This window comes from Streptomyces sp. 1331.2 (assembly GCF_900199205.1).
Taxonomy (GTDB): Bacteria; Actinomycetota; Actinomycetes; order Streptomycetales; family Streptomycetaceae; genus Kitasatospora.
This window is the reverse complement of the sequence record NZ_OBMJ01000001.1, coordinates 5,467,194-5,915,533: the sequence shown is the minus strand read 5'-3', so window position 1 is coordinate 5,915,533 and position 448,340 is coordinate 5,467,194. Positions and strand designations below refer to the sequence as shown.

The window sequence follows — 448,340 nt, the reverse complement described above, 5'->3', positions numbered from 1 at the left end:
GCCGCGCCGCCGGACGGCCCCGATCTCGGCGACCAGCCGGCCCAGGAGCTGCGGCTCCGGCTGCGGGGCGGGGCCGGCCGGGTCCAGTCCGGCAGCCACGGCGGAGGCCGTGTACTCGGCCAACAGCGCTTCCATGAAGCCGAGTTCGGCCACCTGCTCGGCGCACTGCGGGCAGTCGGCCAGGTGCCGCTCGAAGGCGGCGCGCTCGACGGGCTCCAGCAGGTCGAGGACGTACGCGCCGACGTCGACGTGCTCCGGCCCGCCCGCTTCGGGGTCGGGCCCGCCGGGCACCGGGTCGGGACGCCTGATCACGATGTCACTCCCCGTTCCTCCAGCGCGAGCCTGAGCGAGCGCAGTGCGTAGAACACCCGCGACCGGACGGTTCCGGCCGGGATGCCGAGTTCGGCGGCCGCCTCGGCGGTCGTGCGGCCCTTCAGGTAGGTCTCGACGATGATCTCGCGGTGCGCCGGCGAGAGGTCGGCGAGCGCGTCCGCGACGGTCATCATCCGTAGGGCCCGGTCGAGTTCGTCCTCGGCGGGCAGCAGTTCCAGGGCGGCGGCGTCCACCTCGCGCGGTCTGGCCCGGGCGCTTCGGTGGCCGTCGATCACGATCCGCCGCGCGACGGTGACCAGCCAGGGCCGCAGCGAGGCCGCCTGCGGGTCGAGCCGGTGGATGTTGCGCCAGGCGCGGACCAGCGTCTCCTGGACGACGTCCTCCGCCCGCTGCCGGTCGCCGGCGACCAGGTGGAGCACGAAGCCGAAGAGCGGTCCGGCGTGCTCGTGGTAGAGGGCGCGCATCAACTCCTCGTCGGACGCCCCCGTGCCGTGGCCGGCCGTGCCGCCGACGGGGTGCTCCTCGGTCACCACTTCATCGTTGCGCACCCGGGCCTCCTGGTCGAGGGCGGTCGTCATCGCTCAGCTGCCCGGTCGGTCAGTAGCCCGGGATGCTGGGCATCGGGCTGGGGTTGGCAGGGCTCGGGGTGGCCGGGCCGGGGTTCATGGGGCTGGGGGTGGCCGGGCCGGGGGCGGAGGTGCCGGTGCCCGCCTTGCCGCCGCTCGGGGTCACCGCGAACCAGGTGCCGGCCACGCCCTGGCCCTTGGTGTCGCCGGGCTTGGCGTCCTGCGAGTAGCGGTAGACCGGCCGGCCGTTGAGGGTGATCTGCTTGGTGCCGTCGGAGCGGGTGACGGTGCCGACCAGCTTGCTGTCGATGCCCTTGACCGTCACGTCGCCGTTGGCGTGCTCGGGCGGCCAGATCGTGGCGCAGCTGCCGTTGCAGGAGGACTCCGGCGGGTTGTCCCTGTCCTGGTCGAAGCGGTAGAGCGTGAAACCGGAACTGTCGGTGACGATCGCGCCCAGCTTGGGGTCGGTGGCGGCCTGCAGGGTGGCGCCCGTCGGGGCGCCCGGGCTGCTCGACGTGCTCGGCGCGCCGGCCTTGCCGCTCCCGTACGACCCGCCCCCGGAGGACCCGCAGCCGGCGATCAGGGCGGCCACGGCGATGCCGGAGGCGGCCAGCACGGCGGCCCGCCGGGTACGGGGGTTGCTGCGCATGGGGTGCCTCCCGCGGCCGGAACGGAGTGGACACCCTTCTGTACGGGCAGTGCCGGCCGGCTGCTCAATGGCGCCGGAGGGCGTCCGGAATACGGTGCCGGGTGGCGCCGTTGTCGCGGGCACATGGCCTGTACCGCAGCATCCGGAGAGGAAGGGACCGCGAGATGAGCAGCACGGTCGAGCTGACCAAGGAGAACTTCGACGACATCGTCCCTGGCCCGGAGGGCAAGGACTTCGTCTTCATCGACTTCTGGGCCGGGTGGTGCGGGCCGTGCCGGCAGTTCGCCCCGGTGTACGAGAAGGCGGCCGAGCGCCACTCCGACCTGGTCTTCGCCAAGGTGGACACGGAGGCGCAGCAGGAGCTGGCCTCCGCGTTCGGGATCCAGTCGATCCCGACGCTGGCGATCATCCGTGAGGGCGTGCTCGTCTTCTCGCAGGCCGGTGCGCTGCCGGAGGCGGTGTTCGAGGACCTGATCGACCAGGCCCGCGGCCTGGACATGGCCGAGGTGAAGCGCAAGGTCGCCGCGGAGCAGGCGGCCGACGGCCAGGCCTGAGCCGGCGCCGCCGGGCCGGCGCGGAGCCGGGCGACGCGGCAGCAGGGCCGGCGCGGAGCCGGGCGACGCGCCGATGGCATCGAGGGGCCCGGGGACTCGTACTCCTCGGGCCGCGCCCGGAGGTGCGTCCGCTCCTAGAGTCGTCGGCGGAAGGCCCCACCGACGGAGGAGTGATCCGCCATGAGCACGTTCGTACTGGTCCCCGGGTTCTGGCTCGGCGCCTGGGCGTGGGACGAGGTGGCCGCGCCGCTGCGCGCCGCCGGGCACACCGTGCACGCCGTGACCCTGCCCGGGCTCGCGGAACGCGCGTGCGAGAGCGGCGAGTTCGGCCTGGAGGACCACATCGCCGACCTGGCCGACCTGCTGGTCCGCGAGGACCTGTGGGACGTGGTGCTGGTCGCGCACAGCGGCGCCTGCGCCCCGGCCGGCGGGATCGCGGACCGGATGCCGGAGCGGATCCGCCGGGTGGTCTACCTGGACTCCGGCCCGGTGGTCGACGGCGGTTCGCTGTACGACCTCTGGCAGCCCGACTACCGCGAGGCTGCCGACGCCTCGGTGGTCGACGGCCGCCTGCCGATGCCGCCCTGGGACTTCCTCGCCGCCCACGGCGCCAGCGTGGAGGGCCTGGACGAGGCCGCGCTGGCCCGGATCGGCGCGCGGGTCACCCCGCACCCGGCCGGGGCGTACCGGGACCGGCTGCACCTGACCGGCGCCGGGGCCGCCCTGCCGCAGGCGCTGGTGTCCTGTTCGTTCCCGCTCTCCCAGGTGCGCGCCCTGATCGCCTCCGGCCACCCGTGGTTCGCCGGGCTCGACGGGCCGAACTGGGAGCTGCGCGAACTGCCCACCGGGCACTGGCCGATGTTCTCCCGCCCGGCCGACACGGCGGCGGTGCTCGCGGAGTTCGCCGTGATCTGAACCCGCGCGTGTCCGTCCGTCGCGCGGGCGCGTCCGGCCCGGCAGGATGGGGCCCACGCCGCACCCGAACGGGCCTCGGGCCCGGGGGCGGGCAACCCGGCCGTACCGGACCGCCCGCCGCCGAACGGGGCGGGGGCGACCCATCGAGACGACGGAGGACCGTGTATGACCAGCACCGCCGAGGAATACGACGTCATCGTCCTGGGGGCCGGCCCGACCGGCGAGAACGTGGCGGACCGGACGGTCGCCGCAGGGCTGCGCACGGTGGTCGTGGAGGCCGAGCTGGTCGGCGGCGAGTGCTCGTACTGGGCCTGCATGCCGAGCAAGGCGCTGCTGCGCCCGGTGGCCGCGCTGGCCGACGCCCGGGCGGTGGCCGGCTCCCGGGAGGCGGTCGGCGACCGGCGGCTGGACGCGGCCGCGGTGCTGGCCCGGCGGGACTCCTTCACCTCGCACTGGAGCGACGACGGCCAGGTGCAGTGGCTGCGCGACACCGGCATCGACCTGGTCCGCGGCCATGGGCGGCTGGCGGGCGAGCGGACGGTGACGGTGGAGGCCGAGGACGGCAGCGAGCGGGTGCTCACCGCCCGGCACGCCGTCGTCGTCTGCACCGGCAGCCGTCCGGTGCTGCCCGGGCACGTGTCGGGGCTCGCCGACGCCCGCCCGTGGACCAACCGGGAGGCGACCGGCGCACCGGCCGTCCCCGGACGGCTGGCGGTGGTCGGCGGCGGGGTGGTCGGGGTGGAGATGGCCGCGGCCTGGCGGGCACTCGGCTCCGAGGTGGTGCTGCTGGTGCGCGGTGGGGGGCTGCTGCCCAGGATGGAGCCGTTCGCGGGCGAGCTGGTCGCCGAGGGCCTGCGGGACGCCGGGGTGGACGTCCGGTTCGGCACCGAGGTCACCGCGGTGGAGCGGGCCGACGGCTCCGGGCCGGTGACCCTGACGCTCGGGGACGGGGAGCGGTTGACCGCCGACGAGGTGCTGTACGCGACCGGCCGGGCCCCGCGCACCGCCGACATCGGGCTGGAGCAGGTCGGGCTGAAGCCGGGCGCCTGGCTGGACGTGGACGACAGCTGCACGGTGCTCGGCGTGGACGGCGGGTGGCTCTACGCCGCCGGGGACGTCAACCACCGGGCGCTGCTCACCCACCAGGGCAAGTACCAGGCCCGGATCGCGGGCGCGGCGATCGGCGCCCGCGCCCAGGGGCGCCCGCTGGACACCGCGCGCTGGGGCGCGCACGCTGCGTCTGCCGACCTGGCGGGCGCGCCGCAGGTGGTGTTCACGCAACCGGAAGTCGCCGCCGTCGGCCTGACCCTGGCCGCCGCCGAGGAGGCCGGGCTGCGGGTCACGTCCGTCGACCACGACCTCGGTGCCGTCGCCGGGGCCTCGCTGTACGGCGACGACTACCGCGGCCGGGCCCGGGTGGTCTTCGACCTGGACCGCCAGGTGCTGGTCGGCGCCTGCCTGGTCGGCCCCGGCGTGGCCGAGCTGCTGCACTCGGCGACCGTCGCGGTGGTCGGCGAGGTGCCGATCGACCGGCTCTGGCACGCGGTGCCGGCCTACCCGACGATGAGCGAGGTGTGGCTGCGGCTGCTGGAGGGCTGCCGGGGGTGACGGGCCCGGCTGCCGGATGACGGCCCCCCGACCGGCGGGATGACGCCACTCGACGGGCCGACGGCCTCCCGGGTGAGCGCACGGCCTCCCGGGTGAACGGCGCGGCCTCCCGGGTGAACGGCGCGGCGAGATGTGACCACCGGTGAACGGCGGGACACTGGCGGTCGGGGGCCGTCCCGGGGGGCCGTACTCGTGACCAGGTGGTGTGAGACATGACCGAGGTGCTGTTGGCCGTCGGAACCGAGAAGGGCCTCTTTCTCGGCCGCAGCCGCGACCGGCTGACGTGGGAGTTCAGCGGGCCGCACTTCCCGATGAACGCGATCTACTCCGTGTCCGTCGACCGCCGGGGCGGCCGCACCAGACTGCTGGTCGGCGCCGACAGCAGCCACTGGGGGCCCTCGGTCTGGCGCTCCGACGACCTCGGTGCCAGCTGGTACGAGCCGCCGCGGCCCGCCATCCGCTTCCCCGAGTCCACCGGCGCCTCGCTCACCCGGGTCTGGCAGCTGCAGCCCGCCGGAGCGGAGGCCCCCGGCGTCGTCTACGCGGGCACCGAGCCCGCCGCGCTGTTCCGCTCCACCGACGGCGGCGAGACCTTCGCCCTGGTCGAACCGCTCTGGAACCACCCCCAGCGGCCGCAGTGGGGCGCCGGCTACGGCGGCCAGGGCCTGCACACCATCCTCACCGACCCGCGCGACCCGCAGCGGCTGCTGGTCGCCGTCTCCAGCGGCGGCGTCTACCGCAGCAAGGACGGCGGCGACAGCTGGGAGCCCTCCAACACCGGTCTGCGCGCCGAGTTCTTCCCGCCGGACAGCCAGTACCCCGAGTTCGGCCAGTGCGTCCACAAGATCGCCCCGGACCCGGTCCACCCCGACCGCCTCTACCTGCAGAACCACGGCGGCGTCTACCGCAGCGACGACTGGGGCGGCAGCTGGCAGTCGATCGTCGACGGGCTGCCCGCCGAGTTCGGCTTCGCGGTCGCCGCCCACCCGCACCGGGGCGACACCGCCTACCTCTTCCCGCTCGGCGGCGCCGACGACCGCATCCCGCCCGGCCGCCGCTGCCGGGTCTTCCGCACCACCGACGGCGGCACCAGCTGGCAGCAGCTCGCCGACGGCCTGCCCGGCGAGGACCACTACGGCATCGTGCTGCGCGACGCCCTGCGCACCGACGACGCCGACCCGGCCGGGATCTACTTCGGCAACCGGACCGGCGAGGTGTACGGCAGCCACGACGAGGGCGAGAGCTGGTCGCTGCTGCTCTCCCACCTGCCGGACGTGCTCTGCGTCCGGGCGGCGACGGTGGCCTGACGGGCCGGACGGCTGCCAGCTGGAACGGACGGTGGCCTGGCCCACCGGGAGTCCGGAGGACCTCAAAACCGGTTGCCCGACGGCAGATCCTCGGTGAGCATGGGCCGCCGACGAACGACCGTACGACTCTCGTGAACAGGACGGGGTGGGCCATGGCCGAGGACTGGGTGGTCAGGCACGACGGCGAGGGCACCCCGGTGCTGCGCTACCTGCCGGGCGAGCGGGAGGGCCGGCCCTGGGCCGACCTGCTGGAGGTGCTGGACGAGGCGGTGGACGCGGCCGGGTACATCCGGGCCGAGCTGCCCGGGTGGGTCGTCTCCGGCTCCCCCGAGCTGGGGCAGCGGCTGGTGGCGGACGGCGCGACGGTGCTGCGGCACGCGCACACCTTCCGGCGGGACCTGCGCGCCGATCCCCCGCCCGCCGACTGGGCCGGGGCGCCGCTGCGCGAGGGCCTGCGGGCCGTGCCCTGCGACCGCGCCCCCGAGGACCTGTTCCCGGCCTGGCGGGCCGCCTTCGGCCCGGGGCACGTCGACCACTTCCACGCCGACGACGCCCGGGCGCTCGCGGAACGGCTCGGGCTGCTGCTCGCCGGAAAGGCCATCGGCCCCGTCCTGCCGTCCAGCGTGCTCGCCGTGGACGCCGAGGACCGCGTGCTCGGCGCGGCGATCCTGACCGACCGCAACGCGCAGCCCTGGGTCGGCGAGGTCTTCCGGCACCCCGAGCTCGGCTACCGCGGCCTCGGTGCCGACCTGCTGCGCCGGGCCGTCGCGGACGCCGCCGCGCGCGGAGTGGCCGGCCTGGGGCTGGCGGTGTCCGAGGGCAACCCGGCCCGCCACCTGTACGAGTCGCTGGGCTTCGTGCTGCAGGAGACCTCCCTGACGGTGCTCGTGCCCGACGCCGGGTGACGCCGGGTGCCACCTCCGCGCCCGCCCGGCCGCAGGACACGCCCTACGGCCGGGCGAGCTCCAGGATGGCGATCCCGCCCAGGACGGTGAACCCCGCGGTCACCCGCAGCCGGCCGAGGCGCTCGCGGAACACCACGGCGGCGATCAGCGCGGCGATCACGATGCTGGTCTCCCGCAGGGCCGCGACCGCGGCCAGGTTCCCCCGGGACTGCGCCCACACCACCAGGCCGTACGCCGTCAGCGAGAGCACCCCGCCCACGATCCCCAGTGGCACCGCCCGGCCCGCCCCGGCGAGCAGCGACCGGCCGCGCCGGACCCACACGATCAGCGCCAGCAGCGGCCCCTGGAGCAGGAACAGCCAGGCCACGTAGCCGCCGACCGTCCCGGCGTGCCGGACGCCGATGCCGTCCAGCACCGTGTAGCCGGCGATCATCACGCCCGTCCCGGCGGCGGCCCCGAGCGCGGGCAGCTGTGCCCGCCCGGGCCAGCCGCGGGCGAAGGCGAGCCCGATCAGGCCGCCGGAGATCACCACCACCCCCAGCAGCTCGCCCGTGCCCAGGTGCTGGCCGAGCAGCGCGGCCGATATCAGGGCCACCAGCAACGGCGCGGTGCCCCTGGCGATCGGGTACATCTGGCCGAAGTCGCCCAGCTGGTAGGCGCGCAGCAGCAGGAGCGTCGACGTCACCTCGACCACGACCGAGGCCAGCAGGTACGGCCAGCAGGCGGCGGCCGGCAGCGGGTTGAGCGCCACCAGGACGACGGCGCACGCGGCGTAGGTCAGGTTGATCAGCGCGAAGCCGACCAGCTTGTCCGGGATCCGGTGCGCCAGCCCGTTCCAGACGGCGTGCAGCACGGCCGACGCGAGCACGGCCACCGGCACGGCCGAGACGACTCCGGACATGGCGAGTCCGGACACGGCGACTCCGGGCATGGCGACTCCGGGCATGGCGAAGCTCCCCTCCGACGGCCCGCCGGAATTCCGACGGGCTTGGAACCGAATTCCACGCTACCCTAGACCCATGGAACGACATTCCGAATTCACGCCGCTGGAGTCCGGGCTGGCCGCGCAGATCCGCGCCCGGCTCGGCGAGCTGCGGGGCACCGAGGCGCGGGTCGCCCAGGTGGTGCTCGACCGGGGCGCCGACCTGGTGCACCTGGGCGTCAGCGATGTCGCGGCGCTGGCCGGGACGGCCCCCTCCTCGGTGGTCCGGGCCTGCCAGCGGCTCGGCTTCCGCGGCTACCAGGAGCTGAAGATCGCCGCCGCCCGGCACGCCCCCGCCGCCACGCCGGCCCCCGCGGAGGACGGCGATCCGGCCGCCCGGGCGCTCGCCGACACCCTGCGGGCCGCCCGCGAGGCCCTGGACGGGATCACCGCCACGCTCTCCGCCGAGGAGCTGCGGGCGGCCGCCGAACTGCTGGCCGACGCCGACCAGGTGGTGCTGGTCGGCTCCGGATTGTCGGGCGCAGTGGTCCTCGACCTCGCCTACCGGCTGCGCGCGCTCGGACTGCGCGTCGACGCCCCCGCCGACCCGCTCACCGCCCAGCTCGCCGCCGCCGGCCTGCCGCCCACGGGCGTCTGCTTCGCCGTCAGCCACGGCGGCGCCACCCCGCTGGTGATCGACGCCGCACGCCGGGCCCGTACGGCCGGGGCCGCCGTGATCGCGCTCACCAGCTACGCCCGCTCCCCGCTCACCGAGACGGCCACCTGCACCCTGGTCGCGGGCGGGCAGGACCTGGTGTTCGGCCTGGAGACCACGGCCAGCCGGCTGGCCCACCTGGCCGTCGTCGACGCCCTCACCCAGACCCTGCTGGTGCTGCGCGGGCGGCCCGCCGAACAGGCGCTCGGCCTCTCGGCGGACATCTGCGCGGACCACGCCTACTAGGGCCGGTCCGGAGGCCGGTGCCCGCCTTCGACCCGGGCGCCGTAGACCACGACCATGGTCAGGCTGACCGCGACCAGCAGCTCCGCCCAGAAGAACGCCGCGTAGTCCAGCAGCGAACCGATCGGCGGGCTGCCGGGCGCGGCGTTGCGCATGCCGACGAGGGCGAACAGCGTCGCCGCCATCCAGCCGAGGGCGGGCCAGATGATCCCGCGCCGCTGCCGGACGATCAGCCAGGCCGCCACCAGCGCGGACAGCGCCAGCGCCCACATCGCGGCCATCATGAACCAGGCCAGGATGAAGGTGCTGCGCGAGCGGCTGATCCGCTCGGTGACCGCGGTGGCGCCGCCCTCGCTCCCCGTGGCGCTCCGCTTGAAGACGAAGAACGGGTCGGCCTCCTCGATCGCGATCACCACCGCCGCGGGCTGCCCGCCCAGGGTGGCCTGGAAGCCGATCGGCGTGTGGTAGCGGTCGAAGGGGTAGTCCGTGACCCGCCCGTCGACCAGGTTGAACGTCACCATGCTGGAGGCGATCTGCTGCCCCGCCGGGTACCTGATCGAGGTCTGCTCCAGCGAGGTGGTCTCCAGCACGATGTCCCGGGCCGGCACCAGCGGGTCGTCGGCCTCCTGCAAGGCGCCGCCGTGCGGCAGGAGCAGGACCTTCGCGGTGAGCGTCTGCGCGGCCGCGTCCACCCGCTGGAGCACCACGTGCACCTCCAGGAAGTCCGGGCCGGGGGCGGTCCCGATGATCTGGGCGTGGCCGCGGCTGGACCGCTCGTCGACGTAGAGCAGCAGCCCGGCGACGACGAACAGCACGATCGCCGTGGCCACGGCGTACGCGCTCCAGGGCCGGACCCTCGGCCGGACGGCGCTCGCGGCCCGCGCCCGGGAGTGCAGGCGCACCCGCGGCCGGGCCTTGGGTCGCGGGGGCCGGGTGGCCCGGCGGTGCGGCGGCGTGCTCATCGACCTGCTCCCACGGTCGGCGGCGACGACGGAGGCCGCCCGTTCCGCCACCCTCCGCGCGACGCCGCCCGCCCCGCAACCGCAGACGGCCGATCGGGGCCCGCTCCGGGGTTCGCTCAGGGGCCCCGCCTCGGAGCCCGCTCCGGGGCCCGCTCCGAGGCCGGAAACTCGCCGGTCGGCGGTGTCGGAGGCGCTGTGTAGGCTCAACGGTCATGGCGAGGGTGACGAGGGACGATGTGGCGCGGGCGGCGGGGACGTCCACGGCCGTCGTGAGTTATGTGATCAACGACGGGCCGCGGCCGGTGGCGCCGGCGACCCGGGCGCGCGTGCTCGCGGCGGTCGAGGAGCTCGGCTACCGCCCCAACCGGGTCGCCCAGGCGATGGCGCGGCGGCGGACCAACCTGCTCGGGATGGTCGTGCCGGACGCCCGTCAGCCGTTCTTCGCCGGGCTCGCCCACGCCGTCGAGCAGGCCGCCGCCGAGCACGGCCGGCTGCTGCTGATCGGCAACTCCGACTACGCCGACGAGCGCGAGGCCCACTACATCCGCGCCTTCCTCGGCATGCAGGTGGACGGCCTGATCCTGGTCACCCAGGACCCGGCCACCCCCGGGCTGACCGGCTTCGACGTGGCCGACGGCACCCCCGTCGTGCTGCTGCACCACCGCGCGGAGAGCGCCACCGGCGTCTCCGTGGTGGCCGACGACGAGGGCGGCGCCCGCGCTGTCGTCCGCCATCTGCTCGACCACGGGCACCCGGAGGTGCACTGCTTCGGTGGCACCCTCGCCCTCAGCCCGCACGACCCGGTGACCGCCCGGACGGCGGGCTGGGTCGGCGCGCTGGAGGAGGCCGGGCTGCCCACCGAGGGGCGGCTCACCCCCGCGCCGTTCGACCGCGTCCGCGCGCACGCCGAGGCGCACGCCCTGCTCGCCCGGCCCGACCGGCCGTCCGCCGTGTTCTGCGCGACGGACGACCAGGCGATCGGTCTGCTGCGGGCCGCCGACGACCTGGGGATCCGGGTGCCGGAGGACCTGGCGGTGGCCGGCTTCGACGACATCGCCGAGGCGGTGATCGCCGGGCCGGCGCTGACCACCGTCACCACCGCGCAGGACGAGATGGCCCGTGCCGCGCTGGAGCTCGTCCTCGGCGGGGCCGAGCGCCGGGCCGCCGGCATCCGGACCTTCCCGGCCCGGCTGGTGGTCCGGCGCTCCTGCGGCTGCCCGGCGCCGGACGCTGCCGGGCCGGGCCGCGCCCTGGGCTGACCTCCCCCGGTTGGAGCCTGTCCGGCGCCGCCGTGGGCGTCAGCCCAGCTGGAAGGTGGCCTCGACCGGGTAGTGGTCGCTGGGCGCGTTGGTGTCGAGCTGTCCGGGCGTCCAGCCCGCCTGCGGATCGAAGTCGACCTTGACGTTCGACATCGCGGTCGGCACCGGGCGGCCCGGGGCGTTGAGGTAGCCGATGTAGTCGAGGTCGTCCCGGTAGTCCTTGGGGAAGGTCTCGACGCCCGACATGTACTGGCACCAGGCGGAGACCGAGCAGTCCATGGTGGTCAGGCTCTGGGTCGGGTCGGTGGCCGGGGTGCCGAGCACGCCGTTGACCGCGTTCTGCGCGTTGGCGTAGTCGCCGCGGGCCTGCCCGTGGACGTACTCGACGTTGAGGTCACCGCCGATCAGCACCGGGGCGCCGCTGCCGACGATGCCGTCCACCCAGGCGCGGATCTCGGCGAGCTGGCCGAGCCGGGTGGACTGGGTGGTGTCGGTGGAGACGTCCGACTCGTCGGCCTGCAGGTGGGTGCCGACCACCCAGGCGGTGCTGCCGTTCTTGGTCACCTTCACCAGCGCCGCGCCCTTGTTGGCGTGGTAGTCCCAGGTGCCGTAGGTGGAGTTGGAGAACACGTGGGCGTACTGGGCGGTGATCGGGTACTTGGAGAGGATCATCGTGCCGCCGTTGATGACGAACCATGAGTTGGAACAGTTGCCGCTGACACCCGTCCAGCCGCCGCCGGAGCAGGTGCCGCCGACCACCGGGGTGCGGTACGGGTAGAGGTCGGCGAGCTTGCTGTTGATGTCGGCGGTCGAGCTGTTGTTGAACTGCTCGTCCAGGACGACGACGTCGGCGTTGTGCTGACGGACGATCTGCTCGATCACCGGGGTGCGCCGGGCGGCCTGCTCGTTCTGGGTGCTGTCGACGACGGCGGTGCCGAGGTCGACGTTGAACGCGAAGACGGACAGCGTGGTGGGGCCCGCCGGGGTGCCGGCGGTGGCGGCCGGGGCGGTGCCGCCGAGCAGCAGTGCGGCGGCGGCCGCCGAGGTGAGGGCGGTGGCCGTGCGACGCGAGAGCATGGGCGTTCTCCTGGGGAATTCGTCTACCCTGCGGGGCCCGGCGCCGGGGTGGCCGGCGACCGGGATTGGCGGAGGAACGCTAGCTACTGCCCGGTACGGGGGGAAGAACGCCAGGAGATCAGTTCCGGCCGATCATGTGGCCGTGAGATGTCTGTACAGGTCGGGGCCAGTGGGCGACAAGATGTCTGTACACCCTTGCACCGCCCTCGGGCCGGCACGGGAGCCCGCCCGAACCGCCGTCAGCCGTCGAGCAGTTCGTCTGCGAGCAGGTCCATCAGCACGTTGTCGTGCCAGGTGCCGTCCGAACCGCGCTCGTACTGGCGCATGGTGCCGACGATCCGGAAGCCGACCTTGGTGTAGCAGCGGATGGCGGCGAGGTTGTCCGCGGCCGGGTCGATCACCAGCCGGTGGTAGTGGTGGTCGTGCACCAGGTGCCGGGCCATCGTCCGCACGGCGTCGGTGCCCAGGCCCAGGCCGTGCACCGCCGGGTCGAGGTAGAGGTCCATCCCGGCGTGCCGGTACTCGTCGTCGTTGTTGGCGTACCACTGGATGGCGCCGACCACCTGGCCGCCCACGTCGATCGCGAAGGTCTCGGTGTCGGGCGACTCCAGGTCGTTGGCGACCTCGGCGGGCAGGTCGTCGCCGCCCCGCCACCGGGCGAACACCTCGGGTGTGCCGCGGATGGCCGCCAGGGCCGGGATGTCGTCGGTGGTGGCCGGGCGGAGCGTCACCAGGGTGCCGTGCAGAATCGTCCCCATATGGGGCATGTTGGCACGGAAACCCGGCCGCGGCGAGCGTTTTTGCCGCATTGCCCGAACCCCCTCACGACCCTTCGCCACCAGGGCGGATGCTCCGTCCGGGCGACCACGGTGTCGGGTGGCCACCGTGTCGGGCAGCCACCACGGCGGGCGGCGGATGCCGGACGTCGCGCCCCTACGGGGTCTCGTCCTGGCGCAGCCGGGCGCTGACCCGGCCCAGGCCCTCGGCGAGGACGGCCAGCTGTTCGCGGGTGAGGACGTCGATCAGCAGTTCGCGCACCAGGGCGACGTGCCCGGGCGCCGCCTGGCGCAGCATCTCCCGCCCCTGGTCGGTGAGTTCGGCGATGACGCCGCGCACGTCGCTGGGACAGGAGCGACGGGCGACCAGGCCGGCCCGCTCCAGCTGGGTGACCTGGTAGGTCAGGCCGCTCTTGGAGGTGACGAGCTTGTCGGCGAGTTCGGTCATCCGCAGCGAGTCGCCGGGGGCCGCGGACAGGTGCACCAGGATCTCGTACTGCTGATGGGAGAGGCCGGAGTCCTCCTTGAGCTGGCGTTCCAGTCGGCGGTTGAGCAGGTTGCTCGCGACGACGAAGCCCCGCCAGGCGGCCATCTCGTCCGGGTCCAGCCAGCGGGGTTCGTTCAGTGAGGGCATGGTGTGCAGCCTACTCCTGTTGTTCAAATTCGAACGAAGGTGTACCGTCGACAACAGTAGACGTTCAAATTTGAACTACTATGGAAACCGGCCACGGTGAAGCCACCGTGAGCCCCCACGGTCCGGTCCCGAGGAGGACGCCATGAGCGCCGCGGCCCCCGAACGCATGCCCGCCCTGTACCTGTCGCACGGCGCCCCGCCGCTCGCCGACGACCCGGTCTGGCCGGGCCAGCTGGCCGCCTGGTCCGCCGACCTGCCCCGGCCCGCGGCCGTGCTGATGGTCTCCGCCCACTGGGAGGAGGCCCCGCTCGCCCTCGGCGCCGTCACCACCGTCCCGCTGGTCTACGACTTCTGGGGCTTCCCCGAGCACTACTACCGGGTCCGGTATGCCGCCCCCGGCGCGCCGCAGCTCGCCGAGCGCGTGCGCAAGCTGCTGCGCGCCCCCGGTACGCCCGTCCAGGACATCCCCGACCGCGGGCTCGACCACGGCGCCTACGTCCCGCTGGTGGAGATGTACCCGGAGGCCGACATCCCGGTGCTGCAGGTCTCGCTGCCCACCCTCGACCCGCAGCGGCTGCTGGAGATCGGCCGCAAGCTCGCCCCGCTGCGCGACGAGGGCGTACTGATCGTCGGCAGCGGGTTCTTCACCCACAACCTGCGGGCGCTCAGCCGCGACGGCCGGATCACCTCGGTGATGGCCGAGTTCGACGACTGGGGCCGGCGCGCCCTGGAGGCCCACGACCTGGACGCGCTGCTCGACTTCGAGCACAAGGCCCCCGCCGGGCGCCTCGCCCACCCACGCACCGAGCACTTCGCCCCGCTGTTCGTCACCCTCGGCGCCGGCGAGGCCGACCTGGACAGCCAGCGCAGTGTCATCGACGGCTTCTGGATGGGGCTGGCCAAGCGCTCCGTCCAGCTGGGCTGAACCCCGCCGGATCGTACGGACTAAAGCGAGCAGCAGGTGAAGCGCTCGCCGATGTGCTCGGGCTGCTCGATCTCGTCCACCAGGGCGACCGCGTAGTCCGGCACCGAGATCCGGCTGCGCCCCTCGTCGTCGGTGAGCAACTGCTCCAGGCCGGTGCGGTAGTGGCCGGTCCGCTCCCCCGGGCCGATCTCGGCGGCCGGGCTTAGCACCGTCCAGCGGATGTCGGAGACCGTCCGGTAGTAGTCCAGCGCCGCCCCGTGCGCGTGCATGATCTGCAGGATCGGCTCCGGCAGCCCCGGGGTGTCCCAGACCCGTACGCCCGGTGCGGTCTCCAGGCTGCCCGCCCCGCCGACCGCGATCAGCCGGGGCGCGGCGCCGAGCCTGCGCAGGCCCTCGACCAGGGAGCGGGCGGCGGGCTCGATCAACGCCAGGTGACCCGGGCCGTCACCGCCGCCGACGGCGCTCACCAGGACGTCCCGGCCGGCCGCAACCCGGGCGACGTCCGCCGGGTCCAGCACGTCCGCGCGCTCGACCAGGGCCGCTCCGCCCCGGTAGCGGCCCGGGTCGCGGACCACGGCGACCACCTCGTGCCCGCGCGCGGCCGCCTCCGCGACGACGGCGCTGCCGATGGTGCCGTTGGCGCCGATCACGGCGATGCCGACCATGGGGTACCTGCCTGATTGCTCGGGTGCGGGGATGACGTCGGACAGGGTCGATTATCGGATGGTGCTGCTGCGCGGGCCCGGGGTGTCGGCCGTTCGCATGAACCGACGCCGAACGGCCGCCCGCGCGTCCCGGGCGGACGTGCGGGCGGCCGTTCGGCGTCGGGTGTCTGCCCGGGCCGCCGGCTCAGGCGGCGCCGGTGGCAGCGCGCTCGGCCTTGCTGCGCTCGACGCAGAACTCGTTGCCCTCCGGGTCCGCCAGGGTGATCCAGCCCGTGCCGTCCGGATTGCGGTGGTCGGCCAGCACGGTGGCGCCCAGGGCGACCAGGCGGTCCGCCTCCTCGTCCCGGCTGCGGTCCTGCGGCTGGAGGTCGAGGTGGACCCGGTTCTTCGCCGACTTGCCCTCGGGCACCCGGATGAACAGCAGCGAGGCCCCGGCGGACTCCACCACGGCCTCGTCGTCACCCGGGTTGTCGTCCTCCCCCAGGGTGCCTTCCAGCGCCTGGGCCCAGAAGCCGGCGAGCGCGTGCGGGTCGGCGCAATCGATCGTCACATGTCGTACCAGAGAAGCCATGCCGCCTACTCTGACCTGGGTCGTTCGGATTCGTCCAGCCCTTTCCCGGAGTACCGAGGACCGGAGTACCGAGGACGGGAGTGCCGAGGCCTGGAGTGCCGGTGGCCGTCCAGCGGGAACTCCGGCGGCAGGGCGGTCAGCACCTCCTGGAAGGCGTAGCCGCTCTTCTCCGCGACCCGGCAGGACGCCGGGTTGTCCACCTGGTGCAGCAGGTCGATCCGGTGCAGGACGTCCTCGGCGAAGGTGGCGAAGGCCCAGGTGGTGAGGGCCTGCACCGCGCGCGGAGCCACGCCCCGGCCGCGGGCCGGGCCCGCCGTCCAGTACCCCACCTCGGCCGTCTCCCCGCCCGGGGAGCCGCCCGGGGCGCCGCGGTGGAGCACGCCGCGTTTGAGTGCGACGTTGCCGACCAGTTCGCCGGCGTCCAGGACCGCGAAGCTGTACCGGGTGCCGGCTGCCCAGCCCTCGCGCTGCAGCCCGAGCCAGCGCGCGGCCTGCTCGGCGTCCTCCACCGGGACGCGAGTGAAGCGGCGCAGCGTCTCGTCCCGGTAGATCTCGATCAGCGCCGGTGCGTCGGCCTCCTCGAAGGGGCGCAGCAGCAGGCCGCCGGCGGTCATGCGGTCGGCCATCGGCGGTGCTGCAGACAGTATTTGACGAGTCGTCACTTCAGTCCTTCCCAGCCCCAGCGCGGGGTCGGGCCGGGCTCGCCCAGGTCGGTGCCGGCCGGGGAGGCGGAGACGTCCTCGGCGATCTTCGTGCCCCAGTCGAAGTACTCCAGCACCCGGCGGCGTAGCAGTTCGTCCTCGGGCAGCTCGCGGCGGACGGCCTCGGTCATCAGCTCCATCCAGCGCAGCCGCTGCTCCTCGGTGATGTCCAGGCCCAGGTGGGCGCCGAGCAGTGCCTGGTGGCCGCCGTGTTCGTCGGTGAAGGCGGTCGGACCGCCGAAGACCTCGGCCAGCCAGACCGCGACGTGCTCGATGTGGGTGGGGGTGAAGTTCGCGAAGACGGGGGCGAGCAGCGGGTCGGCGAGGACGCCCCGGTAGAAGGTGTGGCTGAGGCGGCGCAGGGCCTCGATGCCGCCGACCGCCTCGTAGAGGGTCCCGGGCTGTTGGTCGTTCATGGACGTGCTCCCCGTGGGTGTGTGGCCGTACCTGTGTGGCCGTACGCGTCTGGCCGTACGTGTGTGGCCGTACGTGTCTGGCCGTGCGTTGCGACCTTCCTAGCAGGCGGACCGGCCGGGTGCAGGCGTATGGGTGCCAGGCGGCTCGGCGGTTCCCGCTTGACCCTGACGTCAGCGGCAGGGTCGGAGGGTGGTGCGCATGAACGAGTTCCCGAAGAACGACGAGAACGACGAGAGCGACGAGAGCGACGAGGACACGGCCAAGGACCGGGTCGTGGTGGTCACCGGGGCCGGGACGGGGATCGGGCGGGAGACCGCGCGGGCCTTCGCGGCCGAGGGAGCCCGGGTGCTGGCGGTCGGGCGGCGGCCGGAACCGCTGGCGGAGACGGCGGGCGCGTACCCGTCGCTGATCGAGCCGCTGGCCGCCGACATCACCGGCCCGGAGGCGCCGGAGGCCGTCGTCGCGGCCGCGCTGGAGCGGTTCGGGCAGCTGGACGTACTGATCAACAACGCCGGGATCGTCCGCAGCGGCCAGGGCGTCGGCGGCTACGACCGGACGGGCATCGAGGCGCTGCTGGCCACCAACCTGGTCGCCCCGGTGCTGCTGGGGCAGGCCGCGCTGCCGGCACTGGGCGACAGCCGGGGCGTGATCGTCAACGTCAGCACCGCCGTCGGGCAGCGCGGCTGGCCCTCCAACGCGGTGTACGCGGCGAGCAAGGCCGCGCTGGAGACGGTGACCCGCAGCTGGGCGGTCGAGCTGGCGCCGCGCGGGATCCGGGTGGCGGCCGTGGCGCCCGGGGCGATCGACACCCCGATCGGCGACCACTCCGGGTACGGGCCCGAGCAGCGGGCGGCCGTCCGGAAGTGGCAGATCGAGCACACCCCGCTGGGCCGGACCGGCCGCCCGGAGGAGGTGGCCTGGGCGATCACGCAACTCGCCTCCCCACGGGCCTCGTTCGTGACCGGCGTAGTGTTGTCCGTCGACGGGGGCGCGCTGGTGGGCTGACGCGCACGGGCGAGGCGGGGGCGGGGAGCGTACGGGTGCGGATCGGCGAGCTGGCGCGGGCGACGGGCGCGACCGTCCGGGCGCTGCGGCACTACGAGCAGGCCGGTCTGATCGAATCCGAGCGCGAGCCGAACGGCTACCGCGGGTACGGGGATTCGGCGGTCGTCCGGGTGCGCAACATCCGTGCACTGGTCGCCGCCGGGCTCACCCTGGCGGACCTCCGGCCGCTGCTGGGCTGCCTGGACGGGGACGTGCTGGTGCAGCCGCCGTCCGAGCGGGTGCTGCGGATCGCCCGGGACCGGCTGGCGGTGGTGGAGCGGCGGATCGCCGCCCAGACGGAGGCGCGGGACCGGCTGGTGGCGGCACTCGCAGCGGCCGGGAGTGCCGCGGAAGGGTGACACCCCCGATCGGGGGTGTGCAGGGGGCGGGTGGGGGAGGACAGTAGGCGCATGCAGATTCCACTCTCCGTGATGGACTTCCTCGACCGGGCCGAGCTGGTCTACGGCGACCGGGTCGGCATCGTCGACGAACCGGCCCAACCGGCCGAATCCTGGGGCGAGCTGAGCTACCGCCGAGTCGCCGAACTCGCCCGCGCCCAGGCGGCCGGGCTGGACCGGCTCGGCGTCGGGCCCGGCGAACGCGTCGCGATCGTCTCGCACAACTCTGCGCGGCTGCTCACCTCCTTCTACGGGGTGAGCGGGTACGGCCGGGTACTGGTGCCGGTGAACTTCCGGCTGAAGGCCGAGGAGGTGGAGTACATCGTCGAGCAGAGCGGCGCCTCCGTCCTGCTGGTCGACCCCGAACTCGCCGACGCCCTGGGCGGGGTGGTGGCCAAGCACAAGTTCGTGCTCGGCGCGGACAGCGACGCCGTGCTGTACGACTTCGACAACTCCCCACGTCGGTACGCGATCTCCGAGAACGACACCGCCACCATCAACTACACCAGCGGAACCACCGCCCGCCCCAAGGGCGTTCAGCTCACCCACCGCAACGTCTGGCTGAACGCGACGCTGATGGGCCTGCACTACGGCGCCAACGACCGGGACGTCTACCTGCACACCCTGCCGATGTTCCACGCCAACGGCTGGGGCCTGCCGTTCTCCCTCACCGGGCTCGGCGCCCGGCACATCGTGCTGCGCAAGGTGGACGGCGCGGAGATCCTGCGCCGGGTCGAACGGCACGGGGTGACCTTCCTGTCCGGCGCACCCGCCGTCGTCCAGATGGTGCTGGACGCGGCGGCCGACTGGGACGGCCCGGTGCCGGGCCGGGACCGGGTGCGGATGATCGTGGCCGGCGCGCCGCCGCCGACCTCGGTCGTGCAGCAGGTCGAGGAGCAGCTGGGCTGGGAGTTCATGCAGCTCTACGGCCTGACCGAGACCTCCCCGATCGTCACGGTCAACCGCTCGCGGGCCGAGTGGGACGCGCTGCCGGCCGCCGAACGGGCCGAGAAGCTGGTGCAGGCCGGCGCCCCCGCGCTCGGCACCCAGCTGCGGGTCGACGCCCAGGGCGAGGTGCTGGTGCGCTCCAACACCGTGCTGGACGGCTACTGGCAGCAGCCGGAGGCAACCGCCGAGGCGCTGCGGGACGAGTGGTTCCACACCGGTGACGGCGGCACCTTCGAGGACGGCCAACTCACCATCTCGGACCGGAAGAAGGACGTCATCATCAGCGGCGGGGAGAACGTCTCCTCGATCGAGGTGGAGGACTGCCTGTACAGCCACCCTGCGGTCGCCGAGGCGGCCGTGATCGGGGTGCCGCACGAGAAGTGGGGCGAGACGGTGAAGGCGCTGGTGGTGCTCCGGGAGGGCAACGGGGCCGTCACCGAGGCCGAGTTGATCGCGCACTGCAAGCAGCGGCTGGCCGGCTACAAGTCGCCCACCACGGTGGAGTTCCGGGAGGCGCTGCCGCGCACCGCCACCGGGAAGCTGCAGAAGTTCCGGTTGCGCGAGCCGTACTGGGCCGGCCGGGAGCGGCAGGTCAACTGAGGGTCAACTGGGCGCGGGGCTCAGTTGACCAAGCCTGACTCCCGTGCTGCCAGGGCGAGTTCGGTCCGGTTACGGACGCCGAGCTTGTGCATCGCGGACTTGAGGTAGCCCGTCACGGTGTTGCGGGTCAGGCCCAGTCGGGCGGCGATCTCCGGGTTGGTCCGGCCGGTCGCCGCCCAGCGCAGCACCTCGTGCTCGCGCGGGGTCAGCGGGGTCGACGGGGTCAACGGCCGTACGGCGGCCGGCGGGGCCGGCTTCGGGGCGGCCGGCGAGACGGCCGGCGGAGCCGGCTTCTCGCGGCACCAGGCGGCGGACTCCGCGAGCGCCCGGGCCGCGGCCCGGGCCAGCCGGTCGACGGCGGCGATCCGGACGTCCCCGTACGGCACGACGGCGCGTACCGAGGCGTACACCACGCCGTGCACGGTGGTGCCGTCCAGCAGGGGGACGGTGAGCATCGCGTACAGGTCCTCGGCGGCCACGGCCGCGTCGTAGTGGTGCGAAATGTCCTTCGCTGCACGGTAGTCGGGCACCCAGGTGGGCGCGCGTTCGGCGAGGGCGCGGCCGCCGAGGCCGAGCCCGGCCGGGACGGGCACGTCGTGCAGCAGGTCCGCGCGGGTGCCGGCCCAGTGCCGCAGCACCATGCCCTCGCTGCCGGCGCGGCTCCCGGGCAACGCCTCCGGCACCCCGACCAGCCCGACGTCCACGCCGCACTCGGCCACCACCCGCCGGGCGAGGTCGCCGAGCACGGCGTCCCGCACCAGCGCGGCGGCACGCGCGGCGACTTCAGCGGCTTCAGCGGCTTCGGTGGCTTCAGTGGCTTCGGTGGCCTGGGCGGCTCTGGCGGCTTCGGATTGCGCAGTTCGGGCGGTGTCCGCGCTTTTCATCGCGCGATTCTCACACGCGGCGGGGCCGGTGGCGAGAGTCCTGACGTGCGTCTTTCTGCGTCTTTCGGGGAATCGCGGGCGGGCCGGCCGGGCCCGGCATAGGGTGCGGGCCGGGATTACCGACGGGTAGTGCGGTCGGCCGAAGCAAGGCCGGGCAGCGGGCAAGCAGCGGGCAAGAGGGGAAGAGATGACCACGGAGCGGAGCACCCCGGCGGACGTCCTGGGCGGGCTGCTGGAGGACCTGCGGGCCGAGAGCGAGGTCCTGGACGGGCTGGTCGTCGGCCTGCCCGCCGAGGGCTGGTCCCGGTCGACGCCCGCCGAGGGCTGGACGATCGCCCACCAGATCACCCACCTGGCCTGGACCGACGACTGGACGGCGCTGGCCGCCCGCGACCCGGAGGGCTTCACCGCAGCGATCGGCGAGCGCTTCGGCGCGCTGCTCGCGGCCGGCGCCGACCCGGTCGAGGAGGGCGCCCGCGAGGGTGCGGCCGCCGAGCCGACGGCCCTGCTCGCCCGCTGGCGGGCCGGGCGGGAGGAGGTGCGGACGGCGCTCGCCGCCGTACCGGCCGACCTGCGGCTGCCCTGGTTCGGCCCGCCGATGAAGCCCGCCTCGATGGCCACCGCCCGGCTGATGGAGACCTGGGCGCACGGCCAGGACGTCGCGGATGCGCTCGGCGTCACCCGTGAGCCCACCGCCCGGCTGCGGCACATCGCCCACCTGGGGCAGCGCACCCTGGGCTTCGCCTTCGCCGCGCACGGCCTGCCCGCGCCGGAGCGCCCCGTCCGGCTCGAACTGACCGCCCCCGACGGCGGGCTGTGGGCCTTCGGCCCGGCCGACGCGCCGGACGTGGTGACCGGCCCGGCCCTGGACTTCTGCCTGCTGGTGACCCAACGCCGCCACCGGGACGACCTCGCCCTCACCGCCACCGGCCCCATCGCCACCGCCTGGCTCCCGGTCGCCCAGGCCTTCGCCGGGGCCCCGGGCAAGGGGCGGCAGCCCCAGGCGTAGGGGCCGTCCGGGCCGCCTGCCCGGGGCGTAGGGCGTCCGGGCCGCCTGCCCGGGGCGCAGGGGCGCCCGGGCCGCCGGGTCCTGTGTGGCACCGGCGCCCCTCACAGGCCGATCCGGAGCGGGGTGAGCCGGGTGGCGATCAGGTTGGTGGCGCCCCGGTCGCGTTCGATGTGGCCGTGGACCAGCAGCCCGGCCCGGTCCAGGGCGGTGCGGCGCTGGGACTCCCAGACCGGGCGGTTGCAGATCACGTTGATCAGGCCGGTCTCGTCCTCCAGACTGAGGAAGAGCACCCCGCCGGCCGTCGGCGGCCGCTGCCGGTGGGTGACCAGGCCGCCGACCACCACCGCCGTTCCCGGTGCCACGTCCGGGAGTTGGGCGGCCGACAGGGCGCCGCCGCGGTCCAGGTGGGGGCGCAGGTGCTGGAGCGGGTGGCTGGTGGCGGAGGTGCCGGTGGCCCAGAGGTCGGCGATGGTCTCCTCGACCGGGCTCATGCCGGGCAGGTCCGGCGCCTCGGTGCCGGGCGTGGTGCCGGGGATCAGTTCGGCCGAGATTCCGGCGAACGCCCCTGCGGCCCAAAGCGCCTGACGTCTCGTCAGCCCGAAGCAGTCGAAGGCGCCCGCGGTCGCCAGCGCCTCCAGGACGGGTGCGGGCAGCCCGGTGCGACGGGCGAAGTCCTCCAGGTCCGCGTACGGCTGACCGGCCACGATCGCCTCGGCCTGCGGGGTGCCGATGCCGCGGACGGTCTCCAGGCCGAGCCGGATCGCCGGTTGCGGACGCCCGGCGGTCAGCGGCGGTTTCGGGGTCGGCCCCCGGTACGGCTCCAGGGTGGGGCGCGCCCCGCTGGCGTTGACGTCCACCCCGCGCACCCGCACGCCGTGCCGCCGGACGTCCGCGACCAGGCTGAGCGGTGAGTAGAAGCCCATCGGCTGGTTGGCCAGCAGGGCACAGGTGAAGGCCGCCGGGAAGTGGTGCTTGAGCCAGGCGCTGGCGTACACCAGATAGGCGAAGCTGATCGCGTGGCTCTCCGGGAAGCCGTAGTTGGAGAAGGCCTCGATCTTGCCGTAGACGTCCTCGGCGATCTCGGGCGGGATGCCGCGCTCGGCCATCCCGGTCAGCAGCCGGTCGCGCAGCCGGGCGACCCGCTCGTGCGAGCGCTTGGCGCCCATCGCCTGGCGCAGCCGGTCTGCCTCGGCGGGACTGAACCCGGCGCAGTCGATGGCGAGTTGCATCATCTGCTCCTGGAACAGCGGCACCCCGAGGGTCTTGCCGAGCGCGTTCTCCATCAACGGGTGCGGGCAGTCGGCCGGTTCGGCGCCGGCCCGGCGGCGCAGGTACGGGTGGACGGAACCGCCCTGGATCGGGCCGGGGCGGATCAGTGCGACCTCGACCACCAGGTCGTAGAAGTGGTCCGGCTTGAGCCGGGGCAGGGTCGCCATCTGGGCCCGGGACTCGACCTGGAACACGCCGACGGTGTCGGCCCGGCGCAGCATCGCGTACACGCCCTTGTCGTCGTCCGGGATGGTAGCCAGGTCGTAGCGCAGGCCGTGGTGTTCGGCGACCAGGTCGCAGGCGTCGTGCAGCGCGGCGAGCATGCCGAGGCCGAGCAGGTCGATCTTCACCAGCCCCGCGCCGGCGGTGGACTCCTTGTCCCACTGCAGGACGGAGCGCCCGGGCATCCGGGCCCACTCGGTCGGGCAGATCTCGCCGATCGGCTCCTTGGTGAGCACCATGCCGCCCGAGTGGATGCCCAGGTGGCGTGGCAGGCCGTGGAGTTGGGCGGCGAGCGAGAGCACGTCGGCGGGAATGACGGCGTCCGCGCCGGGGGCGGAGCGGAAGTCGGTCTGCCGGCTGAACGCGTCCACCTGCCCCTGCGGGTAGCCGAGCACCCGGGCGGCGTCGCGGATCGCCAGCCGGGGCCGGTAGGTGATCACGTTGGCGACCTGGGCGGCGTGCTCGCGCCCGTAGCGGCGGTAGACGTACTGGATGACCTCCTCGCGGCGGCGGTTCTCGATGTCCAGGTCGATGTCGGGCGGCCCGTCCCGGGCGGTGGAGAGGAAGCGTTCGAACAGCAGCCGGTAGTGGATCGGGTCGACGGCGGTGATCCCGAGGGCGTAGCAGACCGCCGAGTTGGCGGCCGAGCCCCGGCCCTGGCACCAGATGTCCCGGCTGCGGCAGAAGTCCACGATGTCGTGCACGATCAGGAAGTAGCCGGCCAGGTCGAGGTCCTCGATGACGTCCAGTTCCCTGGCGAGCTGGCGGCGGGCGGCGGCGTTGCCGGGGCCGAAGCGGGCCGGGCCGCCGGCCGCGACCAGGGCGCGCAGGTGGCCGATCTCGCTCTCGCCCTCCGGGACGGGGAAGCCCGGCAGCTCCGGGTCCAGTCGGGCGAAGTCGAAGGCGCAGTCCCGGCCCAGCTGGGCGGTGGCCCGCTGCACGCCCGGGAAGCGGGCCAGCCGGCCGGCCATCTCGCGGCCCGAGCGCAGGTGCGCGGTGCCGGCCGCCCGGGTCCAGCCGACCGCGTCCTGCAGGGTGCGGCGCTCGTGCAGCGCGGCGAGGCTCTGCGCGAGGCGGCCCTGGGCGGGGCCGGCGTGGTGGGCGTTGGTGGAGGCGACGACGGGCAGTTCCGCCCGGGCGGCGAGGAAGGCGAGGGCGTCGTTGCGACGGTCGTCCCCGGGCAGCCACTGGTCGATCAGTTCGACGTACACGTTCTCGCGGCCGAACGCCTCGGTGAGGGTGCGCAGTCGGCGCTCCGCCTCGGCCTGATCGGGCAGCGCGGCGGGAACCCGGCCGAGGCGGCAGCCGGTGAGCACCGCCCAGTGGCCGCCGTGCGCGTCGGCCAGCGCCGCGACGTCGTACACCGGGCGGCCCTTGGCGCCGCCGGCCAGCTGGGCGGCGGCGATCGCGGCGGAGAGGCGGCGGTAGCCGGCCGGGTCGCGGGCGAGGACCAACAGGTGCTCGCCCACCCCTTCATGACTGAGCGTCAGTTCGGCGCCGAACGCGGTGGCCACGCCCGTTCCCCGCGCCGCCTCGGCGAGCCGGACGGCGCCGTACAGGCCGTCGTGGTCGGTGACCGCCAGGGTCTCCACGCCCAGCCGGGCCGCCTCGGCGACCAGGTCCTCCGGGTCGCTGGCGCCGTCCAGGAAGCTGAAGGCGGAGTGGACGTGCAGCTCGGCCCAGGGTTCGGCGGCTTCGGCCGGGGACTCGGGGGCGGCTGGTTCCGCCGGGGCGGGGCGGCGGCGCAGCGGGACGACCGTACGGTCCGGCTCCGGTGTGCCGTCCGGTGCGCCGTCCGGTGCGCCGTCCGGTGTGCTGCCCGGGAGCGTGCTGCCCGGCGTACGGTCCGGCGCCGCGCCGGTCAGTCGGCGGTGCAGCTCGCTCCAGGGGAGGGTGGGGTGGCTGGTGAAGCCCATCGGGGGTTGCCTTCGTCGTTCTCGTGCTCGTCCTGCCCCCCTTCGGCTCCGGAAGGGTCAGTCGTAGCCGGCCTCCAGGTACCAGGCACCCCCCTCCACGGTCAGCAGCAGCGCCCGGCCGCCGCCCACCACGACCTGGAACCGCGCCCGGCGGCGGGCGAGCGACTGGTCCCACCAGTACTCGACCGCCGGCCACGGCCCGGTCCAGCCGTCCACCGGTTCCTCCCGCCCCCGCACCACGACCACGGCCGGCCGGGCCGACACCCCCGCCCGGCCGTCCACCGTGACCGGCTGCCCGACCCCGTCCAGCACCCGCACCGGCGCGGGCTCCCGCAGCACCACCGCCGGCCACACCTCCGGCAGCCGCCCCGGCCAGGGCGCCTCGGCCGGCACCGCCGCCTCGTACGGCTCGCCCCACGGCACCTTGACCGCCTGCTCCCCCGGGCCGCGCCCGCCGGCCGGCTCGATCCGGCGCAGCCCGGCGTGCCCGAGCACCGCCTGCACCCGGGCGACCGCGCGCTCCACCCGGTCGTCCGCGACGGCCTGGCCCCACAGCGCCAGCTGACGGCCCTGGTCCGGGGAGAGGCCGTCGGGGGCCAGGCGCAGCAGGGTGAACCCCTCCTGCCCATCGGCGAAGGTGCCCGCGCCCTGCCAGGCCTGGAGCTGCCAGCGGACCCGCTCGGCCAGCGCCGTCGCCGACAGCCGGCCCTCGTGCCGCCACAGCCGGGAGGCCGTCCGGCCGTCCGCGCAGGCCACCTCGACGGCCACCCGGCGGCAGGTCAGCCCGGCCCCGGCCAGCCGCTGGTGCAGCGCCTCGGCCAACGTGCGGGCGACGAACACCAGCGGTTCGGCCAGCGGCTCCGGCGGATCGAAGTGCTGCTCGACGGAGAGGTCCGGCTCCTGGTCGCGCGGCACCAGCGGGCGCGGCTGCAGCCCGCGGGCCAGCCGGTGCGCGACCGTCCCGGAGGGGCCGAAGCGGTCCGCGACCGCTTCGGCCGGCAGCGCGGCGAAGGCCCCGACGGTGGGCAGGCCGAGCCGCCCGAGCAGTTCGGCCAGCGCCTCGTCGCCCAGCGTGGCCACCGGGTACGGGGCGAGGAACTCCGCCGTCCGCCCGGCCGGGACCAGCACCCCGGCGCGGGCGGCCAGCACGGCGGCGAACAGGCCGTCGGCGACGCCGACCAGGGCGTGCGGGGTGTTCGCCGCCGGTCCTGCGGCGCGGGTTTCCGCGGGGGTTTCAGGGGTTTCGGGGATTTCGGTGGGGTTGGCCGGGCTGCGGGTTTCGGCGGGGTCGGCGGGGCTGGGGGCTTCGGGGGTGACCGCGCCCGGGATCGCGTCCGGGACGGGCGGCTGCCCGAGGGCGTCCGCCACCGCCGTACGGACCTTGGCGGCCAGGGCCTCCTCGCCGCCGAAGTAGCGGCCCGGGCCCTTCACCGGGATCGCGCACAGGCCCGGGCGGATCACCTCCACCCGGGGCGTGAACGCCTCCACCGCCGCGACCACCGGTTCGAAGCGGCGGGTCTCCGCCTCCGGGTCGCGGTCGCGCAGCTCCAGCTCCGGGCAGAGCCGTTGGGCCAGCTTGAGCCGCTGCCCCTGCCGCACCCCGGCCGCCCGGGCGCCCGCCGAACAGGCGAGGATCCGCCCGCTCTCGGTCACCGCCACCGGGTCATCGCCGGTGACGGCCACCACCGGCCAGTCCGGGCACCAAACCACCAGCACCCGGGGGGTCCGCTCCTCCGCCGTCCGCTCCTCCGCCGTCCGGGACACCGTCGTCTCGGGCACCGTCGTCCTCTCGGGCACCGTCATCTCAGACCACCGCCGCGACACGTGGTTCCGCCGGCTCCGCCACCGGCTGCGGCTGCTCCCGTACCGGGCGCACCGCGCCGTGCTCGTCCGGCAGCCAGAGCCGGGCGGTCCGGCCGCGCACCGCCGCACCACGGCCCTCGGCCACCACCTCCACCTGCCGGCCGGTGAGCTGCCCGTGGCCGTCGCCCAGCCCGTACCAGCGCCCGGACCGCACCCCCAGCCGCAGCACCGCGCCCGGCCACGGCCCGGCCACCAGCAGTACGCAGCCGCTGCGCCGCAGCACCGCGGCCAGCCGGGCGGCCTGCTTCGGCGGCACCGGGCCGTCCGGGCGCAGCATGATCAGCTCGACCGCGCCGGCCAGCACCGACACCACCTCGGCCCAGTGCGGCCCGGGGTCGTCCGCGACCAGCAGTCGGCGCAGGTCCAGCCCGTACCCCTCGGCGGCGGCCAGCCCCAGGTCCGGCAGTCCGACCGCAGCCGCCCAGCCGCCCTCGGTCTCCCGCACCCCGGCGGCGAGCGCCAGCAGCAGCCCGGCGTCCCCACCCGCGACCGACACCGCGGTCCCCCGCCGCAGCCCGCCGTCCGGCAGCACCTCCCGCAGGGCGAAGGGCACCGGCAGCAGGCCCCGGGCCTCCGCCCGTCCGTCGCCCTCCCCCGATGCGCCCGGCACGCCCGGCACGCCCAGCACGCCCGGCACGCCCCCGCCCGGCTCCCCCGGTACGGCAGCCGGGAGCGCCACCGGCCGGAGCGCGGGGCGCGCGGGCTGCTCGGCGGTGGATTCGAAAACAGATTCGAAAACGGGCACGGCTCCAGGATCGAACATTCGTTCGCAAAGATTCAAGTCCGACTCAGTGGCCCCACCCGTCACTCTCCGTGCAGGTCACGGCGGGCGACCGACAAGTCTTCTTTCCTTGACAAATTTTTTTGTCGGATGGATCCTGGAGACGTGCTGGACGTCACCGTGATCGAAGAACCCGCCGCGGCCGAGGCCGCCCTGGACCCGATGCGGTCACGGATCCTCGCCGCCCTCGCCGAGCCCGGCTCGGCCGCCATGCTGGCCACCCGCCTGGGCCTGCCCCGACAGAAGGTCAACTACCACCTGAAGGAACTGGAACGGCACGGACTCGTCGAGCTCGCCGAGGAACGCCGCAAGGGCAACGTCACCGAACGGGTGTACCGCGCCACCGCGGCCTCCTACGTGATCTCCCCCAGCGTCCTGGCCGCCGTCAGCCCCGACCCCGCCCGCGCACCCGACCAGCTCTCCGCCCGCTGGCTGCTCGCCCTGGGCTCCCGGCTGGTGCAGGAGGTCGGCACCCTGCTGACCGGCGCCGCCCGGGCCCGGCGACGGGTCGCCACCTTCGGCATCGACGCGCAGGTGCGGTTCGCCTCCGCCGCCGACCGGACGGCCTTCGCCGACGAACTCGCCCAGGCCGTGGCCACCCTGGTCAGCCGCTACCACGACGAGTCCGCACCCGGGGGCCGAAGCCACCGGGTGGTCGTCGGGCTCCACCAGATCCCGGCGGCGCCGCCCGCCCAGGCGGCAGAAACCGAACCGAACCAGAAGCAGCAGGAGCAGCAGGAGCAGCAGGAGCACCAGCTGAACCAGGACGACCAGGACGACCAGGACGACCAGGAGAACCCACGATGACGCACCCGTTCGAGATCGAGCTGGAGACCTCCCTGCCCGCGAGCCCGGAACAGGTCTGGGAGGCGATCGCCACCGGGCCGGGGATCGACTCCTGGTTCATGGGCCGCAACGAGCTGGACCCGCGCGAGGGCGGCACCGCCGCCATGGAGACCGGCGGCCACCGCGAGGAGGCCGTGGTCACCGCTTACGAGCCCGGCAAGCGCCTGGCCACCCGTACGGCCACCCGCGAGGACGGCCGCTTCATGGCCTTCGAGTACCTGATCGAGGGCCGGGACGGCGCCGCCACCGTGCTCCGCGTCGTCCACAGCGGACTGCTCGGCGACGACTGGCAGGACGAGTACGACGCGCTGCGCCGCGGCTGGCCCTTCCACCTCCACACGCTCCGCGAGTACCTCGCCCACTTCCCGGGCCGCACCGCCGTCCCCGTCTTCGCCGCCGCCCCGTCCGCCGGGCGACCGGAGCCGGAGGTCCGCGCGGCCCTCGCCGGGGCCCTGTCGCTGCCGCTCCCGGTCGTCGTCGGCGCGCGGGCCCACGGCGATCCGGCCGGGCTGCCGGCGCTGGACGGCGAGGTGGTCTGGGCGGACGACGAGCGCTTCGAGCTCCGTACCGCCGACGGGCTCTACACCTTCCACCACGGCTCGGGACTGGTGCTGATGTTCCACCACCTCTTCGCCCACCCGGCACCGGACGCGGCCGAAGCCGAAGCCGCCTGGCAGCGGTGGCTGACCGGACTCCTCGCCTGAACGGGCCGCACGCCGCCCCGCACGCACCGCGCGCACCGGACACCCCGAATCACACACGCCCCGCACGCACCGGATCACGCACGCACGCACGCACACGCACGCACGACAACGCGGAATTGAGGAACCACCCATGCGCACCCTGATCAGCACCGCCTTCGTCTCGCTCGACGGCGTCGTCGACTCCCCCGGCGGCGAGCCCGGCTACCGGAACTCCGGATGGACCTTCAAGGACGTCGAGTTCCTCCCCGAGGCGTTCGAGATCAAGGGACGGGAGCAGGAGGAGGCCACCGCGATGCTGCTGGGCCGGGTCAGCTACCAGGCGTTCAGCGCGGTGTGGCCGGACATGCCGGAGTTCGCCCGCTACAAGACGCTGCCGAAGTACGTCGTCTCCACCACCCTCACCGACGCCGACCTGGTGTCGAACTGGGGCGAGACCACCATCCTGCGCTCGGTCGACGAGGTCGCCGCCCTGAAGGAGACCGAGGGCGGCCCGATCATCGTCCACGGCAGCGCCGCCCTGAACCACGCCCTCTCGGACGCCGGCCTGATCGACCGCTACCACCTGATCGTCTACCCGCTGCTGCTCGGCGCCGGCAAGCGCCTGTTCAGCACCACGGACAAGGACGCCCAGAAGCTGAAGCTGGTCGAGCACGAGGCCTACGCCAACGGCCTGCAGAAGCAGGTCTTCGACGTCGTCCGCTGACCGCCGCCCCATGTCCCCTGGCTGGTCGACGGCCGGTCAGCCAGGGAAACCGGTGGACAGGCTTCCTGTGATCACCAGACTGATCCCATGACCGTGACGGATGACAAGACCGACCTTCGGATCTACCTCCAGGACGCCCGCGACGCCCTGCTCTGGAAGCTCGACGGCCTCTCCGAGTACGACCTGCGCCGCCCCCTCACCCCGACCGGGACCAACCTGCTGGGCCTGGTCAAGCACGTCACCGGAGCCGAGGCGCTGTACCTCGGCGACACCTTCGGACGACCCTTCCCCGAGCCGACCCCGCTGTGGTTCCTCGGCCAGACCGAACCGAACGCCGACCTGTGGGCGCGGGCGGACGAGAGCACCGAGGAGATCGTCGGACGCTACCGGCGGATCTGGGCGCACGCGGACGCCACCATCGACGCGCTGCCGCTGGACGCCGTCGGCGAACTGCCCTTCGACAACCGGCCCCGGCAGACCCTGCACCGGGTCCTCGTCCACCTGATCGCCGAGACCCACCGCCACGCCGGCCACGCCGACCTGGTCCGCGAACTCATCGACGGCGTCATCGGCCAGCGCCCCGACGGCATCAACACCGCCGAGGGCGACGCGGACTGGTGGCGGACCCACCGCGACCGCGTGGAGCAGGCGGCCCGCGAGGCCGGCGGACTCGCCCCGGCGGCGGAGGCGTAGTCGCCCCGGCGACGGAGCTCTCGGAGTCGGAGGTGTAAACCCGCGGGGCGATGTCCGGCCGGACCGCTAGGGTCTGGGGGTCGGTGCCGGGGAAGGGTGGGGGACGTGGGGTGCGAGCAGGTGGCGGGTCTGCCGGATGGGGTGGGTCACGCGGGGAGCCGGGAGTTCCTGGTGCGGGAGGGGCTGCCGGCTGCGGGGGCGTTCCTGGAGTTCGGGGTGGTGCGGCCGTTCCCGGCGGACGCTGAACGGCTGTTCGTCCTCGGGGAGACGGACTACTGCACGCCCTTCGCCGCCGTCGGCAACCTGGTGCTGCTGGACGGCACGACGGGCGAGGTGTTCCTGGACAACGGCGGCCCCCGACGGGACCTGCTGGCCTCCGACCTGACCGCGCTGGCCGCTCTGGTCCGGGAGGTGGAGGCGGTGGCCGAGGCCGCGCGCCGGCCGGAGGCGCTGGACGGGCGGCGCGGGCCCGCGGTGGTGGCCGAGGTGGTGGCCGGTGCCGAACGACGGATGCGGGCCATCGATCCCGGGCTGTTCGGGGACGGCGCCAGGGCCGGCGCCACGCCGCCCGCGCACTGGGGCACCGCACTGCTGGTGCACGCCCTGGGCTGGGGCGCCCTGCCGGGCGGACCGGACGGGCCCGCGTACGAGGTCGGCCCGGAACTGGTCGCGGAACTCGCGGCGCTGACGGACGAGGACGACGGGCCCGGCCGGGTGCACCGCTTCCGGCCCGAGCACCTGCCCGCCGCCCTGGTGCACGAGCCGACCCGACGGCTGCTGACCGAGGTCGGACTGCCGCTGGGTGGGGCGATGTTCGGGGTATGCGACGAGCCGCTGGCCACCATGGGCGAGGCGTACCCGGAGTACTTCGACGGCGAGGAGGACCGCCCGTACCAGCGCGACTTCATCGCCCTCGGGGACTGGCCGACCGACCTCACGATCGCCCTGGACGGCGCCACCGGACGGCTGGAGCTGCCGGACTGGTACGACGACGGCCAGCCCGAGGCCTACCTGAACCGCGACCTGTCCGCTCTGCTCTACGCCCTCTGGACGTACGAGCGGCTGCGCGCCGAGTGGGACCGCTGGGACTACGGCCGGGGCCGGGACACCTGGGCGGTGTTCGACCCGCAGTCGCTGCTGAGCACGGTGGTGGACCGGCTGGTCGAGGCCGTCGACCCGGAGGCCTTCGCCTCGCCCGGCTGCTCCTGGCGGCTGCTCGCCGAGGACGGGCACATGGGCGGGCTGCTGGGCTGAAGCGCCCGGCTGGGTCTGCCGGGTCGGCTTGGCTCGGTCGGCCCCGCCGGTCGGCCCACCGTCGGTCAGGCGTTCCGGTGCGGGGCCGGGTAGGGGGCCGGGGCCGGGGTGGCTGTCGGGGCGCGGGTCCGGCTGACCGGGCAGCCCGCGGCGGTGCGGACCGGGGACAGGAACACCGGCAGGAAGGCCGTCGCCAGGACTGCCCCGCCCAGCCAGAGCGTCGGCCGAAGGCCGAGGGCTTCACCGAGGAGCCCGGAGAGCGCGGACCCGATCGCCAGCGCGCCGGTGAGCAGGAAGCGGAAGGTCGCGTTCATCCGGCCGAGCAGCGCGGCCGGGGTCATCCGCTGGCGCAGGCTCACCCCGAGCACGTTGTCCATACCGGTCTTGAGCGACACCACCAGCCAGCCAGCCCCCGCCACGAACAGCCAGGGCCCATCGCCGATCAGCGGCACCAGCAGCCCGGCAGGCGCCGTGCACAGGCCCGCCAGGCCGAGCGTACGGCCGTGGCCGAACCGGGCGGCGACCGGACGGGCGCAGCGCGAGCCGAGCAGGATGCCGACCCCGCCGGCCGCCCAGAACAGGCCCAACGCCCGTGCGGGCAGGTGCAGTTCACGCACGAACAGCACCGGAAGCAGGGTGTTGGCCAGCTGGGAGCCGAGGTTGTTGAGGGTGGCGGTGAGGGCGAGTGCGCGCAGTTCCGGGTTGCCCAGGACGTGCCGCACCCCCTCGGCGATCTGCGCGCGAAGGCGCGGGGCGCTTGTCAGGCGCGGGCCGGTCGACGGTTCGGTGGCTTCGGGGGCTTCGGGGGCTTCGGGGGCAGCTGTGCGGCGCAGGGCGGTCAGGCGCAGGGCGGAGCCGAGGTGGCTGAGCGCCGGGACGACGATCGCGAGCGGGGCGGTGAGGAGTTGGACCAGCACGCCGCCCGCGCCGCGTCCGGCGACGTTGCCGACTGCCATCAGGCCGACCACGGCGGCGTTCGCGTCCACCAGCTGCGCGCGACCCACCAGTCGGGGCAGCACGCTCTGCGAGCCGATGTCGAAGAAGACCGTCGCACAGCCGGTGAGCAGCGCGACCGCGCACAACTGCCAGAGCGTGAGCACGTCCAGCCACCAGGCGAGCGGGACGGAGGCGTACAGCGCGGCCTTGACCAGGTCAGCGGTGATCAGGACGCGGCGGTGCCGCATCCGGTCGACCCAGGCGCCGGCGGGCAGGCCGATGAGCAGGAAGGCGAGGGTGCCGAGGGTGGCGACCAGGCCGACCTGGCCGGGGCCCGCGTCGAGCGCCGAGACCGCGATCAGCGGGACGGTGACGTATCCGACGTTGGTGCCCAGCTGGGCGAGGGCGGTGGCGGTGAAGAGGGTGCGGAAGTCGGCGATCCGCCAGAGGGAGTCGGGGCGCGTGGTCCGGTTCAGTCGCGTGAGATGGCGGGAGTGGTGGCCGTGGCGGGGGTGGTGGCCGTGGCGGGGGCCGTGAGCTTGGCGGGGGTAGTCGACGTGGTGAGTGCGCCGGGAGCTCCGGCTGCCCTCTTCGGGTGGCGCTTCGTCAGATGGACTCCGGCGAGGACGACGACCATGCCGAGGACCGCGCGGACGGTCAGCTCCTCGCCGAGGACCAGGGCACCCAGGGCGGTGGAGACGACCGGCAGCAGGTAGCCGACGGTGGCGGCACTGGTGGGGCCCTCGGTGGCGATCAGACGGTAGTTGAGGTGGAAGGTGAGCCCGGTGCAGGCGATGCCGAGCACCGTGACGGCGACGAGGCCGAGCGGATCGGCGCCGGTGAGCGGGTTCAGTGGGCCGACCGTCGGGAGCGCGACGGTGCTCAGTCCGGCGGCGGCGGTGAGTTGGGCGGCGGAGAGGGCGAGCGGGGCGGGGTCGGTCCCGCCGCCCTCCGGGCCGCTGCGCGCGAACGCCCGGGCCATGTAGGCGAAGGCGATCGCATAACTGGCCGCTGCGCCGAGGAGGGCGAGGGCCCCGGAGGCGGCCGCCCCGCCGCTCCCCCGCCACGGGGAGAGGATCAGCAGCACCCCGGCGAAGCCCAGCAGCAGGCCTGCCCAGCGCCGCGGGCCGGGGACACGTTCGGTGCCGACGGCGAGGCCGATCAGCAGCGACCAGAGCGGGGTGGTCGCGTGCAGCACCCCGGCCAGGCCGGAGCCGACACTGCGCTCGCCGTACGCGGTGAGGAAGAACGGCAGGGCGTTGCAGAGGAAGGCGGCCACGACGAGCCGCCGCCAGACGGCGCCGCCGCGCGGGAGCCGCTGCCGGGCGGCACGGGCGAGCAGCAGCAGGACGGCGGCACCGAGGGCGGCGCGCAGCACGGTGATCTGCACCGGGGTGAGCCCGTGCTGCAGGGCCAACCTGATCCAGAGGAAGCCCGAGCCCCAGAGCAGGGCGAGGACGGCCATTTGCAGCACGGATGCGGCTCCTTGTCGGTCGGGTTCGGCCTGGTGTCGGTCAGACGATCGCCGGTCAGACGATCGCCGGTCAGACGGTCGCCGGTCAGACGGTCGCGCGACGGGATCCGGTAGCACAAGCGAAAAGTTCTTCACCACCTTTAAGCTGAGCTGCATGATCGTCTCCCTGGATGTCCGCCGGATGCAGGTCCTGCGCGCCGTGGTCGACCACGGCTCGGTGAGCGCCGCCGCCACCGCGCTCGGCTACACCCCGTCCGCCGTCAGCCAGCAGGTGGCGACGCTGGAACGGGAGACCGGGACGGCACTGCTGGAACGGATCGGCCGGGGCGTACGGCCGACCGCCGCCGGACTGCTGCTCGCCGGGCACGCCGCCGCCATCGACCGGCAGGTCGCCGAGGCCGGCGCGGCCCTCGCCGACCTGCGGGCCGGGCGCAGCGGCAGCCTGACTGTCCGCTACTTCGCCACCGCCGGCGCCGCACTGGTGGCACCGGCGGTGGCCGCGTTCCGCCGCGAACACCCGGGCGTACGGCTCGACCTCGGCACGACCGACCCCGAGGACCCGCTCACCGAGCTGCGGGACGGCCGCGCCGACCTCGCGGTGGTGGTCCGCGCCGGGGGCCGTGGCCCAGAAGGGGACCGTGGCCCAGAAGGGGGCCTGGACGAAGGTGACGACGCGGGCCGATCCGGAGCCCGCCCCGGGGGTGCGACGCGCTCGGACGGTCTGCGGCTGGTCCACCTGCGCGACGACCCGTACCGCGTCGTGCTGCCCCGGGGGCACCGACTCGCCGCCCGGCGCGTCATCGGCCTGGCCGAACTCGCGGACGTGCCCTGGGTGGGTGCCGAACCGCCCGGCCCCTGCCGGGACATCGTCCGGGCCGGCTGCGAGGCTGCCGGCTTCCGTCCGGCGATCGCGGTGGACAGCGCGGACTACACCACCGCACAGGGCTTCGTCGCGGCCGGACTGGGCGTGGCGCTGGTCCCCGAACTGGGCCTGACCCAGCGCCACCCGGGCGTCTCCGTACGGAGACTGCGCGATCCGGAACCGGTTCGCATCCTGCACGCCGCCGTGCGGGAGAGCGCCTGGGGGCAGCCGGTGCTCGGCGCGCTGGTCACGGCGCTGCGGGCGGCAGGACGAACGGCGGGCCGGACGGCGGGGCAGACGGTGGGAAGAACGGCGGGCCGGACGGTCGGGAACATCACAGAGGATCCAGCGGACGACGTATCGGGCCGCCCGTAGGCTGGGCCGATTCGATCACTCGAAAGGGAGGGCGAGAGATGTACAGCGCCACGGGGGACCTCTACCGCGCGTTCGCGGAGCGGGAGGCACGCGGCAACTCCGCGATCTACCGGGACCTGGCCGAACACGTCGCCGGGGACGACCGGTTGCTCGCCCTGCTGGACGGTCTGCCGGCCGCGAAGCGGCAGCCGAACCTGCTGTTCGGCGCCGTCCGCCACCTGGGCGGGCCGGTGACGGCGGGCTGGCCGGCCTTCCGGGACTGGGTGACGGCCCATCGGGACGAGGTGTCGGCGACCATGCTGGAGCGGCGGACGCAGACCAACGAGGCAGGTCGCTGCGCCACCCTGCTGCCGCTGCTCGCGACGCTGCCGCAGCCGCTCGCACTGATCGAGGTGGGGGCCTCGGCGGGGCTCTGCCTGTACCCGGACCGGTACCGCTACCGGTACCTCTCTGCGGACGGGGCAGCCGACGCAGCCGGGGCGGGCGGAACGGACGGGGTGGACGGGGCGGCCGGAACGGCCACCGTGGTGGCCGAGTTCGGTGCGACGGGGAGCCCGGTGACGCTGGACTGCACGGTCGACGGGCCGGTGCCGCTCACCGCCGCCCTGCGGGCGCGCCTGCCCGAGGTGGTGTGGCGGGCCGGGATCGACCTCAACCCGCTGGACGTCCGGGACGAGGAGGACATGCGCTGGCTGGAGTCGCTGGTGTGGCCGGAGCAGGCGCATCGGCTGGACCGACTGCGCGGCGCCGTCCGGGTCGCCCGGGCCGAACCGCCGCTGCTTCTGCGCGGCGATCTCAACGCGACGGTACGGGAGTTGGTGGCGCGGGTGCCGGCCGGGGCGACGCCGGTGGTGTTCCACAGCGCCGTCCTCGCGTACCTGTCGCCGGAGGCTCGGGAGGAGTTCGCGGCGACCATGCGCGAGCTGCCCGGGCACTGGATCTCCAACGAGGCGGTCTCCGTGCTGCCGGCCGTCGCCCGACGGCTCCCCCGCCCGGCCCCGGCCGGATCCGGGCTGTTCGCGCTGGCCCTGGACGAGCGGCCGGTGGCCTTCACCGGGCCGCACGGGCAGTCCCTGGACTGGTTCGACGACTTCGGCAACGCATAGGTCCTCCTATAGGTCCTCCTCCGGGACAGTCGCCCGGGACAGTCGCCCGGGACGGTCGGTGCGCGTTCGGGCTTGAAGCTGCCGCAGCGGCAGCTTCTACCGTCGTGACCAGGGCCGGAGGAACCGGCCCCGGTCACGACGAACACGGGAACTCGGACGCTCGGAAGTGAGGTGGCGGCCATGGCCTGGCCGATCGCGGAGGTCGCCCGGATGTCCGGGGTGACCGCCCGGACGCTGCGGCACTACGACGAGATCGGGCTGCTGCCTCCGGCCCGGACCGGCTCCAACGGCCACCGCTACTACGAGGAGCGGCAGTTGCTGCAGTTGCAGCAGATCCTCGTCCTGCGGGCACTGGGCGTGGGCCTGACCGAGATCGCCCGGATCCTGGGCGATCAGGTGGACGAGCTGGACGCCCTGCGGGGCCACCACCGACGGCTGCTTGCCGAGCGCGACCGGCTGGACGCCCTGGCCGGCACCGTTTCCCGCACGATCGCCGACCTGGAACGCTCCCGGAAGGAAGGCACTCCCATGACCATCAACCGCCCCGAGAACCTCTTCGAGGGCATCGAGCCCACCGACATCGACGCCGGCCTGCGCGACTTCCCCGAGCACGCCGAGGCGGCCCGGCGCGCGACCGCCGCGATGAGCCCGGCCGAGATCGAGGCCGGGCAGCGCGAGCGGACCACGCGCATGATCCGCCTGGCGGAGCTGATGGCGGCCGGCCACCCGGCCGACGCCGAGCCCGTGCAGAGCACGATCGACGAGGAGTACCGCATGCTCGGCACGATCCGGTCCGTCCCGGCGGAGGAGTACCTCGCGATGGCGCAGTCCTGCACCGAGAACGAGCAGTGGGCCGCCGTCTACGAGGCGATCGCCCCGGGCCTGGCCGCGTACCAGCGTGCCGCCATGGAGGCCTACGCGGCGACGCGGCTGGGCTGAGCCCGGCCCCGGTCGGCAGGGGGACGGCGGGGGTGACGGCGGGGGGGTGACGGCGGGGGGGTGACGGCGGGGGGGGTGACGGCGGGGGGTGGCGGTGGGGGCGCCCCCACCGCCGTCCCCTCGCCGCACCCCCGCCCGTCACTCCGTCCGCAGCGCCGTGGCCGTCCGGGTCCGGGCAGCCCAGGTGGCGGGGAGGGCTGCACCGAGCAGGGCCAGCGCCAGCCCGCCGAGTATCAGCGGCCCCACCACCGCCGGGTCGAACACGGTGAGGTCCGCCTCGGGCACACTGATCCCGGCGGCGCGGGCCATCGCGGGCATCACCCGGTGGTGCACCAGGATCCCGATCGGCACCCCGATCACCCCGGCCACCAGCCCGCTGCCGCACACCGAGGTGAGCACCATGCCGACGGTCTGCCGGGGCGACATCCCGAGTGCCTTGAGCACCCCGAGGTCGTGCACCCGTTCCCGGGTGTCCAGCAGCACCGTGTTGAGCACCCCGAGCCCGGCGACGACGGACAGCAGCAGGGTGAGCGTCCCCGCCAGGGTGTTCATCGCCAGCATCACGATGTTGATGTGCTGCTCGCCCGGCTCGGCACTCAGCCCCATCGGCCGGACCACGCCGTCGAGCGCGTCGGCGTAGGCGTTCGCGTCGGTGCCGGGAGTGAGGTCGATGTGGAAGGAGATCGCCTCGGCGGCGACGGCGCCGCCGAGCGGGGCCAGCGCGACCCGGTCCATGAACACGACGTCACCGGTGGTCAGGACCTCGCCGGTGATCTTCGCCGGGGCGGTGCGCCCGTGGTCGGTGAGGGTGACGGTGTCGCCGACCTTCGCCTGGTTGGTCCGGAGGTAGGTGGAGCCGACCACGACTTCGCCGGGGCCGTCGAACCAGCGGCCGGAGACCAGTTGGTAGCCGCCCCACGAGACGTCGCCGGTGAACGCGATCGCCTCGGAGCGTCCGGTGTTCCCGGCCAGGGTCACCGGCGCCGGGACGCTGCTGTACCAGGCTCGGGTGCCCGGACGGGCCTCGATCGCCCGGGCCACGGCCGCCTCGTCCAGCTGGTCGGCCGGCTTGCTCGGGCCCTCCATCGGCGCCTCGACCACGACCTTGCTCGTGCGTCCGGCCTCCAGACCGTCCTGGAGCAGGCCGAGTGAGAGCGTCAGGCCGACGCAGAGGGTGACCCCTGCGGTGCCGAGCACCACCGCGGCCGCCGTGGTCGCCGAGCGGCCCGGCCGGTGGAGCGGGGTCACCAGCCCGAGGCTCAGCGCACGCGGCACCGGAAGCCGGCCGATCCCGTTCTGCAGCCCCGCCAGGAGGCCGGCCAGCCCGGCTCGGCCCCGGGCGGCCGATCGCTTGGCTCCCGGCGCCGTCCGGCCGACCGCGAGCGCCTCCACCGTGCGCAGCCGCCCGGCCCGCAGCGCCGGCACCAGGGCGGTGCCGACCACCGCGGCCAGTGCCAGCGCCGGAACGGTGAGGTCCACCCAGAGCGGGATGCCGAGCAGGCCGCCGCGCAGGGCCTTCCGGGCGATGCCGAGGACAGGGACGGAGAGCAGGTTGCCGCCGAGCACGCCGAGCGCCGTGCCGATCCCGGCGGGGATCAGCGCCTGGCCGATGTAGGCGTGTGCCACCTGGGCCGGGGTGAGGCCCAGGGACTTGAGGATGCCGATCCGGCGGGTGGCCGCGGTGACGGCGCCGCTGACCACGACTCCGATGATCAGCACCGACATGGCGAGGCCGAGCAGCCCGAAGGCCGTGACGAACGGGACGAAGGTCGAGGCCGTCCGGTCGGCCTCCTGCTGGGCGGGCCGGTAGGAGGTGGCCCTGGTGAGCGCGCCGGGTGGCACCGCGGCGGCGAGCGCGGCGTGGTCCGTCTCCACCTCGGCGTCGGTGCCGGCCCGGGCGAAGCGGTAGAGGTACTGGGCGGCGGGCGTGGTGCCGGGCGCGGTGAGCCCGGCGACCTGCTCGGGGGCCACCCAGCCGTCCGCGCTCCAGGAGACGGAGTCGGCGAGGCCGACGACCTTGAGCGTCGGCTGCCCGGGCAGGCCCGGGAACCGCATGCTGTCGCCGACGGCCAGCGGGGAGTGGCCGTCCAGGAACACCACCTCGCCGGGGCCCTGGACCCAGCGGCCCATGGTGATCCGCAGCCCGTCCATCGGGCCGTCCTGCGCCCGGCCGACCAGCGTCATCGGCGGGAGCGGACTGCCGGGCGGCGGGAGCTTGGTGTCCTCGCCGGAGCGCGGCTGGACGGTGACCGCCGGGTACGGCCCGGCCGAGGCCGTCACGCCGGGCGCGTGGCCCGCCGCGGCCAGCTGGGCCGGGCTCGCCTTGGCCGGGTCGTACAGCACGTTGAGGTGCGCGCCGTGCCGGTCGGCGAAGGAGCGCTGGTACGGGCCCTGGGCGGCGACCAGCAGCCCGGCCGCGAGGATGCACGCCGTCACGGACATCATCGTGGTGAGCACCATGACCAGGGTCTGCACCCGCTTGCGGCCCACCCCGGCCCGGACCACCTTGCCGAGCGCGCTCATGCGCTCACCTCCCTTCGCTCCGCGGCGGCGTCCGCCCATCCGCGCCGTCCGCGCCTGTCCTCCGTCCGCCCGGTCACCGTCACAGCACTCCCCCGGGTGTCGGCACGGCTGCCGTGTCCCGGACCAGCCGGCCGTCGAGCAGCTCGATCGTCCGGTCCGCGCAGGCCTCGGCGAGCGCGGTGTCATGGGTGACCAGCAGGATCGTCTGGCCCTCCGCGTTGAGCCGGCGCAGCAGGTCGCGGACGTCGGCGGCGGAGGCGGTGTCCAGCGCTCCGGTGGGCTCGTCGGCCAGCAGCAGCGGCGGACGGTTCATCAGCGCCCGGGCCACCGCGACCCGTTGCCGCTCGCCGCCGGAGAGCCGGCCGGGGAAGGTCTTGGCGTGCCGGGCCACCCCCAGCTGCTCCAGCAGCTCCCCGGCCCGGGCCCTGGCCTGGTCCCGCCGCATCCCGGTCAGCTGCGCCGGGAGCAGCACGTTGTCCTCCACGTTCAGGTCGTCCAGCAGGTTGAAGAACTGGAACACCATGCCGATCCGCCGCCGCCGGTACTCGGCCAGCGCGGCCTCGCCGAGCCGGTGGACGGGCACGCCGTCCACTTCCACCGTGCCCTCGCTCGGGCGGTCCAGGCCGGCGATCAGGTTCAGCAGGGTGGACTTGCCGCTGCCCGAGCGGCCGAGCACGGCCAGCGCCTCGCCGGCCCGCACCTCCAGGTCGAGCCCGGCCAGGGCGGGGCGGGCGGCGTCGGATCTGTCGTACGTCTTGCTGACGCCGCGGATCCGGATGATCGGCGCGTTCACGGGCCCTCCACGGTTCGGGGTCCGGCACCGGGAGCAACCCGGGGCCGGCTGACGGGACATGACGCTACGAATCGCGGCGGGGGTGCGGACAGCCGTCTGGACGGCCTCTCCGAGGTGTATCCAGATACACCCCGAACTGGGTGTTCAGGCCTAGAGCGCCGACCGCCCCGGACCGGCAGACTGAGCCACCGAAAGATCGGGACCGGGGTCCGCTGGGGCTCCGGAGCCGAGGGCGACGGGGCCTCCGAGCGGGCCTCCGGGACGGAGAGGGGGCGCGTCATGACGACGGGAGTGACGGCGGGAGTGACGGCGGGAGTGCCGGCGGAGGAGCACCCGGGGCCGGTGGCCTGGGCGGCCCGGCGGGCGGTCCGGGCCTTCGTGGACGGGGTGCGCGCCTGGTACGTGGTCACGATGGCCGTGACGGGCCTGATCGCGCTGCTGGCCGGGCCGATCCTGGTGGCCGCCGCGCTGTTCGGACCGGAGGAGGCCGGACCGTTCGGGCCGGGCGGCCCGTTCTTCCTCCTGGTGCCGCTGGCCCCGGTCGCTGTCTGGGCGCTCTGCTGGGCCACCGGGGGCGGCGGCCGGGCGGTCGGGGCCGCCCTGTTCGCCCCGGGTGCGCTCGCGGTGATAGCGACGCACCTCTACGGGGGCGCGGCGCCCGGCGGCCGGTCGGTCTCGCTCTGGCTGGCCCCCTCGCTGGTGATGCTCGGGCTGTTCGGCGCGCGCTGGATCGCGACGGAGAGCCGGCGGACGGTCGGCAAGTGGAGCGGGCGGCCGGTCCCGGTGCCGTACCGCCGTGCGCCCGGCGCCGACAGCCCCTGGCAGCGGCTACGGGCCGGCGGCTGGCTGGCCGACCCGGCGACCTGGCGGGACTTCGCCTGGGCACTGCTCACCGGCTTCGCGGTGCTGTTCACCGCCGCGATCGTCCTGCTGACCCCGATCGTCCTGGAGATCTTCGGCCGGAACGGGCCCTTCTTCCCGCTGGGTCTGGTCTACGGGATGGGCCTGTGCGCCGCCCCGGCGGCCGCACTGTGGGCCGCCCCGCCGGTCCTGCGGATCCACGAGCGGGCCGCCCGGGCCCTGCTCGGGCCCTCCCGGCGGGCCGAGCTCGCCCACCAGGTCAGCCACCTGGCCCGGACCAGGGCGGACACCATCGACGCGGGGGCCGCCGAGCTGCGCCGGATCGAGCGGGACCTGCACGACGGGGCGCAGGCCCGGCTGGTGGCGCTGGGCATGCTACTGACCGTGGCCGAACAGCTGAAGGACGACCCGGACGCCCTGGGCCCGTTGCTGGCCGAGGCCAGGGAGTCCTCCGTGAAGGCGCTGAGCGAGCTGCGGGACCTGGTCCGCGGCATCCACCCCCCGGTGCTCGCCGACCGCGGACTGGCCGACGCAGTGCAGGCCACGGCACTGGACATGCCGCTGCCGGTCACCTTCAGCGGCGAGCTGCCCGGCCGGGCGCCCGCCCCGGTGGAGTCATCCGCCTACTTCGCGGTCACCGAGCTGCTGGCCAACGTGGTCAAGCACGCGGGCGCCTCGCACGTGTGGATCGAGATAGGGCACAGTGACGGGCTGTTGCGGATATCGGTCACCGACGACGGGCGCGGCGGCGCCGACCCGTCCCTGGGCACCGGCCTCAGCGGAACCGAACGCCGACTGGCCGCCTTCGACGGGGTGCTCGCGATCAGCAGCCCGCCCGACGGTCCGACCATCGTGAACCTGGAGATCCCGTGCGCGTTGTCATCGCCGAAGACCTCTTCCTCCTCCGGGACGGCCTGACCCGGCTGCTGGAGGCCAACGGCATGAAGGTCACCGCGGCGGTCGAGAACGGTGACCAGTTGCTCACCGCGGTGGCCGCCGACCGGCCCGACATCGCCGTGGTCGACGTCCGGCTGCCACCGGGCTTCACCGACGAGGGGCTGCGGGCCGCGCTGGCCGCGCGCCGGGCGCACCCGGGCCTGCCCGTCCTGGTGCTGTCGCAGTTCGTGGAGCAGCTGTACGCCCGCGAGCTGCTCGCCGGCAGCAGCACCGGCGGGATCGGCTACCTGCTCAAGGACCGGGTGATGGACGGCACCCAGTTCATCGACGCCGTCCGGCGGGTCGCCCAGGGCGGTACCGCGATGGACCCGGAGGTGATCACCCGGCTGCTCACCCACAACTCCTCCGCGGGGCCGGTCTCCACCCTCTCCCCGCGCGAGCGGCAGGTGCTGGCGCTGATGGCGGAGGGCCGCTCCAACGCCGCCATCGCCCAGCAGTTGGTGATCACCGAGCGGGCCGTCGCCAAGCACACCGCGTCGATCTTCGTCCGGCTCGATCTCCAGCCCTCCGACGACGACAACCGCCGCGTCCTGGCCGTCCTGGCGTACCTCAACAACACCTGAGGCGGCACAGAGACGACACACAGACGGCACAGAGACGGCACAGCAGCGACCCTTGCGGCAGCTGTGAGAGACCCGCGGCAAACACACTTTGAACGACCACCGACAAGTGATGGGCGGCCCTCCGCCGCAGGGGGCTCGCCCGCCGCCGAACGGGTCATCTAGGCTGGTGACGTGCTCATCCTTGTTCGCCGCCGTCACGTGGACCTGCTCCGCGTGACCAGCATGTCCTGTCGACGCTCCGGCTGAACCTCGCGCCACCCACCCTCAACGGCGGTCCCCACCCGGCCGCCACCCACCTCCCGGCCCCCCGGAGCACCAGCCGCACCAGGCGGTCGCTCCGGCCACCCCTCGGTCGACCACCGGGGCCGGTCGGGACGAGACCCAGCGGATGTCACACATGACGCAGCAGTACACGCCCATATCCGAAGCCGCCTCCGGCTCCGCCCCGGCGGACTCCCTCCCGGTGATCGACCTCTCGCTCGCCGACGGCAGCCCGGACGACCGCCGCCGCCTGCACGACGAGCTCCGCACCGCGGCCACCGGTGTCGGCTTCTTCCAGCTCGTCGGCCACGGCGTCACCCGGGAGGAGACCGCCGCCCTCACCGCGGCCATGCGCGCCTTCTTCTCGCTCCCCGAAGCCGACCGGCTCGCCGTGAGCAACCTCAACTCCCCCCACTACCGCGGCTACACCCGCACCGGCGACGAGCGCACCGGCGGAAGCCAGGACTGGCGCGACCAGCTGGACATCGGCGCCGAGCTGCCGCCGCACGTCCCCGGCGCCGGCGAGCCCCCGTACTGGTGGCTGGAGGGCCCCAACCAGTGGCCCGCGGCGCTCCCCGAGCTGCGCACCGCCGCGCTCGGCTGGATCGACCGCCTCGGCGCGGTCGCCCGGCGACTGCTGCACGAACTGCTCACCGCGATCGGCGCCCGCCCCGACTTCTACGACGACGCCTTCGCGGGCCACCCCCACCTGCGGCTCAAGCTGGTCCGCTACCCCGGCACCGCCCCGGACGGCGCCGGCCAGGGCGTCGGCGCCCACAAGGACTACGGCTTCATCACCCTGCTGCTCCAGGACACCGTGGGCGGCCTCCAGGTCGAACGCCCGGACGGCACCTTCCTGGACGTCCCGCCGCTCGACGGCGCCTTCGTCGTCAACCTCGGCGAACTGCTGGAGGTGGCCACCGACGGCTACCTCAAGGCCACCAGCCACCGCGTGGTCAGCCCGCCCGGCGCCCGCGAGCGCTTCTCCGTCCCGTTCTTCTTCAACCCGCGCCTCGACGCCCACATCGCGCCGCTGGACTTCCCCCTCGCCCACCACGCCCCCGGCGCCACCGAAGACCCGGACAACCCCCTCTTCGCCGACTTCGGCCTCAACGAGTGGAAGGGCTACACCCGAGCCCACCCCGAAGTCACCCGCCGCCACCACCCCGCCCTCGCCTGACCGGGCCCCGCCCGACGGCCCTGCCTGACGAAACCGGCGAGCCCCCGCACGAAGCCCCTGCCCTGCGCCCGAACCCCGGCGCAGGCGGGGGCTTCGCCGTGCAGAGCGCCGTCGGCAGCATCGCCGTGCCGGTCCGCCGGTGGACCGCCGGTGGACCGGCACGGGCCTCACTGTCACACTGCTGCTGTCACAGCAGGAGTGTGCCAGTGCGGGAGGCAGCGGATGGGGGAGCGCGGCGCCGGGGTGGGCGAGGTGCGGCTGACGGTGGACGAGTTGGCGGCGCGGGCCGGGGTGACGGTGCGGACGGTGCGGTTCTACGGGACGAAGGGGCTGTTGCCGCCGCCGGAGCTGGGGCCCCGGCGGGTGGGGTTGTACGGGGCGGCGCACCTGGACCGGCTGGGGCTGATCGAGGAGTTGCAGCGGCAGGGCCTGACGCTGGCGGCGATCGAGCGGTACCTGGCGCAGCTGCCGGAGGACAGCAGCCCGCTGGACCTGGCGATCCACCGGGCGCTGGTGGCGTCCTGGACGCCCGAGGCGGCCGAGGAGCTGGGGCGGGCGCAGCTGGAGCGGCGGGCCGGGCGGGGGCTGTCGGAGGAGCACGTCGAGCGGCTGGCCGCGATGGGGGCGCTGGAGCGGACCGGCGATCCGGAGGTGTTCCGGGTCGATCCGGGCCTGCTGCCGCTGGGGGTGCGGATCCTGGACGTGCCGATCCCCCTGGAGACGCTGCTGGCCGCCCGGGCGGTGGTGCTGGAGCACAGCCGGGCCACGGCACAGGAGTTGCAGCGGCTGTTCCGGGAGACGGTGTGGAAGCCGTACCGGGAGAGCGAGCCCGCGCCGGCGGAGCTGGCCCGGATGAAGGAGCTGACGGACCACATCCAGCCGATGGTGGCGCAGGCGCTGGTCACGGCGTTCCAGCGCTCGCTCCGGGAGGAGTTGGGTGAGGCCGTCCTGAGCACGGCCCCACCCGAGCACGGCGAGTCGAACGGGTAAAGCGAGTCGCGCGAGTCGAGCAGGTCTGGCGAGTCGCGCGAGTCTGGCGACTCCGGCGGGTAGGAGCCCGCGCCGGGCCCGTCAGTCGCCGAACGTCCGCCCCTCCGCCGCGATCCGCTCCAGCAGCGCCGGCGGCGCGAACCGCTCGCCGTACGCGGCGGCGAGTTCGCGGGCGCGGGCCGCGAAACCGGCCGGGCCGCCCTCGTACCCGTTGATGTACTGGAACACGCCGCCGGTCCACGCCGGGAAGCCGATGCCGAGGATGGAGCCGACATTGGCGTCGGCGACCGAGGTCAGCACGCCCTCCTCCAGGCAGCGCACCGAGTCCAGGGCCTCGCTGAACAGCATCCGCTCCTTGAGGTCCTCGAAGGGGACCTCGGCGAAAGCATCGGCCGAAGCACCCGCGAAGTGCTCCTGCAGCCCCGGCCAGAGCCGCCCGCGCCTGCCGTCCTCGCCGTACTCGTAGAAGCCCGCGCCGCCGCTGCGCCCCGGGCGGCCGAACTCGTCGACCATCCGGTCGACGACCGCGTCCGCCGGGTGCGGCGTCCAGGTGCCGCCGACGGCCTCCACCGAGCGCCGGTACTCGTCGCGGATCTTGCGCGGCAGGGTGAGGGTGAGCTCGTCCACCAGGGAGAGCACCTTGGCGGGGTAGCCGGCCTGTCCGGCGGCCTGCTCGATGGTGGCGGGGTGGATGCCCTCGCCGACCATGGCGACGCCCTCGTTGAGGAACTGGCCGATCACCCGCGAGGTGAAGAAGCCGCGCGAGTCGTTGACCACGATCGGGGTCCGGTCGATCTGCCGGACCAGGTCGAAGGCGCGGGCCAGGGCCTCGTCGCCGGTCTGCGGGCCGCGGATGATCTCCACCAGCCGCATCTTGTCGACCGGCGAGAAGAAGTGCAGGCCGATGAAGTCGCCGGTCCGCCGAACGCCTTCGGCGAGTAGCCCGATCGGCAGGGTGGAGGTGTTGGAGCAGAGCAGCGCGTCGGGGGCGACGACGCCCTCGATCTCCTGGAACACCTTGTGCTTGAGTTCGGTGTTCTCGAAGACCGCCTCGATCACCGCGTCGCAGTCGGCCAGGTCGGCGGCGTCGGCGGTGGGGGTGATCCGGGCGAGCAGTTCGTCGCGCTTGGCCTCGGTGGAGCGCCCGCGCGCCACGGCCTTGGCCAACAGCCCTTCGGAGTACGCTTTTCCGCGCCGGGCGGCCTCGATGCTCACGTCCTTGAGCATGACCTCGATGCCGGCCTTGGCGCAGGCGTAGGCGATGCCGGCGCCCATCATGCCGGCGCCGAGCACGGCGACCTTGCGGACCGTCCGCTTCTCGACGTCCTTGGGGCGCCCGGCACCGGAGTTGACCGCCTGCATGTCGAAGAACAGTGCCTGGATCATGTTCTTGCTGGTCTGGCCGCAGGCGAGTTCGGTGAAGTAGCGGGCCTCGATGACCATCGCGGTGTCGACGTCGACCTGGGCGCTCTCCACCGCGGCGGCCAGGACGTTGCGCGGGGCCGGGTAGGGCGCACCGTTCAGCTGCTTGCGCAGGTTGGCCGGGAAGGCGGGCAGGTTGGCGGCGAAGGCCGGGGTCGCGGGGGTGCCGCCGGGGATCTTGTAGCCCTTGACGTCCCAGGGCTGGACGGCGGTCGGGTTGGCCTCGATCCAGGCCTTCGCCCGGGCGGTCAACTCCTCGGGGGTGTCGACCAGTTCGTGCACCAGTCCGTGCTCCAGTGCCTGCCCGGGGCGGTACTGGCGGCCCTGCAGCAGGAACTTCAGCAGGGCGTCGGTGATGCCGAACAGCCGCACCGTGCGGACCACCCCGCCGCCGCCCGGCAGCAGGCCGAGGGTGACCTCGGGCAGGCCGATCCGGCCGGCCGGGGTGTTCAGCGCGATCCGGTGGTGGCAGGCGAGCGCGATCTCCAGGCCGCCGCCGAGCGCGCTGCCGTTGACGGCGGCGACGACCGGCTTGCCCAGGGTCTCCAGCGTGCGCAGCGAGCGCTTGATCCGCATCGACTTCTCGAAGACGGCCTCGGCGTCCTCGGGGCGGGCGGCGGAGAGCATCCGCAGGTCTCCCCCGGCGAAGAAGGTCTTCTTGCCGGAGGTGATGACGACGCCGCGCAGCTCGTTCGCGGCGGCGAGGCCGGCCAGGCGTCCGACGACGGCCTCGAAGTCGGCGGTGAAGGCCTCGTTCATGGTGTTGACGGACTGGGTGGGGTCGTCGAGGACGAGGGTGACCACGCCGTCCTGGTCCTGCTCCCAGCGGATGGTGGTGGTGGTGTCGCTCATGGGTTCACGGTCTCCGTAATCTGCGGGGAGGGGATCAGACGCGCTCGACGATGGTGGCGATGCCCATGCCGCCGCCCACGCAGAGGGTGATCAGGCCGTAGCGCAGGTCGCGCCGCTCCAGCTCGTCGATCACGGTGCCGAGCAGCATCGCGCCGGTGGCGCCGAGCGGGTGGCCGAGCGCGATCGCGCCGCCGTTGACGTTCACCTGGTCGGCGCGGAAACCGAGTTCGCGGATGAAGCGGAGGGCGACGGCCGCGAAGGCCTCGTTGATCTCGACCAGGTCGATGTCGGCTGCGGTGAGCCCGGCCTTGGCGAGCGCCTTGCGGGTGGCCGGGGCGGGGCCGGTGAGCATGATGGTCGGCTCGGAGCCGGAGACGGCGGCGGAGACGATCCGGGCGCGCGGGCGCAGCCCGTACCGCTCGCCGACCTCGCGGTTGCCGATGGCGACCAGCGCGGCGCCGTCCACGATGCCGGAGGAGTTGCCCGCGTGGTGGACGTGGTCGATGGCCTCCACCCAGTGGTACTTCTGCAGGGCGACGGCGTCGAAGCCGCCGGCCTCGCCGATCGCGGCGAACGAGGGCTTGAGGCCGGCCAGGGTCTCGACGGTGGTGCCGGGGCGGATGAACTCGTCGCGCTCCAGCACGACCAGGCCGTTGCGGTCGCGCACCGGGACCACCGAGCGGTCGAACAGGCCGTCCGCCTGGGCCTTGGCGGCGCGGGCCTGGGACTCGGCGGCGAAGGCGTCCACGTCGGTGCGGGAGAAGCCCTCGATGGTGGCGATCAGGTCGGCGCCGATGCCCTGCGGGGCGAAATTGGTCTCGTACGCGGTCATCGGGTCGGCGAACCAGGCGCCGCCGTCGGAGGCCATCTTGACCCGGGACATCGACTCCACGCCGCCGGCCAGGACCAGGTCCTCCCAGCCCGAACGGACCTTGGCGGCAGCCAGGTTGACGGCCTCCAGGCCGGAGGCGCAGAAGCGGTTCTCCTGGACGCCGGCCACGGTGTCCGGCAGGCCGGCCGCGATGGCGGCGATCCGGGCGATGTCGGAGCCCTGGTCGCCGATCGGGCTGACCACCCCGAGCACGATGTCGTCGATCGCAGCCGGGTCCAACTCGGGGAAGCGGCGGCGGATTTCGTGGATCAGGCCGACGACCAGGTCGATCGGCTTGGTGCCGTACAGCGAGCCGGTGGCCTTGCCCCGGCCGCGCGGGGTGCGGATCGCGTCGTAGACGTACGCTTCGGTGGTCACGATGGGACTGCCTTTCGGGGCGGGGGGATGGCGTCGGGCTCGGCGGAGGAGGCGGACCTCGCGAACGGGGTCGGTGGTCAGCGGTCAGCCGAGGATGGAGCGGCCCACGATCTCCTTCATGATCTCGGTGGTGCCGCCGTAGATGGTCTGGATGCGACCGTCGGTGAACGCCCTGGCGACCGGGAACTCGCTCATGTACCCGTAGCCGCCGTGCAGTTGGAGACAGCGGTCGGCGGTGCGCTTCTGCAGTTCGGTGGCCCACCACTTGGCCATCGAGGCGTCGGCCGGGGTCAGCGCGTAGCGGTTGTGCTCGGTGATGCAGCGATCCACGAAGGTCCGGGTGACGGCGCACTCGGTGGCCAGTTCGGCGATCTCGAAGCGGACGTGCTGCAGCTTGGCGAGCGGGCGGCCGAAGGCCTCGCGCTGCTTGACGTAGTCGGTGGTGATCTCGACCAGGTACTCGGCGCCGGCGATCGCCGCGGCCGCGATGGTCAGCCGCTCCTGCGCGAGGTTCTGCATCAGGTGGACGAAGCCGCCGTGGAGCTCGCCGAGCAGGTTCTCCTTCGGGACGCGGACGTCCTCGAAGAACAACTCGGCGGTGTCCTGGGCCTTCTGGCCGATCTTGTCGAGGTTGCGGCCGCGCTCGAAGCCGGGCGTGCCGCGCTCGACGGCCAGCAGGCTCAGCCCGTGCGCGCCGCCCTCCGGGGTGGTGCGGGCGACCACGATCACCAGGTCGGCGAGGATGCCGTTGGAGATGAAGGTCTTGGCGCCGTTGAGCAGGAAGTGGTCGCCGCGGTCGACCGCCTGGGTGCGGATGCCCTGGAGGTCGGAGCCGGTGCCCGGCTCGGTCATCGCGATCGCGGTGATCAGCTCGCCGGAGCAGAAGCCGGGCAGCCAGCGGCGCTTCTGCTCCTCGGTGCCGAGCGAGGTGAGGTAGGGGCCGATGATGTCGTTGTGCAGGCCGATCGCCAGACCGGAGGCGCCAGCCCGGGCGAACTCCTCGGCCAGCACGGCGGCGTAGCGGAAGTCCGGGGCGCCGCCACCGCCGTACTCCTCCGGGACGGCGATGCCGAGCAGGCCCTGGCGGCCGGCCGCGAGCCAGACGGAGCGGTCGACGATGCCTGCCTTCTCCCAGCGGTCGTAGTGCGGCAGCACCTCCTTGGCGAGGAAGGCCCGTACGGTGGCCCGGAAGTCGTCGTGCTGCTCGGTGAAGATCTCGCGCTGCAACGCTACTCTCCTTGTTCTGCTGGGGAGTCGGGCCCGGCGGAGCCGGGGGCGGAGGGGCCGAGGGAGGGCACGCCCCAGTCCCGGGCCACCTCAGCGGTGTCGGCGCCCGGTTGGGCGGGCGGGCGGCGCAGTGCGCCGGGGGTGGCGGAGAAGCGGGGGGCAGGGGCGGGCTGGGTGACGCCGTCCGCCTCGACATAGGTGCCGCGCGCCGACAGGTGCCCGTCCACGGCAGCCTGACGCATCGTCAGGACCGGTTCCACGCAGGCGTCGGAGCCGGCGAAGACGGCCTCCCACTCGGCCCTGGTCCGGGTGGCGAAGCGGGCGGCGATCAGGGTGCGCAGTTCGGGCCAGCGGGCGAGGTCGTACTGACCGGGCGCGTCCGGGCCCAGTTCCAGCAGGCGGGCGAACTCGGCGTAGAAGCGCGGCTCCAGCGCGCCGACGGCCAGGTGCCCGCCGTCGGCTGCGCGGTAGACGGCGTAGAACGGCGCGCCGCCGTCGAGCAGGTTGACGCCCCGGTGGTCCTGCCAGTGGCCGGCGGCGAGCAGCCCCCAGAGCATGCTGCCGAGGTGCGCGGCGCCGTCCACGATCGCCGCGTCCACCACCTGGCCCGCGCCGGTGGCCCGGGCGTGGTGCAGCCCGGCGAGCAGGCCGACGACCAGGTAGAGCGAGCCGCCCGCGTAGTCCCCCAGCAGGTTGGCCGGGATCCCGGGCGGCTCGTCGGCGCCGCCCGACGCCGCCACCATCCCGAGCACTCCGGCGACCGCCGCGTACCCGAGGTCGTGCCCGGCGGTCGTGGCCCGCGGGCCCTGCTGCCCCCAGCCGGTCATCCGGCCGTAGACCAGCGCCGGGTTGCGTGCCAGGCAGGCCTGCGGGCCGACGCCGAGGCGCTCCGCGACGCCGGGCCGGTAGCCCTCGATCAGCAGGTCGGCCCGCTCGACCAGGTCGAGCACCCGCCCGGGCCCCTCGGGCGACTTCAGGTCGATCAGCACCGAGCGCTTGTTGCGGTTGGTGAGGTCGTGGGCCGGGTCCGTGCCGAGCGGTGACGGCTCCGGCCGGTCCACCCGCACCACGTCCGCCCCGAGGTCCCCCAGCAGCATCGCGGCGAACGGCCCCGGACCGATCCCGGCCAGTTCCACCACCCGCACACCCGCCAACGGGCCGCCGGCTCCCGGTAGGCCCGGTCCGCCCGGCACGTCCGGCACATCCCGCACGTCCGGTACACCTGTCGCGTCACGCACTGGCCGCAGAACCCTTTCGGGGTTTGACAGTAAAGCTGTAACACTCGGGATGATAGAGAAGCGACCCATCGGTAACAAGACCTCCGGGCCTGCCCCTCCCCCGCTGGACCCGCGGGCGGGAAAATCACCGGACACCTGTCTGTGTAACGGTCTAAGGTGCGAATCAGCCATTACGAAGCCATGGCCGACGACAGCAACCGCCACGAGCGACAACCGGGGAAGCACACCATGACCACCGCCCAGCACCACACCACCCGCACGGTCGTCACCACCTCCGAGCGGCTGGTGCTCACCCTGCCCCAACAGGGCGACGCCGAGGCGCTGTTCGCCGTCCACGGGGATCCGGAGACCAACCGGTACAACCCGCACGGGCCGCAGCGGGACCTCGCCCAGGCACAGGAGATGCTGGACGGGTTCGTGGCCGACTGGCCGCGCGACGGGGTGGGCTACTGCGCCGTGTCGACGCGGGAGGAGCCGGAGACGATCATCGGGTACGCCGGGCTCTACCTGCACACGCTCGACGGGGAGCGGGTGTTCAACCTCTACTACCGGTTCCGGCCGTCCGCCTGGGGCCGGGGGTACGCGGCGGAGGCGGCCCGGGCGGCGATGGCGGAGGCCCTGCCCCGCTTCCCCGGGATCCCGGTGATCGCCCTGATCCGGGCGGACAACCTGCCCTCCCGCCGGCTCGCCGAACGGCTCGGGCTGGTGGCGGACCCGGACGGGCGGGTCGACGAGGAGGACCGGCTGATCCACCGCATGGCTGAGCCGAAGGCCTGAGCCGCAAGCCCGAGCCGCAAGCCCGAGCGGCAGGCCCGAACCGAGGGCCCGAACCGCAGGCCCGAACCGGCGCTTCCTCGCTCCCCCCGGCGAGGATCCCCCGCCGGGGGGAGCGGGATCCCGCTCCGGGCGGAGGACCGGGACCGGAGCGCGGAGCGACCGTGGGGGCATGAGAATCAACGAAGGCGCCGTACGGTCCGGGGCAGCGTGGACGGCGGTGGCCGCGACCGGGCCGTACCTGACGCTCAAACTGCTGTGGCTGACCGGACACCCGGTGGGGTCGGACGATCCCGGCGAGATGGACAAGCTCTGGCTGCTGAACCTGCTCACCTTCGGCATGGACGCGATCGCCGTCGCCCTGGCGCTGGCCTTCGTCCGGCCGTGGGGGCGGCGGGCGCCGGCCGGGCTGGTGGCGTTCCCGATGTGGGTGGCGACCGGGCTGCTCGGCACCATCCTGGTGGCGCTGCCGCTGTTCCTGCTGAGCGTCCTCGTCCTGGGCCCGGAGCACCGCACCGACCCGGACGACAAGGGCCTCGGCGGCTGGGTCTTCCTGGTCGTGTACGGCGGATTCACGGTGCAGGGCCTCGCGCTGCTCACCGCCTTCGCGCTCTACGCCCGGCAGCGCTGGGCCGGGCTGCTGACGGACCGGATCGGCGACCTGCCGCGCTCCGCCACGCTGACCGTGCAGCGCACCCTCGCCTGCGTCGCCGCCCTGCTCGCCGTCGGCGTGGCGGCGGCCCGGCTGTACTGGGCGGCGGGCGGCACCGCCGGGCTGCCGGTCGACATGGCGGAGACGCGCAGCCGGGGCGTGGCGGTGATGGACGGCGTCACCGCGGCGATGGCGGTGGCCGCGGCGGCGGCACTGCTGGTCCTGGTCTTCCGGATCGAGCCGCGGCGGCGGCTGCTCGGGCCGCTGCTGGTGGCCTGGACGGCGGCCGGCTCGCTGTTCGGCTGGGGCAGCTGGCAGTTGGTGGCCTTCGGGACGACGACGACCCGGGTGACCGACCTGCGGAAGGCGGTGCCCGGGCTGCTGCCCCTGGTGCAGACCGCCCAGGTGGTGACCGGGGTGCTGATCCTGGCCGTCGGCGCGATCGCGCTCACCGAGCGGGCGGCCCGGGAGCGGGCAGGCCGGGAACGGGCAGGCCAAGCACGGGCAGGCCGGGCACAGGCAGCCCAAACACGGGAAGCCCGGCAGAGCGCCGCTGACGTAGAGTCACCCAGGTGATCACGGGGGCGGGCACGCGACTGCGGCGTGCGGCAGGGGCGATGGTCGGACGGCAGGCCAGGTTGCGCTGGGTGCACCTGGTGCTGGGCGGCGCGCTGCTGATGCCGTACTGGCTGCTGTCGGTGGTGATGCTCGGGGCGCTCAACCCGGCACAGGGACCCGCTCGTCAGACCCTGCTGCAGTTCCTGTCGCTGTTCACCTCCCTGCCGATGGCCGCCGTCACCGCGCTGCTGCCGACCGTCCGCGGTCTGGAGGGCGCGGCCGCCCGGGCCCTCTGCTCGACCGCGCGGCCGGAGGAACTGGCCACCGGACCCGCCCGGTCGTGGCCCGCTCGGTGGCGCACCTCGCTCTGGTTCGTCCTGCACCTCTTCTCCGGCGGGGTCGTCGCCGGGATGACGCTGGCCGGGACGCCGTTCGCGATCGTGCTGATCCTCAACATCGGCGGCGCCCGCGACCTGGCACGCTTCTGGGAGGACCGTTTCCCCGGCTGGATGCTCACCGGCCCCGCCCTGGGCCTCGCCGTCCTGCTGCTGATCCTCCTCGCCAACGCCGGCTTCGGCGCACTGCTCGCCCGCTGGGCGTCCGCCCTGCTCGGCCCGACCCCGGAGGAACGATTGGCCACCGCCGAACGCCGGGCCACGGTGCTCGCCCAGCGCAACCGGCTGGCCCGCGAACTGCACGACTCCGTCGGACACGCGCTCAGCGCGGTCGGCATCCAGGCCTCGGCGGCCGCCCGGGTGCTGCGCAGCAACCCCGACTTCGCCGCCGAGGCACTGCAGGCGATCGAGGAGACCGCGCGGGCGGCCGTCGCCGAACTGGACACCGTACTCGGCCTGTTGCGCGAGGAGGACCCGGAAGCCAACGGGGCGGCAGGACCGGCCGGGCCCACCCTCGCCGGGCTGGACGACCTGCTGCGCCAACTCGCCCGCACCGGGGTCACGGTGGACGCCGAACTGGCCCCCGGCCTGGCCGCTCTGCCCGAAGCCGTCTCCCGCGAGGCGTACCGGATCGTGCAGGAAGGCCTGACCAACGTCCTGCGGCACGCCGGAGGCGTCGCGGCCGGACTGCGGGTCGGGCTGGCCGGCGGCCGGCTGGAGATCGAACTGACCAACCCGATGGGCCCCGGCCGCCCGAGCCGCCCCGGCGGCGGACGCGGACTGCGCGGGATCGGGGAACGCGCTGCCGCCCTGCACGGCGGCAGCACGGCGGGACCGGACGAGGACGGGACGACGTGGCGGCTCGCCGTCTGGCTGCCGGTGGCAGGATCCGCATGACGCACGAGGGGGACACGGTGAACGACAGGGACGCAGCGGACGCAGTGAACGGCGGGGCCACAGTGAACGGCGGGGACGGGGACGGCGACGCAGTGAGCGACGGGCGAACGGGCACCGGCGGGAACGGCCCGGGCCGGGCCGCGCCCGCCATCCGCGTGGTGATCGCGGACGACGAGCGGCTGGTCCGGATGGGCCTGCGGGTGGTCATCGACGCCGAACCGGACCTCACCGTGGTCGGCGAGGCCGCCGACGGGGCCGAGGTCGTCCCGCTGGTGCGGGAACTGCTGCCGGACGTGGTGCTGATGGACGTCCGCATGCCCGGCATCAACGGCATCCGCGCGACCGAGCAGCTGGTCGGCGGGATGGCCGAGCCGCCGCGGATCCTGGTGGTCACCACCTTCGAGCACGACGACCACGTGTACGACGCGCTGCGCGCGGGCGCGGCCGGCTTCCTGCTGAAGCGGGCCCGGGCCGAGGAGATGGTGCAGGCGGTGCGACTGGTCGCGCGCGGGGACTCGCTGCTCTTCCCGGCGGCCGTCCGCGAACTCGCGCTGCGCCACGGCGCGGACCGCCGCCGGGAGGCCGAGGCCGACCAGGGGCCGATCGGACGGCTGACCGAGCGGGAGGGGCAGGTGCTGCGGCTGATGGCCACCGGGCTCAACAACGGCGAGATCGCCCGGCAGCTGGTGGTGAGCCAGGAGACGGTGAAGACGCACGTCGGCAGCGTGCTCGCCAAGCTGGGCGCGCGGGACCGCACCCAGGCGGTCATCGCGGCGTACGAGTCGGGGTTCGTCCTGCCCCGCTGACTGCCCGGCTGACTGCCCGGCTGAACACTGCGGAGGGGCGCGCGCCGGTCCGGGCACCGAGGAATCGCACACGGGTTCCACCGCGCCGGTACTAGCGAGTAGAGTTCGATTTTCCCCTTTGCCGTCCGATACCTCCCGTATCGCCTGGAACGAACTGGTGGCCGCATGACAGTCCGGACCCGCCCCGCGCTGTGGTGGCGCATGGGAATCGTGCTCTCGGCGGGCCTCGGCCTGTCCCTCGGGACCGCACCGCTCGTGTACTTCACGGTGCAGAGCAACGTCATCGTGCTCGGCTACTTCATCGGCGCGGTGTACTGGATGACCAAGCGCGGCACCGTGGACGCGCCCGCGCCCCGGCTGCGCGGCGCCGCCACGCTGTACATCCTGATCACCGGGCTGGTCTCGCACATCCTGCTGCAGCACGGCGCCAACCCGCTGCCCGGACTGGTCAGCGGGCCGGACCGGCTCGCGCACTGGTCGTCGTTCTTCCTGCACTACGTGACGCCGGTGATGGTGATCATCGACTGGCTGGTGCTCAAGCCCCGCAACGCGGCGGCCTGGAAGGACATCCCGCTCTGGCTGGCCTTCCCGCTGGGCTACGCGGCGATCGTGCTCACCCGCAACGCGCTGTTCGACGACTACCCGACGCCCTACCCCTACTTCTTCTTCGACCCGACCACCAAGGGCTACGGCTACGTCTGGGGCCAGATCGCCCAGCTGACCGTCGAGTTCGTGGTGCTCGCCGCGCTCGTCGTCGGCCTGGACCGGCTCGGCACGCTGGTCGCCGGCAAGCTGCGGCCCGCACCGCAGGCGTAGCCACGGCGAGTTGCCGACCTCCTGTCGACCTCGACGTTCACCCGCCCCGAGCCGATCACCGTACGGCCCGCGGCGGGCGCGCACATCATCGGGCCGGCGGCGGTGCTCAGGGGCCCGCCCTGAGCCCCGCCCGCCGGGAGCTCACCGAGGACGCCCGGAGCCGACGATCCCGGTAGCCCGCCGCCACCGGCCGGCTGGCACGACGCCGGGGCGGCCATATCGGGCAGCTGCCTCGGGTCCGCTACATCGGGTCCACCCCCCGCAGTTCGCCGTCCAGCTCCAGCCACCTGGTCAGGCCCAGGCCGCGCAGGAACGGCAGGTCGTGGCTGACCACGATCAGCGCGCCCTGGTAGGCGGCCAGCGCCTGGGTGAGCTGGCGGACGCTCGCGAGGTCCAGGTTGTTGGTCGGCTCGTCCAGCAGCAGCAGCTGCGGCGGTGGGTCGGCCAGCAGCAGGGCGGCCAGCGTCGCCCGGAACCGCTCGCCGCCGGACAGCGTGCCGGCCGGCTGCTCGGCCCGGGTGCCGCGGAACAGGAAGCGGGCGAGGCGGGCGCGGATCGCGTTGTCCCCGGCGGCGGGCGCGAACAGCTTGACGTTCTCCACCACGCTGCGCTCGTCGTCCAGCAGGTCGAGCCGCTGCGGGAGGTACCGCAACGGCACCGGAGTGGTGATCTCCCCTTCCAGTGGGGCGAGTTCGCCTGCGATGGTGCGCAGCAGGGTGGACTTGCCGGAGCCGTTGCGGCCGACCAGGGCGATCCGCTCGGCACCGCGCAGGTCGAGGTCGGCGGTGGTGCCGTAGGGCAGCCGGACCTTCTGCAGGGTGAGCACGGTGCGCCCGGCCGGGACCGCGGTGCGCGGCAGGTCGATCCGGATCTCGGCGTCGTCCCGCACGGCCTCCTCGGCCGCGCCGAGCCGCGCCTTGGCCTCCTCCAGCCGCTCGGCGTGCATGCCCTGGAGCCGGCCCGCGGTCTCCTGACCCTTGCGCTTGAGCATCCCGGCGAAGATGTACGGGTCGTTTCGGGTGACCGACCGCTTCTTCCCGTACGCGGCGCTGCGGTCCAGCCGGATCCGGGCGTCGGCCAGGTCCCGTTTCTGGCGCTGGACGTCGGCCTCGGCGTTGCGCAGCAGCCGCTCGGCCGTCTCCTGCTGGGCGGCGAGGGTGCGTTCGTACTCCTCGAAGTTGCCGCCGTACCAGGTGACGTCGCCGTCCCGCAGGTCGGCGATCTGGTCGACGTGGCTGAGCAGCTCGCGGTCGTGGCTGACGATCAGCATCACGCCGTTCCAGCCGGCCACCGTCTCGTAGAGCCGCTCGCGGGCGGCCCGGTCGAGGTTGTTGGTGGGCTCGTCGAGCAGCAGGACGTCGGGGCGGGCGATCAGCAGGGCGGCCAGCCGCAGCAACACAGCCTCGCCGCCGGAGAGTTCGCCGGTGGTGCGGTCGAGGCCGAGGCCGCGCAGACCGAGCCGGTCGAGCGTGGCGCGGGCGCGCTCCTCGACGTCCCAGTCGTCGCCGACGGCGTCGAAGTGGCGCTGGTCGGTGTCTCCGGACTCGATCGCGTGCAGCGCCTCGCGGGTGGCGCGGATGCCCAGTGCCTCGTCCACCCGGAGGGTGGTGTCGAGCGTCAGGCCCTGTGGCAGGTAGCCGAGTTCGCCGTCCACCCGGACGGTGCCGCCGGTGGGGGTGAGGTCGCCGGCGATCAGCCGCAGCAGGGTGGACTTGCCCGCGCCGTTGAGCCCGATCAGGCCGGTGCGGCCGGGGCCGACGGCGAGGTGGAAGCCGTCCAGGACGGGTTTGCCGTCGGGCCACTCGAACGCGAGGTCGGTGCAGAGGACGGCGGTGGTGGGTTGTGCCATGTAGGGACTCCCGGGGTGGTTGCCGAAGGGGTGATGAGCAACACGGGGAGACACCGCGGGTGTGGAACCGGTACGGCCGGAGGACAGGAGGGCGGAAGGAAGCGCCGGGGGGCCGTGACTGAGGTCGCACACACGCGCACCACGCGGCAACAGGGCCTGCGCGGCGGGGCGGTGTCCCGGGACCTCAGTAGAGCAACGGCCTTCTCCTTGTCTGGCTGATGACCCGGACCACGCTAGGACCGTCGGCGGACGTGTGCAACCGATTTATCGGACGCCGCGGCTCGGGCGGCACGCACCGGACGGCCACGCACCGGGCGGCGGCCGCGCACCAAGTGGCGCCCGGCGGAGGCCTGGTGCCGATCCGGTGCCGATCCGGTGACAGCCCCGTCCCAGCCCGGGCCGGATGTAAGGAGATTCTTATCCGCATGGCAGACTCCTCACCTGCCATACCTACGGCCCGCGGGCCGTACCCGCGGAACGGGCCGTATGGCAGTAGTCAACAGGGGGATTTGAACTCATGTCACCGATATCCCGGCCGAGCCGTGCCGTCCTGGGCGCATCCGTCGCCGCGCTGACCATGGTGGTCGCCACCGCCTGCGGCCCGGACAACAGCGACCCGGTCGGAGCCGAGACCGGCGCTCCCACCGTCGCGGCCAGCGCCTCCGGCAAGCCGGGCGCGGCCCCGATCAAGCTGCCCACCATCGAAGAGCTGAAGGCCTGGAAGCTCGACGACTGGGACAAGTGGGCGCAGGCGAACGTCATCACCCCGGCGGTCAAGGGCTACTGGACCCTGCAGAAGCTGCTGAACGCCAAGCCGAAGCCGCTGCCCCAGGCCCCGGCCCAGGACCCGACGCAGGCGCCCGCCCAGCCCACGGCGCAGCCGACCGCCCAGCCGACCGGTGCGGCCCCGGCCCAGCCCACCGCGGCCCAGCCGCCGGCCGGCCCGGACCAGCTGCCCGCCATGGTCCCGGCCAAGCCCGTGGCGCACCCGTTCCCGAAGAACACGCACGTCAACGGCAAGATCTTCTTCAAGGACGGCAACGAGGACTACGTGTGCTCCGGCACCGTCATCTCGGACCCGGAGCACCCGGGCAAAAGCAACCTGGTGTGGACCGCGAGCCACTGCCTGCACGGCGGCAAGGGCAACAAGTACTACACCGACATCACCTTCGCCCCGGCCTTCAACAGCAACGGCGTGCTGAGCGGCGCCGGCAAGCAGCAGGCCAAGGTGGAGGACGCCGAGCCGTACGGCGAGTGGGGCGCGACCGCCGGCATGGTCTCCCCGCAGTGGACCGCCGAGGCCGACCCGGAGAAGGGCGGCCCCTGGAGCCAGTACGACTTCGGGATCATCAAGGTGGCCAACCCCGACGGCAGCGCCAAGTCGCTGGAGGAGACCGTCGGCGGCTCCGTCCCGCTCTGGTTCAACGCCCCGCGTGACCAGCTCGCCTCGGTCAGCAACTACGGCTTCCCGGAGGGCAAGCCCTTCGACGGCGTCGAGCTGGAGCACTGCGACGGCGGCAAGCCGTCCAAGAAGACCGGCGACCCGAGCCGCCCGGCGATGCTGCTGATCGGCTGCAACATGACCGGCGGCAGCAGCGGCGGCGGCTGGTACGCCACCAAGGACGGCAAGCCGGCCCTGGTCAGCGACACCTCCATCGGCAACGGCGCGAACACCTACGAGGCCGGTCCGTACCTGGAGGACGTGGCCCAGCACATGTTCGAGTACTTCTCGAAGAAGGCCAAGTGATCACCGAGAGGTGATCCGCCGGGGTTGCACGCACTGACCCGGGGGCCGCGGCTGCCACAGCCGCGGCCCCCGGGCTTTTTTCGGCATGGGGCCCGCTCCTCCTACAATCGGCCTCATCATGAGCGCCACACTCGTAGTCAAGGACCTCAGCGCCGGCCACGGCGAACGCACCCTCTTCTCCGGCCTGGACCTGGTGGTCGCCCCCGGCGACGTGATCGGCCTGGTCGGCGTGAACGGCGCCGGCAAGTCGACCCTGCTGCGGCTGCTGGCCGGCCTCGACACCCCCGAGGGCGGCTCGCTGCGGCTGAGCCCGGCCGGCGCCAACGCCGGCCACCTGCCGCAGGAGCCGGAGCGGCGCGAGGGCGAGACGGTGCGCGACTTCCTGGCCCGGCGCACCGGCGTGGCGGCCGCGCAGGCCGCCCTGGACGAGGCCACCGAGGGCCTGGTCGAGGGCCGGGCCGGCGCCGACGACGCGTACGCGGCCGGCCTGGACCGCTGGCTCGACCTCGGCGGTGCCGACCTGGAGGAGCGCGCCGAGGAGGTCGCCGACTCGCTCGGGCTGAAGGTCTCGCTCGACCTGCCGATGACCGCGCTCTCCGGCGGCCAGGCCGCCCGGGCCGGCCTCGCCTCGCTGCTGCTCTCCCGCTACGACGTCTTCCTGCTCGACGAGCCCACCAACGACCTCGACCTGGACGGCCTGGAACGGCTGGAGGCCTTCGTCAAGGGCCTGCGTGCGGGCACCGTGCTGATCAGCCACGACCGCGAGTTCCTGGCCCGCACGGTGACCAAGGTGCTGGAGCTGGACCTGCACCAGCAGCAGGTCCACCTGTACGGCGGCGGCTACGAGGCGTACCTGGAGGAGCGGGCGGTGGCCCGCCGGCACGCCCGCGAGGAGTACGAGGAGTACGCCGACACCAAGGCCTCGCTGGAGGCCCGGGCGCAGATGCAGCGCAACTGGATGGAGCACGGCGTCCGCAACGCCCGCCGCAAGGGCAGCGACAACGACAAGAAGGCCCGCGCCACCCGCGCCGAGTCCACCGAGAAGCAGGCCTCCAAGGCCCGCCAGACCCAGCGGATGATCGAGCGGCTGGACGTGGTCGAGGAGCCGCGCAAGGAGTGGGAGCTGCGGATGGAGATCGCCACCGCGCCGCGCTCCGGCTCGGTGGTCGCCACCCTGAACGGGGCCGTCGCCCGTCGCGGCGACTTCGCCTTCGGCCCGGTGGACCTGCAGATCGACTGGGCCGACCGGGTCGCCATCACCGGCGCCAACGGCGCGGGCAAGTCCACGCTGCTGGCCGCACTGCTCGGCCGGCTCGAACTCGACGGCGGCAGCGCCTCGTTGGGCTCCGGCGTGGTGGTCGGCGAGGTCGACCAGGCGCGCGGGTCGTTCCTCGGCGGGGAACCTCTCTCGGAGGCCTTCGCCGCCGCCGTACCGGAGTTGTCGCCGGAGGACGTGCGCACCCTGCTGGCCAAGTTCGGCCTCAAGGCGGTGCACGTGCTGCGCCCGGCCGGCACCCTCTCCCCCGGCGAGCGCACCCGGGCCGCGCTGGCGCTGCTGCAGGCCCGCGGGGTCAACCTGCTGGTGCTGGACGAGCCCACCAACCACCTGGACCTGCCCGCGATCGAGCAGTTGGAGGCCGCGCTCGGCTCGTACACCGGCACGCTGCTGCTGGTCACCCACGACCGGCGGATGCTGGACACCGTCGCGGTGAACCGGCGGATCGAGGTCCGGGACGGGCGGGTGCACGAGCTGTAGGCCCGGTCCCGCACCTCGGCGGCGGTACGGCGGCACGGCGGCATCGCGGCACGGCGGCACGGCGGCATCGCGGAACGGCAGCACGGCGGCCCTGCGGGAATTGGTCTCGACCTCTTCCCGGAAGGGCCGTCATGTGCTGTGCTGTCCGCCATGGTTGACAGCACAGACGGCGCCGCGGCCGGGGCGACTCACCCGACGTCCCACCCGACGGTTGCGCTCACCCCCATGACGGTGCCCGCCCACGAGGCCGAGGCCCGCAGCAGGTCCTTCCACGACGTGATGGCCCGGCGCCGCACCGTCCGCGACTACTCCACCCGCCCGATCCCGGACGGGGTGGTCGAATGGGCGGTCCGGACCGCGGGCACCGCGCCCAGCGGCGCCCACGTCCAGCCCTGGCGGTTCGTGGTGATCACCGACCCGGAGCGCAAGCGGCGGCTGCGCGAGGCGGCGGAGGCCGAGGAGCGCGAGTTCTACGGCCACCGGGCGTCGGAGGAGTGGCTGGCCGCGCTCGCGCCGATCGGCACCGACTGGCGCAAGCCGTTCCTGGAGGACGCGCCGGCCGTGATCGTGGTCTTCGAGGTGCACAAGGGGCCCGACTCGCCGCGCCCGTACTACACCAAGGAGTCGGTGGGGATCGCGGTCGGACTGCTGCTGGCCTCGCTGCACCAGGCCGGGCTGGCCACGCTGACCCACACGCCGAGCCCGATGAGGTTCCTCAACGAGGTGTGCGACCGACCGGCGGAGGAGCGCGCGGCGTACGTGATCCCGGTCGGCTACCCGGCCGAGGGGGCGCGCGTGCCGGATCTGCGGCGCAAGGAGCTCGACGAGGTGCTGGTCCGGCTCTGACGCGCCGGTCCGCGAGCGGGAGCGCCGGTCCGCGAGCCGGCGCGCCGGGCCCGGGCCGGGCGCGCCGGGTGGCGAGACGGTGCGCCCGTCCACCGACCCGCGCGCCCGCCGTCCGGGGATCCCTCCGGAGTCCGGATGGTGACAGGTCCGGGCCAAGGACATAATCGCCGTCATGAGCCAAGCACAGTCACGGTCCTGTGGCCCGGCCCGGGCCGGAGGGGTCCGGACGGCGGCGGAGCCGACCGCGGCGCCCACGGCAGCGGAACCCGCGGTGGAGGTGACCACCGGGCGGCCACCCGAACTGCTGCGGCTGCCCGGCGGCCTCTGGCTGCGCCGGCGCCGCAGCACCCACGCGGTGGCCCTGAACCGGGCCGTCCGCGCCAACCTGGACCACCTGCGGCCCTGGCTGGAGTGGGCGGCCGAGGCCCCCACCCGCGCACGGACCGCAGAACTGACCCGGGCCGGCTCCGCCGCCTGGGAGGCCGGCACCGACTTCATGTACGTGGCCGGTCTGGACACCGACCCCGGCGGCGTGATCGGCGCCCTCGGCCTGCACGGACGTCTCGGCCCGGGCGCGCTGGAGATCGGCTACTGGGTCGCCGCCGGGCACGTCGGCCGCGGCATCGCCACCGCCGCGGCCGGGGCGCTGACCGAGGCCGCGCTGGCCCTGCCCGGGATCAGCCGGGTGGAGATCCGCTGCGACCGGGCGAACACCGCCAGCGCGGCCGTCCCGCGCAAGCTCGGCTACCGGCTGGACCGGATCGCCGAAGCCGCCGTCCGGGCCCCGGGCGAGACCGGACGGCAGCTGGTGTGGGTCAGGGAACGCCGCCCGCACCCCGGGGAACCGGCGATCGGTGGCAGGCGGCCGTAGTACCGCCCGCTCGCACGCTTGGTACCGACCACCCGCCTAGTACCGACCACCCGTCGGTGCCGGCAGCGCGTCCAGCTCGGCGAGATCGGCCGCCGAGAGCACGACCCCGGCCGCGCCCACGTTGTCCTCCAGGTAGCGCGGCGTCCTGGTGCCCGGAATCGGGAAGACGTACCGGCCCTGCGCCAGCACCCAGGCCAGCGCCACCTGCGCGGGCGTGGCGCCGATCCGCTCGGCGACCTCCCGGACCTTCCCGACCAGCGCCAGGTTCGCCTTGAGCGCGTCCTGCTGGAAGCGCGGCAGCCGGCGGCGGAAGTCGTCGGCGGGCAGCTCGTCGAAGGAGGAGATGCTGCCGGTCAGGAAGCCCCGGCCGAGCGGCGAGAACGGCAGCAGCGCGATGCCCTGCTCCTCGGTGTACGGCAGGACCTCGTCCAGCGCGTCCCGGGTCCACAGCGACAGCTCGTTCTGCACGGAGGCCACCGGGTGCACCGACTGCGCCCGCTTGATCTCCTCGACGGTCACCTCGGAGAGGCCGATGTTGCGGACCTTGCCCGCCGCGACGAGTTCGGCGAACGCGCCCCAGGTCTCCTCGATCGGCACCTCCGGGTCGACCCGGTGCAGCTGGTAGAGGTCGACGTGGTCGGTGCCCAGGCGGCGCAGGCTCTCGTCGATCGAGCGGCGCACGTGCTCGGGGCGGCCGTTGCGCTCCTGCTGGCCCTGGCCGCCCGGGACGATGCCCACCTTGGTGGCCAGGAAGGCGCGCTCCCGGTACGGGCCGGCCAGGGCGGCGCCGACCACCTCCTCGTTGGTGTACGGGCCGTACATGTCGGCGGTGTCGATCAGGGAGACGCCGAGGTCCAGCGCCTGCCGGATCACCCGGACGGAGTTCTCGTCGTCCCGGTTCTGCACGTCGTAGGCCCAGGTCATGCCCATGCAGCCGAGGCCGAGGACGCCGATCTCCGGACCGTTGGTACCGAACGTGGCCTTGCGCATGACGGTGCTCCCATCGTGGTTTCCGAGGTTCTTACGGTGCTGCATGCGGTGTTGCGTGCGATTCTGCGTGCGGTGTTGCGTGCGGTGCGGTCCGCGGTGCTGTGTGCGGCGCCGCGTGATCAACGCCTTCAGCTTTCACCTTGGAGTGTGCTCTAGGTCAAGTCCGTTCGGATCCACGCCCGGAAGCCGCCGTCCAGGACCAGCTGCGCCAGCCGTCCGTACCCGCCGGCGCCCGGGTGCGCGCCGTCGCCCGCCCCGGCCTCCGCCACCCAGGCCGGGTCAGCCGCCAGCGCCTCGGTGACGTCGACGAACGGGACCTCGAACTCGGCGCAGACCCGGGCCAGTTCGGGGGTGAGGCGGCGCAGCCGTGCCAGGTGCGCCGCTCCCCCGGCGAGCACCGGCGGCGGGCCGACCACCAGCACCCCGAGGCCGCGCCGGCGGGCGCCGTCGAGCAGGGCGGCGAGGTTGGCCACGGTCTCGCGGTGCGCGACGCGCGGCGAACCGGCCTCCTCCACCGCGTCGTTGGCGCCGAATGAGACCACCAGCCGGTTGTCCGCGCCGGGCGCCGTCCGCGCCTCGACCTCGGGCCAGCAGCGGTGCAGCACCTGCGTCGAGGTGTTGCGCCGGACGCCGAGGTTGAAGGCGGTGGCGTCGGGCACGGCGGCCTGCAGCACCCGGCCGACCCAGCCGCGGAACTCCGGGTCGCCGAGGCCCTGGATGAAGGAGTCCCCGAGGAAGCAGATCCGGGGACCATCGAAGCTGACTTGTACGGTCATCGGCCCACCGTATGGGCGCATTCGGGGCGCGCGCTTCCGATTTCACCACCGGGGCCGATGATGCGGCCGTCGACCCTTCGACGTTCGTTCGCGGACCTTTCACCGGGTCATCACAGGTTGCCCTCCGTCAAACCGGCGCGAGAGAGCCCGCTTGCGAGCCTTTCGCACCACCGGGCGCCGCCCGCCCGGTCTTGGCAGGGGCCGCCGGGACGATCGACGCTCTGTGCACGGCCGATCAACGACTGCTCGGCGACTGCTCGACGACCGCTCGACGGTCGCTCATCGACCGGTCACCACGCAGTCCGCACGGCCCTCGTGCACATTCCCTCGGAGAGGAACCCACCCATGCAGCTCTCGCGCACCCGCGTCGCCGTCGTCGCCCTGATCGCGGCCGCCACCACCGCGCTCGCCGTCCCGGCCCAGGCCGCCGGCGGTCACCGTGCGCTCAGCCGCTTCGACGACGGCAGCTTCGAGACGCCCAAGGCCCCGGCGAACGCTTTCACCGAGTTCAACGCCGGTCAGGTGATCGGCCCGTGGAAGGTCGTCAGCGGCAGCGTCGACCTGATCGGCGCGGGCTTCTGGCAGGCCGCCGAGGGCGACCAGTCGCTCGACCTGAACGGCGGCAACAGCGGCACCGTCAGCCAGGCCTTCACCACCGTGCCCGGCACCACCTACTCGGTGACGTACGCGCTGGCCGGCAACCCCGGGGGCGGGCCCGCCCTGCGGACCGGCCGGGTGACGATCGACGGCCAGTCCTTCCAGGACTTCACCTTCGACGTCACCGGCAAGACCATGGCCGCGATGGGCTACGTGGGACGGCAGTTCACCTTCGTCGCACAGAACTCCTCCACCACGCTGGGCTTCGTCAGCACCGTGGCGGGGGCGTACGGGCCGGTGATCGACAACGTGCAGGTCACGGCCTGCAAGCCGTGCTGCGGCTGACCGGCTCCACGGGGCGTCCCGACCCCGGGACCCGGAGCCTTAACCCTTCCTAAAACCTGCCTCCGGTGCGGTGCCCGGTGCCGGGAAGTGCTTGACGTGCACAGCTGGTCTAGTCCAGTTTGATGCTCAGCAAACGCGCTCCCCGCACCGGACCACCCCCACGCTGCCGCCCGCCCCGCGTCTCCCCCCTCGCGGCGCGGGCGGCCACCACGTCCCGAGAGGCACCCCCATGCCCAGCGCGTACCAGCCTGCCCCCACACACCGCTGCCCCACCGGCCGCCCCGCCGCCCGCCCCTCCGGCCGGACCACCCTGCTGAGCCTCGCCGCCGCCACCGCACTGGCTGCCGGCGGCCTGGCCGCCCTCGCCGGGAACGCCGGTGCCGCCGACGGCAACCTGCTCGCCAACGGCGGCCTGGAGAGCGGTGCAGTCAGCCCCTGGAGCTGTTCCGCCGGCACCGGCAGCGTCGTCAACTCCGGTGCGCACAGCGGGACGTACGCGCTGAAGGGGGCAGTGAGCACGAGCGACACCGCGCAGTGCGGCCAGAGCGTCGCCGTCCAGCCCAACACCACGTACAGCCTCAGCGCCTGGGTGCAGGGCCAGTACGTCTACCTCGGCGCCACCGGTAGCGGCGTCACCGACCCGGCCACCTGGACGCCCGGCGGCGCCAACTGGCAGCAGCTGTCCACCAGTTTCACCACCGGCCCGGCCACCACGAGCGTCACCGTGTACGTGCACGGCTGGTACGGGCAGGGCGGCTACCTCGCCGACGACATCACCCTGACCGGCCCCGGCGGCGGCAACCCGACCACCACACCGCCGACTTCGGGCACGCCCAGCGGCACCCCGACCGGAACCCCCACCGGTACGCCCACGAGCACGCCCACCGGCGGGCCGAGCACCCCGCCGCCCGGTGTCGCGCTCCCGGTCGCCCCGTACATCGACATGGGCGCCTGGCCCACCCCGTCCATGCCCGACATGGCCAGGGCCGGCAACCTCAAGGGCTACACCATGGGCTTCGTCACCGGCGTCGGCTGCAAGGCCAGCTGGTTCAACGCCTATGATCCGCGCACCGGTTGGGCCAGGGACCAGGTCGACGCGCTGCGCGCGGCCGGCGGCGACGTCAAGGTCTCCTTCGGCGGCGCCAGCGGCACCGAACTCGCCGCCGCCTGCACCTCGGTGGACTCGCTGTTCGCCGAGTACGACGCCGTGGTGAAGGCCTACAACCTGCGCTACGTCGACTTCGACATCGAGGGCGCGGCCATCGCCGACACCGCCGCCAACGACCGCCGCTCCGCCGCGCTCGCCAAGCTGCAGCAGGCCCACCCCGGCCTCAAGGTCTCCTTCACCCTGCCCGTGCTGCCCGAGGGCCTGACCGCCGAGGGCGTGGCCATCGTCAAGTCCGCCCGCGATGCCGGGGTCACCACCGACGTGGTCAACGTCATGGCGATGGACTACTACCGCAGCGGGACCGACTACGGCAACGCCGCCGTCCAGGCGGCCCAGTCGCTGTTCGGCCAGCTCAAGGCGCTCTACCCGGCGAAGACCGACGCCCAGTTGTGGGCCATGGTCGGCGTCACCCCGATGATCGGCGAGAACGACGACCACCAGATCTACAACCAGGCCGCGGCCCAGCAGTTGGTGACCTTCGCCCGGCAGAACCACCTCGGCCTGCTCGCCTTCTGGGACGCCACCCGCGACGCCAACGCCTGCACCGGCGGCTCGCTCTCCAAGTGCACCAACATCCCGCAGCAGCCCTACGAGTTCGCGAAGCTCTTCGCCCAGTACGCGGGCTGAGCCGTACGCAGGCGGCCTGGGCCGCCGTACCGGTGCAGGTCATACCCGGAGAAATTGGCATAACATCATCCCGGGCCGTCGGCTACTGTCCGTCCCATCTGTACAGCACGAAGGGGCGGACATGACGGTCCGGGACGACCACAACCAGCTCAGCACGAGCCTTCCGACCGGAGACGCCGCCGGCGCGGCCGGTGTCACCCCCGAGGAACTCGCCGCGTTCAGCCGTACCCTCGGCCGGCTGCGGGCGCTCCCCGCGGACGACCGCACCCGGCAGCACGCCGAGCGGCAGCTCAGCTCCTTCGTGATGGAGAGCCGCAAACGCCGCCGCAAGGAGGCCCGGCAGGCCCTGCGGGACGCCGACGCCGAACTGCTCGCCACGACGGCGACCGGCAGCCGACAGCGCCGCGAGGACGCCCCGCTGACCCCGTCCCCGGCCTCGGCCCCAGCCCCGGCCTCGGCGCCGACCGGCGGGCCCGTCGGCGAGCTCGCGATACCGCGCAAGTGCTACGTCTGCAAGCAGTCCTACCGCCAGGTCGACGGCTTCTACCACCTGCTCTGCCCGGACTGCGCCGCCGACAACAGCGCCCGCCGGGCCCTCACCACCGACCTGCGCGGGCGCCGCGCGCTGCTCACCGGCGGACGGGTCAAGATCGGCTTCCAACTGGCCCTGATGATGCTGCGCGACGGCGCCGAGCTGATCGTCACCAGCCGCTTCCCGCAGGACACCGTGCGCCGCTTCCGCGCCGCCGAGGGCAGCGAGCACTGGTGGGACCGGCTCACCGTCGTCGCCATCGACCTCCGCGACCCGCGCCAAGTCATCGACCTCACCGACCAGTTGCGCGCCGAAGGGCGTCCGCTCGACATCCTCGTCAACAACGCGGCCCAGACGCTGCGCCGCCCGCCCGAGTCGTACGCCCTGCTGGCCGCCGGCGAGTCCACCGCCCTGCCCGCGGCCGACCGGCGGGCCATCACCCACGCTCCCGGCTTCCGGCCGCTCGGCGCGAGCGGCCAACTGACCGCCGTGGCAGCCTCGTTGCTCGGGACCGGAACACCGCCCGCGGTCGGGTCGCTGCTCGACCTGACGGACGAGGCCGGACTGCTGCCCGACCTCGCACCCGCCAACTCCTGGTCCGCCACGCTCGGTTCACTCGATCCGGCGGAGCTCCTGGAGACCCAGCTGGTCAACGCCCTGGCCCCGGCACTGCTCTGCGACCGGCTGCTGCCCCTGCTGCTGGCCTCCCCGCACCCGGCGCGCTACATCGTCAACGTCACCGCCGTGGAAGGCCGGTTCGCCGTCCGCAACAAGACCGCCCGGCACCCGCACACCAACATGGCCAAGGCCGCGCTCAACATGCTCACCCGCACCAGCGCCGCCGAACTCGCCACCCGCGGCGTGCACATGTGCGCCGTCGACACCGGCTGGATCACCGACGAGAACCCGGCACCCCAGAAGGCCCGGATCGCCGCCCGCGGCTTCCGCACCCCGCTGGACATCGTGGACGGCGCCGCCCGGGTGTACGACCCGATCGTCCGGGGTGAGGCGGGGCACCCGATGGCGGGGGTGCTCTTCAAGGACTACCGGCTGGCGGAGTGGTGACCGGCCGGTCGAACCGCAGGCACGGCAACGGCAGGTGACGACGGCCCGGCCCGGAGGCGATCCCGGGCCGGGCCGTACGGCGTGCTCAGCGGCCGGTGGGCAGGTTGGCCCCGCCCGTGCAGTCGAGCACCACGCCGGTGACGAAGGTGTTCGCCGCGAGCATGTGGATCGCCCGGGCGACGTCCTCGGCACGGCCGACCCGGCCCACCGGGGTGGTCGCGGCAAGGCCCTCGAAGAGCGCGCTGCGCTGCTCGGCCGGAACGCGGTCCCACCACGGGGTGTCGATGACGCCGGGCGAGACGGCGTTGACCCGCAGCGGGGCGAGCTCGACGGCCAACGGCGGGACCATCGCCTCCAGCGCACCGTTGATGGCGGCCAGCCCGGCGGTGCCGGGGATGGCGGCGCGGGCGGAGGCGGCGGTGATCAGCGTGACCGAACCGTCCGCGCGCAGGTGCGGCAGGGCCGCCTTCAGGACCCGGACCTGCGGCCAGAACTTGGCGTCGAAGCCGGTGGCGAGCTCGGCCAGGTCGAGCTGCGCGAACGGGCCGCTGCCGGCCGCCCCGCTGACCGCGACGACCAGGTGGTCGACGGTTCCCTCCCCGGCGAAGAAGGCGGCGAGCGCGGCGGGGTCGGCCGCGTCCAGCTGCCGGCCGGTGGCCCTGCCGCCGATCCGGGCGACGGCGGCGTCCAGCCGCTCGCGGTCACGGCCGGTGACCACGACCTCGGCGCCGTCCCCGGCGAAGGCGGACGCGGCGGCCTCGCCGATGCCCGAGCTGCCGCCCATCACGACGACGCGCTGTCCGGCGAAGAGGTTTGACGCAGTGCTCATGGTGGTGGGGCCTTTCGACTTGTCGAGACCGCTGGTTCCGTCAATGATGCTTGTCGAGACTGCTAGTCTTGTCAAGCGGAGGCATGAGGAGAGGAAGCGCGATCACGATGAAGGAGACCACCCGACCGGAGGCGCCAGAGGCCCCGGAGGCGCCAGAGGCGTCAGAGGCGTCGACCGAACAGACTCCGCCCGCACGCCCGCACACCGGCCGCCGCCGCAACGAGGCCGCCCACCGCGCGATCCTCGACGCCGCCCTGCAGCTGCTCGCCCACTCCGACGGCACCCCCGTCACCATCGACGCCATCGCCCGGGCCGCCGGGGTCGGCAAGCAGACCGTCTACCGGTGGTGGCCCTCCAAGGGCGCCGTCCTGCTCGACGCCCTCACCGCCCGCGCCGACCAGGACGTCCCCGGCCCCGACACCGGCACCCTCCGCACCGACCTGCGCGCCTTCGTCGCCACCACCTTCGATGCCGCCCAACGCAGCACCACCGCCTCCGCGCTGCGCACCCTCGCCCGCGAAGCCGCCCGCGACCCCCACCTCGCCGACCTCATGCGGACCTTCACCGCCACCCGCCGCACCGCCCTGCACGACCTGCTCTCCCGCGGCCGCGAACGCGGCGAACTGCCCGACGACGCCGACCTCGACCTCATCGTCGACCAGGTCTACGGAGTGTTCTGGTACCGCTTCCTCCTCGGACACGGCCCCCTGGACACCACCACGGCAGAACGGCTCGCCGACTCACTGCTCACAGGGCACGCAGCCGACTAGACAGCCGGCGCCATCAACCGCCGCCCCGCCTCTCGCCGCACGCCGTCAACTCTCGGACGCCGCCGGGCGCGTCCGCGCTGCCCGAGCAGCTCGGCGATCACGCTCACCATCCCTCGGATGCCGGGATCTCGAACGATCAGCCCGTCCGAGCACCAGAAGCAGGGCCGTCCCATCCGGCCTCGGAACGAAGTTCCGTGCTCATGCTGGTCACTTGGGGAGGATCCCAGCCCGCGACGCAGGGGACAACCGGCTTACGGGCAGCTGATCACACTGGTGACACCCCGGCCAGTGAGCAGGTAGTTTGCGGGACGACAGAGAGAAGAGTTCGCATGGACTCCCGGATCATCCGCATCCGACGCAAACTGGCCAAGGTGCCCTACGCCGCGCTGCGAAGCCACTCCTTCGGTGAAGAGAAGCACCGGTTCCGCCTCGGACCCCCGCTGCCGGACACGAAGGTCGCCGCGTTCGAGGCCGACCACCACATCGAACTGCCCGCTCCCTTCCGCAGCTTCCTGACCACACTGGGCGGGGGCGGAGCATCGCCTTTCTACGGCCTGCTGCCGTTGCAGTCATGCCGACCGTTCACGATGGACCCCCAAGGCGAGCCCAGCCGCCCTCGGGGGTTCAGGTTCGCCGGCTGCCCGCCTCACCGAGGTGACCTGTTCCTGCACGTCATCGAGGCAGGGTGCACCGACCTGGTGCTTCTCGGTATCACCGGTCCCCTGACGGGCCGCATCGTCACCGGAAACGCTGACGGCTTCCGGGGCCCCAACGTCTCGTCGGCCACTGACTTCCTGGCCTGGTACGAACGCTGGCTCGACCACATGCTCGCTGGGCGCGACAACCGTGACCTGGAACTGACCTCACCAGCCCTGCGAGCGCCGGTCGACCGCATCCTGAGGCAGCACCGGAACTGCACCCGAAGGGTCCATGCCGCGTAGAACGCCGGCATCACTTCGGTCGCGCCAACGATCACGGAGTAGCCCATGGGTGCGCTACCGCGATGTCCCGCGCGTGTCAGGACCCACAAACGCAGCCATCCGTTGCCTGGAGCGCGATCGACTGATACCCGGGATCGTCACCACGGCCGTGAGCGTGTGGTCCGCCCGAGTCCACGGAACCCAGCGACGTTGGAAGCCGTGGGAGGCCGAATTCACCTGCGCCTGCTGCGGCGAAGGCTGGGCCCGCGACAAGCTCGAAGAGACGATCTTCCTGCTTCCGCCCCGAGCCTCAGGCGAACTACGAGCACGGGTCGATGGTCTGGACTCGGTGTTGCTGCGGCGGACCCATCACGAACCACAGACAGCTTCCGAACTGGCCTGGTGGCACCGCAGGTTCTGATCAGGTCCTGCTCGCTGGCTACGGCTGACTCGAAGGCAACGGGCGGAAAGTGCGATTCCCGTCTCGTGTCCGCATCGGCTTCGATAGCGCTGGTCGGCGAGGTGGGCGTGCCGGTGATCGCGGCCGCGAAGGCGCTTCCGGCGGGCTGAGGCGGCCGATCGGCGGCTGAGCAAGTTGCAAGCAATGGGCGTGTCTCGGGTGTTGCCCGGGACACGCCTTGGCCGTGCTTGGGCAGGCACAGGCGTGATGGGCGAGGTGACCGGGTGAGCACTTCACATGCGTTGGAGCATGACACCGCCGGATTTCACCAAGTCGACCACACCACCTCGCGCAGGAAGTCGACCCCGCCGACTTCCTGCGCAGCCCGCGCGGCGCATCAGCGGGGGGAAACTATGCAGACCGGTCTACATATTTGTGTGTGTGCGCAGGAAGTCGACGGGATCGACTTTTCGTGCGCGCTGAGCGCGGGTTCTGCAGGTGCGAGAGGAGTATGACGGTCGGTCTACATATTTTGCCCGTGCCGGCTGTTACGCGGCGGCGGTACGGCACCGGCGGTGCGGCGACGGCGGCGGTAGTAGGAGTAGGTGAGGGCCAGGGTGATCGGGCCCCAGAGCATGGCGGTTGAGGTGCAGACGCGGGCGAGGGCCTGCCACCAGCCGTTGGCGTACGGGGCCTCCGCGAAGCCGAGGAGGTCGAACCAGGCCAGCGGCATGGGGTCGAAGAGGGCGACGAGGGTCAGCCCGCCCAGGGTGGCCGGGATGACGGCGGCGAGCGGGGGAACCCGTCGGCCGCGGAGGACGGGTACCCAGGAGGGGAAGACCTCGCCCCAGCCGCTGACCAGTCCCAGGGTGAGCAGCGCCAGTGCCTCGGTGACCACGCTCAGCCCGGTCACGTACAGGGGCGCCCACCAGGTGAGGCCCGGGGCGTCCGGGTCGAGTAGTCCCATCCTGAAGTCCACTGCGAACGGCAGCCGCCACAGGCAGTGCGGCAGCAGGACGAGCGGAAGGGCCTTGGCGAGGCGCAGGGCCCAAGGGGGGACCGGGCGTTCGGTGTCGCCCACCGGAATGTTCTTCAGCATGCGTCCACCGTCGCCCGGACCGCAGCGCACTGGCGTCAGTCGCTCGGCGGAACCCGCTCCCCCGCCGGAGTGGGTTGCGTGTGCGCCAGGAGGAGCTGGCCGGCGGGCACCACCGCTTCTACTCCGCTCACGGCGCGGCTTCCAGGCGTCGGCAGCGGCATGAGGTGTCGCAACCGTCCACCGTGCCGCGCCACTTCAGCCGGTCGGCGGCCGCCGTCCGCTGCGCGAAGACCTTCTCGCGCCGGTCGGCCGTCTGCCGCAGCACGTCCTTGCGGTCGCGCCGGGAGAGCCGGTCCACGTAGAGCTGCCCGTCGAGGTGGTCGGTCTCGTGCTGCAGGCAGCGGGCGAAGTAGCCGGTGGCCTCGATGGTGCGCGGGGTGCCGTGCCGGTCGAAGCCGCGTACGACCGCGCGGGCCGGGCGGGCGAGCGCGGAGGTGCTCGCACCCGGGACGGAGAGGCAGCCTTCGGTGTCCTCGATCAGCGGGCGCCCGGTGGTCTGCGCTTCGACGACCGGGTTGAGCAGGTGGCCGGTGTGCCGGACGCCGTCGTCGTCGGTGCAGTCGTAGACGAAGAGGCGCAGGTCCACGTCCACCTGGTTGGCGGCGAGCCCGCAGCCGTCGGCGACGTACATGCTCGCGAACATGGAGTCGATCAGTTGCGCCAACTCCGGGCTGCCGAAGTCCTGTTCGCTGGCGGGGCGGCAGGGGCCGTGCAGGATCGGCTCACCAATCTCGGTGATCCGCAGGACAGGAGGGACGGGAGGGACGGACGGGACGGGCGGGCGTTCGCGGCGATCGGGCACGGGTGGCACTCCACGGTTCGGGGGTTCGGGACATGACGGATGACGGCCTGTCACTTGTCAGCGACTTTGCAAAGTAGCAGACTTTGCAAAGTGACAGAAGAAGATCTCGCCACCACCACCGGCGCCCTCCCCGAACACGCCGTGCGCACCGCCCTGCTGGAACTCCTCGCCGAGCACGGCACCCTCACCTCCACCGCGGCCGCCGCCCGGCTCGGCCTCAGCTCCGGCCTGTGCTCGTTCCACCTGCGGCAGCTCGGCCGGCACGGCCTGATCGAGGAGGCCCCGCCCGTCGACGGGCGCGCCCGCCCCTGGCGCCTGCCGCAGCCCAAGTCCCAGCCCCACCCGCAGCAGCCGTCGAGCACCCAGGGGCTGCAGGACCCGCACACCCCCGACGAGTTCGGCACACTGGCCCGCGGCCTGGAGGACGAGAGCTACCAGCGCTGGCTCGCCCGCCGCGCCGAGGCCCCGGCCGACTGGCAGCAGGACGAGGCCTTCAGCGCCGTCGTCTACCTGACCCCCGCCGAGCTGACGGCCGTCGGCGAGGCCGTCCGCCAGGTCCTCGCCCGCTACCGGGGCCGCGAGGCCGACCCGGCCACCCGCCCCGCCGACGCCCGCCCGGTCGCCGCCGTCACCCGCCTCTTCCCCCTCCTCGACGAAGGCTGACCGACCGGTTGCGGGGACCGCTCGGACCGGCGACCGCTCAAGCCCGCCGCCAGGACTGCCGCGCCATCGCCCGTACCACCGGCCCGACCAGCAGCCCCACCACCGCGCCCAGGACGACCCCCTGCACCCCGTCCCAGACGTCCTGCACGTCGCAGCTGCGACCGATCGCCGGAAGCGCGTAGTGCACCGCCGACACCGCGAACGGCAGCACCGCCGCCCCGAGCAGCGCCACCGCCGCCCGCCGTCTGGTCCCGGCCAGCGCGGCCGCGAAGCCCACCGGGGCGTAGGTCGCCAGCTTGAGCTCGATGTGCCGCACGTGCAGCAGCTCGTACGGCGAGCGCGGCCGTCCGCCTGCGACGGTGCAGTGCCGCACGGCGTCCTCCGAGAGCCGGAACGCCTCCGGCAGCAGAGTGGCCACCACCACCCCGCCGAGCCCGAGCAGCAGGAGGAAGCCCACCGCCCAATGGGCCCGCAGCAACCGCCCCACCGGCCGGTTCAGCAGAGCCGCAGGCACCAGCGAGAGCAGCAGCCCGGGCCAGAACATCGGCATCCCGCCGAGCACCGCACTGATCACGCCTCAACGGACGCCGCGGACCCCCGCCCGGTTCTCGCCGGCAGGCGGAGAATGGACGGGCGGAGAAACGGGCGGACAAACGGCCGGAGAAAACGGGCGGAGAGAAAAGGCTTTGCCCCGACCCGGCGCCCCGCGCTAGCGTCGCGGCACTCTGACGATCACGCTCCCCGGAACGAAGCAGCCGCAGTACGGGAGCACGGCCCGCAGCGCAGAGCGCGGCACGGGCCCATGGAGGGGCGGCACCGGTATCCGGCATGCCCGCGGACGCGGCCTGCCCCTCCCCGAAGGACGGCCCCATGAACACGGCCCCCACCGACGCGACCCCCACCGACACCGGCACCCCCGCCGACATCGGCAAGATCGGCCTCGGCCTCCCCGTCGACGACCCCGCCCTGCTCCTCACCTGGGCCCGGCGCGCTGACGCCGCCCCGTTCAGCACCCTCGGCCTGCTCGACCGGCTGGTGTTCGACAGCCCCGAGCCCCTGGTCACACTGGCCGCCCTGGCCGGCGCGACCTCCCGGATCCGCCTGCAGACCGAAGTGCTCATCGCACCGCACCACAACACCGCGCTGCTCGCGAAGCAGACCGCCACGCTGGACCGGCTCTCCGGCGGCCGGTTCACGCTCGGCATCGGCATCGGTGGTCGCGCGGACGACTGCCGTGCGGCCGGCATCGACCTGCGGCGCCGCGGCCGCCGCCTGGACGAGCAACTGCCCGCCCTGCGCCGGCTCTGGGCGGGCGAGCCGTACGACGGCGAGGTCGGGCCGATCGGTCCCGCGCCCGTGACGCCCGGCGGCCCGGAGGTGCTGTTCGGCGGTTTCGCTCCGGCGGCGCTGGAGCGGGTCGCCCGTTTCCGGGACGGTTTCCTCGGCGCGGCGCTGCCGCCCGAGGCGATGGCGGGGCTGTTCCGGGACGTCGAGGCGGCCTGGCAGCGGCACGGACGGTCGGGGCGGCCCCGGCTGGTCGCCCAGGCGAACGTGGCGGTCGGTCCGGAGTCCACCGTCGAGCAGGCCCGACACAACATCCGCTCGTACTACGAGTTCACCGGCCGCGCCGCCCACGTGGCGGACCGCCTGCTCACCACCCCGCAGGCGATCCGGGCCGCCGTGGACGGCTTCACGGCCGCCGGCGCGGACGAGGTGGTGCTGTACTGCTGGTCCTCGGACCCGGACCAGGTGGACCGTCTCGCCGACACCCTGTTCTGACCACACCGGAAGGCACCGACCTGGGGCAGGACCGCACCCGGCACCGCACCCGCGGCCGGCCGCGCCCCCAACCGCCTCAGTGCGGGATCGAGGCGATCAGCTCCTGCGCCCCCTGCCGCTTGAGCGCCAGCGCCACCGACGTCCCCAGGTCCTCCGGGCTGAGCGCGCCCGCCCACTCGTGGGCGTCCAGCACCCGCTTGCCGTCCGGGGTGAAGACCCGGCCGCGCAGGGCGAGGCGGCCGTCCGCTTCGGCCCTGGCGTAGCCGGCGATCGGGCTGTTGCAGTGCCCCTGCAGGACGTGCAGGAACATCCGCTCGGCCGCCGCCTCGCGCCAGGTGTCGTGGTGGCCGAGCCCGGTGACGGCGTCGATGGTCGCGGTGTCGTCCTCGCGGCACTGGAGGACGAGGATCCCGGCACCGATCGGCGGGCACATCGCCTCGGTGTCGAGGATCTCGGTGATCCGGTCGGGCCGGCCGATCCGCTCCAGGCCGGAGACGGCGAGCAGCAGCGCGTCCACGGTCCCGGCTTCCAGTTTGGCGAGCCGGCTGTTGGCGTTGCCGCGGATCGGCACGCATTCCAGGTGCGGGTGGGAGGAGGCGAGTTGGGCGATGCGGCGGACGGAGGAGGTGCCGATCCGGGTGCCGGGCGGGAGTTCGGCGAGGGTCAGGCCGTCGGGGTGGACGAGGGCGTCGCGGATGTCGTCGCGGCGCAGGTAGGCGGCGAAGACGGTGCCGGCGGGCAGTGGGCGGTCGGCGGGCACGTCCTTGAGGCAGTGCACGGCGACGTCGGCCTCCCCGGCGAGCAGCGCGGCGTCGACCTCCTTGGTGAACGCGCCCTTGCCACCGAGGTGGGCGAGGTCGCCGGTCCAGCGGTCGCCGGAGGTGGTGACCGGCACCACTTCGGTGCGCAAGTCCGGGTGCAGCAGGGCGAGTTCGGCGCGGACCCGGTCGACCTGGGCGAGTGCCATGGGCGAGGATCGGGAGACGATGCGGATCAGCTCAGCGGTGGCCATGGCGCGATGATAGGGCGTCGGACCACTGCGACTGATGTTCTGTCATGCGGACCGCGCCGCGTAGTAGTGCATCACCCGCCTCCGCTGCACCTCCTGCATCACCGACCCCACCGCGTCGATCGCCGCTCCGGCCACCAGCAGCACGCTCGCACCCCCGAAGGCGTACCCGCCGAAGCCGTACCCGTCGGAGTCGGCCCCGCCCGCCGCGGCCAGCGCGAGCGCCGGCAGGACGGCGACCAGCCCGGTGCCGAGCGCCTCGGCGACGGCGAGCCGGCGACGCAGCGCGGCGAGGTACTCGACGGTCGCCACGCCGGGTTCGACGCCGGGGAGGTAGACGTGGGTGCGCAGTTTGGCCTCGGGGTCGGTCAGTACGGACCGGCCGACCCACACTGCCAGGCAGGCCCCGGCCGCGGCGAGCAGGAACAGCAGGGCGAGGTACGGGAGTCGGGGCAGCCGCAGCGGGGCGAACAGCAGGACGGCGACCACGGCCGGGACGAAGCCCCGGTGGCTGAGCACCAGCGGCACGTAGCGGAGTTCGGCGCCCGGGCGGCGCCCGCCGAGCGGCGAGTACCGGACCTCGACCCGCCGCTCGCCCTTGCGGCCGGCGATCACCAGGGCGATCGTCACGGCCAGGCTCACCAGGACGGCCGCCGCCACCGCCAGGCAGCCGCCGGACCCGGACCGCTCCCGGACGGCCCACAGCTGACCGGGCAGCACGGCGAGCACCTGGACGAACAGCAGCACCGCGACCGCGTCGCCGAGGCCGTTCCGGTCCATCCAGCGGGTGAGCGGCAGCAGCACCGCCGTGCCCGCCGCGGCGCCCGCCGCCAGGACGACGACGGCGAGCGGCCCGCGCAGGTGCAGCACCTCCTCCGCGGCCGCGCCGGGGAGCAGGTGCCCGGCAGCGGCGACCAGCGCGAGGACGAGGCCGCCGAGCAGGCCGAGCGCGAGGGCCGTCCGGCGCTCCAGCAGGAACCGCCCGGCCCGTACGGCGCGCAGCGCGGCGAGCCGGGGGTGCAGCCGGGCGAGGGCGGGCACGAGCACCCGGGCGAACAGGAACGGCAGCACACCGAAGGGGAGCAGCGCGAGCCGGTACATCCCGCCGCCGGTGGCCAGGTCGGCCAGGCCGCGCAGCCCGTCGCCCGGCAGCACCCCGTCCGCGACCGGCCCGAGCGCCGCCGGGTCGACGCCGGGCAGCGGCAGGCTCTGCCCGAGCCGGAACAGCACGATCCCGCCGAGCGTGACCGCCACCCGGCGGCCCAGGCCTGGCGTCCTGAGCAGTGGCACGACGTTCTCCCCCGATCATCCGAGCCCACCGATCACCGTGGCTCCGGCGGAAGTTGGGACGCGCCGGGACGGCCGCACGGTTCCCCGCCCACGCGCCGGCCCGGCCGCCCGCCGGCCCGACCGCCCCCAGCCCCCACCACCTACCCCCGCTCACTCGTTGTGCAACACCTCCGCGATCGGCAGCCGGGCCGCCGACCGCGCCGGGACCAGCGCGCCGAGGACGGCGATGGCGACGCCCGCGAGCCCGAGCCCGGCGAGCAGAGGTACGCCCCAGACGTCGATCTGCGGCTCCGTGAACTCGATGGTCCGCACGTTCTCGACGATCAGCCGGTGCACCGCCACCCCCACCGGGATGCCGACGACGCCGATGACCACGCCCTGCCAGGCCACCGAGGTGAGCGTCATCGCGACGACGGACCCGTCGCTTCCCCCGGTGGCCACCGAGGTGGACAGACTCGGGTCGGCGTCCGTGACGGCCTTCCGGTAGGCCTCGACGTCGGTGCCGTCGGCGAGCCGCACGTCGTACTCGACCACGTGCGGGTCGGGGGTGAGCCGGGCCCGGGTGGCGTCGTTGGAGGTGATCGCATTGGGGTTGCCCTGGGCCTCCTTGCCAACCAGGGTGACGGTGGTCTGCCGGTCGTCCAGGACCAGGGTGATCCGGTCGCCGAGCTTGAGCCCGTGCTGGTCGAGGAAGCCCGGCCCGGCCTCGGCCTCGTTCAGGCCGGTCGCCTGGCGGCCCTCGACCACGTCGAGCCGCGCGTGGTCGACCATGTCGTCGCCGCCGTAGAAGTTGGCGAAGACCAGCTGGGGCTGGCCCAGGATGCCGACCCGGACCAGGCCGCGGACGGAGACCCGTTCGGCACCGGGGGTGGCGTGCAGCATCGCCTCGGTCTGCGCCGGGGTCAGCCTGGGCACGATCCTGTTGTCCGAGAAGGCGCTGGTCTTCACGTCGATGTGGGTTCGGTGATCGGTTGCGGCCATGGACCTGGCCAGGGTGCTGCTGACCCCGGTGGTCACGGTCACGGTGACCGCGCCGAGTGCGATCGCCGCCATGGTCAGGGCCGTACGGGCCGGGCGGGCGAAGGGCTGGCCGAGGCCGAGGCTGACGGCGCGTGGCAGTCGGGTGCCGCTCAGCCGGCGCTGGACCGTGAGCCCGCGTCCGGTGCGCGGCGCGCTGCCGGCCGAGATGGCCTGGGCGGCGGAGAGCCGGTGGGCGCGCGAGGCGGGGACGAGCGCGGCGAGGGCGACCAGCAGCGGGACGCCGATCAGGGTGGCGGCGGGTAGCCAGCCGGCCGGCTCGATCACGGCGGTGCCGGTCGCGATCCCGCTGAAGGCGCTCCGCAGGATCGGGTAGGAGGCCGCCCAGCCGGCCGCCGTCCCGAGGGCGGTGCCGACGACGGCGGGCACCGAGACCATGGTCAGGTAGACGGTGACCACCTGGCGCGGGGTGAATCCGATCGACTTCAGCACGCCGATGTGACGGTAGCCGGAGACCACCGCGCCGCTCACCACGTTGCCGACGATCAGTGCGGCGACGACCAGGCCGGTGGCCCGGATCTTCGCGAAGCTGGACCTGCGCGACCGGGCGCAGGCCGTGGTACTCGCCTACGAGACCGGACTGGTGGCACCGGGCGGCACCGTCTGACCGTCAACTGCCGCACAGCGAACGATAATTAGCACGACAATCATCCATCTCACTCATTAGAGCTAACTCCCCGTCGAATCCGCCTTTTTGCCATCCCATGGGGCAACATCTGCATGTCCGCGCCCAGGCGGAAGCACCACCTCGGCCCCACCGCGGCACCGCCTCGGGCGGCATCACCCGACATGACAAAAGACAATTGGACAGGCCCGTGACCACCACCGCCGCCCCCGTGTGGGACTGCCCCTTCCACCACACCGACGGTCTGGAGTTCGACCCACTCCTCAAGCGGCTGCTCACCGAGGCCCCGATCGCCAGGATCCGACTGCCGCACGGCGAGGGCGAGGCCTGGCTGGCAACGCGCTACGAGGACGTCAAGGTGGTCACCACCGACCGCCGGTTCAGCCGCGCCGCCGGCATCGGCCGCGACCTGCCGCGGATGACGCCCGCCCCGATCGCCCAGGCCGAGGCGATCAACCTAATGGACCCGCCCGCCCACAACCGGCTGCGCCGCCTGGTCGCCCAGGGCTTCACCAACCGCCAGGTCGAGCGGATGCGCCCGGCCACCCAGCGCACCGTCGACGGCTACTTCGACGAGATGGAGGAGCACGGCGCCCCCGCCGACCTGATGCACTTCCTGTCCGCCCGGCTCCCGCTCACCACCATCTGCGAGCTGCTGGACATCCCCGAGGCCGACCGCGCCGAACTGCGCGGCCACGCCGTCGCGATGATGCGGATGGGCCCGGGCAGCCGGGAGGGCCAGGAGGAGGCCAAGGCCGCCCTGCGCGCGTACTTCACCGAGCTGACCGCCGCCCGCCGGGCCGCCCCCGGCGAGGACCTGATCAGTGCCCTCGCCACCGCCCGCGACGGCGACGAGCTGCTGGCCCCGGACGAGTTGACGGTCATGGCGATGGTCCTGCTGGTCACCGGGCACGACACCAGCACCTACCAGCTCGGCAACATCACCCACACCCTGCTCACCCACCCCGAGCAGCTCGCCGAACTGCGCGCCCGGCCCGAGATGCTGCCGCGCGCCCTGGAGGAGCTGCTGCGCTTCATCCCGTTCCGCCAGGGCGTCGGCATCGCCCGGGTCGCCACCGAGGACGTGGAGCTGGGCGGCGTGCTGATCCGGGCCGGCGAGGCCGTGCACGTCTCCTACCTGACCGCCAACCGCGACCCAGCCGTCTACGAGCGCCCCGACGAGCTGGACCTCGACCGCGGAGCCCCCACCCACATGGCCTTCGGGTACGGCCAGCACCACTGCCTGGGCTCGCACCTGGCCCGGATGGAGCTGCAGGTCGCCATCGGCACCCTGCTGCGGCGCTTCCCCGGGCTGCGGCTCGCCGTCGACCCGTCCGGGCTCGACTGGGACTCGGGCTCGATCTGGCGCTTCCCGCGCACCCTGCCGGTCGCCTGGTGACACCTCCCCTTCGACACACCGTTCCTGACCGGGGAGACCCACACCCAATGGCCACACTCTGCCGCCCCGCCATCGCCGTGCCCGAGCACGTCATCACCCTCGACGAGACGCTCGACCTGGCCCGCACCCTGCACGCCGGCCACCCCCAACTCGGCCTGGCCCTGCGACTGATCGAGAACACCGGGGTGCGCACGCGGCACCTCGTCCAGCCGATCGAGCGGACCCTCACCCACCCGGGCTTCACCCTCCGCAACGAGGTGTACGAGCGCGAGGCCAAGCTCCGCGTCCCCGAGGTGGTCGAACGTGCCCTCGCCCACGCCGAGTTGACCGCCCGGGACATCGACCTGATGGTCTACGTGTCCTGCACCGGCTTCATGATGCCCTCGATGACCGCCTGGCTGATCAACACCATGGGCTTCCGCTCCGACACCCGCCAGGTGCCGATCGCCCAGCTCGGCTGCGCGGCCGGCGGCGCCGCCGTCAACCGCGCGCACGACTTCTGCCGCGCCTACCCGGGCGCCAACGTGCTGATCGTGGCCTGCGAGTTCTGCTCGCTCTGCTACCAGCCCACCGACCTCTCCGTCGGCTCCCTGCTCTCCAACGGCCTGTTCGGGGACGCGGTGGCGGCCGTGGTGATGCGCGGCCACGGCGGGCACGGCGTGCAGATCGAGCGCAACGGCTCGCACCTCGTCCCGGGCACCGAGAACTGGATCTCCTACGGGGTGAAGGACACCGGCTTCCACTTCCAGCTGGACAAACGGGTGCCCGGCACGATGGAGCTGCTCGCGCCCGCGCTGCGCGGCCTGGCCGGCGAGCACGGCTGGGACGTCTCCGGGCTCGGCTTCTACATCGTGCACGCCGGCGGCCCGCGCATCCTGGACGACCTGTGCCGCTTCCTCAACCTGGAGCCGGCCGCCTTCCGCCACAGCCGCGCGACGCTCACCGAGCGCGGCAACATCGCCAGCGCCGTCGTCTTCGACGCCCTCGCCCGGCAGTTCGCCGACGGCGGCGTGCCGGAGGGCACCCCGGGGCTGATCGCCGGCTTCGGACCGGGCATCACCGCCGAGATCTCGCTGGGCAGTTGGGTCGGCGCGCCGACCGAGCCGCTGCGCCCGCGCCGCCCGCGCGCCATCTCCACCTCCGACATTGCCCTCGTCCATCCGACGGCTCCCCGCCGTTTCCCGGCCGGCACTACGATCACCGAATGACCGATACCACGGACCGCACCGACACCTCCGCCAGAGCCGCCGAACTCGCCGCCCTGTTCCCGGCGTTGCACGCGCCGCAGTACTGGACCTGGGGACGGTACGACGCGCAGTTCTCCACCGAGCTGCCGCCGGACGACCTGGTCACCAACATCCACCTGGTCGGCTTCGCCGACGGCGAGGTGGTGCTCTGCCGGGACGACCGGGACCACTGGTTCCTGCCCGGCGGCACCCGGGAGCGGGGCGAGGACATCGCCTCCTGCCTGGAGCGCGAGCTGCGGGAGGAGGCGGGCGCCCGGCTGCTCGGCGAGCCGGGCTGGCTCGGCGCGCACCGCTGCCGCACCGACGACGCGCTGCCGTACCGGCCGTGGCAGCCGCACCCGGAGAAGGCCTGGCTGTGGGGCTGGGGCGAGGTGGTGCTGGACTCCACGCCGACCAACCCGGCGGACGGCGAGCAGGTGGTCGAGGTCCGCGCGGTGCCGGCCACCGAGGCGCAGCGGCTGCTGCTGACCGGGCACGACGCCTGGTGGGGCGAGCTGGTCGGGCTGGCGGTGGAGCTGCGGCGGAGGGCCCTTCTCGGCTGAAACATTCCGAGTCGGACCGGAGATCACTGGGACGGCTGAACAGCAGGGCGCAATGTCCGTTTTGTGATGATATGACTCGGCCATGGACACCTCTCTCCTGGCCGACACCGACTACCCGCTGCTCAACATCTTCTGGACGATGTTGGAGCTGTTCCTCTGGGTGCTCTGGTTCTTCCTGCTGTTCAAGATCATCACGGACATCTTCCGCAGCCACGACCTCAGTGGCTGGGGCAAGGCCGGCTGGCTGGTCCTGGTGATCCTCCTGCCCCTGATCGGCGTCCTCGTCTACCTGATCGCCCGGGGGGAGTCGATGACCAAGCGCGACATCGAACAGGCCCAGGAGACCCAGGCCGCGTTCAAGGCCTACGTCCGGGACGCGGCCGCAAGCGCCCCGGACACCGGTGGCGGCGGCCGCAGCCACGTCGACGACCTGGCGAAACTGGCGGCCCTGAAGGACAAGGGCGCCATCACCGAGGAGGAGTACCAACAGGCCAAGGCCAAGATCCTGGCCTGACCGCCCGAAGGGGGCGACACAGCCCGGGGCCGGTGGACGCGTCGCGCGTCCACCGGCCCCGGGCGTGGTCCCGTCCCTCCGGGCTCAGCGCCGCCCGGAGCGCCGGTCGCCCGAGCCGCCGTTGCCGGCGTTGCCGCCACCGGCCAGGCCGGCCCGGCGCAGCGCGTCCGCCATGGCGCTGTTCGCCGGCACGCCCCCACCGGAGCCGCCCCGGTCACGCTGGCCGCCCTGGCCGCCCTGGCCGCCCCGGTCCTGACCGCCCCGGTCACGCCGGTCCTGGCCGCCGCGCCGCTCCTGGCGCGGCGGACGGGCCTGTCGCTCCCCGCGCTCGCCGCCCCGCTCCCCGCGCTCGCCACCCCGCTCCCCGCGGTCGCCACCCCGGTCGGCGCGCCCGCCGCCGACCTCGTCGTCCAGCCGCAGGGTGAGCCCGATCCGCTTGCGCGGCACGTCCACCGTGAGCACCCGGACCTTGACGATGTCCCCGGGCTTGACCACCTCGCGCGGATCCTTGACGAAGGTCCTCGACAGCGCCGAGACGTGCACCAGCCCGTCCTGGTGGACGCCCACGTCCACGAACGCGCCGAAGGCCGCGACATTGGTGACCACGCCCTCCAGCACCATGCCGACCTCCAGGTCGCCGATCTTGTCGACGCCCTCCTTGAAGACCGCGGTGCGGAAGGCCGGGCGCGGGTCGCGGCCGGGCTTGTCCAGCTCGCCGAGGATGTCGGTGACGGTCGGCACGCCGAAGGTCTCGTCGGCGAAGTCGCCCGGCTTCAGCGCCCGCAGCGCGGCGCCGTTGCCGATCAGCTCGCGCAGCTCGCCGCCGGTCGCGGCGAGGATCCGGCGGACCACCGGGTAGGCCTCGGGGTGCACGCTGGAGGCGTCCAGCGGATCGTCGCCGCCGGGGATGCGCAGGAAGCCCGCGCACTGCTCGAAGGCCTTGGGGCCGAGCCGGGAGACGTCCTTGAGCTGCCGGCGGGTACGGAACGGGCCGTTGGCGTCGCGGTGGGCCACGATGTTGTCGGCGAGCGTGCCGGTGATCCCGGAGACCCGGGTGAGCAGCGGCGCCGAGGCGGTGTTGACGTCCACGCCGACGGCGTTGACGCAGTCCTCGACCACCGCGTCCAGCGAGCGGGAGAGCTTCACCTCGCTGAGGTCGTGCTGGTACTGGCCGACGCCGATCGACTTGGGGTCGATCTTGACCAGCTCGGCCAGCGGGTCCTGCAGGCGGCGGGCGATCGACACCGCGCCGCGGATCGACACGTCCAGCTCGGGCAGTTCCTGCGAGGCGAAGGCGGAGGCCGAGTAGACCGAGGCGCCGGCCTCGCTGACCATCGCCTTGGTGAGCTTCAGCTCGGGGTGGCGCTTGATCAGGTCCTCGGCGAGCTTGTCGGTCTCCCGGGAGGCGGTGCCGTTGCCGATCGCGACCAGGTCGACGCCGTGCTTCTTCGCCAGTTCGGCCAGGGTGTGCAGGGCCGCGTCCCACTTGTTGGCGGGCTGGTGCGGGTAGATCGTGTCGTACGCGACGACCTTGCCGGTGGCGTCCACCACGGCGACCTTCACGCCGGTGCGGAAGCCCGGGTCCAGGCCCATGGTGGCGCGGGTACCGGCCGGGGCGGCGAGCAGCAGGTCGCGCAGGTTGGCGGCGAAGACGCGCACCGCCTCGTCCTCGGCCTCGGCGCGCAGCCGGGCACGCAGGTCGATGCCCAGGCGCACCAGGATGCGGGTGCGCCAGGCCCAGCGGACGGTGTCGCCGAGCCACTTGTCGGCCGGGCGGCCGCGGTCGGCGATGCCGAAGCGGGCGGCGATCCGCTGCTCGTAGTCGTTGTCGCCGGGCAGGTCGCCCTCGGACTCGCCTTCGTAGGGCGAGAGTTCGAGGCTGAGCACCTCCTCCTTCTCGCCGCGCAGCATCGCCAGGATGCGGTGCGAGGGGAGCTTGGTGTACGGCTCGGCGAAGTCGAAGTAGTCGGCGAACTTGGCGCCGTCCTGCTCCTTGCCCTCGCGGACGGTGGCGACCAGGCGGCCGCGGGTCCACATCCGCTCGCGCAGCGAGCCGACCAGGTCGGCGTCCTCGCCGAAGCGCTCGACCAGGATCGCCCGGGCGCCCTCCAGGGCGGCGGCGGCGTCCGCCACGGACTCGTTCAGGCTGCCGTTCTCGATGAGGGCGGCGGCGAGGGCGGCCGGGTCCTGCGTCGGGTCGGCGAGCAGGGTGTCGGCGAGCGGCTCCAGCCCGGCCTCGCGGGCGATCTGCGCCTTGGTGCGCCGCTTCGGTTTGAACGGCAGGTAGATGTCCTCCAGGCGGGCCTTGGAGTCGGCCGCCAGCACCTGGGCGCGCAGCGCGTCGTCCAGCTTGCCCTGGGCCTCGATCGACTCCAGGACGGCCGTCCGGCGCTCCTCCAGTTCGCGCAGGTAGCGCAGCCGCTCCTCCAGGGTGCGCAGCTGGGCGTCGTCCAGCGAGCCCGTGACCTCCTTGCGGTAGCGGGCCACGAACGGCACGGTCGCGCCGCCGTCGAGCAGGTCGACGGCCGCCTTCACCTGCCCCTCGCGGACGCCCAGTTCCTCGGCGATCCTGCGCTCGATCGCCTGCTGGGCCTGCCGGGCCACCTGTTCGACTGGCGTGGTCACGAAGCCGGTCACCTTCTCCTTCAGAGCGTTCGCCGTACGCCCTGCATTCTGGCAGGTGCCGACGACGACACCCGGCCGCACCCGGGGCGGCCGGGCGTGGCGCGCCCGGGCCGGCCGCCGGCCGGGCGCCAACCGCGCCCGGGCGGTGCGGAGTTGCCGCCTCCCCGGCCGGCGGGTACGGCCGCTCCGGTCGTACTGGGGTGCCGATCCGCCCAGTTGGGGAATACGCCTGAACGAAAACGATCGACGCTGTACGCTGCCGGGCATGTGCGCTGCCGCCCGGATGCACCCCGACGAGCCGGTGGTCGACGCGGCCCTGGTACGGCGGTTGATCTCCGCCCAGTTCCCGCAGTGGGAGCGCCTTCCGATCACGCCGCTCGCCTCCGCCGGGGCGGACAACGCGATGTTCCGCCTCGGGCCCGAACTCGCCGTCCGGCTGCCCCGGGTGGCGTGGGCGGCCGGGGGCGTCCGGCGGGAGCAGCAGTGGCTGCCCGCGCTGGCGGCGCGGTTGCCGCTGCCGATCCCCGCCCCGCTCGCGGTCGGGCGGCCCGCCGCGGGCTACCCGTGGGAGTGGTCGGTGCTGCGCTGGATCGACGGCGTCAACCCGGCGGTCGGCGCCCTCGCCGCGCCCGCGGCCCTGGCCCGCGACCTGGCCGGCTTCGTCACCGCGCTGCGCGCCGTCGACCCGACGAACGCCCCGGCCGGGCACCGCAGCGTCCCGCTCGCCTCCCGGGACGGCGCGACCCGGGCGGCCATCGCCCAGCTCGCCGGCTCGGTCGACTCGGCGGCCGCGACCGCGCTCTGGGACAGGGCGGTCCGGCTGCCCGAGTACGCCGGCCCGCCGGTCTGGATGCACGGCGACCTCACCCCCGGCAACCTCCTGCTCTCCCGCACGGGCCGGCTCGCCGCCGTCATCGACTTCGCCCTGATGGGCGTCGGCGACCCGACGGCCGACCTGATCGCCGCCTGGAACCTGCTGCCGGCCTCCGCCCGCCCCGCCTTCCGCGCCGCGTTGCACGCCGATGACGCCACCTGGGCGCGCGGCCGTGCCTGGGCGTTCTCGATCGCCCTGGTGACGATCCCCTACTACCGCCACACCGACCCGGCCCTGACCGCCAACGCCCGCCACGTCGTCCGCGAGGTCCTGGCCGACCGCAGCGTCTAGCACACCTCCGGCTGCGCTTCGCCGACGACGCCGACGGCCGCGAGCAGGTGGCGCACCAGGGGGTTGGGGTCGTTGCCGCGCCAGGCCACGGCGACTTCGGTGCGGGCGGTGCCGGGGTCGATCCGTCGGTAGGCCACGCCGCGCAGGCGCAGCTGCCGGATGCCCGCCGGGGCCAGCGAGACGCCCAGGCCGGCGCCGACCAGCGCGCACACCGTCTGCCATTCCACCGCGTGCTGCACGATCCGCGGGGTGAAGCCCGCGTCGGTGCACAGGCCGGTGATCCGGTCGTACAGCTGCGGCCCCTCTTCCCGGGGCAGCAGGACGAACGGCTCGTCCGCCAACTGCGCGAGCCGGACGGTGCGCCGGCCGGCCAGGGGGTGGCCCGCCGGGAGCACGGCGACGAACGGTTCGCGCAGGACGGTGCGGAAGCGCAGTTCCGGCTCGTCCGCGGGAGCTTCGCGCAGCAGGCCGACGTCGATGGTCCGCTCGTGCAGGGCGGTGATCTGCGGTGCGCTGGTCAACTCCCGGACGTCCAGCCGCACGGCGGGGTGGCGCTGCCGGAAGGTGTCGAGCAGGCCGGGCAGGACGGTGAGGGCGAGGGAGGCGGAGAAGCCGATCCGCAGCCGGCCGGCCTCGCCGCTGCCGACGGCGCGGGCGGCGGCCAGCGCGTCCGCGAGGTCGGTGAGCGCCCGGCGGGCTGCGGGCAGGAGTTCGCGGCCGGCCGGGGTGAGGGTGACGCCGCCGGGGTCGCGGCGGAACAGCGGGTAGCCGACCTTCTCCTCCAGCCGCCGGATCTGCTGGCTGAGTGGTGGTTGGGCGATGCCGAGGCGGGCGGCGGCGTGGCCGAAGTGCAGTTCCTCGGCGAGCACGACGAAGGCGTGCAGCTGCGGCAGGGGGAGTTCGGGGCGCTCCATACCTCCAGGGATATCAGATCATGCGCTGTGCAGTGTTGGACGTATCCCCGCAGGCCACCTAGCCTTCCCGGCATGACGCACCCGACAGCCCCCACGGCGCGACGCGCGATCCTGAGCGGTTCGACCTTCGAGGAGCAGATCGGGTACGCCCGCGCCGTGGTGGACGGCGACTGGATCCACGTGTCGGGGACGACCGGGTTCGACTACACCGCCATGACCATCTCCGACGACGTGGTGGAGCAGGCCGAGCAGTGCCTGCGCAACATCGGGGCGGCGCTGGCCGAGGCGGGCAGCGGTTTCGCCGACGTGGTGCGGGTGCGCTACCTGCTGCCCGAGCGCGAGGACTTCGAGCCCTGCTGGCCGGTGCTGAGCCGCTGCTTCCGCGAGGTCCGGCCGGCCGCCACCATGCAGGTGTGCGGTCTCGCCGATCCCCGGATGCGGATCGAGATCGAGGTCACCGCCCGCCGCTCCGCTTCCTGATCGGCCCTGCTGAACCGCCGTCACCACCGGTGCCTGCTGTTGCTATGGTTCTCCCCGCCACTACGGGCGGGGGGAGCGGAATTGGCACGGAACGTGATCGACGTCAGTGTGAGCCGTCGGGTGCTGTGGGTCGGTGGGGACGCGTACCCGCTGCAGCACATCGCCCGGGCACGGCAGTTGGTCTGGTGGCCGCCCAAGCGCTCGCGGACGATCATCCGGTTCGTCCGGCAGGTGTTCGGGCTGCTCTGCCTGACCACCTTCCTCGGCGCGCTGCTGAAGAACTCGGCCGACAAGACGCAGGCGGGGGCCGTGCCCGGGGTGCTGCTGCTGGCGGGCTTCGCCTTCTGCCTCTACCGGCTGGTCACCAAGCTGCGGCAGCGCGCGCTGTACAAGCTGGTCATCGAGACCTCCAACTCAGCGACCACTGCCGTGGTGAGCCACGATCCCCGGCAGATCGGCAGCCTGATCCAGATGATCATGGATGCGATCGACAACCCCCAGGCCGAGTTCGCCCTCCAGGTGGAGAACGTGCACATCGGCGACCGGATCAACCAGTACGGCGACCACAACATCGGGAAGCAGGTGGGCCGGTGAGCGGCAACATCCACTTCGGTGACTCCGTCACCCAGCACGGCGACCACAACATCGGCATCATCAAGCATCAGGGCCCGGCCGACCCCCAGGCCGCGCTCCGCGAACTCGTGGGCGCGGTGCAGGCGTTGCGCGGTCAGGTGCCGGCCGAGGACCGCGAGGTGCTGGACGAGTCGCTGGAGGCCATCGGGGGCGGCACCGACACCCCGCCGCCCGTCCTGCGGCGGGCGCTGCGGAACATCTCCGGCGTCGCCTCGCTGGTCACGGCGGGTGCCCCGGTGGTGGAGTCGGTCCGCCGGATCCTGGACTCGATCAACTCCTGACGCCCGGGTCCGCGGCGGCCGGCCGTTCCTGACGCCCGGGCCGGCTGCCGGGCTGCGACACGCCGCAGGGATGACCGGGTAAGAAACCTTCCCCGGTCAAGCCCTGCTGCTAACCTGACCCCATGAGCGGACTGCGCGAACGCAAGAAGGAACTGACCCGACAGGCCATCTCCGAAGCGGCCATCACGCTCTTCCTGGAGCACGGCTTCGACCGGGTGTCGGTGGCGGACGTCGCGGCCGCCGCCGACGTCTCCAAACCCACCCTGTTCTCCTACTTCGCCACCAAGGAGGACCTGGTCGTCCACCGCTTCGCCGACCACCAGGACCAGGCCGCACAGGTCGTCCGCGACCGGCTCCCCGGCGAACCGGTGCTCGACGCACTGCTGCGCGACTTCCTGACCGGCCTCACCCGCCGCGACCCGGTCACCGGCCTCAACGACCACCCGGCGGTACTCGCCTTCACCGCCCTGGTCTACGGCACCCCCAGCCTGGCCGCCCGGGTCGGCGAGTACGTGGCCCGCGCCGAACGCTCCCTGGCCGACGCCCTGCGCGAGGCCCCCGACCTGCCGCAGCCGCGCGAACTCACCGCGGCCCTGCTCGCCGCCCAGGTCACCGCCACCCAGCGCGTCCTCGCCCTGCACAACTGGCGCCGCATCCAGGACGACGGCCGCACCGCCGACGACCTGCACGCCGAGGCCGCCGACGACGCCACCCGCGCCTTCGGCCTCCTCGCCCACGGCTACGCCACCGGCACCGCCGGGAGCAGTGCCGGGAGCGCCACCGCCGCTGGCTAGGCTGACGCGCATGACGACGCGTCACCACGACTTCCAGGCCCTGCACAACTTCCGCGACCTGGGCGGCTACCCGGCCGCCGACGGACGGTCCGTACGGTGGGGCCTGCTCTACCGCTCCGACTCCCTCGGCAAGCTCACCTCGGACGCCGACCTCGACAAACTCCGGGCCCTCGGCATACGGACCGTGATCGACCTGCGCTACCCCTGGGAGATCGCCGCCAAGGGCCGGGTGCCCGAGCTCGACGGGCTGGAGTACCACAACCTCTCGATCGAGCACCGCCCGTACGACCAGGCCGAGATCGACCCCGGACTCGACCCCTGGCGCTACCTCGCCGACCGCTTCGCCGAGGTCGCCGAGGACGGGGTGAAGGAGATCCGCCAGGTCCTGGACGTGATCACCGCCGCCGAGGCCCCGGTAGTCTTCCACTGCGCCTCCGGCAAGGACCGCACCGGCCTCATCGCCGCCCTGCTGCTCACCCTGCTCGGCGTCGCCGAGGACGACATTGCCGCCGACTTCGCCCTCACCGAACTCGCCACCGCACAGCTCGTCGCCGACTGGCACGCCGCCCACCCCGGCCGCACCCTGCGCTGGCCCGGCTTCGGCCGCGCCCCGGAGACCGTCATCCGCCTCACCCTCGCCGACCTCGCCGCCCGCCACGGCTCCGTCGAGGCCTACCTCACCGGCACCCTCGGCATCGACCGCGAGCAGATCACCGCCCTGCACACCCGCCTGCTCACCGCCTGAGCCCTCAGCCGCACGGCCCGTACGACCCGCACCGCGACGACTCGGGGCGATAACTCGGTGGCGGGAAGAGACGGTTGCGAACGAGCATGTCGGTATGACCGAGCAACCTGTGCGATGGACCGAGGCGACCGTCTACCCCGACATGTGGGCCGACCCGGACGACGACCCCCGCAACAGCGACGGACCGAGCCCGGACGGCGAACCCGGCGCGATCCACGACTGTCTGACGAACTACCGGCTGACCCTGCGGATGAAGTGCCAGGGCCTGGACGCCGAACAGCTCGCACGGCGCTCGGTGCCGCCGTCGACGATGTCGCTGCTCGGGCTGGTCCGGCACCTCGCCGAGGTGGAGCGGGACTGGCGCAACTGGCTCACCGAGGACGAGCGGCTGCCGAAGCTGTACGGCGCGCGGGACGCGGACTTCGACGGGGCCGTCGCCGACCCGGCCGTGGTGGAGGCCGCGTTCCGCGACCTGGACCGCGAACAGGCGGCGACCGACGCCGCGTTGGCCGGCTACCCGGACCTGGGCGAGCGGGTCGGGCGGGGCCGGGTCGCGATCCGGGAGCTGCTGATGCACCGGATCGACGAGTACGCCCGCCACTGCGGGCACGCCGACCTGCTGCGCGAGTGCATCGACGGCCGGGTGGGCCAGTAACGGCCTCAGCGTCGGCGCGATCGGCCCGGTCGGCCTGGTCCGCCCGGGCGGCCGGCGCCGCCCGTGCCCGAGCGGGGCTTCGCCGTCGGCGCCGCCGCCACCGGGGAGGCCGTGGCGGGCCAGTGGGCCGGGCGCTTGAGGCCGTCCGGCAGGCGGGTGGCGGCGTCGCCGCGGGCGGCGTCGAGCTGGGCCTGGGTGAGGAAGAGCGCGGTGCTGAGGTCGGCGCCGGCCAGGTTGGTGTCACGCAGGTCGGCGCCGATGAGGTCGGCCAGCCGCAGGTCCGCCCCGGAGAGGTCGGCGGCGACGAGCAGGGCACCGCGCAGGTTGGCGCCCTGCAGGTCGGCACCGCGCAGGCGGGCGCCGAAGAGGTCGCCGCCGCGGTGCTCGCGCCGGCGCGGGACGGACGCCCGGACCAGCTCGCTCGCCCGCAGCAGCAGCTCGCTGACCCGCTGCCGGTGAGCCGGGACGTCGACGGCGAGGATCTGCTCGGGGGTGCCGCCGGCCAGCCGGTCGGTCTCCTCCAGGGCCTGCCGCAGCTCGGCGTGGACGGCCCGGGCCGGGGCGAAGGCCAGCGCCTCGGTGAGGTAGCGGAGCAGTTCGTGCAGCTGCCGCACGATCGGGAAGACCTCGAACATCTGCCCGGCGCTGTCCGGTTCCTCGCGCCAGCTGCGGCCGCCGAAGGTCACCTGGGAGACCCGCTGCCCGGCGCCGAAGCAGTCGTAGACGGTGCAGCCCTGGAAGCCGCTGTCCCGCAGCCGCACGTGGATGCCGCAGCTGAAGTCGGCCTGCAGGTTGCGGCAGGGGGTGCCGGCCGCCTTGTTCACGGCGAAGTCGGTGCCCGCGGCGAACGGCAGGGCGACGCAGCAGAGCCCGAAGCAACTGCCGCAGTCGGCGTGGAGCGGGGTCGGCGCGGCCGCCGTGGGGTCCTGCGGCGACTCGGTCTCGCGCACGTTCCGGGGTCCTTCCACCAGCTGGGCGCCGGGGCGACGCCGTGAACCCGGAAATTCTACTGGGCTGGGCAGGCCGCCCCCGCATCGGTAAGATGCACAAGGCATCAGGGACTATTACACGTAGCGCACGGAACACGGGGTGGACAGCCATGACGGAACCGGACATCAGAGAGCTGGTCCGGATGTGGGTCTCGGGCTGGACCGTCTCGCGCGGCGCCGCCGAGCCGGTGGACCAGCCGTGGGGCTGGACCATCGACGTCGGCGCACCCGACCGCGAGGTGGGCCGGCACGTGCTGCCCGAGCCGACCGAGGCCGAGGTCCGCAAGATCGCCGAGGCCACCACCGCGCCGACCACCTGGCTGAAGCTGTTCGCCGAGGACGCCATGGTGCGCCCCTGGCTCGGCCCGCGGTGGCGGCTGGACGGCCCGGCCTTCCTGATGACCGTCCCGCTCGCCCCCGAACGGCCCGCGGTCCCGGCCGGCCACACCGTGACCACCTGGGAGCGGGGCGGCGTCCTGCGGGTGCTGGTGCGCACCGAGGCCGGGCACCTGGCCGCCCGCGGCCAGGCGGGCCTGGCCGGCCCGGTGGCCGTGCCGGACCAGATCACCACCGCACCCGAGTTCCGCCGCCGGGGCCTGGGCGCCGTGGTGATGCGGACGCTGCAGTCCGCCGCGTACGAGGCGGGCGCCCGCACCGGCGTGCTGGTCGGCACCCCGGAGGGCCGGGCGCTCTACACCGCGCTCGGCTGGACCACCCACTCCCCGATGGCGAGCCTGGTCCTGGAGCCGGAGTCCGGAGTGTCCTAGCAGTTCAGCCGTACGGCAGCAGCTCAGCCCGCTTCGGCGGGCGGCCGTCGCCGGAGGAGCGGCCGGTGAGCCGGCGGCCGATCCACGGACCGAGGTGACTGCGCAGCCAGCGGGCGTCGTCCCGCAGCCGCTCGGTGCGGCCGGGCGGGGCGGCGGCGGGCAGCGGGGCACGCCAGTCGAAGGTGGCGGGGCGGCCGAGTGCTTCCAGTACGCCTTCGGCGACCCGCCGGTGGCCCTCGGGGGACAGGTGCAGGCGGTCCTCGGCCCAGAGCCGCCGGTCGTCGAAGCAGGGCGCGGAGAAGAGGTCGACGACGACGATGCCGTCCTGTCGGCCGAGCTCCTGCACGAAGCCCTTCATCCGCAGGATGGTGGGCAGCAGCCGGGCGCTGCCGGCCATCCGCCGGGTGGGGTCGGTGCTGGTGAACAGGACGACGGTGGAACCGGCGGCGCGCAGTTCGCGCACGCAGTCGCCGAGCAGCCGCTCGACCCGGTCGATGTCGCAGCCGGGGCGCAGCACGTCGTTGAGGCCGCCGGCCAGGGTGACGAGTTCGGCGCCCATGGCGGCGGCGGGGGCCAGCTGCTCGGCGTGGATCTGGCCGATGAGCTTGCCGCGGACGGCGAGGTTGGCGTACCGGAAGCCGCCGTCCGCCGGCCCGGACTGCCCCGCCTGCCCCGACTGCCCTGCCGGTTCCGCCCGCTCCGCCCGCTCCGCGTGCTCCGCGTGTTCCGCCGCCAGGGCCCGGGCGACCCGGTCGGCCCAGCCCTGGTAGTGGCCGTCGGGCAGCAGGTCGTCGCACATGCCCTCGGTGAAGGAGTCACCGACGGCGACGTAACTGGCGTAACTGCGGATGGTGGTGGGCACGGACTGGTCTCCGCTCTCCTGGGTTGGCTTCGCGGTCCGACGATCGTACGACCGCGCTCGCAGCACCCGGCAGCGAGGGCCCGCGAGAACCGACGCGAGGCCCTGACCACGGCGCTCATCGCGCGCCGACCGTTCGCTTACCGGCCCGCGCCATGCTCGTGCCCACGGGGCGGCGGCCGGCGACGGGGGCCTTGCCGCCGCCCCACCCCTGCTCCCACCCCCGCCCGGCTCGGCCCCCGCTCAGCCGTCACCCCGCGACGGCCGCTGCCTCGCCCTCCGCCTTCCGGGGCGTGAACCAGTGCGCGCGCACCGCGTCGGTGGGCCGCTGCTCGCCGAGGGCGGACAGGCCCCACTCCCCCAGTGCCGCTATGACCGGCCGCAGTTCGCGTCCGCGTCCGGTCAGCTCGTAGACCGTCGCGTTGGCGGGCCGTTCCAGTCGGCGCCGCTCGACCAGGCCCTCGCCCTCCAGCTGCTTGAGCCGGGCGGCCAGGATGTCGGTGGAGACGCCGGGCAGGTCGGCGTGCAGGTCGGTGTAGCGGCGCGGGCCGCCGAGGAGTTCACGGACGATCAGGAGGCTCCAGCGTTCCCCCACCGCGTCCAGGGCGCGGGCGACGGCGCAGTACTGGTCGTAGCTTCGGCGTGACATGTGGATCAGCATAGCCAAGAGGTTGGACTTTCCAAGTGCCAACTTGGTAGAACAAAGCAGAAGCAGCGGAGCGGTGGTGACGGTCGGGAGGCCGCAGATGGAGTTTCGGCAGTCCAGCAAGCTGAATGACGTGTGCTACGAGATCCGCGGCCCGGTGGTCGACCAGGCCAACGCGCTGGAGGAGGCCGGGCACAGCGTGCTGCGGCTGAACACCGGCAACCCGGCGCCGTTCGGCTTCGAGGCGCCCGAGGAGATCCTCCAGGACATCATCCGCAACCTGCCCAAGGCGCACGGCTACAGCGACTCGCGCGGCATCCTGCCGGCCCGCCGCGCGGTGGTGCAGTACTACCAGCAGCGCGGGGTCCAGGGCGTCACCGTCAACGACGTCTACCTCGGCAACGGCGTCTCCGAGCTGATCCAGATGGCCGTCACCGCGCTGGTGGACGACGGCGACGAGGTGCTCGTGCCGATGCCCGACTACCCGCTCTGGACGGCCGTGGTGCGGCTGGCCGGTGGCAAGGCCGTGCACTACCTGTGCGACGAAGAGGCCGAGTGGTACCCGGACCTGGACGACATCGCCGCCAAGATCACCGCCCGCACCAAGGCGATCGTCGTCATCAACCCCAACAACCCCACCGGCGCCGTCTACCCGAAGGAACTGCTGGAGGGCATCCTCGACCTCGCCCGCCGCCACCAGCTGATGGTCCTGGCCGACGAGATCTACGACAAGATCCTCTACGACGACACCGAGCACCACTGCCTGGCCGCCCTCGCCGACGACGTGCTCACCCTCACCTTCAACGGGCTCTCCAAGGCCTACCGGGTGGCCGGCTTCCGCAGCGGCTGGCTGGTCGTCTCCGGGCCCAAGCAGCACGCCACCGACTACCTGGAGGGCCTGACCATGCTCTCCGGCATGCGGCTGTGCCCCAACGTGCCCGCCCAGTACGCCGTCCAGGCCGCGCTCGGCGGCCACCAGTCCATCAACGACCTGGTGCTGCCCGGCGGCCGGCTGACCGAGCAGCGCGACATCGCGGTCAAGGCGCTCAACGAGATCCCCGGCGTCAGCTGCGTCAAGCCCAAGGGCGCGCTGTACGCCTTCGCCAGGCTCGACCCGGCCGTCCACCGGATCGTCGACGACGAGCGGTTCGTGCTGGACCTGCTGCTGCGCGAGAAGATCCACGTCGTCCAGGGCACCGGCTTCAACTGGCCGCGCCCGGACCACTTCCGCTTCGTCACCCTGCCCCGCGCCGACGACCTGGAGACGGCCATCAACCGGATCGGTCGCTTCCTGGCGACGTACCGCCAGGTCTGATCCGTAGGCTCGGCCCATGACCGTCCTGCGTTCCGTCGCCCTGTTCCTGCTCGCCGCGCTCGCCGAGATCGGCGGCTGCTGGCTGGTCTGGCAGAGCGTGCGCGAGCAACGGCCGTGGTGGCTGGCCGGGGTGGGGGTGGTGGCGCTCGGGGCGTACGGCTTCGTCGCGGCCCTGCAGCCGGACAGCCACTTCGGCCGGGTGCTGGCCGCGTACGGCGGGGTGTTCGTGGCCGGCTCGCTGCTGTGGGGCGTGCTGGTGGACGGCTTCCGGCCGACCCGCTACGACGTGCTGGGCGCGCTGGTCTGCCTGGCCGGGGTCGCCGTGATCATGTACGGGCCGCGCCGCTGAAGCAGCGGGCCCCGGCGCCGAGGTCTCCTCGACGCCGGGGCCCGGTACGGGCGTTCGGGGACTACCAGCCCCAGCCGCCGCCCTCGCCGTCGTCGTCGCGGCCCGAGTCCCAGCCCTCGCCGACCTTGCGCAGGATCGAGTAGTTGTCGATCTGCGTGCCGTCCTCGGCCAGCGCGGTGACCTTCATGACCGACTTCTGGCCCAGGCGCGCCGGGGTGACGTCGACCTTGATGAAGGAGTAGCCGGTGTAGCGCACCCGCGACCACTGGATGGTCTCGGGGACCTTCACCCGGCCCTTGCCCCAGTAGTAGGTCTTGACCTCGTCCTGGTGGTTCTCGTGCCCCTCGTAGGTGTCCGGCACGTCGAACTTGTACAGGCTGCGGCCGGCCGCACCCGCGGTCACGTAGACCACGCCGTCCTTCTCGGGCTCGATGGTGGCGCCGCTCGGCACCTGCTTCGAGACCTTGTTGCCCAGGATGGCGTCGGTGCGCTCGTAGATGTGGTTGTGGCCGTTGATGACCAGGTCCACCCGGTACTTCTCGAACAGCGGCACCCAGGCCTCGCGGACACCGCCCTCGGAGGCGTGCGCGACGGTGGTGGAGAAGGCGCAGTGGTGGAAGAAGACCACGACGAAGTCGACGGTCTCGTCGCTGCGCAGGTCCTTGAGGGTGCGCTCCAGCCACGCGGTCTGCTTGTTCGCCGAGACGCCCAGGTTGGCCGGGATCTCGTAGGAGACGTCGTTGGCGTCCAGGGAGATGACGCCGACGTTCTTGTAGCGGAAGGTGTAGACGCCGGGGACGGCGCGCGGGTCCGGCCCGTTGTTCGGCAGGAAGAAGCGGGCGTTCTCGCCGCCGTAGCCGTTGGGCGAGTACCAGGCCTCGACGTCGTGGTTGCCGTAGGCGACCATCCACGGGATCTCGGCGGCGACCGTCTCGGTCTGCACCAGGAAGTCGTCCCAGGTCTTCGCGTTGAAGACGGACTTGTCCGGGTCGGTGCCGGAACCGGCCGGGTCGGCGTAGCAGATGTCGCCGGCGTGCAGGTGGAAGGCCGGCTTCTGAGCCTTGATGATGTGGTCGTTGCCCGCCGCGTGCGAGCTGACGCCCTGGTCGCCGAAGGCGGTGAAGGTGAACGGCTCGTACACCTTGCCCCAGCGGTGGTCGCGGGAGGGCGCGGTGCGGAAGGTGTGCAGGGTGGAGATCTGCTGCTGCGAGGCCGGGTCGAAGCCGTCGTGGCCGACACCGTAGTAGTAGGTGGTGTCGGGGTGCAGGTCCTCCAGCGCCACGTGCAGGTAGTACTGGTCCACCGGCTGGCCGGTCGGGGTCAGCGCGGGGGTGTGCAGGGCGCGGACCTCGGCCTGGACCTTGTGGCTCAGCTCCCACGGGTGCTTGCCGAAGCGCAGGAAGGGCTTCTTGACCGGCGCCGGGACCTGCCAGGAGACGCGGAACTGGGTGTCCGGCTCGGGGCCGAACTGGAGGTGACGGCCGATCGGCGCGACCAGCGCGCCGTCGATGCCGTCCGTCGTGCCGCCCGTCAGCAGCTGCGGACCGGCGGGAGCGGCGAAGGCGGTACCGCTGCCCAGGGCACCGCCGACGGCGACGGCGCCGACGGTCACGGCCCCGGCGCGCAGCATCCGGCGGCGGGAGAAACGGGCCCGCAGGTACTCGTGCTGCTCGGCCATGCTCATGCGGTCGGCGAGCTTGGCCGGCACGCCCATGTTGGGGATATCCATGCGCGGGACTCTGTCAGCGGTGCGTGGATCGAACACGACCGCGGGATGAACGGGCCGCAGCGCATCCCCCATTCGAACACCAATGTTCGACCATGGTTCGGTAAAGGACGTGTCCACGTCGACCCGACACCGGATCATGGCCCCGGCCGGACCAGCTCGCTGAGGGTGCTTCGGGTCCGGCCCTCCGGAGGAGGAACGTGCCGCAGGGTCAGGACGGTTCGTCCCACTGCGTGGCGGTGCGGTTCCCGGTGCCGTCGCAGGTGCGGCAGATCTCGTCCCGGTAGGCGTGCTTGGCGCCGGTCGCATCCACCCGGTAGCGCACGTACACGCCGGTGCCGTCGCACAGGAAGCAGTTGCCGCCCCCGCCGCCCACCTCGGTGGTGCCGGTGCCCTGGCAGGTGCGGCAGCTGAGGCCGGCGGTCCGGCCGGTGCCCGCGCAGATGCGGCAGACCGTCGTCATCGTCTTCCTCCCTCGCGCGGAACCTGCTCGACGCCACCGGTCATGGTAGTGGTGCGGGTGGCGGAGCGGTCCTCGGGTGACGATCGGACGGCCCGACGATCAGACGGATCAGACGACCCGACAGCCCGACGGTCAGTCGGGCAGCGCCTCGCGGACCCGGCGGGAGACCGAGATCAGCTGGAGGTCGAGCAGACCGGGCGGGTCGGCGAGGCCCGGGCCGCCCGCCTGCACCCAGGCGGCTATGTCGTCGATCATCTCGTCCATCAGCACGAAGCCGAGCCAGACCGGCCGGCCGCCCGCCGCCCGGCCCTCGCTGGAGGGGCCGACCACCACCACGTTCGACTGGGTGCACACGTCCAGGCACTTGACGGCCCGGACCCGGCCCGCCGAGCCCACCGCCGTCCGCAGCCGCTCGTACTGCCCCGCGTGGTCGACGCCGGGGTGCTTCGCCTCGGTGCCGCAGCAGCATCCGCGGCAGACGGTGACGGTCACCGGGGAGGCGGCGCCCCGCTTCCGGCCACCGGCCCGTTCGCTGCTCCGTTCACTGCCCCGGGCGGCACCGTCGCGGTCGCGGTCTCGGCGGCTCATCGGTTCCTGGTACCCCTCGTGGTCGGCGGCGCGCTCTGCACCCGCACTGTACCCGCCGGCCGGGGGCCGCCCGACCGGCCGGTGACAAGCGAGTGCACGAATTCCGCTCCACCGCGTTTCGGAAATACCTCCGATACGCGGTGGAGCGGAATTCGAAATGTCGGCGACTCTCATCTGACGGAATTTCGGCAATTTCTGCGCAAAGCATGGACGGGCGCGAAACCTGGCAGTAACTTACCTGCGAGTAGCTGTGGCCCGGCTCGGCACGACCCCCACCCGTCGTTTCTCTCCCCCAGGAGGAACCGTGCTCCGCCCTGCCCGGAAATCCCGGCACCTCCGGAATTCCACCGCCCTCGCCGCGGTCGCCCTCGGTGCCGCACTGGCACTCACCTCGACCAGCGCCCAGGCCGCCACCCCCGCCCCGAAGCACTACGTGGCGCTCGGCGACTCCTACGCCGCCGGCGCCGGCGTGCCCGGCCAGTCGGCCGGCCTCTGCCTGCGCTCCGACCACAACTACGGCCACCTGGTCGCCGCGGCCCTCGACGCCGGCGCGTACACCGACGTCACCTGCGCCGCCGCCAAGGTCAAGGCGATGACGCAGCCCCAGTACGACGCCTTCATCAGGGTCAACGACCCCCAGCTGGACGCGCTGACCCCCGACACCGACCTGGTCAGCCTCGGGATCGGCGGCAACGACCTCGCGGCCAGCGACCTCGGCCTCGGCGAACTGGTCGCCACCTGCATCGCCGGAGCGGTCGTCAACCCGCTCGGCACGCCCTGCAAGGACGTCTACCACCACGGCTACTGGGACTGGCGCACCTGGTCCTGGCAGTACGGCAACGACGACCTCGCCGAGCGGATCACCGACACCATCGCCCCGCAGATCGCCACCACCCTCCGGCAGATCCACGCCAAGGCGCCCAGGGCCAAGGTGCTGCTGGTCGGCTACCCCTCCGTGCTGCCCGCCGACGGCTCCACCTGCATCCTGCGCCAGCCGGTCACCCCGGGCGACGTCGAGTACATGCACGGCGTCCTCGACAAGCTGAACGCCGCGCTCAAGGCCACCGCGGCGGCCGGCGGCGCGACCTACGTCGACACGGCGACGCCGACCCGCGGGCACGACGTCTGCTCGGACGACCGCTGGATCGAGGGCGCACTGCCCGGCTCGCCCGCCGTGCCGTTCCACCCGAACGCGACCGGCGAGAAGGTGATGGCCGACGCGGTGCTCGCCGCGCTGCGCTGATCCCGGGTACCCCGAGGGGCGGCGACCAGACCCCGGTCACCGCCCCTCGGTCCCGCCTGACCGTGCGTCGCTACTCGGACTCGGCCGCGGCGCCGGCCGCCAGCCCGGCCGACCACTTCTCCTCGACGTTGCCGAACTTCCAGTAGGCGATCGCCGCGGCCCAGGTGAGCACGAACAGTCCGACGATGGCGTAGCCGACGAAGTTGAGGTCCAGCGCGCCGATCCAGGCGACCGGCCCGCTGGTGATGTCCAGCTTCTCGCCGAGCAGGCCGATCAGCTCGATCGAGCCGATGACCAGCGCCACCAGCACCGAGAGCCCGGTGACGGTCAGGTTGTAGTAGATCTTGCGGACGGGCTTGGAGAAGGCCCACTCGTACGCGAAGTTCATGAACGAGCCGTCGATGGTGTCCAGCAGGCTCATCCCGGCCGCGAACAGGATCGGCAGCGTGAGCAGCGCGTACCAGGGCAGCGAGAAGGCCGCCGCGCCGCCCGCCAGCACCAGCAGGGACACCTCGGTGGCGGTGTCGAAGCCCAGGCCGAACAGCAGGCCCACCGGGTACATGTGCCACGGCTTGGTGACGGCCCGGGTGACCCGGCCGAGGATGCGGTTCATCAGCCCGCGCCGCTCCAGCTGGCGCTCCAGCTCGGCCTCGTCGTACTCGCCCTCGCGCATCTTGCGGAAGACCTTGAGGATGCCGTTGAAGGCACCCAGGTTGATCAGGCCGAGGAGCAGCAGGAAGGTGCCGGAGACGGTGACGCCGATCAGGCCGGTCATCTCGTGCAGCGTCGAGTCGTCGGCCTCGACCTGGTCGGCCAGCGAGCGGATGCCGAAGGCCAGCAGCGCGCAGAGGCCGAAGACGATCGAGGAGTGCCCGAGCGAGAACCAGAAGCCGACCGACAGCGGCCGCTTGCCCTGGCCCATCAGCTTGCGGGTGGTGTTGTCGATCGCGGCGATGTGGTCGGCGTCGAAGGCGTGCCGCATGCCGAGGGTGTAGGCGGTCAGGCCCATGCCCGCACCGAACACCTGGCCGCCGACGTCGTAGCGCTCGGGCGCGACCAGCGCGAGCAGGGTGAACCAGCCGATGACGTGCAGCGCGAGGATGAACCCGCCCATTCCGGCCAGGCGCATCCACTCCTCACGGGTGAGCCGGTCGCGCCAGCGGGGGGCGGTCATCTTGGTGTCCTTTCGGCGGAGCAGGCGGAGCCGGGCCATCTTTCCGTCTGGACGCACGCAGTTGCAAGTCATGCGCAATTACGGTTCGGTTTCCGCCCGCCGCGAGATCGTCACAACCCGTACAGTGCTTCGTCACCTCCCAGGGCTGTCACCGGTCGCTCTACGCGCGGATACTCACGTTCTACGCGCGAAAACTCGGGCGCCGACAACCTCAACTCCCCACGGAGGAACGGCACATGACGATCCGTATTCGAACCGTCGCGGCTCTCTCCGGCGCGGCGCTGCTCGCCGCCGGCCTCACCACCCTCGCCCCGGCCGCCACCGCCGCCACCGCCGCGACCGCCGCCCCGGCCTCCGCCACCGCCGTGCACACCCTGAGCACCACGCCCCACCGGGTGCTGTTCGACAACAGCAAGGCCGAGACCGCCGGCAACGCCGACTGGATCATCAGCACCAGCCAGCCCGACCCGCTCGCCCAGAACCCCAGCCCCACCACCGAGAAGAGCTGGACCGGCGCGCTCTCCGCCTGGGGCGTCGCCCTGCAGAAGACCGGCCAGTACAGCCTCAAGACCCTCCCGTCCGGCTCCACCATCACCTACGGCACCGGCGGCGCGCTCGACCTCGCCAACTTCGACACCTTCGTGATCCCGGAACCGAACATCCGGCTGAGCGCGGCCGAGAAGACCGCGGTCATGACCTTCGTCCGGAACGGCGGCGGGCTCTTCCTGATCTCCGACCACACCGGCAGCGACCGCAACAACGACGGCTGGGACTCGCCGAAGATCATCAACGACCTGCTGACCAGCAACGGCGTCAACAACAACGACCCGTTCGGCTTCTCGGTCGACCTGCTCAACATCACCACCGACAACCCGCGCGCCATCAACGACGCCACCGACCCCGTCCTGAACGGCTCCTTCGGCACCGTCACCGGCTCGATCCTGCGCAACGGCACCACCTTCACCCTCAAGCCCGCCGACAACCCCTCGGTCAAGGGCCTGGTCTACCGGACCGGCTACAGCGGCAACACCGGCGCCTTCTTCGTCACCAGCACCTTCGGCTCCGGCCGGGTCGCCGTCTGGGGCGACAGCTCCCCGATCGACGACGGCACCGGCCAGTCCGGCAACACCCTCTACAACGGCTGGGACGACCCGGCCGGCACCGACGCCGCCCTCGCCCTCAACGCCACCGCCTGGCTGAGCAAGGCCTGACCGCCGCGGGGCCCTCGCCGGGAAAGCCGCGGGGCCCTCGCGCGCGGCCCTCGCCAGGAAAACGGCCGGTTCCTCCCCTAGGGTCGGAATGCCGACGCCCGCGGCGGGTACGGGTGCCCCGTCCCCGCCGCGGGCCCGCCGGCGCCCACCCGGCCCGGGACCCGATGGGAGCGGCCATGCCGTCGTACCCCTTCCACACCACCCGCGAGGACGTCCGCATCCCGCTGCCCGACGGCACCCGGCTGGCCGCCCGGCTGTGGCGGCCGGTCGGCGACGAACCCGTCCCCGCCCTGCTGGAGTACTCCGCCGGCCGCCTCACCGACCGCACCGCCGCCGAGGACGCCCGCCGCCACCCCTGGTACGCCGGCCACGGCTACGCCGCCCTGCGGGTCGACACCCGCGGACACGGCAACTCCGACGGCACCCCCGGCGAGCCCGGCGGCGAGCAGGAGCTGGCCGACGGCGCCGCCGTCGTCGACTGGCTCGCCCGCCGCCCCTGGTCCACCGGCCGGGTCGGCCTGCTCGGCACCGGTGCCGCCGGCACCACCGCACTGCGGCTGGCCGCCCGGGCCCCGGACACCGTCGGCGCCGTGGTCACCGCCTGCCCCGAAGGCGGCCACCGGCTCGGCGGCGCCGTACTCGCCGCCGACCTGCACACCCGGCTCACCGCCCTCGTGGCCGACGCCGCCCTGCCCCCGGACCCGCGCCACGTCGGCGACGCCTGGCGCAGCCGCTGGCTGGCCCGCATGGAGGCCCTGGAGCCGCCCGTCGACGCCTGGCTCGCCGCCGGCGACAGCACCGTGCCGGTCTCCGCGCCGGTGCTCGCGATCTCCGCCTGGGACGACCCGTCCTGCTCCTTCGTCCTGCGCCTGCTCGCCGAATCCCCCACCGCACGCGCCGTGATCGGCCCCTGGCCGCACGGTCTGCCCGAGGACGTCCTGCCCGAGACCCTGCGCTGGTGGGACCACTGGCTGCGCGGCATCGACACCGGCGCCGCCAAGGAGCCCGCCCTGCGCAGCCGGATCGGCACCCGCTGGACCGGCGACGACACCTGGCCCTCCCCCGACGTCCGGCCGATCCACTACGGCCTGGACGGGCCGCTGCGCACCGCCGGCACCGCCGCCGACGACCGCTACGTCCACGTCCGCTCCCCGCAGCACACCGGCCTCAACGCGGGCGCGTACGTCCCGCGCGGGCGCCCCGCCGACCAGCCGCCCGACCAGCGCGAGGAGGACGGCCGCTCGGTCTGCTTCGACTCCCAGCCGCTGCCCGAGCCGGTCGAACTGCTCGGCGCCCCGACCGTCCGGCTGCGCCTGCGGGAGGGCGGGCCCGCCCCGCTGGTCGTCGTCCGACTCTGCGCGGTCGGCCCGGACGGCACCTCGGAGCTGGTCACCCGGGGCGTCCTGGTCGCCGACGGCCCGGACGCCGAGGTCGAACTGGCGGCCTGCGCCCGGACGATCCCGGCCGGGCACCGGCTGCGGCTCGCCTTCTCCTCCGTCTACTGGCCGTGGGTGTGGCCCCCGGCCCGGACCACCGGGTACGCCCTCGACCCGTCCCGCTCCACCCTGAGCCTGCCCGTCCGCCACCTGGCCGCCGACGTCGGCGCCGCCCCCGTCACCTTCGAGACGCCCACCCTGCCCGAGCCGCTCGACATCCACCTCACCGAGCCGCTCACCGCCCGGCCCGAACGCCTCACCGTCCACGACATCGGCCGTCACGAGTGGCGCACCGAACTCTCCCCCGCCACCGACGGCACCCGCACCCACCCCGACGGCCTGGTCCGCGACGAACACACCGTCACCGCCTACCGCATCCTCACCGACACCCCGCTCAGCGCCCAGGCCCGCACCGACCACACCGTACGGCTGGAGCGGCCCGACATCGGCTGGGACGTCACCGTCCAGACCCGCACCCAACTGCGCTGCGACGCCGGGCACTTCCTCAGCATCGTGCAACTGCGGGCGCTGGAGGCCGGGTCGGTGGTGTTCACCCGGGAGTGGCAGCACCGGGTCGCCCGCGAAGGATCCTGACCGATCCCCACCGAGGGCCGGAACGCGGGCCCGGCCGCGGGCCGATCGCGAAAAAGGCTTGCGCAGCGGGCCGTTCAGGCGGAAAGATCATCCCCGACCGAGACACCGCCCGAGGAGGTGAGACCCATGACCGCTGGACCCACGTGGGTGCTCCCCCTTTCCGTCACGGTCGGCGACTGACGTAGCCGTCGCCGGGAGCGCCGCATCATCACAGGCACTTCCGAAAGGCGACCCGCCATGTCCTCTTCTTCTTCCTTCCGCTTCACCTCCGAGTCGTCCTCGAACGGCATCGTCGAACGCGAGTTCACCGTGGGCGACGTCCCCGGAGTCCTCTGGTCGCCCGCCTCCGGCGCCGACCGCGCGCCCCTGGTCCTGATGGCCCACGGCGGCGGCAACCACAAGAAGCACCCCGCGATGTCCGGCCGCGCCCGGCTGCTGGTCGCCGGCAGCGGCTACCACGTCGCCGTCCTGGACGCCCCCGGCCACGGCGACCGGCCCCGCACGGCCCACGACGAGGCGGAGATCGCCGAGCTGTTCCGGGCCAGGGCCGCCGGCGAGCCGGAGGGCCCGATCGTCGTCCGCTACAACGACCACCTGGCGGAGCTCGCCGTCCCCGAGTACCGGGCCGCCCTGGACGCCCTCCAGGAGCTGCCCGAGATCGGCGCCGACGGACGGGTCGGCTTCTGGGGCCTCAACATGGGCACCGCGATCGGACTGCCCTTCGTGGCGGACGAACCCCGCATCACCGCCGCGGTCTTCGGCCAGCACTGGCCCGACACCCTGGCCGAGAAGGCGAAGCGGATCACCATCCCGATCGAGTACGACATGCAGTGGGACGACGAGCACATCTCCCGTGAGGACGGCCTCGCCCTGTTCGACGCCTTCGCCTCGACGGAGAAGTCCCTGCACGTGAACTCGGGCCGGCACAAGGAACTGCCCCGCTTCGAGGCCGACAGCGGCGCCCGCTTCCTGGCCCGCCACCTCGGCGCTGCCTGACCCCCTGTGGCGCCCGCCGGCGCCCGCCGGCGCCCGGCCTTCGCGGCCGGGTGCCGGCGGGCGGGCGCCGCGGGAACCCGGACGGCGGAAATTATGGACCGTCAGGTCAAGAACCTGCTACCGTCCTGACATGGCCCGACCCCGCACCTTCGAGACCGACGCCGTGGTGGAACGCGCGATGCAGGCGTTCTGGACGCTCGGGTACGCCAACACCTCGCCGGCGGCGCTGGCCGAGGCGACCGGCGTGGCGAAGGGGAGCCTGTACAACGCCTTCGGGAGCAAGCGTGAACTGTTCGTGCTCGCACTCGAACGGTACGACCGGCTCGGTGCGGAGTTCGCCGCGGAGCTCCTGGCGCGGCCCGGAACCACCCGGGAATGCCTCCGGGCGTTCCTGCATGACAGCGTTCAGTCCGACCTGACCCACCCCGTCCGCCGCGGCTGCCTGGCCGTCAACACGGCGGTCGAACTGTCCGGCCACGACCCGGAGATCGCCCGCGCGGTGCGCCGCGCCGTGGAACGGACGATGGCCGCGCTGGAGTCCCGGATCACCCAGGGCATCCGGGACGGCGACGTACCCCTCGACCTCGACCCGCGTGCCACCGCCGAGTACCTGATGAACACGATCGCCGGGCTGCGGGTGATGGCCCGCTCCTACGACGCGGCGACCCTGCTCCGCATCGCCGACACCGCACTGACGGTGCTCGGCCCGGCCTGACCCCGCCCTTCCCGCCGCCCGAGGCACGCCCGGACGGGCCCCAAGCGGGCCCCGAGCGGGCCCCGAGGGCGGCCGCACCATGCCCCAGTTCTGGACCTACAGTTCAAGAAAGAAGCGCCCCATGGACCTCCAGCTCACCGGCAAGACCGCAGTCGTCACCGGCGCCAGCCGCGGCATCGGCCTGGCCGTCGCCGAAGCCCTCGCCGCCGAGGGGGTGCGCGTGCTCGGCGCGGCCCGCACCGTGACACCGGAGCTCGACAAGGTCGCGGCGGCGACCGTGTCCGCGGACCTGTCCACCCCCGAGGGCGTCGAGGCCGTCGTCGCGGCGGCACTGTCGGAACTGGGCGGCATCGACATCCTGGTGAACAACGTCGGCGCCGGCGACGCCCAGCACCTCAGCCTCGGCGGCTTCCTCGACGCCGACGACGACCAGTGGCGCCGGATGCTGGACCTCAACCTCTTCAGCACGATCCGCACCACCCGCGCCGCACTGCCGAGCCTGATCGAGCGCCGCGGCGCGATCGTCAACATCTCCTCGATCAACGCCCGCGTCCCCGCGAGCGGCCCGGTCGGCTACAGCGAGGCCAAGGCGGCTCTGAACACCCTGACCAAGCGGCTCAGCGAGGAGTTCGGCCCCCGGGGCGTGCGCGTCAACACCGTCTCCCCCGGAGTGACCGGCAGCCCCCTGTGGCGCGGCCCGGACAGCTTCGGCGCCAAGGTCGCCGCCGCCAACGGCGTCGGACTCGACGACCTGCTGTCGACCCTGCCCCAGCAGTTCCAGATGGCCTCGCCCCGCATCACCGAACCCGAGGAGGTCGCCGCCCTGGTCACCTTCCTGGTCTCCGGCGCCGCGGCCAACATCATCGGCGCCGACCTGGTGATCGACGGCGGCACCATCAAGACCGCCTGACCGGACGGCGACGGCTCCGCCCGGCCGTGCGCCCCACGGGAGGCGGCGGCCGGGCGGGGACGCGGGCCGTCCGGTCAGGCGTGGTGGTCCGGACGAGGCATGGTCGGCCGGATCAGGCGTGGCCGGCCGGATCAGGCGTGGCCGGCCAGGACCTCGCCGATCACGTGCCGGGCGATGCCCGCCATCCGGGGGTTGCTCCCGCGGTAGTAGTCCAGCTCCAGCAGGGCGACGGACAGCGCCCAGCCCCGCCCGCGGGCCCAGGCCGCGTCGTCGGCGCCCACCGACGCCCGGAAGGCGCCGCGGGCCGAGGCCGGGAGCATGTACCAGGCGGTGATCAGGTCCACCGCCGGGTCACCGAGGCCCGCACAGCCGAAGTCGATCACGGCGCTCAACCGCCCACCTCCGTCCACCAGCAGGTTGCCCGGCTGCAGGTCGGCGTGGATCCAGACCGGCGGGCCGGAGTGCGGCGGGGCACCGAGCGCGGCCTCCCAGACGGCGGTCACCGCCCGGGCGTCGACGGTGCCGGCCAGCGCCGCGATCGCACGCCGGACGACGCCGTCCCGGTCGGGCAGCGACTCGCTCCGGTAGGAGGCCGGGCCGCCGGCCGGGTCCAGCCGGCGCATGGCGGTCACGAAGGACGCCAAGTCCGCTGCCAGCGCTGCCGGTTCGTCCACCTGACCGGCCACCGGGTTCACGCCGTCGAGCCAGCGGAGCACCGACCAGGGCCACGGGCAGCCGTCCACCGGCCCGCCCAGGGCCAGCGGCACGGGCACCGCGACCGGCAGCCCGGGGGCGAGGCGCCGCAGCCAGAGGTACTCCTTCCGCACGTCCTCGACCGCCCCCGGGATCCGCGGGATCCGCACCACCAGCTCCGCACCCAGCCGGTACATCGCGTTGCTGGTCCCGACGGTGGCCACCGGCTCGACCGGCAGGCCGGCCCAGTGCGGGAACTGCCCGGCGACCATCCGGCGCACCAGCGCCGCGTCGAGGTCGAGTTCGTTCGCGTGCATCCGGCGGCGAGCGGGGGAGTCCGACATGACGCCCGACCCTGCCACCGACGACCGCCCCCGGCAAGCGCTTTACGCGCTCAGCGCGTTCCCGACACGCCCTACACGGCGCCCGCGGCGATGAGGGCGGGCAGCTCGCGCATGTCCGTGAAGACCACGGTGCCCGGCCCCTCCAGCCACTCCGCCGGGGTGATGCCGCCCGCGTAGCCGAGCGCGCGCATTCCGGCGGCTCGGGCGGCCTGGACGCCGGGCCGGCTGTCCTCGACCACGACGCAGGCGGCCGGGTCGACGCCCATCGAGCGGGCGGCGTGCAGGAACAGGTCGGGGGCGGGCTTGCCCCGGCCGACCTCGGTGGCGCTGAAGATCCGCCCGGCGAAACGGTCGTGGAGCCCGGTCCGGCCGAGGGTGTGCCGCATCTTCTCGTGCGTGCCGCTGGAGGCCACACAGGTCGGCAGGTCGATCGCAGCCAGTGCCTCCGGCAGGCCGTCCACCGGGGTCAGCCCGGCGTCCACGGCCTCGGCGTGCAGCTCGCGGAAGCGCTTGTCCCAGACCGTCGCCGTCTCCTCCCCCAGCCGCTCGGCCACCATCGCGTGGTTGGCCGCCTCCGACCGCCCGACGAACCGCTCGACGGCCTCCGCCTCGCGCAGCGGCCAGCCCAGCTCCTCCCCCAACCGCACCAGCACCCGTACGGCGATCACCTCGCTGTCCACCAGGACGCCGTCGCAGTCGAATATCACGAGCTCTATCGGCTTGATCATCGAGCCAGCATACGGCGGCCGGGCAGCCCGCCCCGAAGGGTGCCGGGGGCGGGCTGCACGGGCGGACCGGACGTGCGGGGGGCCGGGGTCAGCCGGTCTGGACGGAGGTGTCGTCGATCACGAAGCTCGTCTGCAGCGAGGAGTCCTCGGTGCCGTTGAACTTCACGGTGACCGTCTGGCCCGCGTAGGCCGACAGGTCGAAGGTGCGCTGCTGGTAGCCGGCCGCGGCGTCCACGTTGGAGTAGGTCTTCAGCGTGGTGCCGTTCACCGACACGGTCAGCTTGTCGTACGCGGTGGTGCCGGTCTCCGCGGTGTCGATGTGCAGCCAGAAGCTCAGCGTGGCCTTGCAGCCCGCCGGGATGGTGACCGTCTGCGACAGCGAGTCGGTGTGGGTGGAGCCGTAGCCGTTCAGCCACGCCTTCCACGAACCGCCGTGCGCGGCCTGGCTGGAGCTGTTGTCGACCACACCGGAGCTCGCCGTCCACGGCGCCGCCGTGCCGGTCTCGAAGCCCGCGTTGCCCAGCAGCTGCGCCGGGGTGCAGCTGCCGCCGCCACCGGTGCTGACCGCCCAACCGAAGCTGGTGGTACCGGACTTGCCGGCGGCGTCCTTGACCGTGACGGTCACCGTGGCGCTTCCCGCGGTGGTCGGCATGCCGGTGATCAGGCCGGTCGAGGAGTTGATGGACAGGCCGGCGGGCAGGCCGGTGGCCGAGTACGACAGCGGGGCGGTGCCGCCCGAGGCGTTGATCTGCACGCTGACCGCGGTGCCGACGACGGTGGACTGGTCACCGGGGCTGGTCACCGAGACGGCGCCGCTGCCGGCCGGCTTGGTGAGCAGGCAGCCGGCCACGTTGAGGTCGATGGTCCGGCTGGAGTTCAGGCAGGTGGTGAACCAGTAGGTCTCCTCGCCGTAGCTCTGGCCCTTGTAGGCCTTGGTGGTGCCGTCGGCGGCCACCTCGCACGGGTTGTTGAGGGTGCACATGGCGCCGTCGTCGTTGCCGGTGTTGTTGATGCCGATGATCCGCCCGCTGGCGGAGTCGACGATCGGCGAACCGGAGGTGCCGTGCGTGGTGTTGCAGCCGGAGCTGTAGCGCAGCGAGTCGTGCCAGGTCCACTCGTCCTCGCGCAGGGTGGACACGAAGCCGTTCACGGAGCAGTTCCAGACCTGCTTCCAGTACGACGAGGGTATGTACATCGCGGCGCCGTCGGCCGGGTGCGAGTCGTTGACGGTCAGCGCGGTGATGCCGTACTTGGAGCTGATCGACCCGTAGGTGTCGGTGAGTTGGTAGAGCGCGACGTCGGTGCCGGTCATCGTCGCGTAGAGCACCTTGTCGGCCTGGACGGTGCCGAGGCCGTTGCCGGCGCCGTCCAGCAGGGTGCCGCTGCGGCTGGCACTGACGTTCTGGATGACCTGGCCGGCCGAGGGCATGGTCGGCAGGCAGTGCCCGTTGGTGAGCATCAGCGCCCGGTCGCCGGCCACCGAGGTGGGGTAACGGACCAGCGAGGCCGAGCAGTTGCTCAGGGCGATGGTGGCCGTCAGATCGGCCGCCTGGACGGCGTGCGCGGGGGCGGCGGCGAAGGCCAACCCGCCCGCGACGACGGCGCCGGTGCCGACCATCGCGACAAGTCTCTTGAACATGGCTCTCCTTGTGGGGGATCGCGGGGTACACGACTGGTCGCCGACGCCCGCGCCGCACGAAAGTGCCATGGCCACTTCAAGGGGGTCAACCGTTATGGACGAACTCGCCACCGGAGACGCGGCGTTGTGACCGATACCGGCAACCTCCCGCCCCGATATGCCCGTTACGGGCGGGCACGGTGGCACCCGAGGACCCCCACCGTGCCCGCCTGACCGGCACACCCCCGTGCGCCGGCGAGCGACCACACTGCCGGGTACGAACCACACCCGTCGGCAGGGACCGAATGATCATCCGACGGGCCCGGGCCGGGCCGCCAGGTGGGGTCAACTACGATCGGGCACGTGCTCAGCCTCACCGGACTCCCCCTCCAGATCATCGCCTCGGTCGTCGCGATCGTGGTCTTCGTCGCCACCATGTGGCTCTGGCCGCGGTTCGGCGGGAAGGGCTGGAAGTCGTGGCTGGGCCGGATCGGCGCCTTCCTGGCCGCCCAGCTGTCGGTGCTGGTCGCGATGGGTCTGATCGCCAACAGCTACTTCGGCTTCTACAGCTCCTGGACCGACCTGCTCGGCACCAGCGGCGGGCTCGGCACGGTGGTCGACCACACCCCGAACGCCTCCGGCGTGGCCGTCACCGGGGAGCAGAAGTTCTACTCCACCCAGGGCTCGGACCCGGAACGCTCCGGGCTGATCCAGAAGGTCGACGTCAAAGGAGCCGGCACCGGCCTGAGCACCGAGGCGTACGTCTACCTGCCGCCGCAGTACTTCCAGCCGGACTACACCAAGCAGCGCTTCCCGATGGCCCTCGTGCTCACCGGCTACCCGGGCACCCCGGAGAAGCTGATCTCGCTGATGCAGTACCCGGCCTCCACCCTGGCGGCGATCGAGCAGAAGAAGCTGCCGCCGACCGTGCTGGTGATGGCCCGCCCCACGCTCGTCGGCAACCGGGACACCGAGTGCGTCGACGTGCCGAACGGCCCGCAGGTGGAGACCTTCTTCACCAGCGACCTGCCGAAGGCCCTCGCCACCACCTACCGGATCGGCACCGACCCGGCCAACCGGGCCGTGATCGGCAACTCCACCGGCGGCTACTGCGCGCTCAAGTTCGCGCTGCGCAAGCCCGACTCCTACCCGGCGGCGGTCGCCCTCTCCGGCTACTACAGCGCGGCCCACGACGAGACCACCGGGGACCTGTTCGGCGGCAGCGACAAGCTCAAGCAGGAGAACGACCTGCTGTGGCGGCTGAAGAACCAGCCGGCCGCCCCGGTCTCGCTGCTGCTGACCACCGCCAACGACGAGAACAACTTCGACGAGACCAAGGCCATGGTCGCGGCCTTCAGGGCCCCCACCAAGATGTCCACGATCACCCTGGACACCGCCGGCCACAACTTCCACACCTGGACCCGGGAGATCCCGCCGGCCCTGGAGTGGCTGGGCAAGCACATCACCATGCCGGCTGCGGCCTGACCGGGTCGCCCGACACAGCCGGACGACCCGGTTCCCTGACCTGGTTACCCGACCCGGTTACCCGACCCGGTTTCCCGAGCTGGTCACCTGACCCGGTCGCCCGACCGAGCCGCCGCCCGGGCGACACCCGCAGATCACACGCGCCTCACAGCCCCGTCTCACGGTTCTCTCAGCCTCGCCACGCACCGTATGGCGCATGACCACGAGCAGCTACTCCCCTCCGGCCGGCGAACCGTGGCCGGAGGCCGCGAACTACCCGCCGCCGGAGGTGCCGCAGCCGGACCCCGCCCGGCCGGATCCGGCGCCGCTCTTCCCCGAGCAGCCGCTGCCGCCCGTCGGGTCGGCGCCGGGTCCCGGGGGCCCCGCCTCCTGGTCCGGCCGGCTGCGCACCCTTCCGGCCCGGGCCTGGCGCGGCCGGGAGGACGACCCGCGCTGGGTGCGCCCGGCCCTGCTGGCGCTGCTGGCCGCGACCGCCGTCCTCTACCTGTGGGGCCTGAGCGCCTCGGGCTGGGCGAACTCCTTCTACTCGGCCGCCGTCCAGGCCGGCACCCAGAGCTGGAAGGCCTTCTTCTTCGGCTCCTCCGACGCCGGGAACTTCATCACCGTCGACAAGCCCCCGGCCTCGCTGTGGCCGATGGCGCTCTCGGCGCGGATCTTCGGCCTCTCCTCCTGGTCGGTCCTGGCGCCGCAGGCGCTGATGGGCGCGGCGACCGTCGGCGTGCTGTACGCGACGCTGCGCCGCCGCTTCTCCCCGCTGGGCGGCCTGCTGGCGGGCGCGGCGCTGGCGCTCACCCCGGTGGCGGCGCTGATGTTCCGCTTCAACAACCCGGACGCCCTGCTGGTGCTGTTGCTGACGCTGTCCGCGTACGGGTTGGTGCGGGCGATCGAGGCGGCGAGCACCCGCTGGCTGCTGTTCACCGGGGTGATGTTCGGCTTCGCCTTCCTGACCAAGACGCTGGCGGCCTTCCTGATCCTGCCCGCCTTCGCGGTGATCTACCTGGTCGTGGCGCCCACCGGCTTCTGGCGGCGGGTGCGGCAGCTGCTGCTCGCGGGGGTGGCGCTGGCGCTCTCGGGCGGCTGGTGGGTGGCGATCGTCGAGCTGATGCCCGCCTCGGCCCGCCCGTACATCGGCGGCTCGCAGGACAACAGCTTCCTGTCGCTCACCTTCGGCTACAACGGCCTCGGCCGGGTGGACGGCAACGAGCGCGGCAGCGTGGGCGGCGGGGGGCGGCTCCCGGCGGGGATGGACCTGCCGGGTGGTGCGGCGCCGGGCGGCGGCCGCGGCTGGGGACAGACCGGCCTGACCCGGATGTTCGGCACCGACATCGGCGGGCAGATCGCCTGGCTGCTGCCGGCCGCACTGATCCTGCTGGTGGTCGGCCTCTGGGCGACCCGCCGCTACGCCCGTACCGACACCGCCCGGGCGGCGTTCCTGGTCTGGGGTGGCTGGCTGCTCTCCACCGCGCTGATCTTCAGCTTCATGTCCGGGATCTTCCACCAGTACTACACGGTGGCGCTGGCCCCGGCCGTCGCGGCTCTGGTCGGCATGGGCGTGGACGGCCTGTGGCGGGCACGGCACCGGCTGGCTTGGGCGCTGGTACTGGCCGGAACGCTCGCGGTGACGGCGGCCTGGGCGTTCGTGCTGCTCGGCCGCAGCTCGGACTTCCTGCCCTGGCTGCGCTGGGCGGTGCTGGTCGGCGGGCTGGCCGCGGCTGCGGCGCTGGTCGGCGGACAGGTCGCCGGACGGTCCTCGGGCCGCACCGGTGCGCGGATCGCCTCGGTGGCGGGCCTGGTGGGTCTGGCGGCGGCGTTGGGCGGTCCGGCGGCGTACGCGGTGGACACCGTCAACACGGCGCACACCGGCTCGATCGTGACCGCGGGGCCTGGCGTGCAGGGCGCGTTCGGGCCGGGCGGCATGGGGCGCAAGGGCGGCAAGGGCTTCCCTGGCGGCGGCGCCGGCAACGGCCGCTGGTTCGGCCAAGGACAGCAGGGCCGGCCCGGCGGCCAGGGCACTCAGGGCTTCCCCGGCGGCCAGGGCGCTCAGGGCTTCCCCGGCGGCCGCCACGAGCGCGGCACCGGCACCGGCACCGGCACCGGCACCAACGGCACGGTCGGCGGCCCGCCCCCCGGCGGCATGGGCGGCCTGCTCGACGGCCCCAAGGTGACCGACGAGGTCGCCGCCATGCTCAAGGAGAACGCCGACCGCTACACCTGGGCGGCCGCCACGATCGGTTCGCAGACCGCGGCCGGCTACCAACTCGCCACCGGAAAGCCGGTGATGGCCCTCGGCGGCTTCAACGGCACCGACCCCTCGCTGACCCTGGCCGGCTTCCAGCAGTACGTCCAGGAGGGCAAGGTCCACTGGTTCATCGGCGCCGGCGGCTCCCGCCGCGGCTTCGGCGGCGGCGCGGGCGGCGACGAGGGCGGGAAGCAGAGCGAGTCCGCCCGGATCGAGGCCTGGGTGACCGCCCACTTCACCGCGAGGACCATCGGCTCGACCACCTTCTACGACCTGACGGCCCCGACCTCCTGATCCCGGCCACCTGACCCCGAGCCCGACCCCGAAGGGGGCGAGCCGCGCAACCGCGGCCCGCCCCCTTCTCCCGTACCCGGGCGCGCTCGTACTCGGTCGGTCGTACGACTCAGTCGGACGCGCAGTGCGTTCCCGCCGCCGGCATCCGCCCGTCCACCAGGAAGTCGGTGACGGCCGCCCGGACGCAGTCGCTCTTGTCGTAGGCGGTGTGCCCGTCGCCATCCCGGGTGAGCAGCACGCCGTGCTCCAGCCCGCCGGCCAGCCGCTGCGCCCACGGGTACGGGGTGACCGGGTCGCCGGTGGAGCCGACCACCAGGATCGGGGCGCTGCCGGGTGCCCGTACCGGGTGCGGCACCTCGGGCGAGCGGTACGGCCAGGTGCGGCAGTCCGGGTCGAGCAGGGTGGCCACGGGGGCGTGCCGGCTGGTCAGCGGGGCCCGGGTGGCGAGGTCGGCGAGGGCCGCGCGCTGTTCGGCCTCGGTGGGCGCCTGCGGGAGGTCGGCGCAGGAGATGGCGGCGTAGGCGTCGGCCGGGGTGTCGTACCGGCCGCCCTCCGTACGGCCGTTGACGCTGTCGGCGAGTTCGAGCAGGTCCCGGGCGTCGCCCCGGGTGACGGCGGGTTCGAGGACGTCGCGCACGTGGGGCCAGGAGCGGTGGCCGTCGGCGAGGGCGTCGAGGACGGCGGTCCAGGCGAGGGCGGCGGTGAGGGTGCGGCCGTCGGCGGTGTGCAGGGGGTGGTCGCGCAGGCCGTCGAGGAAGTCGGCGAGGCTGCGCGGGGCGGCGGCCGGGTCGGTGCCGAACGGGCAGCCGTCGCCCTGGTCGGTGGCGCAGTCGGCGGCGAAGGCCCGGAATCCGGCTTCGGCGGCGGCGGCCTGTTCGATGCCGAGCCGCAGCGGGTCGACGCTGTGCTCGACGGCGCCGTCGAGGACGAGCCGGCCGGTGCGGTCGGGGAACTCCTCGGCGTAGAGCGCGCCGAGGTGGGTGCCGTAGGAGAAGCCGAGGAAGTCGAGGCGGCGCTCGCCGAGGGCGCTGCGCAGCACGTCGAGGTCGCGGGCGGTGTCGCGGGTGCCGAGGTGCGGGAGCAGGTCGGCGTGCTGTGCGCGGCAGGCGTCGGCGAGGATCCGGCCGTGGTCGTAGGCCCGGTCGTCGGTGCTGTTCCATTCGTCGCGGGTCCGGTCGTCCAGGCAGTGGACGGGGGTGGTGTCCCCGGCGCCGCGCGGGTCGAAGCCGACCAGGTCGTAGCGGTCGTGCAGCGGCCCCTGGTAGCTCTGCCAGCCCCAACGGACCATGCGGGCACCGGAGTTGCCGGGGCCGCCGGGGTTGAGCAGGAGGCTGCCGAGCCGCCGGTCCGGGTCGGCGGCGGGCACCCGGGCGAGGGCGACGCCGACGGAGCGGCCGCCGGGGTCGGCGTAGTCGAGCGGGACGTCGAGGACGGCGCACTGGACGGTGGTGGCGTCCGGGTCGTCGGCGGCCTGGTCGGGGCAGGGCTGCCAGTCGATCCGCTGGTCGTAGAACGCGCGCAGGGCGGGGTCGGCGGTGGCGGCGACCCGTTCGTCCAGCGGGGGCGGCGGGGTGGCTGTTGCGCCCTTGCCGCCCGCGCCGGTACAGCCGCTCAGCAGGGCGAGGGCGGCGGCGAGGGCGGGCAGGGTGCGCTGGGAGAACCGGGAGATCAACGGGGCCACCGCCCACGAATACCACCCGTCCGGTGCCCGGGTCACATCGCGCCCACCCGCGCACCGCCAGGCCGGAACGTTTCCTCAGCCGCCGATGGCCGACATCGGACGCTCGGGCCGGACGAACTCCGCGCTGCCGATGGCGTGTCCTGGCCCCTTGCCCGCCACCGACACCCGCCAGGCCGCCTCGATCGCCGCATCGTCCGCGCCGCCGCGCAGCAGCGCCCGCAGATCCGACTCCTCGGTGGCGAACAGGCAGTTGCGCAGCTGCCCGTCCGCCGTCAGCCGCACCCGGTCGCAGCCCCCGCAGAACGGCCGGGTCACCGAGGCGATCACCCCGATCACCGCCTCCGTCCCCGCGATCCGCCACTCCTCCGCCGGAGCGCTCGGTGCACTGCCGTCCCGCCCGATCGGCACCAGCTCGAAGCGCTCGCCCAAGGCGGCCAGGATCTCCTGCGCCGTGACCATCGCCGTCCGGTCCCACGCCCCCTGCGCGTCCAGCGGCATGGACTCGATGAACCGCATCCGGTACCCGTGCCCCACCGCGAACTCGGCCAGCGCGACGATCTCGTCCTCGTTCACCCCCCGCACCGGCACCGCGTTCACCTTCACCGGCCCCAGCCCGGCCGACTGCGCCGCCGCCAGCCCCGCCAGCACGTCGGCCAGCCGGTCCCGCCGGGTGATCGCCGCGAAGCGCTCCGGCCGCAGGGTGTCGAGGCTGACGTTCACCCGCCCCAGCCCGGCCTCCCGCAGGGCGACCGCCGTACGCGCCAGGCCGATCCCGTTGGTCGTCAGCGACACCTCGACGCCCAGGGCCGCGATGCGCCCGACCAGCCCCACCAGGCCCCGCCGCAGCAACGGCTCCCCGCCGGTCAGCCGTACCGAGGCGATGCCGAGCCGTTCGACGGCGATCCGCACCAACCGCACCACCTCGTCGTCGCCCAGCACCTCGGTCCGGGCCAGCCAGTCCAGGCCCTCCGCCGGCATGCAGTACGTGCAGCGCAGGTTGCAGCGGTCGGTCAGGGAGACCCGCAGATCGGTGTGGACCCGGCCGAAGCGGTCCACCAGCGGGTGCGGTGCGGTGTTCATCGCCCCAGTACAGGCGGCCGCCGCCCACAGGACCAGCGGCCGAACCGCCGGGGAGCGGCCGCCACCTGCGGCTTCCCCTTGTGGATTCACACAATGCGCGACCCCCTGCGGTACCGGCAGGCTGGGCCCATGCAGAACACTCAGGCCGTCGCCGCCCTGGTGCTCGCCGCCGGGGGCGGGCGCCGCCTCGGCGGGCGGCCCAAGGCGCTGATCCGGTACGGGGGCCGGCCGCTGGTGGAGCACGCGGTGGCGGTGGTCCGGGCCGGCGGCTGCCCGGACGTCACGGTGGTGCTGGGCGCGGAGGGCGAGCGGGTACGGGCCACCGCGCACCTGCCGGGCTGCCGCCTGGTGACCAACCCGGACTGGGCGGGCGGCATGGGCTCCTCGCTGCGGGCCGGCCTGGCCGCTGTGGCACCGAACGCCCCGGCGGTGCTGGTGATGCTGGTGGACACCCCGGGGGTCACCCCGGCCGCGGTGGCCCGGCTGCTGGCCGCGCACCGGGCGGGCGCCGAGCTGGCCGCGGCGGCCTACCACGGGCGGCGCGGCCACCCGGTGCTGATCGGTGCCCGCCACCTCGCCGAGGCGGCCGCGGGCGCCTCCGGCGACGCCGGCGCCCGCGCCCTGCTGACGGCGCACGCGGCGGAGGTGGTCCTGGTCGAGTGCGCCGACGTCGCCGTCCCGGACGATCTCGACACCCCCGCCGACCTGGCCCGCTGGTCCGCCGGCTGACCCTCCCCCGTGCGGGGGAGGCGGCCCCGCCCTCGAAGGACGGCCGTCCCTGATCCATCCCTGAGGATTGCCCCATTCCGCGCCCCCCGCCCGACATTTCGGGGAGCATGGGAATCGTCCCAGCCACCGACACCGACGGACGGAGCCCGCGATGGCCGCACTGCCCGATGACTTCACCGGACACGACCCCACGCGGCCGGGGGCGGGCGGTGGCGCCCGGGCGATCCGCTGCCCCGCCTGCCGCCGCGAGCACCTGTACGAACCGCCCTCGCTGCCCTGCCCCTGTGGCGCCTCGCTGAAGGTGCCGCTGCTGCGCGGCGGGGTGCCGGTGCAGGTGCGCTTCCGCTCCTGGGAGGACTCCTGGCTGAACATGCGCTGCCCGCACTGCGGCCGCTCCGACCAGTGGCCGCAGCCCGAGTTCACCTGCAACTGCGGCGCCACCGTCCGGCTGCCGGTGGACCGCGCCACCCGGCTGGGCAGCGGTACGGCCGCGCCGATCGCCGCCCCCGGCCCGCACTCCGCCCGCCCCCAGCCGGCCCACCCGATGGGCGCGCCGGTGCCCGCCCCGCCCGTACCGCCCGGCGCCACCGGCGGCCGCTCCCGCCCGTTCCGCCACCGCTCGCCGTTCCGCCCGCACCCGGTGCGCACCTCGCAGGACGCGGTGTTCACCGCCGCCCGCTACCTGGAGTGGCTGGGCTTCGACGACCTGGAGCTGACCGAGGCCCAGGAACGCGACGGCGTGACCCTGTTGGGCAGCCGGATGGTCGCCCAGGTGGACACCTGGACCGAGCCGGCCGACGTGAAGTCGGTCGAGTGCCTGTGGCTGCAGACCCTGCACGCCGAGGAGATGGCCGCCGCGATGTTCACTCTCGCGGGCTATTCGCACCAGGCCACCGTGCGCGGTGAGCAGCTGCTGGTCGCCCTGTTCAGCCTGGACCTGGCCGGCGTGCCGCAGCCCGCGAACGGCGCAGCCGAGGCCCTGATGGAGACCGGCTGGACGTCCTGACCGCCGGGACGCACCTCTAGATCATTTCCTCCACAAAAGCAACAACCTCCGCTCGTGATCTGGTGCACAAGCTCACCCCCGTGTTGAATTGCCGCCACAGCGCGGGCCTTTCGCCCTGCCGTTGCCATGCGCACGGTCGTGGCGGCAGGGCCCCAGGGGCAGGTCCGTGCCCTGCCGGATGGCGCACACAAGGAGGTGGCGTTGTCGGAGCACGGATGGGGCCCGAGCGGCCCGAACGGCCCGGACGGGCAGGGGCGGGCGGCAGCGGAGGAGCCGGGCGACACCGTGTGGCGGCTGAGGTCCCGGGGGTGCTGGCAGGAGGCCGCCGAACTGCTGCGCCCGGCCGCCGAACAGGAGCCGGCCGCAGCCCTCGGGCGGGCCGAACTCCTCATCGAGCAGTGCCTGTTCACCGCCGCGCACTGGACCCAGGCGGAGCAGGCGCTGCGCCTGGCGGAGGCGCAGGCGGCCGGCACCGAGCAGCGTGCGGCCGCCGCCTGCGCCCGCGGCTTCCTCGCCTACGTGGCCAGCGTGCTCGGCCCGCGGGACCGGCTGGACGAGGCTCAGGCCGCGCTCGGGCGCACCTCGGCCCTGCTGCCACCGGACGCGCCGGGCCGCCCGCTGCTGGACTTCCGGCGCGGGCTGGTCGCCGAGAACCTTCTACGCGATCGCAGCGCCGCCTGGATCGCCTACCGGCGGGCGCACGACGGCGCCGGCGAGCGCGGCGACGAGCTGCTGCGCTCGTACACCTGGCGCCACCTGGCGGCGCTGGCGCTCTCCCGGGGGGACCGCGGGCACGCCCGGGAGGGCTTCGACGCCTCGCTGCGGCTGCGCGAGCAACTCGGCTTCACGGTGGGGGTGGCGCCGGCGCTCGCGGCGCTCGCGGAGGTGTCCGAGCCGGCCGAGGCCGCGCGGTTGCGCGCCGAGGCGGCCCGGCTGGTGCACGCGCTGGGCGGGGTGCCGGTCTGGCTGGCGCGGCAATTGGCCTCCGCCCGTGCGCCGGTGGCTCCCCCGGACGGGCGCATCACCACCGAGACCGGGGGAACAATCAGCTAAGGTGAGCCTAACCTGGCCGGGGCGAGCAGTGCCCCGGCCGGGTCGCCTTGCCGTTCCCCGGGCACCGCCATGCCCCGGTCCGGTCGGGCCCGGCGCCACCACCCCCGCCGGGACCGACCGGGCGGTCATGGGCGGCCCCGGTCGACCCGATGGGGCCGTCCATGACCGCGAGCAGCACCAGGCCCGGCCCCACGCCGTGCGCCCCCCGCAGCACGGGGGCGCACGCCCCCGCCCCCGCACCGGCCGCCTCCACCCCGGGCGCCCCCTCGTACCACCGGCTGACCAGGCTCTCCCCCGTCCTCGGCGTGCGCTGCGCCCCGCCCCGACGCGGCGGCGGCTGGCTGCCCGCGGCCGACCTCACCGCCCGCCCCGAGGCGGTGTGCGAACTGATCGCCCACGACGCCCGCCAGGGCCTGGCCCGCTACGGCCGGCCGCTGCGCCCGGACGTCGCGGCCGGCTTCGGGCTGCACCGCTTCGTCTGGCCGGTCTCCCTGCTGTTCACCCTGCCGTGGTTCCTGGAGCGGCGCGTCCCGCTGCTCGCCCTCGGGGACGTCTCGCTGCGCCGGCGCACCGACACGGTCGAACTGACGGTCCGTCCGACCGGGTTCGCCTGCCTTCCGGGCGACCCGGCGGCCGGCTCGCCACAGGCCCGTACGGCGGCGGACGAGCAGGCGCTGGCCGCCGAACTGCGGTGCGCGCTGGGCGGGTTCCTGGCGCCGGTGCTGTCCGCCTTCGGTCCGCAGGTGCGGCGCGGGCCCCGGGTGCTGTGGGCGATGGCCACGGACGCCGTGGTGGAGGGCCTCTGGTACGCGGGCGGGCTGCTCGGGGAGCGGGACCGGGCGCGCGCCGAGCTGTCCGCGCTGCTGGCGCCCGGCGAGCCCGCGCACGCGCCGGGTCGGCCCGGCGCGTGCGGGGACCCCGCTCCCGCCCCAGCCCCCTTCGCCCCGGGCGCCGGCTTCGCACCCCCGGCGCCCGGCCGCGGCGGTGCTTCGACCGCCGGGGGAGCCGGTGAGGACGCTTCGGGCACGGACCGGGCCCGGGCCAGTTGCTGCCTCGTGTACACCGTGGAGCCGCGGGACATGTGCGGCGGCTGCCCGCGCGTCATGCGACGTTGACGAATGGCCGTGCGATTCCAGATCCGGAAAGCCCGGAATTTCAGGAACAATCCGCATTGAATCGATAAGAAAATAGGATTGTTGCTGGGTCAGAAATCCCTCTCCCCAGCGCATTGACGGTGAATCGGCCATTCGCCCGCCGAGCATCCGCCATGATGGTCCCCGCCGTCACGGCGCAGGAACTCGACGCAGGAAAGCGAGGCTGGTTCCGGCGATGAAATTGTCCGACATACCGCTCGGGTGGGCCGTCACCGTGGTCGCGGGGCTGCTGGTCAGCGCGCTCCTGGTGGCCCTGCTCCGCAGCCGGGGATCCACCTCCGCCGGTGGCACGGATTCCTGGGAGCGCTCCGAGGAACGGCGCCACCGCAAGGAATCCCTGTACGGCGCCGCCTCGTACACGCTGCTGTTCTGCTGTGCCGGTGTCGCCGCCGCGCTCTCCTTCCACGGACTGGTCGGCTTCGGCGTCCAGAACCTGGGCCTGTCCGGCGGCTGGGAGTACCTCGTCCCGTTCGGCCTGGACGGCGCCGCGATGTTCTGCTCGGTCCTCGCCGTGCGCGAGGCCAGCCACGGTGACGCGGCGCTCGGTTCCCGGCTGCTGGTCTGGCTCTTCGCCGGCGCCTCGGCCTGGTTCAACTGGGTGCACGCCCCGCGCGGCTTCGGCCACGCCGGCGCCCCCCAGTTCTTCTCCGGGATGTCCCTCTCGGCGGCGATCCTGTTCGACCGGGCGCTCAAGCAGACCCGCCGGGCCGCGCTGCGCGAGCAGGGCCTGGTGCCCCGCCCGCTGCCGCAGATCCGCATCGTCCGCTGGCTGCGCGCCCCCCGCGAGACCTACGCGGCCTGGTCGCTGATGCTGCTGGAGAACGTCCGCAGCCTGGACGAGGCGGTGGACGAGGTCCGCGAGGAGAAGCGGGAGCGCGCCCTGGAGAAGGAGCGCCGCAAGCTGGCCGGGCGCCGCGAGCGGGCCGAGATCCGGGCGATCAACCGCTCCACCGGCGGCTGGCGGCGCAGCGGCGTCGCCCGGCAGCTGGAGTCCGGCTCGGAGTCCGCCATAGCCGGCGGCCCCGGGGCCGAACGGCCCGCCGCGGCCGAACTGCCCGGGGCGGAGCGGCCGGCCGTGGAGCGGCCCGGGGCGGAGCGCCCCGGGTTGGAACGGCCGCAGGCCGAACGGCCCGGCGCCGAGCGGGCGTCCGCGCCGCGCGAGGTCGAGGCCGCCGAGGGCAAGGTCGTCCAGCCCGGCCTGCCGGCCCGTCCGGAGCGTCGCACCATCGACCTCACGGTGGAGGAGGACACCGTCACGCTGCCCCGGCTCGACTCCCTGGAGCGCAAGCTGAAGGACCTGGAGCAGCAGTTCGGCTGACGCCGCGTGCTGGCCGGCGTCGGCAGGTCAGCCGGCACAGGCGTACCGACCGGCACAGGTGCACCGACCGGCGCAGTCGGGCCGACCGGCCAGGCCCCCGGCCTTCCGGGGGCCGGTCTCCCGCGGTCACTCCCAGACCGCGGGCCGGAGGACGAGCGCCGCGTCGGCCCCGAGGAGCCGGCCCGCACTCGGCGGCAGGGGCACCGTCACCGCGTCCTGCTCCGGGTCGAGCGGGCTGGTGCCCACGGGGTCGCGGTCGGCGATCGCGGTCGGCAGCTGGGAGTTCCAGACGGCCCAGAGCCGCAGCTCGCCCTTGGGGTCGTCGCTCTCGTGCCCCACGTCGACGATCAACGTGTCGTCCCAGTCCGCGGTCTGGGCGAGGTGGTCGCGCCAGAACAGCAGCCCGTGCTCCTCGGTCAGCCGGGAGACCTTGAGGTGCAGCGCGTAGCGGGACGGCGGCGAGACCGGCCCGTTGCCGCCGTCGGCGGGCGACAACAGCGGATCGAGGAGGAAGACGGTGGTCAGCGGGACGGCGGCGCCCTCGGGCCCTGACTGCAGCAGGACGGGGCAGTAGTGCGCCGCCAGCTGCTGGTGCAGCACCACGGGCAGCCCGCGGACCGACAGCTGCAGCTCGCCCTGCCAGAAGGAGCGCCGGCCGTCGACCTCGGACGGGTCGGGGTCCAGGCCCGCCAGCTCGATCGCCACCCGCTTGCGGCCGAACAGGAAGCGGCGCAGATTCTGGTACCCCTCCTCGGAGTTGACCAGACCGTAGCGACCGGAATGCGAGCGGTGAACGTACGCCCGGTGCGCGCCCTCCACCCAGGCGTTGCGGATCGCCACCAGGCCGTCACTCTGCGGGCCGACGACCTTCCGGGAGGGGCCGTAGTCGCCGGGGTCGGTGCCGACGACGCAGAAGACGCGGTCGACGTCGAAGACCTCGGGCGGGATCCGGTTCGCCTGCCAGCCCTCCGGGGCCTCGGTGCCGTACTCGACGCCCGGCACCAGGTAGCCGTACATCATCTCGGGCGAGAAGATGTCGGATCCGACCGGGCCGAGGTCCTCCATGAACTCGTCGAGCAGGCCGCCGCCGACGGCGAAGGTGATCCCGCCGTGCGGCGTGCCGTAGGTGAACAGCCGGTCGACCAGGTCCTTTCCGGGGACGGTGGGCCGGAAGTCGCCGAAGCTGTCGTAGGACCACTTCTGCAGCATGCTGCGGCAGACCAGGCCGCCCATCGAGTGGGCGATCAGGTCGACCTTCTCCGCGCCCGTCTTCTCCCGGACCAGCCGGACGAGTTCGTACAGGTCCCTGGCCGCCGCCTCGATGTCGAAGTCGACGGCCCGGCTGCCGAAGGTGTCCGCGGAGGCGTCGTAGAAGCGGTGGATCCAGACGGTCGCCGGGTCCACCGACCCGGCCGCGCAGGAGCGCAGGTACGACTTGGGGTCACCGGCCACCAGCGGGTGGTAACCGTCCTCGGCGAACAGCCGCAGCAGCGGGCTCTCGAACTGGTAGTACTGGGCGGTGCCGTCGCCGCCGACCCGGATGTGGGTCGAGCCGTCGTTGAAGCCGTAGAACGGGTCGTCGACCTGCTTGTCGATGCCGCTGGTGCCGCCGGCGAAGCCGCGGACGTAGATCAGCGGGAGGCGGGCGACGTCCTCGGGGGCGTAGCGGGGCTCGACCGGCTGCCGTTGCGGGGGCGGCAGCGGGATCGTGGGGGACGCGACGGCCTCGCCGTCGGTGTGGTGATGGAAGATCGACACCATGGCGTGATCCTCGTCGGCAGTGGTCGTGGCTGCCCGCCTCGGGTCGGCGAGCCCGAGCCCGAGCCACACACCCTCGTCGGCTGCCGGGACGCGCCGGGGCGCGTGACCTGTCTTCAGGTTCGCACCCGCGACCGCGTTTCGTCCAGGGCCGCACCTTCTGCCCGGGCGCTGCCCGGGGACCGTCTAAGCTGCCGCCCCGCTGAGCTCGAACCACATCCGCTTGCCGGATCCGCGCGGCTCCACGCCCCAGGCGTCCGCCAGTGCCTCAACCAGCATCAAGCCGCGCCCGGAGGAGGCCTGTTCGCCCGGCGTCCGGCGGGTCGGCCACAGGTCCGACTCGTCCTCCACCTCGACCCGCAGCCGGGCCCGCCCGCCGTCGGCCTCCGGCTCCCGGTAGAGGCGCGCAGTGAACATGGCGTCACGGTCCGTGTGCCGGATGGCGTTGGTGACCAGCTCGGACGAGAGCAGTTCGGCCGTGTCGATGAACTCGGCGACGCCCCAGCGGCGCAGCGCGTCGCGCAGCTCGGCCCGCACCTCGGCGACCCGGGCCAGGTCGGCCTGGCCGATCCGGCGGCGCAGCTGCTGCGCGGCGAGGCCGCCCGCCGGGCCGTCCCAGCGCAGGAGCAGCAGCGCTATGTCGTCCTCGCGCTCGCTGGAGTCGGCGGCCTGGGAGGCGATCCGGTCGGCCAGCTCCTCCAGCGGGTCGCGGGGCGCCTGCGCGGCGGACGGCAGCGGACGTGCCAGCGCCCGGGTCAGCCGGGCCACGCCCTCGTCCAGGTCCATGCCGCGCGCCTCGACCAGGCCGTCGGTGCAGAGCAGCACGGTCTCGCCCGGGTCCAGGCTGAACCGGGTGACCCGGTACTCCTGGTCCGGGTCGATGCCCAGCGGCAGCCCGCCCGCGACCGGCACCACGGCGGCGGTGCCGTCGGCGCGGCGCACCACCGGGTCGAGGTGGCCGGCCCGTACGGCGTACACCACGCCGTAGTCGACGTTGACCTCGGCGTAGGTGCAGGTCGCGAAGTGGTCGGTGTCCAGGTCGGCGAGGAAGCGGGAGGCGCGGGCCATCACGGCGGCGGGCGGGTGGCCCTCGGCCGCGTAGGCGCGCAGCGCGATCCGCAGCTGGCCCATGATCCCGGCGGCGTGCACGTCGTGGCCCTGGACGTCGCCGATCACCAGGCCGACGTGCCCGCCGGGCAGCGGCACCACGTCGTACCAGTCGCCGCCGATCTGCAGGCCGGAGCCGGCCGCGAGGTAGCGCACGGCGGTGGTCACGCCCGGCACGGACGGGACGGTGCGCGGCAGCATCACCCGCTGCAGGCCGGCCGCCAGCTCGTGCTCGGCGTCGTGCAGCCGGGCCCGGGCCAGCGACTGGGCGACCAGCCCGCCCAGGGTGGTCAGCAGGGTGCGCTCGTCCGCGTCCAGCTCGCGCTCGTCGTCGAAGCTGACCACGCAGACGCCGATCGCCCGGCCGCTGGCCACCAGCGGCAGGTACGCCCAGGAGCCGCGGCCGGTGCGGTCGGCCTGCTTCCAGACCTCGGGGTAGCGGCCGCGGAAGTCCTCGCGGGTGGAGACGAACACCGGGGTGCGGTGGCGCAGCGCTTCGGCGGCCGGGTGGCCGCTCGGCAGCACGGTGCGGTCCCAGACCGCGAGCGCCTCGGCGTGGTAGCCGGAGGCGCCGAGGATCTGCGCCCGGCCGGCCTCGAAGGAGGCCAGCACCAGGCCGTCCGGCGGCAGCCCGGGCAGCGGCAGTTCGGTGAAGACCCGTGCCACGTCACGGACGGTGACGGCTTCGGAGAGGGCGCGCGCCGCCTCCTTGATGAACCGGGAGCGCTCCTCGCGCAGCAGGGCCATCCGGTCGGCGTGGTCGCGCTTGTGCAGTTCGACGGTGGCGTCCCAGACGAAGCCCACCATCCGGGAGGCGCGGCCGAAGGCGTCGGCGAGCACCCGGCCGCGGAAGCGCACCGCGCGCATGGTGCCGTTCGGCCCGATGGTGCGGTAGTAGGCGCCGCACTGGCCCAGCTCGGCCACCGCGCGCTCGACCCGGCGACGCACCACCGGCGCGTCCTCGGGGTGCAGCAGGGCCAGGAAGGAGGCGGCGGTGCGGTCGAAGCGGCCCAGCGCCGAGCCTTCCAGTCCGATGATCGTGCAGGCGCGCTGGTCGCCCTCCAGGACGTCGCGGCGGATGTCCCAGTCGAAGGAGCCGATGCCGTTGGCGGCCATCGCCGGCTCCAGCCAGTCCGGCATGGTGTCGGCGGAGGCGGGCGGCAGTCCGCCGGACAGCACGGGCGCCAGGCGGGCGGCGGCGAGGCTGGGGGACGGGCGCATCGCGGAGGTCCGCCGGGTCGGCTGGGCGGGCGGCCGGGGCTCTACGGTCCTGGGTTCCACGGCGCGCGGCTCTCCGGTCCTGGGTTCTGCGGTCCTGGGCTCTGCGGTCCTGGGCTCTGGGGTGCGCGGCTCGGCGACTCGCGGCTCGGCGACTCGCGGCTCGGCGGCGGACGTGCCGGAAGGGAGCGCCGGCCCCGGCGACTCGGGCTCAGTGGGCATGCTGCTCCTGCCGCTGCCGTGGCGGACCGCGCCGACCGTCCGGCCGGGCCGCGTGGCGATGTGATGGGTCGTGCTGGATGGGACGGTGCCGGCGGACGGTGGTCAGTCGAGGTTCGGTCTCCCCGCTGCTTCCCGCACGTGGACACACAGTCCCACCATCCTGGCCAATGTTCCGTCGAGCGGCAATGCCGACGGGCCGGAAATCTTCCGCTCCGCCTTCTGTTCAGGGCTTCCTTCGACAGCGAATCAATCGGTTGCGAACAATCGTACGACCGCGGGAACCGGACCCGAAGCGGCCGGAGTCGGCCCGGGTCGGACGGGGTCTGCCGGACTCAGGGCAGGGTGAGTTCGAACCAGGTGACCTTGCCGTCGCCTCTCAGCTGCACCCCCCAGGCGTCGGCGAGCGCCTCCACCAGCAGCAACCCGCGCCCCGAGGTCGCGTACTCGGCCTCCGGATCACGCCGACGGCCGGGCAGCCGGCTCGTCCCGTCGTGCACCTCGATCCGCAGCCGGTGGTCCGAGCCGAGCACCGCGTCGAAGACCGCGCCCTTGCCGGTGTGCACCAGAGCGTTGGTGACCAGCTCGGAGGAGAGCAGCTCGGCGGTGTCGGACAGCTCCGGCACCCCCCAGTGACTCAGCGCCGAACGCAGCCGCCGCCGGACGGCACCCACCGCGACCAGGTCGGCCGGGTCGAGCGCGAGGTGCAGCCGCCGGTGCAGCGCACAGCCGGGGGCCGGCGCGCCCGGCAGGGCCGTGTCGGTCGCTCCGGCCGTCCCGCTCGTGCCGCCCGTACCGGCCGGGCTGCTCGGACCGGCCGTGGCGCTCGTGCCGGCCGTACCCGCCGGGCCGGTCGTGCCGGCGGCGCCGACCGGGCCCTGGGCCGGCCCGGACCGGTAGGCGTCGCCCGAACTCGTCCGCTGCCGCGGGAATCGCGACTGACCGTCCATCACCACATTCCCCCGCCCTGGAATCCGGGCCCCCGCCTCCGGATCCCCCACCGGCCGGGTGGCCCCCTCGATCTGACCACCAATCCTCATGCCCAGTTGACGGCGTTTGCAACAGTGTGCGTCCGATCACGTGGGGTGAAAGGGGCACGGGGAGGTTCGCGTGATCCAACTGCCCGCGCCGGACAGGTTTGCGAAGCGCAGCGGCCGTTTTCGAAGCCACCGCCCCTCGGTTCCGCGCACACCCGGCGCCCGTACGAGCCGTGCGCCCGGCTGCGCGCCCCCGCCGCACGCCGGGGCCCTCACCCCCCTCCCCCGCCCAGGGAGCCGAACCCGCGCGGACCGGCAAGGCTGGACAGGGCGGCCCGGTCCGGGTTCAATGACCCCAGATGTTTGAACGGCGTTCTAACATCATCCGGAAGGCTTCGAGTACCCGAGCCGCCCCTCCCCCGGCAACCGCGAGCGAGGAACCGTGCGACTGACCCCCACCGAGCGGGACCGGCTGCTGATCTTCACAGCAGCCGAACTGGCCCGCGCCCGCCGAGCCCGGGGCGTACGCCTCAACATCCCCGAGGCCACCGCCCTGATCGCGGACACCGTCTGCGAGGCCGCCCGCGACGGCCGGCGCCTGGCCGAGGCCATCGAGGCCGGCCGCTCCGTGCTGACCGCCGACGACGTCCTGCCCGGCGTGCCGGACGTGGTCACCGTCGTCCAGGTCGAGGCCGTCTTCGAGGACGGCACCCGCCTCGCCGTCGTCAACGATCCCTTCAAGGGCGCCGGCTCACTCGGCGACGAGGCCCCCGGCGGCGCGCTGATCGGCGACGGCGCCGGCTACGATCCGGTCGAGGAGACCCTGCTGCTCCCCGTCCACAACACCTCCGGGGTGCCGATCTCGGTCACCTCGCACTTCCACTTCTTCGAGGCCAACCCGCGCCTCGCCTTCGACCGCGCCGCCGCCTACGGCACCCACCTCGCCGTCCCGGCCGGCTCCTCGGTGCGCTTCGACCCGGGCGCCACCGTCGAGGTCGGCCTGGTGCCGATCGGCGGCGAACGGGTCGCGATCGGCTTCGCCGGGCTCGTGGACGGCCCCCTGGACGCGCCCGGCGCGAAAGAGTCCGCCCTCGCGAAGGCCCGCGCGACCGGCTACCTGACCAGCTTCGACGACTCGGAGGTGCCCTCGTGAGTGCGATCACCCCGCACGACTACATCTCCGTCCACGGCCCGCGCGCCGGGGACCGGATCCGGCTCGGCGACAGCGGCCTGATCGTCCGGGTCGAGTCCGACTCCCAGGCGCCCGGCGACGAGTTCCTGGCCGGCTTCGGCAAGACCGCCCGCGACGGCCTGCACCTCAAGCCCGCCGCCGTCCGCGACACCTGCGACGTCGTGATCAGCAACGTCCTGGTCATCGACGCGATCCAGGGCATCCGCAAGACGTCCATCGGTCTGATCGGCGGCCGGATCGCCTCGATCGGCCGGGCCGGCAACCCGGACACCCTCGACGGCGTGGACGTGGTCGTCGGCACCGGCACCACGATCGTCTCCGGCGAGGGCATGATCGCCACCGCCGGCGCCATCGACACCCACGTCCACCTGCTCTCGCCGCGGATCATGGAGGCCTCGCTGGCCTCCGGCGTCACCACCATCATCGGCCAGGAGTTCGGCCCGGTCTGGGGCGTCGGCGTCAACTCCCCGTGGGCGCTGCGCCACGCCTTCAACGCCTTCGACGCCTGGCCGGTCAACATCGGCTTCCTGGGCCGCGGTTCGTCCTCCGACGCGGCCCCGCTGGTCGAGGCCCTGGCCGAGGGCGGCGCGTCCGGCTTCAAGGTGCACGAGGACATGGGCGCGCACACCCGCGCGCTGGACACCGCACTGCGGGTCGCCGAGGAGTACGACGTCCAAGTCGCCCTGCACACCGACGGGTTGAACGAGTGCCTGTCGGTCGAGGACACCCTGAAGGTGCTGGAGGGCCGGACCATCCACGCCTTCCACATCGAGGGCTGCGGCGGCGGCCACGTCCCCAACGTGCTGAAGATGGCGGGCGTGCCGAACGTCATCGGCTCCTCCACCAACCCCACCCTGCCGTTCGGCCGGGACGCGCTCGGCGAGCACTTCGGCATGATCGTCTCCGCGCACGACCTCAAGGTCGACCTGCCCGGCGACGCCGCGATGGCCCGCGACCGCATCCGGGCCGGCACCATGGGCGCCGAGGACGTGCTGCACGACCTCGGGGTCATCGGCATCACCTCCTCCGACGCCCAGGGCATGGGCCGGGCCGGCGAGACGGTGCGCCGCACCTTCGCCATGGCCGGCAAGATGAAGGCCGAACTCGGCCCGCTCGACGGCGCCGGCTCGTACGGGACGACGGAGAACGGCGACGACAACGAGCGGGTGCTGCGCTACATCGCCAAGCTCACCATCAACCCCGCCATCGCCCACGGCCTTTCGCACGAGGTCGGCTCGATCGAGATCGGCAAGCTCGCCGACATCGTGCTCTGGCGCCCGGACCACTTCGGCGCCAAGCCGCAGCTCGTCCTCAAGGCCGGTTTCCCCGCGTACGGCGTGGTCGGCGACCCCAACGCCTCCACCGACCGTTGCGAACCCCTCGTCCTGGGGCCGCAGTTCGGTGCCCACGGCGCGACCGCCGCCGACATCTCGGTGGCCTTCGTCGCCCAGGCCGCCGCCGACGGCGCCTACCTCGACCGCCCCGCCGACGGGCTGCCCACCCGCCGCCGCCGCGTCGGCGTCCGGGGCACCCGCGGCATCGGGCCGCGCGACATGGTGCGCAACGCCCGCGTCGGCCACGTCGAGGTCACCGAGACCGGGCTGGTCTCCCTGGACGGCTCGCCGCTGCGCTCCGAACCGGCCGACAGCGTCTCGCTCAGCCGCCTCTACTTCCTCTGATCCTCCCTCGTCTTCCGCGCCCTCCCGCGTTCTCCCCCATAGGACTTGATGATGACCACCCCCACGCCCGCCTCCCTCGGCTACCGGATGCCCGCCGAGTGGCACCCGCACGACCGCACCTGGATGGCCTTCCCGACCGCCAACCCCACCTTCGAGACCCCCGAGCAGCTGCACGCGGGCCGCGAGGCCTGGGCCGCCGTCGCCAACACCATCGTCCGGTACGAGCCGGTGACGCTGATCGTCAACACCGGTGAGACGGCCGAGGCGCGCAAGTACGTCTCCGAGCAGGTCGAGATCGTCGAGCGGCCGCTGGACGACGCCTGGATGCGCGACATCGGCCCGTCCTTCCTGATCGACGGCAAGGGCTCGCTGGCCGCCGCCGACTGGATCTTCAACGGCTGGGGCGCGCAGTCCTGGGCCCGCTGGGACAAGGACCAGCACATCGCCGAGCACATCAGCGAACTGACGGAGGTCCAGCGCTTCGCCTCCCGGCTGATCAACGAGGGCGGCGGCATCCACGTCGACGGCGAGGGCACGGTGCTCGTCACCGAGACCGTCCAGCTCGGCGAGGGACGCAACGCCGACTGGACCAAGGAGGAGGTCGAGGCCGAGCTGCACGCCTTCCTCGGCACCACCAAGGCGATCTGGCTGCCGCGCGGACTCACCCGCGACTACGACGAGTTCGGCACCCGCGGGCACATCGACATCGTCGCCTCCTTCGTCCGCCCGGGCGTCGTGGTCGCCCACGTCCAGCCCGACCCGTCCCACCCGGACCACGAGGTCTGCCAGGAGCTCGTCGCCATCCTGCGCGCCTCCACGGACGCCCAGGGCCGCCGGCTGGAGGTCATCGAACTGCCCGCCCCCACCGTCCTCCTGGACGAGGACGGCGAGCCGGTCGACTACTCCTACATCAACCACTACGTGGCCAACGGCGCCGTCATCCTGTGCGCCTTCGCCGACCCGCGCGACCAGGAGGCCGCCGCCATCCTCGGCCGCGCCTACCCGGGCCGCACCGTCGAACTCGTCGACGCCCGCGAGATCTTCGCCAACGGCGGCGGCATCCACTGCATCACCCAGCAGCAGCCGAAGGCACTCTGACGCCCGTCGCTGCCGGAGCGGGGGCCCGTCCCCCGCTCCGGTAGTCTTCGAACCTCCGTTCCACCGAGGGAGAGCACGCACATGGCGGACCCCCGCCCGCGCCGGCCGGCACGCCCCCGCGAGGAGGTCTTCGCCACCGCCCGGGCCGCGATCGCCGAACACGGGCTCGCCAAACTCACCATGGCCGGGCTCGGCAAGCAGCTCCAGATGAGCGCCGGACACCTGCTCTACTACTTCGGCAGCAAGGACCAGCTGCTGCTGGAAACCCTCCGCTGGAGCGAGGACCAGCTCGGCGCCCGCCGCCGCGACGCCCTCGCCGACCACACCCTCGACCCCTGGCAGCGCCTCGACGCCTACCTGCGCCTCTACCTGCCGGAGGGCGCGGGCGACCCGCGGTGGATCCTCTGGGTCGAGGTGTGGGGCCGCTCCCCGACGAGCGCCGAGATCCGCCAGGGGCAGCAGGAGATCGAGGCGCCGTGGCAGGCCGACCTGGTCGCCCTCATCGAGCAGGGCACCGCCACCGGCCACTTCACCCCGGGCCCGGCCGCCGACCGCGCCTTCCAGATCCGCGCCCTCCTCGACGGCCTCGCCGTCCCCATCGCCATCGGCCTCCCCGACACCCACCCCCCACCGCCCTCACCCAAGCCACCGCCGTCACCACCATCCTCCTGCGCGCCTGACCCCACCCCGATGGCCCCCCGAGTGCCCACCCCCTCGGGAAAATATGCAGACCGGTCTACTGATTCCCCCCGCAGCCGCCGCCCACCGGCACCGGCACCGGCACGGGCACGGGCACCAGAAGTCGGCCCGGCCGACTTCCTGCGCAGCCGTCCGCCGGAGGGCAGGAATATGCAGACCGGTCTACATATTTCCTCGCGACCGCAACTCTGCTCGCGCACCAGAAGTCGGCCCGGCCGACTTCCTGTGTGACCAGCCGGCTCGGCAGAAAGAAATATGCAGACCGGTCTACTGATTACACGGGCTGGACGGCGAGCCCGCACCAGAAGTCGGGCGGGCCGACTTCCTGCGCGGGGCGGGCGGCCACCATCCCGGGAAAAATATGCAGACCGGTCTACAGATTTTTACCTTGGGGCCGGCCGGACACCGGAAGGGGCGCGTCCGCCGCAGGGTGAGGTCCGTGCGTGAGAAGTCGGGTGGGCCGACTTCTCGTGCGCGCGGGCGGTGTAGGGCGGTGTGGGGCTTCGGTCATTCGGTCCAGATGGCGGCGGCGGTGCGGTCGTCGGCGTAGCCCTTGGCGCGGACCTGGACCTGGCGCAGGAAGTCGATGGTGCCCGGGGGGTGGGGGTGGGTCCAGTGGGTGGAGAGGAAGTGGGCGACGGCGGGCTCGTCGGCGATCGGGGCGGCCAGGCCAGGGGTGCAGAGGAGCAGGATGTCGCCCGGGGTCGCGGGGACCAGCCGGAAGCGGAACGGACGCGGGTCCGGGACCGGCGCCTCGGCGACCGGCGGCTGCCCGTCCGGGTGGTACAGCAGGCGGGCGGCGTACGCGTCGATCCAGTGCCCCGCGCGCAGCAGGTACAGCCCGCCCGGGCCGACGCCGAACGCCGCACGGTAGCCCGCCGCCGGGTCCAGCGACACCATCAGGCAGTGCAGCGCGGCCGGGGACTGCGGGTCGCCCCCTTCCTCCCGGGGCGCCAGCGCCCGCAGCGGGGCGGCGGCGCTGGTCGCCAGCCGCTGGAGGCCGTACCGGAGCCGGTCCCGGGCGCCATCGCGCAGGTCGGCGGCCAGTCCGGCCCGGCTTCGCCCGATCGCGGCGGCGAGTTGGCGGCAGGCTTCGTCGGCGGCGGCGGCGACGGCCTCCGCGGTGACCGCGTCCTCCGCCGCTCCGCCCGTACGGTCGAAGCCGCCGAGGACGGCGAGCAGCAGTCCGTCGGGGCCGTCGCCGAACCGGGTGACGAGCAGGGAGTCCCGCCGCGGCTCGCCCCGGTAGCGCGCGGAGTCGCCGCGGACGGAGACGGCGCGCAGCACGGACGGACCGTACTGCGCCCCCTCCAGCACGGTGTCCGGTACGAGGCCGCGCAGCGAGCCCGGGTCCGCCTCCGGGACGGCCGTCGGCTCGGGACCGTACGTCGGGGGTCGCTCGCCGACGTGCGGCACGGGGGCGCCGCCGTCGGCGAGCGGGGCACGGATGGCCAACCGGGGGTCGGGAATGGTGGCGGGGGCGGGGGCCGGGGCGGTGGGCTGCACCGGTTCCGGGTCGGGCTCCGGCACCGGCGCGTGGTCGGAGTCGGGTTCCGGGGCCAGGTCGGGGGCGGGGACGGGTGCCTCAAGGGCCTCGGGCGCTTCGGGCGCTTCAGGCACGTCGGGCGCTTCAGGCACGTCGGGTGCTTCGGGCACCTGAGGCGGTTCGGGCTTCTGCAGGGAGATCGGCTCCGGCTCCGGCGCCGCCACGGGCTCGGGCGCGTCGTCCGCGAAGGAGGGTGCGCGGAACTGGTGGGTCTCCGTGGACGTCCGCTGGCGTCCGATGCCCTCCGCCCCGCCGATCACTCCGACCGCGGTGTCGAACCAGTCGTCGATGCTGTCCCGGCCGTCCGGCTCCGGCTCCGGCACCACCACCTCGGGCACCGCCACCGGCTCAGGCCCAGGCCCCGGCTCCGGCTCAGCCGCCGGCTCCTCCCCCGACCGCTGCTGCCCGATGAGCCCGGCTGCCGTGTCGAACCAGTCGTCCACGCTGCCGTCCCCCGGGTCGGCGTCCGGTGTGTCGGGGAGGGTGCCCGCCGGGCCGTCGTAGACGGTGTCCCACCAGCCGTCCTCGGGCCGGGGCGGCTGTGCGGGTGCACCCTGCTTGCTCATCTGGCGGCTCCTGGTGGGTCCGGTGGTCGCGCCGCCCCCGGCGGGCCGGGCTCGACGTCATTGTTCTCCACGTGCAACGACCCTGTCCGGGTTTCGGCGACAACCGGTCACCCTTGGGAACATCCCGGCCACCCCGCCGACCTGCCGGTTCGTCGTCCGCGCCGCGGGGGCGTCACCGCATCGTTCGTTTCCGTTCCGTCCGTGCTTGCCGGATGTGCCCGGAGCAAGGTGTTTCCTGGTCATCCGGGCGTACGGGCCCCTGAAAATGAGGGCCGATGGGGGGCATCGCTTCACTCGTTCGGCTGATTAAATGTCCGCATGACCGCGTCGGCCCCCAGCTTGCCCCGACCGGGGAGGGCCGCACCGGCGGGCCGCCCGGTGGGTGCGCTGTTGGTCCTGCTGCTCGGCGCGCTGCTGGCGGTGCTGCCCTGCGCCGGTCAGGCGAAGGCGGTGGACGGGTCCGCCCGTCCGGTGCCGGCCGCGGCCCCGGCCAGTGCCGTGACCGTCGTCAGTGTGGTCAGTGTGCAGGTCGCCACCGGACAGGCGCCCCACGCCGACCCCGCCGCGCCGGCCACCAGGCCCGCCAAGGCCGCGAAGCTCGCGGAGGACCAGGGCCAGGGCCACTGGATCCTCTGCACCGCCGACGGCCAGCCCCCGCGCAACAACGGCTGCTCCAGTCACCCGTACTGCTCGCAGGACGCCCAGCTGCCGAACCCGCCGCCGCAGCCGCAGCCCGCCGTGTCACCCCGCACCCCGGCCGCGCCCGAGGCGCTGCCCCGGGTGGTGCCCGCCGGTCTGCTGGACGGTTCGCACCCGGCACCCGATCTGCACGAGCTCCAGGTCCACCGGTCCTGAGCGGAACCCACCGCCGGCCCCGCCGCCGACGGATCCGCCCCTCCCCTCCTTCCAGCTGACCGCCGCCACCGACCGGTGCGCGGCGGAGACAAGGACACCACCATGGGTTCCGCCTCCAAGCAGTCCAACAAGTCCGGCGGCAAGCAGGCCGGCCTCGACCGTCGCGCTCGGATCGCCGAGCTGCGCGCCGCAGAGCAGCGCCGCGACCGCCGCAACAAGGTCGTCGCCTCGGTGGCGGCCGGCGTGCTGGTGATCGCCGCGATCGCCACCGGCACCTGGGTCGTCATGGACCAGAACCAGAAGAAGAAGGACAAGGAAGCCGCCGCCAACGCGGACATCCCGGGCGTGAAGACCTTCGGCGACCTGGGCCGCACCCACGTCAAGGAGAAGGTCAACTACCCGATGACCCCGCCGGTCGGCGGCGACCACAACGCGGTCTGGCTGGACTGCATGGGCCACGTCTACGACCAGCCGGTCGAGAACGAGCGCGCCGTCCACTCGCTGGAGCACGGCGCGGTCTGGGTGACGTACAACGGCAAGGCCACGCCGGAGGACATCAAGACCCTGTCCGACAAGGTCAAGACCACCCCGTACTCGCTGATGAGCCCGTACCCGGACGAGCAGGGCACCATCACCCTGAACGCCTGGAGCACCCAGCTGGTCGTGGACAGCGCCAGCGACCCCCGGGTGAACCAGTTCTTCACCAAGTACGTCCAGGGCAAGCAGACCCAGGAGCCGGGCGCCTCCTGCACCATGGGGCAGATGTGACCGCCGACGCGGGCCGCCCGGGCGAATCCGGTACCTCCGGGTCCGCCGGGTCCGCCGGGTCCGCTGCCGAGGACGCCGTCGCGACCGCTGCGGCGGCCGTCACCGAGGCCGCCACCGCCGAGGGCCCGGCCAGGTCCGCGCGCCGCCGCCTGTGGTGGCCGGCCGCGCTGGCCGCCGCCGTGGCGCTGGCGCTCGGGGTGCCGGCCCTGGTGGCGAGCGGGACCTCGGCCTCCGGCTCCTCCTCGCTGTCCGTTCCGGCGGACGACTCGCCCGAGGCCGGTTTCGCCCGCGACATGGCGACCCACCACCAGCAGGCGGTGGACCTGTCGTTCGCCGTCCGGGACCGCACCTCCGACGAGCCGACCCGCACCCTGGCCTTCGACATCATCAACACCCAGGCCAACCAGCGCGGCATGATGATGGGCTGGCTGGACCAGTGGGGGCTGCCGCAGCACTCGGTCGCCAAGCCGATGGCCTGGATGCAGATGGGCCACGACTACCAGGCGCACGACGGTTCGCTGATGCCCGGCATGGCCACCAACGCCCAGATCGCGAAGCTGCGTTCGCTCAGCGGGCGGGACGCCGAGGTGTACTACCTGCAGCTGATGATCGAGCACCACAAGGGCGGCGTCGAGATGGCCCAGGGCTACGTGGACCTGGCCAGGAACGACGCCGAGAAGCGGCTCGCCCAGTCGATGGTGGTCGCCCAGACCTCGGAGCTGGAGCTGATGACCGACATGCTCAAGGAGCGCGGCGCCGCCCCCGGCGTGCCCGCGTCCTGAGCCGGCGCAGCCCGTACCGGCGCAGCCCGTACCGGCTCACCGCCTGCTGCCGGCTCAGCCCGCTCCGGCGCACCCTTTCGCGTTCCCCGGACGGCCGGGGCGCGGCCGACGGTCCCGTACCGTCCGCGCCGTGCCCCGGCCGTCCGCCGTTCCCGCCCCCTTACGGAGTCCCGCGCATGACCCCTGACGTCCCCTGGCTGATCGCCGGACTGGGCAACCCCGGCCCGTGGTTCCGGCTGACCCGGCACAACGCGGGCTTCCTCGCCGCGGACCGGCTGGCCGAGCGGCACGGCGTCCGCTTCCGGCGCAGCGGAATCGCCACCCGGCTCGCGGAGTTCGAGGTCGACGGCCACCGGGTGCTGCTGGCGAAGCCGCTGTGGTTCATCAACCTGTCCGGCCGCCCGGTGGCCGCGCTGCTGCGCCGCCACGGCGTGCCGGTCGAGCGGCTGGTGGTCGTGCAGGACGACCTGGACTTCGCGTTCGGCTCCGCCCGGCTCAAGCGCGGCGGCGGCCCCGGCGGCCACAACGGCGTGCGCTCGGTCGGCGAGGTGCTCGGCACCCGCGACTTCATCCGGCTGCGCTTCGGCATCGGACGCCCGCCCAAGGGGCAGAGCATCGGCGACTTCGTGCTGAAGAAGTTCTCGGACGACGAACTCGCCGCACTGCCGGGTGAGTTGGACCGCTGCGCGGATGCCCTGGAGACCCTGGTCCGGCTCGGCCTGAACCGGGCCCAGGACACCCTCAACGCGCCGACCGCGCCGACCGCGCCGACCGCGCCGACCGCCTAACGACGAGCCGTACGGACCGTACGGACCGTACGAACGGCGCGGGCCGGCCGGGTGAGGAGGGCGGCTGCCGCCGCGACCACGGCGAGGACGAACAGCACCGTCCGTCCACCGGACGCCGCGCCCGCCAGGTGGACACCGAGGACGGACAGCGCCATCCCGAGGGCCGTACCGAGGCTGCGCGCCATGTTCACCATGCCGCCGCCGACCGCCGAGCACTCCGCCGGTATCGCCCGCATCACCAGCGCGTTGTTGGCAGGCAGCAGCAGGCCCAGCCCGTAGCCGGCGACCAGCAGCGGGCCCGCGGCCACCGCCGAGGCCGGCAGCAGCGCGAACAGCAGCAGGCCGGCGGCCGCGACGGCCGCGCCGAGGCGGCACCGGGTGACGTCCGACCAGCCGCGGGGCAGCAGCCCGCCGCCGACCGTCGCGGCGAGGGCGAAGGCGGCGGGCAGCAGGGTGACCACCAGGCCGGCGCGGGCCGTCGACACCCCTGCGTCGGCGAGCAGTACGGGGCCCAGCACGAGCGGGCAGAACAGGAGCAGGTAGCCGATCAGCGCCACCACCAGGCCGGACCGCACTCCCGGGGTGTTGACCAGTCCCGGCGCCAGGATCGGCCGGGCGGCCCGCCGTTCCTGGTGCACCAGTGCGGCGGTGAGCACGGCGGCGACGATCAGCAGGGCGGCGACCGCCCAGCCTGGCAGGGGCAGGCCGGAGGCGGTGGACAGGGCGAGCAGGAGTGCCGTGGTCGCGCCGGTGAGCAGCAGCATGCCGGGTAGGTCGAAGCGGGCGTCGCCCCGTCTGCGCCGCGCCGCACCGCCCGTCCGGGGCCCGGGTACGGGGGCCGGACCGTCGGTCCGGGTGCGGGGCAGCAGGTACCAGCCGGCCAGGATGCCGAGCACGGCGATCGGCACGTTCACCCAGAACACCCACTGCCACGAGGCGCGTTCGACCAGCAGTCCGCCGAGGCTCGGCCCGAGCGCCAGTCCGAGGCCCTGCGCGGAGGCCTGGATGCCGAGCGCACGCCGCATCGCGTGCCCGGGGACGCCGCGGGCGACCAGGGCGACGCTGTTGGCCTGCATCATCGCGGCGCCGACGGCCTGGACGGCGCGGCAGCCGACCAGGATCCAGAGGCTGCCCGCGAATCCCGCGCCGAGCGAGGAGAGGCCGAAGACGGCGAAGCCGCCGATGTACATCGTCTTGCGGCCGACCAGGTCGGACAGCCAGCCGATCGGGGCGAGCAGGGCGACCAGGACGAGCAGGTAGGCGAGGGCGACCCACTCGACGGCGGCGAAGCCCACGTCGAAGTGGCGGCCGATGGCGGGGAAGACCAGGGCGATGACGCTGGCGTCGAGCTGGCCGAGGAAGGCACCGAGACACACCGTGCCGACGGCCAGCCAGTGGGCGTGTCGCCAGCCGGCGATGCCACGCGGCCGGGGCCGCTCGGTGAGCAGCCGTACGGCAAGGGCGGTGGCGTTCATGGGACAAATATATCGGATGCAGATATGTTCTTTCTACGAGTTGATCGTTCTGCGATACGTAGCGTCTCGCAGGGCGTCCGCACCCCGCCCGGGGGGCGGACCGCGCCCCCGGAACGGCCCGTACCAGGCGATACGCTGTCCGCCATGCCGTCGTCACCACACGTTCCCGACTCCGCCACCGAAAGCCCCGATCCGGCGGTCGAGCACGCCCGGCGGCTGACCGACACCGTCACCCGGCTGCGCCGCGCACTGCGCAGCAGCATCCGTACCGACTACCCGTGGGAGTCCCTGCCGATGGCGCAGGTCGAACTCCTCCAGACCCTCGCCGCCGCCCCGCTGCGCGTCGGCGAGCTCGCCGCCCGGCAGCGGCTCGCCCCCAACACCGTCAGCGGGCTGGTCGGCAAGCTGCTCGACGCCGGCTTCGTGGACCGCCAGGCCGACCCCGGCGACCGCCGCACCGCCCGGATCGCCCTCACCCCGGCCGGTCGGCGCCAGCTGGACGACTGGCAGCGCGCCCACGAACGCCGCATCGCCACTGCCTTCGACACCCTCGACCCCGCCGACCGCGAGGCCGTCGTCCAGGCACTGCCCGCGCTCGACCGGCTCGCCCGCGCCCTCGCCCCGCCGGGAGCCGGCGCCGACCAGGGCTGAAAACCGCTGGTCAACGGCACCGGCCCAGCACTACCGTCCCCGCTGTGACCACACTACGGGCGGGCCTCTCGGCACAGGTACGGATCGAACCCTGGACGGACGGCGACCTCGCGCTGCTGCGCCGGGTCAACACTTCGGAGATGAAGAAGCACGTCGGCGGGCCGGAAACCGAGGAGCAGCTGCTCGTCCGGCACCGGCGCTACCTGGACTTCGTCCCGTCCGGGCTCGGCTGCATGTACCGGATCGTGCTGCTGCCGGAGGGCGGTCCTGCTTCCGGCGGGACGGCTACGGGCAGGGCGGCTACGGGCGGGACGGCTACGGGCGAGCCGGTCGGGGGCGAGCCGGTCGGGGGCGAGGCGGTCGGGACGGTCGGCTACGGCACCCGGACCTGGGAGGGCGAGAGCGTCCACGAGATGGGGTGGAACGTGCTTCCCGGTTTCCAGGGCCGGGGCATCGCCGTCGCCGCCACCCGCGCCGCGGTCGCGGCCGCCCGCCGCGAGGCCGCGCACCGGTACCTGCACGCCTTCCCCTCGGTGGACAACCCCGCCTCCAACGCGGTCTGCGCGAAGGCCGGGTTCACCCTGCTCGGCGAGACGGACTTCGAGTTCCCGCCCGGGCGGTTCATGCGCAGCCACAACTGGCGGGTGGACCTGCACGGTTCGGAATGACCCCGGGGAACCCCCGGCGGGAGCCGGAGAGCAGGCGGATCAGAACAGGGTCGTCCGGTTCTCCAGCTCCAGCAGCCAGCGCTTGCGGTCCACGCCCGCCGCGAAGCCGGTGAGCGAACCGTTGGCGCCGAGCACCCGGTGACAGGGGCGCACGATCAGCAGCGGGTTGGCGCCCACCGCGCCGCCGACCGCCCGGACCATGCGCGGCTCCTGCCCGGCCAGCTCGGCGAGTTCGCTGTAGGTGACGGTCGTGCCGTACGGGATCTCGTCCAGTGCGGCCCAGATCCGACGGCGGAACTCGGTGCCCACCGGCGCCAGCGGAAGGTCGAACTCGGTGCGCTCACCGGCGAAGTAGGCGGTCAGCTGGGCGACCGGCTCGGCGAGCGACTCCGGGTCGAGGACCCAGTCGTCGGCGGGCTCGGCCAGCGCGTACTTCTGGCCGGGCGCGGTGACGGTGGCCAGCGCGGCCGGCCCGCCGCCCTCCGGCAGGACGCCGCTGAGCAGCAGCCAGCCGAAGGGGCTCTCCATGGTCGTGTAGACGGTGGTGGTGTCGGCGGCCGTGGCGTCGGCCGTCGTGGCGCTGACGGTCTCGGTGTTGGCGGTGGTGCTCATGCTCGTGCGTTCTCCGTTCCGGTACTGATGATCACGGGCCCGGCCCACAGCCGGTGGACGGCGTAGGAGCGCCACGGCGCCCAGGCCTCGGCCGCGCGGGCGGCGGACTTCGGGTCGCCGGGGGCGCCGAGCCGGACCAGGCCGTGCTTGACGCCGACGTCGCTCGGCAGGAAGACGTCCGGGTCGGCGAGGGCCCGCATCCGCAGGTAGCCGACCGTCCAGGGGCCGATGCCGGGCAGTTCCAGCAGCCGGGCCGCGGCCTCCTCCCGGTCGGCCCCGCTGTCGAGGCGGACCGTGCCCTCCGCCAGCGCCGCGCACAGGCCGGTGAGCGCCCGGCGGCGGGCGGCGGGCATCGCGAAGTCCTCCGGGTCGGCGGTGACGAGCGCCGCCGCGGTCGGGAAGAGCAGCCGCAGGCCGCCGCTGGGCTCGGGCAGCGCGGCGCCGTACTTCTCGGCCAGCCGACCCGCCAGGGTACGGGCGGCCCCGACGGTGACCTGCTGGCCGAGGACGGCGCGGACCGCGAGTTCGTGCGGGTCCACGTGGCCGGGCGAGCGCAGGCCCGGGCGCTCACGGACCAGCGGGCCGAGCACCGGGTCGGCGCCGAGCTGTTCGTCGACGGCGAGCGGGTCGGCGTCCAGGTCGAAGAGGATGCGCAGGCGCTGGACGGCGGTCGGCAGGTCGCGCAGGTCGGCGAGGAAGAGGCGGCAGTCCAGCCAGCCGCGGGTGCGCGGCTCGGCCGGCGCCAGGCCGTCGACCTCGGCGATGCCGTGGCCGTACGGGAGCGCGAGGGTGCGCCGGTAGGTGCGGACGCCCGGGCGGGCGCCGGGAACGACCTCCTCCACACCGGGGACGGCACGCAGTGCGAGGAAGTCGATCAGGTGGTCGCTGTCCAGCGGGCCGCGGTAGGCGAGGCGCAGGGTGAGGCCGCCGGCCGGGGTCGCGGTGCGTCGGCCGGCGGCCACCTCGGCCCGCAGGCCGCTCGGCGTGCGGTCGTACACCTCGCGCACGGTGTCGTTGAACTGGCGGACCGAGGCGAAGCCGGCCGCGAACGCGACGTCGGTGACGGACAGCTCGGTGGTCTGCAGGAGCAGCCGGGCGGTCTGGGCGCGGCGGGCGCGGGCCAGCGCGATCGGGCCGGCGCCGAGCTCGGCGGTGAGCTGGCGCTGCAGCTGGCGGGCGCTGTAGCCGAGGCGGCCGGCCAGGCCCGCGACGCCCTCCCGGTCCACCACGCCGTCGCCGATCAGGCGCATCGCGCGGCCGACCAGGTCGGCGCGGTGGTTCCACTCGGGCGAGCCCGGCACGGAGTCGGGGCGGCAGCGGCGGCAGGCGCGGAAGCCCGCGCCCTGGGCGGCCGCAGCGCTCGGGTAGAAGACGCAGTTGACGCGCTTGGGGGTTACGGCCGGGCAGCTCGGCCGGCAGTAGATGCCGGTGGAGGTGACGGCCGTGAAGAAGACGCCGTCGAAGCGGGCGTCGCGGCTGTCCACGGCTCGGTACCGGATGTCGTCGTCGATCACGCTGTCCAGTCTGCGGGATCGGGTGCGGGGGGACTGGCGGGAATCGGACATCGCCGTTGTACCGGCACCGGCACCCGCCGCCCGGCGGGAAATTCCCCGGCCGACCGACCTGCCCGCGGCTACGCTCGCCCCATGACCGAGCAACCCGGCGAGCGGCCCGCCGACCACTCCTACACCGGCCCGGACGACCCGCAGGTCGTCGCCCTGCCCCCGGCGGAGTTCGCCTTCCCCGGTCCGCTGCGCGATCAGCTGGTCGCGGCCATCCTCAGCGGGGCCAAGACCAGCACCACCGGACTGGTCGCCGACTACGAGCACGAGGGCGAGCCCCTGCCCCGGGCCGGCGAGCGGGCCGCCGTCCTCGACTCGGACGGCCGCCGGGTCGCGGTGATCGAGACCACGGACGTCCGGGTGGTCCCGCTCGCCGAGGTCGACCTGCAGCACGCCCTGGACGAGGGCGAGGGGGACGACAGCGTGGCCGAGTGGCGTGCGACGCACGAACGGTTCTGGCGCAGCCCGGAGTTGCTCGCCGCCCTCGATGATCCGGATTTCACCGTGGACGACTCCACTCCGCTGGTCCTGCAGCGCTTCCGTCTGGTGGCCGACCTCCGCTGAGCCCCGCGTACCCCGTGTGCCCCGCGTACCCCGTGTGCCCGGTGTACCCGGCGGGGGCCGGCCGGCGGCCGCTCGGTGGCGGCCGGCCCCCGCCGATGGGGTGGTCAGCGCTTCACCGGACCTCCCGCGGCACGCATCGACTTGGTGATCGCCTTCCACTTCTGCAGCCGGGCCTTGGCCACCCGGGCGTCCGTGCGCGAGGCGATCCAGTCGTTCTCGCGCTGGAGCTTGAGGTAGCTGTCCATGCGCCGCTGCGGCAGGGTGCCGTCGGCCAGCGCCGCCTGCACCGCGCAGCCGGGCTCGGTGTGGTGGCCGCAGTCGTGGAAGCGGCACTCCTCGGCCAGCTCGGCTATGTCGGCGAAGGCGAGGTCCACCCCCTCGCCACCGTAGAGGCCGACCTCACGCAGACCGGGGGTGTCGATCAGCACGCCCCCGCCGGGCAGCGGGATCAGCTCGCGGGTGGTCGTGGTGTGGCGGCCCTTCTGGTCGACCGCACGGGCCTCCTGGACGGTCATCACCTCGGCGCCGGCCAGCGCGTTGGTGAGCGTGGACTTGCCGACGCCGGACTGGCCGATCACCGCGGTGGTGCCGGGGGTGCAGGCGCGCAGTACGTCGATGCCCTCACCGGTCTCGGCGCTCACGGTGAGCACCGTGACGCCGGGGGCGACGGCCTCGACGTCGGCCCGGATGAAGTCGGCGTCGTCCACCAGGTCGGCCTTGGTGAGGACGACCAGGGGCTCGGCGCCGGACTCCCAGGCCAGGGCGAGGAAGCGCTCGATCCGACCGAGGTCGGGGTCGGCCGCCAGGGAGGCGGCGATCAGCACGGTGTCGACGTTGGCGGCCAACACCTGGCCGTCGGAGCGCTTGCCGGCCACCTTGCGGATGATCGCGGTGGAGCGCGGCAGCAACGCGGTGACGGCGGCCATCGGCTGGGCGTGGAGGTCCACGGCCGCCCAGTCGCCCGTGCACGGGCAGTTGATCATGTCGGCGTCGCCCACCGGCCGGGTGTCGAACCGCACGGTGCGCGGCTCGCCCGTCTCCGGGTCGGCGATCACGGCGTCGCACTGGCCGCGGTCGACCCGGACGATCCGGGCCGGGAGCAGCCCGGCCTCGCCGTACGGGGCGAACAGCTCCGCGAGCTCGGCCGTCCAGCCGTACCCGGCCAGCGTGGAGCCGGCAGCGGAGTCATCAGAAGAAAGGGAAGAGGAGAAGAACGGAACGGAGGCAGCGTTGGACAACGCAGTGGCCCTTCGGGAGGAGTGCGTCCCGGCGGGCTACGGCTGGCGCGAAGGGCTCAGCCGGCGGCCGGGAAAAGGAGGTGAACGCGAGTGCTGCCCTGGGCAGCTATCGGGGCGACAACGACCACGGGGTTCACCTCCTGCTCTCTACTCCTCGGGCGGCCCAATGGCCCCCGAACCGGACGTGTCACACGCTAGCGGAGCAACTCGGCGCCGCCAACCCATTTTTGACCTGCGGAAACCCACCCCACAGCCGGTCCACGGCCGTCCTGCGGCCCGCCTACCCCCCGTAGCGGTGCTTGAGGTTCGGGTCGTCCAGCCACCACGGCCGCATCCCCGTCTCCTCCTCCTCGGCACGCCCCTCGGCCCGCGCCTCCGCGGCCGCCGCCTCGAAGCGGGCGTCCAGCTCGGCGTCCACGGCCTTGGTCTCCTCCCGCCCCTGCACCACCATCCGCCGCACCAGCGCGGCCAGGAACGGCAGTCCGACCAGGTCCCCCAGCACCCAGAAGGCGTTGCCGCCCCAGGTCTGGTCCTGCGCCGGGCTCGGGCCCCACGGCCGTCCGAGCGCCACGTAGTAGTGCTCGGCGACCAGGTGACCACCGTAGATCAGCACGATCCCGAGCCCCGCGTCGAAGATCACTTCGGCGAAGGTGATGAAAAGCCCGACGAGGTGCGGGTACTCGTGCCCGACCGGGTCGAGCTGCAGCCGCGGCCAGAAGTAGGCGAGGCCGAGCAGCACCAGCACCAGGTGCAGCAGCACGTTCCCGAACGCGCTGGACACCGACTCCTCGTACCAGGGCGTGAAGTAGAGCAGCCACGGCGGCGCCATCAGCAGCGCGGTCGAGACGGCCGGGAACATCAGCACCTTGGACGGGCGGCTGCGCAGCGCCCGCAGGATCCGCTCCCGCCGGGCGGGCGGCGCGGCGGCGGCCAGCAGCGAGACGGGCGCGCCGAGCGCGAGCAGCAGCGGGACGACCATGAGCAGCAGCACGACCTGTACGGCGCGGTCGGTGAAGAGGATCCGCTCGTACACGCCGAGGCCGGAGCAGGTGCACCAGATCCACAGCAGCAGCCCGCCGAGGAAGGCGGTGGTGCGGGTGGGCTGCCACCGTTCGCCGCCGCAGCGGTGGACGGTGCGCACCGAGGTGAGGTACCAGGCGGCGAGCAGGACGGAGAGGGTGAGCACCAGCGGTTCGGCCGTCCAGGAGGTGGCCAGGTCGGACCAGCGCCACGGCGGCGGCCCGCTGTACGCGAGCGCGGAGACCGCGCCGTCCACCGCGCCGTTCATCCGTCCGCTCACCTCGCCCGCACCTCGCTCGTCCTCGCCGACTCCCGCCGACTTCCGCCGTCCGTCGCCGGCCGTCGCCCGGCTCTCTCGCCGAGCCATGATGTCGCCGCGTCGCCGGCCCGCCGCAGCCGGGGCCCGCCTCTATACCCGGACCTGAACAAAGCTTTACCCAGCCCCAACAAAGCTTTGCCCAGGCAAAGTTCCGGTCTCGGAGCCCCCGCGTTCGCAACCGCGGTGAGGCCACGAACGTCTGGCAGGATGCCCGACGGCGATACCCGCCACGTGGGTGACAAGGGGACGACAAGAGGTGCGAAGCACTGCACGCGGCGAGGGCCGCCGGCTGGCCACGCGCCACCGCAACATCGAGCTGGGCCTGCTGGCGCTCGCGGTGGCCGTCTGTCTGGCCGGACACATCGACGCCGACCTGGCGCTGACCGGCAAGATGCCGCCCGGGCTGCTGGTGCACGGCCTGGCCCTGGGCGCCCTGGCCGGGGCCGCGCACCTGGCGGTGCGCCGGTTCGCGCCGTACGCGGACCCGCTGATCCTGCCGCTGGGCGTGTTCCTGACCGGCTTCGGACTGATGCTGCTGGACCGGCTGGACATCAGCTACAAGGCCGCGCACGCCGCCAAGGGCGACTACCAGAAGCTCCCGGCCGCGCCCTCCCAGCTGATGTGGGTGTTCATCTCGGTGACGGCGGCGATCGCGCTGATCGTCTTCGTCAAGCACCACCGCTTCTTCCAGCGCTACGTCTACCTGCTGATGGCGGGCGCGCTGATCCTGCTGGCCGCGCCGGTGGCCTCCCCGGGCGACAGCTTCGGCGCCAAGCGCTGGATCAAGCTGGGCGGGCTCTCCTTCGAGCCGGACGAGTTCGTGAAGGTCGCGATCACGATCTTCTTCGCGGGCTACCTGATGGCCTCCCGGGACGCGCTCGCGCTGGCCGGCCGGAAGGTCTGGGGGATGACCCTGCCGCGCGGCCGGCACGCCGGGCCGGTCCTGGCGATCTGGGTGGTCAGCCTGCTGGTGCTGATCTTCGAGCGCGACCTGGGCACCTCGCTGATCTTCTTCGGCGTCTTCATCGTGATGCTGTACGTGGCGACCGAGCGCACCAGCTGGGTGGTGCTCGGCCTGCTGATGGCGGTCGGCGGCGCGGCCGTGGTCGGCACCGTGGAGCCGCACGTGCACGGGCGCGTCGAGGCCTGGCTGCACCCGCTCGACTACTACAAGCCGGTGCACGACAAGGCGATCTCCGAGCAGCCCGCCGAGGCGCTGTTCAGCCTCGGCACCGGGGGCATGACCGGGACCGGCCTGGGCTCGGGCCGGCCCTGGCTGATCGGCTTCGCCGGGCGCAGCGACTTCATCTTCACCACGATCGGCGAGGAGCTGGGCCTGGCCGGAGTGACGGCCGTACTGCTGGTCTACGTGCTGCTGATCCAGCGCGGCCTGCGCACCGCGATCGGCCTGACCGACCCGTTCGGCAAGCTGCTCGCCACCGGGCTGGCATCGGCCCTGGCGCTGCAGGTCTTCGTGGTCGTGGGCGGGGTGAGCGGGCTGGTCCCGCTGACCGGCAAGGCGCTGCCGTTCCTGGCGGCCGGCGGTTCGTCGCTGCTGGCGAACTGGCTGATGGTCGCGCTGCTGATCAAGCTGAGCGACTCCTCCGGGCGCACTGCCCTGGAGCCGGCCCTACCCTCCCCCGAGCCGCTTCCGGCCCGGGCCCGCCCCTCGGCGACGGCAGCGACGACGAGCGCGACGGCCGACCCGACGCCCGCGAGCCCGACCCCCGCGAGCCCGACGGCCCCCACGGCCCCGGCCCCCGCCGGCGCACAGCCCCTCCACGAGCAGCCCGCCGACGAGCAGCCCGCCGCTCCGTCGGCAGCGGACCCGTCGGCCCCCACCGAGCTGCGCCCCTCATACGGCCGCACCCCCGCCGCGCCGCAGTACGGCTACCCGTCGGCTCCCCCGAACCCCTCGGCCACCTGATCACCCGACCACCGGACAGGGCCTCTCCCGCGCCCGCGGAAGAGGCCCTGTCCGGTGTCGTCCCGCCCGTCCCCGCCGCTCGCCCTACCGCTGCCTACCGCTGCTCCCACGGCGGCCGGGGCGGCCGCGGCGGGTATCCCGGCGCCTCCTGCCCGGGAGGCCCGGAGAGCCCCGGCGGCACGGGCGACGGCCCCGACGGCCCTGAGGGCCCCGACGGCGGCCCGCCCGCGGGCCCCGACGGCGGCCCGCCCGGCGGCCCCGGCGGCGGCCCGGTCGGCCGGTCGCTGTCCGGCGGCGGCGGAGTGGGCCGGTGGTGCGGCCCGCCCCGCGCGGTGAGACGGCCGCGCACGTTCTCGGCGGCCAGCACGTCGGCCCAGCGCTCCGGATACTCGGAGGGCACGTCGACGTCCTCGCCCTCCTCCTCGCCCCACTCCTCCTCGACGCCCTCGGCGAGCCCGAGTGCACGGGCACGCCGGGCCCGCTCGATGGCCCGCCGCGCGGCGACCTCGCGGACCACGGCGGCGGCCGCCTCCTCGTGCGCCCGCTCGTTCTCGGCGCGGGCGTCGGCGGTCTCCAGGGTGGGCCAGCGGCGGTCTATCGCGGCGTTCATGGCGGCGCCGATGAGCACCGCGAGCGCCACCACGAAGATCCACAGCAGGACGGCCACCGGCGCCGCCAGCGAGCCGTACACCGAGGGGCCCTCGACCGAGCTGACCAGGTAGACCCGCAGGCCGACGCTGCAGAAGACCAGCACCACCAGGGCGACCAGGGCGCCGGGGATGTCCTCGCGCCACGGGGTCGAGACCGGGACGGCCAGGTGGTAGAGGGTGGTCAGCGAGACGGTCAGCAGCACGATCGCGACCGGCCAGTAGAGGGCGCCGACCAGCCCGGACACCCCCGGCACCGCGTTCTCCAGCAGCCCCGGTCCGAGCATCAGCAGCGGCAGCACCAGCGAGCCGATCACCAGGGCGCCGAAGTAGAGGCCGAGCGACATCAGCCGGGTCTTGACGATGCCCCGCTTGCCGTCGAGCCCGTACATGACGGTGATGGTGTCGATGAAGATGTAGAGGGCCCTGGAGCCGGACCACAGGGACAGCAGGAAGCCGATCGAGACGAGGTCGGGCCGGGTGCGGTCGAACACCCCGTCCAGCAGCGGGACCACGACCTCCTTGACGGAGGAGTCCGACAGCACCGTCCCGGAGGCCGAGAGGATGCTCTTCTTGAGCCCGGCGATGGTGCCCTGGCCGACGAACTCGTCCAGGTAGCCGAGGGTGCCGGCCAGCCCGAGCAGCAGCGGCGGGATCGACAGCAGGGTGAAGAAGGCCGCCTCGGCGGCGAGCCCGGTGACCCGGTACTCGACGCAGGTGTTGGTGGTGTCCTTGATCAGCTCCCACGCCGTGCGGGTCCAGGTGGCCCGTTTGGCCGCGCGCCGGGAGCCCTTGCCCCGGCGCCGGGAGGGCCGCTCGGGGGTCGGTCTGCTCGTATCGCCTGCTGCTTGCACAGGGCTAACGGTATCGGGCCGGGGCCCGCCGGTTGATCTCCCCCGGGCACGGGCGCTCGCTCTCCCCCGGACGCGGCCGGTCGGCCTCCCCCGCACCCGCCGGCCGATCCCCCGGGTGTGTGCAACTGATCTCCGCGGGCGCCGACGCGTGACCGGACACCCCGTCGGCGAGCGGCGGGAACCTCCGGCCGTCCCACATGACGAAACTTCAGCGTCCAGCATTCGGACGTTAGTGGACCGCGAGTCCCGCCCCGTGCGAATCTCTTGCCATGCCTAGCGCCGGAACCACCCTGGTAGGTCGACTCCACGTCGATCTCCTTCGCGTGTCCAGCGCCATCTGTCCGGTGACCTGAGCCCCACCCCGCCGCACCACCGCACCCGGCGCCCTCCCTTCCCGCCATCCCGGTCGAAGCGGATGCGCAGGCGCCCGCCCGGCCTCGGTCACTGCCCTCCCGGTCCTGAGAAAACCCGCAGGTCAGAGCAGCACCGCACGGCTGAGCACGCACCGCGACCCACCCGGCACCAGCGCCACCTGCCCCGAAGGACTTCACCATGGCCACCTCCCCCGAGACCGCCGAACCCACGGCCGACCGCGCCGCCGCGAGCCGCCCCGCCGCGGCCCGCAAGGTGACCCGTCACCGCGGCGAGGGCCAGTGGGGCATGGGCCACTTCACGCCTCTGAACGCCAACGAGCAGTTCAAGAAGGACGACGACGGTCTCAATGTGCGGACACGTATTGAGACGATCTATGCGCACCGCGGCTTCGACTCGATCGACCCCGCCGACCTGCGCGGCCGGATGCGCTGGTGGGGCCTCTACACCCAGCGCAAGGAGGGCATCGACGGCGGCAAGACCGCGATCCTGGAGCCGCACGAGCTGGACGCCGAGTACTTCATGCTCCGGGTCCGCATCGACGGCGGCCGACTGACCATCGCCCAGCTGCGGGCGATCGCCGAGGTCTCCGAGCAGTACGCGCGCGGCACCGCCGACCTGACCGACCGGCAGAACATCCAGTACCACTGGATCCGGATCGAGGACGTCCCCGCGATCTGGCAGAAGCTGGAGGCCGTCGGCCTGTCCACCACCGAGGCCTGCGGCGACACCCCCCGCGTCATCCTCGGCTCCCCGGTGGCCGGCATCGCCGAGGACGAGATCATCGACGGCACCCCCGCCATCGAGGAGATCCAGCGCCGCTTCATCGGCAACAAGGACTTCTCCAACCTGCCGCGCAAGTTCAAGTCCGCGGTCTCCGGCTCCCCGCAGCTGGACGTCGCGCACGAGATCAACGACATCGCCTTCGTCGGCGTGGTCCACCCCGAGCACGGGCCCGGCTTCGACCTGTGGGTCGGCGGCGGCTTGTCCACCAACCCCAAGCTGGGCGTGCGGCTGGGCGCCTGGGTGCCGCTGGAGGAGGTCGCCGACGTCTACGGCGGCGTCATCGGCATCTTCCGCGACTACGGCTACCGCCGCCTGCGCAACCGCGCCCGACTGAAGTTCCTGGTCGCCGACTGGGGCGTGGAGAAGTTCCGTCAGGTCCTGCAGGACGAGTACCTCAAGTACGAGCTGATCGACGGTCCCGCCCCCGCCGAGCCCACCGCCCGCTGGCGCGACCACGTCGGCGTCCACAAGCAGAAGGACGGCCGGTTCTACATCGGCTTCGCCCCGCGCGTCGGCCGGGTCGACGGCAAGCTGCTCGGCCGCATCGCCGACCTCGCCGCCGCCCACGGCAGCGACCGGGTGCGCACCACCGCCGAGCAGAAGATGCTGATCCTCGACATCGCCGAGGAGCACGTCGACTCGGTGGTGGCCGGCCTGGAGGAGCTGGACCTGCGGGTCACCCCGTCGCCGTTCCGTCGCGGCACCATGGCCTGCACCGGCATCGAGTACTGCAAGCTCGCCATCGTCGAGACCAAGGAGCGCGGCCGCACGCTCATCGACGAACTGGAGCAGCGCCTGCCGGAGTTCGCCGAGCCGCTGACCATCAACATCAACGGCTGCCCGAACGCGTGCGCCCGCATCCAGGTCGCCGACATCGGCCTCAAGGGCCAGCTGGTCACCGACGAGAACGGCGAGCAGGTCGAGGGCTACCAGGTGCACCTCGGCGGCGCGCTCGGCCTGGAGGCCGGGTTCGGCCGCAAGGTCCGCGGCCTCAAGGTCACCAGCGCCGGCCTGCCCGACTACGTGGAGCGCCTGCTGACCCGCTACCAGGCCGACCGCACCGAGGGCGAGCGCTTCGCCCAGTGGACGGCCCGGGCGACCGAGGAGCAGCTGTCGTGAGCGAGCGCGCTGCCCCGTTCTTCTGCCCGTACTGCGGGGACGAGGACCTGCGCCCCTCCGAGGCCGGACACGGCGCCTGGGAGTGCCACGGGTGCCGCCGCGCCTTCCAGCTGAAGTTCCTCGGCCTGCTGTCACCGACCAACCACGGGGGTACGAGCCTTGAGCAGCACCGCGACTGACCATGAGGCGGCCGCCGTCCGGGCCGGCCGCGAGCTGGAGGAGGCGACCGCGCAGGAGATCCTGGCCTGGGCGGCCGAGACCTTCGGCAAGCGGTTCTGCGTCACCTCCTCGATGGAGGACGCGGTGGTCGCCCACCTCGCCTCCTCGGTGTTCCCCGGCGTGGACGTGGTGTTCCTGGACACCGGCTACCACTTCCCGGAGACCATCGGCACCCGCGACGCGGTGGCCGCGACCATGCCGGTCAACGTCATCACGCTCACCCCGCTGAAGACCGTCGCCGAGCAGGACGCCGAGTACGGGCCGCAGCTGCACGACCGCGACCCGGACCTGTGCTGCTCGCTGCGCAAGGTCGAGCCGCTGAACCGCGGCCTCGGCGGCTACGACGCCTGGGCCACCGGGCTGCGCCGCGACGAGTCGCCGACCCGGGCGAACACCCCGGTGGTGTCCTGGGACCCGAAGCGCCGCAAGGTCAAGATCGCCCCGATCGCCCGGTGGACGCAGGAGGACGTGGACGCCTACGTCGCCGCCAACGGCGTGCTGCTCAACCCGCTGCTGTGGGAGGGCTACACCTCGATCGGCTGCTCGCCGCTGTCCTGCACCCGCAAGCCCGCCGAGGGCGAGGACGCGCGGGCCGGACGCTGGTCCGGCTCCGGCAAGACCGAGTGCGGCATCCACCTCTGACGCACCGTCAACAACCGCCAAGCGTAAGGAAGAACACCGTGACAGCTCACACCCTGGTCGCCGACGGAGCCGCAGAGGCGGCCCCCGCGGCCGCCCCCTGCGAGCGCGGCGCCACCGTGTGGCTGACCGGGCTGCCGAGCGCGGGCAAGACCACGCTGGCCTTCGCGCTGGCCGAGCGGCTGCGCGCCGAGGGCCACCGGGTCGAGGTCCTGGACGGCGACGAGATCCGCGAGTTCCTCTCCAAGGGCCTCGGCTTCTCCCGCGAGGACCGGCACACCAACGTCACCCGGATCGGGTTCGTCGCCGAGAAGCTCGCCGCCAACGGCGTCAAGGTGCTCGCCCCGGTGATCGCCCCGTTCGCCGACTCCCGCACCGCCGTGCGCGAGCGGCACGCCGCGGCCGGCACCGAGTTCCTGGAGATCCACGTCGCGACCCCGGTCGAGCTGTGCGCCGAACGCGACGTCAAGGGCCTGTACGCCAAGCAGGCCGCCGGCGAGATCTCCGGCCTGACCGGCGTGGACGACCCGTACGAGGCGCCGGAGAACCCGGAGCTGCGGGTCCAGACGCAGGGCCGCGAGGTGGCCGACTCCGCCGCCGAGCTGCACGCCTTCCTGACCGAGAGGGGCCTCGCGTGACGACCGCGACCCAGAGCCTGCTGCAGGCCGACGACAACCCCTTCGCGCTGTCCCACCTGGACGCGCTGGAGGCCGAGTCGGTGCACATCTTCCGCGAGGTCGCGGGGGAGTTCGAGCGTCCGGTGATCCTCTTCTCCGGCGGCAAGGACTCCATCGTCATGCTGCACCTGGCGCTCAAGGCCTTCGCGCCCGCCGCCATCCCCTTCTCCCTCCTGCACGTCGACACCGGGCACAACTTCCCCGAGGTCATCGCCTACCGCGACCGCGTCGCCGCCGAGCACAACCTGCGCCTGCACGTCGCCCACGTCCAGGACTTCATCGACGACGGCCGGCTGCGCGAGCGCCCGGACGGCACCCGCAACCCGCTGCAGACCGTGCCGCTGCTGGACGCCATCGAGAAGGGCCGCTTCGACGCCGTGTTCGGCGGCGGCCGCCGCGACGAGGAGAAGGCCCGCGCCAAGGAGCGCGTCTTCTCGCTGCGCGACGAGTTCGGCGCCTGGGACCCGCGCCGCCAGCGCCCCGAGCTGTGGTCGCTCTACAACGGCCGGCACGCGGTCGGCGAGCACGTGCGCGTCTTCCCGCTGTCCAACTGGACCGAGCTGGACGTCTGGCAGTACATCGAGCGCGAGGGCATCGAACTCCCGGAGATCTACTACGCCCACGAGCGCGAGGTCTTCTCCCGCAGCGGCATGTGGCTGACCGCCGGCGAGTGGGGCGGCCCCAAGGACACCGAGCCCGTCGAGCGGCGCCTCATCCGCTACCGCACCGTCGGCGACATGTCCTGCACCGGCGCCGTCGACTCCGACGCCACCACCATCCAGGCCGTGATCGCCGAGATCGCCGCCAGCCGCCTCACCGAGCGCGGCGCCACCCGTGCCGACGACAAGCTGTCCGAGGCCGCGATGGAAGACCGCAAGCGCGAGGGGTACTTCTAATGAGCACGACCATCGAGACCACCGCCACCTCCCTGCTGCGCTTCGCCACCGCCGGCTCCGTGGACGACGGCAAGTCCACCCTGGTCGGCCGGCTGCTGCACGACTCCAAGTCGGTGCTCGCCGACCAGTTGGAGGCCGTCGAGCACGCCTCCCGCAAGCGCGGCCAGGAGGCGCCCGACCTCGCGCTGCTCACCGACGGCCTGCGCGCCGAGCGCGAGCAGGGCATCACCATCGACGTCGCCTACCGCTACTTCGCCACCCCCCGGCGGCGGTTCATCCTCGCCGACACCCCCGGGCACGTGCAGTACACCCGCAACATGGTGACCGGCGCCTCCACCGCCGAGCTGGCCGTCGTGCTGGTCGACGCCCGCAACGGCGTGGTCGAGCAGACCCGCCGGCACGCCGCCGTCGCCGCGCTGCTGCGGGTGCCGCACGTGGTGCTGGCCGTCAACAAGATGGACCTGGTCGGCTACGCGGAGCCCGTCTTCGCCGCCATCGCCGCCGAGTTCACCGCCTACGCCGCCTCGCTCGGCGTCAAGGACGTCCTCGCCGTGCCGATCTCGGCGCTCGCCGGGGACAACGTGGTCGAGCCCTCCGCGCACATGGACTGGTACGGCGGCCCGACCCTGCTGGAGCACCTGGAGACGGTGCCGGTCGGCAGTGACCCGAGCGCCGAGCCGGCCCGCTTCCCGGTCCAGTACGTGATCCGCCCGCAGACCGAGGAGCACCCCGACTACCGCGGCTACGCGGGCCAGTTGGCCTCCGGCGTGCTGCGTGTCGGCGACCCGGTCACCGTCCTGCCCTCCGGGCTCACCAGCACCGTCGCCGGCATCGACGCGCTCGGCCGGGAGACCGACCTCGCCTGGGCGCCGCAGTCGGTCACCGTCCGGCTCGCCGACGACCTCGACATCTCCCGCGGCGACCTGCTCGCCGCGGGCGCAACTCCCGCGCCCACCAAGGACATCGAGGCCACCGTCAGCCACCTCAACGAGCGGCCGCTGCGCGCCGGGGACAAGGTGCTGCTCAAGCACACCACCCGTACGGTGCGCGCCCTCGTCAAGGAGATCTCCTACCGGATCGACATCGACACGCTGGAACGGCGCCCCGCCCCCGAGGGGTTGAACGTCAACGACATCGGCCACGTGAAGCTGCGCACCGCCGAGCCGCTGGCCCTCGACGGCTACTCCGCCAACCGCCGCACCGGTTCGTTCCTGCTGATCGACCCGGCCGACGGCACCACCCTCACCGCCGGCATGGCGGGCGAGGCCTTCGAGACCGTACGCACCACCGATGCACCCGACGCATCCGAAGAGGAGGACTGGGTCTGATGCCCAGCGAGGCGTTCTCGGGCATGGACAAGGAAGGCGGCCGCATCGGCAGCGGCGTCCTCGGCAGCGGCCAGGGCGGCCTGACCCGATGTGCGGGCCGACAGGGCTGAGAACGCCCTGTCACCGGGCTGTCTTCCCCCACAGCCGCCCGGCTTGCCCCGGCACTCCGCTGCCGCGCGCACCACTTCCAGAACCGTCCACCCGAGACCGCTTCCTGACGGTCCGTCCGCGAACAGGATTCCCACCATGGCACCGAACCCGGCTCCCTCGCATACCCGTGTCCGCCCCAACGCCGGCCGGATCAGACGCACCGCTGCGGTGGCCGCCGCCGGCCTGACCGCCGTCGCCCTGCTGTCGGCCTGCAGCTACGGCTCCAAGGCGGACAAGTCCTCCGACACCAAGGCCAACGCCTCGGCCGGCGCGGCCGATTCCGGTGCGAAGCTGTCCGCGGACACCGTGAAGGTCGGCTACTTCGCCAACCTGACCCACGGCACCCCGCTGGTCGGCCTCCAGGAGGGCATCTTCCAGAAGGAGTTGGGCGCCACCCAGGTCAAGACCCAGGTCTTCAACGCGGGCCCGGCGGAGATCGAGGCGCTCAACGCCGGCTCGATCGACATCGGCTGGATCGGCCCCTCCCCGGCGATCAACGGCTTCACCAAGTCCGAGGGCCAGTCACTGAAGATCATCGGCGGTTCGGCCTCCGGCGGCGTCAAGCTGGTCGTCAACCCGGACAAGATCTCCTCCCTGGACGACCTCAAGGGCAAGAAGATCGCCACCCCGCAGCTGGGCAACACCCAGGACGTGGCGCTGCTCAACTACCTCGCGGGCAAGGGCTTCAAGGTCGACGCGGCCTCCGGCGCGGGCGACGTCTCGGTGGTGCGCACCGACAACAAGGTCACCCCCGACGCCTACAAGTCCGGCTCCATCGACGGCGCCTGGGTGCCCGAGCCCACCGCCTCCAAGCTGGTCACGCTCGGCGCGAAGGTCCTGCTCAACGAGAAGGACGTCTGGCCGGACAAGAAGTTCGTCATCACCAACATCATCGTCTCGCAGAAGTTCCTCAAGGAGCACCCGGACGTGGTGGAGGCCGTGCTGCGCGGCTCGGTGAAGACCAACGCCTTCATCAAGGCCAACTCCGACAAGGCCAAGGCCGACGCCAACGAGGCGATCAAGAAGGAGGCCGGCAACGCGCTGGAGCCGGCCGTCCTCGACCCGGCCTGGGCCGACATCGAGTTCCTGGACGACCCGCTGGCGAACACCCTGCAGGCCGAGGCCGACCACGCCGTCACCGCCGGGCTCCTCAAGAAGCCCAACCTGAACGGCATCTACGACCTCACCCTGCTGAACAAGGTCCTCGCCGCCCAGGGCCAGGCCGCCGTGCCGGACGCCGGGCTCGGCGCCAAGTAGCGCCCCCGGACGGGTCGTTCGTCCCTGACTCCGCGGTCCGGCCCCCGCCCTCCCGGTCGATCCCCGATCGATGCCCACCGGGACGGGTGGGGGCCGGGCCCCGGCTCCGCTTCGCAGCCCTCGCCAGTCTTGCCAGACCACTCACGCAGGAGGTGCCCGGATGTCCTCGGCACTGACCACCTCGGCGCACGCCACCGGCGTCGACGCCCACGACGGTGCCCCCGCCGTCCGGATCTCGCACGTGCACAAGTCCTTCGGCCGCCCCGGCGCCCGGACCCACGTCCTGGACGACATCACCCTCGACGTCGCGCCCGGCGAGTTCGTCACCCTGCTCGGCGCCTCGGGCTGCGGCAAGTCCACCCTGCTCAACCTGGTCGCCGGCCTCGACAAGCCCACCGCCGGCAGCATCGAGGTCCCCGGCGGCCGCCCCGCGCTGATGTTCCAGGACCACGCGCTCTTCCCCTGGCTCACCGCCGGCAAGAACATCGAACTCGCCCTCAAGCTGGCCGGTCTGCCCCGCCCGCAGCGCCGCGCCGAAGCCGAACGGCTGCTCGAACTCGTCCGGCTGGACGGCGCGTACGGCAAGCGGGTGCACGAGCTGTCCGGCGGCATGCGCCAGCGCGTCGCGACGGCCCGCGCCCTCGCCCAGGGCAGCAAGGTGCTGCTGATGGACGAGCCGTTCGCCGCGCTCGACGCCATCACCCGGGACGTCCTGCACGACGAGATCACCCGGATCTGGGCCGAACGGCAGCTGTCCGTCCTGTTCGTCACCCACAACGTGCGCGAGGCGGTGCGCCTGGCCCAGCGCGTCGTCCTGCTCTCCTCCCGCCCCGGCCGGGTCGCCCGCGAGTGGCGGATCGACCTGCCGCAGCCGCGCCGCATCGAGTCCGCGGGCGTGGCGGACCTGTCCATCGAGATCACCGAAGAACTGCGTGGGGAGATCCGTCGCCATGTCCAGCACTGACACCACGCTGACCAGCACCGGCACCGGCAGCACGCTGACCAAGCCCGCCGGCGACACCGCCGCCCGCGACACCGCCGACGTCGGCGCCGGCCTGGACGCCCTCGACGCCGTCACCGCCCAGCGCGGCAGCCTCGGCGAGGCGCTGCGGAAGAAGGCGCTGCCGCCGCTGCTCGGCGTGCTCGTGGTGCTCGCGCTCTGGCAGGGCGCCTACAGCCTGCACCTCACCTCCTCGTACAAGCTGCCCAGCCCCGCGGACGTCTGGCACTCCGCCCAGGACCTCTGGTACCAGGGCACGCTGTTCTCGATCATCTGGACCAGCGTCTGGCGCGGCCTGTCCGGCTTCCTGCTCGCCGTCGTGATCGGCACCCCCGTCGGCCTGGTCGTCGCCCGGATCAAGCCGGTGCGCGCAGCGATCGGGCCGGTCCTGCAGGGCCTGCAGTCGCTGCCCTCGGTCGCCTGGGTGCCGGCCGCGGTGATCTGGCTCGGCATCAACGACTCGATGATGTACGCGGTGATCCTGCTCGGCGCCGTCCCGTCGATCGCCAACGGCCTGGTGGCCGGCATCGACCAGGTGCCGCCGCTGTTCCTGCGCGCCGGCCGCACGATCGGCGCCACCGGCCTGAACGGCGCCCGGCACGTCCTGATCCCGGCCGCCCTGCCCGGCTACCTCGCCGGCCTCAAGCAGGGCTGGGCGTTCTCCTGGCGCTCGCTGATGGCCGCCGAACTGGTCGCCTCCTCCCCCGACCTCGGCCGGGGCCTGGGCCGCTTCCTGGAGGACCAGCGCGAGTTCTCCGACATGTCCGGGGTCCTGCTCGGCATCATCCTGATCCTGTTCGTCGGCATCGCCATCGAGCTGCTGGTGTTCACCCCGGTCGAGCGCCGGGTGCTGCGCAACCGCGGCCTGCTGGCCACCGGCAAGTGAGGCGCCGCTGATGCCCGCCCTCCTCCTCATCGCCCACGGCAGCCGCGACCCGCGCCACGCCGCGACCGTGGCCGCCCTCGTCGAGGAGGTGCGGGCCCAGCGGCCCGGCACCGAGGTCGCCACCGCCTACCTGGACCACTGCGCCCCGCGGATCCCGCAGGTGGCGGGACGGCTGGCGGACGCCGGGGACGCGGTGGCCGTACCGCTGCTGCTCAACCGGGCGTTCCACGCCAAGCACGACATCCCCGCCGCCCTGCGCGCCGCCGGCTCCCGACTGCCGGTGGCGGAGGTGCTGGGGCCGTCCCCGCTGCTGCTCGCCGCCCTGGACCGCCGGCTCGCCGAGGCCGGCCTGGACGTCACCTCGCCCGCCGTCCGCGCCCGTACGGGTGTCGTGCTCGCCGCCGCCGGTTCCTCCGACCCGGCCGCCGACGCCGCGACCCGCGCGGTGGCCGCCGAGTGGCGCCGCACCCGCGGCTGGGCCGCCGTCGAGGTCGCCTACGCCTCCGCCACCGGCCCCCGCGTCCCCGACGCCCTCGCGGCCCTGCGCACCGCGGGAGCCGAGCGCACCGCCGTCTCCCCCTACCTGCTCGCCCCGGGCCTCCTGCCGGACCGCATCACGGCCGCCGCAGCCGGGGCGGACGTCCTGGCCGACACGCTCGGCCCCGCCCCCGAGCTGGCCACCCTCCTGCTGGAGCGCTACGACGAGGCCCGCCAGGCGGTGCAGACCGTCCCGGCCCTGACTGCCTGAACTCTCCAGAAGCAAACCGGACCAGCAGTCACGGAGCCTCCTTCCCCGCCCGGTGGGCGCGCTCGGCGTCTTCGACGGCTGGCCAGTGCCGCGCCCGCTCGACGTGCAAGTCGACCCGGACTGCACGCTCCTCCTTCCGGTGCTGCTGGTACCGCGCAGCCGCTGCGGCGATCAGCGAGTGACGGCGCGCGGCAGCGCCGGCGGCGCGCGCGGCCGGGACCGTGCGCGCCGTCGAAGCGAGGCGGCCGCTCAGATCCGACGCAGGGTGAAGGTGTCCGTCGGGTGGCCCGAGGCGGCACCGGCGAGGCCGCCGGAGAGCTGGTAGAGGCTGCCGCCCGGGCCGGCGACGGGGGCGGTGGGGGTGGCGTCGGCGGAGGGGTGGACGGCGGCGATGCGGGCGGTGCGCCAGTGGTCGTCGGAGCGCAGTTCGACCGCGGCGTCGCGGCCGGCCCCGAAGAGGGCGTTGGTGATGCCCGCGATGGACCCGTCCGGGCGGCCGAGCAGGCCGTCCAGGTGCAGCAGGGAGGCGCCGCCGGCCACCTCGACGCGCCGCACGGCGGCCGGGTTGCGGAGCGGCACCTGCCACAGCGTGCCGTCGTCCCACTTGCCGATGACCAGCCGGCCGTCCCGGTGGACGATCCCGTTGAGGCCGTACGAGCCGGAGTCGGCGGCCAGGCGCTGGTCGCGCAGCAGGACGGAGCCGGTGCCGTCGGGGGCGACCCGGTAGACGACCGGGGCGAAGGAGTCGGTGACGTACGCGGTGCCGTCGGGGCCGAGCGCGATGTCGTTGGCGAGGTGGTTCCCGCCGTCGGCGGCGACGGCGGCGAGGTCGGTGTAGAAGAGGCGGCGGCCGGTGTCCAGGTCGTAGGCGCCGATCCCGGCGAGCCTGCCCTGGGTGGCCGCGCTGCTGCGCTCGCCGATGCCGTTGTCGAGGTTGGTGACCAGGACCCGGTGGCGCAGCGGGTCGATCCGCAGGCCGGCGATCTCGGTCAGCGTGCCGGGATCGTCCACCAGGGTGCGGACGTTGCCGTCGGTGCCGACGGCGGAGACGGTGCCGTGCCGCAGCGAGCCGAGCAGGAAGCGGTGGCGGGTGGCGTCCCAGACGCCCGACTCGGGCACCAGGGTGGGCGCTTGGCCGGTGATGACGGCCGGGGCAGGCCGGTCGGCAGGGGCGGCCGCGGCGGGCAGGGTCGCGGCCGTGCCGAGCAGGGCGGTGAATGCGGCCGCGACCAGGGTGCGGCGGAGAGTACGGTGCTGACGGTTGCTCATCGGAAATTCCTCTGCACGTGCGGTCCGTTGACGTGGTCAAGCCTCGCCCGGCCGGGCCGGCCGCGGCAGTGCGTGGGAATACTGGTAGTTCGACTACCAGGGAGGACGGGGGAGATGGTCGAGCTTGAGGACGCCCAGGAGCGCCGGACGGCGCTGTCGAGTTTCCTGCGCAGCCGCCGGGCGCGGCTGACGCCGCAGGACGTGGGGCTGGCCCCGGGGGTGCGGCGGCGTACACCGGGGCTGCGGCGGGAGGAGCTGGCGCTGCTCGCCGGGGTGGGGGTGACCTGGTACACGTGGCTGGAGCAGGGGCGGGACATCCACCCGTCCCCGGAGGTGCTGGCGAGCCTGGCCCGGACGCTGCGGCTGGACCGCGCGGAGACGGCGTACCTGTTCCGGCTGGCGGGCAGCCACCCGCAGGACGGCGAGGTGGCCGCGCCGGGGGACGTCCCGCCGCCGCTGCTGCGGCTGATGCACGCGCAGTGGCCGGCGCCGTCGTTCGTGATGGACGCCAACTGGGACATCCGCGCCTGGAATCCGGGCGCGGACGCGCTGTTCGGCCTGACCGGCCGGCCGCCGCAGGAGTGCAACCTGGCGTGGGTGGTGTTCGGCAACCCGGTGCACCGGGCCCGGGTCGAGCACTGGGAGGAGCACGCCCGCCGCTTCCTGGCGCAGTTGCGCTCGGCCTACGCGGAGCGCGGCGGGGAGGCGACGGCGGTGGGGCGCCGGCTGGCCCGGATGATCCGGCAGGTGCGCGGCGAGTACCCGGAGGCGGACCGCTGGCTGGACGAGCACCAGGTGGCGGAGCGTTCGGGGGCGGAGAAGCTGATCCGCCACGAGGTGGTGGGGGTGCTGCGGATCGACCAGCACGTGCTGCTGGCCGCCGAGGGGCTTCAGCTGATCGTGATGTCGCCGCGCGACGCGGAGACGGAGGACCGGCTGCGCCGCCTGGCCCCGGCCCCGGCTGCTGCCGCTGCTACGGCAGCCGTGGTCTGAGACGGCAGGCGCCCCGGGCCCCTCTCGGTGAGGGGGCCCGGGGCGCCTGCCCGCAGGTACGGATCCGTCAGTCGAAGGAGCGGCGCTGGCGGCCGGTCCCGTAGTTGCCGCCGGACTTGGAGCCGCTGCCGGGCTTGGCGCGGCCGGAGGAACGGCCGATGAAGCCGGCCGCCTGCGGGCGCTCGCCCTGGGCGGCACCGCCCATCCGCTGCTTGGGGCGGGGGCGGCGCGGGTTGCCGTTCATGTCGACGTCGGTGGGCAGCCCGGAGCGCTTGCCGGAGCGGCGGCGCGGGCCGCCGGCCTTGGCGCCCCCGCGCCCGCCCTGCTTGTCCTCCGCCGAACCGCCCGAGCCGGCCGAAGCGCCCGTACCCGCCGCGGCGGCCGTCTGGGCCACCGGTACGGCCAGGGTGACCGGGACGCCGCTCGGCGTGCGGGCGCCGGTGATCCGGGCCAGGTCGGCGTCGCCGGGGCGGATCTTGGTGGTGGTCGGGCGGATGCCGGCCACCGTCATCAGCCGGCTGACCTCGCGGCGCTGCTCGGGCAGCACGAGGGTGACGACCGTGCCGGACTCGCCGGCCCGGGCGGTGCGCCCGCCGCGGTGCAGGTAGTCCTTGTGGTCGACGGGCGGGTCGACGTTGACGACGAGGTCCAGGCCGTCGATGTGGATGCCGCGCGCGGCGACGTTGGTGGCGATCAGCGCGCTGACGTGGCCCTCGCGGAACTGGTCGAGGACCCGGTTGCGCTGCGGCTGGGACTTGCCGCCGTGCAGGGCGGCGGCCTTCACGCCGTTGGCGAGCAGCTGCTTGGCGAGCCGGTCGGCGCCGTGCTTGGTGTGCACGAACATGATCACGCGGCCGTCGCGGGAGGCGATGTGCGCGGTGGCGGAGGCCTTGTCGGCCGGTTCGAGCTGGAGGACGTGGTGGTCCATGGTGGTGACCGCGCCGGCCGACGGGTCGACCGAGTGAATCACCGGGTCGTTCAGGAAGCGCTTGACCAGCCGGTCGACGTTGCGGTCCAGGGTGGCGGAGAACAGCATCCGCTGCCCGCCCTCGGCGACCTGCTCCAGCAGCTTGGTGACCTGCGGCAGGAAGCCCATGTCGGCCATCTGGTCGGCCTCGTCCAGGACGGTGATCGCCACATCGGAGAGGTTGACGTCGCCGCGCCCGATCAGGTCGTCCAGCCGGCCCGGGGTGGCGACCAGGACCTCGGTGCCGCGGCGGACGGCGTTGGCCTGCTTGTTGATCGACATGCCGCCGACGACGGTGGTGATCCGCAGGTTGACGGCGGTGGCGTACGGGGTCAGCGCCTCGGTGACCTGCTGGGCCAGCTCGCGGGTGGGCACCAGGACGAGCGCCAGGGGGTACCGGGCCACGGCGCGCTGTCCGGCGGTGCGGGCGAGCAGCGGCAGGCCGAAGGCCAGGGTCTTGCCCGAGCCGGTACGGCCGCGGCCGAGCACGTCGCGCCCGGCGATCGAGTCGGGCAGCGTGGCGCCCTGGATCGGGAACGGCTCGGTGACGCCCTGGCGGCCGAGCGCGGAGAGGATCCCCTTGGGGAGATCCAGCTCGGCGAAGGTGGCCGCCGGGGGCCGCGAGGGGCTGGCCTGGACGACGGTGAAGTCGGCGGCCTCGGGCACGGTGGTGCGGGCCTGCTTGGGGGTGCCGGCGCGGTTGCGCGGCTTGCGCGGGCCGCCGCCGCCCGCGGCGCGGCGGGTCTGGTCGGTGCTGCGGGGGCCGCGGTCGCGCGGCGTACGGGCAGGGGTGGTCACGGGATCTCCATGCGTCGGTCGGCAGCCCGCGTCGCGGACTGGTCGGCCGTCGGAAGGAAGTTCGCCGCCCCGGCCGTACGGCGGCATGAGCGGGGGCCCGCACCGTGCGGTGCGGGCCCCCGCCTCGCGATGATCGCGAGTCAGCGTGGAGGCTGACGTCAGCCGATGATCTGGATGTTCTCGGCCTGCGGGCCCTTCTGGCCCTGGGTGACGTCGAACTCGACCTTCTGACCCTCGAACAGCTCACGGAAGCCCTGAGCCTGGATGTTCGAGTAGTGGGCGAACACGTCGGCGCCGCCACCATCCTGCTCGATGAAGCCGAAGCCCTTTTCGCTGTTGAACCACTTCACGGTGCCGGTAGCCATAACCGTCTCCTCTAAAACTGGGGCATCAGGGATCCACACCTCGTGAATCCCCAAGTAGCCGCGATCCCCATCCGGAGACTGAAACACCGGACAAAACAAATGCGCCTGTTGGTTGGAACCAGCAGGCGCACATACACGTTCATGGGAACCAAAACTGCAACTGAGTCGACTGTAGCACGCCGACACCCCGGGCGACCGGGGTTTTTACGCTGAACAGATCACGTTTGGCGCCCCTGGGAAAGGGGCAGGCGGCGGCCCGCCGAAGCGGGACGCCGCCTGCCCTGGGGAGCGGTCCGTCAGCGTCGGCCGGCCGGCTCCGGCACCCCGTGCGCGTCCGCCAGCGGCGCCGGGCCCGCGCCGTGGCCGGGGGCGTCGGCGTGGCCGGGCCACCAGGCGCGGTGGCCGAGCAGCGCGGTCAGGGCCGGGGTGAAGAACATCGCCATCACGAAGGCCGCCAGCACGATGCCGAAGGCCAGCGAGAAGCCGAGCTCCATGAAGAGCACGTTGCCCGCGAGCATGAAGGTCGCGAACGACGCCGCCAGGATGAAGCCGGCCGCGGCGACGGTCGGGCCGCCGTGCTTGATGGCCTCGCTGGCCGCCTCGCGCGGGTTGCGGCCCTCGCGGGCCTCCTCGCGGAGGCGGGCGATGATCAGGATGTTGTAGTCCGTGCCGATCGCCACCACGAAGAGGTAGATGAAGATCGGCAGCATGAACATCAGGCCCTGCTCGCCCTTGATGTTCTGGAACAGCAGGGTGGTGGCACCGAGGGTGCCGCCGAAGCCGAGGCCGACCGAGGCCATCAGGTACCACGGGGCGACGACGCTGCGCAGCTGCAGGCCCAGGATGAGCATGATGATCACGGCCGCGATCGGGAAGACCAGCGTGTAGTCGTGCACCATCGCGGTGTTGATGTCCTTGTACACCGAGGTGATGCCGCCGACCAGGGCCTTGCTGTCGGCCGGGGCCGAGGCGTGGGCGGTGTCGCGGACCTTCTCGATGGTGTCGATGGCCTTGTTGGAGGCCGGCGCGTCGTTGAGCATCACGGTGAAGTCACCGGTGGTGCCGTCGGCGTTGACCGTCTTCCGCTCGGCGCTCGGCGCGACCACGCTGGCCACCCCTGGGACGCCCTGGAGCTTGTCGGCGAACTCCTTGATCGCGGAGTCGCTGAGCTTGGCGCCGTTGGTGCTGGTCAGGTAGACGTGGCTCGGGTCGGTGGCACCGGCCGAGAACGCGGTCATCAGCTTGTCCTGGACGACCATCGACTCCTTGGTCTTGGGCATCGAGCTGCCCGCCAGGTCGTAGGTGCCGTTGTAGTTGATGCCGGCCAGGGCCAGCACCACCAGGATGCCGCCGGAGACCAGGGCGACCAGGCCGGGCTTCTTGCCGGTCATCCGGCCGAACGCGGCGAAGCGGGCGTTCTTCGGCTCCTCCATCCACTTCTTGCCGGGCCAGAACACGCCCTTGGACGGGATGACGGCGAGCACGGCCGGAGCCAGGGTCAGCGAGACCAGCGCGGTCGCGATGACGGCGATGGCCAGCGCCGGGCCCAGCGCGGTGAACATGCCCAGGCTGGAGAGGATCAGCACGGCGAAGGCGACGGCGACGGCACCGGCGGCGGAGGCGATCGCCTCGCCGACCCGGCCGACGGCGTTCGCCACGGCCGTCTTGCGGTCCTCGCCCAGGCGCAGCCGCTCGCGGTAGCGGAAGGCGAGGAAGAGGAAGTAGTCCGTGCCGACGCCGAGGACCACGATGATCAGGATCGCGGAGGTCATCGGGGAGGACTTCAGGTTGAAGATGTCGATCGCGTCGGCGATCAGGCCGTTGGCCACCGGCATCGCGATGACCAGCGAGAGCAGGACGGGCAGTAGGCCGGCCAGGATGCTGCGGAAGATGATGCCGACGATCAGGATGACGAGCAGCAGGCTGCCGAGCATCACGATCATGTCGGTGGCACCGGAGGAGTCCTTCTGGTCCAGGCTGCTGGCGGCCTGGCCGCCGACCTGGAACTTCACCCCCGAGCCGTCGGCGAGCTTGGCGCCCTCACTGCGCAGCTTCTTGGCCGCGTCGGTGAACTCCTCGCTCTGCATCTTGGTCTTGTCGATGGCGACCATGGACAGCGCGTACTTGCCGTCCTTGGACTTCGAGGCCTTGGGGTCGACCGGCAGGATCTTCTCGACGGCGGGGATGTTCGCGTCGGTGAGGCCCTTGACGACCTTGTCCATCGTGGCCTGGTCGGCGTCGTTCAGCGCCTGGCCGTCGTTGCGCTCGAAGAGCAGCAGCGCGGACGGGGTGAAGCTCGACGGGAAGGCCTGCTCCTGGAGCTGCGCCGCCTGGATCGATTCGTAGTGCTTGGGCAGGAATGCGGACTCGTCCGTCTGCGAGGTGACCTTCGAGGCCGACCCGACGATGGCGATCATCGCGACCACCCACGCGATGATCACCCACCACGCGCGACGAACGACGAAGTGTCCTAGTCGGTGGAACATGCTCGATGCCTCCTGGGCATGGTTCACCGCAGCCCTTGGGGGACGGGACGCTGGGCGACGGCAGGACCGGCCGGGAGTGCCTGGAGGCACACCCTTGCCGGTCGGCAGGTAAGTAGGTTTGGGCATCATCCTACGAGTACTTGCTTGCCGCCCGGCAAGGAGCCCCCGTAATCCAACCCCCGTACGAGGCCGCCCCCGAACGGCCCCGACCCAGTTTCTCCCGAGCGCGCACCCGTTGACCTCGTGCTCCGGGTGGAGTCATCTCCCCCTCAGGGTGGAGGTTCGTCCCCTACCCCTGAGGAGGAGTTCTCGGGGTCGGGCGCCCGGGAAAACCCCACCCCGCCCCCGAGACGGGGCCCGGGGCGGCCTGCCCGCACGATCCGGCGCCCGTGCGTCATGATGATCACCGTCCGGGGACCCCCGGCCGAACCACGGCGGAACGGAGCCCCGTCATGATCCCCTTCGACGAGGGCCGCGCCCGGCTGCTGCTGGCCCGCGCCTGCGAGTCCGCCGGGCTGCCCGGCCCCGGCGACGCCCGGCTGCTCGCGCTCGGCGAGAACGCCGTCTTCGACCTCGGCGACCCGGCCGTGGTCGCCAAGGTCGGCCGCGGCCCCGAACTGCACGACCGGGCCCACCGCGAACTGACCGTCGCCCACTGGCTGGCCGGGCAGGGCGTCCCGGTGGTGCGCCCGTACGACGCGGTCGCGCCCGAGCCGCAGCTCGCCGACGGGCACCCCGTCACCTTCTGGCACCGGCTCGCCCCCGCCGTCCGCCCGGCCCGCCCGGTCGACCTCGCCCCGCTGCTGCACGCCCTGCACCGGCTGCCGGTGCCGCCCGTCCCGCTCGGCCGGCGCGACCTGCTGGCCCCGGTCGAACGCTGGCTGGCCTCCGCCGAGGGCCACGTCGACCCCGAGGACGTCGCTTTCTTGCGCCACCGCCGCGCCGCCTTCGAGGCCGCCCTGCCCGACCTCGTCCCCCGGCTGCACCCCGGCGTGATCCACGGCGATGCGCTGCCGCGCAACGTCCACGTCGGACCGGACGGACCGGTCCTGCTCGACCTCGAATTCGTCGCCGACGACCTGCGCGAACACGACCTGGTGGTCCTCGCCCTCGCCCACGACCGCTACGGGGTGCCCGCCGAGGAGTACGACGCCTTCACCGCGGCGTACGGCTGGGACGTGCGCGAGTGGCCCGGCTTCGCGGTGCTGCGCGGGGCCCGGGAGACCGCCAGCGCCTCCTGGGTCGCCCAGCAGGCGGCGAGCAACCCGGCCGCCCTGGCCGAGTTCCGGCGCCGGGTCGACTCGCTGCGGGACGGGGCCACCGGGGTGCGCTGGTACCCGTTCTGAGGCCGGGCCGCCGCCTCGGTGGCGGTCCGGTACCGCGAGCGGCGGGCGGACGCCAGCCGGGGCGGGTGTGAGAAGACTCCCGGCGCAGGCCGGTCCGGCGCGCAACCGGGACACGTACGCTCGGCGTCCTATCGGACAGTCATCCTGACCCGAGGGATCGGCACCGTACTCGTACCTCAGGAGCCGCCGCCATGCACCGGACCGCCCGCCGCCCCTGCGCCCCGAACCGCCCGTCCCGCTCCCGGCGTCGGCTGATCGCGGGCTGCGCCGCCGTGGCCGCCGTCCTGGGACTGGCCGCCTGCGGGACCGCCAGCGGGGCCCTGCAGTCGCCGGCGCCGAGCACCACCGCGCAGCCGCCGGTCGCCGGGCAGCCGGACGGGACGGCCGCGAGCACCATCGCGCCGACACCCGGCTCCGACGGTCTGCCCCCGGTCTCCTCGTCCGGATCCTCCGGCTCGCCCGGCTCCTCCGCTCCGAGCGTCCCCGCCGCGCCCGCGACGCCGCGTACGCCCGCGGGCCCGACGCCGTCCTCCTCCGCGGCGCCGTCCTCCCCCGCCGTGCCGACCACCACTCCCGTCCCGGGCTCCCCCGCCGCGGCTTCCTCGCCCGCGGCGCCGCCCCCGCACCCCGGGGCGGGCACCGTGATCGGCTCCACCGCCTCCGGTGGCCGGACCGTCGCGCTCACCTTCGACGACGGCCCCGGCCCCGCGACCGGCCAGATCCTCGACCTGCTCGCCCAGTACCACGCCAAGGCCACCTTCTGCGAGATCGGCCAGAACGCCGCCGCCAACCCGGCCGCGGTCAAGCGCGTCCTGGCCGCCGGGCACCGGCTCTGCGACCACAGCGTCCACCACCCGCAGCCGTTCGCGAAGCTCCCGCACGACAAGGCGGTGTACGAGATCACCGCCGCCCGGGACATGATCGTCCAGGCCGGCGGCCCCGGCACCCGGGTCGACTGGTTCCGGGCTCCCGGCGGCGGCTTCAACGCCGACAACGAGCAGGTCACCGCGAGCCTCGGCATGGGCTCGCTCGGCTGGTCCGTCGACCCGCGCGACTGGTCCCGCCCCGGCGTGCCGGCCATCGTCTCCACCGTGCAGAAGCAGCTCAAGCCCGGCGGGGTGATCCTCATGCACGACGGCGGCGGCGACCGCAGCCAGACCGTGGCCGCACTCAAGCAGCTGCTGCCCTGGCTGGTCGCCCAGGGGTACACCTTCGACTTCCCTGCACAGTAGGGCAGTTGACGGGCAGCCCTGAGGCCGGCTGCGGGACCGACCGCGGGCCCAGCCCCGCCGAACTCGACGCCGCCGTCGCCTGACCTGCGGTGACACCGCCGCCCGCCGGGCCAGGTCAGATCAGGTCAGGTCAGGTCAGGTCAGGTCGAGCCGGTAGACCTGCCGGGAGCCGCCCTCCGGGCCCGGGTCGGCGGCCTCGGCCGGGGTGAAGCCCAGCCGCTCGTAGAACACCCGGGCGCCGCTCGTCACCGCGCCGGGGTGGTCGAGCCCGAAGGTCACCACCTCGACGGTGGCCGGGGCCCGGACACCGTGGCGGCGCAGCGCGTCCGCGACCAGCGCCCGGCCGACGCCGGCTCCCCGGGCGCGCCCGGTGACGACGAGCCAGTGCAGGTGGTGCCGCGGCGGCTGCCCCTCCCCCGGGGCCCGGCCGAACAGCAGGCCGCCGAGCAGCCCGCGCCCCTCCCCGTCCTCGGCCACGGTGGCCCGGCCCCGCTCGATGCTCCTGAGCACCGCACGGTGGAAGCCCGGCTCGGCGACCATCGGGCCGAACCAGTGCTCGACCTCGGCGGCGAGGGCGAGGAAGCCGGGCAGGTCTGCGGGGCGGGCGAGGCGTACGGTCATCCGGGCAGTGTGTCAGCGACCGGCTACCGGGCGGGCCAGCGCGGGTCGACCACTGCCTGCGGGTCCTTGTCGCGGCGCAGCCAGGCCTGCAGGCTCTCCGCCCAGTCCCGGTACCAGCCGATCTGCCGCCGGTGCAGTTCGGCCGGTGCCACCGCGCCCACCTCGGCCGGGTAGCGCCCGGCCAGGGCGACGGCGACCCGGACGGCGGCCAGCGCGTCGCTGCCGGCCTCGTGCGCGTCCGTCAGCTCCACCCCGTACACCTCGCAGACCCGCTGCAGGGTGCGCGAGCCCTTGCGGTACTTGTCCACGGCCCGGTCGATCACCAGTGCGTCCAGCACCGGCCCGACCGGCCCGCCCAGGCGCTCCGCGAGCGTGGCCAGCCCGTGCCGGCTCAGCTCGGCGTCGAGCAGCGACAGGTCGAACGGCGCGTTGAACGCCACCACCGGCCGGCCGTCGGCTATCCGCCCGCACAGCGCGGCGGCTATCTCCTCCACCGCCTCCTTCGCCGGCCGCCCCTTGCTCCGCGCCACCGCGTCCCCGATCCCGTGGATCGCCTCCGCCTCGGCGGGTATCGGCACCCCGGGATCGAGCAGCCAGTGCGCGGCGCCCACCCGGGCGGCCCCGACGGTGTCCACGAGCGCGGCCGTGACGATGCGGTCCACGGCCGGGTCGGTGCCCGTGGTCTCCAGGTCGAAGCCGACCAGTGGCTGCTGCCACCAGCTCATCAGGTGTGTCCTTCCGTCCTGCCTCTCGAAACAGCCCCTATCATCACCCGCCCCACCGACAATCCGACCCACGGGCCCGGCCCCGCCCCCACCTGCCGGGCCGGAATCAGGGAGTTCCCCAGGGTTCCCCGGGCGGACGGGCATAGGGCCCGCCGGTCCGCGGGCCGGCGCGAAGTCAGGTGGTCCGCAAGCCGCTTGAGCTCTCGACGACGGGCCCGGGAACCTGTCGTGACCGGGACGGAGGCGGGGCGGAATCGTTACCGCACCAGGCGGCGGTCCTCGGTGTGGACGTCGACGTCGAGCCCCGCGCGGGTTCGGGCCGGCTCCGGGGTGGCGGCGAAGGCGGGCTCGGGTGCCGGGCGGTGCATGTGGACGTCGACGGGGTCCTCGTGGACGACGGTGAAGCCGTGCCGCTCGTAGAGGTGCTGGGCGGCGCTGCCGCGCAGGACGACGAGGCGCACCGCTTCTCCGGCGGCGTCGGCCTCGGCGAGGAGGCGGCGCAGGACGGCGGTGCCGAGGCCGCGGCCCTGGAGGTGCGGGGCCAGGTAGAACAGCTCCAGGTGGCGTCCGCCCCGCTCGTCGGGGCGGACGGTGACGGAACCGGCGAAGACGCCCTCGACCAGCAGCACGGACGTCCACCGGGTGGAGAAGGAGTCGCGGACGCGGCGGCGGGAGCGGTCCGGGTCCCAGCGGCCGAGGCGTTCCAGGTCGGCGCGCATGACCTGTTCCTTGAGGTCGGTGACGAGGTCGAGGTCGGCGGACGCGGCGGGTACCAGGGTCCAGGCGGGGAGGCTGTTCACGGCCCGCAGTCTGGCAGTCCGGTCATCCCGCGACCACGGACTTTCTCGGCATGCGGGCGTCAGGAGACGGACCGGGAGTCCCCCCAGAGCCCTTCGAACTCCTCGCGGTAGACCTCCAGCAGCCCGGGCTCGGTGCCGCCGGGCTGCTGGCCGGCGCCGCCGCGCAGCACCAGTGCCGGGGACTCCATGCCGCGGGCGCGGCGCAGGTAGGGCTGGATGACGCCGAGGTCGCGGCTCTGCCGGCGCCCGCCGGCCTGGCCGGTGGTGCGGGGGCCTTCGACCAGGTAGGCGGTGAAGCGCGGGGTCTCGTCGAAGACCCGGATCTCGAAGCCGCCCTGGTCCCGCAGCCGGGCCCTGACCCGGCGCACGTGCATGATGTTCATCTCGATGGAGCGGGACAACTCGCCTCTTCCGAGGCCCAGTTCGCGTTCGCGTCGGCGCACCGCGCTGCTCGCCGGGTTGAGGAAGAGCAGCCGTACCCGGCAGCCTTCGCCGGCCAGGCGCACCAGGCGCTTGCCGGTGTAGTTCTGGCAGAGCATGCCGAGGCCGATGCCGAGCGCGTCGAGCCGCCGGGCGCCGTCCAGCAGGTCCTCGACGGGCAGGTCGCGCTGGAGCCGGACGCGGTCGGCGTGCACCGCGACGACGTCCGCGTACCGGCCGGCGACCAGGGACTCCACCACGTCGGCGGGCACGCCGCCCGCGCCGCCGTCCAGGACGGCGAGCAGCCGGGCGGCGGCCCGTTCGGTCTGGGCGAGGACGGTCTGGGTGAGCACCCGGTTGCGGGAGACCACGTGCCGGGCGACCTCCAGTTCGTCCAGGGCGAGTTCGATCTCGCGCCGGTCGGCCAGGTACGGCTCGAAGCAGGGCCAGTGCTGGACCATCAGCTCGCGCAGCTGGGGCAGGGTGAGGAAGACCAGCGGGTCGTCGTCGGCCGGGTCGAGCAGGTAGCCCTTGCGGCGGCTGACCTCGCGGACGGCCCCGGCGCGGTGGGCCCATTCCTCGCCGGCCGGTCCGGCGGCGGCGGTGACCCAGTCCTCACCGTGGGCGGGGGCGTAGATGGGGTGCAGCACCTCGTCCACCAGGGAGCGCAGCCGCTGTTCGACCAGGTTGAGCCAGACGTAGGCGCGTCCGGAGATCCGTACCCGCTGGTAGGACTCCTCCCATTCGCCGGCGGACCAGGCCAGTGCGGGTATCTCCACCGGCCCGCTCTGGGCGGGGACCAGGGTGCGGCCGGTCAGGGTGGGGCGCATGACGACCGTGGGCGCCTCGCTGCGGGTCGCGCCCCGGTGGGGGCCGTCGGGCCCGGAACCAAGGCCGCCAGCAGGGAACACCATGCGCCACCTCATCTGCGGCTGACCCCCGCGGGCGCGGGGACCGTTGACGGGCCGTTGACAAGCACCGGTCGGCCGGGGCGGCCGGACGATCAAGGGTACTGCCCGCCGAGAGCGGCCCGCAGCCGGATGGTCGACGGCTCCGGCGGGCCCGCCGGTCGACTCCCGCCCGAGCCCGTGCCCGCACCCGCCCGCACCCCGCCCGCACCCTCGCCTGCGCCAGGGGCAGTACCCGCCCGCACCAGGGGCCCCGATCTTCACAGGAATACCCGTCGGCCACTCGTTCGGACCAACCCGGGCCGGTTCTCCCGGCCGCCGGGGGAGGGCTCGGGAAGTATGCGCTGTGCCGTGCGTCACGGCGCGCGAGCGCGGCACCTGCCCGGCCGCGCCGGACTTATCGTCGGACCACACGTCAGTTTCGGTTTGCAGCAAGGAAGTTGAGGAGCCATGCAGGTCTGGCCCGGTACGCCCTACCCGCTCGGCGCCACCTACGACGGGGCCGGCACCAACTTCGCGGTGTTCTCCGAGAGCGCCGACCGCATCGAGCTGTGCCTGCTCGGCGAGGACGGCTCCGAGACCGCCGTCGAACTGCGCGAGACGGACGCCTTCGTCCGGCACGCCTACCTCCCGGGCGTCCAGCCCGGCCAGCGGTACGGCTTCCGCGTGCACGGCCCGTACAACCCGGGCCTGGGCCAGCGGCACAACAGCGCCAAGCTGCTCCTGGACCCGTACGCCAAGGCGATGAGCGGGCACATCGACTGGGACGAGTCGGTCTACGGCTACCACTTCGGCGCCCCCGAGCGCCGCAACGACCTCGACTCCGCCCCGCACACCATGCACTCGGTGGTGATCAACCCGTACTTCGACTGGGGCACCGACCGCCCGCCGCGCACCGACTACCACCGCACCGTCATCTACGAGGCCCACGTCAAGGGCCTCACCCGGCTGCACCCGGGCATCCCCGAGGAGATCCGCGGCACCTACGCGGGCCTGGCCCACCCGGCGGTGATCGAGCACCTGGCCAAGCTCGGCGTCACCGCCATCGAGCTGATGCCGGTGCACCAGTTCGTCCGCGACCACCGGCTGCGCGACCTCGGCCTGGCCAACTACTGGGGCTACAACACGATCGGCTTCTTTGCCCCGCACTCCTCCTACTCCTCCACCGGCGACCGCGGCCAGCAGGTGCAGGAGTTCAAGTCGATGGTCAAGGCCCTGCACGCGGCCGGCATCGAGGTGATCCTGGACGTCGTCTACAACCACACCGCCGAGGGCAACCACCTCGGCCCGACGCTCTCGCTGCGCGGCCTGGACAACGTCTCCTACTACCGCCTCGCCCAGGACCAGCGCTTCTACGAGGACACCACCGGCACCGGCAACAGCCTGCTGATGCGCAGCCCGCACGTGCTCCAGCTGATCATGGACTCGCTGCGCTACTGGGTCACCGAGATGCACGTGGACGGCTTCAGATTCGACCTAGCCGCCACCCTCGCCCGGCAGTTCCACGAGGTGGACCGGCTCTCCTCCTTCTTCGACCTGGTCCAGCAGGACCCGGTGGTCTCCCAGGCCAAGCTGATCGCCGAGCCCTGGGACCTCGGCGAGGGCGGCTACCAGGTCGGCAACTTCCCGCCACTGTGGACGGAGTGGAACGGCATGTACCGGGACACCGTGCGCGACCTGTGGCGCGGCGAGAACGCCACCCTCGCCGAGTTCGGCTCCCGGCTCACCGGCTCCTCGGACCTCTACCAGGACGACGGCCGTCGCCCGATCGCCTCCATCAACTTCGTGACCTGCCACGACGGTTTCACCCTGCGCGACCTGGTCTCCTACAACGACAAGCACAACCAGGCCAACGGCGAGGACAACCGCGACGGCGAGTCCTTCAACCGCTCCTGGAACTGCGGCGTCGAGGGCCCCGTCCCCGACCCGGCGGACGAGCCGGCCGTCGAGGAGCTGCGGGCACGTCAGCAGCGCAACTTCATCGCCACCCTGATGCTCTCCCAGGGCGTGCCGATGCTCTCGCACGGCGACGAACTCGGCCGCACCCAGCTGGGCAACAACAACGCCTACTGCCAGGACAACGAGCTCACCTGGGTGCACTGGCCCGAGGGCGACGGCCCGCAGGCGCGGCTGCTGGAGTTCACCCAGGGGATGATCTGGCTGCGTCGCGACCACCCGGTGTTCCGGCGCCGGCGGTTCTTCCACGGCCGGCCGGTGTCCGCCTCCGGCGGGTCCGACGACCTCACCGACATCGCCTGGTTCACCCCGACGGGGGAGGAGATGACCAAGCGCAACTGGGGCGCCAGCTACGCCAAGTCGCTGACCGTCTTCCTCAACGGCTACGCCATCTCCGAACCGGACCGGCGCGGCGGGCGGATCGTCGACGACTCCTTCCTGCTGATGTTCAACGCGCACTTCGAGCCGTTGGAGTTCACCGTGCCCGCCGGCCACGGGCAGGAGTGGCGGGTCGTGGTGGACACCGCCCAGCCCCGGCTGCCGGCCCCGGGCACGGGGGCGCGGGTCAAGGCGGGCGACACGCTGTGGCTCATCGACCGCTCGCTGATGGTGCTGCAACGGCCGGCGTAGTGGGCTCACGGCATCCGTGATCGGTCACCCGTTCGAATCAGGTCACCTGTTCGGGTCAGCAGCGGGTCTTGGCGGCGGGCTCCCCGGGTACCTATGGAGCTATGACCTCCGCCGCCGAGCCCGCGCAGCCCCGCCCGGCCGCCCCCGTCCCCTCCGGCATGCCCAGCGCCGCGCCCACCGCCGTGCCCAACGTGCCCACCGCCAGCTACCGCCTCCAGCTCCAGCCCGGCTTCACCCTGCGCGACGCCACCGCCGCCGTCCCCTACCTGGCCGCCCTCGGCGTCTCCCACCTGCACCTCTCCCCGCTACTGGAGGCCGTCCCCGGCTCCACCCACGGCTACGACACCGTCGACCACACCCGGATCAGCGAGCAGCTCGGCGGCGAGGACGCCCTGCGGGCCCTCGCCGCCGAAGCCCACCGCCACCGGCTGGGGCTGATCGCCGACGTGGTGCCCAACCACATGGCCGTGCCCGCCCCCGAACGGCTCAACCGGCCGCTGTGGCAGGTGCTGCGCGACGGACCGGACTCCCCGTACGCGCGCTGGTTCGACATCGACTGGGACGCCCAGCCCGGCCCCGCCGACGCCCCGGACCGCGGCCGGGTGCTGCTGCCGCTGCTCGGCGACCGGCTCGGCGCCGTCCTGGACCAGCTGACCGTGGACGACGGGGTGCTGCGCTACCACCGGCACGAACTGCCGCTGCGCCCCGGCACCGAGGACCTGCCGCTGCCCGACCTGCTCGCCCGCCAGTGGTACCGGCTCTCCTGGTGGCGGCTGGCCCGCACCGAGCTCAACTACCGGCGCTTCTTCACCGTCAACGAGCTGATCGCGCTGCGGGTCGAGGACCCGGAGGTCTTCGCCGCCACCCACGCCGTCCTGCTGCGGCTGCACGCCGACGGCGTCCTGGACGGCTTCCGGATCGACCACCCGGACGGGCTCGCCGACCCCCGCGGCTACCTGCGCCGCCTCGCGGACGCCACCGGCGGCGCCTACACCGTGGTGGAGAAGATCCTCGCCGGCGAGGAGCGGCTGCCCGAGGACTGGCCGGTCGCCGGCACCACCGGCTACGACGCGCTGCGCCGCATCGACGGCGTGCTCACCGACCACGCGGGCGCCTGCCGGCTGGCCGGGGCGTACGAGTCCTTCCTGCACGGCGGCCCGGTCCACGACCCGTGCGAGGACCCGCACCCCGCGATCGCCGCCGCCCGGCGCGGGCGGGCCGAGATGACCGGACCGGACGGCGAACTGGCCGCCGAGGTCGAGCGGCTGGTCCGCATCGCGCTGCGGATCGGCGCCGCCGAGCCCGCGCACGCCGACCACGCGCCCGGACAGCTGCACGCGGCGATCGGGCGGCTGCTCACCGGCTACCCGGCCTACCGGCCGTACGCCCGGCCCGGCGAGCCGGTGCCCGCGGCCTCGGAGCAGCAGATGCACGCCGCCCTGGACGGCTCCGCCGACCCGACCGACCGGCTGGTGGCCGCGCTGGCGCTCGGCCGGCTGGGGCGCGGCCCGGACCACGACGAGTTCTGCGTGCGCTTCGCCCAGACCGCGGCCGCGGTGGCCGCCAAGGGCGTCGAGGACACCGCCTTCTACCGCTGGAACGCCCTGCCCGGGCTCAACGAGGTCGGCGGCGAGCCCGCCCGGCCGGGGCTGCACCCGGCCGAGTTCCACGACTGGTGCCGCCGGCAGGAGCGCGACCGGCCGCACTCCATGACCGTGCTCTCCACCCACGACACCAAGCGCAGCGCCGACGCCCGCGCCCGGCTCGCCGTCCTCGCCGAGCAGCCCGCGGCCTGGGCCGCCGAGGCCGCCGCCTGGTCCACCGCGGCCGGCCCGGCCCATCCCGCCCTCGACCGGGACGCCGACTGGCTGCTCTGGCACACCCTGGTCGCCGCCTGGCCGATCACCCCGGACCGACTGGTCGCCGCCCTGCTCAAGGCCGTCCGCGAGGCCAAGCTGCACACCTCCTGGACCGCCCCCGACCCCCGCTACGAGCAGGCCCTGGAGGAGCGGGCCCGCGCCGTGTACGGCAACCCCGGGCTGCTCCCCCGGATCGAGGGCCGGGTGCACGCCCTCGCCCCGTACGCCCGCTCCAACACCCTCGCGGCCGCCCTGCTGCACCTCACCGTGCCGGGCGTGCCGGACCTCTACCAGGGCAGCGAGGAGCCGCTGTACACCCTGGTCGACCCGGACAACCGGGCTCCGGTGGACCTCGGCGCGCTCGCCGTGCGGCTCACCGACTCGGCCACCGCGCGCCCCGGTGACCTCGCCCGCGAGAAGCTGCACCTGACCGCCACCGCGCTGCACCTGCGCCGCTCCCGCCCGCTCGGCCCGTACCGGCCGCTGCCCGTCGTCGACGTCTCCAGCGACCACCTGCTGGCCTTCGCCCGGGGCGACGACGTGGTCACCGCCGTCACCCGGCTGCCGTACGGGCTGGAACGGGCGGGCGGCTGGCGGGACACCGTGCTGGAGCTGCCGGCCGGCGGGGCATGGACGGACGAACTGACCCTGCGCAGCTTCCCGGCCGGGGCCGTACCGGTGGCCGAGCTGCTGGCGGTCCACCCGGTGGCGCTGCTGACGAGGAGGGGCTGATGCCGGCCTACCAGGTGTGGGCGCCCAACGCCATGACCGGCGTGTCCGTCGAAGTCGACGGCTCCGCCCACGAGTTGACGCGCTGCGCCGACCGCCACGGCTGGTGGTCCGGCGAGGCGCCGGACGGTGACTACGCCTTCCGGCTCGACGGCGGCCCGCCGCTGCCCGACCCGCGCTCGGCCTGGCAGCCGCACGGCCCGGACGGCCCCAGCCGCCGGGTGGACCACGCCGGCTTCCACTGGTCGCACACCGGCTGGCGCGGCCGCGCCCTGCCCGGAGCGGTGCTCTACGAGCTGCACATCGGCACCTTCACCCCGCGCGGTACCTTCGAGGCGGCCGCCGAACACCTCGACCACCTGGTCGAGTTGGGCGTCGACTTCGTCGAGCTGATGCCGGTCTGCCCGTTCCCCGGCAAGCACGGCTGGGGCTACGACGGGGTCTCGCTCTGGGCCGTCCACGAGCCCTACGGCGGGCCCGAGGGGCTGAAACGCTTCGTGGACGCGGCACACCGCAAGGGCCTCGGCGTGGTGCTGGACGTCGTGCACAACCACCTCGGCCCGTCCGGCAACCACCTTCCCGCGTACGGCCCGTACTTCACCGACCGGCACCACACCCCGTGGGGCTCCGCGGTCAACCTGGACGCGCCCGGCTCGGACGAGGTGCGCGCCTACCTCATCGGCAGCGCACTGGCCTGGCTGCGCGACTACCGGATCGACGGGCTGCGACTGGACGCCGTGCACGCCCTCGCGGACGACCGGGCGGTCCACTTCCTCGAAGAACTCTCCGACGAGGTCGGGAAGTTGGCGGTCGCGACGAACCGGCCGCTGTTCCTGGTCGCCGAGTCCGACCTCAACTCCCCCCGCACCACCGCCCCGCGCGAGGCCGGCGGCCAGGGCCTCACCGCCCAGTGGAACGACGACTTCCACCACGCCCTGCACTGCGCGCTCACCGGCGAATCCCAGGGCTACTACGCCGACTTCGCCCGCGAACCGCTCGCCGCCGTCGCCAGGACGCTCACCCGCGGGTACTTCCACGACGGCACCTGGTCCTCCTTCCGCGGCCGCAGCCACGGGCGCCCGTTCCCCACCGGCGAAGGCCACCGCCTCCTCGGCTACCTGCAGACCCACGACCAGGTCGGCAACCGGGCGCTCGGCGACCGCATCTCCACCACGCTCCCGGCCGGCCGGCTCGCCTGCGGCGCCGCGCTCGTCCTCACCTCGCCGTTCACCCCGATGCTGTTCATGGGCGAGGAATGGGGCGCCGCCACCCCCTGGCAGTACTTCACCGACCACACCGACCCGGACCTCGCCGAAGCCGTCCGCCGGGGCCGGCGACGGGAGTTCGCCGAACACGGCTGGGCCGCCGAGGCCGTCCCCGACCCGCAGGAGCCCGCCACCGTCCTGCGCTCCGTCCTCGACTGGACCGAGCCCCGGCGCTCCCCGCACACCGAACTGCTCGACTGGTACCGGACGTTGATCCGGCTGCGGCGCGAACGGCCGGAACTCGCCGACCCGGACCTCGGCGCGGTGCGGACGTCGTACGACGAGGCGGCGGGCTGGATCGTCGTGCACCGCGGGCCGTACCGGGTCGCGGTCAACCTCGGGCCGGCCGAGGCCGTGCTGCCGCTGGGGGCCGCCGGGCGGGAGGTGGTCGCGGCCTTCGGGCCGGCGGCGCTGGACGGCGCGACGGTGCGGCTGGGTGCGGACGCGGTGGCCGTGGTCGCGGTGGCCGCCGTGGTCGCCGGGTAGCTCGGGCGGGTGGGGGGCTCGGGCGGCTCGGGCGGCTCGGGCGGCTCGGGCGGCGCTCACCAGAGGAAGGTGCCGATCCGCTCGCGCAGCGCGGGCGCGTCCAGGCCGTACGCGGCCAGGTGCTCCGCGATCGAGCCGTAGTGCCGGTGCTCCTCGCGCGGCACGCCCAGGCCCAGCACCCGGTGCGGGCGGTCGACCAGCGCCGCGTGCGCCTCGCTCGCCGAGGTGCCCGCCAGGTACGGCTCGACCAGCACCACGTCCGCCCGGTCGCCGACCGCCGCGCGCAGCCCGGCGGCGTCGAAGGGGCGCACCGTCGCCGCGTACAGCACCGTGACGTCCAGGCCCTCGGTCGCGGCGAGCACCGCGTCCAGCATCGGCCCGACGGCCAGCACCACACCGCGCGAGCCCTGGCGGACCGTGGTGAAGCGGCCCGGCTCCACGGCCACGGCGGCGTCGTTCTGGTGCGCCGACAGCCGGACGTACACGTTGCGGTCGCCGTCGGCGTAGGCGTGGCGCAGCAGTTGCTCGGCCTCGTCCGGGTGGCCGGGGACGTGGACGGTCCAGTCCGGCAGGGTGTCCAGCAGCGCGACGTCGCCCGGGGACATGTGGGTGCGGCCGCCGGCCGGCCAGTCGTACGAGCCGGCCGCGCTGACCAGGACGGCGCCGACGCCCTGGTGGACCAGGTCCAACTTGACCTGCTCGAAGGGCCGTTCGATCAGGAAGCTGGCGAAGGTGTGGGCGATCGGGCGCATCCCGGTGAGCGCCAGGCCGCCGGCCGCGCCGATCAGCAGCTGTTCGCGGATGCCGACGTTGACCACCCGGTCGGGATGGCGTTCCTGGGCGGGGGCGAAGGCGGCTGCGGTGATGTCGGCCAGCACCACGGCCAGGCGGGGGTCCTCGTCCAGCAGGCGGGTGGTGACGTCGACGAAGCGGTCGCGCATGGTGTCCATCGGTGGGGGTCCTCTCGGGGTGTGCGTCGTGTGGTGTCGTGGCTCGGTGCGTACGGGACGTGCTCAGGAATCCTCGGGCTCAGGAGTCCTTGCGCTCAGGAGTCCTGGCGCTCAGGCGTTCTGGCGCTCAGGAGTCCTTGCGCTCAGAGTCCTTGGGCTCAGGAGTCCTTGGGCTCGACCCGGGCGACCACCACGTGCGGGCGGCCCGGGTGCTCGGCGGTGAAGGCGCGGTGCAGCGCCTCGTGATCGCGCCCGTCGACCGTCGCGGCCGACCAGCCCTCGGCCTCGAACCTGGCCGCGATCCCGCCCCGCCAGCCGTGCGTGGCCGAGGAGTTGTCGATCACCACCACGTGCAGCCGGTCCAGTCCGTACGCCCCGGCGAAGGCCACCGCCTCGCCGTTGGAGCCCTCGTCGAACTCGGCGTCGCCGACCAGCACCCACACCGCCGGGTCGGTCAGGCCCTGCGCCCGCAGCCCGAGCGCCGTGCCGACGGCCAGCGGCAGGCCGTGGCCGAGCGAGCCGGAGGCGATCTCCACGCCCGGGATCAGCGTGCGGTCCGGGTGGTGGCCGAGCGGCGAGTCGTAGCCGCCGAAGCTCGGCAGCACCGCGGGGTCGATGAAGCCCTTGGCCGCGAGCACGGCGTAGTAGGCCATCGGGCCGTGGCCCTTGGAGAGCAGGAAGCGGTCACGGTCCTGGGCCCCGGCGCCGGCCGGGCTGACCCGCAACACCCGGTCGTACAGCACCCAGAGGGCGTCCAGGGTGGAGGTGGCGGCGGGGCCGTGCTTCTCGTCGCCGGTCATCAGGCCCATCAGGGCCGGCAGGTCCTCGAAGCGGCTCTCGGTGGGGGTTTCGGCGGTTGCGTTCGTCGTCATGACCACGATGGTGCAACTTAAAGCCAGCTTGAGGTCAAGCGGTTACAGTGGGTTCCCATGACCGCCCATCCCGACGGCCGCCGCACCACCGGCCCGCACCACGCCGACCTGCTCACCATCGGCCAACTCGCCGACCGCAGCGGCCTCGCCGCGTCCGCCTTGCGCTACTACGAGAGCCTCGGCCTGATCCACGCCACCCGCACCTCCGGCGGCCAACGCCGCTACACCCGCGGCACCCTGCGCCGGATCGCCTTCATCCGCGCCGCCCAGCGGGTCGGCCTCTCCCTGGACGAGGCGAAGGTCGCCCTCGACCGCCTCCCCGAGCGCCCCGCCCCCAGCGGCACCGAGTGGGACCGGGTCGCCGAGTCCTGGCAGAGCCGGATCGACGAGCAGATCGCCGAGCTCGAACTGCTGAAGCTCAAGCTGTCCGGCTGCATCGGCTGCGGCTGCCTCTCGCTGTCCCGTTGCGCCCTCTACAACGCCGGCGACCGCGCCGGCGAGGCCGGCCCCGGCGCCCGCTACCTGCTCACCCGCGACCCGGCCGACGGGCCCGAACCGGTCTCCCCGGCCGCCGACGCCTGCGGCAGCCGCCTGCCGGGGCGGTGAAAGCCCCTCCGCCGCCGTCGCGTCGGGCGGTGAAAACCCTTTGCCGCCGCCGGTCCGGGCTGCCTACCGTGCGCCCATGCTGCCTGTGGTGGAGACGGACGAGCAGTGGGACGCGGTCGTCCCCGACGAGTCGGTGATGCGCCCCGGCGCCGAGGCCCTGTGCGCCCGGCTCGGCGTCGGCGGCCTGCCGCTGGAACGCTTCGCGGAGGGCTCCGTCCCGGTCTACGCGGTGGGCGACGAGCACGTCCTCAAGCTGTTCCCGGCTGCCAGCGCCCGGGACGGCCTCACCGAACAGCGCGTCCTCGACCGGCTGTACGGCGCGCTGCCCGTCCCCACCCCGGCGCTCCGCGACGCCGGGGAGTACGTCAACGGCTGGCGCTACATCCTGATGTCCCGGCTGCCCGGCGAAGGCCTCGCCCCCGCCTGGCCGCGCCTCCCGCAGCCCGACCGGGTACGCATCGCCCACGACTGCGGCGAGGCGCTGGCCGCCCTGCACGCCCTCGACCCCGAACCGCTCGCCGACGCCCTCGGCCCCGGCGACTGGCCGGCCTTCCTGGCCCGCCAGCGGGCCGGCGCCGTCGCCCGGCAGCGCGAACGCGGCCTGCCCGAGGCCTGGGCCGAGCAGATCCCCGACTTCCTCGCCGCCGCCCCGCCGCCGACCGCCACTCCCCGACGGGCCCTGCTGCACACCGAGTTCATGCGCGAGCACCTGCTCACCGACCCGGCCACCGGCTGGCGCCTCACCGGCCTGATCGACTTCGAGCCCGCGATGATCGGCGACCCGGCCTACGACCTCGTCGCGGTCGGCCTCTTCACCACCCGCGGCGACCGGCAGCTGCTCGGCCGGCTCCTGGCCGCGTACGGCCACCCCTTCGACCCCCGCCTGCTGATGGCGTACACGCTGCTGCACGTGTACAGCAATCTGCCTTGGTACCTCAGGGAGTTGAGACCGTCCGCCCGCACGCTGGACGCCCTCGCCGAGGAGTGGTTCGGCGTCGCCTGACAGTCGGCTTCGCAACTCCGCCGCCTGAGCGGAATGCGGGATCAGCGGTACGCGGCGAGGAAGACCCGGACGCCGGCAACGGCGTAGTGATCGAGTTCGGCCTCGTTGTGCTGCGGGCTGCCGTGGAACATGGCCTTGTTCACCGGGATCCACAGCAGCAGGCCGGAGAAGTGGTTGGCGGCCAGGAGCGGGTCCTCGATCCGCAGCAGACCCCGGTCGGCCAGGCGTCCGAAGGTGTCGGCCAGGGTGGCCAGTACCCGCTCGAAGCCCTGCTGGTACCAGGCGGCGCCCAGGTCGGGGAAGGTGTCGGCATTGGCGATGATGAGGCGCCGCAACTGGAGCACCTGGGGCTGGGTGAGGGTGGTCAGGAACTGGCGGGCCAGCCGGAGCAGGTTCTCCTCCAGTGAGTCCGCGTCGCCGGGGATGTCGGCCACCAGGTCGATCATGGCCTCGATCCGGTCGGTGGTGGCCAGGACGATCTCGGCGAACAGCTTCTCCTTGTCGGCGAAGTGCTTGTACACCGTCTGCTTGGACACGGCGGCCAGCTTGGCGATGTCGTCCATGCTCGTGCCGGCGTAACCCTTCGCCATGAACACCGCCGTCGCGGCCGCCATGATCGCCTGGTGCTTGCGGGCCGAGCGGCCACCGGATTCCGGTGCTTCCATGCCTCCTCCTTCTGGCTCTTCTGGCTCTTCCGGCTCAGAGTACTGGACAGTCCAGTTCTTCGTTGGGTACCGTACCGTCCAGTTCCGCAGGTACTGTACCGTCCAGTTCCGAGCTTGATCTCGGCCCAGGGGGATTTCATGACGCAGGCGATCCGCGCACCGTTCACCAGCCGCGCTGCCTCGACCACGCTCGCCACCCGCACGCTGCTCGCTTGCGGCGCGGCGGCAGGCCCGCTGTTCCTGGGGGTGGGGGTGATCGAGGGCCTTACCCGCACCGGCTTCGACTTCACCCGAAACGCCATCAGCCAGCTCAGCCTCGGCTCGCCGGGCTGGATCCAGGTCGCCAGCTTCCTGGTCACCGGCACGCTGGTCACCGCCGGCGCGGTGGGCCTGCGGCGGGTGATCGGCCGTACCGCCGGCGGCACCTGGGCGCCGCGCCTGGTCGGCCTGTTCGGCGCGTCCTTCCTGCTCGCCGGGGTGTTCACGGCGGACCCCGGCGCGGGCTTCCCGGCCGGTACCGCGGACGGTCTGGCCGTACTGAGTGGGCACGGAACGGTCCACATGCTCAGCGGCACCGTGGGCTACCTCGCGCTGTGCGCCGCGTTCTTCGCGCTGGCGCGGCACTTCGCCACGCGGGGACGGAGTGGCTGGGCCCTGGCCTACCGCGTCCTGCCGCTGGTGGTCATCGCCGGGTTCGCCGGCTCCGCCACCACGGTCGCGGCCTTCACCGTCGCCGCCGGCCTCGGCCTGCTCGCCCTCACGGCAGCGCTCGCCCAGCTGGCCGGCCTCGCCCCGACCTCACGGCGATAGCGGCTCCCGCTCCCGCACACACAGCCGCAACTCGAAACCACCGCACTCAGACAGACAGGACACCGCATCATGACCGCACCGGTGAAAGGCCCCGCCAGCTACTTCCCGTCGATCGAGAAGAAGTACGGCCGCCCGATCGAGCAGTGGAAGGAGTTGATCCGCACCTCTCCCCTGACCAAGCACATGGAACTCGTCGCGTGGCTCAAGTCCGAACACGGCCTCGGTCACGGGCACGCCAACGCCCTTGTCGCCCACACCCTCGCCGAACGCGGCAGCGACTGACCCGGGTCAGGCGTGAGCTCCGTGGCTCACACCCGACCCCGGCGGGCTGCCCGTGCTTGCGGACCGCTGGGGGTCCTCCGCCGCACGGGCAGCACGACCACACCCCGCAGGACTCCGGAAAACCCGACCGCTCAGGGACGCGGGTCCGTCCGCAGCAGGCCGTAGACGACGCCGTCGCACCACTCTCCGCCCCGGAAGGTGATGCTGCGCCGTATCCCCTCGCGACGGAAGCCGGCCTTCTCCAGGGCGCGCTGCTCGGCGTGGTTGGCGGGGTCGGTGTCCGCCTCCAGCCGCATCACCGGCGAATGCGCGAACAGGTAGTCCACCAGCAGGCGTTGGGCCTCGCTGCCGATGCCACGGCCGCGCATCTCGGCGCGGAGCTGGATGCCGATGTTCCAGTACCAGGAGTTGTTTGCGACGTTCACCCGGCGCCACATGACGAAGCCCGCGAACTCGCCCCCGGCCCGCACCGCGAGCAACGACCACTCGTCGGAGAGCAGGCCGTTCTCGGCCCAGGTGCGGCGGAACCGGCCGGGGTCACGCCAGCCGTACCACTGGAACGGGCCCAGCTGTTCGGGGTCGCCGAGCAGCGCCTCCAACTGCGGGAGGTCGGTCTCGGTGATCGGGCTGAGGGCGATCGGTTCGTCAGTCACACCAGCACCAACGGCCACGCGACGCACAGCAGTTCCTCGGACCGTCAAACCGGGCCGGTGACGATCCGACGGTCCTACGGCGTACCTCCGCGCAGCAGGTCGATCGCTCCGCGCTCGGCCAGCTCCTCCGCGTGCGCGGGCAGCGGGGTGCCCGCGCGCAGGTGGCGCCGGACGACGGCGAGCGGGAGGCCGACCACGGCGAGGTTGACCCGGTCGAGGTCCAGCGGTGTCGCGGCGCCGAGCCGCTCGGCGAGCCCGGCCAGCGCCTCCCGCACCTGCTCCGCGGCCTGCCGTTCGCGCTGCTGCTGCTCCGGCGGCCACTCGGCCCGGCCGAAGGCCTCCGCGCCGTGCAGCAGGACGACGGCCAGGTCGCGGTGGGCCCGGCTCCAGGCGACGACCTGACGGGCCGCCGCCCCGGCGGCCCGGTGCGGTTCGGCGTGCTCCGCGAAGACCGGCAGGTAGGCGGCGTGGAAGTCGCCCAGCGAACGCAGCCACAACTCGGCCAGAAGCGCGGCGCGTTGGGGGAAGCGGTGGTAGACGGAGCCGTTCGGCGCGCCGCTCTCGCGGGCCACGGCGGACATCGTGACGGCGGCCGGTCCACCGGCGGCGGCGAGGCGGACGGCGGCGTCGAGAAGGGAGGCTTCGTCGTGGCGGGGTGGTCTGGGCATGTAGTGGAGAGTACTCTCCACATCAATTGGAGAGAATCATCCAAAACCAGCGGGAGGCCACGGCATGGCCGTGCTCAACATCCACGAACGCAGCATCCCGGCCCCGGCGGAGGCCGTCGGCGAGCTCATCGACGGCCTGGCCGGCGCAGACGACCGGCTCTGGCCCGCGCCCGACTGGCCCCGGATGCGCTTCGACGGCCCGCTCGCGGTCGGCGCCTCCGGCGGACACGGGCCGGTCCGCTACCAGGTCGTCCAGTACCTGCCGGGCAGGTGGGTGCGGTTCCGGTTCAGCGCGCCGCGCGGGTTCCACGGGTTCCACGAGTTCACCGTCGACCCCGCGGACGGCGGTTCACGGCTGCGCCACACCATCGCCATGCGGCTGCGCGGCCCGGCACGGCTCACCTGGCCCCTCGCCTTCCGCCGGCTGCACGACGCTCTGCTCGAAGAAGCCCTCGACCGGGCCGTACGGGCGTGCGGGGGCGCGGTCGCCACCCCCGCCCGGCGAAGCCCCTACGTCCGTCTTCTGCGCCTACTGGTCCACCGCTGACCGGAAGCACATCGGAAGCCGGACCGGAAGTTGCCTGGAGGAGGTGGAGATTGTCCGTGGGAACAGTAGGAACAGTGGGACGTGGGAGCACGGTCCAGGAGGCCGGCACCCGGCCGGAGGATCGCTTCGAGCAGTGGCGGGAGGCGATCAGGCGGACGCGGGAATGCGAGGCGACCAGCGCCCGTGCGGAGTTCCTGTTCGGCCTGGACCGGCGGGCCGCCGACCTCCAGCCGGCCGAGGCGTCCCGCCTCGGAGCGGTGCTGGTCGACCTGGTGGCCGCCCGGCTCGCCCGGGAGCTCGACGCCGGGTCCGCGCCGGCGCGGGACGTCCGGCAGCGGACCGTGGTCGAGGACGTACGGGCGTTCATCCGGCAAAACCCCGGAGAGGGGGGACCGTGATCGGCCGCTCGGCCCCGGCCGGCGACACCGGCTGGTCCTGAGAGCAGTACGGGCGTCCGCCCCAACGGTTCGCCGCCGTCAGGACCCGAGAAGCACAGCAGCGAAGTACCCGCGGCCTGTGCGGATTACCGCCTCGGCCGCCCGCGAAGCGCCCTGACCTCTACGGGCGCGCGGCCCCGATGCGGATCGACCCTCTTCATCCGCGCGGCCGCCACAGCAATCCACTCGCTCCGACTCGGAGGAAACCCATCCATGTCCCGTACGTAACGACTCGCCATACGCTCCGTGGCCGCGCCCGCCGCCCTCGGCATCGGCGCCACCGGACTCGGCGCGGCGAGCACCAACACCGCAGCCAACGTCGACCACACCATCAAGTTCGGCAACCCCGGCGACCAGCCCATCACCGGCACCTGGGGCTGACACCAGCCCGACCCGGATGTCCCCGATCACGACCGCACGCCGTCTGGCGCCCGGCCCGATCCGGACCGGAGGATGGTTCCGTCTTGACGGACCACCAGGAAGGACGGAAGGAACCATGGCGGAAACGAAGGTCAGCACGGTGGTGGAGGCCCCGGCCGATCAGGTGTGGGAGCTGATCGGGGACTTCCACCGGCTCGGCCACTGGCACCCGCACCTGCCCGAGAGCACGCCCGGCAACGACCTGCCGGGCAACGCGATCGGCTCGGTGCGGGTGTTCGACCTCGACGGCACGGTGCTGTACGAGACCCTGCTCGCCTACGACGAGGAGGCCCGCAGCCACACCTACAGCTTCCCCGACGGGACGTTCCACTTCGACAACTACCGGGCCACCCTCAGGGTCACCCCGATCACCGAGCTGAACGCCAGCTTCGTGGAGTGGAACGCGAGTTACGACGTCGCGGCCGAGCACCACAAGGAGTCCACCGAGCAGGTTCACGGCGTCTTCACCTCCGGCTTGGCGGCGCTCCGGGAGCACTTCGCCGGCTGACGTGTCAGGCCGGCAGGTGCCAGGCCGCCACGAAGGAGACGGTCAGCACCCAGCCGGCCACCGACGCCACTGCGGCGAACCAGCCGAACGCGGCCGCCACGAGCCCGAACTGGCGGCCGCGTGCCCGCTGGAAGGCGGCGATCAGGGCGGGGATGGCGGCCGTCGGGAAGAGGAAGACCAGGAACACGGACCAGCCGCCGAGGCCGACCGCGGCGAGGCTGCCCACGAACAGCAGCGGGAGCGAGGCGACCGCGACCACGGCGCCGGCCGCGGCACAGGCGATCCGGAACGGGCCCTGCTCGCGGTAGAACACCGGCACGGCGCAGGCGGCGGCACTGACTGCCGCGATCACGTGCAGGATCGATCCGCCGACCCCGAACGTCATCGTCACGGTGACCAGCGGCCACAGGCAGACCGCGGTTGCCAGCGCGGCCAGCACACGTGCGCTCGTCGGCACGACAGTCATGGATCCCCCCTGCGTTCAGTTATTTGAACGTGTTCAAACCTAGCACGCAGGGGGAAGGCCGCCGTCGCGCTCGACGGTCATCGTCGATCGCGGCGAGGACGCGCCGCCGGACGGTTGCCGACGCCTCCGGAAGCCACCCCGCCAACTCGGCGTCCAGGCGCCGACGTTCGGCGCGCAACAGGCGGGCGAGGCGGGTGCGGGAGCAGTGCAGGAACCACCAGTCCCGGAGGCGGTCGGTCATGCGGGCTCCCCGGAGGGGTTCGCCCAGCTGATGCGGAGTTCGCGGTCTCCGACGGCGAGCGCGAGGACGGGTTCGGCGGCGAGGTCGCGGATGACGTTGCGCTTGGCGCAGGATCCGGTGAGCCGGTACTCCAGGACGTAGTGCTGGGAGCGGGACATCGGCAGGTGGCAGATCGACGCCCAGATCCGGTCGAGCGTGTCGGCGTTGAGCGTGCGGACCGCCGGCGGCTTGAGGCCAGGGAGCTCGATGAGGATGTCGTGATCGGCCCTCACTCGGCCACCTCACACCAGACGATCTTGCCGCGCGGCTCCCGCGGGCAGCAACCCCACTTGTGCGACAGGGACTTGACCAGCTGGAGCCCGCGCCCGGCCTCGACGGTGACGCCGGGCGCGACGAGCACGGGCCTGCGGTTCCGCCGGACGTCGTGCACCTCGACACGCAGGCGGGTGGAGTCGACGTCGAGCGCCAGGTAGACGAGATAGCCGGGCGGCGTCCCGTGGAGGACGGCGTTGGTGACCAACTCCGAGACGACCAGCGCCCCGGAGTCCCAGTACCGCTCCCCGTCCGGGACGGAGGCAAGGAGGGCGGAGAGGCGGCGCCGGGCCTCGACGGGAGCGCGACGGCTGCGCGGCAGCCAGATCGTGGAGGAGGTGGAGGAAGACATGGCGAATTCACCTTCCAAGGTGCGGGGTTGAAGCCATGCAGGGGCCGGGCGAAGGCACGAGAATGCCCGGCCGCAGATCCGATCTTGATCACTCAGGCGATCCGCCGGACTACTCCCTGTAGCATGCACCCGCGAAGCAATTGCATGCAACTGCTTCCGTCGAGCAATTGCATGATCTAGCGCGAGGATTCGGCCCTCGAAGGGGTGGCAGACTATGCAAGGAAGCGAACAGCCAGGGAGTGTGACGCGTGGGCAGTCCGATCGTGCTGCGGCGTAGGCTCGGCGGCGAGCTTGGCAAGTTGCGTGCATCGCGCGAGCTGAACGCCAAGGACGTAGCCGCCGCGCTGGGTTGGTCCGCCTCGAAGCTGAGTCGCATCGAGAGCGGCTTGGTACCACTACAAGAGCGCGACGCCGCAAGACTGCTCGCTCACTACGGCGTCACTTCACCCGATGAGGTGAAGCACTTCCTCAGCCTGACCCGCCAGAGCCGCCAACAGGGTTGGTGGCACGCCTATGGCGAGGCGGTCCCGGAACGATTCCGGGCGTACGTGGGGTTCGAGTCTGACGCCACGAAGATTCTCACGTTTCAGTGTGAACTCCTTCCAGGACTATTGCAGACTGAGGCGTATGCGCGGAATGTGATGCGATCGATGCAGCCCACGGAGTCAGCCGGCGAGATCGAACGCAGACTTGCTCTACGGATGGAGCGACAGCGAATCCTCGATCGCCAAGACCCGCCTCAGATTTGGGCGATCATCGGCGAAGCCGCCATCCGACGCCCGGTCGGCGGCAACGCCGTCATGGCCGAGCAGCTACGACACATCGCCGACCTGGCCGAAGAACGCCCGAACATCACCGTGCAAGTGCTCCCTTTCTCGGCTGGTGCACACGCCTCCATGGGTGCATCGTTCTCGATCCTCTTCTTCAGCGACATCCCGGGCAGCATCGTCTACTCCGAGACCATCACCAGCAAGACGTACGTCGAGGACCAGGCCGAGATCGCTCGCCACGAAGACGTATTTCACCGACTCATGGCCTCATCAGTACAGCCCGAGAAGGCCATCACCCGGCTGAGAAACGTCGCAGAGGAGTACGGCATATGAGAGATCAATCCCACGAAACCATCTGGCGCAAGAGCACCTACAGCAACGGCGACGGCGACTGCGTCGAGGTCGCCGACGGCATCACCGGCATCGTCCCGGTCCGCGACAGCAAGGACCCGTCCGGCCCTGCCCTCGGCTTCACCCCCGAGGCCTGGCAGTCCTTCATCGCCGGCATCCGAGCAGACGAGTTCCCGACCACCAACTGACCCAGTACCGTGGGCTGCCCCGCCCCGCGCGGGGCAGCCCACCACCAACTGGTCGCCTCAGGAGGTAGTCCACGTGTCAGCTGACCTGACATCGCGCAGAAGCAGCCACAGCGGCGGCGAAGGCGGAAACTGCATCGAGGTCGCCTCGGAACTTCCCATCACCTGGCGCAAGTCGAGCCACAGCAACCCCTCCGGCGGCGACTGCATCGAGATTGCCGACGGCATCAGCGGCATCGTCCCGGTCCGCGACAGCAAGGACCCGTCCGGCCCCGCCCTCGCCTTCACCCCCGAGGCCTGGAAGTCCTTCATCGCCGCCATCCGCTGCGACGGCTTTCCCACCGCCCTCTGACGCAGCTCCCCCGGGCGGCCCCGCGCACCACGCGGGGCCGCCCGTCTGCCGAGCGCCGGCGCCACGACGACACACCAGAGCGCCCAGCGGACCAGTAGTGCCTTGTCAGGTCGGGGCTGTTCGCAGCGGAGTGAACACCTCCGCCACGACCGCCGCCAACTCATCACGTGTCAGCGCCAGTTCGTCCGGAATCACGCCGACAGCGAACCGCCGAGCCGCCAGCCTGCCCAGACCCGGCGCTCCACGTAACAACGCACTACCAGGCGTGCGCCGTGGCCCGGCGTGGGAGCTCCCGGCCGGGTGCGGGCGGCAGCCCGATCCGAGCCAGGTCGGTGCGTTCGGCGTTGGGCACATCGAGGGACTTCGCGCGCTTGGCCGCATCGACGGAACCGGGTCCGTGGATGGTGAGTTCGAAGTCCTGGTGCGCCTTGACGTCCGGAGCGAACGGCAGGCGGATCCGGCCGTCCGCGACCAGACGGCGCACCTCGGCCCGGCTCACGCCGAGACCGAGCTGGAGCAGCCGCTCCACCCGGACCGGCGCGGGCAGCTCGAAGCGCACCTGCACCGAGAGCGGGTTCGGGTCGTCGAGCGCGTACAGCGGCATCCGGGCCTCCAGCTCCCACGTCCCGGTCCAGTCGAGCCGGTACCGGTTCTTCGCCGCGAGCGACGTGCTCGTCACCAACTCCCTTACCGCTGCCGGGCCGTTGGTCTCGTACGCCACCAGTCGGGCCGGCTCCAGCGTCGAGACGTGGACGCGTTCGTGGACGGGCACCTTTGAGGTCCGGTTGCACGTCGCACAGCTCAGCAGCAGCCAGACGTCGAGCAGCTTGCCGCTCGCGTTGACGCGGATCTTCCCCGAGGCGCGGTGCCGCATGCCGGGACAGTCCGGGCAGGACCGGATGACGGCGGGCAGGGCGGACTGACGCACGGCCCACAGGGCCTTGCGGTCGGTATTCATGTGTGTTGGGTGCTTTCAGGACTCAGCAGGAGGGCATGCCGAACTCACTCGGCGGCTCCCGCTCTCTGACGGATGCTCACGAGGGGCGCGACCCAACGCCCCGGGGCCGAGTCGTCAGGCTCCGAGGTCGATCGCGCGACAGGTACGTACTACGTGGCAGTCATCAAAAGTCCATGCGGGCGATCATCATCGAGACGGCGGCCCACGGCAACCGAATTTCCCCGTGGCTCTCGGCCGGCGGTCGCGCGCGCTCATCTCGGGCCTGCTGTGAGGCCTGTGTGGCCGGCGACAAGGCGATCTGGTGGCCGCCCACCGGCAGGCCGAGGACATGTCCATCGAGTGGAAGCGCTTCGCGGACTCGGATGGCTCTTGGTCCGACATATCGTCAGGGCTTGTAACTATCGTTGGGGACGCCGAGCGACCATGCCCGCTCGAACGCGTCATTGCAGAACCCGACCACGTCCGGGTCGGTCGAGAGCTGGATCTCGGTCTGCTGGTTGTCTCCCCCGACGAGGTTGAAGATCACCAGGTCATCCCGGATCAGACAGTCGTTCCCCGGCAACGGCACCGCCGACACGAGAGAGCGGGGAAGCCAGCGGAGAAGTTCCTCGGGGTCGGCCAACTCGATCGCCATCCGCTGGTACTCCGAGAGCGGTTCGGAGACGACACGCACGCGCCGGTAGGGGAAGCCGGGGGCGGCCTTCCCGGCCATGAACCCACGATGCCCGCCCATCGTCTCCTCGACCGTCTCACGGTCGCCTGCGCGCCACGCCTCGAACAGCGGGCGATCTACCTCGTAGAAGTCCCGCAGCTCAAGCTTCCGGACCTCCTGAGCGGGCTCGCCGAACAGCAGCTCAAGTCGGCGTGATGCCGAGATCAATTCCACAGCGCTCCCTGACGTACTTCCGTACGAACACATCCATGGTCCGCCCGGACATCTCCCCGAACGTCTCGTCGTCGGCCAGTGCGATGAGCTGATCCCGAACCCTCGGTCCGCGCTTCTTGAGCTGCACGATCCAAGAGTCACGGTCAGTCTCGTGGAACGTCTCACACTCGACGCCGCCCTGGGAGTTCGGGTCTGTGCAGAAGAACCCCACCTGGGTCACTCAGCTCGACCACGGCACGACCACCCCGCCGAACGGAGGCCCCTCCACCGGCACGCCGACCAGCTCCTCCACCCTCCCTGGTGTCGTCGCCGGATGCTCGAAGACCTCGACGTCCCCGACGGCGCGAACGTGCTGGAAGTCGGCACCGGCACCGGCTACTCCACCGCCCTGCTCTGCGCGGAAGCGGCAAACACCTGACAACTTGGTTCCGAGCCACCACGATTGGCATCACCAAGGCACGCATCGCCGCGCACGCATCGTGACAGGAGGGGTGGTCATGGCAGTACGGTTCGTGGGAATCGACCCCGAAACGGGCAAGGACCAGAGTCCCACCGTATGGGTGGACGATGAGCAGGGCGACCTGATCGTGCAGAGCTACACGGCCGACCAGGGCTTGATCACTGCTGTCCTGAAGGCCGGGCACGGACCCGACCACGACAACGTGATCCCCGCTCACGAGACGGTCATTCGAATCCCGGCACGGCTTGTGCCGCTCCTGAGGAAGGCTTGCGATGTCGCAGAGGGTTCCGAGCTTCTTTGAGCTGCTGAACGCCGCCGATCACTCGGCAGTCCACCTGGAGATGCGAGACCAATACGGGGTCTCGGAGGAATCCGACGAGTTCACCAGGTGGCATCGCGGTGAACCTGTCGACACTGACCCCGACTCGGAGTACTGGCGGGATTGGACCGAAGCCATCCGCAACTCGGTCGCGCGCGGAGTCGTTGTCCGGCGAGCCCGGATCGTTTCGGAGCCGGTGAGCGACTACATCCGCTACGAACACCACATCACCAGCGTGAACCTGGCCGCCGGCGAGCTGGTCCGCTGGCTCCCTCGAAGCCAGGCATCGGACATCGCACTCCCCGGTAACGACTTCTGGCTGTTCGACCGGAAGCTCGCCCGGTTCAACCTGTTCGACGGCTTCGGGGGAGGCCTCGGACCTCAGCACACGGAAGCCTCCGCCGTGGTGCAGCTGTGCGCCTCCGCCTTCGAATCCGTCTGGGCACGGGGCATCGACCACGAGAAGTACAGCGTCTGAGCGTGATCGACGGACCACCAGGCCATGCCCCTCTCTCCCTCGTCCAGCGCCCAGAGCGCCCGCGAAGCCCTCGCAACCCGGTTGAGAGAACTCCGGGCGGACGCGGGACTCACTGGGCATGGCCTGGCCCTCGTCCTGGGCTGGAGCGAATCGAAGGTCTCTCGGATCGCCAACGCCAAGACACCACCTTCAGACGCGGACATCCGGGCGTGGTGTGAGGCCTGTGGTGCGGGCGACAAGGCCGCCGATCTGGTAGCCGCCAACCGGCAGGCCGACGAGATGTACATCGAGTGGAAGCGCCTGCACCGAACCGGCATGAAGCATGCCCAGGAGACGGTTCTGCCGTTGGTCGAGCGAAGTCGGCAGATCCGTGTCTACTGTTCGAACGTCGTCCCAGGGATGTTGCAGCGCCGTGAGTACGCGCGCGCCCTCATGACCACCATCACCGAGTTCCAGCAGACGCCTGATGATGTCGATGCCGCCGTGGAGAGCCGCCTCCAGCGCAGCCGCTACCTGCACGAAGGCTCCCGGACCTTCGCCCTGGTGGTAGAGGAGACCGTCCTGCGCTATCCGATTGGCGACAAGGTCGCCATGGAGGATCAACTGCGGTACCTGCTGGAGATCATGGGTGCGGCCCGGGTCAGCCTCGGGGTCATCCCGTTCGGCGCGCCACGCCTCATGTGGCCACTCGAAGCGTTCTCCGTCTTCGACGACCGACAGGTGAATGCTGAACTGCTCTCCGCCGCCGTCACCATCACCACCCCTGGGGAGATCGCGGTCTACATGCGGGCGTTCAGAATCCTTGCCTCGATGGCTGTTTACGGACGGGCGGCGAAATCCTGCATCGAGGATGCTCTCACTGCCCTCGGGTGAATCCATGCAAGACGGTGCAAGGTAGTGGCACCGTACGTAACCGTATCCCTACCGTCTCCTCATGTCGCTCTCCCCCTTACGGCGCGGAGCGACACCCTCGGAATCGAGCACGAGAGGAATCTCAATGATCGTGTCAATCCGTCTGCGTGACCGGCGGGGCGGAGGTGAACAGCCTCTTGTCACGCAGCATCGCCCACAGCACGTCGACCCGTCGGCGAGCGAGCGCGAGCAGGGCCTGGGTGTGCAACAGCCCCTCCCCGCGCTTCTTGAGGTAGTAGTCCCGGGATGGCCCGGGCCGCATCATCGCGGACTGCGCGGACATGTAGAACAGCCAGCGCAGCCGCCGGTTGTAGCGCTTGGGCCGGTGGTAGTTGCCGGTGCGGCGGCCGGAGTCCCGGGCGACCGGGGCCAGGCCGGCGTGGGATGCCAGGCGGCCGGCGTCCAGGTAGCCGGACAGATCGCCGACGATGGCGACGAACTCGGCGCCCAGGATGGGGCCCATGCCGGGCATGGACTCGATGATCTCGGCACGCTCGTCGGCGCGGAAGGTCTCACGGATCTCGCGGTCGTTGTCCTTGATCCGCTCATCCAGGGCCAGGAGCTGGTGGGCCAGGTCGCAGACCAGCTTCGCGGCCCGCTTCTCACCGGGCAGTTCGGCCGTCTGCGACTGCGCGGCGTCCACCGCCTTCTCAGCGACGGCGTCGGCGCCGCGGACATTGCGGCGCCCCAGCCAGGTGGTCAGCCGCTTGACGCCGATCCGGCGCAGGGCAGCTGGCGTCTGGTACTCGGTCAGCATGACGACCGGACCCTTGGCCGCGGAGTAGTCGAAGGCCCGCTCCAGGGCCGGGCAGATGCCCACCAGCAGGTCACGCAGCCGGTTGATCAGCCTCACCCGGTCGGCGATCAGGTCGGCCCGGTAGTTGGTCAGCACCTGGAGTGTGGTGACGAGCTCGGGAGGCGTGCTCAGCTGGGCGAAGCCCTTCGGGCGCATGCGGGCCTGGTCGGCGATGACGCGCGCGTCCCTGGCGTCGGTCTTGCTTTCGCCCCGGTAGGCGCCGGACATTCGGTTGACGGTGCGGCCGGGCACGTAGACGACGTGCTGGCCGTGGGCGATCAGCAGGGCCAGCAGCAGCGTCGAGGCGCGGCCGGAGATGTCGACCGCCCACCGCACCTCGCCGGCCTTCTCCCGGGCCGTCTCGATCAGCTGGAGGATCTGCGACTCGTCGTTGATCACCTTCGTCGAGAACACGCTCTCGCCGTCGGCATCGACCGCCACCGCCCAGTGATGCCCCTTGCCGGCGTCGATGCCGACCCATATCCGCTCGTGAGACGTGCTCAAGCCCGTCGCTCCGTTCCACCGTGACCAGCACTTCCGTGGCCCGAAGAACACTCCGCCGACAGGTCCCTAACCAGCGATGACCGCAGTTCTCAATCAGCGGCCGGAGCGTCCCGGAGGACCGGGCGGCCATTCCTCTCGAGCCACAGACGGCAGACCACCATCAGCCACACCCGGTCCTCCCGGACCGCCTCACATTCTTAGGGAGACCACCATGACCACCGCCTCCATGGCGCAGCAGCCGTTCGCCATGCGCTTCGCCGCTCGCCAGACCAGCGAGCCGGCCGACGCCACTGGCGTCACGTACGACCACACGCTGCAGATCGCCGTCACCTCCGACGGCAACCCGTGGGCGCACACCGCGCACGGCGAGACCAGCAGCAACACCAACTCCGACAGCAAGAACGACGAAGGCACCGACTTCTACTAGGAGAACCGAGGTGACGGAATCCGACGGCGAGGCGGTGCTGGTTCTCACGAACCGCCTCGACTCCACTGCGGATCTGGTGGTCGAGCACCTGAACGACCGGGGCGTCCCGGTGTTCCGCTGCGACACCGCCGAGTTCCCGACCGAACTCACCCTGGCGGCGACCCTGGAGGACCAGTGGGCTGGAGTGCTCGACAACGGGTACCGCACGCTCGACCTGTCCCGGGTCCGTTCGGTCTACTTCCGCAGGCCCGAGGAGTTCCGGCTTCCTGACGGCATGTCCGAGGCTGGACGGCGGTTCGCCGCCGCCCAGTCCCGGGCGGGGTTCGTCGGTGTCGCCGTTGCTCTTCCCTGCCTGTGGATCAACCACCCTGCGCGGGACCTGGATGCCAACCACAAACCGTGGCAACTCGCCGCTGCCCGGCGCCTGGGACTGAATCCGCCGCGCAGCATCATCACCAACGACCCTGCAGCGGGCCGGAATTTCGCCGCCGCCCTCGGCGGCGCCCCGGTCATCACCAAGAGCCTCGGCGCGCCTGTGGACACCGTGGTCATCGACCCCGCCGATCTGGACGACTCGGTGCGGCTGTGCGCCCACCTCTTCCAGGAGTGGATCGACAAGGCGCACGAGGTCCGGCTGACCGTGGTCGGCGACCGCTTCTTCCCCGTCGAGATCCACGCCGGGTCGGAGGCCGCCCGCATCGACTGGCGCACCGACTACAGGAGCCTCACCTACCGGCCGACGGCCGTCCCCGACCAGGTGCGCGAGCGCGTGTCTGCGTTCATGCGCGAGTTCGGACTCGTCTTCGGGGCCTTCGACTTCATCGTGACCCCGACCGGGGAATGGCGGTTCCTCGAAGTGAACCCCAACGGCCAGTGGTCGTGGATCGAGCACAGGACCGGCGTGCCCATCGCGCGCGCCATCGCGGATCTTCTGGAGAAGGGCCACACACATGCCTGACCCCCTGAGCGGGACCGACGAAACGGCGCACGGCCTGCGCGTCCGTCTCGCCGAGGAGCTGACGCGCGACGGCTCGCTGCGCAGCCCGCAGTGGCGGGAGGCGGTCCTTGCGGTGCCCCGCCACGTCTTCCTACCGGCGTTCTTCACCGCCGAGGACGGCCCGGACGGCATCACCCGCTACACCGTCGTCCACCGCGACACCGACGCCTCGCGGTGGCTACAACTGGCCTACGAGAACACCACCTGGGTCACCCAGCTCGACCACGGCGCCACCCCGCCGAACGGGAACCCCTCCACCGGTACTCCCACCAGCTCCTCCACCCTCCCCGGCGTCGTCGTCCGGATGCTCGAAGACCTCGACGTCCCCGACAGCGCGAACGTGCTCGAAGTCGGCACCGGCACCGGCTACTCCACCGCCCTGCTCTGCGCCCGGCTCGGCGACCGGTACGTGACCAGCGTCGAACACGATGCCGCCCTGTCCGCCGCAGACGGCGAACGGCTCGCTTCCCTCGGCCACCACCCCCGCCTGATCGTCGGCGACGGCGCCAAGGGCAGCCCGGAGAACGGGCCGTACGACCGGATCATCGCGACGTACTCGCCTGACCACGTCCCGGCCCCGTGGCTGGCCCAGGCACGCCCCGGCGCGATCATCCTGGCGTCGCTGGTCGGCAGCCTGGACGCGTACGGCTACCTGAAACTGCGCGTCGGCGAAGGCGGCGACGGCGGCGTGGCACAGGGCCGCTTCATCGACTCCGAGGTCTCGTTCATGCTCTCCCGCGAGACCCGCCGGCCCCCGATCGGCCCTCTCATGCGTGCTGCCGTCCGAGCCCGCACCGACGCCCCCGGCCTCGACACGACCGTCCATCCCGACACCCTCGCCGACCCGTCGTTCCTGTGGAGCGCCCAGATCGCCCTCCCCGGCACGACCCGCCTGCGCCTGACGGCCGACGACGTCACCGGCCAGTGGTTCCTCCACCCCGACGGCTCCTGGGCGGTACTGGAGAGCCGGCCCGACGGCACCAGGCGCGCATTCCAGGGCGGCCCGCGCGCCCTCTGGTCCGAGCTGGAGGCGGCAGCCACGGCGTGGGTCTCCAACGGCCGTCCGGGACTGGAGCGTTACGGCCTCACGGTGACCCCGGAGACGAACACGGTCTGGCTGGACACCCCCGACAACCCCATCGGCATTCTCGGGCCGTGACCACCCATCGGACACGAAGTCACCACTGACCCCGGGACCGTAAGGCTCTGCGGCTCGGCGTTCGAGGCCGTCTGGGAGCGCGCCGTGCCGCACGACCGGTACAACGTCTGACCCCGCCGGGCTCCTTGGTCGAAACGTTATGTCGCAACCCCCTCCCGGCCATCCCCTCGCCGTGCAGGAACGGCCCTTCCCGGCCCGTGAGAGGGGCGGGGTCGCTCACCACCCCGGACCCGAATGACCCGTGCCCGCCACCGCGCTCGGGGGCTCAACAGCCCACCCTGCAGCGGGTTTTCGAGCCATCGCACTCGCCCCCCAAGCCCGCCTACGCTCGGTCCCATGAACCGCACCATCCGCACCACCGAGGACGTCCTCGTCCTGCTCGACGGCCTCTTCCCTCCCCCCGCACCCTTCTGGGACCGCTTCTACGCGGACCGCTCCGCCGACCGCCCCTTCTTCGCGCCGAAGCCGGACGAGAACCTGGTCTCCTACCTCGACCGCGATCTGCTTCGGCCGGGCCGCGCCCTCGACCTCGGCTGCGGCCCCGGCCGGAACGCGATCCACCTGGCGGCCGCCGGCTTCGAGGTCGACGCCGTCGACCTCTCCTCCACCGCCGTCGCCTGGGCCGAGGAGCGCGCCCGTGAGGCCGGCGCGAGCGCCAACCTGCGCTTCCACCGGGCGAGCATCTTCGACGCCGAACTCCCCCACCCCCAATACGACTTGGTCTACGACTCCGGCTGCCTGCATCACCTCCCGCCGCACCGCCGGGTCAGCTACCTCGCCCTCCTCGACCGCCTCCTCGCACCGAACGGCCACTTCGCCGTCACCGCCTTCGCCGCCGGGGCGATGGGCTCCGAGCGGCCGGACGAGGAGCTGTACCGACTCGGCGCACTGGAAGGCGGGCTCGCCTACAGCCCGGACGAACTCCGGTCTATTTTCCGTGACTTCATGCCGCTGGAGATCCGCCCGATGGTCGCCCACAGCCCGAGCTCGGCCCGCTTCGGCGTCCCCTTCCTGCTCACAGCGCTCTTCCAGCGTCCTCCCAGCCTCTAATCGCCCTCTCATCTCCCGCGCCTAGCCTCCGGCCGTATGAACGTCTCCCTGCTCGACGGCTGGTTCCCCTGGACGGTCCAGGCCGCGGCCTTCGCGCTGCTCCTGGGCACGGTGATCCGGCGGGACCGGGCCTGGCAACGCAAGTGGGGCCCGATCGCGCTGGGGACGGCGCTGGCGGTCACGGTCGTCGTGGCAGTGGCCGTGGTGGCGCTGAGCGGGATCACCGATCCGATCCCGTTCGGGGTGTGGCTGTGGGGCGGGGTGGCGGTCGCGGCGTTGTGCGTGCTGGGGTTCGGCTGGCGGGGCGCGCGGTGGTGGCGGCGGGTGCTGGTGGCGCCGACCGTGCTGCTGGCGCTGTTCGCCGCCGCGAACAGCGTGAACATCGCCACCGGCTACTACCCGACCCTGGGCGACGCGGTCGGCGAGCTCAGCGGGGAGCCGCTGCCGGAGCAGGTCACCCTCGCCGAGCTCGCCTCGATCCACGGCAAGACCAGGACCGGCCGCAACGTGCAGGTCGACATACCGGACACCGCCAGCGGCTTCGCCCACCGCCAGGAGCTGGTCTACCTGCCGCCCGCGTGGTTCCGCAGCCAGAGCCGACCCAAGCTGCCGGTGCTGGAGATGATCGGCGGCGAGTTCGCGGCACCGGACAACTGGATCCGGTCCGGCAATGCGGTGCGGACGGCCGACGAGTTCGCCGCCAAGCACAACGGCTTCGCCCCGATCCTGGTCTTCGCGGACGCCACCGGCGGCTTCCGGGTGGACACCGAGTGCGTGGACGGCCCGCACGGCAACTCCGAGGCCCACCTGGTCAAGGACATCCCGCCGTTCGTCCAGAAGACCTTCAACGCCGCCACCGACCCGCACAAATGGGGTGTGGCCGGCTGGTCGATGGGCGGCACCTGCGCCTTCGACCTCACCGTCGAACACCCGGGCGTCTTCACCCACTTCGGGGACTTCTCCGGCGACAAGGGCCCGTACATCGGTGACAAGGAGCACACCGTCCAGGAGCTGTACGGCGGCGACGCAGCGGCCTGGGCGGCCCACGACCCGCTGACCGTACTCGCCCACCACCCCCGGTACCAGGGCGTCTCCGGGTACTTCGGCCAGGGCGACGAGGAGCACGGCCAGATCGAGTCCGCCAAGGCCCTGGACGCGGCCGCCCGCAAGGACGGCATCCGTACGGTCACCGCCGTCGGCTCCGGCAAGCACACCTGGCAGACCGGCGCCGAGACCTTCGCCCAGGCCCTGCCCTGGCTGGCCCAGCAACTCGGCGTCCCGGGGACGCACGCATAACGCCCCGCCGTCCGCAACCCGCATCCCGCAGTCCGCAACCCGCAACTCCGCCCCGCCAGTTAGCATGTCCACGCCGTGTCTACGCCGTGTCCACGCCGAGGTACCGCCACCCCGCCCGCCCGGGGGAAAGCCTTGGTGTCGGCAACCACCCGCACCCCGCCCGCCCGCACCGCCGGGAGCACCGTACGGACCCGTAGCAGGCGCCCCAGCCAAGCGAATTGACCCCTCCGGACGGCGCGCAGGCGCGGTCGCACGCCGCCGGAACCCCCGCACGCCGCCCATAGCTCCCGACGTGCCCGCACACATGTTCCCCACCAGCCCCCTGCAACCCGCCCCGCCGCGCGAGCATCCGCCGGAATCCCGCTTTGCTCCCGACCGTCCGGTGGCATAAGTTTCGACCGCCGTCGACGCAGCACCGGCTCTGACCACCCCTCATATCCGAGGAGGGCGGCGCAGCCAGGAGCCGGACGGCCGCACGACAACGGGGGAGGAACAGCCATGCCGAGTGCCCGCGACCACGCGGTGACCGGGCGGCGAGGACGGACGGACGGTACCGCGCACCCGCGGCCCGCGCCCGGAGCGCGACCGACCCCCGCCCACGCCACCGGACACCTGAGGAATCGTCAGTTGCGCAGCACCCGAATGGTCACCGCCGCCGCAGCCCTCGTCTGCCTGGGCGCGCTGAGCGCCTGCGGACCGGACAATGACGGGGGCCAGGACGCCGGCAAGACCGCCGCGCCCGCCCCCTCCGCCACCGCCGCCCCGGCCGGCAGCCCTGGCGGCACCGCCACCGGCGCACCCGCCACGGGCGGCACCGGCGGGGCTGCCAAGGCCATCCCGGCCAAGGCCTGGATGGACACCAAGAGCATCCCGATGGACGAGGCCTACCACTACGCTCCGCTGGCGGCCAACGCCAAGCCGGGCACCGGCCCGATCCAGTTCAAGGGCATGGAGCTGTGTCACGCGGCCGTCGCCAAGGACGACGAGTGGATGTTCGCCGGCACCGCGTCCGCCAAGGCCTCGGTCGGCTTCGGCGGCGACCGCTGGACGGCCCAGCAGGCCCTGCTGTTCGAGGGTGACCCGACCCACAGCAGCGGCACCAAGCAGACCACCAACCTGACGTACGGCCGCCTGACGGACGCCCTCAAGGGCTGCGCCAAGACCGCGCCCGGCGCGACCGTCAAGGTCAACAGCGCCGAGGACGCGCCGTACTTCGCCGCCGTCCTGACCGTCCCGCAGGCCGACGGAACCACCGTCACCCTGCACGAGTACGCGGTCACCGACGGCGGCACGGTCAGCGAGCTGTCCGTCTGGGCCACCACCAAGGCCGGCGCCCAGCCCAAGGACGCCTGGAAGGCCCCGAGGACAAGTACGTCGGCACCGGCATGACGGCGCCGATGTGCGAGGCCCTGCCGGGCTGCGACGGGCACTGACCCTACGGCGGGCGCTGGCCCACAGCGGGCACTGACCCACAGCGGGCACCGTACGTACGGGCGCCCGCACCACCCCACAGACGGCCGTCCGGCCCGTCCGGCACAGGGGACCGGACGGGCCGGACGGCTCATTCACGCCCGCTCTCGGAGCGCCTGCCTCACAGCCCCGGGAGCGTCACAGCCCCAGCACGCTGAGCGCCGTGGTCCAGTCGCTCGCGATGGCGCTGCGGGCGTCGTCCAGGCTCACCCGGCCGCCGCACACCGCGTTCTTGAGCTTGGTCTCGACGGAGTCCTTGCTCTGCGCCGGCTGGTTGCCGTAGCGCGGCTCGGGCCACAGGTTGGCCGGGTCGCGCGGGGCGCCGCCGAGCTCCAGCGGGACGAGGTGGTCCTCCTCGTAGTCGGCGGTGCTGGTGTCCGCGTAGCCGTACTGCGCGATCTGCTGCACCTTCAGCTTGTTGGTGTAGCTGGTCGACGGGCGGACGGTGGCGGTCCAGCCGGAGACGCAGATGGTCTGCCCGATGGTGTCCTGGGTGACGTCCGGGTTGTACGCACCGGGGGTGCAGTCCGGGTCGGGCAGCGGCAGGTACGCCTGCGAACAACTCGCCGTGAGCGTACGGGAGTTCGCGGTCGTGGCAGAGGTTCTGGCGGCCGCGTGCGCGGTGCCGGCGGCGAGCCCGGCGGCGGCGAGGGCGGCCGCCGTGGCGACGACGGTCAGACGGTGACGGAGCATCATGGGGAAGTCTCCTGGGCCGGCCCGGCCTCTCGCCGGGCGACTGTGCTCATGACAGCACCGTGCGCGCGACGACCGTCAGACCCAGGACGTGAACGCCTGGTGATCCCCGTCTTCACAACCGCCGCCCAGGGGCCCGCCTCTGGCCCCCGGGACCCCTGCGCGGTCAGTCCCGCCACACCGCCAGCTCGACCTCCCGGCCCGTCCCGGCGCCCGGCACGGCCAGCACCACACCGGAGTGCTCGAAGCCGGCCTTGACGTACAGCGCCTCGGCCCGGACGTTGTCCTCGTGGACGAACAGCCGCACCCGCCGGATCCGGGGTTCGGTGAGCGACCACGACCACTCCCGGGCGGCCCGGAGCAGGTCCTGCGCCAGCCCGGTGCCCCGCGCCTCGGGCCGGACGTAGACCGCGATGACGTGCGTCTGCTCGACCTCGACGACGTCACCCTCCAGGGCCCCCGGCCCGCCGGGGTGCTCGACCCGCGCGTTGACCGTGCCGAGCCAGCGCCCGTCCGCGTCCTCGCCGACGAACTGCGCCATGGCGGAGCCCGCCGCGGCCGTCGCGGTGCGGTCCTGCCAGAACTCGTCGGGCCTGGCGGCCGCCTGCTCGTGCGTCTCCAGGAAGGCGATCGCCGCGACCGGGTCCAGCAGGGCGTCCAGCCGGATCTCCTTGGCTCGACGCCACTCCTCGGCCCGTACCCGTCTGATGGTGATGTCGCTGCTGCTCATGGCGTGATCGTTTCATCGCTCCCGGCGGCCCCCGCAACCGAATTTCCCATCGCCGAGCCGCCGAGCTCGGCCCAGCACCCCGAGCACCGCCGAACAGCCCCGAGCACCGCCGAGCAGCGCCCTGCACCGCCGAGCACCCCCACCGATCAGGCCGGAAGCGCCCGAGCCCCCTCCAGCAGCCGCGCCAGCAGCGCCGCCGGCCCCTCCGGCAGGCTCCCGTGGACGAGCTCGGTGCGGTGCACCAGCCGGGGCGCGGCGATCGGCGCGCACGCGACGCCGGGCACGGCGGAGAGCACCGGTTCGGGAAGCAGCGTGAGCCCGTGCCCGGCGGCGACCAGGGCGAGCAGCCCGTACAGGTCGGTGCCCTGGTAGCGGGTCGCGGGCCGGAAGCCGTCGACGCCCGCGGCCGCGCGCAGCCGGGCGACCGGCGGGGCCAGGTCGGGGGCGTCCAGCCAGCGGGCGGCGGAGAGGTCGGCCAGCGCGAGGCCGGCGCGGCCGGCCAGCGGGTGGCCGACGGGCAGGGCGACGGCGATCGGCCGCTCGTCCACCGCGACGGTGCGCAGCGGGCCGACCTCGGGCAGCGGCAGCGGGTCGCTGGGCGCGGCGAGGCCGTCGACCAGGGCGAGGTCGACCTCGCCGGTGGCGACCTGCGCGGGGAGCACGTCCTGGGCGAGCACCCGGACCACCGGTTGCGTCCTCGGGTACGCCCGGCGCACTTCGCCGAGTACGCGCCCCAGGGTCGCCCCGACCGCCAGCGGGGTGGCGCCGAGCACCAGCCGGGCACTCGGTGCACCGGCCAGGCGCGCGACGTCGGCGCGCGCCGCCTCCAGTCGGACCAGCAGCGGCGCGGCGTGCTCCAGCAGCCGCCGCCCGGCCTCGGTCGGGCCGACCGGGCGGCGCACCAGCAGGGCGGTGCCGAGGTCGGCCTCCAGCGCGGCGATCTGCTGCGAGACGGCGGACTGGGTGTAGCCGAGGTCCCGCGCCGCGTCCGAGAAGGAGGCGAGGCGGGCGACGGTGACGAAGGTGCGCAGCTGCTGCGGATCCACGGCGGTCATCAACCGATCTGATCGAGGCTTAAGAAATCATCGTTGGCGCTGATCTCGGGTGCGGGGTCAGGATAGCCGCATGACCTACCTGACCCCGCGGATCGCCCTGGTCGGCGACCGCTCCCCGGCCGTCCGCTCGCACGCCCGCATCCCCGGGCTGCTCGACGCCCTCGCCGAGCACGACCGGCTCGTCCTGGACGCCTACTGGATCCCGACCGGGGACGCCGGGGCACCGGGCGCCCTGGACGGCTTCGACGCGGTCTGGCTGCTCCCCGGCAGCCCGTACCGCAGCGAGGCGGGCGCCCTCGCCGCCGTCCGGACCGCCCGCGAGGGCCGCATCCCCTTCCTCGGCACCTGCGCCGGGTTCCAGCACGCGGTGCTGGAGTACGCCCACAACGTCTGCGGGCTGGCCGACGCCGTCCACGGCGAGGAGCACCCCGACCGGGAGCACCAGGTGATCGCCCCGCTGAGCTGCTCGCTGGTCGGCCACGAGGGCGCCGTCACGGTCACCCCGGGCACCCTTGCCGAGCGCGTCCTCGGCACCACCCACACCCTGGAGCGCTACCACTGCGCGTACGGCCTGAACACCGCCTACCTGGACCGGCTGCGCGCGCACGGCCTGCGGTTCAGCGGCGCGGACGGCTCGGGCGACGTACGGATCCTGGAGCTGTCCGAGCAGGACCACCCCTTCTTCCTCGCCTCGCTGTTCCAGCCCGAGCTCTCCGGCGACGGCACCCGGGCGCACGCCATGATCCGCGCCTTCGCCACCGCCGCCACGGCCCACGCGGACGCGAACGGACCGACCGTCAACCCCACCTCGTACGGACCGGCCTCGTACGGACCCACCGACACCGGCACCGACACCGGCACCGGCGCCGCCACCGACCCGGACGCCTACGCGCCGATCGCCTGACCTGGGGCGGGCCCCGCCCTCACATCGGCAGCGACCGCAGCCGCACCGGCCCCTCCGGCCACCCGGCTCCCGCCGCCAGCGCCGTCCACATGGTGCGCAGCGGCATCACCGCCAGCCGGCCCTGCGGCTGCTCCACCGTCACCTCCTCCGCCACCTCCCGGAAGCCGAGCCCCCGGTAGAACGCGGCCAGCGGCGGACGGCAGAACAGCAGCGCGTGCCGGTGGCCGAGCGCACGGGCGTGGTCGAGAGCGGCCCCGACCACGGCCTGCGCGAGGCCGCCGCCGCGCCGGTCGGGGGCGACGCAGACTCCGCCGACGCCCATCACCGTCAGGTCGGTGCCGCCCGCGGTGAGCGGCAGCGGCAGCAGCCCGGTGTGGGCGACGAGCCGGCCGCCGGCGGCCCGGATGCCGAAGTGGATCTCCTTGGGCAGGAAGGTCAGCCCGGTGTACGCGACCCCGTACGGGTCGTCCCCGGGGCCCAGGACCTCCTCCTGCTCGGCGCGGGTGTACTGCGCCAGCCGCTCAACGGCCGGCCGCCCGGCCAGGTACGGCGGCTCGGCCAGGTGCGGCGGCGCGGGCAGCTGCGGCGGCTCGGCCTGGTGCGGCGGCGCGGGCGAGAAACGATCATCCATCCCGCCATGCTCCCCCGCACCCCAGGCCTCCCGACAGCCCCTTCCCGGCCACTCGGTCCGAAGGTCATCCCGGCCACACCCCGGTGCGGAACCATGCCTCTCCTGCGGCACCCTGTACGCCGGACCGACCCCCGAGGGCGGCTTCGCCGTCCACGCCCGCCTACCGCTGGGCGGCGCCGCGTAGGACCGGCCCCAGGTCCGGTCAGGCCCGAGCCCGCGTCAGGCCAAGCCCCCCGTCAGACCCAAGTCCCCCTCAGGCCGAGGCCCGCGCCGCCCGCGCCGCCAGCTCCGCCCAGACCTCGTCCACCCGGGCCGACAGCTCGGCCAACTCCCCGCCGTTGTCGATCACCAGGTCGGCGATCGCCAGCCGGTCCGCCCGCGAGGCCTGCGCGGCCATCCGGGCCCGGGCCTCCTCCTCGGCCATCCCGCGCAGCCGTACCAGCCGGTCGACCCGCACCTCGTCGGCCGCGTCGACCACCACGATCAGGTCGAACAGCGGCGCCAGCCCGTTCTCGGCCAGCAGCGGCACGTCGTGCACCACGACCGCGTCCGGCGCGGCGGCCGCCTCCAGTTCGGCGGAACGGTCCCGCACCAGCGGGTGGACGATGGCGTTCAGCGCCTTCAGCCGCTCCGGGTCGGCGAACACGATCGCCCCGAGGGCGGGCCGGTCCAGCGTGCCGTCCTCCCGCAGCACCTGCGGGCCGAACTCGGCGACGACGGCGGCCAGACCGGCCGTGCCGGGGGCGACCACCTCGCGGGCGATCACGTCGGAGTCCACGATCACCGCGCCGTGCGCGGCGAACAGCCGGGACACCTCGCTCTTGCCCGCGCCGATGCCACCCGTCAGTCCGATCTTCAGCATGGCGTCAGGCTACCGGCGCGGCCCCGCGGGCGTCAGCCCCGGCCCCGCCCCCGCCGCCCCGCCCCGCCCCCGGCACCCGGGCCCCGACACCCGGGCCCCGTCAGCCCACCTCCAGGCTCTCGCCCTCCCCCAGCACGGTCAGCCCTGCGCCGGTGCCCGGCCCGTCCGGCCCGAGCAGCCGGGTGGCCACCATGTGCCCGATCGGGCTGAGCGTCGCCTCGTGGACCGGCACCGCCACTCGCGGGCCCGCCTCCCGGACGTAGTCGACCACCTCGCCGGCCTTGCTCCACGGCGCCGCGAGCGGCAGCAGCAGGGTGTCGACGGCGTGCGGCGGCACGGTGAACGCGTCGCCGGGGTGGAAGAGGCGGCCGTCGAAGAGGAAGCCGATGTTCTTGACGAGCGGGATGTCCGCGTGGATCTCCGCGTGCCACTCGCCGTGCACCGACACCGCCAGCCCGCCGGGCCCGCCGAGCTCGAAGGCGTCGCCCTCGCCGACCGCCGAGACCCGCTGCGCCACGCCGTCCAGCTGGGCGGCGACGGCGCTGTTGGTCCACACCCGCAGCGCCGGGTCGGCCTCCAGCGCGGCGCGCAGCCGGGACTCCTCGAAGTGGTCCATGTGCTCGTGGGTGATCAGGACGGCGTCCGCCCCGGTCAGAGCGGCGGGGTCGGTGAAGGCCCCGGGGTCGACGACGACGGTGGTGTCGCCGTGCTCGATGCGTACGCAGGCGTGTCCGAACTTGGTGATTCGCATGCCGGAAACTCTACAGCATTGCTGTACAGCAATGCTGTAGATATTCCGGATAGACTGCTCCCATGCCCAGCGAAGCCCCGCACCCGGACACCCTGGAACTCGCCGCCGACCTGCGCGCCGCCCTCGGCAGCCTGGTCCGCGCCCTGCGCGACAGCGACGACCTGCCGCCGAACCAGGCCGCCGTGCTCGGCCTGCTGGTCCGCGACGAGCGCTCCTACACCGTCGCCGAACTCGCCGACCTCCGGCGCGTCCGCCACCAGTCGATGGCCCGCACCGTCGCCCTGATGACCGAGGCCGGCCTGGTCGCCCAACAGCCCCACCCCACCGACGGCCGCAAGCAGCTCATCGCCGTCACCGAGGCCGGCCACACCGCCCTGCTCGACCAGCGCGCCCGCCGCGAACACCACATCGCCACCGCCATCGAGGCCCGCCTGTCCACCGAGGAGCGGCAGCAGCTGCGCACCGTCGTCGGCCTCCTCGACCGCCTGCGCTGACCTGCAGCCTGCGAACTCCCTGCACGCCTGCGCTGACCTGCGAACTCCCCACCCGGGGCACGCCCCTGACCTCCTGCTAGGGTCCGACGACGTGACGGACAGGGCGGAGCAGCAGGACCGGGCCATGCGCGGGCACTTCCACCACGCCGCCCAGCAGCGCGGGTTCACCCTCAGCCAGGCCCAGCACGCGGCGGTCGACCGGCTCGGCCGGCTCGCGGGCGAACTGGCCCGCTCCGCCTGGCGGTTGCGCCGCCCGCCGCGCCACCTCTACCTCTGGGGCCCGGTCGGCCGCGGCAAGAGCTGGCTGGTCGACACCTTCCTCGACGGCCTGGCCACCCCGCACAAGCGCCGCCTGCACTTCCACGACTTCTTCCGCCGGCTGCACGAATCCGTCGCCCAGCCCTCCGCTGCCCAGCAGGACACCGGCGACAAGCACCAGGGCGCAGCCGTCGACCGCGCCGTGGACGAGCTGCTCGACGGCTGCCGGATCCTGGTCTTCGACGAGTTCCACGCCCACGACGCCGGCGACGCGATGCTCGTCGCCCGCCTCTTCCGCACCCTGCTGGAACGCCGGATCACCCTGGTCACCACGTCCAACTACCCGCCCACCGGCCTGATGCCCGACCCGCTGTACCACCACCTCTTCGAGCCGACGATCGCGCTCATCGAGGAACGGATGGACGTCCTCGACGTCTCCGGCCCGGTCGACTTCCGCCGCGAGCCCCGCCGCCAGGAGGTGTCCCAGCGCTTCGCCACCGGCGCCCTGCTGCGCCCCGGCCAGGAGGCGGCGGCCGGTCTGACCCCGCCCGGCCCCGGGGAGGCCGCCCCAGTGGCCGTCCACCACCGCGACCTGCCCGCCCGCGCCGTCCGCGACGACCTGGTCTGGTTCGGCTTCGAGGAGCTGTGCGAGGGCCGCACCGCCGTCCCCGACTACCTCGCGCTCGCCGAGCGCTTCCCCACCCTCGTCCTGGCCGACGTCCCCGCGCTGGTCGCCGCCACCAGGGACGCCCGCCAGCGCTTCGCCAACCTGGTGGACGTCTGCTGCGACCGTGACGTCCGCCTGGTCCTGATCGGCACCGACCCGATGACCGGCCTGGCCCCCGGCTCCCCGATCCAGCGCGACCTGGACCGCACCGCCAGCCGCCTCGCCCTGCTCCGCCACCCCGCGGCGGCGAGCGCCGCGGCGGAGAGCGCCGCGGCAACCGGCTAGGTCTCCGACCCGACCAGGTCCTTCACCGCCGGCCGCTGCGCCGGGATCGCCGCCGAGGAGGGTAGCGACGCCGCCGCCTGCCCGATCTCCGGCAGCTCGACGTGCTCGCTCAGCCCGAAGCGCCGGTGCAGCCGCTTGAGCGGCGCGGGCGCCCACCAGTTGAACTCGCCGAACAGGCTCATCGCCGCCGGCACCAGCAGGCACCGCACCAGGGTGGCGTCCACCGCGACGGCGACGGCCAGGGCGATGCCCATCTGCTTGACCATGAGCATGTCCCCGAGCGCGAACCCGGCGAAGACGATCACCATCAGCAGCGCCGCCGAGGTGATGATCCGACCGCTGCGCTGGACGCCCAGCTCCACCGCCCTGGTACAGCTGTACCCACGCGAGTGCAGCTCCTTGATCCGGGCGAGCAGGAACACCTCGTAGTCCATCGACAGCCCGAAGGCGAAGGCGAAGACCAGCACCGGGATGAAGGTCTCCAGCCCGCCGGTCGGGCTGAAGCCGAGCAGCCCGCTGAACCACCCGTCCTGGAACACCAGGGTCAGCGCGCCGAGCGAGGCGCCCAGCGAGAGCAGGTTCATCAGCAGCGCCTTGACCGGCATCACCACCGAGCCGGTCATCAGGAACAGCAGCACCAGCGTCCCGGCCGCGACCAGGCCCAGCGCCCACGGCCCGCGCGACAGCAGCTCCTGCCGGAAGTCCACCACCGAGGCCGCGCCACCGGTGACGTAGGTCTTCAGCCCGCCGCGGTCGGCCCGCAGCTCCTCGACCACGTGCTTGGCCTGCCCGCCCTGCGGGTCCCCGTGCACCAGGACGTCGATCGTCGAGACGCCGGCGCTCACCGGGCTCACCGCCCGCACCCCGCTCACTCCGGGCAGCTTGGCGACCACGTCGTCCGCGTACGCCTGCGCCACCGAGGCACCGCCCTCGACCACCACCGTGATCGGCGCGGCCGCGACGTCCGGGAAGCGCTGGTCGATGGTGTCGGCGACCTGCCGCCCGGCCGAGGAGGTGGGCAGCACGGCGGCGCCGGAGTTGCGCATGTCGGCGTGCAGGAAGGGTGCCCCGGCCGCCATCAGCACGGCGACGCAGGCGAGCGCGACGAGCACCGCCCGCTTGCGGACCCGGCGGACGGTGCGGCTGAAGAAGCCCTCGTCGGGTACCGGCGCGGTGGGCGCCTTGATCCGCGAGCCGGCGAAGCCGAGCAGCGCGGGGATCAGGGTCAGCGCGGCGGCGACGGCGATCACCACCACGCTCACCCCGGCGGCTGCGACCGCTCCCAGTACCGGGCTGGTGAAGACGAACAGGCCGGACAGGGCGACGGCGACGGTCAGTCCGGAGAAGGCCACGGTGCGCCCGGCGGTCGCGGCGGTCCGTTCGACGGCGGCGGCGATGTCCGCGCCGTGGCCGCGCTCCTCGCGGAAACGGTTCACCATGAGCAGCGCGTAGTCGATCGAGAGTCCGAGCCCCAGGACGGTGGCGATCGGCAGCACGCTGGTGTCGATGTCCATGATCCGGCTGAATCCGAACATGGCCAGCAGTGCCCCGCCCACCGAGGCGACGGCGCCGATCACCGGCAGCGAGGCCGCCGCGAGCCCGCCGAACACCAGCACCATGACGACCAGGGTGAGCGGCAGCGTCACCATCTCGCCGAAGCGGGTGTCCTGCTCGGTCTGCTTCTTGACCTCCTGCTGCAGCACCAGGTCACCGCCGACGGTGACGTGGGCGCCGCCCGCTCCGTTCAGCGCGGCCAGCCGCTGGGTGACGGCGTCGGTCTGGCCGGAGGTGGCGGTGTCGGCCATCCGTACGGTGACCAGGCTCGCCGTCCCGTCGGCGGAGCGCAGCGCGGCCGAGGCCGGGCCGGAGCCGTACCCGTCGAGGGCGGAGGAGACCCCGGGCAGGCCCGCGATCTCCGCGGTGGCCTTCTGGACGGCGGCCCTGACGGCCGGGTCGTCCACCGGCTTCCCGTCGCCCGGCTTCCCGGCCGCCGGCTTTCCGTCGCCCGGCTTCCCGCCCACCGGCTTTCCGTCCGCCGGCTTTCCGTCCGCCTGCTGTCCGTCCACCGCCTTCTCGTCCACCACCGCGGTGACGGTGCCCGCCGACGGGTCGGCCGCGGCGACCACCGCGCTGCCCCGGTCGGCCTCGGCGCTGGCGGAGGAGGCCCCGGCCACCGAGCCCGCGAAGACCCGGCCGCCGATCAGGACGCCGACGACCAGGACGGCGGCCCAGAAGCCGAGCACCCAGCGGCGGTGCCGGAAGCAGAACCGGCCGAGGGCCGCGAGCCGGCCGCCGACCACGGCGGCGGGAACGGCGGAGGAGGGTTTGCGCATGAAGGAGCCTTTCGGGCAGCTCCACTCAATGTAGGTGCAACCCGAACTCCGGCCTATAGAAGGACAATGAGCCTCATCTCACACTTTCCTTCACATAAACCACACATAAGTCAAAGCGGAAAACGAAATGGGCCCCACCCGGAAATTCCGGGTGGGGCCCACCGTCTAGCTATCGGCTAGCGGGAAGCGAGAGCCTCAGCTCTGGCCGCCGGCCAGCTTCTCGCGCAGGGCGGCCAGGGCCTCGTCGGAGGCCAGGGCGCCCGAGCCCTCGTCGCTGCTGGACGAGTAGGAACCACCGGCGGCAGCGGCGACGGCGTCGCCACCCTCCTCGGCGGCCTGGGCGTCGGCCTCGCGGCTCTTGATGACCTGGGCCTGGTGCTGCTCGAAGCGGGCCTGCGCCTCGGCGTACTGGCGCTCCCACTCCTCGCGCTGCTTCTCGAAGCCGGGCAGCCAGTCGTTCGCCTCGGGGTCGAAGCCCTCCGGGTAGATGTAGTTGCCCTGGTCGTCGTACGAGGCGGCCATGCCGTACAGGGTCGGGTCGAACTCGACCTCGGCCGGGTTGGCACCCAGGGCCTCGTTGGCCTGCTTCAGCGACAGGCTGATGCGGCGACGCTCCAGGTCGATGTCGATGACCTTGACGAAGATCTCGTCGCCGACCTGGACGACCTGCTCCGGGATCTCGACGTGGCGCTCGGCCAGCTCGGAGATGTGGACCAGACCCTCGATGCCCTCGTCCACGCGGACGAACGCACCGAACGGAACCAGCTTGGTGACCTTACCCGGAACGACCTGGCCGATCTGGTGGGTACGGGCGAACTGCTGCCACGGGTCCTCCTGGGTCGCCTTCAGCGACAGGGAGACGCGCTCGCGGTCCATGTCCACGTCGAGAACCTCGACGGTGACCTCCTGGCCGACCTCGACGACCTCGGACGGGTGGTCGATGTGCTTCCAGGACAGCTCGGAGACGTGCACCAGGCCGTCGACGCCACCCAGGTCCACGAAGGCACCGAAGTTGACGATCGAGGAGACGACGCCGGAGCGCACCTGGCCCTTCTGGAGGGTGGTGAGGAAGGTCTGGCGGACCTCGCTCTGGGTCTGCTCCAGCCAGGCACGGCGGGACAGGACCACGTTGTTGCGGTTCTTGTCCAGCTCGATGATCTTGGCTTCGAGCTCCTTGCCCACGTAGGGCTGGAGGTCGCGGACGCGGCGCATCTCGACGAGCGAGGCCGGGAGGAAGCCACGGAGGCCGATGTCGAGGATGAGACCACCCTTGACGACCTCGATGACGGTACCGGTGACGATGCCGTCCTCTTCCTTGATCTTCTCGATCGTGCCCCAGGCACGCTCGTACTGAGCGCGCTTCTTGGACAGGATGAGACGACCCTCCTTGTCCTCCTTCTGGAGAACCAGGGCCTCGATGTTGTCACCGACGGCGACGACCTCGTGCGGGTCAACGTCGTGCTTGATCGAGAGCTCGCGGGACGGGATGACGCCCTCGGTCTTGTAACCGATGTCGAGGAGGACCTCGTCACGGTCGACCTTCACGATGACGCCCTCGACGATGTCGCCATCGTTGAAGTACTTGATGGTCTCGTCGATGGCGGCGAGGAAGGCCTCCGCGTCGCCGATGTCGTTGACCGCGACCTGCGGGGTGGTGCTGAGGGAGGAGTCGGTGGGGCTCGTCATTAGGAAAAGGGCTCCGGTACGGACATGAAAGTCGTAGGTAATGCCACGCGGAGGGCCCGTATCGCTCCCACCGAAAGCCGGACAGCCAAGAACACGGCACACCGACGGTTCCCGCACAGCGAGAAAATCGGCGTCCGTCTTGCGACCGTGGGGTCTTCGACAGATGCGAGCGCGACCTGCTCCGTCCGAGGCGCGCAGGCCCGCAGCGCAACTTGTAGCATACGGGGACGGCCAGGCACGGTCAACGCCAGAAGAGGCAAGACGGTGGAGCCCGGTACGGATCAGGCCATATCCTCCGATTGCGCACCTCGCGGTGGCGCCCGAAGGGGCCCTTCCCCGGATGCCACCGCCAGGATCCGGACCCTTCGACGGGCCGGTTCGCGGCAGCGGCGCTTCCGCACCCACACCCTACGCGATGGGCATTATCACCGTGGCCACCACCCCCCAGTCCGACGTGCACGATCTTGACCCCGACGGCCGTGATCTTGTAGAAGCCGGTGACGACGGCGACGGCGACGACGCGGTACGACGCGACGCCGGCACCGGGGAGAGCAGCCGCGCCAGCCGGCACTGGTGGGACCGCAACGCCGACGAATACCAGGACGAGCACGGCGAGTTCCTCGGCGACGACCGCTTCACCTGGTGCCCCGAGGGCCTGGACGAGGCCGACGCCCGACTGCTCGGCGAGGTCGCCGGCAAGGACGTCCTGGAGATCGGCGCCGGCGCCGCCCAGTGCTCGCGCTGGCTGGCCGGCCGCGGCGCCCGCCCCGTCGCCCTGGACATCTCCTTCCGCCAGCTCCAGCACTCCCGCCGGATCGACCTCGGCCGCGGCACCACCCCCGTCCCGGTCGTCCAGGCCGACGCCGCGGTGCTGCCCTTCGCCGACGCCTCCTTCGACCTCGCCTGCTCCGCCTACGGCGCCGTCCCGTTCAGCGCCGACACCGTCGCCCTGATGCGCGAGGTGCACCGGGTGCTGCGCCCCGGCGGGCGCTGGGTGTTCTCGGTGACCCACCCGATCCGCTGGGCCTTCCCCGACGAGCCCGGCGTCGAGGGCCTGACCGCGATGTCCTCCTACTTCGACCGCACCCCGTACGTCGAGCAGGACGAACAGGGCAACGCCACCTACGTCGAGCACCACCGCACCCTCGGCGACCGGGTCCGCGAACTCGTCGCCGCCGGCTTCCGGCTGCTCGACCTGGTCGAACCCGAATGGCCGGCCGGCCTGGAGCAGGAGTGGGGCGGCTGGTCCCCGCTGCGCGGACGGCTGATCCCCGGCACCGCGATCTTCGTCGCGGAGCGTTCGTGAACCCTGCGTGGCGCGAGCTGCCCGTCCGCACCGCCCTGCCCGCCCTGCACGAAGCGCTGGCCGGGCACGGCACCGCCGTCCTCGCCGCGCCGCCCGGCACCGGAAAGACGACGCTGGTGCCGCTCGCCCTGGCCGGGCTGCTCACCGCCGAGGGGCCGGTCCGCCGGGTGCTGGTCGCCGAACCGCGCCGGCTCGCCGTCCGGGCCGCCGCCCGGCGGATGGCCTGGCTGCTCGGCTCCGCCGTGGGCCGCGAGGTCGGGTACACCGTGCGCGGGGACCGGCGCGTCGGGCCGGAGACCGTGGTCGAGGTGGTCACCACCGGCGTGCTGCTGCAACGCCTCCAGCGCGACCAGGAACTGCCGGGCGTGGACGTGGTCGTCCTGGACGAGTGCCACGAACGGCACCTGGACGCCGACACCGCGCTCGCCTTCCTCCTCGACGTCCGGTCGACGCTGCGGCCCGAACTGCGGCTGGTCTGCGCCTCGGCCACCTCCGACACCGAAGCCTGGGCCGAACTCCTCGGCGGCGCACCGGTGGTGGAGGCGCACGGGGTCTCCCACCCGGTGGACGTGGTCTGGGCGCCACCGCCCCGCGCCGTCCGGCCCGCGCACGGCACCCGGGTCGACCCGGCGCTGCTCGACCACGTCGCCGCCGTCGTACGGCGGGCGCTGGGCGAGCGGGAGGGGGACGTGCTCTGCTTCCTGCCGGGCGTCGGCGAAATCGCGCGCGTGGCAGGGCAGTTGAGCGGCGCTCCGGCCGACGTCCTGCAACTCCACGGCCGCGCCCCGCAGCCCGTCCAGGACGCCGCCCTCACACCTGCTGAGGGCCGCCGCGTCGTCCTCGCCACCGCCGTCGCCGAGTCCTCGCTCACCGTTCCGGGCGTACGCATCGTGGTCGACGCCGGCCTCGCCCGCGAACCCCGCACCGACCACGCCCGGGGCCTCGCCGCCCTGGTCACCGTCCGCGCCTCCCTCGCCGCCGCCCGCCAGCGCGCAGGGCGTGCAGGGCGCGAGGCACCCGGCACCGTCTACCGCTGCTGGCACGAAGCCGAGGACGCCCGCGCCGCGCGCTTCCCGACGCCCGAGATCGCCCTCGCCGACCTCACGTCGTTCGCCCTCCAGGCTTCCTGCTGGGGCGACCCGGACGCCACCGGCCTCGCCCTGCCCGACGCCCCGCCCTCCGGGGCGATGGCCGCCGCCCGGCAGACCCTGCAGGCCCTCGGCGCCGTCGACCCCGACGGCCGCGCCACGCCGCGCGGCATCCGCCTCGCCCGTACGGGGCTGCACCCGCGCCTCGCCCGCGCCCTCGTCGACGGCGCCCCCGCCGTCGGCGCCCGCAGAGCCGCCGAACTAGTCGCCCTACTCTCCGAGGAACCGCCGCGGGCGCTGGGCGACGACCTCGGCGCGGTCTGGCGTACGGTCCGCTCCTCCAGCGACCCGTACGCGTCGCGCTGGCGCGAGGAAGTCCGCCGCCTGCTCCGCGCCACCTCCGACGAACCCGCCACCGACCTCCCCGATAGGGCCGCCGCCGGCCTCGTCGTCGCCCTCGCCTTCCCCGAACGCATCGCCCGCGCCCGGGTGGAGAAGCCCGCCCCTGGCGAGCGCAGCCCGTACCTGATGGCCTCGGGGACCGCTGCCGAACTTGCCCCCGGCACCCGGCTCGGCGCACTGCCCTGGCTCGCCGTAGCCGTCGCCGACCGCCCGGCAGGCTCCCACTCCGCCCGCATCCTGCACGCCGCGGCGCTGGACGAGCCCACCGCCCTGCTCGCCGGTGCCTCGCTGCTCACCGCCCGCGAGGAGGTCCACTGGGACACCCGCCGCGGCGAGGTCGTCTCCCGTCAGGTGGAGTCCCTGGGCGCCATCGAGCTGTCCTCATCCCCGTTGGACCGCCCCGACCGGCCCCTCGTCCGAGCCGCCCTCCTGGACGGCCTCACCCGCGAGGGCATCAGCACCCTGCTCACGTTCCCGTCCAACCTGCGTGAACGCCTCGCCTTCCTCCACACCGCCATCGGCGCCCCGTGGCCCGACGTCTCGGACGAGGCGCTGCTCGCCCACGCCGACGAATGGCTGGAACCCGAACTCTCCCGCGCCCGCCGCCGCACCGACCTCGCGAGGATCGACACCACATCGGCCCTCCAGCGTCTCCTCCCCTGGGCGAGCGGCGAGGCAGGCCGCCTGGACGAGTTGGCCCCCGAACGCATCACGGTGCCGTCCGGCTCCAAGATCCGCATCGACTACACCACCGAACGCCCAGTCCTGGCCGTCAAGTTGCAAGAACTCTTCGGCTGGACCAGCACCCCAACCCTCGCCGGAGGCCGCATCCCGCTGACCATCCACCTGCTCTCCCCCGCCGGCCGCCCCGCCGCCGTCACCGGTGATCTGGAGAGCTTCTGGCGCGACGGCTACCGAGCCGTCCGAGCGGATCTCAGGGGCCGCTACCCCCGCCACCCCTGGCCCGAAGACCCGACCACCGCCGAGCCCACCCGCCGCACCAACACCCGGAAATAGGTCAGTCGCGTCGATCCGGCCGGATCGCGGAGAAGAGGACGAGTGCCAAGATCATGGTGGTGAAGATGATCAGGAACTCGCGGAACCCCTCGGAGCTGGTAGGCAGCCACCCCTGCACCAGCCCGACCAGCAGCACGATGTCGAGCACCACCGCTATTGCGTACCCCGGCCGCTTCATCATCGCCTCCCCTGGCGGTTCCCATTCGAACCGTACTCCACCCAGGGCGAACTCCGGGAGTCCCAGCCGTATTTGACGACACGTGGAGCTGCCTAGCGGACCACGGGGATCGCCCCGGAGCGCCAGTCCGCCAGCCGCCTGCGGATACTCGGCAGCATCGGCAGCCCGTCCGTTTCGGCCGGGGTGAACCAGGCCACCTCGTGGGACTCGTCGGACACCCGCAGTTCCCCGCCGAGCGGGCGCCCGAGGAGGCAGATGGAGAACTCCTGGCGGACCTCACCGTCGTCGTACGCGAAGACGTGGCGGGGATCGGTGTAGGTGCCGACGATCCCGGTGATCTCGACATCGATGCCGGTCTCCTCGCGCGTCTCGCGGATGCCGCAACCGGCGAGCGCTTCACCGATGTCCATCTTGCCGCCGGGCAGGGCCCACATCCCGTTGTCGGTGCGGCGCTGGAGGAGCACACGGCCCGCCTCGTCGACCACGACCACGGACGCGGCCGGGACCAGCGAGTTCGCCTCGGGGGCGTTGGGGTCATCCTCGCAGTCGCGCCTGGGCATGATCCACCACCTCCGCTGCCGGGGTCGCCAGACATTCCTACGGGCGACCGTCATGAGCCCGGACACTCCCCCGCCGGCCGCCCCGCCGCCATCACCGGCGATCTGGAAGGCTTCTGGCAGAACGGCTACCACGCCGTCCGCGCAGACCTGAGGGGCCGCTACCCTCCACCCCTGGCCCGAAGACCCGACCACGGCCGAGCCCACGAAGCGCACCGACGACCGGAAGCAGCAAGAGAAGACCCCGCTACCCGTCTGTGGGTCGTGGGGTCTCGGGCTGCTCACTTATCGGAGATCTCGGACCATGCACCGGTACACCGGGGCACCGTCCCAGGACGGCGTCATGTCGCCCACGTTCCGGTAGCCCAAGGCCTCGTACAGCTTCACAGCTGCCTCGGCCTCCGGTCGAACCGCCAGGGTGATCCGATCAGCCTCGATGTCTTCGAGCACGGCCGCATGCAGGTCTCGTCCGAGCCCACGACGGCGATACCCGGGGGCGACCGCGATCTCCCGAATCACGAACGTACGACGCCCGTCCTCCCGCACGAATTCGGAATCCAAGCCGAGACTGTCCCACCAACGGCTGTCCGACTGGAGGAGCACCCCGAACGCGAATCCCACCAGGCCGCCGGATCGCGCGAGAACCAGCCGGAAGCCAGGCACCGTCCGGAACCTGTCGTAGCCCTCCAGGAAGTCGGCCAGGTCGCGCGGGCCCTCGAAGTAGGGCGGCTCCGCAAACACCTGCTCGTAGAGCGGGGCAATCTCGTCCAGCAACCGGGCAGCGCTCTCGGCGTCAGTCACAGTCTCGAAGACGGGCTTCTCCACGGTGCTCCTTCTACGCAATCAAGTGGGCAGTGCTGGCGGCGGCGAGAGCGGGGTTCAGGGCCTGAAGATGGGAGTGCGCCTCCTGCATCGATGTCCGCGCCCGGCCCGACGAGACCTCGGTCAGCAGCACGGCCCCCGACGCGATTTCATGAGCGGCTTCCTCCGCCTCCCCCGCCTGTGCGAGAGCCCCGGCCAGGTTGAAGCGCACAAGCGCCTCATTCCGCGCGTAGCTGGACTCCTGACTCCCGAGCGATCGCCTCAGCCATTCAACAGCTGCTTTGTGATGCCCGGCTTCGGTGAACAAGGACGCCTGTGCAAGCGCGAGTTCCGCAGGCCCATGGAAGACGGCCCAGTCGGGTACCGGCCGCGCTCCCCGCTCCTGCTCGTAGCTACGAGTAGCCCGCGCGAGGGTCGAGCGCGCGTTGACGTGGTCACCGAGCATCGCCAGCGCTCGCGCCTCCCTCGTCATCAGGATCGAGACCAGCGAGGGGGGAGCCCACGCCTGGGCTCTATCCTGAGCACGACGAGTGAGTTCAAGGGCTTGCGCCGGCTCACGTTCGCGAAGGTTCATCAGTGCCATTGAGGCCAGCACAACCACGGCGAGCGAGTCATCCTGCAACTCTTCCGCACGCACCAGGGCATGATGCCAGTACGTCCGGGCGCGGTCGTTGTCACCGGCATCAAAGGCCAGCCACGCAACGTGCTCCGCTGTCTCCCCGGCAATCAACCGAAGCTGCCTGCCGATCGTGCTGGGGTAGCTGCTCGTGGCGATAAGCCGCTCGGCACGGGCCAGATGGGCCTGTGCCAGCGGACCGACAGTGGCACCGCCGAACCGATCGTCCAGGCCGTAGAGGGAAGCGAGACCGGCTCTCAGATCCATGACCGTCTCGGTGCCGATTCGAGGTGTGGGGACGGCAGCGGAAACAGCAGCACCACCGGCCAAAGCGAGGAACGATCGGCGGTTCACGTCTTCCAACTCCGCTCGTGGTGTCGGTGGGATTCCTGATCTGCGGTGGTCTGGGACGGTGAAGCCAGCCTGCTCCAGCGGGATGCCTAGCATGCCTTCGAGAACGCGCTGGCGTCCCGGCTGCGGGCACGGCGGCAAAGGCTGCCGCCAGCGGTGGAACTGGCGATCACTCACCTCCTCGTTCTCGCCCAGCTTGCGTGCAGTTGCCGCGTACACCTGCCTGAATCGCGCAGGGCCACTCCAGCCGAACTCAGCGCACAGGCGCGTGAATTGTGTCTCCACATTGCAGACGGTAACTCGCCGACCGCTACCCGCGCAGACCTCGCTTCACAAAAAAGTCCGTCGAAAAGTCCGCCCCTCACCCGCCATCGATCTTGCGGCAGCGGTCAACTGGTGATCGGCCATCCGGCGTGACGATCGAACTACCATCCGTCACATTGTGCTGTGTGGCACTCATTGGGCTATGCCGCCGGCCGTTCCTGCGGCCAGCTCACGAGCTCGCCAGTTACCTCCGCATCCGCCGAGGCGAACCGAAAGGAGTGCATGACATGGACGAGAAGAACGGCACCAACAGCGGGTCCGGTGACCACAACGGCGACAAGCCGAAGTCCGAGTAACTCACACCGCTGACAGCCACCCGCGTTCCGCCAGGCCAAAGACCGGGTGGCCCTTGTGGCAGCCCACGCCGCGTCCCCAGTCGGCGAGGGCTGCCACCTCAACCCCTGACGTACCGCGCAGGCCAGTCGCGGCATTCCGACCATCCCTTTCCGCCCCTGAGGAAATTCGCCATGCTCAAAGTCTGTTGCCGCCCCCGTACGTTCGCCGCGCGGCTCGACTCCTGCATCGAATCCACGCCCGTCGCGCGGCACTTGCTCCGGGCGTACCTCTCGGCGCTCCCCGCCGGCGACCGCTACGCCGACACCGCCGAACTGCTCCTCGGCGAGCTGTTCGCCAACGCCGTCCAGTACTGCGACGCGCCCGACGACCGCCACATCGAGATCCGCTTCGCCGTCACCAACGGGCTTCTGCGCCTCGAAGTCCACGACGCGGGCAGCGGCCGCCCGTCCCTGCGCACCGTCACCCCCGACGACGAGCACGGACGCGGGCTCTTCCTCGTCAACGAGCTCTCCGCGCACTGGGGTTGCTGCCCCCGCGCGGGCGGCATCGGCAAGTACGTCTGGGCCCTCATCGCGCCCACCCCCACCATCGCCGCCGCCTGAACAGGACCCGCACCCATGCGACTCGCCCTCACCGCCCGGCACCTGTTCGACACCGGCGCCACCCCCGCCCAGGCCTACGCCACCCTCGCCCGCCGCACCCACGCACCCCTGCGCTCCGCCCGCGCCGTCTGCACCGCCCTCGGCATCCCCGCCACCGAAACCACCCGCCGCCTGAACGACTGCCACGACGCCCTGCTCGCCAACCCCCGCCCGAACTCCGAAGCCGACACCGGCGAACTCCTCGAAGCCCTCGGCGTCTTCGACATCCCCAAACCCCTCACCCCCACCGAACTCGCCGTCATCGACCTCTTCCTCACCGCCGTCGACGCCATGGGCGGCATCCGCCCCGGCCACCAGCACGGCCTCCACCGCTGGTTCACCACCGGCAACCTCACCACCGCCTACCTCTCCCTCACCGCCGCCCACCCCATCCCCCGCACCGGCAACCCCACCCTCTACTGGACCACCCTCATCCAGGCCGGCGAACTCCTCACCACCACCCCAACCCCGACACCCGCCTCAAACACGCCCTCCACCGCTGCCGCACCCACGCCACCCAAACGGCCAGCCCGTAAGCGCAGGAAGTCGACCCCGCCGACTTCCTGCGCACCACCCAAGCTCCCGTCCCAGCTGGAACGGGTTGTCGAAGTGATCCGAACCATCGACCCAAGGAGGATGCATGACGCAGACGCCCGCGCCGTGGGGCACCAGCAGGATGGGGCCCTACACGGCCACCGCCACGCTCCCGGCGTTCACGCCGATCATCGACCCCGAGACGCAGATCGCCGTCATCGTGGACGAGAACGGCCGAACGGTCGAGCTGGGCAGCCACGGCACCAGCACCAGCGGTGTCACCCCCACCCAGACGACCCCCGGTGACGGGGCCGCGCCGGGCGGTGCCACCGACAGCGACGTCACCGAGTCCTATGACCAGGACCAGAGCTCGGGCTGATGGACGGCCGAAGCAGGTCGGTGCTGGTACTGACCAATCCCTCTGACGTGACAGCGGATGCGGTCCTGCGGGTGCTCGCCGAGCGCCGGGTTCCGGTGGTCCGTCTCGATCCCGGCACCGACCTGCACACGGGTGCCTCGCTGACCGCCGCGTACCGCACGGGCAGCCAGCGGGGCACCCTCCGCACGTCGAGCCGCGAACTGGACCTTTCGGCTGTTCGATCCGTCTGGGTCCGCAGGCCCTCGTCCTACGAGGGGCCGCCTGACCTTGACGGCCAGGACCGCCGATTCGCCGCCTCGCAGGAATTCTGGGGCGCGGGCGGCATCCTGGCCTCACTTCCTGGGGCGCGCTACGTGAACCACCCCTGGCACAACCGGGCGGCGGAGTACAAGCCGGCCCAGCTCGCCGCCGCACAACGCTGCGGATTCCACGTGCCCCACACCCTGATCACCAACGAGGCGCGGGAAGCATGGGAGTTCGCCGACCAGCAAGCCGGTGGAACTGTCTACAAGCCCGTGTGGAACACTCCATACTCGGTCGACGGGCGGGCTCAAGCCGTCTGGGTCCGCGCAGTCCGCAGCGGCGAGATCACCGAGGCCGTAGCGGCATGTCCGCACATGTTCCAGGCCAAGGTCCCCAAGGTGTTCGACGCCCGGCTGACCGCAGTCGGGGACCGACTGTTCGGCACCCGCATCGACAGCCCCGATCTCGACTGGCGACACCGGCAGGACCTGATGCACGTTCAGCCGATCGAAGTGCCCACGTCGGTCGCCGACGCCGCCACCCGCTATCTCGCTACCTTTCAACTGACCTTCGGCGCATTCGACTTCGCCGTGACCACAGATGGCACGTGGCACTTCCTGGAGTGCAACCCGAACGGGCAGTGGGCATGGCAGCCGGCCGAGATCACGAACGGCATCGCACACGCGATTGCCGACCAACTGGAAAGGGGCCACCCCGAGTGACCACCTCCGACATCCTCCGAGCCGCGCTGGTCGACCAGCTCACCGGCAACGGCACGCTCACCGAACCCGCGTGGGCCGAGGCCGCCACCACCGTGCCGCGCGAAGTGTTCGTCGGCAGCTACTTCGTTCCGATCGAGGGCAGCAACCCGACCAGCTACCGGGCCGTGCGCCACGGTGACCCCGGGTGGCTGGAGGGGATCTACGCCGACCAGACCCTCATCACCCAACTCGACGGCCGCGCAAGGCCGGAGGACGCCGGAGAGCACCCGGTCACCGGGGCGCCCTCCTCGTCCTCCACGCTGCCCTCGCTCGTGCTGCGCATGTGGCAGCAGCTCGGCGCCGATCCCGGTCACCAGGTCCTCGAAGTCGGCACCGGAACCGGCTACTCGACCGCCCTCGGCGCGCACCGCCTCGGCGACGCGAACCTCACCAGCATCGAGTACGACCCCCAGGTCGCCGAACGCGCCGCCGCTGCACTCCGGGCCGTCGGCTACGCCCCGCGCCTGCTCACCGGCGACGGCCTCGGCGGAGACCCGGACGGCGGTACCTTCGACCGGCTGATCGCGACCTGCTCGGTCCGGTACCTTCCGATGGCCTGGCTCCGCCAGGTGAAGCCCGGCGGCCGGATCCTGGTCACCTTGTCCGGGTGGGGCTACGCCAACGCCCTCGCCCTGCTCGACGTGACCGGCCCCGGCGAGGCCACGGGCCGGTTCCTGCCCGGCTACACCAGCTTCATGATCGCCCGGCCCCACGACCGCCCGCCCCGCCCGACGCTGGCCCTGCTGCCCGGAGCGGAACGCCCGAGCCGGATCGACCCCGCGAAGCTCGACACGTGGACCGGAAGCTGGATCGCCCAGCTCGCGTCGCCCTCCGCCGAGCGCATGGGCGCCGGCGGGCAGCAGATCCTCTCCGACGTGGCCACCGGCTCCCAGGCCCGCACCACGCCTCGCCCCGAAGGCGGTTGGACCGTCGTCCAGCGCGGCCCGCTCCGCCTGTGGGACCAGGTGGAGGCCGCCGTCGAGACGTGGCAGGGCGCGGGCGAGCCGCACCAGGATGCCTTCGGCATCACGGTCTCGACGGCGGCGCAGCGGGTCTGGCTCGGCAGCGAGGACGGCCCGGGCTGGGACCTGCCGGTCTGACCCGCCCGCGGGCCCGACGGTGGAGCGGGCCGGCCGGTTCCGGCGTGGCGCCGTCGTTCAGGAGGAGGCCCACCAGGTCGAGGGGGAGGCAACCGTGTACCCCAGCGACTCGTAGAGCGGCCTGCCGAGCTTCGAGGCGGTGAGGGTGGCCGGCAGGTCCGCCAGGTGGGCGAGGGAGCCGAGCATGACGGCCCGGCCCACGCCGCGCGAGCGGAACGCCGAGGAGGTGCCGATCCAGTAGTGGCTGCCGACGCCGTCGGCCAGGACGCTGACGCCGGCGCCTGCGGTCATGCCGTCGATCGAGGCGATGAAGACGTCCACGCCCGGCTGTTCGATCAGCGCGGGAGGGAAGAGCTCGCCGGGGCGGTGGGGCTGGAAGCCGTCCAGGTCGAAGCCTTCGATCACGACCTGCTCGGCCGCCTGGAGGTCCTCGGGCCGCTGCACCCGGATCACGTCCAGGGCCGGTTCCGCGACGGGGCCGGGCAGGCGCAGCATGATCGGCATCTGCCAGTTGCGCAGGCCCAGGTGGCTCAGGTCGGTCGAGCTGAACGGGTCCTCGACGTAGGCCGTGCCCGTGGCGGCGCGGACCAGTTCGTTCACCTCGGCCAGTTCGCCGGGGTCGAGGTCGGGCTCCTGGATCAGGACCCGCAGGCCCGCGCGTTCGTCGCCGTCGACCGCGAGGAATCCGCGGCGCCGGATCACCTCGTGGCCCCGGCTGCGGCCGGTCGCGGTCCAGAAGGCGGCGGAGTTGCGGGCCTGGCAGGTCGGCGCCTCGGCGAGGGAGATGGACTGGTCGGTCGAAGGGGATCCCGTTGTCATTGGGCCTACGGTAGTACGAAATTGACCCATCGGAGGGTCCAATTCCGCATCAGCCGACCGGGCCTTCGTCTGCCGAAGCGGCCACGGAGGACGGCCGCGGACGACGGCGGGCCCGCACGCGCAACGCGTCCGGGCCCGCCGAGGACAGCACGCCGCCGTCAGTGCGCGGCGGCCTCCCAGTCGGCGCCGACGCCGACCGAGACGTCCAGCGGGGCGCGCAGCGGGTAGGCGCCCGCCATCTGCTCGCGGACGATCGCCTCGACCTGCTCGCGCTCGCCCGGGACCAGCTCCAGGACGATTTCGTCGTGCACCTGGAGCAGCATCCGGGAGGTGAGGCCGGCCGCGCGCAGCGCCTCGTCCACCCGGAGCATGGCGATCTTGACGATGTCGGCGGCCGAGCCCTGGATCGGGGCGTTGAGGGCCATCCGCTCGGCCATCTCACGGCGCTGGCGGTTGTCGCTGTTGAGGTCGGGCAGGTAGCGGCGGCGGCCGAGCAGCGTCTCGGTGTAGCCCGTCGCCCGGGCCTCGTCGACGACCCGGCGCAGGTAGTCCCGCACGCCGCCGAAGCGCTCGAAGTAGGTGTCCATCAGGCCCTGCGCCTCGGCCGGCTTGATGCCGAGCTGCTGGGAGAGCCCGTACGCGGAGAGCCCGTACGCCAGGCCGTAGGACATCGCCTTGATCTTGCGCCGCATCTCGGCGTCCACCGCGGTGCCGGGGACCTCGAAGACCTGGGAGGCGACGGTGGTGTGCAGGTCCTCGCCGGTGGCGAAGGCCTCGATCAGCGCCTCGTCCTCGGACAGGTGCGCCATGATCCGCAGTTCGATCTGCGAGTAGTCGGCGGTGAGCAGCGTCTCGTAGCCCTCGCCGACGACGAAGGCGCGGCGGATGGCGCGGCCCTCCTCGGTGCGGACCGGGATGTTCTGCAGGTTCGGGTCCTGCGAGGAGAGCCGGCCGGTGGCGGCGACCATCTGGTTGAAGGTGGTGTGGATCCGGCCCTTGGGCGAGACGGTCTTGAGCAGGCCCTCGACGGTGGTGCGCAGCTTGGCCTGGTCGCGGTGGCGCAGCAGGATGACCGGCAGTTCGTTGTCGGTCTGGGTGGCGAGCCAGGTGAGGGCGTCGGCGTCCGTCGTGTAGCCGGTCTTGATCTTCTTGGTCTTGGGCAGCGCGAGCTCGCCGAAGAGGATCTCCTGGAGCTGCTTGGGCGAGCCGAGGTTGAACTCGTGCCCGGCGGCGGCGTGCGCCTCCTCGACGCAGCGCTGGATCTCGGCGGCGAACTGCGCCTCCAGCCTGGTGAGCCAGTCGCGGTCGGCGGCGATGCCGTGGCGTTCCATCCGGGCGAGCAGGGCGGCGATGGGCAGTTCCATGTCGCGCAGCAGCTCGGTGGCGCCGACCTCGGCGAGCCGGGTGTCGAAGTGCGCGGCGAGGTCGAGGACGGCGCGGGCCTGCAGCATCAGCGCCTGCGCGTGCGCCGTCGGGTCCTCCTCCGGTGCGTCGAAGGCGAGTTGGCCGCTCTCGGCGGCGGGGGCTGGGGCGAGCGAGCGGGCCAGGTACTCCTCGGCGAGCACCTCCAGGGTGAAGGTGCGGCGGCCGGGCTTCTCCAGGTAGGCGGCGAGCGCGGTGTCGGCGACGACGCCCTCGATGGTCCAGCCGCGCTCGGCGAAGGCGCGCATGACCTGCTTGGCGATGTGCAGGGCCTTGGGGGCGGCCGGGTCGGCGAGCCAGCCGGCGAAGGCCCGCTCGTCCTCCTCGGTGAGCAGCGCCGGGTCGAACCAGGCGGCGGACTCGCCTGCGGCCAGGGCCACTTCGGTGACCTCGCCGCTGCCGAGTGCCCACTGGTAGACGGCGGCGAGGGCGACCGTGGTCTTGCCGTCGGAGGCGTGCTCGCGCAGCCAGGCGGCCAACGTGCCCGGGTCGGTGAGCAGTTCGCCGTCGACCTCGACGCCGGGGGCGAGTTCGGCTTCGGCGGCGGCCTCGCCGGCGGCCGGGTCGATGCCGAAGACGCGGTCGCGGAAGTTGGCGTTGCGGAACTCCAGCGACTCCATGAGGGTGCCGACGGCGGCCGTGTCGAAGGGCGTGCGGGCCAGGTCGGCGACGCCGAGCGGGAGTTCGACGTCGCGGACCAGCTCGGTGAGCACCCGGTTGCGCTTGACCGAGTCGAGGTTGTCGCGCAGCTTCTCGCCGATCTTGCCCTTCACCTCGTCGGCGCGGGTGACGAGTTCCTCGAAGGAGCCGAACTGGTTGACCCACTTGGCGGCGGTCTTCTCGCCGACGCCGGGGATGCCGGGCAGGTTGTCGGACGGGTCGCCGCGCAGCGCGGCGAGGTCCGGGTACTGGCGCGGGGTGACGCCGTACTTCTCGGTGACCTTCTCCGGGGTGAAGCGGGTGAGTTCGGAGACGCCCTTGGTCGGGTAGAGGACGGTGACGTGGTCGGTGACGAGCTGGAGCGAGTCGCGGTCGCCGGTGACGATGTCGACGTCGTAGCCGGCCGCCTCGGCGGCGGTGGCCAGGGTGGCGATGATGTCGTCGGCCTCGAAGCCCTCGACGGTCAGCCGCGGGATGTTCATGGCGTCGAGCAGTTCGCCGATCAGGCCGACCTGGCTCTTGAACTCGTCCGGCGTCTTGGCGCGGTTGGCCTTGTAGTCGGGGAACTCGGCGGAGCGGAAGGTCTGCCGGGAGAGGTCGAAGGCGACGGCGAGGTGGGTGGGCTGCTCGTCACGGACGGTGTTGGCGAGCATCGACGCGAAGCCGTAGACCGCGTTGGTGGGCTGGCCGGTGGAGGTGTTGAAGTTCTCCACGGGCAGGGCGTAGAAGGCCCGGTAGGCCATCGAGTGCCCGTCGAGCAGCATCAGCCGGGGCCGCGGGCCGGCCCCGCCGCCACCCGTCGCGCCCTTGTCCGTACTCTGCGTAGCCACGTCAACGTCCGTTCCTGCCGATTCCACTACCGGCCACCGATCCTATGGCCCGGCACCGACAAAAGGGGCGCGGTGCCGGTGAGCACGGTGCCGGTGCCCGCGGGGGCCGTGCCCGCAGGGGCCGTGCCCGCAGGGGTGGGGACCCCAGGGGTGGGGACCGTACCGAGTAGGACGGTCGTACGATCACAGGCAGCAGGACCAGTGACCCCCCTGAGCGGCAGGAGTTCCCCCATGGCCGATGCGGCCCCCGGCACCGCCCCCGTCCTGAACGTCCCGCAGGACGTGCTGGACCACTTCGCCAAGCTCGGCGTCACCGCGGAGACCTTCTCCGGCGGTGACCTCGGCGAGAAGCTCGGCATCCGGATCGTCGAGGCCTCCGCCGACCGCGTCGTCGGCACCATGCCGGTGGAGGGCAACCAGCAGCCGTACGGGCTGCTGCACGGCGGTGCGTCGGCGGCGCTGGCCGAGACGCTGGGCTCGATCGGCGCGATGCTGCACGCGGGCCCCGGCCGGTACGCGGTCGGCGTGGACCTCAACGCCACCCACCACCGCTCGGCGACGTCGGGGCTGGTCACCGGGGTGGCGACGGCCGTGTTCAAGGGCCGCACCGCCGCCACCTACGAGATCGCGATCACCGACGACACCGGCAAGCGGATCACCAGCTGCCGGCTGACCTGCATGCTGCGCGACCTCTGACGGCCGCCCGGGCAGCACGGCTCCACCGGCAGCGCGTTCGGGGGCAGCACAGCGCAGCGCCTCGCCCGTAACGTCCGCACCACCGCGCCTAGTTCAGTCAAGACGAGATCAAGTCCCTTGTCCGCCCCCCTGTTTGACCACCTGCCACGCTGGGCAGGCGTTGGTCAGGACAGGGGGGCGCTCGCATGTCCGCGCACGGTCGGCACGGTCGACACGGTCAGCGCGCATCTCAAACCTGTAACGCTGCGTAACAAGTAGGAAATCCGACCAGATTCCGATTCCGGGCCTCTCCCCAGCACCGGATCCCCTGCGCCGCGCCCTCCAGGTCCGAAATCCGGACACTCACGAACGAAACCTGAGCATCGGACACCCCTGTCCGATTATCGACGCTGCCAGCTGCAACCTGCATTTCTGGCCCTTACATCCCCCTACCAGGCAGTAAACGCCCGGCATCGGAGGATCGATCGAGCCGAAACGACCACATGCTGAGACAACTGCTCCGTGTGCTCATAACAAGAGAATCACAGCATGCCCGCAGCACTGCCCGAGCCGCCCATCGACATCTAGAGTCACGGCCAGTCACCGCGCTATCCGATTGGGCCCGGCCCTCGCGCACTCCGGCTCCCGCCATTCCCGCGCGGGCGCTTCCTGAACCGAAGGGGACCCTCGTGCGTCATCGTTCTGCAATTGTCGTGAGCATTGCCGTGATCGGCGCCCTCAGCCTCAGCGCCTGTGGCTCCCGCGGGGAGAAGAAGAGCGGCGACGGCTCCGCCAACGCCGGCTCCGGCACCACCGTCGTCATCGGCGTCGACGCCCCCCTCACCGGCGACCTCTCCGCCCTCGGCCTCGGCATCCGCAACTCCGTCGACCTCGCGATCAAGAAGGCCAACGAGACCAACGAGGTCCCCGGCGTCAAGTTCGAGATCAAGGCCCTCGACGACACCGCCAAGCCCGCCCCCGGTCAGCAGAACGCCACCCAGCTGGTCGGCGACTCCAAGGTGCTCGGCGTCGTCGGCCCCCTCAACTCCAGCGTCGCGCAGTCGATGCAGCAGATCTTCGACGACGCCAACCTGGTCGAGGTCTCCCCCGCCAACACCGGCGTCGCCCTCAGCCAGGGCGAGAAGTGGGCCAGCGGCGAGAAGAAGCGCCCCTTCAAGTCCTACTTCCGCACCGCCACCACCGACGCCGTCCAGGGCCCCTTCGCCGCCCAGTTCCTCTACAACGACGCCAAGAAGACCAAGGTCTTCCTCATCGACGACCAGAAGACCTACGGCGCCGGCCTCGCCGGCACCTTCAAGGGCGAGTTCACCAAGCTCGGCGGCTCCCTCGTCGGCGAGGAGCACGTCAACCCCGACGACCGCGACTTCTCCGCCATCGTCACCAAGGTCAAGACCTCCGGAGCCGAAGCCGTCTACTACGGCGGCGAGTACCCCGCCGCCGGCCCGCTCTCCCTCCAGCTCAAGGACGCCGGCGTCAACATCCCGCTGATGGGCGGCGACGGCATCCAGAGCGGCGACTTCATCAAGCTCAACCCCAAGAGCCAGGGCGACTACGCCACCGCCGTCGGCCTGCCCGTCGAAACCCTCGACACCGCCAAGAAGTTCATCGCCGACTACAAGACCGCCGGCTACAAGGACGCCTACGAGACCTACGGCGGCTACTCCTACGACAGCGCCTGGGCCATCATCCAGGGCGTCAAGCAGGCCGTGAAGGACAACAACGGCAAGGTCCCGGACCGCAAGGCCGTCCGCGACGCCGTCCAGAAGGTCGCCTTCGACGGCGTGACCGGCAAGGTCTCCTTCGACGAGTTCGGTGACACCACCAACAAGCAGCTCACCGTCTACGCCGTCAAGGACGGCAAGTGGGCCGTGGAGAAGTCCGGCACCTTCAACGGCTGAGCCACGTCGAGGGCCGAGCCGCTTCACCAGCTGAACGGCTCCAACGGCTCCAAGGGCTCCAACGGCTTCGACGGCTTCAGCAGCTGAACGGCTCCAACCGCTTCGACGACTGAGCCGCTCCACCAGCCGAGCACCACCCACCGAACCACCACAGCGCGCGGGGGCGCCACGAGTGCCCCCGCGCGCCCCCACATCCACCACCCACGCGGACACCCCCGAACGCACTACGGAGGCCCAGCGGTGCACGACCTACCGCAGCAGCTGGCCAACGGCCTGATCCTCGGCGCCCTCTACGGACTCGTCGCGATCGGCTACACGATGGTCTACGGCATCGTCCAGCTCATCAACTTCGCCCACGGCGAGATCGTCATGGTCGGCGGCTTCGGCGCCCTGACCGCCTACCTCGCCCTCCCCGGCGGCACCACCCTCTGGCTCGCCCTACCGCTGATGCTCATCGCCGGCATCCTGGTCTCCACCCTCACCGCCGTCGCCGCCGAGCGGTTCGCCTACCGCCCCCTGCGCAACGCCCCCCGGCTCGCCCCACTCATCACCGCGATCGGGCTGTCCATCTTCCTCCAGCAACTCGTCTTCTCCTTCTACCCCGACGCCAAGAAGGCCCGCGTCTTCCCCAAGCTCCCCGGCGACCCCTTCAGCCTCGGCTCCGTCACCATCCAGCGCAGCGACCTCTTCCTGATCATCGCCGCCCCGCTGTGCATGCTCGCCCTCGGCTGGTTCGTCACCCGCACCCGCTCCGGCCGCGCCATGCAGGCCACCAGCCAGGACCCCGACACCGCCAAGCTCATGGGCATCGACACCGACCGCATCATCGTCATGGCCTTCGCCATCGGCGCCGCGTTCGCCGCCGTCGCCGCCGTCGCCTACGGCCTGCGCAGCGGCCAGATCGACTTCCGGATGGGCTTCATCCTCGGCCTCAAGGCCTTCACCGCCGCCGTCCTCGGCGGCATCGGCAACATCTACGGCGCCATGCTCGGCGGCCTCGCCCTCGGCCTCGCCGAAGCCCTCGCCACCGGCTACATCCAGCACCTGCCCGGCATGCACCTCTTCGGAGGCGGCGCCTGGAAGGACGTCTGGGCCTTCGTACTCCTCATCCTCGTGCTCCTCGTCCGGCCCCAAGGCCTGCTCGGCGAGCGCGTCGCGGACAGGGCGTGACCACCATGACCACCACCAGCACCGAAACCACCCCGGTCATCCCCCTGCCGGCCCGAGCCGCCGCCGCCCTCACCGGCCTCGGCGCCCTCGCCACCACCGCCTCCGCCGCCATGTCCTGGACCTGGACCTCCGACTTCCCCGGCGACCTCACCTACTACGGCTCCCCCGCCGGCCTCCAATGGCTCGCCCTCACCGCCGGCCTCCTCACCCTCCTCCTGCTGCTCGCCACCCAAGGCGTCCCCGGCCTGCGCTGGGCCGCCCCCACCCGCAGCAACAACGCCGTCCTGTACGCAGCCACCGGCGCCCTCGCCCTCGCCGCCTACTCGGTCGCCACCATCTCCGTCGAACTCGGCGGCCTCGCCAACCTCGAACCCGGCGGCTGGGTCCTCGCCGCCGGCGGCCTGCTCGCCGTCCTCGGCGCCCTCGGCCTCCCCCTCGACCGCCGCACCAGCGTCCCGCTGCGGACCGTCGACAAGCGCCTCCTCCTGCTCGTCCCGGCCGCCCCCCTCGTCTGGCTCGGCACCCACGCCATCCCCGACGACCAGCCCGTCGCCCCCGTCCTGACCGCCCTCGCCGGCGGCATCGCCATCGCCACCGGCGCCGTCCTGCTGCTCCAACTCGGCCACCTCGCCAACACCTGGCTGCGCCTCGGCAAGATCGACCGCCCGCTCGCCGCCCCGCGCGAACTCCCGTCCTGGGCCGAGGTCCTGATCATCGTCGTCGCCTTCGGCCTCGGCCTGTTCGCGATCACCTTCGGCATCGACACCGAGTACGGCGAACTCTTCACCGGCTGCCTGCTGTTCACCGGCCTCGCCGTCGCCGCCCTCACCAGGTCCGGCCTGATCACCCGGCTGCGCGCACTGACCGTCAAGCACCGCCCGGTCACCACCGGCGCCGCCTTCGCCGCCGCCGCCAGCTTCCCGTTCACCCAGAGCAGCGACCAGTACACCTCCGTCGCCACCAACATCCTGATCTTCGCCACCGTCGCCCTCGGCCTCAACATCGTCGTCGGCCTGGCCGGGCTGCTCGACCTCGGGTACGTCGCCTTCCTCGGCGTCGGCGCCTACGCCGCCGCCCTGGTCTCCGGGTCCCCCGCCTCCCCCATCCACGTCCAGTTCCCCTTCTGGGCCGCGATGCTCACCGGCGCCGCCGTCTCCATGGTCTTCGGCGTCCTGATCGGCGCCCCCACCCTGCGGCTGCGCGGCGACTACCTCGCCATCGTCACCCTCGGCTTCGGCGAGATCTTCCGCATCACCATGCTCAACCTCAACGGCACCACCGGCCCGAAGATCACCAACGGCTCCAACGGCATCCCGCGGATCCCCGACCTGCAGATCCTCGGCTTCGACCTCGGCAAACCGCACACCGTCGCCGGCATCGAACTCGGCCGCTTCTCCAACTACTACCTGCTGATGCTCCTGGTCACCGCCCTCGTCGTGCTGGTCTTCGCCCGCGTCGGCAACTCCCGCATCGGCCGCGCCTGGGTCGCCATCCGCGAGGACGAGACCGCCGCCGAAGCCATGGGCATCAACGGCTTCCGCCTGAAGCTCCTCGCCTTCGCTCTCGGCGCCTGCCTCGCCGGCCTCGCCGGCACCGTCCAGGCCCACGTCAGCTACACCGTCACCCCCGACCAGTACACCTTCGCCGAAGCCCTCCCGCCCAACTCCGCCTTCCTGCTCGCCGCCGTCATCCTCGGCGGCATGGGCACCATCAGCGGCCCCCTCGCCGGCGCCACCCTCCTCTTCCTCATCCCGAAGAAGCTCGAATTCCTCGCCGACTACCAGCTCCTCGCCTTCGGCGCCGCCCTGATCGTCCTGATGCGCGTGCGCCCCGAAGGCCTCATCCCCAACCGGCGCCGGCAGCTGGAGTTCCACGAGGCCGCCATCCCGGCCCAGCCCACCGGCGAGCCGACCGCACTCACCAAGGCAGGGGCGTGACCGACCCGATGACCACCACCGCCGCACCCCTGCTCGAAGTCACCGGCGTCACCATGCGCTTCGGCGGCCTCACCGCCGTCAACGACGTCTCCCTCACCGTCGGCGAGGGCGAGATCATCGGCCTCATCGGCCCCAACGGCGCCGGCAAGACCACCTTCTTCAACTGCCTCACCGGCCTGTACGTCCCCACCGAGGGCTCCGTCCGCTACCGCGACGTCGTCCTCCCGCCCAAGCCCCACCTCGTCACCCAGGCCGGCATCGCCCGCACCTTCCAGAACATCCGGCTCTTCGCCAACATGACCGTCCTGGAGAACGTCCTCGTCGGCCGGCACACCCGCACCAAGGAAGGCATCTTCTCCGCCATCCTCCGCGGCCCCGCCTACCACCGCGCCGAAGCCGAGAGCCGCGAGAAGGCCATGGAACTCCTGGAGTTCACCGGCCTCGCCGACAAGGCCGACCACCTCGCCCGCAACCTCCCCTACGGCGAACAGCGCAAGCTGGAGATCGCCCGCGCCCTCGCCTCCGAACCCGGCCTCCTCCTGCTCGACGAACCCACCGCCGGCATGAACCCCCAGGAGACCCGCGCCGCCGAGGAACTCGTCTTCGCCATCCGCGACAAGGGCATCTCCATCCTCGTCATCGAGCACGACATGCGCTTCATCTTCAACCTCTGCGACCGCACCGCCGTACTCGTCCAGGGCCAGAAGATCGTCGAAGGCGACCGCGAGACCGTCCAGAACGACGAACGCGTCATCACCGCCTACCTCGGCGCCCCGCTCGAAGGCACCACCCCCGCCGTTACGGAGACCGACCAGTGACCGCACTCCTTGAGGTCGAGGACCTCCGCGTCGCCTACGGCAAGATCGAAGCCGTCAAGGGCATCAGCTTCACCGTCAACCAGGGCGAGGTCACCACCCTCATCGGCACCAACGGCGCCGGCAAGACCACCACCCTGCGCACCCTGTCCGGCCTCCTCAAGCCCACCGCCGGACGCATCACCTTCGACGGCCAGGACCTGTCCACCGTCCCCGCCCACAAGATCGTCGCCCTCGGCCTCGCCCACTCCCCCGAAGGCCGGCACATCTTCCCCCGCATGACCATCGAGGAGAACCTCCTCCTCGGCGCCTTCCTGCGCACCGACGCCGCCGGCATCACCGCCGACGTCGAGCGGGCGTACTCGCTGTTCCCCATCCTCGGCGAACGCCGCAAGCAGGCCGCGGGCACGCTGTCCGGCGGCGAACAGCAGATGCTCGCCATGGGCCGGGCCCTGATGTCCCAGCCCAAACTGCTCATGCTCGACGAGCCCTCCATGGGCCTCTCGCCGCTCATGATGCAGAAGATCATGGCGACCATCATCGAACTCAAGGCCTCCGGTACGACCATCCTCCTGGTCGAGCAGAACGCCCAGGCCGCGCTCTCGCTCTCCGACCAGGGCTACGTCATGGAGACCGGCCGCATCGTCCTCTCCGGGACGGGCGCCGACCTCCTCCACGACGAGTCCGTCCGCAAGGCCTACCTCGGCGAGGACTGAGCCGCCACACGCACGAAGGGCCCGGCAGATCCCCTCTGCCGGGCCCTTCCTCATGTCCGTCCTACTCGGGCGTGCCCTCTTCCGCCTTCTTGCGGTCCTGGGCCTCGCCCTCCTCGATGACCGCCTCGGCCACCGCCGCCATCGTCATCCGCCGGTCCATCGAGGTCTTCTGGATCCACCGGAACGCGGCCGGCTCGTTCAGCCCGAACTTCGTCTGCAGCACGCCCTTCGCCCGGTCCACCAGCTTCCGGGTCTCCAGCCGCTGGGAGAGATCCCCGATCTCCTTCTCCAGCGCCCGCATCTCGGTGTACCGCGACACCGCCATCTCGATCGCCGGCACCAGGTCCGCCTTCGAGAACGGCTTGACGATGTACGCCATCGCGCCCGCGTCCCGCGCCCGGTCCACGAGCTCACGCTGCGAGAACGCGGTGAGCATCAGCACGGGGGCCAGGTGCTTCTCGTGGATCTGCTCGGCGGCCGACAGCCCGTCCAGCACCGGCATCTTCACGTCGAAGATCGCCAGATCCGGCTTCAGCTCCTCCACGAGCTTCACCGCCGTCTCCCCGTCCCCGGCCTCACCGACGACGGTGTACCCCTCCTCCTCCAGCATCTCCTTCAGGTCGAGACGGATCAACGCCTCATCCTCGGCGATCACGATCCGGGTGATCTGGGGCGAATCGGTCTCAAGCGGCTGTGCCTGCTCGTCGGCGGTGCTCACGGGGCTCCTCGTTCCGGCGGGGTACTGCATGCACGAGGGTACCTAGCTGCGCTGAACGGCGCGCACAGGGTATCCTTCACGGGCGCGAACTTGCCGGGTTGGTGGAAGGGCAGACACGATCGCCTCAAAAGCGATTGCCTGAAAGGGCGTGTGGGTTCGAATCCCACACTCGGCACCAGAATCTTCCTTATATTCCCAGGTTGCAGGAAATTCACCTCATCTAGTGGATGGCATCCAAATCATCCACCACTCGGCCTGACGCAGCCCAATCTGACGCACATGACCAGTGTCTCCGTGCGCGAACAAGCCGTCCACCTCCTTCGTCGAGGTATCAGCAATGCCGAGGTGGCCCGCCGCCTCGGGGTCCCGAAAGGCACGGTCTCATGGTGGAAGCACCGGGACCTCGCCAAGCGCAACAAGCTCCCCGGCCGCAAGCGCTCCACCTGCCCGCACTGCTACGGCAGCCAGTTGAACCGCCCCGCGTACGCATACCTCCTGGGACTCTATCTGGGCGACGGCCACATCCTGCTGCCCAATGAGTACCGCAGGACCCAAAGCCTCCAGATCACGTGCGACGACAAGTGGCCTGGCGTCATGGAATCCGTCGAACAGGCCATGCGGCAGGTCCTCCCCAACAACACGCCATGCCAGGTCCGACGCACCGGGTGCCATGACGTCAAGATCTACTCGAACCACCTGACCTGCCACTTCCCCCAGCACGGCCCGGGCAAGAAGCACGAGCGCACCATAGCCCTGGAGCCCTGGCAGCAGGAGATCGTGGACGCCCATCCCTGGGAGTTCCTGCGCGGCCTGATCCACTCCGACGGCTGCCGCATCACCAACTGGGCGACCCGCACCGTCGGTGGCGTCACGAAGCGCTACGAGTACCCGCGTTACTTTTTCACCAACACCTCGACCGACATCATCGGCCTCTTCACCGCCACCCTCGACGCCGTCGGTGTCCGGTGGAAGGCTTCGATCCCGCGCCCTACCGGTCAGGTCAACATCTCCGTCGCCCGTAAGGACTCCGTCGCCCTCATGGACGCCCACATCGGCCCGAAGTACTGACCGCGGCGCGACCCCGCCGGGGTCGCGCCGCCGATGGGACCTCAGACGTCCAGCGTCCCCACGTGGTGGACGCGGACGAGGTTGGTGGAGCCGGCGAGGCCGGGCGGGGATCCGGCCGTGATGATGACGATGTCGCCCTTCTGGCAGCGGCCCAGGGAGAGCAGCGCAGCGTCGACCTGTTCGACCATCTGGTCCGTCGTGGAGGCGAAGGGGCCGAGGAAGGTCTCCACGCCCCAGGTGAGGGCGAGTTGGCTGCGCACGGCGGGCTCGTAGGTGAAGGCGAGCACCGGGATGGGTGAGCGGTAGCGGGTCAACCGGCGGGCGGTGTCGCCGGATTGGGTGAAGGCGATGAGGTACTTGGCGTGCAGGAAGTCGCCGATCTCGGCGGCCGCGCGGGCGACGGCGCCGCCCTGGGTGCGCGGCTTGCTGCCGGTAGTCAGCGGGGGCAGCCCCGCAGCCAGGATGTCGTTCTCGGCGGCTTCGATGATCCGGCCCATGGTCTTGACCGTCTCGACGGGGTACTTGCCGACGGAGGTCTCCCCGGAGAGCATCACCGCGTCCGTGCCGTCCAGCACCGCGTTGGCGACGTCGGAGGCCTCGGCCCGCGTCGGCCGGGAGGCGTTGATCATCGAGTCGAGCATCTGGGTGGCGACGATGACCGGCTTGGCGTTGCGCCGGGCGAGCTTGATGGCGCGCTTCTGGACGAGCGGGACCTGTTCGAGGGGCATCTCCACGCCCAGGTCGCCGCGGGCCACCATGATGCCGTCGAAGGCGTCGACGACGGATTCGAGGTTCTCCACCGCCTGCGGCTTCTCGATCTTGGCGATGACGGGGACGTACCGCCCTTCCTCCGCCATGATCCGGTGGACGTCCTCGATGTCGCGCCCGCTGCGGACGAAGGAGAGCGCGATGAGGTCGGCGCCGGTGCGCAGCGCCCACCGCAGGTCGGCGACGTCCTTGTCGCTGAGTGCGGGGACGGAGACGGCGACGCCGGGGAGGTTGAGGCCCTTGTGGTCGGAGACCAGGCCGCCTTCGATGACGAGGCACCGTACGCGTGGTCCGTCGACGGAGAGGACTTCGAGGGTGACGCGGCCGTCGTCGACGAGGATGCGTTCGCCGCGGCTGACGTCGCCGGCGAGTCCGGTGTAGGTGGTTCCGCAGGTGTCCTTGTCCCCCACGACGCCGTTGTCGGTGGAGATGGTGAACTCGTCGCCGCGTTCGAGAAGTACGGGCCCGTGGGCGAAGGTGTCGAGGCGGATCTTCGGGCCTTGAAGGTCGGCGAGGACGCCGACGCTGCGGCCGGTCTCGTCGGAGGCTTTGCGGACGCGGCGGTAGCGTTCTTCGTGTTCGGCGTGGGTGCCGTGGCTGAGGTTGAATCGGGCGATGTCCATCCCGGCGTCGACCAGGGATTTGATCTGGTCGTACGAGTCGGTGGCGGGCCCGAGGGTACAGACGATTTTTGCTCGGCGCATACTGCTGAGGGTAGGCATTACCGGCGCGTAACCTCGACGCGGGTCCGGACTGCGGGATGACCTTTGCCGTAAGGGTAGTTGAACAATCTGACACATCCTCGGACCGGTGTGCGAGCGCCGCCCGGAGTCCGGCGTCCGGCATCCCTCCGATGCGATTCCGTGAAGGGGTGTTCACCCCTGGTTCACCGTCAATTCCGTTGCCGCTCCCCGCCCGGCGGGACGCTCGTCACCCCCGGGTAACCACCCGGACGAAGGAGCGGTCGAGGGGGAGGCGTTCGGCGTGAAACGGGTGCTGGGGGTGGTGGCGGCCTTGGCCCTGCTGGGCTGGGTGGCGTACGCGCTGATCCCCGAGGACAGGGGGGCCGGTGTGGTCACGGTCTCCGGCCTGATCGGTTCGGAGAAGCGCGACTTCTTCGACAATCCGGACGTGAAGGCGGAGTTGAGGAAGCGGGGCCTGGAGGTCAGGGCGGACTCGACCGGTTCCTGGACGATGAGCGAGCAGGCGAAGAACACCAAGGGGCTGGATTTCGCGTTCCCGGCGAGTGCGGCGCCGGCTCGGGACATCCAGCGCAACTGGGAGTTGAAGGATTCGCCGCTGGTGCCGTTCTACTCGCCGCTGGTGATCGTGACGCACGAGCCGGCGGCCCAGGTCCTGCGGCAGAACCAGCTGGCGGACGTGGACGAGAAGAGCGGCGTCTGGACGTTCCGGATGGACAGGTACGTGGAGGCGCTGCGGGGCGGCCGGAAGTGGAAGGACCTGAAGGGCGCCGCGGAGTACCCGGAGCTGGCCGGGATGCTGTACGTGTCGACGACGGATCCGGACAGTTCGTCCTCGGGTGCGATGTACCTGGCGCTGCTGGCGTACGTGGCGAACGGCAACCAGGTGGTGTCGGACGACGCCGGGGTGAACGCCGTCCGGGACGTCCTGGCCACGGCGAACAGGCTGCAGGGCATGCAGAAGATCAGCAGTGACGAGCCGTTCCGGGACTTCTTCGCGGGGGTGGGCACGCTGGTCCTGGCGTACGAGTCGCAGGCTGCGGCGCTGCCGCTGCAGGGGAAGTCCACCGGGGACATGGTGGTGATGTACCCGGACACCACGGTGCAGTCGGACCACACCCTGGTGGCCCGGACGGACGGCGGCCGCAAGTTGGCCGACGTGCTGGAGAACGACGGGGTGCTGCGCGGTCTGGAGGCCCGGTTCGGGCTGCGCCCGCAGGAGGACCAGGAGGCGTTCTGGAGTCTGGTGAAGGGCTTCAAGAAGCCGTCCTTCGCGCACGACCTGCGCAGCTCCGGGTACAAGCAGGCCACGCTGCCGTCGCTGGACAACCTGCAGAAGCTGACCAACGCGGCGAAGGGGAACGGGTAGTGGACGTCCGTACGAAGAGCCGGGGTGGGCTGACCGCCGCCCTGGCGGCCGTGCTGGTGGCGGTGACGGCCTGCACCTCCTCGGGCGGCACGGCCGGCCCGAAGCCCTCCGACCCGCCCGCCGAGACGGCCCGCCCGGGGGTGCTGCGGGTCCTGGCCGGCAGCGAACTGCAGGACCTGGCACCGGTCCTGGACGAGGCCCGGAAGGCCACCGGGGTGACGGTGCAGTTCTCCTGGACGGGCACGCTGGACGGCGCGGACGCGGTGTCCTCGGGCCGGGCGGACGGGAAGTACGACGCGGTGTGGTTCCCGTCGAACCAGTACCTGCGGCTGGATCCGGCCGGCAAGTCCAAGGTGCTGTCGGAGACCCCGGTGATGGTCTCGCCGGTGGCGATCGGGGTGCGGTCCTCGGTGCTCGGCGAGCTGGGCTGGGGCGACGGTTCGAAGGTCACCTGGGCGCAGGTGGGCGACGCGGCCGCGGCGGGCAAGCTGACGTACGGGATGGCGGATCCCTCGCGCTCCAACTCTGGCTTCTCCACGCTGGTGGCGGTGGCGTCGGCGTTCTCCAAGGCGGACGCGGCGCTGTCGGAGGCGGACGTGCAGACGGCGACGCCGCAGTTGAAGCAGTTCTTCACCGGCCAGAAGCTGACCTCCGGTTCCTCGGGGTGGCTGGCGCAGGCGTACACCCGGGCCGAGTCGGGTGTGGTGGGTGCGCTGGTGAACTACGAGTCGGTGCTGTTGTCGCTGAACCGGACGCTGCCGGCGCAGCAGCAGTTGACGGTGGTGCGCCCGCTGGACGGCGTGGTGTCGGCGGACTATCCGCTGTCGCTGCTCGCCTCCGCAGGGCCGGACCAGCGGGACGCCTTCCAGCGGCTGACCTCGTACCTGCGCCAGGACGGGGTGCAGAAGCGCATCTCGGAGGTGACGCTGCGCCGTCCGGCGGCCGCGGGTGTGGCGCCGGCCGCCGGGTTGCCGACGGACCGCCGCCCGGAGCTGCCGTTCCCGGCAACGCGGGCGGTCGCGGACGGTCTGCTGGCCTCGTACCAGAACGACCTGCGCCGGCCGTCGCGGACGGTGTACGTGCTGGACACCTCGGGCTCGATGGAGGGTCCGCGGATCTCGGCGCTGAAGACGGCGCTGGGCCGGCTGACGGGGGCGGACGACACCCGCGGGGTGCGGCGGTTCCGCAACCGCGAGGAGGTCACCCTGCTGTCGTTCGCGTCCTCGGTGAAGTGGACGAGGACGCACCTGGTGCCGCCCACGGGCAGCCAGCCGGGGCCGCAGGCGGAGCTGGCGGCGATCAACGCCGACGTGCAGTCGCTGTCGGCGACGGGCGGTACGGCGCTGTACGACTCGTTGGAGGAGGCGTACCGGGTGATTGGGCGCCAGCAGGCGGCGGCGAACGACGACCGGTTCACCTCGATCGTGCTGATGACGGACGGGGAGAGCAACTCCGGGGCGACGGACGCCGACTTCAAGCGCTTCCACGACGGGCTGCCGGCCTGGCAGAAGTCGATCCCGGTGTTCCCGATCAAGTTCGGCGAGGCGGCGGTGGGCCAGTTGCAGGGGGTGGCGGACCTCAGCGGCGGCAAGCTGTTCGACGGTTCGGGGTCGCTGGACGGGGCGTTCGAGGAGATCCGTGGCTACCAGTGACGGGCCGCTCCGGCGGGCGCTGCGGTACCTGGAGTCGGCCAAGAACCTGGTCGGCTGTGCGGGCGGCGCGGTCGGGGTGGGGCTGCACTACGCGGGGCTCGGCGGGAACCTGTGGCCGGGGGTGGTGGTGGGCCTGTACGCGGTGGGCGCGCTGCTCGCCCCCGGCCGCAGGCCGGACCCCTCCCGGGGGCCGACGGCGCGCCCCGACCCGGGCCCGGTTGCTCAACCGACGCCGGGGGCGCTGCCGGTACCGGTACCGGCAGCGCCCCCGGCGCCCGAGCCCGAGCCTGACCCCGAGCCCGCCCCCGCCCCCGCCCCCGCCCCCGAGCCCGAACCCGACCCCGAGCTGGAGGCCCTGGCCGCCTACCTGGGCACCGTCCCGCTGCCGCCCGGCACCGGCGTGGACGACCTGCTGACGGCGCTGCGCGAGGCCGGCCCCGGCCCGGTGGCGCAGCGGATCGTCCGGGAGCGGTTGCCGGTGGCGGTGGCCGGCTACCTGCGGGCGCGGACCTGGCAGCCGTGGGCGGGCCCGGACGCGGCGGACCCGGCGGCCGAGCTGGGCCGTGAGGTGGGCCGGCTCGCCGCCGAGCTGGCCTGACCTCGGGGAACGCGCCTCCCGACGTCCGGCCACTCCCGACGCTCCTACCACCGCCGTCCCTGCCCGGGCTCGTCACGAACGAGTCGCCAAGATCTCACCTCTTGGACAGGTCCGGGGGCTATTCAGCGGCCCTGCCTGCACGGCAGACTTCTACGCGCGTCCTTCTACGCGCGTCAATGCGCGACAGGCCCAGAAGCGCGCACCCGTCATCACCGAACACCAGTTGACGGCCCATCTGCCGTCGTTCCCACCCGGGAGAGTCGTCCATGCCCCTGAACCGCCGTGACTTCGTCACCCGGTCCGCCGCCACCGCCGCCGGCGCCGCCCTGGTCAGCGGTGCCGCCGTCGCCGCCGCCCCCTCCGCCGCGGCCGCCGAGCCGGACACGGCGGCCGCCAAGGGCCCGCAGCGCAAGCCGCGCAAGCAGGCCTTCACCGTCATGGGCACCACCGACCTGCACGGCCGGGTGCTCAACTGGGACTACTTCACCGACGCCGAGTACGTCGACAAGGCCCACAACGCGGTCGGCCTGGCGAAGATCTCCACCCTGGCCAACCAGGTGCGCGAGGAGAAGGGCTGGGACCGCTGCCTGCTGATCGACTCCGGTGACATCATCCAGGGCACCCAGCTGACGTACTACTACGCCCGGATCGAGCCGATCGCCACCGACGGCGACACCGTGCCGGACCACCCGATGGCCGTCGCCATGAACCTCATGCAGTACGACGCGGCCGCGCTCGGCAACCACGAGTTCAACTACGGCATCCCGACCGTCAAGGCCTTCGAGGACCAGCTGGAGTTCCCGCTGCTGGGCGCGAACGCCCTGCACGCGAAGAACGAGAAGCCGGCCTTCCCGCCGTACGTGATCAAGGAGCTGCACCTCGGCGAGGGCAAGTCGCTGAAGGTCGGCATCCTCGGCCTGACCAACCCGGGCATCGCGATCTGGGACAAGGCCAACGTCAGCGGCAAGATGGTCTTCCCGGGCATCGTGGAGACCGCCGCCAAGTACGTGCCGCGGATGAAGGCGGCCGGCGCGGACGTCATCGTGGTCTCGGCGCACTCGGGCATCGACGAGCCGACCACCTACGGCGACCAGCTGCCCTGGCCCGAGGACGCCTCGGGCGAGATGGCGGCGACCGTCCCGGACATCGACGCGGTGCTGGTGGGCCACACCCACAAGGAGGTCCCGCAGCGCCTGATCGTCAACAAGAAGACCGGCAAGACGGTCGTGCTCTCCGAGCCGCTGTGCTGGGGCCAGCGCCTGAGCTGCTTCGACTTCGAGGTCGAGTTCGCGGACGGCGCCTGGAAGGTCACCTCGGTCTCCTCGCGGGTGCTGAACTCCAACACCGTGCCGGAGAACCCGGAGATCACCGACGCGATCACCGAGCAGCACAAGAAGGTCGTCGCGTACGTCAACCAGAACATCGGCACCAGCAAGATCGAGCTGTCGATCGCCGAGTCCCGCTTCAAGGCCACCCCGATCATCGACCTGATCGGCAGGGTCCAGGCCGACGCCGTCAAGGCGGCGCTGGCGGGCGGCCAGTACGCCAACCTGCCGGTGCTGGCCCAGGCCGCGCCGTTCAACCGCACCGCGCTGATCCCGGCCGGCCAGGTCAAGCTGCGCGACGCCGCGGGCCTGTACATCTACGAGAACACCCTGGAGGCCCGCATCCTGACGGGCGCCCAGCTCAAGGACTACCTGGAGTTCTCGGCGAAGTACTACAACCAGCTCGCCCCCGGCGCCCCGGTCGACAAGGACGCCCTGACCGGCGCCGAGACCACCCCGGACTACAACTACGACTCGGTCTACGGCCTGAGCTACGACATCGACATCGCCCAGCCGAAGGGCCAGCGGATCGTCAACCTGTCCTTCCAGGGCAAGCCGATCGACCCGGCCGCCCAGTTCGTCCTGGCCGTCAACAACTACCGCGCCAACGGCGGCGGCAACTTCCCGCACGTCGCCAACGCCAAGCTGGTCTGGTCGAACTCCGACGAGATCCGCAACACCATGATCACCTGGGTGAAGGCCAAGGGCGTCATCGACCCCGCCGACTTCTTCACCAACTCCTGGCGCCTCGTCCGCGCCGGCCAGCCGGTCTTCTGACCAGCGCCCCTCCCCCGAGGCGCCGCCGGGCCCGTCCGCCCGGCGGCGCCTCGCCACATCCGGCGCGGTGCCATCATGCCCTCATGGTCGAGCCGGACAGTCGAGTCCTCGCGTACGCACGCACCCTGACCCCGCCACCGGGCTGGAAGGTCGAGGTCTCCGGCGGCACGGTGGAGCGGAAACTTCGGCGACCGTCCCGATTCCCGCCCCCTTCGACTCCGAACCCGCCACCGACACCCTGCTCCACTACCCGGCCTGACCAACTCGGCCCCCGGGCGAGACGATCGGACATCTGGCAGAGACTGGAGGATATTCATCGGCTCGCCCGCCGTCCCTATCGTTGATCGCAGAGCGAACGGCCCCACCGGGGGCCGGGGTTGAGCGAGCTGACAGGGAGTGAGTGCGATGCGTGCGGTGGTGCAGCGGGAGGTCGGCGGGCCCGAGGTGCTGGAGGTCGCCGAGGTGGCGCGCCCCGAGCTGCTGAGCGGCGAGGTGCTGGTGCGGGTGAAGGCCGCTGGGGTGAACCCGGTGGACGTGGCGGTGCGGGCGGGCTGGTTCCCGCTGCTGGGCGAGCCGCCGTTCACGCTCGGCTGGGACGTCTCCGGGGTGGTCGAGGAGGCCGCGCCCGGGGCGCGGTACCGGGTGGGCGAGGAGGTGTACGGGATGCCGTTCTTCCCGCGCGCCGCGAACGCCTACGCCGAGTACGTGGCGGCGCCCTCGCGCCAGCTGGCCCGCAAGCCCGCCTCGATCGACCACGCGGCGGCCGCCGCCCTGCCGCTGGCCGCGCTGACCGCCTGGCAGGGCCTGGTGGACGCGGCGCGGATCGGCGAGGGACAGCGGGTGCTGGTGCACCGCGCGGCGGGCGGCGTCGGCCACTTCGCCGTGCAGATCGCCAAGGCCCGCGGCGCGTACGTGATCGCGCTGGCGAGCGAGCCCAAGCACGCCTTCCTGAAGGAGCTCGGCGCGGACGAGGTCATCGACTACCGCACCACCGACTACACCCGGGCCGTCCGGGACGTCGACGTCGTCTTCGACTCCTCCTCCGAGAACACCCGCGCCCTGGAGGTGCTGAAGCCCGGCGGCGTGCTGGTGAGCGTCATGGAGCACCACGACCGGGAGCTGGCCGCCGCGATCGAGGCCGCGGGCCGCCGCTTCGCGGGCATCTCCGTCGAGCCCGACTACGCCTCGCTGGAGGCGATCGCCGCGCTGGTGGACGAGGGCCGGATCCGCCCGCACGTCGCGCAGGCCTTCCCGCTGGCCGAGGCCGGCCGGGCGCACGAACTGGTGGCCTCCGGTACGGTCCAGGGCAAGGTCGTGCTCACCGTCGACTGAACCGGTCGAATGAACCCGGTCGAATGAGCAACGGCGTGCAAGACACCGAAGGGGGACGGGCGTTGGACATCCTGACCGAGGCACTGGGCTCGATGCGGACGGCGTACCCGTCCTCCGTCCGCACCGAGGGCCGAGCACCCTGGGCCCTGCGCCTTCCCCCGGTGCTCGGCGCCGGCTTCCACGTGGTGCTGTACGGCACCTGCTGGCTGCTCCCCCTCGGCGGCAGGGACGGCGCGCAGTCGCACGAGCCGGTGGCGCTCAGTCCGGGCGACGTCGTCTTCCTGCGGGACGGCGGCGGTCACGTCCTGGCCGACCATCCGGACACCCCGCCGGTGGACTCGCACGCCTGCCGGGTGCACGACGGCTCGCCGATCGGCACCCTCTCACTGGGCGGCGAGGGCGCCCGCACCAGTCTGCTGTGCGGCAACTACCACCTGGACCAGGGCCGCCCGCACCCGATGGTGCGCCAGCTGCCGGCCCTGATCCATCTGCCGACCCGGCACGGCCGCCACCCCGAACTGGCGGCGGCCGTCCAGCTGTTGGGCACCGAGCTGGAGAATCCGCGGATCGGCTCGGCCGGGATCGTGCCGGCCCTGATCGACTCGCTGCTGCTGTACATCCTGCGGGCCTGGTTCGAGGACCAGCCCGCCGCGACGGCCGCCGGCTGGGCGGCGGCGCTGCGGGACGCCGCCGTGGCCCCGGCCCTGGCGGCGATCCACGAGGCGCCGTCCACGCCGTGGACGGTGGAGGCGCTGGCGGACCGGGCGGGGCTGTCCCGGGCCGCGTTCGCCCGCCGGTTCACCTCGATGGTGGGCGAGCCGCCGATGGCGTACCTGACCCGTTGGCGGATGACCACGGCGGCCCGGCTGCTGCGCGAGTCGGAGGCGCCGTTGACCTCGGTGGCGGCGCAGACCGGCTACGGCTCGGAGTACGCCTTCGCGAAGGCGTTCAAGCGGGAGTTCGGCCAGGCCCCCGGCGGCTACCGCCGGGAGGCCCGCGCCGCGTGAGCGCCCCGCGCCGCCTAGGCACCCGGGATCAGAACGGGAACACCGCCCGCCCGTGCTGCACCGAGATCCACTTCAGCGTGGTGAAGGCGTCCACCGTGGCTTCCCCGCCCAGCCGCCCGACGCCGGAGTTCCTCTCCCCGCCGAACGGCACGGCGGGCTCGTCCGCGATGGTCCCGCCGTTGACGTGGATCATGCCGGTCTCGATCCGCTGCGCGAACCGCACGCCGCGCTCGATGTCGGCGGTGTGGACCGCGCCGCTGAGCCCGAACGGCGTGTCGTTGGCGATCCGTACGGCCTCCTCCTCGCCGTCGAAGGGCACCAGCAGCACGACCGGGCCGAACAGTTCGCGCTGCAGGATCGGCGCGTCCTCGGCGAGGCCGGTCAGGATGGTCGGCGCCATCAGGCTCCCCGTGGTGGCGCCGCGCAGCAGGGCGGTGGCGCCGGCGGCGACCGCCTGGTCGATCTGGGTGGAGAGGGCGTCGGCCTGGACGGAGTTGATCAGCGGGCCGATGTGGGTGGCCGGGTCCTTCGGGTCGCCGACGGTGAGCGAGGCGACCTTGGCGACGAACTTCTCGGTGAACTCGGCTTCGACGCTGCGATCGACCAGGACGCGGTTGGCGGACATGCAGACCTGGCCCTGGTGGACGAAGCGGCTGAACACGGCCGCGTCCACGGCGTAGTCGAGGTCGGCGTCGTCGAGCACGATCAGGGCGCTGTTGCCGCCGAGTTCGAGGACGGACCGCTTGAAGTGCGCGGCGGCGACGGTGCCGACGTGCCGGCCGACCTTGTCGGAGCCGGTGAAGGAGATCACCTTGGGCACCGGGTGCTCGATGAAGCTGTCGCCGATCTCGGCGATGTCGGTGATCACGACGTTGAGCAGGCCGGGCGGCAGGCCCGCGTCCTCGAAGATCTTGGCGATCAGTCCGCCGCCGACGACCGGGGTCTCCTGGTGGGGCTTGAGGACGACGCCGTTGCCGAGGGCGAGAGCCGGGGCGACGGCCTTGAGCGCGAGGAACAGCGGGAAGTTGAACGGGCTGATCACGCCGACGACACCGACCGGCAGCCGGTAGAGCCGGTTCTCCTTGCCGGGCGCGGTGGAGGGCAGCAGCCGGCCCTCGGCGGCCACGGACAGGTGCAGGCACTCCCGCAGCATGTCCTTGACCAGTGAGAGTTCGAAGCCCGCCTTGAGGGCGGTACCGCCGAGTTCGGCCATGATCGCGGCGACGATCTCCGGCTCACGCTCCTCGAACAGGCGCAGTGCGCGCTCGAAGACCAGTCGCCGCTGGTAGGGGTTGGTGGCGGCCCAGGCCTTCTGGGCGTGTTCGGCGGCGCGGTAGGCGCGGTCGACCTCGGCGACGGTGGCGACGGTGATCGTGGCGAGCTTCTCGCCGGTGTAGGGGTCGACGTCGACGATGTCCCAGGAGCCGGTGCCGCTGCACCATTCGCCGTCGATGTACTGCAGCGCCAACTCGGAGAAGTACGACATCTGTTCCCTCTCATGCACCGACACGTGTGCGCCGACCTGATGGGGGATCATCGTACTGATGAATCAGAGCTCCTGGCGCACCGCTTGCAGCAACTCCCGCGTGTTCTGCGGGTCGAGGCTGTCGGCGAGCAGGTCGTCCATGGCGTGCCGGTACTCGGCGACCTCGGCGGGTTTGTCGAGGTAGAGCGCGGTGGTGAACTGTTCCAGGTAGACGACGTCGGACAGTTCGGGCTCGGCGAAGCCCAGGACGGTGAACGCGCCGCTCTCGGCGCTGAGTCCGGCGTTGCCGAGCGGCAGCACCTGGAGCCGGACGTTGGGCAGTTCGCCGAGTTCGAGCAGCCGGTCCAGCTGGCCGCGCATCAGCTCGGGTCCGCCCCAGGGGCGGCGCAGCGCGGCCTCGTCCAGGACGGCGACGAGCTGTGGTGCCTGGTCGCCGGTGAGCACGCTCTGGCGCTTGAGCCGGACGTCGACCCGGCGTTCGATCTCCTCGGCGCCGTGGTCGTGGCAGCCGGCGGTGACGACGGCGCGGGCGTAGTCGGCGGTCTGCAGCAGGCCGTGAACGAACTGGACCTCGTAGCTGTGGATCTCGGTGGCGGCTTCTTCGAGGCCGAGGTAGTTCTGGAACCAGCCGGGCAGGACGTCGCCGTACTCGTGCCACCAGGAGCTGGCGTTGGCTTCGCGGACGAGTCCGAGGACGGTGGCGCGTTCCGGTTCGGCTTCGACGCCGTAGAGGGTGAGCAGGTCGGCGACGTCGCGTTCCTTGAAGCCGACCCGGCCGAGTTCCATCCGGCTGATCTTGGATTCGGAGGCGCGGATCGAGTATCCGGCTTCTTCCCGGCTGACGCCTCGGGCCTCGCGGAGTTTGCGCAGCTGGCTGCCGAGCAGCAGGCGCCGTATCGTGGCGCCTCCGCCTGCCTGAGTCGTGCCCATCGAAGTCAACCTCCGCACTAGCGCAGCCCCCCGGCCGTCGGCGGCAGTCTGCCACCTGGCACCGACGAACAACAGCCCGTTCCGGGTGGCATTCCGGCCGCTGTGAGAAGCCTGGGCGTCCGCTGTGAGCCATCGCTCGGCATGCGAACGGCGATTCCGGGGCCGCACGCCCGGAGAACCCGGAGCGCACGCCCGGAGAACCCGGAGCCGTCCGCGTCCCGGAAAGCGCTCCTGCCCCGGGGAACGCGACGGCGCCCGCCCTCCAACTGGTCGGGGAAGAGGGCAGGCGCCAGGAGACCGCGTTGGCCCGGCGACGCTGGCGGGGGCAGCGGGTTGAGCTCCCGGCGATGCGGCGCCGGGGGTTCGGGGGCCGGTCGGACCGTCAGACCACCAGGGGGCGGTCCGTGGGTCGGATCGGGGCGGGAAGCGGGGTCTTGCCGCCCAGGTACTTGTCCACCGCGGCGGCGGCCGAGCGGCCTTCCGCGATGGCCCAGACGATCAGCGACTGGCCTCGGCCGGCGTCTCCGCAGACGTACACGCCATCGACATTGGTGGCGAACCGGCCGTCCCGGGCAATGTTACCCCGCGCGTCGAGGTCGGCTCCCAGCTGCTCGACCAGCCCGTTCTTCACGTCCGTGCCGGTGAAGCCCATGGCGAGGGTGACGAGCTGGGCGGGGATGGCCCGTTCGGTGCCGGGGACGGGCTCGAAGCGGCCGTCCTTGAATTCCACCTCGACGAGGTGCAGTTCCCGGACGTTGCCGTCCTCGTCGCCGGTGAAGTGGGTGGTGTTGACGGAGTAGATCCGCTCGCCGCCCTCCTCGTGGGCGGAGGTGACCTTGTACGTCATCGGCATGGTCGGCCACGGCTGGTGACCGGGCCGCTCGTCGCCGGGCCGGGGCATGATCTCCAGCTGGGTGACGGAGGCCGCGCCCTGGCGGTGGGCGGTGCCGACGCAGTCGGCGCCGGTGTCGCCGCCGCCGATGACCACGACGTGCTTGCCCCTGGCGCTGATCGGGGACTCGACGAAGTCGCCCTCCTGCACCTTGTTGGCCAGCGGCAGGTACTCCATGGCCTGGTGGATGCCCTTGAGCTCGCGCCCGGGCACCGGCAGGTCGCGGGCGGTGGTGGCGCCGGCGGCGACGACGACGGCGTCGAAGCGCTCGCGCAGCTGCTGGCCGGTGATGTCCTCGCCGACGTGGACGCCGGTGCGGAAGCGGGTGCCCTCCGCGCGCATCTGCTCGATGCGGCGGTTGATGTGGCGCTTCTCCATCTTGAACTCGGGGATGCCGTAGCGCAGCAGTCCGCCGATGCGGTCGGCCCGCTCGTACACCACGACGGTGTGTCCGGCGCGGGTGAGCTGCTGGGCGGCGGCGAGGCCGGCCGGGCCGGAGCCGACGACGGCGACGGTCTTGCCGGACAGCCGCTCCGGGATCTGCGGGGTGACGCCGCCGCGGTCCCAGGCCTTGTCGATGATGGTGACCTCGACGTTCTTGATGGTCACCGCGTCCTGGTTGATGCCGAGGACGCAGGCGGACTCGCACGGCGCCGGGCACAGCCGCCCGGTGAACTCCGGGAAGTTGTTGGTGGCGTGCAGGCGCTCGATGGCGCCGACGAAGTCGTCCCGGTAGGCGAGGTCGTTCCACTCGGGGATGAGGTTACCGAGCGGGCAGCCGTTGTGGCAGAACGGGATGCCGCAGTCCATGCAGCGGCCGGCCTGCTTGGTGATGATCGGCAGGAGGCTGCGTTCGACGTAGACCTCGTTCCAGTCCCGCAGACGGACATCGACGGGCCGGCGCTCGGCCAGCTGCTTGCCGGTGGTCAGGAAGCCCTTGGGGTCAGCCATGTGCCGCCTCCATCATCTTGCGAGTGGTCTCGGCCTCGGAGAGGCCATCGCGCTCAGCGGCGTCCTTGGCGGCGAGCACTGCCTTGTAGTCGGTCGGCATGATCTTGGAGAAGCGGGAGACTCCGCTGCCCCAGTCGGCCAGGAGTTCGGCGGCGACGGTGGAGCCGGTCTCCTCGTAGTGCTGCTGCACGGTCTCGCGCAGCCAGTCGCGGTCGGCGGCGGTGGGGGCCTCGATGCCCACCAGGCCGTCGTTGACGTTGGCGGGGCGCAGGTCCAGGACGTACGCGATGCCGCCGGACATGCCGGCCGCGAGGTTGCGTCCGGTCTCGCCGAGGATGACGACCCGGCCGCCGGTCATGTACTCCAGGCCGTGGTCGCCGACGCCTTCGACGACCAGGGTGGCGCCGGAGTTGCGGACGGCGAAGCGCTCGCCGGCCTTGCCGCGCAGGTGGATCCGGCCGGAGGTGGCGCCGTAGCCGATGGTGTTGCCGGCGATGACGTGGTGCTGTGCGCCGTTGCCGATGGCCGCGGCCTCGCGGGCCGGGCGGACGACGACGACTCCGCCGGAGAGGCCCTTGCCGACGTAGTCGTTGGCGTCGCCCTCCAGGCGCAGGGTCACGCCGCGGGGCAGGAAGGCGCCGAAGGACTGGCCGGCGGAGCCGGTGAAGGTGACGTCGATGGTCCCTTCCGGCAGGCCTTCGCCGCGGTACCGCTTGGTCACCTGGTGGCCGAGCATGGTGCCGACGGTGCGGTTGACGTTGCGGATCGGCAGCTGGATCCGCACGGTCTCGCCGCGCTCCAGGGCGTCCTCGGCGAGTTCGATCAGCTGGTTGTCCAGGGCCTTGTCGAGCGCGTGGTCCTGGGTGGTGGTGCAGTGCCGGGCGGCGCCCTCCGGCAGCGCGGGCACGTGGAAGAGTGGGGCGAGGTCGAGCCCGGCGGCCTTCCAGTGGTCGATCGCGGCCTGGGCGTTGATGTGCTCGGCGTGGCCGACGGCCTCCTCGATCGAGCGGAAGCCCAGCGAGGCCAGGATCTCCCGGACCTCCTCGGCGATGAACTCGAAGAAGTTGACGACGAATTCGGGCTTGCCGGAGAACCGCTCGCGCAGCACCGGGTTCTGGGTGGCGACGCCGACCGGGCAGGTGTCCAGGTGGCAGACGCGCATCATGATGCAGCCGGAGACGACCAGCGGGGCGGTGGCGAAGCCGAACTCCTCGGCGCCGAGCAGGGCGGCGATGACGACGTCGCGGCCGGTCTTGAGCTGGCCGTCGGTCTGGACGACGATGCGGTCGCGCAGCCCGTTGAGCAGCAGGGTCTGCTGGGTCTCGGCGAGGCCGAGCTCCCAGGGGCCGCCGGCGTGCTTCAGCGAGGTGAGCGGGGAGGCGCCGGTGCCGCCGTCGTGTCCGGAGACCAGCACCACGTCGGCGTGCGCCTTGGAGACGCCTGCCGCGACCGTGCCGACGCCGACCTCGGAGACCAGCTTCACGTGGATGCGGGCCGCCGGGTTGGCGTTCTTGAGGTCGTGGATCAGCTGGGCCAGGTCCTCGATGGAGTAGATGTCGTGGTGCGGCGGCGGCGAGATCAGGCCGACGCCCGGGGTGGAGTGCCGGGTCTTGGCGACCCACGGGTAGACCTTGTGGCCGGGCAGCTGGCCGCCCTCGCCGGGCTTGGCGCCCTGGGCCATCTTGATCTGGATGTCGTCGGCGTTGACCAGGTACTCGGAGGTGACGCCGAAGCGGCCGGAGGCGACCTGCTTGATCGCCGAGCGGCGCTCCGGGTCGTACAGGCGGTCCGGGTCCTCGCCGCCCTCGCCGGTGTTGGACTTGCCGCCGAGGCGGTTCATCGCGATGGCCAGGGTCTCGTGCGCCTCGCGGGAGATGGAGCCGTAGGACATGGCGCCGGTGGAGAAGCGCTTGACGATCTCGGAGACCGGCTCGACCTCCTCGACCGGGATCGGCGCGCGGTCGAGGCCGTCGAGCCGGAAGAGGCCGCGCAACGTCATCAGGCGCTCGGACTGCTCGTTCACCCGGTCCGTGTACTGCTTGAAGATGTCGTAACGGCGGTTGCGGGTGGAGTGCTGCAGCCGGAAGACGGTGTCCGGGTCGAACAGGTGCGGCTCGCCCTCGCGGCGCCACTGGTACTCGCCGCCGATCTCCAGCGCGCGGTGCGCGGCGGGGATGCCGGAGGCCGGGTACGCCTTGGCGTGCCGGGCGGCGGTCTCCTTGGCGATCTCCTCCAGGCCGATGCCGCCGAGCTTGGTGGTGGTGCCGGCGAAGTAGCCGTCGACGAGGTCCTGCGAGAGGCCGATGGCCTCGAAGACCTGGGCGCCGCGGTAGGAGGCGACGGTGGAGATGCCCATCTTGGACATGACCTTGAGCACGCCCTTGCCGAGCGCCTTGATCAGGTTCTTGATGGCCTTCTCGGGCTCGACGCCCTCGATGAAGACTCCCTGGGCGACCAGGTCCTCGACCGACTCCATGGCCAGGTACGGGTTGACCGCGCCGGCGCCGTAGCCGATCAGCAGCGCGACGTGGTGCACCTCGCGGACGTCGCCCGCCTCGACCAGCAGCGACACCTGGGTGCGCTGCTTGGTGCGGATGAGGTGGTGGTGGATCGCGGAGGTGAGCAGCAGCGAGGGGATCGGGGCGTGCTCGGCGTCGGAGTGCCGGTCGGAGAGCACGATGATCCGGGCGCCGTCGGCGATCGCGGCGTCGGCCTCGGCGGCGATCTCGGCCAGCCGGGAGGCCAGGCCCGCGCCGCCGGTGGCGACCTTGTAGAGGCCGGAGAGCGTGACGGCCTTGAGGCCGGGCTGGTCGCCGTCGGCGTTGATGTGGACGAGCTTGGCCAGCTCGTCGTTGTCGATCACCGGGAAGGTGATGCCGACGGTGCGGCAGGCGGAGGCCTCGGCGGCCAGCAGGTTGCCCTCGGGGCCGAGGTTGGAGAGCAGCGAGGTGACGAGCTCCTCGCGGATGGCGTCCAGCGGCGGGTTGGTGACCTGCGCGAAGAGCTGCACGAAGTAGTCGAACAGCAGGCGCGGCTTCTCGCTGAGCGCGGCGATCGGCGAGTCGGTGCCCATCGAGCCGAGCGCTTCGCCGCCGGTGCGGGCCATCGGCGCGAGGATGACGCGCAGTTCCTCCTCGGTGTAGCCGAAGGTCTGCTGGCGGCGGGTGACGGAGGCGTGGGTGTGCCAGATGTGCTCGCGCTCGGGCAGCTTGGCGAGCTGGATCTGGCCGGCGGCGACCCACTCCGCGTAGGGGTGCTCGGCGGCGAGGGCGGACTTGATCTCCTCGTCCTCGACGATGCGGCCCTCGGCGGTGTCGATCAGGAACATCCGGCCGGGCTGCAGGCGGCCCTTCTTGGTGACCTTCTCCTGGTCGATGTCGAGCACGCCGACCTCGGAGGAGAGGACGACCAGGCCGTCCTCGGTGATCCAGTAGCGGGCGGGGCGCAGGCCGTTGCGGTCGAGCACGGCGCCGATCTGGGTGCCGTCGGTGAAGGTGACGCAGGCCGGGCCGTCCCAGGGCTCCATCAGGTTGGAGTGGTACTGGTAGAAGGCGCGGCGGGCCGGGTCCATGGTGGCGTGGTTCTCCCAGGCCTCCGGGATCATCATCAGCACCGAGTGCGGGAGCGAGCGGCCGCCGAGGTGGAGCAGTTCCAGGACCTCGTCGAAGGACGCCGAGTCGGAGTGGTCCGGGGTGCACACCGGGAAGATCCGGCTCAGGCCCTGCCCGTTCCTGCTGGCCGGAATGAGGTCCGTGGCGAGCTGCGACTCGCGGGCCCGCATCCAGTTGCGGTTGCCCTTGACGGTGTTGATCTCGCCGTTGTGCGCGACGAAGCGGTACGGGTGGGCGAGCGGCCAGCTTGGGAAGGTGTTGGTGGAGAACCGGGAGTGCACCAGGCCGATCGCGGAGGCGTAGCTGCGGTCCGACAGGTCGGGGAAGAAGGGCTCCAGCTGGCCGGTGGTCAGCATGCCCTTGTAGACGATGGTGCGCGCGGACAGCGACGGGAAGTAGACCCCGGCCTCGCGCTCGGCCCGCTTGCGGACCACGAAGGCGGTGCGGTCCAGCTCGATGCCGGCCTTGCCGCCGCCGGCGAGGAAGAGCTGGCGGAAGCGCGGCATCACCGAGCGGGCGGTGGCGCCGAGCAGGTCGGGGGTGACGGGGACGTCGCGCCAGCCGAGGACGGTCAGGTCCTCCTCGGCCGCGATGGCCTCGATCTGCGCGACGGCGGCCGCGTCGGCCTCGTCCGCGTCCGGCAGGAAGGCGATGCCGACGGCGTAGGAGCCCGCGGCCGGGAGTTCGAAGTCGACCTTCCCGCGCAGGAAGGCGTCCGGGATCTGGGTGAGGATGCCGGCGCCGTCGCCGGAGTCGGGTTCGGCGCCGGTGGCGCCGCGGTGCTCCAGGTTGCGCAGGACGGTCAGCGCCTGCTCGACGATGGTGTGGTCGGCGATGCCGGTCAGCGTGGCGACGAAACCGACGCCACAGGCGTCGTGCTCGTTTCGCGGGTCGTACAGGCCCTGAGCAGCAGGTCGCGCATCCGGCACGAGCGCGTAGGGCGGGCGGGGGGCGCCGGCCTGGGGCTCGTTGGCGGAGTGCATGGATGCAGACAGCATCGGCTCTCCCGTCGTCGTCTTTCGGCAAGTTGGTGCAAGTAGGGACGACGTTGGCCCTGATGCGATGGTGCGGTGTCGTGCAAGTTACATGATGCCCAGGATCCCGAGAAGCGGAATATCCCGTCCACATGGCGGGACGAGTCGCAGGTCAGGGGGTGTGGGGGGAGGGACGTGCCACAGTGCACGTCCTGACGATTGTGCCCAACGGTCCGCGGCCCGAAACAGGGGCGAAACCGGGCCGCCACACAAGCCGATCATGGCCGCCTGCGATTCCATTCCGGGAGCCCGTCCGCGGATGCGAAACCGCGGCGCCGGGGCCCGGATGATGAGACTAGGCCAGGCGATACGCGACGCCCATGTGTGAAACGTCACGCATTGCCCAGCATAATCATGCAGACTTCTGGGTCATCCCACATGCCCGCCGATGAGGCTGCCGAGCAGGTACGTCACCCCCGCCGCCGCCCCGCCGAGCACCAGCTGCCGCAGTCCGCTGAACCACCAGCTGCGCGCCGTCACCCGGGCCACCACCGCACCGCACAGGAACAGCCCGGCCGCCGACAGCACCAGCGCGGGCAGCAGCGTGGTCGCGCCCAGCAGGTACGGCAGCAGCGGCAGCAGCGCGCCCAGCGCGAAGCACAGGAACGAGGAGACGGCCGCCACCAGCGGCGAGGGCAGGTCGGTGGGGTCGACGCCCAGCTCCTCGCGGGCGTGCACCTCCAGGGCCAGCTCCGGGTCGGCGGACAGCTGCCGGGCCACCTCGTGCGCGAGCTCCGGGTCCACCCCGCGCGAGACGTACAGCTGGGCCAGCTCGGCCAGCTCGCCGTGCGGGTTGCGGCTCAGCTCCAGCCGCTCGACCTCGATCTCGGCCTGCACCAGCTCCCGCTGCGAGGCCACCGAGGTGTACTCCCCCGCTGCCATCGAGCAGGCGCCGGCCGCCAGGCCCGCCAGCCCGGTCAGGATCACCGTGCCGTTGGACACCGCGCCGCCGACCACACCGGTCATCAGCGCGAAGTTGGACACCAGGCCGTCCACCGCGCCGAAGACGGCCGGGCGCAGCCAGCCGCCGTTGACGTCCCGGTGGTGGTCGGCCGCGGGTATCCGCGGGTGGTGTCCGGCCTCGTGTTCCAGGGTGGTCGCAGTCATCGTCTCTTCCCCTCCGTCGTCGTTCGTCCGCCCTGAACGTAGCCCCCTTGACCTGGGCATTTCCAGCAAAGTAAGGCTGTCCGAACACCACTGAGGCCACCCTTCGCAAGCGCTGCGAAGGGTGGCCTCAGCCGGGGGAAGTCCCAGGTCAGATCGGGTTCTTGGCGTCCTCGCCGGCCTTCTCGCCGGCCTTCCGGGCGAGCGCGCCGGCGTCCACGGACCGAGACGGCTTCCCGTCCTGCAGCCCGGCGGCCTTCTCCTCGCCGCCGTCCAGCTCGCCGCCGTCCTCCTCGGCGTGCGCGGCCGGGTCGATGCTCGCCGGGTCCTCCCGGCCGGGCCGCTTCTTCCCGACGATCACCAGGTACGCCACGGCGCCCAGGAACACCACGATCGACGTCCAGTCGTTCAGCCGCAGGCCGAAGTAGACGTGCGCCTCGTCGATCCGCAGCCACTCGGTCCAGAACCGGCCCACCGTGTACGCGGCCACGTACAGCGCGAAGGCCCGGCCGTGGCCCAGCTTGAACCGGCGGTCCGCCCAGATCACCAGCAGGGCGACGAGCACGCACCAGATCGACTCGTACAGGAAGGTCGGGTGGTAGACGCCCTTCACGACCTCGCCGTTGGGCAGCGTCTTGTCGATCTCCAGGCCCCACGGCAGGGTGGTCGCCCGGCCGTAGAGCTCCTGGTTGAAGTAGTTGCCCCAGCGGCCCAGCGCCTGCGCGAGCGCGATGCCCGGCGCGATGGCGTCGGCGTACGCGGGCAGCGGCACGCCCCGGCGGCGGGCGCCGATCCAGGCGCCGACCGCGCCCAGCGCGATCGCGCCCCAGATGCCGAGGCCGCCCTCCCAGATCTTGAAGGCGTTCCAGGGGTTCTTCCCCTCGCCGAAGTACAGCTGGTGGTCGGTGATCACGTGGTACAGCCGGCCACCGAGCAGGCCGAACGGCACGGCCCACACGGCGATGTCGCCGACCGTGTGCTTGGCACCGCCCCGGGCGACCCAGCGCTTGCTGCCGAGCCAGACGGCGACGACGACACCGAGGATGATGCAGAAGGCGTAGGCGCGCAGCGGGACGGGTCCGAGGTACAGGACGCCCCGCGACGGGCTGGGAATGTAGGCGATATCCATGGCAGTTCCGACGCTACAGGGTCCGCGGGCCCGGTCGGGCACCCCCGGGGTCACAGAAACCGAACAACGGCGGCCGCCGCCCCCTCCGGACGGGAAGGGCGCGGCGGCCGGGTCGGGGGCTCAGCCGGCGGTCGGCGAGGGGTTGTTGGCCTCCGAGGCGGCGCTGGTCGGCGCCGGGGTCTGCCCGTGCGAGCCCGCCGTGCCCAGCTGCTTGCCCTGGTTCGCGGCGTCCACCCACTTCGCCAGGTTCGCCGGGGTGATCTCCTCGTTGCCGTTCTTCGGGTAGATCGGCTGGCCGTTGAGCAGCACGGTCGGGGTCGACTTGTAGCTGGACTTGTCGAAGTCCTGCTGCACCGAGGAGACCCACCCGCCGAACTTGTTGTCGTTGACGCAGGCCTGGAACTCGGGCGTGTCCAGGCCCTCGACCTGCTTCGACAGGTTGAGCAGCACGGCCTTGTTGCCGAAGGCGTCGTTGGTCTCCTCCGGCTGGTTGCGGTAGAGCACGTCGTGGAAGTCCCGGAAGTGCCCGGCGTCCTGGGCGCAGGCCAGCGCGTTGGCGCCGGTCTTGGAGCCCTTGCCGCCCACGGCCCGGTCGATGAACGACACGATGTGGTAGTTGGTGTAGATCTTGCCGGCGTCCTCCAGCTGGTCGACGGTCGCCGAGAACTCCCGCTCGAAGGCGCCGCAGGCCGGGCAGCGCGGGTCCTCGTAGACCGTCAGGACGGAGGGCGCGTTGCCGGCGCCGACCGGGATGACCAGGTTCTTGTCCCCGATGGTCCCGGCCGGGGCCGCGGTCGGGGTCTCCGGCTTGGAGCGCTGGTTCTGCACCACGACGCCGGCGATGACGGCGGCGGCGATCACCGCGAGCACGGCGCCGCCCACGATCAGCTTCTTCTTCTTCCGCGAGGAGGCCTCCTCGGCGGCCCGCTGCTCCAGCATCCGCTCGCGGGCGGTGCGCTTGCCTTCTCGGTTCTTCTCGCTCATTGCCTTGACATCCACGGTCGGGGGCCTTCGTCGGGTGCGGGGGACGGGGATACGGCGGAGGGGACGGACGTGCGGCGGAGGGGACGGCGGTGCGGTGGAGGGGGTCAGTTCGCCAGCCAGCCGTCCATCGAGAGCCGGGTGCGCGGCCGCCACAGCAGCCACCCGGCCAGCAACAGGAACCCGGTGTCGCGCAGGATCTCCTGCAGGTACTTCGTCTGGGACTCGTCGACGTGCCCGCCGCCGCCGAAGCAGCCGCAGTCGATCGAGATGCCGCGGGCCCAGGCCGAGGCGATCCCCGCGATGAAGACGAGCAGCAGCAGGGCCGAGACCCCGGCGACCAGCCGGACCCCGAGCCCGAGCACCAGCAGCAGTGCGAGCGCCAGCTCCAGGAAGGGCAGGCCGTAGCCGATCGGCTTGACCAGGCCCTCGGGCAGGATCTCGTAGGCGCGGACGGCCTGGGCGGCCTCCGCCGGGTCGGAGATCTTCGCCAGCCCGGCCCAGCCCCACACCACCGCGAGGCTGAGCCGAACGGCCGTGCCGACCCACTCGCTCCAGGGCTGCACTGCCGGCCCGGCCATCAGGGAACCCCCCTCGGGAAACGCGTTCACGTCCTGATGAACCGTAAGGGATGAAGGGTGGTTCCTCCGTATTCAGGAATTAAGCCGGAAGAGTGACGCTACCTGACCTTCTGTCCGAATCCGTCGAACGCCAGGACCTGTCGGACAGGCCCTAGCGGCACCCGAACTGCCGCCCCAGCTCGAAGAAGTCCTCCCGCCCGCCCCCGGCCCGCTCGGCGGCATCCCAACGAGCCGCCTCCGCACAGGCCACCGCCTCCCGCTCGGCCCGCTCCGCGGCCCGCTTGGCCAGCGCCTGCCCCACCTGCGCGTGCGCCCCGACCGCGGCCCCGAGAGCGAGCGCAGCAGCCGCCGCCCGCAGCAGAACGGCCCGCTGGAAACCCCTCACCGGCTCACCCCTTCGCTCGCTCGGCGACCCCTGTACACGTCGTTCGTGCACTCGTCCCTCCACTCAACGCCGGTCAACCCCGGCTGATGCGTGTCCCCGCAACTGTTCACCCGTTCGGGGCCCCGCCCCCGGAACGCCGACGGCCCGCCACTCCCGCAGGAGTGACGGGCCGTCGCCCGGTCGAGCCGCTTCAGCGCCTGCGCACGCCCTGCGCCAGCTCCCCGGCCAGGGCCCGCACGGCGTCCAGCGCCGCCGCCTCGTCCTCACCCGCGTCCAGGATCCGCTTCACGAACGCCGAGCCCACGATCACCCCGTCCGCGAACCGGGCGACCTCGGCCGCCTGCTCCGCGTTCGAGACCCCGAGCCCGACACAGACCGGCAGGTCCGTGGTGGCCCGGGTGCGGGCGACCAGGTCCTCGGCGAGCGAGCCGACCGCCGACCGGGTGCCGGTCACGCCCATCACCGCGGCCGCGTACACGAATCCGCTGCCCGCCGCCGTGACCTCGGCCAGCCGCGCGTCCTTGCTGCTGGGGGCGACCACGAACACGGTGTCCAGCCCATGCTCGTCCGCCGCCTTGCGCCACTCTTCGGACTCCTCCACCGGTAGGTCGGGCAGGATGCAGCCGGCCCCGCCCGCGGCCGCCAGGTCGGCGGCGAAGCGCGCCACGCCGTAGCGGTCGACCGGGTTCCAGTAGGTCATCACGAGCACCGCCGCCCCGGGGTGCGCCGAGGCGACCTCCTGGACGGTGCGCAGCACGTCCTTGATCCGCACGCCGCCGCGCAGCGCGATGTCGTCGGCGGTCTGGATGACGGCGCCGTCGAGGACCGGGTCGGAGTGCGGCAGGCCGACCTCGACCACGTCGCAGCCGCCCTCGATGAGCGCGTCGACCGCCCGGATGCCGCCCTCGACGGTCGGGAACCCGGCCGGCAGGTAGCCGATCAGCGCGGCACGGTCCTCCGCCTTGGCGGCGGCCAGGACACTACTCAGCTTCGACGCCATGATCACTTGCCCCCCTGCTCGGAACCGGCCGAACCGGCACCGGCGGAACCGGAACCGCCGGCGGAACCCGCCCCCGGCTCGTCGTACAACCCGAAGTACTCGGCCGCGGTGTGCATGTCCTTGTCCCCGCGCCCCGACAGGGACACCAGGATGGTCGCCTCCGGCCCGAGCTCGCGCCCCAGCTCCAGGGCGCCGGCGAGCGCGTGGGCGCTCTCGATGGCCGGGATGATGCCCTCGGTGCGGGAGAGCAGCCGCAGCGCCTGCATCGCGGCGTCGTCCGTCACCGGCCGGTACTCGGCCCGCCCGGTGTCCTTCAGCCAGGCGTGCTCCGGGCCGACGCCCGGGTAGTCGAGCCCGGCCGAGATCGAGTGCGACTCGATGGTCTGCCCGTCCTCGTCCTGCAGGACGTACGTCCGGGAGCCGTGCAGCACCCCCGGGTCGCCCTTGGTCAGCGTCGCCGCGTGCTTGGGCGTCTCGGCGCCCTCGCCGGCCGCCTCGCAGCCGATCAGCCGCACCCCGGCGTCCGGGATGAACTCGTGGAAGATGCCCATCGCGTTGGAGCCGCCGCCCACGCAGGCCACGACCGCGTCGGGCAGCCGCCCGGTCCGGTCGAGCACCTGCTGCCGCGCCTCGACGCCGATGACCCGGTGGAAGTCGCGGACCATCATCGGGAACGGGTGCGGCCCGGCGACGGTGCCGAACAGGTAGTGGGTGGAGTCGACGTTGGCGACCCAGTCCCGGAACGCCTCGTTGATGGCGTCCTTCAGCGTCCGGCTGCCGGACTTGACGGCGATCACCTCGGCGCCGAGCATCCGCATCCGGGCGACGTTCAGCGCCTGGCGCTGGGTGTCGACCTCGCCCATGTAGATGGTGCAGTCGAAGCCGAACAGCGCGCACGCGGTCGCGGTGGCGACCCCGTGCTGCCCGGCGCCGGTCTCGGCGATGATCCGGGTCTTGCCCATCCGCTTGGTGAGCAGCGCCTGGCCCAGCACGTTGTTGATCTTGTGCGAGCCGGTGTGGTTGAGGTCCTCGCGCTTGAGCAGGATGCGCGCACCGCCCGCCTCGGCGGAGAAGCGGTGCACGTCGGTCAGCGGGCTGGGGCGCCCGGTGTAGTCCTTGAGCAGCGCGTCGAGCTCGGCGACGAAGGCCGGGTCGGTCTTGGCCTTCTCGTACTCCTCGGCGACCTGCTCGACCGCGGCGACCAGCGCCTCGGGGATGAAGCGGCCGCCGTACGCGCCGAAGTATCCGCGCGCGTCCGGCACCTGGGCGCCGGGCAGGTAGTCCTTCTCGGACATGTGGTTTTCCTTGGGGAGTCGGACGACGATGACGTCTGATCGGCCGGGCCCCGAAAGGGCCTCAGCCGCGCGTCACGCGCCATCGCCGTCCCGGCACCTGCCCGGGCTCACAGCCGATCACGTACCGCACCCGCCGCCCCAGCACCCGGCGTGCGGGCGCGCGGCAGCCGCGCGGGCGGCAACCGGGGGCGAGTCGGGTGGCGATCTTCATCGGGTGGTGTCAGTCCTTGTGCCGGACGGCGGGGTGGGTCCCGGCGGCGACCAGGTCGGCGACCGCGGCGCGCGGGTCCTTGCCGGTCACCAGGGACTCGCCGACCAGCACCGCGTCGGCGCCCAGGTTGGCGTAGTTGATGACGTCCAGCGGGCCGCGCACCCCGGACTCGGCGATCTTGACGATGCCGTCCGGAATGGCGTGGGCCACGTTCTCGAAGGTGTTGCGATCCACTTCGAGGGTCTTCAGGTTGCGGGCGTTGACGCCGATGATCCGCGCCCCGGCGTCCACCGCGCGCTTGATCTCATCCTCGTCGTGCACCTCGACCAGCGGGGTGAGGCCGATCGACTCGGCGCGCTCGATCAGCGACACCAGGGCCGGCTGGTCGAGGGCCGCGACGATCAGCAGCGCGAGGTCCGCGCCGTGGGCGCGCGCCTCCCACAGCTGGTAGGCGGTGACGATGAAGTCCTTGCGCAGCAGCGGGGTGTCCACCGCGGCGCGCACGGCGTCCAGGTCGGCCAGCGACCCGCCGAAGCGGCGCTGCTCCGTCAGCACGCTGATCGCGGCGGCACCGCCGGCCGCGTAGTCGCGCGCCAGGGAGGCCGGGTCGGCGATCGCGGCCAGGGCGCCCTTGGACGGGCTGGAGCGCTTCACCTCGCAGATCACCCGGACCCCGTCGCCCTTGAGGGCGGCGACGCCGTCCTTGGCCTCCGGAGCCTTCGCGGCGAGCTCCTTCAGCTCGTCCAGGGAGACCCGGGCCTGCCGCTCGGCGAGGTCCTCGCGGACCCCTTCGATGATCGAGTCGAGCACACTCACTCAGGAGCCCCCATCTTTCCTGCCAGTTGCCAGTTGGCCAGCGAGAGCCGGGCGGGCAGGAGCCCGCCGGCTCTTCGATGGTATCGGCACCCGGGGGTACGGGGCTCATCGGCCCGGCGGGCGTCTCGCGGAGCGGACGCCCGCTCCGGCCGCCCCCAGCTGCGGTTTCACCGCTTCTCCACCCGTCGCCGGGCGGAAGGCCGCTCAGAGCGCCGACGGCGCCAGACCCGCTCCGACCGGCGAATTTCGCACCACGGTGAACACCAGCACCAGCAGCGCGATCAGCACCCAGCGCCGGCCCCCGACGGTGGTCCCGGGTGGCGGCCCGCAGGTCAGCGCGGCCCAGGCCCAGCGCAGCCAGAGCACCGCCAGCACGCCGAACAGCAGGACGGCGACGGCGTTGTCGTGCAGGGCGCCCGAGAGGTCCCCGTGGGCCAGCGCGTGCACGCAGCGCAGCCCCCCGCAGCCGGGGCACCACCAGCCGGTGGCGGTCAGGAAGGGGCAGTCCGGGTAGTGCCCGGGGGCGTTCGGGTCCACCACGGCGACGTACGCGGCGGGGACGGCCGCCGCCGCCAGCGCGGCCAGCGGCGGGCCCAGCCGGCGCAGCACGGGCGGCGGGGCGGAGGCGGTGGGGGCGGCGTTCACGCCCCGAATTCTGCCCGCGCCGGGGGCCGGGAACGACGAAACGGCGGGCGCGGCGCGCCCGCCGTTCGGTTGTGCGAAAGGCGTCTGTGCGAAAGGCGTCAGGCGGCGACGGCGGCGCGGGCCTCGCGGGCCGCGACCTGCTCGTCGGCCGACTTGTAGACGTTGCTGCTCGGCTGCTTGCCCATGCCGGCCATCGACATGGCCTTGCCGACGACGCCGCCGAGCACCACGACCGCCAGGCCGGCCCAGACCAGCAGCACCGACGGCAGGATCATCGCGACACCGGCGATGCCGAAACCGACGAAGGAGATGACGACGCCGGTCCAGGCGGCGGGGGTGTGGCCGTGTGCTGCTGCTGCCATCTGAGTGGTGCTCCTTGGCTCTCGGGGCCCGGCCGGGCCTGCGGGGCCGCCGGCGGGTTGACGGATCCCATTGTGCCGGGCCACACACCCGCGCCCCAAAGCGGGTGGCGGGTCTATCGCGTCACACCTGCCGCCGGGGCCTTCCGGAGTTCTCCGCAGCCAGGCCGCTAGGCCGTCGGGTCCTCGCCGCGGTCCAGGGCCTTCCAGAGGTCGCCCGGCGTCTCGGTCCTCGCCGGGGTCTTGCGGGTCGGCGCCTCGTAGCGGCTGCCCATGGCCGGCCAGCCGCGGCCGTAGCGCAGGGTGAGCAGTCCGGCGAGGGCCAGCAGCAGGCCGCCGACCAGGGCGACCCAGGGCCAGCCGGTGTGCGAGACCTCGGTGGCCGCCGAACCGCTCAGGGCGAGCTTGCGGGCGGCCTCGGCGTCCAGGGCCGCGGTGTCGCCCGCGCCGGCGGCCGAGGCGGCGGCCGCGCCGAGCCCGGCCAGCAGGGTCAGCGCGCCGACCCCCAGCCGGCCGGCGCCGCGCACCGCGAACACCGCCACGGCCGCGGCGAGGCCCACCAGCGCCAGCCCGCCCGGCAGTTCGGAGATCTTGCCGCCGCTGACGGAGACATCCAGGGTGCCCGCCCGGCCCTCGGCCCAGGTCCGCCCGGCCGCGGTCAGCACCAGCAGGGCGCTCAGCACGGTCAGCAGCAGCATCACGCCGAGGGTGCGACGGCTGGGGGCGGCGGGGGCGGGGGTCTGGTCAGCGCTCACCGGTCCACTATCCCCCGCCCGACACCTCAGTCCGTACCCGGGGTGGGGAACGGCCCGGGAAAGGGATCCGTCCGCAGCACCACCGTCCGCCCGCCCAGCGGCAGGAACAGGTCGTTGCCGAACGGCACCCGCTCGGCCTCCCGGTACACCCCCTCGGGGGCCGGCGCGGTGTGCACGGTGCAGACCGCTGCCACCGGGTCGACCACCACGTACAGCGGCACACCGCCCTGCGCGTACGCCCGCCCGGCCTCCGCCAGCCCCGGGCGGGCCACCTCCAGCACCGCCTCGACCGCGTCCGCCCCGAACCGGCCCCGCTCGCCCCGAACCGCGTCCGGGGCGAGCACCGCCAGGTCCGGGGCGAGGCCGCCGGGCGCCGTCGGGAACTCGACCGCCACCCCGGACAGCACCCGCCCGTGGCCGGCCGGCTGCTCGGCCAGCTGCCCGGCGACGCTCAGCACGGTCTCCCAGCGCAGTTCGTCGTACGGCACCTCGGGCATCCGGCCGCCTCCCTCAGGACAGCTACCTCAGGACAGTTCCGGCCTCCGCAGCGTATTGGCCGTGGCAACGGCCCGCAGCACGGCGGCCGCCTTGTTGCGGCACTCGGTGTCCTCGCCGTGCGGGTCCGAGTCGGCGACCACGCCCGCGCCGGCCTGCACGTACGCCGTACCGTCGCGCAGCACCGCGGTACGGATCGCGATCGCGGTGTCGGAGTCCCCGGCGAAGTCCAGGTAGCCGACGCAGCCGCCGTACAGGCCGCGGCGGGTGGGCTCCAGCTCCTCGATGATCCGCATCGCCCGCGGCTTGGGCGCACCCGAGAGGGTGCCGGCCGGGAAGCAGGCGGTCAGCACGTCGTAGGCGGTCCGCCCGGGCGCGACCTTGCCGGTGACGGTGGAGACGATGTGCATCACGTGGCTGTAGCGCTCGATCTGCATGAAGTCGACCACCTCGACGCTGCCCGGCTCGCAGACCCGGCCCAGGTCGTTGCGGCCGAGGTCCACCAGCATCAGGTGCTCGGCCCGCTCCTTGGGGTCGGCCAGCAGTTCGGCGGCCAGCGCCGCGTCCTCGTGCGGGGTGGCGCCGCGGTGCCGGGTGCCGGCGATCGGGTGCAGCATCGCCTCGCCGTCGGTGACCTTGACCAGCGCCTCCGGGCTGGAGCCGACCACGTCGAAGCCGCCCTCGGCGGTGCCGTCCGGCCCGGGGAAGCGGAACAGGTACATGTACGGGCTGGGGTTGGTGGTGCGCAGAACGCGGTAGACGTCGAGCGCGGAGGCCGGGCAGGGCGCCTCGAAGCGCTGCGAGGGCACCACCTGGAAGGCCTCGCCGGCCCGGATCCGCTCCTTGATCTCCTCCACCGCGGCCCGGTAGGGCGCCCCGCCGAAGGGCGAGTGCACCTCGCCGGTGCCGGCCGGGGTGAAGGTGGCCAGGCCCGGGTCGACCGGCTTGACCAGGTCGGCCTCCATCGCGTCCAGGCGGCCCATCGCGTCCGCGTAGGCCTCGTCCACGCCGGTGTCCAGGTCGTTGTGGTTGACGGCGTTGGCGATCAGCAGCACCGTGCCGTCGGCGTGGTCGAGGACCGCGAGGTCGGTGGCCAGCAGCATGGTCAGCTCGGGGAGCTTGAGGTCGTCCGGGTTGAGGTCGGGCAGCTTCTCCAGCCGGCGGACGATGTCGTAGCCGAGGTAGCCGACCAGGCCGCCGGTCAGCGGGGGCAGACCGTCGTCCTGGTGGCGCGGGGTGTGCAGCGCCTCCAGGGCGGCGCGCAGCACCTGCAGCGGGTCGCCGGTGGTGGGGATGCCGACCGGCGGGGTGCCCAGCCAGCGGGCGTCGCCGTCCTCGCCGACGGTGAGCGTGGCGGCGCTGCGCACCCCGACGAAGGAGTAGCGCGACCAGCTGCGGCCCTGCTCGGCGGATTCCAGCAGGAAGGTGCCGGGCCGCTCCTCGGCGAGGCTGCGGTAGAGGCCGATCGGGGTGAGGCCGTCCGCGAGGAGCCTGCGGGTGACCGGGATGACCCGGGTGTCGACGGCGAGCTTGCGGAAGGCTTCGAGGTCCATGCGGGGCGGCACCTTCTTGAGTTCTCGGGTTCTCGGGTTCTCGGACTGTTGGGCTGTTGGGCTGTTGCGCTATTGGGCGGGCTGGGCTCAGGAGAGCGGGAGCACGTCGGCGTCGAAGCAGGTGCGGTCGCCGGTGTGGCAGGCCGCGCCGGTCTGGTCGACCTTCACCAGCAGGGTGTCTCCGTCGCAGTCCAGTGCCACCGACTTGACCGCCTGGACGTGGCCCGAGGTGTCGCCCTTCACCCAGTACTCGCTGCGGCTGCGGCTCCAGTAGGTGCAGCGGCCGGTGGTGAGCGTGCGGTGCAGCGCCTCGTCGTCCATCCAGCCGAGCATCAGCACCTCGCCCGTGTCGTACTGCTGCGCGATGGCCGGCAGCAGGCCGTCCTCGGTGCGCTTGAGCCGGGCGGCGATCTCGGGGGCGAGGGCGGTCGTGCCGGGAGTGGCGGGTGTGGTGGACATGGGGCCATTGTGTCAGCCCGACCGGCCGCCCCGGCGGGGTCCTCCGATCTCCGGTGCCGACGGGCCGGCCGTACGGGGCGAGTTCGGCCAACCGCCTGCCGGGCGGGCCCTCCGTGGGCCATCCTCATGGCCATGACCTCCGAGCAGCCGCCCGCAGCCGCGGCCCGCCCGTCCCGCGGCCTGGTCCTCACGGTCGCCGCCGTGCTGGTCGTCCTCCTCGCGGTGGTGGCCACCGCGGTCCTCTGGCCGGACGACGAGGAGCCCGCCGCCGCGCCGCCGCCCCCGCCCAGCCCCACGGCCACCCCGACGCCGACCCCCACCCCCACACCGACCCCGACCAGGCCGCAGCCGCCGTACGCCTTCTTCCCGGTCGGCGCCTGCTTCGACCACCCCCAGCTCAGCCCGGTGATCACCAGGGCCGAGGAACGCCCCTGCACCGGCGACCACGACGGCGAGGTCATCGCCGACCTGAAACTCCCCGACAACCTGGCCGGCGAACTCCCCATCGCCCTCGCCATGCACGACGGCTGCAAGGAGGCCGAAGCCGCCGCCAGGGCCAGGCAGACCGACGGCCGGACCTACTACGGCCGCCAGTTCGGCCCCGCCCTCGTCAACTACCAGCAGGGCTGGCGCGACTACACCTGCACCCTCACGGCGAGCAACAAACAGGGCGGCCCCAAACTCAGCGGCCAGCTCCGGCCCTAGGCTCCGGCCCAAGGCTCTGGCCCTAGGCTTGCCACCATGTCGAACCACGCGCTCGCCGAACGCCACCGCCTCGCCGAACTCCTCACCGCCGCAGGGCCGGACGCCCCCACCCTGTGCGCCGGGTGGACCACCCGGGACCTCGCCGCGCACCTGGTGATCCGCGAGCGCCGCCCCGACGCGGCGGCCGGCATCCGGATCAGCGCCCTGGCCGGCCGGACGCAGCGCGTGCAGGACGAGTACGCCGCCCGGCCGTACGAGGACCTGGTCCGGCTCTTCCGGGCCGGCCCGCCCGTCTACTCCCTGTTCGCCCTCCCCGGCGCCGACGAGGCCGCGAACACCGTCGAGTACTTCGTCCACGCCGAGGACGTCCTGCGCGCGGCCGACGACTGGACCCCGCAGCCCGTCCCGCCCGGCCGCGCCGAAGCCCTCTGGCGCCGCCTCCCGATGATCGCCCGCCTCGAAGCGGGCCGCCGCTCCCCCGTCCGCCTCACCCTCACCCACCCCGACGGCCGCTCCCTCACCGTCGGCCCGGCCGGCGCCCCCACCGTCCACCTCACCGGCGACCCCGCCGAACTCGTCCTCTTCACCTACGGCCGCGGCGCCCGGACCACCCTCACCGTCGACGGCGCCCCCGACGCCGTCGAGGCCCTGCGCCACGTCCTCCCGCTGCCCTGACCCCCGGACACAGGAAGTCGGCCAGGACGACTTCCTGTGCGGCCGACTTCCTGTGCCCAGGCGGCGACCGGCCCGCCCATGACACCCGGAGGACCACCCGCGTGACCGTCGAGCTCCGCCACCACACCACCCTGACGCCCGAGGCCCGGCAGGACCTGCTGGACGTGTACACCGACGTACGGGCCCCGCTGCTGCACCTGCCGAACTACGGCGTCGCGGCGTTCCTCGAACGCCTCGACCGGCACGCCGCCGAGCCGGGCTTCGAACTCGTCCTCGGCCACGACGGCCGGACCGCGGTCGGATACGCCTACGGCAACACCGTCGACGCCGACGACCCGTACTGGAAGCGCATGGCCGAGCCGCTGCCCGAGGGCTTCACCGGCACCCCGGTGGTGGCCCTCAAGGAGATCGGCGTCCGCGCGCCCTGGCGCGGCACCGGCACCGCCCGCCGGATCCACGACTCCCTGCTGGCGGCCCGTACCGAGACCCGGGTCACCCTGATGGTCAACCCGCTCGCCGGCGACGGCAAGGTCCGGCGGCTCTACGAGTCCTGGGGCTACCGGCCGTTCAACGTCCAGCGGCCGACGCCGGATTCGCCGCGATTGAGCGTGATGATCCGCCCGAGCCACTGAATCCCGTGCAGCGGGCCCGCCGGTCGGGGAGTTCCCTGACCGACGGGCCCGCCGTACTGAGCCCCGCTACCGGGTCGACGCCGTCCGACCCCCGTTTACCAGCCGCCGGTGCCGATCTCGGTGCGGGAGCTCAGGCCCTTGCCGGTGCCCTTGTAGAGGTAGAGCTTTCCGGTCTCCCCCGGGGCGGACTCCACGGCCGCCAGGTCACCGATGCCGTCACCGGTGAAGTCCGCACCCGCGTAGTCGGAGATCCCGTTCCAACCGCCGTTGCCGATCTCCACCCGGTCCCCCAGACCGTGGCCCGTGCCCGGGTACAGCCACAGCTTCCCGGTGGACGTCTCGGTCGCGACCAGGTCGTCCTTGCCGTCCTTGTTCATGTCACCGGGGCTGACGATCTTGTTCATCCCGTTCCAGCCACCGGAACCGATCTCCACCCGCTTGCCCAGCGCCCCGCCGAGGCCCGGGTAGAGGAAGAGCTTCCCGGTGGAGTTCTCGCTCGCCACGACGTCGGCCACACCGTCGCCGTTGAAGTCGCCCACCGCGGTGTTGTTCATGCCGTTCCAGCCACCGCTGCCGAGCTCGATCCGGCCCTCGACGCCGTGGCCGTTGCCGGGGTAGAGCCACAGCTTGCCGGTCGACTTCTCGGTCGCCACGATGTCGTCCCCGCCGTCACCGTTCAGGTCGCCCACGGCCAGGTTGCTCATCCCGTTCCAGCCGCCGCTGCCGATCTCCACCCGGCTCTTCAGCGTCCCGGTCCCCGTGCCCGGGTACAGCCACAGCTTGCCGGTCGACACCTCCACCGCCACCAGGTCCTTCTTGCCGTCGCCGTTGAAGTCACCCGCCGTCAGGTTGGTCATCCCGGGGTCGGCCGGCCCGGCCGGGTACGGGTCGGCGTGGTCGGTCGAGAGCCCGGTGCCGGGGCTGCACGTCCAGGCGCCGGCGCCCTGGTCGGCGAGGATCTTCTCGGCGATCAGGATCTGTTCCTTCTTGGTCGCCTGGTGCGGGTAGGCCGCGTACTGGGTGCCGCCGTAGTGCTGCCAGTTGTACTCGGATATCTGCAGGCCGCCGTAGTAGCCGTTCCCGGTGTTGATGGACCAGTTGCCGCTGCTCTCGCAGGCGGCCACCTTGTCCCAGGTGCTGACGGACGCGGCGCCGGCCGTGCCGGCGAGGCCGAGAGGTGCGAGGCTCAGCGCGAAGACGGCAAGGCTCTTGCGCATACGGGTCTGTGCGGACATGGGTGTTCTCCCCCTGAAGTCGGTGCGGACGTACGTGGATTCGGGACTGCGCCGGTGCGCTTCGCGGCCTACCAGCCGCCGGATCCGATCTCGGTGCGGGAGCTCAGGCCGTTGCCGGTGCCCTTGTAGAGGTAGAGCTTCCCGGTCTCGCCCGGGTCGGAGTCCACGGCCGCCAGGTCGCCGATGCCGTCACCGGTGAAGTCCGCGCCCGCGTAGTCGGAGATCCCGTTCCAGCCACCGCTGCCGATCTCCACCCGGTCACCCAGGCCGTGGCCCGTGCCCGGGTACAGCCACAGCTTCCCGGTGGACGTCTCGGTCGCGACCAGGTCGTCCTTGCCGTCCTTGTTCATGTCACCGGGGCTGACGATCTTGTTCATCCCGTTCCAGCCACCGGAACCGATCTCCACCCGGTCCCCCAGACCACGGCCGTTGCCCGGGTAGAGGAAGAGCTTCCCGGTCGAGTTCTCACTCGCCACGACATCGTCCTTGCCGTCACCGTTGAAGTCGCCCACCGCGGTGTTGTTCATCCCGTTCCAGCCGCCGGAACCGATCTCCACCCGGTCACCCAGACCGTTGCCCGTCCCCGGGTACAGCCACAGCTTCCCCGTCGACTTCTCCGTCGCCACCACATCGTCCTTGCCATCACCGTTCAGGTCACCGACGGCCAGGTTGCTCATCCCGTTCCAGCCGCCGGTACCGATCAGCACCCGGCTCCCCAACGTGCCCGTCCCGGTGCCGGGGTACGACCACAGCTTCCCGGTCGACACCTCCACCGCCACCAGGTCCTTCTTGCCGTTCCCGTTGAAGTCACCGGCCGTCAGGTTGGTCATCCCGGGGTCGTTCACCGGCGCCTTGGCGGCGACGTCGACGTAGTTCCGGTCGATGTTGATGGTGGTCCCGCCGTGCGACTCCGTGACGTCGCCGGCGTACTGGTGGACGCGCTGGTGGTTGGACCAGTACCCCGCCGGGATGTAGCTGTCGTTGGTGTCCGCGGCGTTGTTCCAGTTCGCGGACCAGGCCACGTCGGGGCGGTCGAAGCTCGACGAGTTGTACGCGGCGGCCATGTCCTTGATCCCGCTGGAGGAGGAACTGTAGACACCGGAACGGAAGTTGAGCTCGTGCAGTCGGCCCGTCCAGCCCGACAGGTAGTTCAGCACGTTGGTGCGGTAGCCGGGCGCGTAGTCCTCCATGTCGGTGTAGAGCACCGTGCCGGTGGTGAAGCCCAGCCCCTTGGCCAGCTTGACGGCGGCCTCCGCCGCGGCTCGGCCCTGGCCCTCGGCGTCCGAGGAGGAGATCCCGGCGGCCTGGGTGCCCGCGTAGATGGGCAGCAGGTGCCAGCCGGCGCTGCTCTGCTGCGCCACCCACGACGCGGTGAGGTTGTTCTGCGCGCAGACCCGGGTCGGACCGCCGATGTAGATGCCCACGCCCCGGTAGGGCGAGGAGGCCCAGTCCGCCATCGCGCCGGAGGAGGGGGCGGCACAGGCGTCGAACGCCTTGCCGGTGTAGCCGGTGCTCGGCGTCGCCGACTCGGCCGCCGAGGTCGCACCGGGCGCGGCGAGGGCGCCGGGCACGGCCTTCGGGGGCTGCGGCACCGGGGCCGCGGTGGCGCCGGTGCCGATCGAGGCGGAGGCGAGGACGCTCTGCACCACAGTGGCGGACGCCCCGGCGTGACTGGCCGTCACGTAGACGCCGGCGCCCTCGAAGGCCACCCGCGCCTCCTGGCCGGCACTGTCCGGCAGGGTCGGGACGCCGCGCCCGGCGGGCACCGCGACGGTGGTGAGGTCGGCCCGCTCGGCAGCGCCGGCGAAGGTCTCGACGACCAGCGCGTCCGCCTTCTCCCCGATCAGGTGGGTCGGGCAGTTCTGGTCCGCGCCGGGGTGGCCGAGGTAGACGGTGTTCCGGTCGAGCCGGACGCAGGTGTCGGGCGCCTGGGCCAGGTCGACCACCGACCAGCTCGACGGCACCTGGAGCGAAAGACCTTGGTAGGTCACGGTCTTGACGCTCTGACCCGCTGCTGCAGGCTCGGCCGCCTGGGCGACCGGGGCCAGCGGCAGGACGGCGGTGAGGGCGCCGGCCGCCACGGCGAGCGAGGCGACACCCCTCAGACGGTGGTGGTTCACGGATCTCTCCAAGGAGACGGGCAGGGCGGAGCCGCCCGGGGACGGACCCGGGCAGGGCTGCACGCAGCGGGGCGGGGAAGGGTGAGCGGCGGGTGGGGGGTGGGCAGGGGTGGGCAGGGGTGGGCGGGGGCGGGCCCGCGCGGTGGTCGCGGACCCACTCCGGTTTCAGCGCCCGGCCGGGAGCGGCCGGTTGAGCCCGTAGGCGGTTACCAGCCGCCGTTGCCGATCTCGGTGCGGGAGCTCAGGCCGTTGCCGGTGCCCTTGTAGAGGTAGAGCTTTCCGGTCTCGCCCGGGTCGGAGTCCACGGCCGCCAGGTCACCGATGCCGTCACCGGTGAAGTCCGCACCCGCGTAGTCGGAGATCCCGTTCCAGCCACCGGAGCCGATCTCCACCCGGTCCCCCAGGCCGTGGCCCGTGCCCGGGTACAGCCACAGCTTCCCGGTGGACGTCTCGGTCGCGACCAGGTCGTCCTTGCCGTCCTTGTTCATGTCACCGGGGCTGACGATCTTGTTCATCCCGTTCCAGCCACCGGAACCGATCTCCACCCGGTCCCCCAGACCACGGCCGTTGCCCGGGTAGAGGAAGAGCTTCCCGGTCGAGTTCTCACTCGCCACGACATCGTCCTTGCCGTCACCGTTGAAGTCGCCGACCGCGGTGTTGTTCATCCCGTTCCAGCCGCCGGAACCGATCTCCACCCGGTCACCCAGACCGTTGCCCGTCCCCGGGTACAGCCACAGCTTCCCCGTCGACTTCTCCGTCGCCACGACGTCGTCCTTGCCGTCACCGTTCAGGTCACCGACGGCCAGGTTGCTCATCCCGTTCCAGCCGCCGGTACCGATCAGCACCCGGCTCCCCAACGTGCCCGTCCCGGTGCCGGGGTACGACCACAGCTTCCCGGTCGACACCTCCACCGCCACCAGGTCCTTCTTGTGGTCACCGTTGAAGTCACCGGCGGTCAGGTTGGTCATCCCGGGGTCGGACGGGCCGTCCTCGCGGATGGACTTGTTGCGCACCGGCACGAAGGTGCCGTAGCCGGGGTAGTACGGGTAGGGGATCTCGCGGTAGTGGACGCCGCTGCCGGTGAACTCGTAGCCCATGTAGTGGCTGGAGTCGGTCCACTTCTCGAACAGCACCACGTGGCCGCTGGCCCCGCTGTTGTCGTTGAGCAGCGCGTCGCCGGGCTTGAGGTCGCCCTTGCCGATGTTCTCGATGACGCCCCGCGGGCCGAAGGTGTCGGTGGTCAGCGAGTCGTCGAGCTTCCAGGCCATCGAGACGTAGCCCGAGCAGTCGGTGCGGTACCCGTTGTGCGAGCCGGTCCAGCTGTAGTCGAGGCCGATGCCGACCCAGGTCTTGGCGCGCTGGATCGCCTCGTGCCGGGTGACCGCGGGGGCCAGGACGGAGGCGACGGCCGACGATCCGTCAGCGGCGGGCGCCTGGGCGACCCCGACCGGCTGGCCGGCGCCGCCGTACTCGCCGCCCGCGACCGAGGCGACGGCGGCGGGGGCGGCGGCGGGGGCCGGGTCGGCGGCGAACGCGGTGCCGCCCTGGACGAGCAGGCCGAGCGACAGCGAGCCGGCCAGGCCGACGGCGACGGCGGACGTACGGAGATAGGCCTTGCGGGACATGAATACTCCTGAAAAGGGCGTTCTGAGGACCGGTGCGGCGCAGCGGCGCCCGGATCACCGGAAGAGGGAGCGCCGGAGGAAACTCCGGCAGGAGGTGTGGACGGCCGTCAGCCGGCGAGCGAAAGGCGCCAGGACCGGAAGGCCGGAGACCGCGAGAGGGCGGTGGAACAGATGGCCAGCGAATGGGCGGGGGCGTTGTCGCCGCTTCCGCCGCTGGTGAAGAGGACGAGGTCGATGGAGTCCTGACGGGCTCTCGACTGGACGTGCTCCAGGCCGCCGAAGGGATCGGCGTGGGCCCAGAGCACGTCCTTCAGGACATGGGCGTCGGCCGCGGTGGGCGGGCGCCGGTCGGGGCTCGTCAGGATGAGTCTGACAATGTGCATCGGGCTCGGTTCACGCGCCCGGCGCAGACGGCGGCGGTCACTTCTTGTTGTCCCAGCTGATGCTGCCCGGGTCGCCCAGGCCGGGCTTGCCGGTCCCGCCGTGCGCGTCGTCGCCCGTGCCGGGGTTGCCGGTGCCGGGGGTGCTGGTGCCGGGGTTGCTCGCCGCGGACACGCCCGCCGCGGTGACCGGCGTGGCGGCGGAGGCGGTGACGGCCGGAAGGGCGAGCGTGGCCAGTACTGCCGTAGCCGCGAGGACACCGGAGACGCGAGCGGTGATCCGCATGGAGAACAACCCCCTGGTTGATGGTCGGTCGGTTCGTCGGACGGACGGCGGCTGCTTCCCGCCGTCCCGCCGGCCCGGGGCTCGGGGCTCCTGCGGCTCGGTGATCCCTATCCTGCAAGCCCCGACCGGTGCTCCGGAAGGCTTGCCCTGCGGCAGCATCAGGTCTGGCAGCATGGCGCCACCCCAGCCGACCCACCTGCCCCACCCGCCTCACCGACGGACCGTCAACTCTCCTTGCACACACATGTGCGAACTGTGAGAATCACGCAGACGGCCTTGACACCAGCTGGCCGCCTGCATCGCCGCGACCGGGGGGAATCGTGCTCGAAGTCCTGGGACTGGACCCGACGGCGGAAGCCGTCTACGCAGCCTTGCTGGTCGACCCCGGGTGCGGCGTCGCCGACCTGTGCCGCCGGTTCGGCCTTTCCGAGTCCGCCGTCCGGGACGCCCTCGACCAGCTCGCGGACCTGACGCTGCTGCGCCCCTCCCAGGAGGTCTCCGGCGCGCTGCGCCCGGTCAGCCCGGCGGTCGGCCTGGAGGCCGTCATCCGCCGCCAGGAGGACGACCTCGCCCGCCGCCAGCAGGAGCTGGCCGCCAGCAAGGCCGCCGTGGCCCAGGCCGTCGCCGCCTACGCGGACCTGGTGCCCAACACCACCTCGGACGCCACCGAGCGCCTGGTCGGGATGGACGCCATCCAGGCCAAGCTCGAAATGCTGGCGCGCGGCCTCCGGGAGGAGTTCCTCGCCGCGATCTCGGGCGGGGCGCAGTCCCAGGCCAGCATGGACGCCGCCCGCCCGCTCGACCGGGACGCGCTGGAGCGCGGCGTCACCATGCGGACGCTGTACCAGGACAGCGTCCGCAACGACCAGGCCACCCACGCGTACGCCCAGTGGCTCACCGAGCTCGGCGGCCAGGTGCGGACGGCGCCCCTCCTGCCGCCGCGGCTGCTGGTCTTCGACCGGCACACCGCCGTCGTCCCGATCGACCCGGCGCGGACCCGGCTCGGGGCGCTCTGCACCAGCGAGCCCGGGCTGGTCGCCTCCCTCGTCGCCCTGTTCGAACAGGCCTGGTCCACCGCCGTACCGCTCGGCGCCGACCAGCCCACCCACCAGGACACCGGCCTCACTCCGGCCGAACGCGACCTGCTCCGGCTGCTCGGTACGGGCCTGACCGACGAGGCCGCCGGCAAGCGGCTCGGTATCTCGGTGCGCACCGTACGGCGCCAGATGTCCGCCCTCATGGAACGGCTCGACGCCGCCAGCCGCTTCGAGGCCGGCCTCAAGGCGGCGCAGCGCGGCTGGCTGTAGGGCCCGTCCTCGAACCCGCCGGTCAGGCGCTTCCCGGCTGCGGATGTCAGTGCCCGGGTGCAGACTCGCAGGTGGTCGGGAAGGGGCGTGCGCGCGTCCGACGGAACCGTTCCGGCCGCGACCGTTCCGGCCATGCCCGGTCACTCTGCGTCGAAGGGGTACCACTCCATGCTCACCACCGACTTCCCCACCGGCTCGCCCTGCTGGATCGACCTGGGCAGCCCGAACATCCCCGCCACTGCCGAGTTCTACGGCAAGGTCTTCGGCTGGACCTTCCAGGAGGTTCCCGGGACGGACGGCTACGGCTTCCTCCAGCTGGACGGCAAGACCGTCGGCGCGCTCGGCAACCTGGACGCGGGCGCGCGCTCGGCCTGGACGACGTACTTCCGCACCGAGGACGCGGACGCCACCGTGAAGGCCGTCGAGCAGGCCGGCGGCTCGGTCCGCGTCCCGCCGATGGACGTCATGGAGGAGGGCCGGTTCGCCCAGCTGACCGACCCGCAGGGCGCCGAGTTCGCGATCTGGCAGGCGGGCAACACCAAGGGCCTGGACGTGGTCTCGGAGGACGGCGCGCTGGTCTGGTCCGAGCTGCACACCTCCGGCCCGGAGGTGGCCTTCGCCTACTACGAGAAGCTGTTCGGCTGGCGGATGGAGAACTTCGAGCCGTCCCCGGGCATGACCTACCGGGTGATCTCCACCGCCGAGGGGGACCTGCGGGCCGCCAGCTTCGGCGGCATCGCCCCGACGATGTCCCCGGAGCAGCCCTCCGCCTGGACGCCGTACTTCTCGGCCGCCGACGTGGACGCGGTGGTCGCCAGGGCGACGGCGGCCGGCGGTACGGTGCTGATGCCCGCCGCGGACGTGGAGAACGTCGGCCGGATCGCCTGGCTGGCGGACCCGAACGGCGCCCCGTTCGCCCTGATCCACGGCGAGCCGCAGGAATCCTGAGCGCGCGCTGAGCACACGCCGAGGGCCCGCGGTTCGCAGAACCGCGGGCCCTCGGCACAACCCTGCACAGCTCACCGCACCGGGTGCCCGGCCTCCCGCAGCGCGTCCTTGACCTCGCCGATCCGAAGGTCGCCGAAGTGGAAGACGCTGGCGGCCAGCACCGCGTCCGCGCCCGCCTCGACGGCCGGGGCGAAGTCGGCGAGCTTGCCGGCCCCGCCGGAGGCGATGACCGGCACCGAGACGGCCTTGCGCACGGCCCGGATCATCTCCAGGTCGTAGCCGTCCTTGGTGCCGTCCGCGTCCATCGAGTTGAGCAGGATCTCGCCGGCGCCCAACTCGGCTGCGCGGCCCGCCCATTCGACGGCGTCGAGGCCGGTGCCCTGGCGGCCGCCGTGCGTGGTGACCTCGTACCCCGAGGGGGTCTCCACCCCGGCGGGGCAGCGCCGGGCGTCGACCGAGAGCACCAGCACCTGCCGCCCGAACCGCTGGGCGATCTCGCGGACCAGCTCCGGGCGGGCGATGGCGGCGGTGTTGACGCCGACCTTGTCGGCGCCGGCCCGCAGCAGCTTGTCCACGTCCTCGACGGCGCGGATGCCGCCGCCGACGGTGAGCGGGATGAAGACTTGTTCGGCGGTGCGGCGCACCACGTCGTAGGTGGTCTCGCGGTCGCCGGAGGAGGCGGTGATGTCGAGGAAGGTGAGCTCGTCGGCGCCTTCGGCGTCGTAGAGCTTGGCCATCTCGACCGGGTCGCCGGCGTCGCGCAGGTTCTGGAAGTTGACGCCCTTGACCACCCGCCCGGCGTCGACGTCCAGGCAGGGGATGACACGTACTGCGAGGGTCACGGCTGTTCGCCTTCCAAGACTTCCAGGGTCTTTGCCAGCCCGGATCGGTAGGCGTCGAGCTCGATCTCGACCATCATCCGGGAGTCGATCAGTCCCTCGACCACCACCATGGTGGCCACCGGGCGTGCGGCGTCGAAGAGCTCGCGGTGGGCGCGGCCCACTTCCTCGGCGTCGCGGACGTGGGTGATGTACATCCGGGTGCGGACCACGTCGTCCGCGGTCAGACCGTACGCGGCCAGGGCCTTGAGGCCGACGCCGAACGCGGCGAGGGTCTGCCGGTACGGGTCGCCCTCGTGCTCGATGTGGCCGTCCACCCAGGCGGTGGAGCCGGCCACGTGCACGTGGTCACCGGCGGCGACGGCCCGGGAGTAGCCGAACTCCTCCTCCCAGGGGGAGAAGCCACCCACCCGACCCGCCACGACCTGCCCGCGCACGATCCGACCTTCGGTCATCCGGAAACCGCCTCCAGGGCCTCTTCGAGGGTGAACTTCTGCTCGTAGAGTGCCTTGCCCACGATGGCGCCCTCGACACCCACCTCGACCAGACCCGCGATGGCCCGCAGGTCGTCCAGCGAGGAGACGCCGCCGGAGGCGACCACCGGGCGGTCGGTGGCGGCGCAGACGTCGCGCAGCAGCTGCAGGTTGGGGCCGGTCAGGGTGCCGTCGCGGTTGACGTCGGTGACGACGTAGCGGGCGCAGCCCTCCGCGTTCAGCCGGTCCAGCACCTCGAAGAGCTGGCCGCCGTCGCGGGTCCAGCCGCGGCCGCGCAGGGTGGTGCCGACGACGTCGAGGCCGACGGCGATCTTGTCGCCGTGCTCGGCGATGGCCTTGGCGACCCACTCGGGGGCCTCCAGGGCGGCGGTGCCCAGGTTGACGCGGGTGCAGCCGGTGGCGAGCGCGCGGGCGAGCGACTCGTCGTCGCGGATGCCGCCGGACAGCTCGACCTTGATGTCCAGCTGGCCGGTGACCTCGCGCAGCAGCTCGTAGTTCGAGCCGGTGCCGAAGGCGGCGTCGAGGTCGACCAGGTGCAGCCACTCGGCGCCCGCGTTCTGCCAGGCGAGGGCGGCGGCCAGCGGCTCGCCGAAGGAGGTCTCGGTGCCGGAGGCGCCCTTGACCAGGCGGACGGCCTGGCCGTCGCGGACGTCGACGGCGGGCAGCAGCTCAAGGCTCATCAGTAACAACTCTCAGACGCTCAGAGGGTGTTGACCCAGTTGGTCAGCAGGGCGGCGCCGGCGTCGCCGGACTTCTCGGGGTGGAACTGGGTGGCCCACAGCGGGCCGTTCTCGACGGCGGCGACGAACGGCTGCCCGTGCGTGGCCCAGGTGACCAGCGGCGGGTTGATCCGCGCGCTGTGGGTCTCCAGCTCCCAGTGCCGCACGCCGTAGGAGTGCACGAAGTAGAAGCGGGTGTCCGGGTCGAGGCCGGCGAACATCCGGCTGCCCTCGGGGACGTCCACGGTGTTCCAGCCCATGTGCGGGACGACCGGGGCCTCCAGCGGCTCGACGGTGCCAGGCCACTCGTCACAGCCGGGCGTCTCCACGCCGTGCTCGACGCCCTTCTCGAAGAGGATCTGCATGCCGACGCAGATGCCCATGACCGGGCGGCCCCCGGCGAGGCGGCGGCCGACGATCCAGTCCCCGCGGACGGACTTCAGCCCGCGCATGCACGCCTCGAAGGCGCCCACGCCGGGGACGAGCAGGCCGTCCGCGGCCATCGCGGTGTCGTAGTCGGAGCTGACCGTGACGTTCGCCCCGGTCCGCTCCAGGGCGCGCTGCGCCGAGCGGAGGTTGCCGGAGCCGTAGTCGAGGACGACGACGTTCTTGCCCATGTTCAGGTGTCCAGTCTCTCTACTACGGGCTTCACAGGCGCATGAGGCCCGAGGCCAGGCACATCACGGAGCCGAAGGCCAGCACCAGGATGACGCTCTTCGAGTGCTTCTGCTTCCAGAAGGAGATCACCCCGCCGGCCAGGAAGAGGCCGACGAAGATGAGGATCATCGCGGTGTTGTTCACAGCGCACCCTTGGTCGAGGGGAGGATGCCGGCCGCGCGCGGGTCGCGCTCGGAGGCGTAGCGCAGCGCCCGGGCGAGCGCCTTGAACTGGCACTCCACGATGTGGTGGGCGTTGCGCCCGTACGGCACGTGGACGTGCAGGGCGATCTGCGCCTGGGCCACGAAGGACTCCAGGATGTGCCGGGTCATCGTGGTGTCGTAGCTGCCGATCATCGGCGCCATGTTCTCGGGCTCGGTGTGCACCAGGTAGGGCCGGCCGGAGAGGTCCACGGTGACCTGGGCGAGCGACTCGTCCAGCGGCACCGTGCAGTTGCCGAAGCGGAAGATGCCGACCTTGTCGCCGAGGGCCTGCTTGAAGGCGGCGCCGAGCGCGAGGGCGGTGTCCTCGATGGTGTGGTGGGTGTCGATGTGCAGGTCGCCGTCGGTCTTGACGGTGAGGTCGAACAGACCGTGCCGGCCGAGCTGGTCGAGCATGTGGTCGTAGAATCCGACGCCCGTGGAGATGTCGGTCTTGCCGGTGCCGTCGAGGTCTATCTCGACCAGGACGGAGGTCTCCTTGGTGGTGCGCTCGACGCGTCCGATGCGGGACATGGGGGGTTAGAGCTCCTTGATCACTGTACGGACGGCGTCCAGGAAGGCGTCGTTCTCGGCGGGGGTGCCGGCGGTGACGCGCAGCCACCCGGGCACGCCGTTGTCCCGGACCAGGACGCCCTGGTCGAGGATGGCCTGCCAGACGGCGTGGGTGTCGGCGAAGCGGCCGAACTGGACGAAGTTGGCGTCCGAGTCGGTGACCTCCAGGCCGAGTCCGCGCAGCGCCTCGACCAGCCGGTCGCGCTCCTCCTTGAGCCGGCCGACGTACCCGAGGAGGGTGTCGGTGTGCTCCAGGCAGGCCAGCGCGGTGGCCTGGGTGACGGCGGACAGGTGGTACGGCAGGCGCACCAGCTGGACGGCGTCCACCACGGCCCGGTCGGCGGCCAGGTAGCCCAGGCGCAGCCCGGCGGCGCCGAAGGCCTTGGACATGGTGCGGCTGACCACCAGGTTGGGGCGGCCCTCGATCAGCGGCAGCAGCGAGGCGCGGTGCGAGAACTCGACGTACGCCTCGTCCACCACGACCAGGCTGGGCCGGGCGGCCTGGGCGGCCTCGTACAGCCGCAGCACGGTGTCGGCCGCGACCGCCGTCCCGGTCGGGTTGTTCGGCGAGCAGATGAACACCACGTTGGGCTTGTGCTCGGCGATGGCGGCGAGCGCGGCGTCGACGTCGATGGTGAAGTCGTCGTTGCGCGGGCCGGAGATCCAGGCGGTGCCGGTGCCGCGGGAGATCAGCGCGTGCATCGAGTACGAGGGCTCGAAGCCGAGCGCGCTGCGGCCGGGGCCGCCGAAGGTCTGGAGGAGCTGCTGGAGCACCTCGTTGGAGCCGTTGGCGGCCCACACCTGCTCGCGGACGACCGGGAAGCCGGTGGTGCGGGTGAGGTACGCCGCGAGCCCGGTGCGCAGCTCGACCGCGTCCCGGTCGGGGTAGCGGTTGAGGTTCCGGGCGGCCTCGGCGACGCGCTCGGCGATCCGGGCCACCAGCTCCTCGGGCAGCGGGTACGGGTTCTCGTTGGTGTTCAGCTGGACGGGGACGTCCAACTGCGGCGCGCCGTACGGGGACTGGCCGCGCAGCTCGTCCCGGATCGGAAGGTCGTCGATACGGGTCGTACGAGTCGGCTGAGTCACGATCCCGGCACCGTCCAGTCGAAGCGGGCCTTGATGGCGTCCCCGTGGCCGGGCAGGTCCTCCGCGTCGGCCAGGTTGACGACGTGCGCGGCGACGTCCGCCAGCGCGTCCCGGTCGTACTCGACCACCTGGACGCCGCGCAGGAAGGTCTGCACCGACAGTCCGGAGGAGTGGCAGGCGCAGCCGCCGGTGGGCAGCACGTGGTTGGAGCCGGCCGCGTAGTCGCCCAGCGAGACCGGGGTCCAGCGGCCGATGAAGATCGCGCCCGCGTTGACGACCCGGGCGGCGACCGCGTGCGGGTCGCGGGTCTGGATCTCCAGGTGCTCGGCCGCGTAGGCGTTGACCACGGCGAGGCCCTGGGTCAGGTCGTCGACCAGGATGATGCCGGACTGCTTGCCGCCCAGCGCCTCGGCGACCCGCTCGCTGTGCTTGGTCCTGGCGACCTGCACGGCCAGCTCGGCCTCGACGGCGTCGGCCAGCGCCGGGGAGTCGGTGACCAGCACCGAGCCGGAGGTCGGGCCGTGCTCGGCCTGGCTGATCAGGTCGGCGGCGACGTCACTCGGCAGCGCGCTGTCGTCGGCGAGGACGGCGATCTCGGTCGGGCCGGCCTCGGAGTCGATGCCGATCCGCCCGGCGAAGTAGCGCTTGGCGGCGGCCACGTAGATGTTGCCCGGGCCGGTGACCATGGTGACCGGCGCGCACTCCTCGGTGCCGAGGGCGAACATGGCGACCGCCTGGGCGCCGCCGACGGAGTAGACCTCGTCCACGCCGAGCAGCGCGCAGGCCGCCAGGATCGTCGGGTGCACCCGGCCGCCGAACTCCTTCTGCGGCGGCGAGGTGACCGCGATGCCGCGCACGCCCGCCTCCTGGGCCGGCACCACGTTCATCACGACGGAGGACGGGTAGACGGCCAGCCCGCCCGGCACGTACAGGCCGACCCGCTCGACCGGCACCCAGCGCTGGGTGACCGTGCCGCCCGGCACCACCTGGGTGGTGTGCCCGGTGCGGCGCTGGTCCGCGTGCACGGCGCGGGCCCGGCGGATCGACTCCTCCAGTGCGGCGCGCACCTTCGGGTCCAGCGTCTCCAGGGCCTCGGTCAGCTGCTCGGCCGGGACGCGGGTGGACTCCAGGCGGACGCCGTCGAAGCGCTCGGTGATCTCGATCAGCGCCTCGACGCCGCGATGGCGTACGTCCTCCGCGATCGGCCGCACCTTCTCCAGGGCGGCCGCCACGTCGAACTCGGCACGGGGCAGCAGGTCACGCGGGTCGTCCAGCGAGCCGCGGAGGTCGATTCGAGAGATCACGCCACCCAGTGTAAGGAGTGGCCGGAATCGCTGGTCCCGCATTTCAGTCCGTGATACGAAAGGCGAGACGACCGGGGGACGGGGGAAACCATGGCGGAGCGTGCTCCGGAGGGCTGGACGGATACCGAGCGTGAGCTCTGGGAGGCCTACCGCCAGGGGGAGATCCTGGACCGCCGCAGCGGCGAGCAGGACACCGACGACGCCTTCGGCAGCGCCGTCTGGGGCCCCGACCGCACCGTCCGCGCCGAGGTGCTGGCCCAGCTGCTGCTGGCCGGCCCCCGGCCCGCCCCCGGGCGGGTCGCCTCGCTGCGGATGAGCGGGGTGCTGGTCACCGGCGCGCTCAACCTGGCCGGCGGCGCCATCGGCGACTACGTCGAACTCCACGACTGCCGCTTCGAGCACAAGATCCTGATCTCCGAGGCGGCGGCCTCCACGCTGCGCTTCGTGAACTGCCTGATCCCCCGCCTGGAGGCCTCCCGGCTCACCACCACCGGCGACCTCCACCTGGCCCGCTGCCGCGTCCCGGACGGCATGCGGCTCACCGACGCCCGGATCGGCACCGACCTGCTGCTCAACCAGACCGCCGTCGGCGGCGACCGCCACGGCCGCGCCGTCTCCGCCGACGGGATCACCGTCAACCAGGACTTCGAGGCCGAACGCCTGGAGACCCGGGGCGAGTTGAGCATACGCACCGCCCGGATAGGCGGCCGGCTCTCGCTGCGCGGCGCCCAGCTGCACGCCGACCGGGCGCACAACCGCACCTGCCTCAACGCCGTCCGGGTCACCGTCGGCCACACCCTCTACCTGACCGGCTCCGCCGACCAGGGCTGGGCCGGCTCCCGCGGCTACTACGGCTCCGGCTACGGCGAGTACGCCGCGCCGGACGGCCCCGTCACCCCCTTCCGGGCCTTCGGCCGGGTGCGGCTGTCCGACAGCCGCTTCGACGGCGCCTGCCTGATCTCCGGCGAGTTCCACCTGGAGGATGACGACGAGGTCTCGCTGCGCCGCATCCACACCCCCGAACTGCGCTTCACCTGCAAGTACCGCCCCACCGGCACCGTCGCGCTGACCCGCGCCCGGGTCGGCAACCTGGTCGACACCCCGGACGCCTGGCCGCAGGGCAAGCACCTGGGCCTCACCGGCTTCGTGTACGAGAACCTGCGCCCCGTCGAGGCCTTCGGCGTCCGGGAGCGGATCGCCTGGCTGGAGGGCTCCTCGGTCGACTTCCAGCCCGAGTCCTACGAGCAGCTGGCCGCCGCCCTGCGCCGCGACGGCGCCGACGACGACGCCCGCGAGGTGCTGTACGCCAAGCAGCGCCGGCGCCGCCGGACCCTGCCGCTGCCCGCCCGGATCTGGGGCGCCGTCCAGGACGCCAGCGTCGGCTACGGCTACCGCCCGGGCCGGGCAGGCCTGTGGCTGCTGCTCGCCTGGATGCTCGGCAGCCTCTGGTTCGCCACCCACCCGCTGGACCCGCTCAAGGCCGACGAGCGCCCGCACTGGAGCCCGGTGCTGTACACCCTCAACCAGCTGCTGCCGATCGTGGACCTCAACCAGGGCGGCTGGAACCCGGGCGGCCTCTCCCAGTGGATCTCCGCCTCCCTGGTGGTCATCGGCTGGCTGCTCGCCTCCACCGTCGTCGCCGGCGCCACCCGCATGCTCCAGCGCGGGTGAGCCGGTCGGGATCCGGGTCGTGACCGTTCGGCCCGTTATCCGCGCGACAAGGCCCCCGTCCGGGGAACTACGCTGTCCGCCGTGACAGAACGGCTGCCGCTCTTCCCGCTGAACACCGTGCTCTACCCGGGCCTGGTGATGCCCCTGAACGTCTTCGAGGAGCGCTACCGCCGTCTCGTCGCCGATCTGCTCGAACAGTCCGAGGACGCCCCGCGGCGCTTCGGCGTGCTCGCGATCAAGGACGGCCGCGAGGTCGCCCCGGTCCGGCCCGAGGAGGGCCCGGCCGGGCCGCTGGACGGCCTCGGCACCGCCACCGGCGACCCACTCGAAGCGCTCTTCCCCATCGGCTGCATCGCCGACGTCGCGTCGGTCCAGCACCAGCCGGACGGCCGCTACGAGCTCCTGGTCACCGGCACCACCCGGTTCCGGCTCCGCTCGGTGGACACCTCCGGCCCGTACCTGACCGGCGAGATCGAGCCGATCGAGGAGCAGCCCGGCGAGGGCTCCGGCGCCCTGGCCGCCGAGGTCGAGCGGGCGTTCCGGGTCTACCAGAAGCGCCTCGCCGGCGCCCGCGAGGCGAGCACGGTCGGCCGCCAGGAGCTGCCCGACGACCCGCAGGTGCTCTCCTACCTGGTCGCCGCCGCTTCGGTGTTCGAGACCCCGCTCAAGCAGCAGTTGCTCGCCGCCCCGGACACCGCCCAGCGCCTGCGCACCGAACTCGACCTGCTGCGCCGCGAGACCGCCGTGCTCACCTGGCTCCCCTCGCTGCCGGCCGTCGACCTCACCCGCCAGTCCTTCAGCCCCAACTGAACAGCCCCGACCGAACAGCCCCGATCGAACAGCCCCGGCACAGCCCCGAAACAGCCCGGACCGCCCCAGGAGCCCGAGGACCCCCGCATGGCCAAGAAGACCAAGAAGGGCGGCCAGGGCACGCCCGCCACCGTCGCCCTGGAGACCGCCGCCGTCGCCTTCACCGTGCACGCCTACGACCACGACCCGGCGGCCGCCTCCTACGGCGGCGAGGCGGCCGAGGCCCTGGGCGTGGCCGCGGAGCGGGTCTTCAAGACCCTGGTCGCCGACGTGGACGGCACCCTCACCGTCGGCGTCGTCCCGGTCGCCGGACAGCTCGACCTCAAGGCCCTGGCAGCCGCCGTCGGCGGCAAGCGCGCCACCATGGCCGACCCGGCCGCCGCCGAACGCAGCAGCGGCTACGTCCGCGGCGGCATCTCGCCCCTGGGCCAGCGCCGCCCCCTGCGTACCGTCATCGATGCGAGCGCCCTGACCCACCCCACCGTCTACGTCTCGGCCGGCCGCCGCGGCCTGGAGGTCGAACTCTCCCCCACCGACCTCATCACCCTCACCCGGGGCCACACCGCCCCCATCGCCCGCTGACCCCACGTTCCTCGGGTCAGCGGAGTCCCCGGGGTCAGCGGAGTCCCCCCGGGGTCAGCGGAGTCCTCAGGCGCGCGCGGAACTGCGCGAAGCCGAAGGCCCCCGCCCGCCCCCGCCCCTGCTCAGTGCCCGCTACCGCCTTCCGGCCCCGGCCCCGGCTCGACCTGCGGCCCCACCGGAGCCTGCCCCGCCGGCACGCCCCAGTACGGCGGCGGGTCCTCCTCCCGCTTCCCGAACGCCGCCGACACGGCCAGCAGCACCACCATCGCCGCCATCGGCCACACCAGCAGCGCGCCCAGCGCCCCCAGGTCGATGCTCGCGTCGAAGTGCCCGCCGTTGCCGACCCGCCGGGCCTCGCCGATCAGGTCGTTGCTCGGCCCGAGCCAGCGCCCGATCCGCCAGGCGCCCATCGACCCGAGCAGCCCGCCGACGGCCAGCCCCAGGGCGACGGCGATCCCGCCGCCGCGGCGCCGGGTCACCAGGAAGGCGCCGAGCGCGGTCAGGATCCCGGCGCCCAGGCCGATGAGCACGAACACCGCGTCGGCCCCGGCCCGCTGCTCGCCCTCGGGGTCGACGTAGAGGATCCGGTCCCCGTCCACCACCAGCGGCACCTTCGGCGCCAGCCAGGCCCACAGCCCGGCCATCACCAGTCCGACCAGCAGGCAGGCGAGGACCACGCCCGCCCCGAGCCGTACCTCCGGCAGCAGTCGCTGCGCCAGTGAGGTCCCCTGCCCCTCCGACCCGTCCGACGCGACGGGCGCGACGGGTGCGTCGGGCCCCAGCCCCTGCGGAGCCGCATACGGGTCGGACACGGGCGTGGCGTCCGGTCCCGCCTGCACATCGGTGTGGGCGGGATCCGGAGGTGTGTTCGGTACGGTCACAGGCCCCATCGTTTCACGACCGCCCTCGGAACGACCCCACCACCCGGACAGCCCCCACCACCCGGACGGCCCCCGCCGCTCACCGGGCCTCATCGCCCACCGGGCCCCTACCGCGCGACCGCCCGCCGGTACGCCCAGGTGGCCACCGTCAGCGAGACCACGCCCACTCCTGCGCAGACCCCCAGGTCGGCGAACACCATCGCCCAGTCCGGGTCCGGCGCGAAGGTCCGCGCGAAGGCCTCCACCCCGTACGTGGAGGGCAGCAGGTCCCGCAGCCACTGCACCGGCTGCGGCAGGTGGTCCACCGGCAGCACGCCGAGCAGCAGCGCGGCCGACATCCCGAGCTGCCCGAGCATCGTGGCGATCTCCTGCCGCGGCGCCAACAGCCCGCAGGCCGCCCCCAGCCCCGACAGCGCGGCCCCGGCCAGCGGCACGACCGCCAGCAGCACCCACAGCTGCCCGAGCGGCAGCCCGAACATCACCGCCCCGAGAGCAGCCGTGAGGACGGTCCCGGGCAGGGTGAAGGAGGCGTACGCGGCGGCCGCGCCCAGCACCACCGAGGCGGGCGGCACGGGCAGCGTGGCGTAGTGGTCGAGGCCGCCGGTGGCCCGCAGCTTCCCGAAGTACTGGGCGAGCAGGTTCAGCGCGACGAACGCGACCACCAGCACGCTCGACCCGGCGACCACCGACCGCGCCGCCGTGGACTGCCCGGCGTCCACGACGCCCCGCATCATCACCAGGATGCCGACGGACTGGAAGGTGGCGACGAACAGCAACGGGATCCGCGCGACCCGCGCCCGGGCGAGCTGCGCCCGGTACACGGCGGCGAGGGCCGGCAGCAGCCGGGCCGCGGGGGCGAGCGGGGCGGGCCCGGCCGTGGTCGGTTCGGTCCGGGGCGGCGCCGAGAGCAGGGTCACTTGGCGAGTCCTCCGTGGCGGCCGCCCAGCTTGAGGTAGACGTCCTCAAGGCTCGGGGTGGCGAGGGTGAAGTCGTCGAGCGCGGCGAAGGCCGGGCCGGTGGTGACGGCGGCGACGAGTTCGCGGGCCTGCTCGGGGGTGGTGCGGACGGTCCAGCGGCGCCCGGTGCACTCGGCCCGGTCGCGCAGGGCTGCGACGGCGGGCACGCCGACCGGCGCCTCGTCCCGCCAGACCAGGTCGAGCCGGACGTCCCCGTCCACCAGGGCCTTGAGCCCGCCGGGCGTGTCGCAGGCGATCACCCGGCCCTCGTCGATCACGGCGACCCGGTCGAGCACCGTCTCCGCCTCGATCACGTTGTGGGTGACCAGCAGCACGGTCGTCCCGCGCTCGGTGCGCCGCCGGTCGACGGCGCACCACACCGCCCGCCGGGCGACGGGGTCCATGCCGGTGGTCGGCTCGTCCAGGACGAGCAGCTGACGATCCCCGACCAGGGTGGCCGCGAAGCAAGCGAGCCGTCGCTGCCCGCCGGACAGCTTGGCGAGCGGCCGCTGTGCGATCGCGGTCAGCCCGAGTTCGTCCAGGACGTCGGCGGCCGCGCTGCGGGCCTGTGCCCGGCCGAGGCCGCGCAGCCGCCCGGTGGTCTCGGCGGCCAGCGCCACGGTGAGCTCGTCGAGGGCGGTGGACTCCTGCCCGAGGTAGCCGAGCAGTCGGGCGGCCCGGTCGGGGTGGCGCACGATGTCGTGGCCGAGCAGTTCGACGGAGCCCGCGTCGGGGCGCAGCAGTCCGGTGATCTGGCGGACCAGGGTCGACTTCCCGGCGCCGTTGGGCCCGAGCAGCCCGAAGATCTCGCCCTGTCGGACGGTGAGGCTGATCCCGTCGTTGGCCCGGATCTCGGTGGCGGCGGCGCCGCGCCCGCTGCGGTAGGTCCGGACGAGGTCGCGCACGGCGACGCACGGCGGGGTTTCCTCGGGTGCTGGCCCGGCCGTCTCACTCACGACCGAAGACTCTACGCGCTCATACGGGCGAACCGGACAAGGGGGCCTGACCAGCGGGAGCGGCGGCCGGCCGCACCCCACGTCCGGACGCGGCGCGGTCGTCGCCTCAGTCGTCCACGACCATCGATCCGCCCGGCACCTGCGCCGCCAGCTCCTTCCAGAACCCGGCCCGGATGGCGTAGCGGTCGTGCTCGTCGATCTGGTCGTCCTTGTGCGCGAGCAGCCCGAAGCGGGCGGCGTAGCGCAGCAGCTCGCCGTCGACGCGGTGCGGGATGCGCGGGTAGTCGGGCCACAGGACGGTGAGGCGTTCGGGATCGCCGATCCGCTCGCTCCAGCGGCGGGCGAAGACCTGCCCGACCTCGTGGGCGTCGCCGCCGATGGAGGTGATGTCCTCCTCACGGTCGGCCCAGCGCTGTTCGGCGGTGGTGAGCTGGGCGAGCGTGGGCAGGTTGTCGCCGGCGGTGACGGCGGGTTCGGGGGCGGGCCGGTCGACCCAGCCGCGGTCGGAGGACCAGCGCAGCACCGGCCCGGCCTGGGCGACGGCGCCGTTGGCGGCGTGGCCGTTGACGCCGCTTCCGTTGACGGCGTGCCCGTTGAGGCCGCTTCCGCTGGCGGCGTGCCCGTTGAGGCCGTGCCCGGTGGCCACCGGGGTGATCGGGGTGACCGAGGAGGGCCGCTCGGCCAGGTCCTTCGGCGTGGGGACGACCTTGAGCGCGGCCGCGGGCTGCGGCCGTCCGTCGGCGGGGGCGGTGTCGGCCGGGGCGGCGGCCGCCGGGCGGACGGTGGGCGGCACCCCGGCGGGCACCCCGTTCGGCACCCCGTTCGGGAGCGCCGCCGGCACCACGCTCGGCGCGGCCGGCGGGGCGGCGAGGATCTTGGCGATCTCCTGCCGGGCCCCGGCCCCGGGGGCGGGGAAGAGGTTGGCGGTGTCCCGCAGCGAGAAGGACCCCTCGATCCACTCGCGGTCCAGGACCCGCCGTTCGTCGGCCTCGCCGACCAGGTCCTCGGACTGGTTGAAGTCGCCGTCGGCGGCCTGCAGCGCCCACAGGTGGACGGCGACGCCGTGTTCCTTGGCGGTCATCATGCCGGGCAGCAGGTCGCCGTCCCCGGTGATCAGTACGACGTCGGCGCAGGCGCGGTTGCGGGCGAGTTCGGAGAGTTCGGCGTGCATCGCGGCGTCGACGCCCTTCTGCACCCAGCGCCCCTCGGCCCGGGTGAGCGCGCCGAGCCGTACGGTGACGCGGGGCAGGACGCGCAGCCGTCGGTGCTCGGGCATCGGGCGCCGGTCGGGCGCGGCGTCGAACCAGTAGATGCGCAGCAGTGGCAGCCCGGTCTCGGCCTCGGCGCGTTCGCGCAGCGCGGCGATCAGGGCCGTGTGGTCGACCGTGACCTTGGAGCGGGACGGGTCTCCGGCGAGCAGGCTGGCGGCGGCGCCCAGCAGGTATCCGGCGTCCACCAGGACGACACATCGGTCCATCGCGCACCTCTTCTCGCTTGCCCTCGGGATCAGTGGGTGGATCGATTCGGGGAGGGCGACACGCCCGCCGTCCGGGCGTGCCGAGGTGAGGGGCCCCCGTCGTCGCCCGATCGTTGGGTCACCTTTTACCCGGGGTTCGCCTGCCGAACCTTGCCGGATGTCCCGGTACCGCAACAGCCGCCCCAACGAACCGCAAAGGAACGCGAAGGCGGGCCCCGTTCAACGACGGAGCCCGCCCCTGGTCACGCAGCGGTACGACGGCCCTCGGGCCCTCGGACCGGGGCTCGGGTGCCTCAGCCCTTGAGCTCGGCGGCCACCAGCTCGGCCAGCTGGACGGCGTTGAGCGCGGCGCCCTTGCGCAGGTTGTCGTTCGAGACGAACAGCGACAGGCCGTTCTCCACGGTCTCGTCCACCCGGATGCGCCCGACGTAGCTCGGGTCCTGGCCGGCGGCCTGCAGCGGGGTGGGGATGTCGGACAGCTCGACGCCGGGGGCGCCGGACAGCAGCTCGACGGCACGCTCCGGGCTGATCGGGCGCTCGAAGCGGGCGTTGATCTGCAGCGAGTGGCCGGAGAAGACCGGGACACGCACGCAGGTGCCGGCGACCTTCAGGGCGGGAATGCCGAGGATCTTGCGGCTCTCGTGGCGGAGCTTCTGCTCCTCGTCGGTCTCGTTGGAGCCGTCCTCCACGATGGAGCCGGCCAGCGGCACCACGTTGAAGGCGATCGGGCGCTTGTACACCTTGGGCTCGGGGAACTCGACCGCGGAGCCGTCGTGGGCGAGGCCGGCGGCGCCGTCGATGACCTTGGCGGCCTGGTCCTGCAGCTCGGCGACGCCGGCGACGCCGCTGCCGGAGACGGCCTGGTAGGTGGAGACGACCAGCGCGGCCAGGCCGGCCTCCTCGTGCAGCGGGCGCAGCACGGGCATGGCGGCCATGGTGGTGCAGTTCGGGTTGGCGATGATGCCCTTGGGGCGGTCCGCGATGGCCTCCGGGTTGACCTCGGAGACGACCAGCGGGACCTCGGGGTCGCGGCGCCAGGCGGAGGAGTTGTCGATGACGACGGCACCGGCGGCGGCGACCTTGGGGGCCAGGGCCTTGGAGGTGGAGCCGCCGGCCGAGAAGATCACGATGTCCAGGCCGGTGTAGTCGGCCGTGGCCGCGTCCTCGACGGTGATCTCGGTGCCCTGCCAGGGCAGGGTGCGCCCGGCCGAACGTGCCGAGGCGAACAGTCGCAGCTGCTCCACCGGGCCGAGTCCACCAGGAAGTCCCGCGCGCTCCGCCAGGATCTCGCGAACCACGGCGCCGACCTGGCCAGTGGCACCGACAATGCCGATCTTCATTTCCGACTACTCCTCTGAATGGTCCTGTCTACAGCCGCACTCCGCCCATCATGCCTTGTCACGCGGGTGGTGCGACCTGGTATTCCACGGTGTGAGAGCGACGACGGACGAACCTAGTGGTCCAGACCATTCACCAGCGCCAGCGCAGCCCCCACCTCCGCCTCCCCCGCCGGCAGCAACGGCAACCGCACATCCGGCGTCGGAATCCGCCCCTGGGCGTGCAGCACGCCCTTGGTCACCGCCGGGTTCGGCGCCGTGAACGCCGCCAGCGCCAGCCGGGTCAGCCGGTGCCCGAGCGCCCGCGCCCGGTCCGCGTCCCCGGCCTGCCAGGCCTGCGCCAGCTCCACGAACCAGGCGGTGGCCAGCTGGGCGGAGGCGAGGATGCCCCCGGCCGCACCGAGCGCCAGCGCCGACGACAGGTAGGCGTCCTCGCCGGTGAGGAAGGCGAAGCCCTCGGGGGCGTCGGCCAGCAGTTCCACGCCCGCCTGGTCCAGCCCGCCGGTCGCGTACTTGACGCCCACCACCCCGTCGATCGCGGCGAGTTCGCGCAGCGCCGCGGCGGAGAGCTCCTGCCCGGTGCGGTACGGGATGTGGTAGACGAGCAGCGGCAGCGGGCTGCTCGCGGCCAGCGCCCGGAAGTGCGCGACCGTCCCCGCCTCGCCGGGCCGTACGAACGACGGGACGGTGACCAGCGCGGCCGCCGTGCTCGGCACCCGGGCGGCGAGCACGTCCAGCGCCTCGGCGGTCGCCCGGGTGTCGCCGCCGAAGGCGCCGACGATCAGCTGCGCCCCCCGCCCGGCGCAGGCGGCCGCCGCGACCTCCACCACCGCGTCCCGCTCCTCGGCCGTCAGCGCGGCCGGCTCCCCGGTGGTGCCGAGCGCGACCAGCCCGGCCGCACCGGCGTCCAGCGCCTCGTGCGCGATCTTCTCCAGCGCGTCCAGCGCGACCGTGCCGTCGGCGGCGAAGGGAGTGACCAGGGGGACGTAGATGCCCTTGAGTTCCGTGCGTTCCATGCCCACGATCCTGCGGTCGGCGGACCGGCCGGGTCCAGTTCACATTTCCGACGCTTCTCGTAAGCTGAGCCGATGCTCGACGTCCGACGCCTGCGCCTGCTGCGCGAACTCGCTCACCTCGGCACCATCGCGGCCGTCGCCGAGGCGCTGTCCTTCAGCCCTTCGGCGGTGTCCCAGCAGCTGTCCGTCCTGGAGAAGGAAGCCGGCGTCCCCCTGCTGGAACGCACAGGCCGGCGGGTCGCCCTCACCCCGGCCGGGCGCGGCCTGGTCCGGCACGCCGAGTCGGTGCTCGCCCTGCTGGAGCAGGCCGACGCCGAACTCGCCCACGCCAAACAGGGGTTGGCCGGCCCGCTGCGGATCGGCACCTACCCCTCGGCGGCCCGCGCGATCATCCCCGCCCTGCTCGCCGAACTGGCCGGCTGGCACCCGGGGCTGGAGCCGATGGTCACCGAGGTCGACCCGGCCGCCGTCGGCGCGGCGCTGCGCGCGGGCGAGCTGGACGTGGCCCTGGTGCACGAGTACGACCTCGTCCCGGCCGAGCCGGAGCCCGGCCTCGCGGTGACCCGCCCGGTCTTCACCGAGCCCATGTACCTGGCCGCCCGCGCACCGGGCACGATCGCGGAGCAGCGCGGCGAACCGTGGATCATGTCCCCGCCCGGCACGCTCTGCCACAGCATGACCGTCCGCGCCTGCGAGGCGGCGGGCTTCGCCCCCCGGATCCGGCACCAGATCGACGACTTCACCACCGTCCTGGCCCTGGTCGCCGCCGGGCAGGGCGTCGCCCTGATCCCCCACCTCGGCGCCACCCAGCCCCCGCCCGGCGTCGTCCTCACCCGCCTCCCCGTCTACCGCCGCACCCACGCCGCCTTCCGCGCGGGTGCCGGCTCCCACCCCGCCATCTCCGCCTTCGTCTCCGCCCTCCACACCGCCGTCCCCCGGCCCTCATCAACGGCATCCCCTGACCCCGCGCCCTCCTCCCCTCCCTCCCTCCCTCCGCGCCCGTTCTCCCTCCCCCGAACGAAAGTTCCCCGCGCCCTCCCCCTCCCCTCCCCTCCCTCCCCCCTCCCCTCCCCTCCCTCCGCGCCCGTTCTCCCCCTCCCAAACGAAAGTTCCCCGCGCCCGAAAGGGGCGCGGGGAACTGCGCGAAGCGGAAGGCCACTACCCGCACTCAGGCGTCAACAGCCCTCTCACACCACGAATCACACCGCCAGGCAGCTGGGCCCGAGCAACTGCTTCAGATCCCCGAACAGCGCCGGATCCGACTTCACCCGGTGCCGGTCCAACCGCAGCACCGTCGTCTTGTCGCGGCCCTCCAGCCGCACCCGCACCTCGGTCGTCCCCCGGTGGCTCCCCAGCACCTCGCCGAGCCGGGCGACCAGCGGCGGGGTGATCTTCCCGCTCGGGATGTTGATGGTGATCGGCGCTTCGGCGTGCGCGTTGGACAGGTCGGGAACGGACAGCTCCATCCCCATCAGCCGCGGCACGTCCTCCCGCTTGTCGAGCTTGCCCCGCACGAACACCACCGCGTCCTCGACCAGTTGCGAGGACACCAGCTGGTAGCTCGCCGGGAAGAACATGCAGTCGATCGAGCCGGCCAGGTCCTCCACGGTGGCGATGGCCCAGGCGTTGCCCTGCTTGGTCATCTTCCGCTGCAGGCCCGAGATGATGCCGCCGATGGTGACGATCGACCCGTCGGGCCGTTCCGCGAGGTCGGCGACCGCGCAGTCCGCCTTGTCGGCGAGCACGTGCTCGATGCCGTGCAGCGGGTGCGAGGAGACGTACAGGCCGAGCATCTCCCGTTCCTGGGTGAGCAGGAAGGACTTCTCCCACTCCTCCTCGGAGAAGACGACGTCGAGCCCGAAGCTGGGTTCGTCGGCTTCGGCGTCGCCGCCGAACAGGTCGAACTGCCCCTCGGCCTCCTTCCGCTTCACCCCCACCACGTTGTCGATCATCGGCTCGAACTGCGCGCTGAGTCCCTTGCGGGTGTGCCCGAGCGAGTCGAAGGCGCCGGCCTTGATCAGCGATTCGACGGTCCGCTTGTTGCAGACCACCGATTCGACCTTGTCGAGGAAGTCGGGGAAGGAGGAGAACTTCCCCTTGGTCTTCCGCGTCCGGATCATCGACTCGACGACCGGCCCGCCGACGTTGCGGATGGCGGTGAGCCCGAAGCGGACGGTGTCGTCACCGTGCGGGGTGAAGTCCGAGTCCGACTCGTTGACGTCCGGCGGCAGCACCTGGATGCCCATCTTGCGGCACTCGTTGAGGTAGACCGCGGACTTGTCCTTGTCGTCCTTGACGGAGGTGAGCAGGCCGGACATGTACTCGGCCGGGTAGTTGGCCTTGAGGTAGGCCGTCCAGTACGAGACCAGCCCGTACCCGGCGGTGTGGGCTTTGTTGAACGCGTAGCCGGAGAAGGGGACCAGGACGTCCCACACGGCCTGGATCGCCGCGTCGGAGTAGCCGCGCTCGCGGCAGCCCTTCTGGAAGGGGACGAACTCCGCTTCCAGGATCTCCTTCTTCTTCTTGCCCATCGCGCGGCGCAGCAGGTCTGCCTGGCCGAGCGAGTAGCCGGCGAGGATCTGGGCGGCCTTCTGCACCTGCTCCTGGTAGACGATCAGGCCGTAGGTGGGCCGCAGCACCTCCTCCAGGGGCTTCTCCAGCTCCGGGTGGATCGGGGTGATCTCCTGCTGGCCGTTCTTGCGGAGGGCGTAGTTCGTGTGGGAGTTGACGCCCATCGGGCCCGGCCGGTAGAGGGCGAGGACGGCCGAGATGTCTTCGAAGTTGTCGGGCTTCATCAGCCGCAGCAGCGAGCGCATGGGGCCGCCGTCGAGCTGGAAGACGCCGAGCGTGTCACCGCGCGCCAGCAGCTCGTAGGTCGGCTTGTCGTCCAGGGGCAGATCAAGCAGGTTGATCTTGATGCCCTTGTTCTTCTCGATCGCCTTGACGGCGTCGTCCATGATCGTCAGGTTGCGCAGGCCGAGGAAGTCCATCTTGAGGAGGCCGAGGCCTTCACAAGTCGGGTAGTCGAACTGCGTGATGGTGACGCCGTCGGTGTGCCGGGTCCAGACCGGGATGTGGTCGGTCAGCGGCTCGGCGGACATGATGACGCCGGCGGCGTGCACGCCGGGCTGGCGGATCAGGCCCTCGATGCCGCGCGCGGTGTCGATGACCTTCCGGACGTCCGGGTCGTTCTCGTACAGGCTGCGGATCTCGCCGGCCTCGCTGTAGCGCGGGTGGCTCGGATCCGTGATTCCGGAGAGCGGGATGCCCTTGCCCATGACGTCCGGCGGCATCGCCTTGGTGATCCGGTCGCCCATCGCGTAGGGGTAGCCGAGGACGCGCGAGGAGTCCTTGATGGCGGCCTTCGCCTTGATGGTGCCGTACGTGACGATCATGGCGACCTTGTCGGAGCCCCACTTCTCCGTCACGTAGCGGATCACGTCACCGCGCCGGCGCTCGTCGAAGTCGATGTCGACATCGGGCATGGAGATGCGCTCGGGGTTGAGGAAGCGCTCGAAGATCAGGCCGTGCGGGATCGGGTCGAGGTCGGTGATGCCCATCGCGTACGCGACCAGCGAGCCGGCCGCCGAACCACGGCCGGGGCCCACCGCGATGCCCTGGCTCTTGGCCCACATGATGAAGTCGGCGACCACGAGGAAGTACGCCGGGAACCCCATCTGGATGATGGTGTCCATCTCGTACTCGGCGAGCTTCTTGTGCTCCTCGTCGTACCCGTTCGGGAAGCGCCAGTCCATGCCCTCCCAGACCTTGGACTTGAAGAAGTCCGCCTCGGACTCGAAGCCCTCCGGGATGGGGAAGCGGGGCATGAGGTTCTTGAACTTGAACATGCCCTCGGTGTCGACGCGGGAGGCGACGAGGAGTTGGCTGTTGCGGCAGCCCTCCTGCCAGGCGTCCGAGGAGTCCAGCGCGTACATCTCGGCGGCGGACTTGATGTAGTAGCCGGTGCCGTCGAAGCGGAAGCGGTCCGGGTCGGAGAGGTTCTTGCCGGTCTGGACGCAGAGCAGCAGGTCGTGCGCGCCGGCGTCGGCCTCGGTGGTGTAGTGCGAGTCGTTGGTGACGACGGGGGGGATGTTCAGCTTCTTGCTGATCTCCAGCAGCCCGTCACGGACCCGCTTCTCGATGTCGAGGCCGTGGTCCATCAGCTCCAGGAAGTAGTTCTCCTTGCCGAAGATGTCCTGGTAGTCGGCGGCGGACTTCAGCGCCTCGTCGAACTGGCCGAGCCGCAGGCGGGTCTGCACCTCGCCGGAGGGGCAGCCGGTGGTGGCCATCAGGCCGCCGGACAGCTCGGAGATCAGCTCCTTGTCCATCCGGGGCCACTTCACCAGCCAGCCCTCGGCGTAGGAGCGCGAGGTCAGCTTGAAGAGGTTGTGCAGGCCCTCCTTGTTGCGGGCCCAGATGGTCTTGTGGGTGTACGCGCCGGACGCGGAGACGTCGTCCTTCTTCTGGTGCGGCTGGCCCCACAGGATGCGCTTCGTGTTGGAGCGGGACTCCGGGGCGACGTACGCCTCGATGCCGATGACGGGCGTGATGCCGGCGTCGGTGGCCTGCCGGTGGAACTCGGCGGCGCCGTACATGTTGCCGTGGTCGGTCATCGCCACATGGGTCTGGCCCAGGCGCTCGACCTCCTTGAACATCTGCTTCAGCCGGGCGGCACCGTCCAGCATCGAGTACTCGGTGTGGACGTGCAGATGCGCGAACGGCTGGTCGCTCAAGGCGGGGCCTCCGGGGGATCTGGTGCTGGTCTGGTGGGCCGGCGAACGTGCAGGTCACAGGGCGGAAAGGCCTGGAAATGGATGTGGCCCGGAACACCTCACGGGGTCCGGACCATCACTCACACGTTCACGCGTCTACCTTAGCCCCCTCGAACTGGTTTCCCCTCGGCGGGAGAGGTCGCCGAGCTCAGCCCGGCGAGTCGCGCGGCGGCGGCTTCCCTGACCTCTGGCGCCTCCAGCGGATCGTCCCGGAGGTACGCCAGGCGGTCCCGTACATGAGGGCGGTCGGGGGCGTATTCGGCCCCCAGCAGACGGGCTTGCGCCTCGCAGTCCCACAGTGACTCGGTGTACACCTCGGCCAGCCCGACGGGGTTGATCGCCGCCAGCGCTTCCAGATACGCGGGCCGCTCGTGAGAGTGCGGCGTGTAGAGCCAGAAGCGGCGCAGCAGCGAGGCGGCACCGGCGGCCTCGCTCCCGTACCGGGCCAGACCGCGAGCCAGCGCGGCCGGGCCGGACCAGGCCTGGTCCACCCAGTGCTGCTCCAGGGCGTCCAGCAGCTCGGGCAGCGGCCGGGGGTCGACGATCGGCTCCGGCGCGGTCTGGACCTCCGGGATCACCGCGCCGCCGGGCAGCGCTAGGTGTTCTGACCCGTGAGGTTGGGGATGCGGCTGGCGGGTGGCTTGCCTGCGAGTGCGGTGTGTCCGCGGTGGTGATTGTAGGTGTGGAGCCAGGCGGGGTAGGCATCGCGGCGTTCTTGCTCGGTTTGGTAGGGCCGTGCGTAGGCCCATTCGTCGAGCAGGGTGCGGTTGAAGCGTTCGACCTTGCCGTTGGTCTGCGGCCGGTAGGGCCGTGTGCGTTTGTGTGCGATGCCCTCGGCGGCGAGGGCATCGCACCAGGCGTGTGACTTGTAGCAGGCGCCGTTGTCGGTCATCACCCGCTGGACGGTGATCCCGGCCCGGGCGAAGAAGGCGTTCGCCCGGGCCCAGAATGCGGCGGCGGTCTCCTTGCGTTCGTCGGGCAGGATCTCGCTGTAGGCCAGGCGGGAGTGGTCGTCGACGGCGTTGTGGAGGTAGCTGTATCCGGTCCCGGAGCGGGTCCTGCGGCCGGCCTGGCGGCTGAGCACCCTGTGGCCGCCGCCGTGGGGAATGTTGCCGAGCTTCTTGATGTCGACGTGCACCAGCTCGCCGGGCGCGGAGTGCTCGTAGCGTCGGATGACGCGGCCGGTGGCGCGGTCGAGGTGGGTCAGGCGGGCGAGGCGGTAGCGGGTCAGGACCCGGTGCACGGTGGCCGGGTTGAGTCGCAGCAGGTAGGCGATGCGTGCCGGGCCCCAGCGTCGCAGGACGCGGACCTTGATGATCCGACGCTCGGTGCGGGTCGGGGTCCGGCGGGGGCTGTGGTGAGGGCGGCTGGAGCGGTCGCTCATGCCCGCCTCGCCGTGGGCGCGGTAGCGGTCGGCCCAGCGCTTGGCCGTGGTCGGTGAGACTTGGAAGCGTTCGGCGGCCCGCCGCAGCGGCCAGCCGTCCTCGACGACGCAGCGGGCCAGGCGCAGGCGTCCGGTCTCGGTCAACGGTGCATTAGAGTGCGGCATGAGGGCCTTTCTGGGAGCCGGTGCAGATGTCGCAATCCACACCGAGCCAGAAGGCCCTCACTCATTTCAAGATCACCTGACCGTGAGCCCCGTCACCAACCTCCGTGGTCAATACAGCTAGGTCCCGGACGAGCCGTGCGAGGTAGATCGACCGCTGGTCGAGCTGGGAATCCCACCGCCAGTCCCAGCGGAGGCACCCGTGGACAAGATCGGCGGCCGCAGCCGGATCCTCCGCAGCCATCTGGGCACCCAGGCCCCGGCCACGCTGAAGGAGCCCGGGGAGCGTCCCCGCCGGCGCGTACTCGTATCTCCGCTGTGCCATGACCCCCATCGTGCCCGCAGCCCCCGACGCACGTGCGGCGGGGGCTGGCGGGGGTCACGCGTCCTCGTCCTGCGGCGGCGGAGTCGCGCGGAGGGCGGTGACGACGCCCAGGGCGACGGTGGCGAACGCGAGGGCGAGGAGGACGGCGAAGGCGGCGGCGATCAGAAACCGCACGGGTCGTCGTTCCGGTCGGCGTCGAGGAGGAGGGTGAGGAGGTTCAGGAGGGTCGAGACCGGCGCCGTGTTGAACCGGACGAGGACGCGGCCGTCCAGGGTCTTGTCCGTGGTGGCGGAGGGCCAGAGCAGCCCGAACTTCTGCCCCCGCTCGTGGAGTTCGGCGAGCAAGGCGCGGACGTGGGCGTCGGAGAAGGACTGGACGCGCGGGTCGGTCGGCTTCATCGGGTAGCGGCGCTTCATCAGGCGGCGTCCTTCTGCAGCTCGAACCACACGGACTTGCCGCGCTCCTGGGCGTCGACACCCCACCGGTGCGTGAGCCCGGAGACAAGCTGGAGCCCCCGCCCCGCCTCCGCGAAGAGATCCGGCGTCCCGGGCGAGGGCGGGATCGGGCTCTCGTCCGCCACGGACACACGGAGGGTGTGGTCGATCGAGATGATCTGGATGATCGGCGCGGGCGTCCCCCCGTGCCGCCAGGCGTTCACGAGGAGTTCGACCAGCGCGAGCTGCGCGTCGAAGATCGTGGAGGGCTCCCACCCGACACGGGTCATGGTGTCGCGGAGGGACTGACGGGCGATGGCGAGCGAGGGCGTGTTGAGGTGACGCATGGGACTTCTCCCGAGGCGTGAGTGAGGGAAGAACCGGCGGAACACATGTCGCCGTGAGCCAGGCCAGGCAAAGGGCATGGCTGCTCTGCGGTGCTTGCTAGCAGGCGTTACTGACGATCCGTCGGATCGAGGTAACACTGACGATAGCCCATCGACGTCACATGTGATTCCAAGTTCAGATAACTTCACCCTCAAGTGGACCCCGCGCCAAGGAGCGCGGCAGACTTGGGCCACCTCGCCAAGGAAGGGACCAATGCCGCCACGACTCAGCCCGACGCTCCGTCAACGCCGTATCGGGACCGAGCTTCGGAAGATGCGCGAGGCCGCAGGGCTATCGACCGCCACCCTCAGCAGAGACCTCGGCATCGACAGGACTCAGGTCAGCCAAATAGAGGCGGCCAGGGTCGGCGTGAGCCCGGAACGACTCCGGTCCTTCGCTGCTGCCTGCAAGTGCATGAACGAGCCCCTGATCGACGCCCTGGAGTCCATGGTCCAGGACCGCTCCAAGGGCTGGTGGGAGCAGTACCGCGGCACCGTCCCGGAGGGCTTTATCGAAAACGCGGAGTTGGAGAAGACCTCCCGCGAGCTCATGCTCTGGGTCCTCACCCACATGCCTGGCCCGTGCCAGACGCTCAACTACGCTTCGGCGGTGTTCGGGCGGGTCTTCCCTCCACTTCCTCGGCACGAGCTGGAGGCACGCACCGCGTTCAGAATGCAGCGCAAGGCCGACCTGCGCCGCAATCCGAAGCCAGTGACGGCCTATATCTACGAATCGGCGCTATGGACTCGATTCGGCGGACCCCAGATCCTCAAGGAACAACTCGGTTCTCTACTGGAAGACTCCGAGCTGCCCTGGATGACCATCCGAGTCGTTCCATTCGACATCGAGACCTTCCCTGGCGCTGTCGAAAACCTCACCTACGCGTTCGGCGCCATCCCGGAACTTGATACCGTCGAGCAGGAGTCCTCCCGAGACTCCGTGCACCTCGATGCGATCAGCGAGCTGACCAGCTATCGATCCATCTTCGAGCGGACTGAATCGCTCGCGTTGAGTGAGAACGATTCCCGCGACTTCATCCGCAAGATCGCACGAGAGCTGTGAAAGGCCCACTGTGACCTACACCAACTGGCAGAAATCCACCTTCAGTGGGTCGACCGAGAACTGTGTGGAGGTCCGGACCATCAACGGCACGGTCGAACTCCGCGAATCCGACCAAGCCCACACCATCCTCCAGACCACCCCTGCCACCTTCGCCGCCCTCCTCCACGCCACCAAAGCGGGCGAATTCGACCACCACGCCTGACACTCCACGCCCCCTCGCTCCCACCGAGCGAGGGGGCACAACCACACCACACAACCGTGGAGCCCAAGATGTCCGACTCAAGGTGGCAGAAGTCCGGCTACAGCGGCGCGACCAACGAGTGTGTTGAGGTCCGGACCGTCAACGGCGCGGTCGAACTCCGCGAATCCGACCAAGGCGAAACCATCCTCCACACCACCCCTGCCACCTTCGCCGCCCTCCTCCACGCCACCAAAGCCGGCGAATTCGACCACCACGCCTAACACTTCGCCCCCTCGCCCTCACCAAGCGAGGGGGCGTACCATCGGCCCCAACCCAGGAGGTCAGCATGACTTACACCAAGTGGCAAAAGTCATCCTTCAGCAGCTCCGGAGAGATGTGCGTGGAGATCCGCACGGTCGACGAGGCAGTCGAACTCCGCGAATCCGACGAAGCCCACACCATCCTCCGCACCACCCCCGCCACCTTCGCCGCCCTCCTCCACGCCACCAAAGCCGGCGAATTCGACCACCACGCCTGACACTTCACGCCCCCTCGCTTCCACCGCGAGAGGGGGCCAAGGGTTGTCCCGTAACTAATCCTTGGCAGCGGGATCAGGGCCTCTGTTACTGTGCGCCGATGTCAACGATCAAGCAGTTCCAGGTGACCTTCGACTGCGCGGAGCCTGCCCGCCTCGCCGCCTTCTGGTGCGAGGTGCTGGGGTACGTCGTACCTCCGGTCCCGGAGGGCTTTGCCACGTGGGAGGAGTATCACCGCTCGCTGCCGCCCGAGGACGAGATCTACTTCGCGTGCACCGATCCCTCGGGTGTGGCCCCGCGCCTGCTCTTCCAGCGCGTTCCCGAGGGCAAGGTCGTCAAGAACCGGGTGCATCTCGATGTGCGGGCCGGCGCCGGGCTCGTGGGTGACGAGCGCCTGGCCACGCTCGAAGCCGAATGCGCGCGGCTGATGGCGCTCGGCGCGAAGCACGTGCTGACGCAGCGCGCCGATGGCGTCAACGAGTCGTGCATCACGATGCAGGACATCGAGGGCAACGAGTTCTGCCTCGACTGATTCTCCTCCGGGACTGCGGGGCTAAGACCCTGTGGACACCCCGTGAGCGGAATCGTGGTTCTCTCTTCTGGCGGATGTGATGCGTGCTCATCACCGGTGCACCAGACTCCCCCCTCGGTGCCCCCGGGCTCTCGGGGGCGGACGGGAGAACCATGCGATTGACCAAGCGCCTGGCCACGACCGGCGCGGCCGTGAGTCTGGCCGCCGCCGGCCTGGTCGGTCTGACCGCCACTGCGGCTCACGCCGACGGCTGTACCAACCTCAGCACTCGCTACCAGGCGGTGATCCACGTCTGCGCTCACCAGGACGGCTACCCGGGCTGGGTGGGCATGAGCTACAGCGTGCTGACGCCTGGCAGCACCGATGAGCGCGTCTGGTTCAAGGTCGAGTCGAGCTCCGGCGAGAAGTACTTCTCCGGCAACGATGTGCAGGAGCCCAACTGGAGCCTGGGCTACACCAGCGGCAGCCTCACCGGAGGCTACATCCGCTCCGTCGAGGTGTACACCACGGAGTCCGGCGTGCAGGACAGCAACAGCTACTTCCCGGTCTACCACTGAGCGCTGAGCGAGGAGAGAGAGACGATGAAGAGCATGATCAAGCGACTCGCCGGCACGGGCGCGGCGCTCGGCCTGGCCGCGGCCGGTGTCGTGGGACTCGGTGCGGGTGCGGCGCACGCGGACGGGCAGCGCTGCGCGGAGCTGGACACCAAGTACGGTGCGCGGATCTCGATGTGCGCCTACGTGGTCAACGCGAACTACCTGAAGATGAGCTACAACGTGCTCCAGCGCGGCAGGACGGACGAGCGCGCGTGGTTCCAGGTCACCTCGCAGTGCGGGCAGTACCCGGGTGCTGAGGGGTCGTCGTACGACTGGTTCTCCGACAACGACTACAACACCACCTACGACACCTTCGAGAAGTGGTGCGACGTGCCGAACGGCGGCTTCAACGTCGCGGTCAAGGTCACCGAGTCGGGGAACGTCTCGGATTATCAGGGCGTCGTCTACCTGTACTGATCCGAGACCCGAGCGGAGTGGGCCCGGCGCCCCTCACGTGACCGCTGTGGCCCCGCCGTCCCGGATGCCGGGGCGGCGGGGCCGGGGCACGACGCCCCCCGTACGTCGCTTAGATGTTGGGGAAGACCGGGCGGTCACTGTCGGAGTGCTGCCAGCCCCATTGCTGGGTGATGCCCGCGCCCGCGTTGCGGCCCAGGGTCCACAGGGCGTAGGAGGAGCGCGGGCCGGGGGTGCCGACGTAGGTCAGGCAGGCGCCGGCGGCGTTGCACACGCTGCCGTCGGTGTCGAACGTCCAGCGCTGGTTCGCGTCGTTCGCGTTGCAGCCCCTCGCCTGGGCGCCCGGGCTGTCGGACGGGCTGTCCGGGAAGTGTCCCCACAGGCACCGGCCGTCGTTGGTGCTGTGGATCAGGCCGTCCGGGGCGACGAACCAGAACTGGTTCCAGGAACCGTCGCACGGGCGCAGCAGGACCGGGCGGCCGTCACCGTTGATCTGCCGGTACTCGTCCGCGCAGTAGTAGGTGCCGTTGGGGCCGCCGCTGGCCGGGCGGGCGAGCGCCACGAGGACGCCGTACGCGTAGGGCTGCGGGTTGATCGGGTCGGCCTGTGCGCTGGCCGGCAGGGCGAGGGCCCCGGCCAGGGCGAGCAGGGCGGTGGACAGGGCGGTGAGTATTCGTCGCATCGACGTGTTCCTTGACCTTCCGGTGGGTGATGGCCGCAGCGGACGGACGGCCCGGCTGCGGCGCCACCCACAGTGGAGGACTTCTTCGCCGCTGGTCAGCACAGGTCGGGCCCGGACAATCAATCCCGGAGAACGCCACCGCGGCAGGTACCCGGTGCGTCGGAGTGCGGACAAACAATCTTGTGGCTCTGACCAGGGCGAGAAACGGAAGTGGGCTGCGAACAACGCGCGTTGGACCCGCCCGCCGGACCGGTGGCCGGGTTCGCCGCCCAGGTGCGCGAGTGACGACGGTCGGCCGGGAACCCCACTTTCGCCCCCACGAGCCGACGGGTTCATCGTTCTGTGTCAGTGCTCTCGCCTCCCGCGCAGGAAGTCGGCCCGCCCGACTTCCTGCGCGGGAGTGGCCCACCCATCGCGTCGCGTACGATCCCCTGAAGATCGTTTACGGGGACACGAAAGGTAAGACGCACGTGCGCAAGTGGGGGATTCCGGCGGCAGCCCTGGTTCTGGGTGTGCTCGTCGCAGGGTGCGGGTCGAGCCAGGGGGACGGCGGCAAGCCGGCCGCCGCGCCGACGTCGGAGAAGCTGGGGCCGGACACCGGGGTGCGGTACACGGAGGCCACCGTCCCCCGACTCGACGGACTGACCTGCACCGAGGGCAACGGCGGCTTCAAGTACGGCGACGACCTGGACATGATCGTCGCCGGGGTCGACGACCTCCCCGCCCTCAAGGAGGACAAGCGCGACGTCGAGGGAACCGCGTCGTGCTTCGGGAACCCCCGGATCACGATCAGCAAGGGGAGGCACAGCGCGACGGTCCCTCACCTCACCGGCAAGACCAGCCTGTTCACCGCAGTCGCCGACCCTCAGAGCGCGCTCGACAAGTCCTTCGAGCGCAGCATGAAGCTCAGCAAGGACTACGGCCGTTCACTCGTCGGCGAGCCGAAGACGTACTCCACCAAGGCGCTGGTGATGAAGTGCCAGCAGAACGTCACCGACGGCTTCCCGATGACGACGTGCTTCTGGGCGAACTACAGCGCGGTCGGCGAGGTCGACTTCTACCCGCCGAACAACCAGCACGTCCCCCTGGACCAGGCCGCGGAGCGCACCCGCGCCTTCGCCTCCGGCGCCCTCTCCACCGAATCCGACACCGCCACCCCGTGACACCTGTGCCCCCTCGCCCCGACACCGGGGCGAGGGGGCACCTACGCCCGGGTCCGCCGTCGGACCAGCTCCTTGATCTCCTCCGGCAGTGCGTCCGCCGCGAGCAGGCTCGGCAGCAGCTTCGGTTCGGTCGTCACCGCGCGGAACGAACCGGCCACCGTGACGTCGTGGTCCGGGCGGTGCACCACGTCCACCGGATCCCCCGCCCGCAGCTCGCCCGGCACGATCACCCGCAGGTAGGCGCCGGGCAGGGCGGCTTCGGTGAAGCGCCGGATCCAGCCGTCCCGCTCCAGCCAGCCCTGGAAGGTCCCGCAGGGGATCCGCGCGCAGGAGACCTCCAGGACCACCTCCGACCCGACCCGCCAGCGTTCGCCGATCAGCGCGCCGTTCACGTCCAGACCCACCGTGGTCAGGTTCTCCCCGAAGGAGCCGTTGCCCAGCTCCCACCCCAGCTCGACCTCCCAGCCGTCCAGGTCCTCCCGGGCGTAGGCGTACACCGCCTGGTGGTCGCCACCGTGGTTCTTCACGTCGTACACCCGGTCGCCCGCCAGGCCGACCGCGCCCGTGCCCCGGGGTCCGGGCGCGGACACCACGACCGGGCCGTCCACCGGGCGCTTGTCGATGCCGGTCTGCCGGAGGCCCTTCCACGGGTTCGGACGGGGCCTGCCGACGTTGACCGAGAGCAGTCGCGCACGTGTGTCCATGCTTCCGACCGTACGGCGGCCACGCGGCCCGGTCGAACGGATTTGGCGGAGCAGCCCTCCGCCGCTCACCTCCCCCCGCCGGGGCCCGTACCGCACTGCACAGGAAGTCGGCCCGTCCGACTCCCTGTGCTGCACCAACAGCTCCGAACACCCCGCCGCACACGGGAATTCGCCCCGCCCCCCACTCACCGCCCCGCCACCCCCGACGGCGTGTCGAGTGGCGATTCCGCTGCCACGACGAAATCGTGACCGGCAGCAAACCCCACCAGAGAGGGTCAAAATGCCTGAAGTCACCACACCGTACGCCACCGGCACCCCGTGTTGGGTCGACCTGATGGCGAAGGACCAGCAGGCGGCGCTCGACTTCTACCGCGACCTGTTCGGCTGGCAGGGCCAGCCCGGCCCGGCCGAGTTCGGCGGGTACGCGGTCTGCGAGCTGGACGGCAAGGCCGCAGCCGGCATCGGCCCGGCGGCGGCGCCCGAGGGCATGCCGGAGCCGCCGACCGTCTGGACGAGCTACCTGGCCACCACCGACGCCCAGGCCACCCAGGACGACATCGTCAGCGCCGGCGGCACCCTGATCGTCCCGACCATGGACGTCGGCAACCTGGGCCGGATGCTGATCGCCGCCGACCCGCAGGGCGCGGTGTTCGGCGTCTGGCAGCCCGGCGAGTTCTCCGGCGCGCGGGTGGTCAACGAGGCCGGCGCGCTGACCTGGAACGAGCTGCACACCAGCGACATCTCGGCCGCGACCGCCTTCTACGGCGCGGCGTTCGGCATCGAGATCGAGCCGATGGAGGGCGCGGACTCCTACTGGGCCCTGCAGGTCGGCGGGCGCCCGGTCGGCGGCGCCACCCTCCTGGCCAACGACCCGCCCGGCACCCCGGCCCACTGGCTGACCTACTTCGCGGTCGACGACGTCGACTCCACCGTGGACGCCCTGATCAAGCGCAACGGTACGGTCCTCGCCCCGCCCTTCGACATGACGGCCGGCCGCATGACGGTCGTCGCCGACCCGCAGGGCGCCCCCTTCGCCATGATCAAGCCGACCCCCATGTAGCCCCCGCCCCCCGATGCACGCCCGCCGCCCCCTCGCGCCCACCGGCCCGAGGGGGCGCACCACGTGGTCCGCCCGCCCCCGTCCACGCTCCGACTACGCTCCCCCCGTGCAGACACCTTGGACGTCCACCGTGACGGCAGCGCTCCCCGCCCACCTCGCGGACGACGCACGAACCGTCGCCGGCGCGATGCCGGGGCCCCGCTGCACCCCCGGGGCCCCGTTCGCCGTCGACGTCCTCGGCGAGACCGTCGCGATCCCCCACCGGATCCACACCTCCGAACCACCGGCCGTCGTCCTGCCACAACTCACCGCGACCCAGCGGACGATCCTCCACTGCCTGTACTCCCGCCACTCCGACGGGCTGGTCCGCCAGCGCCACCTGGAGGAAGTCGTGGCCTCCACCGAGCCGTGGGTCGTCCCCTTCGTCCTGCGGCTGGCCGGCGAGTACGTCCTGGAGATCGTGTCGGCGATCCGCACCGGGCTCCCCGACCTGGCCGCCGCGGGCTCCACCCACCACGACCTCTACGGCGAGTTCATCGCCCGCAATCCCGGCTTCTTCGCCACGACCGAGCGCCGCGTGGTGAGCTACTGGGCGTGCTACCACCGTTGGCGCTACCCGGAGTTCGCGGCCTACCCCGGCGCCCTCCTGCTGGAAGCCCTGCGCCGGACCGCCCTCAGCCGACAGCCCCGCCCCGCCGTGTGACCGCCTGCTCGTCGGCGCCAACCGAAATCCCGTTGCCCCGCGACCCCGTACGGCCGGACACTCGCCCCATGCTCGGATTCGCACGGACCGACAACGAAGCCCTCGTCTCGTGCCTGGGCGACCCACAGCGCACCGTGGCCGCCTACCACGAACTGCTCCGCCGCCACGCGGACGCTCTCGACGCCATCCGCACCGGACTGTCCCACGCCGACCCGGCCGTACGGGAGGGCTGTTGCCGCCTCCTCGACCACCTGGTCGACACCGACTCGATGGACCTGCTCATCGCCATGGCCGACGATCCCGACGCCCGCGTCCGGATCGCCGCCTTCCACGCCCTCGCCTGCGACCGCTGCAAGGGCGACACCTGCGCCCCGGGCGCGGACCGGGTCCTCGGCCCCGGCCTGCGGCACCTGGCCGACGACCCCGACCCGCAGGTCCGCACCCGGGCCGTCGAACTCGTCGGCAAGTTCGTCCACACCGATGCCCGCGCCCTCGACGCCCTGCAGGCCTCCCACGCCCAGGACTCGAGCCCGGCCGTCCGCAAGAAGGCCGGCTGGTACACCCCGGGAGGCCCGATCCACAGGCGCACCGCCCCGCGCGCGCTCAGCTGAAACCGCGCCCACGCCGAACGCGCAGGAAGTCGGCCCGCCCGACTTCCTGCGCGCAACCGCGACTACCGCCGAGCCACCCGCAGCCACCCGGCGAGCCCGAGGCAGAGCAGGCACGCCCCGGCCAGCACCAGCGGGATCACCACCGCCCCGCCCGATCCCCCGAGCGCCCCCACCACCGCCGGCACCACGGCATTGCCGAGCATGCAGCAGAGCGTCAGCACGGAGGTCGCCTGCTGCGGCACCTCCGCCACGCCGGAGACCCAGGCGATCAGCGTCGGCAGCACCGGCGCCATCGCCAGCCCGGCCAGCGGGTAGGCCACCACCGCGAGATGCGGTACGGCGGCCAGCAGCAGCGCCGCGAGGGCCGCCGCCAGGTACCCGGGCAGGGTGGTACGGCCCGGCAGCCGCCTGGTCAGCTGCGGGACGACCAGGCGCCCGATGGCCATCCCGGCCCAGAACCCGGAGGCCGCGGTGGTCGCCGCCTGGGTGGTCCAGCCGTCGCGCACCAGCTGGGTCGACTGCCAGGTGCCAATGCTGGTCTCCATGCCCGCGTACACCAGGCCCACCAGCAGGAACGGCAGCAACTCCAGCCCGACCCGCACGCGTTGACCACCCTGACCCGCGTCTAATGGGCTCGGCTCGGCCTCGGGCACAGCGAGCACCGCCCCCGCCCGTCCGACCAGGAAGCACGGCAGCGCGCACACCGCCGCCGCCAGCGCGAGCAGCCGGATGTCCGTGTGGCCGACGGCCCCGGCGGCCAGCGGGCCCAGCATCGCGCCGATCCCGAAGACGGCGTTCAACCGGTTGACCATCACCACGCTGTTGCCGGCGAACCCGCGCGCGAACGCCGTGTTGAGGGTGAGCGCCAGCCCGCCGTACCCGATGCCGGTCACGGCCGCGCAGCCGAGGTAGCCGGTCCAGCCGGGGCTGACCGCCATCCCGGCCGCACCCACCGCGAAGACGCCGAGCAGGACGGGCGGCGCCGCCCGGACGTTCAGCCGCCGCCCGAGCAGCCCGATGCCGACGGTGGCCGCGAGCGCGCCGAGGTTGTACGCGGAGACGACCCGCCCGACCTCGTGCGCGGCGCCGAACCGTTCCCGCAGGAAGGGCAGCGAGGCGCCGAGCGAGGCGGTGAGCACGCCCAGGACGAGGAACACCCCGAATGCCGAGACCGCCGCCGACCTCGCCATCACCGGCGCACCCGACTCCGCCCCAGCCGCCCCAGCCGCCCCAGCCGTCCCGACCGCCCCCTCCGACTCCGACTCCGCCCCCACCGCGACCGGTACCGCCTCAGGCACCGTCGGGACCGACCGTGAGCGCGACGACCACCAGCCCGTCCGGGTCGGCCAATGTGATCGTCCCACCGGAGCGGTCCACCGCCAGCGCCGTGAAGTCCGCCACCGCCACCACCGCACCGGCCTCCACCAGAGCCCGCCCCGCGCCGGTCCCGCCGATCCCGACGCACACCGCGCCGGCCGCGACCGCCGAGCGGACCCCGCTGACGGAGTCCTCGAAGACCAGCGTGCGCTGCGGCCGGACCCCGAGCCCGCGGCAGGCGGACAGGTACGGGTCGGGGTGCGGCTTGCCCCGCTCGACGTCGTCCCGGGTGACCCGCACCCGGAAGACGTCGAGCAGGCCCAGTCCGCCGAGCGCGTTGTCGATCTTCCGGGTCCAGCTGCTGGTGGCCAGCCCGACGGGCACGCCGGCCTGCCGGAGCCGGGTGGCGAGCCCGTCGGCGCCGGGGACGGCCCGGTACGGAGCCTCCTCCTCGACGGTGTCCACCTCGGCCCAGATCGCCTTCCGGTCGGCGTCCGAGTGGTGCGGGAAGATCAGCCGCACCGTCTCGTCGCCGGTCCGCCCGTGGACGTACTCCTCGATCTCCGGGTCGGCCAGCACCCGGCTGTGGCGCCGAGCCACCGACCGCCACGCCTCCTCGATCACGGGCCGCGAGTCGATCAGGACCCCGTCCATGTCGAAGACGACGGCCTCGACCTCGTACCGCGTTCCGGCTGCCTGCGGCTGCATCGGTCTCCTCACTCGGCGCTCACGCCATACGGTCTGACGATAGTTCAACTCTCACCGGCCGGAACGGTCAACTGGACTAGACCTCACAACCCAGTCCATCCGACCCGACCAAGCCGCCGGACAGGCCCTGAGCGACCTGCCCTGAGCGACCTGCCCTAAGCGACCTGCCCCGCCATGAACGCGTTCGCCGACTCCTTCCAGACCAGGTACACGTCGTCGACCAGCAGCAGGTCGACCACCTCGTCCATCAGCGGGTCGAGCGCATCGCGGTGCGACCCCACGATCGGCTCCTCGTGCTTGTTGAACGAGGTGTTCACCAGCGCCGCCTGCCCGCTGCGGTCGTACCAGGCCATCAGCAGCCCGTGCAGGAACGGGTCGTCCTGGGCCCGGACGATCTGCGGACGGGCGGTGTTGTCGACGTGCACCACGGCCGGGCAGGCCTTGGCGAAGGTCTCGTGGCAGTCGTACGTGATCGTCATGAACAGCGCCGACGGCTGGTCCGGCTCCCACCCCACGTAGCAGTCGGCCGCCAGGTCCTCGGCGGTGATCGGCGCGAAGGGCATGAACTCGGTACGGTTCAGGCGCTTGTTGAGCCAGTCGTTCATGGTCACGTCGGCGGTGCCGTAGATGACGCTGCGCCGGCCGAGGGCGCGCGGGCCGAATTCCATCCGGCCCCGGTAGGTGCCGATGACCTGGTCCGCGCCGAGCGCGGCGAGCAGGGTCTCCTGCATGCCCTCGCCGATCCGGCGGTAGCGCAGCCCGGGGTAGTCGTGCAGGATCTCCTCCAGCCGGCCCTCGGAGATGGCCGCGTCCGGCCCGAGCGCCATCGACGGCACCCGCGGGCGCTCGCCGGTCTCCCGGTGGGCCACGATCACGGCCGCCTGCAGCGGCAGCCCGCCGTCGCCCATCGGCGGCAGCACGTAGACGTTCCGCACACCCTCGGTGTCGAAGATCCGCTGGTTGAGCTTGACGTTGGCGAACACCCCGCCGGACAGGCAAACGTTGCCGCCGGGCACCTTGCCGATGTGCCGGGCCACCACGGCGGTCAGCAGGTTCTCCACGTGCCGCTGGGCCGCCGCCGCGACGTCGGCCGGGTCGTGCGTGGCGATCTCGCGCAGCAGTTCCTCGGAGTAGCCCTCGTAGGACGGCTGGTACCAGTCGCCGCAGCGGGCGCGGATCGCGCCGTTCTCCTCGACGTCGATCATCCGGCGCATCAGCGGAAGGAGCTTCTCCGGATCGCCGTTGGCGGCCAGACCGGTGATCTTGCCCTCGTGCCGGTTGGGGCGGAAGCCGAGCAGCTTGGTGATCCGGCCGTAGAAGTAACCGAGGCTGTCGATCGAGGTCTCGCGCTGCAGCACCTCCTCGCCGCCGGGGAAGTAGTGCGTGACGGTGAGGGACTGGAAGTCCCCGCGGCCGTCGCAGGTCACCACCAGGGCCTGATCGAACGGGGAGCAGAGGAAGGCGCCCAGGCCGTGCGACTCGTGGTGGTCGACGTGAACCACCTTGCCGCGCAGTCCGTTCTCCTCGATGAAGGCGTCGAACTCGCCGCGCTTCTCGCGGTCGTTCACGATTTCGTCGGATATCCGCTTGCGCAGGTGCGGAAGCGCCTCCGGGCGCAGTCGGGCCTCCTCCGAAATTCGGTCCACGTAGAGCAGCAGGTGCTTTTCCGCGCTGAATCCCGCCTGCCACCCGTAGGCCACCCGGTCGACCTCGGAAAGGGTGACCCCGGCCTCCTTCAGGACGTAGTCGATCGACTGCTGCGGCCAGGTCTTGTGGTCCTTGATCCGGGTGAACCGCTCCTCGCTGACGGCCGCGACGACGGTTCCGTCCTGGACCAGGCAGGCGCCGGCCAGGTCGTTGTTGGTGATTCCGAGAACAAGCATGCGTGCCGCTCCAATGCTTATGTCACACGGGAAATGACTCGACGGCATTTCCACGGATTCGCGAATCCGTGGATCCGGGGAGCCGGGGAAGGCCGGAGTGCACCGCGATGCTATGGAGATATTTCCCGGGAGATCAACGACGCCGTGGTCATTCCGGTCAACCTGATCCGCCGCCGGGCGGTGACGGACGGACGGCCGCCGGGTTAACAACAGTTCGTGGTTCGATCATCTGTGCTGGCCGCACGGGACGAGCCCGAGAAGAGGTCTGGACCACCCGGATCCTGATCACCGAGCGTAGCTGTCCGGAAACAGCCCTTCCGGCACGCGACCGGCACTTCCACCGCCTCCCGAGCGTCCCCCTGACGCTTCGCCACAGCAGTTCACAGCCGTACCACAGACCCCACCAACCCCCGGTGACCAGCTGGAACACCACACGGGAACACCACCCCGGAAACGCCGGAGGCCGGACCGAAGCATCCGCTTCGGCCCGGCCTCCGCCGGCCCCGCCCGTACGACCCGTCCCTCAGTCCTCCAACTCCCCCAGGAAGTCCAGCGCCGCCGCCCAGGCCCGCTCCGCCGCCTCCGCGTCGTAGTCCGGGAGTTCCGGGTCGGTGAACAGGTGTCCGGCGCCCCGGTACCGGTGCACCTCCACCTCCGCGCCGGCCCGCCGCATCCGCAGGTACCAGGCGTTCAGCCAGTCCTCCGGCTCGAACGGGTCCGGCTCCGCGATGTGCAGCTGCACCGGGATCTCGGTGGCCGCGTCCTCGCGCAGGTCCGAGGTGCCGTGCAGGAGCAGCAGCGCGCGGGCCTTGTCGTCGGCCAGGGCCAGGTTCTGCGCGACGGCGCCGCCGAGCGAGAAGCCCGCGTACACCAGCCCGCCCTCGGAGAGCGGGGCCGAGGCGGTCACGGCCCGCCGCAGCAGCTCGTCGCGGCCGCCGATCTCCTCCTGGAACTCCTGCGCCTCCTCCACGGAGTCGAAGGTCCGCCCGTCGAAGAGGTCCGGGGTGTGCACGGTGTGCCCGGCGGCGCGCAGCCGGTCTGCGGCGGCCTGCACGGCGGGGCGCAGCCCGTAGGCGGAGTGGAAGAGGACGATCTGGGCCACGGTTCGGGTCCTTCACCAGGGGAGTCAGCTACCCACCCATGATCCCCCATGCCGTACCCGCCCCCACGACCCGACCGCGCCCGACCACAGCACGCCCCGGCCCACCGTCACTCCCCGGCCCACGGCCACGACCATGCCCGCCTACGACACCACGTCCTTGCGCGCGAACCCCCGGAACGCCAGCGCCAGCAGCACCACCGCGTACGAGAGTGACAGCGAGACGCCCTGCACCATGCCGCCCCATTCCAGCTGCGGCTGCAGGGCGTCCGCCCACGCGTACTGCCAGTGCGCGGGCAGCCACTCCCGCAGGTCGCCCAGCGCCGTGACGGCGTCCAGCACCCCGGTGATGATCGACGCGAACACCGCCCCGCCCACCGCGCCGAGCGGTGCGTCGGTCGCCGTGGACAGCCAGAAGGCCAGCGCCGCGATGACGATCTCGCTCAGGAAGACGAAGGCGACCGCGATCGCGATCCGGGGCAGCGCGTCCCCGGCCGGCAGGCTGACCCCGGCGGGCAGCTTGAGGTCGCCCCAGCCGTACGCCGCCGTCCCCACGGCCAGCCCGATCGCGGGCAGCATCACCACGGCGACCGCCGAGAACGCCAGGCCGACCGCGAACTTGCGCACCAGCAGCCGGGCCCGCGGCACCGGCGCGGCCAGCAGGTACCGCAGCGAGGACCAGCTGGCCTCGGAGGCCACCGTGTCGCCGCAGAACAGCGCGACCGGGATCACCAGCATGAAGCCGGTGCCCACGAACAGCATGGTGACCGCGAAGTTGGCGCCCGAGGCGGTGGCCAGGTCGATGAAGGTGGTCCGGTCCGGACGGCCGGGGGTGCCGCCGATCTGGAACGCGGCCAGGATGACGAACGGCATGGCGGCCAGCACCCCGCCGATCACCAGGGTGCGGCGCCGGCGCAGCTGCCGCATCGCCTCCACCCGCAGCGGCAGCGTCCGGCTCGCCCGGTAGCCCTCCGCGTGGTCCGTCGCCTGGTCGTCCGTGCGGGGGTCCTTCGCGCAGGCGTCCTTCGCGCGCGGGTCCTTCCCGTGGTCCTCCGACACCACGGTGCTCATTGCCCACCACCTCCGATCAACGACAGGAACGCGTCCTCCAACCGCCGCTGCGGCCCGGCGCTCTCCACCGGCACCCCCAGCCGCACCAGCTCCGCCAGCAGCTCGCTCGCCGCGAGCCCGTCCAGCCGTACCAGCAGCCCGTCCTCGACGGCCTCCGCCGAGCCGACCCCGGCCATCGCACCGACCTTCTCCACCACCGACTCCGGATCGCACGAGCCCGCGACACCGATCATCAGCAGCTCCGACGACCCGACGATCTCACCGACCGCCCCCGCCGTCACCAGCTGCCCACGGTCCATCACGACCAGGTCCGTACAGCTCTGCTCGACCTCGGACAGCAGGTGACTCGAAACGATCACCGTCCGCCCGCCGGCCGCGTACCGGATCATCACCTCGCGCATCTCACGGATCTGCGGCGGGTCGAGCCCGTTGGTCGGCTCGTCCAGGATCAGCAGGTCCGGCATCCCGAGCATCGCCTGCGCGATTGCCAGCCGCTGCCGCATGCCCTGCGAGTACGTGCGCACCGCCCGGTCCAGCGCCTCGCCGAGCCCGGCGATGGCCAGCGCCTCGTCGAAGCACGCGTCGGCCTCCGGCCGCCCGGTCGCCTGCCAGTACAGCCGCAGGTTGGCCCGCCCGGTCAGGTGCGGCAGGAAGCCCGCACCCTCCACGAACGCCCCGACCCGCGACAGCACCGGCGCACCGGGCCGCACCAGGTGCCCGAAGACCCGGATCTCCCCGGCGTCCGGTCGGATCAGCCCCATCAGCATCCGCAGCGTGGTGGTCTTGCCCGCGCCGTTCGGCCCGAGCAGTCCCAGCACCTGCCCCCGTTCCACCCGGAAGCCCAACTCCCGTACGGCGTAGCGGTCCTGGGCACCCTTGTAGCGCTTGCTCAACCCGCTGATCAGCAGCGGCACACCCGCCAGCGCCGGATCGAACTCCGGCCCGGAAGGCCCGCCGGCCACCCGCCCACGCCACGACCCGCCCCGCAACCCGCCCCGCAGTCCGCCCCGCAGCCTCGGCGCCAGCACCAGCCCCGCCGCCACCACCACGGCGACCACCGGCAGCAGCCAGGTCCGCGAGGGCAGCGGCGCCGCCTCGGTGGCCAGCTCCTCGACGGTCGGCACGGTGACCGCCCCGGCCGGAGCGACCTGGTAGACGGCCGGCTCGACGGGCGAGGCGTACGCGAGATCGGTGCTCGCCAGCACCAGCCGCAGCCGGTGCCCGGCCGGGAAGGTGTGGTCGACCGTCGGCAGCGCCACCGTGACCGTCCGCCCCGCGTCCGCGCCGGTCACCCGCAGCGGGGCGGCCAGCTGCTGCGGCAGCACCGCCTTGCCGTCCGGCCCGACGTCGTACAGCTTCGCGAACAGCACCGCGTCCGCCCGGTCCGCCTTCACCCGCACCGGCACGGTCGGCTGTCCGGTCAGGTGCAGCGGCGAGTCCAGCGGCGCCGAGTCGAACGCGGCGTTCTGCCCGGGGAAGTCCAGCGACAGCCCGGCGCCCAGCGAGGACGCCTGGCTGAGCGCGCCGATGCCCGGCAGCGTCGAGATCCCCGGCGGCGCCCCGCCGGGCGGATTGGTGATCGTCTTCTCCCCGCCCGCCAGCTCGACGGACCGCGAGCCCGTCCCGCCCAGCCCGGGATAGCGGCCGGCGGTGGCCCCGCGCAGGACGGCCTGGAAGCCGGTCGAGTCCACCCCGCCGGTCCGGGTCACCCGGAACGCCGGTCCGGTGTCGTTCCCCCGGCCCTTCACGTAGTGGTCGAACCAGGCGGTCACCCGGTCGTCCACCCGGGCGCTGGTGTCCGTCCCGCCGTCGTGCCCGCCCGCGAACCAGTCCACCGCCACCGGCGCGCCGTTGGCGGCGACCGCCTGCGCGATCCGGTCGCCCTGGTCGAGCGGGAACAGCGAGTCCTGCTGCCCCTGCACCACCAGCGTGGGCGCCTTGAGCAGCGCCGCCACCGAGGACGGGCTGGCGGCGTCCAGCATCGCGACGGCCTCCGGATCGGCGTGCCCCGCGGTGGCGACCCGGTCGTACATCTGACACAGCGACTCCAGGAACCGCCCGCACCCGGCCTGCCCGTCCTCCACCGGCTTCGCGTCACCGCCCGCCCGCGGCGCACCGCCGGACGGCCCGAGACCGCCCGCCGGACCGGGGGCCACCGAGCCCGTGGTGAAGAAGATCCCGGCCCACAGCTTCTTGAACACGCCGTCCGCCGCGCCCGAGCCCTGCACGCCCTGCGGGAACAGCGCGTCGGCCAGGTTCCACCAGGTGATCTGGGTGGCCACCGCGTCGATCCGGCGGTCGGCCGCGGAAGCCAGCAGCGAGACCGCCCCGCCGTACGAGGCGCCGGTGATGCCGACCTTCGGGTCGCCGGGCCCGTCCAGCTGCACCTCGGGCCGCTGGGCCAGCCAGTCCACCAGGTGCCGGACGTCCTGGACCTCGCGGTCGGGCGCGTTGAGGCCGATCTTGCCGCCCGAACGCCCGAACCCGCGCGCCGACCAGGTCAGCACCGCGTACCCCTGCCGGGCGAGCTGCTCGGCCCGCTCGCGCTCGCCCTCCTTGGAGCCGCCGAAGCCGTGCGCGAGCAGCACCGCCGGTCGGGGGCTGCTGCCGGTGGTGAAGAACGAGGTGTCCAGCTGGATCTGCTCAGCGCTGCCGGGCGTCTCCGGCATGCTGAGGAAACGGTCCTCCTCACGGACCGTCTGCTCACCGCCGGACGCCACCGCCGCCGTACCGACCCCGGCCACCGCCACCAGGGCCACCGCACCCGCCAGCAGCCTGCGCCCGACCGTCGTACCCCGGCCGCGCCACCGACGCCATGCCCCACCGAACTCCATGGCCGCTGATCGTATCCGCCGTCCGGGTAGGCACCCGATAAAGCCACCCCGAAGCCACCACGAACGCGGTCGCACCCTTTTGCCCGTTTCACTCCACTCTGCCCGCGTATCGTACGGCCCATGCTCCGGCCGCTGATCACGCTGCTCGCCACCGTCGCCGCCACCCTGGCGATCGGCTGGATCGTCGACCAGTCCCTCCAACGCGCCGCCGCCCGCCACCCCGACGCCCCGCTCTGGCCACTGCTCCGGCGCTGCCGGATCCCGCTCCAACTCGCCGTCGTCGCTGCCCTGCTGCTCGCCACCCGCCCGCTCCAGCGGATCTTCCACCTGCGCCGGGACGAGGGCGCGCACCACCTGCTCCTGCTCCTCCTGCTCGCCTCGCTCGGCTGGCTCACCGTCCGCGTGGTCGCCGCCGTCCTGGAGGCCCTGCTCAGCCGCTACGAGACCCGGATCGACGACCCGGCCCGGCGCCAGCGGGTCCACACCCAGATCAGCATGCTGCGCCGGGTGGCCAGCGCGGTCATCGTCGTGGTCACCGTCGCCGTGATGCTGTTGACCTTCTCCGCGATGCGCTCCGTCGGCGCCGGCCTGCTCGCCTCCGCCGGCATCATCGGCATCGTGGCCGGCATCGCCGCCCAGAGCACCCTCGGCAACTTCTTCGCCGGCCTGCAGATCGCCTTCGGCGACACCGTCCGGATCGGCGACACCGTGGTGGTGGACGGCCAGCAGGGCACCGTCGAGGAGATCACCCTCTCCTACCTGGTGGTCCGGCTCTGGGACCACCGCCGACTGATCGTCCCGGTCTCCTACTTCGTCAACAAGCCCTTCGAGAACTGGACCCGCCGCGACCCGGGCCTGCTCGCCGCCGTCCTGCTCCACCTCGACCACACCACCCGGGTCGACGAGCTGCGCGCCACCCTGCGCGCCCACCTCGACCGGCACCCGCTCTGGGACGGCGCCGAATGGGCCCTCCAGGTCACCGACACCACCCCCAGCACCATCGTCGTCCGCGCCACCATGACCGCCCGCACCCCCGACGACGCCGCCCGACTCCGCTTCGACATCCGCGAACAGCTCATCGCCCACCTACGCGACGAACACCCCCACGCCCTCCCCCGCCTCCGCACCACCGACCCCTGACCCCGCGCCCCCTCCCCCCGAAACACGAGTTCCCCGCGCCCCATCAGGGGCGCGGGGAACTGCGCGAAGCGGAAGGCGACCACCGGAACCCGACCCCGAAGGTCAGCCCCACGGCCCCCTGACGCTCACAGCTTCCGCGTCATCGTCCGATGCGGTATCCCCGCATCCTCGTACACCGGCCCCTCCGCCACGTACCCCAGCCGCTCGTAGAACCCGAGCGCCTGCACCTGCGCGTGCAACTCCATCTCCGAGCCCCCGCGCTCGACCCCCGCGGCCTCGATCGCCCGCACGAGCTCCGCACCCAGCCCGGTCCCGCGGGCCGCCGGCAGCACCGCGAGCCGCCCGAGCAGAACCCGCCCGTCGACACCCCCGGTCAGCTCCCGCGCCTGCTCGCCGAAGATCAACCGCCCGGTGCCCAGGCCGCCGCCGTCGGCCCCCACCGCCAGCAGGTGCACCGAGGTCCGGTCGTACTCGTCGTACTCCAGCTCCTCCGGCACGTTCTGCTCGACGACGAACACCTCACGCCGAACGGCCCGCACCAGCGCCAGGTCCGCCTCCCCCTCGGCGACCCGAAGAGTGACGCCCACCCCGGCACCCACCCCGCCGCTCACCGTCAGCTCTCCGCCGCGATCACGTCCAGCGCCTTCTGCAGGTCCGCCGGGTACTCGCTGGAGAACTCGACCCACTGCCCGTCCGCCGGGTGCTCGAAGCCGAGCGACACCGCGTGCAGCCACTGCCGGGTCAGCCCGAGCCGCTTGGCCAGCGTCGGGTCGGCGCCGTACGTCAGGTCCCCCACGCAGGGGTGCCGCAGCGCGGACATGTGGACGCGGATCTGGTGGGTGCGCCCGGTCTCCAGCTTGATCGCCAGCAGCGACGCGGCCCGGTACGCCTCGATCAGGTCGTAGTGGGTGACGGACGGCTTGCCCTCCTGGGTCACCGCCCACTTCCAGTCCGAGCTGGGGTGGCGCCCGATCGGCGCGTCCACGGTGCCGCTCATCGGGTCCGGGTGGCCCTGCACCAGCGTGTGGTAGCGCTTGTCGGTCACCCGGTCGTGGAACTGCCGCTTGAGGTCGGTGTACGCGCGCTCGGACTTGGCGACGACCATCAGCCCCGAGGTGCCGACGTCCAGCCGGTGCACGATGCCCTGCCGCTCGGCCGCGCCCGAGGTGGAGATCCGGTAGCCGGCCGCGGCGAGCCCGCCGATCACGGTGGGGCCGGTCCAGCCGGGGCTGGGGTGCGCGGCGACGCCGACCGGCTTGTCGATCAGCACGATGTCCTCGTCGTCGTGGACGATCCGCATGCCCTCGACCGGCTCGGCGACGATCCGCACCGGGGCGGCGGGGGCGGGGATCTCGACCTCCAGCCAGGAGCCGGCGGTCACCCGGTCCGACTTGCCGGCCACGGCGCCGTCGAGCGTCACCTTGCCGTCGGCGGCCAGCTCGGCGGCCTTGGTCCGGGAGAAGCCGAACATCCGGGCCAGGGCGGCGTCGAGGCGCTCGCCCTCCAGGCCGTCGGGAACGGGGAGGCTGCGGATCTGCGCTGCGGTACTCACCCGTACGAGTATGCCGGACACCCGGGCCTCCCCCGCGCGCCGCACTCCCCGGCCCGCCCCGCCGAACCGCACCGAACCGCGCCGCACTCCCCGACGCGCCCCCGCAGGACGGTGCTACTCCGCCTTGCCGTCCTGCTGGTGCACGGTCCCGTCCGGGTTGCTGCCCCGGAAGGAGAGCAGCACGACCAGGATCCCGCCGCAGACGATCGCCGAGTCGGCGAGGTTGAAGACGGCGAAGTGCTGGACGGAGATGAAGTCCACCACGTGCCCGCGGAAGACCCCGGGCCAGCGGAAGAGCCGGTCGGTGAGGTTGCCGAGCGCCCCGCCGAGCAGCAGGCCGAGCGCGATCGCCCACGGCAGGCTGTACAGCCGGCGGGCGATCCGCCAGATCACCACGATGACGGCCGAGGCGATCATCGTGAAGACGACGGTCAGCGCCTGCCCCATTCCGAAGGCCGCGCCGGAGTTGCGGATCACCTGGAAGGTGACGACGTCCCCGATGACCTTGATCGCCGAGTGGTTCTCCAGCCGGGCGACGACCAGCAGCTTGCTGCCCAGGTCGATCAGGAAGGCCAGCACCGCGACCACCAGCAGCACCCCGACCCGCCGCGGGCCCTTGGGCTTCTGCGCGGCCGTCGGTTCGTCCACGGGCGCCGCCTCGGTCGGCTCGGCCACAAGCACCTCCACGGCATCGGCGGTGGACGGGACGGCGTCGTCCCGGGTCTGGGGGGAACCTTGCGTACTGATGATCCGCTCCGCTGCCGATGGAGCTCCCCCGGCCGTAGGAGGGGGAGGGTGGTGGGCCGGTGACGCCCTGGACGCGTCCACGAGCGTTGTGGACGGGTCAGGCGACGTTACGGGGTCGAGCGTACGGCAAGCCCGACCCCCCGCGTCGCTCCGGTCGCCCGGTTCAGCGGCGTTCCTGCTTGGCCTTGCACTGGACGCAGAGCGTCGCCCGGGGGAACGCCTGCATCCGGGCCTTGCCGATGGCCTGCCCGCAGGACTCGCAGGTCCCGAAGCCGACGCCCTCCAGCCGGGCCAGGGCCCGCTCGGTCTGGGCGAGGCTGTCCCGGGCGTTGTTGGCGAGCGCCAGCTCGCTCTCCCGCGAGATGTTCTTCGTACCGGCGTCGACCTGGTCGTCACCGGCTCCGTCGTTGGAGTCGCGCATCAGGCCCGAGATGGCCGCCTCGGCGGCGTCGATCTCGTTCTGCAGCCGGTCCAGCTCGCTGATCAGCTCGTTGTGCAGCTCGTGGACCTCCTCGGTGGTCCACGGGTCCTCGCCCGGCCGGACCGGCAGCGTGGCCGGGTCCACGGACTCGGCCCCTCGCGGCACGGTGACGGTGTCGGTGCTGGTCTTCGGTGCGGTAGTGGTCACGGTCCCCTCCCCTGGATCGACCGCCACGGCCTTGCGTGCCCGCTTGGTGGCGGTACCCGCGCCGGTTCCCTTCTCAGCCATGGCTTCGACCCCATCTACGAACGAATCGAGCCGCCGGTTCCCGGCGGCTTCCAGTGCCGGAACGATAATCCCGATCAAAACCGGTCACAACATGACATACCGACGCCTCACAGTGATCCCACCCAGGCAGCCGCCCCAACCACCACGCCCCGCACGCTGAGAGGGTTGTGCCCAGATCGCCCCCGCCTAACCACCGCCTGACCAGCCCCGCCGCACCCCCGGGCGCCCGCCCGCCCGAAACGGTTTGGACAAACCGACTCGCCCGGCCGATACACTGGCCCTGCAAGGCGCAGATGGGACGAGTACCGACGTACGCAGCCACCAGCGACCCGGGGACGGTGCGAGCCCGGGGGTGTGCACGGCGGGAAGATCACCCCGGAGCCGCCGGAAGAACGGCCGCCGCGAAGCCCGCAGCGGCCCACTAGACCCGGCAGCAAGCCCAAACAAGAGGGCCGCGAACGCAGCACCGCGGCCAAGGAGGGTGGTACCGCGGGGCGGCCCGGCCGTCTCGTCCCTCCGGAGGATCCAGTCCCAGCATCCGCCGGAGGTAGACGCCCGCGATGACCACCTATAACTCCGTCCCCGCACAGGTGGACCTCCCCGCCCTCGAACACCAGATCCTCTCCTTCTGGCAGGACAACAAGATCTTCCAGCGCAGCCTGGAGCAGTCCGAGGGCCGCCCCGAGTGGGTGTTCTACGAGGGCCCGCCGACCGCCAACGGCATGCCGGGCGCCCACCACATCGAGGCCCGCGTCTTCAAGGACGTCTTCCCCCGCTTCCGGACCATGAAGGGCTACCACGTCGCCCGCAAGGCCGGCTGGGACTGCCACGGCCTCCCGGTGGAGCTCGCCGTCGAGAAGGAGCTGGGCTTCTCCGGCAAGCAGGACATCGAGGCGTACGGCATCGCCGAGTTCAACGCCAAGTGCCGTGACTCGGTGACCCGCCACACCGACGCCTTCGCCGAGCTGACCACCCGCATGGGGTACTGGGTCGACCTGGACGAGGCCTACCGGACGATGGACCCGTCCTACGTCCAGTCCGTCTGGTGGTCGCTCAAGCAGATCTTCGACAAGGGCCTGCTGGTCCAGGACCACCGGGTCGCCCCCTGGTGCCCGCGCTGCGGCACCGGCCTGTCCGACCACGAGCTGGCCCAGGGCTACGAGACCGTCGTCGACCCCTCGGTCTTCGTCCGCTTCCCGCTGACCAGCGGCCCGCTGGCCGGCCAGGCCGCCCTGCTGGTCTGGACCACCACCCCGTGGACCCTGGTCTCCAACACCGCCGCCGCCGTCCACCCCGAGGTCACCTACGTGGTGGCCACCGACGGCACCGAGAAGCTGGTCGTCGCCGAGCCGCTGGTCGCCAAGGCCCTCGGCGAGGGCTGGGAGACCACCGGCGAGTCCTTCACCGGCGCCGAGATGGAGCGCTGGGCCTACCAGCGCCCGTTCGACCTGGTCGAGATCGAGAACGCGCACTACGTCCTCAACGCCGACTACGTCACCACCGAGGACGGCACCGGCATCGTCCACCAGTCCCCCGCCTTCGGCGCGGACGACCTCGCGACCTGCCGCAAGTACGGCCTGCCGGTGGTCAACCCGGTGCTCGCCGACGGCACCTTCGCCCCCGAAGTCCCCCTGGTCGGCGGCCAGTTCTTCAAGAAGGCCGACGAGGCCCTGGTCGCGGACCTCAAGGAGCGCGGCCTGCTCTTCCGCCACCTGCCGTACGAGCACAGCTACCCGCACTGCTGGCGCTGCCACACCGCGCTGCTCTACTACGCGCAGCCGTCCTGGTACATCCGGACCACCGCCGTCAAGGACGCGCTGATCCGCGAGAACGAGGCCACCAACTGGTTCCCGGAGACGGTCAAGCACGGCCGCTTCGGCGACTGGCTGAACAACAACATCGACTGGGCGCTCAGCCGCAACCGCTACTGGGGCACCCCGCTGCCGATCTGGCGCTGCGAGGAGGGCCACCTCACCTGCGTCGGCTCGCTGGCCGAGCTGTCCGAGCTCACCGGTACCGACCAGAGCGGCCTCGACCCGCACCGCCCGTACATCGACGAGGTGACCTTCGCCTGCCGCGACTGCGGCGGCACCGCCACCCGCGTGCCCGAGGTGATCGACGCCTGGTACGACTCGGGCTCGATGCCCTTCGCCCAGTACGGCTACCCGTACCAGAACAAGGAGCTGTTCGAGAAGCGCTACCCGGCGCAGTTCATCTCCGAGGCGATCGACCAGACCCGCGGCTGGTTCTACACGCTGATGGCGGTCGGCACCCTCGTCTTCGACAAGAACAGCTACGAGAACGTCGTCTGCCTGGGCCACATCCTGGCCGAGGACGGCCGCAAGATGTCCAAGCACCTGGGCAACATCCTGCAGCCGATCCCGCTGATGGACCAGCACGGCGCCGACGCCGTCCGCTGGTTCATGGCGGCCGGCGGCTCGCCCTGGTCGGCCCGCCGGGTCGGACACGGCACCATCCAGGAGGTGGTCCGCAAGACCCTCCTCACCTACTGGAACACCGTCGCCTTCCAGGCCCTGTACGCCCGCACCTCGAACTGGGCGCCCTCCGCGAGCGACCCGGCCCCGGCCGACCGCCCGCAGCTGGACCGCTGGGTGCTCTCCGAGCTGAACACCCTGGTCCGCGAGGTCGACGCCGCCTTCGAGGCGTACGACACCCAGCGCGCCGGCAAGCTGCTCTCCGGCTTCGTCGACGACCTGTCCAACTGGTACGTCCGCCGCGGCCGCCGCCGCTTCTGGCAGGGCGACGCCGCCGCGCTCGCCACCCTGCACGAGGCTCTGGAGACGGTCACCCGCCTGATGGCCCCGATGACCCCGTTCATCACCGAGCGGGTCTGGCAGGACCTGGTCGTCCCGGTCGTCCCGGACGCCCCGGCCTCGGTCCACCTGGCCGCCTGGCCGGAGGCCGACGAGGCCCTGATCGACACCGAGCTCTCCAAGCACATGGCGCTGGTCCGCCGCCTGGTCGAGCTGGGCCGGGCCACCCGCGCCGAGTCCGGTGTGAAGACCCGCCAGCCGCTCTCCCGCGCGCTGGTCGCCGCCCAGGGCTGGGAGGAGCTGCCCGCCGACCTGCGCGCGCAGATCGCCGAGGAGCTCAACGTGGCCGCCCTCGAATCCCTGGCCGAGGTCGGCGGATCGCTGGTCGACACCACCGCCAAGGCCAACTTCCGTGCGCTGGGCAAGCGCTTCGGCAAGGGCGTCCAGGACGTCGCCAAGGTGGTCGCCGCCGCGGACGCCGCCCGGCTCGCCGCCGACCTGCGCGCCACCGGTGAGACCAGCGTCGACCTCGACGGCGAGACGATCACCCTCTCTCCCGACGAGGTGATCATCACCGAGACCCCGCGCGAGGGCTGGGCCGTCGCCAACGAGTCCGGCGCCACCGTCGCCCTCGACCTGGCCATCACCCCGGAGCTCAAGCGCCTCGGCGTCGCCCGCGACGCCATCCGCCAGATCCAGGAGGCCCGCAAGAACTCCGGCCTGGACGTCGCCGACCGCATCGTCCTCCGCTGGCGCGCCACCTCGGAGGAGACCGCCGAGGCCATCGCCGAACACGGCCCCCTCGTCGCCGAGGAGGTCCTCGCCACCGACTTCGCCGCCGGCGCAGCCGACTGGACCTCCGAAGCCTTCACCGACGACTCCCTCGGCCTCACCTTCCAACTCCGCAAGGCCTGACCAGTACCCCGCGAACCGCCGCCCAGCTCCCCAGCCGGGCGGCGGTTCCGCATTTCCCCGTCCTCTTCCCCTCCCGCCCCCCACCCCCATCCGGCCCCACCTCCGAGCACACCAAAAAGGCGTCCCCTCCCCAACCCGAAGGTCAGAGAGGGGACGCCCTCAAAAGGCCGTACTACAACCTCAGTTGTCGCCGTCCTCGTCGATCAGGAAGCCCCGCATCGGCGCCGGAGCCTGCTGCATCGGCTGCGGCGGCTGCGGACGGACCGCCGCCATCGGCTGGGTCATCCCGGCCGGCTGCATCTGCGGAGCCCCGCTGTTGCCGCCGTTCTGCTGCCCGCCGAAGCTCGGCGCCGGCGAGTTCCCGCCGAAGGAGCTCTGCCCACCGAACGACGGCGAGCTGCCCCCGAACGACGGCTGGTTCCCACCGAAGGACGGTGCACCGGAGGTCATCGCCCCGGCACCGGCCGGCGCCATCGACGAGGCCGCCGGCGGCAGCGACGCGGTGGCGGGGATCCGCGGCGGCGCGAGCGAGTCGTCGGCCTGCGACTCCAGCTGACGCAGCTGGGTCTCCAGGTACGACTTCAGACGCGTGCGGTACTCACGCTCGAACGCCCGCAGGTCCTCGACCTTGCGCTCCAGCGTGGCCCGCGCGGACTCCAGCGACCCCATCGCGACGCGGTGCTTCTCCTGCGCGTCCCGCTCCAGGGCGTCGGCCTTGGCACGGGCGTCGCGCTCCAGGCCCTCGGCCCGGCTGCGCGCCTCGCCGACGATCTTGTTGGCCTCGGAACGGGCCTCGGAGATCGCCTGGTCGGCGGTCTGCTGGGCGAGCGCGAGCACGCGGGCGGCGCTGTCGCCACCGGGGCCCTGCTGCTGCATCGGGCCGCCCATGGGGCCGCCCATCTGCTGCGGGCCGCCCATCGGGCCACCCATCTGCTGCATCTGCTGCTGGCCCATGCCCTGGCCCATCGGGTTGCCCATCGGCTGCGGGCCACCGGGGCCGCCCATGGGCTGCAGCATCTGACCGCCCATCGGCTGGACCAGCTGCTGCTGCCCGCCCATGGTCTGGTTCATCTGCTGCTGCGGGCCGCCGGCCGGGAGCTGCGGCGCGGAGCCGGCGGGCAGGCCGAGGGGCTGGTTGCCCATCTGCTGCTGCGGGCCGCCGGGGCCCATCTGCTGCGGACCACCCGGACCCATCTGCTGCGGACCACCGTGGCCCATCTGCTGCGGGCCGCCCGGGCCCTGCTGGCCGGGGACCGGCGGGCCGGATATGGCGGCCGGAACCGGGGCGCCGCCCTGACGGGGGGCGTCCTGCTGCGGTTCCTTGCGCAGGTTGGCCTGGTTCTGCGCGGCGGCACGAGTCGCGGCGGCCAGCTTGGCGCGCAGGTCCTCGTTCTCCCGTAGGAGGCGGGTCAGCTCCGCCTCGACCTCGTCGAGGAAGGCATCGACCTCGTCCTCGTCATAGCCTTCACGCAGGCGGACGGTCGTGAACTGCTTGTTCCGAACGTCCTCGGGGGTCAATGGCATCTCTTCACCTCAACGTGATCGTCGGCACACCGGCATCCTGTCGCATCGCTCACCTACGACTAGGGGTGCACAAGCGAGATCAGGACATACACAATGATCATCAGTACGAAGAAGGACAGGTCGAGCGCCACGCCCCCGAAACGCAACGGCGGAATGAGCCGCCGAAGAAGCTTGAGCGGCGGATCCGTGACAGTGTACGTGGCCTCCAGGACCAGGACCATGGCCTTGCCGGGCCGCCACGAACGCGCGAACTGGAAGACCCAGTCCATGACCAGCCGTACGAGCAGGAACACCAGGAAGACGGTCAGGGCGTAGTAGAGCACCGCCCACACGATGTCCATCGCGTTTCCCTCTCCCCGGTCCCGGGCCCTGGGGCCCACCGCTCGTCACCTGTCGCCAACCACTGTTGATCAGATCCACACGTAAAGTCGTGGCCGGGTCAGCTCTGGTTGAAGAACCCACCCTCGGCGATCCGAGCCTTGTCCTCCGCCGTGACATCGACGTTAGCAGGCGACAGCAGGAACACCTTCTGTGTCACGCGCTCGATACTGCCGTGCAGACCGAAGACGAGTCCAGCGGCGAAGTCTACGAGCCGCTTCGCGTCGGTGTCGTCCATCTCGGTCAGATTCATGATCACGGGGGTACCGCCACGGAACTGTTCCCCGATGGTACGGGCCTCGTTGTAGGTCCGGGGGTGCAGCGTGGTGATGCGGTAGGGCTCTCGTTCGTTCACTACCTTGGGCATGATCACCGGGGCGCTCTTCTCCAGGTTGTGGCGGCGTTCGGGTGTGATGGACGACACGGGGGCCATCCTCGGGGTCTCCTGCCGGATCGGCACCGCCGCCGGCACCGGCTGCGGAGTGATCGAGGAGACCGGGGCGGGCGCGGCGGCGGCCGGGGCGGCCGGCCGGGGAATGTCCTCGGTCCGCTGGCCGGTCCGGATCGGCTCGGGGTCCGCGTCGTAGTCGTCGTCGGGGTCGTACCCCTGGCCGTCGTACGTCTCGTCCTCCACGAGGCCGAGGTAGACCGCCATCTTGCGCATTGCGCCGGCCATGCTCCTGTCTCCTCCGCTCATGGCCACCTCGCTGACGCTCGGTGGCTGCCTCGCGGAGCGCGCACCTTCCGATGGTCGCTCGCTCCGCTCGCTCCGTGCAGACCGTCCCGGCGGTCAGGCCGTACGGCCCTGCCTGCGGATTCCGCGGTCCCCCCACGACGGCGCGTCAGGCCGACGGCCTGTCAGGGTTCATGGAGTGGGGGCCGCGGAGCTGCGATCCACGGTTCGCTAGCGCTCCTGGGAGCTGCTAGATTCTGTCCTATTTTGTCCTGCAGTCTGATCTACTTACCCGGTGACGTTACCTGAGGGGTGACCTCACTCCGAGTACCGCCGTTCCGACGCGCACATGTGTCGCCCCGGCGGCAATCGCCTGCTCAAGGTCGCCGCTCATCCCTGCGGAGACCATGGTGGCAGCAGGATGGGCCGCCCGTACGGCGCTTGCGATTTCCGCCAGCCGATCGAAGGCCCGGGCCGGGTCGCCGGCCAGCGGACCGGCGAGCGGAGCGACGGTCATCACACCGTCGAGTCGCAGCCCGGGCGTGTCGGCGATCGCGTCGGCCATGCGCTCGACGTCCTCCGGCGCGACCCCGGCGCGGTGCTCGCCCTCGCCGTGCTCCTTGTCCAGCGCCACCTGCACCAGGCAACCCAGTTCCGGGCGCTCCGACTTGAGCACCGCCGCGGAGAGCGACTCGACCAGCCGCAGCCGGTCCACCGAGTGCACGTGGTTCGCGTACCGGACGACCGAGCGGACCTTGTTGGTCTGCAGCTGTCCGACGAAGTGCCAGTCAAGAGGAAGGTTTCTGCACTGCTCCGCCTTGGGCGCGGCGTCCTGGTCGCGGTTCTCCGCGACGTCCGTCACCCCCAGCCCGGCCAGCAGCGCGCTGTCCTCGGCGGGGTAGGTCTTGGTGACGACGATCAGGGTGACCTCGTCCCGCGCGCGCCCGGCGGCCGCACAGGCGTCCGCGATCCGGCGCTCGACCACGTCGAGGTTGGTCCCGAGCTCCTCGTACCTGGCCCGCTGGCCCTCGGTCAGCGCGTCCAGCCAACTCCGGTCGGGAACGCCGGCGGTCCGGCCGGGGAACGTTCCGAAGATGTCGTTCGTCATCAGTGATCAGAGCCCAACCAGACGTAGCTCGCGAGCCGGCCGGTGCGCTGCTCGCGGCGATAGGAGTAGTGATCGGCGGATTCGAGGGTGCAGACCGGTGATCTCATCGGTTCGCTGACCCCCGCCGCGGCCAGCTGGGCCGCGACTCCCTCCGGCACGTCCAGGGCCGGCGTCCCCCAGGAGGTCTCGGCGAACGCCGCCGGCACCACGGCGGCCACCTCGGCGCGCAGTTCGGCGGGCACCTCGTAGCAGCTGCCGCAGACGGCGGGCCCGACGGCGGCGACGATCCGTCCGGGCTCGGCGCCCAGGTCGACCATCGCCCGGACGACCGCGGGCACCACCCCGGCCGCCAGCCCGGGCCGGCCCGCGTGGGCCGCGCCCACCACGCCCGCCACCGGGTCGGCCAGCAGTACCGGCGTGCAGTCGGCGGTCAGCACCGCCAGCGCGAGCGGTCGGTCGGTGACCACTGCGTCCACCGTCGGGGCCTGCCCCAGCGGCTGGCGCTCCGTCACCACGGCGACCTCGGCGCCGTGCACCTGGTTCATCCACACCACGTCGGCCGGTTCGAGTCCCAGCTCCCGGGCGGCGAGCGCCCGGTTCTCCCGGACGGCCTCCGGGTCGTCCCCCACCGCACCGCCGAGGTTGAGCTCCCCGTACGGCGAAGTGCTCACCCCGCCCCACCGGTCGGTGAAGGCGAAGTGAGCACCCGCATGTACTGCGTGATCGATCACTTAAGGAAGTCCGGGACGTCGAGCTCCTCCGCCGGGCTCTCCACGAAGGGCTGGCGGGCCGGCTGCACCTGCGGCGGCACCGGGGCGGCGGCGGTCGTGGTGGCCGAGCTCTCGGTCGACCGGCTCGGCGCGGCGGCCGGGGTCTCCGTCTCCGAACGGGAGGTCACCGAGCCGATGCTCCCGTACGAGGGCCGGCCGGCCGGGCGGTCCGGGGAGGCCGGCGGGGTGGCCGGGCGCTCCGGGGCGGTCGACTTGACCACCGGGTCGCGGACGATCGCCGGCGGCTGCCCGCCGTCGAAGCCGGCCGCGATGACGGTGACCCGGACCTCGTCGCCGAGCGCGTCGTCGATGACCGCACCGAAGATGATGTTGGCCTCGGGGTGGGCGGCCTCGCTGACCAGCTGGGCCGACTCGTTGATCTCGAACAGACCGAGGTCGGAGCCGCCCGAAATCGAGAGCAGCACGCCGCGGGCGCCGTCGATCGAGGCTTCCAGCAGCGGCGAGGAGATCGCCATCACGGCGGCGGCCTTGGCGCGGTCCTCGCCGCGGGCCGAGCCGATGCCCATGAGCGCCGAGCCGGCGTCCGACATGACGGACTTGACGTCGGCGAAGTCGAGGTTGATCAGGCCCGGGGTGGTGATCAGGTCGGTGATGCCCTGGACACCGGAGAGCAGGACCTGGTCGGCCGAGCGGAACGCGTCGAGCACGCTGACCTGGCGGTCCGAGATGGACAGCAGCCGGTCGTTGGGGATCACGATGAGGGTGTCGACCTCTTCGCGCAGGCTCGCGATGCCGTCCTCGGCCTGGTTGGCCCGGCGCCGGCCCTCGAAGGTGAAGGGGCGGGTGACCACGCCGATGGTCAGGGCGCCCAGCGAGCGCGCGATGTTGGCGACGACGGGCGCGCCGCCCGTGCCCGTGCCACCGCCTTCACCGGCGGTCACGAAGACCATGTCGGCCCCCTTGAGGACCTCCTCGATCTCCTCGCGGTGGTCCTCGGCGGCCTTGCGGCCCACCTCGGGGTTGGCGCCGGCGCCGAGGCCCCGGGTGAGTTCACGGCCCACATCGAGCTTGACGTCGGCGTCGCTCATGAGGAGGGCCTGCGCATCGGTGTTGATCGCGATGAACTCGACGCCCTTGAGACCGACCTCGATCATCCGGTTGATGGCGTTGACACCACCGCCGCCGATTCCGACGACCTTGATGACTGCGAGGTAGTTCTGCGGTGCTGCCACGTCGAAGGCCTCTCGCCTCGAATTTCCGGGTCGGCCCGGCCCGGCGAGGGTCCGTTCCGACGGATGTCGATGGGTAGGGAGCCTGGTTTCTGACTGAATGTCCGAAATGCCGACCGCCGACCCCAACCCTAAACTTGACCTTTAGGGTTAGTCCTGTGCCTCCGTCACATCACCAAAGGGCACAGTCTGGTGACACAGGACACTAGGTCGCCCCGGGCACGCGTTTCAACGAACACGCCGAGCTTCCCTTTTTCTTTTGAGCCTATGTGATCATCGGCCGGCATATGAAACCGGGGTGACCACCAAGGGTCGGGCCGACACTTCGAGGCGTCAACCCCTCCCTCAGGCACAGAACCTACCGGATCATCCCGACACCGCCGGCGCCTCCGGTGCGGTCACATCGAAGTTCGTACCCTTCTGATTCATCAGCGCCACCAGCACCCGGGCCTTGCGGTCGTTCTGCTCCGGACTCCCCCAGCGCACCGTCGCACCCCCGCTGAGCTGCAGCTCGATGTCGTCGTACGAATGCACAAGCACCGCTCCGGCCCGCTTGGCGACCTCCGGCGGGAGCCCGGCGGCCACCGCCACCGCGCCCTGCACCAACTGCGGACGGGAAATCACGCCGTCCACGTCATTCGCCTGCTGACTGAGCCGCAGTTCCACCACCGGCACGCCCTCCGGCGGAGCCGCCTCGGTGGTGAAGCTCACGCCCGCGGCATCCACCTGGGTGAACTGGCCGTCATCCCCCTTGACGGCGGCCACCGCCTTGCGCTCGACGACCTTCACCTGCAGGGTGTGCGGCCAGCCGCGCCACACCTCGGCCTTCGCCACCCGGGGGATCGCCTCCACCCGGCGCCGGACGTCGTCCAGGTCCACCCGGGCCAGCGGGCCGTGCCCGAGCCCGCCGATCACGTCGCGGACCTGCGGGCCCGTCAGTTTGTCGTCGCTCGTGCCCTGGACGGCGACGCTGCGCACGTCCAGGACCGACGAGAGGAACACCAGCCAGGCCAGCCCGCCCAGCACCGCGGCGCCGAACACGCTCAGCACCACGATGCCCCGCCGGGAGAGCCGGAGGCGGGGAGCGGACTCCTCGCCCTCCAGCTCCTCCTCCAGAGGGTCGGCGAGCCGGCCGTCAGCCACGGCGGCGACCGCCGCGGTGAGCCTGGATGGCCTCGTAGACCATGCCGACCAGCAGGTCGTCGGCGTCCCGGCGGCCGAACTCGGCGGCCGCCCGGCTCATGTCCCACAGCCGCTGCGGGTCGGTGAGCACCGGCAGCACGTTCTGCAGCACCCAGTCCGGGGTCAGCTCGGCGTCGTCCACCAGCAGGCCGCCGCCGGCCTTGACCATCGGCTGGGCGTTCAGCCGCTGCTCGCCGTTGCCGATCGGCAGCGGCACGAAGGCGGCGGGCAGGCCGACGGCCGCCAGCTCGGCCACCGTCATGGCGCCGGCCCGGCAGAGCATCATGTCGGCCGCCGCGTACGCGAGGTCCATCCGGTCCAGGTACGGCACCGGGCGGTACGGCGGCATCCCGGGGACGTCCGCGACCTGCGGCAGCTCGTTCTTCGGGCCGACCGCGTGCAGGATCTGCACGCCGTACTGCTGGAGCCGCGGAGCGATCGCGGTGACCACCTCGTTGAGCCGGCGCGCGCCCTGGGAGCCGCCGGAGACCAGCAGGGTCGGCAGCCGCTGGTCGAGGCCGAAGTACTGCCGGGCCTCCGGGCGGGCCGCGTTGCGGTCCAGGGTGGCGATGGTCCGGCGCAGCGGGATGCCGATGTAGCGGGAGTCGCGCAGCTTGCTGTCGGGCGTGGAGACGGCCACGAAGTCGCTGTAGCGGGCGCCGATCTTGTTCGCCAGCCCGGGGCGGGCGTTCGCCTCGTGCACCACGATCGGCACGCCGGCCCGCTTGGCGGCCAGGTAGGCGGGCATCGCGACGTAGCCGCCGAAGCCGACCACGGCGTCCGCGTTGACCCGCTCGATGATCTCCTGAGCGGCCCGGACGGTGCCGCGCAGCCGGCCGGGGACGGTGATCAGCTCCGGGGTGGGCTTGCGGGGCAGCGGAACGGCCGGGATGAGCTCCAGCTGGTAGCCGCGCTCGGGTACCAGTCGGGTCTCCAGACCGCGCTCGGTGCCCAGGGCGGTGATCCCGATGGACGGGTCGTGCCTGCGGAGTGCGTCCGCGAGGGCCATGGCCGGCTCGATGTGACCGGCGGTCCCCCCGCCGGCGAGTACGACATGCACCGAAATTCACCGCTCCCTGCGTGCCGGCCCGGGGGCCGGGCGCGCTGTGGTTCGTCGTCGTGGCAGCACCCGGGCCAGTCGCTTCCTGATCCGGGAGTTCTTGCTCCGGGCGGCCAGGGCCGCCTTCGCGCCCGAGGTGCTGCGTGCCAGGCACAGCAGCACACCGATCGCGGACATGGCCGACAGCATGGCGGAACCGCCGTAGGAGAACAGCGGGAGCGGGACGCCCGCGATGGGCAGCAGTCCCAGCGCCGACCCCAGGTTGATCATGGCCTGCGCCATGATCCAGGTGGTGGCGGCTCCCGCGGCGTACCTGACGAAGGGATCCTTCGTGCCGATGGCCACACGGATACCCGCGTAGCCTAGTGCCGCGAAGAGACCGATCACCGACAGCGTCCCCACCAGGCCCAGTTCCTCGCCGGTCGCGGCGAAGATGAAGTCGGTGTGCGCCTCGGGCAGCTGGCCCCATTTCTCCACGCCGGCGCCCAGGCCGGTACCGAAGCCGCCGCCGTTCGCGAACGCGAAGACGCCGTGCAGGGCCTGGAAGCAGGCGCCCTCCGGGTCGAGCTTGGTGACGCCGATGCAACCGAGGCGCTCCGCCCGGTGGGGGACGGTGACGACCAGGGCGGTGCAGACCACCACCGCCACCCCGAGGGTGGCCACGAACAGCCGCAGCGGTGCGCCGACCATCCAGAGCAGCGCGAACACCATGGCCACCAGGATCATCGAGGTGCCCATGTCGCCGCCGAACATGATCAGCGCGAGCAGCAGCAGGGCGCCCGGCACCAGCGGCACCAGCAGGTGCTTCCACGAGTTCAGGGTGCCCGCCTTCTGCTTGCGGGCGAGCAGGTCGGCCCCCCAGAGCACCAGCGCGAGCTTGGCGAACTCGGAAGGCTGGAACTGGAAGAAGCCGAAATCCAGCCAGTTCTGGTTGCCGTTGATCCGCACCCCGATGCCGGGCACGGCGACCAGGGTGAGCGCGCCGATCACCCCGATCATCACCGGGTAGACGATCACCCGCAGCACCGCGACGGGCACGGAGGCGAAGCCGATCAGCAGGACGAGGCCGAGGATGGCCGCGACCAGCTGCTTGAGGAAGTAGTACTGGGCGGCGTGGTGCTGGTTCAGGGCGAGGATCTGCGAGGCCGAGAAGACCATCATCAGCCCGAGCACGACCAGCAGCAGCGTGCTGCCGACGACCAGCAGGTACGGCGTGAGCGGCCGGTCCAGCCAGTACCGCACCCGGGCCCGGAGGGCCTGGACGCGGGCCAGCGGACCGGCCGACTTGTACTTGGTCGTGGTGGCGGAGATCACTCGCCACGGCTCGGCGGCGTCCTGCTTCCCCATGCCGGAATCCGCCCTGCCCTGCCCCGCCACCGTTCTCCCCTTCGTACGGCTCGTTCGCCTCCGGGTCGCTCCGGACCCGACCCTGCGGCTCACTCGCCCCGGTGCGGCCTCTCGGCCTACTCCCCGGAGTCCGCCAGCTGCCGGACGGCCGCGGCGAACAGGTCGCCGCGCTCGCCGTAGTTGGTGAACATGTCCATCGAGGCGCAGGCCGGAGCCAGCAGCACCGTGTCACCTGATCGGGCGAGCGACGCGGCCGTGCGGACCACCTCGGTCATCGCCACCGCGCCAGTCTGGCCCGCGGCCGCCTCGATCACCGGCACATCCGGAGCGTGTCGCTCCAGCGCCTCCCGGATCAGCGCCCGGTCCTCGCCGATCAGCACGACCGCGCGCAGCCGCTCGGCCGCGCCCTGGACCAGGTCGTCGAAGGTCGCGCCCTTGGCCAGGCCCCCGGCGATCCAGACGATCGGCCGGTAGGCGGCCAGCGAGGCGGCCGCGGCGTGGGTGTTGGTGGCCTTGGAGTCGTCGATGTACGTGACCTCGCGGACCACGCCGACCTCGGCGATCCGGTGGGCGTCCGGGCGGAAGGCCCGCAGGCCCTCGCGGACGGCCTTCGGCTCGACGCCGTACGCCCGGGCCAGCGCCGCCGCGGCGAGCGCGTTGGCGATGTTGTGCGGGGCCGGCGGGTTGACGTCCTCGACGGCGCCCAGCTCGGCCGCGTTCTTGGCCCGGTCCTCGACGAAGGCCCGGTCCACCAGCAGCCCGTCCACCACGCCGAAGTTCGACGGGCTCGGCGCGCCGAGGCCGAAGCCGATCGCCCGGCAGCCCTCCTCGACGTCGGCCTCCATGACCAGCGCCTCGGTGGCCGGGTCGGCCAGGTTGTACACGCAGGCGACGACGTTGCCCTCGTAGATCCGGCCCTTGTCGGCGGCGTACGCCTCCATCGAGCCGTGCCAGTCGAGGTGGTCGGGCGCCAGGTTGAGCACCGCCGCCGAGTACGGGCGCAGCGAGGGCGCCCAGTGCAGCTGGTAGCTGGAGAGCTCGACGGCGAGGACGTCGTACGGCTCCTCGGCGAGCACCGCGTCCAGCACCGAGACCCCGACGTTGCCGACGGCGGCGGTGCGCTGGCCGGCGGCGGTGAGGATCGAGGCGAGCATCTGGACGGTGGTGGTCTTGCCGTTGGTGCCGGTGACGGCCAGCCAGGGGGCGGGCTCGCCGGTGCCCGGCAGCGGCTTGCGCAGCCGCCAGGCGAGCTCGACGTCGCCCCAGACCGGCACCCCGGCCGCCTCGGCGGCGGCGAACAGCGGGCTGTCCGGCGCCCAGCCGGGCGAGGTGACGATCAGTTCGGTGCCCTCGGGCAGGCTGGCGCCGTCGCCGAGGCGCACGGCGACGCCCTGCGCCTCCAGCTCGGCGGCCCGGGCCGCCAGGCCCGGCCCGCTGCCGCCGTCGACCACGGTGACCCGGGCGCCGAGCCCGTTCAGGACGCGCGCGGCGCTGATGCCCGAGACGCCGAGGCCGGCGACCACGACGGGCAGGTTCACAAAGTCAGGGTTCGTCATCCGGTCCGGTATCCCGCGTAGAAGAGGCCGAGGCCGACGGCCACGCACAGACCCTGGATGATCCAGAAGCGGACCACGACCAGGACCTCGCTCCAGCCCTTGAGTTCGAAGTGGTGCTGCAGTGGCGCCATCTTGAAGACGCGCTTGCCGGTCATCCGGAAGGAGCCGACCTGGATGATCACCGACAGCGTGATGATCATGAAGAGGCCGCCGAGCAGGATCAGCAGCAGCTCGGTGCGGGAGCAGATCGCCAGACCGGCCAGGGCGCCGCCGAGGGCGAGCGAGCCGGTGTCACCCATGAAGATCTTGGCGGGCGAGGTGTTCCACCACAGGAAGCCGAAGCAGGAGCCCATCAGAGCGGCGGCGACCACCGCGAGGTCCAGCGGGTCGCGGACGTCGTAGCAGGCGTTGGTGGCGGAGAGGAAGTAGGCGCAGCTCTGCCCGTACTCCCAGACGCCGATGAAGGTGTAGGCACCGAAGGCCATCACCGAGGCGCCGGTGGCGAGACCGTCCAGACCGTCCGTCAGGTTCACGCCGTTCGAGGTCGCCGCGATCATGAAGTACGCGAAGATGACGAACAGCACCGGGCCGATCGACCACTTGAAGTCGCGTACGAAGGACAGCGACTGGGAGGCCGGGCTGAGCCCGCGGTCGTCGTGGAACTGCAGCGCCAGGATGGCGAAGACGAGGCCGACGATGGACTGGCCGGCCAGCTTCGCCTTGGCCCGCAGGCCCAGCGAGCGGCGCTTGACCACCTTGATGTAGTCGTCCAGGAAACCGACCAGGCCGAGGCCCGTGGTCAGGAAGAGCACCAGCAGCCCGGAGGCGGTCGGGGGCTCGCCCGTTATCGCCTTGGTGCCGAAGTACGCGATCAGGGTCGCCAGGATGAAGGCGATGCCGCCCATGGTGGGCGTGCCCTTCTTGCTGTGGTGCGCCTTCGGCCCGTCGTCGCGGATGTACTGGCCGTAGCCCTGCCGGGCGAGCAGCTTGATCAGGGCGGGCGTGCCGACCAGCGAGAGGATCAGGCCGATCATCCCGGAGATGAGGATCTGCTTCATCATCGGGCAGCACCGTCCGCCAGGAGCGCCTCGGCCACCTTCTCCAGCCCCACCGAACGGGACGCCTTCACCAGGACCACATCCCCCGGCCGCAGCTGACTGCGCAGCAACTCGACCGCCGCGTCCGCGTCGGACACCAGCACCGACTCCTCACCCCACGAACCTTCGTTCCTCGCGCCGAGTTCCATGCAGGCCGCCTCGCGTCCGCCGACCGCCACCAGTTTGGTGACGTCCAGCCGGACGGCCAGCCGCCCGATGGCATCGTGCTCGGCCAGGCTCTCCTCGCCGAGCTCCCGCATCTCGCCGAGCACCGCCCAGGTGCGGCGGCGCTCCGGGCCGCGCCCCCCGATCGAGACCAGCGCCCGCAGCGCGGCCCGCATCGAGTCGGGGTTCGCGTTGTAGGCGTCGTTGACGACGGTGACACCATCGGCCCGGTCGACGACCTCCATGCGCCAGCGGGACAGCGCACCCGCCTCGCCCAGGGCTGCGGCGGTGTCGTCGACGGACATCCCGAGCTCCACCGCCACCGCGGCGGCGGCGAGGGCGTTCGAGACGTGGTGCTCACCGTACAGGCGCAGCTGCACGGGCGCGGAACCGGCTGGGGTGGTGAGCGTGAAGGATGGCCGTCCGGTGGCGTCCAGGCGAACGTCGGTGGCCCGGACGTGGGCGTCCGGGGACTCCCCGAACAGGACCACCTTCGCCTTGGTGCGGGAGGCCATCGCGCGCACCAGCCGGTCGTCCGCGTTGAGGATCGCGGCCCCGTCGACGGGCAGCGCCTCGACGAGTTCGCCCTTGGCCTCGGCGATCGCCTCCTTGGAGCCGAACTCGCCGACGTGGGCGGTGCCGACGTTCAGCACCACGCCGATCCGGGGCGGGGTGATCGAGGTCAGGTACTCGATGTCGCCCTTGTGCCGGGCACCCATCTCCATGACCAGGTGCCGGGTGCCGGCCTCGACCCGCAGCGCGGTCATCGGGTGGCCGATCTCGTTGTTGAGCGAGCCGGGCGGGTAGACGGTCTCGCCGTGGCGCTGCAGCAGCTGGGCGATCAGGTCCTTGGTGCTGGTCTTGCCGGCCGAGCCGGTCAGCGCGACCACGGCGGTGCTCTCGGCGCGGGCGACCACGGTACGGGCCAGCCTGCCGAGCGCCTCCACCACACTGTCGACCAGGACGGCGGGCACGCCGACCGGGCGGGAGGCCAGCACCGCGACGGCGCCGGCCTCGACCGCGGTGGCCGCGTACGCGTGGCCGTCCACGTGCTCGCCGACGAAGGCCGCGAACAGGCCGCCGGGGCTCACCTTCCGCGAGTCGACCTCGACCGGGCCGGTGACCAGGACGTCCGGGTCCGCGCCGTCCAGGGTGCCTCCGACTGCGGCGGCCACCTCGGCGAGGGTCAGTGCGATCACTGCTGCTCTACTCCTCGGTCGCCCCGCGCGGCCGTGGTCCGCGCGATGGACTCGCGCAGCACCTCCCGGTCGTCGAAGGGGCGGATCTCGTCTCGTACGTACTGGCCGAGCTCGTGGCCCTTGCCGGCCACCAGCACGGTGTCCCCGGCCTGGGCGCGGGCGACCGCGAGCAGGATCGCCTCGGCCCGGTCGGGGACGACCAGGACGTCCCCGCGCTCGGCCTCGGGCACCGCGGCGGCGCCGGTCAGCATGCTGGCGAGGATCGCCAGCGGGTCCTCGCTGCGCGGGTTGTCGCTGGTCAGCAGGGCGGTGTCGGCGAGGCGGGCGGCGATGTCGCCCATCGGGCCGCGCTTGTGCGGGTCGCGGTCGCCGCCGCAGCCGACGACGACGTGCAGCCGGCCCTTGGTGACCTCGCGCAGCGAGCCGAGGACGGCCCGCAGGGCGTCCGGCTTGTGCGCGTAGTCGACGACGGCCACGAACGGCTGTCCGGCGTCCACCCGCTCCAGCCGGCCCGGCACGCCGGGGACGGCGGCCACGCCGGCCACGGCGCGCTCCAGCGGCAGCCCGGCGGCGACCAGCGCGGTGATCGCGGCGAGCGCGTTGGCGACGTTGAAGGGGCCGGGCAGCGGCACGGCGGCGTCGGCCTCGGCGCCGTCCGGGCCGAGCACCCGGAAGGTGGAGCCGACCGGGCCGAGCTGGACGTCGACGGCCCGCCAGTCGGCCTCCGGGGCGCCGGCGGCGGAGAAGGTCGTCACCGGGATCTTGGCCTCGGCGGCGAGCCGGCGGCCGTAATCGTCGTCCAGGTTGACCACGCCGTGGCGGGACTTGCCGGGCTGGAAGAGCCGGGCCTTCGCCTGGAAGTAGTCCTCCATGTCCGGGTGGAAGTCGAGGTGCTCCGGCGTGAGGTTGTTGAACAGCGCGACGTCGTACGCGACGCCGTCGGTACGGCCGAAGACCAGCGCGTGGCTGGAGACCTCCATGGTCACCGCGTCGGCGCCGCGCTCGGCCATCACGCCGAGGATCGCGTGCAGGTCGGTGGCCTCGGGGGTGGTGCGCTCGCTCTTGATCCGCTCCTCGCCGACCCGCATCTCGACGGTGCCGATCACGCCGGGGGTGCGCCCGGCGCCGCGCAGGCCGCCCTCGACCAGGTACGAGGTGGTGGTCTTGCCGTTGGTGCCGGTCAGCCCGATCATCAGCAGCCGCTCCGAGGGGCGGCCGTAGACGATGGCGGCGAGCTCGCCCATGACGGCCCGCGGCCGGTCCACGACCAGCAGCGGCAGGCCGGTGCCGGCCGCCAGCTCGGCGCCGGCCGGGTCGGTGAGCACGGCCACCGCGCCGGCCTCCGCGGCCTTGGCCGAGAAGGCCGCGCCGTGGTGGTTGGCGCCCGGGAAGGCCACGTACACGTCGCCCGGGCGGACCGCCCGGGAGTCGTGGGTGACGCCGCGCACGGCACCGCCCTCGACGGGCGCCAGGCCCAGCCGGCGGGCCAGCTCGGCGAGCGGCAGAGCGGCGCTCCCGGTCGGGCGGGGCGGACTCACGGTGGTTTGATCGGGTTTCGGCACGGCGGGAAGGCTATCCGTCGAAGGGCGTCCAGGGCCAAACCGGCCCCTCGCCGCGCCGTCGTCCGGCCCGCCCCGCTCGTCGCTCATCCTCGCTCACGGCTTCCACTCGACGGGCAGGTTGGGCGCCTGGCTGCCACTCGGCGGGACCTGCAGGGTCTTCAGGGTGAACTCCATCACCTGCTTGAACACCGGCCCGCACAGCTGGCCGCCGAAGTGGCCGTTGACCGGCCCCTGGAGGGTGCAGGAGACGGTCACCCGGGGGGCGTCGGCGGGGGCGAAGCCGATGAAGGAGGCGGTGTAGCCGTCGTAGCCCTTGCCGTCGGCGGCCCCCCGGTTGGCGGTGCCGGTCTTCCCGGCGACCCGGTAGCCGGGGATGGCGGCCTTGCCGCCGGTGCCCTGCTCGTCGTCGACGACCGACTCCAGCATCGACGTGAGGGTCTTGGCGGTCTCCGGGCTGACCACCCGGGTCTGCTCGCCCGCCGCCGTCGGGCTGTACTTGCCGTCCGGGCCGGTGACGCCCTGGACGATGCTCGGCGCCACCCGCACCCCGCCGTTGGCGATGGTGGAGTAGACCGAGGTGGCCTGGAGGGCGTTCATCTGCAGCGGGCCCTGGCCGAAGGAGATGTTGTACTTCTCCGAGGCGACCAGGTCCTCCGGCTTCTTGAGCATCCCCGCGGTCTCCCCGGGGAAGTTCAGGCCGGTCGGCTGGGCGACGCCGAACTTGCGCATGTAGCCGTCCAGCACCTTGTTCGCCTGCAGCTGGTTGCCGTCGCCGAGGGTCTCGACCGCCTCGATGGTGCCGATGTTGGAGGACTTGGCCAGCACCCCGGCCAGGGTCAGGTACCAGTCGCCGTGCTCGACGTCGTCCTTGAACTGCTGCCCGGCGCGCACCAGCCGGTTCGGCACGGTGACCTTGGTGTCCCAGTTGGCCTTGCCGGAGTCCAGCACGGCGGCCAGGCTCATCAGCTTGGCGGTGCTGCCCGGTTCGTACGCGTCGACCAGGGCCGGGTTGCCCAGCTGGGCCTGCTTGGACAGGCTCAGGTCGTTCGGGTTGAAGCCGGGCGCGGTGGCCATCGCGAGGACCTGGCCGGTCTTCACGTCCTGGACCACGACGTAGCCCTTCTCCGCGCCGGAGTTGGCCACCTGGTCGGTGATCGCCCGCTGGGCGGCCCACTGGATGTCCCGGTTGATGGTCAGCTTGACGTCGCTGCCGGGCACGGCCGGGTCCATCGAGCCGCCGGCGGTGGGCACCAGCCGCCCGCCCGCCTGGGCGTAGCTGCTGTGCCCGTCCTTGCCGGCCAGCTGCTGCTGGTACTGCAGTTCGAGCCCGCCGGCGCCCGCGCCCTCGCCGTTGACGAAGCCGACCAGGTTGGCGGCCAGCCCGTCGGCGGGGTAGACGCGCTTCTGGGTCTCCCGGTTGAACACCCCGGCCAGCGGGTTGGCGCACTCGTTGTCCACCCGGGTGCGCCCGCCCTGGTCGGCGGGCTTGCCCAGCAGCTTCTTCTGCAGCTGGCAGGCCCGCGAGCCGGCCTGCTTCTCCAGGCTCGACTTGAGGTCGCTGATCTGGTTCTTGGCGGCCGGGGTCTGCTGGGCGGCGAGCCGCTTGTAGCGGGTCTTGGGGGTGTGCAGGTCGGCGGCGATCTTCTCCTTGGACAGCCCGAGGATCGGCGACAGCAGCGCGGCCGCCTGCTCCGGCGCGTCCGGGATGCCGGTCGCCTCCGGGGTGAACATCGCCGGGTCGGCCGTGATGTCGTACGCGTCGACGGTGGCGGCCAGCGCCACGCCGTCCGCGGACGTTATCGAGCCGCGCTCGGCGGTGATCGGGATGTTCAGGTAGCGGTTGGTGTTGGCGTCGGCGGCCAGCGCATCGGAGTCCACCAGCTGGAGCTGGACCAGGCGGCCCGCGAAGACCGAGAACACCAGCGACATCGCCACGGTGATCACCCGCAGGCGGCGCTTGGGCTCGGCCAGCTTGAGCGCCTTGGGGCGCAGCGCCGGCCGGGTCCTCGGGAGCGGCCGCACCGCCGCCTGGCTGCGGGCCGCCGGACGCTCCTCGGAGCGGCGCGGCTGCGGCGCCCGCGGGGTACGGGCGGCGGCGGTCCTGGCGGGCTGCGCCTTGGCCGACTGGCTGCGGGCGGGCTGTCCCTTCACGGGCTGTCCCTTGCCGGACTGGGCGCGCGGCGCGGCGCCCCGGGGTGCCGGTCGGCGGCCGCTGCCCGAGCCCGAACCGGAGCCCCCGGCGGGCTGACGAGGCGTGCCCTTTCGCTCGTTCCACTCGCTCACCGACCCGCACCCCCATTCGACTGGGCCGGCGAGGCCGGGTTGAGCTGGATCACCGAGTCGCCGGCCGAGGCCGCCGCCGTCGGCGTGGTCTGCGGAGCGGCCGGCGGGGCCGGTGCCGGCGGTGCGCCCTGCGGAGCCGGCGACTGCCCGGCGCCCGGCTGAGGAGCGCCGGGAACGGTCTTCGTCGGCCAGGGCTCGGCCGTCGAACGCTTGACGGGCGGGCTGTCCTGCGCCGGCCCCGGGGTGCCGATCACCTTGCCGCCGTTCGGCACGTCCAGGAAGGCCATCCCGCCGGCCGGGACCATGCCCAGCTCGGCGGCGCGCTTGGCCAGCGCGTCCGGCGCCGAGCTCTGGTCGATCTCGTGCTGGAGGCTCTGCTGCTCGTCGGTCGCCTTGGTGGTCTGCTTCTGCAGCCGGGACAGTTCGAAGGAGCCCTCGTTGAGCGCCGTGTTCAGTGCCAGCAGCCCGAACAGCCCCGCCGCGAGCAGCGCCACGATGAGCACCGCGAACGGCGTGCGCCCCCGGACCGGGCGCTTCCCCGGCCGGACCGTGATGCGTGCCCTGCCCTGTCCGGGGAGTCCTCCCCGCCCCGCCCGGACCTCACCGGCCACCGGCCCCACCGCTTTCCTCCGCCCTTCGGACCCCGCCGGGCCGGTTCGTCAGCCCCGCTTGCTTCGGTCCCTGATCCTCTCCGCCACCCGCAGCCGTACGGGCGCGGCGCGCCGGTTCTCCTCGATCTCCTCCTCGGTGGCCAGCTCGGCACCGCGGGTGATCAGTTTGAGCCAGGGCTGGTGCTCCTCCGGGATGAACGGCAGCCCCGGTGGGGCCGTGTTGGTCGCCCCGGCGGCGAAGTACTGCTTCACCAGGCGGTCCTCCAGCGACTGGTACGACATCACGACCATCCGACCGCCGATCGTGAGGACGTCCAAGGCCCCGGGGATCGCCCGGTCCAGGACCTCCAGCTCGCCGTTGACCTCGATCCGCAGCGCCTGGAACGTCCGCTTGGCCGGGTTCCCGCCGGTGCGACGGGTCGCCGCCGGAATCGCGTTGCGCACCAACTCGACCAGACGCGCGCTCGTGGTGAACGGTTCCTTCGCCCGCTCCCGCACGATCACCGAGGCGATCTTCCCGGCGAACCGCTCCTCGCCGTAGAACTTGAGGATCCGGGCGAGCTCGCCGTGGCTGTAGGTGTTCAGCACCTCGGCCGCGCTGATCCCACGGGTCTGGTCCATCCGCATGTCCAGCGGCGCGTCCTGGGCGTACGCGAAGCCGCGGTCCGCCTCGTCCAGCTGCATCGAGGAGACGCCGAGGTCGAACAGGACGCCGTCCACCCGGTCGATGCCCAGGCGCTCCAGCACCTCGGGGATCTCGTCGTACACGGCGTGCACCAGGGTGGCCCGGTCGCCGAACGGGGCCAGCCGCTCGCCGGACAGCTTCAGCGCCTGCGGGTCGCGGTCCACCGCGATCAGCCGGACCTCGGGGAACTGGGTGAGCAGCGCCTCGCTGTGCCCGCCGAGGCCGAGGGTGGCGTCCACCACCACGGCACCGGGGCGCGAGATCGCCGGGGCCAGTGCGTCCATGCACCGCTGCAGCATCACCGGGACGTGCTTGGGGCCCGGTTCGTTGGTGGTCATGCGCGGCGGCGCCCTTCCTCGGTGCGGAGCAGCCCGACGTCCGGGAGCTGCGACCATTCTCGCCCACCGCCCCCCGGCACGACGAAGCGGCCCGTGGTCCCCGCCCGCTCAAGGGGAAGATCGTGACCGCCCGGCGCCGGGGAAGGTGCGCCAGGTGGCACGGAGCGGGTGGAGGCCACGGACCGCGTCGACCGGGCCGCACCGGCCGGGAACGCCCGGTTGACGGGCTCCGGCGGGTGTGCTCCACTGCGCCGCAAACTCTATCGCGCGGGTCTCGCCAGTCAATGGTCCGCTCCGGCGCACCACCCGGGCGGCGGTACGGATCATCGCAGGTCGCGGCCGTTGGGGCGGCCCCGCGGCGGTCCGATCCGGGGGCCCACGGAGACCGCCGCGCGCCCCCCGCCCCGCGAGCGCGTACGACCCACCTCGGGAGCAGCCCGGACAAACCCTCCCGTTGTGGCTATGTGCTCGATCACAGCGGCTCGTTCTGTAGCTCTCCGCCCCACCGCGGACGCCCGAATCGCACTAACGTCGCCGCCATGACAGTGACTCCCGACCGGCCCACGCCGACCGCCGCTGCCGACTCCGCCCGCCCCACCATCATCGACCGCTTCGTCTCGGCCAACCGCGAGTACGCGGTGACCTTCCAGGACGGCGGCATGGACGCCCGTCCGGTGCAGAAGATCGCCGTGGTGGCCTGCATGGACGCCCGTCTCGACCTGTTCGCGGCGCTCGGCCTCGAACTCGGCGACGCGCACGTCATCCGCAACGCCGGCGGCGTCGTCACCGACGACACCATCCGGTCCCTGACCATCAGCCAGCGCGCCCTCGGCACCCGCTCGATCGCGCTCATCCACCACACCGGCTGCGGCCTGCTCGGGCTCACCGAGGACTTCCGCCGCGAGCTGGAGCTGGAGGTGGGCCAGCGCCCGCAGTGGGCGGTGGAGGCTTTCGTCGACCTGGACGGCGACGTCCGCCAGTCCATGCAGCGCGTCCGCACCTCCCCCTTCCTGCTGCACACCGACGACGTCCGCGGCTTCGTCTTCGACGTCCACACCGGCCTGCTGCGCGAGATCGCGTAGCCCCGGCCCTCCCCCACCATTCGGCGGCGGCCGAATGGTGACTTCCGGCCGCCGCGCGGGGGAGAATGCGCCTGCCGGTCGGACCCCGAACCACCTGGGGCGGCCGGGCCGCAGGCCGCCTCCCCCGCGCCGGATCCTCCTTCGGAACCGGCCCCGGGACGGCCGCGTCAAGCATGGGTGGGGTCCGGCCTCGGGACGGGGCGGGCACAGGGTGCCAGGGAGCGTAAACGGGTGACGAGCTACAACGATCAGGCCGGTCTCGGTGGTCCTGCGGGGGGCGAGCGGAGGACGGACGGGTACCGGCCGATCGGACTGCCCGAGCTCGCGGCGGTCGTGGAACGCGTTCGCGCCAACGTCGAGAGCGTGATCGAGGGCAAGCCGGAGGCCGTCCGGATCGCCCTGACCGTCCTGCTCGCCGAGGGCCACCTGCTGCTGGAGGACGTGCCCGGCGTCGGCAAGACCATGCTGGCCAAGGCGCTGGCCAGGTCCGTCGACTGCACCGTGCGCCGCATCCAGTTCACGCCCGACCTGCTGCCCTCGGACGTCACCGGCACCAACATCTACGACCAGCAGCGGCACGACTTCGAGTTCCGCCCGGGCGCGATCTTCGCCCAGATCGTGGTCGGCGACGAGATCAACCGCGCCTCGCCCAAGACCCAGTCCGCGCTGCTGGAGTCCATGGAGGAGCGCCAGGTCACCATCGACGGCACCAGCTACGAGCTGCCCTCGCCGTTCATGGTCGTGGCCACCCAGAACCCGGTCGAGATGGAGGGCACCTACCCCCTGCCCGAGGCCCAGCGCGACCGCTTCATGGCCCGGATCTCGATCGGCTACCCCAGCCCCGAGGCCGAGCTGGCGATGCTGGACGTGCACGCCGGCGCCAGCCCGCTGGAGGACCTGCAGCCCGTCGCGCACGCCGCCGACATCCTCAAGCTGATCGACCTGGTCCGCACCGTGCACATCGCCGACCCGGTCCGCCGCTACGCCGTCGACCTGGTCGGCGCGACCCGCACCAGCCACGAGCTGCGCCTGGGCGCCTCGCCGCGCGCCACCCTGCACCTGGTCCGGGCCGCCCGCGCCGCCGCCGCGCTGGACGGGCGCGACTACGTCACTCCGGACGACGTCCAGCGCCTCGCCGTCCCGGTCCTCGCGCACCGGCTGATGCCGACCGCCGAGACCCAGCTCAGCCGCCGCACCTCCGAGCAGATCGTGACCGACCTGGTCGCCCGGCTGCCGCTGCCGCGCCCGCAGGGCGGCCCGGCCGTCCGGAGGGTCTGAGGTGGCCCAGTCCGACTCGGCCTCGGGGCTGCGGGCCGGGTTCCGCGGCCTCACCACCCGGGGCCGTTCCTTCCTCGCCGCCGGGCTGACCGCGGTGGCCTGCGCCTACCTGCTCGGCCAGGACGCGCTGCTGCGCGTCGGCGTGCTGCTCGCCGCGCTGCCGCTGGTCGCCGTCGTGGTGGTCGCCAACACCCGCTACCGGGTGGCCAGCGGCCGCCGGCTCAGCCCGCGCCGGGCGGTCGCCGGCCAGGAGGCCCGGGTTCACCTGCGGCTCGACAACGTCTCCCGGGTGCCCACCGGGCTGCTCCTCCTGGAGGACAAGGTCCCGTACGTGCTCGGGCCGCGGCCGCGCTTCGTGCTGGACCGGGTCGAACCGCGCGGCTACCGCGAGGTGTCCTACCGGGTCCGCTCCGACCTGCGCGGCCGCTACCCGCTCGGCCCGCTGCAGCTGCGGCTGTCCGACCCGTTCGGGATGTGCGAGGTGACCCGCTCCTTCACCGCCTCCGACGTCCTCACCGTCGTCCCCCAGATCCAGGCGCTGCCGCACGTCCGGCTCAGCGGCGAGTGGCTCGGCCAGGGCGAGAACCGCAGCCGCGCCCTGGCGCTGGCCGGCGACGACGACGTGATCCTGCGCGAGTACCGGCCGGGCGACGACCTGCGCCGGGTGCACTGGCGCTCCACCGCCAAGTACGGCGAGCTGATGGTGCGCCGCGAGGAGCAGCCGCAGCGGGCCCGGGCCACCGTCCTGCTGGACACCCGGGAGATCGGCCACCGCGGCAGCGGCCCCGCCTCCTCCTTCGAGTGGGCGGTCAGCTGCACCGCCTCCGTCGCCGCGCACCTGCTGGAGCGCGGCTACCAGGTCCAGCTGCTCACCGACACCGGCCAGTCGGTGCCCGGCCCCGGCGCGGGCGGCAACAACAGCGCCGCCGACACCTCCGGGCTGATCCTGGACGCCCTCGCGGTCGCCGACCTCTCCGACGGCGGCACGCTCTCCCGCGCCGAGGAGCCGCTGCGCACCGGCGGCGAGGGCCTGCTGGTCGCCGTGCTCGGCGAGCTGGACGACACCCAGGCCGCCCGGCTGGGCCGGCTGCGCAGCCGCACCGGCGGCGCGATCGCCTTCTTGCTGGACAGCGGCACCTGGGCCGGCCTGCGGATGCTCGCCCCGGACACCGGCGGCGACGAGTTCCGGGCCCGGGTCCGGAAGCTGCGCGAGGCGGGCTGGACGGTGATCCCGGTGCGCGCCGGCGACTCCCTGCCGACCCTGTGGCGGGCCGCCGAGGGCGCCAAGACGACCGCCCCCAACCGAGAAGAGGCCGGCGCGTGACCACCCGGGCCAAACTGACCGTCTACTCGGCGCTGGCCACCGCCCTCGCCTCGCTCTGCCTGCTGCCGCTGCTGACCACCCGCAGCTGGCTGACCCACGCCGTCCTGGTGATCGCCGTGCTCGCCGCGGTCGGCGCGGGCCTGCGCCGCTCCCCGCTGTACCGCTGGACGGTGCCGGTCGGGCAGCTGCTGGTGCTGCTCCTGCTGATGCTGCTCGGCTTCGCCGGCGCCGGCGGGATCCTGCCCGGCCCGGCCACGATGCGGGTCCTGGACCAGGTCTTCGCCTCCGGCCTGGACGACATCCAGCAGTACGCGATCCCCGCGCCGCCCACCCCCGGCCTGCGGCTGATCCTGGTCTCCGCGGTCGGCCTGATCGCCGTCGCGGTGGACACCGTCGCGGTGACCTACCGCCGCGCGGCCCTGGCCGGGCTGCCGCTGCTGGCGCTCTACTCGATCGGCAACGGCCTCGCCGGGGACCACGGCAGCTGGGTCTGGTTCGCCGTCGCCGCGGCCGGCTACCTGCTGCTGCTGTTCGTCGAGGGCCAGGACCGGGTCTCCCGCTGGGGCCGGATCTTCCGCGGCGGCGCGCGCGGCATGGTGAACGCGGAGACGGTCAACCCGGGCGGCCGGCAGGTCGGCATCCTGGCCCTGGCCGTGGCGATGGTGCTTCCCGCGGTCCTGCCGCAGTGGGGCGGCGGGCTGCTGCATTCGGGCCCCGCCGGCTCGGGCGGCACCGGCGGCGGGAGCGTGGCGACCAGCCTCGACCCGCTGGTCAGCCTGGAGGCCGCGATCACCAAGCCCACCGACGCCGAGCTGCTCAGCTACACCCTGGACAGCACGCTGGCCGACCAGACCTACCTGCGGACCGGCTCGCTGGACCAGTTCGACGGCACCAACTGGAGGCTCGCCAGCACCACCGTCAACGACCTCCCGGCCACGCTGCCCCTCCCCGAGGGCCTGCACGACGCCAACGTCCCCCGGATCGAGGGCGACTTCCAGGTCAGCGACCGGCTGGAGAACAGCTGGCTGCCGATGCCCTACCCGGCGGCCTCCGTCCAGGTCCCCAACCGGGGCGACTGGCGGCTCGACCCGCTGACCCGCACCGTCCTGCCGGCCAACGACAAGGCGATCCGCGGCCTGCGCTACCACGTCAGCGCCCTGGACCTGCGGCCCACCGCCAACGAGCTGCGCCAGGCCCCCTCGGCGCCGTCGAGCATCCGGGAGCACTACACCGCCGTCCCCTCCGACCTGCCCTCGGTGGTCTCCGAGCAGGCCAGGAAGGTCACCTCCGGCGCACAGAACGACTACGACCGGGCGATGGCCCTGGTCAACTGGTTCACCGGCCCGGACTTCAAGTACGACACCAGCGTCTCGGCCGGCACCGGCAGCAACGCGATCGCGGTCTTCCTGCGCGACCGCCGCGGCTTCTGCGTGCACTTCGCCTCCACCATGGCGGCGATGGCCCGGTCGCTGAAGATCCCGGCCCGGGTCGCCGTCGGCTTCACCCCCGGCGACAACAAGGGCGGCAACGTGTACTCGGTCACCGGCCGGATGTACCACGCCTGGCCCGAGCTGTACTTCAGCGGCTACGGCTGGCTGCGCTTCGAGCCGACCCCCAGCCGCGGCACCCCGACCCGCTACACCGAGACGTCCAGCGCCCCGACCACCGCGCCGACCCAGCAGGCGACCGCCGCCCCGCAGACCGCCTCGGCCGCCCCGGCGCCGTCCGCGAGCTCGGACTGCACCGCCAAGCAGCGCCAGCTGGGCGACTGCGGCCCCAAGAGCAAGGCCGCCGCCCAGGCCGGCGAGGAGTCCTGGCTGCTCTCCGGGCAGGTGCTCGGCACCCTCGCCGCAGTGCTCGCGGTACTCGCGCTGCTGCTCCTCCCGATGCTCTGGCGCACGGCCGTACGCCGTCGCCGGCTGGGCCGGAGCGGGCGGCGCCGGCCCGGCGGGGACGGCCCGACGGAGCTGACCGACGCCCAGGTGCTGGCCGCCTGGGACGAGCTGGTCGACTCCGCCTGGGACCTCGGAATTCCCCCGGACGAGTCACGCACCCCGCGCTCGGCCGCCCGACGGATCACCGAGAAGGCGGCCCTGGACGCGGACTCGGCGGCCGCCGCCGGCCGAGTGGCGCTGGCCACCGAACGGGTGCTCTACGCCCCGCCCGGGCAGCCGACCACGGCGCTGTTGGCCGCCGACGTCCAGACCGCCCGGCGCGGCCTGCAGGCGCACGCCGGCCGGGCCGGGCGGACCAGGGCGCTGCTGCTGCCGCCGTCCTCGGCGCAGCTGTGGTGGCGGATCTCCGACGCCGTACGGACGGCCAGGACGGCCGTCGCCACCGGCGCGGGCCGGGCCGGCGAGGCGGTGTCCGCGCCGGTGCGGCGGGTCTTCACCCGGCGCCCCAAGCCGGACGCCCCGGAGTCCTGACCGGGGCCGGACGCACCGACGCCGGGGGCGGGCAGTCGATCGACTACCCGCCCCCGGCGTCCGCGTTCTGGAGTCCTGCGTTCGACGATCCGGGCCCCGGATTCCGGCTTCCGGAGCGGCCGCGGCTCAGAAGCCGCCGGTCTGCTCGTCCCGTCGGCGCTGCCAGCGCTGTTCGACCCGGTCCATCATCCCGGCCTTGCGCCGCGCGGCGGCGGTCTGGCGGGCCCCGGAGCCCTGGCCCGCGGGCCCGCGGCGCCAGCCGGTCACGGCGAACACCGCGCACCCGAGCATCACCAGGAAGCCCACGACGCTGACCCAGATCTGGTCCGGAACGACCATGCCGCCCATCAACAGGCCGATCCCCACCACGAAGCCGGCGACGGCCAGGTAGACCCGACGACGGGTGTGGGTGCGCAGCCCGGTTCCCTCAAGCGCCGACGCGAATTTGGGATCTTCGGCATACAGCGCTCGCTCCATCTGGTCGAGCAGTCGCTGCTCGTGCTCCGAGAGCGGCACGGAGTCCTCCTACTCGTCGGTCGCGGGTGCGACCGGTCCGCCCACCCCGGTCGGGGAGGCAAGTCCAATCAGCCATGGGGCACACGGTCGGACGCCTGTGCGGGGGACCCGGCCCGTGTCGTCCATATGCCCCACGCGTCCGGCTGTCATGCTTTCCGGCTTTACCCAGATCATACGGTCCGTGGGCCCGTTACGGGGTGGTCTGCGCCGCGTGGGACGGGCCACTTCCGGCGGGTACGGCCGCACCGGTGTCAACGCGCCACGCCCCGGACAAGTGCCCGATCCGATGGAATCGGTCGAGACCTGGGGACCTTCACGTCCGGTGATCGGGATCCGGCCGCGGAACCCCTCGCCCGTACGGAACGCGAACCGCCGCCGTACGGCGGGCGAGCCGTACGGCGGCGGGAGGTTTCGCGAAGGCCTCGCGAAGGTGTCCGGCAGACGGTTCAGGCCAGGGTGGCCAGGAGGTGCAGCTGGGTCGCCACGGCGTGGAAGTCGGGCTGCGCGGCGGCTGCCTCCTCCAGCTTCAGCAGCGCCTCCAGAGCGCCCGGCTCGGTGTCCACCAGGACGCCGGGGACCAGATCGGCGAAGACCCGGATGCCGTGCACCGACTCCACCCGCAGGCCCGCGGCCTCGGCCAGCCGGCCCAGCTCCTCGCCGGTGAAGCGGCGCGGCATCGGGTCCTGCTCGCCCCAGCGGCCGTCGGCGGCGGAGAGCACCGTCCGGGCCTCGTTGAAGTGGCCGGCCAGGGCGCGGGCCAGCACGGCGCCGTTGCGGTTGGCGGCCAGCAGGCTGACCAGGCCGCCCTTGCGCAGGGTGGCGGCCAGGCTGCCGAGCGACTCGGCCGGGTCGTCCACGACCTCCAGCACGCCGTGGCAGAGCACCGCGTCCACGCTGCCCGGGGCGACCAGCTCGGGCAGGGTCTGGGTGTCGCCCTGGACGGCCCGCACCAGCTCCGTCACCCCGGCCTCGGCGGCCCGGCGCTCCAGGGCGAACAGGGCGTCCGGGCTGGGGTCGACCACGGTGACGCGGTGGCCGAGCTTGGCCACCGGCACGGCGAAGTTGCCGGTGCCGCCGCCGGTGTCGACCACGTCGAGCACCGGCTGGTCCAGCTCGGCGGCCCGCTTCTCCAGGGCTGCCCGCACCACCTCCCACACCACGGCGGTACGCAGGGCGCTGCGGGGACGCGTCGGGTACAAGGTGGGGCTCCTCGGCACGTGCGGATCGATCAGGATGCCCCCACCTTAAGCCTGACGGCCCCGGGCCTTAAGCCTGACGGCCTTGAACCCGACGGCCGGCGGGCGGCACGTCGCCGTCCAACGGCAGTCGCGGGGCCGGCGGGGCCACCCGCAGGCCCAGCAGTCGCTCGACCAGGCGCAGGAACAGGGCGGAGTTGCGGATCAGGTCGTCGGCGTCGCGAGCCGAGGCAGCGCCCCTGATCCCGGCCTCGGCGGCGGCCCGGCGGCGCGCCCCGGCGCCGTAGTAGAGCGCCCACTCGGCCAGCTCCGGGGCGACCTCGGGCAGCACCTCCCAGGCGCTGCGGATGGCCTTGCGCCGGCGTGGGCTCTTCTCCGGGCGGCCGCGCGCCGCCAGGACGGCCGCCACCGTGCGCAGCGCGGCCAGGTGCGCGGTCGCGTAGCGCTCCAGCGGGTCCTCCAGGGCGCGGGCCCGGACGAGGGTGCGGTGCGCGTCGGCGAGCAGGTCGAGCGCGGCCGGCGGCGCGGCGACCCGGCGCAGCACGGGGTGGACGTCCGCTCCGGCGGGGCGGCCACCGGACGGCCCCGGGGTGTGCGGCAGGGCAGCGGAGTGGAGGCGGGCGGTGACGGGCTCAGGATGGCTGATGGTCATGGTCTCCCCCGTTCCGAGGCAGCGCGCGGACCGGGTGGTCCGTGCCCCTCCATCGTGAACGGCACCACTGACAATCGGCCGGGCCGGCCGCTCCGCCGGGCAGGGCCGCCCGGGAAAGCAAACCGGCGGCGGGCGCGGGCCCTCCCCCGGACCGCGCCGCCGCCGTGTGCCGTCGCTCCGCCGTTCCCCCCGTGGGCGGCGGTGGCGAACCTCCCCCGTGGCTGGTCTCCCCCCGGCCCGCTCCGCCGCCCCGTGTCGGCGGTGCGGGGACCGTGACCAGCCCCGTCGCGAATCCTTCACGGATCCGCCGCCCGGGTGGGCCGGCGCCCGACGCGCCGCCCTCCCGGGTGCCACTACTCTCCCGTCTCCGCAGGTCGCAGGCCATCCGCTGACGTACTCAACCGTGCACCTGAGTATCCGTACTCAGTCCCCGGGCCCGGAACCGGGACGGGTGCGCCCGACGTCCCCGGCTGCCGGTACGGTACGGCGGGGCCGGGCGGAACCGGCCCGGTTCTGCGAGGAAGGGGGAGGCCATGACGATCCTGCCGCTGATCTTCACCAGCGGACTGGCCAGCGGCATCAACGCGTACGCGGTGGTGCTGCTGCTCGGCCTGTTGGGCAGGTTCGCCGACGCGCAGTCGGTGCCGCACGCGCTGGAGCGCACGGACGTGCTGGTCGCGGCCGCCGTGCTGTTCGCGCTGGAGACGGTGGCCGACAAGATCCCGTACGTGGACAGCGTCTGGGACGTGGTGCACACCGTGATCCGGCCGATCGCCGGCGCCACCGTCGGCGTGCTGATCGCGAGCAACGACCCCGGCTCGCTCAGCGAGGTCGCGGCCGGGGCGATGGGCGGCACCACCGCGCTGGTCAGCCACCTGGTGAAGGCCTCGCTGCGGATGGCCGTCAACACCTCTCCCGAGCCCGCCAGCAACATCGTGGTCAGCATGGCGGAGGACCTCTCGGTGGCTGGCCTGGTCACCCTGGCGATCTTCCACCCCTGGCTGGCCGCCTCGATCGCCGCCGTGGTCCTGGCCGTGGGCCTGCTGCTGGTCTGGCTGGCGATCAGCAGGATCCGCGCCTTCCGCGCCCGCCGCCGCGAACGCAGGGCCGCCCGGGCTGCGGGAACGCCCTCCCTGCAGCGGTCCTAGGATCAGTGGTCATGGCACGGATCGTCATCATCGGCGCAGGAATGAGCGGGCTCGCGGCGGCCTCCCGGCTGGCGACCCTCGGCCACCGGGTGACGGTCTGCGAGGCGGGCGGCACGTACGGGGGGATGGTCGGCCGGTACGAGCGGGACGGGTTCGCCTTCGACACCGGGCCCGGGCTGCTCGCCCTCCCGGCCGTCTACCGCGACCTCGCGCTGAAGACCGGCAAGGAGCCGCTGGAACAGCTGGTCGAGCTGGCCCCGGTCGAGCCGGAGAGCCGGCACCTCTTCCCCGACGGGACGGTCGTCACCCTGCCCAACGCCTCCCGCGGTGGCGTCGGCCGGGCCCTGGACACGGCCTTCGGCGCCGGCTCCGGCGCCCGCTGGAGCGAGGTGATGAACCACGGCCGGACGGTCTGGGAGGCCACCCGCCGCCCGCTGCTGGAGGAACCGCTCCCGGCCGACCGGGCGTTCCTGGGCACCGACCCGTACCCCGTCCCTCCGCGCACCGGCCTGGCCCGGCTGCGCCGCCCCGCGCCGTGGACCCTGCGGGACGTGGCGGCGCGCCGACTGGACGGCCACCCCGGGCTGACCGCCCTGCTGTTCGAGCCCGCCGTCCGGTACGGCTTCCTGCCCGGCCGGGCCCCCGCCGGGGCCACCGTGCTGCCGTACATGGAGCAGTCCTTCGGCGTCTGGTACGTCCGGGGCGGCCTGCGCGCCCTGGCCGAGGCCGTGTACCGGCGCTGCGAGCTTCGCAAGGTCGACTTCCGCTTCGACACGCCCGTCACCCGGGTGGTCGTCGAGGACGGGTGGGCCTGCGGCGTGCAGACGGCGGACGGCCGGATCGACGCCGACCTGGTGATCTCGGCGATGGACGCCGACGCGCTGTTCCGCAGCGGGCTGGCCGAGTGGCCGGGCAGGCCGGCCGCCACGTGGCAGCCGTCCGGGGCGCCCGGCCGGTTCACCGTGCTGCTCGCCCTGCGCGGCCCCCGGCCCGAGGGCGCCGCGCACCGCACGGTGGTGCACGCGGCCGACCTCGCCGCCGAGGAGCGCGCCCTGGCCCTCGACGCCCCGCTCTGCGAGCGCCCCACCGTGCAGGTGCTGCGCCCGGACGACCCGGCGCTGCGCCCCGACGGCGCCCACGAGAGCGTGGTGCTGACCGCGACCGTGCCCGCCCAGGGCGGGGTCGACTGGACCGCGCCCGGCGTCGCCGACCGCTACGCCGACCGGCTGCTCGACCACGTCGACGCGGCCGGGCTCGGCCTGCGCGAGCGGGTGCTGTGGCGGGTCGTGCGCACCCCGGAGGACACCCGCCGGGAGACCGGCGCCCTCGGCGGCTCGGTCGCGCTGCCGGTCCTCGCCGGAGCCGACGGCGCCTGGCTGAAGACCGCCAACGAGTCGCCCGTCCCCGGCCTCTACCTCATCGGCGGCACCGCCCACCCGGGCGGCGGGCTCGCCCGGGTCGGGATGTCGGCCTGCATCGCGGCCGACCTGGTCGGCCCGGCGTAGCCCCCGCCCGGGCCGGCCTCTACCTCATCGGCGGCACCGCCCATCCGGGCGGCGGGCTCGCCCGGGTCGGGATGTCGGCCTGCATCGCGGCCGACCTGGTCGGCCCGGCGTAGCCCCCGCCCGGGCAGGGCCCTACTGCTGCCAGGTGTTCTGCTGCTGGTAGCCGTAGTTCTGGTCGTACGCCGGCTGCTGCGGGACGCCCTGGGCCTGCGGGTCGGGCTGCGGCTGCCACTGCTGGTGCTGGTGCTGGTGCTCGTGCTGCTGGGGGTTCGGATCCCAGGCCGCCTGCTGGTGCAGCTGCTCCTGCTGGTAGCCCGCGTACTGGTCCTGCTGCTGGTAGTTGCCGTACGGGTCCGGCTGCTGCGGGCTCTGCTGCTGCGGGTAGGCGCCGTAGGACTGGTCGTAGCCGTAGGCGGTCTGCTGCTGGGTCTGCCACTGCTGCTGGTCGTAGCCGCCCTGGTAGGCGCCGCCGTACGGGTCCTGGACCTGCTGCTGGTGCGGCTGCGGCTGCTCGTAGTACGAGGACGCGTAGACGCCGTCCTGGGCGAGCTCCTGCATCTCGAAGGCCGCCGTCTGCTCGACCTCCGGCAGCTCCTCGGGCTCCGACTGAGCGGCGGCCGGGGGCTCCTCGACGGCGCTGACCTCGCCGACCCGCTCCTCGGCGACCACGACGGCCGCCGCCGCGCCACCGCCGGTCAGGGCGCCGAGCAGCGGCACCTTGGCGAGCGGACCGGGCAGGCTGCCGTCGGCGTTCCGCAGGGACCAGCCGTTCCGGTAGCCGCGCTTGACCGAGAGGGTGACGAAGGTCTGCCCGACGGCGAACAGTGCCGCGCCGGCTCCGATCACCACGACCGACCCGAGGCTCATCCCGGCGGCCACGCCCAGGAAGCCCACCAGGGCCAGGACGCGCCAGTGCAGCGGCGCCCGGTTCTGCAGCAGCACCTCGGCGACCAGCCAGAGCGCCACCACCGCCAACGCGGCGTACAGCAGCAGGTATCCGATGCCCATCCGCCCGCTACCTCCAGTCGCGTGCCCGCGCGTCCGCGCCGCGCGTGTCCGGCGACTGTACCGGTTCAACGGCCGGGGTACCGCATCGCGTTCCCGCCGCGCCCGGCACCGGCCGCACACGACCGAGCCCGCCACCGACGCGACGGTGACGGGCTCGTGAACAGCGGGGTCTAGGGCCTGTCCGGCGGATCTTGTCGGATCAGCGCGCGGCGTCGGGCGCCCGTCTGGGCGTGCGCCCGAATCGCCCTCGTACTGGGTGTACTTGGACGATTCGGGCGTGCGTCCAGGCGGGATGATCCGGCGTCGTGCGCCCGGCAAGATCCGCCGGACAGGCCCTAACGCTGGTGCAGGCCCAGGTTCTGGTAGATCTCCAGCGTCGCCGTGGAGTGGTTCAGCGTGATGAAGTGCAGGCCGGGCGCGCCCTCGGCGAGGAGGCGTTCGGCCATCGCCGTGGCGTGCTCCATGCCGACGGCCCGCAGCGCCGCCGGGTCGTCGATGGCCGCCCGCAGGCGGGCCTCCAGGTCGGCGGGGAAGGGCGCGCCGCTGAGCTGCGGGAAGCGCTCCAGCTGCTTGGCGTTGGTCACCGGCATGATCTCCGGGATGATCGGCGCCTCGCAGCCGGCGGCCGTCACCCGGTCGCGCAGCCGCAGGTAGTCGTCCACCTCGAAGAACATCTGGGTGATCGCGTAGTCGGCCCCGGAGCGGATCTTCGCGACGAAGTGCCGGATGTCCTCGTCCCAGTCGGTCGACCGCGGGTGCATGTTCGGCGAGGCCGCGACGCCCACGCAGAAGTCGCCGATGCCCTTGATCAGCTCCACCAGCTCGTAGGCGTAGGTGACGCCCTCGGGGTGCGTGACCCACTCGCCCATCGGGTCACCGGGCGGGTCGCCCCGGACCGCGAGGACGTTCCGCACGCCCTGGTCGGCGTACTGGCCGATGATGTTGCGCAGCTCCGCGATCGAGTGGTCCACGGCGGTCAGGTGGGCGACCGGGGTCAGCGTGGTCTCGGTCGCGATCCGGCCGACCATGTTGACGGTGCGCTCGCGCGAGGAGCCGCCGGCGCCGTACGTCATGCAGACGAAGTTGGGGTCGAGCGGTTCGAGTCGGCGGATGGCGTCCCAGAGCTTCTGCTCGCCCACCTCGCTGCGCGGCGGCATGAACTCGAAGGAGAAGGAGCGCTTGCCGGCCGCCAGGAGGTCGCGGACCGTCAGTGCGCGATCCGTTCTCGTGGAAGCGATACCGAGTGCCATGCTGGCAGGCTATCCGGCCTGCGAGGAGGGCGGACAACCGTATTCCACGGATTGAGACAACTGGCGGACGGCATTCCGCTTCTGCCTGCGCGCCCACCGGCCACTCCCGGGGCCGCTCCCCGGGCCGCTCGCACGCCCGTTCCCAGCTGCCCCGCTAGGCTGGCTGCACCCCCAGAGAACCAGCGGAGCCCCATCGTGACCTCGTCCAGCACCCGGCCGGCCAACCCCATTGACGTGGAGGACGTCCGGACACGCGTCAACGCCGCGCTCGCCGCGTTCATGGACGGCCAGTCCGCGATGCTCGGCACGATCTCGCCCCAGCTGGTGCCGGCCTCCGACGCGCTGCGCGACTTCCTGCTGGACGGCGGCAAGCGGCTGCGCCCGGCCTTCTGCTACTGGGGCTGGCGCGGCGCCGGCGGCCCGGCCGAGGGGGCGGGCGGCGAGGGGATCGCCAACGCGGCCGCCGCCCTGGAACTGCTCCAGGCGAGTGCCCTGGTGCACGACGACCTGATGGACCGCAGCGACACCCGCCGCGGCCTGCCCTCGATCCACCGCCGCTTCGAGGCGCTGCACCGCGACAGCGGCTGGCGCGGCGACCGCGAGCAGTACGGCGCCTCGGCCGCCGTCCTGCTCGGCGACCTGCTGCTGATCTGGTGCGACGAGCTGTTCCTGCGCTCGGGCCTGGAGCCGGCCGCGGTGCTGGCCGCCAAGCCGGTGTTCGACCTGATGCGCACCGAGGTCATGCTCGGCCAGTACCTGGACGTGCTGGAGCCGGTGGCCGGCGACTCGACCGACGAGGGCGCGCTGGACCGGGCGCAGACGGTGCTGCACTACAAGTCCGCGAAGTACACGATCGAGCGGCCGCTGCAGGTCGGCGCGCTGCTGGCGGGCGCCGGGCCGGAGCTGGTCGAGGCCTTCGGGGCGTTCGGGCTCCCGCTGGGCGAGGCCTTCCAGCTGCGGGACGACCTGCTCGGCGTCTTCGGGGACCCGGCCGTCACCGGCAAGCCGGCCGGCGACGACCTGCGCGAGGGCAAGCGCACCCTGCTGGTCGCGCACGCGATGCGGGGCCTGTCGGCCGCCGACGCCCGGCACCTGGACGAGCGGCTCGGCGCGCCGGACCTGGCGGCCGAGGAGGTCGCCGGGCTGCGCGAGCTGGTCGCCCGCAGCGGTGCGCCCGAGCTGGTGGAGCACCGGATCGAGGAGCTGATGCGGCAGTCGCTGGCCGCGCTGGAGGCGGCGCCGCTGGTGGACGAGCGGGCCCGCCTGGTGCTGCTGGCGCTGGCCGAGGCCGCCACCGTCCGCAAGTACTGAAGCCTGCGGACGGCGGAGGCCCGGACACACCCGGGGGGCTCAGCTAGCGCGCACCCGCCGGGACAGCTCCGCGGCGGCCGCCCGCGGGTCCTCCGCGGCGGTGATGGCCCGGACCACGACGATCCGGCGGGCACCGGCGGCCAGCACCTCGTCCAGGTTGCCGAGGTCGATCCCGCCGATGGCGAACCACGGCCGGTCGGTGGCCTGCTTCGCCGCGTACGAGACCAGGCCGAGGCCCGGCGCCGGGCGGCCCGGCTTGGTCGGGGTCGGCCAGACCGGGCCGGTGCAGAAGTAGTCCACGCCGGGCTCGGCGACCGCCGCGTCCACCTCGGACTCGGCGTGGCAGGAGCGGCCGATCAGGACGTCCTCGCCCAGGATCGCCCGGGCGGCCGGCACCGGCAGGTCGTCCTGGCCGAGGTGCAGCACGTCCGGCCGGGCCGCGTGGGCGACGTCGGCGCGGTCGTTGACGGCCAGCAGCTTGCCGTGGCGGCGGCAGGCGTCGGCGAAGACCTCCAGGGCCTCCAGTTCCTGCTTGGCCTCCAGGCCCTTGTCGCGCAGCTGGACGATGTCCACGCCGCCCGCCAGCGCCGCGTCCAGGAACTCGGCGAGGTCGCCCTGCTCCCGGCGGGCGTCGGTGCACAGGTAGAGCCGGGCGTCGGCCAGCCGCTCGCGCCGCGGGGTCGTCACAGCGCCATCGCCTGGGCGCGGCGCTTGACCTCGGTGGCGCGGTTCTCCCACAGCGCCTGGATCGGGGTGCCGGGCAGCGACGGGTCCTCGGTGAACATCCACTCGATGATCTCGTCGTCGCGGAACCCGCTGTCGCGCAGCACGGTCAGCAGCCCGATCAGGTGCTTGACCGGGCCGTCCTCGTCGATGAACGCCGCCGGGACCTGAAGGGACTTGTTGGGACCGCGGCGGACCGCGATCAGGTCACCCTTCTTGACCATGTTGCGGACCTCGGTGACCACCACACCCCACCGCTCGGAGATGTCGGGCAGGTACAGCCACGCCGGGACCAGGGATTCAATCTTGCTTTCGATCTCGCTCACGCCACCAGACTGCCACCTCCGCAGCCCGCCGCGCACCAGGCACTACCCCGCGACGGCCGACTTCAGCGGCACCGCCGGGTCCGCCGCGCGGGCCGGGTCCAGTGCCGCCCCGCGCTCGATCAGCTTCCGCCCCTGGGTGAGGTCGCGCGGCCGGTCCACGGTCAGCAGCGCGCTCGGCACCCCGTCGCGCAGCCAGAGCACCGCCCAGGAGGCGTCCTGCGGGCTGCCGCGCCACAGCAGCTCGTCGCTCTCGGCGTGCCGGCCGGCGTACTGGACCATCCGCCCGAACTGCTCCGACCAGAAGTACGGCACCGGGTCGTACGGCGGCGCCTCCGCGCCGAGCACGGCGGCGGCCACCGCCTCGCCGGACTGCAGCGCGTGGTCCCAGTGCTGGACGGCCAGTCGGGCACCGGCCCGGGCCGAGGGGTAGCTGACGCAGTCGCCGGCCGCGAAGACGCCGGGCAGGCCGGTGCGCAGCCGCTCGTCCACCACGACGGCACCGGCCTCGTCCAGTTCGACGCCGGAGCCGGCCAGCCAGCCGGTCGCGGGCCGGGCCCCGACGCCGACCACCACCTCGTCGGCGGGCAGGTGAGAACCGTCCGCCAGCAGCACCGCGCCGGGCTCGACGGCGGCCACCCCGACCCCGCAGCGCAGGTCGACACCGGCCTCGGCGTACCAGGCGGCCATCGCCGAGCCGATGGCGGTCGGCAGCGCGCCGGGCAGCGGCGCCGGGCCCGCCTCGACCACGGTCACCGCACAGCCCGCCTGGCGGGCGGCGGTGGACACCTCGGCGCCGATCCAGCCCGCGCCGACCAGCACCAGCCGCAGGCCGGGGCGCAGCAACGCGCGCAGCGCCAGGGCGTCGTCCAGGGTGTGCAGCAGGTGCGCGCGCTCGGCGCCGGGCAGGGCGCGCGGGACGGCGCCGGTGGCGATCACCAGCGAGCCGTACGGCAGGTCGCCGCCGTCGGTGTGCAGTACGCCGGGGGTGAGGCCGGTGGCGCGGCGGCCGGTGAGCACCTCGATGCCGAGGTTCGGGTAGTCGATGTCCAGGGTGGTGCTGTCGCTCTTGCCGAGCAGCACGTCCTTGGAGAGCGGCGGCCGGTCGTACGGCGCGTGCGGCTCCTCGCCGACCAGGACGATCCGCCCCCGCCAGCCCCCCTGCCGCAGCTTCAGGACGCACTGCGCCCCGGCCAGCCCGGCCCCGACGACGACCACCTGATCCGTTCCGCTCAGCTCTGCCACGCCCGTCACTGTACCCAGCACCCCACCACCGCCCCAGGGGCCGTCCACCCCTCGTACGGGCCTTCGGCCGGGCCGGGCCCCGGCGTTATGGTGGGGACACCATCACGGGAGCCCGGCGAACCGGGCTGAGAGGCGGGCTGACACGGCCTGCGACCGTCCGAACCTGATCCGGGTCATACCGGCGAAGGGAGAAGAGCAGCCTTGACACGCTTGCCATCGGGCGCCCGCACCGATGTCCTGGTGATCGGCGGGGGCATCATCGGCCTCGCCGTCGCCTGGCGCGCCGCGCAGCGCGGGCTGCGCACCGCCGTGGTCGACCCCTCCCCCGGTCGCGGGGCCGCCGCGGTCGCGGCCGGGATGCTCGCCCCGGTCACCGAGCTCCAGTACGGCGAGGAGCCGCTGCTGCGCCTCGGCATGGCCTCGAACCAGCGGTACGCGGCCTTCGCCGCCGAGCTCTCCGGGGCGAGCGGCGGCGAGGACACCGGCTACCGCCGCTGCGGGACCATCGCCGTCGCGCTGGACTCCGACGACCGCGAGGAACTGCGCGAGCTGCACGCCTTCCACCAGCGGCTCGGCCTGGAGTCGAGTTGGCTGACCGGCCGGGAGGCCCGCAGGCTGGAGCCGATGCTCGCCCCCGGCGTCCGCGGCGGCCTGCACGTCGCCGACGACCACCAGGTGGATCCCCGGCGGCTGCTCACCGCACTGCTGCTGGCCGGTGAGCGCGCGGGCGTCGTCGGCCACCGCGCCGAGGCCGTCGAGCTGCTGGTCGAGGACGGCCGCGCGGTCGGAGCCCGGCTCGGCACCGGGGAGACGGTGACCGCCGATCAGGTCGTCCTCGCCGCGGGACCGCACAGCCACCGGCTGGCCGGCCTGCCCGAGGGCGTGCTGCCGGCGGTCCGTCCGGTGAAGGGCCAGATCCTGCGCCTGCGGATCCCCGACGCGTACCGGCCGTTCCTGAACCGCAACGTCCGCGCGGTGGTGCGCGGCCGGCACCTCTACCTGGTGCCCCGGGAGAACGGCGAGTTGGTGATCGGCGCGACCACCGAGGAGCAGGGCTACGACACCACGGTCACCGCCGGCGGGGTGTACGAACTCCTGCGCGATGCCCACGAGTTGGTCCCGGGCATCACCGAACTCCCGCTGCTGGAGACCTCGGCGGGCCTGCGCCCCGGCTCCCCCGACAACGCCCCGCTGCTCGGCCCGACCTCGCTGCCCGGCCTGGTCGCCGCCACCGGTCACTACCGCAACGGCGTGCTGCTCACCCCGGTGACCGCCGACCTGCTCTCCGAGTACCTGGCCACCGGCGAACTCCCCGAACTGGCCCAGCCGTTCACCCCCACCCGGTTCTCCCCCGACCGCTCCACCACGAAGGCCTCCGCATGACCGAGATCGCCCTGACCGTCAACGGCGTGCCCCGCCAGGTACCCGCAACGTCCACCCTCGCCGAGGTGGTGGCGACCGTCAGCGCCGCCAACACCGGCGTCGCCGCCGCGCTCAACGAGGCCGTGGTGCCCCGCAGTTCGTGGTCCGAGACGCCGCTGAACACGGGCGACCGGGTGGAGATCCTGACCGCCGTGCAGGGAGGCTGAGATGGCCGACGACCTGCTGACCATCGCCGGCACGAGCTTCTCCTCCCGGCTGATCATGGGCACCGGCGGCGCGCCGAGCCTGGAGGTCCTGGAGCGCGCCCTGCTCGCCTCCGGCACCGAGCTGACCACCGTCGCGATGCGCCGGGTCGACGCCGGCACCCAGGGCTCCGTCCTGGACGTGCTGACCCGCAACGGCATCCGCGTCCTGCCCAACACGGCGGGCTGCTTCACCGCCGGCGAGGCCGTGCTGACCGCCCGGCTGGCCCGCGAGGCGCTCGGCACCGACTGGGTGAAGCTGGAGGTGATCGCCGACGAGCGGACCCTCCTGCCGGACCCGATCGAGCTGCTGGACGCCGCCGAGACCCTGGTCGACGACGGCTTCACGGTGCTGCCGTACACCAACGACGACCCGGTGCTGGCCCGCAAGTTGGAGGACGTCGGCTGCGCCGCCATCATGCCGCTGGGCTCGCCGATCGGCTCCGGCCTCGGCATCCGCAATCCGCACAACTTCCAGCTGATCGTGGAGAGCGCGGGCGTCCCGGTGATCCTGGACGCGGGCGCCGGCACCGCCTCCGACGTCGCGCTGGCGATGGAGCTGGGCTGCGCCGCGGTGATGCTCGCCTCCGCGGTGACCAGGGCTCAGGACCCGGTGCTGATGGCCGAGGCGATGCGGCACGCCGCCGAGGCGGGCCGGCTCGCCCACCGGGCCGGCCGCATCCCGCGCCGCTTCCACGCCGAGGCCTCCTCCGCGATGGCCGGCCGGGCCGACCTGGACACCCGGGAACACCCGGCCTTCTAGGAAGAGTCCTGCGGAGCCCGGCGTGTCACAAGCCGGGCACAGCCGGGCCCGGGGCTGCGTCCCCAGGGTCCGGCCGCCCGGCCCGGCACTAGACTCCCGCGGGTGGACATGGCACTGCACGACCCCCTGATCGGCACGCTGCTCGACAACCGGTACCGGGTCGAGCAGCGCATCGCGACCGGCGGGATGTCCACCGTCTACCGGGGCACCGACACCCGCCTGGACCGGGTGGTCGCCCTCAAGGTGATGCACCCCTCGCTGGCCGGCGACGAGGGCTTCACCGCCCGCTTCATCCGCGAGGCCAAGGCGATCGCCAAGCTCACCCACCCCAACGTCGTGAACGTCTTCGACCAGGGCGCCGACGGCGGAAACGTTTTCCTCGCCATGGAGTACGTGCCCGGCCGCACCCTGCGCGACCTGCTGCGCGACCGCGGCGCGCTCTCCGTCCGGGCCGCGCTGGACGTCCTGGAGCCGGTGCTCGCCGCCCTGGGCGCCGCCCACCGGGCCGGGCTGGTCCACCGGGACGTCAAGCCGGAGAACGTGCTGATCACCGAGAGCGGCCTGGTCAAGGTCGCCGACTTCGGCCTGGTCCGGGTGCTCGGCACCGCCGACGGCGCCCCCACCTCCACCAGCACCGCCACCGGCGGCACGGTCATGGGCACCGTCTCCTACCTGGCGCCCGAGCAGATCCTCCCGGACGCCCCCACCGACCAGCGGGTCGACGTCTACGCGGCCGGCATCCTGCTGTACGAGATGCTCACCGGCCGCCGCCCGCACACCGGCGACAACCCCGTCCAGGTCATGTACAAGCACCTGCACGAGGACGTCCCCGCCCCCTCCCTGGTCGCCCCCGCCGTCGGCCCCGAGCTGGACGCGATAGTGGCCGGAGCCTGCGCCCGGACCGCCGATGCCCGCCCGTACGACGCGGTCGAGCTGTTGGCCGCCCTCCAGCGGGTCCGCCGCACGCTGAGCCCGGAGGAGCTGGACGCCGAACCGCCGGCCTCCACCCGGCCCAGCCCGCGCTACCCCACCAGCGAGCCGACCTCGGTGATCCAGCCGCTGCCGCGGCCCGCCGACGCCCCGCCGCCGGAGCGCACCAGCGTGCTGGACGTCCCGCCGGAGCTGATGGACCAGCTGCTCACCGAGCCGCGCCCGTACGACGAGCCGGCTCCGGCCCGCGAACGCCGCCCGGGCCTGCTGCGCCGCCTCCCCCGCAAGCCGCTGATCTGGGCCGTAGCACTGATCGCCCTGGTACTGGCGGTCGGCGGCGCCACCTACGGGCTCTCCGAGGGGCTGTACGGCTCGGTGCCCGGCGTGCTCGGCAAGGACCGGGCCGAGGCGCAGCGGATCCTGGACACCGAGGGCCTGCACGGCAGGTTCGTCGAGGCGTTCAGCGAGTCCGTCCCGTCCGGCCAGGTGATCTCCACCGATCCGGGGGTGGGGGCGCGGACCCGCCGGAGCGACAGCATCACTGTGACGGTGTCCAAGGGCCCCAAGCGGATCGCGGTGCCGGACCTCGCGGGGAGGAGCGCCGCCGACGCCGCCGCGGCCCTGGCCGGCGCCTCGCTGACCAAGGGCGCGGTGACCGAGACCTACAACGACGGCGTACCGGAGGGCTCGGTGATCAGCAGCTCGCCGGCGGCCGGGCAGCTGTTGCAGGAGAACACCGCGGTCTCGCTGGTGGTCAGCAAGGGCATGGTGCCGGTCCCGGACGTCTCCGGGATGACCAAGGACGAGGCGCAGAAGGCGCTGCAGGCGGCGGGCTTCACCATGCAGACCAGCGGCTGGGACGTGTTCGGCGCGGTCAAGGCCTCCGGCCAGTCCCCGGCGGCCGGCGAGCGCCGGCCGCAGCGCAGCACGGTGACGGTGAAGTTCTCACTGTTCTGACCGGCGTCTCCGACCAGCGTCAGCGCAGCGGCCCGTCGCCGGGCTTCTCCTGGTAGGAGTAGCGCTGCTCGCGCCAGGGGTCGGCGAGGTTGTGGTAGCCGCGTTCCTCCCAGAAGCCGCGCCGGTCGGCCCGCATGTACTCCACCGCGCGGACCCACTTCGGGCCCTTCCAGGCGTAGAGCTGCGGTACCACGAGCCGGACCGGGAAGCCGTGCTCGGCGGTCAGCGCCTCGCCGTTGCGGTGGGTGGCGAGCAGGGTGTGCGGGTCGGCGAAGTCGGCCAGCCGCAGGTTGGCGCTGTAGCCGTACTCGGCCCAGACCATCACGTGGGTGACACCGGGCGCCGGGGGCACCAGGTCGAGCACGGCGGCGGCCGACACGCCCGTCCACTCGTTGCCGAGGACGGAGAACTTGGTGACGCAGTGCAGGTCCGCGACGACGGTGGTGCGCGGCAGGGCGTTGAAGGCCTCGAAGTCCCAGCTGTGCTTCTCCGCCGAGGCGGTGGCGCCGAACACCTGGAGGTCCCAGGTCAGCGGCTTGAAGCGGGGCACCGGCCCGTAGTGCAGAGCGGGCCAGCCGCGCTGTGCGCGCTGGCCCGGGGGGAGGCTCGGGTCAGACGGCGGAAGCGGTTCGTTACTGGACTGACCCATGGATCCATGGTGACAGACGGCGGGCGGGCGCCGACGCGCGCCCCTTTGGAGCTGATTCACGCCCCGCCCGTACGGACCAACGGTCGATCGTCCACCATCGGAGCCCGCCCGACACTCCGCCCACAGCTCCACCCGCCGCCCCTCACACTTCCACCCAAATCGGATATTCCGACACATGTCCTAGTGAGTGTGAACTTACTGGAATTTCTTCCCGGCACGGTGCCAGGATGCGCAGCGCAGCACCCACCGCAGGACGAGCGCAGGAGGCACCGCCATGCAGGGCGATCCCGAGGTCATCGAGTTCCTCAACGAACAGCTCACCGCCGAGCTGACCGCGATCAACCAGTACTTCCTGCACGCCAAGATGCAGGAGAACTTCGGCTGGACGAAGCTCGCCAAGTACACCCGGCACGAGTCCTTCGACGAGATGAAGCACGCCGAGACGCTCACCGACCGGATCCTGTTCCTGGAGGGCCTGCCCAACTACCAGCGGCTGTTCCACGTCCGGATCGGCCAGACGGTGCAGGAGATGTTCGAGGCCGACCGCCAGGTCGAGGTCGAGGCGATCGACCGGCTCAAGCGCGGGATCGTGGTGATGCGGGCCAAGAACGACGTCACCTCGGCGAACATCTTCGAGGACATCCTGGCCGACGAGGAACACCACATCGACTACCTCGACACCCAGCTGGAACTGCTGGCCAAGCTCGGCGAGCCGCTCTACCTGGCCCAGCTCATCGAGCAGCCAGAGTCCTGAGGACTCAGGCCCCCCTAGGGCTCAGGCCACGCGCAGCGGAACCACCGGGGCCACCGGGGCCACGGGCGCGATCGGGGCCGCCCCCCGGGCCTCCGGTGCAGGGTCGGCCTGGACCTCCGGGTCCGCGAGGCCGAGCTTCGCGGCCAGCCGGGCGGTCGGGCAGGGCCGGGCGCCGTGCTCACCGAGCAGCGCCTGGATCCGGCGCACGCAGGACCCGCAGTCGGTGCCGGCCTTGCAGCCCTTCGCTATCTGGCGCGGGGTGTTGGCGCCCCCGTCGATCGCCTTCTTCACCTGGTCCTCGGTGACCGCATGGCACATGCACACGTACATCGCGGTCTCTCCCGGGGGTGAAGCGGAGTGGATCTTGACTAAGGCTTGCCTTAGTTCACTAAGCCTCACCTTACCTGGCGATCCGGGTACGAAAAAGCCCCTCCGGCCTCGGGAATCCCGAATCCGGAGGGGTCTTCGTCACAGGGACTCGCCCGCTGGGGCTCACTGCCCCCGGTACATCTCCGCCACCAGGAACGCCAGGTCCAGCGACTGGCTGCGGTTGAGCCGCGGGTCGCAGGCCGTCTCGTAGCGCTGGTGCAGGTCGTCCACCAGGACCTCGTCACCGCCGCCGACGCACTCGGTGACGTCGTCGCCGGTCAGCTCCACGTGGATGCCGCCCGGGTGGGTGCCGAGCGCGCGGTGCACCTCGAAGAAGCCCTTGACCTCGTCCAGGACGTCGTCGAAGCGGCGGGTCTTGTGCCCGCTGGAGGCCTCGAAGGTGTTGCCGTGCATCGGGTCGCAGATCCACACCGGCTTGGCGCCGGAGGCGGTGACCTTCTCCAGCAGGGTGGGCAGGTGCTCGCGGATCTTGCCCGCGCCCATCCGGGTGATGAAGGTCAGGCGGCCGGGCTCGCGCTCCGGGTCCAGCTTCTCGATCAGGGCCAGCGCCTCGTCCACCGAGGTGGTCGGGCCGAGCTTGACGCCGATCGGGTTGCGGATCTTCGAGGCGAACTCGATGTGCGCGTGGTCCAGCTGCCGGGTACGCTCGCCGATCCACACCATGTGGCCGGAAACGTCGTACAGCTCGCCGGTGCGCGAGTCCACGCGGGTCAGCGCGGTCTCGTAGTCGAGGACCAGCGCCTCGTGCGAGGAGAAGAACTCGACCGCCTTGAACTCCTCCGGCACCACGCCACAGGCGCTCATGAACGCCAGGGCGTTGTCGATCTCCCGGGCGAGCTGCTCGTAGCGCTGGCCGGCCGGCGAGTTGCGCACGAAGTCCTGGTTCCAGGCGTGCACCTGGCGCAGGTCGGCGTAACCACCGGTGGTGAAGGCGCGCACCAGGTTGAGTGTCGCGGCGGACGCGTTGTACATCCGCTTCAGGCGCTCCGGGTCCGGGATCCGGGACTCGGGGGTGAACTCGAAGCCGTTCACCGAGTCGCCGCGGTAGACCGGCAGGGTCACGCCGTCGCGGGTCTCGGTCGACTTGGAGCGCGGCTTGGAGTACTGACCGGCGATGCGGCCGACCTTCACCACGGGCACCGAGGCCGCGTACGTCAGCACGGCGGCCATCTGCAGCAGGGTCTTCAGCTTGTTGCGGATGTGCTCCGCCGAAACACCGTCGAAGGCCTCGGCACAGTCACCACCCTGGAGGAGGAACGCCTCCCCGCGGGCCACGGCTCCGAGCCGGGCACGCAGCTGGTCGCACTCACCGGCGAACACGAGCGGCGGATACGAGGCGAGCTCGGCAAGGGTCTTGCGCAGAGCCTCTTGGTCCGGCCATTCAGGCTGCTGCGCCGCGGGCAGGGACTGCCAGGAGTGGGCAGCCCTCGATGTCTCAGTCGTAGCGGTCACACGGCAAGGCTACGGGGTGACGCGAGCGAATCGTGACCATTGCCCGATGGGTGAGACGCATCTCGGACATCTGACGTGATCGGCCCCACCAGCCCCACCGGATCCGCTACTGTCGAACACATGCACGCGCACCACAACTCCTCCTGGTGGTGGGCCTCCCCCGAGGGCGGCCCACCGATCGCGCGTTCCTGAGACGACACGACGGCCGCCCCGGAGGGGCGGCCGTCGGCATCTCGGCAGACGGCCACCCTCCCGGAGCGGATCGAGCACAGCCCTGATCAGCTACTCGGAAGGAAGCCGTACCAGTGACCACGACCGCCGACCTGCTCACCCGTCTCACCTCCCCGAACGCCCCGGCATTCGCCCTGCTGCACCGCCGCACCCCGCGGCTCACGCCGGACACCGTCGAGGTGCTGCTGGGCACCGTCGACAGCTACGAACACCTCGCCGACCTCCCGGTACGCAACGGCGTCCCGGCCGGCGGCACCCCGGTGCACGACCTGCTCGCGCTGGTCCCGTACCGGCAGATCCGCGAGCGCGGTTTCCGGACACATGACGACGGCACCCCGCTGCAGGCCTTGTCAGTGGCCGAACAGCATGTCCTCCCGTTGGCCGAATTCCTCTCCGAGCTGCCGCAGTTGCCGGTCACGCTTGACGGTGGCGCGTTCGACGTGGACGACGATTCGTACGCCTCGATCGTCCGCCGGGTGATCGACGAGGAGATCGGCAACGGCGAGGGCGCCAACTTCGTGATCCGGCGCGACTTCCACGCCACGCTCGAAGACTTCTCGCCCGAGCTCGCACTGACGCTCTTCCGTCGGCTGCTGGAGCAGGAGCGCGGCGCGTACTGGACCTTCCTGGTGCACACCGGCGACCGGGTGCTGGTCGGCGCCTCCCCCGAGGTGCACGTCCGCCAGAGCGGCGGCACCGTCGTGATGAACCCGATCTCCGGCACCTACCGCTATCCGGCGGGCGGCTCCGACATCGACTCGCTGCTCGACTTCCTCCACGACCCCAAGGAGTTGGAGGAGCTCACCATGGTCGTGGACGAGGAACTCAAGATGATGTGCACGGTCGGCGACCTCGGCGGCCAGGTGCTCGGGCCCCGCCTCAAGGAGATGTCCCACCTCGCCCACACCGAGTACGAGCTGCGCGGGCGCACCTCGCTGGACGTGCGCGAGGTGCTCCGCGAGACGATGTTCGCCGCGACCGTCACCGGCAGCCCGGTCGAGAACGCCACCCGGGTCATCCAGCGCTACGAGCCGACCGGGCGCGGCTACTACTCCGGCGCGCTCGCGCTGATCGGGCGCTCCGCCAGCGGCGGGCAGCTGATGGACTCACCGATCTGCATCCGCACCGCCGACATCGACCCGGCCACCGGCCGGCTGGTCGTCCGGGTCGGCGCCACGCTGGTGCGCCACTCCGTCCCGGAGTCCGAGGTCGCCGAGACGCACGCCAAGGCCGCCGGGGTGCTCACCGCGATCGGCGCCCGGCCCGCCCCCGCCCGGCTGCCCCACCCCGCCGGCCCCCGGCTCGCCGACGACCACCGGGTCCAGGCCGCCCTCGACGCCCGCCGGGCCGGTCTCGCGCCGTTCTGGCTGCGGATGCAGACCTCGACCCGGGTCACCGAGGCCGAGCAGACGCTGGTCGTGGACGGCGAGGACACCTTCACCTCGATGCTCCGCCACCTGCTCCGCTCGCTCGGCCACCAGGTGCAGGTGGTCCGCTACGACGCCCCGGGCCTGCGCGAGCTGGTCTCGGCGCACCGCGGCCCGCTGGTGCTCGGCCCCGGCCCCGGGGACCCGGCGCTCGCCGACGACCCCAAGATGGCCGTGCTGCGGCCGATCGTCGCGGGCGCCCTGGCCGACGTCCGCTCCGGTGCCCGCACCGCGCCGCTGCTCGCGGTCTGCCTCAGCCACCAGCTGCTCTCCGCCGAGCTCGGGCTGCCGCTCGGCCGCAAGCCCGTCCCGTACCAGGGGGCGCAGGAGACCATCGACCTGTTCGGCGCCAAGCGGACGGTCGGCTTCTACAACACCTTCACCGCGCGCTGCTCCGAGGCCGACGCGGCCCGGCTCGCCGCCGAGGGCGTCGAGGTCGCCCGGGACGCGGTGACCGGTGACGTCCACGCCCTGCGCGGGGCCGGCTTCGCGGGCCTGCAGTTCCATCCCGAGTCGGTGCTCACCCGCGAGGGCGTCGACATCGTGGCGGACCTGCTGCGCGAGACCTCGACCGTCCGGAACTGAGCCGTCGACGGTGTCCCGGGCGGGGTGGCCGCCCCGCCCGGGACCCGTCAGATCTCGTCGTCCAGGCCCTGCTCGATCGCGTACCGGACCAGCTCCACCCGGTTGTGCAGCTGCAGCTTGCCCAGCGTGTTCTGCACGTGGTTCTGCACCGTGCGGTGCGACAGCACCAGCCGGTCGGCGATCTGGCGGTAGGACAGGCCCTTGGCCACCAGCCGCAGCACCTCCGTCTCCCGGGCGGTCAGCTGCGGGGCGGCCGGCGCCGAGGCGGGGGCCGGCTCGGCCGCCAGCCGGCGGAACTCGCCGAGCACCAGGCCGGCCAGGCCCGGGGTGAACACCGCGTCGCCGACGGCCGTGCGCCGCACCGCGTCCAGCAGCTCCTCCCGGCCGGCCGACTTCACCAGGTACCCGGTCGCGCCGGACTTCACCGCCTCCAGCACGTCCTGGTGCTCCCCGCTGGCCGACAGCACCAGCACCCGCACCGCCGGGTCCTGCGCGACCACCTGCCGGCACACCTCCGCGCCGGGCAGGCCGGGCAGGTTGAGGTCCAGCACGACGACCTGCGGCGAGCAGGCCCGGGCGCGGCGGACGGCCTCCTCGCCGTCACCCGCGGTGGCCACCACGTCCAGCCCGGCCTCGGCGAGGTCGCGCGAGACGGCGTCCCGCCACATCGGGTGGTCGTCCACCACCATCACCCGCACCGGCCGGCCGGTGGTCGGCTGATCGATCATCAGCTGCTGGTCGGTCATGGAGTGGCCTTCCTCGGGACGCGCAGTTCGACCTCGACGCCCTCCCCGGGCGCCGAGTACAGCTCGGCCGTACCGCCGAGGTCCAGCAGCCGACCGCGGATGGACTGGGAGACGCCCAGCCGGCCCGCCCGCTCCGCCTCACCGAGCCGGCCGGGGGCGAACCCGGGGCCGTCGTCGCGGATGCTGACCGTGACGGCCTCCGGCTCGTCCTCGACCAGGATCCAGGCCCGGGCCTGCTCACCGGCGTGCCGGCGGACGTTGTCCACGGCCGCGCCGACGGCCGCGGCGAGCTCGCCCGCGGCCGGGCCGGGCAGCAGCACCGGGGTGCCGGGGGCGGAGAGCGTGATCCGCTCGTCGCCGTACGGGCGCAGCAGCGCGGTGAGGTCGCGCGGCTCGGCGGCGTCCGGCTCCGGCAGGCGCTGGGCCGGGATCGGCCCGCCGGTCATCAGGGTCCGCAGCGCGCGCTCCTGCTCGCCGGCCAGCCGCCCCAGCTCGGCGAAGCCCGTACCGGCGCCGGCACCGGCGCCGCCCGTCCCGTCGCCCAGCTCCGCGCCGCGCCGCTGGACCAGGGCGAGCACCTGCAGCACGCCGTCGTGGATGTCCCGGGAGAGCCGCTCGCGCTCCCGGGTGGCCGCCTCGACCTGCAGCGCCCGGGTGAGCGTGGCCTCGCTGGCCCGGGCCAGCTCGATCACGTAGCCGATCGCGCACCCGGCGACCAGCAGCAGCACGATGTTGTGGAGGTTGTCGCCGGTCGGCCCGCCGTGGCAGAGGATGTTGGCGGCGCCGATCACCGAGCCCGAGGCCGCCGCCGGGCGCCAGCCGCCCTTCGCGGCGCAGCCGAGGACCGTGCCGGCGGCCCAGATGGTCGGCAGGGTGGGCGCGCCGTGGCTGATCCGGCCCGGGGCGTCGGTCAGACCGCTCATCACGATGCCGGTGACCACGAGGGTGAGGTCCACGCCCAGGACGTACCAGGTGCAGCGCTGCGGGTTGGCGAAGGCCCGGGTGGTGGCGAGGGTCCAGAGGGTGAGCGCGCCGAGGAAGATCCAGCCGGCGACGGGGTGCAGGAAGTGCAGGTACGAGTTGACGTACCGCAGCAGCGCGTAGATCAGCGCCAGCACCCGGAAGTAGGAGATGGCCTTCCAGAGCGGGAGTTCGACGGACATGCCGCCGGCTGCGACCGTACCGCCCACCGCGCCGGCTCTGCCGACGTCCGTCATCCCGCCCCTCCCCTGGGCCCGGCGGGCCGTCAGGCCGAGCCGGTCTCCTTGTCCGCTTCGGCGGTCTTCTGCGCCTCGGCGGTCTTCTCGGCCTCAGCGGCCTTCTCCGCCTCGGCCGCGGCAGCCTTCTCGGCTTCGGCGGCCTCCGCCTTCTCCGCCTTGGCCGCCGCCCGGCGCTCGGCGTCGGCCTTCTTCTTCTCGTCGGCGATCTGCCGCTTGGCGGCGGTCGCGTAGATGTCCACGTACTCCTGGCCGGAGAGCCGCATGATCTCGTACATCACCTCGTCCGTCACCGAACGGAGGATGAAGCGGTCGTTCTCCATGCCCTGGTAGCGGGAGAAGTCCAGCGGGCGGCCGATCCGGATGCCGGGGCGGATGCCGAAGTTGGGGACGACCTGGCCGGGCGGCTGCACCTTCTCGGTGTCGATCATGGCGACCGGGATCACCGGGGCGCCGGTGGCCAGCGCGACGCGGGCCAGGCCACCGACCTTGCCGCGGTACAGCTTGCCGTCGGGCGAGCGGGTGCCCTCGGGGTAGACGCCGAACAGCTCGCCCCGCTCCAGCACCGCGATGGCGCTGCGGATCGCGGCCTCGCCGGCGCCTCGCACGCCCGAGCGGTCCACCGGCAGCTGGCCGACGCCCTTGAAGAAGGCGGCGGTCAGCCGGCCCTTGAGGCCCGGGGTGTTGAAGTACTCGGCCTTCGCGATGAAGGTGACCCGGCGCTTGATCAGCGCGGGGAAGAAGAAGGAGTCCGAGAAGGACAGGTGGTTGCTCGCGATGATCGCCGCACCCTCGGTGGGGATGTTCTCCTCGCCTTCGAGCCACGGCCGGAAGAAGATCCGAAGCAGTGGCGCGACGATCATCTTCATCAGTCGGTAGAACAAGCCGGGCCTCCTGTTATGCGGACCGCTAGATCCTAATGCCCCGTGGGCGTCGGCTGCGCCCGGCCCCGCCGAAGGGGGTGTACGGCCCGGCGCGGGGCGTGGGACGATGCGGATTCCCCGCAGCTCCCCCCTCCAGCGTCCCCTCCCCCAGCGCCACCTGCCCGCGAAGGAGCCCGCCATGCCGTTGCTGCCCGGTGCCGAACCGTACCGCCACCGCGGCGGACCGGTGGGAGTACTGCTCTGTCACGGCTTCACCGGCTCGCCGCAGTCGCTGCGGCCCTGGGCCGAGGACCTGGCCGCGGCCGGGTACACGGTGTCGCTGCCGCTGCTGCCGGGGCACGGCACCCGCTGGCAGGACATGCAGCTCACCCGTTGGGAGGACTGGTACGCCGAGGTCGAGCGGGAGCTGCTGACCCTCGCCGACGAGTGCGAGCAGGTGTTCGTCTTCGCGCTGTCGATGGGCGGCGCGCTGGCGCTGCGGCTCGCCGCGCTGCACGGCCCGACGGTGTCCGGGCTGGTGCTGGTCAACCCGTCGGTGCGCGCGGACACCCCCGCGAGTGTGCTGCTTCCGGTGCTGCGCCACCTCGTCCCGAGCGTGCCCGGGATCGTGAACGACATCGCCAAGGCCGGCTCCACCGAGGTCGGTTACCACCGGACGCCGCTGCACGCCGCCTGGTCTCTGAGCCGGCTGTGGCGGGAGGTCCAGCGACGCCTGCCGGAGGTGACCCAGCCGGTGCTGCTCTTCCACAGCCCGCAGGACCACGTCGTCTCGCCGGCCAACTCGGAACTGGTGCTGGCCCGGATATCCTCGACCGACGTGACGGAGCGGCTGTGCGGGCGCAGCTTCCACGTCGCGACGCTGGACCACGACGCGGCGGAAATATTCGCGGCCGGCCGGGACTTCATCCGACGGCTGGTTCCCGCACACGCGGCGGGCGCCACCCGGGTCGAATCCGACGATCACCATGGCTGAAGGGCCGGAAGTGCACGAGAGCAGCACGGCGGGCAGCGGGGACGAAGCTCCCCGCGAGGACGGCGCGACGACGGACGGCGGGGCGACGGGCGCCGCCGCCCCGGGCGGTGCGCCGACGGACCGTACCGGCGCGGGCGGCGCCGTGACGCCCCCGCCCGCGCAGAACGCCGCCGCCACCGACGCCGCCGGCGATGCCATCGGGGACGGCACCGGCCACACCGGCGGTGCCGAGGCCCCCACCCCGCCGAAGGCCCCCGCCGAGCCCCGGCCGCGCCGCGCGCCCGAGCGCAGCCAGGCCGAACAGGACGAGATCTTCGCCGCCCTGATCGCCCAGTTCGACGACCCGGTCGACCTCAACAACCCCAACTGGCCGGAGGTCGAGAACCTCCGGGCCCAGAACGAGCTCAAGGGCGGCTACAAGGACGGCACCGGCGGCCGCGGTGACCAGGACGACCTCGCCGACCTCGCCCCGCAGCCCCGCCCCCGCTCCGGCCGGCCGGTGCTGCCGGCCGCCGAATCGGGCCCGCGCGACTTCGAGCTGGCCGAGGAGACCGACGAGGGCCACTTCGTCCCGCCGGAGCCGCCTCCGCTGCCCGAGGCCGACGTGACCGCCAAGTTCGCCTGGCTCGCCGTGCTCGGCGGCCCGGCCCTGCTGCTGATCGACGCCACGGTCTGGCGGGAGATCTCCGGCTGGCCCGCCTGGGTCGGGATCACCGCCTTCCTCGGCGGCTTCGTCACCCTGGTGGCCCGGATGCGGGACCGCGACGAGGACGAGCCGGAGGACCCAGACCACGGCGCGGTCGTCTAGCGTTCCGGCGGTTCGGGGGCTTCGCGTTCCGGCGGTTCGGGGGCTTCGCGTTCCGGCGGTTCGGGGGCTTCGCGTTCCGGCGGTTCGGGGGCTTCGCGTTCCGGCGGTTCGGGGGCTTCGCGTTCCGGCAGTTCGAGGACGGCGAGCACCGGCAGGTGGTCGGTCGCGGCCCGGAGGTCTGCTTCGGTGACCCCGGGCAGCCCGTGCGGCACCCCGCAGCCGAGGACGGTGATCCCGGGCGTGGCGAACACGGCGTCGATCCGCTGGTAGGGGCGCTCCGGTACGGAGGTGAACTCGCCGCCCCAGGGCGCGGTCGGGTACCCGTCCTGCAGCCGGGAGGCCAGCAGCTGCCAGCCCGGGCCGTCCGGGTGCTCGTTGAAGTCCCCTGCCACGATGCCGTGTTCGGCGATCGCCAGCTGCTCCGGCAGCAGTTCGAACTGCCCGTACCGCTCCTCGGGATCCAGGCTGAGGTGGCAGCTGGTGACGGTGAACGGCGCCGCGCCCGGCACCCGCAGCAGCGCGGTGGCGAAGCCCCGGGCGTGCAGGCCGCGGGTCTTGGGCAGCAGCCGGTCGTGCACCCCCAGCACCTCCACCGCGCCGGGCCGGCCGAGCAGCAGCGGACCGGCCGCGGTCCGGCCGCCGCCGGCCAGGACGGCCGTCCCGGTGCTCCGGGCCAGCCACCGGGCCTGGCCCTCGGGCCGCCAGTAGCGCGGTGACTCCTGGATGCAGACCAGGTCGGGAGCGCAGGCCCGGACCACCCGGGCCAGCGCCCGCCGGTCGTCGCGCAGCGAACGGATGTTGTAGCTGAGCAGCCGCAGCCGGCGCGGTCCGGACGGCGGCGGTTCGAGGGGCGCGGCAGTGGCGGCGGTCACGGCGGTCGCGTTCGCGGTGCTGCTGGTCGCGGCGGTCACGGGTCCGGCGGTCATGGGTCCGACCGTACGCGGCGGTCCCGGGACGTGCGACGGCGGCGGTGCGTCCGGGAGCGGTCGGGGCCCGGTCGCACCGCCGCCGGCGGGCTGGGAGGGGTCACACAGCTGGGGTGAGGGCAGGGCGGGTCAGGGCACCCGGGCCAGGTCCGCCGCACCGACGATGCCGGCGGCGGAGCCCATCGAGGCCAGGACGACCTCGGCGCGCGGGCGGTGCACACCGCCGGTCAGGTAGTGCTCGAAGGCCTTGGCGACCGGGTCGAGCAGCAGGCGGCCGGAGTCGGAGACGCCGCCTCCGAGCACGAAGACGCCCGGGTCGAACAGCGCGGCGAGGTCGGCCATGCCGCGGCCGAGCCAGTCGGCCAGCTCCGCGTAGCACTCCAGGGCCAGCGGATCGCCCTCCTCGGCGGCCTGGGTGATGTGGATGCCGCGGATGGTCTCGGCGACGCCGTCGTTGAGCTCCAGCATCCGGCGGCCGCGCACCGGGTCGGCGGCGGACTTCTCCCGGCCGTAGCGGCGCAGCGCGCGCCCGGAGCCGTACTGCTCCCAGCAGCCCTTGCCGCCGCAGCCGCAGGTCAGGCCGTCCGGGACCATGTTGAGGTGGCCGATCTCGCCAGCCACGCCGAAGCGGCCGCGGTGCAGGCGGCCGTCGAGCACGATGCCGCCGCCGATGCCGGTGCCGACGGTGATCAGCACCATGTCCTGGTGGTCGGCGGCCGCGCCGAAGCGGAACTCGGCCCAGGCGGCGCAGTTGGCGTCGTTCTCGACCACGGTGTCCAGGCCGGTGAGCTCCTCGACCCGGCCGCGCAGCGGCTCGTTCTCCCAGTCGATGTTGGGGGCGAAGATCACCGTCGAGCGGTTGCTGTCGACGAAGCCGGGTGCTCCGACGCCGACCGCGGTGACGCCGGGGTGCTGCTCCTTGAGCTCGCGCACGGCCTGCGCGATGGCGTCGACCGCCCACTGCGGGTCGGCCGGGGTGGGCACCCTGGTCCGGGCCAGGATCGCGCCCGCCTCGTCGACCACGCCTGCCGCGATCTTGGTCCCGCCGACATCGACGCCGATGGTCAGAGCCATGTGTCCCTCAGCTATTCACTCGTTCCCGCTGGACGGAACGGTACCGCCCAACCCTGCCCCCGTACACAGCCTCGCATACATTAACCGAAGACAATTCTGGGATAACCGGGCCAGGACACTTCAAAAGTCTTATCTAATCTCCTTCTTCGTGACGCACGAGAGCAACGCGGTCACGCTCCGGAAGTTACGGTTTCACTGCTTGGCGGACGGCTCGTCAGTCCCCTCAGGCCCGTCCGGCCCATCCGGCCCCTCAGGCCCGTCGAGGTCGATCTTCTCGGCGGCCGTGCCCTGCCCCGCGGTCCAGCGACTCTCGTGCCCGGCCACGGCGGCGCGGTAGGCGGCCAGCAGTTCGGCACCCGCGGCGGCGATCCCGGAGCCGGCGGCGGTGAGGTGGGTGTACACCTCCGGCTGCTGGGTGCGCAGGCGGTCGGCCAGGCCGGAGAGGGCGATCAGGGTGGTGGCGCTCGCCTCCTGGGCCTTCTCGCCGAGCGCGCCCGCGAACCGGCGCACCTCGTCCACCAGCGGACCCAGCTCCGGCCCGAACGGGTGACCGTCGACGGGCTCCGTACGGCCGTCAGTCCGATCACCGGTGCGGTCGTCGGCCCGGTCGTCGACGGGCTCGGTGCGGTCGTCGGTGCTGGTCATCGCGGGCGCCTCCTCAGCCGTGGCCGCACCCCGCGGCCCTCCGGCCCGACGCTACCCGACCGGCCGCAGCACCCGGAACGGCCGAACGGCCCGTCAGCCCTGTGGCCAGAGCGAAGGGTCGGGTGCGAACCGCACCGAGAGCACCCCGTCGAGCAGCCCCGCACCGGCGACCGTGCAGCGGCGCAGCGCGGAGGGCAGGGTGAGCACCCTGCGATGGGTGCCGAGTCCGACCACCAGGTCGTCGCCCCGGCGGACCAGGTCCAGTTCGGCCCGGTCGGCGCCGGGCAGGTCGAGGTGCCAGACCAGCAGACCCTCCTCGGCGAGCCGGTCCTCGACCGTCCACGGCGCAGGGGCCAGGCGCTCGGGCCCGGGGCCGTCCCCGTACAGGCGGTCGGCGACGGCCTCCAGGGTGGCGTCGGCCAGGCCGGTGGCCAGCACGGGGGCGTCGGTCCCGGCGGCGAGCCCGGCCAGCTCCTCCGCCCGGCGGCGGGCCAGCGCGGCCAGCCAGGGGTCGGGCGAGGAGGCGGCGGCCTCGGGCAGCACGCCGTGCACGACCACGGCGTCCGGCCGGTGCCCGTACAGCGCGAGTCCGGCCCGGATCCGGCGCAGCTCCGGGTACGGGTGGCCGTCGGCGGGGACGACCAGGCGGACGCTGGTGCCGGGGTCGGTGATCGCGGCGGCGGACTCGGCGAGCGCCGCGGCGGCCTTGGCCCGCCCCTCGTACAGCCAGTCGGCGGGCATCGGGACGCCGGCCAACCCGGCCAGCAGCGGGCGCAGCGCCCGGGCGGCCTGCCGCTGCTCGGGGACGAGGCGGTCCAGGTAGCGCGCCAGTTGCTCGGGCAGGGCGAGGGTGGCGATCAGCTCGGCGGGCGGCGGGGCGAGCACGACCAGGACGTCCTGGTCGGCGGCGGGCAGGGCGCGCAGCAGGGCGAGCCGGGCGATGCCGGGGAGGGCGGTGAGCTCCTCGGGGTCGAGCTGTTCGGCGCCGAGCAGGTCGAGGGCGGGCTTGAGCCGGCCGGTGAGCTCGCCGACGGCGTAGCGGAAGGCTGCCTGCTCGTCGATCCGGGAGACGGTCAGACCCGGGGCGTACCGGAGGGGTTCGGGCTCCAGGCGGGTGCCCAGGACGGAGTCCAGCGCGCGGTGCGGGTCGTCGGCCGCCAGCAGCCAGGTGCGGTGGCCGCGCCGGGCGGCGTGCAGGGCGGTGGCCGCGGCCACCGCGGGTGCGCCCGCGTCGCCGCTGACCAGGATGGTGCGTGTCGCCGTCATGCCGTTCGGGTCCCGTTCCGCCGCGTCAGTCCTCGACGCGCTTCTTCAGCCCGCTCAGGGCGCGGTCGATGATGACCTTCTCGGCCTTGCGCTTGATCATGCCGAGCATCGGGATCTTGACGTCCACGGCGAGCTGGTAGGTGACCTCGGTCCGGCCGCCGGACAGTGCGGTGAGGGTGTACGAGCCGTCCAGGGAGCGGAGCATCTGACTGCGGACGAGGGTCCAGCCGACCTCGCGGTCGCCGTCCCAGGTGTACGCGAGGACGTGCTCGTCGCGGATCGCGCCGGCGTCGAGCAGCAGCCGGACCTGGGTGGCGCGGCCGTCCTCGCCGGTCTCCAGGACCTCGATCTCCTTGACCTCGCCGGTCCAGGCCGGGTAGGCGGCGAAGTCGGCGATCACGGCCATGACCGTGGCCGGGGTCGCCTCGATGGTGATGCTCGACCTGGTGTGCTCCGCCATGGAATGGCCCTCCGCGTCGTCCCTCTGCCTGCCGGTCCGGCCGCCGCGCGCTCGGCCCGGTCCGCCCGGAGCAGGCTATCGCGCCCGCCCCTCCCCACCTAAGGCGCGGGCTCTCCCCACTCAGGGCGCGGGCTGCTGCCCCCGCCCCGAGCCGAAGGGGCGCGCCGGTGCCGAAAGGGAGAAGCGAGGGAGCGAAGCGAGGGAGCGCCGACCGTCGGCACCGGGTCAGAGCGCCCCGGAGGCGAGCGGGCGAGTCCCCGCCCCGAGCCGAAGGGGCGCGCCGGTGCCGAAAGGGAGAAGCGAGGGAGCGAAGCGAGGGAGCGCCGACCGTCGGCACCGGGTCAGAGCGCCCCGGAGGCGAGCGGGCGAGTCCCCGCCCCGAGCCGAAGGGGCGCGCCGGTGCCGAAAGGGAGAAGCGAGGGAGCGAAGCGAGGGAGCGCCGACCGTCGGCGCCGGGTCGGAGCGCCCCGGAGGCGAGCGGGCGAGTACCACCCACCGGGCTACCGACGGGTCACCGCGGCACTGCCGTAGGGTGCCATTCGAACGACCCGGTCACGGCCTGGTCGGACCCGGCCCGGGTGTGACACTTCGAACACCGGGGCCGACCCCCCTGGTCGAAGCCGCCTACCGGGCAGTAACGTCCTGCCGTCCCGCAGCGTCGCGAACGAGGAGCAGTCTTGCTCGACTTCAGCCTTCCGGCCCTCTACCAGGTACCGAGCGGCGGTAACCTCTCCGACCTCGTGCACCAGAACGCCGAGCGGCACCCGGACGTCGTGGTGCTCAGCCGCAAGGTGGACGGCCAGTGGCAGGAGTTGACCGCCGCCCAGTTCCTGGTCGAGGTGCGGGCCGCCGCCAAGGGCCTGGTCGCGGCCGGCATCGGCCCCGGCGACCGAGTGGGCATCATGTCCCGGACCCGCTACGAGTGGACGCTGCTGGACTTCGCGATCTGGTCGGCCGGCGCGATCACCGTGCCGGTGTACGAGACCTCCTCCCCCGAGCAGGTCGAGTGGATCCTCGGCGACTCCGGCGCGGTGGCCGTGCTCACCGAGACCGGCAGGCACGCCGAGGTGGTCGAGCAGGTCCGCGAGCGGCTGCCGGAGCTGAAGCACACCTGGCAGATCGAGGCCGGCGCCCTGGCCGCGCTGGCCGAGGCGGGGCAGCAGGTCCCCGACGCGACCGTCGACGAGCGCCGCTCGACGGCGGCGGCCGACTCGATCGCCACCATCGTCTACACCTCGGGCACCACCGGCCGCCCCAAGGGCTGCCAGCTGACCCACGGCAACTTCCTCGCCGAGCTCGGCAACGTGACGGCCCGGATGGAGTCGCTGTTCCGGACCGGCGAGGGCTCCGTCCTGCTGTTCCTCCCGCTCGCGCACGTGCTCGGCCGGATCGCCGAGATCGCCGCCGCGATCGCCCCGATCAAGCTCGGCCACGTCTCGGACGTCAAGGACGTCACGGCCGAGCTCGCCTCGTTCCGGCCGACGCTGATCCTGGGCGTGCCCAGAGTCTTCGAGAAGGTCTACAACACCGCCCGTGCCAAGGCCCAGGCCGACGGCAAGGGCAAGATCTTCGACAAGGCCGCCGAGACGGCGATCGCCTACAGCCGGGCCCTGGACGCCGGCGGCGCGGGCCTGGTCCTGCGGATCAAGCACGCGGTCTTCGACAAGCTGGTCTACAGCAAGCTGCGCGCCGCCCTCGGCGGCCGGGCCACCCACGCGATCTCCGGCGGCGCCCCGCTCGGCGAGCGCCTGGGCCACTTCTACCGGGGCATCGGCTTCACCGTCCTGGAGGGCTACGGCCTGACGGAGACCTGCGCGGCCACCGCCTTCAACCCGCACGACAAGCCGAAGATCGGCACCGTCGGCCAGCCGCTGCCCGGCTCGGCCGTGCGGATCGCCGAGGACGGCGAGGTGCTGCTGAAGGGCCCGCAGATCTTCACCGGCTACTGGAACAACCCGCAGGCCACCGCGGACGCCCTGCAGGACGGCTGGTTCGCCACCGGTGACCTCGGCTCGCTGGACTCCGAGGGCTACCTGACCATCACCGGCCGCAAGAAGGAGATCATCGTCACCGCCGGCGGCAAGAACGTCGCCCCGGCCGTGATCGAGGACCGGATCCGGGCCCACGCCCTGGTCGGCGAGGTCATGGTGGTCGGCGACCGCAAGCCCTTCGTCGCCTGCCTGATCACCATCGACCCGGACTTCTTCCCCAAGTGGAAGGAGCTCAACGGCAAGTCCGCCGACGCCACCATCGCCGACCTCGCCCAGGACCCGGAGCTGCTGGCCGCCCTGCAGTCCGCGGTGGACGACGGCAACGCGGCCGTCTCGCACGCCGAGGCGGTCAAGAAGTTCCGCCTCCTGGACGTCGAGTTCTCCGAGGACAACGGCTACCTGACGCCCTCGCTCAAGCTGAAGCGCAACGTCGTGCTGAAGGACTTCGCCGCCGACATCGAGGCGCTGTACCAGAAGTAGCGGCCCCGTACGGAAGCAACCGCAAGGGCCCCGTCTCCCGGAGGAGGCGGGGCCCGCGCGCGTCAGCCCGCCAGCAGCGAGGTCAGCCGCCCGGCCAGCAGGTCCCAGCGCCAGGAGCGCTCCACCCACCGCCGCCCGGCCTCGCCCAGGCGCCGGCGCAGCTCCTCGTCGCGCAGCAGCCGGACGATCCGCTCGGCGGCCGCCGCGGCCGAGCCGCCGGGCACCACGTACCCGGTCTCGCCCTCCAGCACCGCGTCCGGTGCGCCGCCGGAGTCGCCCGCGACCACCGGCAGGCCGGTCGCCGAGGCCTCCAGGTAGACGATGCCCAGGCCCTCGACGTCCAGCCCCCCGCGCCTGGTGCGGCAGGGCATCGCGAAGACGTCCCCGGCCCCGTAGTGGGCGGGCAGCTCCTCCCACGGCACCGAGCCGGTGAACCGCACGGAGTCCCGTACGCCCTTGGCGTCCGCCAGCTTCTCCAGGTCCGCCCGGTACGGGCCGCCGCCGACGATCAGCAGCACCGCGTCCGGCACGTCGGCGAGGATCTGCGGCATCGCCTCGATGAGGGTGTCCTGGCCCTTGCGCGGTACCAGCCGGGAGACGCAGACCACCACCGGCCGGTCCGCCAGCCCGAGCCGGCGGCGGACCTCGGCGCCCCCGGACTCCGGGTGGAAGGTCGTCTCGTCCACGCCCGGCGGCAGCTGCACCATCCGGGCCGCGGCCTGCGGCCCGACCGCGGCGGCGATCCGCGAGCGGGTGTACTCGCCCAGGTAGGTCAGCACGTCGGTGCCCGCGCCGATCCGGCGCAGCAGCTGGCGGGAGACGGGCAGCTGGGCCCAGGCGGCCTCGTGCCCGTGGGTCATGCCGAGCAGCCGCCCGGCGCCGGCCCTGCGCAGCGCGGGCGCCATCAGGCCGAGCGGGGCCGCGGCGCCGAACCAGACCGAGTCGCACTGCTCGGCGCGCAGGATCTCGGCGGCCCGCCGGGTGACCCGGGGTGTGGGAACCATCACCTTCGTCCGGTCCCGGATCACCGGGAACGGCTGCTCGGCGTCGAAGCGCCGCACCTCGCTGCCGTCCCGCCAGGTCGAGGCGTACACGACGACGCTTCCTGCGGGCTGACGGACGGCCATGTTGTGCACGAAGGCCTGGATGCCCCCCGGGCGGGGCGGGAAGTCATTGGTGACGATCAAGGTTCTGTGCATCTGGCCATGGCTCGCTCGGTCGGGGGGTGCTCGGCGCACCGCTGGGTGATCCGTACGATAGGTCAACACCATGACCCGCCGGGAACGGAACCGCGTACGGCAACCGTTTGACCGCCGGGTCAGTCCTAGTAGGTGGGTCCGGAGACCGGCCCCAGGGCCGTCGTCCGGGACGCGGCCCGGGCGTCCGTCAGTTCGACGCCTGGTGAGGACGTCCGCGACGAACGAGGGAGCGCAGTGGAATTGGCCCCGGCCACCGAGTCCGGTTCTCCGCGCGGCCGCCTCGGCCGCCCGCTCGGGGCGCTCGCCGCGCTCGGCGCGACCTGGGTGGCCACCCGGACCGTGCTGGTGCTGCTGATCACCGGCGTCCTGAAGTCGCCCGGCGGCGACGTCACGGCCGACGTGTGGATGATCTACCACGCCTGGTACGGCGTGCTGCAGACCGGTACCTTCCCGTTCGACGACGTGACCTGGCAGTACCCGCCGGGCGCCGCCCTGGTGATCCTGCTGCCGGGGCTGCTGCCCTGGTCGTACCTGGTCTCGTTCTGGGTGATCTGCGGGATCGCCGACGCCGCCGCGCTCGCGCTGCTGGTCCGCACGGGGCTGCGCCGGGGCCGGGCCCTGACCGGCGCCTGGCTGTGGGTGGTGGCCGTCCCGCTGCTCGGCCCGATGATCTACAACCGCTTCGACATCATCGTCACCGCCGTCGCCCTGGCCGGCCTGCTCGCGCTGATCCGGCGCCCGGCGGTCGGCGGGCTGCTGCTGGGTCTGGGCGGCATCGTCAAGGTCTGGCCACTGCTCGGGCTGATCGGCACCCCGTCCGGACGCCGTACCCGCCGTTCCTGGACGCTGGCGGGGGCCACCGCCGTCTCGGTCGGGTTCCTGCTCGCGGCGGGGATGAACGGCGCCTTCGACTTCCTGGCCTTCCAGAAGGACCGCGGCATCGAGGTGGAGTCGGTCGGCGCGCTGCCGCTGCACTTCGCCCGGATCGCCGGGGGCTGGGGCGGCCGGGTCACCATGAACTACGGCTCCCCCGAGATGCTCGGGCCGTGGGTCACCGTGATCAGCAAGGTGATGATGGCCGGCACCGTGCTCGGCTTCCTCTGGCTGCTGCTGTGGCGCTTCACCTCCAAGCGCCGCAACGCGGCCACCATGTACGACGCGGCGCTGTGCGCGCTGCTGATCTTCGTGGTGACCAGCCGGGTGATCAGCCCGCAGTACCTGGTCTGGCTGGTCGGCGTCGCGGCGGTCTGCCTGACCGTGCGCGGCACCAGCCAGCGGCCGGTGGCCCTGCTGATCCTGGTCGCCTGCCCGCTGACGCTGGTCGAGTTCCCGACCATGTTCACCCAGGTCCTGGCCAGCGAGCCCGGCGCGATCACCGTGCTGGCCCTGCGCAACCTGCTGCTGGTGGCCGCCACCGTGCTGTCCTGCATCCGGCTCTGGCGCTCCACCCGCGGCGAGGCGCCGCTGCCGCCGACCGTGGTGCTGGACCGCGAGCCCGCCGCGCTGCCGGCCGGCTCCGGCTACCCGGTGCGCCCGGGCATCGCGTACGAGCAGGACCTGCTGGACGGCATCGACCACCCGGGCGCCCCGGCCGAGCAGCGGCGCTGACCGGCCCTTCGACGTCTCAGGCCTTCAGCGCCGCCACCGCGTCCAGCCAGAGCCGGGTGAACTCAGCCAAACCGACGCCCAGTTCGGCGCGCAGCAGCCGGTCCGTACGGCGGTCCCGGTCCTCGCCCTGCCCGTCGCCCGCGCCGACGGCCCGGTAGAAGCCGACCAGCCGCTGCGGCCCGTAGCGGCGGGCGATCAGCTCGCAGGCCAGCCAGGACTGTTCGTAGGCCTGGGCGATGCCGGTGGCGCCGGCGGCGAAGTCCCGGTCGGCGGGCAGTTCGGTGGGCAGCCGCCCGGCGGTGACGTCCCGGGCCAGCTCGGGGGCGATCTGCCGCGGGGTGCGGCCGGAGTCCCGGTAGGCGGTCCAGTCGGCGACGCCCTCGGAGAGCCACAGCGGGGTCCAGGCCCGGGTGTCGGCCCTGGTCGCGACGTGCGTGGCCTCGTGGGTGACGACCACCTGCCGACCGAAGTCGCTGAGCCGCCCGTACGCCTCAGGGTTGACCAGCACCCGGTCCTCCGGGGTGTGCGAGGGCGCGCCGGGGGCGGCCACGGTGACCGCCGCCATGCCCGCCCAGGCCGCCGGGTCGCCCTCCAGCAGCCGGGCGAACTGCGCCTCGGTGGCGGACAGTTCGAACAGCAGTCGGCCGGGCCAGGCATCGCCCCAGACCGCGGTGACGGCGGGTACCGCGCGGTCCCCCACCGCGGCCAGCCCGGCCGGGTCGGGGCCGTCGGCCAGGCCGAGCACCAGGCAGTGCGCGCCCGGCGCCGACCGCGTGGCGCCGAGGTCCCAGAGCGCGGGCGGCCCGCCCGTGCCCTCCTCGTGCTCGACCCGCCAGCCGTCCCCGGCCCGGACCAGCTCGATCCGGCGCGGGTACACCACCGGGTGGTCGTCGTACCCGGCGATCCGCACCGCCAGGTCGGCGGCGGCGGTCAGCCGGTCCGGCGGCCCGGCCGCGGCGAGCACCAGGTTGCGGTACGAGGCCTCGGCGACCGGCAGCCCGGTCCGGGCCGGCAGCGAGCGCGCCCGCTCCGCCAGCACCGAGGCGACCGCGCCGCGCAGGTCGCCCCGCAGGCCGGCCGCCTGCCGGGCGGGCGCCGCCGCCGGAGCCGCGGGCGGCAGCGACAGCTGGAGCAGCCCGCCGGCCGCGAGCAGCAGCGCACCGCGCCGGGACAGCGCCCGGCGCGGTATGTGGGCGGGGTCGTGGCCGGCGGGGCCGGACGGCGACGCGCTCAGAGCCGGACCACCCCCGCGACCGGCATGGCGTTGACGCTCTCGTAACGGACCCTGGCGCCCGGGTAGGGGGCGTGGACGATGACACCGCCGCCGGCGTACATGCCGACGTGGTGCATGTCCCGGTAGAAGATCACCAGGTCTCCCGGTCGCGCGTCGGAGAGGTTGACCCGCTGCCCGGCGGACGCCTGGGCCTGCGAGGTCCGCGGCAGGGTCACTCCGGCCTGCCGCCAGCTGTAGTACATCAGACCGGAACAGTCGAACGCGCGGGGCCCAGTGGCCCCGTAGACGTACGGCGCACCGATCATCCGCACCGCGGCGGCCAGCGCGGCGGCCCCGCGCTCGGAGGCGGGCGGGGTGGTGCCCAGGTCCAGCCGGTCGGTGCCCCGGGTGGCGCGCTGCTCGGCGTCCCGGGCGTCCTGGGCGGTCAACCTGGCCCGCTCGACGGCGCCCAGGCCGTTGAGCAGCTTCTGCGCCGCGGCCAGCCGCTGCTGGATCTGCTGCTTGCTGTCGGCGAGCGAGCGGCGGGTCTCGTCCAGCTCGGCGAGCTTGCCGGCCGCCTCGGTGCGGCGCTGGTCGAGCCGGCGCTGGCGGGTCACCAGCTCGTGCAGGGCCTCCTGCTGCCGCTCGGCGGCCTGGCCGAGGGTACGGGCGCGGGCGAGGTAGTCCTCCGGGTCGGGCGAGAGCATCAGCTGGGCGGTCTGGTTCATCCCGCCACCGCGGTACTCGGCCCCGGCGACGGTCGCCAGGTCGCCGCGCAGCTCGTTGAGCTGGTCCTGGGCGACGGCGATCTCGCCCTGCAGGGTCGTGGTCTCGCCCTGGAGCCTGCGCTGGGCCTCCTGCGCGGCGTTGTACTTCTCCGACGCCTGCTCGGCCTCGTCGTAGAGCTGCTCCACCTGCGCCTTGACGTCCTTGCGGTCGGCCGGGTCCGGGGTGCCGGGGGCGGCCTGGGCGCTGCCGCTGGTCGCGACACCCAGCGCGGTGGTGGCGGCCGCCGTCAGCACCAGCGCACGGGCGAGCAGTTGGGAACGGCGGTGCACGGGCATGGCGGCAGCAGCTCCAATCCTGCGGTTCGGCCCCGCCGCCGCACTGCGGGCGGCCGTCGAGCGGGAGTCCGGTGGCAGACGTTAGCGAGTCCGGGCAAGCGAGTCCAAACCCCTCCCGACCCGAATATTTGACCCGTAATCGGACATCGGCCCGAACCGCGGACAAAGCCGCAGGCCCGGCCTTCCCTGACGGAAGACCGGGCCTGGCGGCGTCGGGCGGGAGTCAGACCCGCACGATGGAGGTCAGCGGCATGTTGGTGACGGCCTCGTAGCGGACGCTGGCACCCGGCTTGGGCGCGTGCAGCACCTGGCCGTTGCCCGCGTAGATGCCGACGTGGTGGGCGTCGCTGTAGAAGATCAGCAGGTCGCCGGGCTGGGCCTGGGACAGGTCGGTGCCGATCCGGGTGCCGGCGTTGGCCTGCTCCTGCGAGGTGCGCGGCAGCGAGACGCCGACCTGGTTGAACGACCAGACCATCAGACCGGAGCAGTCGAAGGAGCCCGGGCCCACGGCGCCGTAGACGTACGGGCTGCCGATCTTCGAGGCGGCGACGGACAGTGCAGCGGCACCGCGGGAGCTGCCGGGCGCGGCCGGCTTGACGACCGGCGAGGCCGGGCTCGTGGCGATGTCGCCGCGGCTGTTGTCGCGCGAGGCGCGGTCCGCGGCCTGCTGCTGGGCCTTGGCGGCGTCGGCCTGGGCCTTGGCGTCCGCGGCGGCCTTGTCCTCGGCCGCCTTCAGCGCCGCGCGCTCCTGGTCGGTGAGGGTGTTGAGCAGGGCCTGGGCGGCGTTCAGCTTCTTCTGGACCTCGTCCTTGGAGGCCTTCAGCTGCTGGGTGGTGGACTCCAGCTCGGCGAGCTTGCCCTGGGCCTCGGTGCGGTCCTGGTCCAGCTTGCGCTGCTGCTCCTGGAGCTGCTTCAGCTGATTCCTCTGGGTGTCACCGGCCTGGTTCAGCGCACCGGCCTGGTTGAGGAAGTTGTCCGGGCTGGAGGAGAACATCAGCTGGACGGTCGGGGATATGCCGCCGTTGCGGTACTGCTCCCCGGCGATCTCGGCGAGGCCGCCCTGCAGATCGGTCACCTGGGCCTGCTGGCGGGCCACCTGGTCCTGCAGACCGGAGACCTGCTTCTCCAGCGTCTGCTGCTTCTCCTGGGCGGCGTTGTACTGCTCGGTCGCCACCTCGGCCTGCTCGTTGAGCTGGTCGACCTGCTCCTTGACCTGGTCCTTGGTCGGCTGCGGGTCGGCGTGCGCGCCGGACTGCGCGGAGAGGGCGACGGCTGCGGCGGCGACACCGGTCAGGATCGAGACCCGGGCACGGCCTGCTGGCTTGGGACGACGATGGGACGCCACGAAGGCGGACTCCTTCTTCCTGCGTCCGCCTACCGGGTGAGCTGACGGGTTCGGGCCGGAAGCATGCCCTACGACGCCTCACGGCCGTTCTACCGGCCGACCTGGCGCCGATTCACCCCGGAGGAACGTGGTTCCCCGGCTCCGCTCCGCAGCGCCCCCGACCACTGGGCTCCCCTGTCGGGCAGTCGCTTCGACCTGCCCCGCTGCCTCGCGAACTCGGCGGTAACCACCGCCGCCACCCGGGCTGGGTGATCGACAGTGCGGTGGTTCGGGGCACGACCCTAGTAACTGAACCGTGATCGGTTCAAATCCTTGTCAGAAAAAAGACGGAAGATTACCCAAGTTCTCTTGTGAAAATGACCGATGGTGATCGCTGCCGTACGCAAGGCTGATCAGGTCTCACCAGTCGGTCGCAAAACGACGGAAAGCCGCGCGCCACCCCCGACCGGAGGTGGCGCGGATCACAGGGCCGAAACCCGGGCCCCTTCGGCGTGTCGGGCCGTCAGACCCGGCGGATCGTGTTGATCGGCATCGCGTCGGCCTTCATCACCTTCACCACGTCACCGGTGTGCGGCGCGTGGACCACCATGCCGTTGCCGATGTACATCCCGACGTGGTGCATGTCGCCGCCGTAGACGACCAGGTCGCCCGGCTGCGCCGCGGCCAGCCCGGGCACGGCGGTGCCGTAGTGGCCCTGCTCCTGCGAGGTGCGCGGCAGCGAGACGCCGGCCTGCCCGTACGCCCAGACCATCAGGCCCGAGCAGTCGAAGGTGGTGGACCCGGTGGCGCCCCACACGTACGCGGAGCCCTGCTTGCTCATCGCCTTGGACACCGCGACGGCCGCGTAACCGCTGGCCGGCGGCAGGCTGCTGAGGTCGACCCGGTCGCTGCCGCGCGAGGCGCGGTCGTCCTGCGCCTGCTGCGCCTTCAGCGCCGCGCGCTCGGCGGAGCTGAGCGAGTTCAGCAGGTCCTGGGCGGCCTTCAGCTTGGTGTTGACGTCCGACTTGGCCTGGTTCAGGTCCTTGGTGGTGGAGTCCAGCGAGGCCAGCACCGCGGCCGCCTCGGCCTTCTCCTGGTCCAGCCGGCGCTGCTGCTCCAACAGCCCCTTGAGCGCCTCGGCCTGGGTGGTGCTGGCCTGCTGGACGGTGGAGGCCTTCTCCAGGTAGCCGGACGGGTCGGAGGAGAGCATCAGCTGGACGGACGGGTCGATGCCGCCGGTGCGGTACTGCTCGCCCGCCACCTCGGCCAGGCCGCCCTGCAGCTGGGTCATCTGCTCCTGGCTGCGGGCCACCTGGTCCTGCAGCTGGTCGGCCTGCTTGCGCAGCTGGTCGGCCCGCTCCTTGGCGCCGTTGTACTTCTCCGCCGCCTGCTCCTGCTCCTGCTGGAGCTGGTCGATCTGCGCCTTGACGTCCGTCGTGTTCGGCTGCGGCGCGGCGTGCGCGGCCACCTGGGCGGAGAGCGCGACCGCGGTCGCAGCCGCAGCAGTGAGCACGGAGACTCGCGCGCGGCTCGGCTGCTTGGGACGGCGGTGGGAGGCCAAGGGCCCGGCTCCTTCTTCCATCGGACTCACCCGATCGGACGAGATTCCGGAAAATAGGTTTGACGCCAGACCCTAGTGAAGATCTAACCGATTTGCCACTCCCCCAAAGGCGTGAAGTCCGTTTCCCACACTGACTTCACCGGAAGCGCACACCGTCGCGAAACCCGCACCGACCAGCCGTCATGCCGCCCGACCGAGGTCAGGGCCGGGCCAGCCGGTTCAGCAGCAGCACCGAGGCCACCGGGCGCGCGCCCGCCTTCCGCACGCCCTCCGCGACCTCCCGGTCGGTGGAGACCACCACCACCGGACGGCCCTGCGGCTCGGCCCGCACCAGACGGCGGATCAGCTCGTCCGCGGTCTCCCCGGTCCGGCTGAACCGCACCCGGACCCCGCGCGGAGGCGCCATGATCACCGGAACGTCCAGGTCCTGCCCGTCGAACACACAGGTGACCTCCGCCTGCGTGCGCTGGGCCAGCATCGCCAGCCCGCCCAGCAGCCGGATCCGCTGCTGCTCCAGCGGCAGCGTCGGATAGCCGGTCTTCGTCACGTTGTAGCCGTCCACCACCAGGTGCACCTGTGGGATCGCCAGCAGCTGGTCCAGCAGCGCCGGATCGTCCTCGGCCAGCCCGCGCCGCGCCACGTCGTGCGGCGAGGCCGCACCCGGCACCACCGCCTCCACCAGGTCCGCCGGGCGGATCTGGGAGACCGGCAGCGCCAGCTCCCGCTGCAGCCCCTGGGCCGACTGCAGCACGGTGTCCAGCAGCAGCCGCAGCCGCATGTCCTCGACGCTGCGCCCCTCCCGGGCCGACCGGCGCCCCTGCTCGGCGGCGGTCTCCAGCTCGGAGACCCGGTGCCGGAGCCGCCGTGCCTCGCCCTCCGCAGCACTGCGCTCGGCCGCGCCCTGGGCCTTCGCCGCCTCCAGCTCCGCGGTCACCCGGCGCGTCTCGGCCTGCGCCCGGCGGGTGTCGCTCTCCAGCGACCGCAGCTTCTTGCGCAGCGACTCTGCCTCCCGCCGGACGCCCTCGAACTCCGCGCGCTGCCGGTCCAGGTCCGCCCGCGCCGCGGCCCGCACCTCGGCCAGCTCCGCCTGCAGCTTCTCCACCAGCCGGGTCGCCTCGGCGGCCGCGTCCTCGGCACCGGCCCGCTCGGCCTCGTCACCGGCCTCGGCGACCAGCCGGCTCCAGCCCGCCGAGCGCACCAGGTAGGCGGCAGCGGCGACGTCCATCGGATCGGCGGCGCCCGGGACGCTGCCCGACTCCAGCGCACGGACCAGATCCGGCTGCCCCAGCCGCAGCCGCTCCGCTATCCGCACCCGGAAGGCCGGCTCCGCCTCCAGCGCCGCGGCCAGCGCGGTGGCCGCGTACTTGGCCCGCCGCGCAGGGGTGAACTTCACGTACTGACGCAGGCTCTGCGGCAGCTCACCCGGCGGCAGTCCGCCCAAGGCGTCCGAGGCCAGCCCGACCACGCGCCGGCGCACCCCCTCCGGCAGCGGCCGGTCGAGCTTCTCGACCGCACGCTCCGGCCCTGGCTCCGGCCCTGGCTCCACGGAGTCGGACGGGGCAGTGCTCTGCGCCGGGCCCACCCCGGCGTCCGGCGCCTGCGCCTGCGCAGCGGGCCGAAGTCCCTGCGCTTCGCCGGGCTCCTTCGCTGCGTCCACCACGTCCTCGGCTCCGATCCTGTTGTCCGGCGGGTACGGCCGCGACCCCCCTGTCGTCACGCTCCGTGCTTCTTGTCTGTTCTGTATTGTCCCGTGCGGCGGACGGGCGCGCCGCGCACCGCCCGCCGGACCGGCGGGATCAGCCCTGCTCGGCCGGGGTCTGCGCGTCCTCGGCGCCCGGACGGGCCACCAGCTCGACCTGGTCCACGGCGTTGCACCAGCGGCAGCGCACCGACTCGACGGTCTCGCTCAGCACCTCGGTCTCCTCGACCTTGGACTCGCCGGCCAGGTCGAAGTGCAGGAACTCGGTCACCCGCGCGGTGCGGGTCACGTCGAAACGGGTGAGGTTGCCGCACAGCGTGCAGCGCCAGCGCGTCTCGGCGGTCAGGGCGGGGACGGTCATCGGGGATCCTCTCGGGTTTTCCCTGCGTGGGCCAGGCGCTCCCCCCGGAGCCCCGGCATCGGCGGCGGGAGGCGGGATTGCCCGCCCCAAGCCTATTGCCTGGGGCAACCGTCACGACCATCGGTCAGCCGAATAAGGCAGCTAGTCCACCTGCCGTAAACCGCCGTGTCACCTGCGGCGCCCGGAGGGATGCTTGGCCGCATGGCGCTCACGGCCCCCGACCACACCGCCGCACGGGGCGGCGGGCCGCAGCCCCCGGCCCCGGCGGTCACCTACGCCCTGATCGCGGTCAACACCCTGGTCTTCCTGCTCGGCCCGGCCGCCGGACTCAACCCGCTGTACGGCACCGGCCAGGCCCGGGTCTGCGCGGAGCAGCGGTACGAACAGCGCTGGGGCGCCGTCCCGGCCGAACTCCTGGCCGGACGGCCGCTGACCGCCGAACAGCTGGCCGAGGCCCCCGACCCGGTCCCCGGCTGCCGGGCCGCCCCGACCCCGGGCAAGCACCCGGCGCTGTCCGTCCTCTCCGGCCTCTTCCTGCACGCCGGCTGGCTGCACCTGCTGGGCAACCTGCTCTTCCTCTACGTCTTCGGCCCGACCGTCGAGCAGCGGCTCGGCCGGGCCCGGTACGCCCTCTTCTACCTGGCCGCCGGCAGCCTGGCCACGTACGGTTTCGCGCTCGCCGAGGCGCACTCGCCGGACTCCACCCGGGTCCTCATCGGAGCCTCCGGCGCGATCTCCGCCGTCCTCGGCGCCTACCTGCGCTTCCACCCGCGCTCCCGGGTGACCACGCTGGTCCCGCTGCTGTTCTTCCTGCCGCTGCGCTTCCCGGCCTGGCTGGTGCTCGGACTCTGGTTCGCCCTCCAGTGGTGGTCGGTGCACTCGGCGGGCCCGGGGGTGGCCTACCTGGTGCACGTGATCGGCTTCTCGGCCGGCTTCCTCTACGCCTGCACCGTGGTCCGCCACCCCTCAAGACGCCCCGGCTGACGCCCGATACGCTGGCGGCACCCCACAAAGGAGCCCGAAACAGTGATCACCGCCATCGTCCTGATCAAGACCAGTGTCGACCGCATCCCGGAGATCGCCGAGGCCATCGCCGCGATCGAGGGCGTCAGCGAGGTGTACTCGGTGACCGGCGGGTACGACCTGGTGGCGATGGTCCGGGTGCGCCGCCACGACGACCTGGCCGACGTCATCCCGGGCCGGCTCAACAAGGTCCCGGGCGTGGCCCACACCGAGACCCAGATCGCCTTCCGCACCTACTCCCAGCACGACCTGGAGGCCGCCTTCGCCCTCGGCCTGGACGAGTAGCGCCCGGTCCGAGGCTCAGGCTCTAGCGCCGGGTGTCCGCCACGCAACGCCCGCCCTCGTTGCGGTAGTTCCAGGCCGCGCCGTCCGTGACCAGCTCCCGGACGGCGGTCAGGAAGCGGTCGATGTGCTCGTCCGGGGTGCCGGCGCCGAAGCTCACCCGGATCGCGTTCAGGCTGCGCTCGCCCGGCAGCGAGGGCTCCGGCGCGCCGCACTCCGAGACCGCCACGTCCTCGTCCCCGAGCAGGGTCCGCACCAGCGGATGGGCGCAGAAGAGCCCGTCGCGCACCCCGATGCCGTACTCGGCGGACAGCGCGGCCGAGAAGTGCGAGCTGTTCCAGCCCTGCACCACGAAGGACAGCACGCCCACCCGCGGCGAATCGGTACCGAACAGGTTCAGCACCCTGACCTGCGGGATCTCCGCCAGGCCCACCGTCAGCCGGGCGACCAGCTGCCGCTCCCGGGCCTCCAGCGCGTCGAAGCCGGCCTCGCTCAGGGCCCGGCAGGCCGAGGCGATCGCGTAGGCGCCGATGACGTTCGGCGAGCCGGCCTCGTGCCGGGCCGGGCCGGTGTGCCACTGCACGGCCACCGAGCCGTCGGTCTCCCGGGCCACCGTACGGGTCGCCCCGCCGCCGGCAAGGTACGGCTCGGCCGCGTCCAGCCAGTCCGCCCGGCCGGCCAGCACCCCGGCGCCGAACGGCGCGTAGATCTTGTGGCCGGAGAAGGCGATCCAGTCGACGTCCAGGTCGCGCACCGAGACCCGGTGGTGCGGGGCCAGCTGGGCGGCGTCCAGCACCACCCGGGCGCCGTGCCGGTGCGCGGTCGCGGTCAGCTCGGCGACCGGCCACAGCTCGCCGGTCACGTTGGAGGCGCCGGTGACGCAGAGCAGCTTGGGGCCCTCGGGCGCCGCGGCCAGCGCGGTGTCCAGGGCGGCGACCGCCTCGGCCCGCGAGCGCGGCGCGCGCAGGTAGCTGACGTCCAGTCCGGCGTGCGCCCAGGGCAGCAGCGAGGCGTGGTGCTCGGTCTCGAAGGCGAACACCCGGGTGCCGGCCGGGACGGCGCCGGCCAGCAGGTTGAGCGAGTCGGTGGTGGCCCGGGTGAAGACCACCTGGTCGCCCTCGCGCAGGTCGAGGAACTCGGCGACGGTGCGGCGGCTCTGCTCGAACAGGTCGGTGGACAGCTGCGAGAGGTACCCGGCCCCGCGGTGCACGCTGCCGTAGTACGGCGCGTAGGCGGCGACGTCGTCCCAGACCCGCTGCAGCGCCGGCGAGCTCGCCGCATAGTCGAGCGCCGCGTAGCCGACCTTCTCACCGCTGACGAGCGGGACCTGGACGTCCGCACCGAGGACGGGGAGCGGGGCGCAGATTTCAGTGGAGACCGACATGAGGATGCACTCCTTCGGGGGTAAGGGACCCCCGGGAGTGCTCATCGTCGGGCGTCCGCGCTTGCCGCACGGACGGTTTGCCGTGGCGACCCGGTCCTCACCCAGGGCACCCCGCCACGGACGGAGGGTTGCCGGACAGCAAGCTGGGGCTTGACGCTGTCACTCATGACCTGCCGGAAACTCTAGGTCGCGTCCAGCGGGTGGTCAAACGGGCATCCACCATCCGGACAGCGCCTCCGGCCCGCTCGCCTCCGGTACGCCCGGGCACGCCGAGGAGCCCGCACCGGCGTACCGGTACGGGCTCCCGACTGCCGCTTCAGTTCCGGCTGGTGGCTTCCGACCAGCGCCGCAGCTGGTCCTGCGCGGCACCGGAGTCGATGGCCTCCGCGGCCCGCGCCATGCCCGCCGCGAGCTGTTGCGTCAGCGGTGCGTCGCCGAGGTCGCGCGCGACCAGGGCCGCCGCGGTGTTCAGCAGGACGGCGTCCCGCACCGGCCCGCGCTCCCCCGCCAGCAGCCGGCGCGCGACCTCGGCGTTGTACGCCGGGTCCCCGCCGCGCAGCGTCTCGATGCCGACCAGCTCGATGCCGACGTCCCGCGGGTCGAAGGTGGTCTCGGTGACCGCCCCGTCACGCACCACCCAGACCCGCGAGGTGGTGGTGATGGTCAGCTCGTCCAGCCCGTCGTCACCGCGGAACACCAGCGCCGTCGAGCCGCGTCGGGCGAGCACCCCGGCGATCAGCCCGGCCAGCCGGGTGTCGAAGCAGCCGATGGCGTGGGCGGTGACCTTGGCCGGGTTGGTGAGCGGACCGAGGATGTTGAAGGCGGTCGGCACCCCGAGGTCGCGCCGGGCGGTGGCGGCGTGCCGCATGGAGGGGTGGAACTTCGCCGCGAAGCAGAAGGTGAGCCCGACCTCCTCGGCCACCTCGGCGACCCGCCGGGCGGAGAGGTCCAGTGCCACGCCCAGCTTCTCCAGCACGTCCGAGGACCCGCTGGAGGAGGAGGCGGCCCGGTTGCCGTGCTTGACCACCTTGACGCCGGCCGCCGCCGCGACGATCGCCGACATGGTGGAGATGTTGACGGTCTTCGCCCGGTCGCCGCCGGTGCCGACGATGTCCACCGCCGGGCCGGGGATGTCCAGCGGCTCGGCGTGCTCGTACATCGCGTCCACCAGACCGGTGACCTCGTCGACCGTCTCGCCCTTGGCCCGCAGCGCGATCATGAAGCCGGCCACCTGGACGGGCGAGGCCTCGCCGCTCATGATCCGGTCCATCGCCCAGGCGGTGGAGGCGCGGTCGAGGTCCTCCCCCTTCAACAGCGCCGCCAGGAGGTCCGGCCAGGTGCGGACCACCTGCACGGGGTCGCTACCGCCGTTCGCAGGGTTCACGTTCACCATGGCTGACTCCACTGTTGTCGGTTCCCCGCTCGGCGGGGGACGTCCGTACGGATGGAGCCAGCCTATCGAGCGACCGGGAACCGCCGGGTCCCCTTCTCTAGTAGTGAAACACCACTGCTCAGCGGGCCACCGGAGCCCGCTTCGCCAGCCGTGCCCGCAGCAGGGTGGCGACCGCGTCGGCCAGCGCCACCGGCTCCACCGGGTGGGAGATCGCAGCGTCGGCCCGGCTCCAGGCGGCGAGCCAGGAGTCCTGCGGCCGGCCGATCAGCACCAGCACCGGCGGGCAGCCGTAGATCTCGTCCTTGAGCTGGCGCCCGAGCCCCAGCCCGCCGGCCGGCACCGCCTCGCCGTCCAGCACGCAGAGGTCCACGCCGCCCTTCTCCAGCGCCTTGAGCACCGCGGGGGTGGTCGCGCACTCCAGGTAGGACAGCTCCGGAAGATCCTCGGCCGGCCGGCGGCCGAGCGCCGTCAGCACCTGCTCGCGGGTGTTGCGGTCGTCGCTGTAGACGAGGACGGTGAGCGTCTCATCGGTGGTGTACGCCATGGACCCTGCTCCCTCAAGTGTGATCCGGACCACGTTCGCCTGATCCGGATGCTACTCCCGATCACCGCCCGCCGAGCCCCCCTCGGACACGTTCCTTCTCAAGCCGCCGCGCCCCGGGCTCACCCGCCTGGAGGACGGCGCGTCACCCGACCCGGCCCGGTCCACCCGTACGGCCGACGCGGCCCGCTCCCCCCTACCTCCCGCGGCTACTCCGACCGGGCAACGACGCGCCGGGCAACGGGGTCGCGAGCACTCCGAGGAACCGTCAGAAAAGGGACACGCGGCTGCTCAGCCGCCGTACGGACACCCCGCCGCCCCCCAAGCGGGCATACCGCACGCACCGGACACTCCGAGGGACACCCCCCGGCGTGAAGACGGAATAAGGGACCGACATAATGTCCGTCGTGGCGACAGCAACAGCAGTAGAAACCGGGCACGCGCACGGATCGGTCAACCGGCCGAACATGGTCAGCGTCGGAACGATCGTCTGGCTCAGTTCCGAGTTGATGTTCTTCGCGGCCCTCTTCGCGATGTACTTCACGCTCCGCTCCGTCAAGGGAGCCGAGTTCTGGACCGAGAAGGCCCACGCGCTCAACGTGCCCTTCTCCTCGGTCAACACCACGATCCTGGTGCTCTCCTCGCTGACCTGCCAGCTCGGTGTGTTCGCTGCCGAGCGCGGTGACGTGAAGAAGCTTCGGGCGTGGTTCATCCTCACGTTCGCAATGGGCGCGATCTTCATCGGCGGCCAGGTGTACGAGTACACCGCGCTGGTCAAGGAGGACGGCCTGTCGCTGTCCTCCGACCCGTACGGCACGGTGTTCTACCTCACCACCGGCTTCCACGGCCTGCACGTGACGGGTGGTCTGATCGCCTTCCTGCTGGTCCTGGGACGGACGTACGCAGCCAAGCGCTTCACGCACGAGCAGGCCACCGCCGCGATCGTCGTGTCGTACTACTGGCACTTCGTCGACGTCGTGTGGATCGGCCTGTTCGCGACCATCTACCTGATCAAGTAACCAGCTGATCAGGTCGCTGGCCACCGGCTGCGGCCCCCGCCCTCACCGGCGACGGGCCGCTTCTGCCGGTGCCGACGCTCCCACCGACCGACCGCGCGCGCAGCCCTAGACAGGCAGCCTCGTGCCGGCCAGACCGGCCGCCGGGTGCACCCACCAGTCGACCAGATCCTGACACCGGGGTTATTCCGTGAAAAAGCTCTCCGCACGACGGCGCCACCCATTGGCGGCGCTGGTCGTCCTACTTCTCGCCCTGGCGGCAACCGGGGGGCTGTACGCCGCGTTCGCGCCCGCCGACAAGGCGCAGGCCGACGTCGCCGCGCAGTCGCTCGCGATCGATGAGGGCAAGAAGCTCTTCGCCGTGGGCTGCTCCTCCTGCCACGGCCTGAACGGCCAGGGCGGCAGCGACGGTCCCAGCCTGGTCGGCGTCGGCTCCGCCTCCGTCGACTTCCAGGTCGGCACCGGCCGCATGCCGGCCCAGCAGCCCGGCGCCCAGGTGCCGCGCAAGAAGAACATCTACACGCAGGCCGAGATCGACCAGCTCGCCGCCTTCGTCGCCTCCCTCGGTCCCGGCCCGGTGACCCCGAAGGAGGAGCAGTACACCTCGACCAACCCCGACGACATCTCCAAGGGTGGCGAGCTGTTCCGCACCAACTGCGCCCAGTGCCACAACTTCGCCGGCCAGGGTGGTGCCCTGACCAAGGGCAAGTACGCCCCGTCGCTGGAGGGCGTGGACGCCAAGCACATCTACGAGGCCATGCAGACCGGCCCGCAGAACATGCCGTCGTTCCCGGACACCACCATGCCCGAGGAGCAGAAGAAGCAGATCGTGGCCTTCGTCCGCCACACCACCTCCGATGAGCCCAACCCCGGTGGTCTCACGCTCGGCAGCCTCGGTCCGGTGACCGAGGGTCTGTTCGGCTGGATCTTCGGCCTCGGCACGCTCATCGCGGTCGCGATCTGGGTCGCCGCCCACACCACCAAGGCCAAGAAGTCATGAGCCACGACATGTCAGAAGAGAAGCTCCCGGAGTCCCACGGCTCCGCCGGCGAGGTGGCCCACCACGGCGACCCGTTCGCCGACCCGGGTCTGCCGGCCCACGAGCCCCGGCGCACCGACATCGACGAGCGGGCCGCCCAGCGGGCCGAGCGCCAGGTGTCGCTGATGTTCGTGATCTCGATGCTCGCCACCATCGGCTTCATCGCCTCGTACGTGGCCATCGACCCGGACAAGATCGTCTACATCTTCCCGCTGGGCCACGTCAGCGCGCTGAACTTCGCGCTCGGCCTGACCCTGGGCGTCGCCCTCTTCATGATCGGCGCGGGCGCGGTCCACTGGGCCCGCACCCTGATGTCGGACGTCGAGCTGCCGGCCGAGCGTCACCCGATCGAGGCTGACGACGAGGTCCGCGCGGACGTCATCGAGCAGTTCAAGACCGGTGCCGCCGAGTCCGGTTTCGGCCGCCGCAAGATGATCCGCAACACGCTCATCGGCTCGATGGCGCTGGTCCCGCTCTCCGGCGTGGTCCTGCTCCGCGACCTCGGCCCGCTCCCGGAGAAGAAGCTCCAGGAGACCGGCTGGAAGGAGGCGACGGCGACCAAGCCGCTGTCCCTCATCAACATGAGCACCATGCAGCCGATGAAGCCCGAGGACATCGTCGTCGGCTCGCTGACCTTCGCCATGCCGGAGGGCCTGTCCACGCACAGCGAGGACTTCCAGCAGCGGATCGCCAAGGACGCCCTGATGCTCGTCCGCATCGCGCCCGAGGACATCAAGGACGACAAGTCCAAGGAGCTGGGCTTCGAGGGCATCCTCGCCTACTCCAAGATCTGCACCCACGTCGGCTGCCCGATCAGCCTGTACGAGCAGCAGACCCACCACGCGCTCTGCCCCTGCCACCAGTCGACCTTCGACCTGGCGGACGGCGCGCGCGTCATCTTCGGCCCGGCCGGCCACCCGCTGCCGCAGCTGAAGATCACCACTGACGAGAAGGGCAACCTGGTCGCCACCGGCGACTTCAAGGAGCCTGTCGGCCCGAGCTTCTGGGAGCGTGCTCGATGAGTAGCGCGAGCAGCACCACGACCGGTGCCGCCAAGCCCTCCAGCACGCGCGCCAAGCCCGCCAACAAGTGGGAGGCCGCGGCTGACTGGACGGACGGCCGGCTGGGGATCTACTCCCTGGCCAAGGCCAACCTGCGGAAGATCTTCCCGGACCACTGGTCCTTCATGCTGGGCGAGATCTGCCTCTACTCGTTCGTCATCATCATCCTGACCGGCGTCTACCTGACGCTGTTCTTCAAGCCCTCCATGGGCGAGGTGATCTACAACGGGTCGTACGTCCCACTCAAGGGCATCGGCATGTCCGAGGCCTACGCGTCGACGCTCGACATCAGCTTCGAGGTCCGCGGCGGCCTGCTGATCCGTCAGATCCACCACTGGGCCGCGCTGGTCTTCGTCGCCGCGATGCTCGTGCACATGATGCGCGTGTTCTTCACCGGCGCGTTCCGCAAGCCGCGCGAGATCAACTGGGTCTTCGGCTTCCTGCTGCTGGTCCTGGGCATGTTCGACGGCTTCTTCGGCTACTCGCTGCCCGACGACCTGCTCTCCGGCACCGGTATCCGCTTCATGGAAGGCGCGATCCTCGCCGTCCCGCTGATCGGCACGTACATCCAGATGTTCCTGTACGGCGGCGAGTTCCCCGGGCACGACATCATCCCGCGGTTCTTCACCATCCACGTGCTGCTGATCCCCGGCATCATGCTCGGCCTGCTGGTCGCGCACCTGATCCTGGTCTTCTACCACAAGCACACCCAGTGGGCGGGCCCGGGCAAGACCGAGAAGAACGTCGTCGGCATGCCGCTGATGCCGGTCTACATGGCCAAGGCCGGTGGCTTCTTCTTCCTGGTCTTCGGCATCATCGCCGCCATCTCGGCGATCGCCTCGATCAACCCGATCTGGGCCTACGGCCCGTACCGCCCGGACCAGGTCTCCACGGACGCCCAGCCGGACTGGTACATGGGCTTCTCCGAGGGTCTGATCCGCGTCATGCCGGGCTGGGAGATCAGCCTGTGGGGCCACACCCTGAACCTGGGTGTCTTCATCCCGCTGATGATCTTCCCGCTGGTCCTGGTCGCCATCGCGGTCTACCCGTTCATCGAGGGCTGGATCACCGGCGACAAGCGCGAGCACCACATCCTGGACCGCCCGCGCAACGCCCCGGTCCGCACCGGCCTGGGCGCCGCCTGGATCAGCCTGTACCTGGTGCTGCTGATCGGTGGTGGCAACGACCTGTTCGCCACGCACTTCCACCTGTCGCTGAACTCGATCACCTACTTCGTGCGCGTCGGCTTCTTCGTGGTGCCGGTCATCACCTTCATCGTCACCAAGCGCTGGTGCCTCGGCCTCCAGCGCCGTGACAAGGAGAAGGTGCTGCACGGCCGCGAGACGGGCGTCATCAAGCGCCTGCCGCACGGCGAGTTCATCGAGGTGCACGCCCAGCTGCCGCAGAAGGACCTGTTCAAGCTCACCGCGCACGAGCAGAACCAGCCGGTCGAGCTGCCGGCCCAGACGGACGAGAACGGCGTGGCCCGCAAGGCCGGCGTCCTCACCCGCACCCGGGCCAAGCTGTCCCGCGGCTTCTACGGCGAGGGCGGCCAGATCCCCAAGCCGACCTCCGAGGAGCACCACGAGATCACCAGCGGCCACGGCCACCACTGATCCCGTACGCACCCCGCGTCACCCCGAGGGCCGCCGACCAGAGTTCGTCTGGTCGGCGGCCCTCGGGCCTTTTCGCATCCACCGGCCCCGCAGCCGCCCATGTCCCCAGGAGCCCCCCGTGCAGCTCTCCGTCGACCCCGACTCCGCCACTCCCCCGTACGAGCAGATCCGCGCCCGGATCGCCGATCAGGCCCGCTCCGGCGAGCTGCCGGCCGGGCTGCGACTGCCGACCGTACGGGCCCTGGCCGAGGAGCTGGGGCTGGCCGCCGGGACCGTCGCCCGGGCGTACCGGGAGCTGGAGGCCGACGGGGTGGTGGAGACCCACGGCCGGCGCGGCACGCTGATCGCCGCCGCCGGGGACACCGCGCACCGGCTGGCCGCCGCGGCCGCCACCGAGTACGCCGAGCGCGCGGACCGCCTCGGGCTCTCCCACGCGGACGCCCTGGCCGCGGTGGTCACCGCCCTGCGGCTGGCCTACCCCGAGGCCTAGGACCAATGCCAGTGACTTTGGTGTCCCTGTCTCGTTGGTTGTGGTGTGGCGAGGGTGGGACAGGTCAAGTCGCCTGCGGGTGAGCGGTTGTCGGACCGGATCGCGATCGGGGTGTTGACCCGGGCGTTTCCGCCGGGTCTGGTGGATGAGGTGATCGCGGAGACCGGGCGGGGCGAGAAACGCAGCCGGTTGTTGCCGGCGCGGGTGGTCGTGTACTTCGTGCTGGCGATGTGCCTGTTCTTCGGGCAGGGCTATGAAGAGGTCGCCCGGGTGCTGGGCGAGGGGCTCGGGGACGGGCGGCGGTCGTGGCGGGTGCCCACGACCGCCGCGATCGGCCGGGCCCGTCGGCGGCTGGGTCCAGAGCCGTTGCGGTTGCTGTTCGCGCGGGTGTGTCGGCCGATGGCGGTGCCCGGGACAGCGGGGGCCTGGTACCGGCGCTGGCGCCTGGTCGCGGTGGACGGCACCACGCTGGACCTGGCGGACACCGAGGCCAACGACGCCTTCTTCGGCCGCCATGTGTCGGGACGCGGAGCGAGCGCGTTCCCGCAGGCCAGGGTGGTGGGGCTGGCCGAGTGCGGCACCCACGCGGTGTTCGCCGCCGTCACCGGTCCGCTGTCGGCGAGCGAGCAGTCCCTGTCCCGGCAGCTGTTCGACCGGCTTCGCGAGGGGATGCTGCTGCTGGCCGACCGGGGCTTCTACGGCTTCGAGCTGTGGCAGCACGCACGGGCCACCGGCGCGGACCTGCTGTGGCGCGTGCGCAAGAGCGCGAACCTGCCCGTCGTGCGCGTGCTCAGCGACGGCTCGTACCTCAGCACGGTGCACGCCGAACCGGACAGAAGGAGTCGCCGCAACCCGGTGACCGTCCGGGTCGTCGAATACACCCTCGCCTCCACCGGTGATGGCACCGTCTACCGCCTGATCACCACTCTCCTCGACCCCGAGGAGGCACCGGCCGCCGAGTTGGCCGCGCTCTACGTCCAGCGCTGGGAGATCGAGACCACCCTGGACGAGATCAAGACCCACCAGCGCGGACCCAAACTCGTCCTGCGCTCGAAGTACCCGTGGGGCGTCGAGCAGGAGGTCTACGGCCTCCTGCTCGTCCACCACGCCATCCGACAACTCATGCACCAAGCCGCCCTGCATGAGGGCGTGGACCCCGACCGCTTGTCCTTCACCCGCAGTCTGCGGGTCGTGCGCCGCCAGGTCCCCGCCCAGGCGGCGCTTTCCCCCCGGCAGACTCACCAGGGCGCTGAACCGCACCCTGGCTGAGATCACCGAACGCCTCCTACCCCCGCGCCGTCAACGGACCTGCCCCCGCGTCATCAAACGCAAGATGTCCAACTGGCCCCTCAAACGCGCCCAACAGCACGACTGGCCACCACCAACCCCCGCAACCATCACGATCACCAGAGCGGACACAACCTAAGTCACTGGCATTGGCCCTAGGACCTGTCCGGCGGGCCCCCGCAGACCCTCCCTAGACCTCAGGGCGGATCATGCCCGAGGCCGGGGCCTGGGCGGGCGGCGCGGTGGTGCTGAGGGGTTGTCCGACGGCGCTGTGCTTGACCCAGTCGGTCCAGCCGACGTTCCAGTCGCCGAAGCCGTTGCCGAACGCCTCCATCTGGGGGCCGCGGCTGTTCACCACCGTGACCAGGTCCCCCACCCGGGTGTTGTCGTAGAACCACTTGGCGTTGTCGGTGCTCATGCCGGTACAGCCGTGGCTGACGTTCTCCACGCCCTGCGAGCTGACCGACCAGGGCGCCGCGTGGACGTACTCGCCGCTCCAGGTCACCCGGGTGGCCCACTCGACGTTCAGGTCGTAGGCCTCCGAGCTGCCGGTGGCTATGCCGATCGTCTCGCCGTTCATCCGGACCGAGCGCTCCTGGCCGAGCACCACCTTGGTGCCGTTGCGGGTGTCGAAGCCCGGCTTGCCGGTGGTGACCGGGATGGTCCGCACGACCTCGCCGTCACGCTTCAGGGTGAGTTCGTGGGCGGCCGCATCGATCACCGACTCCACCCGTGCGCCGATCCGCAGCTTGAGCGCGCTGCGGTCGCCCCCGTAGAGGCCGTCCGCGATCCGGCTGCCGGTGCCGTCGAAGGACAGCGAGACGGTCGTCCCGGCCGGCCAGTAGTCCTCCGGGCGGAAGTGCAGGTTCTTGTCGTCCACCCAGTACCAGGCGCCCGTGACGGCGGGCTGGGAGCTGACGGTCAGGTCGCGCTCGACCTCCTGACGGGCCTGCGGGTCCTTCACCGCCTCGGAGAGCTGCACGGTGAGCGGCTGGCCCACCCCGTAGACGCCGCTGCCGGAGGAGTCCGGGCCGAGCTTCGCGGTGAGCAGGCGCTGGGCGGCGAGGGTGCTGAAACTCGCGGTGGTGTCGCCCCGGCCGCCCTTGCCGTCGTCGGCGGAGATCCGCACGGAGTAGGCGGTGGCGGCCTTCAGCCGGCCGGTGGTCTGCCAGCTGCGCTGGTCGTCGGCGAGCGTTCCGGCGACCACCCGGCCGTCCGGGCCGACCACGGTGACGTCGGTGAGCCGGCTGCCCGCCACCGCGGTGACGGTGACCGGCTGGGAGGGATCGACCTTGCCGTCCGCCGAGAGGTGGACCAGCGGGGCCGCATCGATCCGGTGCGGCCCGGCGGACTCGTCGTCACCGGACGAGCAGGCGGCCAGCGGGGCCAGTACTACGAGGGCCAGCGAGATGCTGCCGATGCCTGCGATTCCGCGCCTGTCGGCCATGACCGCCTCCGAGGGTTCGCACGATTGATCTGATCGTAGGAACGCCTTCTGGCGGAGCGACATCCAGGGGACGCGCCGTTCACCCGGCTGAGTGAGGCCGTCACCCAGGAGATGCACCAGGGCCGGTCCCCCCGTGCGGGAGGACCGGCCCTGGTGTCGGCGAGCGGGAACCCTACTGGTTCTGGTTCTCGCCCCGGTAGAACTCGAAGACCCATCCGAAGATGCCGATCATGATGATCGGGGCGGCCCAGAACATCAGCCACCAGCCGAAGATCACGCCCAGGAAGGCCAGCGCGCCACCGAGCGCCAGCGAGAGCGGCTGCCAGCTGTGCGGGGCGAAGAAGCCCAGCTCGCCGGCGTCGTCCGCGACCTCGGCCTCGGGGTTGTCACCCGCGCCGCTGTCCACCCGGCGGGCGGTGAAGGCGAGGTAGTACCCGATGAAGGCGCACAGCGCGAAGGCCAGGAACAGCGCGGTGGTACCGGCGGCCTCCAGGCCCGGCCCCGAGTTGTTGGTCCACAGGCCGTAGGTGATGGCCATCGCCAGCACGAAGACCGACAGGCCAAGGAAGATCTTTCCCTGTTCCTTCATCAGGCGTCGCCCTCCTTGTTGCCCTTGCCCAGCTTCGGGGCGTCGTACTTCGCCGGGGTCACGCCGGCGAGGTGCTTGGCCGGCTCACCGTGGTTCTCCAGGTAGTCCAGCGCGGCGATCTCCGGGTGGTGGAGGTCGAAGGCCGGGGATTCGGAGCGGATCCGGGGCAGGGTGAGGAAGTTGTGCCGCGGCGGCGGGCAGGAGGTCGCCCACTCCAGGGAGCGGCCGAAGCCCCACGGGTCGTCCACGGTGACCTTCTCGCCGTACTTGGCGGTCTTCCAGACGTTGTAGAGGAACGGCAGGATCGACAGGCCGAGCACGAAGGAGCCGATGGTCGAGACGGTGTTCAGGGTGGTGAAGCCGTCCGAGGCCAGGTAGTCGGCGTAGCGGCGGGGCATGCCCTCCGCGCCGAGCCAGTGCTGCACCAGGAAGGTGGTGTGGAAGCCGAAGAACAGCGTCCAGAAGGTGATCTTGCCGAGGCGCTCGTCCAGCATCTTGCCGGTCATCTTCGGCCACCAGAAGTGGAAGCCGGCGAACATCGCGAAGACGACGGTGCCGAAGACCACGTAGTGGAAGTGGGCGACGACGAAGTACGAGTCCGAGACGTGGAAGTCGATCGGCGGCGAGGCGAGCAGGACACCGGTCAGACCACCGAAGAGGAAGGTGACCAGGAAGCCGACCGTCCAGAGCATCGGGGTCTCGAAGCTCAGCGAGCCCTTCCACATGGTGCCGACCCAGTTGAAGAACTTCACACCGGTCGGGACCGCGATCAGGAAGGTCATGAACGAGAAGAACGGCAGCAGGACCTGTCCGGTGACGTACATGTGGTGCGCCCACACCGTCACGGACAGACCGGCGATCGCGATGGTGGCCGCGATCAGACCGGAGTAGCCGAACATCGGCTTGCGGCTGAAGACCGGGATGATCTCCGACACGATGCCGAAGAACGGCAGCGCGATGATGTACACCTCGGGGTGGCCGAAGAACCAGAACAGGTGCTGCCAGAGCATCGCCCCGCCGTTGGCCGGGTCGAAAACGTGGGCACCGAACTTGCGGTCGGCCTCCAGGGCGAACAGCGCGGCGGCCAGGACCGGGAAGGCCAGCAGGACCAGCACCGAGGTCAGCAGGACGTTCCAGACGAAGATCGACATCCGGAACATCGTCATGCCCGGGGCGCGCATGCAGATGATCGTGGTGATGAAGTTGACCGCACCGAGGATCGTGCCGAAGCCGGAGAAGGCCAGACCCATGATCCACATGTCGCCGCCGACGCCGGGCGAGTGCACCGCGTCCGACAGCGGGGAGTAGGCGAACCAACCGAAGTTGGCGGCGCCGTTCGGGGTCAGGAAGCCGCAGACCGCGATGGTCGAACCGAAGAGGTACAGCCAGTACGCGAACATGTTCAGACGCGGGAACGCCACGTCCGGGGCGCCGATCTGCAGCGGCATGATCCAGTTCGCGAAGCCCGCGAACAGCGGCGTCGCGAACATCAGCAGCATGATCGTGCCGTGCATCGTGAACGCCTGGTTGAACTGCTCGTTCGACAGGATCTGGGTCCCGGGACGAGCCAGCTCGGCACGCATGACCAGGGCGAGGATGCCACCGATCAGGAAGAAGGCGAACGACGTGCCCAGGTACAGGGTGCCGATCGTCTTGTGGTCAGTGGTGGTCAGCCACTTGATGATGGTCGAACCCGGCTTCCGGGTCCGCTGCGCCCCGACCGTGACGGCCTCGGCGCCCCCGCCGGCCGCGGCGGGCTCGTTGAGGATGGTCACTTCTCTTCACTTCCCATGGTGATGAGGCCGGAGGGCACCGCACCGTTCTGGCCCTTGGCGCGAAGCTCGGCCAGGTGCTTGTCGTAGTCGGCGCGATCGACGACCTTGACGTTGAACAGCATGCGCGAGTGGTCGGTGCCGCAGAGCTCGGCACACTTGCCCATGTACTCGCCCTTGACGGTCGGGGTGACCTCGAACTTGTTCACCACGCCCGGCACGACGTCCATCTTCATCATGAAGTTGACGGGCCAGAAGTCGTGGATGACGTCACGCGAGGTGAGACGGAACTGGACCGTCTCGTTGACCGGCAGCCAGAGCGTCGGAGCGTCCTTGGGAGTGCCGACCTCGTAGGCGGCGTCCTTGTTGGCCGGGTCAGGGGTCTCGGTGTTCTCGTAGTTGAACGCCCAGCTCCACTGGAAGCCGACCACGTTGACGTAGTGCTGCGGCTTCTCGGAGACGGCGGTCAGCTTGCTCTCGTCGCGGGCAACGAAGTAGAAGAGCACCGAAACGATGATGATGGGGACCGCGGTGTAGAGCGCCTCGATGGGCACGTTGTACCGGGTCTGCGGGGGGACCTCCACACCGGTGCGCTTGCGCCGGTGGAAGATCACGCTCCAGATGATCAGACCCCACATCAGTACGCCGACCACCAGCGCCGCGATCCAGGACCCCTGCCACATCTGGAGGACCATCGGCCCTTCCTTGGTGACGGGGCTCGGGAGGCCAAGCCTGGGGAGGTCGTTGGCCGAGCAGCCGGTGGCGGTCGCGATGACGAGGCCCAGTGCCAGCGCCTGAGGCAGCTTCCGCCGCATCGTGCGCCGCGGCGAGCGGTCGGAGCCGTTGGGACTCACGTAGCGCCTTCCCGAAGTCTCGCCCGCCTTCGCGTCGCCCCGGGGAGGAGTGTGAGCCTCCCCGGCGACCCGTCCACGGGCACGGTTTGAATGCTTATGCGGGCCAAACCCTACTCCAGCCTTATGCGCTCCTGACGGGCAGCCCCCGGTAACGCGCCGCCCGGTAGCCCGATCAGGGCCGGTGGGGGCTGCGCCGCAGGTCATCGTAGGCATCCGAGGTCCGTACGCCCGATCGGGGGATGACCTCGAACAACGGCCGTGACGATCCGTCGGACGCGGACGAAGCGGACATTCGGGGTGATCGACTGACGGTGGGTGAGCCGTGCGGCCGGGCCGGAACGCGCCCGGGGTGTGGCGTTAAATGTGACCGTGTACTTCGACGCGGCCTCGACGGCCCCTCTGCACCCCGTCGCGCGGCAGGCACTGACCGCCGCCCTGGACGAGGGCTGGGCCGATCCGGCCCGGCTGTACCGCTCCGGCCGGCAGGCCCGGATGCTGCTCGACGCCGCCCGGGAGACGGTCGCCGCGGTGCTCGGCGCCCGGGCCGACGAGATCGCCTTCACCGCGAGCGGGACGCAGGCCGTCCAACTCGGCCTGCTGGGCGCCCTGGCCGGGAACCGGCGGCGCGGCGGCCACCTGGTGCACTCGGCGGTGGAGCACTCCAGCGTGCTGCACGTCGCCGAGCGCCACGAGGCCGCGGGCGGGGAGGTCTCGGTGGTCCCGGTGGACCGGGGCGGCCGGGTCGACCCGGAGGCCTTCGGCGCGCTGCTGCGCCCGGACACCGCCCTGGCCGCGCTGCAGAGCGCCAACCACGAGGTGGGCACCGTCCAGCCGGTCGGCGAGGTCGCCGCGCTGTGCGCCGACGCCGGCGTCCCGCTGCTGGTCGACGCGGCGCAGAGCGCCGGGCGGGTGGACGTCCCGGCCGGCTGGTCACTGCTGACCGCGAGCGCCCACAAGTGGGGCGGCCCGCCAGGGGTCGGGGTGCTGGCGGTGCGCAAGGGCGTCCGGTACGCCTCGCCGCTGCCCGCCGACGAGCGCGAGGGCGGCCGGGTGCCCGGCTACGTCAACGTCCCGGCGATCGTGGCCGCGGCCGCCTCGCTGCGGGCCGTACGGGCCGAGGCGGAGCAGGAGAACGCCCGGCTGCACGCGCTGGTGGAGCGGATCCGGGCCCGGGTGCCGCAGCTGGTGCCCGAGGTCGAGGTGGTCGGCGACCCGGTGCGGCGGCTGCCGCACATCGTCACCTTCTCCTGCCTGTACGTGGACGGCGAGGTGCTGCTGACCGAGCTGGACCGGGCGGGCTTCGCGGTCTCCTCCGGCTCCTCCTGCACCTCCTCCACCCTGACGCCCAGCCATGTGCTGGCCGCGATGGGGGTGCTCACCGAGGGGAACGTCCGGGTCTCGCTGCCGTACGGGACGGCCGAGGCCGACGTGGAGCGCTTCCTCGCCGTGCTGCCCGACCTGGTGGCCGGGGTCCGGGCGCCGCTGGGGCTGGACCTGCCGGCGCCGAAGGCGACGGCGGAGGCCGCCACCCTCGTCATCGACGCCCTGGGCAAGCGGTGCCCGCTGCCGGTGATCGAGTTGGCGAAGCGGATCGGCGAGGTGCCGCCGGGCGGCACGGTGGTCGTGCTGGCGGACGACGAGGCGGCCCGACTGGACATCCCGGCCTGGTGCGAGATGCGCGGGCAGGAGTACGCGGGCGAGGCCCCGGCCGCCGACTACGGCGGCGACCGGGGCTCGGCCTACCTCGTCGTCCGGCGTACTACTTGACCAGGCGCGCGCGGATCTCGGCGGCCGCCTCGGCGCCGTAGGTGTCCTCGAAGCGCTTGAGGAAGGCGGCCGGGCGCAGCTCGTACTCCTGGGTGCCGACGGTCTCGATCACCAGGGTGGCGAGCATGCAGCCGAGCTGGGCGGAGCGCTCCAGGTCGAGCTCCCAGGACAGGCCGGCGAGGAAGCCGGCCCGGAAGGCGTCGCCGACGCCGGTCGGGTCGACCTTCGCGTCCTCCTTGGCGCAGCCGACCAGGATCGGGGCCTCGCCCTTGCGCTCGATCCGGACGCCCTTGCTGCCCAGGGTGGTGATCCGGGTGCCGACGCGGGTCAGCAGCTCCTCGGCGTCCCAGCCGGTCTTGGTCTCGATCAGCGCGGCCTCGTACTCGTTGGTGAAGAGGTACGCGGCGCCGTCCACGATCTCGCGGATGTCGTGGCCGTCCAGGCGGGCCAGCTGCTGGGAGGGGTCGGCGGCGAAGGCGTAGCCGCGGGTGCGGCACTCCTGGGTGTGGCGGACCATGCCCTGCGGGTCGTCGGCGCCGATCAGGACGAGGTCCAGGCCGCCGACGCGGTCGGCGATCGGCTTCAGCTCGATGCTGCGGGCCTCGGCCATGGCACCGGTGTAGAACGAGGCGATCTGGTTGTGGTCCTCGTCCGTGGTGCACATGAAGCGGGCCGTGTGCCGGGTCTCGGAGATGTGGACGGAGTCGCAGTCCACGTTGTTGCGCTCCAGCCAGCTGCGGTACTCGGCGAAGTCCGCACCGGCGGCGCCGACCAGGACCGGGCGGAGCCCGAGCACGCCCATGCCGAAGGCGATGTTCGGCGCGACCCCGCCGCGGCGGATGTCCAGGGTGTCGACCAGGAAGGACAGCGACACGGTGTGCAGCTGCTCGGCGACGAGCTGGTCGGCGAACCGGCCGGGGAACGTCATCAGGTGGTCGGTGGCGATCGAGCCGGCGACGGCGATACGCACGGAAGGTCTCCTCAGGATGGCTACTGGGCCAGCGGGCATGCAGGGGCGAACCCACTTACGGTACCCGGCCGGGCGACGCGGCCAGGCAGGAGTGGCCCAAGTTGCCGCCCGCTCGGCCATGGTGGCACCCGTTGCCGTCGAACGTGTACTACCTCCGGGTAGCACTGGTGGGCGGCCCGAACCCCGGCCTAGGGTCGGCCTCAGGAGGCCCGCCGCGCGGGTGGGCCCCGACGTCGACCGTGGCAGTGCGGCCACGGCCCTGGATCGGAGCGATGCCCGATGACGACCGACCACTCCCCTGTGCCCGGCCTGCGCGCCGAGGACGGCGAGACCCTGGACGCCCTGGTGGACTCCTCCCGACGGCTGCGCCGGTTCTGGCCCCAGCTGACGGCCGGCCCGGAGCCCACGGCCCCGGTGTCCGCCGGTTTCCGGGTCCCCTCCGGGGCTCGGCGGGTGGTCGCCGGAATGCCCGAGTACGGCCTCTGAAGCCGTACCGGATCCGCGGCGGAACCGGATCGGTCCGGAGCACGTCACATCCGCGCGGAGCGGCCGAGGAGGCGGCGCCGCTGAGCCCTCGGGAGGATGTGCAGATGGATCTGGAGACGATGCCGCGGCGCGGTCGGCGGGCCCTGGCCCTGGCGGGTCTGGCGCTGGCGACGGTGATGACGGTGGCCGGTTGCGACGGCGGCGGCAAGCCCGCCTCGGACTCGGCCGCGGCCGGTGCCTCGGCCTCGGCGAGCGCCTCCCCGCAGGCCCCGACGCCCCCCGGCAGCCCGTCCGCGACCGCCGAGCCGGGCAGCCCCTCGGGCGCCACCCAGCCGGCCACGCCGCCGACCGGCTTCGACCCCACCCCGGCTTCGCCGCCGCCCGGGAAGCCCGATCCGGCCACTCCCCCGGGCAACGGGATCGCGCCGGGCGAGCCCAACCCGAACGGTTCGACCCCGCCGACCCGCCCGCCGGTCGCCTACCGGGTGGACGGCACCACCAAGCTGACCGTGTACTTCTTCGGCGGGGTCTGCACGAAGTACGCGCTGAAGGCGGACGAGTCGCAGCCGGGCCGGGTGGACGTGACGGTCGTGCCGGGCCCGCCGGCCGTACAGCCCGGGCAGGTCTGCAACGCGCTGGCCAAGCGGCAGTCGGTCTCGGCCGACCTGCGCTCGCCGCTGGCCGGGCGGACGGTGGTGGACCGGACCAGCGGGCAGGAGCTGCCGCTGGAGGGCGACCCGCACGCCGGACCGGACCCGGTGGCCCCGGACATCGCCGGCCAGTAGCAGGCCGACCAGGAGCGGGTGGGCACACCCCCGCGCAGGCCGAAACGAAAAGGCGGCCCCGGGAGCACCCGGGGCCGCCTTTCGCAGCGGGCTTAGCTGAACGAGTCGCCGCAGGCGCAGGAGCCGGTGGCGTTCGGGTTGTCGATGGTGAAGCCCTGCTTCTCGATGGTGTCGACGAAGTCGACGGTGGCGCCGCCCAGGTACGGGGCGCTCATCCGGTCGGTGACGACCTTCACACCGTCGAAGTCCTTGATCACGTCGCCGTCGAGCGAGCGCTCGTCGAAGAACAGCTGGTAACGCAGGCCGGAGCAGCCGCCGGGCTGGACGGCGACGCGCAGCGCCAGGTCCTCGCGGCCTTCCTGCTCCAGCAGGGCCTTGACCTTGGCCGCGGCGGCATCGGTAAGGAGGATGCCACTCTCGACGGTGGTCTCGTCCTGGACGGTCATCTGCTTTCTCCCGGTCTTTGACGACGGTCTGCCGCCAGTGCCAACCACCGGTCGTCCGGATTCATTTCCGGACGGCGATGGATTTCTGCGGCCTGTTCGCGGCTGGTTACCCGCGGGACGGGTGTGCCACCCGTGGCCCCTACGCTCCCCATGCTCGCACAACCCGGCAGGGACGGTCACCGCCCCGGGTGCGGATCGGTGCGAACCGGCCCCGCGGCGGCCCGCCGGACTGCCAGGATGGTGCCCATGATCCTTCGCCCGGTCAGGGACACCGCCGCGGACGCGGAGGCCGTCCAGGAGCTGTCCGCCGCCGCGTTCACCGACCCCGCCGGTGCCGGGCCGGCGCCGCGGCCGACGCCGCTCCAGCTGGCGCGGACCAGACACCTGGCGCGCACCGACCCGGGGGGCTGCTGGCTGGCCGAGAGCGGCGGGGAGCCGGTCGGGGTGGTGCTGTCGATGCGCCGGGAGGGACTGTGGTCGCCGTCCCTGTACGCGGTGCGGCCGTCCGCGCAGGGCAAGGGCGTCGGGCGGCTGCTGCTGGACCGGGCGGCGACGCACGCCCGGGGCTGTCTGCGCGGGATGGTCTGCGCCTCGGACTCCGCGGCGGCGGCGCGCCGCTACCGGATGGCCGGGTTCACCCTGCACCCGGCGATGCGGCTGTCCGGGCGGGTCGACCGGGAGGGGCTGCTCGACCCCGGGGACATTCCGGTGCACCGCGGCAACGCCACCCACCTGCACCTGCTGGACTCGGTGGACCGCCGGCTGCGCGGCTCCGCGCACGGGCCCGACCACGAGCTGATGCTGGGCCACTTCGAGGAGCTGCTGATCGCCGACGCGCTGGCCGGCAGCGGCTACTGCTACCGGGACGGCGGCGCGGTGAAGCTGCTGGCGGCCACCAGCAAGCGGATCGCCGCCCGGCTGCTGCGCGAGGCGCTGGCCCGGGTGCCGTACGACGTCGAGGCCCGGCTCGAATTCCTCACCGCGGAGCAGGAGTGGGCGCTGGACGTCGGCCTGGAGGTCGGGCTGACACCGCGGGCCGGGGGCTTCGTCGGGGTGCGCGGGATGCGACCGCCGACGCCGTACCTGCCGAGCGGGGCGTTCCTGTAGGCCTGCGGTGCCGCAGGGTGCGGCAATGCGTACGGCCCTACCGGGAGCCGGTGGGGCCGTACGTCGGAGCCTCTGAGCCGGGAGCCTCGATCAGGCCATGGTGTCCAGGATCTCCTTGACCATCTCCATGGTCGTGCCCGGGTGCAGGAAGGCGAAGCGGGCGACCGTCTCGCCGTCCCAGCCGGTGGGGGTGACGAAGCCGATCTGGTCCGCGAGCAGCTGCTGCGACCAGCGGTAGTAGTCGTCGTTGGTCCAGCCCTTGCGCTTGAAGCAGACCGCGGAGAGCTGCGGGTCGAACAGCAGCTCCAGGTAGTCGGTCTCGCGGATCAGCTGCGCGGTGTCCCGGGCGAGCGTGAGGCCGGCCTCGATGGCGTCGGTGTAGGCCTGGACGCCGTGCACGGCCAGCGAGAACCAGAGCGGCAGGCCGCGGGCGCGCCGGGTCAGGTGGTAGGCGTAGTCGGTGGGGTTCCACTCGTCGCCCTCGGTGTGCAGGACGTCCAGGTAGGAGGCGTCCTGGGTGTGCACGGCGCGGGCGAGCTGCGGGTTCCGGTAGATCAGCGCGGCGCAGTCGAAGGGGGCGAACAGCCACTTGTGCGGGTCGACCACGAAGGAGTCGGCGTGCTCGATGCCGTTGTAGCGCTCGCGCACCGAGGGGGCGAAGAGGCCCGCGCCGCCGTAGGCGCCGTCCACGTGGAACCACAGGTCGCGCTCGCGGGCGACCTCGGCCAGGCCGGCCAGGTCGTCGACGATGCCCTCGTTGGTGGTGCCGCCGGTGCCGACGACGGCGATCACCGTCTCCGGGTTCGGGTCGGCGGCCAGCGCGGCGCGCAGCGCCTCGCCGGTGAACCGCCGGTCGACGGTCGGGACCTTGAAGGCCTCGACGCCGATGATGTTGAAGGTGTTCTTGACCGAGGAGTGGACCTGGTCGGCGACGGCTATCCGCAGTCGCGCCTCCGGGCCGACGCCGAGGCGGCGGCGGGCGGTGTCGCGGGCGACCACCAGGGCGGAGAGGTTGCCCGCCGAGCCGCCGGAGACGAAGCAGCCGCCGGCCGTCCCGGGCAGGCCCGCGCGGTCGGCGATCAGGCGCAGCACCTGGTTCTCGGCGGCGATCGCGCCGGCCGCCTCCAGCCAGGAGATGCCCTGCAGCGAGGCGCAGGAGACGACCATGTCGAACAGCAGCGCGGCCTTGGTCGGGGCGCACGGGATGAAGGACAGGTAGCGCGGGCTGTCGGCGGAGATGACGGCCCGGGACAGCTCGTGGTCGTAGAGCTTGAGGACGTCGACCGGGTTGTTGCCGTCCTGGTTCAGCAGGCCGGACAGCTGGGCGCGCAGGTGCTCGCCGTCACCGGGGTGGTCGAGCGGTACGGGGTCGTACTGCAGCCGCTCCCGCATGTAGTCGAAAACCAGGTCGACCAGTTCGTTGTCGGGCCGGTGCATGCGGTCGGGGGATGCGGACACGGCTGGTCCCTCTCGGCTGTGGGGTCGGGGTGAGGATCCGGCCCGGTCGGCGGGAGGCTTCACCGCGACGACCGGACGTGATCAGCGTAGGCAGCCGGAGTACTCCGCCGCGCGTCGGAACGCGGCTGGTCAGGCAGGTTTCGAGCGTCTTCGGACGGGTGCGCGCAGGATTCCTGCGTACGCTTTCCGGGTTCAGCCGATGAGCTGGGAGAGGACCACCGAGGAGCGGCTGCGCTGGACTCCGGGCTCGCGCCGGATGCGCTCGATGACGGCCTCCAGATGGCGCATGTCGGCGGCTCTCAGGTGGACCAGGGCGTCCGGATCGCCGGTGACCGTCCAGGCGGCGACGACCTCGGGGAACTGCCGCAGGCTGGCCAGGATCTCCTCGGGGGCGGTGCGCTCGCGGCAGTAGACCTCGACGAAGGCCTCGGTCTGCCAGCCGAGGACGGCCGGGTCGAGCACCACGGTGAAGCCCCGCACCACGCCGCGCGCCCGCAGCCGGTCGATCCGCCGGCGCACGGCGGTGGCGGAGAGGTTCACCTGCAGGCCGATCTCGGCGTACGAGGCGCGGCCGTCGCGGCCGAGGCGGGCGAGCAGCAGCCGGTCGGTCTCGTCCAGGTCGGCCCCGACCACCTCGTGCGCTCGGCTGCTGCTCATCGGTGCGGGGCTCCACGGGTCGTGCGGGGTTCGGCGGGGCGCATCCCGGTGGTGGCGACCATGGCCGACCACGGCCGACCCCTGCCGAAACGGTTCGCCACCATTCTGGCGGATGACCTGAACGAGTTCACCGCCGACGGATGACGAGTGGGCGACCGTCAGCCGTGCTCTAGGGCCTGTCCGGCGGATCTTGTCGGATCAGCGCGCGGCTCCCCCAGCCTTCGGCCGGGAGGTACCCCCACTTCGCGCCCGTCTGGGCGTGCGCCCGAATCGCCCTCGTACTGGGTGTACTCGGACGATTCGGGCGTGCGTCCAGGCGGGATGATCCGGCGTCGTGCGCCCGGCAAGATCCGCCGGACAGGCCCTAGTCCATGATCAGGACGATCTTGCCCCGGGTGCGGCCCTCCGCGCTGAGCGCCTGGGCGGAGGCGGCCTGGGCCAGCGGGAAGGTGGAGGCGACGGTGACGGTCAGCCGGCCGTCGTCGGCGAGCGCGGCGAGTTCGGCCAGGCCCTCGGCATCCGGGCGGACCCAGACGTACCGGCCGCCGAGGGCCTTGACCCCGAAATCGACGATCGAGGCGATCCGGCCGGGGTCGGCCACCAGGCCGGCCGAGACCTGCACGGCGCCGCGGCCGACCAGGTCGAGGGCCGCGTCCACCCCGTCCGGGGCCAGTGCACGGACGCGGTCGGCCAGTCCCTCGCCGTGGACGACCGGCTCGGCGCCCAGGCCGCGCAGGTAGTCGTGGTTGTGCTCGGCCGCGGTGCCGATCACCCGGGCGCCGCGGGCCCGGGCCAGCTGCACGGCCAGGTGGCCGACCCCGCCCGCCGCGGCGTGCACCAGGACGGTCTCCCCCTCGGCGAGCCGCAGCGCCTTCAGGGCCTGCAGCGCGCTGAGCCCGGCCAGCGGCAGGCCGCCCGCCTGCGCCCAGTCCAGGGCGGCCGGCTTGCGGGCGAGGGTGCGGACGGGCGCGGAGACCAGCTCGGCGTAGGTGCCGTGCTCGACGGCGTCCTTGCGGACGTAGCCGTAGACCTCGTCGCCCGGGGCGAACTCGGTGACCCCGCCGCCGACCGCACGGACCACCCCGGCCGCGTCCCAGCCCATGACCAGGGGGAAGTGGGCGTCCAGCACGCCGTCCAGGGCGCCCTCCCGGACCTTCCAGTCCACCGGGTTCACCCCGGCCGCCCGGACCTCCACCAGAACCGAGTCCGGGCCGACCTTGGGGTCGGGCAGATCGGTGTACTCGACCACTTCGGGGCCGCCGTAGCGGTTGATGACGATTGCTTTCATGGCCCAGCCATACCCGAAGGCTTCGAAATATCGATTCGGATACGCCCGGAAGCATCCGTTTCGGCGAGCGGTTCTCGTCACATCGACAGGATGGCCATCGTCACTCTGACGCTAACCGGTTATCATAGATAGCGTCAGTTAGACGAAAAGGCTTCACCGCTTGATCGGCCGCACAGAAGGGCACCCGCCCGTGACCACCACCATCACCGAGACCTACGGCGTCGACCCCACTCCGACGCCGCTCGCTCTGCTGCTGCTCGGCCGCGAGGCCGACCCGAACAGCGAGCGCGGCGTCGAGTGCCCCGGTGACCTCCCCCCGGCTTCCGACCCGAACCTCGTCGAGCGCGCCCGGGCGGCCAAGGCCGCGCTCGGCGACCGCGTTTTCATCCTCGGCCACCACTACCAGCGCGACGAGGTGATCGAGTTCGCCGACGTCACCGGCGACTCCTTCAAGCTCGCCCGCGACGCGGCCGCCCGCCCCGAGGCCGAGTACATCGTCTTCTGCGGCGTGCACTTCATGGCCGAGTCCGCGGACATCCTCACCGGTGACGCCCAGCAGGTCGTCCTGCCGGACCTCGCCGCCGGCTGCTCGATGGCCGACATGGCCACCGCCGAGCAGGTCGCCGAGTGCTGGGACGTGCTGACCGACGCCGGCATAGCCGACGTGACCGTCCCGGTCTCGTACATGAACTCCTCCGCCGACATCAAGGCCTTCACCGGCCGGCACGGCGGCACCATCTGCACCTCCTCCAACGCCAAGCGCGCGCTGGAGTGGGCGTTCGAGCAGGGCCAGAAGGTGCTGTTCCTGCCCGACCAGCACCTCGGCCGCAACACCGCGGTCCGCGACATGGGCTTCTCGCTGGACGACTGCGTGGTCTACAACCCGCACCGGCCGAACGGCGGCCTGACCGCCGAGCAGCTGCGCGACGCGAAGATGATCCTCTGGCGCGGCCACTGCTCGGTGCACGGCCGGTTCAGCCTGGACTCGGTGAACGACGTCCGCGAGCGGATCCCCGGCGTGACCGTCCTGGTGCACCCCGAGTGCAAGCACGAGGTCGTCGCGGCCGCCGACATGGTGGGCTCGACCGAGTACATCATCAAGGCGCTGGACGCCGCCGAGCCCGGCACCAAGTGGGCCATCGGCACCGAGCTGAACCTCGTCCGCCGCCTGGCCAAGGCGCACCCGGACAAGGAGATCGTCTTCCTGGACCGCGCGGTCTGCTTCTGCTCGACCATGAACCGGATCGACCTCCCGCACCTCGTCTGGGCGCTGGAGTCGCTGGTCGAGGGCCGGGTGCCGAACGTGATCACCGTCGACCCGGAGACCGAGAAGTACGCCAAGGCGGCGCTGGACCGGATGCTGGCCCTGCCGTAACCGGCCTCCTCGTAGCGCGAAAGGGCGGGCCCCCTCCGTGTGGAGGGGGCCCGCCCTTTCGTCTGGCAGCGGCCGCGGTGTTACTCCGGGAAGCCCGGGATGACGCCCTCGCCGTCGGCCATCAGCAGCTCGCGGACCTCGCCGATCGTCGCATCGGCGCTCGGCAGGATCAGCTCGGACGGCTCCAGCGAATCCAGCGGCACCGGGGTGCCGTACTGCTTCACCGCGCCCAGCAGCTTGCCGTAGGCCTGGCGGAAGAGCTCCTCGTCCCCCGAGTCCACTGCGGTGACGAGCTCGGCGTCGAGCTCGTTGAGCAGGGTCAGGTGGGCCTCGCCCACCTCGAACTGCCCTTCACCCATGACCCTCATGATCATGCCGTGCGTCTCCCTGGTTCGTGGGGTCGAGCTCAGATCACTTGTTGTAGTTGATGCGAGGGGTGTCCTGCTGCGGCTGGGCGTGCGGCTGCGGCTGGGCGTCCTGCGGCTTGCCCTGCTCGATCGCGGCCGGACCGGACGCGGGACCGCCGGACAGCTCGGCCTTCATCCGGGCCAGCTCCAGCTCGACGTCGGACCCGCCGGCGACGCGCTCCAGCTCGGCCTCGATGTCGTCCTTGCGGCCGAGACCGCTCGCGTCGTCGAGCGCGCCGGAGGCGAGCAGCTCGTCGATGGCGCCGGCCCGGGCCTGCATCTGGGCCGTCTTGTCCTCGGCCCGCTGGATGGCCAGGCCGACGTCGCCCATCTCCTCCGAGATGCCCGAGAAGGACTCGGCGATGCGGGTCTGCGCCTGGGCGGCGGTGTAGGTCGCCTTGATGGTCTCCTTCTTGGTGCGGAAGGCGTCCACCTTGGCCTGGAGCCGCTGGGAGGCGAGGGTGAGCTTCTCCTCCTCGGCCTGCAGCTGCTGGTACTGCGTCTCCAGATCGGTGATCTGGGACTGCATGTTGGCCTTGCGGGTCAGCGCCTCACGGGCGAGGTCCTCACGGCCGAGCGACAGCGCCTTGCGGCCCTGGTCCTCGTACTTGGCCGACTGCTGCTGGAGCTGGGTCAGCTGGAGTTCGAGGCGCTTGCGCGAGGTCGCGACGTCCGCGACGCCACGCCGTACCTTCTGCAGCAGTTCGAGCTGCTTCTGGTAGGAGTAGTCGAGCGTCTCACGGGGATCCTCCGCCCGATCCAAGGCCTTGTTCGCCTTGGAGCGGAAGATCAGCCCCATACGCTTCATGATTCCGTCGCTCATGGGCCTCGGGTGCCCCCTTCTCCGGCCTGCGGTCTCTATCTCGTTACCAGACACGACGAGTGTATGTGCAGCGAGCCCGTCGCCGCAGTGCACCTGCCTGCAACAAGACTGCTACAGCGACCAGTGGCGTTTCCTCATCCCCCGGGTGGATCCGCCCCTCATCCCCCCCATCGTCCATCCGATTGATCCCCTACGGGAAGTCCCCGGGAAATCCGGGCGGGAAGCGCCGGCTCGCGGTATCGATATGCGTTCGGTTCCGAGGGCACCCGTGGAAGCCGCTCCGCACCCCGTACGCTGGTGGTGTGTTCCGACGCCGTTCAGATGATGCCGCCGCCTCCGCCACCGTGCTGGAGAAGCAGGACGAGACCGCCCAGGCCCGCCACCCGGAGGCCAAGAAGGGCCGCCCCACCCCCAAGCGCAGCGAGGCCGAGGCCGGCCGGCGCACCCGGGTGACGGTGCCCAAGGACCGCAAGGAGGCCGCCCGCCAGGCCCGCGACCGGATGCGGGGCGAGCGCGAGAAGCAGCGCCAGGCACTGATGGACGGCGACGAGCGCCACCTGCCGGCCCGTGACAAGGGCCCGGTGCGCCGGTTCGCCCGCGACTACGTGGACGCCCGCTGGTCGCTCGCCGAGTTCTTCCTGCCGGCCGCCGTGGTCATCCTGGTGCTCAGCATCATCAAGGTCGCGCAGCTGCAGGTGCTCTCCACGCTGCTGTTCCTGCTGTTCTTCGTCTTCGTGATCCTGGACTTCGTCCGCCTCGGCCTCGGCCTGCGCAAGCAGCTCGCCGCGCGCTTCCCGAACGAGAACACCCGCGGCGCGATCGCGTACGGCATCATGCGCACCCTGCAGATGCGCCGGCTGCGCCTGCCCAAGCCGCAGGTGCGGCGCGGGGAGAAGCCCTGACCGCCGAACCGGTCGACTCCGGCTGGGCCCCGCCTTCCTGGGAGGGGCCCGGCCTGTACGCGCTGCCGGGGCAGGGCCACGGCGGCCACGACCGGCTGGGCCAGGAGCGGGCCGGCCAGGAGCGCCTGCTGCCCTCCCGCAGCGGGTCCTTCGCCGGCGGCACCGCCGCCTGGCTGGAGCGGCTCGGCGGACTGCGCAACTTCGTCCGCCAGGAACTCGTCACCCGCCAGCTCGCCGAACAGCTCACCGGCCGCAGCGCACAACGCGTCCTCGACATCGGCTGCGGCCAGGGCACCCAGGCGCTGCGGCTGGCCCGGGCCGGCCACTACGTCACCGGGATCGACTCGGACCCGGTCGCACTCGGCGTCGCCCAGGGGGCGCTCGGCGAGGAGCCGCCGGAGGTCCGCGGCCGGCTGCAGCTGCTCAGCGGGGACGGCCACCAGTGCGGGCGCTGGTTCGGCCCGCGCAGCTTCGACGTGGTGCTCTGCCACGGCGTCCTGATGTACCTGCCCGACCCGGATCCGATGATCGCCTCGCTGGCCCGGCTGCTGGCACCCGGCGGGCTGCTCTCGCTGCTGGTCCGCAACCGGGACGCGCTCGCGCTGCGGCCCGCCGCCGCCGGGGACTGGCGGGCCGCCCTGCACGCCTTCGAGAGCGACCGGTACTACAACCGGCTCGGACTGGCCGCCCGGGCCGACCGGCTCGCCGACCTCTCCGTCACCCTCTCCGAGGTGTCGGTGCCGATCCGGCACTGGTACGGCGTGCGCGTCTTCACCGACAACGCCCCCGACGACGCGGCCCCGCCGGTGGACGGGCGGCAGCTGGCCCAGCTGCTGGAAGCCGAGGACCGGGCCGGCCGCACCGACCCGTACCGGCAGGTCGCCGCGCTGCTGCACGTGATCGGCTCGAAGTAGCAGAAGCCGGTGCAGCAGAAGCCGGTGCAGCAGGAGCGAGCGGGAGCAGCCGGGGCTACTCCTCGTGCAGGCTCATCGCGTAGACGACCCGGTCGTCCTCCAGCAGCACCGCCGTGTCGACGCCGTCCTCCGCGAGCTGCTTCCAGGTCTCGCCGATCCAGGTCTCGGCGTCCCCCTGGCCGGCGAACTCCTCCTGGCTGCCGTCGAGCGTCACCGCGCTGCCGTCCGCCTTCTCGTACCGCCACGTCCACGCCATGCCCGGCTCCTCCCACCGACGACGCTGCCTGTGTTGCTGCGCACCTTAGCCTGCCCGGCCCGATCTTCCGTATGCCTGGTCGGGCAGGATGAGCCGCATGGCGACCCACCCCCCGCTCCCCCGCACGCTGCTGCTCGGCGGCGCCCGCTCCGGCAAGTCCACCCGCGCCGAGCAGCTGCTCGCCGACCGGCCGGACGTCCTGTACGTGGCCACCGGCGGCACCCGGGACGGCGACGCCGAGTGGGCGCAGCGGGTCGCCCTGCACCGTGAGCGCCGGCCGGCGAGCTGGCGCACCGCGGAGACCTGCGACCTGGAGGCCGTGCTGGCCGACACCGCCGACCCGGCGCCGGTGCTGGTCGACTGCCTGGCGCTCTGGCTGACCGCGGTGATGGACGAGTGCGGCGCCTGGGACGACGAGGGCTGGGCGAACGGGGCCGAGGCCGCGGTGCAGCGGCGCTGCGAGGCGCTGGCGGCGGCCTGGGCGGCCACCGGACGGACCGTCGTCGCGGTGAGCAACGAGGTCGGCATGGGGGTGGTCCCGGCCACCGCCGCCGGGCGCCGCTTCCGCGACACCCTGGGCCGGCTGAACATGGCCGTGGCGGACGCCTCGGAGCGCGTCCTGCTGGTCGTGGCAGGTCAGGTGCTGACCATCAAGCCGGACGTCAAGCCAGCCGCAGGCTGAACACCCGCGCCGTGTAGCCTTCCCGACGATGGACACGACCGTGGATCTCGATACGTTCTCCTCGCTCGTCGAGCGCCCCGACGAGAGCGCCCGGCGGGCCGCCGAGGAGCGCTGGCAGGCGGCCGGACGGCCGCCCGGCGGGCTCGGCAGGCTGGAGGAGCTGGGCAGCTGGCTGGCCTCCGTCCAGGGGCGCTCATCGGTACGGCCGATCTCCGCGCCCAAGGTGCTGCTGTTCGCCGCCGACCACGGCGTGGCGGCGCTCGGGGTCTCCCGGCTGCCCGCCGAGGGCGGCACGGCGGCCCGGGTGCGGGCCGTGCTGGACGGCACCGCTCCGGTGGCCCGGCTGGCCTCGCGCTACGGCGCCGAGGTGCGGATCGTCGACGTCGCGGTGGACACCGACCCGGCGGACTTCCCGGACGACGTGGTCGCCCACCGGATCCGGCGCGGCTCCGGGCGGATCGACACCGAGGACGCGCTCAGCCCGGAGGAGACCGTCCGGGCCTTCCGGGCCGGCATGGCCGTCGCCGACGAGGAGGCCGACGCCGGCACCGACCTGGTGCTGCTCGGCGACCTCGGGGTCGGCTCCACCACGGTGGCCGGCGTCCTGGTCGGCGCGCTGTGCGGGACGGACGCGGCGGCGGTGACCGGGCGCGGCTCGGGGATCGACGACCGGGTGTGGATGGTCAAGTGCGCCACCATCCGGGACTCGCTGCGCCGGGCCCGGCCGGTGCTCGGCGACCAGCTGGCGCTGCTCGGCGCCACCGGCGGGGCCGACTTCGCGGCGATCACCGGCTTCCTGCTGCAGGCGGCCGTGCGACGGCTGCCGGTGGTGCTGGACGGGGTGGTCTCGGCGGCCTGCGCGCTGGTCGCCCAGCGGATCGCCTTCCGGGCGCCGGAGTGGTGGCGGGCCGGGCAGTCCAGCGGCGAGCCCGCGCAGGCGAAGGCGTACGACCGGCTGACCCTGACGCCGCTGCAGGACCAGGGGATCACCCTGGGCGAGGGCGTCGGCGCCCTGCTGGCGCTGCCGCTGCTGCAGGCGGCGGGGGACGCGCTCGCCGACGAGGCGCCGAAGCCGTACGTGCCGGCCGCGCCGAAGGAGCAGCCGAAGCTGCCCTCGGCGGCGGACCTGCTCAGAAGGCTCTAGGGCGTGGACAACCGGACCCCCAGCTCCCCGTCAGGGGCACTGGGGGTCCGTTCCGTACGGGGCGGTTGAGGAGTGAGGGCGATGACGGACCTCCGGGACCGGGCCGGCTGGGGGGACGGGCTGCGGTTCGCGTTCGGAACCCTGTCGGTGCTGCGGGTGCGGGTCGAGCGGTGGGACCGGGAGGCGGGTGCACGGGCGATGGTGGCGGCCCCGCTGGTGGGGCTGGCGCTGGGAGCCCTGGCTGCCGCGGCGGGGGCGCTGGTGGCCTGGCGGGCGGGCGGGCCGCTCGGCGCGGTGGCGGCGGTCGGGGTGCTCGCCGGGCTGACCCGCGGGCTGCACCTGGACGGCCTGGCGGACGTCGCGGACGGGCTGGGCAGCGGGAAGCCGGCCGAGGACGCGCTGCGCATCATGAAGCAGTCCGACATCGGCCCGTTCGGCGTGCTCACCCTGGTCCTCGTCCTGCTGGCCCAGGTCGCGGCGCTGGCCGGGCAGTTCGGGCAGTCGCCGCTGCGCGGCGCGCTCGCGGTGCTGGCCTCGGCGACGGCCGCCCGGTGCGCGCTCGCCTGGGGCTGCCTGCGGTCGGTGCCGGCCGCGCGGCCGGGCGGGCTGGGCGCGATGGTGGCGAGCACGGTGTCGCCCGCCGGCGCGGTCGCCGCAACGGCCGGCGCGGCACTGGCCCTGGCCGCACTCGGACTGTTCGACGGATGGTCAGCCCTGCGCCTCCCGGCGGCCCTTGTGCTCGGGGCGGGCTGCGCCCGACTGCTGCTCGGACGGTGCGTACGGCGGCTCGGCGGGATCACCGGGGACGTGCTCGGGGCGGTGGCGGAGACCGCTGCGACCGGCACCTTGTTCGCCCTGGCGTTGCTCGGCTGACACCGGGCGGCGCGTGATCCCACCATGCGGACTACCATGCGTGAAGCACCGCAGCCCTGCACCGTGGCAGGTCCTGCCCGCCCGGCGCGTACCGAGGAGCCGGGACCTCTGGTGTGCGTGCCCGTCCGGCGGGTTCGCGTAGCCAGGGGGCCCGGACCCGGAGGCCCGCCGGCGGACGGGCCTGCAACGGCGGGCTGCGCCGGTGCGGCAGCCTCGCCGCGACCGGCCGTGGACCGCGAAAGAACAGGACGCATTACGTGACTGCATTGTCTGTGAGCACCTCCTCCGCCGCCTCGCTGCGCGCGGACGCCCTGGTGGTCGGTGTCGCGAAGGGGCCGAAGGGCGTTGTGCTGGCCCCCGGCGCCGAGGCCGTGAACGAGGCGTTCGAGGGCAAGCTGGCCGAGGTCCTCAGCACCCTGGGCGCGACCGGCGCCGAGGGCGAGGCCGTGAAGGTCCCCTCCCCCGCCGGCCTGAAGGCCGCGCTCGTGCTCGCGGTCGGCCTCGGCGGGGCCGAGGAGGGCTACGCGCTGGAGGCTCTGCGCCGCGCCGCCGGTGTCGCCGCCCGCACCCTGGCCGGCGCCAAGAAGGTCGCGCTGGCCCTGCCGGTCGAGTCCGCGGACGAGGTCGAGGCGGTCGCGCTGGGCGGCCTGCTCGGCTCGTACTCCTTCGGCACGTACAAGGGCAACGGCAACGGCAAGGAGCCGGTCGGCGAGCTGGTCGTGCTGACCGCCCGCAAGGGCAGCAAGGACGCCAAGGCCGCCGTGGAGCGCGCCGCCGCGATCGGCGAGGAGATGAACCGCGCCCGCGACCTGGTCAACACCGCGCCGAACGACCTGAACCCGAAGAGCTTCGCCGCGATCGCCCAGGCGGCCGGCAAGGAGCACGGCCTCAAGGTCGAGGTGCTGGACGAGAAGGCGCTGACCAAGGGCGGCTTCGGCGGCCTGCTGGGCGTCGGCAACGGCTCGACGAACCCGCCCCGCCTGGTGAAGGTGGCCTACACCCACCCGAAGGCCAAGGCCACCCTGGCGTTCGTCGGCAAGGGCATCACCTACGACTCGGGCGGCATCTCGCTGAAGCCGGCCGGCCACAACGAGACCATGAAGTGCGACATGGCCGGCGCCGCCGCCGTGTTCGCCGCCGTGGTGGCCGCCAAGCGCCTCGGCCTGGCCGTCAACGTGACCGGCTGGCTGGCGCTGGCCGAGAACATGCCGTCCGGCTCCGCCACCCGCCCGGGCGACGTGCTGCGCATGTACGGCGGCAAGACCGTCGAGGTGCTGAACACCGACGCCGAGGGCCGTCTGGTGCTGGCCGACGCCATCGTGCGGGCCGGCGAGGAGAACCCGGACGTCATCGTCGACGTGGCCACCCTGACCGGCGCCATGGTGCTGGCCCTGGGCAACCGCACCTTCGGCGTGATGGCCAACAGCGACGAGCTGCGCGACGACCTGCACGCCCTCGCGGGCGAGGTGGGCGAGCAGTCCTGGCCGATGCCGCTGCCGGCCGACCTGCGCAAGGGCATGACCGAGTCGACCATCGCCGACCTGGCCAACATGGGCGAGCGGATGGGCGGCGGCCTGGTGGCCGGCCTGTTCCTGAAGGAGTTCGTGGCCGAGGGCATCGACTGGGCGCACCTGGACATCGCCGGCCCGGCGTTCCACGAGGGCGCGCCGTTCGGCTACACCCCGAAGGGCGGCACCGCGAGCGCGGTGCGCACCCTGGTCCGCTTCGCCGAGCGGACGGCGAACGGCAAGGCCTGATCAGGCACCTGCGGTGACGGGGCCCGGCGCGTGTGCGCCGGGCCCCGTCGGCGTTCCGGGCACGTCAGGCCGGTCCGGGCCGGGTCGAGTCGGTCCGTGTCGGACCGGCGGGGTTCCGACGAGGTTCCGGCGCGGTTACCTGCGAGTAGGCCGGAACAGTGCGGCGCACGCGTGTTCGCTGCGGGCGAAACTTTGTTCCGCAGTGCGGAAGAGACCGCGCCGAACGGCCCGGAAGACCCCCGTCCGGCGGCTGTCAACACGGCCCTGAGCTGCGATGATGCCCATCCGTCGGGGGTGTTGCCGCCCCGGTGACCGCTCCGCGGGACACCCCTGGGGTGGACCCGGACATCAGCCACCGCGAACAAGTGCGAAGATGTATTTCCGGCACGACTGGGCGCCCCACAAAGGCTTCCGACCCACCGGACCGCGACCGGCCCGGCGACCCACCCCATGCATGGAGGACGTGACGTGGCGAACGACGCCAGCACCGTTTTCGACGTAGTCATTCTCGGAGGCGGAAGCGGCGGTTACGCCGCGGCGCTCCGCGCCGCTCAGCTGGGCCTGAGCGTCGCCCTGGTCGAGAAGGGTGAGCTGGGCGGCACCTGCCTGCACCGCGGCTGCATCCCGACCAAGGCTCTGCTGCACGCCGCGGAGATCGCGGACGAGACGAAGGAGGCCGCCGAGTTCGGCGTTCTGGCCACCTTCCAGGGCATCGACATCAACGGCGTCCACAAGTACAAGGACGACGTCATCGCCGGCCTGTACAAGGGCCTGCAGGGCCTGGTGGCGTCCCGCAAGGTCACCTTCATCCAGGGCGAGGGCAAGCTCTCCTCGCAGACCTCGGTGGACGTCAACGGCCAGCGCATCGAAGGCCGCCACATCGTTCTGGCCACCGGTTCCGTGCCGCGCTCGATCCCGGGCCTGGAGATCGACGGCAACCGCGTGATCTCCTCGGACCACGCCCTCAAGCTCGACCGCATCCCGAAGTCGGCCGTCATCCTCGGCGGCGGCGTGATCGGCGTCGAGTTCGCCTCGGTCTGGAAGTCCTTCGGCGTCGAGGTCACCATCGTCGAGGCGCTGCCGCACCTCGTCCCGCTGGAGGACGAGAACTCCTCCAAGCTGCTGGAGCGTGCGTTCCGCAAGCGCGGCATCAAGTTCGAGCTGAAGGCCCGCTTCTCCGGCGTCGAGTACACCGAGACCGGTGTCCGCGTCTCCACCGAGAACGGCAAGCAGATCGACGCCGACCTGCTGCTCGTCGCCATCGGCCGCGGCCCGGTCTCGGCCGGCCTCGGCTACGAGGAGAACGGCGTCGCGATGGACCGCGGCTACGTCCTGGTCGACGAGTACATGCGCACCAACGTGCCCACCATCTCCGCCGTCGGCGACCTCGCCCCGACCCTGCAGCTGGCCCACGTCGGCTTCGCCGAGGGCATCCTGGTCGCCGAGCGCCTGGCCGGCCTCAAGCCGGTGCCGATCGACTACGACGGCGTCCCGCGCGTGACCTACTCCAACCCCGAGGTGGCCTCCGTCGGCATCTCCGAGGCCAAGGCCGTCGAGCTGTACGGCAAGGAGAAGGTCGTCACCCTCAAGTACAACCTGGCCGGCAACGGCAAGAGCAAGATCCTGAAGACCGCCGGCGAGATCAAGCTCGTCCAGGTCAAGGACGGCGCCGTGGTCGGTGTCCACATGGTCGGTGCCCGCATGGGCGAGCAGGTCGGCGAAGCCCAGCTGATCTACAACTGGGAAGCCCTGCCGGCCGAGGTCGCGCAGCTCATCCACGCGCACCCGACCCAGTCCGAGGCCCTGGGCGAGGCGCACCTGGCGCTGGCCGGCAAGCCGCTGCACGCGCACGACTGATCGCGCCCCACCCCCCTTTTCCGGTACTTCCCGTACGCAAGTACTTCCGTACGCAAGACTTGATAGGAGTCGCTGAAACCATGGCGGTCTCAGTAACACTGCCCGCACTGGGCGAGAGCGTTTCCGAGGGCACTGTCACCCGTTGGCTGAAGGCCGAGGGTGAGCGTGTCGAGGTCGACGAGCCGCTGCTCGAAGTCTCGACCGACAAGGTCGACACCGAGATCCCGGCCCCGGCTTCCGGCATCCTCTCCTCGATCAAGGTCGGCGAGGACGAGACCGTCGAGGTCGGCGCCGAGCTGGCGATCATCGACGACGGCTCCGGCGCCCCGGCTGCCGCCCCGGCCGCCGAGGCTGCCGCTCCGGCCGCCGCTGCTCCGGCTCCGGTCGCCGAGGCCCCGGCTGCCGCTCCGGCCGCCCCCGCCGCCCCGGCTGCCGCTCCGGCTGCTCCGGCCGGCGACGCCACCCCGGTGCTGCTGCCCGCCCTGGGCGAGTCCGTCACCGAGGGCACCGTCACCCGCTGGCTGAAGGCCGAGGGCGAGACGGTCGAGGTCGACGAGCCGCTGCTTGAGGTCTCCACCGACAAGGTCGACACCGAGATCCCGTCGCCGGTCGCCGGCACCCTGGTGAAGATCCTGGTCGGCGAGGACGAGACCGCCGAGGTCGGCGCCCAGCTCGCGCTGATCGGCGCCGCGGGTGCGGTCGCCGCCGCTCCGGCCCCGGCCGCTGCTCCGGCTCCGGCTGCCCCGGCTCCGGTTGCCGCTCCGGCTCCGGCTGCCGCTCCGGCTCCGGCCGCCCCGGCCCCGGTCGCCGCTCCGGCTCCCGTTGCCGCTCCGGCTCCCGTTGCCGCTCCGGCTCCGGTCGCGGCTCCGGCCCCGGTCGCCGCCCCCGCTCCGGTCGCCCCGGCTGCCCCGGCTGCCGACAACGGTGACGCCTACGTCACCCCGCTGGTGCGCAAGCTCGCCGCCGAGCACGGCGTCGCGCTGTCCTCCGTCGCCGGCACCGGCGTCGGCGGTCGCATCCGCAAGCAGGACGTCATCGCCGCCGCGGAGGCCGCCAAGGCCGCCCCGGCCCCGGCCGCCGCTGCCGCCCCGGCTGCCGCGCCGAAGGCCGCCGCCGCGCCGTCCGCCCTGCGCGGCCAGACGGTCAAGATGACCCGCATGCGCAAGGTCATCGGCGACAACATGATGAAGGCCCTGCACGAGCAGGCCCAGCTGACCAGCGTGGTCGAGGTGGACGTCACCAAGATCATGTCGCTGCGCGGCAAGGCCAAGGACTCCTTCCTGGCCCGCGAGGGCGTCAAGCTGTCCCCGATGCCGTTCTTCGTCAAGGCCGCCGCCCAGGCGCTGAAGGCCCACGCGGTCATCAACGCCCGGATCAACGAGGCCGAGGGCACCATCACCTACTTCGACACCGAGAACATCGGTATCGCGGTGGACTCCGAGAAGGGTCTGATGACCCCGGTCATCAAGGGTGCGGGCGACCTCAACATCGCCGGCATCTCGAAGAAGACCGCCGAGCTGGCCGGCAAGGTCCGCGACAGCAAGATCACCCCGGACGAGCTGTCCGGCGCCACCTTCACCATCAGCAACACCGGCTCGCGCGGTGCGCTGTTCGACACCGTGATCGTGCCGCCGAACCAGGCCGCCATCCTGGGCATCGGCGCCACCGTCAAGCGCCCGGTGGTCATCGAGGCCGACGGCGGCACCGCCATCGGCATCCGTGACATGACCTACCTGTCGCTCTCCTACGACCACCGCCTGGTGGACGGCGCCGACGCCGCCCGCTACCTGGTCGCGGTCAAGGAGATCCTGGAGGCCGGCGAGTTCGAGGTCGAGCTCGGCCTCTGACCGCTCCACGGTCCCCGCGGAACCCCGCGTCGTCCCCGGACGGCGCGGGGTTCCGCGGTTCCCGGCGCCACGCCGCGCCGGGGCGGGGGCAGGGCATGCGCGGACGCGGACGAACGGGGATGCTGGAGCGGTGATGGACGAGACGGACTTCTGGCAGATCATCGACGACACCCGGGACGCCGCCGACGGCGACCCCGACGAGCAGGCCGACCGGTTGGTGGATCGGCTCGTCCAACTGACCCCGGACGACGTGATCGACTTCGCCCGGCTGTTCGAGGCCCGGTTCCAGCGCGCCTACCGCTCCGACCTGTGGGGCGCGGCCTACCTGCTGCTGGACGGCGCCTCCGAGGACACCTTCGACTACTTCCGCTGCTGGCTGATCGCCCAGGGCCGGGAGGTCTTCGAGGGCGGGCTGGCCGAGCCCGACGACCTGGCGGACCTGCTGCCCGAGTTCGACGAGGAGGAGGACGGCGAGGCCGAGGACATCGGCTACGCCGCCGACGAGGCGTACGAGCGGCTGACCGGGCTGCCGCTGCCCGAGGTGGGCGGGCGACAGGCCGGACGGCCGTCCGGGGCGTCGCTGGACTTCGACGACCCGGACGTGATGGCGAAGCGCTTCCCCAAGCTCTGGGAGCGGTACGGGGACTGAGCGGGCGCGCGTGAGCAGGTGGCCGGACGCGCGGCGGCCGGCCGGTGGTTCCCTGGCGGAACTGCCGGCCGGTGGTTCTCAGGCGGAACTGCCGGACGAGCCGTCCTGCTTGACGCCCTTGAGGATCTGGTCCAGCACCGAGGAGTCCGGGGCGGCCGGGTCGTCGTCCACGCCGCCCTGGAAGACCACGTAGCCGCCGCCCTTGGCCGGGACGGCGGCCAGCAGGACGTAGCCCTGGGTGCCGTCCGAGGTGCGCACGTGCCAGCGGGTCGCGTAGCCGAGCACGCCGGCGACGGTGACGTAACCGGAGCCGTAGTCGGTGTGCGAGGTGATTCCGGTGAAGATCTGCCCGGCGTAGGTGGGCATCGCGGCGTCGGCGGCCGCCTTGGGGGTGGTGCCCTGGATGGTGTCCTTCTCGATCGAGAACTGGCCGCGGATGCAGGAGTTGCCGTCCGGGCAGGTGTACTGGCCGCTGCCGAGAAAGACCGTCGAGTGCGAGGGGTTGGGCGCCGCGTCCCAGCCGTCGAAGACCGGGACGGTGATCGCGTGCTGGGGGTCCGGGACGGTGGTCTTGAGGGCCGGCACGGGCTTGGGCACCGGAACCGTGGGGCTGGTGGTCGGCCGGGTCGGGGTCGGCGTGGGGCTGCTGCTCTGGGTGACGGTGACCGTGGGGTTCGGCGTCGGGTCCGCCTCGGGGTCGCCGCCGCCGTAGAGCGCGATCCCGGCGACGATCCCGCCCACGGCGAGCACGCCGACCGCGATGCCGACGATCATGCCGGTCCGGCTCTTCGCCGGGCCCTGCGGCGGGTAGCCCGGGCCCGGGTAGCCGTAGCCGGCGCCCTGGGCCGGGTAGCCGGCCTGCCCCTGGTACGGGTTCTGGCCCTGGTAGGCGTCCTGGGCGGGGTAGCCGTAGCCGGCCGCCGGGGCGGTGCCCGGGTACCCGTAGCCGGGCTTCTGCTCGGAGGACTGCCAGGTCGTCTGGGTCGGGGCGTCGGCGAGCGGGCCCGCGACGCCGCCCTGGAGCGGCCGGACCTCGCTGGTCCAGGCGTTGCCGTCCCACCAGCGCTCGTGACCGGGGGTGCCGTCCGCACCCGGAACCGGGTACCACCCGGGAGGCGTCGAGTTGCTCACGGCCGTACGGTACCCGGCGCGGCAGTGGTCCAGACAGGGCGGGTGTGTCACGACTCTGCACCGCCCCGGACACCGTTCGGGAGGCCGTCGGACGGGGTCCGGGGGGCGGTCGGACGGGCCGGGTCGGGGAGGGGTCAGTCGGCCAGGCGGCGGGCCATCCAGACGTCGTCCACGTAGGAGCCGTCGATCAGGAACTCCTCGGCCAGCGAGCCCTCGACGGCGAAGCCGCAGCTCTCGTAGAGGCGGCGGGCCGGGGTGTTCCAGCCGAGCACCCGCAGGCTCAGTTTGCGGGCGCCCTCGGCCCGGGCGGCGGCGCAGGCCGCCTCGACCAGGCGTCGGCCGATGCCCCGGCCGCGGACCGTGCCGTCGACGCCCAGGCCCTGGATCTGGCGGACGTGACGGTTGCTCGCCAGCGGGGTGGCCGGGACCTGGCGGACGTAGCCGACGATCCGTCCGTCCAGGATCGCGAGCAGGAACTGCTCCGGGGTGTGGCGCTCGTCGAAGACCGCGTCATCGGCGGGCGGTTCCGGGGAGACGTCGGAGAGCGTGGACCAGGCGGCGCGGTTGAGGACGGCGAGTTCGCGCTCGTCCTCGGGCTGCGCCGGACGGATGATCAGATCGTCGTCGGGCATGCACGCCATGGTAAGGCGTGCCTGACGGCCATTCGGGGCCGCTGGGGACGGCCGGGAGCGTTCGGCCTGCGAGGATGGGCGCATGCGCATCGCTGTCACAGGCTCCACGGGATTGATCGGTTCGGCGCTCGTCCGCTCCCTGCTGGCGGACGGCCATGAGGTGGTCCGGCTGGTCCGGCACCGGTCCAGGACGGGCCCGCAGCCCGACGGCAGTACGGCGATCGGCTGGAACCCGCTGCTCGGCGAGGTCGAACGGGACGGGCTGACCGGCGTCCAGGCCGTGGTGCACCTGGCCGGCGCCGGGGTCGGCGACCACCGCTGGACGGACGCCTACAAGCGGGAGATCCGGGAGAGCCGGGTCTACGGCACCGAGACCCTGGCGGTCGCCCTGGCCGCGCTCAAGGAGCCGCCGCAGGTGCTCGTCAGCGCCTCCGCGGTCGGCTGGTACGGGCAGACCGGCGACCGGGTGATCGACGAGGACTCCCCCGCCGGTGACGACTTCCTCGCCGAGGTCTGCCTGGAGTGGGAGGCCGCCGCCAGGCCCGCCGAACGGGCCGGGATCCGGGTCGTCCACCCGCGCACCGGCATGGTGCTGTCCACCGCCGGCGGGGCGGGCGGGCGGCTGTTCCCGCTGTTCCGGCTGGGCCTGGGCGGGCGGCTCGGCAGCGGGCGGCAGTACTGGAGCTTCATCTCGCTGCACGACGAGGTGGCCGCGCTCCGCTTCCTGATCGACCACGAGGACCTGTCCGGCGCCTTCAACCTGACGGCGCCGAACCCGGTGACCAACGCCGAACTGACCACGGCGATCGGACGGGCGCTGAAGCGGCCGACGCCGTTCCCGGTGCCGGAGCCGGTGCTCAAGGCAGTGCTGGGCGAGCTGGCGGTCGAGGTGGTCGGCAGCCACCGGGTGGTGCCGCGGCGGCTGCTGGACGCGGGCTTCCGCTTCACGCACCCGGACGTGTACTCGGCGGTGCTCGCGGCGCTGTGACGTACGCGCGCCGGGCCTGGGCGGGCGGCGCTGTGACGTACGCGCGCCGGGCCTTGTGCGTACCTCCGGCTACGGCATCCGCCCTGGCCAGGGGCATATGCCGGGCGGGGGCCGGACGGGATCGGGCGGGGGTCGGACGGGGCTCCGGGAGGGGGCGCACGGGAGCACATGGCGGGCGCGTCGCACGCCCCCGGTGACCGTGCGCGCCCGTCGACCCCGAACCCGGCCGCCGCGGCGCACTGTCCGTGACCGCGCCCCCGTCCGGCGCCGCACAACCCTGCCCGGCCCCGGATCCGGTCCGATGTGCTTGTCTGATGCTCACACTGACTGGGCATCACCTTCCTCGGACCGTGTCCCGGCACCCCGCTGCCTGCGTCGGCCGGAGCCCCGGGACCAGGGAGGGAGCACCCCAGTGCCCACGTACGACTTCACCCGCCGCGCCCGTCGGCCGTCCGACCCGGACGTCGTCGTGGTCGGCGCCGGACTCGCCGGTCTGGCCGCAGCCCGGGCGCTCACCGGCCACGGCCTCACCGTTCAGGTCCTGGAGACCACCGAGCGGATAGGCGGCCGGATGGCCACCCGCGAGCTGGACGGATTCCGGCTGGACGACGGCAGCCACCTGCTGAACACCGCCTTCCCCGAGCTGCGCCGCACGCTCGACCTCGACCGCCTCGACCTGCGCCCGCTCGCGCCCGGCGTACTCGTGCACAGCGGCGGCCGCCGGTACCGCGCCGGGGACCCGCAGCTCACCGCCGCCCGGCAGGCCGCCACCCGGGCTCCGCTCGGCAGCCCGCTGGACAAGGCCCGCCTCGGCAGCTGGCTCGGCCGGCTCGCCACCACCCCGGTCAGCCGGCTGCAGGCCCGGCCGGAGACCACCGCCGCCCGCGCGCTGGCCGGGCACGGACTCGCCCCGCGCACCGTCGACGGCTTCCTGCGCCCGCTGCTCAGCGCCCTGCTCGGCGACCCGGCGCTCGGCACCAGCAGCCGGGTCGCCGACCTGGTGCTGCGCTCCTACGCCCGCGGGCGGCTCTGTCTGCCCGCCGGCGGAATCGCGGCGGTGCCGGCCCAGTTGGCCGCCGCCCTGCCCGCCGGCACCCTCCGCACCGGTGTCCAGGTCACCTCGATCGCCGCGGACGGCGTGGAGACCCTCACCCACGGGCGGATCGGCGCCCAGGCCGTCATCGTCGCCACCGACGCCCGCTCCGCCGCCGACCTGCTGCCCGGGCTCCGGCTGCCCGACTTCCACCCCGTCACGACCTTCTACCACGCGGCCGACCGCTCCCCGCTGGGCGAGGCCGTCCTGCTGCTCGACGGCGAACGGCCGGACGGGCACCCGCCGTTGGTCTCGCACTCGCTGGTGCTCAGCGAACTGCACCCGTCCTACGCCCCGGCCGGCCAGGCGCTGATCGCCACCACCGTGCTCGGGCGGCGCGCCTTCGACGCGGGCGGCCCCGCCGGGCTGGAACCGGCCGTCCGGGCCCGGCTCACCGAGCTGTACGGCGCCTCGACGGGGGGCTGGCAGTTCCTCACCGTGCGGCACGTCCCGGACGCGCTGCCCGCGATGCCGCCGCCGCACAACACCCGGCGCCCGGTGCGGCTGCTGGCCGGGCTGTACGTCGCCGGGGACCACCGGGACACCAGCACCGTGCAGGGCGCGCTGGTCTCCGGACGGCGGGCGGCGCGGGCGGTGCTGCGCGACCTCGGCGTCCCGGCCGACGCGCGGGAGGCGGAGGCGGCGGCCTGAGGGCGGCGTCGCGTCGGGCGGGGGACGTCGAGGATCCGGGCCGAGAGCTGGTGGCCCTCGGCCCCGCACGCCGGGCCCCGGGGGACAGGCCCTGGGTCAGGCCCTCAGATCACCCCCGCCTGGCGGGCCGTCTCCTCGAAAGCGCGGGCCACCGGGCTGCCACGGTAGGGGGTGAGGCGGCGGTGGAAGTCCCGGACGTACTCCAGCGAGCGGGCCGAGCGCATCTCCCCCGCCGCACGCAGCGCGTCGGTGGCCATGGTGCAGGCCTCGTCCAGGTCACCCATGCCGAGCCGGGCGGTGGCCAGCACCAGCCGGCAGAAGATCCGGCTGCGCGCGTAGGCGGGCGAGCGCAGCCGCAGCGACTTCTCGGCGTGCTGCGCGGAGGTGCGCCACTGCTGGAGGTCGCGGTAGCAGTGGGCGAACTCGTCGGAGAGCTGGGCCTCGTCGAAGTACCGTGCCCAGGAGGGGAGTTCGTCGCCACTGCGGGCTGCCGCCAGGGCCCGCTCGGCGCGCACCAGGGCGGTGGTGCAGGACCGGACGTCGCCCAGCAGCCCGTGCCCGCGCGCCTCGGCGGCGTGCATCAGCGCCTGGACCACCGGCGGCACGGCGGTGCCCACTCCCTGCTGGGCGACCCTGGCGAGCTGCACCGCCTCCCGGCCGTGGCCCAGGTGGACGGCCTGCTGGCTCATCGTCACCAGCACGTAGCCGCCCAGCGCACGGTCCCCCGCGGCCTGGGACAGCCGCAGCGCCTGGACGAAGTAGCGCTGGGCCAGGCCGTGTGCGGCGATGTCGAAGGACGTCCAGCCGGCCAGCCTGGTCAGGTCGGCGACCGCGCCGAACAGGGCCCGGCCGATCTGCTCACCGTAGCGGCCGCGCAGCATCGGCTCGGCCTCGCTCTCCAGGTAGCGGACCAGTGCCTGGCGGGCGTGGCCGCCGCCGTAGGCGTGGTCGAGCGCGCGGAAGAGGTCGCCGACGGCGCGGATGGCGGCGATGTCGCCGCGGCCGACCCGCAGGACCGGACGGGACTCGCGGGCCGGATCGGTGTACGGCGGTTCGACGGCGACCGGCGGGCGGCGGCTCTGGGTGGGCACCCGGCCGATGGTGGGGGCGGTGCCGGTCGTCCCGGCCGTGCTGCGTGCGGTGGGCGCGGCGGGCGGGTTGGGGGCACCGGGGGCGCCGACGGACTGGCCGCGCGCCGGGCCCGTGGCGGACGCGCCGGGCGCGCCGGGCCCGTTCTGCGCGGGGGCGCCGGTGGCGGACGTGGCGGCGGCGGACGGTGGGCCCGTGGCGGCGTCCGGGCGGACCAGGGTGGAGCCGTCCCGGGCGACCCGCTCGTCGGTGCGGCCGATCAGCCAGTCCCGGCTGGGAACGACCAGGCCGGCCGGGGTGAAGGCGATCCGGCGCAGCTCGGACTGCGGGCCGTTGTCCTTGCGCCACATGCTCGCCACGATGTCCACCGCCTCCTGCGGGGTCTCGGCGAACTCCAGGCCGGCGTAGACCGGGGCGCAGGCGTCCAGACCGAGGTCCTGGGCGGTGAGGCGGCGGCCGAGGCGGCGGGTGAAGACCTCGGCGATCAGGGCGGGGGTGGCGCCGCGGGGCTGCTGGCCGCGCAGCCAGCGAGTCACCGAGGTCTTGTCGTAGCGCAGGTCGAGGCCGTGCTCCAGGCCGAGCTGGTCGACCCGGCGGGCCAGGCCGGCGTGCGAGAAGCCGGCTTCCTCGATCAGTGCGGCGAGCTGGCCGTTCTGCGGGCCCGGACCCGCGTGGCCGGTGCCCCGCGGGGCTGCGGGGGCGGCGGAGGTCTCGTGCCGGTCGGGTGTGGCCTGCGCGGGCAGCCGCAGTTCGTCGGCGGTCGGGGCGTCGGCGGTCAGCGTGTCGCCGGTCAAGGCGTTGGGGGCCAGGGCGTCGGGGGCGTCCGGAAGGGTCCGGCCGACCGGCCCTCGGTGCTGGCCGAGCGGGTCGAGCGGTCCGTACGCCGGGCTGTCGGTTGCAGGCCGTTGGGGCATGTCTGTCAACACCTCTCGGACGTCGCACCGGGCTCTACCAGCACTTCGGCTGCCTGGGGCGGCGCCCCCTGTCGGGAATCGGCGTGAATGTAGCGAGCATTCGGGCGCTATGGGTGGATCTGACCGAGCAATCCTCCGAACGGGTGAAGCAACCGCGCCCATTGTGGGGAAGCGGGGTCACCATGGGTTTGGCCTTCCGCGGTCGAACCGTCGATCGACCTTCGTAGTGGTTGCCGCCACAGCTCCCGGGGACGCTGTGGCGGCCCGCCACATGGGAGCCGGGGCGGCGGATTCCTACCGTTCTCGGCCATGGACACCACTTCAGCCCGCCCGCTCGACGGCCGCACGGCCCTGGTCACCGGGGCCGCCTCGGGCATCGGCCGGGCCTGCGCCGAGGCCCTCGCCGCGGCCGGCGCCCGGGTCTACGTCGTCGACCTCTCGGCCGGCCCGGCCGAGGAGCTCGCGCAGCGGATCGGCGGCCGCGCCATCGTCACCGATCTCTCCGACCCCGCGGCCGTGGACGCCCTCCCGGACGACGCCGACATCGTGGTCAACAACGCCGGGCTCCAACACGTCGCGCCGGTGCACGAGTTCCCGCCCGACCGCTTCACGCTCCTCCAACGCGTCATGGTGGAGGCCCCGTTCCGCATCCTGCGCCGGACCCTGCCGCACATGTACGAGCAGGAGTGGGGCCGGATCGTCAACGTCTCCTCCGTCCACGGGCTGCGCGCCAGCGCCTTCAAGTCCGCGTACGTCACCGCGAAGCACGCCCTGGAAGGCCTGAGCAAGACCGTGGCCCTGGAGGGCGCACCGTACGGCGTCACCAGCAACTGCATCAACCCGGGGTACGTGCGGACCCCGCTGGTGGAGAAGCAGATCGCCGCCCAGGCGCGCGCCCACGGCATCCGCGAGGACGAGGTGGTGGAGCGGATCATGCTCGACCGCACCGCCGTGAAGCGCCTCATCGAACCCGAGGAGGTCGCCCAACTCGCCCTCTGGCTCTGCTCCCCCGCCGCGTCCTACATCACCGGCACCAGCCTCCCCGTCGACGGCGGCTGGACGGCGCACTGACCGGCGCACTGGCCGGCCCACTGACCGGCGCGGGGCAGTGGCTCCTGCCACCACGCCTGCGCCGACCGCTGTGTGATCCGCCCACATGGGCCTCCGCACGGCGGATTCCTACCTTGTGGCGACGTCGTCTCCCCGACGTCTCCTCCTCGTCTTCTCCCTCCTCCCCCGGCCCTGGAAGTGGTGGCACATGAACGCCCCTGCAAGCGCTGCGGCTACGCGCAGTTCACTCCCGAGAGTGGTGGCTGCCAGCCTGATCGGCACGACCATCGAGTGGTACGACTACTTCCTGTACGGAACGGCCGCGGCCCTGGTGTTCGGGAAGCTGTTCTTCCCGCACAGCGATCCGCTGACCGGAACGCTGCTGTCGTTCCTCACCTACGCCATCGGTTTCGCGGCGCGGCCGCTCGGGGCGCTGGTGTTCGGTCACTTCGGGGACCGGGTGGGGCGCAAGCGGCTGCTGGTGGTGAGCCTGCTGCTGATGGGCGGCTCGACCACGGCGATCGGGCTGCTGCCGACGTACGACTCGATCGGGGTCGCGGCGCCGGTGCTGCTGACGGCGCTGCGGCTGGTGCAGGGGTTCGCGCTCGGCGGTGAGTGGGGCGGCGCCGTCCTGCTGGTGTCGGAGCACGGGGACCAGCGGCGGCGGGGGTTCTGGGCGTCCTGGCCGCAGGGCGGGGCGCCGGCCGGGAACCTGCTGGCGGCGGGCGTGCTGTCGCTGATGACCACGCTCCAGTCGGACGCGGACTTCCTGTCCTGGGGGTGGCGGGTGCCGTTCCTGCTGTCGGCGGTACTGGTGGGGGTCGGGATGTGGATCCGGCTCGCGGTGGAGGAGTCGCCGCTGTTCCGGCAGGCGATCGCGAACAAGGCGAACCAGCCGGAGGCCGAACAGGCCCCACTGGTCGGGGTGTTGAAGCACCACTGGCGGGAGGTGCTGGTGGCCATGGGGGCGCGGATGGCGGAGAACATCTCCTACTACGTGATGACGACCTTCGTGCTCACCTACGCCGTCAGCCACGCGCACTTCGGCAAGCAGAGCGCGCTCAACGCCGTACTGATCGCCTCCGCCATCCAGTTCGCGCTGATCCCGCTGTTCGGCGCGCTCTCCGACCGGGTCGGACGCAAGCCGGTGTACCTGGTGGGCGCGGCCGGGGTCGGGGTCTGGGCGTTCGTGTTCTTCGGGCTGGTGGACACCCGCTCGTTCCCTCAGCTGGTCCTCGCGGTGACCGTCGGACTGGTCTTCCACAGCGCGATGTACGCACCCCAAGCCGCCTTCTTCTCCGAGCTGTTCGCGACCCGGCTGCGCTACTCGGGCGCCTCCATCGGCGCCCAGTTCGCCTCGGTGGCGGCCGGCGCCCCGGCCCCGCTGATCGCCACCGCGCTCCTCAAGGACTACGGCAGCTCCACCCCGATCTCGGTGTACGTCGCCCTCGCCGCCGTGGTCACCGTGCTGGCCGTGCTGTGCGGACGGGAGACCAGGGGGCGGGACCTGACCCGGATCGAGGAGCAGCCGGCCGACGGCGCCCCGGTCGGAAAGCCCGCGGTGGCCTGAGCGTTGAGCCGATAGCATCGCGAGTTCTCGCACCTCGCGAGTACCCGCACCCGTCGGAACCGACGCCGATTGGCGGCCCGCACCATGAACCACCCCGACGAGAGCGCCGCGCCCGCACTGCGGCGGCTGCTCGACCTGCTCGCCTCGGGCGCCGCCACCGAGGACTTCGCCGACGTGCTGGCCGACGCCCGCCACCGCGGGGCGCCGGCCGCCGTCCTCGCCGAGATCGACGACGCCACCTGGCAGGCCCTGCGGGTTCACCGGACCCTGCGCCAACACCGGCGCCGGGAAGCCGAGTTGACCGCCCTGTTCGACACCGCCGGGGACCTCGCCGCCTCCCGGGAGCTGGACACCGTACTCCAGGCGATCGTCCGCCGGGCCCGGATGCTGCTCGGCACCGACACCGCGTACCTGACCCTGCCGGACGAGGCCGCGGGCGACACCTACATGCGGGTCACCGACGGCTCGGTCTCCGTGCTGTTCCAGAACCTGCGGCTCAGCCTCGGCGACGGCCTGGGCGGGCTGGTCGCACAGACCGCCCGCCCGTACGCCACCCCCGACTACCGCACCGACGAACGCTTCCACCACACCGGCACGATCGACGCGGGCGTGCTGGACGAGGGCCTGGTGGCGATCATCGGGGTGCCGCTGCTGCTCGGCGGGCAGGTCATCGGCGTCCTGTTCGCCGCCGACCGCTCGGCTCGCGCCTTCTCCCCCGACGAGGTCGCCCTGCTCTGCACCCTGGCCGCGCACGCCGCGATCGCCCTGGACACCGCCAAGTCCCTGGCCGACACCCGGGCCGCGCTCGCCGAGCTGAACACCGCCAACGAACTCGTCCGCGCCCACTCCGCCGCCGTCCAACGCGCCGAGCAGGCGCACGACCGGCTCACCGACCTGGTGCTGCGCGGCGCCGAGGTACCGGACGTCGCCGCCGCCGTCGCGGCGCTGCTCGGCGGGGAGATAGCGGTCCTGGACGCCGAGGGCGAGCCGCTGGCCGGACGGTCCGTACCCGCCGCCGAACTGGCCGGGGCCGTCGCCGCCTCCCGCGCCGAGGGCCGGTCCGTACGGCACGGCGAGCAGTGGGTCTGCGCGGTGCTCGCCGGGCACGACACGCTCGGCACCATGGTGCTGCGCGGACGGCCCGACCTCGACGACGCCGACCGGCGGCTGTTCGAGCGGGCCAGCGTGGTCACCGCGCTGCTCCTGCTGCTGCGCCGCTCGGTGGCCGAGACCGAGAACCGGGTCCGCGGCGAGCTGGTCACCGACCTGCTGACCGCTCCCGAGCGCGACCCGGCCGGGCTCACCGCCCGCGGCCGGCGGCTCGGCGTCGACCTCGCCCGGCCGCACCTGGTGCTGGTCGCCGAGCCTGCGACTGCGGCTACGGCTACGGCTACGGCCGGCGACGTGACCGGTGCCGCGACCGCTGGGGGAGCCGGTCGCGGTGCCGGTGCCGTCGCCGACCGGGGGCGGCTGGCGGGCGCGGCCCGGCGGTACCTGTTCGGCTCCCGGGGCGTCAGCGCCGAACACGGCGAGGCGGTCGTCCTGCTGGTACCCGTCGAGACGGGCGGCGCCCAGCACCCCGAGAACCCCGGAGACCCCGAGGAGGCCGCCCGGCAGGCCGCCGAACGGCTGGCCCGGCTGGCCGGCTTCCCCGTCACCGTCGGCGCCGGCCGCCCGGCCGCCGGCCCGCCCGCGCTGGCCGCCTCGTACGCCGAGGGCCTGCGCTGCGTACGCGCCCTGCGGGTGCTCGGCCGCGCCGGCGAGGGCGCCTCGGCCCGCGCCCTCGGCTTCCTCGGGGTGCTGCTCGGCGACGGCCACGACGTGGACGGCTTCGTCGGCGCCGCCCTCGGCCCGCTGCTGGAGTACGACGCCCGGCGCGGCACCGAGCTGGTCCGCACCCTGCGGGCCTACTTCGACTGCGGCGGCAGCCTCACCCGGGCCAAGGACGAGCTGCACGTCCACGTGAACACGGTGGTCCAGCGGTTGGACCGGGTGGAGGCGCTGCTCGGGCGGGACTGGAACCACCCGGAGCGGTCGCTGGAGCTCCAGCTCGCGCTGCGGCTGCAGTTGCTCGCCGGGGACTGACGCCCGCGAGGGTCCGGTTCGCCGGGGGCCGAGCGGGACGGCCGAGCGGGACGGCCGACGGGGACGAACCGGGCTGGGCGTACAGTGGCGAGGTTGGTCTCGAACGCCTGGCAAGGAGCGGCAGCGGTGAGCGAGAACGTGCGTTTCGTTTCGATGGGCATAGGTGAGCGCACCGTGCCTTACCAGGAGGCGTGGGAGGAGCAGCAGCGGCTGCACGCGCTGCGGGTCGCGGACGAGATCCCCGACACGGTCCTGCTGCTGGAGCACCAGTCCGTCTACACGATGGGCAAGCGCACCAACCCCGCCGACCTGCCGCTGGACGGCACCCCGGTGGTCGAGGTCAACCGGGGCGGCGAGATCACCTGGCACGGCCCCGGTCAGCTGGTCGGCTACCCGATCGTCAAGCTGCCCGATCCGATCGACGTCATCGCCTACGTCCGCCGGCTGGAGGAGGCGCTGATCCGCGCCGCCGCCGAGTTCGGCGTCGGGACCACCCGGGTCGAGGGCCGCAGCGGGGTCTGGGTGCTGGGCCAGTCCATCCCGGACGCCGTGGTCGACCCGGCCCAGGTCGTCGACCTCGGCAAGCTGACCCTGCGGATGGGTCTGCCGCTCGGCATCGACCCGCGGCTGGCCGGCCCCGAGTACGCGCCCTCCAACGCAGGTCAGCGCGGCGACGACCGCAAGCTCGCCGCGATCGGCGTGCGGGTCGCCCGCGGGGTGACCATGCACGGCTTCGCGCTCAACTGCGACCCCGACATGACCTGGTTCGACAAGATCGTGCCGTGCGGCATCCGGGACGCGGGCGTGGCCTCGCTCTCCGGCGAGCTGGCGCGCGGGCTCTCCGTCGCCGAGGCGGCACCGGTGGTCGAGCGGCACCTGGCGGAGGTCTTCGCCGAGCTGCCCGAGCCGGCGCTCGCCCGCTGAAGCCCGCTGAAGCCCTCGGCATGAGGCCGCAGCGCTGGGAATCTACTGACCGGTAGCCGTGTTGCCCTGCGATTGCAGGGCGGCAGGCCCGGCGAAGGCCGTACAACCACAGGCGTACCCTGGGGGTACCCCGTCTAGTTCTAGGAGTCGCACGTGTCCGCTGTCGCGCCCGACGGCAGGAAGCTGCTCCGCCTGGAGGTCCGCAACAGCGAGACCCCCATCGAGCGGAAGCCCGAGTGGATCAAGACCCGCGCGAAGATGGGCCCGGAGTACAACGCCCTCCAGTCGCTGGTGAAGAAGGAGGGGCTGCACACGGTCTGCCAGGAGGCCGGCTGCCCCAACATCTTCGAGTGCTGGGAGGACCGCGAGGCGACCTTCCTCATCGGCGGCGACCAGTGCACCCGCCGCTGCGACTTTTGTCAGATCGACACCGGCAAGCCCGCCGAGTTCGACCGTGACGAGCCCCGCCGCGTCGCCGAGTCCATCGTCACCATGGACCTCAACTACGCCACCATCACCGGCGTCGCCCGCGACGACCTGGAGGACGGCGGCGCCTGGCTGTACGCCGAGACCGTGCGCCAGGTCCACGCGATGACCGCCGACCGCGCGGCCGGCCGCACCGGCGTCGAGCTGCTCATCCCCGACTTCAACGCCGTCCCCGAGCAGCTGGCCGAGGTCTTCTCCTCCCGCCCCGAGGTGCTGGCGCACAACGTCGAGACCGTGCCGCGGATCTTCAAGCGGATCCGCCCGGCCTTCCGCTACGAGCGCTCGCTGGACGTCATCACCCAGGCCCGCGCGGCCGGGCTGGTGACCAAGTCCAACCTGATCCTGGGCATGGGCGAGACCCGCGAGGAGGTCAGCCAGGCGCTCGCCGACCTGGTCGGCGCCGGCTGCGAGCTCATCACCATCACCCAGTACCTGCGCCCCTCGCTGCGCCACCACCCGGTGGAGCGCTGGGTGAAGCCGCAGGAATTCGTCGAGCTCCAGGAGGAGGCCGAGGAGCTGGGCTTCGCCGGCGTCATGTCGGGCCCGCTGGTGCGCTCCTCGTACCGGGCCGGCCGGCTCTACCGCCAGGCGCTGGAGCGGCGCGAGCAGGCCGCGGTCTGACCGGGCCCGGTTCCCCGGCGCGTTTGAGCCATTGAGCTGTTGGAAGGGCGGAGCTGCGGCTCCGCCCTTCCGGTTTTCACCACGCTTTGACTGCCTGGTCACGGACTGGTAACACGGGGTGGGGACGATGGACGCCCAGCAAGCGTTCGATTCTTCTCAGCCACGATCAGTCACGAGAGGAGCTGTTCGGCATGGCGATGGGAATGCGGATCCGGTCGGTGCGATCGGTTCGGTCGGTCGGGGCGGCGCTGCGGTTCGCCGAGAGCGTCCTGCTGGCGCCGGGCCAGCAGCACGCGCGCCGCAACGCGTGGACGGCGGTGTGCGAGAACCGCCGGTACGCGGCGGACCGCCGGCACGACGCGGTCGCCGCCGGAGCGACGGCGAAGCCCGTACGGCCGTGAAGCCCGGACGACCTGAAGCCCGTACGGCCGTGAAGCTCCCGTCACGCTGAAGTCCCTACCGCCGTGAGGCCCGTCGCTGTCCGCGACGGCGTACGGGCACAAGGGTCACGGTTCGGGCGAACGGGTACCCGGGCTTGGATATCCCGTACCCGTGCCACGTACCATGAGCGTTATGGCGAGGGAAACATCCGAGAACCCCGGACGGCTGAAGCAGATCCGTCTGGCGTACACCATGACCAAGAAGGTCGACACCAAGATCGGCCTGATCATCGCCGGCGTCGGCCTGCTGACCTTCGGCGTGTTCCTCGCCATCGGCTTCGCGATCGAGCACCCCGTCTATCTGGGCATCCTGGGCTTCATCGTGGCCGTGCTGGCCATGGCGATCGTCTTCGGGCGCCGGGCCGAGCGCGCCGCGTTCGGGCAGATGGAGGGGCAGCCGGGCGCCGTCGCGGCGGTGCTGAACAACATCCGACGCGGCTGGAGCTCCAACACCACGCCGGTGGCGGTCACCCGTAACCAGGACGCCGTGTACCGCGCGGTGGGCCGGGCGGGCATCGCGCTGATCGGTGAGGGCAACCCGAACCGGGTGCGCCAGCTGCTGGCCTCCGAGAAGAAGAAGATGGCCCGCGTGGTCGGCGACGTGCCGGTGCACGACATCGTGGTGGGCAACGGCGAGGGCGAGATCCCGCTGAAGAAGCTGCAAATCCACCTCATGCGACTGCCCCGCGCCATCACCGCCGCCCAGGTCACCGAGACCAACGACCGCCTGCGCGCGCTGGGCGACCTGCTCTCCAAGGCCCCGATCCCCAAGGGCCCGATGCCGAAGGGCGCCCGGATGCCCAAGGGCGGCCAGGTCCGCTGACCCTCCCCCTCCCCTGACGACACGAGAACGGCCCCGCCGCGGAGCTTCCGCGGCGGGGCCGTTCCGACGTTCCGGCTCGGTGGAGCCGGTTAGATCCGCACCTCGACCGTGCCGACCGCCTTGTCGTGCAGGCCGCGGTGGTCGCGGTCCCAGACCAGCGGGGGCACCACCAGGCAGAGCAGCAGGGTGCGCAGCAGGACCTGCGGGATGGTCGCGCGGCCGCCGTCCAGGCGGACCACCCGGAGGCCGAACAACCGCTTGCCGACCGTCGTCCCGGTGGTCGACAGCAGCAGGGCCGCGACCAGGAAGAACAGCGGGCTGGTCCACAGGTTGGCCTCGGCCTGATCACCGCGGGCGATCAGCCCGTAGGAGATCAGCGCGACCAGCCAGCCGTCCACGAACAGCGCGCCGATCCGGCGGCCGGGGCCGGCGATCGAGCCGGAGCCCTCCTCGGGCAGGCCGAGGCGTTCGCCGCGGTAGCCGAAGTCGGCGCCCATCTTCTCGGCGGCCGCCTTGGGGCCGTCGATCCACGATCCCAACGCTTCTCTGGTGTCCACGAATCCACACTAACCGGGCTGACGGTCCGGACCGCCACCGGCTCCCCTCCGGGCGGGGCGCCGTCGAGGCGCCGTCCCCTGGGGAGTGAATCCCAGCACCTGGGCGTTCCCGACAGCTTTTCCAGTGGTCCAGACCACTTGTCGAAGCCCGCCCAGGTGGGAGGGGCGTTTTGCCCCGTCCCGTACATCTTTGCCGCCCGCCCGGGGGCCGTGGTTAACATCTAGGAAACGAGCGGGTCACCGTCCGGAAACGACCCATTCCTAGGGTGAGCCCCATTCGCACCGAGGAGGATGGATGTTCAACAACGCCGCCGAAGTGAAGCAGTACATCCAGGACAACGACGTGAAGTTCGTCGATGTCCGGTTCTGTGACCTGCCGGGCGTCTTGCAGCACTTCTCCGTACCCGCGGCGACCTTCGATCCGTCCGAGATCCTGATGTTCGACGGCTCGTCGATCCGCGGCTTCCAGGCCATCCACGAGTCCGACATGGCCCTCGTCCCGGACCTCGCCACCGCGCGGCTCGACCCCTTCCGGGCCGAGAAGCACCTCAACATCAACTTCTTCATCCAGGACCCGGTCACCGGCGAGGCCTACAGCCGCGACCCGCGCAACGTCGCCAAGAAGGCCGAGGCCTACCTCGCCTCCTCCGGCATCGCCGACACCGCGTTCTTCGGACCCGAGGCCGAGTTCTACGTCTTCGACTCGGTCCGCTTCGACACCAGCGCCAACGCGTCCTTCTACCACATCGACTCGGAGGCCGGCGCCTGGAACACCGGCGCCGCCGAGGGCGACGCGCGCGGCTACAAGGTCAAGTACAAGGGCGGGTACTTCCCCGTCCCGCCGGTGGACCACTTCGCCGACCTGCGCGCGGAGATGTCGCTGGAACTCGCCAAGGCCGGGCTGGAGGTCGAGCGCCAGCACCACGAGGTCGGCACGGCCGGCCAGGCGGAGATCAACTACAAGTTCAACACCCTGCTGCACGCCGCCGACGACCTGATGCTGTT

General features: G+C 72.8%; 415 protein-coding genes, 1 tRNA gene, 9 pseudogenes and 3 riboswitches (2 of these 428 cut by a window edge). Of the genes and pseudogenes, 214 read left to right on the top strand and 211 right to left on the bottom strand.

Translation table 11 applies throughout. The features are described from left to right. The 3 genes in view from CRP52_RS25610 to CRP52_RS25600 are tightly spaced (at most 19 nt apart) and all read right to left on the bottom strand, a layout consistent with a single transcriptional unit that may run on beyond the window. On the bottom strand, nucleotides 1-312 hold the beginning of the coding sequence (locus CRP52_RS25610; RefSeq protein WP_179852920.1) for a zf-HC2 domain-containing protein. 435 nt of this gene lie to the left of the window's left edge; only the first 312 of its 747 coding nucleotides appear in the window; it begins with the start codon at nucleotides 310-312; its stop codon lies off the left edge, out of view. Then, entirely contained in the window at nucleotides 309-911 is a 603-nt protein-coding gene (locus tag CRP52_RS25605) for a sigma-70 family RNA polymerase sigma factor (protein WP_097238540.1), read from the bottom strand. The genes CRP52_RS25610 and CRP52_RS25605 overlap by 4 nt, the downstream gene beginning before the upstream one ends. A gap of 19 nt (nucleotides 912-930) precedes the next feature. Next, nucleotides 931-1,548, bottom strand: coding sequence for a hypothetical protein (locus CRP52_RS25600; RefSeq protein WP_097238539.1), 618 nt, complete (start codon nucleotides 1,546-1,548; stop codon nucleotides 931-933). A 164-nt stretch (nucleotides 1,549-1,712) separates the two neighbouring features. On the opposite strand from CRP52_RS25600, the gene CRP52_RS25595 reads away from it, so the two are divergent. The 5 genes from CRP52_RS25595 to CRP52_RS25575 all read left to right on the top strand — a co-directional run bounded on the left by CRP52_RS25595 (nucleotide 1,713) and on the right by CRP52_RS25575 (nucleotide 6,837). Further along, nucleotides 1,713-2,102 (top strand): thioredoxin family protein, encoded by a 390-nt coding sequence (locus tag CRP52_RS25595; protein WP_097238538.1) that lies wholly within the window; start codon nucleotides 1,713-1,715, stop codon nucleotides 2,100-2,102. Nucleotides 2,103-2,282: 180 nt separating this feature from the next. Beyond that, nucleotides 2,283-3,017, top strand: coding sequence for an alpha/beta fold hydrolase (locus CRP52_RS25590; RefSeq protein ID WP_097238537.1), 735 nt, complete (start codon nucleotides 2,283-2,285; stop codon nucleotides 3,015-3,017). Between the two features lie 165 nt (nucleotides 3,018-3,182). After that, on the top strand, nucleotides 3,183-4,625 hold the full coding sequence (locus CRP52_RS25585; protein WP_179852919.1) for a dihydrolipoyl dehydrogenase family protein: 1,443 nt from the start codon (nucleotides 3,183-3,185) through the stop codon (nucleotides 4,623-4,625). 212 nt (nucleotides 4,626-4,837) lie between these two features. After that, the gene (locus CRP52_RS25580) at nucleotides 4,838-5,932 is read left to right on the top strand and encodes a WD40/YVTN/BNR-like repeat-containing protein (RefSeq protein WP_097238536.1); all 1,095 of its coding nucleotides are present in this window, start codon (nucleotides 4,838-4,840) and stop codon (nucleotides 5,930-5,932) included. A 152-nt stretch (nucleotides 5,933-6,084) separates the two neighbouring features. After that, on the top strand, nucleotides 6,085-6,837 hold the full coding sequence (locus CRP52_RS25575; protein ID WP_097238535.1) for a GNAT family N-acetyltransferase: 753 nt from the start codon (nucleotides 6,085-6,087) through the stop codon (nucleotides 6,835-6,837). Nucleotides 6,838-6,880: 43 nt separating this feature from the next. On the opposite strand, the gene CRP52_RS25570 is transcribed toward CRP52_RS25575, so the two are convergent. Beyond that, nucleotides 6,881-7,783 (bottom strand): DMT family transporter, encoded by a 903-nt coding sequence (locus tag CRP52_RS25570; protein WP_097238534.1) that lies wholly within the window; start codon nucleotides 7,781-7,783, stop codon nucleotides 6,881-6,883. Between the two features lie 73 nt (nucleotides 7,784-7,856). Here CRP52_RS25570 and CRP52_RS25565 point away from each other — a divergent pair, with 73 nt between their 5' ends. Continuing rightward, entirely contained in the window at nucleotides 7,857-8,720 is an 864-nt protein-coding gene (locus CRP52_RS25565; protein WP_097238533.1) for a MurR/RpiR family transcriptional regulator, read from the top strand. Here the strand turns inward: CRP52_RS25565 and CRP52_RS25560 are convergent. Further along, on the bottom strand, nucleotides 8,717-9,679 hold the full coding sequence (locus tag CRP52_RS25560; protein WP_097238532.1) for a DUF4436 family protein: 963 nt from the start codon (nucleotides 9,677-9,679) through the stop codon (nucleotides 8,717-8,719). The two genes, CRP52_RS25565 and CRP52_RS25560, sit on opposite strands and share 4 nt — an antisense overlap. A gap of 212 nt (nucleotides 9,680-9,891) precedes the next feature. Here CRP52_RS25560 and CRP52_RS25555 point away from each other — a divergent pair, with 212 nt between their 5' ends. Then, a complete protein-coding gene (locus CRP52_RS25555; protein WP_097238531.1) occupies nucleotides 9,892-10,938 on the top strand; it encodes a LacI family DNA-binding transcriptional regulator in 1,047 nt (348 codons plus the stop codon). Nucleotides 10,939-10,977: 39 nt separating this feature from the next. Here CRP52_RS25555 and CRP52_RS25550 read toward each other — a convergent pair whose 3' ends face one another. The 3 genes from CRP52_RS25550 to CRP52_RS25540 form a co-directional block, all read right to left on the bottom strand. Beyond that, complete coding sequence (locus CRP52_RS25550) at nucleotides 10,978-12,015, bottom strand: sphingomyelin phosphodiesterase (RefSeq protein ID WP_097238530.1); 1,038 nt, start codon at nucleotides 12,013-12,015, stop codon at nucleotides 10,978-10,980. Nucleotides 12,016-12,254: 239 nt separating this feature from the next. Next, nucleotides 12,255-12,773, bottom strand: coding sequence for a GNAT family N-acetyltransferase (locus CRP52_RS25545; RefSeq protein WP_097238529.1), 519 nt, complete (start codon nucleotides 12,771-12,773; stop codon nucleotides 12,255-12,257). A gap of 175 nt (nucleotides 12,774-12,948) precedes the next feature. Next, nucleotides 12,949-13,416 (bottom strand): MarR family winged helix-turn-helix transcriptional regulator, encoded by a 468-nt coding sequence (locus CRP52_RS25540; RefSeq protein ID WP_097240341.1) that lies wholly within the window; start codon nucleotides 13,414-13,416, stop codon nucleotides 12,949-12,951. A gap of 151 nt (nucleotides 13,417-13,567) precedes the next feature. Here CRP52_RS25540 and CRP52_RS25535 point away from each other — a divergent pair, with 151 nt between their 5' ends. Next, complete coding sequence (locus CRP52_RS25535; protein ID WP_097238528.1) at nucleotides 13,568-14,350, top strand: dioxygenase family protein; 783 nt, start codon at nucleotides 13,568-13,570, stop codon at nucleotides 14,348-14,350. A 20-nt stretch (nucleotides 14,351-14,370) separates the two neighbouring features. Here CRP52_RS25535 and CRP52_RS25530 read toward each other — a convergent pair whose 3' ends face one another. The 4 genes from CRP52_RS25530 to CRP52_RS25515 all read right to left on the bottom strand — a co-directional run bounded on the left by CRP52_RS25530 (nucleotide 14,371) and on the right by CRP52_RS25515 (nucleotide 16,703). Next, on the bottom strand, nucleotides 14,371-15,015 hold the full coding sequence (locus CRP52_RS25530) for an NAD(P)-dependent oxidoreductase (protein WP_097238527.1): 645 nt from the start codon (nucleotides 15,013-15,015) through the stop codon (nucleotides 14,371-14,373). Nucleotides 15,016-15,199: 184 nt separating this feature from the next. Beyond that, on the bottom strand, nucleotides 15,200-15,586 hold the full coding sequence (locus CRP52_RS25525; RefSeq protein ID WP_097238526.1) for a VOC family protein: 387 nt from the start codon (nucleotides 15,584-15,586) through the stop codon (nucleotides 15,200-15,202). A 5-nt stretch (nucleotides 15,587-15,591) separates the two neighbouring features. After that, on the bottom strand, nucleotides 15,592-16,212 hold the full coding sequence (locus tag CRP52_RS25520) for a GNAT family N-acetyltransferase (protein ID WP_097238525.1): 621 nt from the start codon (nucleotides 16,210-16,212) through the stop codon (nucleotides 15,592-15,594). A 32-nt stretch (nucleotides 16,213-16,244) separates the two neighbouring features. Next, a complete protein-coding gene (locus CRP52_RS25515) occupies nucleotides 16,245-16,703 on the bottom strand; it encodes a group II truncated hemoglobin (protein WP_097238524.1) in 459 nt (152 codons plus the stop codon). Nucleotides 16,704-16,902: 199 nt separating this feature from the next. On the opposite strand from CRP52_RS25515, the gene CRP52_RS25510 reads away from it, so the two are divergent. From CRP52_RS25510 to CRP52_RS25500, 3 genes are read left to right on the top strand one after another with little or no spacing between them, the layout of a single operon-like run. Then, complete coding sequence (locus tag CRP52_RS25510; protein WP_097238523.1) at nucleotides 16,903-17,709, top strand: SDR family NAD(P)-dependent oxidoreductase; 807 nt, start codon at nucleotides 16,903-16,905, stop codon at nucleotides 17,707-17,709. A gap of 35 nt (nucleotides 17,710-17,744) precedes the next feature. Then, on the top strand, nucleotides 17,745-18,107 hold the full coding sequence (locus tag CRP52_RS25505; protein WP_097238522.1) for a MerR family transcriptional regulator: 363 nt from the start codon (nucleotides 17,745-17,747) through the stop codon (nucleotides 18,105-18,107). Nucleotides 18,108-18,158: 51 nt separating this feature from the next. Next, a complete protein-coding gene (locus CRP52_RS25500; protein WP_097238521.1) occupies nucleotides 18,159-19,694 on the top strand; it encodes an AMP-binding protein in 1,536 nt (511 codons plus the stop codon). A gap of 20 nt (nucleotides 19,695-19,714) precedes the next feature. Here CRP52_RS25500 and CRP52_RS25495 read toward each other — a convergent pair whose 3' ends face one another. After that, on the bottom strand, nucleotides 19,715-20,578 hold the full coding sequence (locus CRP52_RS25495; RefSeq protein ID WP_097238520.1) for a helix-turn-helix transcriptional regulator: 864 nt from the start codon (nucleotides 20,576-20,578) through the stop codon (nucleotides 19,715-19,717). A gap of 187 nt (nucleotides 20,579-20,765) precedes the next feature. On the opposite strand from CRP52_RS25495, the gene CRP52_RS25490 reads away from it, so the two are divergent. Continuing rightward, the gene (locus tag CRP52_RS25490; RefSeq protein ID WP_097238519.1) at nucleotides 20,766-21,587 is read left to right on the top strand and encodes a TIGR03084 family metal-binding protein; all 822 of its coding nucleotides are present in this window, start codon (nucleotides 20,766-20,768) and stop codon (nucleotides 21,585-21,587) included. A 101-nt stretch (nucleotides 21,588-21,688) separates the two neighbouring features. Here CRP52_RS25490 and CRP52_RS25485 read toward each other — a convergent pair whose 3' ends face one another. The 3 genes from CRP52_RS25485 to CRP52_RS39830 are packed head-to-tail and all read right to left on the bottom strand — an operon-like array spanning nucleotide 21,689 to nucleotide 27,602. Next, nucleotides 21,689-24,994 carry an error-prone DNA polymerase gene (locus tag CRP52_RS25485; protein ID WP_097238518.1) on the bottom strand — a complete coding sequence of 1,102 codons (3,306 nt, stop codon included), beginning with the start codon at nucleotides 24,992-24,994 and terminating at the stop codon, nucleotides 21,689-21,691. 57 nt (nucleotides 24,995-25,051) lie between these two features. After that, the gene (locus CRP52_RS25480) at nucleotides 25,052-26,797 is read right to left on the bottom strand and encodes a Y-family DNA polymerase (protein ID WP_097238517.1); all 1,746 of its coding nucleotides are present in this window, start codon (nucleotides 26,795-26,797) and stop codon (nucleotides 25,052-25,054) included. A 1-nt stretch (nucleotide 26,798) separates the two neighbouring features. Further along, a complete protein-coding gene (locus CRP52_RS39830; RefSeq protein ID WP_143685826.1) occupies nucleotides 26,799-27,602 on the bottom strand; it encodes a hypothetical protein in 804 nt (267 codons plus the stop codon). Between the two features lie 141 nt (nucleotides 27,603-27,743). On the opposite strand from CRP52_RS39830, the gene CRP52_RS25470 reads away from it, so the two are divergent. The 5 genes from CRP52_RS25470 to CRP52_RS25450 all read left to right on the top strand — a co-directional run bounded on the left by CRP52_RS25470 (nucleotide 27,744) and on the right by CRP52_RS25450 (nucleotide 31,838). Further along, the gene (locus CRP52_RS25470) at nucleotides 27,744-28,445 is read left to right on the top strand and encodes an ArsR/SmtB family transcription factor (protein ID WP_097238515.1); all 702 of its coding nucleotides are present in this window, start codon (nucleotides 27,744-27,746) and stop codon (nucleotides 28,443-28,445) included. After that, complete coding sequence (locus CRP52_RS25465) at nucleotides 28,442-29,188, top strand: SRPBCC family protein (RefSeq protein ID WP_097238514.1); 747 nt, start codon at nucleotides 28,442-28,444, stop codon at nucleotides 29,186-29,188. Before CRP52_RS25470 ends, CRP52_RS25465 begins: the two co-directional genes overlap by 4 nt. 130 nt (nucleotides 29,189-29,318) lie before the next feature. Beyond that, a complete protein-coding gene (locus tag CRP52_RS25460; RefSeq protein WP_097238513.1) occupies nucleotides 29,319-29,891 on the top strand; it encodes a dihydrofolate reductase family protein in 573 nt (190 codons plus the stop codon). A gap of 87 nt (nucleotides 29,892-29,978) precedes the next feature. Next, on the top strand, nucleotides 29,979-30,584 hold the full coding sequence (locus CRP52_RS25455) for a DinB family protein (RefSeq protein ID WP_097238512.1): 606 nt from the start codon (nucleotides 29,979-29,981) through the stop codon (nucleotides 30,582-30,584). A gap of 96 nt (nucleotides 30,585-30,680) precedes the next feature. Beyond that, the gene (locus CRP52_RS25450; RefSeq protein WP_097238511.1) at nucleotides 30,681-31,838 is read left to right on the top strand and encodes an SUKH-4 family immunity protein; all 1,158 of its coding nucleotides are present in this window, start codon (nucleotides 30,681-30,683) and stop codon (nucleotides 31,836-31,838) included. Between the two features lie 65 nt (nucleotides 31,839-31,903). On the opposite strand, the gene CRP52_RS25445 is transcribed toward CRP52_RS25450, so the two are convergent. Further along, nucleotides 31,904-33,214 (bottom strand): MFS transporter, encoded by a 1,311-nt coding sequence (locus tag CRP52_RS25445; protein ID WP_306458921.1) that lies wholly within the window; start codon nucleotides 33,212-33,214, stop codon nucleotides 31,904-31,906. Between the two features lie 32 nt (nucleotides 33,215-33,246). Next, a complete protein-coding gene (locus CRP52_RS25440; protein ID WP_097238510.1) occupies nucleotides 33,247-34,239 on the bottom strand; it encodes a DMT family transporter in 993 nt (330 codons plus the stop codon). 190 nt (nucleotides 34,240-34,429) lie between these two features. Here CRP52_RS25440 and CRP52_RS25435 point away from each other — a divergent pair, with 190 nt between their 5' ends. The 3 genes from CRP52_RS25435 (at nucleotide 34,430) to CRP52_RS25425 (ending at nucleotide 37,530) form a co-directional block, all read left to right on the top strand. Further along, nucleotides 34,430-35,485 carry a LysR family transcriptional regulator gene (locus CRP52_RS25435; RefSeq protein WP_097240339.1) on the top strand — a complete coding sequence of 352 codons (1,056 nt, stop codon included), beginning with the start codon at nucleotides 34,430-34,432 and terminating at the stop codon, nucleotides 35,483-35,485. A gap of 38 nt (nucleotides 35,486-35,523) precedes the next feature. After that, complete coding sequence (locus CRP52_RS25430) at nucleotides 35,524-36,591, top strand: DUF2332 domain-containing protein (protein WP_097238509.1); 1,068 nt, start codon at nucleotides 35,524-35,526, stop codon at nucleotides 36,589-36,591. 180 nt (nucleotides 36,592-36,771) lie between these two features. Then, nucleotides 36,772-37,530 carry a MerR family transcriptional regulator gene (locus CRP52_RS25425; RefSeq protein WP_097238508.1) on the top strand — a complete coding sequence of 253 codons (759 nt, stop codon included), beginning with the start codon at nucleotides 36,772-36,774 and terminating at the stop codon, nucleotides 37,528-37,530. 138 nt (nucleotides 37,531-37,668) lie between these two features. Here CRP52_RS25425 and CRP52_RS25420 read toward each other — a convergent pair whose 3' ends face one another. Together CRP52_RS25420 and CRP52_RS25415 are read right to left on the bottom strand one after the other, a co-directional pair. Then, the gene (locus CRP52_RS25420) at nucleotides 37,669-40,053 is read right to left on the bottom strand and encodes an FtsX-like permease family protein (protein WP_097238507.1); all 2,385 of its coding nucleotides are present in this window, start codon (nucleotides 40,051-40,053) and stop codon (nucleotides 37,669-37,671) included. A gap of 79 nt (nucleotides 40,054-40,132) precedes the next feature. Then, complete coding sequence (locus CRP52_RS25415; RefSeq protein WP_257032852.1) at nucleotides 40,133-40,846, bottom strand: ABC transporter ATP-binding protein; 714 nt, start codon at nucleotides 40,844-40,846, stop codon at nucleotides 40,133-40,135. A 279-nt stretch (nucleotides 40,847-41,125) separates the two neighbouring features. Between CRP52_RS25415 and CRP52_RS25410 the strand changes: the two genes are divergently transcribed. From CRP52_RS25410 to CRP52_RS25395, 4 genes are all read left to right on the top strand, one after another. Beyond that, a complete protein-coding gene (locus tag CRP52_RS25410) occupies nucleotides 41,126-42,625 on the top strand; it encodes a sensor histidine kinase (RefSeq protein WP_257032851.1) in 1,500 nt (499 codons plus the stop codon). Further along, nucleotides 42,577-43,227 carry a response regulator gene (locus CRP52_RS25405; RefSeq protein WP_097238505.1) on the top strand — a complete coding sequence of 217 codons (651 nt, stop codon included), beginning with the start codon at nucleotides 42,577-42,579 and terminating at the stop codon, nucleotides 43,225-43,227. Before CRP52_RS25410 ends, CRP52_RS25405 begins: the two co-directional genes overlap by 49 nt. 397 nt (nucleotides 43,228-43,624) lie before the next feature. After that, a complete protein-coding gene (locus CRP52_RS25400) occupies nucleotides 43,625-44,668 on the top strand; it encodes an isopenicillin N synthase family dioxygenase (RefSeq protein WP_097238504.1) in 1,044 nt (347 codons plus the stop codon). Nucleotides 44,669-44,890: 222 nt separating this feature from the next. Further along, a complete protein-coding gene (locus tag CRP52_RS25395; protein WP_097238503.1) occupies nucleotides 44,891-45,658 on the top strand; it encodes a MerR family transcriptional regulator in 768 nt (255 codons plus the stop codon). A gap of 81 nt (nucleotides 45,659-45,739) precedes the next feature. Here the strand turns inward: CRP52_RS25395 and CRP52_RS25390 are convergent, their stop codons facing one another. The 4 genes from CRP52_RS25390 to CRP52_RS25375 form a co-directional block, all read right to left on the bottom strand. Beyond that, the gene (locus CRP52_RS25390; protein WP_097238502.1) at nucleotides 45,740-47,932 is read right to left on the bottom strand and encodes a 3-hydroxyacyl-CoA dehydrogenase NAD-binding domain-containing protein; all 2,193 of its coding nucleotides are present in this window, start codon (nucleotides 47,930-47,932) and stop codon (nucleotides 45,740-45,742) included. Nucleotides 47,933-47,966: 34 nt separating this feature from the next. Next, nucleotides 47,967-49,181 carry an acetyl-CoA C-acetyltransferase gene (locus CRP52_RS25385; RefSeq protein WP_097238501.1) on the bottom strand — a complete coding sequence of 405 codons (1,215 nt, stop codon included), beginning with the start codon at nucleotides 49,179-49,181 and terminating at the stop codon, nucleotides 47,967-47,969. Nucleotides 49,182-49,265: 84 nt separating this feature from the next. Beyond that, on the bottom strand, nucleotides 49,266-50,408 hold the full coding sequence (locus tag CRP52_RS25380; RefSeq protein ID WP_097238500.1) for an acyl-CoA dehydrogenase family protein: 1,143 nt from the start codon (nucleotides 50,406-50,408) through the stop codon (nucleotides 49,266-49,268). 2 nt (nucleotides 50,409-50,410) lie between these two features. Continuing rightward, a complete protein-coding gene (locus tag CRP52_RS25375; RefSeq protein ID WP_257033131.1) occupies nucleotides 50,411-51,610 on the bottom strand; it encodes a CaiB/BaiF CoA transferase family protein in 1,200 nt (399 codons plus the stop codon). 264 nt (nucleotides 51,611-51,874) lie between these two features. Between CRP52_RS25375 and CRP52_RS25370 the strand changes: the two genes are divergently transcribed. The 5 genes from CRP52_RS25370 to CRP52_RS25350 all read left to right on the top strand — a co-directional run bounded on the left by CRP52_RS25370 (nucleotide 51,875) and on the right by CRP52_RS25350 (nucleotide 56,544). Further along, on the top strand, nucleotides 51,875-52,423 hold the full coding sequence (locus CRP52_RS25370; RefSeq protein WP_179852916.1) for a GNAT family N-acetyltransferase: 549 nt from the start codon (nucleotides 51,875-51,877) through the stop codon (nucleotides 52,421-52,423). A gap of 169 nt (nucleotides 52,424-52,592) precedes the next feature. Next, nucleotides 52,593-53,648: a hypothetical protein gene (locus tag CRP52_RS38470; RefSeq protein WP_179852915.1), complete on the top strand. Its 1,056-nt coding sequence runs from the start codon at nucleotides 52,593-52,595 to the stop codon at nucleotides 53,646-53,648. Then, a complete protein-coding gene (locus tag CRP52_RS25360; RefSeq protein ID WP_257032850.1) occupies nucleotides 53,645-54,922 on the top strand; it encodes a sensor histidine kinase in 1,278 nt (425 codons plus the stop codon). The genes CRP52_RS38470 and CRP52_RS25360 overlap by 4 nt, the downstream gene beginning before the upstream one ends. 92 nt (nucleotides 54,923-55,014) lie before the next feature. Further along, nucleotides 55,015-55,728 carry a response regulator gene (locus tag CRP52_RS25355; RefSeq protein ID WP_257032849.1) on the top strand — a complete coding sequence of 238 codons (714 nt, stop codon included), beginning with the start codon at nucleotides 55,015-55,017 and terminating at the stop codon, nucleotides 55,726-55,728. Nucleotides 55,729-55,893: 165 nt separating this feature from the next. Beyond that, nucleotides 55,894-56,544, top strand: a complete 651-nt coding sequence (locus CRP52_RS25350) for a Pr6Pr family membrane protein (RefSeq protein WP_097238495.1) — start codon at nucleotides 55,894-55,896, stop codon at nucleotides 56,542-56,544. Nucleotides 56,545-56,785: 241 nt separating this feature from the next. On the opposite strand, the gene CRP52_RS25345 is transcribed toward CRP52_RS25350, so the two are convergent. Next, nucleotides 56,786-58,393 (bottom strand): ABC-F family ATP-binding cassette domain-containing protein, encoded by a 1,608-nt coding sequence (locus tag CRP52_RS25345; RefSeq protein WP_097238494.1) that lies wholly within the window; start codon nucleotides 58,391-58,393, stop codon nucleotides 56,786-56,788. A 517-nt stretch (nucleotides 58,394-58,910) separates the two neighbouring features. On the opposite strand from CRP52_RS25345, the gene CRP52_RS25340 reads away from it, so the two are divergent. From CRP52_RS25340 to CRP52_RS25325, 4 genes are all read left to right on the top strand, one after another. Further along, nucleotides 58,911-60,140: a trypsin-like serine peptidase gene (locus tag CRP52_RS25340; RefSeq protein ID WP_097238493.1), complete on the top strand. Its 1,230-nt coding sequence runs from the start codon at nucleotides 58,911-58,913 to the stop codon at nucleotides 60,138-60,140. A gap of 118 nt (nucleotides 60,141-60,258) precedes the next feature. Next, nucleotides 60,259-61,896: an ABC-F family ATP-binding cassette domain-containing protein gene (locus CRP52_RS25335; RefSeq protein ID WP_097238492.1), complete on the top strand. Its 1,638-nt coding sequence runs from the start codon at nucleotides 60,259-60,261 to the stop codon at nucleotides 61,894-61,896. Nucleotides 61,897-62,046: 150 nt separating this feature from the next. Next, the gene (locus tag CRP52_RS25330) at nucleotides 62,047-62,742 is read left to right on the top strand and encodes a nitroreductase family protein (RefSeq protein ID WP_097240336.1); all 696 of its coding nucleotides are present in this window, start codon (nucleotides 62,047-62,049) and stop codon (nucleotides 62,740-62,742) included. Nucleotides 62,743-62,914: 172 nt separating this feature from the next. After that, a complete protein-coding gene (locus CRP52_RS25325) occupies nucleotides 62,915-63,613 on the top strand; it encodes a GNAT family N-acetyltransferase (RefSeq protein ID WP_097238491.1) in 699 nt (232 codons plus the stop codon). Between the two features lie 36 nt (nucleotides 63,614-63,649). Here the strand turns inward: CRP52_RS25325 and CRP52_RS25320 are convergent, their stop codons facing one another. Continuing rightward, nucleotides 63,650-64,603, bottom strand: a complete 954-nt coding sequence (locus CRP52_RS25320; RefSeq protein ID WP_097238490.1) for an aldo/keto reductase — start codon at nucleotides 64,601-64,603, stop codon at nucleotides 63,650-63,652. Nucleotides 64,604-64,755: 152 nt separating this feature from the next. Then, nucleotides 64,756-65,379 carry a GDSL-type esterase/lipase family protein gene (locus tag CRP52_RS25315; RefSeq protein ID WP_097238489.1) on the bottom strand — a complete coding sequence of 208 codons (624 nt, stop codon included), beginning with the start codon at nucleotides 65,377-65,379 and terminating at the stop codon, nucleotides 64,756-64,758. A 345-nt stretch (nucleotides 65,380-65,724) separates the two neighbouring features. Between CRP52_RS25315 and CRP52_RS25310 the strand changes: the two genes are divergently transcribed. The 3 genes from CRP52_RS25310 to CRP52_RS25300 all read left to right on the top strand — a co-directional run bounded on the left by CRP52_RS25310 (nucleotide 65,725) and on the right by CRP52_RS25300 (nucleotide 69,713). After that, nucleotides 65,725-66,321, top strand: a complete 597-nt coding sequence (locus CRP52_RS25310) for a choice-of-anchor C family protein (RefSeq protein ID WP_097238488.1) — start codon at nucleotides 65,725-65,727, stop codon at nucleotides 66,319-66,321. 229 nt (nucleotides 66,322-66,550) lie between these two features. Next, nucleotides 66,551-68,116, top strand: coding sequence for a carbohydrate binding domain-containing protein (locus CRP52_RS25305; protein ID WP_097238487.1), 1,566 nt, complete (start codon nucleotides 66,551-66,553; stop codon nucleotides 68,114-68,116). Nucleotides 68,117-68,237: 121 nt separating this feature from the next. After that, nucleotides 68,238-69,713, top strand: a complete 1,476-nt coding sequence (locus CRP52_RS25300) for an SDR family NAD(P)-dependent oxidoreductase (protein WP_097238486.1) — start codon at nucleotides 68,238-68,240, stop codon at nucleotides 69,711-69,713. Between the two features lie 85 nt (nucleotides 69,714-69,798). Here the strand turns inward: CRP52_RS25300 and CRP52_RS25295 are convergent, their stop codons facing one another. After that, complete coding sequence (locus CRP52_RS25295) at nucleotides 69,799-70,542, bottom strand: SDR family oxidoreductase (protein WP_218893114.1); 744 nt, start codon at nucleotides 70,540-70,542, stop codon at nucleotides 69,799-69,801. Nucleotides 70,543-70,649: 107 nt separating this feature from the next. Between CRP52_RS25295 and CRP52_RS25290 the strand changes: the two genes are divergently transcribed. Both CRP52_RS25290 and CRP52_RS25285 read left to right on the top strand, forming a co-directional pair. Continuing rightward, entirely contained in the window at nucleotides 70,650-71,312 is a 663-nt protein-coding gene (locus CRP52_RS25290) for a TetR/AcrR family transcriptional regulator (RefSeq protein WP_097238484.1), read from the top strand. Between the two features lie 329 nt (nucleotides 71,313-71,641). Beyond that, the gene (locus CRP52_RS25285; RefSeq protein ID WP_097238483.1) at nucleotides 71,642-72,253 is read left to right on the top strand and encodes an SMI1/KNR4 family protein; all 612 of its coding nucleotides are present in this window, start codon (nucleotides 71,642-71,644) and stop codon (nucleotides 72,251-72,253) included. Between the two features lie 902 nt (nucleotides 72,254-73,155). On the opposite strand, the gene CRP52_RS25280 is transcribed toward CRP52_RS25285, so the two are convergent. Both CRP52_RS25280 and def read right to left on the bottom strand, forming a co-directional pair. Next, nucleotides 73,156-73,731, bottom strand: coding sequence for a hypothetical protein (locus CRP52_RS25280; protein WP_097238482.1), 576 nt, complete (start codon nucleotides 73,729-73,731; stop codon nucleotides 73,156-73,158). A 127-nt stretch (nucleotides 73,732-73,858) separates the two neighbouring features. After that, the gene (gene def, locus CRP52_RS25275) at nucleotides 73,859-74,533 is read right to left on the bottom strand and encodes a peptide deformylase (protein ID WP_257032848.1); all 675 of its coding nucleotides are present in this window, start codon (nucleotides 74,531-74,533) and stop codon (nucleotides 73,859-73,861) included. Nucleotides 74,534-74,623: 90 nt separating this feature from the next. Here def and CRP52_RS25270 point away from each other — a divergent pair, with 90 nt between their 5' ends. Beyond that, nucleotides 74,624-75,196 (top strand): transcriptional regulator, encoded by a 573-nt coding sequence (locus CRP52_RS25270; RefSeq protein WP_257032847.1) that lies wholly within the window; start codon nucleotides 74,624-74,626, stop codon nucleotides 75,194-75,196. A 37-nt stretch (nucleotides 75,197-75,233) separates the two neighbouring features. Here the strand turns inward: CRP52_RS25270 and CRP52_RS25265 are convergent, their stop codons facing one another. Then, nucleotides 75,234-75,770: a hypothetical protein gene (locus CRP52_RS25265; protein WP_097238479.1), complete on the bottom strand. Its 537-nt coding sequence runs from the start codon at nucleotides 75,768-75,770 to the stop codon at nucleotides 75,234-75,236. A gap of 296 nt (nucleotides 75,771-76,066) precedes the next feature. Here CRP52_RS25265 and CRP52_RS25260 point away from each other — a divergent pair, with 296 nt between their 5' ends. Next, a complete protein-coding gene (locus CRP52_RS25260) occupies nucleotides 76,067-76,975 on the top strand; it encodes an LLM class flavin-dependent oxidoreductase (protein ID WP_097240335.1) in 909 nt (302 codons plus the stop codon). Nucleotides 76,976-77,051: 76 nt separating this feature from the next. On the opposite strand, the gene hemC is transcribed toward CRP52_RS25260, so the two are convergent. The 3 genes from hemC to CRP52_RS25245 all read right to left on the bottom strand — a co-directional run bounded on the left by hemC (nucleotide 77,052) and on the right by CRP52_RS25245 (nucleotide 80,786). Further along, complete coding sequence (gene hemC / locus CRP52_RS25255; RefSeq protein ID WP_097238478.1) at nucleotides 77,052-77,987, bottom strand: hydroxymethylbilane synthase; 936 nt, start codon at nucleotides 77,985-77,987, stop codon at nucleotides 77,052-77,054. Nucleotides 77,988-78,029: 42 nt separating this feature from the next. Continuing rightward, nucleotides 78,030-79,274, bottom strand: coding sequence for a hypothetical protein (locus CRP52_RS25250; RefSeq protein ID WP_143685825.1), 1,245 nt, complete (start codon nucleotides 79,272-79,274; stop codon nucleotides 78,030-78,032). A 150-nt stretch (nucleotides 79,275-79,424) separates the two neighbouring features. Beyond that, the gene (locus CRP52_RS25245; RefSeq protein ID WP_097238476.1) at nucleotides 79,425-80,786 is read right to left on the bottom strand and encodes an FtsX-like permease family protein; all 1,362 of its coding nucleotides are present in this window, start codon (nucleotides 80,784-80,786) and stop codon (nucleotides 79,425-79,427) included. 28 nt (nucleotides 80,787-80,814) lie between these two features. Here CRP52_RS25245 and CRP52_RS25240 point away from each other — a divergent pair. From CRP52_RS25240 to CRP52_RS25220, 5 genes and pseudogenes are all read left to right on the top strand, one after another. Further along, a pseudogene (locus tag CRP52_RS25240) lies at nucleotides 80,815-80,919 on the top strand (DNA-binding response regulator); the annotation flags it as partial. A gap of 208 nt (nucleotides 80,920-81,127) precedes the next feature. Continuing rightward, nucleotides 81,128-82,336 carry a cytochrome P450 gene (locus tag CRP52_RS25235; RefSeq protein WP_257032845.1) on the top strand — a complete coding sequence of 403 codons (1,209 nt, stop codon included), beginning with the start codon at nucleotides 81,128-81,130 and terminating at the stop codon, nucleotides 82,334-82,336. 47 nt (nucleotides 82,337-82,383) lie between these two features. Then, nucleotides 82,384-83,544, top strand: a complete 1,161-nt coding sequence (locus CRP52_RS25230; RefSeq protein ID WP_097238474.1) for a type III polyketide synthase — start codon at nucleotides 82,384-82,386, stop codon at nucleotides 83,542-83,544. After that, nucleotides 83,541-84,125 (top strand): NUDIX hydrolase, encoded by a 585-nt coding sequence (locus tag CRP52_RS25225; RefSeq protein ID WP_097238473.1) that lies wholly within the window; start codon nucleotides 83,541-83,543, stop codon nucleotides 84,123-84,125. Before CRP52_RS25230 ends, CRP52_RS25225 begins: the two co-directional genes overlap by 4 nt. Before the next feature lie 82 nt (nucleotides 84,126-84,207). Further along, complete coding sequence (locus CRP52_RS25220) at nucleotides 84,208-84,639, top strand: SHOCT domain-containing protein (RefSeq protein ID WP_097238472.1); 432 nt, start codon at nucleotides 84,208-84,210, stop codon at nucleotides 84,637-84,639. A gap of 84 nt (nucleotides 84,640-84,723) precedes the next feature. Here CRP52_RS25220 and CRP52_RS25215 read toward each other — a convergent pair whose 3' ends face one another. Continuing rightward, nucleotides 84,724-87,264 carry a Tex family protein gene (locus CRP52_RS25215; protein WP_179852914.1) on the bottom strand — a complete coding sequence of 847 codons (2,541 nt, stop codon included), beginning with the start codon at nucleotides 87,262-87,264 and terminating at the stop codon, nucleotides 84,724-84,726. A gap of 265 nt (nucleotides 87,265-87,529) precedes the next feature. Here CRP52_RS25215 and CRP52_RS25210 point away from each other — a divergent pair, with 265 nt between their 5' ends. Further along, entirely contained in the window at nucleotides 87,530-88,429 is a 900-nt protein-coding gene (locus tag CRP52_RS25210) for an aminoglycoside phosphotransferase family protein (protein WP_257032844.1), read from the top strand. On the opposite strand, the gene CRP52_RS25205 is transcribed toward CRP52_RS25210, so the two are convergent. After that, on the bottom strand, nucleotides 88,426-89,343 hold the full coding sequence (locus CRP52_RS25205; protein ID WP_097238471.1) for a LysR family transcriptional regulator: 918 nt from the start codon (nucleotides 89,341-89,343) through the stop codon (nucleotides 88,426-88,428). The two genes, CRP52_RS25210 and CRP52_RS25205, sit on opposite strands and share 4 nt — an antisense overlap. A 72-nt stretch (nucleotides 89,344-89,415) precedes the next feature. On the opposite strand from CRP52_RS25205, the gene CRP52_RS25200 reads away from it, so the two are divergent. From CRP52_RS25200 to CRP52_RS25175, 6 genes are all read left to right on the top strand, one after another. After that, nucleotides 89,416-89,823, top strand: a complete 408-nt coding sequence (locus CRP52_RS25200; protein WP_097238470.1) for a RidA family protein — start codon at nucleotides 89,416-89,418, stop codon at nucleotides 89,821-89,823. A gap of 81 nt (nucleotides 89,824-89,904) precedes the next feature. Next, nucleotides 89,905-90,417 (top strand): DUF6232 family protein, encoded by a 513-nt coding sequence (locus tag CRP52_RS25195; protein ID WP_143685824.1) that lies wholly within the window; start codon nucleotides 89,905-89,907, stop codon nucleotides 90,415-90,417. Further along, on the top strand, nucleotides 90,414-90,737 hold the full coding sequence (locus tag CRP52_RS25190; RefSeq protein WP_097238468.1) for a hypothetical protein: 324 nt from the start codon (nucleotides 90,414-90,416) through the stop codon (nucleotides 90,735-90,737). The genes CRP52_RS25195 and CRP52_RS25190 overlap by 4 nt, the downstream gene beginning before the upstream one ends. Before the next feature lie 122 nt (nucleotides 90,738-90,859). Next, complete coding sequence (locus CRP52_RS25185) at nucleotides 90,860-91,531, top strand: TetR/AcrR family transcriptional regulator (RefSeq protein WP_097238467.1); 672 nt, start codon at nucleotides 90,860-90,862, stop codon at nucleotides 91,529-91,531. Nucleotides 91,532-91,541: 10 nt separating this feature from the next. Next, a complete protein-coding gene (locus CRP52_RS25180; RefSeq protein WP_097238466.1) occupies nucleotides 91,542-92,276 on the top strand; it encodes a tyrosine-protein phosphatase in 735 nt (244 codons plus the stop codon). A 94-nt stretch (nucleotides 92,277-92,370) separates the two neighbouring features. Next, nucleotides 92,371-92,931 (top strand): DinB family protein, encoded by a 561-nt coding sequence (locus tag CRP52_RS25175; RefSeq protein ID WP_097238465.1) that lies wholly within the window; start codon nucleotides 92,371-92,373, stop codon nucleotides 92,929-92,931. Nucleotides 92,932-92,936: 5 nt separating this feature from the next. Here the strand turns inward: CRP52_RS25175 and CRP52_RS25170 are convergent, their stop codons facing one another. Continuing rightward, on the bottom strand, nucleotides 92,937-93,881 hold the full coding sequence (locus tag CRP52_RS25170; protein WP_257032843.1) for a pentapeptide repeat-containing protein: 945 nt from the start codon (nucleotides 93,879-93,881) through the stop codon (nucleotides 92,937-92,939). Between the two features lie 149 nt (nucleotides 93,882-94,030). Here CRP52_RS25170 and CRP52_RS25165 point away from each other — a divergent pair, with 149 nt between their 5' ends. After that, nucleotides 94,031-94,687 (top strand): GNAT family N-acetyltransferase, encoded by a 657-nt coding sequence (locus CRP52_RS25165; RefSeq protein ID WP_097238463.1) that lies wholly within the window; start codon nucleotides 94,031-94,033, stop codon nucleotides 94,685-94,687. Nucleotides 94,688-94,691: 4 nt separating this feature from the next. Here CRP52_RS25165 and CRP52_RS25160 read toward each other — a convergent pair whose 3' ends face one another. Together CRP52_RS25160 and CRP52_RS25155 are read right to left on the bottom strand one after the other, a co-directional pair. Then, nucleotides 94,692-95,486: an SGNH/GDSL hydrolase family protein gene (locus CRP52_RS25160; RefSeq protein ID WP_257033128.1), complete on the bottom strand. Its 795-nt coding sequence runs from the start codon at nucleotides 95,484-95,486 to the stop codon at nucleotides 94,692-94,694. A gap of 331 nt (nucleotides 95,487-95,817) precedes the next feature. Beyond that, a pseudogene (locus tag CRP52_RS25155) lies at nucleotides 95,818-96,195 on the bottom strand (winged helix-turn-helix transcriptional regulator); the annotation flags it as partial. Nucleotides 96,196-96,292: 97 nt separating this feature from the next. Here CRP52_RS25155 and CRP52_RS25150 point away from each other — a divergent pair. Further along, nucleotides 96,293-97,507: a pyridoxal phosphate-dependent aminotransferase gene (locus tag CRP52_RS25150; RefSeq protein ID WP_097238462.1), complete on the top strand. Its 1,215-nt coding sequence runs from the start codon at nucleotides 96,293-96,295 to the stop codon at nucleotides 97,505-97,507. Nucleotides 97,508-97,523: 16 nt separating this feature from the next. Next, nucleotides 97,524-97,856, top strand: a complete 333-nt coding sequence (locus CRP52_RS25145; RefSeq protein WP_097238461.1) for a YnfA family protein — start codon at nucleotides 97,524-97,526, stop codon at nucleotides 97,854-97,856. A 61-nt stretch (nucleotides 97,857-97,917) separates the two neighbouring features. Here CRP52_RS25145 and CRP52_RS25140 read toward each other — a convergent pair whose 3' ends face one another. From CRP52_RS25140 to CRP52_RS25130, 3 genes are all read right to left on the bottom strand, one after another. Continuing rightward, a complete protein-coding gene (locus CRP52_RS25140) occupies nucleotides 97,918-99,585 on the bottom strand; it encodes a purple acid phosphatase family protein (RefSeq protein WP_097238460.1) in 1,668 nt (555 codons plus the stop codon). Between the two features lie 208 nt (nucleotides 99,586-99,793). After that, the gene (locus CRP52_RS25135) at nucleotides 99,794-100,045 is read right to left on the bottom strand and encodes a hypothetical protein (RefSeq protein WP_030056971.1); all 252 of its coding nucleotides are present in this window, start codon (nucleotides 100,043-100,045) and stop codon (nucleotides 99,794-99,796) included. Between the two features lie 132 nt (nucleotides 100,046-100,177). Next, entirely contained in the window at nucleotides 100,178-100,633 is a 456-nt protein-coding gene (locus CRP52_RS25130) for a (2Fe-2S) ferredoxin domain-containing protein (protein WP_257032842.1), read from the bottom strand. 304 nt (nucleotides 100,634-100,937) lie between these two features. Here CRP52_RS25130 and CRP52_RS25125 point away from each other — a divergent pair, with 304 nt between their 5' ends. Beyond that, the gene (locus CRP52_RS25125) at nucleotides 100,938-101,876 is read left to right on the top strand and encodes an SGNH/GDSL hydrolase family protein (RefSeq protein ID WP_097238459.1); all 939 of its coding nucleotides are present in this window, start codon (nucleotides 100,938-100,940) and stop codon (nucleotides 101,874-101,876) included. 70 nt (nucleotides 101,877-101,946) lie between these two features. Here the strand turns inward: CRP52_RS25125 and CRP52_RS25120 are convergent, their stop codons facing one another. Further along, complete coding sequence (locus CRP52_RS25120) at nucleotides 101,947-103,050, bottom strand: HoxN/HupN/NixA family nickel/cobalt transporter (protein WP_097240329.1); 1,104 nt, start codon at nucleotides 103,048-103,050, stop codon at nucleotides 101,947-101,949. Between the two features lie 124 nt (nucleotides 103,051-103,174). Between CRP52_RS25120 and CRP52_RS25115 the strand changes: the two are divergent. From CRP52_RS25115 to CRP52_RS25095, 5 genes and pseudogenes are all read left to right on the top strand, one after another. Beyond that, nucleotides 103,175-104,258: pseudogene (locus tag CRP52_RS25115) on the top strand (hydrolase); the annotation flags it as partial. 179 nt (nucleotides 104,259-104,437) lie between these two features. Beyond that, nucleotides 104,438-106,291: a CocE/NonD family hydrolase gene (locus tag CRP52_RS25110; RefSeq protein ID WP_097238457.1), complete on the top strand. Its 1,854-nt coding sequence runs from the start codon at nucleotides 104,438-104,440 to the stop codon at nucleotides 106,289-106,291. A gap of 237 nt (nucleotides 106,292-106,528) precedes the next feature. Next, nucleotides 106,529-107,287, top strand: coding sequence for an alpha/beta hydrolase (locus tag CRP52_RS25105; RefSeq protein WP_097238456.1), 759 nt, complete (start codon nucleotides 106,529-106,531; stop codon nucleotides 107,285-107,287). Nucleotides 107,288-107,417: 130 nt separating this feature from the next. Beyond that, nucleotides 107,418-108,002 carry a TetR/AcrR family transcriptional regulator gene (locus CRP52_RS25100; protein ID WP_097238455.1) on the top strand — a complete coding sequence of 195 codons (585 nt, stop codon included), beginning with the start codon at nucleotides 107,418-107,420 and terminating at the stop codon, nucleotides 108,000-108,002. Nucleotides 108,003-108,123: 121 nt separating this feature from the next. Continuing rightward, nucleotides 108,124-108,912 carry an SDR family oxidoreductase gene (locus CRP52_RS25095; RefSeq protein ID WP_097238454.1) on the top strand — a complete coding sequence of 263 codons (789 nt, stop codon included), beginning with the start codon at nucleotides 108,124-108,126 and terminating at the stop codon, nucleotides 108,910-108,912. A gap of 131 nt (nucleotides 108,913-109,043) precedes the next feature. Here CRP52_RS25095 and CRP52_RS25090 read toward each other — a convergent pair whose 3' ends face one another. The 4 genes and pseudogenes from CRP52_RS25090 to CRP52_RS40600 all read right to left on the bottom strand — a co-directional run. After that, nucleotides 109,044-109,949: an aminoglycoside phosphotransferase family protein gene (locus CRP52_RS25090; protein ID WP_257032841.1), complete on the bottom strand. Its 906-nt coding sequence runs from the start codon at nucleotides 109,947-109,949 to the stop codon at nucleotides 109,044-109,046. Between the two features lie 71 nt (nucleotides 109,950-110,020). Continuing rightward, nucleotides 110,021-110,677 carry an HAD family hydrolase gene (locus tag CRP52_RS25085; RefSeq protein WP_097238452.1) on the bottom strand — a complete coding sequence of 219 codons (657 nt, stop codon included), beginning with the start codon at nucleotides 110,675-110,677 and terminating at the stop codon, nucleotides 110,021-110,023. Nucleotides 110,678-110,765: 88 nt separating this feature from the next. Continuing rightward, nucleotides 110,766-111,488, bottom strand: a pseudogene (locus CRP52_RS39825) (putative Ig domain-containing protein); the annotation flags it as partial. A gap of 210 nt (nucleotides 111,489-111,698) precedes the next feature. Then, nucleotides 111,699-112,295 (bottom strand): annotated as a pseudogene (locus CRP52_RS40600) (S1 family peptidase); the annotation flags it as partial. Nucleotides 112,296-112,658: 363 nt separating this feature from the next. Here CRP52_RS40600 and CRP52_RS25075 point away from each other — a divergent pair. Next, complete coding sequence (locus CRP52_RS25075) at nucleotides 112,659-113,780, top strand: alpha/beta hydrolase (protein WP_257032840.1); 1,122 nt, start codon at nucleotides 112,659-112,661, stop codon at nucleotides 113,778-113,780. 196 nt (nucleotides 113,781-113,976) lie between these two features. Further along, the gene (locus CRP52_RS25070; RefSeq protein ID WP_097238450.1) at nucleotides 113,977-116,313 is read left to right on the top strand and encodes a glycosyltransferase family 39 protein; all 2,337 of its coding nucleotides are present in this window, start codon (nucleotides 113,977-113,979) and stop codon (nucleotides 116,311-116,313) included. Between the two features lie 109 nt (nucleotides 116,314-116,422). Here the strand turns inward: CRP52_RS25070 and CRP52_RS25065 are convergent, their stop codons facing one another. Both CRP52_RS25065 and moaA read right to left on the bottom strand, forming a co-directional pair. Beyond that, on the bottom strand, nucleotides 116,423-117,994 hold the full coding sequence (locus CRP52_RS25065; protein WP_097238449.1) for an alpha/beta hydrolase: 1,572 nt from the start codon (nucleotides 117,992-117,994) through the stop codon (nucleotides 116,423-116,425). A 75-nt stretch (nucleotides 117,995-118,069) separates the two neighbouring features. Further along, entirely contained in the window at nucleotides 118,070-119,074 is a 1,005-nt protein-coding gene (moaA, locus tag CRP52_RS25060; RefSeq protein WP_097238448.1) for a GTP 3',8-cyclase MoaA, read from the bottom strand. 129 nt (nucleotides 119,075-119,203) lie between these two features. Between moaA and CRP52_RS25055 the strand changes: the two genes are divergently transcribed. The 5 genes from CRP52_RS25055 (at nucleotide 119,204) to CRP52_RS25035 (ending at nucleotide 124,334) form a co-directional block, all read left to right on the top strand. Beyond that, complete coding sequence (locus tag CRP52_RS25055; protein WP_097240327.1) at nucleotides 119,204-119,803, top strand: nucleotidyltransferase family protein; 600 nt, start codon at nucleotides 119,204-119,206, stop codon at nucleotides 119,801-119,803. Between the two features lie 151 nt (nucleotides 119,804-119,954). Further along, on the top strand, nucleotides 119,955-120,809 hold the full coding sequence (locus CRP52_RS25050) for a hypothetical protein (RefSeq protein WP_257032839.1): 855 nt from the start codon (nucleotides 119,955-119,957) through the stop codon (nucleotides 120,807-120,809). 201 nt (nucleotides 120,810-121,010) lie between these two features. After that, entirely contained in the window at nucleotides 121,011-121,862 is an 852-nt protein-coding gene (locus tag CRP52_RS25045) for a hypothetical protein (RefSeq protein ID WP_373560522.1), read from the top strand. A gap of 161 nt (nucleotides 121,863-122,023) precedes the next feature. Next, complete coding sequence (locus CRP52_RS25040; protein WP_097238447.1) at nucleotides 122,024-122,977, top strand: (2Fe-2S)-binding protein; 954 nt, start codon at nucleotides 122,024-122,026, stop codon at nucleotides 122,975-122,977. 214 nt (nucleotides 122,978-123,191) lie between these two features. Beyond that, nucleotides 123,192-124,334 carry a DUF2637 domain-containing protein gene (locus tag CRP52_RS25035; RefSeq protein WP_097238446.1) on the top strand — a complete coding sequence of 381 codons (1,143 nt, stop codon included), beginning with the start codon at nucleotides 123,192-123,194 and terminating at the stop codon, nucleotides 124,332-124,334. Between the two features lie 126 nt (nucleotides 124,335-124,460). On the opposite strand, the gene CRP52_RS25030 is transcribed toward CRP52_RS25035, so the two are convergent. From CRP52_RS25030 to CRP52_RS37415, 3 genes are all read right to left on the bottom strand, one after another. After that, nucleotides 124,461-126,095 (bottom strand): esterase/lipase family protein, encoded by a 1,635-nt coding sequence (locus CRP52_RS25030; protein ID WP_101948248.1) that lies wholly within the window; start codon nucleotides 126,093-126,095, stop codon nucleotides 124,461-124,463. 183 nt (nucleotides 126,096-126,278) lie between these two features. Continuing rightward, nucleotides 126,279-128,420, bottom strand: coding sequence for a SpoIIE family protein phosphatase (locus CRP52_RS25025; protein ID WP_097238445.1), 2,142 nt, complete (start codon nucleotides 128,418-128,420; stop codon nucleotides 126,279-126,281). Between the two features lie 551 nt (nucleotides 128,421-128,971). After that, nucleotides 128,972-129,586, bottom strand: a complete 615-nt coding sequence (locus CRP52_RS37415) for an ATP-binding protein (RefSeq protein ID WP_107474905.1) — start codon at nucleotides 129,584-129,586, stop codon at nucleotides 128,972-128,974. Between the two features lie 469 nt (nucleotides 129,587-130,055). On the opposite strand from CRP52_RS37415, the gene CRP52_RS25010 reads away from it, so the two are divergent. From CRP52_RS25010 to CRP52_RS24995, 4 genes are all read left to right on the top strand, one after another. Next, nucleotides 130,056-130,766: an urease subunit gamma gene (locus CRP52_RS25010; protein WP_097238443.1), complete on the top strand. Its 711-nt coding sequence runs from the start codon at nucleotides 130,056-130,058 to the stop codon at nucleotides 130,764-130,766. Continuing rightward, a complete protein-coding gene (locus CRP52_RS25005; RefSeq protein ID WP_373560521.1) occupies nucleotides 130,763-132,484 on the top strand; it encodes an urease subunit alpha in 1,722 nt (573 codons plus the stop codon). The genes CRP52_RS25010 and CRP52_RS25005 overlap by 4 nt, the downstream gene beginning before the upstream one ends. Before the next feature lie 48 nt (nucleotides 132,485-132,532). Continuing rightward, a complete protein-coding gene (locus tag CRP52_RS25000; protein ID WP_179852913.1) occupies nucleotides 132,533-133,582 on the top strand; it encodes an agmatine deiminase family protein in 1,050 nt (349 codons plus the stop codon). An 81-nt stretch (nucleotides 133,583-133,663) separates the two neighbouring features. Further along, nucleotides 133,664-134,512, top strand: a complete 849-nt coding sequence (locus CRP52_RS24995) for a TetR/AcrR family transcriptional regulator (RefSeq protein ID WP_097238441.1) — start codon at nucleotides 133,664-133,666, stop codon at nucleotides 134,510-134,512. Nucleotides 134,513-134,788: 276 nt separating this feature from the next. On the opposite strand, the gene CRP52_RS24990 is transcribed toward CRP52_RS24995, so the two are convergent. Further along, entirely contained in the window at nucleotides 134,789-136,393 is a 1,605-nt protein-coding gene (locus tag CRP52_RS24990; protein WP_097238440.1) for a protein phosphatase 2C domain-containing protein, read from the bottom strand. 318 nt (nucleotides 136,394-136,711) lie between these two features. On the opposite strand from CRP52_RS24990, the gene CRP52_RS24985 reads away from it, so the two are divergent. From CRP52_RS24985 to pth, 4 genes are all read left to right on the top strand, one after another. After that, complete coding sequence (locus CRP52_RS24985; protein WP_143685823.1) at nucleotides 136,712-137,248, top strand: hypothetical protein; 537 nt, start codon at nucleotides 136,712-136,714, stop codon at nucleotides 137,246-137,248. Nucleotides 137,249-137,350: 102 nt separating this feature from the next. Continuing rightward, a complete protein-coding gene (locus CRP52_RS24980; RefSeq protein ID WP_097238438.1) occupies nucleotides 137,351-138,016 on the top strand; it encodes a DUF3105 domain-containing protein in 666 nt (221 codons plus the stop codon). 149 nt (nucleotides 138,017-138,165) lie between these two features. Beyond that, nucleotides 138,166-138,798 (top strand): DUF305 domain-containing protein, encoded by a 633-nt coding sequence (locus CRP52_RS24975; protein ID WP_097240322.1) that lies wholly within the window; start codon nucleotides 138,166-138,168, stop codon nucleotides 138,796-138,798. Between the two features lie 176 nt (nucleotides 138,799-138,974). After that, a complete protein-coding gene (gene pth, locus CRP52_RS24970; protein ID WP_097238437.1) occupies nucleotides 138,975-139,586 on the top strand; it encodes an aminoacyl-tRNA hydrolase in 612 nt (203 codons plus the stop codon). Here pth and CRP52_RS24965 read toward each other — a convergent pair. Beyond that, nucleotides 139,583-141,061: an MFS transporter gene (locus CRP52_RS24965; protein WP_097238436.1), complete on the bottom strand. Its 1,479-nt coding sequence runs from the start codon at nucleotides 141,059-141,061 to the stop codon at nucleotides 139,583-139,585. The genes pth and CRP52_RS24965 overlap by 4 nt on opposite strands. 144 nt (nucleotides 141,062-141,205) lie before the next feature. Here CRP52_RS24965 and CRP52_RS24960 point away from each other — a divergent pair, with 144 nt between their 5' ends. Together CRP52_RS24960 and CRP52_RS24955 are read left to right on the top strand one after the other, a co-directional pair. Beyond that, complete coding sequence (locus tag CRP52_RS24960) at nucleotides 141,206-141,712, top strand: MarR family winged helix-turn-helix transcriptional regulator (RefSeq protein ID WP_097238435.1); 507 nt, start codon at nucleotides 141,206-141,208, stop codon at nucleotides 141,710-141,712. A gap of 44 nt (nucleotides 141,713-141,756) precedes the next feature. Beyond that, nucleotides 141,757-142,380 (top strand): GNAT family N-acetyltransferase, encoded by a 624-nt coding sequence (locus tag CRP52_RS24955; RefSeq protein ID WP_097238434.1) that lies wholly within the window; start codon nucleotides 141,757-141,759, stop codon nucleotides 142,378-142,380. Between the two features lie 39 nt (nucleotides 142,381-142,419). On the opposite strand, the gene CRP52_RS24950 is transcribed toward CRP52_RS24955, so the two are convergent. Both CRP52_RS24950 and CRP52_RS24945 read right to left on the bottom strand, forming a co-directional pair. Next, entirely contained in the window at nucleotides 142,420-142,992 is a 573-nt protein-coding gene (locus tag CRP52_RS24950; protein WP_097238433.1) for a methylated-DNA--[protein]-cysteine S-methyltransferase, read from the bottom strand. Next, nucleotides 142,989-144,557, bottom strand: a complete 1,569-nt coding sequence (locus CRP52_RS24945) for a DNA-3-methyladenine glycosylase 2 family protein (RefSeq protein ID WP_097238432.1) — start codon at nucleotides 144,555-144,557, stop codon at nucleotides 142,989-142,991. The genes CRP52_RS24950 and CRP52_RS24945 overlap by 4 nt, the downstream gene beginning before the upstream one ends. 81 nt (nucleotides 144,558-144,638) lie before the next feature. Between CRP52_RS24945 and CRP52_RS24940 the strand changes: the two genes are divergently transcribed. Further along, nucleotides 144,639-145,118 (top strand): ASCH domain-containing protein, encoded by a 480-nt coding sequence (locus CRP52_RS24940; RefSeq protein ID WP_097238431.1) that lies wholly within the window; start codon nucleotides 144,639-144,641, stop codon nucleotides 145,116-145,118. Between the two features lie 104 nt (nucleotides 145,119-145,222). On the opposite strand, the gene rsgA is transcribed toward CRP52_RS24940, so the two are convergent. Further along, nucleotides 145,223-146,356, bottom strand: a complete 1,134-nt coding sequence (rsgA, locus tag CRP52_RS24935) for a ribosome small subunit-dependent GTPase A (protein WP_097238430.1) — start codon at nucleotides 146,354-146,356, stop codon at nucleotides 145,223-145,225. Nucleotides 146,357-146,636: 280 nt separating this feature from the next. Then, entirely contained in the window at nucleotides 146,637-147,656 is a 1,020-nt protein-coding gene (locus CRP52_RS24930; protein ID WP_179852912.1) for a cytochrome c oxidase assembly protein, read from the bottom strand. A 295-nt stretch (nucleotides 147,657-147,951) separates the two neighbouring features. On the opposite strand from CRP52_RS24930, the gene CRP52_RS24925 reads away from it, so the two are divergent. Further along, entirely contained in the window at nucleotides 147,952-149,622 is a 1,671-nt protein-coding gene (locus tag CRP52_RS24925; RefSeq protein ID WP_306458886.1) for an FtsW/RodA/SpoVE family cell cycle protein, read from the top strand. 94 nt (nucleotides 149,623-149,716) lie between these two features. Here CRP52_RS24925 and CRP52_RS24920 read toward each other — a convergent pair whose 3' ends face one another. After that, entirely contained in the window at nucleotides 149,717-151,123 is a 1,407-nt protein-coding gene (locus CRP52_RS24920; protein WP_257032838.1) for a YihY/virulence factor BrkB family protein, read from the bottom strand. Nucleotides 151,124-151,392: 269 nt separating this feature from the next. On the opposite strand from CRP52_RS24920, the gene CRP52_RS40875 reads away from it, so the two are divergent. The 11 genes from CRP52_RS40875 to CRP52_RS24870 all read left to right on the top strand — a co-directional run bounded on the left by CRP52_RS40875 (nucleotide 151,393) and on the right by CRP52_RS24870 (nucleotide 161,200). Then, nucleotides 151,393-151,476: a putative leader peptide gene (locus CRP52_RS40875; protein ID WP_310593185.1), complete on the top strand. Its 84-nt coding sequence runs from the start codon at nucleotides 151,393-151,395 to the stop codon at nucleotides 151,474-151,476. A gap of 199 nt (nucleotides 151,477-151,675) precedes the next feature. Beyond that, nucleotides 151,676-153,400, top strand: a complete 1,725-nt coding sequence (locus CRP52_RS24915; RefSeq protein ID WP_097238428.1) for a nitrite/sulfite reductase — start codon at nucleotides 151,676-151,678, stop codon at nucleotides 153,398-153,400. Then, nucleotides 153,397-153,579 (top strand): hypothetical protein, encoded by a 183-nt coding sequence (locus CRP52_RS24910; protein ID WP_097238427.1) that lies wholly within the window; start codon nucleotides 153,397-153,399, stop codon nucleotides 153,577-153,579. The genes CRP52_RS24915 and CRP52_RS24910 overlap by 4 nt, the downstream gene beginning before the upstream one ends. Next, nucleotides 153,560-154,261, top strand: coding sequence for a phosphoadenylyl-sulfate reductase (locus tag CRP52_RS24905; RefSeq protein WP_097238426.1), 702 nt, complete (start codon nucleotides 153,560-153,562; stop codon nucleotides 154,259-154,261). Before CRP52_RS24910 ends, CRP52_RS24905 begins: the two co-directional genes overlap by 20 nt. Nucleotides 154,262-154,314: 53 nt before the next feature. Then, complete coding sequence (gene cysC / locus CRP52_RS24900; RefSeq protein ID WP_097240320.1) at nucleotides 154,315-154,896, top strand: adenylyl-sulfate kinase; 582 nt, start codon at nucleotides 154,315-154,317, stop codon at nucleotides 154,894-154,896. Next, complete coding sequence (gene cysD / locus CRP52_RS24895; protein WP_097238425.1) at nucleotides 154,893-155,831, top strand: sulfate adenylyltransferase subunit CysD; 939 nt, start codon at nucleotides 154,893-154,895, stop codon at nucleotides 155,829-155,831. Before cysC ends, cysD begins: the two co-directional genes overlap by 4 nt. After that, on the top strand, nucleotides 155,831-157,159 hold the full coding sequence (locus CRP52_RS24890; RefSeq protein WP_097238424.1) for a sulfate adenylyltransferase subunit 1: 1,329 nt from the start codon (nucleotides 155,831-155,833) through the stop codon (nucleotides 157,157-157,159). The genes cysD and CRP52_RS24890 overlap by 1 nt, the downstream gene beginning before the upstream one ends. Nucleotides 157,160-157,405: 246 nt before the next feature. Further along, nucleotides 157,406-158,566, top strand: coding sequence for an aliphatic sulfonate ABC transporter substrate-binding protein (locus tag CRP52_RS24885; protein ID WP_097238423.1), 1,161 nt, complete (start codon nucleotides 157,406-157,408; stop codon nucleotides 158,564-158,566). A gap of 160 nt (nucleotides 158,567-158,726) precedes the next feature. After that, entirely contained in the window at nucleotides 158,727-159,530 is an 804-nt protein-coding gene (locus CRP52_RS24880; protein ID WP_097238422.1) for an ABC transporter ATP-binding protein, read from the top strand. Next, nucleotides 159,517-160,452, top strand: coding sequence for an ABC transporter permease (locus CRP52_RS24875; protein ID WP_097238421.1), 936 nt, complete (start codon nucleotides 159,517-159,519; stop codon nucleotides 160,450-160,452). The genes CRP52_RS24880 and CRP52_RS24875 overlap by 14 nt, the downstream gene beginning before the upstream one ends. A gap of 10 nt (nucleotides 160,453-160,462) precedes the next feature. Then, a complete protein-coding gene (locus tag CRP52_RS24870; protein WP_097238420.1) occupies nucleotides 160,463-161,200 on the top strand; it encodes a sirohydrochlorin chelatase in 738 nt (245 codons plus the stop codon). A gap of 249 nt (nucleotides 161,201-161,449) precedes the next feature. On the opposite strand, the gene CRP52_RS24865 is transcribed toward CRP52_RS24870, so the two are convergent. After that, the gene (locus tag CRP52_RS24865) at nucleotides 161,450-162,469 is read right to left on the bottom strand and encodes a hypothetical protein (RefSeq protein WP_097238419.1); all 1,020 of its coding nucleotides are present in this window, start codon (nucleotides 162,467-162,469) and stop codon (nucleotides 161,450-161,452) included. Between the two features lie 114 nt (nucleotides 162,470-162,583). On the opposite strand from CRP52_RS24865, the gene CRP52_RS24860 reads away from it, so the two are divergent. Further along, nucleotides 162,584-163,462: a helix-turn-helix transcriptional regulator gene (locus CRP52_RS24860; RefSeq protein WP_097238418.1), complete on the top strand. Its 879-nt coding sequence runs from the start codon at nucleotides 162,584-162,586 to the stop codon at nucleotides 163,460-163,462. Nucleotides 163,463-163,529: 67 nt separating this feature from the next. On the opposite strand, the gene CRP52_RS24855 is transcribed toward CRP52_RS24860, so the two are convergent. The 3 genes from CRP52_RS24855 to CRP52_RS24845 form a co-directional block, all read right to left on the bottom strand. Beyond that, complete coding sequence (locus CRP52_RS24855) at nucleotides 163,530-165,314, bottom strand: DEAD/DEAH box helicase (RefSeq protein ID WP_373560520.1); 1,785 nt, start codon at nucleotides 165,312-165,314, stop codon at nucleotides 163,530-163,532. A 71-nt stretch (nucleotides 165,315-165,385) separates the two neighbouring features. Then, nucleotides 165,386-165,592 carry a cold-shock protein gene (locus CRP52_RS24850; RefSeq protein WP_030060364.1) on the bottom strand — a complete coding sequence of 69 codons (207 nt, stop codon included), beginning with the start codon at nucleotides 165,590-165,592 and terminating at the stop codon, nucleotides 165,386-165,388. 296 nt (nucleotides 165,593-165,888) lie between these two features. Further along, a complete protein-coding gene (locus CRP52_RS24845; RefSeq protein WP_097238416.1) occupies nucleotides 165,889-168,078 on the bottom strand; it encodes an MMPL family transporter in 2,190 nt (729 codons plus the stop codon). Between the two features lie 452 nt (nucleotides 168,079-168,530). Between CRP52_RS24845 and CRP52_RS24840 the strand changes: the two genes are divergently transcribed. After that, nucleotides 168,531-169,424, top strand: coding sequence for a phosphotransferase enzyme family protein (locus CRP52_RS24840; RefSeq protein ID WP_097238415.1), 894 nt, complete (start codon nucleotides 168,531-168,533; stop codon nucleotides 169,422-169,424). 191 nt (nucleotides 169,425-169,615) lie between these two features. Further along, entirely contained in the window at nucleotides 169,616-170,656 is a 1,041-nt protein-coding gene (locus tag CRP52_RS38960; RefSeq protein ID WP_218893112.1) for a polysaccharide deacetylase family protein, read from the top strand. Between the two features lie 135 nt (nucleotides 170,657-170,791). Here CRP52_RS38960 and CRP52_RS24830 read toward each other — a convergent pair whose 3' ends face one another. From CRP52_RS24830 to CRP52_RS24815, 4 genes are all read right to left on the bottom strand, one after another. Then, nucleotides 170,792-171,277, bottom strand: coding sequence for a GNAT family N-acetyltransferase (locus CRP52_RS24830; protein WP_097238414.1), 486 nt, complete (start codon nucleotides 171,275-171,277; stop codon nucleotides 170,792-170,794). 23 nt (nucleotides 171,278-171,300) lie between these two features. Beyond that, nucleotides 171,301-172,002 (bottom strand): exonuclease domain-containing protein, encoded by a 702-nt coding sequence (locus CRP52_RS24825; RefSeq protein WP_097238413.1) that lies wholly within the window; start codon nucleotides 172,000-172,002, stop codon nucleotides 171,301-171,303. A 257-nt stretch (nucleotides 172,003-172,259) separates the two neighbouring features. Next, nucleotides 172,260-172,802, bottom strand: a complete 543-nt coding sequence (locus tag CRP52_RS24820) for a GNAT family N-acetyltransferase (protein WP_257032837.1) — start codon at nucleotides 172,800-172,802, stop codon at nucleotides 172,260-172,262. A gap of 59 nt (nucleotides 172,803-172,861) precedes the next feature. Beyond that, nucleotides 172,862-174,136, bottom strand: coding sequence for an SAV2148 family HEPN domain-containing protein (locus CRP52_RS24815; RefSeq protein ID WP_097238412.1), 1,275 nt, complete (start codon nucleotides 174,134-174,136; stop codon nucleotides 172,862-172,864). A 444-nt stretch (nucleotides 174,137-174,580) separates the two neighbouring features. Between CRP52_RS24815 and glgX the strand changes: the two genes are divergently transcribed. The 3 genes from glgX to treZ all read left to right on the top strand — a co-directional run bounded on the left by glgX (nucleotide 174,581) and on the right by treZ (nucleotide 181,055). Continuing rightward, the gene (gene glgX / locus CRP52_RS24810; protein ID WP_097238411.1) at nucleotides 174,581-176,716 is read left to right on the top strand and encodes a glycogen debranching protein GlgX; all 2,136 of its coding nucleotides are present in this window, start codon (nucleotides 174,581-174,583) and stop codon (nucleotides 176,714-176,716) included. A gap of 158 nt (nucleotides 176,717-176,874) precedes the next feature. Next, nucleotides 176,875-179,307 carry a malto-oligosyltrehalose synthase gene (treY, locus tag CRP52_RS24805; protein WP_097240318.1) on the top strand — a complete coding sequence of 811 codons (2,433 nt, stop codon included), beginning with the start codon at nucleotides 176,875-176,877 and terminating at the stop codon, nucleotides 179,305-179,307. After that, nucleotides 179,307-181,055 carry a malto-oligosyltrehalose trehalohydrolase gene (gene treZ, locus CRP52_RS24800; protein ID WP_097238410.1) on the top strand — a complete coding sequence of 583 codons (1,749 nt, stop codon included), beginning with the start codon at nucleotides 179,307-179,309 and terminating at the stop codon, nucleotides 181,053-181,055. The genes treY and treZ overlap by 1 nt, the downstream gene beginning before the upstream one ends. Nucleotides 181,056-181,111: 56 nt before the next feature. Here treZ and CRP52_RS24795 read toward each other — a convergent pair whose 3' ends face one another. Together CRP52_RS24795 and CRP52_RS24790 are read right to left on the bottom strand one after the other, a co-directional pair. Further along, a complete protein-coding gene (locus CRP52_RS24795) occupies nucleotides 181,112-182,005 on the bottom strand; it encodes a transketolase family protein (RefSeq protein ID WP_097238409.1) in 894 nt (297 codons plus the stop codon). Between the two features lie 158 nt (nucleotides 182,006-182,163). Further along, complete coding sequence (locus tag CRP52_RS24790; RefSeq protein WP_097238408.1) at nucleotides 182,164-182,877, bottom strand: thiamine pyrophosphate-dependent enzyme; 714 nt, start codon at nucleotides 182,875-182,877, stop codon at nucleotides 182,164-182,166. Nucleotides 182,878-182,934: 57 nt separating this feature from the next. Here CRP52_RS24790 and soxR point away from each other — a divergent pair, with 57 nt between their 5' ends. Both soxR and CRP52_RS24780 read left to right on the top strand, forming a co-directional pair. Further along, nucleotides 182,935-183,483, top strand: coding sequence for a redox-sensitive transcriptional activator SoxR (gene soxR, locus CRP52_RS24785; RefSeq protein WP_097238407.1), 549 nt, complete (start codon nucleotides 182,935-182,937; stop codon nucleotides 183,481-183,483). 76 nt (nucleotides 183,484-183,559) lie between these two features. Further along, nucleotides 183,560-184,486, top strand: coding sequence for a phosphotransferase family protein (locus CRP52_RS24780; RefSeq protein ID WP_179852911.1), 927 nt, complete (start codon nucleotides 183,560-183,562; stop codon nucleotides 184,484-184,486). 41 nt (nucleotides 184,487-184,527) lie between these two features. On the opposite strand, the gene CRP52_RS24775 is transcribed toward CRP52_RS24780, so the two are convergent. After that, on the bottom strand, nucleotides 184,528-185,151 hold the full coding sequence (locus tag CRP52_RS24775) for a TetR/AcrR family transcriptional regulator (RefSeq protein ID WP_097238406.1): 624 nt from the start codon (nucleotides 185,149-185,151) through the stop codon (nucleotides 184,528-184,530). Between the two features lie 138 nt (nucleotides 185,152-185,289). On the opposite strand from CRP52_RS24775, the gene CRP52_RS24770 reads away from it, so the two are divergent. Next, nucleotides 185,290-185,961 (top strand): DUF998 domain-containing protein, encoded by a 672-nt coding sequence (locus CRP52_RS24770; protein WP_097238405.1) that lies wholly within the window; start codon nucleotides 185,290-185,292, stop codon nucleotides 185,959-185,961. Nucleotides 185,962-186,030: 69 nt separating this feature from the next. Next, nucleotides 186,031-186,243 carry a DUF4287 domain-containing protein gene (locus tag CRP52_RS24765; protein WP_097238404.1) on the top strand — a complete coding sequence of 71 codons (213 nt, stop codon included), beginning with the start codon at nucleotides 186,031-186,033 and terminating at the stop codon, nucleotides 186,241-186,243. 131 nt (nucleotides 186,244-186,374) lie between these two features. On the opposite strand, the gene CRP52_RS24760 is transcribed toward CRP52_RS24765, so the two are convergent. Then, nucleotides 186,375-186,896 carry a GNAT family N-acetyltransferase gene (locus CRP52_RS24760; protein ID WP_097238403.1) on the bottom strand — a complete coding sequence of 174 codons (522 nt, stop codon included), beginning with the start codon at nucleotides 186,894-186,896 and terminating at the stop codon, nucleotides 186,375-186,377. A gap of 74 nt (nucleotides 186,897-186,970) precedes the next feature. Continuing rightward, entirely contained in the window at nucleotides 186,971-187,564 is a 594-nt protein-coding gene (locus CRP52_RS24755; RefSeq protein ID WP_097238402.1) for a TetR/AcrR family transcriptional regulator, read from the bottom strand. A gap of 64 nt (nucleotides 187,565-187,628) precedes the next feature. On the opposite strand from CRP52_RS24755, the gene CRP52_RS24750 reads away from it, so the two are divergent. From CRP52_RS24750 to CRP52_RS24740, 4 genes are all read left to right on the top strand, one after another. Continuing rightward, entirely contained in the window at nucleotides 187,629-188,111 is a 483-nt protein-coding gene (locus CRP52_RS24750; RefSeq protein WP_097238401.1) for an SRPBCC family protein, read from the top strand. A 74-nt stretch (nucleotides 188,112-188,185) separates the two neighbouring features. After that, nucleotides 188,186-188,509 carry a hypothetical protein gene (locus CRP52_RS24745; RefSeq protein WP_097238400.1) on the top strand — a complete coding sequence of 108 codons (324 nt, stop codon included), beginning with the start codon at nucleotides 188,186-188,188 and terminating at the stop codon, nucleotides 188,507-188,509. A gap of 285 nt (nucleotides 188,510-188,794) precedes the next feature. Next, nucleotides 188,795-188,929 carry a hypothetical protein gene (locus CRP52_RS39815; RefSeq protein WP_257032836.1) on the top strand — a complete coding sequence of 45 codons (135 nt, stop codon included), beginning with the start codon at nucleotides 188,795-188,797 and terminating at the stop codon, nucleotides 188,927-188,929. A gap of 115 nt (nucleotides 188,930-189,044) precedes the next feature. Further along, nucleotides 189,045-189,476, top strand: a complete 432-nt coding sequence (locus tag CRP52_RS24740; RefSeq protein WP_179852910.1) for an SRPBCC family protein — start codon at nucleotides 189,045-189,047, stop codon at nucleotides 189,474-189,476. Nucleotides 189,477-189,480: 4 nt separating this feature from the next. Here CRP52_RS24740 and CRP52_RS24735 read toward each other — a convergent pair whose 3' ends face one another. The 3 genes from CRP52_RS24735 to CRP52_RS24720 all read right to left on the bottom strand — a co-directional run bounded on the left by CRP52_RS24735 (nucleotide 189,481) and on the right by CRP52_RS24720 (nucleotide 190,847). Further along, nucleotides 189,481-189,942 carry a hypothetical protein gene (locus CRP52_RS24735; protein ID WP_143685822.1) on the bottom strand — a complete coding sequence of 154 codons (462 nt, stop codon included), beginning with the start codon at nucleotides 189,940-189,942 and terminating at the stop codon, nucleotides 189,481-189,483. A 237-nt stretch (nucleotides 189,943-190,179) separates the two neighbouring features. Continuing rightward, on the bottom strand, nucleotides 190,180-190,455 hold the full coding sequence (locus CRP52_RS24725; protein WP_097238396.1) for a hypothetical protein: 276 nt from the start codon (nucleotides 190,453-190,455) through the stop codon (nucleotides 190,180-190,182). Then, on the bottom strand, nucleotides 190,452-190,847 hold the full coding sequence (locus CRP52_RS24720) for an ATP-binding protein (RefSeq protein WP_107474904.1): 396 nt from the start codon (nucleotides 190,845-190,847) through the stop codon (nucleotides 190,452-190,454). Before CRP52_RS24720 ends, CRP52_RS24725 begins: the two co-directional genes overlap by 4 nt. A gap of 248 nt (nucleotides 190,848-191,095) precedes the next feature. On the opposite strand from CRP52_RS24720, the gene CRP52_RS24715 reads away from it, so the two are divergent. The 3 genes from CRP52_RS24715 to CRP52_RS24705 all read left to right on the top strand — a co-directional run bounded on the left by CRP52_RS24715 (nucleotide 191,096) and on the right by CRP52_RS24705 (nucleotide 192,505). Then, complete coding sequence (locus tag CRP52_RS24715) at nucleotides 191,096-191,950, top strand: helix-turn-helix domain-containing protein (protein ID WP_097238395.1); 855 nt, start codon at nucleotides 191,096-191,098, stop codon at nucleotides 191,948-191,950. Then, nucleotides 191,947-192,156, top strand: a complete 210-nt coding sequence (locus tag CRP52_RS24710) for a DUF397 domain-containing protein (protein ID WP_097238394.1) — start codon at nucleotides 191,947-191,949, stop codon at nucleotides 192,154-192,156. Before CRP52_RS24715 ends, CRP52_RS24710 begins: the two co-directional genes overlap by 4 nt. A 73-nt stretch (nucleotides 192,157-192,229) precedes the next feature. Then, the gene (locus tag CRP52_RS24705; RefSeq protein ID WP_097238393.1) at nucleotides 192,230-192,505 is read left to right on the top strand and encodes a DUF397 domain-containing protein; all 276 of its coding nucleotides are present in this window, start codon (nucleotides 192,230-192,232) and stop codon (nucleotides 192,503-192,505) included. A gap of 256 nt (nucleotides 192,506-192,761) precedes the next feature. Here CRP52_RS24705 and CRP52_RS24700 read toward each other — a convergent pair whose 3' ends face one another. From CRP52_RS24700 to CRP52_RS37735, 3 genes are all read right to left on the bottom strand, one after another. Continuing rightward, complete coding sequence (locus tag CRP52_RS24700) at nucleotides 192,762-193,463, bottom strand: DUF1062 domain-containing protein (RefSeq protein WP_097238392.1); 702 nt, start codon at nucleotides 193,461-193,463, stop codon at nucleotides 192,762-192,764. Nucleotides 193,464-193,848: 385 nt separating this feature from the next. Then, a complete protein-coding gene (locus CRP52_RS24695) occupies nucleotides 193,849-194,349 on the bottom strand; it encodes a DUF6879 family protein (protein WP_097238391.1) in 501 nt (166 codons plus the stop codon). Beyond that, nucleotides 194,318-194,569 carry a hypothetical protein gene (locus tag CRP52_RS37735; RefSeq protein ID WP_143685821.1) on the bottom strand — a complete coding sequence of 84 codons (252 nt, stop codon included), beginning with the start codon at nucleotides 194,567-194,569 and terminating at the stop codon, nucleotides 194,318-194,320. Before CRP52_RS37735 ends, CRP52_RS24695 begins: the two co-directional genes overlap by 32 nt. On the opposite strand from CRP52_RS37735, the pseudogene CRP52_RS24690 reads away from it, so the two are divergent. From CRP52_RS24690 to CRP52_RS24675, 4 genes and pseudogenes are all read left to right on the top strand, one after another. Next, nucleotides 194,565-194,746 (top strand): annotated as a pseudogene (locus CRP52_RS24690) (ATP-grasp peptide maturase system methyltransferase); the annotation flags it as partial. The gene CRP52_RS37735 and the pseudogene CRP52_RS24690 overlap by 5 nt on opposite strands. 100 nt (nucleotides 194,747-194,846) lie before the next feature. Beyond that, nucleotides 194,847-195,110, top strand: a complete 264-nt coding sequence (locus CRP52_RS24685) for a hypothetical protein (RefSeq protein WP_097238390.1) — start codon at nucleotides 194,847-194,849, stop codon at nucleotides 195,108-195,110. Beyond that, entirely contained in the window at nucleotides 195,082-195,606 is a 525-nt protein-coding gene (locus CRP52_RS24680) for a DUF6879 family protein (RefSeq protein ID WP_097238389.1), read from the top strand. Before CRP52_RS24685 ends, CRP52_RS24680 begins: the two co-directional genes overlap by 29 nt. A gap of 24 nt (nucleotides 195,607-195,630) precedes the next feature. Continuing rightward, nucleotides 195,631-196,479, top strand: coding sequence for a helix-turn-helix domain-containing protein (locus CRP52_RS24675; protein WP_097238388.1), 849 nt, complete (start codon nucleotides 195,631-195,633; stop codon nucleotides 196,477-196,479). 133 nt (nucleotides 196,480-196,612) lie between these two features. Here the strand turns inward: CRP52_RS24675 and CRP52_RS24670 are convergent, their stop codons facing one another. After that, on the bottom strand, nucleotides 196,613-197,818 hold the full coding sequence (locus tag CRP52_RS24670) for an IS110 family transposase (protein WP_097238387.1): 1,206 nt from the start codon (nucleotides 197,816-197,818) through the stop codon (nucleotides 196,613-196,615). A 211-nt stretch (nucleotides 197,819-198,029) separates the two neighbouring features. Between CRP52_RS24670 and tgmA (CRP52_RS38460) the strand changes: the two genes are divergently transcribed. The 7 genes from tgmA (CRP52_RS38460) to CRP52_RS24640 all read left to right on the top strand — a co-directional run bounded on the left by tgmA (CRP52_RS38460) (nucleotide 198,030) and on the right by CRP52_RS24640 (nucleotide 204,136). Then, complete coding sequence (gene tgmA / locus CRP52_RS38460; RefSeq protein ID WP_121175359.1) at nucleotides 198,030-198,245, top strand: putative ATP-grasp-modified RiPP; 216 nt, start codon at nucleotides 198,030-198,032, stop codon at nucleotides 198,243-198,245. Between the two features lie 10 nt (nucleotides 198,246-198,255). After that, a complete protein-coding gene (gene tgmB / locus CRP52_RS24660) occupies nucleotides 198,256-199,203 on the top strand; it encodes an ATP-grasp ribosomal peptide maturase (protein WP_257032834.1) in 948 nt (315 codons plus the stop codon). Continuing rightward, on the top strand, nucleotides 199,196-200,401 hold the full coding sequence (gene tgmC, locus CRP52_RS24655; RefSeq protein WP_097238385.1) for an ATP-grasp peptide maturase system methyltransferase: 1,206 nt from the start codon (nucleotides 199,196-199,198) through the stop codon (nucleotides 200,399-200,401). The genes tgmB (CRP52_RS24660) and tgmC (CRP52_RS24655) overlap by 8 nt, the downstream gene beginning before the upstream one ends. A 6-nt stretch (nucleotides 200,402-200,407) precedes the next feature. Next, entirely contained in the window at nucleotides 200,408-200,512 is a 105-nt protein-coding gene (locus CRP52_RS40870) for a DUF6879 family protein (protein ID WP_373560572.1), read from the top strand. 225 nt (nucleotides 200,513-200,737) lie between these two features. After that, nucleotides 200,738-201,451: a class I SAM-dependent methyltransferase gene (locus CRP52_RS24650; protein ID WP_097238384.1), complete on the top strand. Its 714-nt coding sequence runs from the start codon at nucleotides 200,738-200,740 to the stop codon at nucleotides 201,449-201,451. A 36-nt stretch (nucleotides 201,452-201,487) separates the two neighbouring features. Next, on the top strand, nucleotides 201,488-202,747 hold the full coding sequence (locus CRP52_RS24645) for an alpha/beta hydrolase (protein ID WP_097238383.1): 1,260 nt from the start codon (nucleotides 201,488-201,490) through the stop codon (nucleotides 202,745-202,747). A gap of 627 nt (nucleotides 202,748-203,374) precedes the next feature. Further along, nucleotides 203,375-204,136, top strand: coding sequence for a hypothetical protein (locus CRP52_RS24640; RefSeq protein ID WP_143685820.1), 762 nt, complete (start codon nucleotides 203,375-203,377; stop codon nucleotides 204,134-204,136). A gap of 219 nt (nucleotides 204,137-204,355) precedes the next feature. On the opposite strand, the gene CRP52_RS24635 is transcribed toward CRP52_RS24640, so the two are convergent. From CRP52_RS24635 to CRP52_RS24625, 3 genes are all read right to left on the bottom strand, one after another. Beyond that, on the bottom strand, nucleotides 204,356-204,913 hold the full coding sequence (locus CRP52_RS24635) for a hypothetical protein (protein WP_218893111.1): 558 nt from the start codon (nucleotides 204,911-204,913) through the stop codon (nucleotides 204,356-204,358). 163 nt (nucleotides 204,914-205,076) lie between these two features. After that, on the bottom strand, nucleotides 205,077-205,640 hold the full coding sequence (locus tag CRP52_RS24630; protein ID WP_097238381.1) for a GNAT family N-acetyltransferase: 564 nt from the start codon (nucleotides 205,638-205,640) through the stop codon (nucleotides 205,077-205,079). Between the two features lie 146 nt (nucleotides 205,641-205,786). Further along, nucleotides 205,787-206,695, bottom strand: coding sequence for a LysR family transcriptional regulator (locus tag CRP52_RS24625; RefSeq protein WP_097238380.1), 909 nt, complete (start codon nucleotides 206,693-206,695; stop codon nucleotides 205,787-205,789). A 70-nt stretch (nucleotides 206,696-206,765) separates the two neighbouring features. Between CRP52_RS24625 and CRP52_RS24620 the strand changes: the two genes are divergently transcribed. After that, on the top strand, nucleotides 206,766-207,599 hold the full coding sequence (locus tag CRP52_RS24620; RefSeq protein ID WP_097238379.1) for a CTP synthase C-terminal region-related (seleno)protein: 834 nt from the start codon (nucleotides 206,766-206,768) through the stop codon (nucleotides 207,597-207,599). A 19-nt stretch (nucleotides 207,600-207,618) separates the two neighbouring features. Here CRP52_RS24620 and CRP52_RS24615 read toward each other — a convergent pair whose 3' ends face one another. The 3 genes from CRP52_RS24615 to CRP52_RS24605 all read right to left on the bottom strand — a co-directional run bounded on the left by CRP52_RS24615 (nucleotide 207,619) and on the right by CRP52_RS24605 (nucleotide 209,843). Further along, on the bottom strand, nucleotides 207,619-208,230 hold the full coding sequence (locus CRP52_RS24615) for a GNAT family N-acetyltransferase (RefSeq protein ID WP_097238378.1): 612 nt from the start codon (nucleotides 208,228-208,230) through the stop codon (nucleotides 207,619-207,621). Between the two features lie 253 nt (nucleotides 208,231-208,483). Then, nucleotides 208,484-209,092, bottom strand: coding sequence for a dephospho-CoA kinase (gene coaE / locus CRP52_RS24610; protein WP_097238377.1), 609 nt, complete (start codon nucleotides 209,090-209,092; stop codon nucleotides 208,484-208,486). A gap of 100 nt (nucleotides 209,093-209,192) precedes the next feature. Further along, nucleotides 209,193-209,843, bottom strand: coding sequence for an MBL fold metallo-hydrolase (locus tag CRP52_RS24605; RefSeq protein WP_097238376.1), 651 nt, complete (start codon nucleotides 209,841-209,843; stop codon nucleotides 209,193-209,195). Between the two features lie 62 nt (nucleotides 209,844-209,905). Here CRP52_RS24605 and CRP52_RS24600 point away from each other — a divergent pair, with 62 nt between their 5' ends. Next, nucleotides 209,906-210,337: a MarR family winged helix-turn-helix transcriptional regulator gene (locus CRP52_RS24600; RefSeq protein ID WP_097238375.1), complete on the top strand. Its 432-nt coding sequence runs from the start codon at nucleotides 209,906-209,908 to the stop codon at nucleotides 210,335-210,337. Nucleotides 210,338-210,428: 91 nt separating this feature from the next. Then, a complete protein-coding gene (zapE, locus tag CRP52_RS24595; RefSeq protein ID WP_257032833.1) occupies nucleotides 210,429-211,547 on the top strand; it encodes a cell division protein ZapE in 1,119 nt (372 codons plus the stop codon). Here the strand turns inward: zapE and CRP52_RS24590 are convergent. Together CRP52_RS24590 and rpsA are read right to left on the bottom strand one after the other, a co-directional pair. Further along, nucleotides 211,544-213,880 carry an MMPL family transporter gene (locus CRP52_RS24590; RefSeq protein WP_097238373.1) on the bottom strand — a complete coding sequence of 779 codons (2,337 nt, stop codon included), beginning with the start codon at nucleotides 213,878-213,880 and terminating at the stop codon, nucleotides 211,544-211,546. The genes zapE and CRP52_RS24590 overlap by 4 nt on opposite strands. Nucleotides 213,881-214,075: 195 nt before the next feature. Further along, nucleotides 214,076-215,566 (bottom strand): 30S ribosomal protein S1, encoded by a 1,491-nt coding sequence (gene rpsA, locus CRP52_RS24585; RefSeq protein ID WP_030061640.1) that lies wholly within the window; start codon nucleotides 215,564-215,566, stop codon nucleotides 214,076-214,078. A 415-nt stretch (nucleotides 215,567-215,981) separates the two neighbouring features. On the opposite strand from rpsA, the gene CRP52_RS24580 reads away from it, so the two are divergent. Further along, a complete protein-coding gene (locus CRP52_RS24580) occupies nucleotides 215,982-216,872 on the top strand; it encodes a class I SAM-dependent methyltransferase (RefSeq protein WP_097238372.1) in 891 nt (296 codons plus the stop codon). After that, nucleotides 216,869-219,379, top strand: a complete 2,511-nt coding sequence (hrpB, locus tag CRP52_RS24575) for an ATP-dependent helicase HrpB (protein ID WP_373560519.1) — start codon at nucleotides 216,869-216,871, stop codon at nucleotides 219,377-219,379. Before CRP52_RS24580 ends, hrpB begins: the two co-directional genes overlap by 4 nt. A 1-nt stretch (nucleotide 219,380) precedes the next feature. On the opposite strand, the gene CRP52_RS38455 is transcribed toward hrpB, so the two are convergent. Beyond that, a complete protein-coding gene (locus tag CRP52_RS38455) occupies nucleotides 219,381-219,530 on the bottom strand; it encodes a hypothetical protein (RefSeq protein WP_179852909.1) in 150 nt (49 codons plus the stop codon). A 119-nt stretch (nucleotides 219,531-219,649) separates the two neighbouring features. After that, on the bottom strand, nucleotides 219,650-220,117 hold the full coding sequence (locus tag CRP52_RS24565; protein WP_097238369.1) for an NUDIX domain-containing protein: 468 nt from the start codon (nucleotides 220,115-220,117) through the stop codon (nucleotides 219,650-219,652). 66 nt (nucleotides 220,118-220,183) lie between these two features. On the opposite strand from CRP52_RS24565, the pseudogene CRP52_RS40865 reads away from it, so the two are divergent. Further along, nucleotides 220,184-220,340 (top strand): annotated as a pseudogene (locus CRP52_RS40865) (ATP-dependent helicase C-terminal domain-containing protein); the annotation flags it as partial. Between the two features lie 59 nt (nucleotides 220,341-220,399). Here CRP52_RS40865 and CRP52_RS24555 read toward each other — a convergent pair. After that, the gene (locus CRP52_RS24555) at nucleotides 220,400-220,939 is read right to left on the bottom strand and encodes a GNAT family N-acetyltransferase (protein WP_257032832.1); all 540 of its coding nucleotides are present in this window, start codon (nucleotides 220,937-220,939) and stop codon (nucleotides 220,400-220,402) included. Nucleotides 220,940-220,949: 10 nt separating this feature from the next. Then, entirely contained in the window at nucleotides 220,950-222,188 is a 1,239-nt protein-coding gene (locus CRP52_RS24550; RefSeq protein ID WP_143685819.1) for a hypothetical protein, read from the bottom strand. Between the two features lie 506 nt (nucleotides 222,189-222,694). On the opposite strand from CRP52_RS24550, the gene CRP52_RS24545 reads away from it, so the two are divergent. The 4 genes from CRP52_RS24545 to tgmC (CRP52_RS24525) all read left to right on the top strand — a co-directional run bounded on the left by CRP52_RS24545 (nucleotide 222,695) and on the right by tgmC (CRP52_RS24525) (nucleotide 226,182). Continuing rightward, nucleotides 222,695-223,126 (top strand): ATP-binding protein, encoded by a 432-nt coding sequence (locus tag CRP52_RS24545; RefSeq protein ID WP_097238367.1) that lies wholly within the window; start codon nucleotides 222,695-222,697, stop codon nucleotides 223,124-223,126. Between the two features lie 679 nt (nucleotides 223,127-223,805). Then, on the top strand, nucleotides 223,806-224,078 hold the full coding sequence (tgmA, locus tag CRP52_RS24535) for a putative ATP-grasp-modified RiPP (protein ID WP_097238365.1): 273 nt from the start codon (nucleotides 223,806-223,808) through the stop codon (nucleotides 224,076-224,078). Next, nucleotides 224,078-225,043: an ATP-grasp ribosomal peptide maturase gene (tgmB, locus tag CRP52_RS24530; RefSeq protein ID WP_097238364.1), complete on the top strand. Its 966-nt coding sequence runs from the start codon at nucleotides 224,078-224,080 to the stop codon at nucleotides 225,041-225,043. Before tgmA (CRP52_RS24535) ends, tgmB (CRP52_RS24530) begins: the two co-directional genes overlap by 1 nt. After that, a complete protein-coding gene (gene tgmC / locus CRP52_RS24525) occupies nucleotides 225,040-226,182 on the top strand; it encodes an ATP-grasp peptide maturase system methyltransferase (RefSeq protein WP_097238363.1) in 1,143 nt (380 codons plus the stop codon). The genes tgmB (CRP52_RS24530) and tgmC (CRP52_RS24525) overlap by 4 nt, the downstream gene beginning before the upstream one ends. Nucleotides 226,183-226,239: 57 nt before the next feature. Here the strand turns inward: tgmC (CRP52_RS24525) and CRP52_RS24520 are convergent, their stop codons facing one another. Then, nucleotides 226,240-227,001 carry a GNAT family N-acetyltransferase gene (locus tag CRP52_RS24520; RefSeq protein WP_097238362.1) on the bottom strand — a complete coding sequence of 254 codons (762 nt, stop codon included), beginning with the start codon at nucleotides 226,999-227,001 and terminating at the stop codon, nucleotides 226,240-226,242. Between the two features lie 158 nt (nucleotides 227,002-227,159). Next, complete coding sequence (gene polA, locus CRP52_RS24515) at nucleotides 227,160-229,847, bottom strand: DNA polymerase I (RefSeq protein ID WP_179853076.1); 2,688 nt, start codon at nucleotides 229,845-229,847, stop codon at nucleotides 227,160-227,162. Nucleotides 229,848-230,144: 297 nt separating this feature from the next. Here polA and CRP52_RS24510 point away from each other — a divergent pair, with 297 nt between their 5' ends. The 6 genes from CRP52_RS24510 (at nucleotide 230,145) to CRP52_RS24485 (ending at nucleotide 237,145) form a co-directional block, all read left to right on the top strand. Further along, nucleotides 230,145-230,609, top strand: coding sequence for a PaaI family thioesterase (locus CRP52_RS24510; RefSeq protein WP_097238360.1), 465 nt, complete (start codon nucleotides 230,145-230,147; stop codon nucleotides 230,607-230,609). Nucleotides 230,610-231,277: 668 nt separating this feature from the next. Next, on the top strand, nucleotides 231,278-232,507 hold the full coding sequence (locus CRP52_RS24505; RefSeq protein WP_097238359.1) for a branched-chain amino acid ABC transporter substrate-binding protein: 1,230 nt from the start codon (nucleotides 231,278-231,280) through the stop codon (nucleotides 232,505-232,507). Between the two features lie 240 nt (nucleotides 232,508-232,747). Then, nucleotides 232,748-233,677 carry a branched-chain amino acid ABC transporter permease gene (locus CRP52_RS24500; protein WP_097238358.1) on the top strand — a complete coding sequence of 310 codons (930 nt, stop codon included), beginning with the start codon at nucleotides 232,748-232,750 and terminating at the stop codon, nucleotides 233,675-233,677. Between the two features lie 5 nt (nucleotides 233,678-233,682). Next, a complete protein-coding gene (locus CRP52_RS24495; protein ID WP_257033120.1) occupies nucleotides 233,683-235,614 on the top strand; it encodes a branched-chain amino acid ABC transporter permease in 1,932 nt (643 codons plus the stop codon). Nucleotides 235,615-235,622: 8 nt separating this feature from the next. After that, nucleotides 235,623-236,432, top strand: a complete 810-nt coding sequence (locus CRP52_RS24490; protein ID WP_097240311.1) for an ABC transporter ATP-binding protein — start codon at nucleotides 235,623-235,625, stop codon at nucleotides 236,430-236,432. Then, nucleotides 236,429-237,145, top strand: coding sequence for an ABC transporter ATP-binding protein (locus CRP52_RS24485; protein ID WP_097238357.1), 717 nt, complete (start codon nucleotides 236,429-236,431; stop codon nucleotides 237,143-237,145). The genes CRP52_RS24490 and CRP52_RS24485 overlap by 4 nt, the downstream gene beginning before the upstream one ends. A 61-nt stretch (nucleotides 237,146-237,206) precedes the next feature. On the opposite strand, the gene CRP52_RS24480 is transcribed toward CRP52_RS24485, so the two are convergent. After that, nucleotides 237,207-237,863 carry an ANTAR domain-containing response regulator gene (locus CRP52_RS24480; protein WP_097238356.1) on the bottom strand — a complete coding sequence of 219 codons (657 nt, stop codon included), beginning with the start codon at nucleotides 237,861-237,863 and terminating at the stop codon, nucleotides 237,207-237,209. Between the two features lie 92 nt (nucleotides 237,864-237,955). Here CRP52_RS24480 and CRP52_RS24475 point away from each other — a divergent pair. Both CRP52_RS24475 and CRP52_RS24470 read left to right on the top strand, forming a co-directional pair. Continuing rightward, a tRNA-Leu gene (locus CRP52_RS24475) sits at nucleotides 237,956-238,041 on the top strand. 101 nt (nucleotides 238,042-238,142) lie between these two features. After that, the gene (locus tag CRP52_RS24470; RefSeq protein WP_097238355.1) at nucleotides 238,143-238,931 is read left to right on the top strand and encodes a helix-turn-helix domain-containing protein; all 789 of its coding nucleotides are present in this window, start codon (nucleotides 238,143-238,145) and stop codon (nucleotides 238,929-238,931) included. Nucleotides 238,932-238,972: 41 nt separating this feature from the next. Here CRP52_RS24470 and pyk read toward each other — a convergent pair whose 3' ends face one another. Further along, nucleotides 238,973-240,403: a pyruvate kinase gene (pyk, locus tag CRP52_RS24465; protein WP_097238354.1), complete on the bottom strand. Its 1,431-nt coding sequence runs from the start codon at nucleotides 240,401-240,403 to the stop codon at nucleotides 238,973-238,975. A 280-nt stretch (nucleotides 240,404-240,683) separates the two neighbouring features. Here pyk and CRP52_RS24460 point away from each other — a divergent pair, with 280 nt between their 5' ends. From CRP52_RS24460 to CRP52_RS24430, 6 genes are all read left to right on the top strand, one after another. Beyond that, nucleotides 240,684-241,769 carry a substrate-binding domain-containing protein gene (locus CRP52_RS24460; RefSeq protein WP_143685818.1) on the top strand — a complete coding sequence of 362 codons (1,086 nt, stop codon included), beginning with the start codon at nucleotides 240,684-240,686 and terminating at the stop codon, nucleotides 241,767-241,769. Then, entirely contained in the window at nucleotides 241,769-243,421 is a 1,653-nt protein-coding gene (locus CRP52_RS24455; protein ID WP_097238352.1) for a vWA domain-containing protein, read from the top strand. The genes CRP52_RS24460 and CRP52_RS24455 overlap by 1 nt, the downstream gene beginning before the upstream one ends. Further along, nucleotides 243,408-244,019, top strand: coding sequence for a hypothetical protein (locus CRP52_RS38450; RefSeq protein WP_179852908.1), 612 nt, complete (start codon nucleotides 243,408-243,410; stop codon nucleotides 244,017-244,019). Before CRP52_RS24455 ends, CRP52_RS38450 begins: the two co-directional genes overlap by 14 nt. Before the next feature lie 266 nt (nucleotides 244,020-244,285). After that, nucleotides 244,286-246,121, top strand: a complete 1,836-nt coding sequence (locus tag CRP52_RS24440; protein WP_097238351.1) for a bifunctional metallophosphatase/5'-nucleotidase — start codon at nucleotides 244,286-244,288, stop codon at nucleotides 246,119-246,121. A 405-nt stretch (nucleotides 246,122-246,526) separates the two neighbouring features. After that, a complete protein-coding gene (locus tag CRP52_RS24435; RefSeq protein ID WP_097238350.1) occupies nucleotides 246,527-247,453 on the top strand; it encodes an NADP-dependent oxidoreductase in 927 nt (308 codons plus the stop codon). Between the two features lie 62 nt (nucleotides 247,454-247,515). Then, nucleotides 247,516-248,460, top strand: a complete 945-nt coding sequence (locus tag CRP52_RS24430) for an AraC family transcriptional regulator (protein WP_097238349.1) — start codon at nucleotides 247,516-247,518, stop codon at nucleotides 248,458-248,460. 28 nt (nucleotides 248,461-248,488) lie between these two features. On the opposite strand, the gene CRP52_RS24425 is transcribed toward CRP52_RS24430, so the two are convergent. The 19 genes from CRP52_RS24425 to hisI all read right to left on the bottom strand — a co-directional run bounded on the left by CRP52_RS24425 (nucleotide 248,489) and on the right by hisI (nucleotide 269,132). After that, nucleotides 248,489-249,946, bottom strand: a complete 1,458-nt coding sequence (locus CRP52_RS24425) for an aldehyde dehydrogenase family protein (protein ID WP_097238348.1) — start codon at nucleotides 249,944-249,946, stop codon at nucleotides 248,489-248,491. A gap of 63 nt (nucleotides 249,947-250,009) precedes the next feature. Then, entirely contained in the window at nucleotides 250,010-250,876 is an 867-nt protein-coding gene (locus CRP52_RS24420; RefSeq protein WP_097238347.1) for a helix-turn-helix domain-containing protein, read from the bottom strand. A gap of 382 nt (nucleotides 250,877-251,258) precedes the next feature. Then, the gene (locus CRP52_RS24415; protein ID WP_097238346.1) at nucleotides 251,259-252,719 is read right to left on the bottom strand and encodes a glutamate synthase subunit beta; all 1,461 of its coding nucleotides are present in this window, start codon (nucleotides 252,717-252,719) and stop codon (nucleotides 251,259-251,261) included. Continuing rightward, a complete protein-coding gene (gene gltB, locus CRP52_RS24410) occupies nucleotides 252,712-257,328 on the bottom strand; it encodes a glutamate synthase large subunit (RefSeq protein WP_373560518.1) in 4,617 nt (1,538 codons plus the stop codon). The genes CRP52_RS24415 and gltB overlap by 8 nt, the downstream gene beginning before the upstream one ends. 405 nt (nucleotides 257,329-257,733) lie before the next feature. Further along, the gene (locus CRP52_RS24405; protein WP_097238344.1) at nucleotides 257,734-258,471 is read right to left on the bottom strand and encodes a VIT1/CCC1 transporter family protein; all 738 of its coding nucleotides are present in this window, start codon (nucleotides 258,469-258,471) and stop codon (nucleotides 257,734-257,736) included. Between the two features lie 148 nt (nucleotides 258,472-258,619). Beyond that, a complete protein-coding gene (gene lgt / locus CRP52_RS24400; protein WP_097238343.1) occupies nucleotides 258,620-259,597 on the bottom strand; it encodes a prolipoprotein diacylglyceryl transferase in 978 nt (325 codons plus the stop codon). Nucleotides 259,598-259,717: 120 nt separating this feature from the next. Continuing rightward, complete coding sequence (locus tag CRP52_RS24395) at nucleotides 259,718-260,581, bottom strand: DsbA family protein (RefSeq protein WP_097238342.1); 864 nt, start codon at nucleotides 260,579-260,581, stop codon at nucleotides 259,718-259,720. Nucleotides 260,582-260,685: 104 nt separating this feature from the next. Then, nucleotides 260,686-261,159: a MauE/DoxX family redox-associated membrane protein gene (locus CRP52_RS24390; RefSeq protein WP_097238341.1), complete on the bottom strand. Its 474-nt coding sequence runs from the start codon at nucleotides 261,157-261,159 to the stop codon at nucleotides 260,686-260,688. 151 nt (nucleotides 261,160-261,310) lie between these two features. After that, nucleotides 261,311-261,544 (bottom strand): hypothetical protein, encoded by a 234-nt coding sequence (locus CRP52_RS38445; RefSeq protein ID WP_121175333.1) that lies wholly within the window; start codon nucleotides 261,542-261,544, stop codon nucleotides 261,311-261,313. 190 nt (nucleotides 261,545-261,734) lie between these two features. Next, nucleotides 261,735-262,544, bottom strand: a complete 810-nt coding sequence (trpA, locus tag CRP52_RS24380; protein WP_097240310.1) for a tryptophan synthase subunit alpha — start codon at nucleotides 262,542-262,544, stop codon at nucleotides 261,735-261,737. Between the two features lie 2 nt (nucleotides 262,545-262,546). Continuing rightward, nucleotides 262,547-263,839: a tryptophan synthase subunit beta gene (gene trpB / locus CRP52_RS24375; RefSeq protein ID WP_097238340.1), complete on the bottom strand. Its 1,293-nt coding sequence runs from the start codon at nucleotides 263,837-263,839 to the stop codon at nucleotides 262,547-262,549. Between the two features lie 61 nt (nucleotides 263,840-263,900). Continuing rightward, entirely contained in the window at nucleotides 263,901-264,050 is a 150-nt protein-coding gene (trpM, locus tag CRP52_RS40860; RefSeq protein WP_373560517.1) for a tryptophan biosynthesis modulator TrpM, read from the bottom strand. A gap of 9 nt (nucleotides 264,051-264,059) precedes the next feature. Further along, nucleotides 264,060-264,866 carry an indole-3-glycerol phosphate synthase TrpC gene (trpC, locus tag CRP52_RS24370; protein ID WP_097238339.1) on the bottom strand — a complete coding sequence of 269 codons (807 nt, stop codon included), beginning with the start codon at nucleotides 264,864-264,866 and terminating at the stop codon, nucleotides 264,060-264,062. A gap of 204 nt (nucleotides 264,867-265,070) precedes the next feature. Continuing rightward, nucleotides 265,071-265,511 carry a DUF2752 domain-containing protein gene (locus tag CRP52_RS24365; protein WP_097238338.1) on the bottom strand — a complete coding sequence of 147 codons (441 nt, stop codon included), beginning with the start codon at nucleotides 265,509-265,511 and terminating at the stop codon, nucleotides 265,071-265,073. Nucleotides 265,512-265,609: 98 nt separating this feature from the next. Continuing rightward, entirely contained in the window at nucleotides 265,610-265,873 is a 264-nt protein-coding gene (locus CRP52_RS24360; RefSeq protein WP_097238337.1) for an HGxxPAAW family protein, read from the bottom strand. Nucleotides 265,874-266,040: 167 nt separating this feature from the next. After that, complete coding sequence (locus CRP52_RS24355) at nucleotides 266,041-266,625, bottom strand: TIGR02234 family membrane protein (RefSeq protein WP_306458884.1); 585 nt, start codon at nucleotides 266,623-266,625, stop codon at nucleotides 266,041-266,043. 26 nt (nucleotides 266,626-266,651) lie between these two features. Next, the gene (locus CRP52_RS24350) at nucleotides 266,652-267,122 is read right to left on the bottom strand and encodes a Uma2 family endonuclease (protein ID WP_097238336.1); all 471 of its coding nucleotides are present in this window, start codon (nucleotides 267,120-267,122) and stop codon (nucleotides 266,652-266,654) included. 27 nt (nucleotides 267,123-267,149) lie between these two features. Next, nucleotides 267,150-268,673, bottom strand: a complete 1,524-nt coding sequence (locus CRP52_RS24345; protein WP_097238335.1) for an anthranilate synthase component I — start codon at nucleotides 268,671-268,673, stop codon at nucleotides 267,150-267,152. Nucleotides 268,674-268,760: 87 nt separating this feature from the next. Next, complete coding sequence (gene hisI, locus CRP52_RS24340; protein WP_097238334.1) at nucleotides 268,761-269,132, bottom strand: phosphoribosyl-AMP cyclohydrolase; 372 nt, start codon at nucleotides 269,130-269,132, stop codon at nucleotides 268,761-268,763. A 132-nt stretch (nucleotides 269,133-269,264) separates the two neighbouring features. On the opposite strand from hisI, the gene CRP52_RS37730 reads away from it, so the two are divergent. The 3 genes from CRP52_RS37730 to CRP52_RS24325 all read left to right on the top strand — a co-directional run bounded on the left by CRP52_RS37730 (nucleotide 269,265) and on the right by CRP52_RS24325 (nucleotide 271,144). Beyond that, a complete protein-coding gene (locus CRP52_RS37730; protein ID WP_143685817.1) occupies nucleotides 269,265-269,837 on the top strand; it encodes a hypothetical protein in 573 nt (190 codons plus the stop codon). Nucleotides 269,838-269,873: 36 nt separating this feature from the next. Further along, nucleotides 269,874-270,512 carry a TIGR03085 family metal-binding protein gene (locus tag CRP52_RS24330; protein WP_097238332.1) on the top strand — a complete coding sequence of 213 codons (639 nt, stop codon included), beginning with the start codon at nucleotides 269,874-269,876 and terminating at the stop codon, nucleotides 270,510-270,512. Nucleotides 270,513-270,613: 101 nt separating this feature from the next. Next, a complete protein-coding gene (locus CRP52_RS24325; RefSeq protein ID WP_097238331.1) occupies nucleotides 270,614-271,144 on the top strand; it encodes a GNAT family N-acetyltransferase in 531 nt (176 codons plus the stop codon). Nucleotides 271,145-271,239: 95 nt separating this feature from the next. Here the strand turns inward: CRP52_RS24325 and CRP52_RS24320 are convergent, their stop codons facing one another. The 5 genes from CRP52_RS24320 to CRP52_RS24300 all read right to left on the bottom strand — a co-directional run bounded on the left by CRP52_RS24320 (nucleotide 271,240) and on the right by CRP52_RS24300 (nucleotide 276,790). Continuing rightward, nucleotides 271,240-272,379: an FG-GAP-like repeat-containing protein gene (locus CRP52_RS24320; RefSeq protein WP_097238330.1), complete on the bottom strand. Its 1,140-nt coding sequence runs from the start codon at nucleotides 272,377-272,379 to the stop codon at nucleotides 271,240-271,242. A gap of 68 nt (nucleotides 272,380-272,447) precedes the next feature. Then, nucleotides 272,448-274,499: a glycoside hydrolase domain-containing protein gene (locus CRP52_RS24315; RefSeq protein ID WP_097238329.1), complete on the bottom strand. Its 2,052-nt coding sequence runs from the start codon at nucleotides 274,497-274,499 to the stop codon at nucleotides 272,448-272,450. Between the two features lie 206 nt (nucleotides 274,500-274,705). Continuing rightward, the gene (locus tag CRP52_RS24310) at nucleotides 274,706-276,124 is read right to left on the bottom strand and encodes a C40 family peptidase (protein ID WP_257032831.1); all 1,419 of its coding nucleotides are present in this window, start codon (nucleotides 276,122-276,124) and stop codon (nucleotides 274,706-274,708) included. A 107-nt stretch (nucleotides 276,125-276,231) separates the two neighbouring features. Continuing rightward, nucleotides 276,232-276,507, bottom strand: a complete 276-nt coding sequence (locus tag CRP52_RS24305; RefSeq protein ID WP_097238328.1) for a hypothetical protein — start codon at nucleotides 276,505-276,507, stop codon at nucleotides 276,232-276,234. Nucleotides 276,508-276,544: 37 nt separating this feature from the next. After that, the gene (locus tag CRP52_RS24300) at nucleotides 276,545-276,790 is read right to left on the bottom strand and encodes a hypothetical protein (RefSeq protein WP_097238327.1); all 246 of its coding nucleotides are present in this window, start codon (nucleotides 276,788-276,790) and stop codon (nucleotides 276,545-276,547) included. Between the two features lie 320 nt (nucleotides 276,791-277,110). On the opposite strand from CRP52_RS24300, the gene CRP52_RS24295 reads away from it, so the two are divergent. Both CRP52_RS24295 and CRP52_RS24290 read left to right on the top strand, forming a co-directional pair. Further along, entirely contained in the window at nucleotides 277,111-278,097 is a 987-nt protein-coding gene (locus CRP52_RS24295) for a LuxR C-terminal-related transcriptional regulator (RefSeq protein WP_097238326.1), read from the top strand. A 168-nt stretch (nucleotides 278,098-278,265) separates the two neighbouring features. After that, nucleotides 278,266-279,045, top strand: a complete 780-nt coding sequence (locus CRP52_RS24290; protein WP_097238325.1) for a VOC family protein — start codon at nucleotides 278,266-278,268, stop codon at nucleotides 279,043-279,045. Between the two features lie 71 nt (nucleotides 279,046-279,116). Here the strand turns inward: CRP52_RS24290 and hisF are convergent, their stop codons facing one another. Genes hisF through hisD form a run of 8 tightly spaced genes read right to left on the bottom strand, consistent with a single transcriptional unit; the run spans nucleotide 279,117 to nucleotide 284,917 of the window. After that, nucleotides 279,117-279,887, bottom strand: coding sequence for an imidazole glycerol phosphate synthase subunit HisF (gene hisF, locus CRP52_RS24285; RefSeq protein ID WP_097238324.1), 771 nt, complete (start codon nucleotides 279,885-279,887; stop codon nucleotides 279,117-279,119). Then, complete coding sequence (locus CRP52_RS24280) at nucleotides 279,884-280,339, bottom strand: RidA family protein (RefSeq protein ID WP_097238323.1); 456 nt, start codon at nucleotides 280,337-280,339, stop codon at nucleotides 279,884-279,886. The genes hisF and CRP52_RS24280 overlap by 4 nt, the downstream gene beginning before the upstream one ends. Beyond that, nucleotides 280,336-281,061 (bottom strand): bifunctional 1-(5-phosphoribosyl)-5-((5-phosphoribosylamino)methylideneamino)imidazole-4-carboxamide isomerase/phosphoribosylanthranilate isomerase PriA, encoded by a 726-nt coding sequence (gene priA, locus CRP52_RS24275; protein ID WP_097240307.1) that lies wholly within the window; start codon nucleotides 281,059-281,061, stop codon nucleotides 280,336-280,338. The genes CRP52_RS24280 and priA overlap by 4 nt, the downstream gene beginning before the upstream one ends. 17 nt (nucleotides 281,062-281,078) lie before the next feature. Further along, entirely contained in the window at nucleotides 281,079-281,714 is a 636-nt protein-coding gene (hisH, locus tag CRP52_RS24270) for an imidazole glycerol phosphate synthase subunit HisH (RefSeq protein WP_097238322.1), read from the bottom strand. A 31-nt stretch (nucleotides 281,715-281,745) separates the two neighbouring features. Then, nucleotides 281,746-281,898, bottom strand: coding sequence for a hypothetical protein (locus tag CRP52_RS38955; RefSeq protein WP_030062235.1), 153 nt, complete (start codon nucleotides 281,896-281,898; stop codon nucleotides 281,746-281,748). After that, nucleotides 281,895-282,488: an imidazoleglycerol-phosphate dehydratase HisB gene (hisB, locus tag CRP52_RS24260; protein ID WP_097238320.1), complete on the bottom strand. Its 594-nt coding sequence runs from the start codon at nucleotides 282,486-282,488 to the stop codon at nucleotides 281,895-281,897. Before hisB ends, CRP52_RS38955 begins: the two co-directional genes overlap by 4 nt. 6 nt (nucleotides 282,489-282,494) lie before the next feature. Next, entirely contained in the window at nucleotides 282,495-283,613 is a 1,119-nt protein-coding gene (locus CRP52_RS24255) for a histidinol-phosphate transaminase (RefSeq protein WP_097238319.1), read from the bottom strand. Further along, nucleotides 283,610-284,917 carry a histidinol dehydrogenase gene (hisD, locus tag CRP52_RS24250; RefSeq protein ID WP_097238318.1) on the bottom strand — a complete coding sequence of 436 codons (1,308 nt, stop codon included), beginning with the start codon at nucleotides 284,915-284,917 and terminating at the stop codon, nucleotides 283,610-283,612. Before hisD ends, CRP52_RS24255 begins: the two co-directional genes overlap by 4 nt. 90 nt (nucleotides 284,918-285,007) lie before the next feature. On the opposite strand from hisD, the gene CRP52_RS24245 reads away from it, so the two are divergent. The 3 genes from CRP52_RS24245 to ybaK all read left to right on the top strand — a co-directional run bounded on the left by CRP52_RS24245 (nucleotide 285,008) and on the right by ybaK (nucleotide 287,980). Further along, a complete protein-coding gene (locus CRP52_RS24245; protein WP_097238317.1) occupies nucleotides 285,008-286,588 on the top strand; it encodes an oxidoreductase in 1,581 nt (526 codons plus the stop codon). Between the two features lie 72 nt (nucleotides 286,589-286,660). Next, the gene (locus CRP52_RS24240) at nucleotides 286,661-287,398 is read left to right on the top strand and encodes an LON peptidase substrate-binding domain-containing protein (RefSeq protein WP_179853074.1); all 738 of its coding nucleotides are present in this window, start codon (nucleotides 286,661-286,663) and stop codon (nucleotides 287,396-287,398) included. Nucleotides 287,399-287,485: 87 nt separating this feature from the next. Continuing rightward, on the top strand, nucleotides 287,486-287,980 hold the full coding sequence (gene ybaK / locus CRP52_RS24235; RefSeq protein ID WP_097238315.1) for a Cys-tRNA(Pro) deacylase: 495 nt from the start codon (nucleotides 287,486-287,488) through the stop codon (nucleotides 287,978-287,980). A 122-nt stretch (nucleotides 287,981-288,102) separates the two neighbouring features. On the opposite strand, the gene CRP52_RS24230 is transcribed toward ybaK, so the two are convergent. The 6 genes from CRP52_RS24230 to CRP52_RS24205 form a co-directional block, all read right to left on the bottom strand. Beyond that, nucleotides 288,103-288,792 (bottom strand): hypothetical protein, encoded by a 690-nt coding sequence (locus CRP52_RS24230; protein WP_179852907.1) that lies wholly within the window; start codon nucleotides 288,790-288,792, stop codon nucleotides 288,103-288,105. Nucleotides 288,793-288,968: 176 nt separating this feature from the next. Next, a complete protein-coding gene (locus tag CRP52_RS24225; RefSeq protein WP_097238314.1) occupies nucleotides 288,969-289,778 on the bottom strand; it encodes an ABC transporter permease in 810 nt (269 codons plus the stop codon). Continuing rightward, a complete protein-coding gene (locus CRP52_RS24220) occupies nucleotides 289,775-290,773 on the bottom strand; it encodes an ABC transporter ATP-binding protein (RefSeq protein WP_097238313.1) in 999 nt (332 codons plus the stop codon). The genes CRP52_RS24225 and CRP52_RS24220 overlap by 4 nt, the downstream gene beginning before the upstream one ends. Nucleotides 290,774-290,879: 106 nt before the next feature. Beyond that, nucleotides 290,880-292,250, bottom strand: coding sequence for an NYN domain-containing protein (locus CRP52_RS24215; RefSeq protein WP_097238312.1), 1,371 nt, complete (start codon nucleotides 292,248-292,250; stop codon nucleotides 290,880-290,882). 293 nt (nucleotides 292,251-292,543) lie between these two features. Then, complete coding sequence (locus CRP52_RS24210; RefSeq protein ID WP_097238311.1) at nucleotides 292,544-293,590, bottom strand: aspartate-semialdehyde dehydrogenase; 1,047 nt, start codon at nucleotides 293,588-293,590, stop codon at nucleotides 292,544-292,546. 113 nt (nucleotides 293,591-293,703) lie between these two features. Beyond that, on the bottom strand, nucleotides 293,704-294,603 hold the full coding sequence (locus CRP52_RS24205) for a dihydrodipicolinate synthase family protein (protein ID WP_097238310.1): 900 nt from the start codon (nucleotides 294,601-294,603) through the stop codon (nucleotides 293,704-293,706). Between the two features lie 72 nt (nucleotides 294,604-294,675). On the opposite strand from CRP52_RS24205, the pseudogene CRP52_RS24200 reads away from it, so the two are divergent. Beyond that, nucleotides 294,676-295,470: pseudogene (locus tag CRP52_RS24200) on the top strand (LysR family transcriptional regulator); the annotation flags it as partial. A gap of 332 nt (nucleotides 295,471-295,802) precedes the next feature. On the opposite strand, the gene dnaE reads toward CRP52_RS24200, so the two are convergent. The 5 genes from dnaE to CRP52_RS24170 form a co-directional block, all read right to left on the bottom strand. Continuing rightward, on the bottom strand, nucleotides 295,803-299,336 hold the full coding sequence (dnaE, locus tag CRP52_RS24195; protein ID WP_097238309.1) for a DNA polymerase III subunit alpha: 3,534 nt from the start codon (nucleotides 299,334-299,336) through the stop codon (nucleotides 295,803-295,805). 140 nt (nucleotides 299,337-299,476) lie between these two features. Then, entirely contained in the window at nucleotides 299,477-299,953 is a 477-nt protein-coding gene (locus CRP52_RS24190; protein WP_097238308.1) for a hypothetical protein, read from the bottom strand. 17 nt (nucleotides 299,954-299,970) lie between these two features. Then, a complete protein-coding gene (locus CRP52_RS24185; protein ID WP_097238307.1) occupies nucleotides 299,971-300,924 on the bottom strand; it encodes an IS481 family transposase in 954 nt (317 codons plus the stop codon). 483 nt (nucleotides 300,925-301,407) lie between these two features. Next, nucleotides 301,408-301,662 carry a hypothetical protein gene (locus CRP52_RS24175; protein WP_097238305.1) on the bottom strand — a complete coding sequence of 85 codons (255 nt, stop codon included), beginning with the start codon at nucleotides 301,660-301,662 and terminating at the stop codon, nucleotides 301,408-301,410. Further along, entirely contained in the window at nucleotides 301,662-302,027 is a 366-nt protein-coding gene (locus CRP52_RS24170; protein WP_121175317.1) for an ATP-binding protein, read from the bottom strand. The genes CRP52_RS24175 and CRP52_RS24170 overlap by 1 nt, the downstream gene beginning before the upstream one ends. A 76-nt stretch (nucleotides 302,028-302,103) precedes the next feature. On the opposite strand from CRP52_RS24170, the gene CRP52_RS24165 reads away from it, so the two are divergent. The 7 genes from CRP52_RS24165 to CRP52_RS24135 all read left to right on the top strand — a co-directional run bounded on the left by CRP52_RS24165 (nucleotide 302,104) and on the right by CRP52_RS24135 (nucleotide 305,391). Next, nucleotides 302,104-303,129 (top strand): helix-turn-helix domain-containing protein, encoded by a 1,026-nt coding sequence (locus CRP52_RS24165; RefSeq protein WP_097238303.1) that lies wholly within the window; start codon nucleotides 302,104-302,106, stop codon nucleotides 303,127-303,129. A 10-nt stretch (nucleotides 303,130-303,139) separates the two neighbouring features. Next, on the top strand, nucleotides 303,140-303,331 hold the full coding sequence (locus CRP52_RS24160; RefSeq protein ID WP_097238302.1) for a DUF397 domain-containing protein: 192 nt from the start codon (nucleotides 303,140-303,142) through the stop codon (nucleotides 303,329-303,331). A 68-nt stretch (nucleotides 303,332-303,399) separates the two neighbouring features. Then, complete coding sequence (locus CRP52_RS24155; RefSeq protein WP_097238301.1) at nucleotides 303,400-303,591, top strand: DUF397 domain-containing protein; 192 nt, start codon at nucleotides 303,400-303,402, stop codon at nucleotides 303,589-303,591. Nucleotides 303,592-303,656: 65 nt separating this feature from the next. After that, nucleotides 303,657-303,848, top strand: a complete 192-nt coding sequence (locus CRP52_RS24150; RefSeq protein ID WP_097238300.1) for a DUF397 domain-containing protein — start codon at nucleotides 303,657-303,659, stop codon at nucleotides 303,846-303,848. 98 nt (nucleotides 303,849-303,946) lie between these two features. Further along, complete coding sequence (locus CRP52_RS24145) at nucleotides 303,947-304,378, top strand: VOC family protein (protein ID WP_097238299.1); 432 nt, start codon at nucleotides 303,947-303,949, stop codon at nucleotides 304,376-304,378. A 152-nt stretch (nucleotides 304,379-304,530) separates the two neighbouring features. Then, entirely contained in the window at nucleotides 304,531-304,935 is a 405-nt protein-coding gene (locus tag CRP52_RS24140) for a hypothetical protein (RefSeq protein ID WP_143685816.1), read from the top strand. Between the two features lie 24 nt (nucleotides 304,936-304,959). Beyond that, complete coding sequence (locus tag CRP52_RS24135; RefSeq protein WP_097238297.1) at nucleotides 304,960-305,391, top strand: hypothetical protein; 432 nt, start codon at nucleotides 304,960-304,962, stop codon at nucleotides 305,389-305,391. Nucleotides 305,392-305,500: 109 nt separating this feature from the next. Here CRP52_RS24135 and CRP52_RS24130 read toward each other — a convergent pair whose 3' ends face one another. Beyond that, a complete protein-coding gene (locus CRP52_RS24130; RefSeq protein ID WP_097238296.1) occupies nucleotides 305,501-306,070 on the bottom strand; it encodes an RICIN domain-containing protein in 570 nt (189 codons plus the stop codon). Between the two features lie 512 nt (nucleotides 306,071-306,582). Here CRP52_RS24130 and CRP52_RS24125 point away from each other — a divergent pair. Continuing rightward, entirely contained in the window at nucleotides 306,583-307,233 is a 651-nt protein-coding gene (locus CRP52_RS24125) for a hypothetical protein (RefSeq protein ID WP_097238295.1), read from the top strand. Between the two features lie 41 nt (nucleotides 307,234-307,274). Here CRP52_RS24125 and CRP52_RS24120 read toward each other — a convergent pair whose 3' ends face one another. After that, nucleotides 307,275-307,937, bottom strand: coding sequence for an MOSC domain-containing protein (locus CRP52_RS24120; protein WP_097238294.1), 663 nt, complete (start codon nucleotides 307,935-307,937; stop codon nucleotides 307,275-307,277). A 280-nt stretch (nucleotides 307,938-308,217) separates the two neighbouring features. Between CRP52_RS24120 and CRP52_RS24115 the strand changes: the two genes are divergently transcribed. From CRP52_RS24115 to CRP52_RS24105, 3 genes are all read left to right on the top strand, one after another. After that, nucleotides 308,218-308,997 carry a VOC family protein gene (locus CRP52_RS24115; RefSeq protein WP_097238293.1) on the top strand — a complete coding sequence of 260 codons (780 nt, stop codon included), beginning with the start codon at nucleotides 308,218-308,220 and terminating at the stop codon, nucleotides 308,995-308,997. Nucleotides 308,998-309,103: 106 nt separating this feature from the next. Beyond that, entirely contained in the window at nucleotides 309,104-309,700 is a 597-nt protein-coding gene (locus CRP52_RS24110) for a hypothetical protein (protein WP_143685815.1), read from the top strand. A 68-nt stretch (nucleotides 309,701-309,768) separates the two neighbouring features. Further along, nucleotides 309,769-310,311, top strand: coding sequence for a HEAT repeat domain-containing protein (locus tag CRP52_RS24105; RefSeq protein WP_097238291.1), 543 nt, complete (start codon nucleotides 309,769-309,771; stop codon nucleotides 310,309-310,311). A 62-nt stretch (nucleotides 310,312-310,373) separates the two neighbouring features. Here the strand turns inward: CRP52_RS24105 and CRP52_RS24100 are convergent, their stop codons facing one another. The 6 genes from CRP52_RS24100 to CRP52_RS24075 form a co-directional block, all read right to left on the bottom strand. Next, nucleotides 310,374-311,501: an MFS transporter gene (locus CRP52_RS24100; protein ID WP_097238290.1), complete on the bottom strand. Its 1,128-nt coding sequence runs from the start codon at nucleotides 311,499-311,501 to the stop codon at nucleotides 310,374-310,376. A gap of 100 nt (nucleotides 311,502-311,601) precedes the next feature. Further along, entirely contained in the window at nucleotides 311,602-312,336 is a 735-nt protein-coding gene (locus CRP52_RS24095; RefSeq protein WP_097238289.1) for an HAD family hydrolase, read from the bottom strand. Nucleotides 312,337-312,491: 155 nt separating this feature from the next. After that, the gene (locus CRP52_RS24090; protein WP_097238288.1) at nucleotides 312,492-314,219 is read right to left on the bottom strand and encodes a carbamoyltransferase family protein; all 1,728 of its coding nucleotides are present in this window, start codon (nucleotides 314,217-314,219) and stop codon (nucleotides 312,492-312,494) included. A 523-nt stretch (nucleotides 314,220-314,742) separates the two neighbouring features. Beyond that, nucleotides 314,743-315,321, bottom strand: coding sequence for a dienelactone hydrolase family protein (locus tag CRP52_RS24085; RefSeq protein WP_097238287.1), 579 nt, complete (start codon nucleotides 315,319-315,321; stop codon nucleotides 314,743-314,745). A gap of 141 nt (nucleotides 315,322-315,462) precedes the next feature. Further along, on the bottom strand, nucleotides 315,463-316,389 hold the full coding sequence (locus tag CRP52_RS24080) for an ABC transporter permease (protein ID WP_097238286.1): 927 nt from the start codon (nucleotides 316,387-316,389) through the stop codon (nucleotides 315,463-315,465). Then, entirely contained in the window at nucleotides 316,386-319,223 is a 2,838-nt protein-coding gene (locus tag CRP52_RS24075; protein ID WP_097238285.1) for an alpha/beta fold hydrolase, read from the bottom strand. Before CRP52_RS24075 ends, CRP52_RS24080 begins: the two co-directional genes overlap by 4 nt. Before the next feature lie 120 nt (nucleotides 319,224-319,343). Between CRP52_RS24075 and CRP52_RS24070 the strand changes: the two genes are divergently transcribed. Continuing rightward, nucleotides 319,344-320,363 carry a mechanosensitive ion channel family protein gene (locus tag CRP52_RS24070; RefSeq protein WP_097238284.1) on the top strand — a complete coding sequence of 340 codons (1,020 nt, stop codon included), beginning with the start codon at nucleotides 319,344-319,346 and terminating at the stop codon, nucleotides 320,361-320,363. A gap of 125 nt (nucleotides 320,364-320,488) precedes the next feature. Here the strand turns inward: CRP52_RS24070 and CRP52_RS24065 are convergent, their stop codons facing one another. From CRP52_RS24065 to CRP52_RS24050, 4 genes are all read right to left on the bottom strand, one after another. After that, entirely contained in the window at nucleotides 320,489-320,950 is a 462-nt protein-coding gene (locus CRP52_RS24065) for a GNAT family N-acetyltransferase (protein ID WP_179852905.1), read from the bottom strand. A gap of 26 nt (nucleotides 320,951-320,976) precedes the next feature. Continuing rightward, nucleotides 320,977-321,915, bottom strand: coding sequence for an RluA family pseudouridine synthase (locus CRP52_RS24060; RefSeq protein WP_097240305.1), 939 nt, complete (start codon nucleotides 321,913-321,915; stop codon nucleotides 320,977-320,979). Between the two features lie 114 nt (nucleotides 321,916-322,029). Continuing rightward, a complete protein-coding gene (lspA, locus tag CRP52_RS24055) occupies nucleotides 322,030-322,662 on the bottom strand; it encodes a signal peptidase II (RefSeq protein ID WP_373560571.1) in 633 nt (210 codons plus the stop codon). 163 nt (nucleotides 322,663-322,825) lie between these two features. After that, nucleotides 322,826-323,290, bottom strand: a complete 465-nt coding sequence (locus CRP52_RS24050) for a TraR/DksA family transcriptional regulator (RefSeq protein WP_257032829.1) — start codon at nucleotides 323,288-323,290, stop codon at nucleotides 322,826-322,828. Nucleotides 323,291-323,931: 641 nt separating this feature from the next. Between CRP52_RS24050 and ileS the strand changes: the two genes are divergently transcribed. Further along, nucleotides 323,932-327,060: an isoleucine--tRNA ligase gene (gene ileS / locus CRP52_RS24045; protein ID WP_097238282.1), complete on the top strand. Its 3,129-nt coding sequence runs from the start codon at nucleotides 323,932-323,934 to the stop codon at nucleotides 327,058-327,060. A gap of 180 nt (nucleotides 327,061-327,240) precedes the next feature. On the opposite strand, the gene CRP52_RS24040 is transcribed toward ileS, so the two are convergent. From CRP52_RS24040 to rsmH, 16 genes are all read right to left on the bottom strand, one after another. After that, on the bottom strand, nucleotides 327,241-328,584 hold the full coding sequence (locus tag CRP52_RS24040) for a DivIVA domain-containing protein (RefSeq protein ID WP_097238281.1): 1,344 nt from the start codon (nucleotides 328,582-328,584) through the stop codon (nucleotides 327,241-327,243). A gap of 59 nt (nucleotides 328,585-328,643) precedes the next feature. Then, nucleotides 328,644-328,925 carry a YggT family protein gene (locus CRP52_RS24035; RefSeq protein WP_030060143.1) on the bottom strand — a complete coding sequence of 94 codons (282 nt, stop codon included), beginning with the start codon at nucleotides 328,923-328,925 and terminating at the stop codon, nucleotides 328,644-328,646. Nucleotides 328,926-329,023: 98 nt separating this feature from the next. Next, on the bottom strand, nucleotides 329,024-329,638 hold the full coding sequence (locus CRP52_RS24030) for a cell division protein SepF (protein WP_097238280.1): 615 nt from the start codon (nucleotides 329,636-329,638) through the stop codon (nucleotides 329,024-329,026). A gap of 298 nt (nucleotides 329,639-329,936) precedes the next feature. Then, nucleotides 329,937-330,743, bottom strand: coding sequence for a YggS family pyridoxal phosphate-dependent enzyme (locus CRP52_RS24025; protein WP_097238279.1), 807 nt, complete (start codon nucleotides 330,741-330,743; stop codon nucleotides 329,937-329,939). Beyond that, nucleotides 330,743-331,474 (bottom strand): peptidoglycan editing factor PgeF, encoded by a 732-nt coding sequence (gene pgeF, locus CRP52_RS24020; RefSeq protein WP_179852904.1) that lies wholly within the window; start codon nucleotides 331,472-331,474, stop codon nucleotides 330,743-330,745. The genes CRP52_RS24025 and pgeF overlap by 1 nt, the downstream gene beginning before the upstream one ends. Further along, the gene (gene ftsZ / locus CRP52_RS24015) at nucleotides 331,471-332,706 is read right to left on the bottom strand and encodes a cell division protein FtsZ (protein ID WP_097238278.1); all 1,236 of its coding nucleotides are present in this window, start codon (nucleotides 332,704-332,706) and stop codon (nucleotides 331,471-331,473) included. Before ftsZ ends, pgeF begins: the two co-directional genes overlap by 4 nt. A gap of 363 nt (nucleotides 332,707-333,069) precedes the next feature. After that, nucleotides 333,070-333,846, bottom strand: a complete 777-nt coding sequence (locus CRP52_RS24010; protein WP_097238277.1) for a cell division protein FtsQ/DivIB — start codon at nucleotides 333,844-333,846, stop codon at nucleotides 333,070-333,072. Further along, entirely contained in the window at nucleotides 333,839-334,945 is a 1,107-nt protein-coding gene (murG, locus tag CRP52_RS24005; protein ID WP_097238276.1) for an undecaprenyldiphospho-muramoylpentapeptide beta-N-acetylglucosaminyltransferase, read from the bottom strand. Before murG ends, CRP52_RS24010 begins: the two co-directional genes overlap by 8 nt. A gap of 6 nt (nucleotides 334,946-334,951) precedes the next feature. Continuing rightward, nucleotides 334,952-336,292 carry a putative lipid II flippase FtsW gene (gene ftsW / locus CRP52_RS24000; protein WP_097238275.1) on the bottom strand — a complete coding sequence of 447 codons (1,341 nt, stop codon included), beginning with the start codon at nucleotides 336,290-336,292 and terminating at the stop codon, nucleotides 334,952-334,954. 116 nt (nucleotides 336,293-336,408) lie between these two features. Beyond that, nucleotides 336,409-337,848 carry a UDP-N-acetylmuramoyl-L-alanine--D-glutamate ligase gene (gene murD / locus CRP52_RS23995; RefSeq protein WP_097238274.1) on the bottom strand — a complete coding sequence of 480 codons (1,440 nt, stop codon included), beginning with the start codon at nucleotides 337,846-337,848 and terminating at the stop codon, nucleotides 336,409-336,411. Next, nucleotides 337,845-338,909 carry a phospho-N-acetylmuramoyl-pentapeptide-transferase gene (mraY, locus tag CRP52_RS23990; RefSeq protein ID WP_097238273.1) on the bottom strand — a complete coding sequence of 355 codons (1,065 nt, stop codon included), beginning with the start codon at nucleotides 338,907-338,909 and terminating at the stop codon, nucleotides 337,845-337,847. The genes murD and mraY overlap by 4 nt, the downstream gene beginning before the upstream one ends. Next, nucleotides 338,906-340,309 carry a UDP-N-acetylmuramoyl-tripeptide--D-alanyl-D-alanine ligase gene (locus tag CRP52_RS23985; RefSeq protein ID WP_097238272.1) on the bottom strand — a complete coding sequence of 468 codons (1,404 nt, stop codon included), beginning with the start codon at nucleotides 340,307-340,309 and terminating at the stop codon, nucleotides 338,906-338,908. Before CRP52_RS23985 ends, mraY begins: the two co-directional genes overlap by 4 nt. Then, entirely contained in the window at nucleotides 340,306-341,958 is a 1,653-nt protein-coding gene (locus CRP52_RS23980) for a UDP-N-acetylmuramoyl-L-alanyl-D-glutamate--2,6-diaminopimelate ligase (protein WP_097238271.1), read from the bottom strand. The genes CRP52_RS23985 and CRP52_RS23980 overlap by 4 nt, the downstream gene beginning before the upstream one ends. 6 nt (nucleotides 341,959-341,964) lie before the next feature. Further along, nucleotides 341,965-344,022: a peptidoglycan D,D-transpeptidase FtsI family protein gene (locus CRP52_RS23975; protein ID WP_257032826.1), complete on the bottom strand. Its 2,058-nt coding sequence runs from the start codon at nucleotides 344,020-344,022 to the stop codon at nucleotides 341,965-341,967. A gap of 128 nt (nucleotides 344,023-344,150) precedes the next feature. Beyond that, complete coding sequence (locus tag CRP52_RS23970; protein WP_257032825.1) at nucleotides 344,151-344,657, bottom strand: septum formation initiator family protein; 507 nt, start codon at nucleotides 344,655-344,657, stop codon at nucleotides 344,151-344,153. A 156-nt stretch (nucleotides 344,658-344,813) separates the two neighbouring features. Next, nucleotides 344,814-345,788: a 16S rRNA (cytosine(1402)-N(4))-methyltransferase RsmH gene (gene rsmH / locus CRP52_RS23965; RefSeq protein WP_097238270.1), complete on the bottom strand. Its 975-nt coding sequence runs from the start codon at nucleotides 345,786-345,788 to the stop codon at nucleotides 344,814-344,816. Nucleotides 345,789-346,327: 539 nt separating this feature from the next. Here rsmH and CRP52_RS23960 point away from each other — a divergent pair. From CRP52_RS23960 to CRP52_RS23945, 4 genes are all read left to right on the top strand, one after another. Next, nucleotides 346,328-346,870, top strand: a complete 543-nt coding sequence (locus CRP52_RS23960; RefSeq protein ID WP_097238269.1) for a beta-class carbonic anhydrase — start codon at nucleotides 346,328-346,330, stop codon at nucleotides 346,868-346,870. Between the two features lie 231 nt (nucleotides 346,871-347,101). Further along, entirely contained in the window at nucleotides 347,102-348,148 is a 1,047-nt protein-coding gene (locus CRP52_RS23955; RefSeq protein ID WP_179852903.1) for an AAA family ATPase, read from the top strand. A gap of 1 nt (nucleotide 348,149) precedes the next feature. Next, nucleotides 348,150-349,472: a DUF58 domain-containing protein gene (locus tag CRP52_RS23950; protein WP_257032824.1), complete on the top strand. Its 1,323-nt coding sequence runs from the start codon at nucleotides 348,150-348,152 to the stop codon at nucleotides 349,470-349,472. After that, nucleotides 349,469-351,898 carry a transglutaminase family protein gene (locus CRP52_RS23945; protein ID WP_097238268.1) on the top strand — a complete coding sequence of 810 codons (2,430 nt, stop codon included), beginning with the start codon at nucleotides 349,469-349,471 and terminating at the stop codon, nucleotides 351,896-351,898. Before CRP52_RS23950 ends, CRP52_RS23945 begins: the two co-directional genes overlap by 4 nt. 126 nt (nucleotides 351,899-352,024) lie before the next feature. Here the strand turns inward: CRP52_RS23945 and CRP52_RS23940 are convergent, their stop codons facing one another. The 3 genes from CRP52_RS23940 to CRP52_RS23930 form a co-directional block, all read right to left on the bottom strand. Beyond that, nucleotides 352,025-352,414, bottom strand: a complete 390-nt coding sequence (locus CRP52_RS23940; RefSeq protein ID WP_097238267.1) for a DUF3040 domain-containing protein — start codon at nucleotides 352,412-352,414, stop codon at nucleotides 352,025-352,027. Nucleotides 352,415-352,860: 446 nt separating this feature from the next. Continuing rightward, entirely contained in the window at nucleotides 352,861-353,613 is a 753-nt protein-coding gene (locus CRP52_RS23935; protein WP_097238266.1) for a methyltransferase domain-containing protein, read from the bottom strand. A 67-nt stretch (nucleotides 353,614-353,680) separates the two neighbouring features. Continuing rightward, nucleotides 353,681-354,262: an SAV_6107 family HEPN domain-containing protein gene (locus CRP52_RS23930; protein WP_179852902.1), complete on the bottom strand. Its 582-nt coding sequence runs from the start codon at nucleotides 354,260-354,262 to the stop codon at nucleotides 353,681-353,683. 533 nt (nucleotides 354,263-354,795) lie between these two features. On the opposite strand from CRP52_RS23930, the gene CRP52_RS23925 reads away from it, so the two are divergent. Both CRP52_RS23925 and CRP52_RS23920 read left to right on the top strand, forming a co-directional pair. Next, a complete protein-coding gene (locus CRP52_RS23925; protein ID WP_097238265.1) occupies nucleotides 354,796-355,410 on the top strand; it encodes a DUF4126 domain-containing protein in 615 nt (204 codons plus the stop codon). Nucleotides 355,411-355,421: 11 nt separating this feature from the next. Beyond that, nucleotides 355,422-356,915, top strand: a complete 1,494-nt coding sequence (locus tag CRP52_RS23920) for a phytoene desaturase family protein (RefSeq protein WP_097238264.1) — start codon at nucleotides 355,422-355,424, stop codon at nucleotides 356,913-356,915. Nucleotides 356,916-357,047: 132 nt separating this feature from the next. Here CRP52_RS23920 and CRP52_RS23915 read toward each other — a convergent pair whose 3' ends face one another. Continuing rightward, the gene (locus CRP52_RS23915; protein WP_097238263.1) at nucleotides 357,048-357,923 is read right to left on the bottom strand and encodes a hypothetical protein; all 876 of its coding nucleotides are present in this window, start codon (nucleotides 357,921-357,923) and stop codon (nucleotides 357,048-357,050) included. Nucleotides 357,924-358,258: 335 nt separating this feature from the next. Continuing rightward, nucleotides 358,259-359,173, bottom strand: coding sequence for a methylenetetrahydrofolate reductase [NAD(P)H] (metF, locus tag CRP52_RS23910; protein WP_097238262.1), 915 nt, complete (start codon nucleotides 359,171-359,173; stop codon nucleotides 358,259-358,261). Nucleotides 359,174-359,368: 195 nt separating this feature from the next. On the opposite strand from metF, the gene CRP52_RS23905 reads away from it, so the two are divergent. After that, nucleotides 359,369-360,484: a polyprenyl synthetase family protein gene (locus CRP52_RS23905; protein WP_257032823.1), complete on the top strand. Its 1,116-nt coding sequence runs from the start codon at nucleotides 359,369-359,371 to the stop codon at nucleotides 360,482-360,484. A 39-nt stretch (nucleotides 360,485-360,523) separates the two neighbouring features. Here the strand turns inward: CRP52_RS23905 and thiE are convergent, their stop codons facing one another. From thiE to CRP52_RS23890, 3 genes are read right to left on the bottom strand one after another with little or no spacing between them, the layout of a single operon-like run. Further along, nucleotides 360,524-361,171 carry a thiamine phosphate synthase gene (thiE, locus tag CRP52_RS23900; RefSeq protein WP_097238261.1) on the bottom strand — a complete coding sequence of 216 codons (648 nt, stop codon included), beginning with the start codon at nucleotides 361,169-361,171 and terminating at the stop codon, nucleotides 360,524-360,526. Then, nucleotides 361,168-361,533: an Rv2175c family DNA-binding protein gene (locus CRP52_RS23895; protein WP_097238260.1), complete on the bottom strand. Its 366-nt coding sequence runs from the start codon at nucleotides 361,531-361,533 to the stop codon at nucleotides 361,168-361,170. The genes thiE and CRP52_RS23895 overlap by 4 nt, the downstream gene beginning before the upstream one ends. A 42-nt stretch (nucleotides 361,534-361,575) precedes the next feature. After that, a complete protein-coding gene (locus CRP52_RS23890) occupies nucleotides 361,576-362,784 on the bottom strand; it encodes an NAD(P)/FAD-dependent oxidoreductase (protein WP_097238259.1) in 1,209 nt (402 codons plus the stop codon). Nucleotides 362,785-362,869: 85 nt separating this feature from the next. Then, nucleotides 362,870-362,982: riboswitch (TPP riboswitch) on the top strand. A 3-nt stretch (nucleotides 362,983-362,985) separates the two neighbouring features. Here CRP52_RS23890 and thiO point away from each other — a divergent pair. From thiO to pknB, 4 genes are all read left to right on the top strand, one after another. Beyond that, complete coding sequence (gene thiO / locus CRP52_RS23885; RefSeq protein WP_097238258.1) at nucleotides 362,986-364,158, top strand: glycine oxidase ThiO; 1,173 nt, start codon at nucleotides 362,986-362,988, stop codon at nucleotides 364,156-364,158. Beyond that, nucleotides 364,155-364,364: a sulfur carrier protein ThiS gene (gene thiS / locus CRP52_RS23880; RefSeq protein WP_097238257.1), complete on the top strand. Its 210-nt coding sequence runs from the start codon at nucleotides 364,155-364,157 to the stop codon at nucleotides 364,362-364,364. Before thiO ends, thiS begins: the two co-directional genes overlap by 4 nt. Before the next feature lies 1 nt (nucleotide 364,365). Next, nucleotides 364,366-365,163, top strand: coding sequence for a thiazole synthase (locus CRP52_RS23875; protein ID WP_097238256.1), 798 nt, complete (start codon nucleotides 364,366-364,368; stop codon nucleotides 365,161-365,163). A 108-nt stretch (nucleotides 365,164-365,271) separates the two neighbouring features. Next, the gene (gene pknB, locus CRP52_RS23870) at nucleotides 365,272-367,050 is read left to right on the top strand and encodes a Stk1 family PASTA domain-containing Ser/Thr kinase (protein ID WP_097238255.1); all 1,779 of its coding nucleotides are present in this window, start codon (nucleotides 365,272-365,274) and stop codon (nucleotides 367,048-367,050) included. A 19-nt stretch (nucleotides 367,051-367,069) separates the two neighbouring features. On the opposite strand, the gene CRP52_RS23865 is transcribed toward pknB, so the two are convergent. Beyond that, the gene (locus CRP52_RS23865) at nucleotides 367,070-367,699 is read right to left on the bottom strand and encodes a molybdopterin-dependent oxidoreductase (RefSeq protein WP_097238254.1); all 630 of its coding nucleotides are present in this window, start codon (nucleotides 367,697-367,699) and stop codon (nucleotides 367,070-367,072) included. A 274-nt stretch (nucleotides 367,700-367,973) separates the two neighbouring features. On the opposite strand from CRP52_RS23865, the gene bfr reads away from it, so the two are divergent. Beyond that, nucleotides 367,974-368,453, top strand: coding sequence for a bacterioferritin (gene bfr, locus CRP52_RS23860; RefSeq protein WP_097238253.1), 480 nt, complete (start codon nucleotides 367,974-367,976; stop codon nucleotides 368,451-368,453). 21 nt (nucleotides 368,454-368,474) lie between these two features. Here the strand turns inward: bfr and CRP52_RS23855 are convergent, their stop codons facing one another. Together CRP52_RS23855 and CRP52_RS23850 are read right to left on the bottom strand one after the other, a co-directional pair. Then, nucleotides 368,475-368,783 (bottom strand): (2Fe-2S)-binding protein, encoded by a 309-nt coding sequence (locus tag CRP52_RS23855; RefSeq protein ID WP_097238252.1) that lies wholly within the window; start codon nucleotides 368,781-368,783, stop codon nucleotides 368,475-368,477. Between the two features lie 162 nt (nucleotides 368,784-368,945). Further along, on the bottom strand, nucleotides 368,946-370,295 hold the full coding sequence (locus CRP52_RS23850) for a class II 3-deoxy-7-phosphoheptulonate synthase (protein ID WP_097238251.1): 1,350 nt from the start codon (nucleotides 370,293-370,295) through the stop codon (nucleotides 368,946-368,948). Nucleotides 370,296-370,600: 305 nt separating this feature from the next. On the opposite strand from CRP52_RS23850, the gene CRP52_RS23845 reads away from it, so the two are divergent. Then, nucleotides 370,601-372,538, top strand: coding sequence for an anthranilate synthase family protein (locus tag CRP52_RS23845; RefSeq protein ID WP_097238250.1), 1,938 nt, complete (start codon nucleotides 370,601-370,603; stop codon nucleotides 372,536-372,538). A gap of 47 nt (nucleotides 372,539-372,585) precedes the next feature. On the opposite strand, the gene CRP52_RS23840 is transcribed toward CRP52_RS23845, so the two are convergent. From CRP52_RS23840 to CRP52_RS23830, 3 genes are read right to left on the bottom strand one after another with little or no spacing between them, the layout of a single operon-like run. Next, nucleotides 372,586-373,284 (bottom strand): response regulator, encoded by a 699-nt coding sequence (locus CRP52_RS23840; RefSeq protein ID WP_257032822.1) that lies wholly within the window; start codon nucleotides 373,282-373,284, stop codon nucleotides 372,586-372,588. Then, nucleotides 373,281-374,501 (bottom strand): MacS family sensor histidine kinase, encoded by a 1,221-nt coding sequence (gene macS, locus CRP52_RS23835; RefSeq protein WP_257032821.1) that lies wholly within the window; start codon nucleotides 374,499-374,501, stop codon nucleotides 373,281-373,283. Before macS ends, CRP52_RS23840 begins: the two co-directional genes overlap by 4 nt. Nucleotides 374,502-374,530: 29 nt before the next feature. After that, nucleotides 374,531-375,370 (bottom strand): lysophospholipid acyltransferase family protein, encoded by an 840-nt coding sequence (locus CRP52_RS23830; protein ID WP_097240295.1) that lies wholly within the window; start codon nucleotides 375,368-375,370, stop codon nucleotides 374,531-374,533. A gap of 193 nt (nucleotides 375,371-375,563) precedes the next feature. On the opposite strand from CRP52_RS23830, the gene CRP52_RS23825 reads away from it, so the two are divergent. Further along, nucleotides 375,564-376,358, top strand: coding sequence for an alpha/beta hydrolase (locus CRP52_RS23825; RefSeq protein ID WP_097238249.1), 795 nt, complete (start codon nucleotides 375,564-375,566; stop codon nucleotides 376,356-376,358). A 10-nt stretch (nucleotides 376,359-376,368) separates the two neighbouring features. Then, a complete protein-coding gene (locus CRP52_RS40595) occupies nucleotides 376,369-377,166 on the top strand; it encodes a hypothetical protein (RefSeq protein WP_306458883.1) in 798 nt (265 codons plus the stop codon). Here the strand turns inward: CRP52_RS40595 and CRP52_RS23815 are convergent. The 5 genes from CRP52_RS23815 to CRP52_RS23795 all read right to left on the bottom strand — a co-directional run bounded on the left by CRP52_RS23815 (nucleotide 377,163) and on the right by CRP52_RS23795 (nucleotide 381,537). Further along, the gene (locus CRP52_RS23815) at nucleotides 377,163-378,092 is read right to left on the bottom strand and encodes an endonuclease/exonuclease/phosphatase family protein (protein WP_107474903.1); all 930 of its coding nucleotides are present in this window, start codon (nucleotides 378,090-378,092) and stop codon (nucleotides 377,163-377,165) included. The two genes, CRP52_RS40595 and CRP52_RS23815, sit on opposite strands and share 4 nt — an antisense overlap. 129 nt (nucleotides 378,093-378,221) lie before the next feature. Next, nucleotides 378,222-379,166, bottom strand: a complete 945-nt coding sequence (locus tag CRP52_RS23810; protein ID WP_097238248.1) for an ROK family glucokinase — start codon at nucleotides 379,164-379,166, stop codon at nucleotides 378,222-378,224. Between the two features lie 192 nt (nucleotides 379,167-379,358). Beyond that, nucleotides 379,359-379,811: a DUF5304 family protein gene (locus CRP52_RS39805; RefSeq protein WP_097238247.1), complete on the bottom strand. Its 453-nt coding sequence runs from the start codon at nucleotides 379,809-379,811 to the stop codon at nucleotides 379,359-379,361. Between the two features lie 93 nt (nucleotides 379,812-379,904). Then, complete coding sequence (locus CRP52_RS23800) at nucleotides 379,905-381,077, bottom strand: ArsA family ATPase (RefSeq protein ID WP_097238246.1); 1,173 nt, start codon at nucleotides 381,075-381,077, stop codon at nucleotides 379,905-379,907. A gap of 25 nt (nucleotides 381,078-381,102) precedes the next feature. Beyond that, the gene (locus tag CRP52_RS23795; protein ID WP_097238245.1) at nucleotides 381,103-381,537 is read right to left on the bottom strand and encodes an SRPBCC family protein; all 435 of its coding nucleotides are present in this window, start codon (nucleotides 381,535-381,537) and stop codon (nucleotides 381,103-381,105) included. Between the two features lie 677 nt (nucleotides 381,538-382,214). Here CRP52_RS23795 and CRP52_RS23790 point away from each other — a divergent pair. Further along, nucleotides 382,215-384,008, top strand: coding sequence for an AMP-dependent synthetase/ligase (locus CRP52_RS23790; protein WP_097238244.1), 1,794 nt, complete (start codon nucleotides 382,215-382,217; stop codon nucleotides 384,006-384,008). A 62-nt stretch (nucleotides 384,009-384,070) separates the two neighbouring features. On the opposite strand, the gene CRP52_RS23785 is transcribed toward CRP52_RS23790, so the two are convergent. Then, nucleotides 384,071-385,207 (bottom strand): glycosyltransferase family 4 protein, encoded by a 1,137-nt coding sequence (locus CRP52_RS23785; RefSeq protein ID WP_097238243.1) that lies wholly within the window; start codon nucleotides 385,205-385,207, stop codon nucleotides 384,071-384,073. A gap of 234 nt (nucleotides 385,208-385,441) precedes the next feature. On the opposite strand from CRP52_RS23785, the gene CRP52_RS23780 reads away from it, so the two are divergent. Further along, nucleotides 385,442-386,815 (top strand): glycosyltransferase 87 family protein, encoded by a 1,374-nt coding sequence (locus CRP52_RS23780; RefSeq protein ID WP_097238242.1) that lies wholly within the window; start codon nucleotides 385,442-385,444, stop codon nucleotides 386,813-386,815. Between the two features lie 16 nt (nucleotides 386,816-386,831). Here the strand turns inward: CRP52_RS23780 and CRP52_RS37725 are convergent, their stop codons facing one another. From CRP52_RS37725 to CRP52_RS23750, 6 genes are all read right to left on the bottom strand, one after another. Then, entirely contained in the window at nucleotides 386,832-387,854 is a 1,023-nt protein-coding gene (locus CRP52_RS37725; protein ID WP_097238241.1) for a hypothetical protein, read from the bottom strand. Nucleotides 387,855-388,045: 191 nt separating this feature from the next. Next, entirely contained in the window at nucleotides 388,046-389,092 is a 1,047-nt protein-coding gene (locus CRP52_RS23770; protein WP_097238240.1) for a C40 family peptidase, read from the bottom strand. 223 nt (nucleotides 389,093-389,315) lie between these two features. Then, nucleotides 389,316-390,437: a C40 family peptidase gene (locus CRP52_RS23765; RefSeq protein WP_097238239.1), complete on the bottom strand. Its 1,122-nt coding sequence runs from the start codon at nucleotides 390,435-390,437 to the stop codon at nucleotides 389,316-389,318. Nucleotides 390,438-390,447: 10 nt separating this feature from the next. After that, nucleotides 390,448-390,601, bottom strand: a riboswitch (cyclic di-AMP (ydaO/yuaA leader). 338 nt (nucleotides 390,602-390,939) lie between these two features. Further along, nucleotides 390,940-391,977 carry a C40 family peptidase gene (locus CRP52_RS23760; RefSeq protein ID WP_097238238.1) on the bottom strand — a complete coding sequence of 346 codons (1,038 nt, stop codon included), beginning with the start codon at nucleotides 391,975-391,977 and terminating at the stop codon, nucleotides 390,940-390,942. Nucleotides 391,978-392,176: 199 nt separating this feature from the next. Next, nucleotides 392,177-393,559, bottom strand: coding sequence for an NYN domain-containing protein (locus tag CRP52_RS23755; protein ID WP_179853072.1), 1,383 nt, complete (start codon nucleotides 393,557-393,559; stop codon nucleotides 392,177-392,179). Between the two features lie 214 nt (nucleotides 393,560-393,773). After that, nucleotides 393,774-394,037: a hypothetical protein gene (locus CRP52_RS23750; protein WP_097238237.1), complete on the bottom strand. Its 264-nt coding sequence runs from the start codon at nucleotides 394,035-394,037 to the stop codon at nucleotides 393,774-393,776. 201 nt (nucleotides 394,038-394,238) lie between these two features. On the opposite strand from CRP52_RS23750, the gene CRP52_RS23745 reads away from it, so the two are divergent. Both CRP52_RS23745 and CRP52_RS23740 read left to right on the top strand, forming a co-directional pair. Further along, complete coding sequence (locus tag CRP52_RS23745; RefSeq protein ID WP_097238236.1) at nucleotides 394,239-395,021, top strand: rhomboid family intramembrane serine protease; 783 nt, start codon at nucleotides 394,239-394,241, stop codon at nucleotides 395,019-395,021. 42 nt (nucleotides 395,022-395,063) lie between these two features. Then, the gene (locus CRP52_RS23740; protein ID WP_030060206.1) at nucleotides 395,064-395,345 is read left to right on the top strand and encodes an Lrp/AsnC ligand binding domain-containing protein; all 282 of its coding nucleotides are present in this window, start codon (nucleotides 395,064-395,066) and stop codon (nucleotides 395,343-395,345) included. 22 nt (nucleotides 395,346-395,367) lie between these two features. On the opposite strand, the gene CRP52_RS23735 is transcribed toward CRP52_RS23740, so the two are convergent. The 3 genes from CRP52_RS23735 to CRP52_RS23725 form a co-directional block, all read right to left on the bottom strand. Beyond that, nucleotides 395,368-396,726 (bottom strand): aminotransferase class V-fold PLP-dependent enzyme, encoded by a 1,359-nt coding sequence (locus CRP52_RS23735; RefSeq protein WP_097238235.1) that lies wholly within the window; start codon nucleotides 396,724-396,726, stop codon nucleotides 395,368-395,370. Between the two features lie 52 nt (nucleotides 396,727-396,778). Next, a riboswitch (SAM riboswitch) is annotated at nucleotides 396,779-396,897 on the bottom strand. Between the two features lie 145 nt (nucleotides 396,898-397,042). After that, entirely contained in the window at nucleotides 397,043-398,119 is a 1,077-nt protein-coding gene (gene trpD / locus CRP52_RS23730) for an anthranilate phosphoribosyltransferase (protein WP_097238234.1), read from the bottom strand. Between the two features lie 118 nt (nucleotides 398,120-398,237). Next, nucleotides 398,238-398,663 (bottom strand): hypothetical protein, encoded by a 426-nt coding sequence (locus CRP52_RS23725; RefSeq protein ID WP_097238233.1) that lies wholly within the window; start codon nucleotides 398,661-398,663, stop codon nucleotides 398,238-398,240. Between the two features lie 395 nt (nucleotides 398,664-399,058). Here CRP52_RS23725 and ctaE point away from each other — a divergent pair, with 395 nt between their 5' ends. The 6 genes from ctaE to CRP52_RS23695 all read left to right on the top strand — a co-directional run bounded on the left by ctaE (nucleotide 399,059) and on the right by CRP52_RS23695 (nucleotide 405,151). Then, entirely contained in the window at nucleotides 399,059-399,679 is a 621-nt protein-coding gene (gene ctaE, locus CRP52_RS23720; RefSeq protein ID WP_097238232.1) for an aa3-type cytochrome oxidase subunit III, read from the top strand. 187 nt (nucleotides 399,680-399,866) lie between these two features. Continuing rightward, the gene (qcrC, locus tag CRP52_RS23715; protein ID WP_097238231.1) at nucleotides 399,867-400,676 is read left to right on the top strand and encodes a cytochrome bc1 complex diheme cytochrome c subunit; all 810 of its coding nucleotides are present in this window, start codon (nucleotides 399,867-399,869) and stop codon (nucleotides 400,674-400,676) included. 8 nt (nucleotides 400,677-400,684) lie between these two features. Next, a complete protein-coding gene (gene qcrA / locus CRP52_RS23710) occupies nucleotides 400,685-401,737 on the top strand; it encodes a cytochrome bc1 complex Rieske iron-sulfur subunit (protein ID WP_179852901.1) in 1,053 nt (350 codons plus the stop codon). Beyond that, entirely contained in the window at nucleotides 401,734-403,392 is a 1,659-nt protein-coding gene (gene qcrB / locus CRP52_RS23705; protein WP_097238229.1) for a cytochrome bc1 complex cytochrome b subunit, read from the top strand. The genes qcrA and qcrB overlap by 4 nt, the downstream gene beginning before the upstream one ends. A 118-nt stretch (nucleotides 403,393-403,510) precedes the next feature. Next, entirely contained in the window at nucleotides 403,511-403,882 is a 372-nt protein-coding gene (locus CRP52_RS23700; RefSeq protein ID WP_097238228.1) for a GntR family transcriptional regulator, read from the top strand. Between the two features lie 45 nt (nucleotides 403,883-403,927). Beyond that, the gene (locus CRP52_RS23695; protein ID WP_097234600.1) at nucleotides 403,928-405,151 is read left to right on the top strand and encodes an IS4 family transposase; all 1,224 of its coding nucleotides are present in this window, start codon (nucleotides 403,928-403,930) and stop codon (nucleotides 405,149-405,151) included. A gap of 208 nt (nucleotides 405,152-405,359) precedes the next feature. On the opposite strand, the gene CRP52_RS23690 is transcribed toward CRP52_RS23695, so the two are convergent. The 4 genes from CRP52_RS23690 to ctaC form a co-directional block, all read right to left on the bottom strand. Next, complete coding sequence (locus CRP52_RS23690; protein ID WP_097238227.1) at nucleotides 405,360-406,616, bottom strand: L,D-transpeptidase; 1,257 nt, start codon at nucleotides 406,614-406,616, stop codon at nucleotides 405,360-405,362. A gap of 172 nt (nucleotides 406,617-406,788) precedes the next feature. Further along, on the bottom strand, nucleotides 406,789-407,205 hold the full coding sequence (locus tag CRP52_RS23685; protein ID WP_097238226.1) for a cytochrome c oxidase subunit 4: 417 nt from the start codon (nucleotides 407,203-407,205) through the stop codon (nucleotides 406,789-406,791). Continuing rightward, entirely contained in the window at nucleotides 407,205-408,980 is a 1,776-nt protein-coding gene (gene ctaD / locus CRP52_RS23680) for an aa3-type cytochrome oxidase subunit I (protein WP_097238225.1), read from the bottom strand. Before ctaD ends, CRP52_RS23685 begins: the two co-directional genes overlap by 1 nt. Continuing rightward, nucleotides 408,977-409,831, bottom strand: coding sequence for an aa3-type cytochrome oxidase subunit II (ctaC, locus tag CRP52_RS23675; protein WP_097238224.1), 855 nt, complete (start codon nucleotides 409,829-409,831; stop codon nucleotides 408,977-408,979). Before ctaC ends, ctaD begins: the two co-directional genes overlap by 4 nt. A 369-nt stretch (nucleotides 409,832-410,200) precedes the next feature. Here ctaC and CRP52_RS23670 point away from each other — a divergent pair, with 369 nt between their 5' ends. Then, entirely contained in the window at nucleotides 410,201-411,598 is a 1,398-nt protein-coding gene (locus CRP52_RS23670) for a cysteine desulfurase/sulfurtransferase TusA family protein (RefSeq protein ID WP_097240292.1), read from the top strand. On the opposite strand, the gene CRP52_RS23665 is transcribed toward CRP52_RS23670, so the two are convergent. After that, a complete protein-coding gene (locus CRP52_RS23665; protein WP_097238223.1) occupies nucleotides 411,591-412,568 on the bottom strand; it encodes a carbohydrate kinase family protein in 978 nt (325 codons plus the stop codon). The two genes, CRP52_RS23670 and CRP52_RS23665, sit on opposite strands and share 8 nt — an antisense overlap. A 279-nt stretch (nucleotides 412,569-412,847) precedes the next feature. Between CRP52_RS23665 and CRP52_RS23660 the strand changes: the two genes are divergently transcribed. Then, entirely contained in the window at nucleotides 412,848-413,054 is a 207-nt protein-coding gene (locus CRP52_RS23660) for a hypothetical protein (protein WP_097238222.1), read from the top strand. Nucleotides 413,055-413,158: 104 nt separating this feature from the next. Continuing rightward, complete coding sequence (locus tag CRP52_RS23655) at nucleotides 413,159-413,839, top strand: hypothetical protein (RefSeq protein ID WP_097238221.1); 681 nt, start codon at nucleotides 413,159-413,161, stop codon at nucleotides 413,837-413,839. A gap of 92 nt (nucleotides 413,840-413,931) precedes the next feature. Here the strand turns inward: CRP52_RS23655 and erpA are convergent, their stop codons facing one another. Continuing rightward, the gene (gene erpA, locus CRP52_RS23650) at nucleotides 413,932-414,285 is read right to left on the bottom strand and encodes an iron-sulfur cluster insertion protein ErpA (protein ID WP_049651846.1); all 354 of its coding nucleotides are present in this window, start codon (nucleotides 414,283-414,285) and stop codon (nucleotides 413,932-413,934) included. 150 nt (nucleotides 414,286-414,435) lie between these two features. On the opposite strand from erpA, the gene CRP52_RS23645 reads away from it, so the two are divergent. Next, nucleotides 414,436-415,392 carry a GNAT family N-acetyltransferase gene (locus CRP52_RS23645; protein WP_097238220.1) on the top strand — a complete coding sequence of 319 codons (957 nt, stop codon included), beginning with the start codon at nucleotides 414,436-414,438 and terminating at the stop codon, nucleotides 415,390-415,392. A 90-nt stretch (nucleotides 415,393-415,482) separates the two neighbouring features. Here the strand turns inward: CRP52_RS23645 and CRP52_RS23640 are convergent, their stop codons facing one another. The 3 genes from CRP52_RS23640 to CRP52_RS23630 all read right to left on the bottom strand — a co-directional run bounded on the left by CRP52_RS23640 (nucleotide 415,483) and on the right by CRP52_RS23630 (nucleotide 418,795). Next, nucleotides 415,483-416,850, bottom strand: a complete 1,368-nt coding sequence (locus CRP52_RS23640; protein ID WP_097238219.1) for a pyridoxal phosphate-dependent decarboxylase family protein — start codon at nucleotides 416,848-416,850, stop codon at nucleotides 415,483-415,485. A 192-nt stretch (nucleotides 416,851-417,042) separates the two neighbouring features. After that, on the bottom strand, nucleotides 417,043-417,507 hold the full coding sequence (locus CRP52_RS23635) for an Lrp/AsnC family transcriptional regulator (protein ID WP_051829676.1): 465 nt from the start codon (nucleotides 417,505-417,507) through the stop codon (nucleotides 417,043-417,045). Between the two features lie 364 nt (nucleotides 417,508-417,871). Further along, entirely contained in the window at nucleotides 417,872-418,795 is a 924-nt protein-coding gene (locus CRP52_RS23630; protein WP_097238218.1) for an NADP-dependent oxidoreductase, read from the bottom strand. Between the two features lie 190 nt (nucleotides 418,796-418,985). On the opposite strand from CRP52_RS23630, the gene nadA reads away from it, so the two are divergent. Then, nucleotides 418,986-420,170, top strand: a complete 1,185-nt coding sequence (gene nadA, locus CRP52_RS23625) for a quinolinate synthase NadA (protein ID WP_373560516.1) — start codon at nucleotides 418,986-418,988, stop codon at nucleotides 420,168-420,170. Between the two features lie 80 nt (nucleotides 420,171-420,250). Here nadA and pspAA read toward each other — a convergent pair whose 3' ends face one another. Together pspAA and CRP52_RS23615 are read right to left on the bottom strand one after the other, a co-directional pair. Then, nucleotides 420,251-420,544, bottom strand: coding sequence for a PspA-associated protein PspAA (gene pspAA, locus CRP52_RS23620; RefSeq protein ID WP_097238217.1), 294 nt, complete (start codon nucleotides 420,542-420,544; stop codon nucleotides 420,251-420,253). 37 nt (nucleotides 420,545-420,581) lie between these two features. After that, nucleotides 420,582-421,385 (bottom strand): PspA/IM30 family protein, encoded by an 804-nt coding sequence (locus CRP52_RS23615; RefSeq protein ID WP_373560515.1) that lies wholly within the window; start codon nucleotides 421,383-421,385, stop codon nucleotides 420,582-420,584. Between the two features lie 317 nt (nucleotides 421,386-421,702). Here CRP52_RS23615 and CRP52_RS23610 point away from each other — a divergent pair, with 317 nt between their 5' ends. Further along, nucleotides 421,703-422,302 (top strand): DUF3043 domain-containing protein, encoded by a 600-nt coding sequence (locus CRP52_RS23610; RefSeq protein WP_097238215.1) that lies wholly within the window; start codon nucleotides 421,703-421,705, stop codon nucleotides 422,300-422,302. A gap of 173 nt (nucleotides 422,303-422,475) precedes the next feature. Continuing rightward, nucleotides 422,476-423,216, top strand: a complete 741-nt coding sequence (locus CRP52_RS23605; protein WP_179853070.1) for a class I SAM-dependent methyltransferase — start codon at nucleotides 422,476-422,478, stop codon at nucleotides 423,214-423,216. 55 nt (nucleotides 423,217-423,271) lie between these two features. Here CRP52_RS23605 and CRP52_RS23600 read toward each other — a convergent pair whose 3' ends face one another. Continuing rightward, complete coding sequence (locus CRP52_RS23600; protein ID WP_097238213.1) at nucleotides 423,272-423,472, bottom strand: hypothetical protein; 201 nt, start codon at nucleotides 423,470-423,472, stop codon at nucleotides 423,272-423,274. Nucleotides 423,473-423,581: 109 nt separating this feature from the next. Between CRP52_RS23600 and cobU the strand changes: the two are divergent. The 7 genes and pseudogenes from cobU to CRP52_RS23565 all read left to right on the top strand — a co-directional run. Then, nucleotides 423,582-424,154: pseudogene (gene cobU, locus CRP52_RS23595) on the top strand (bifunctional adenosylcobinamide kinase/adenosylcobinamide-phosphate guanylyltransferase); the annotation flags it as partial. Nucleotides 424,155-424,182: 28 nt separating this feature from the next. Next, nucleotides 424,183-425,298: a nicotinate-nucleotide--dimethylbenzimidazole phosphoribosyltransferase gene (locus CRP52_RS23590; protein ID WP_097238211.1), complete on the top strand. Its 1,116-nt coding sequence runs from the start codon at nucleotides 424,183-424,185 to the stop codon at nucleotides 425,296-425,298. A gap of 81 nt (nucleotides 425,299-425,379) precedes the next feature. Beyond that, on the top strand, nucleotides 425,380-426,171 hold the full coding sequence (locus CRP52_RS23585) for an adenosylcobinamide-GDP ribazoletransferase (RefSeq protein ID WP_097238210.1): 792 nt from the start codon (nucleotides 425,380-425,382) through the stop codon (nucleotides 426,169-426,171). Nucleotides 426,172-426,428: 257 nt separating this feature from the next. After that, nucleotides 426,429-427,928 carry a leucyl aminopeptidase gene (locus tag CRP52_RS23580; RefSeq protein ID WP_097238209.1) on the top strand — a complete coding sequence of 500 codons (1,500 nt, stop codon included), beginning with the start codon at nucleotides 426,429-426,431 and terminating at the stop codon, nucleotides 427,926-427,928. Between the two features lie 450 nt (nucleotides 427,929-428,378). Then, nucleotides 428,379-429,785 carry a dihydrolipoyl dehydrogenase gene (gene lpdA, locus CRP52_RS23575; protein ID WP_097238208.1) on the top strand — a complete coding sequence of 469 codons (1,407 nt, stop codon included), beginning with the start codon at nucleotides 428,379-428,381 and terminating at the stop codon, nucleotides 429,783-429,785. An 80-nt stretch (nucleotides 429,786-429,865) separates the two neighbouring features. After that, nucleotides 429,866-431,632 carry a 2-oxoglutarate dehydrogenase, E2 component, dihydrolipoamide succinyltransferase gene (gene sucB, locus CRP52_RS23570; protein ID WP_097238207.1) on the top strand — a complete coding sequence of 589 codons (1,767 nt, stop codon included), beginning with the start codon at nucleotides 429,866-429,868 and terminating at the stop codon, nucleotides 431,630-431,632. Nucleotides 431,633-431,765: 133 nt separating this feature from the next. Then, nucleotides 431,766-432,281, top strand: coding sequence for a DUF4240 domain-containing protein (locus CRP52_RS23565; RefSeq protein ID WP_097238206.1), 516 nt, complete (start codon nucleotides 431,766-431,768; stop codon nucleotides 432,279-432,281). 78 nt (nucleotides 432,282-432,359) lie between these two features. Here the strand turns inward: CRP52_RS23565 and CRP52_RS38435 are convergent, their stop codons facing one another. Both CRP52_RS38435 and CRP52_RS23555 read right to left on the bottom strand, forming a co-directional pair. Then, nucleotides 432,360-433,412 carry a DUF2510 domain-containing protein gene (locus CRP52_RS38435; RefSeq protein ID WP_179852900.1) on the bottom strand — a complete coding sequence of 351 codons (1,053 nt, stop codon included), beginning with the start codon at nucleotides 433,410-433,412 and terminating at the stop codon, nucleotides 432,360-432,362. A 134-nt stretch (nucleotides 433,413-433,546) separates the two neighbouring features. Then, nucleotides 433,547-434,053 carry a GNAT family N-acetyltransferase gene (locus CRP52_RS23555; RefSeq protein ID WP_218893110.1) on the bottom strand — a complete coding sequence of 169 codons (507 nt, stop codon included), beginning with the start codon at nucleotides 434,051-434,053 and terminating at the stop codon, nucleotides 433,547-433,549. Between the two features lie 73 nt (nucleotides 434,054-434,126). On the opposite strand from CRP52_RS23555, the gene CRP52_RS23550 reads away from it, so the two are divergent. Together CRP52_RS23550 and CRP52_RS23545 are read left to right on the top strand one after the other, a co-directional pair. Next, nucleotides 434,127-435,032, top strand: coding sequence for a TIGR01777 family oxidoreductase (locus CRP52_RS23550; protein WP_097238204.1), 906 nt, complete (start codon nucleotides 434,127-434,129; stop codon nucleotides 435,030-435,032). Between the two features lie 412 nt (nucleotides 435,033-435,444). Beyond that, nucleotides 435,445-436,776 (top strand): FAD-dependent oxidoreductase, encoded by a 1,332-nt coding sequence (locus CRP52_RS23545; protein WP_257032820.1) that lies wholly within the window; start codon nucleotides 435,445-435,447, stop codon nucleotides 436,774-436,776. Between the two features lie 104 nt (nucleotides 436,777-436,880). Here CRP52_RS23545 and CRP52_RS23540 read toward each other — a convergent pair whose 3' ends face one another. After that, complete coding sequence (locus CRP52_RS23540) at nucleotides 436,881-438,779, bottom strand: regulator (RefSeq protein WP_257032819.1); 1,899 nt, start codon at nucleotides 438,777-438,779, stop codon at nucleotides 436,881-436,883. Nucleotides 438,780-439,088: 309 nt separating this feature from the next. On the opposite strand from CRP52_RS23540, the gene CRP52_RS23535 reads away from it, so the two are divergent. The 7 genes from CRP52_RS23535 (at nucleotide 439,089) to CRP52_RS23505 (ending at nucleotide 446,778) form a co-directional block, all read left to right on the top strand. Next, a complete protein-coding gene (locus CRP52_RS23535; RefSeq protein WP_097238202.1) occupies nucleotides 439,089-439,850 on the top strand; it encodes a 3-hydroxybutyrate dehydrogenase in 762 nt (253 codons plus the stop codon). Between the two features lie 187 nt (nucleotides 439,851-440,037). Next, nucleotides 440,038-441,399: an MFS transporter gene (locus CRP52_RS23530; RefSeq protein ID WP_097238201.1), complete on the top strand. Its 1,362-nt coding sequence runs from the start codon at nucleotides 440,038-440,040 to the stop codon at nucleotides 441,397-441,399. A gap of 84 nt (nucleotides 441,400-441,483) precedes the next feature. Continuing rightward, complete coding sequence (locus CRP52_RS23525; protein ID WP_097240289.1) at nucleotides 441,484-443,484, top strand: helix-turn-helix domain-containing protein; 2,001 nt, start codon at nucleotides 441,484-441,486, stop codon at nucleotides 443,482-443,484. Nucleotides 443,485-443,637: 153 nt separating this feature from the next. Continuing rightward, nucleotides 443,638-444,408 (top strand): lipoyl(octanoyl) transferase LipB, encoded by a 771-nt coding sequence (gene lipB, locus CRP52_RS23520; RefSeq protein ID WP_097240288.1) that lies wholly within the window; start codon nucleotides 443,638-443,640, stop codon nucleotides 444,406-444,408. A 153-nt stretch (nucleotides 444,409-444,561) separates the two neighbouring features. After that, nucleotides 444,562-445,515 carry a lipoyl synthase gene (gene lipA / locus CRP52_RS23515; RefSeq protein WP_030061100.1) on the top strand — a complete coding sequence of 318 codons (954 nt, stop codon included), beginning with the start codon at nucleotides 444,562-444,564 and terminating at the stop codon, nucleotides 445,513-445,515. 197 nt (nucleotides 445,516-445,712) lie between these two features. Further along, on the top strand, nucleotides 445,713-445,916 hold the full coding sequence (locus tag CRP52_RS23510) for a hypothetical protein (RefSeq protein ID WP_373560570.1): 204 nt from the start codon (nucleotides 445,713-445,715) through the stop codon (nucleotides 445,914-445,916). A 163-nt stretch (nucleotides 445,917-446,079) separates the two neighbouring features. Beyond that, on the top strand, nucleotides 446,080-446,778 hold the full coding sequence (locus tag CRP52_RS23505; protein WP_373560514.1) for a DUF4191 domain-containing protein: 699 nt from the start codon (nucleotides 446,080-446,082) through the stop codon (nucleotides 446,776-446,778). A gap of 89 nt (nucleotides 446,779-446,867) precedes the next feature. Here CRP52_RS23505 and CRP52_RS23500 read toward each other — a convergent pair whose 3' ends face one another. Next, the gene (locus tag CRP52_RS23500; protein WP_097238198.1) at nucleotides 446,868-447,335 is read right to left on the bottom strand and encodes an RDD family protein; all 468 of its coding nucleotides are present in this window, start codon (nucleotides 447,333-447,335) and stop codon (nucleotides 446,868-446,870) included. 295 nt (nucleotides 447,336-447,630) lie between these two features. Here CRP52_RS23500 and glnA point away from each other — a divergent pair, with 295 nt between their 5' ends. Then, a protein-coding gene (glnA, locus tag CRP52_RS23495; RefSeq protein ID WP_097238197.1) for a type I glutamate--ammonia ligase crosses the window boundary here: on the top strand, nucleotides 447,631-448,340 show its 5' portion. The gene runs 703 nt beyond the window's last position; the window shows 710 of its 1,413 coding nt (coding positions 1-710); it begins with the start codon at nucleotides 447,631-447,633; the stop codon falls past the right edge of the window.

Excerpts from the sequence above, each read along its gene's own strand:
- CRP52_RS24855 (WP_373560520.1), bottom strand. The coding sequence starts at position 165,314 with ATGCCGCCGTACGGCCGGGGCGGCGAACTTCCTTCCGACGGCCGACCA.
- CRP52_RS24860 (WP_097238418.1), top strand. The coding sequence starts at position 162,584 with ATGGTCGAGCTTGAGGACGCCCAGGAGCGCCGGACGGCGCTGTCGAGT.
- glgX (WP_097238411.1), top strand. The coding sequence starts at position 174,581 with ATGCAGGTCTGGCCCGGTACGCCCTACCCGCTCGGCGCCACCTACGAC.
- CRP52_RS24565 (WP_097238369.1), bottom strand. The coding sequence starts at position 220,117 with ATGCCCAGGCGCGACTGCGAGGATGACCCCAACGCCCCCGAGGCGAAC.
- CRP52_RS24865 (WP_097238419.1), bottom strand. The coding sequence starts at position 162,469 with ATGAGCAACCGTCAGCACCGTACTCTCCGCCGCACCCTGGTCGCGGCC.
- CRP52_RS23825 (WP_097238249.1), top strand. The coding sequence starts at position 375,564 with ATGCCGTTGCTGCCCGGTGCCGAACCGTACCGCCACCGCGGCGGACCG.
- CRP52_RS25025 (WP_097238445.1), bottom strand. The coding sequence starts at position 128,420 with ATGCGCCCGTCCCCCAGCCTCGCCGCCGCCCGCCTGGCGCCCGTGCTG.
- CRP52_RS25510 (WP_097238523.1), top strand. The coding sequence starts at position 16,903 with ATGAACGAGTTCCCGAAGAACGACGAGAACGACGAGAGCGACGAGAGC.
- CRP52_RS23725 (WP_097238233.1), bottom strand. The coding sequence starts at position 398,663 with ATGGCGTACACCACCGATGAGACGCTCACCGTCCTCGTCTACAGCGAC.
- CRP52_RS25420 (WP_097238507.1), bottom strand. The coding sequence starts at position 40,053 with ATGAGCGCGCTCGGCAAGGTGGTCCGGGCCGGGGTGGGCCGCAAGCGG.
- CRP52_RS25535 (WP_097238528.1), top strand. The coding sequence starts at position 13,568 with ATGAGCGCCGCGGCCCCCGAACGCATGCCCGCCCTGTACCTGTCGCAC.
- trpA (WP_097240310.1), bottom strand. The coding sequence starts at position 262,544 with ATGGCGTCGAAGCTGAGTAGTGTCCTGGCCGCCGCCAAGGCGGAGGAC.
- CRP52_RS25055 (WP_097240327.1), top strand. The coding sequence starts at position 119,204 with ATGCAGAACACTCAGGCCGTCGCCGCCCTGGTGCTCGCCGCCGGGGGC.
- CRP52_RS24795 (WP_097238409.1), bottom strand. The coding sequence starts at position 182,005 with ATGGACACCATGCGCGACCGCTTCGTCGACGTCACCACCCGCCTGCTG.
- CRP52_RS24915 (WP_097238428.1), top strand. The coding sequence starts at position 151,676 with ATGGCCACCTCCCCCGAGACCGCCGAACCCACGGCCGACCGCGCCGCC.
- lpdA (WP_097238208.1), top strand. The coding sequence starts at position 428,379 with ATGCATGGAGGACGTGACGTGGCGAACGACGCCAGCACCGTTTTCGAC.
- CRP52_RS23770 (WP_097238240.1), bottom strand. The coding sequence starts at position 389,092 with ATGCCCGTGCACCGCCGTTCCCAACTGCTCGCCCGTGCGCTGGTGCTG.
- CRP52_RS25390 (WP_097238502.1), bottom strand. The coding sequence starts at position 47,932 with ATGAGCGACACCACCACCACCATCCGCTGGGAGCAGGACCAGGACGGC.
- CRP52_RS24140 (WP_143685816.1), top strand. The coding sequence starts at position 304,531 with ATGCGATTGACCAAGCGCCTGGCCACGACCGGCGCGGCCGTGAGTCTG.
- CRP52_RS23830 (WP_097240295.1), bottom strand. The coding sequence starts at position 375,370 with ATGAAGATGATCGTCGCGCCACTGCTTCGGATCTTCTTCCGGCCGTGG.
- CRP52_RS24435 (WP_097238350.1), top strand. The coding sequence starts at position 246,527 with ATGCGTGCGGTGGTGCAGCGGGAGGTCGGCGGGCCCGAGGTGCTGGAG.
- CRP52_RS25110 (WP_097238457.1), top strand. The coding sequence starts at position 104,438 with ATGCCGTCGTACCCCTTCCACACCACCCGCGAGGACGTCCGCATCCCG.
- CRP52_RS24145 (WP_097238299.1), top strand. The coding sequence starts at position 303,947 with ATGTCAACGATCAAGCAGTTCCAGGTGACCTTCGACTGCGCGGAGCCT.
- CRP52_RS25340 (WP_097238493.1), top strand. The coding sequence starts at position 58,911 with ATGTCACCGATATCCCGGCCGAGCCGTGCCGTCCTGGGCGCATCCGTC.
- CRP52_RS24115 (WP_097238293.1), top strand. The coding sequence starts at position 308,218 with ATGCCTGAAGTCACCACACCGTACGCCACCGGCACCCCGTGTTGGGTC.
- CRP52_RS25605 (WP_097238540.1), bottom strand. The coding sequence starts at position 911 with ATGACGACCGCCCTCGACCAGGAGGCCCGGGTGCGCAACGATGAAGTG.
- CRP52_RS23635 (WP_051829676.1), bottom strand. The coding sequence starts at position 417,507 with ATGAGCAGCAGCCGAGCGCACGAGGTGGTCGGGGCCGACCTGGACGAG.
- murD (WP_097238274.1), bottom strand. The coding sequence starts at position 337,848 with ATGACGAACCCTGACTTTGTGAACCTGCCCGTCGTGGTCGCCGGCCTC.
- CRP52_RS23785 (WP_097238243.1), bottom strand. The coding sequence starts at position 385,207 with ATGCACAGAACCTTGATCGTCACCAATGACTTCCCGCCCCGCCCGGGG.
- CRP52_RS24995 (WP_097238441.1), top strand. The coding sequence starts at position 133,664 with ATGGCGGACCCCCGCCCGCGCCGGCCGGCACGCCCCCGCGAGGAGGTC.
- CRP52_RS24245 (WP_097238317.1), top strand. The coding sequence starts at position 285,008 with ATGGCGGAGCGTGCTCCGGAGGGCTGGACGGATACCGAGCGTGAGCTC.
- hisB (WP_097238320.1), bottom strand. The coding sequence starts at position 282,488 with ATGTCCCGCATCGGACGCGTCGAGCGCACCACCAAGGAGACCTCCGTC.
- CRP52_RS25460 (WP_097238513.1), top strand. The coding sequence starts at position 29,319 with ATGCGCACCCTGATCAGCACCGCCTTCGTCTCGCTCGACGGCGTCGTC.
- CRP52_RS23750 (WP_097238237.1), bottom strand. The coding sequence starts at position 394,037 with ATGACCGTCCCCGCCCTGACCGCCGAGACGCGCTGGCGCTGCACGCTG.
- CRP52_RS25515 (WP_097238524.1), bottom strand. The coding sequence starts at position 16,703 with ATGAACGACCAACAGCCCGGGACCCTCTACGAGGCGGTCGGCGGCATC.
- CRP52_RS24405 (WP_097238344.1), bottom strand. The coding sequence starts at position 258,471 with ATGACTGCGACCACCCTGGAACACGAGGCCGGACACCACCCGCGGATA.
- CRP52_RS23600 (WP_097238213.1), bottom strand. The coding sequence starts at position 423,472 with ATGGCGTGGACGTGGCGGTACGAGAAGGCGGACGGCAGCGCGGTGACG.
- CRP52_RS23980 (WP_097238271.1), bottom strand. The coding sequence starts at position 341,958 with ATGAGCGACGAGCGGGGCGGGCCGGACGACGGCGCGGCGAGGGGCCGG.
- CRP52_RS25315 (WP_097238489.1), bottom strand. The coding sequence starts at position 65,379 with ATGACCGTACAAGTCAGCTTCGATGGTCCCCGGATCTGCTTCCTCGGG.
- CRP52_RS25230 (WP_097238474.1), top strand. The coding sequence starts at position 82,384 with ATGGCCACACTCTGCCGCCCCGCCATCGCCGTGCCCGAGCACGTCATC.
- CRP52_RS24830 (WP_097238414.1), bottom strand. The coding sequence starts at position 171,277 with ATGACCGTACGCCTCGCCCGCCCCGCAGACCTGCCCGGCTTCCTCGCC.
- CRP52_RS25165 (WP_097238463.1), top strand. The coding sequence starts at position 94,031 with ATGACGGAACCGGACATCAGAGAGCTGGTCCGGATGTGGGTCTCGGGC.
- CRP52_RS24960 (WP_097238435.1), top strand. The coding sequence starts at position 141,206 with ATGCCGTCGTCACCACACGTTCCCGACTCCGCCACCGAAAGCCCCGAT.
- CRP52_RS25330 (WP_097240336.1), top strand. The coding sequence starts at position 62,047 with ATGGTTGACAGCACAGACGGCGCCGCGGCCGGGGCGACTCACCCGACG.
- moaA (WP_097238448.1), bottom strand. The coding sequence starts at position 119,074 with ATGAACACCGCACCGCACCCGCTGGTGGACCGCTTCGGCCGGGTCCAC.
- CRP52_RS24470 (WP_097238355.1), top strand. The coding sequence starts at position 238,143 with ATGACCAGTGTCTCCGTGCGCGAACAAGCCGTCCACCTCCTTCGTCGA.
- lgt (WP_097238343.1), bottom strand. The coding sequence starts at position 259,597 with ATGGATATCGCCTACATTCCCAGCCCGTCGCGGGGCGTCCTGTACCTC.
- ileS (WP_097238282.1), top strand. The coding sequence starts at position 323,932 with ATGACCACCTATAACTCCGTCCCCGCACAGGTGGACCTCCCCGCCCTC.
- CRP52_RS24590 (WP_097238373.1), bottom strand. The coding sequence starts at position 213,880 with ATGCGCAAACCCTCCTCCGCCGTTCCCGCCGCCGTGGTCGGCGGCCGG.
- CRP52_RS24755 (WP_097238402.1), bottom strand. The coding sequence starts at position 187,564 with ATGCCCAGACCACCCCGCCACGACGAAGCCTCCCTTCTCGACGCCGCC.
- CRP52_RS23795 (WP_097238245.1), bottom strand. The coding sequence starts at position 381,537 with ATGGCGGAGCACACCAGGTCGAGCATCACCATCGAGGCGACCCCGGCC.
- CRP52_RS23510 (WP_373560570.1), top strand. The coding sequence starts at position 445,713 with ATGGGAATGCGGATCCGGTCGGTGCGATCGGTTCGGTCGGTCGGGGCG.
- hemC (WP_097238478.1), bottom strand. The coding sequence starts at position 77,987 with ATGGCCACCGCTGAGCTGATCCGCATCGTCTCCCGATCCTCGCCCATG.
- CRP52_RS24710 (WP_097238394.1), top strand. The coding sequence starts at position 191,947 with ATGAGAGATCAATCCCACGAAACCATCTGGCGCAAGAGCACCTACAGC.
- CRP52_RS24095 (WP_097238289.1), bottom strand. The coding sequence starts at position 312,336 with ATGCAGCCGCAGGCAGCCGGAACGCGGTACGAGGTCGAGGCCGTCGTC.
- CRP52_RS37730 (WP_143685817.1), top strand. The coding sequence starts at position 269,265 with ATGACCTCCGAGCAGCCGCCCGCAGCCGCGGCCCGCCCGTCCCGCGGC.
- lipB (WP_097240288.1), top strand. The coding sequence starts at position 443,638 with ATGGGCATAGGTGAGCGCACCGTGCCTTACCAGGAGGCGTGGGAGGAG.
- CRP52_RS25000 (WP_179852913.1), top strand. The coding sequence starts at position 132,533 with ATGATGACCACCCCCACGCCCGCCTCCCTCGGCTACCGGATGCCCGCC.
- CRP52_RS40875 (WP_310593185.1), top strand. The coding sequence starts at position 151,393 with ATGCCTAGCGCCGGAACCACCCTGGTAGGTCGACTCCACGTCGATCTC.
- CRP52_RS24170 (WP_121175317.1), bottom strand. The coding sequence starts at position 302,027 with ATGCGTCACCTCAACACGCCCTCGCTCGCCATCGCCCGTCAGTCCCTC.
- CRP52_RS25350 (WP_097238495.1), top strand. The coding sequence starts at position 55,894 with ATGACAGTCCGGACCCGCCCCGCGCTGTGGTGGCGCATGGGAATCGTG.
- tgmA (WP_121175359.1), top strand. The coding sequence starts at position 198,030 with ATGACCACCGCCTCCATGGCGCAGCAGCCGTTCGCCATGCGCTTCGCC.
- CRP52_RS25260 (WP_097240335.1), top strand. The coding sequence starts at position 76,067 with ATGAACACGGCCCCCACCGACGCGACCCCCACCGACACCGGCACCCCC.
- CRP52_RS24305 (WP_097238328.1), bottom strand. The coding sequence starts at position 276,507 with ATGCACATTGTCAGACTCATCCTGACGAGCCCCGACCGGCGCCCGCCC.
- CRP52_RS25160 (WP_257033128.1), bottom strand. The coding sequence starts at position 95,486 with ATGTGCGACGACCTGCTGCCCGACGGCCACTACCAGGGCTGGGCCGAC.
- sucB (WP_097238207.1), top strand. The coding sequence starts at position 429,866 with ATGGCGGTCTCAGTAACACTGCCCGCACTGGGCGAGAGCGTTTCCGAG.
- metF (WP_097238262.1), bottom strand. The coding sequence starts at position 359,173 with ATGGCACTCGGTATCGCTTCCACGAGAACGGATCGCGCACTGACGGTC.
- macS (WP_257032821.1), bottom strand. The coding sequence starts at position 374,501 with ATGACGGACGTCGGCAGAGCCGGCGCGGTGGGCGGTACGGTCGCAGCC.
- CRP52_RS24980 (WP_097238438.1), top strand. The coding sequence starts at position 137,351 with ATGGGTTCCGCCTCCAAGCAGTCCAACAAGTCCGGCGGCAAGCAGGCC.
- CRP52_RS24740 (WP_179852910.1), top strand. The coding sequence starts at position 189,045 with ATGGCGGAAACGAAGGTCAGCACGGTGGTGGAGGCCCCGGCCGATCAG.
- CRP52_RS24645 (WP_097238383.1), top strand. The coding sequence starts at position 201,488 with ATGAACGTCTCCCTGCTCGACGGCTGGTTCCCCTGGACGGTCCAGGCC.
- CRP52_RS23660 (WP_097238222.1), top strand. The coding sequence starts at position 412,848 with ATGACGACCGACCACTCCCCTGTGCCCGGCCTGCGCGCCGAGGACGGC.
- CRP52_RS24495 (WP_257033120.1), top strand. The coding sequence starts at position 233,683 with ATGACCACCACCAGCACCGAAACCACCCCGGTCATCCCCCTGCCGGCC.
- CRP52_RS24825 (WP_097238413.1), bottom strand. The coding sequence starts at position 172,002 with ATGAGCTGGTGGCAGCAGCCACTGGTCGGCTTCGACCTGGAGACCACG.
- CRP52_RS24870 (WP_097238420.1), top strand. The coding sequence starts at position 160,463 with ATGCCCGCCCTCCTCCTCATCGCCCACGGCAGCCGCGACCCGCGCCAC.
- CRP52_RS38960 (WP_218893112.1), top strand. The coding sequence starts at position 169,616 with ATGCACCGGACCGCCCGCCGCCCCTGCGCCCCGAACCGCCCGTCCCGC.
- CRP52_RS25465 (WP_097238514.1), top strand. The coding sequence starts at position 28,442 with ATGACGCACCCGTTCGAGATCGAGCTGGAGACCTCCCTGCCCGCGAGC.
- CRP52_RS25200 (WP_097238470.1), top strand. The coding sequence starts at position 89,416 with ATGACGCACCCGACAGCCCCCACGGCGCGACGCGCGATCCTGAGCGGT.
- CRP52_RS24330 (WP_097238332.1), top strand. The coding sequence starts at position 269,874 with ATGTCGAACCACGCGCTCGCCGAACGCCACCGCCTCGCCGAACTCCTC.
- CRP52_RS23685 (WP_097238226.1), bottom strand. The coding sequence starts at position 407,205 with ATGAAGGAACAGGGAAAGATCTTCCTTGGCCTGTCGGTCTTCGTGCTG.
- CRP52_RS25600 (WP_097238539.1), bottom strand. The coding sequence starts at position 1,548 with ATGCGCAGCAACCCCCGTACCCGGCGGGCCGCCGTGCTGGCCGCCTCC.
- CRP52_RS25225 (WP_097238473.1), top strand. The coding sequence starts at position 83,541 with ATGACCGATACCACGGACCGCACCGACACCTCCGCCAGAGCCGCCGAA.
- CRP52_RS24310 (WP_257032831.1), bottom strand. The coding sequence starts at position 276,124 with ATGTCCCGCAAGGCCTATCTCCGTACGTCCGCCGTCGCCGTCGGCCTG.
- bfr (WP_097238253.1), top strand. The coding sequence starts at position 367,974 with ATGCAGGGCGATCCCGAGGTCATCGAGTTCCTCAACGAACAGCTCACC.
- CRP52_RS23745 (WP_097238236.1), top strand. The coding sequence starts at position 394,239 with ATGGCGCTCACGGCCCCCGACCACACCGCCGCACGGGGCGGCGGGCCG.
- CRP52_RS24155 (WP_097238301.1), top strand. The coding sequence starts at position 303,400 with ATGTCCGACTCAAGGTGGCAGAAGTCCGGCTACAGCGGCGCGACCAAC.
- CRP52_RS25440 (WP_097238510.1), bottom strand. The coding sequence starts at position 34,239 with ATGGCCGTCCTCGCCCTGCTCTGGGGCTCGGGCTTCCTCTGGATCAGG.
- gltB (WP_373560518.1), bottom strand. The coding sequence starts at position 257,328 with ATGCTGTCTGCATCCATGCACTCCGCCAACGAGCCCCAGGCCGGCGCC.
- CRP52_RS24765 (WP_097238404.1), top strand. The coding sequence starts at position 186,031 with ATGACCGCACCGGTGAAAGGCCCCGCCAGCTACTTCCCGTCGATCGAG.
- CRP52_RS24625 (WP_097238380.1), bottom strand. The coding sequence starts at position 206,695 with ATGACCGCCGTGGATCCGCAGCAGCTGCGCACCTTCGTCACCGTCGCC.
- CRP52_RS25120 (WP_097240329.1), bottom strand. The coding sequence starts at position 103,050 with ATGACCGCCCCCCGCTGGCGCGACCGGCTCACCCGTGAGGAGTGGATG.
- tgmA (WP_097238365.1), top strand. The coding sequence starts at position 223,806 with ATGACGCAGACGCCCGCGCCGTGGGGCACCAGCAGGATGGGGCCCTAC.
- tgmB (WP_097238364.1), top strand. The coding sequence starts at position 224,078 with ATGGACGGCCGAAGCAGGTCGGTGCTGGTACTGACCAATCCCTCTGAC.
- CRP52_RS24945 (WP_097238432.1), bottom strand. The coding sequence starts at position 144,557 with ATGTCCGATTCCCGCCAGTCCCCCCGCACCCGATCCCGCAGACTGGAC.
- CRP52_RS25480 (WP_097238517.1), bottom strand. The coding sequence starts at position 26,797 with ATGACGGTGCCCGAGAGGACGACGGTGCCCGAGACGACGGTGTCCCGG.
- rsmH (WP_097238270.1), bottom strand. The coding sequence starts at position 345,788 with ATGACCACCAACGAACCGGGCCCCAAGCACGTCCCGGTGATGCTGCAG.
- CRP52_RS24630 (WP_097238381.1), bottom strand. The coding sequence starts at position 205,640 with ATGAGCAGCAGCGACATCACCATCAGACGGGTACGGGCCGAGGAGTGG.
- tgmC (WP_097238385.1), top strand. The coding sequence starts at position 199,196 with ATGCCTGACCCCCTGAGCGGGACCGACGAAACGGCGCACGGCCTGCGC.
- CRP52_RS24780 (WP_179852911.1), top strand. The coding sequence starts at position 183,560 with ATGCTGCCTGTGGTGGAGACGGACGAGCAGTGGGACGCGGTCGTCCCC.
- CRP52_RS24510 (WP_097238360.1), top strand. The coding sequence starts at position 230,145 with ATGGCCGATGCGGCCCCCGGCACCGCCCCCGTCCTGAACGTCCCGCAG.
- CRP52_RS24620 (WP_097238379.1), top strand. The coding sequence starts at position 206,766 with ATGACCTACCTGACCCCGCGGATCGCCCTGGTCGGCGACCGCTCCCCG.
- CRP52_RS24720 (WP_107474904.1), bottom strand. The coding sequence starts at position 190,847 with ATGTCTTCCTCCACCTCCTCCACGATCTGGCTGCCGCGCAGCCGTCGC.
- CRP52_RS25560 (WP_097238532.1), bottom strand. The coding sequence starts at position 9,679 with ATGAGCACGCCGCCGCACCGCCGGGCCACCCGGCCCCCGCGACCCAAG.
- CRP52_RS25140 (WP_097238460.1), bottom strand. The coding sequence starts at position 99,585 with ATGGATATCCCCAACATGGGCGTGCCGGCCAAGCTCGCCGACCGCATG.
- CRP52_RS23855 (WP_097238252.1), bottom strand. The coding sequence starts at position 368,783 with ATGTACGTGTGCATGTGCCATGCGGTCACCGAGGACCAGGTGAAGAAG.
- CRP52_RS23645 (WP_097238220.1), top strand. The coding sequence starts at position 414,436 with ATGCTCGCACAACCCGGCAGGGACGGTCACCGCCCCGGGTGCGGATCG.
- CRP52_RS25485 (WP_097238518.1), bottom strand. The coding sequence starts at position 24,994 with ATGGGCTTCACCAGCCACCCCACCCTCCCCTGGAGCGAGCTGCACCGC.
- CRP52_RS25580 (WP_097238536.1), top strand. The coding sequence starts at position 4,838 with ATGACCGAGGTGCTGTTGGCCGTCGGAACCGAGAAGGGCCTCTTTCTC.
- CRP52_RS23920 (WP_097238264.1), top strand. The coding sequence starts at position 355,422 with ATGGCACGGATCGTCATCATCGGCGCAGGAATGAGCGGGCTCGCGGCG.
- CRP52_RS24735 (WP_143685822.1), bottom strand. The coding sequence starts at position 189,942 with ATGACTGTCGTGCCGACGAGCGCACGTGTGCTGGCCGCGCTGGCAACC.
- CRP52_RS25570 (WP_097238534.1), bottom strand. The coding sequence starts at position 7,783 with ATGCCCGGAGTCGCCATGCCCGGAGTCGCCGTGTCCGGACTCGCCATG.
- CRP52_RS24990 (WP_097238440.1), bottom strand. The coding sequence starts at position 136,393 with ATGAGCAAGCAGGGTGCACCCGCACAGCCGCCCCGGCCCGAGGACGGC.
- CRP52_RS23655 (WP_097238221.1), top strand. The coding sequence starts at position 413,159 with ATGGATCTGGAGACGATGCCGCGGCGCGGTCGGCGGGCCCTGGCCCTG.
- CRP52_RS25550 (WP_097238530.1), bottom strand. The coding sequence starts at position 12,015 with ATGCTCTCGCGTCGCACGGCCACCGCCCTCACCTCGGCGGCCGCCGCC.
- CRP52_RS23690 (WP_097238227.1), bottom strand. The coding sequence starts at position 406,616 with ATGGCCGACAGGCGCGGAATCGCAGGCATCGGCAGCATCTCGCTGGCC.
- CRP52_RS24775 (WP_097238406.1), bottom strand. The coding sequence starts at position 185,151 with ATGGAAGCACCGGAATCCGGTGGCCGCTCGGCCCGCAAGCACCAGGCG.
- CRP52_RS23800 (WP_097238246.1), bottom strand. The coding sequence starts at position 381,077 with ATGACGGCGACACGCACCATCCTGGTCAGCGGCGACGCGGGCGCACCC.
- CRP52_RS25300 (WP_097238486.1), top strand. The coding sequence starts at position 68,238 with ATGACGGTCCGGGACGACCACAACCAGCTCAGCACGAGCCTTCCGACC.
- CRP52_RS23555 (WP_218893110.1), bottom strand. The coding sequence starts at position 434,053 with ATGGCGTGCATGCCCGACGACGATCTGATCATCCGTCCGGCGCAGCCC.
- CRP52_RS23925 (WP_097238265.1), top strand. The coding sequence starts at position 354,796 with ATGACGATCCTGCCGCTGATCTTCACCAGCGGACTGGCCAGCGGCATC.
- CRP52_RS25290 (WP_097238484.1), top strand. The coding sequence starts at position 70,650 with ATGAAGGAGACCACCCGACCGGAGGCGCCAGAGGCCCCGGAGGCGCCA.
- CRP52_RS24965 (WP_097238436.1), bottom strand. The coding sequence starts at position 141,061 with ATGAACGCCACCGCCCTTGCCGTACGGCTGCTCACCGAGCGGCCCCGG.
- CRP52_RS24950 (WP_097238433.1), bottom strand. The coding sequence starts at position 142,992 with ATGAGCACCACCGCCAACACCGAGACCGTCAGCGCCACGACGGCCGAC.
- CRP52_RS24885 (WP_097238423.1), top strand. The coding sequence starts at position 157,406 with ATGGCACCGAACCCGGCTCCCTCGCATACCCGTGTCCGCCCCAACGCC.
- CRP52_RS24350 (WP_097238336.1), bottom strand. The coding sequence starts at position 267,122 with ATGCCCGAGGTGCCGTACGACGAACTGCGCTGGGAGACCGTGCTGAGC.
- CRP52_RS24175 (WP_097238305.1), bottom strand. The coding sequence starts at position 301,662 with ATGAAGCGCCGCTACCCGATGAAGCCGACCGACCCGCGCGTCCAGTCC.
- CRP52_RS23930 (WP_179852902.1), bottom strand. The coding sequence starts at position 354,262 with ATGACCATCAGCCATCCTGAGCCCGTCACCGCCCGCCTCCACTCCGCT.
- pknB (WP_097238255.1), top strand. The coding sequence starts at position 365,272 with ATGGCACTGCACGACCCCCTGATCGGCACGCTGCTCGACAACCGGTAC.
- CRP52_RS24215 (WP_097238312.1), bottom strand. The coding sequence starts at position 292,250 with ATGGACCGATGTGTCGTCCTGGTGGACGCCGGATACCTGCTGGGCGCC.
- CRP52_RS25070 (WP_097238450.1), top strand. The coding sequence starts at position 113,977 with ATGACCACGAGCAGCTACTCCCCTCCGGCCGGCGAACCGTGGCCGGAG.
- CRP52_RS25090 (WP_257032841.1), bottom strand. The coding sequence starts at position 109,949 with ATGTCGGACTCCCCCGCTCGCCGCCGGATGCACGCGAACGAACTCGAC.
- CRP52_RS25500 (WP_097238521.1), top strand. The coding sequence starts at position 18,159 with ATGCAGATTCCACTCTCCGTGATGGACTTCCTCGACCGGGCCGAGCTG.
- CRP52_RS24545 (WP_097238367.1), top strand. The coding sequence starts at position 222,695 with ATGCTCAAAGTCTGTTGCCGCCCCCGTACGTTCGCCGCGCGGCTCGAC.
- erpA (WP_049651846.1), bottom strand. The coding sequence starts at position 414,285 with ATGACCGTCCAGGACGAGACCACCGTCGAGAGTGGCATCCTCCTTACC.
- CRP52_RS24750 (WP_097238401.1), top strand. The coding sequence starts at position 187,629 with ATGGCCGTGCTCAACATCCACGAACGCAGCATCCCGGCCCCGGCGGAG.
- CRP52_RS24345 (WP_097238335.1), bottom strand. The coding sequence starts at position 268,673 with ATGGACCTCGAAGCCTTCCGCAAGCTCGCCGTCGACACCCGGGTCATC.
- CRP52_RS25545 (WP_097238529.1), bottom strand. The coding sequence starts at position 12,773 with ATGGGGACGATTCTGCACGGCACCCTGGTGACGCTCCGCCCGGCCACC.
- CRP52_RS24635 (WP_218893111.1), bottom strand. The coding sequence starts at position 204,913 with ATGATGCTCCGTCACCGTCTGACCGTCGTCGCCACGGCGGCCGCCCTC.
- CRP52_RS25100 (WP_097238455.1), top strand. The coding sequence starts at position 107,418 with ATGGCCCGACCCCGCACCTTCGAGACCGACGCCGTGGTGGAACGCGCG.
- CRP52_RS24420 (WP_097238347.1), bottom strand. The coding sequence starts at position 250,876 with ATGGGCACGACTCAGGCAGGCGGAGGCGCCACGATACGGCGCCTGCTG.
- thiS (WP_097238257.1), top strand. The coding sequence starts at position 364,155 with ATGACCGAGATCGCCCTGACCGTCAACGGCGTGCCCCGCCAGGTACCC.
- CRP52_RS24700 (WP_097238392.1), bottom strand. The coding sequence starts at position 193,463 with ATGAATACCGACCGCAAGGCCCTGTGGGCCGTGCGTCAGTCCGCCCTG.
- ybaK (WP_097238315.1), top strand. The coding sequence starts at position 287,486 with ATGGCCAAGAAGACCAAGAAGGGCGGCCAGGGCACGCCCGCCACCGTC.
- CRP52_RS25400 (WP_097238504.1), top strand. The coding sequence starts at position 43,625 with ATGACGCAGCAGTACACGCCCATATCCGAAGCCGCCTCCGGCTCCGCC.
- CRP52_RS24790 (WP_097238408.1), bottom strand. The coding sequence starts at position 182,877 with ATGACGACGAACGCAACCGCCGAAACCCCCACCGAGAGCCGCTTCGAG.
- treY (WP_097240318.1), top strand. The coding sequence starts at position 176,875 with ATGCCCAGCGCCGCGCCCACCGCCGTGCCCAACGTGCCCACCGCCAGC.
- hisI (WP_097238334.1), bottom strand. The coding sequence starts at position 269,132 with ATGTCCACCACACCCGCCACTCCCGGCACGACCGCCCTCGCCCCCGAG.
- CRP52_RS24185 (WP_097238307.1), bottom strand. The coding sequence starts at position 300,924 with ATGCCGCACTCTAATGCACCGTTGACCGAGACCGGACGCCTGCGCCTG.
- CRP52_RS24025 (WP_097238279.1), bottom strand. The coding sequence starts at position 330,743 with ATGACGAACGACATCTTCGGAACGTTCCCCGGCCGGACCGCCGGCGTT.
- CRP52_RS39805 (WP_097238247.1), bottom strand. The coding sequence starts at position 379,811 with ATGACCAGCACCGACGACCGCACCGAGCCCGTCGACGACCGGGCCGAC.
- CRP52_RS25595 (WP_097238538.1), top strand. The coding sequence starts at position 1,713 with ATGAGCAGCACGGTCGAGCTGACCAAGGAGAACTTCGACGACATCGTC.
- CRP52_RS25530 (WP_097238527.1), bottom strand. The coding sequence starts at position 15,015 with ATGGTCGGCATCGCCGTGATCGGCGCCAACGGCACCATCGGCAGCGCC.
- CRP52_RS24040 (WP_097238281.1), bottom strand. The coding sequence starts at position 328,584 with ATGCCATTGACCCCCGAGGACGTTCGGAACAAGCAGTTCACGACCGTC.
- CRP52_RS24150 (WP_097238300.1), top strand. The coding sequence starts at position 303,657 with ATGACTTACACCAAGTGGCAAAAGTCATCCTTCAGCAGCTCCGGAGAG.
- CRP52_RS24290 (WP_097238325.1), top strand. The coding sequence starts at position 278,266 with ATGCTCACCACCGACTTCCCCACCGGCTCGCCCTGCTGGATCGACCTG.
- trpB (WP_097238340.1), bottom strand. The coding sequence starts at position 263,839 with ATGTCCGAGAAGGACTACCTGCCCGGCGCCCAGGTGCCGGACGCGCGC.
- CRP52_RS24135 (WP_097238297.1), top strand. The coding sequence starts at position 304,960 with ATGAAGAGCATGATCAAGCGACTCGCCGGCACGGGCGCGGCGCTCGGC.
- CRP52_RS23875 (WP_097238256.1), top strand. The coding sequence starts at position 364,366 with ATGGCCGACGACCTGCTGACCATCGCCGGCACGAGCTTCTCCTCCCGG.
- CRP52_RS24070 (WP_097238284.1), top strand. The coding sequence starts at position 319,344 with ATGCTCCGGCCGCTGATCACGCTGCTCGCCACCGTCGCCGCCACCCTG.
- CRP52_RS24320 (WP_097238330.1), bottom strand. The coding sequence starts at position 272,379 with ATGTCCGCACAGACCCGTATGCGCAAGAGCCTTGCCGTCTTCGCGCTG.
- CRP52_RS25555 (WP_097238531.1), top strand. The coding sequence starts at position 9,892 with ATGGCGAGGGTGACGAGGGACGATGTGGCGCGGGCGGCGGGGACGTCC.
- soxR (WP_097238407.1), top strand. The coding sequence starts at position 182,935 with ATGACCGCCCATCCCGACGGCCGCCGCACCACCGGCCCGCACCACGCC.
- CRP52_RS24105 (WP_097238291.1), top strand. The coding sequence starts at position 309,769 with ATGCTCGGATTCGCACGGACCGACAACGAAGCCCTCGTCTCGTGCCTG.
- CRP52_RS25430 (WP_097238509.1), top strand. The coding sequence starts at position 35,524 with ATGTACAGCGCCACGGGGGACCTCTACCGCGCGTTCGCGGAGCGGGAG.
- CRP52_RS25370 (WP_179852916.1), top strand. The coding sequence starts at position 51,875 with ATGACCACCGCCCAGCACCACACCACCCGCACGGTCGTCACCACCTCC.
- CRP52_RS25335 (WP_097238492.1), top strand. The coding sequence starts at position 60,259 with ATGAGCGCCACACTCGTAGTCAAGGACCTCAGCGCCGGCCACGGCGAA.
- CRP52_RS25455 (WP_097238512.1), top strand. The coding sequence starts at position 29,979 with ATGACCGTGACGGATGACAAGACCGACCTTCGGATCTACCTCCAGGAC.
- CRP52_RS24100 (WP_097238290.1), bottom strand. The coding sequence starts at position 311,501 with ATGGCGAGGTCGGCGGCGGTCTCGGCATTCGGGGTGTTCCTCGTCCTG.
- hisH (WP_097238322.1), bottom strand. The coding sequence starts at position 281,714 with ATGGGCAAGAACGTCGTCGTCCTCGACTACGGCTCCGGCAACCTCCGC.
- CRP52_RS25395 (WP_097238503.1), top strand. The coding sequence starts at position 44,891 with ATGGGGGAGCGCGGCGCCGGGGTGGGCGAGGTGCGGCTGACGGTGGAC.
- CRP52_RS25145 (WP_097238461.1), top strand. The coding sequence starts at position 97,524 with ATGACCGTCCTGCGTTCCGTCGCCCTGTTCCTGCTCGCCGCGCTCGCC.
- CRP52_RS25325 (WP_097238491.1), top strand. The coding sequence starts at position 62,915 with ATGAGCCAAGCACAGTCACGGTCCTGTGGCCCGGCCCGGGCCGGAGGG.
- CRP52_RS23550 (WP_097238204.1), top strand. The coding sequence starts at position 434,127 with ATGCGCATCGCTGTCACAGGCTCCACGGGATTGATCGGTTCGGCGCTC.
- CRP52_RS25525 (WP_097238526.1), bottom strand. The coding sequence starts at position 15,586 with ATGGCTTCTCTGGTACGACATGTGACGATCGATTGCGCCGACCCGCAC.
- CRP52_RS25585 (WP_179852919.1), top strand. The coding sequence starts at position 3,183 with ATGACCAGCACCGCCGAGGAATACGACGTCATCGTCCTGGGGGCCGGC.
- CRP52_RS24940 (WP_097238431.1), top strand. The coding sequence starts at position 144,639 with ATGACCGAGCAACCCGGCGAGCGGCCCGCCGACCACTCCTACACCGGC.
- CRP52_RS23960 (WP_097238269.1), top strand. The coding sequence starts at position 346,328 with ATGACAGTGACTCCCGACCGGCCCACGCCGACCGCCGCTGCCGACTCC.
- CRP52_RS25205 (WP_097238471.1), bottom strand. The coding sequence starts at position 89,343 with ATGGAGCGCCCCGAACTCCCCCTGCCGCAGCTGCACGCCTTCGTCGTG.
- pyk (WP_097238354.1), bottom strand. The coding sequence starts at position 240,403 with ATGCGCCGAGCAAAAATCGTCTGTACCCTCGGGCCCGCCACCGACTCG.
- CRP52_RS23505 (WP_373560514.1), top strand. The coding sequence starts at position 446,080 with ATGAGCGTTATGGCGAGGGAAACATCCGAGAACCCCGGACGGCTGAAG.
- ctaE (WP_097238232.1), top strand. The coding sequence starts at position 399,059 with ATGTCCGTCGTGGCGACAGCAACAGCAGTAGAAACCGGGCACGCGCAC.
- CRP52_RS24395 (WP_097238342.1), bottom strand. The coding sequence starts at position 260,581 with ATGAGCGAGAAGAACCGAGAAGGCAAGCGCACCGCCCGCGAGCGGATG.
- CRP52_RS25040 (WP_097238447.1), top strand. The coding sequence starts at position 122,024 with ATGACCGCGAGCAGCACCAGGCCCGGCCCCACGCCGTGCGCCCCCCGC.
- CRP52_RS25425 (WP_097238508.1), top strand. The coding sequence starts at position 36,772 with ATGGCCTGGCCGATCGCGGAGGTCGCCCGGATGTCCGGGGTGACCGCC.
- CRP52_RS25035 (WP_097238446.1), top strand. The coding sequence starts at position 123,192 with ATGAAATTGTCCGACATACCGCTCGGGTGGGCCGTCACCGTGGTCGCG.
- CRP52_RS24850 (WP_030060364.1), bottom strand. The coding sequence starts at position 165,592 with ATGGCTACCGGCACCGTGAAGTGGTTCAACAGCGAAAAGGGCTTCGGC.
- CRP52_RS24080 (WP_097238286.1), bottom strand. The coding sequence starts at position 316,389 with ATGAGCACCGTGGTGTCGGAGGACCACGGGAAGGACCCGCGCGCGAAG.
- CRP52_RS25095 (WP_097238454.1), top strand. The coding sequence starts at position 108,124 with ATGGACCTCCAGCTCACCGGCAAGACCGCAGTCGTCACCGGCGCCAGC.
- CRP52_RS24815 (WP_097238412.1), bottom strand. The coding sequence starts at position 174,136 with ATGGTGTTCCCTGCTGGCGGCCTTGGTTCCGGGCCCGACGGCCCCCAC.
- CRP52_RS24415 (WP_097238346.1), bottom strand. The coding sequence starts at position 252,719 with ATGGCTGACCCCAAGGGCTTCCTGACCACCGGCAAGCAGCTGGCCGAG.
- CRP52_RS25295 (WP_218893114.1), bottom strand. The coding sequence starts at position 70,542 with ATGAGCACTGCGTCAAACCTCTTCGCCGGACAGCGCGTCGTCGTGATG.
- trpD (WP_097238234.1), bottom strand. The coding sequence starts at position 398,119 with ATGGTGAACGTGAACCCTGCGAACGGCGGTAGCGACCCCGTGCAGGTG.
- CRP52_RS24875 (WP_097238421.1), top strand. The coding sequence starts at position 159,517 with ATGTCCAGCACTGACACCACGCTGACCAGCACCGGCACCGGCAGCACG.
- CRP52_RS24685 (WP_097238390.1), top strand. The coding sequence starts at position 194,847 with ATGGCAGTACGGTTCGTGGGAATCGACCCCGAAACGGGCAAGGACCAG.
- CRP52_RS23840 (WP_257032822.1), bottom strand. The coding sequence starts at position 373,284 with ATGACCGACCAGCAGCTGATGATCGATCAGCCGACCACCGGCCGGCCG.
- CRP52_RS25130 (WP_257032842.1), bottom strand. The coding sequence starts at position 100,633 with ATGAGCCGCCGAGACCGCGACCGCGACGGTGCCGCCCGGGGCAGTGAA.
- CRP52_RS25135 (WP_030056971.1), bottom strand. The coding sequence starts at position 100,045 with ATGACGACGGTCTGCCGCATCTGCGCGGGCACCGGCCGGACCGCCGGC.
- CRP52_RS24280 (WP_097238323.1), bottom strand. The coding sequence starts at position 280,339 with ATGACCGAAGGTCGGATCGTGCGCGGGCAGGTCGTGGCGGGTCGGGTG.
- CRP52_RS25495 (WP_097238520.1), bottom strand. The coding sequence starts at position 20,578 with ATGAAAAGCGCGGACACCGCCCGAACTGCGCAATCCGAAGCCGCCAGA.
- CRP52_RS23810 (WP_097238248.1), bottom strand. The coding sequence starts at position 379,166 with ATGGCTCTGACCATCGGCGTCGATGTCGGCGGGACCAAGATCGCGGCA.
- coaE (WP_097238377.1), bottom strand. The coding sequence starts at position 209,092 with ATGCTGAAGATCGGACTGACGGGTGGCATCGGCGCGGGCAAGAGCGAG.
- pspAA (WP_097238217.1), bottom strand. The coding sequence starts at position 420,544 with ATGATCATGAGGGTCATGGGTGAAGGGCAGTTCGAGGTGGGCGAGGCC.
- ftsW (WP_097238275.1), bottom strand. The coding sequence starts at position 336,292 with ATGGGGAAGCAGGACGCCGCCGAGCCGTGGCGAGTGATCTCCGCCACC.
- CRP52_RS24075 (WP_097238285.1), bottom strand. The coding sequence starts at position 319,223 with ATGGAGTTCGGTGGGGCATGGCGTCGGTGGCGCGGCCGGGGTACGACG.
- CRP52_RS25085 (WP_097238452.1), bottom strand. The coding sequence starts at position 110,677 with ATGATCAAGCCGATAGAGCTCGTGATATTCGACTGCGACGGCGTCCTG.
- mraY (WP_097238273.1), bottom strand. The coding sequence starts at position 338,909 with ATGATGAAGCAGATCCTCATCTCCGGGATGATCGGCCTGATCCTCTCG.
- CRP52_RS23585 (WP_097238210.1), top strand. The coding sequence starts at position 425,380 with ATGACGGACCTCCGGGACCGGGCCGGCTGGGGGGACGGGCTGCGGTTC.
- pth (WP_097238437.1), top strand. The coding sequence starts at position 138,975 with ATGACCCCTGACGTCCCCTGGCTGATCGCCGGACTGGGCAACCCCGGC.
- CRP52_RS25590 (WP_097238537.1), top strand. The coding sequence starts at position 2,283 with ATGAGCACGTTCGTACTGGTCCCCGGGTTCTGGCTCGGCGCCTGGGCG.
- CRP52_RS24300 (WP_097238327.1), bottom strand. The coding sequence starts at position 276,790 with ATGCGGATCACCGCTCGCGTCTCCGGTGTCCTCGCGGCTACGGCAGTA.
- trpM (WP_373560517.1), bottom strand. The coding sequence starts at position 264,050 with ATGAAGATCGCCACCCGACTCGCCCCCGGTTGCCGCCCGCGCGGCTGC.
- treZ (WP_097238410.1), top strand. The coding sequence starts at position 179,307 with ATGCCGGCCTACCAGGTGTGGGCGCCCAACGCCATGACCGGCGTGTCC.
- CRP52_RS24030 (WP_097238280.1), bottom strand. The coding sequence starts at position 329,638 with ATGGCCGGCGCAATGCGCAAGATGGCGGTCTACCTCGGCCTCGTGGAG.
- CRP52_RS24520 (WP_097238362.1), bottom strand. The coding sequence starts at position 227,001 with ATGACAACGGGATCCCCTTCGACCGACCAGTCCATCTCCCTCGCCGAG.
- CRP52_RS24390 (WP_097238341.1), bottom strand. The coding sequence starts at position 261,159 with ATGGCCGGGCCGGCAGTGCAGCCCTGGAGCGAGTGGGTCGGCACGGCC.
- CRP52_RS24580 (WP_097238372.1), top strand. The coding sequence starts at position 215,982 with ATGGGCATTATCACCGTGGCCACCACCCCCCAGTCCGACGTGCACGAT.
- CRP52_RS25345 (WP_097238494.1), bottom strand. The coding sequence starts at position 58,393 with ATGGCACAACCCACCACCGCCGTCCTCTGCACCGACCTCGCGTTCGAG.
- CRP52_RS24880 (WP_097238422.1), top strand. The coding sequence starts at position 158,727 with ATGTCCTCGGCACTGACCACCTCGGCGCACGCCACCGGCGTCGACGCC.
- CRP52_RS25220 (WP_097238472.1), top strand. The coding sequence starts at position 84,208 with ATGGACACCTCTCTCCTGGCCGACACCGACTACCCGCTGCTCAACATC.
- CRP52_RS24680 (WP_097238389.1), top strand. The coding sequence starts at position 195,082 with ATGTCGCAGAGGGTTCCGAGCTTCTTTGAGCTGCTGAACGCCGCCGAT.
- CRP52_RS23630 (WP_097238218.1), bottom strand. The coding sequence starts at position 418,795 with ATGAAAGCAATCGTCATCAACCGCTACGGCGGCCCCGAAGTGGTCGAG.
- CRP52_RS24120 (WP_097238294.1), bottom strand. The coding sequence starts at position 307,937 with ATGGACACACGTGCGCGACTGCTCTCGGTCAACGTCGGCAGGCCCCGT.
- CRP52_RS25565 (WP_097238533.1), top strand. The coding sequence starts at position 7,857 with ATGGAACGACATTCCGAATTCACGCCGCTGGAGTCCGGGCTGGCCGCG.
- CRP52_RS24210 (WP_097238311.1), bottom strand. The coding sequence starts at position 293,590 with ATGAAGATCGGCATTGTCGGTGCCACTGGCCAGGTCGGCGCCGTGGTT.
- CRP52_RS25520 (WP_097238525.1), bottom strand. The coding sequence starts at position 16,212 with ATGGCCGACCGCATGACCGCCGGCGGCCTGCTGCTGCGCCCCTTCGAG.
- CRP52_RS24130 (WP_097238296.1), bottom strand. The coding sequence starts at position 306,070 with ATGCGACGAATACTCACCGCCCTGTCCACCGCCCTGCTCGCCCTGGCC.
- CRP52_RS23590 (WP_097238211.1), top strand. The coding sequence starts at position 424,183 with ATGGACACGACCGTGGATCTCGATACGTTCTCCTCGCTCGTCGAGCGC.
- CRP52_RS23535 (WP_097238202.1), top strand. The coding sequence starts at position 439,089 with ATGGACACCACTTCAGCCCGCCCGCTCGACGGCCGCACGGCCCTGGTC.
- CRP52_RS24770 (WP_097238405.1), top strand. The coding sequence starts at position 185,290 with ATGACGCAGGCGATCCGCGCACCGTTCACCAGCCGCGCTGCCTCGACC.
- CRP52_RS24650 (WP_097238384.1), top strand. The coding sequence starts at position 200,738 with ATGAACCGCACCATCCGCACCACCGAGGACGTCCTCGTCCTGCTCGAC.
- polA (WP_179853076.1), bottom strand. The coding sequence starts at position 229,847 with ATGCTGCTCGACGGGCACTCGATGGCCTACCGGGCCTTCTACGCCCTG.
- CRP52_RS24165 (WP_097238303.1), top strand. The coding sequence starts at position 302,104 with ATGGCTGCTCTGCGGTGCTTGCTAGCAGGCGTTACTGACGATCCGTCG.
- CRP52_RS25210 (WP_257032844.1), top strand. The coding sequence starts at position 87,530 with ATGTGCGCTGCCGCCCGGATGCACCCCGACGAGCCGGTGGTCGACGCG.
- CRP52_RS25285 (WP_097238483.1), top strand. The coding sequence starts at position 71,642 with ATGGACTCCCGGATCATCCGCATCCGACGCAAACTGGCCAAGGTGCCC.
- CRP52_RS23540 (WP_257032819.1), bottom strand. The coding sequence starts at position 438,779 with ATGCCCCAACGGCCTGCAACCGACAGCCCGGCGTACGGACCGCTCGAC.
- CRP52_RS37415 (WP_107474905.1), bottom strand. The coding sequence starts at position 129,586 with ATGGACGGTCAGTCGCGATTCCCGCGGCAGCGGACGAGTTCGGGCGAC.
- CRP52_RS24440 (WP_097238351.1), top strand. The coding sequence starts at position 244,286 with ATGCCCCTGAACCGCCGTGACTTCGTCACCCGGTCCGCCGCCACCGCC.
- CRP52_RS23815 (WP_107474903.1), bottom strand. The coding sequence starts at position 378,092 with ATGACCGCCGGACCCGTGACCGCCGCGACCAGCAGCACCGCGAACGCG.
- CRP52_RS25575 (WP_097238535.1), top strand. The coding sequence starts at position 6,085 with ATGGCCGAGGACTGGGTGGTCAGGCACGACGGCGAGGGCACCCCGGTG.
- qcrB (WP_097238229.1), top strand. The coding sequence starts at position 401,734 with ATGAGTAGCGCGAGCAGCACCACGACCGGTGCCGCCAAGCCCTCCAGC.
- CRP52_RS25435 (WP_097240339.1), top strand. The coding sequence starts at position 34,430 with ATGCAGGTCCTGCGCGCCGTGGTCGACCACGGCTCGGTGAGCGCCGCC.
- CRP52_RS25320 (WP_097238490.1), bottom strand. The coding sequence starts at position 64,603 with ATGCGCAAGGCCACGTTCGGTACCAACGGTCCGGAGATCGGCGTCCTC.
- CRP52_RS24035 (WP_030060143.1), bottom strand. The coding sequence starts at position 328,925 with ATGGACATCGTGTGGGCGGTGCTCTACTACGCCCTGACCGTCTTCCTG.
- CRP52_RS24425 (WP_097238348.1), bottom strand. The coding sequence starts at position 249,946 with ATGTCGTACTTCTCCGAGTTGGCGCTGCAGTACATCGACGGCGAATGG.
- CRP52_RS24605 (WP_097238376.1), bottom strand. The coding sequence starts at position 209,843 with ATGCGAATCACCAAGTTCGGACACGCCTGCGTACGCATCGAGCACGGC.
- CRP52_RS25280 (WP_097238482.1), bottom strand. The coding sequence starts at position 73,731 with ATGCTGAAGAACATTCCGGTGGGCGACACCGAACGCCCGGTCCCCCCT.
- CRP52_RS24845 (WP_097238416.1), bottom strand. The coding sequence starts at position 168,078 with ATGTTCCACCGACTAGGACACTTCGTCGTTCGTCGCGCGTGGTGGGTG.
- CRP52_RS25410 (WP_257032851.1), top strand. The coding sequence starts at position 41,126 with ATGACGACGGGAGTGACGGCGGGAGTGACGGCGGGAGTGCCGGCGGAG.
- CRP52_RS24090 (WP_097238288.1), bottom strand. The coding sequence starts at position 314,219 with ATGCTTGTTCTCGGAATCACCAACAACGACCTGGCCGGCGCCTGCCTG.
- CRP52_RS24490 (WP_097240311.1), top strand. The coding sequence starts at position 235,623 with ATGACCACCACCGCCGCACCCCTGCTCGAAGTCACCGGCGTCACCATG.
- CRP52_RS23530 (WP_097238201.1), top strand. The coding sequence starts at position 440,038 with ATGAACGCCCCTGCAAGCGCTGCGGCTACGCGCAGTTCACTCCCGAGA.
- CRP52_RS23565 (WP_097238206.1), top strand. The coding sequence starts at position 431,766 with ATGGACGAGACGGACTTCTGGCAGATCATCGACGACACCCGGGACGCC.
- CRP52_RS38470 (WP_179852915.1), top strand. The coding sequence starts at position 52,593 with ATGAGAATCAACGAAGGCGCCGTACGGTCCGGGGCAGCGTGGACGGCG.
- CRP52_RS24985 (WP_143685823.1), top strand. The coding sequence starts at position 136,712 with ATGACCGCGTCGGCCCCCAGCTTGCCCCGACCGGGGAGGGCCGCACCG.
- CRP52_RS24840 (WP_097238415.1), top strand. The coding sequence starts at position 168,531 with ATGATCCCCTTCGACGAGGGCCGCGCCCGGCTGCTGCTGGCCCGCGCC.
- CRP52_RS25305 (WP_097238487.1), top strand. The coding sequence starts at position 66,551 with ATGCCCAGCGCGTACCAGCCTGCCCCCACACACCGCTGCCCCACCGGC.
- CRP52_RS24360 (WP_097238337.1), bottom strand. The coding sequence starts at position 265,873 with ATGGCAGCAGCAGCACACGGCCACACCCCCGCCGCCTGGACCGGCGTC.
- CRP52_RS25310 (WP_097238488.1), top strand. The coding sequence starts at position 65,725 with ATGCAGCTCTCGCGCACCCGCGTCGCCGTCGTCGCCCTGATCGCGGCC.
- CRP52_RS25050 (WP_257032839.1), top strand. The coding sequence starts at position 119,955 with ATGGCCGCACTGCCCGATGACTTCACCGGACACGACCCCACGCGGCCG.
- CRP52_RS25180 (WP_097238466.1), top strand. The coding sequence starts at position 91,542 with ATGACGACGCGTCACCACGACTTCCAGGCCCTGCACAACTTCCGCGAC.
- CRP52_RS25105 (WP_097238456.1), top strand. The coding sequence starts at position 106,529 with ATGTCCTCTTCTTCTTCCTTCCGCTTCACCTCCGAGTCGTCCTCGAAC.
- CRP52_RS24890 (WP_097238424.1), top strand. The coding sequence starts at position 155,831 with ATGAGCACGACCATCGAGACCACCGCCACCTCCCTGCTGCGCTTCGCC.
- CRP52_RS25490 (WP_097238519.1), top strand. The coding sequence starts at position 20,766 with ATGACCACGGAGCGGAGCACCCCGGCGGACGTCCTGGGCGGGCTGCTG.
- CRP52_RS25185 (WP_097238467.1), top strand. The coding sequence starts at position 90,860 with ATGAGCGGACTGCGCGAACGCAAGAAGGAACTGACCCGACAGGCCATC.
- CRP52_RS23915 (WP_097238263.1), bottom strand. The coding sequence starts at position 357,923 with ATGGGCATCGGATACCTGCTGCTGTACGCCGCGTTGGCGGTGGTGGCG.
- qcrA (WP_179852901.1), top strand. The coding sequence starts at position 400,685 with ATGTCAGAAGAGAAGCTCCCGGAGTCCCACGGCTCCGCCGGCGAGGTG.
- CRP52_RS25175 (WP_097238465.1), top strand. The coding sequence starts at position 92,371 with ATGACCGAGCAACCTGTGCGATGGACCGAGGCGACCGTCTACCCCGAC.
- CRP52_RS25030 (WP_101948248.1), bottom strand. The coding sequence starts at position 126,095 with ATGGTGTCGATCTTCCATCACCACACCGACGGCGAGGCCGTCGCGTCC.
- CRP52_RS24205 (WP_097238310.1), bottom strand. The coding sequence starts at position 294,603 with ATGGAACGCACGGAACTCAAGGGCATCTACGTCCCCCTGGTCACTCCC.
- CRP52_RS25150 (WP_097238462.1), top strand. The coding sequence starts at position 96,293 with ATGGAGTTTCGGCAGTCCAGCAAGCTGAATGACGTGTGCTACGAGATC.
- CRP52_RS24600 (WP_097238375.1), top strand. The coding sequence starts at position 209,906 with ATGCCCAGCGAAGCCCCGCACCCGGACACCCTGGAACTCGCCGCCGAC.
- CRP52_RS23615 (WP_373560515.1), bottom strand. The coding sequence starts at position 421,385 with ATGAAGCGTATGGGGCTGATCTTCCGCTCCAAGGCGAACAAGGCCTTG.
- CRP52_RS23735 (WP_097238235.1), bottom strand. The coding sequence starts at position 396,726 with ATGTCGGTCTCCACTGAAATCTGCGCCCCGCTCCCCGTCCTCGGTGCG.
- CRP52_RS23865 (WP_097238254.1), bottom strand. The coding sequence starts at position 367,699 with ATGGGTCAGTCCAGTAACGAACCGCTTCCGCCGTCTGACCCGAGCCTC.
- CRP52_RS23525 (WP_097240289.1), top strand. The coding sequence starts at position 441,484 with ATGAACCACCCCGACGAGAGCGCCGCGCCCGCACTGCGGCGGCTGCTC.
- rpsA (WP_030061640.1), bottom strand. The coding sequence starts at position 215,566 with ATGACGAGCCCCACCGACTCCTCCCTCAGCACCACCCCGCAGGTCGCG.
- CRP52_RS24675 (WP_097238388.1), top strand. The coding sequence starts at position 195,631 with ATGCCCCTCTCTCCCTCGTCCAGCGCCCAGAGCGCCCGCGAAGCCCTC.
- CRP52_RS24615 (WP_097238378.1), bottom strand. The coding sequence starts at position 208,230 with ATGGATGATCGTTTCTCGCCCGCGCCGCCGCACCAGGCCGAGCCGCCG.